386 protein-coding genes, 7 tRNA genes, 3 rRNA genes, 1 other RNA gene, 17 pseudogenes and 1 riboswitch (2 of these 415 cut by a window edge) are annotated in these 461,373 nt (G+C 69.6%); of the genes and pseudogenes, 183 read left to right on the forward strand and 231 right to left on the reverse strand.

Annotation, left to right across the window (positions count from 1 at the left end; genetic code table 11):
- Together OG936_RS11115 and OG936_RS11120 are read left to right on the forward strand one after the other, a co-directional pair.
- Positions 1–95 carry the 3' end of a LacI family DNA-binding transcriptional regulator gene (locus OG936_RS11115; RefSeq protein WP_406494277.1) on the forward strand. Its footprint begins 985 nt before the window's first position, so the window shows 95 of its 1,080 coding nt (coding positions 986–1,080); the start codon falls outside the window, past its left edge; its stop codon occupies positions 93–95.
- Positions 96–253: 158 nt separating this feature from the next.
- A complete protein-coding gene (locus OG936_RS11120; RefSeq protein ID WP_406494279.1) occupies positions 254–1,042 on the forward strand; it encodes a sugar phosphate isomerase/epimerase family protein in 789 nt (262 codons plus the stop codon).
- A 31-nt stretch (positions 1,043–1,073) separates the two neighbouring features.
- Here OG936_RS11120 and OG936_RS11125 read toward each other — a convergent pair whose 3' ends face one another.
- Positions 1,074–2,009: an EamA family transporter gene (locus OG936_RS11125; RefSeq protein WP_406494281.1), complete on the reverse strand. Its 936-nt coding sequence runs from the start codon at positions 2,007–2,009 to the stop codon at positions 1,074–1,076.
- Between the two features lie 99 nt (positions 2,010–2,108).
- On the opposite strand from OG936_RS11125, the gene OG936_RS11130 reads away from it, so the two are divergent.
- Both OG936_RS11130 and OG936_RS11135 read left to right on the forward strand, forming a co-directional pair.
- Positions 2,109–3,020, forward strand: coding sequence for a LysR family transcriptional regulator (locus tag OG936_RS11130; RefSeq protein WP_383756552.1), 912 nt, complete (start codon positions 2,109–2,111; stop codon positions 3,018–3,020).
- 247 nt (positions 3,021–3,267) lie between these two features.
- On the forward strand, positions 3,268–5,133 hold the full coding sequence (locus OG936_RS11135; RefSeq protein WP_406494282.1) for a glycoside hydrolase family 3 protein: 1,866 nt from the start codon (positions 3,268–3,270) through the stop codon (positions 5,131–5,133).
- A gap of 165 nt (positions 5,134–5,298) precedes the next feature.
- On the opposite strand, the gene OG936_RS11140 is transcribed toward OG936_RS11135, so the two are convergent.
- Together OG936_RS11140 and OG936_RS11145 are read right to left on the reverse strand one after the other, a co-directional pair.
- The gene (locus OG936_RS11140; protein WP_406494284.1) at positions 5,299–6,768 is read right to left on the reverse strand and encodes a S28 family serine protease; all 1,470 of its coding nucleotides are present in this window, start codon (positions 6,766–6,768) and stop codon (positions 5,299–5,301) included.
- A gap of 98 nt (positions 6,769–6,866) precedes the next feature.
- Complete coding sequence (locus OG936_RS11145) at positions 6,867–7,364, reverse strand: hypothetical protein (protein ID WP_406494286.1); 498 nt, start codon at positions 7,362–7,364, stop codon at positions 6,867–6,869.
- 149 nt (positions 7,365–7,513) lie between these two features.
- Between OG936_RS11145 and OG936_RS11150 the strand changes: the two genes are divergently transcribed.
- Positions 7,514–8,020 (forward strand): hypothetical protein, encoded by a 507-nt coding sequence (locus OG936_RS11150; protein ID WP_406494287.1) that lies wholly within the window; start codon positions 7,514–7,516, stop codon positions 8,018–8,020.
- Between the two features lie 21 nt (positions 8,021–8,041).
- On the opposite strand, the gene OG936_RS11155 is transcribed toward OG936_RS11150, so the two are convergent.
- From OG936_RS11155 to OG936_RS11175, 5 genes are all read right to left on the reverse strand, one after another.
- Complete coding sequence (locus OG936_RS11155) at positions 8,042–11,815, reverse strand: ABC transporter ATP-binding protein (RefSeq protein WP_406494289.1); 3,774 nt, start codon at positions 11,813–11,815, stop codon at positions 8,042–8,044.
- A gap of 209 nt (positions 11,816–12,024) precedes the next feature.
- Entirely contained in the window at positions 12,025–13,008 is a 984-nt protein-coding gene (locus OG936_RS11160; protein ID WP_406494291.1) for a serine hydrolase, read from the reverse strand.
- 243 nt (positions 13,009–13,251) lie between these two features.
- Entirely contained in the window at positions 13,252–14,937 is a 1,686-nt protein-coding gene (locus OG936_RS11165; protein ID WP_406494293.1) for a thiamine pyrophosphate-binding protein, read from the reverse strand.
- A complete protein-coding gene (speB, locus tag OG936_RS11170) occupies positions 14,934–15,902 on the reverse strand; it encodes an agmatinase (protein WP_266746304.1) in 969 nt (322 codons plus the stop codon). Before speB ends, OG936_RS11165 begins: the two co-directional genes overlap by 4 nt.
- 124 nt (positions 15,903–16,026) lie before the next feature.
- Complete coding sequence (locus tag OG936_RS11175; RefSeq protein WP_406494295.1) at positions 16,027–17,493, reverse strand: sodium:solute symporter; 1,467 nt, start codon at positions 17,491–17,493, stop codon at positions 16,027–16,029.
- Positions 17,494–17,616: 123 nt separating this feature from the next.
- Here OG936_RS11175 and OG936_RS11180 point away from each other — a divergent pair, with 123 nt between their 5' ends.
- From OG936_RS11180 to OG936_RS11190, 3 genes and pseudogenes are all read left to right on the forward strand, one after another.
- The gene (locus tag OG936_RS11180) at positions 17,617–19,131 is read left to right on the forward strand and encodes a PucR family transcriptional regulator ligand-binding domain-containing protein (RefSeq protein ID WP_406494297.1); all 1,515 of its coding nucleotides are present in this window, start codon (positions 17,617–17,619) and stop codon (positions 19,129–19,131) included.
- A gap of 119 nt (positions 19,132–19,250) precedes the next feature.
- Positions 19,251–19,460: pseudogene (locus OG936_RS11185) on the forward strand (hypothetical protein); the annotation flags it as partial.
- On the forward strand, positions 19,453–19,674 hold the full coding sequence (locus OG936_RS11190; protein ID WP_406494298.1) for a DUF397 domain-containing protein: 222 nt from the start codon (positions 19,453–19,455) through the stop codon (positions 19,672–19,674). The pseudogene OG936_RS11185 and the gene OG936_RS11190, both read left to right, overlap by 8 nt.
- 24 nt (positions 19,675–19,698) lie before the next feature.
- On the opposite strand, the gene OG936_RS11195 is transcribed toward OG936_RS11190, so the two are convergent.
- The gene (locus tag OG936_RS11195; protein ID WP_406494299.1) at positions 19,699–20,058 is read right to left on the reverse strand and encodes a VOC family protein; all 360 of its coding nucleotides are present in this window, start codon (positions 20,056–20,058) and stop codon (positions 19,699–19,701) included.
- Positions 20,059–20,291: 233 nt separating this feature from the next.
- Here OG936_RS11195 and OG936_RS11200 point away from each other — a divergent pair, with 233 nt between their 5' ends.
- Positions 20,292–20,708, forward strand: a complete 417-nt coding sequence (locus tag OG936_RS11200; protein WP_406494300.1) for a peptidase inhibitor family I36 protein — start codon at positions 20,292–20,294, stop codon at positions 20,706–20,708.
- 68 nt (positions 20,709–20,776) lie between these two features.
- Here the strand turns inward: OG936_RS11200 and OG936_RS11205 are convergent.
- The 3 genes and pseudogenes from OG936_RS11205 to OG936_RS11215 form a co-directional block, all read right to left on the reverse strand.
- Positions 20,777–22,294, reverse strand: a pseudogene (locus OG936_RS11205) (IS200/IS605 family accessory protein TnpB-related protein); the annotation flags it as partial.
- Between the two features lie 28 nt (positions 22,295–22,322).
- The gene (locus tag OG936_RS11210; protein WP_331746374.1) at positions 22,323–23,225 is read right to left on the reverse strand and encodes an IS3 family transposase; all 903 of its coding nucleotides are present in this window, start codon (positions 23,223–23,225) and stop codon (positions 22,323–22,325) included.
- Positions 23,226–23,230: 5 nt separating this feature from the next.
- Entirely contained in the window at positions 23,231–23,536 is a 306-nt protein-coding gene (locus tag OG936_RS11215) for a transposase (RefSeq protein ID WP_266751048.1), read from the reverse strand.
- On the opposite strand from OG936_RS11215, the gene OG936_RS11220 reads away from it, so the two are divergent.
- The 4 genes from OG936_RS11220 (at position 23,517) to OG936_RS11235 (ending at position 27,671) form a co-directional block, all read left to right on the forward strand.
- A complete protein-coding gene (locus tag OG936_RS11220) occupies positions 23,517–24,062 on the forward strand; it encodes a hypothetical protein (protein ID WP_406494302.1) in 546 nt (181 codons plus the stop codon). The two genes, OG936_RS11215 and OG936_RS11220, sit on opposite strands and share 20 nt — an antisense overlap.
- Positions 24,063–24,446: 384 nt before the next feature.
- Positions 24,447–25,283 (forward strand): alpha/beta fold hydrolase, encoded by an 837-nt coding sequence (locus OG936_RS11225; RefSeq protein ID WP_406494303.1) that lies wholly within the window; start codon positions 24,447–24,449, stop codon positions 25,281–25,283.
- A 296-nt stretch (positions 25,284–25,579) separates the two neighbouring features.
- Positions 25,580–26,737, forward strand: a complete 1,158-nt coding sequence (locus OG936_RS11230) for an acyl-CoA dehydrogenase family protein (protein WP_383756581.1) — start codon at positions 25,580–25,582, stop codon at positions 26,735–26,737.
- 19 nt (positions 26,738–26,756) lie between these two features.
- Positions 26,757–27,671, forward strand: a complete 915-nt coding sequence (locus OG936_RS11235; RefSeq protein ID WP_406494305.1) for an acyl-CoA thioesterase — start codon at positions 26,757–26,759, stop codon at positions 27,669–27,671.
- 46 nt (positions 27,672–27,717) lie between these two features.
- Here OG936_RS11235 and OG936_RS11240 read toward each other — a convergent pair whose 3' ends face one another.
- The 4 genes from OG936_RS11240 to OG936_RS11255 all read right to left on the reverse strand — a co-directional run bounded on the left by OG936_RS11240 (position 27,718) and on the right by OG936_RS11255 (position 32,498).
- Positions 27,718–28,497 (reverse strand): phosphatase, encoded by a 780-nt coding sequence (locus OG936_RS11240; protein WP_383756586.1) that lies wholly within the window; start codon positions 28,495–28,497, stop codon positions 27,718–27,720.
- 92 nt (positions 28,498–28,589) lie between these two features.
- The gene (locus OG936_RS11245; protein WP_406494307.1) at positions 28,590–30,149 is read right to left on the reverse strand and encodes a DUF6056 family protein; all 1,560 of its coding nucleotides are present in this window, start codon (positions 30,147–30,149) and stop codon (positions 28,590–28,592) included.
- A 77-nt stretch (positions 30,150–30,226) separates the two neighbouring features.
- The gene (locus tag OG936_RS11250; RefSeq protein WP_406494308.1) at positions 30,227–31,696 is read right to left on the reverse strand and encodes a glycosyltransferase; all 1,470 of its coding nucleotides are present in this window, start codon (positions 31,694–31,696) and stop codon (positions 30,227–30,229) included.
- A 193-nt stretch (positions 31,697–31,889) separates the two neighbouring features.
- Positions 31,890–32,498 (reverse strand): TetR/AcrR family transcriptional regulator, encoded by a 609-nt coding sequence (locus OG936_RS11255; RefSeq protein WP_406494310.1) that lies wholly within the window; start codon positions 32,496–32,498, stop codon positions 31,890–31,892.
- A 97-nt stretch (positions 32,499–32,595) separates the two neighbouring features.
- On the opposite strand from OG936_RS11255, the gene OG936_RS11260 reads away from it, so the two are divergent.
- The 4 genes from OG936_RS11260 to OG936_RS11275 are packed head-to-tail and all read left to right on the forward strand — an operon-like array spanning position 32,596 to position 38,453.
- Positions 32,596–34,218 carry a carboxyl transferase domain-containing protein gene (locus tag OG936_RS11260; protein WP_406494312.1) on the forward strand — a complete coding sequence of 541 codons (1,623 nt, stop codon included), beginning with the start codon at positions 32,596–32,598 and terminating at the stop codon, positions 34,216–34,218.
- A 13-nt stretch (positions 34,219–34,231) separates the two neighbouring features.
- Positions 34,232–36,319 (forward strand): acetyl-CoA carboxylase biotin carboxylase subunit, encoded by a 2,088-nt coding sequence (locus OG936_RS11265; RefSeq protein WP_406500398.1) that lies wholly within the window; start codon positions 34,232–34,234, stop codon positions 36,317–36,319.
- Complete coding sequence (locus OG936_RS11270; RefSeq protein ID WP_266746319.1) at positions 36,316–37,257, forward strand: hydroxymethylglutaryl-CoA lyase; 942 nt, start codon at positions 36,316–36,318, stop codon at positions 37,255–37,257. The genes OG936_RS11265 and OG936_RS11270 overlap by 4 nt, the downstream gene beginning before the upstream one ends.
- Before the next feature lie 29 nt (positions 37,258–37,286).
- Positions 37,287–38,453: an acyl-CoA dehydrogenase family protein gene (locus tag OG936_RS11275; RefSeq protein ID WP_383756608.1), complete on the forward strand. Its 1,167-nt coding sequence runs from the start codon at positions 37,287–37,289 to the stop codon at positions 38,451–38,453.
- A 28-nt stretch (positions 38,454–38,481) separates the two neighbouring features.
- On the opposite strand, the gene OG936_RS11280 is transcribed toward OG936_RS11275, so the two are convergent.
- The 3 genes from OG936_RS11280 to OG936_RS11290 form a co-directional block, all read right to left on the reverse strand.
- Positions 38,482–39,033, reverse strand: coding sequence for a GNAT family N-acetyltransferase (locus OG936_RS11280; RefSeq protein WP_383756611.1), 552 nt, complete (start codon positions 39,031–39,033; stop codon positions 38,482–38,484).
- Between the two features lie 172 nt (positions 39,034–39,205).
- Positions 39,206–40,216: a 1-aminocyclopropane-1-carboxylate deaminase gene (locus OG936_RS11285; protein ID WP_406494314.1), complete on the reverse strand. Its 1,011-nt coding sequence runs from the start codon at positions 40,214–40,216 to the stop codon at positions 39,206–39,208.
- Between the two features lie 110 nt (positions 40,217–40,326).
- Positions 40,327–41,010, reverse strand: coding sequence for a GntR family transcriptional regulator (locus tag OG936_RS11290; RefSeq protein WP_406494316.1), 684 nt, complete (start codon positions 41,008–41,010; stop codon positions 40,327–40,329).
- A 777-nt stretch (positions 41,011–41,787) separates the two neighbouring features.
- Between OG936_RS11290 and OG936_RS11295 the strand changes: the two genes are divergently transcribed.
- The 8 genes and pseudogenes from OG936_RS11295 (at position 41,788) to OG936_RS11330 (ending at position 51,008) form a co-directional block, all read left to right on the forward strand.
- Positions 41,788–43,761 (forward strand): Ig-like domain repeat protein, encoded by a 1,974-nt coding sequence (locus OG936_RS11295; RefSeq protein ID WP_406494318.1) that lies wholly within the window; start codon positions 41,788–41,790, stop codon positions 43,759–43,761.
- Between the two features lie 112 nt (positions 43,762–43,873).
- A pseudogene (locus OG936_RS11300) lies at positions 43,874–44,316 on the forward strand (hypothetical protein).
- Positions 44,313–44,672: a hypothetical protein gene (locus OG936_RS11305; protein WP_406494320.1), complete on the forward strand. Its 360-nt coding sequence runs from the start codon at positions 44,313–44,315 to the stop codon at positions 44,670–44,672. The pseudogene OG936_RS11300 and the gene OG936_RS11305 overlap by 4 nt, the downstream one beginning before the upstream one ends.
- A gap of 109 nt (positions 44,673–44,781) precedes the next feature.
- On the forward strand, positions 44,782–45,636 hold the full coding sequence (locus tag OG936_RS11310; protein WP_406494321.1) for a siderophore-interacting protein: 855 nt from the start codon (positions 44,782–44,784) through the stop codon (positions 45,634–45,636).
- A 246-nt stretch (positions 45,637–45,882) separates the two neighbouring features.
- Positions 45,883–47,331 carry a pyridoxal phosphate-dependent decarboxylase family protein gene (locus OG936_RS11315; protein WP_406500399.1) on the forward strand — a complete coding sequence of 483 codons (1,449 nt, stop codon included), beginning with the start codon at positions 45,883–45,885 and terminating at the stop codon, positions 47,329–47,331.
- Positions 47,315–48,610, forward strand: a complete 1,296-nt coding sequence (locus OG936_RS11320; RefSeq protein ID WP_406494323.1) for a lysine N(6)-hydroxylase/L-ornithine N(5)-oxygenase family protein — start codon at positions 47,315–47,317, stop codon at positions 48,608–48,610. Before OG936_RS11315 ends, OG936_RS11320 begins: the two co-directional genes overlap by 17 nt.
- A complete protein-coding gene (locus OG936_RS11325) occupies positions 48,607–49,230 on the forward strand; it encodes a GNAT family N-acetyltransferase (RefSeq protein ID WP_406494325.1) in 624 nt (207 codons plus the stop codon). Before OG936_RS11320 ends, OG936_RS11325 begins: the two co-directional genes overlap by 4 nt.
- Complete coding sequence (locus OG936_RS11330) at positions 49,230–51,008, forward strand: IucA/IucC family protein (protein ID WP_406494327.1); 1,779 nt, start codon at positions 49,230–49,232, stop codon at positions 51,006–51,008. Before OG936_RS11325 ends, OG936_RS11330 begins: the two co-directional genes overlap by 1 nt.
- A 56-nt stretch (positions 51,009–51,064) precedes the next feature.
- Here the strand turns inward: OG936_RS11330 and OG936_RS11335 are convergent, their stop codons facing one another.
- The gene (locus tag OG936_RS11335) at positions 51,065–52,699 is read right to left on the reverse strand and encodes a beta-N-acetylhexosaminidase (protein WP_406494329.1); all 1,635 of its coding nucleotides are present in this window, start codon (positions 52,697–52,699) and stop codon (positions 51,065–51,067) included.
- A 421-nt stretch (positions 52,700–53,120) separates the two neighbouring features.
- Here OG936_RS11335 and OG936_RS11340 point away from each other — a divergent pair, with 421 nt between their 5' ends.
- Complete coding sequence (locus OG936_RS11340) at positions 53,121–53,396, forward strand: hypothetical protein (protein ID WP_406494331.1); 276 nt, start codon at positions 53,121–53,123, stop codon at positions 53,394–53,396.
- A 43-nt stretch (positions 53,397–53,439) separates the two neighbouring features.
- Positions 53,440–55,269, forward strand: a complete 1,830-nt coding sequence (gene glmS, locus OG936_RS11345) for a glutamine--fructose-6-phosphate transaminase (isomerizing) (RefSeq protein ID WP_406494332.1) — start codon at positions 53,440–53,442, stop codon at positions 55,267–55,269.
- A gap of 115 nt (positions 55,270–55,384) precedes the next feature.
- Here glmS and OG936_RS11350 read toward each other — a convergent pair whose 3' ends face one another.
- Positions 55,385–55,957 carry an acetate uptake transporter gene (locus OG936_RS11350; protein WP_406494334.1) on the reverse strand — a complete coding sequence of 191 codons (573 nt, stop codon included), beginning with the start codon at positions 55,955–55,957 and terminating at the stop codon, positions 55,385–55,387.
- A gap of 186 nt (positions 55,958–56,143) precedes the next feature.
- Positions 56,144–56,665: a universal stress protein gene (locus tag OG936_RS11355; RefSeq protein WP_383756641.1), complete on the reverse strand. Its 522-nt coding sequence runs from the start codon at positions 56,663–56,665 to the stop codon at positions 56,144–56,146.
- Between the two features lie 932 nt (positions 56,666–57,597).
- Here OG936_RS11355 and OG936_RS11360 point away from each other — a divergent pair.
- The 3 genes from OG936_RS11360 to OG936_RS11370 all read left to right on the forward strand — a co-directional run bounded on the left by OG936_RS11360 (position 57,598) and on the right by OG936_RS11370 (position 59,646).
- Positions 57,598–58,833, forward strand: a complete 1,236-nt coding sequence (locus tag OG936_RS11360) for a helix-turn-helix domain-containing protein (protein WP_406494336.1) — start codon at positions 57,598–57,600, stop codon at positions 58,831–58,833.
- A gap of 10 nt (positions 58,834–58,843) precedes the next feature.
- Entirely contained in the window at positions 58,844–59,446 is a 603-nt protein-coding gene (gene orn / locus OG936_RS11365; protein WP_383756645.1) for an oligoribonuclease, read from the forward strand.
- 127 nt (positions 59,447–59,573) lie between these two features.
- Positions 59,574–59,646: transfer RNA gene (locus OG936_RS11370), tRNA-His, on the forward strand.
- 100 nt (positions 59,647–59,746) lie between these two features.
- On the opposite strand, the gene OG936_RS11375 is transcribed toward OG936_RS11370, so the two are convergent.
- The 11 genes and pseudogenes from OG936_RS11375 to OG936_RS11425 all read right to left on the reverse strand — a co-directional run bounded on the left by OG936_RS11375 (position 59,747) and on the right by OG936_RS11425 (position 70,069).
- On the reverse strand, positions 59,747–60,085 hold the full coding sequence (locus OG936_RS11375) for a hypothetical protein (RefSeq protein WP_406494338.1): 339 nt from the start codon (positions 60,083–60,085) through the stop codon (positions 59,747–59,749).
- Between the two features lie 445 nt (positions 60,086–60,530).
- Positions 60,531–61,262, reverse strand: a complete 732-nt coding sequence (locus OG936_RS11380; protein WP_406494340.1) for an SDR family oxidoreductase — start codon at positions 61,260–61,262, stop codon at positions 60,531–60,533.
- 97 nt (positions 61,263–61,359) lie between these two features.
- Positions 61,360–61,851, reverse strand: a complete 492-nt coding sequence (locus OG936_RS11385; RefSeq protein ID WP_406494342.1) for a hypothetical protein — start codon at positions 61,849–61,851, stop codon at positions 61,360–61,362.
- Between the two features lie 163 nt (positions 61,852–62,014).
- A pseudogene (locus OG936_RS11390) lies at positions 62,015–62,410 on the reverse strand (hypothetical protein); the annotation flags it as partial.
- An 18-nt stretch (positions 62,411–62,428) separates the two neighbouring features.
- The gene (locus OG936_RS11395; RefSeq protein WP_406494343.1) at positions 62,429–63,187 is read right to left on the reverse strand and encodes an SDR family NAD(P)-dependent oxidoreductase; all 759 of its coding nucleotides are present in this window, start codon (positions 63,185–63,187) and stop codon (positions 62,429–62,431) included.
- Positions 63,184–63,366: a hypothetical protein gene (locus tag OG936_RS11400; RefSeq protein ID WP_406494344.1), complete on the reverse strand. Its 183-nt coding sequence runs from the start codon at positions 63,364–63,366 to the stop codon at positions 63,184–63,186. The genes OG936_RS11395 and OG936_RS11400 overlap by 4 nt, the downstream gene beginning before the upstream one ends.
- A 411-nt stretch (positions 63,367–63,777) precedes the next feature.
- A complete protein-coding gene (locus OG936_RS11405; protein ID WP_266746341.1) occupies positions 63,778–64,809 on the reverse strand; it encodes a LacI family DNA-binding transcriptional regulator in 1,032 nt (343 codons plus the stop codon).
- Between the two features lie 270 nt (positions 64,810–65,079).
- Positions 65,080–66,543 (reverse strand): GH1 family beta-glucosidase, encoded by a 1,464-nt coding sequence (locus tag OG936_RS11410; protein ID WP_406494345.1) that lies wholly within the window; start codon positions 66,541–66,543, stop codon positions 65,080–65,082.
- A 122-nt stretch (positions 66,544–66,665) separates the two neighbouring features.
- On the reverse strand, positions 66,666–67,583 hold the full coding sequence (locus OG936_RS11415) for a carbohydrate ABC transporter permease (RefSeq protein WP_406494346.1): 918 nt from the start codon (positions 67,581–67,583) through the stop codon (positions 66,666–66,668).
- A gap of 15 nt (positions 67,584–67,598) precedes the next feature.
- Complete coding sequence (locus tag OG936_RS11420) at positions 67,599–68,597, reverse strand: carbohydrate ABC transporter permease (RefSeq protein WP_383756665.1); 999 nt, start codon at positions 68,595–68,597, stop codon at positions 67,599–67,601.
- A gap of 143 nt (positions 68,598–68,740) precedes the next feature.
- Entirely contained in the window at positions 68,741–70,069 is a 1,329-nt protein-coding gene (locus tag OG936_RS11425) for an ABC transporter substrate-binding protein (RefSeq protein ID WP_406494347.1), read from the reverse strand.
- 579 nt (positions 70,070–70,648) lie between these two features.
- On the opposite strand from OG936_RS11425, the pseudogene OG936_RS11430 reads away from it, so the two are divergent.
- Positions 70,649–70,777, forward strand: a pseudogene (locus tag OG936_RS11430) (RNA polymerase subunit sigma-24); the annotation flags it as partial.
- A 429-nt stretch (positions 70,778–71,206) separates the two neighbouring features.
- Here the strand turns inward: OG936_RS11430 and OG936_RS11435 are convergent.
- On the reverse strand, positions 71,207–72,148 hold the full coding sequence (locus tag OG936_RS11435; RefSeq protein WP_406500400.1) for a spermidine synthase: 942 nt from the start codon (positions 72,146–72,148) through the stop codon (positions 71,207–71,209).
- Between the two features lie 110 nt (positions 72,149–72,258).
- Complete coding sequence (locus tag OG936_RS11440) at positions 72,259–72,708, reverse strand: hypothetical protein (protein ID WP_406494348.1); 450 nt, start codon at positions 72,706–72,708, stop codon at positions 72,259–72,261.
- 242 nt (positions 72,709–72,950) lie between these two features.
- Here OG936_RS11440 and OG936_RS11445 point away from each other — a divergent pair, with 242 nt between their 5' ends.
- A complete protein-coding gene (locus OG936_RS11445; RefSeq protein ID WP_406494350.1) occupies positions 72,951–74,306 on the forward strand; it encodes a tetratricopeptide repeat protein in 1,356 nt (451 codons plus the stop codon).
- Between the two features lie 109 nt (positions 74,307–74,415).
- Here OG936_RS11445 and OG936_RS11450 read toward each other — a convergent pair whose 3' ends face one another.
- The gene (locus tag OG936_RS11450) at positions 74,416–75,012 is read right to left on the reverse strand and encodes a histidine phosphatase family protein (protein WP_383756674.1); all 597 of its coding nucleotides are present in this window, start codon (positions 75,010–75,012) and stop codon (positions 74,416–74,418) included.
- Positions 75,013–75,265: 253 nt separating this feature from the next.
- Between OG936_RS11450 and OG936_RS11455 the strand changes: the two genes are divergently transcribed.
- The 4 genes from OG936_RS11455 to OG936_RS11470 are packed head-to-tail and all read left to right on the forward strand — an operon-like array spanning position 75,266 to position 80,265.
- Positions 75,266–76,258, forward strand: coding sequence for a phosphatase PAP2 family protein (locus OG936_RS11455; RefSeq protein ID WP_406494352.1), 993 nt, complete (start codon positions 75,266–75,268; stop codon positions 76,256–76,258).
- Entirely contained in the window at positions 76,143–77,330 is a 1,188-nt protein-coding gene (locus OG936_RS11460) for a hypothetical protein (RefSeq protein WP_406494354.1), read from the forward strand. Before OG936_RS11455 ends, OG936_RS11460 begins: the two co-directional genes overlap by 116 nt.
- On the forward strand, positions 77,321–78,934 hold the full coding sequence (locus tag OG936_RS11465; RefSeq protein WP_406494355.1) for a hypothetical protein: 1,614 nt from the start codon (positions 77,321–77,323) through the stop codon (positions 78,932–78,934). The genes OG936_RS11460 and OG936_RS11465 overlap by 10 nt, the downstream gene beginning before the upstream one ends.
- Complete coding sequence (locus OG936_RS11470; RefSeq protein WP_406494357.1) at positions 78,931–80,265, forward strand: AAA domain-containing protein; 1,335 nt, start codon at positions 78,931–78,933, stop codon at positions 80,263–80,265. Before OG936_RS11465 ends, OG936_RS11470 begins: the two co-directional genes overlap by 4 nt.
- A gap of 21 nt (positions 80,266–80,286) precedes the next feature.
- Here the strand turns inward: OG936_RS11470 and OG936_RS11475 are convergent, their stop codons facing one another.
- The 7 genes and pseudogenes from OG936_RS11475 to istA form a co-directional block, all read right to left on the reverse strand.
- A complete protein-coding gene (locus OG936_RS11475) occupies positions 80,287–81,135 on the reverse strand; it encodes a helix-turn-helix domain-containing protein (protein ID WP_406494359.1) in 849 nt (282 codons plus the stop codon).
- A gap of 14 nt (positions 81,136–81,149) precedes the next feature.
- On the reverse strand, positions 81,150–81,665 hold the full coding sequence (locus OG936_RS11480) for a DUF6879 family protein (RefSeq protein ID WP_406494360.1): 516 nt from the start codon (positions 81,663–81,665) through the stop codon (positions 81,150–81,152).
- Positions 81,637–81,891: a hypothetical protein gene (locus tag OG936_RS11485; RefSeq protein ID WP_030347680.1), complete on the reverse strand. Its 255-nt coding sequence runs from the start codon at positions 81,889–81,891 to the stop codon at positions 81,637–81,639. Before OG936_RS11485 ends, OG936_RS11480 begins: the two co-directional genes overlap by 29 nt.
- A gap of 731 nt (positions 81,892–82,622) precedes the next feature.
- The gene (locus OG936_RS11490) at positions 82,623–83,114 is read right to left on the reverse strand and encodes an NUDIX hydrolase (RefSeq protein ID WP_406500401.1); all 492 of its coding nucleotides are present in this window, start codon (positions 83,112–83,114) and stop codon (positions 82,623–82,625) included.
- A gap of 167 nt (positions 83,115–83,281) precedes the next feature.
- Complete coding sequence (locus OG936_RS11495; protein WP_406494361.1) at positions 83,282–84,688, reverse strand: IS1380 family transposase; 1,407 nt, start codon at positions 84,686–84,688, stop codon at positions 83,282–83,284.
- 208 nt (positions 84,689–84,896) lie between these two features.
- Positions 84,897–85,730, reverse strand: a complete 834-nt coding sequence (gene istB / locus OG936_RS11500) for an IS21-like element helper ATPase IstB (RefSeq protein WP_406494362.1) — start codon at positions 85,728–85,730, stop codon at positions 84,897–84,899.
- A pseudogene (istA, locus tag OG936_RS11505) lies at positions 85,727–87,417 on the reverse strand (IS21 family transposase). Before istA ends, istB begins: the two are co-directional and overlap by 4 nt.
- Positions 87,418–87,657: 240 nt before the next feature.
- Between istA and OG936_RS11510 the strand changes: the two are divergent.
- The 3 genes and pseudogenes from OG936_RS11510 to OG936_RS11520 all read left to right on the forward strand — a co-directional run bounded on the left by OG936_RS11510 (position 87,658) and on the right by OG936_RS11520 (position 88,777).
- On the forward strand, positions 87,658–87,882 hold the full coding sequence (locus OG936_RS11510) for a hypothetical protein (RefSeq protein ID WP_069780475.1): 225 nt from the start codon (positions 87,658–87,660) through the stop codon (positions 87,880–87,882).
- A gap of 95 nt (positions 87,883–87,977) precedes the next feature.
- Positions 87,978–88,131: pseudogene (locus OG936_RS11515) on the forward strand (DUF397 domain-containing protein); the annotation flags it as partial.
- Between the two features lie 97 nt (positions 88,132–88,228).
- Positions 88,229–88,777, forward strand: a complete 549-nt coding sequence (locus OG936_RS11520) for a GNAT family N-acetyltransferase (protein ID WP_406494364.1) — start codon at positions 88,229–88,231, stop codon at positions 88,775–88,777.
- A 105-nt stretch (positions 88,778–88,882) separates the two neighbouring features.
- On the opposite strand, the gene OG936_RS11525 is transcribed toward OG936_RS11520, so the two are convergent.
- Together OG936_RS11525 and OG936_RS11530 are read right to left on the reverse strand one after the other, a co-directional pair.
- Positions 88,883–89,989 carry a DUF3987 domain-containing protein gene (locus tag OG936_RS11525; RefSeq protein ID WP_406494366.1) on the reverse strand — a complete coding sequence of 369 codons (1,107 nt, stop codon included), beginning with the start codon at positions 89,987–89,989 and terminating at the stop codon, positions 88,883–88,885.
- A gap of 719 nt (positions 89,990–90,708) precedes the next feature.
- On the reverse strand, positions 90,709–92,466 hold the full coding sequence (locus tag OG936_RS11530) for a recombinase family protein (RefSeq protein WP_406494368.1): 1,758 nt from the start codon (positions 92,464–92,466) through the stop codon (positions 90,709–90,711).
- Positions 92,467–92,680: 214 nt separating this feature from the next.
- Between OG936_RS11530 and OG936_RS11535 the strand changes: the two genes are divergently transcribed.
- From OG936_RS11535 to OG936_RS11545, 3 genes are all read left to right on the forward strand, one after another.
- Positions 92,681–93,022: a hypothetical protein gene (locus tag OG936_RS11535; protein ID WP_406494369.1), complete on the forward strand. Its 342-nt coding sequence runs from the start codon at positions 92,681–92,683 to the stop codon at positions 93,020–93,022.
- A gap of 211 nt (positions 93,023–93,233) precedes the next feature.
- Positions 93,234–93,941 carry a bifunctional DNA primase/polymerase gene (locus tag OG936_RS11540; RefSeq protein WP_383756689.1) on the forward strand — a complete coding sequence of 236 codons (708 nt, stop codon included), beginning with the start codon at positions 93,234–93,236 and terminating at the stop codon, positions 93,939–93,941.
- Positions 93,932–94,005, forward strand: a tRNA-Lys gene (locus OG936_RS11545). Before OG936_RS11540 ends, OG936_RS11545 begins: the two co-directional genes overlap by 10 nt.
- A gap of 172 nt (positions 94,006–94,177) precedes the next feature.
- Here OG936_RS11545 and OG936_RS11550 read toward each other — a convergent pair.
- Positions 94,178–95,419, reverse strand: coding sequence for a M6 family metalloprotease domain-containing protein (locus OG936_RS11550; RefSeq protein ID WP_406494371.1), 1,242 nt, complete (start codon positions 95,417–95,419; stop codon positions 94,178–94,180).
- Between the two features lie 382 nt (positions 95,420–95,801).
- Here OG936_RS11550 and OG936_RS11555 point away from each other — a divergent pair, with 382 nt between their 5' ends.
- Positions 95,802–97,679, forward strand: coding sequence for a putative bifunctional diguanylate cyclase/phosphodiesterase (locus OG936_RS11555; protein ID WP_406494372.1), 1,878 nt, complete (start codon positions 95,802–95,804; stop codon positions 97,677–97,679).
- A 56-nt stretch (positions 97,680–97,735) separates the two neighbouring features.
- On the opposite strand, the gene OG936_RS11560 is transcribed toward OG936_RS11555, so the two are convergent.
- Together OG936_RS11560 and OG936_RS11565 are read right to left on the reverse strand one after the other, a co-directional pair.
- Positions 97,736–98,848, reverse strand: coding sequence for an LLM class flavin-dependent oxidoreductase (locus tag OG936_RS11560; RefSeq protein ID WP_406500403.1), 1,113 nt, complete (start codon positions 98,846–98,848; stop codon positions 97,736–97,738).
- A gap of 75 nt (positions 98,849–98,923) precedes the next feature.
- Positions 98,924–99,730, reverse strand: coding sequence for a decarboxylase (locus OG936_RS11565; RefSeq protein ID WP_406494374.1), 807 nt, complete (start codon positions 99,728–99,730; stop codon positions 98,924–98,926).
- Between the two features lie 176 nt (positions 99,731–99,906).
- Here OG936_RS11565 and OG936_RS11570 point away from each other — a divergent pair, with 176 nt between their 5' ends.
- From OG936_RS11570 to OG936_RS11595, 6 genes are all read left to right on the forward strand, one after another.
- A complete protein-coding gene (locus OG936_RS11570; RefSeq protein WP_406494376.1) occupies positions 99,907–100,866 on the forward strand; it encodes a D-2-hydroxyacid dehydrogenase in 960 nt (319 codons plus the stop codon).
- 256 nt (positions 100,867–101,122) lie between these two features.
- Entirely contained in the window at positions 101,123–102,025 is a 903-nt protein-coding gene (gene ehuB / locus OG936_RS11575) for an ectoine/hydroxyectoine ABC transporter substrate-binding protein EhuB (RefSeq protein WP_406494378.1), read from the forward strand.
- A gap of 18 nt (positions 102,026–102,043) precedes the next feature.
- A complete protein-coding gene (gene ehuC / locus OG936_RS11580) occupies positions 102,044–102,787 on the forward strand; it encodes an ectoine/hydroxyectoine ABC transporter permease subunit EhuC (protein WP_406494380.1) in 744 nt (247 codons plus the stop codon).
- Positions 102,784–103,428, forward strand: a complete 645-nt coding sequence (gene ehuD, locus OG936_RS11585) for an ectoine/hydroxyectoine ABC transporter permease subunit EhuD (RefSeq protein WP_383756704.1) — start codon at positions 102,784–102,786, stop codon at positions 103,426–103,428. Before ehuC ends, ehuD begins: the two co-directional genes overlap by 4 nt.
- Complete coding sequence (ehuA, locus tag OG936_RS11590) at positions 103,418–104,266, forward strand: ectoine/hydroxyectoine ABC transporter ATP-binding protein EhuA (RefSeq protein WP_406494382.1); 849 nt, start codon at positions 103,418–103,420, stop codon at positions 104,264–104,266. Before ehuD ends, ehuA begins: the two co-directional genes overlap by 11 nt.
- Positions 104,267–104,431: 165 nt before the next feature.
- A complete protein-coding gene (locus tag OG936_RS11595; RefSeq protein ID WP_406494383.1) occupies positions 104,432–105,190 on the forward strand; it encodes an IclR family transcriptional regulator C-terminal domain-containing protein in 759 nt (252 codons plus the stop codon).
- Between the two features lie 204 nt (positions 105,191–105,394).
- Here OG936_RS11595 and OG936_RS11600 read toward each other — a convergent pair whose 3' ends face one another.
- A complete protein-coding gene (locus OG936_RS11600) occupies positions 105,395–105,880 on the reverse strand; it encodes a hypothetical protein (RefSeq protein ID WP_406494385.1) in 486 nt (161 codons plus the stop codon).
- A gap of 366 nt (positions 105,881–106,246) precedes the next feature.
- Between OG936_RS11600 and OG936_RS11605 the strand changes: the two genes are divergently transcribed.
- Positions 106,247–106,320: transfer RNA gene (locus OG936_RS11605), tRNA-Lys, on the forward strand.
- A gap of 130 nt (positions 106,321–106,450) precedes the next feature.
- Positions 106,451–107,986 (forward strand): MFS transporter, encoded by a 1,536-nt coding sequence (locus OG936_RS11610; RefSeq protein ID WP_406494386.1) that lies wholly within the window; start codon positions 106,451–106,453, stop codon positions 107,984–107,986.
- Between the two features lie 289 nt (positions 107,987–108,275).
- On the opposite strand, the gene OG936_RS11615 is transcribed toward OG936_RS11610, so the two are convergent.
- From OG936_RS11615 to OG936_RS11625, 3 genes are all read right to left on the reverse strand, one after another.
- Positions 108,276–108,866 carry a lytic polysaccharide monooxygenase gene (locus tag OG936_RS11615; protein WP_406494388.1) on the reverse strand — a complete coding sequence of 197 codons (591 nt, stop codon included), beginning with the start codon at positions 108,864–108,866 and terminating at the stop codon, positions 108,276–108,278.
- A gap of 159 nt (positions 108,867–109,025) precedes the next feature.
- On the reverse strand, positions 109,026–110,846 hold the full coding sequence (locus tag OG936_RS11620) for an SPFH domain-containing protein (RefSeq protein ID WP_406494390.1): 1,821 nt from the start codon (positions 110,844–110,846) through the stop codon (positions 109,026–109,028).
- A 29-nt stretch (positions 110,847–110,875) separates the two neighbouring features.
- The gene (locus OG936_RS11625; RefSeq protein ID WP_406494391.1) at positions 110,876–112,321 is read right to left on the reverse strand and encodes a peptidoglycan-binding protein; all 1,446 of its coding nucleotides are present in this window, start codon (positions 112,319–112,321) and stop codon (positions 110,876–110,878) included.
- 184 nt (positions 112,322–112,505) lie between these two features.
- On the opposite strand from OG936_RS11625, the gene OG936_RS11630 reads away from it, so the two are divergent.
- The 4 genes from OG936_RS11630 to OG936_RS11645 all read left to right on the forward strand — a co-directional run bounded on the left by OG936_RS11630 (position 112,506) and on the right by OG936_RS11645 (position 117,005).
- Positions 112,506–112,579 (forward strand) — tRNA-Lys (locus OG936_RS11630).
- Between the two features lie 425 nt (positions 112,580–113,004).
- A complete protein-coding gene (locus OG936_RS11635; protein WP_406494392.1) occupies positions 113,005–113,133 on the forward strand; it encodes a hypothetical protein in 129 nt (42 codons plus the stop codon).
- A 3-nt stretch (positions 113,134–113,136) separates the two neighbouring features.
- Positions 113,137–115,071, forward strand: a complete 1,935-nt coding sequence (locus tag OG936_RS11640) for a glycosyltransferase family 2 protein (protein ID WP_406494394.1) — start codon at positions 113,137–113,139, stop codon at positions 115,069–115,071.
- Positions 115,068–117,005, forward strand: coding sequence for a galactose oxidase-like domain-containing protein (locus tag OG936_RS11645; protein WP_406494396.1), 1,938 nt, complete (start codon positions 115,068–115,070; stop codon positions 117,003–117,005). Before OG936_RS11640 ends, OG936_RS11645 begins: the two co-directional genes overlap by 4 nt.
- A 121-nt stretch (positions 117,006–117,126) precedes the next feature.
- On the opposite strand, the gene OG936_RS11650 is transcribed toward OG936_RS11645, so the two are convergent.
- The 3 genes from OG936_RS11650 to OG936_RS11660 all read right to left on the reverse strand — a co-directional run bounded on the left by OG936_RS11650 (position 117,127) and on the right by OG936_RS11660 (position 119,718).
- Entirely contained in the window at positions 117,127–118,179 is a 1,053-nt protein-coding gene (locus tag OG936_RS11650; protein ID WP_406500404.1) for a glycoside hydrolase family 6 protein, read from the reverse strand.
- Between the two features lie 284 nt (positions 118,180–118,463).
- Positions 118,464–119,147 carry a class F sortase gene (locus tag OG936_RS11655; RefSeq protein ID WP_383756727.1) on the reverse strand — a complete coding sequence of 228 codons (684 nt, stop codon included), beginning with the start codon at positions 119,145–119,147 and terminating at the stop codon, positions 118,464–118,466.
- 1 nt (position 119,148) lies between these two features.
- Entirely contained in the window at positions 119,149–119,718 is a 570-nt protein-coding gene (locus OG936_RS11660) for a hypothetical protein (RefSeq protein ID WP_406494398.1), read from the reverse strand.
- A gap of 254 nt (positions 119,719–119,972) precedes the next feature.
- On the opposite strand from OG936_RS11660, the gene OG936_RS11665 reads away from it, so the two are divergent.
- Positions 119,973–120,752 (forward strand): HAD-IIA family hydrolase, encoded by a 780-nt coding sequence (locus OG936_RS11665; protein ID WP_406494399.1) that lies wholly within the window; start codon positions 119,973–119,975, stop codon positions 120,750–120,752.
- Positions 120,753–120,868: 116 nt separating this feature from the next.
- On the opposite strand, the pseudogene OG936_RS11670 reads toward OG936_RS11665, so the two are convergent.
- From OG936_RS11670 to OG936_RS11680, 3 genes and pseudogenes are all read right to left on the reverse strand, one after another.
- Positions 120,869–121,180, reverse strand: a pseudogene (locus OG936_RS11670) (GntR family transcriptional regulator); the annotation flags it as partial.
- A 166-nt stretch (positions 121,181–121,346) separates the two neighbouring features.
- Positions 121,347–122,291 carry a hypothetical protein gene (locus tag OG936_RS11675; protein ID WP_406494400.1) on the reverse strand — a complete coding sequence of 315 codons (945 nt, stop codon included), beginning with the start codon at positions 122,289–122,291 and terminating at the stop codon, positions 121,347–121,349.
- Between the two features lie 366 nt (positions 122,292–122,657).
- The gene (locus OG936_RS11680; RefSeq protein WP_406500405.1) at positions 122,658–123,845 is read right to left on the reverse strand and encodes an ROK family protein; all 1,188 of its coding nucleotides are present in this window, start codon (positions 123,843–123,845) and stop codon (positions 122,658–122,660) included.
- Between the two features lie 68 nt (positions 123,846–123,913).
- Here OG936_RS11680 and OG936_RS11685 point away from each other — a divergent pair, with 68 nt between their 5' ends.
- The gene (locus OG936_RS11685; protein WP_406494402.1) at positions 123,914–125,110 is read left to right on the forward strand and encodes a Gfo/Idh/MocA family oxidoreductase; all 1,197 of its coding nucleotides are present in this window, start codon (positions 123,914–123,916) and stop codon (positions 125,108–125,110) included.
- Positions 125,107–125,586: a heme-degrading domain-containing protein gene (locus OG936_RS11690; protein WP_406494403.1), complete on the forward strand. Its 480-nt coding sequence runs from the start codon at positions 125,107–125,109 to the stop codon at positions 125,584–125,586. The genes OG936_RS11685 and OG936_RS11690 overlap by 4 nt, the downstream gene beginning before the upstream one ends.
- A 241-nt stretch (positions 125,587–125,827) precedes the next feature.
- On the opposite strand, the gene OG936_RS11695 is transcribed toward OG936_RS11690, so the two are convergent.
- The 6 genes and pseudogenes from OG936_RS11695 to OG936_RS11720 all read right to left on the reverse strand — a co-directional run bounded on the left by OG936_RS11695 (position 125,828) and on the right by OG936_RS11720 (position 130,178).
- On the reverse strand, positions 125,828–126,688 hold the full coding sequence (locus tag OG936_RS11695) for a fumarylacetoacetate hydrolase family protein (protein WP_406494405.1): 861 nt from the start codon (positions 126,686–126,688) through the stop codon (positions 125,828–125,830).
- 103 nt (positions 126,689–126,791) lie between these two features.
- A complete protein-coding gene (locus tag OG936_RS11700) occupies positions 126,792–127,595 on the reverse strand; it encodes a YidC/Oxa1 family membrane protein insertase (protein WP_406494407.1) in 804 nt (267 codons plus the stop codon).
- A gap of 186 nt (positions 127,596–127,781) precedes the next feature.
- On the reverse strand, positions 127,782–128,117 hold the full coding sequence (locus OG936_RS11705; RefSeq protein ID WP_266746386.1) for a DUF6412 domain-containing protein: 336 nt from the start codon (positions 128,115–128,117) through the stop codon (positions 127,782–127,784).
- A gap of 141 nt (positions 128,118–128,258) precedes the next feature.
- Positions 128,259–128,441: pseudogene (locus OG936_RS11710) on the reverse strand (sodium:solute symporter family protein); the annotation flags it as partial.
- 28 nt (positions 128,442–128,469) lie between these two features.
- A pseudogene (locus tag OG936_RS11715) lies at positions 128,470–128,583 on the reverse strand (hypothetical protein); the annotation flags it as partial.
- The gene (locus OG936_RS11720) at positions 128,550–130,178 is read right to left on the reverse strand and encodes an IS200/IS605 family accessory protein TnpB-related protein (RefSeq protein ID WP_406494409.1); all 1,629 of its coding nucleotides are present in this window, start codon (positions 130,176–130,178) and stop codon (positions 128,550–128,552) included. The pseudogene OG936_RS11715 and the gene OG936_RS11720, both read right to left, overlap by 34 nt.
- 322 nt (positions 130,179–130,500) lie before the next feature.
- Here OG936_RS11720 and OG936_RS11725 point away from each other — a divergent pair, with 322 nt between their 5' ends.
- The 6 genes from OG936_RS11725 to OG936_RS11750 all read left to right on the forward strand — a co-directional run bounded on the left by OG936_RS11725 (position 130,501) and on the right by OG936_RS11750 (position 136,511).
- Positions 130,501–131,034, forward strand: coding sequence for a GrpB family protein (locus tag OG936_RS11725; protein ID WP_406494410.1), 534 nt, complete (start codon positions 130,501–130,503; stop codon positions 131,032–131,034).
- Positions 131,035–131,092: 58 nt separating this feature from the next.
- Positions 131,093–132,043, forward strand: coding sequence for a transposase family protein (locus tag OG936_RS11730; protein WP_406494412.1), 951 nt, complete (start codon positions 131,093–131,095; stop codon positions 132,041–132,043).
- A 672-nt stretch (positions 132,044–132,715) separates the two neighbouring features.
- Positions 132,716–133,858: an LLM class flavin-dependent oxidoreductase gene (locus OG936_RS11735; RefSeq protein WP_406494413.1), complete on the forward strand. Its 1,143-nt coding sequence runs from the start codon at positions 132,716–132,718 to the stop codon at positions 133,856–133,858.
- 27 nt (positions 133,859–133,885) lie between these two features.
- Positions 133,886–134,392, forward strand: coding sequence for a flavin reductase family protein (locus OG936_RS11740; protein ID WP_406494415.1), 507 nt, complete (start codon positions 133,886–133,888; stop codon positions 134,390–134,392).
- The gene (locus tag OG936_RS11745) at positions 134,389–134,952 is read left to right on the forward strand and encodes an NADPH-dependent FMN reductase (protein ID WP_406494417.1); all 564 of its coding nucleotides are present in this window, start codon (positions 134,389–134,391) and stop codon (positions 134,950–134,952) included. The genes OG936_RS11740 and OG936_RS11745 overlap by 4 nt, the downstream gene beginning before the upstream one ends.
- 83 nt (positions 134,953–135,035) lie before the next feature.
- On the forward strand, positions 135,036–136,511 hold the full coding sequence (locus OG936_RS11750; protein ID WP_406494418.1) for an aldehyde dehydrogenase family protein: 1,476 nt from the start codon (positions 135,036–135,038) through the stop codon (positions 136,509–136,511).
- 136 nt (positions 136,512–136,647) lie between these two features.
- On the opposite strand, the gene OG936_RS11755 is transcribed toward OG936_RS11750, so the two are convergent.
- Complete coding sequence (locus OG936_RS11755) at positions 136,648–137,655, reverse strand: AraC family transcriptional regulator (protein WP_406494419.1); 1,008 nt, start codon at positions 137,653–137,655, stop codon at positions 136,648–136,650.
- Between the two features lie 249 nt (positions 137,656–137,904).
- A complete protein-coding gene (locus OG936_RS11760) occupies positions 137,905–138,714 on the reverse strand; it encodes an IclR family transcriptional regulator (RefSeq protein WP_406494421.1) in 810 nt (269 codons plus the stop codon).
- A 213-nt stretch (positions 138,715–138,927) separates the two neighbouring features.
- Between OG936_RS11760 and OG936_RS11765 the strand changes: the two genes are divergently transcribed.
- From OG936_RS11765 to OG936_RS11775, 3 genes are read left to right on the forward strand one after another with little or no spacing between them, the layout of a single operon-like run.
- Positions 138,928–139,995: a cupin domain-containing protein gene (locus tag OG936_RS11765; protein WP_406500407.1), complete on the forward strand. Its 1,068-nt coding sequence runs from the start codon at positions 138,928–138,930 to the stop codon at positions 139,993–139,995.
- The gene (locus OG936_RS11770; protein WP_406494423.1) at positions 139,992–140,828 is read left to right on the forward strand and encodes a fumarylacetoacetate hydrolase family protein; all 837 of its coding nucleotides are present in this window, start codon (positions 139,992–139,994) and stop codon (positions 140,826–140,828) included. Before OG936_RS11765 ends, OG936_RS11770 begins: the two co-directional genes overlap by 4 nt.
- Positions 140,825–141,598: a maleylpyruvate isomerase family mycothiol-dependent enzyme gene (locus OG936_RS11775; protein ID WP_406494425.1), complete on the forward strand. Its 774-nt coding sequence runs from the start codon at positions 140,825–140,827 to the stop codon at positions 141,596–141,598. Before OG936_RS11770 ends, OG936_RS11775 begins: the two co-directional genes overlap by 4 nt.
- A gap of 58 nt (positions 141,599–141,656) precedes the next feature.
- Here OG936_RS11775 and OG936_RS11780 read toward each other — a convergent pair.
- Positions 141,657–142,142 (reverse strand): annotated as a pseudogene (locus OG936_RS11780) (GrpB family protein); the annotation flags it as partial.
- 135 nt (positions 142,143–142,277) lie between these two features.
- A complete protein-coding gene (locus tag OG936_RS11785; RefSeq protein ID WP_406494426.1) occupies positions 142,278–143,075 on the reverse strand; it encodes a class E sortase in 798 nt (265 codons plus the stop codon).
- A 78-nt stretch (positions 143,076–143,153) separates the two neighbouring features.
- On the opposite strand from OG936_RS11785, the gene OG936_RS11790 reads away from it, so the two are divergent.
- A complete protein-coding gene (locus tag OG936_RS11790; RefSeq protein ID WP_406494428.1) occupies positions 143,154–144,155 on the forward strand; it encodes an SEC-C metal-binding domain-containing protein in 1,002 nt (333 codons plus the stop codon).
- A gap of 204 nt (positions 144,156–144,359) precedes the next feature.
- A complete protein-coding gene (locus OG936_RS11795) occupies positions 144,360–144,866 on the forward strand; it encodes a GNAT family N-acetyltransferase (protein WP_406494430.1) in 507 nt (168 codons plus the stop codon).
- Positions 144,867–145,043: 177 nt separating this feature from the next.
- Here OG936_RS11795 and OG936_RS11800 read toward each other — a convergent pair whose 3' ends face one another.
- Both OG936_RS11800 and OG936_RS11805 read right to left on the reverse strand, forming a co-directional pair.
- Positions 145,044–145,856: a hypothetical protein gene (locus tag OG936_RS11800; RefSeq protein WP_406494432.1), complete on the reverse strand. Its 813-nt coding sequence runs from the start codon at positions 145,854–145,856 to the stop codon at positions 145,044–145,046.
- A complete protein-coding gene (locus tag OG936_RS11805; RefSeq protein ID WP_406494434.1) occupies positions 145,853–146,404 on the reverse strand; it encodes a SigE family RNA polymerase sigma factor in 552 nt (183 codons plus the stop codon). The genes OG936_RS11800 and OG936_RS11805 overlap by 4 nt, the downstream gene beginning before the upstream one ends.
- An 873-nt stretch (positions 146,405–147,277) precedes the next feature.
- Here OG936_RS11805 and OG936_RS11810 point away from each other — a divergent pair.
- The 4 genes from OG936_RS11810 to OG936_RS11825 all read left to right on the forward strand — a co-directional run bounded on the left by OG936_RS11810 (position 147,278) and on the right by OG936_RS11825 (position 157,117).
- The gene (locus OG936_RS11810) at positions 147,278–149,404 is read left to right on the forward strand and encodes a hypothetical protein (RefSeq protein ID WP_406494435.1); all 2,127 of its coding nucleotides are present in this window, start codon (positions 147,278–147,280) and stop codon (positions 149,402–149,404) included.
- Positions 149,405–149,556: 152 nt separating this feature from the next.
- Entirely contained in the window at positions 149,557–150,348 is a 792-nt protein-coding gene (locus tag OG936_RS11815) for a hypothetical protein (protein ID WP_406494436.1), read from the forward strand.
- Positions 150,341–155,929 carry a DEAD/DEAH box helicase gene (locus tag OG936_RS11820; protein WP_406494438.1) on the forward strand — a complete coding sequence of 1,863 codons (5,589 nt, stop codon included), beginning with the start codon at positions 150,341–150,343 and terminating at the stop codon, positions 155,927–155,929. The genes OG936_RS11815 and OG936_RS11820 overlap by 8 nt, the downstream gene beginning before the upstream one ends.
- Positions 155,930–156,325: 396 nt before the next feature.
- Positions 156,326–157,117, forward strand: a complete 792-nt coding sequence (locus OG936_RS11825; protein WP_406494439.1) for an IS5 family transposase — start codon at positions 156,326–156,328, stop codon at positions 157,115–157,117.
- On the opposite strand, the pseudogene OG936_RS11830 reads toward OG936_RS11825, so the two are convergent.
- Positions 157,074–157,609 (reverse strand): annotated as a pseudogene (locus OG936_RS11830) (hypothetical protein). The gene OG936_RS11825 and the pseudogene OG936_RS11830 sit on opposite strands and share 44 nt — an antisense overlap.
- Before the next feature lie 239 nt (positions 157,610–157,848).
- On the opposite strand from OG936_RS11830, the gene OG936_RS11835 reads away from it, so the two are divergent.
- From OG936_RS11835 to OG936_RS11850, 4 genes are all read left to right on the forward strand, one after another.
- Positions 157,849–159,291, forward strand: a complete 1,443-nt coding sequence (locus OG936_RS11835) for an NF041680 family putative transposase (RefSeq protein WP_406494440.1) — start codon at positions 157,849–157,851, stop codon at positions 159,289–159,291.
- Positions 159,292–159,359: 68 nt separating this feature from the next.
- Positions 159,360–159,746: a hypothetical protein gene (locus OG936_RS11840; RefSeq protein ID WP_406494441.1), complete on the forward strand. Its 387-nt coding sequence runs from the start codon at positions 159,360–159,362 to the stop codon at positions 159,744–159,746.
- Between the two features lie 660 nt (positions 159,747–160,406).
- Positions 160,407–160,859 (forward strand): hypothetical protein, encoded by a 453-nt coding sequence (locus tag OG936_RS11845; protein WP_406494443.1) that lies wholly within the window; start codon positions 160,407–160,409, stop codon positions 160,857–160,859.
- Positions 160,860–161,107: 248 nt separating this feature from the next.
- On the forward strand, positions 161,108–161,368 hold the full coding sequence (locus tag OG936_RS11850; protein WP_406494444.1) for a transposase: 261 nt from the start codon (positions 161,108–161,110) through the stop codon (positions 161,366–161,368).
- A 6-nt stretch (positions 161,369–161,374) separates the two neighbouring features.
- Here OG936_RS11850 and OG936_RS11855 read toward each other — a convergent pair whose 3' ends face one another.
- A complete protein-coding gene (locus tag OG936_RS11855) occupies positions 161,375–161,917 on the reverse strand; it encodes a hypothetical protein (RefSeq protein ID WP_406494446.1) in 543 nt (180 codons plus the stop codon).
- Between the two features lie 534 nt (positions 161,918–162,451).
- Between OG936_RS11855 and OG936_RS11860 the strand changes: the two genes are divergently transcribed.
- Positions 162,452–162,904, forward strand: a complete 453-nt coding sequence (locus OG936_RS11860) for a very short patch repair endonuclease (RefSeq protein ID WP_406494447.1) — start codon at positions 162,452–162,454, stop codon at positions 162,902–162,904.
- Here the strand turns inward: OG936_RS11860 and OG936_RS11865 are convergent.
- From OG936_RS11865 to OG936_RS11885, 5 genes are all read right to left on the reverse strand, one after another.
- Entirely contained in the window at positions 162,839–164,140 is a 1,302-nt protein-coding gene (locus tag OG936_RS11865) for a DNA cytosine methyltransferase (RefSeq protein ID WP_406494449.1), read from the reverse strand. The two genes, OG936_RS11860 and OG936_RS11865, sit on opposite strands and share 66 nt — an antisense overlap.
- Positions 164,141–164,631: 491 nt before the next feature.
- A complete protein-coding gene (locus OG936_RS11870) occupies positions 164,632–165,315 on the reverse strand; it encodes a protein NO VEIN domain-containing protein (protein ID WP_406494450.1) in 684 nt (227 codons plus the stop codon).
- Between the two features lie 67 nt (positions 165,316–165,382).
- Complete coding sequence (locus tag OG936_RS11875; protein WP_406494452.1) at positions 165,383–167,215, reverse strand: DEAD/DEAH box helicase; 1,833 nt, start codon at positions 167,213–167,215, stop codon at positions 165,383–165,385.
- Positions 167,212–168,636, reverse strand: a complete 1,425-nt coding sequence (locus tag OG936_RS11880) for a transcriptional regulator (protein ID WP_406494453.1) — start codon at positions 168,634–168,636, stop codon at positions 167,212–167,214. Before OG936_RS11880 ends, OG936_RS11875 begins: the two co-directional genes overlap by 4 nt.
- Positions 168,637–168,731: 95 nt before the next feature.
- On the reverse strand, positions 168,732–169,415 hold the full coding sequence (locus OG936_RS11885; protein WP_406494455.1) for a hypothetical protein: 684 nt from the start codon (positions 169,413–169,415) through the stop codon (positions 168,732–168,734).
- 223 nt (positions 169,416–169,638) lie between these two features.
- Between OG936_RS11885 and OG936_RS11890 the strand changes: the two genes are divergently transcribed.
- Positions 169,639–170,445, forward strand: a complete 807-nt coding sequence (locus tag OG936_RS11890; protein ID WP_406494457.1) for a hypothetical protein — start codon at positions 169,639–169,641, stop codon at positions 170,443–170,445.
- A gap of 22 nt (positions 170,446–170,467) precedes the next feature.
- Here the strand turns inward: OG936_RS11890 and OG936_RS11895 are convergent, their stop codons facing one another.
- Positions 170,468–171,097: an ATP-binding protein gene (locus tag OG936_RS11895; protein ID WP_406494458.1), complete on the reverse strand. Its 630-nt coding sequence runs from the start codon at positions 171,095–171,097 to the stop codon at positions 170,468–170,470.
- A 214-nt stretch (positions 171,098–171,311) separates the two neighbouring features.
- Here OG936_RS11895 and OG936_RS11900 point away from each other — a divergent pair, with 214 nt between their 5' ends.
- Positions 171,312–172,157, forward strand: coding sequence for a helix-turn-helix domain-containing protein (locus tag OG936_RS11900; protein WP_406494460.1), 846 nt, complete (start codon positions 171,312–171,314; stop codon positions 172,155–172,157).
- Positions 172,157–172,381, forward strand: a complete 225-nt coding sequence (locus tag OG936_RS11905; protein WP_406494461.1) for a DUF397 domain-containing protein — start codon at positions 172,157–172,159, stop codon at positions 172,379–172,381. Before OG936_RS11900 ends, OG936_RS11905 begins: the two co-directional genes overlap by 1 nt.
- Before the next feature lie 103 nt (positions 172,382–172,484).
- On the opposite strand, the gene OG936_RS11910 is transcribed toward OG936_RS11905, so the two are convergent.
- Positions 172,485–173,723, reverse strand: coding sequence for an IS110 family transposase (locus tag OG936_RS11910; RefSeq protein WP_331755202.1), 1,239 nt, complete (start codon positions 173,721–173,723; stop codon positions 172,485–172,487).
- A 554-nt stretch (positions 173,724–174,277) separates the two neighbouring features.
- On the opposite strand from OG936_RS11910, the gene OG936_RS11915 reads away from it, so the two are divergent.
- On the forward strand, positions 174,278–175,249 hold the full coding sequence (locus tag OG936_RS11915; protein ID WP_406494463.1) for an NADP-dependent oxidoreductase: 972 nt from the start codon (positions 174,278–174,280) through the stop codon (positions 175,247–175,249).
- A 177-nt stretch (positions 175,250–175,426) separates the two neighbouring features.
- On the opposite strand, the gene OG936_RS11920 is transcribed toward OG936_RS11915, so the two are convergent.
- From OG936_RS11920 to OG936_RS11930, 3 genes are all read right to left on the reverse strand, one after another.
- The gene (locus OG936_RS11920) at positions 175,427–176,464 is read right to left on the reverse strand and encodes a hypothetical protein (RefSeq protein WP_406494464.1); all 1,038 of its coding nucleotides are present in this window, start codon (positions 176,462–176,464) and stop codon (positions 175,427–175,429) included.
- A gap of 421 nt (positions 176,465–176,885) precedes the next feature.
- A complete protein-coding gene (locus OG936_RS11925) occupies positions 176,886–178,229 on the reverse strand; it encodes an endonuclease domain-containing protein (protein WP_406494465.1) in 1,344 nt (447 codons plus the stop codon).
- A gap of 310 nt (positions 178,230–178,539) precedes the next feature.
- The gene (locus OG936_RS11930) at positions 178,540–179,343 is read right to left on the reverse strand and encodes an LPXTG cell wall anchor domain-containing protein (RefSeq protein ID WP_406494466.1); all 804 of its coding nucleotides are present in this window, start codon (positions 179,341–179,343) and stop codon (positions 178,540–178,542) included.
- Between the two features lie 256 nt (positions 179,344–179,599).
- On the opposite strand from OG936_RS11930, the gene OG936_RS11935 reads away from it, so the two are divergent.
- From OG936_RS11935 to OG936_RS11945, 3 genes are all read left to right on the forward strand, one after another.
- Positions 179,600–179,911, forward strand: a complete 312-nt coding sequence (locus OG936_RS11935; protein WP_406494468.1) for an ArsR/SmtB family transcription factor — start codon at positions 179,600–179,602, stop codon at positions 179,909–179,911.
- Between the two features lie 114 nt (positions 179,912–180,025).
- Entirely contained in the window at positions 180,026–181,252 is a 1,227-nt protein-coding gene (locus tag OG936_RS11940; RefSeq protein ID WP_406494469.1) for an MFS transporter, read from the forward strand.
- Positions 181,253–181,499: 247 nt separating this feature from the next.
- Positions 181,500–182,336, forward strand: a complete 837-nt coding sequence (locus OG936_RS11945) for a hypothetical protein (protein ID WP_406494470.1) — start codon at positions 181,500–181,502, stop codon at positions 182,334–182,336.
- Positions 182,337–182,529: 193 nt separating this feature from the next.
- Here OG936_RS11945 and cpt read toward each other — a convergent pair whose 3' ends face one another.
- Positions 182,530–183,063, reverse strand: coding sequence for a chloramphenicol phosphotransferase CPT (gene cpt, locus OG936_RS11950; protein ID WP_406494471.1), 534 nt, complete (start codon positions 183,061–183,063; stop codon positions 182,530–182,532).
- 9 nt (positions 183,064–183,072) lie between these two features.
- Positions 183,073–183,417, reverse strand: a complete 345-nt coding sequence (locus OG936_RS11955) for a hypothetical protein (RefSeq protein WP_406494473.1) — start codon at positions 183,415–183,417, stop codon at positions 183,073–183,075.
- Between the two features lie 252 nt (positions 183,418–183,669).
- Here OG936_RS11955 and OG936_RS11960 point away from each other — a divergent pair, with 252 nt between their 5' ends.
- Both OG936_RS11960 and OG936_RS11965 read left to right on the forward strand, forming a co-directional pair.
- On the forward strand, positions 183,670–184,017 hold the full coding sequence (locus tag OG936_RS11960; protein ID WP_406494474.1) for a hypothetical protein: 348 nt from the start codon (positions 183,670–183,672) through the stop codon (positions 184,015–184,017).
- A gap of 152 nt (positions 184,018–184,169) precedes the next feature.
- Positions 184,170–184,724: an NADPH-dependent FMN reductase gene (locus OG936_RS11965; protein ID WP_406494476.1), complete on the forward strand. Its 555-nt coding sequence runs from the start codon at positions 184,170–184,172 to the stop codon at positions 184,722–184,724.
- An 89-nt stretch (positions 184,725–184,813) separates the two neighbouring features.
- Here the strand turns inward: OG936_RS11965 and OG936_RS11970 are convergent, their stop codons facing one another.
- Genes OG936_RS11970 through OG936_RS11980 form a run of 3 tightly spaced genes read right to left on the reverse strand, consistent with a single transcriptional unit; the run spans position 184,814 to position 187,539 of the window.
- Entirely contained in the window at positions 184,814–185,302 is a 489-nt protein-coding gene (locus tag OG936_RS11970; protein WP_406494478.1) for a hypothetical protein, read from the reverse strand.
- Between the two features lie 60 nt (positions 185,303–185,362).
- Entirely contained in the window at positions 185,363–185,971 is a 609-nt protein-coding gene (locus OG936_RS11975; RefSeq protein ID WP_406494480.1) for a TetR family transcriptional regulator, read from the reverse strand.
- Entirely contained in the window at positions 185,968–187,539 is a 1,572-nt protein-coding gene (locus OG936_RS11980; protein ID WP_406494481.1) for an MFS transporter, read from the reverse strand. The genes OG936_RS11975 and OG936_RS11980 overlap by 4 nt, the downstream gene beginning before the upstream one ends.
- A 203-nt stretch (positions 187,540–187,742) precedes the next feature.
- On the opposite strand from OG936_RS11980, the gene OG936_RS11985 reads away from it, so the two are divergent.
- Complete coding sequence (locus OG936_RS11985; RefSeq protein WP_406500408.1) at positions 187,743–188,045, forward strand: hypothetical protein; 303 nt, start codon at positions 187,743–187,745, stop codon at positions 188,043–188,045.
- 66 nt (positions 188,046–188,111) lie between these two features.
- Here OG936_RS11985 and OG936_RS11990 read toward each other — a convergent pair whose 3' ends face one another.
- The gene (locus tag OG936_RS11990) at positions 188,112–189,494 is read right to left on the reverse strand and encodes a DUF445 domain-containing protein (protein WP_406494483.1); all 1,383 of its coding nucleotides are present in this window, start codon (positions 189,492–189,494) and stop codon (positions 188,112–188,114) included.
- A 146-nt stretch (positions 189,495–189,640) separates the two neighbouring features.
- Here OG936_RS11990 and OG936_RS11995 point away from each other — a divergent pair, with 146 nt between their 5' ends.
- A complete protein-coding gene (locus OG936_RS11995; protein ID WP_406494484.1) occupies positions 189,641–190,891 on the forward strand; it encodes an SGNH/GDSL hydrolase family protein in 1,251 nt (416 codons plus the stop codon).
- A 35-nt stretch (positions 190,892–190,926) separates the two neighbouring features.
- Here OG936_RS11995 and OG936_RS12000 read toward each other — a convergent pair whose 3' ends face one another.
- The 4 genes from OG936_RS12000 to OG936_RS12015 form a co-directional block, all read right to left on the reverse strand.
- Positions 190,927–191,622, reverse strand: a complete 696-nt coding sequence (locus OG936_RS12000) for a DUF1707 domain-containing protein (RefSeq protein ID WP_406500409.1) — start codon at positions 191,620–191,622, stop codon at positions 190,927–190,929.
- A gap of 60 nt (positions 191,623–191,682) precedes the next feature.
- Positions 191,683–192,681, reverse strand: a complete 999-nt coding sequence (locus OG936_RS12005) for an ATP-binding cassette domain-containing protein (RefSeq protein ID WP_406494485.1) — start codon at positions 192,679–192,681, stop codon at positions 191,683–191,685.
- Between the two features lie 62 nt (positions 192,682–192,743).
- Entirely contained in the window at positions 192,744–193,589 is an 846-nt protein-coding gene (locus OG936_RS12010; RefSeq protein WP_406500410.1) for an ABC transporter permease, read from the reverse strand.
- 37 nt (positions 193,590–193,626) lie between these two features.
- Entirely contained in the window at positions 193,627–194,427 is an 801-nt protein-coding gene (locus OG936_RS12015; protein WP_406494487.1) for an ABC transporter permease, read from the reverse strand.
- A 169-nt stretch (positions 194,428–194,596) separates the two neighbouring features.
- On the opposite strand from OG936_RS12015, the gene OG936_RS12020 reads away from it, so the two are divergent.
- Positions 194,597–197,173, forward strand: coding sequence for a transglycosylase domain-containing protein (locus tag OG936_RS12020; protein ID WP_406494489.1), 2,577 nt, complete (start codon positions 194,597–194,599; stop codon positions 197,171–197,173).
- On the opposite strand, the gene OG936_RS12025 is transcribed toward OG936_RS12020, so the two are convergent.
- The 3 genes from OG936_RS12025 to OG936_RS12035 all read right to left on the reverse strand — a co-directional run bounded on the left by OG936_RS12025 (position 197,167) and on the right by OG936_RS12035 (position 198,458).
- Positions 197,167–197,487, reverse strand: a complete 321-nt coding sequence (locus OG936_RS12025) for a DMT family transporter (protein ID WP_406494491.1) — start codon at positions 197,485–197,487, stop codon at positions 197,167–197,169. The genes OG936_RS12020 and OG936_RS12025 overlap by 7 nt on opposite strands.
- Positions 197,488–197,523: 36 nt before the next feature.
- Positions 197,524–197,585: riboswitch (guanidine-III (ykkC-III) riboswitch) on the reverse strand.
- Positions 197,586–197,722: 137 nt separating this feature from the next.
- Entirely contained in the window at positions 197,723–198,061 is a 339-nt protein-coding gene (locus OG936_RS12030) for a co-chaperone GroES (RefSeq protein ID WP_030923137.1), read from the reverse strand.
- 76 nt (positions 198,062–198,137) lie between these two features.
- Positions 198,138–198,458, reverse strand: a complete 321-nt coding sequence (locus OG936_RS12035) for a DUF3618 domain-containing protein (RefSeq protein WP_383756887.1) — start codon at positions 198,456–198,458, stop codon at positions 198,138–198,140.
- 129 nt (positions 198,459–198,587) lie between these two features.
- Here OG936_RS12035 and bcp point away from each other — a divergent pair, with 129 nt between their 5' ends.
- The 4 genes from bcp (at position 198,588) to OG936_RS12055 (ending at position 200,769) form a co-directional block, all read left to right on the forward strand.
- A complete protein-coding gene (gene bcp / locus OG936_RS12040; RefSeq protein WP_406494493.1) occupies positions 198,588–199,055 on the forward strand; it encodes a thioredoxin-dependent thiol peroxidase in 468 nt (155 codons plus the stop codon).
- 164 nt (positions 199,056–199,219) lie between these two features.
- Positions 199,220–199,846, forward strand: a complete 627-nt coding sequence (locus tag OG936_RS12045; protein WP_406494494.1) for an HNH endonuclease — start codon at positions 199,220–199,222, stop codon at positions 199,844–199,846.
- Entirely contained in the window at positions 199,843–200,682 is an 840-nt protein-coding gene (locus OG936_RS12050) for an HNH endonuclease (RefSeq protein WP_406494495.1), read from the forward strand. The genes OG936_RS12045 and OG936_RS12050 overlap by 4 nt, the downstream gene beginning before the upstream one ends.
- Before the next feature lie 11 nt (positions 200,683–200,693).
- Positions 200,694–200,769: transfer RNA gene (locus OG936_RS12055), tRNA-Leu, on the forward strand.
- A gap of 53 nt (positions 200,770–200,822) precedes the next feature.
- Here the strand turns inward: OG936_RS12055 and rdgB are convergent.
- The 4 genes from rdgB to OG936_RS12075 all read right to left on the reverse strand — a co-directional run bounded on the left by rdgB (position 200,823) and on the right by OG936_RS12075 (position 203,154).
- Positions 200,823–201,425 carry an RdgB/HAM1 family non-canonical purine NTP pyrophosphatase gene (gene rdgB, locus OG936_RS12060; RefSeq protein WP_406494497.1) on the reverse strand — a complete coding sequence of 201 codons (603 nt, stop codon included), beginning with the start codon at positions 201,423–201,425 and terminating at the stop codon, positions 200,823–200,825.
- Positions 201,426–201,446: 21 nt separating this feature from the next.
- Positions 201,447–201,845, reverse strand: a complete 399-nt coding sequence (locus OG936_RS12065) for a hypothetical protein (RefSeq protein WP_406494498.1) — start codon at positions 201,843–201,845, stop codon at positions 201,447–201,449.
- 102 nt (positions 201,846–201,947) lie between these two features.
- The gene (rph, locus tag OG936_RS12070; protein WP_383756899.1) at positions 201,948–202,685 is read right to left on the reverse strand and encodes a ribonuclease PH; all 738 of its coding nucleotides are present in this window, start codon (positions 202,683–202,685) and stop codon (positions 201,948–201,950) included.
- 211 nt (positions 202,686–202,896) lie between these two features.
- Positions 202,897–203,154, reverse strand: a complete 258-nt coding sequence (locus OG936_RS12075; RefSeq protein ID WP_266746427.1) for a PTS glucose/sucrose transporter subunit IIB — start codon at positions 203,152–203,154, stop codon at positions 202,897–202,899.
- A gap of 198 nt (positions 203,155–203,352) precedes the next feature.
- Between OG936_RS12075 and OG936_RS12080 the strand changes: the two genes are divergently transcribed.
- Positions 203,353–204,663: a PTS transporter subunit EIIC gene (locus tag OG936_RS12080; RefSeq protein ID WP_406494499.1), complete on the forward strand. Its 1,311-nt coding sequence runs from the start codon at positions 203,353–203,355 to the stop codon at positions 204,661–204,663.
- 173 nt (positions 204,664–204,836) lie between these two features.
- Here the strand turns inward: OG936_RS12080 and OG936_RS12085 are convergent, their stop codons facing one another.
- On the reverse strand, positions 204,837–205,589 hold the full coding sequence (locus tag OG936_RS12085; RefSeq protein WP_406494501.1) for an MBL fold metallo-hydrolase: 753 nt from the start codon (positions 205,587–205,589) through the stop codon (positions 204,837–204,839).
- A gap of 176 nt (positions 205,590–205,765) precedes the next feature.
- Here OG936_RS12085 and OG936_RS12090 point away from each other — a divergent pair, with 176 nt between their 5' ends.
- Positions 205,766–206,272, forward strand: a complete 507-nt coding sequence (locus tag OG936_RS12090; protein WP_406494502.1) for a type II toxin-antitoxin system PemK/MazF family toxin — start codon at positions 205,766–205,768, stop codon at positions 206,270–206,272.
- 140 nt (positions 206,273–206,412) lie between these two features.
- Here OG936_RS12090 and OG936_RS12095 read toward each other — a convergent pair whose 3' ends face one another.
- From OG936_RS12095 to clpS, 7 genes are all read right to left on the reverse strand, one after another.
- On the reverse strand, positions 206,413–207,363 hold the full coding sequence (locus OG936_RS12095) for a PLP-dependent cysteine synthase family protein (RefSeq protein ID WP_406494503.1): 951 nt from the start codon (positions 207,361–207,363) through the stop codon (positions 206,413–206,415).
- Positions 207,363–207,641, reverse strand: a complete 279-nt coding sequence (locus OG936_RS12100) for a MoaD/ThiS family protein (protein ID WP_266746433.1) — start codon at positions 207,639–207,641, stop codon at positions 207,363–207,365. Before OG936_RS12100 ends, OG936_RS12095 begins: the two co-directional genes overlap by 1 nt.
- Before the next feature lie 117 nt (positions 207,642–207,758).
- On the reverse strand, positions 207,759–207,884 hold the full coding sequence (locus tag OG936_RS12105; protein ID WP_406494505.1) for a putative leader peptide: 126 nt from the start codon (positions 207,882–207,884) through the stop codon (positions 207,759–207,761).
- Between the two features lie 157 nt (positions 207,885–208,041).
- Entirely contained in the window at positions 208,042–208,473 is a 432-nt protein-coding gene (locus OG936_RS12110) for a M67 family metallopeptidase (RefSeq protein WP_266746434.1), read from the reverse strand.
- 134 nt (positions 208,474–208,607) lie between these two features.
- A complete protein-coding gene (locus tag OG936_RS12115) occupies positions 208,608–210,047 on the reverse strand; it encodes an amino acid permease (protein ID WP_406494507.1) in 1,440 nt (479 codons plus the stop codon).
- A gap of 300 nt (positions 210,048–210,347) precedes the next feature.
- Complete coding sequence (locus OG936_RS12120) at positions 210,348–210,932, reverse strand: DUF2017 domain-containing protein (protein WP_406494509.1); 585 nt, start codon at positions 210,930–210,932, stop codon at positions 210,348–210,350.
- 88 nt (positions 210,933–211,020) lie between these two features.
- On the reverse strand, positions 211,021–211,335 hold the full coding sequence (clpS, locus tag OG936_RS12125) for an ATP-dependent Clp protease adapter ClpS (RefSeq protein ID WP_266746437.1): 315 nt from the start codon (positions 211,333–211,335) through the stop codon (positions 211,021–211,023).
- Positions 211,336–211,413: 78 nt separating this feature from the next.
- On the opposite strand from clpS, the gene OG936_RS12130 reads away from it, so the two are divergent.
- Together OG936_RS12130 and OG936_RS12135 are read left to right on the forward strand one after the other, a co-directional pair.
- Positions 211,414–212,742, forward strand: a complete 1,329-nt coding sequence (locus tag OG936_RS12130) for a nicotinate phosphoribosyltransferase (protein WP_406494511.1) — start codon at positions 211,414–211,416, stop codon at positions 212,740–212,742.
- A gap of 235 nt (positions 212,743–212,977) precedes the next feature.
- Entirely contained in the window at positions 212,978–213,562 is a 585-nt protein-coding gene (locus OG936_RS12135; RefSeq protein ID WP_327349778.1) for a nicotinamidase, read from the forward strand.
- A gap of 70 nt (positions 213,563–213,632) precedes the next feature.
- On the opposite strand, the gene OG936_RS12140 is transcribed toward OG936_RS12135, so the two are convergent.
- Entirely contained in the window at positions 213,633–214,049 is a 417-nt protein-coding gene (locus OG936_RS12140; protein WP_406494513.1) for a hypothetical protein, read from the reverse strand.
- 124 nt (positions 214,050–214,173) lie between these two features.
- Positions 214,174–216,573: an immune inhibitor A domain-containing protein gene (locus OG936_RS12145; RefSeq protein ID WP_406494515.1), complete on the reverse strand. Its 2,400-nt coding sequence runs from the start codon at positions 216,571–216,573 to the stop codon at positions 214,174–214,176.
- Positions 216,574–216,944: 371 nt separating this feature from the next.
- Between OG936_RS12145 and OG936_RS12150 the strand changes: the two genes are divergently transcribed.
- Positions 216,945–217,310, forward strand: coding sequence for a hypothetical protein (locus OG936_RS12150; RefSeq protein WP_406494517.1), 366 nt, complete (start codon positions 216,945–216,947; stop codon positions 217,308–217,310).
- An 81-nt stretch (positions 217,311–217,391) separates the two neighbouring features.
- On the opposite strand, the gene OG936_RS12155 is transcribed toward OG936_RS12150, so the two are convergent.
- On the reverse strand, positions 217,392–218,117 hold the full coding sequence (locus OG936_RS12155; RefSeq protein WP_406494519.1) for an RDD family protein: 726 nt from the start codon (positions 218,115–218,117) through the stop codon (positions 217,392–217,394).
- 299 nt (positions 218,118–218,416) lie between these two features.
- Positions 218,417–220,090: an RDD family protein gene (locus tag OG936_RS12160; RefSeq protein WP_406494521.1), complete on the reverse strand. Its 1,674-nt coding sequence runs from the start codon at positions 220,088–220,090 to the stop codon at positions 218,417–218,419.
- A 212-nt stretch (positions 220,091–220,302) separates the two neighbouring features.
- Between OG936_RS12160 and OG936_RS12165 the strand changes: the two genes are divergently transcribed.
- Complete coding sequence (locus OG936_RS12165) at positions 220,303–220,779, forward strand: SsgA family sporulation/cell division regulator (protein WP_406494522.1); 477 nt, start codon at positions 220,303–220,305, stop codon at positions 220,777–220,779.
- Between the two features lie 29 nt (positions 220,780–220,808).
- Here OG936_RS12165 and OG936_RS12170 read toward each other — a convergent pair whose 3' ends face one another.
- Positions 220,809–222,176, reverse strand: a complete 1,368-nt coding sequence (locus OG936_RS12170; protein ID WP_406494524.1) for an FAD-binding oxidoreductase — start codon at positions 222,174–222,176, stop codon at positions 220,809–220,811.
- Positions 222,177–222,273: 97 nt separating this feature from the next.
- On the opposite strand from OG936_RS12170, the gene OG936_RS12175 reads away from it, so the two are divergent.
- From OG936_RS12175 to OG936_RS12205, 7 genes are all read left to right on the forward strand, one after another.
- Positions 222,274–223,872: a tetratricopeptide repeat protein gene (locus OG936_RS12175; protein ID WP_406494526.1), complete on the forward strand. Its 1,599-nt coding sequence runs from the start codon at positions 222,274–222,276 to the stop codon at positions 223,870–223,872.
- Positions 223,873–224,181: 309 nt separating this feature from the next.
- A complete protein-coding gene (locus OG936_RS12180; RefSeq protein ID WP_406494528.1) occupies positions 224,182–224,406 on the forward strand; it encodes a hypothetical protein in 225 nt (74 codons plus the stop codon).
- Between the two features lie 18 nt (positions 224,407–224,424).
- Complete coding sequence (locus tag OG936_RS12185) at positions 224,425–224,610, forward strand: helix-turn-helix domain-containing protein (protein WP_406494530.1); 186 nt, start codon at positions 224,425–224,427, stop codon at positions 224,608–224,610.
- A gap of 52 nt (positions 224,611–224,662) precedes the next feature.
- Positions 224,663–225,181 carry a GNAT family N-acetyltransferase; N-acetyltransferase gene (locus tag OG936_RS12190; RefSeq protein WP_406500411.1) on the forward strand — a complete coding sequence of 173 codons (519 nt, stop codon included), beginning with the start codon at positions 224,663–224,665 and terminating at the stop codon, positions 225,179–225,181.
- A gap of 30 nt (positions 225,182–225,211) precedes the next feature.
- Positions 225,212–225,472 (forward strand): DUF397 domain-containing protein, encoded by a 261-nt coding sequence (locus OG936_RS12195; RefSeq protein WP_406500413.1) that lies wholly within the window; start codon positions 225,212–225,214, stop codon positions 225,470–225,472.
- A gap of 186 nt (positions 225,473–225,658) precedes the next feature.
- Positions 225,659–226,240: a Uma2 family endonuclease gene (locus OG936_RS12200; protein WP_406494532.1), complete on the forward strand. Its 582-nt coding sequence runs from the start codon at positions 225,659–225,661 to the stop codon at positions 226,238–226,240.
- Positions 226,237–226,443, forward strand: a complete 207-nt coding sequence (locus OG936_RS12205) for a helix-turn-helix transcriptional regulator (protein WP_406494534.1) — start codon at positions 226,237–226,239, stop codon at positions 226,441–226,443. Before OG936_RS12200 ends, OG936_RS12205 begins: the two co-directional genes overlap by 4 nt.
- Before the next feature lie 102 nt (positions 226,444–226,545).
- On the opposite strand, the gene hppD is transcribed toward OG936_RS12205, so the two are convergent.
- On the reverse strand, positions 226,546–227,691 hold the full coding sequence (gene hppD / locus OG936_RS12210; protein ID WP_266746450.1) for a 4-hydroxyphenylpyruvate dioxygenase: 1,146 nt from the start codon (positions 227,689–227,691) through the stop codon (positions 226,546–226,548).
- 134 nt (positions 227,692–227,825) lie between these two features.
- Here hppD and OG936_RS12215 point away from each other — a divergent pair, with 134 nt between their 5' ends.
- The 8 genes and pseudogenes from OG936_RS12215 to OG936_RS12250 all read left to right on the forward strand — a co-directional run.
- A complete protein-coding gene (locus OG936_RS12215; protein ID WP_406494536.1) occupies positions 227,826–228,299 on the forward strand; it encodes an Lrp/AsnC family transcriptional regulator in 474 nt (157 codons plus the stop codon).
- Between the two features lie 15 nt (positions 228,300–228,314).
- Positions 228,315–228,962, forward strand: coding sequence for an ABC transporter permease (locus OG936_RS12220; protein ID WP_383756977.1), 648 nt, complete (start codon positions 228,315–228,317; stop codon positions 228,960–228,962).
- A 100-nt stretch (positions 228,963–229,062) separates the two neighbouring features.
- A complete protein-coding gene (locus tag OG936_RS12225) occupies positions 229,063–230,262 on the forward strand; it encodes an ABC transporter ATP-binding protein (protein WP_406500414.1) in 1,200 nt (399 codons plus the stop codon).
- On the forward strand, positions 230,259–231,158 hold the full coding sequence (locus OG936_RS12230) for an ABC transporter permease (RefSeq protein ID WP_406494538.1): 900 nt from the start codon (positions 230,259–230,261) through the stop codon (positions 231,156–231,158). The genes OG936_RS12225 and OG936_RS12230 overlap by 4 nt, the downstream gene beginning before the upstream one ends.
- A gap of 1 nt (position 231,159) precedes the next feature.
- Positions 231,160–232,173 carry a glycine betaine ABC transporter substrate-binding protein gene (locus OG936_RS12235; protein WP_406494539.1) on the forward strand — a complete coding sequence of 338 codons (1,014 nt, stop codon included), beginning with the start codon at positions 231,160–231,162 and terminating at the stop codon, positions 232,171–232,173.
- Between the two features lie 97 nt (positions 232,174–232,270).
- The gene (locus tag OG936_RS12240) at positions 232,271–232,879 is read left to right on the forward strand and encodes an ArsR/SmtB family transcription factor (RefSeq protein WP_406494541.1); all 609 of its coding nucleotides are present in this window, start codon (positions 232,271–232,273) and stop codon (positions 232,877–232,879) included.
- A gap of 23 nt (positions 232,880–232,902) precedes the next feature.
- Positions 232,903–233,100 carry a hypothetical protein gene (locus OG936_RS12245; RefSeq protein ID WP_406494543.1) on the forward strand — a complete coding sequence of 66 codons (198 nt, stop codon included), beginning with the start codon at positions 232,903–232,905 and terminating at the stop codon, positions 233,098–233,100.
- 116 nt (positions 233,101–233,216) lie between these two features.
- Positions 233,217–233,567, forward strand: a pseudogene (locus tag OG936_RS12250) (MFS transporter); the annotation flags it as partial.
- Here the strand turns inward: OG936_RS12250 and OG936_RS12255 are convergent.
- The 4 genes from OG936_RS12255 to OG936_RS12270 form a co-directional block, all read right to left on the reverse strand.
- On the reverse strand, positions 233,497–234,285 hold the full coding sequence (locus OG936_RS12255) for a S16 family serine protease (RefSeq protein WP_406494545.1): 789 nt from the start codon (positions 234,283–234,285) through the stop codon (positions 233,497–233,499). The pseudogene OG936_RS12250 and the gene OG936_RS12255 sit on opposite strands and share 71 nt — an antisense overlap.
- 304 nt (positions 234,286–234,589) lie before the next feature.
- Positions 234,590–235,231 carry an IclR family transcriptional regulator gene (locus OG936_RS12260; RefSeq protein ID WP_383756993.1) on the reverse strand — a complete coding sequence of 214 codons (642 nt, stop codon included), beginning with the start codon at positions 235,229–235,231 and terminating at the stop codon, positions 234,590–234,592.
- Positions 235,232–235,566: 335 nt separating this feature from the next.
- Positions 235,567–237,537, reverse strand: coding sequence for a hypothetical protein (locus OG936_RS12265; protein WP_406494547.1), 1,971 nt, complete (start codon positions 237,535–237,537; stop codon positions 235,567–235,569).
- Between the two features lie 267 nt (positions 237,538–237,804).
- Positions 237,805–239,421: a hypothetical protein gene (locus tag OG936_RS12270; RefSeq protein WP_406494549.1), complete on the reverse strand. Its 1,617-nt coding sequence runs from the start codon at positions 239,419–239,421 to the stop codon at positions 237,805–237,807.
- Positions 239,422–239,733: 312 nt separating this feature from the next.
- Here OG936_RS12270 and OG936_RS12275 point away from each other — a divergent pair, with 312 nt between their 5' ends.
- Positions 239,734–240,312 carry a hypothetical protein gene (locus OG936_RS12275; RefSeq protein WP_406494550.1) on the forward strand — a complete coding sequence of 193 codons (579 nt, stop codon included), beginning with the start codon at positions 239,734–239,736 and terminating at the stop codon, positions 240,310–240,312.
- A 289-nt stretch (positions 240,313–240,601) separates the two neighbouring features.
- Here OG936_RS12275 and OG936_RS12280 read toward each other — a convergent pair whose 3' ends face one another.
- The 3 genes from OG936_RS12280 to OG936_RS12290 form a co-directional block, all read right to left on the reverse strand.
- The gene (locus tag OG936_RS12280) at positions 240,602–242,383 is read right to left on the reverse strand and encodes a DEAD/DEAH box helicase (RefSeq protein WP_406494552.1); all 1,782 of its coding nucleotides are present in this window, start codon (positions 242,381–242,383) and stop codon (positions 240,602–240,604) included.
- 124 nt (positions 242,384–242,507) lie between these two features.
- Entirely contained in the window at positions 242,508–242,762 is a 255-nt protein-coding gene (locus OG936_RS12285; RefSeq protein ID WP_406500415.1) for a type II toxin-antitoxin system death-on-curing family toxin, read from the reverse strand.
- 16 nt (positions 242,763–242,778) lie between these two features.
- Positions 242,779–244,269: an MFS transporter gene (locus OG936_RS12290; RefSeq protein WP_406494553.1), complete on the reverse strand. Its 1,491-nt coding sequence runs from the start codon at positions 244,267–244,269 to the stop codon at positions 242,779–242,781.
- A gap of 186 nt (positions 244,270–244,455) precedes the next feature.
- On the opposite strand from OG936_RS12290, the gene OG936_RS12295 reads away from it, so the two are divergent.
- Positions 244,456–244,530 (forward strand) — tRNA-Cys (locus OG936_RS12295).
- Positions 244,531–244,815: 285 nt separating this feature from the next.
- Here the strand turns inward: OG936_RS12295 and OG936_RS12300 are convergent.
- Positions 244,816–245,331, reverse strand: a complete 516-nt coding sequence (locus OG936_RS12300; RefSeq protein ID WP_406494554.1) for a DUF1269 domain-containing protein — start codon at positions 245,329–245,331, stop codon at positions 244,816–244,818.
- Positions 245,332–245,614: 283 nt separating this feature from the next.
- Here OG936_RS12300 and OG936_RS12305 point away from each other — a divergent pair, with 283 nt between their 5' ends.
- A complete protein-coding gene (locus tag OG936_RS12305) occupies positions 245,615–246,127 on the forward strand; it encodes a hypothetical protein (RefSeq protein WP_406494555.1) in 513 nt (170 codons plus the stop codon).
- A gap of 82 nt (positions 246,128–246,209) precedes the next feature.
- Here the strand turns inward: OG936_RS12305 and OG936_RS12310 are convergent, their stop codons facing one another.
- The 3 genes from OG936_RS12310 to OG936_RS12320 are packed head-to-tail and all read right to left on the reverse strand — an operon-like array spanning position 246,210 to position 247,809.
- Positions 246,210–246,773 carry an AAA family ATPase gene (locus tag OG936_RS12310; protein ID WP_406494557.1) on the reverse strand — a complete coding sequence of 188 codons (564 nt, stop codon included), beginning with the start codon at positions 246,771–246,773 and terminating at the stop codon, positions 246,210–246,212.
- A gap of 11 nt (positions 246,774–246,784) precedes the next feature.
- Positions 246,785–247,036 carry a DUF397 domain-containing protein gene (locus tag OG936_RS12315; protein ID WP_406494559.1) on the reverse strand — a complete coding sequence of 84 codons (252 nt, stop codon included), beginning with the start codon at positions 247,034–247,036 and terminating at the stop codon, positions 246,785–246,787.
- Entirely contained in the window at positions 247,033–247,809 is a 777-nt protein-coding gene (locus OG936_RS12320; RefSeq protein ID WP_406494560.1) for a Scr1 family TA system antitoxin-like transcriptional regulator, read from the reverse strand. Before OG936_RS12320 ends, OG936_RS12315 begins: the two co-directional genes overlap by 4 nt.
- A gap of 123 nt (positions 247,810–247,932) precedes the next feature.
- Between OG936_RS12320 and OG936_RS12325 the strand changes: the two genes are divergently transcribed.
- A complete protein-coding gene (locus OG936_RS12325) occupies positions 247,933–248,340 on the forward strand; it encodes a hypothetical protein (RefSeq protein WP_406494562.1) in 408 nt (135 codons plus the stop codon).
- A gap of 344 nt (positions 248,341–248,684) precedes the next feature.
- Here the strand turns inward: OG936_RS12325 and OG936_RS12330 are convergent.
- The 3 genes and pseudogenes from OG936_RS12330 to OG936_RS12340 all read right to left on the reverse strand — a co-directional run.
- A pseudogene (locus OG936_RS12330) lies at positions 248,685–248,919 on the reverse strand (hypothetical protein); the annotation flags it as partial.
- A 144-nt stretch (positions 248,920–249,063) separates the two neighbouring features.
- Positions 249,064–249,924 (reverse strand): alkaline phosphatase family protein, encoded by an 861-nt coding sequence (locus OG936_RS12335; RefSeq protein WP_406494563.1) that lies wholly within the window; start codon positions 249,922–249,924, stop codon positions 249,064–249,066.
- A 44-nt stretch (positions 249,925–249,968) separates the two neighbouring features.
- Positions 249,969–252,086, reverse strand: coding sequence for an alpha-galactosidase (locus OG936_RS12340; RefSeq protein ID WP_406494565.1), 2,118 nt, complete (start codon positions 252,084–252,086; stop codon positions 249,969–249,971).
- Between the two features lie 182 nt (positions 252,087–252,268).
- Here OG936_RS12340 and OG936_RS12345 point away from each other — a divergent pair, with 182 nt between their 5' ends.
- The 8 genes from OG936_RS12345 (at position 252,269) to OG936_RS12380 (ending at position 264,617) form a co-directional block, all read left to right on the forward strand.
- Positions 252,269–253,399, forward strand: coding sequence for an ROK family protein (locus tag OG936_RS12345; RefSeq protein ID WP_406494567.1), 1,131 nt, complete (start codon positions 252,269–252,271; stop codon positions 253,397–253,399).
- A gap of 138 nt (positions 253,400–253,537) precedes the next feature.
- The gene (locus OG936_RS12350; protein WP_406494568.1) at positions 253,538–254,815 is read left to right on the forward strand and encodes an ABC transporter substrate-binding protein; all 1,278 of its coding nucleotides are present in this window, start codon (positions 253,538–253,540) and stop codon (positions 254,813–254,815) included.
- A complete protein-coding gene (locus OG936_RS12355) occupies positions 254,812–255,801 on the forward strand; it encodes a carbohydrate ABC transporter permease (RefSeq protein WP_405690424.1) in 990 nt (329 codons plus the stop codon). The genes OG936_RS12350 and OG936_RS12355 overlap by 4 nt, the downstream gene beginning before the upstream one ends.
- 5 nt (positions 255,802–255,806) lie before the next feature.
- Positions 255,807–256,652 (forward strand): carbohydrate ABC transporter permease, encoded by an 846-nt coding sequence (locus tag OG936_RS12360; protein WP_406494570.1) that lies wholly within the window; start codon positions 255,807–255,809, stop codon positions 256,650–256,652.
- 83 nt (positions 256,653–256,735) lie between these two features.
- Positions 256,736–258,709 carry a glycoside hydrolase family 5 protein gene (locus tag OG936_RS12365; protein WP_406494572.1) on the forward strand — a complete coding sequence of 658 codons (1,974 nt, stop codon included), beginning with the start codon at positions 256,736–256,738 and terminating at the stop codon, positions 258,707–258,709.
- Positions 258,710–258,784: 75 nt separating this feature from the next.
- Positions 258,785–260,539, forward strand: a complete 1,755-nt coding sequence (locus OG936_RS12370; RefSeq protein WP_406494573.1) for a glycoside hydrolase family 35 protein — start codon at positions 258,785–258,787, stop codon at positions 260,537–260,539.
- 217 nt (positions 260,540–260,756) lie between these two features.
- Positions 260,757–263,798: an alpha-mannosidase gene (locus OG936_RS12375; protein ID WP_406494574.1), complete on the forward strand. Its 3,042-nt coding sequence runs from the start codon at positions 260,757–260,759 to the stop codon at positions 263,796–263,798.
- Positions 263,799–263,912: 114 nt separating this feature from the next.
- Complete coding sequence (locus OG936_RS12380; protein WP_406494576.1) at positions 263,913–264,617, forward strand: HAD family hydrolase; 705 nt, start codon at positions 263,913–263,915, stop codon at positions 264,615–264,617.
- Positions 264,618–264,983: 366 nt separating this feature from the next.
- Here the strand turns inward: OG936_RS12380 and OG936_RS12385 are convergent, their stop codons facing one another.
- The 8 genes from OG936_RS12385 to OG936_RS12420 all read right to left on the reverse strand — a co-directional run bounded on the left by OG936_RS12385 (position 264,984) and on the right by OG936_RS12420 (position 275,378).
- Positions 264,984–265,463, reverse strand: coding sequence for a hypothetical protein (locus OG936_RS12385; RefSeq protein WP_406494578.1), 480 nt, complete (start codon positions 265,461–265,463; stop codon positions 264,984–264,986).
- Between the two features lie 92 nt (positions 265,464–265,555).
- Positions 265,556–267,358: an alpha/beta hydrolase gene (locus tag OG936_RS12390; protein WP_406494579.1), complete on the reverse strand. Its 1,803-nt coding sequence runs from the start codon at positions 267,356–267,358 to the stop codon at positions 265,556–265,558.
- A gap of 6 nt (positions 267,359–267,364) precedes the next feature.
- A complete protein-coding gene (locus OG936_RS12395; RefSeq protein WP_406494580.1) occupies positions 267,365–267,526 on the reverse strand; it encodes a hypothetical protein in 162 nt (53 codons plus the stop codon).
- 459 nt (positions 267,527–267,985) lie between these two features.
- Positions 267,986–268,207 (reverse strand): hypothetical protein, encoded by a 222-nt coding sequence (locus OG936_RS12400; RefSeq protein WP_406494582.1) that lies wholly within the window; start codon positions 268,205–268,207, stop codon positions 267,986–267,988.
- 126 nt (positions 268,208–268,333) lie between these two features.
- Positions 268,334–270,670: a xanthine dehydrogenase family protein molybdopterin-binding subunit gene (locus tag OG936_RS12405; RefSeq protein WP_406494583.1), complete on the reverse strand. Its 2,337-nt coding sequence runs from the start codon at positions 270,668–270,670 to the stop codon at positions 268,334–268,336.
- Positions 270,667–272,538: a 2Fe-2S iron-sulfur cluster-binding protein gene (locus OG936_RS12410; protein ID WP_406494584.1), complete on the reverse strand. Its 1,872-nt coding sequence runs from the start codon at positions 272,536–272,538 to the stop codon at positions 270,667–270,669. The genes OG936_RS12405 and OG936_RS12410 overlap by 4 nt, the downstream gene beginning before the upstream one ends.
- Entirely contained in the window at positions 272,535–273,431 is an 897-nt protein-coding gene (locus OG936_RS12415; RefSeq protein WP_406494585.1) for an FAD binding domain-containing protein, read from the reverse strand. The genes OG936_RS12410 and OG936_RS12415 overlap by 4 nt, the downstream gene beginning before the upstream one ends.
- A 321-nt stretch (positions 273,432–273,752) precedes the next feature.
- The gene (locus OG936_RS12420; protein WP_406494587.1) at positions 273,753–275,378 is read right to left on the reverse strand and encodes a beta-N-acetylhexosaminidase; all 1,626 of its coding nucleotides are present in this window, start codon (positions 275,376–275,378) and stop codon (positions 273,753–273,755) included.
- A 411-nt stretch (positions 275,379–275,789) separates the two neighbouring features.
- Between OG936_RS12420 and OG936_RS12425 the strand changes: the two genes are divergently transcribed.
- Positions 275,790–277,076, forward strand: a complete 1,287-nt coding sequence (locus OG936_RS12425) for an RNA-guided endonuclease InsQ/TnpB family protein (RefSeq protein ID WP_406494589.1) — start codon at positions 275,790–275,792, stop codon at positions 277,074–277,076.
- Between the two features lie 40 nt (positions 277,077–277,116).
- On the opposite strand, the gene OG936_RS12430 is transcribed toward OG936_RS12425, so the two are convergent.
- Together OG936_RS12430 and OG936_RS12435 are read right to left on the reverse strand one after the other, a co-directional pair.
- Positions 277,117–277,410, reverse strand: a complete 294-nt coding sequence (locus OG936_RS12430) for a DUF3039 domain-containing protein (RefSeq protein WP_093900254.1) — start codon at positions 277,408–277,410, stop codon at positions 277,117–277,119.
- A 30-nt stretch (positions 277,411–277,440) separates the two neighbouring features.
- The gene (locus tag OG936_RS12435; RefSeq protein ID WP_383759973.1) at positions 277,441–278,001 is read right to left on the reverse strand and encodes a YqgE/AlgH family protein; all 561 of its coding nucleotides are present in this window, start codon (positions 277,999–278,001) and stop codon (positions 277,441–277,443) included.
- A 287-nt stretch (positions 278,002–278,288) separates the two neighbouring features.
- Between OG936_RS12435 and murA the strand changes: the two genes are divergently transcribed.
- Positions 278,289–279,629: a UDP-N-acetylglucosamine 1-carboxyvinyltransferase gene (gene murA, locus OG936_RS12440; RefSeq protein WP_266746489.1), complete on the forward strand. Its 1,341-nt coding sequence runs from the start codon at positions 278,289–278,291 to the stop codon at positions 279,627–279,629.
- Between the two features lie 235 nt (positions 279,630–279,864).
- Here the strand turns inward: murA and OG936_RS12445 are convergent, their stop codons facing one another.
- The 9 genes and pseudogenes from OG936_RS12445 to OG936_RS12485 form a co-directional block, all read right to left on the reverse strand.
- Complete coding sequence (locus OG936_RS12445; RefSeq protein ID WP_003968811.1) at positions 279,865–280,146, reverse strand: HU family DNA-binding protein; 282 nt, start codon at positions 280,144–280,146, stop codon at positions 279,865–279,867.
- A 313-nt stretch (positions 280,147–280,459) separates the two neighbouring features.
- Entirely contained in the window at positions 280,460–281,893 is a 1,434-nt protein-coding gene (locus OG936_RS12450) for an NAD-dependent malic enzyme (RefSeq protein ID WP_406494591.1), read from the reverse strand.
- A gap of 489 nt (positions 281,894–282,382) precedes the next feature.
- Entirely contained in the window at positions 282,383–284,836 is a 2,454-nt protein-coding gene (locus OG936_RS12455; RefSeq protein WP_406494592.1) for a HelD family protein, read from the reverse strand.
- Between the two features lie 78 nt (positions 284,837–284,914).
- Positions 284,915–285,757, reverse strand: coding sequence for a zf-HC2 domain-containing protein (locus tag OG936_RS12460; RefSeq protein ID WP_406494594.1), 843 nt, complete (start codon positions 285,755–285,757; stop codon positions 284,915–284,917).
- Positions 285,754–286,347 (reverse strand): sigma-70 family RNA polymerase sigma factor, encoded by a 594-nt coding sequence (locus OG936_RS12465; RefSeq protein WP_406494596.1) that lies wholly within the window; start codon positions 286,345–286,347, stop codon positions 285,754–285,756. The genes OG936_RS12460 and OG936_RS12465 overlap by 4 nt, the downstream gene beginning before the upstream one ends.
- 217 nt (positions 286,348–286,564) lie before the next feature.
- Positions 286,565–287,221 carry a CGNR zinc finger domain-containing protein gene (locus OG936_RS12470; protein WP_406494598.1) on the reverse strand — a complete coding sequence of 219 codons (657 nt, stop codon included), beginning with the start codon at positions 287,219–287,221 and terminating at the stop codon, positions 286,565–286,567.
- A gap of 260 nt (positions 287,222–287,481) precedes the next feature.
- Entirely contained in the window at positions 287,482–288,048 is a 567-nt protein-coding gene (locus OG936_RS12475) for a GNAT family N-acetyltransferase (RefSeq protein ID WP_406494599.1), read from the reverse strand.
- Positions 288,042–288,539: pseudogene (locus OG936_RS12480) on the reverse strand (winged helix-turn-helix domain-containing protein); the annotation flags it as partial. The gene OG936_RS12475 and the pseudogene OG936_RS12480, both read right to left, overlap by 7 nt.
- 38 nt (positions 288,540–288,577) lie before the next feature.
- The gene (locus tag OG936_RS12485; protein WP_406494601.1) at positions 288,578–289,582 is read right to left on the reverse strand and encodes a LysR family transcriptional regulator; all 1,005 of its coding nucleotides are present in this window, start codon (positions 289,580–289,582) and stop codon (positions 288,578–288,580) included.
- Positions 289,583–289,665: 83 nt separating this feature from the next.
- On the opposite strand from OG936_RS12485, the gene OG936_RS12490 reads away from it, so the two are divergent.
- The gene (locus OG936_RS12490; protein WP_406494602.1) at positions 289,666–290,922 is read left to right on the forward strand and encodes an MFS transporter; all 1,257 of its coding nucleotides are present in this window, start codon (positions 289,666–289,668) and stop codon (positions 290,920–290,922) included.
- 98 nt (positions 290,923–291,020) lie between these two features.
- Here OG936_RS12490 and ssrA read toward each other — a convergent pair.
- The 5 genes from ssrA to ftsE all read right to left on the reverse strand — a co-directional run bounded on the left by ssrA (position 291,021) and on the right by ftsE (position 294,939).
- Positions 291,021–291,409: a transfer-messenger RNA gene (gene ssrA, locus OG936_RS12495) on the reverse strand.
- 134 nt (positions 291,410–291,543) lie between these two features.
- Complete coding sequence (gene smpB / locus OG936_RS12500) at positions 291,544–292,032, reverse strand: SsrA-binding protein SmpB (protein WP_406494604.1); 489 nt, start codon at positions 292,030–292,032, stop codon at positions 291,544–291,546.
- A gap of 18 nt (positions 292,033–292,050) precedes the next feature.
- Positions 292,051–293,238, reverse strand: a complete 1,188-nt coding sequence (locus OG936_RS12505; RefSeq protein ID WP_406494606.1) for a S41 family peptidase — start codon at positions 293,236–293,238, stop codon at positions 292,051–292,053.
- A 67-nt stretch (positions 293,239–293,305) separates the two neighbouring features.
- Positions 293,306–294,226, reverse strand: coding sequence for a permease-like cell division protein FtsX (ftsX, locus tag OG936_RS12510; protein WP_406494608.1), 921 nt, complete (start codon positions 294,224–294,226; stop codon positions 293,306–293,308).
- 23 nt (positions 294,227–294,249) lie between these two features.
- Positions 294,250–294,939, reverse strand: a complete 690-nt coding sequence (gene ftsE / locus OG936_RS12515; RefSeq protein WP_124723233.1) for a cell division ATP-binding protein FtsE — start codon at positions 294,937–294,939, stop codon at positions 294,250–294,252.
- 269 nt (positions 294,940–295,208) lie between these two features.
- On the opposite strand from ftsE, the gene OG936_RS12520 reads away from it, so the two are divergent.
- Positions 295,209–295,409, forward strand: a complete 201-nt coding sequence (locus OG936_RS12520; RefSeq protein ID WP_383759955.1) for a hypothetical protein — start codon at positions 295,209–295,211, stop codon at positions 295,407–295,409.
- Positions 295,410–295,529: 120 nt separating this feature from the next.
- Here the strand turns inward: OG936_RS12520 and OG936_RS12525 are convergent, their stop codons facing one another.
- Positions 295,530–295,772 (reverse strand): LPXTG cell wall anchor domain-containing protein, encoded by a 243-nt coding sequence (locus OG936_RS12525; protein WP_383759953.1) that lies wholly within the window; start codon positions 295,770–295,772, stop codon positions 295,530–295,532.
- 286 nt (positions 295,773–296,058) lie between these two features.
- Between OG936_RS12525 and OG936_RS12530 the strand changes: the two genes are divergently transcribed.
- Positions 296,059–296,331 (forward strand): hypothetical protein, encoded by a 273-nt coding sequence (locus OG936_RS12530; protein ID WP_406500417.1) that lies wholly within the window; start codon positions 296,059–296,061, stop codon positions 296,329–296,331.
- Positions 296,332–296,716: 385 nt separating this feature from the next.
- Here OG936_RS12530 and prfB read toward each other — a convergent pair whose 3' ends face one another.
- The 3 genes from prfB to OG936_RS12545 form a co-directional block, all read right to left on the reverse strand.
- Positions 296,717–297,823: a peptide chain release factor 2 gene (gene prfB / locus OG936_RS12535; protein ID WP_406494609.1), complete on the reverse strand. Its 1,107-nt coding sequence runs from the start codon at positions 297,821–297,823 to the stop codon at positions 296,717–296,719.
- A gap of 161 nt (positions 297,824–297,984) precedes the next feature.
- Entirely contained in the window at positions 297,985–299,223 is a 1,239-nt protein-coding gene (locus OG936_RS12540) for a serine/threonine-protein kinase (RefSeq protein WP_383759951.1), read from the reverse strand.
- A gap of 180 nt (positions 299,224–299,403) precedes the next feature.
- Positions 299,404–301,032: a serine/threonine-protein kinase gene (locus OG936_RS12545; protein WP_406494610.1), complete on the reverse strand. Its 1,629-nt coding sequence runs from the start codon at positions 301,030–301,032 to the stop codon at positions 299,404–299,406.
- Positions 301,033–301,511: 479 nt separating this feature from the next.
- On the opposite strand from OG936_RS12545, the gene OG936_RS12550 reads away from it, so the two are divergent.
- The 6 genes from OG936_RS12550 to OG936_RS12575 all read left to right on the forward strand — a co-directional run bounded on the left by OG936_RS12550 (position 301,512) and on the right by OG936_RS12575 (position 313,778).
- A complete protein-coding gene (locus OG936_RS12550; RefSeq protein WP_406494612.1) occupies positions 301,512–305,192 on the forward strand; it encodes an FHA domain-containing protein in 3,681 nt (1,226 codons plus the stop codon).
- Between the two features lie 138 nt (positions 305,193–305,330).
- Positions 305,331–306,695 carry an ABC transporter substrate-binding protein gene (locus OG936_RS12555; RefSeq protein WP_406494614.1) on the forward strand — a complete coding sequence of 455 codons (1,365 nt, stop codon included), beginning with the start codon at positions 305,331–305,333 and terminating at the stop codon, positions 306,693–306,695.
- 4 nt (positions 306,696–306,699) lie between these two features.
- Complete coding sequence (locus OG936_RS12560) at positions 306,700–308,118, forward strand: carbohydrate ABC transporter permease (RefSeq protein WP_406494616.1); 1,419 nt, start codon at positions 306,700–306,702, stop codon at positions 308,116–308,118.
- The gene (locus OG936_RS12565; RefSeq protein ID WP_406494617.1) at positions 308,115–309,026 is read left to right on the forward strand and encodes a carbohydrate ABC transporter permease; all 912 of its coding nucleotides are present in this window, start codon (positions 308,115–308,117) and stop codon (positions 309,024–309,026) included. The genes OG936_RS12560 and OG936_RS12565 overlap by 4 nt, the downstream gene beginning before the upstream one ends.
- 180 nt (positions 309,027–309,206) lie before the next feature.
- On the forward strand, positions 309,207–311,543 hold the full coding sequence (locus OG936_RS12570) for a CDP-glycerol glycerophosphotransferase family protein (RefSeq protein WP_406494618.1): 2,337 nt from the start codon (positions 309,207–309,209) through the stop codon (positions 311,541–311,543).
- Positions 311,544–311,594: 51 nt separating this feature from the next.
- Positions 311,595–313,778: a CDP-glycerol glycerophosphotransferase family protein gene (locus OG936_RS12575; RefSeq protein WP_406494619.1), complete on the forward strand. Its 2,184-nt coding sequence runs from the start codon at positions 311,595–311,597 to the stop codon at positions 313,776–313,778.
- 27 nt (positions 313,779–313,805) lie between these two features.
- Here the strand turns inward: OG936_RS12575 and OG936_RS12580 are convergent, their stop codons facing one another.
- The 5 genes from OG936_RS12580 to OG936_RS12600 form a co-directional block, all read right to left on the reverse strand.
- On the reverse strand, positions 313,806–314,180 hold the full coding sequence (locus tag OG936_RS12580) for a hypothetical protein (RefSeq protein WP_406494621.1): 375 nt from the start codon (positions 314,178–314,180) through the stop codon (positions 313,806–313,808).
- 64 nt (positions 314,181–314,244) lie between these two features.
- Complete coding sequence (locus tag OG936_RS12585; RefSeq protein ID WP_406494623.1) at positions 314,245–315,759, reverse strand: methyltransferase domain-containing protein; 1,515 nt, start codon at positions 315,757–315,759, stop codon at positions 314,245–314,247.
- Between the two features lie 64 nt (positions 315,760–315,823).
- A complete protein-coding gene (locus OG936_RS12590; protein ID WP_406494625.1) occupies positions 315,824–317,032 on the reverse strand; it encodes a hypothetical protein in 1,209 nt (402 codons plus the stop codon).
- A gap of 157 nt (positions 317,033–317,189) precedes the next feature.
- A complete protein-coding gene (locus OG936_RS12595; RefSeq protein ID WP_406494627.1) occupies positions 317,190–320,798 on the reverse strand; it encodes a CDP-glycerol glycerophosphotransferase family protein in 3,609 nt (1,202 codons plus the stop codon).
- 150 nt (positions 320,799–320,948) lie between these two features.
- The gene (locus tag OG936_RS12600) at positions 320,949–322,955 is read right to left on the reverse strand and encodes a CDP-glycerol glycerophosphotransferase family protein (protein ID WP_406494628.1); all 2,007 of its coding nucleotides are present in this window, start codon (positions 322,953–322,955) and stop codon (positions 320,949–320,951) included.
- A 101-nt stretch (positions 322,956–323,056) separates the two neighbouring features.
- Between OG936_RS12600 and OG936_RS12605 the strand changes: the two genes are divergently transcribed.
- Complete coding sequence (locus tag OG936_RS12605; protein WP_406494629.1) at positions 323,057–326,560, forward strand: CDP-glycerol glycerophosphotransferase family protein; 3,504 nt, start codon at positions 323,057–323,059, stop codon at positions 326,558–326,560.
- A gap of 3 nt (positions 326,561–326,563) precedes the next feature.
- Here OG936_RS12605 and OG936_RS12610 read toward each other — a convergent pair whose 3' ends face one another.
- Positions 326,564–327,178, reverse strand: coding sequence for a TetR/AcrR family transcriptional regulator (locus tag OG936_RS12610; RefSeq protein WP_406494631.1), 615 nt, complete (start codon positions 327,176–327,178; stop codon positions 326,564–326,566).
- 127 nt (positions 327,179–327,305) lie between these two features.
- On the opposite strand from OG936_RS12610, the gene OG936_RS12615 reads away from it, so the two are divergent.
- Complete coding sequence (locus OG936_RS12615; RefSeq protein WP_406494633.1) at positions 327,306–328,247, forward strand: ABC transporter permease; 942 nt, start codon at positions 327,306–327,308, stop codon at positions 328,245–328,247.
- Positions 328,240–329,016, forward strand: a complete 777-nt coding sequence (locus OG936_RS12620) for an ABC transporter ATP-binding protein (protein ID WP_406494634.1) — start codon at positions 328,240–328,242, stop codon at positions 329,014–329,016. Before OG936_RS12615 ends, OG936_RS12620 begins: the two co-directional genes overlap by 8 nt.
- Positions 329,017–329,084: 68 nt before the next feature.
- Here OG936_RS12620 and OG936_RS12625 read toward each other — a convergent pair whose 3' ends face one another.
- Positions 329,085–334,109 carry an NAD-glutamate dehydrogenase gene (locus tag OG936_RS12625; RefSeq protein WP_406494636.1) on the reverse strand — a complete coding sequence of 1,675 codons (5,025 nt, stop codon included), beginning with the start codon at positions 334,107–334,109 and terminating at the stop codon, positions 329,085–329,087.
- 389 nt (positions 334,110–334,498) lie between these two features.
- Here OG936_RS12625 and OG936_RS12630 point away from each other — a divergent pair, with 389 nt between their 5' ends.
- On the forward strand, positions 334,499–335,068 hold the full coding sequence (locus tag OG936_RS12630) for a DJ-1/PfpI family protein (protein ID WP_406494637.1): 570 nt from the start codon (positions 334,499–334,501) through the stop codon (positions 335,066–335,068).
- A gap of 43 nt (positions 335,069–335,111) precedes the next feature.
- On the opposite strand, the gene OG936_RS12635 is transcribed toward OG936_RS12630, so the two are convergent.
- Both OG936_RS12635 and OG936_RS12640 read right to left on the reverse strand, forming a co-directional pair.
- Positions 335,112–335,783: an HAD family hydrolase gene (locus OG936_RS12635; protein ID WP_406494639.1), complete on the reverse strand. Its 672-nt coding sequence runs from the start codon at positions 335,781–335,783 to the stop codon at positions 335,112–335,114.
- A gap of 59 nt (positions 335,784–335,842) precedes the next feature.
- Positions 335,843–336,349 carry a DUF6912 family protein gene (locus OG936_RS12640; RefSeq protein WP_383759916.1) on the reverse strand — a complete coding sequence of 169 codons (507 nt, stop codon included), beginning with the start codon at positions 336,347–336,349 and terminating at the stop codon, positions 335,843–335,845.
- 290 nt (positions 336,350–336,639) lie between these two features.
- Between OG936_RS12640 and OG936_RS12645 the strand changes: the two genes are divergently transcribed.
- Positions 336,640–337,068 (forward strand): Rv3235 family protein, encoded by a 429-nt coding sequence (locus OG936_RS12645; protein WP_406494641.1) that lies wholly within the window; start codon positions 336,640–336,642, stop codon positions 337,066–337,068.
- A 548-nt stretch (positions 337,069–337,616) separates the two neighbouring features.
- Here the strand turns inward: OG936_RS12645 and secA are convergent.
- Positions 337,617–340,436, reverse strand: a complete 2,820-nt coding sequence (secA, locus tag OG936_RS12650) for a preprotein translocase subunit SecA (protein ID WP_406494643.1) — start codon at positions 340,434–340,436, stop codon at positions 337,617–337,619.
- A gap of 241 nt (positions 340,437–340,677) precedes the next feature.
- On the opposite strand from secA, the gene OG936_RS12655 reads away from it, so the two are divergent.
- Positions 340,678–341,271 (forward strand): GNAT family N-acetyltransferase, encoded by a 594-nt coding sequence (locus OG936_RS12655; protein WP_406494645.1) that lies wholly within the window; start codon positions 340,678–340,680, stop codon positions 341,269–341,271.
- Between the two features lie 109 nt (positions 341,272–341,380).
- Entirely contained in the window at positions 341,381–342,559 is a 1,179-nt protein-coding gene (locus OG936_RS12660; RefSeq protein ID WP_383759910.1) for a winged helix-turn-helix domain-containing protein, read from the forward strand.
- A gap of 22 nt (positions 342,560–342,581) precedes the next feature.
- Here the strand turns inward: OG936_RS12660 and OG936_RS12665 are convergent, their stop codons facing one another.
- The 7 genes from OG936_RS12665 to mtnA form a co-directional block, all read right to left on the reverse strand.
- Positions 342,582–343,325, reverse strand: coding sequence for a response regulator (locus OG936_RS12665; protein WP_383759908.1), 744 nt, complete (start codon positions 343,323–343,325; stop codon positions 342,582–342,584).
- A gap of 184 nt (positions 343,326–343,509) precedes the next feature.
- Positions 343,510–344,199, reverse strand: a complete 690-nt coding sequence (gene hpf / locus OG936_RS12670; protein ID WP_266746530.1) for a ribosome hibernation-promoting factor, HPF/YfiA family — start codon at positions 344,197–344,199, stop codon at positions 343,510–343,512.
- 321 nt (positions 344,200–344,520) lie between these two features.
- Positions 344,521–345,249 carry a ComF family protein gene (locus OG936_RS12675; RefSeq protein ID WP_383759904.1) on the reverse strand — a complete coding sequence of 243 codons (729 nt, stop codon included), beginning with the start codon at positions 345,247–345,249 and terminating at the stop codon, positions 344,521–344,523.
- 89 nt (positions 345,250–345,338) lie between these two features.
- Positions 345,339–347,201: an LpqB family beta-propeller domain-containing protein gene (locus OG936_RS12680; RefSeq protein WP_406494646.1), complete on the reverse strand. Its 1,863-nt coding sequence runs from the start codon at positions 347,199–347,201 to the stop codon at positions 345,339–345,341.
- Entirely contained in the window at positions 347,191–349,215 is a 2,025-nt protein-coding gene (gene mtrB / locus OG936_RS12685) for an MtrAB system histidine kinase MtrB (protein WP_406494648.1), read from the reverse strand. The genes OG936_RS12680 and mtrB overlap by 11 nt, the downstream gene beginning before the upstream one ends.
- Before the next feature lies 1 nt (position 349,216).
- The gene (mtrA, locus tag OG936_RS12690; RefSeq protein WP_187438793.1) at positions 349,217–349,906 is read right to left on the reverse strand and encodes a two-component system response regulator MtrA; all 690 of its coding nucleotides are present in this window, start codon (positions 349,904–349,906) and stop codon (positions 349,217–349,219) included.
- A gap of 4 nt (positions 349,907–349,910) precedes the next feature.
- Entirely contained in the window at positions 349,911–351,056 is a 1,146-nt protein-coding gene (gene mtnA / locus OG936_RS12695; RefSeq protein ID WP_406494650.1) for an S-methyl-5-thioribose-1-phosphate isomerase, read from the reverse strand.
- A gap of 140 nt (positions 351,057–351,196) precedes the next feature.
- On the opposite strand from mtnA, the gene OG936_RS12700 reads away from it, so the two are divergent.
- Genes OG936_RS12700 through OG936_RS12720 form a run of 5 tightly spaced genes read left to right on the forward strand, consistent with a single transcriptional unit; the run spans position 351,197 to position 356,623 of the window.
- Positions 351,197–352,405, forward strand: coding sequence for a hypothetical protein (locus tag OG936_RS12700; RefSeq protein ID WP_406494651.1), 1,209 nt, complete (start codon positions 351,197–351,199; stop codon positions 352,403–352,405).
- Positions 352,406–352,409: 4 nt separating this feature from the next.
- A complete protein-coding gene (locus tag OG936_RS12705; RefSeq protein ID WP_406494653.1) occupies positions 352,410–353,099 on the forward strand; it encodes a DUF4129 domain-containing protein in 690 nt (229 codons plus the stop codon).
- Positions 353,096–354,304, forward strand: a complete 1,209-nt coding sequence (locus OG936_RS12710) for a DUF4350 domain-containing protein (RefSeq protein ID WP_406494654.1) — start codon at positions 353,096–353,098, stop codon at positions 354,302–354,304. The genes OG936_RS12705 and OG936_RS12710 overlap by 4 nt, the downstream gene beginning before the upstream one ends.
- Positions 354,301–355,302, forward strand: a complete 1,002-nt coding sequence (locus OG936_RS12715) for an AAA family ATPase (protein ID WP_406494655.1) — start codon at positions 354,301–354,303, stop codon at positions 355,300–355,302. Before OG936_RS12710 ends, OG936_RS12715 begins: the two co-directional genes overlap by 4 nt.
- A gap of 10 nt (positions 355,303–355,312) precedes the next feature.
- Positions 355,313–356,623, forward strand: a complete 1,311-nt coding sequence (locus OG936_RS12720) for a DUF58 domain-containing protein (protein ID WP_406500418.1) — start codon at positions 355,313–355,315, stop codon at positions 356,621–356,623.
- A 113-nt stretch (positions 356,624–356,736) separates the two neighbouring features.
- Here the strand turns inward: OG936_RS12720 and rrf are convergent.
- The 4 genes from rrf to OG936_RS12740 all read right to left on the reverse strand — a co-directional run bounded on the left by rrf (position 356,737) and on the right by OG936_RS12740 (position 363,581).
- Positions 356,737–356,853 (reverse strand): 5S ribosomal RNA (rrf, locus tag OG936_RS12725).
- A 77-nt stretch (positions 356,854–356,930) separates the two neighbouring features.
- Positions 356,931–360,055, reverse strand: a 23S ribosomal RNA gene (locus tag OG936_RS12730).
- Between the two features lie 297 nt (positions 360,056–360,352).
- Positions 360,353–361,878: ribosomal RNA gene (locus tag OG936_RS12735) — 16S ribosomal RNA — on the reverse strand.
- The 16S, 23S and 5S rRNA genes sit together here, the layout of an rRNA operon.
- A 695-nt stretch (positions 361,879–362,573) precedes the next feature.
- Complete coding sequence (locus OG936_RS12740; protein ID WP_406494657.1) at positions 362,574–363,581, reverse strand: stage II sporulation protein M; 1,008 nt, start codon at positions 363,579–363,581, stop codon at positions 362,574–362,576.
- Between the two features lie 120 nt (positions 363,582–363,701).
- Between OG936_RS12740 and OG936_RS12745 the strand changes: the two genes are divergently transcribed.
- Positions 363,702–364,643, forward strand: a complete 942-nt coding sequence (locus OG936_RS12745; protein WP_406494659.1) for an RDD family protein — start codon at positions 363,702–363,704, stop codon at positions 364,641–364,643.
- On the opposite strand, the gene OG936_RS12750 is transcribed toward OG936_RS12745, so the two are convergent.
- The 8 genes from OG936_RS12750 to OG936_RS12785 all read right to left on the reverse strand — a co-directional run bounded on the left by OG936_RS12750 (position 364,640) and on the right by OG936_RS12785 (position 373,222).
- Positions 364,640–365,251 (reverse strand): hypothetical protein, encoded by a 612-nt coding sequence (locus tag OG936_RS12750; RefSeq protein WP_383757495.1) that lies wholly within the window; start codon positions 365,249–365,251, stop codon positions 364,640–364,642. The genes OG936_RS12745 and OG936_RS12750 overlap by 4 nt on opposite strands.
- A 150-nt stretch (positions 365,252–365,401) precedes the next feature.
- On the reverse strand, positions 365,402–366,859 hold the full coding sequence (gene ahcY / locus OG936_RS12755; protein ID WP_383757497.1) for an adenosylhomocysteinase: 1,458 nt from the start codon (positions 366,857–366,859) through the stop codon (positions 365,402–365,404).
- Positions 366,860–367,194: 335 nt separating this feature from the next.
- Positions 367,195–368,181 carry a cation diffusion facilitator family transporter gene (locus OG936_RS12760; protein WP_406494661.1) on the reverse strand — a complete coding sequence of 329 codons (987 nt, stop codon included), beginning with the start codon at positions 368,179–368,181 and terminating at the stop codon, positions 367,195–367,197.
- A gap of 88 nt (positions 368,182–368,269) precedes the next feature.
- Positions 368,270–369,451 (reverse strand): mannose-6-phosphate isomerase, class I, encoded by a 1,182-nt coding sequence (gene manA / locus OG936_RS12765; RefSeq protein WP_406494663.1) that lies wholly within the window; start codon positions 369,449–369,451, stop codon positions 368,270–368,272.
- 56 nt (positions 369,452–369,507) lie between these two features.
- Positions 369,508–370,644, reverse strand: coding sequence for an SIS domain-containing protein (locus OG936_RS12770; RefSeq protein WP_406494665.1), 1,137 nt, complete (start codon positions 370,642–370,644; stop codon positions 369,508–369,510).
- A 51-nt stretch (positions 370,645–370,695) separates the two neighbouring features.
- Positions 370,696–370,878, reverse strand: coding sequence for a Trm112 family protein (locus tag OG936_RS12775; protein WP_018552946.1), 183 nt, complete (start codon positions 370,876–370,878; stop codon positions 370,696–370,698).
- Positions 370,879–371,085: 207 nt separating this feature from the next.
- Entirely contained in the window at positions 371,086–372,453 is a 1,368-nt protein-coding gene (locus OG936_RS12780; protein WP_406494667.1) for a phosphomannomutase/phosphoglucomutase, read from the reverse strand.
- A gap of 388 nt (positions 372,454–372,841) precedes the next feature.
- Positions 372,842–373,222 (reverse strand): DUF3499 domain-containing protein, encoded by a 381-nt coding sequence (locus OG936_RS12785; protein WP_406494669.1) that lies wholly within the window; start codon positions 373,220–373,222, stop codon positions 372,842–372,844.
- A 322-nt stretch (positions 373,223–373,544) separates the two neighbouring features.
- On the opposite strand from OG936_RS12785, the gene OG936_RS12790 reads away from it, so the two are divergent.
- Positions 373,545–373,973 (forward strand): metallopeptidase family protein, encoded by a 429-nt coding sequence (locus OG936_RS12790; RefSeq protein ID WP_383757511.1) that lies wholly within the window; start codon positions 373,545–373,547, stop codon positions 373,971–373,973.
- Positions 373,974–374,002: 29 nt separating this feature from the next.
- On the opposite strand, the gene OG936_RS12795 is transcribed toward OG936_RS12790, so the two are convergent.
- From OG936_RS12795 to OG936_RS12805, 3 genes are all read right to left on the reverse strand, one after another.
- On the reverse strand, positions 374,003–375,517 hold the full coding sequence (locus OG936_RS12795; RefSeq protein ID WP_406494671.1) for a DUF5719 family protein: 1,515 nt from the start codon (positions 375,515–375,517) through the stop codon (positions 374,003–374,005).
- Positions 375,514–379,332, reverse strand: coding sequence for a glycosyltransferase (locus tag OG936_RS12800; RefSeq protein ID WP_406494673.1), 3,819 nt, complete (start codon positions 379,330–379,332; stop codon positions 375,514–375,516). Before OG936_RS12800 ends, OG936_RS12795 begins: the two co-directional genes overlap by 4 nt.
- A gap of 364 nt (positions 379,333–379,696) precedes the next feature.
- Positions 379,697–379,960: a WhiB family transcriptional regulator gene (locus OG936_RS12805; protein ID WP_030927001.1), complete on the reverse strand. Its 264-nt coding sequence runs from the start codon at positions 379,958–379,960 to the stop codon at positions 379,697–379,699.
- Between the two features lie 714 nt (positions 379,961–380,674).
- On the opposite strand from OG936_RS12805, the gene OG936_RS12810 reads away from it, so the two are divergent.
- Genes OG936_RS12810 through OG936_RS12820 form a run of 3 tightly spaced genes read left to right on the forward strand, consistent with a single transcriptional unit; the run spans position 380,675 to position 383,500 of the window.
- Complete coding sequence (locus OG936_RS12810; RefSeq protein ID WP_406494675.1) at positions 380,675–381,211, forward strand: cupin domain-containing protein; 537 nt, start codon at positions 380,675–380,677, stop codon at positions 381,209–381,211.
- Positions 381,212–381,224: 13 nt separating this feature from the next.
- Entirely contained in the window at positions 381,225–382,181 is a 957-nt protein-coding gene (gene cofD, locus OG936_RS12815) for a 2-phospho-L-lactate transferase (protein ID WP_266746552.1), read from the forward strand.
- On the forward strand, positions 382,178–383,500 hold the full coding sequence (locus tag OG936_RS12820; RefSeq protein ID WP_406494678.1) for a coenzyme F420-0:L-glutamate ligase: 1,323 nt from the start codon (positions 382,178–382,180) through the stop codon (positions 383,498–383,500). Before cofD ends, OG936_RS12820 begins: the two co-directional genes overlap by 4 nt.
- A gap of 24 nt (positions 383,501–383,524) precedes the next feature.
- Here the strand turns inward: OG936_RS12820 and OG936_RS12825 are convergent, their stop codons facing one another.
- The 3 genes from OG936_RS12825 to OG936_RS12835 all read right to left on the reverse strand — a co-directional run bounded on the left by OG936_RS12825 (position 383,525) and on the right by OG936_RS12835 (position 387,166).
- The gene (locus OG936_RS12825; protein WP_406494680.1) at positions 383,525–384,523 is read right to left on the reverse strand and encodes a DNA-3-methyladenine glycosylase family protein; all 999 of its coding nucleotides are present in this window, start codon (positions 384,521–384,523) and stop codon (positions 383,525–383,527) included.
- Positions 384,524–384,600: 77 nt separating this feature from the next.
- The gene (locus OG936_RS12830; protein WP_406494682.1) at positions 384,601–385,692 is read right to left on the reverse strand and encodes a sugar phosphate nucleotidyltransferase; all 1,092 of its coding nucleotides are present in this window, start codon (positions 385,690–385,692) and stop codon (positions 384,601–384,603) included.
- A gap of 79 nt (positions 385,693–385,771) precedes the next feature.
- A complete protein-coding gene (locus tag OG936_RS12835) occupies positions 385,772–387,166 on the reverse strand; it encodes a peptidoglycan recognition protein (protein ID WP_406494684.1) in 1,395 nt (464 codons plus the stop codon).
- Positions 387,167–387,303: 137 nt separating this feature from the next.
- Between OG936_RS12835 and OG936_RS12840 the strand changes: the two genes are divergently transcribed.
- From OG936_RS12840 to OG936_RS12855, 4 genes are all read left to right on the forward strand, one after another.
- On the forward strand, positions 387,304–388,056 hold the full coding sequence (locus tag OG936_RS12840) for a TIGR03089 family protein (protein WP_406494686.1): 753 nt from the start codon (positions 387,304–387,306) through the stop codon (positions 388,054–388,056).
- Between the two features lie 169 nt (positions 388,057–388,225).
- A complete protein-coding gene (locus OG936_RS12845) occupies positions 388,226–389,497 on the forward strand; it encodes an LCP family protein (protein ID WP_406494687.1) in 1,272 nt (423 codons plus the stop codon).
- A gap of 223 nt (positions 389,498–389,720) precedes the next feature.
- Positions 389,721–391,532, forward strand: a complete 1,812-nt coding sequence (locus OG936_RS12850; RefSeq protein WP_406494689.1) for an LCP family protein — start codon at positions 389,721–389,723, stop codon at positions 391,530–391,532.
- 49 nt (positions 391,533–391,581) lie between these two features.
- Entirely contained in the window at positions 391,582–393,261 is a 1,680-nt protein-coding gene (locus tag OG936_RS12855) for an LCP family protein (RefSeq protein WP_406494690.1), read from the forward strand.
- Between the two features lie 65 nt (positions 393,262–393,326).
- Here OG936_RS12855 and OG936_RS12860 read toward each other — a convergent pair whose 3' ends face one another.
- Positions 393,327–394,340: a glycosyltransferase family 2 protein gene (locus tag OG936_RS12860; protein WP_406494692.1), complete on the reverse strand. Its 1,014-nt coding sequence runs from the start codon at positions 394,338–394,340 to the stop codon at positions 393,327–393,329.
- A gap of 275 nt (positions 394,341–394,615) precedes the next feature.
- Here OG936_RS12860 and OG936_RS12865 point away from each other — a divergent pair, with 275 nt between their 5' ends.
- A complete protein-coding gene (locus tag OG936_RS12865) occupies positions 394,616–395,980 on the forward strand; it encodes an LCP family protein (RefSeq protein ID WP_406494694.1) in 1,365 nt (454 codons plus the stop codon).
- 72 nt (positions 395,981–396,052) lie between these two features.
- On the opposite strand, the gene OG936_RS12870 is transcribed toward OG936_RS12865, so the two are convergent.
- A complete protein-coding gene (locus OG936_RS12870; protein ID WP_406494695.1) occupies positions 396,053–396,604 on the reverse strand; it encodes an acyl-CoA thioesterase in 552 nt (183 codons plus the stop codon).
- Between the two features lie 119 nt (positions 396,605–396,723).
- Between OG936_RS12870 and OG936_RS12875 the strand changes: the two genes are divergently transcribed.
- Positions 396,724–398,001, forward strand: a complete 1,278-nt coding sequence (locus tag OG936_RS12875) for an LCP family protein (RefSeq protein ID WP_406494696.1) — start codon at positions 396,724–396,726, stop codon at positions 397,999–398,001.
- A 141-nt stretch (positions 398,002–398,142) separates the two neighbouring features.
- Here OG936_RS12875 and OG936_RS12880 read toward each other — a convergent pair whose 3' ends face one another.
- From OG936_RS12880 to OG936_RS12900, 5 genes are all read right to left on the reverse strand, one after another.
- The gene (locus OG936_RS12880) at positions 398,143–401,151 is read right to left on the reverse strand and encodes a carboxypeptidase regulatory-like domain-containing protein (RefSeq protein ID WP_406494697.1); all 3,009 of its coding nucleotides are present in this window, start codon (positions 401,149–401,151) and stop codon (positions 398,143–398,145) included.
- 435 nt (positions 401,152–401,586) lie between these two features.
- Positions 401,587–402,030, reverse strand: a complete 444-nt coding sequence (locus OG936_RS12885; RefSeq protein WP_406494698.1) for a tail fiber domain-containing protein — start codon at positions 402,028–402,030, stop codon at positions 401,587–401,589.
- On the reverse strand, positions 402,018–402,266 hold the full coding sequence (locus OG936_RS12890) for a hypothetical protein (RefSeq protein ID WP_266746573.1): 249 nt from the start codon (positions 402,264–402,266) through the stop codon (positions 402,018–402,020). Before OG936_RS12890 ends, OG936_RS12885 begins: the two co-directional genes overlap by 13 nt.
- Positions 402,267–402,561: 295 nt before the next feature.
- Positions 402,562–402,771, reverse strand: coding sequence for a DUF397 domain-containing protein (locus OG936_RS12895; protein ID WP_266746574.1), 210 nt, complete (start codon positions 402,769–402,771; stop codon positions 402,562–402,564).
- Entirely contained in the window at positions 402,768–403,646 is an 879-nt protein-coding gene (locus OG936_RS12900; protein WP_266752199.1) for a helix-turn-helix transcriptional regulator, read from the reverse strand. The genes OG936_RS12895 and OG936_RS12900 overlap by 4 nt, the downstream gene beginning before the upstream one ends.
- Before the next feature lie 163 nt (positions 403,647–403,809).
- Here OG936_RS12900 and OG936_RS12905 point away from each other — a divergent pair.
- Both OG936_RS12905 and OG936_RS12910 read left to right on the forward strand, forming a co-directional pair.
- Positions 403,810–404,211 (forward strand): annotated as a pseudogene (locus OG936_RS12905) (ATP-binding protein); the annotation flags it as partial.
- Between the two features lie 297 nt (positions 404,212–404,508).
- Complete coding sequence (locus tag OG936_RS12910) at positions 404,509–406,425, forward strand: LamG-like jellyroll fold domain-containing protein (protein ID WP_406500419.1); 1,917 nt, start codon at positions 404,509–404,511, stop codon at positions 406,423–406,425.
- A gap of 146 nt (positions 406,426–406,571) precedes the next feature.
- Here the strand turns inward: OG936_RS12910 and OG936_RS12915 are convergent, their stop codons facing one another.
- A complete protein-coding gene (locus OG936_RS12915; RefSeq protein WP_406494700.1) occupies positions 406,572–406,937 on the reverse strand; it encodes a DUF4440 domain-containing protein in 366 nt (121 codons plus the stop codon).
- A gap of 156 nt (positions 406,938–407,093) precedes the next feature.
- Entirely contained in the window at positions 407,094–408,284 is a 1,191-nt protein-coding gene (locus OG936_RS12920; RefSeq protein WP_406500420.1) for a serine/threonine-protein kinase, read from the reverse strand.
- 111 nt (positions 408,285–408,395) lie between these two features.
- Here OG936_RS12920 and OG936_RS12925 point away from each other — a divergent pair.
- From OG936_RS12925 to OG936_RS12935, 3 genes and pseudogenes are all read left to right on the forward strand, one after another.
- Positions 408,396–408,638: pseudogene (locus OG936_RS12925) on the forward strand (ATP-binding protein); the annotation flags it as partial.
- A gap of 281 nt (positions 408,639–408,919) precedes the next feature.
- On the forward strand, positions 408,920–409,912 hold the full coding sequence (locus tag OG936_RS12930; protein ID WP_406494702.1) for a helix-turn-helix domain-containing protein: 993 nt from the start codon (positions 408,920–408,922) through the stop codon (positions 409,910–409,912).
- A 33-nt stretch (positions 409,913–409,945) separates the two neighbouring features.
- Entirely contained in the window at positions 409,946–410,854 is a 909-nt protein-coding gene (locus OG936_RS12935; protein WP_406494703.1) for a hypothetical protein, read from the forward strand.
- Positions 410,855–411,089: 235 nt separating this feature from the next.
- On the opposite strand, the gene OG936_RS12940 is transcribed toward OG936_RS12935, so the two are convergent.
- Together OG936_RS12940 and OG936_RS12945 are read right to left on the reverse strand one after the other, a co-directional pair.
- On the reverse strand, positions 411,090–411,734 hold the full coding sequence (locus OG936_RS12940) for a LuxR C-terminal-related transcriptional regulator (protein WP_406494705.1): 645 nt from the start codon (positions 411,732–411,734) through the stop codon (positions 411,090–411,092).
- The gene (locus OG936_RS12945; RefSeq protein WP_406494706.1) at positions 411,719–412,978 is read right to left on the reverse strand and encodes a sensor histidine kinase; all 1,260 of its coding nucleotides are present in this window, start codon (positions 412,976–412,978) and stop codon (positions 411,719–411,721) included. The genes OG936_RS12940 and OG936_RS12945 overlap by 16 nt, the downstream gene beginning before the upstream one ends.
- Before the next feature lie 152 nt (positions 412,979–413,130).
- Here OG936_RS12945 and OG936_RS12950 point away from each other — a divergent pair, with 152 nt between their 5' ends.
- On the forward strand, positions 413,131–413,571 hold the full coding sequence (locus OG936_RS12950) for a hypothetical protein (RefSeq protein WP_406494708.1): 441 nt from the start codon (positions 413,131–413,133) through the stop codon (positions 413,569–413,571).
- 140 nt (positions 413,572–413,711) lie between these two features.
- On the opposite strand, the gene OG936_RS12955 is transcribed toward OG936_RS12950, so the two are convergent.
- Entirely contained in the window at positions 413,712–414,869 is a 1,158-nt protein-coding gene (locus tag OG936_RS12955) for an acyl-CoA dehydrogenase (protein WP_406500421.1), read from the reverse strand.
- Between the two features lie 198 nt (positions 414,870–415,067).
- Here OG936_RS12955 and OG936_RS12960 point away from each other — a divergent pair, with 198 nt between their 5' ends.
- The gene (locus tag OG936_RS12960) at positions 415,068–416,411 is read left to right on the forward strand and encodes a UDP-glucose dehydrogenase family protein (RefSeq protein WP_406494710.1); all 1,344 of its coding nucleotides are present in this window, start codon (positions 415,068–415,070) and stop codon (positions 416,409–416,411) included.
- 22 nt (positions 416,412–416,433) lie between these two features.
- Here the strand turns inward: OG936_RS12960 and OG936_RS12965 are convergent, their stop codons facing one another.
- Positions 416,434–416,946: a CGNR zinc finger domain-containing protein gene (locus OG936_RS12965; protein ID WP_406494711.1), complete on the reverse strand. Its 513-nt coding sequence runs from the start codon at positions 416,944–416,946 to the stop codon at positions 416,434–416,436.
- A gap of 93 nt (positions 416,947–417,039) precedes the next feature.
- Between OG936_RS12965 and OG936_RS12970 the strand changes: the two genes are divergently transcribed.
- A complete protein-coding gene (locus OG936_RS12970; protein WP_266746582.1) occupies positions 417,040–417,402 on the forward strand; it encodes a VOC family protein in 363 nt (120 codons plus the stop codon).
- Between the two features lie 51 nt (positions 417,403–417,453).
- Here the strand turns inward: OG936_RS12970 and OG936_RS12975 are convergent, their stop codons facing one another.
- From OG936_RS12975 to OG936_RS12985, 3 genes are read right to left on the reverse strand one after another with little or no spacing between them, the layout of a single operon-like run.
- Positions 417,454–418,656, reverse strand: coding sequence for a dipeptidase (locus OG936_RS12975; RefSeq protein WP_406494713.1), 1,203 nt, complete (start codon positions 418,654–418,656; stop codon positions 417,454–417,456).
- Between the two features lie 6 nt (positions 418,657–418,662).
- Entirely contained in the window at positions 418,663–419,202 is a 540-nt protein-coding gene (gene purE, locus OG936_RS12980) for a 5-(carboxyamino)imidazole ribonucleotide mutase (protein ID WP_266746584.1), read from the reverse strand.
- A complete protein-coding gene (locus OG936_RS12985; RefSeq protein ID WP_406494714.1) occupies positions 419,199–420,350 on the reverse strand; it encodes a 5-(carboxyamino)imidazole ribonucleotide synthase in 1,152 nt (383 codons plus the stop codon). The genes purE and OG936_RS12985 overlap by 4 nt, the downstream gene beginning before the upstream one ends.
- Before the next feature lie 173 nt (positions 420,351–420,523).
- Between OG936_RS12985 and OG936_RS12990 the strand changes: the two genes are divergently transcribed.
- Complete coding sequence (locus OG936_RS12990; RefSeq protein ID WP_383757581.1) at positions 420,524–421,048, forward strand: GtrA family protein; 525 nt, start codon at positions 420,524–420,526, stop codon at positions 421,046–421,048.
- A 49-nt stretch (positions 421,049–421,097) separates the two neighbouring features.
- Here OG936_RS12990 and OG936_RS12995 read toward each other — a convergent pair whose 3' ends face one another.
- Complete coding sequence (locus tag OG936_RS12995; protein WP_406494716.1) at positions 421,098–422,363, reverse strand: ATP-binding protein; 1,266 nt, start codon at positions 422,361–422,363, stop codon at positions 421,098–421,100.
- A gap of 15 nt (positions 422,364–422,378) precedes the next feature.
- Positions 422,379–423,056: a response regulator transcription factor gene (locus OG936_RS13000; protein WP_383757587.1), complete on the reverse strand. Its 678-nt coding sequence runs from the start codon at positions 423,054–423,056 to the stop codon at positions 422,379–422,381.
- A 489-nt stretch (positions 423,057–423,545) separates the two neighbouring features.
- Between OG936_RS13000 and OG936_RS13005 the strand changes: the two genes are divergently transcribed.
- Positions 423,546–425,036 carry an oligopeptide:H+ symporter gene (locus OG936_RS13005; RefSeq protein WP_406494717.1) on the forward strand — a complete coding sequence of 497 codons (1,491 nt, stop codon included), beginning with the start codon at positions 423,546–423,548 and terminating at the stop codon, positions 425,034–425,036.
- A 141-nt stretch (positions 425,037–425,177) separates the two neighbouring features.
- Here OG936_RS13005 and OG936_RS13010 read toward each other — a convergent pair whose 3' ends face one another.
- The 6 genes from OG936_RS13010 to OG936_RS13035 all read right to left on the reverse strand — a co-directional run bounded on the left by OG936_RS13010 (position 425,178) and on the right by OG936_RS13035 (position 430,892).
- Positions 425,178–426,536: a hypothetical protein gene (locus tag OG936_RS13010; RefSeq protein WP_406500422.1), complete on the reverse strand. Its 1,359-nt coding sequence runs from the start codon at positions 426,534–426,536 to the stop codon at positions 425,178–425,180.
- 35 nt (positions 426,537–426,571) lie between these two features.
- Positions 426,572–427,711 carry a hypothetical protein gene (locus OG936_RS13015; RefSeq protein ID WP_406494719.1) on the reverse strand — a complete coding sequence of 380 codons (1,140 nt, stop codon included), beginning with the start codon at positions 427,709–427,711 and terminating at the stop codon, positions 426,572–426,574.
- Complete coding sequence (locus tag OG936_RS13020) at positions 427,708–428,709, reverse strand: hypothetical protein (protein ID WP_406494721.1); 1,002 nt, start codon at positions 428,707–428,709, stop codon at positions 427,708–427,710. Before OG936_RS13020 ends, OG936_RS13015 begins: the two co-directional genes overlap by 4 nt.
- A gap of 89 nt (positions 428,710–428,798) precedes the next feature.
- Positions 428,799–429,467, reverse strand: a complete 669-nt coding sequence (locus OG936_RS13025) for a peptidase (protein ID WP_406494722.1) — start codon at positions 429,465–429,467, stop codon at positions 428,799–428,801.
- 336 nt (positions 429,468–429,803) lie between these two features.
- Positions 429,804–430,319, reverse strand: coding sequence for an ATP-binding protein (locus OG936_RS13030; RefSeq protein ID WP_406494724.1), 516 nt, complete (start codon positions 430,317–430,319; stop codon positions 429,804–429,806).
- Between the two features lie 204 nt (positions 430,320–430,523).
- Positions 430,524–430,892 (reverse strand): STAS domain-containing protein, encoded by a 369-nt coding sequence (locus OG936_RS13035; protein WP_383757601.1) that lies wholly within the window; start codon positions 430,890–430,892, stop codon positions 430,524–430,526.
- Between the two features lie 315 nt (positions 430,893–431,207).
- On the opposite strand from OG936_RS13035, the gene OG936_RS13040 reads away from it, so the two are divergent.
- Positions 431,208–432,221, forward strand: a complete 1,014-nt coding sequence (locus tag OG936_RS13040; RefSeq protein ID WP_406500423.1) for an RNA polymerase sigma factor SigF — start codon at positions 431,208–431,210, stop codon at positions 432,219–432,221.
- Positions 432,222–432,718: 497 nt separating this feature from the next.
- Complete coding sequence (locus OG936_RS13045) at positions 432,719–433,048, forward strand: hypothetical protein (RefSeq protein ID WP_406494725.1); 330 nt, start codon at positions 432,719–432,721, stop codon at positions 433,046–433,048.
- A gap of 89 nt (positions 433,049–433,137) precedes the next feature.
- Here OG936_RS13045 and hutI read toward each other — a convergent pair whose 3' ends face one another.
- The 4 genes from hutI to hutU all read right to left on the reverse strand — a co-directional run bounded on the left by hutI (position 433,138) and on the right by hutU (position 438,771).
- Entirely contained in the window at positions 433,138–434,310 is a 1,173-nt protein-coding gene (gene hutI, locus OG936_RS13050) for an imidazolonepropionase (RefSeq protein ID WP_327274824.1), read from the reverse strand.
- Between the two features lie 143 nt (positions 434,311–434,453).
- A complete protein-coding gene (locus OG936_RS13055) occupies positions 434,454–435,839 on the reverse strand; it encodes a formimidoylglutamate deiminase (RefSeq protein WP_406494727.1) in 1,386 nt (461 codons plus the stop codon).
- Complete coding sequence (locus OG936_RS13060) at positions 435,830–437,038, reverse strand: allantoate amidohydrolase (protein ID WP_406500425.1); 1,209 nt, start codon at positions 437,036–437,038, stop codon at positions 435,830–435,832. Before OG936_RS13060 ends, OG936_RS13055 begins: the two co-directional genes overlap by 10 nt.
- Before the next feature lie 74 nt (positions 437,039–437,112).
- Positions 437,113–438,771, reverse strand: coding sequence for a urocanate hydratase (gene hutU / locus OG936_RS13065; protein WP_406494729.1), 1,659 nt, complete (start codon positions 438,769–438,771; stop codon positions 437,113–437,115).
- Positions 438,772–439,043: 272 nt separating this feature from the next.
- Here hutU and OG936_RS13070 point away from each other — a divergent pair, with 272 nt between their 5' ends.
- The 4 genes from OG936_RS13070 to OG936_RS13085 all read left to right on the forward strand — a co-directional run bounded on the left by OG936_RS13070 (position 439,044) and on the right by OG936_RS13085 (position 441,186).
- Positions 439,044–439,466, forward strand: a complete 423-nt coding sequence (locus tag OG936_RS13070; protein WP_406494730.1) for a hypothetical protein — start codon at positions 439,044–439,046, stop codon at positions 439,464–439,466.
- Positions 439,463–440,239 carry a transcriptional regulator gene (locus OG936_RS13075; protein WP_406494731.1) on the forward strand — a complete coding sequence of 259 codons (777 nt, stop codon included), beginning with the start codon at positions 439,463–439,465 and terminating at the stop codon, positions 440,237–440,239. Before OG936_RS13070 ends, OG936_RS13075 begins: the two co-directional genes overlap by 4 nt.
- 38 nt (positions 440,240–440,277) lie before the next feature.
- Positions 440,278–440,742 (forward strand): roadblock/LC7 domain-containing protein, encoded by a 465-nt coding sequence (locus tag OG936_RS13080; RefSeq protein WP_406494732.1) that lies wholly within the window; start codon positions 440,278–440,280, stop codon positions 440,740–440,742.
- A gap of 69 nt (positions 440,743–440,811) precedes the next feature.
- Positions 440,812–441,186, forward strand: a complete 375-nt coding sequence (locus tag OG936_RS13085; RefSeq protein ID WP_406494733.1) for a hypothetical protein — start codon at positions 440,812–440,814, stop codon at positions 441,184–441,186.
- 10 nt (positions 441,187–441,196) lie between these two features.
- Here the strand turns inward: OG936_RS13085 and OG936_RS13090 are convergent, their stop codons facing one another.
- Positions 441,197–441,733 carry a hypothetical protein gene (locus OG936_RS13090; RefSeq protein ID WP_406500426.1) on the reverse strand — a complete coding sequence of 179 codons (537 nt, stop codon included), beginning with the start codon at positions 441,731–441,733 and terminating at the stop codon, positions 441,197–441,199.
- A 170-nt stretch (positions 441,734–441,903) separates the two neighbouring features.
- A complete protein-coding gene (locus OG936_RS13095) occupies positions 441,904–442,755 on the reverse strand; it encodes a MurR/RpiR family transcriptional regulator (RefSeq protein ID WP_406494734.1) in 852 nt (283 codons plus the stop codon).
- Positions 442,756–443,224: 469 nt separating this feature from the next.
- Here OG936_RS13095 and OG936_RS13100 point away from each other — a divergent pair, with 469 nt between their 5' ends.
- On the forward strand, positions 443,225–443,644 hold the full coding sequence (locus tag OG936_RS13100) for a hypothetical protein (RefSeq protein WP_266746606.1): 420 nt from the start codon (positions 443,225–443,227) through the stop codon (positions 443,642–443,644).
- Positions 443,645–443,676: 32 nt separating this feature from the next.
- Here the strand turns inward: OG936_RS13100 and OG936_RS13105 are convergent, their stop codons facing one another.
- The gene (locus OG936_RS13105; RefSeq protein ID WP_406494736.1) at positions 443,677–443,874 is read right to left on the reverse strand and encodes a hypothetical protein; all 198 of its coding nucleotides are present in this window, start codon (positions 443,872–443,874) and stop codon (positions 443,677–443,679) included.
- Positions 443,875–444,152: 278 nt separating this feature from the next.
- A complete protein-coding gene (locus OG936_RS13110; RefSeq protein WP_406494737.1) occupies positions 444,153–445,559 on the reverse strand; it encodes a cystathionine beta-synthase in 1,407 nt (468 codons plus the stop codon).
- A 162-nt stretch (positions 445,560–445,721) separates the two neighbouring features.
- Here OG936_RS13110 and OG936_RS13115 point away from each other — a divergent pair, with 162 nt between their 5' ends.
- From OG936_RS13115 to OG936_RS13125, 3 genes are all read left to right on the forward strand, one after another.
- Positions 445,722–446,876, forward strand: a complete 1,155-nt coding sequence (locus OG936_RS13115) for an SGNH/GDSL hydrolase family protein (protein WP_406500427.1) — start codon at positions 445,722–445,724, stop codon at positions 446,874–446,876.
- Positions 446,877–447,006: 130 nt separating this feature from the next.
- Entirely contained in the window at positions 447,007–448,227 is a 1,221-nt protein-coding gene (locus tag OG936_RS13120; RefSeq protein ID WP_406494738.1) for an acetyl-CoA C-acetyltransferase, read from the forward strand.
- Positions 448,228–448,759: 532 nt separating this feature from the next.
- Positions 448,760–449,590, forward strand: a complete 831-nt coding sequence (locus OG936_RS13125) for a hypothetical protein (protein ID WP_406500428.1) — start codon at positions 448,760–448,762, stop codon at positions 449,588–449,590.
- A gap of 81 nt (positions 449,591–449,671) precedes the next feature.
- On the opposite strand, the gene OG936_RS13130 is transcribed toward OG936_RS13125, so the two are convergent.
- The 3 genes from OG936_RS13130 to OG936_RS13140 all read right to left on the reverse strand — a co-directional run bounded on the left by OG936_RS13130 (position 449,672) and on the right by OG936_RS13140 (position 451,340).
- Entirely contained in the window at positions 449,672–449,989 is a 318-nt protein-coding gene (locus OG936_RS13130; protein ID WP_266746610.1) for a hypothetical protein, read from the reverse strand.
- A gap of 195 nt (positions 449,990–450,184) precedes the next feature.
- A complete protein-coding gene (locus tag OG936_RS13135) occupies positions 450,185–451,072 on the reverse strand; it encodes a Bax inhibitor-1/YccA family protein (RefSeq protein ID WP_406494740.1) in 888 nt (295 codons plus the stop codon).
- Between the two features lie 182 nt (positions 451,073–451,254).
- Positions 451,255–451,340: transfer RNA gene (locus tag OG936_RS13140), tRNA-Leu, on the reverse strand.
- A 513-nt stretch (positions 451,341–451,853) separates the two neighbouring features.
- Between OG936_RS13140 and OG936_RS13145 the strand changes: the two genes are divergently transcribed.
- Both OG936_RS13145 and OG936_RS13150 read left to right on the forward strand, forming a co-directional pair.
- Entirely contained in the window at positions 451,854–452,624 is a 771-nt protein-coding gene (locus tag OG936_RS13145; RefSeq protein WP_266746612.1) for an ABC transporter ATP-binding protein, read from the forward strand.
- Positions 452,625–452,682: 58 nt separating this feature from the next.
- The gene (locus OG936_RS13150) at positions 452,683–455,208 is read left to right on the forward strand and encodes an ABC transporter permease (RefSeq protein WP_406494742.1); all 2,526 of its coding nucleotides are present in this window, start codon (positions 452,683–452,685) and stop codon (positions 455,206–455,208) included.
- Positions 455,209–455,333: 125 nt separating this feature from the next.
- Here OG936_RS13150 and OG936_RS13155 read toward each other — a convergent pair whose 3' ends face one another.
- From OG936_RS13155 to eno, 6 genes are all read right to left on the reverse strand, one after another.
- The gene (locus OG936_RS13155) at positions 455,334–456,638 is read right to left on the reverse strand and encodes a class I SAM-dependent methyltransferase (RefSeq protein ID WP_406494744.1); all 1,305 of its coding nucleotides are present in this window, start codon (positions 456,636–456,638) and stop codon (positions 455,334–455,336) included.
- A 298-nt stretch (positions 456,639–456,936) separates the two neighbouring features.
- The gene (locus tag OG936_RS13160) at positions 456,937–458,319 is read right to left on the reverse strand and encodes an NAD(P)/FAD-dependent oxidoreductase (protein ID WP_406494746.1); all 1,383 of its coding nucleotides are present in this window, start codon (positions 458,317–458,319) and stop codon (positions 456,937–456,939) included.
- A gap of 471 nt (positions 458,320–458,790) precedes the next feature.
- Positions 458,791–459,732, reverse strand: coding sequence for an exopolyphosphatase (locus OG936_RS13165; protein WP_406494747.1), 942 nt, complete (start codon positions 459,730–459,732; stop codon positions 458,791–458,793).
- 124 nt (positions 459,733–459,856) lie between these two features.
- Complete coding sequence (locus tag OG936_RS13170) at positions 459,857–460,390, reverse strand: DUF501 domain-containing protein (RefSeq protein ID WP_124722936.1); 534 nt, start codon at positions 460,388–460,390, stop codon at positions 459,857–459,859.
- A 70-nt stretch (positions 460,391–460,460) separates the two neighbouring features.
- A complete protein-coding gene (locus tag OG936_RS13175) occupies positions 460,461–460,931 on the reverse strand; it encodes a septum formation initiator family protein (RefSeq protein WP_383757655.1) in 471 nt (156 codons plus the stop codon).
- Between the two features lie 140 nt (positions 460,932–461,071).
- Positions 461,072–461,373, reverse strand: the end of a protein-coding gene (gene eno, locus OG936_RS13180; protein WP_383757657.1) for a phosphopyruvate hydratase. 985 nt of this gene lie beyond the right edge of the window; only the last 302 of its 1,287 coding nucleotides appear in the window; its start codon lies beyond the right edge, outside the window — the gene reads right to left on this strand; it ends in the stop codon at positions 461,072–461,074.

Raw genomic sequence — 461,373 nt, forward strand, 5'->3', positions numbered from 1 at the left:
TGGCGATGGGCAAGGAGGCCCCGCCGCCGGGGGGCATCGCGACGATCGCGGCGGAGCTGATGGTGCGGGGGTCGACGGCGCCGCCGCGGGTGTGACCCGCGCGAGGCGGCCTCCGGACGGGCTCTCGCGCTTCCGCTGTCCCCGGCCCCGGGGCCGGGGTTGCCGATGCGTCATGCCCCGGGCCCATGATGTGCCGGGCTGCTGTCCGGTGCGTACGGTGCGGTGGCACGTACCGATGGAAGGAACCACACACGTGAAGCTCGCTTTCTCGACCCTCGGAGTGCCGGGGATGCCGATGGCCGACGTCGTCCGGCTCACCGCGGAGCACGGCTATCAGGGAGTGGAGCTGCGCGCCCACCCCGAGGAGCCGGTCCACCCGGGCATCTCGGCGCCCGAACGGGCCGCTGTCGTCGAGGAGTTCAGGAAGGGCGGCGTCGAGATCCTGACCGTCGCCGGGTATGTCCGGGCCGGGGGCGAGGGGGAGGACCGGCCGGCGCTGGACGAGCTCGCCGGGCTGGTGGAGCTGGCCCACGACCTGGGGGCCCGGAACGTGCGGGTCTTCCCGGGCGGCGACGGCCAGGACCCCGCCGTGGCCGACGCGACCGCCGCCCGCCGGCTGGGCGCCGCCGCTCCGCACGCCGCGGACCTGGGCGTACGCATCCTGCTGGAGACCCACGACTCGCACCGGGCGGGGGCCGACGTGGCCCGGGTGGTGGGGGCGGTGGGGCACGGCAGCATCGGTGCGCTGTGGGACATCATGCACACCTGGCTGGCGGGCGAGGAGCCGGCCACGAGCCATGCGGTGCTGGCCCCGCACCTGGGGTACGTACAGGTGAAGGACATCGCGTCGGCCGAGGACACCACGCCGCTGACACTGGGCACGGGGGTGCTGCCGCTGCGGGAGTGCCTGGACACCCTGGACGCGGACAGCTGGGTCTGCTGGGAGTACGAGAAGCGCTGGTACCCGGGGGCCGCGGAGCTGCCGGGGCTGCTGGCCGCCGGGCGGGAGTATCTGCTGGGGCCGGGCGCGCCGAAGCCGTAGGACGCGCAAGCGGCAGGGCGGGCGGGACCGTTCAGCGCGCCCGCGTCGGCGCCGGCCGCGACTCCGGGGAATCCGGAGTATCCGGGGCATCCGTGACCGCGGGCCGGGGCCGGCGCGCCCCCGCCAGCGAGGTGAGGGCCACCCCGCCGACCAGGAGAGCCGCCGCGCACCATCGCAGCGGGCTCACCGACTCGCCGAGGAACAGCGCGGCCGAGGACATCCCGAAGACCGGGACGAGCAGGGTGAACGGGGCCACCGACGAGGCCGGGTGGTGGCGCAGCAGGAAGCCCCAGGCCCCGAAGCCGAAGACGGTGGTGATCCAGGCGACGTAGACGATGATTGCGGCCCCGCTCCAGTCGAGCGCGGCCAGGGCGTCGGCGTCGCGGTCCCAGCCCTCGAAGACGAGGGAGAGGCCGAGCAGCGGGAGCACGGGCACGGTCGATACCCACACCATGAAGTTGAGGGAGTCGGGCGGGGCGGCCTTGCGGGTCAACACGTTGGACACACCCCAGCAGGCCGCCGCCGCGATCACCAGGACGAAGGCGAGCACGGGTCCGCCCGCGCCCTCGTCGACCGCCGCCACCCCGATGCCCGCGAGAGCCACCCCCATCCCCAACACCCGTATCCTGCCCGGCCGTTCGCCGAGGGCGAGCGCCGCGAAGAGAGCCGTGAACACCGCCTGCACCTGGAGCACGAGGGAGGAGAGACCGGCAGGCATCCCGCGGTCCATGCCGATGAAGAGCAGGCCGAACTTCGCCACTCCGAGGACGAGCCCGACGCCGGCGATCCACTTCCAGGCGACCTTGGGCCGGCCGACGAAGAAGACCGCGGGCAGCGCGGCGACCAGGAAGCGCAGGGCGGAGAAGAGCAGCGGCGGGAAGTGCCCGAGGCCGACCTCGATGACGACGAAATTGACACCCCAGACGGCGGCCACCAGGGCGGCCAGGGCGATGTGGAGGGGACGCATGCACCGAGGATCACCCGAGCCGACCATGTAGCACCAGCACGGATTTCTTCATGGTGGAATTGAGCGTTGCTGACCAATCACCAAGGGCCGGAGGTTCCGGTGCTCGATCTGTCCCGGCTGCGCGCCCTGCACGCCGTCTCCGTCCATGGCTCCGTCGCGGGCGCCGCCGCCGCGCTCGGCTACACCCCGTCGGCGGTCTCGCAGCAGATCACGAAGCTGGAGCGGGAGACCCGTACGACCCTTCTCGAACGGCGCGGGCGCGGCGTCGCGCTGACCGAGGAGGCGCTCCATCTCGCCACCACCGCCCAGCAGTTGCTGGCGATCGTGGAGCGCGCGGAGACGACGCTGGAGGAGCGCAGGGGGCTGCCGACGGGGCGGCTGTCGATCGGCGCGTTCGCGTCCGCGGCGCGTGGGCTGCTGCCCGGTGTGCTGGCCGGGCTGGACCGGGACCATCCGGCGCTGGAGGTCCGGCTGACCGAGGTCGATCCGCATCTCTCGGTCGATCTGGTGGCCAAGGGCGTGATCGATCTGGCGGTCGCGCACGACTGGGACATCGCCCCGCTGCCCGCCCCGCAGGGCGTGGCGCAGGCGGTGATCGGTGACGACCCGTGCGATCTGCTGGTGCCGGCGGGCCATCGGCTCGCCGGACGGGAGGCGGTGCGGCGCGAGGAGCTGGCGAAAGAGCGATGGATCTGCCAGCCGCCCGGGACGGTCTGCCACGACTGGCTCGTACGGACGCTGCGCGCGGCGGGATACGAGCCGGACATCCGGCACCGGGCTGAGGAGAACCACACGCAGCTGGCCCTGCTCGCCGCCGGCCTCGGGGTCGCGTTGATCCCGCGCCTGGGGCGGGGGCCGCTGCCGCCCGGGGTGGTCGCGGTGCCGCTCGATCCCGTGCCGGTGCGTCGGCTGTACGCGCTGTGGCGTACGGAGGCGGCCCGGCGGCCCTCGATCACGGCGGCGGTGTCGGCGCTCCAGGCCCATGGGACCGCGGTGGGGCTGAGGACGTAACGGAACCCCGGCGCCGCGGCCCCTGCCACCGAGCTCCTCCGGCGCCATGCCTCGGCACCGCGTCCCCCTGACGCCGCACCCCGTGCATCACGCTCCCGGCGCCGCGGCCCCGGGTACCGGACGGGCTCAAAACGGTCCGAGCCCTTGACCGGAAGTTATTTTCTGGATATCCGTGCTCCTTGGAAGTTACTTTCACCACCGTTTCTTTCACCACCTCTCGTCCCCGAGTACGGCCGAAGGAGCTCACGTGCACCACCGCACCTCCAGACGCACCCTCCTCACCGCCACCGCCGCGACCGCCGCGGCCGCCGTCACGGGCGGCGTCGTCGCCCCCGGCGCCGTCGCCGCCCAGCGGTCCGCGAGCAGCGGACAGAGCAGCGGGCAGCAGAACTCAGCAGCCGCCACCAAGCGCCTCAAGGGCCTCATCTCCCGGATGAGCCTGGAGGAGAAGGTCGGACAGCTCTTCGTGATGCGGGTGTACGGGCACTCCGCCACGGAACCCGACCAGGCCGACATCGACGCCAACCTGGCCGAGATCGGGGTCCGTACGGCCGCCGAGATGATCGCGAAGTACCACGTCGGCGGGATCATCTACTTCGCCTGGGCGCACAACACCCGCGACCCGCACCAGATCGCCGACCTGTCCAACGGCATCCAGCGCGCCGGTCTCGCCGGCCCCACTCCCCTGCCGCTCCTCGTCTCCACCGACCAGGAGCACGGCATCGTCTGCCGCGTCGGCGAGCCCGCCACCCTGATGCCGGGCGCGATGGCGCTGGGCGCGGGCGGCTCGCGCTCCGACGCCCGCCGGGCCGGGCAGATCGCGGGCGCCGAACTGGCCGCGATCGGTATCAACCAGAACTACGCCCCGGACGCCGACGTCAACGTCAACCCGGCCAACCCGGTTATCGGCGTACGCTCCTTCGGCTCCGACCCGCAGTCGGTGGCCGGGATGGTCGCGGCGCAGGTGAAGGGGTATCAGAGCAGCGGCATCGCCTCGACGGCCAAGCACTTCCCGGGCCACGGCGACACCAGCACCGACAGCCACACCGGCCTGCCGGTCATCGGCCACACCCGGCAGCAGTGGGCGGAGCTGGACGAGCCGCCGTTCCGGGCCGCGATCGCCGCGGGCATCGACTCGATCATGACCGCGCACATCGTCGTCCCGGCGCTGGACCCGGCCGAGGACCCGGCGACGCTGTCCCGCCCGATCCTCACCGGCATCCTGCGCGAGGAACTGGGTTACGACGGTGTCGTGGTGACCGACTCGCTCGGCATGGAGGGCGTGCGGACGAAGTACGGCGACGAGCGCGTGCCGGTCCTCGCGCTCCTGGCGGGCGTCGACCAACTGCTCAACCCGCCGGACCTGGACCTCTCCTGGAACGCCGTCCTGGCTGCCGTGAAGAGCGGTGAGATCAGCGAGGCCAGGATCGACGAATCGATCCTGCGGATCCTGCGGCTGAAGACGAAGCTCGGGCTGTTCGACGACCCGTTCGTCAGCCACGCGGGGGTGGACCGTACCGTCGGGACGCGGGCCCACCTCGCCGCCGCCGACCGGATCGCCGAGCGCACCACCACGCTGCTCGCCAACGACGGCGCGGTGCTGCCCTTCTCCCGCCGCTCCCACAAGAACCTCCTCGTGGTCGGCGCCGATCCGGCCTCGCCGTCCGGCACCACCGGACCGCCGACCACCACCCTGGCCACCGCCTTCGGTGAACTGGGCCACTCGGCGACGGCGTTGTCCACCGGCACCGCCCCCACCAAGGCGAAGATCGACGAGGCGGTGGCGGCCGCACGGGGCAAGGACGCGGTGATCGTGGCCACGTACAACGTCTCGGCGAGCAGCTCCCAGCGCACCCTGGTGAGCGCGCTGGCGGCGACCGGCATCCCGGTGATCACGGTCGCGATCCGCAATCCGTACGACATCGCCCAACTGGCCGGGACCGGGTTCGCGGCGAACCTGGCCACGTACTCCTGGACCGACGTCGAACTGCGGGCCGCGGCCCGGGTGATCGCGGGCCGCGCCGAACCGGAGGGCACCCTGCCGGTGCCGGTGCAGCGCGCGGACGATCCGGCGCGGGTGCTGTACCCGGTCGGGTACGGCCTGACGTACTAGTGCCGCGACCGGCAATGTTTGCCCGGCAGGAGCGTGCGTGCTGGGCGGCGCGACGGGGCAAAGCCTGCCGGGAGGGGCACTGAAGATCCGGCGACCGGGAGGGAAGGGGCTGTGCGGGCGCACAGCCCCTTCCTTCTCCTTGGTACGGCTTCGTTCGAGGAACGGTTACGGCCGCAGCCCGCGCTCGTTCATCACGTCCCGCTTGTCGAGCCGTGCGTCGAACGCCGCGAGCGGCTTGGCCTTCGCCGGGTCGTCCCGTACGGCGGCCGGGGTGACGCCCGCCCAGCGCAGGATGGCGGCCGTGGCCTTCGCCTTGTCGTCGTCGGCGAGGCCGGCCACGTTCGAGCCATGGTTGCCGCCCGCCACGGTCATGACATAGCTGTCCCGGGCGCCCGCACCGAGCCGGAAGCGCTCCGCGCCCCACGGGTCGTTCTCCCCGTACACGTACAGCATGTGGTTGGCGTGCTGCTTCACCCAGCTGTCGACGTCGCGCATCACCGACGGCTGGAACTTCATCGGGATGGAGCGCGGCACGTAGTTGCGCGGCGGCTGGTACCCGTACCGGCTGAGGTTGCCGAGCCACGGCTGCTTGATGTTCGGCGAACCGAGCTGGGTGCCCGCCTGGTAGTAGTACGGGGTGTACCTCTCCAGGCCCTGGTCGGCGTAGGCGGAGAAGCCGGAGATCGAGTCGATCGAGTCCCAGATCGCCTGGTCGGGGGCGTTCTTGGCGTCGGCCGGGATGGTGTCGCAGCCGGACAGCAGGCTGTACTGCCAGTACGCCCAGACGTAGTCCATGACGACGGCTTCGTACGCCCGGTCGAGCGAGCCGGTGGTCTCGAAGGTGTAGCCGCGCGCGGCGGCGTACTCCTGGTACTTCTTCTCCAGCGGCTCCCGGCGGACCAGCGCCTCGCGCTGCACACCGTTCAGCCTGTCGCGGCACTCCTTGGTGCCGACGTTCTCGAAGAACCGGTCGTACGCCGAATCCTCCTTGTCGACCACGTCGTTGGGCGCGACGTACGCGACGACGCCGTCCATGTCCTCGGGGTAGAAGCGCTCGAAGTACGTGGCGGTCATGCCGCCCTTGGAGCCGCCGGTGGCCAGCCAGTTCTTGATGTAGATCTGCTTCAGCGCGGTGAAGACGCGGTGCTGGTCACTGGCGGCCTGCCAGATGTCGAGCTTGGACCAGTCGGCGGGCGACGGGCGGGACGGGGTGAAGAACCGGTACTCCAGAGAGACCTGGTTGCCGTCGACGATCCGGGTCGGCTCGGAACGGCTGGGGTTCGTGGAGACGTTGTAGCCGCCGGTGAAGAAGACCGTCGGGCGGGACGTGTCCTTGTGCAGCAGGGTGATGCGCTGCTGGAAGGTGCCCTTGGACGGGTGCCGGTGATCGATCGGCTGGGTGTACTCGAGGACGAAGTATCGGTAGCCGTCGTACGGCTTCTCCTCGATGAGACTCATTCCCGGGATGGCCAGGATGCGGTCCTTGATGTCCGTGCTCGTGCCGCTGTCGCTGCCGACCGTGCTCCGGAACGCGGCCGGTTCCGCAGCGGTGGCCGCCCCGGCCGAGGCACCCGTCGCACTCACCGTGCCGATGAGCACCGCGAGCGACAGGAACCCTCTGAGCGCCTTACGCATACACCCTCCCCATGATTCACAACAGACGCCGTGAACCTAGCGGGGCAACACCTGCGCCGCCAGACCCGTCGGCCCGGGAAAGTCACAGGCCGGGGCCGTCAGCAGAGAATCCAGCCCGTGGAACCGGACTTTCCGGAGATCGTGGCCGAGGCCCGCACGCACCGGTTCAGCGCGTGGACCGTCACCGGGCCGGCCTGTCGGGTGTACCGGCCGCTGTCGACGACGGGGCTGCCGCCGCGCGGTTGGAGCGTCACGGACATCGTCCGGCGCGAGCCCGGCTTGTTGGCGACCGCGACGGCGCAGGCATAGGAGCGGCTCTTGAAGACGCGCAGCTCACCGGTCTTGAACGTGACCGTCTTCGCGGGGCGCCCGGCGCAGACCGTCGCGGCGTCGGCGCTGTTCGCCGCGGTACCGGTCAGCACCAGACCGACGACGGCCACCAACGGCAGGACGAACGGCCACGCAAGCCTCCGGCGTGGTCCGCCCCGTCCATTCCGTCCGCCCTGCCCCTCCCGCCCCTCCCGTCCGGTCCGTCCGTACCCGCCGGCCTTTTCGGTCCCTCTGATCACCAGCAGTCCCATCGTCGGATCGAACACCTACACCCACGCTCGACGCATGTGCGCACATGCGTACGACGCAGGGGGCCATTCGGAGGTTGCATCGGGCGCGTTCCGTCCACCGGGACAACCAAATCGCCACAGCACGGGTCCAACGGGGCAGATCTACATGAAAGGCAGGAACTGTCATGCTCCAACTCCCGGGCGCCCAGGCCCCCCGCGGTCGGCGCGTCATCGGCCGGAAGCTGTTCGCCACCGCTCTCCTCACCGCCGTCACCGCCGTCTCCGTGATCCCCGCCGCCACGGCCGCCCCGCAGGCCCCGGTCGCCGGGGCGCCGGCCCGCAGCGACGCCGGCGCCCCGGCCTTCCAGCAGGTTGCCCACTTCTACGCCGCCTACATCGATGCCGTCACGGCGAAGGGGGGCGGCAAGCTCACCGCCGCCCTGCGGTCGTTCTATCTGACCCCCCAGCTGCGCACCCAACTGGCCACCTGGGAGCGGCGCAACCACGCGGACGGCGTGCTCCGTGCCCAGAACACCCCGCTCGCCTTCCGGGTCACCTCGGGCGACAGCGGCGCGGGTCACACCTGGTCGACGGTGCGGCTCACCTGGAGCAAGGGCAAGCACCCCAGGTACTCGTACCTGACCGTGCGGTCGGACCTGCGGACCTACAAGATCTCCGCCATCGGCGACTGACACCGGGGGCGGGCCCGGCGCTCACACCCCAGCGGGCTCGTCCTCCCCGATGAAGGTGCGCCACAGCACGGCGTAGTGCCCTTCCCTGGCGAGGAGTTCGTCGTGCGTGCCGTCCTCGACGACCCGGCCGTGGTCCATCACCACGACCCGGTCGGCGCGGGCGGCCGTGGTCAGGCGGTGGGCTACGACCAGGGTGGTGCGGCGGCCGGTGAGCCTGTCGGTTGCCTGGTTGACCAGGTCCTCGCTGGCCAGGTCCAGGGAGGCGGTCGCCTCGTCGAGCAACAGGACGTCCGGGTCGACGAGTTCGGCGCGGGCGAGCGCGATCAGCTGGCGCTGGCCGGCCGAGAGGTTGCGGCCCCGCTCGGCCACCTCGTGCAGGTAGCCGCCGTCCAGCGTGGCGATCATGTCGTGGGCGCCGACCGCCCGCGCCGCCGCCTCCACCTCCGCGTCGCCGGCCTCGGGCCGCCCGTACGCGATGGCGTCGCGGACCGTACCGGCGAAGAGGTACGCCTCCTGCGGTACGACCCCGAGCCGGTGCCGGTACGCGGTGAGGTCGAGGCGGCGCAGATCGGTGCCGTCCGCCGTGACCCGGCCGCCCGTCGGGTCGTAGTACCGGGCGACGAGCTTGACGAGGGTGGACTTCCCGGCACCCGTCTCGCCCACGAACGCGACCGTCTGGCCGGCCGGGATCCGCAGGTCGACACCGCTGAGGGCCTCCTCGGCGTCGTCGCCGCTCCCGTACGCGAAGGACACGTCCTCGAAGGCGATCTCGCCGCGCAGCGACAGCACGTCCAGCGGTTCGTCCGGGGCGTCGGTGGTGGTCGGTTCCCGCAGCAGTTCCTGGATACGGCCGAGGGAGACGGCGGCCTGCTGGTAGCCGTCGAAGACCTGGGAGAGCTGCTGCACCGGGGCGAAGAACAGGTCGATGTACAGGAGGTAGGCGACCAGCGCACCGGTGGTGAGCGTGCCGTTGTCGACCCGGCCCGCGCCGACGATCAGGACGGCCGCCGCCGCCACCGACGACAGCAGCTGCACGAACGGGAAGTACACCGAGATCAGCCACTGACCGCGGACCCTGGCCTCGCGGTAGTGGTCACTGCGCGCCGCGAACCGGTCCGCGCCGTCGCGCTCGCGGCGGAACGCCTGCACGATCCGCAGCCCGGAGACGGACTCCTGGAGGTCGGCGTTGACGGCGCTGATGCGCTCCCGGGCCAGTTCGTACGCCTGGACACTCTTGCGGCGGAAGAAGAACGTACCGATGACCAGCACCGGCAGTGTCGCGAAGACGACGAGGGCCAGCTGCACGTCCAGGACGAGCAGCGCGACCATGATGCCGAAGAAGGTGACGACGGAGACGAAGGCCGTGACCAGGCCGGTCTGCAGGAACGTCGACAGCGCGTCCACGTCCGTCGTCATCCGGGTCATGATGCGGCCGGTCAGCTCGCGCTCGTAGTAGTCCAGGCCGAGGCGCTGGAGCTGCGCGAAGATCTTCAGCCGCAGTGAGTACAGCACCCGCTCGCCGGTGCGGCCCGTCATCCGGGTCTCGCCGATCTGGGCGGCCCACTGCACGAGGACGACCACCAGGGCCAGCGCGGACGCCGCCCAGACGGCGCCGAGGGCGAGCTGCGAGACCCCCTTGTCGATGCCGTGCCGGATCAGTACAGGCAGCAGGAGCCCGCCGCCCGCGTCCACCGCCACCAGCGCCAGGCTCACCAGGAGCGGCAGCCCGAAGCCGCGCAGCAGCCTGCGCAGCCCGTAGGACTCCTCGGCGCCGACGGCCCGTGCCTCGTCGATGTCGGGTGTGTCGGTGGCCAGGGGCAGCGCCTCGACCTGGGCGAGCAGCTCGGGGGTGGCGGGCATGCCGGCCGCCCCGGTGTCGCGGGGCTTCTCCTCGCGGACCCACAGGCGGGGGCTGATGCCGCGCGCGGCGTCGAATTCGGCGTCCAGTTCCTCCTGGAGCGCGCGGTCGTCCTCGGGGGTGGTGCCGGCGGTGGTGTTAGGCGGCTGGTGTCCGGGTGAGGTGCCGCCCAGCTCGTCGGGGTCGGTGAGCAGCCGCCGGTAGAGCGCGGAGCGGCGCTCCAGCTCCTCGTGCGTACCGATGTCGGCGAGCCTGCCGTGTTCCAGGACGGCGATCCGGTCGGCGAGGCCGAGGGTGGAGCGGCGGTGGGCGACCAGGAGGGTCGTCCGCCCGGCCATCACCTGGCGCAGCGCCTCGTGGATCTCGTGCTCGACGCGGGCGTCGACGGCGGAGGTGGCGTCGTCGAGGAGGAGCAGCCGGGGGTCGGTGAGGATGGCGCGGGCGAGCGCGACGCGCTGGCGCTGGCCGCCGGAGAGGGTGAGTCCGTGCTCGCCGACCTTGGTGTCGTAGCCCTCGGGCAGGTCCGCGATGAACCGGTCGGCCTGGGCGGTGCGGGCCGCTCCCTCGATCTGTTCCCGGGTGGCGTCCGGGAAGCCGTAGGCGATGTTGGCGCGGATGGTGTCGGAGAACAGGAAGCTGTCCTCCGGTACGAGGCCGATGGCGGCGCGCAGGGACTGCTGGGTCAGCTCGCGGACGTCGTGGCCGCCGACCATGACGGCGCCGTGGGTCACGTCGTAGAAGCGGGGCAGCAGCAGCGAGACGGTGGACTTGCCGCTGCCGGACGCGCCGACGACGGCGACGGTCTCACCGGGCTCGATGGTCAGCGAGAAGCCGTCGAGGACGGGGCGGTCGTCGGCGTAGCCGAACCGTACGTCCTCGAACTCGACGCTCGCGGGGGCGTCGGCCGGGAGTTCCTTGGTGCCGTCCTTCATGGTCGGCTCGGTGTCGATCAGTTCCAGTACGCGTTCGACGCCGGCCCGGGCCTGCTGTCCGACGGTGAGGACCATGGCGAGCATCCGGACCGGGCCGACGAGCTGGGCGAGGTAGGTGGAGAACGCGACGAACGTGCCGAGGGTGATCTCGCCGCGGGTGGCGAGCCAGCCGCCGAGGGCCAGCATCGCGACCTGGCCGAGCGCCGGGACGGCCTGGAGGGCGGGCGTGTAGCGGGCGTTCAGCCGGATCGTCCGCAGCCGCCCGGCGAAGAGCCTGCGCCCGACGTCGCGCAGCTTGCCGGTCTCCTGCTCCTCCTGACCGAACCCCTTGACGACCCGGACCCCGGAGACGGCCCCGTCGACGACTCCGGCGACTGCGGCGGCCTGCCCCTGGGCGTACCAGGTGGCGGGGAAGAGCCGGGCGCGGGAGCGGCGGGCGATGTACCAGAGGGCGGGGGCGACGGCGACCGCGACCAGGGTGAGCAGGGGCGAGAGCCACGCCATGATCACCAGGGAGATGAGGAAGAGCAGCACGTTCCCGATGGTCATCGGGAGCATGAACAGCAGCCCTTGGATCAGCTGGAGGTCGCTGGTGGCACGCCCGACGACCTGCCCGGTGGACAGCTCGTCCTGACGCTTGCCGTCCAGGCGGGTGATCGTCCCGTACATCTCGGTACGGAGATCGTGCTGTACGTCGAGGGCGAGGCGGCCGCCGTAGTAGCGGCGGATGTACGTGGCCACGTACACCAGCACGGCGGCGGCTATGAGGAGCCCGGTCCAGACGGCGAGGGACCGCGTGTGGTCGCCGACGACGTCGTCGATGATCACCTTGGTGATCAGCGGGACGAGGGCCATCACCGCCATGCCGGCGAGCGAGGACCCGAGCGCCAGCAGCACATTGCGCCGGTAGCGCCACGCATAGCCGCTCAGCCGCCGAGCCCAGCCCGGCGCCCGTCCTGCGCCCGCTGTGCCTCTTGCGTCCACAGCGTCTTCTGCGTCCGTCACCGATGCCTCCCCGTTCGACCTGGTCTACCGGATGGCACCAACGCGGTGGGCAGCGGATTTCATCCCGCCGTTACGAAGACGGGTCCTTCGGCGTAGGCGGGTCCGTCATGGGTCCTACCCCATGTTCACTCATATGGTCGAATCCGGAGCAGAGGCGGATTCCCCCGCGAAGACCAGGCCGGGGCCGAGGACGGCCCCGGCCGCGTCGGCTACGACTGCGGCGGCGCGGTGAGCATGCGTACCGCCGGAGCCTCCGGAACCGCGGGCACCGCTTCCTGCGGGGCGGCGGGCGGGGCGATGGTGGAATGGGTGGCGACGGCCGGATTGAGGTCCTTGTGCACGGCGCGGGCGACGGCCTGAATGGTGTTGATGCCGTCGTTCATCGTCTTGTTGTCCTGGGTGAGCACGGTGATCGCGTAGTCGTGCCCCTTGCCCGTGAACGCGCCGATGCTGTGCACCCGCCAGCCGTGGGTGGCACGCGGCAGCCAGCCGTTCTTGACCTGGACGGTCACTCCGGACGGCGCACCGGCGGGTGTGCCCCAGCGCTGGGAGGAGATGACCTTGCGCATCAGGCCCAGTTCGTACGCCCGCGCGTTGTCGCTCAGCACGGAGTTCTTGGCGGTCAGCAGGGTCAGCAGCCGCAGCTCGTCCTGGGCGGTGATCTGCGTGAGACCCCAGTAGCCACCCGAGCCGGGCACGGTGTGCGTCATCCCGGCGGCCTTCAGGAACGCCTTGACCTTCGTCACCCCGAGCTGCTTCCACAGGCTGGTGGTCGCGTTGTTGTCGGACTTCGTGATCATGGCGGTGGCGAGGTTTATCTCACGCTGGGTGAGATAGCGGTTGTGCTTCTTGTTGTCCCACAGGAGCGCCGCCAGCACGGTCGCCTTCACGACACTGGCGGAGTCGTACCTCGTCGTGGCCCGCAGGGAGCAGTTCGTCCTGGTGGTCCGGTCGTAGAGCGCCACGGCCGTCGTGGACTTCCGTCCCTCGATCGCGGCGGCGATGTCCTTCGACAGCTTGGCGGCCAGTCCCGCCTTGCCGGACGTGCAGCTCACCGTCGGTGTCGCGGCGGCGGCGGGCGCGGCTCCGAACGCCACGGGGGCGATCACGCCTGCGGCGAGCGCGGCGGAGAGTGCGGCCTGCGCGCGACGGGACACGTGCGGGCGACGGCCTGTACGAGACTGATCTTTCATGCGGCTTCTCCCCCTGGGCCGATCCGTACGGCGCGCCCCGCGCACCCGTCAGTATCGACTACCGAACGGACGAAAAGTTGCCCGTGCCGGGCTGAGAAGTTGCTCGCCGGGCGCACCGGATACCAACGACCTTATGCGGTCGGGCACGGTGACAGGGGTGAACATGACGGCTGGTCAACCCGCCCGGAGAACGGGTCCGTCCCGTGCCCCGGCAGTCGGGGCACGGGACGGACGGACGCCGCCCTACAGATGCGTCGGCTCGAACATCCTCAGCAGGGCCGGGAGCACGACCACCGAAGGGCCCGGCTCCGCGAGGGACTTCGCCAGGTCGTCGGCGAGCGTCCCGGGGGTCGTACGGACCGCCGGGACACCGAAGGACTCGGCGAGGGCGACGAAGTCGGGGCGGGTCAGCTCGGTCGCCGTGGCCTCGCCGAAGGCGCCCGTCATGTACTCGCGCAGGATGCCGTAGCCGCCGTCGTCGACGATCAGCCAGGTGACCGGGAGGTCGTACTGGCGGGCCGTGGCCAGTTCCGCGATCGAGTACATCGCGCCGCCGTCGCCGGAGACCGCGAGGACCGGCTTCGTACGGTCGGCGGCCGCCGCGCCGAGGGCGGCCGGGAAGCCGTAGCCGAGGCCGCCCGCGCCCTGGGCCGAGTGCATCGTGTTCGGGCGGCGGGCGTCGAAGGCGGACCAGGCCCAGTAGGCGAGGATCGTCATGTCCCAGAAGCTGGGCGACGCGTCGGGCAGCGCCTCGCGGACCGCGGCGACGAGTTGCTGTTCCAGGGTGAGTTCCTGGCCGGCGATCCGGTCGCGTACCGCTTCGAGGACCGCACGGACCCGGTCCGGCGCCGACGGGTCCTCGCGGCGGTCGACCGCGTCGAGGAGGTCGGCCAGGGCCTCGCGGGCGTCGGCGTGGATGCCGAGCGCGGGGTGGTTGGACTCCAGCTTGCCGGCGTCGGCCTCGATCTGGACGACCCGGCCGCGCGGGGCGAACGTGTGGTAGTTCGAGGAGAGTTCACCGAGTCCGGAGCCGACGACCAGCAGCACGTCGGCGGACTCCAGGAAGTCCGTCGTGTAGCGGTCCTCCAGCCAGGACTGGAGCGAGAGCGGGTGTTCCCACGGGAAGGCGCCCTTGCCGCCGAACGTCGTGACGACCGGGGCGTCGGTCTTCTCCGCGAGCGCGAGCAGCTTGCCGGACGCGTCGGACCGTACGACTCCGCCGCCCGCGATGATCGCCGGACGCTCGGCCTTCGACAGCAGATCGGCCGCGACGGCGATCAGTTCGGGACGGGCGTGCAGGATGTGCGGGGTGGCGTCCATCGCCGTGACGACGGGCAGGGTGGTCTCGGCGAGGAGCACGTCCTGCGGGATCTCGATCCAGACCGGGCCGTGCGGGGCGGTCAGCGCGGACTCCCAGGCGGCGGCGATCGCCGACGGGATCTGGGAGGCCGTACGGACGGTGTGGACGGACTTCACGACATCGCGGAACGACGCCTTCTGGTCCCGGAGTTCGTGCAGGTAGCCGTGGCGGCCACCGCCCAGGCCCGCGACCGGGATCTGGCTGGAGATGGCCAGCACGGGGGCGGACGCGGCCGCCGCCTCCTGGAGCGCGGCGAGCGAGGTGAGGGCGCCGGGCCCGGTGGACAGGAGCAGCGGGGCGACTTCGCCGGTGATGCGGCCGTACGCGTCGGCGGCGAAGCCCGCGTTGTTCTCGACGCGCAGGCCGATGTACGTCAGCGCCGAGCGGCGCAGCGCGTCGAACATGCCGAGCGCGTGCTGGCCGGGCAGGCCGAAGACGGTGGTCGCGCCGAGGCCCTGGAGGGTCTCGACGACGAGGTCGCCACCGTTGCGCCCGGCCGGGGGGTTCAGAGCGGCCGCGATCTGCTCGGGGGTGAGCTGCGGCCGCTCGTCGTGGTGGTCGTGGCTCACTTCGTACGGGCCTCTGCGATCTGGCGGGACATGACCGTCGTCAGCTCGTACGCCGTGTGGGAGGCGGCGACGGAGGTGATCTCGGCGTGATCGTACGCGGGGGCGACCTCGACCAGGTCGGCGGAGACCAGGTTGCAGGAGGACAGCCCGCGGACGATTTCGAGCAGCTCGCGGGAGGTCAGTCCGCCGGCCTCGGGGGTGCCGGTGCCGGGCGCGTGCGCCGGGTCGAGGACGTCGATGTCGATGGAGATGTAGAGCGGCCGGTCGCCGATGCGCTGACGGAGCTGGTCGGTGACCTCGTCGACGCCGCGGCGCATGACGTCGGCGGAGGTGACGATGCCGAAGCCCATCTTCGCGTCGTCGTCCAGGTCCTGCTTGCCGTAGAGCGGGCCGCGGGTGCCGACGTGGGAGAGCGCGGAGGTGTCGAGGATGCCTTCCTCGACGGCGCGGCGGAACGGGGTGCCGTGGGTGTACTCGGCGCCGAAGTAGGTGTCCCAGGTGTCGAGGTGGGCGTCGAAGTGGAGCAGGGCGACCGGGCCGTGCTTCTTCGCGACGGAGCGCAGCAGCGGCAGCGCGATGGTGTGGTCGCCGCCGAGCGTCATCAGGCGGGCGCCGGTGGCCAGCAGGTCGTCGGCCGCGGCCTCGATCGTCTCGACGGCCTCGTTGATGTTGAACGGGTTCGCGGCGATGTCCCCGGCGTCGGCGACCTGCGCGAGGGCGAACGGCGAGGCGTCCTGCGCCGGGTTGTACGGGCGCAGCAGGCGCGACGCCTCACGGATCGCGTTGCCACCGAAGCGGGCGCCGGGCCGGTAGGAGACACCCGTGTCGAAGGGCACGCCGACGACGGCGACATCGGCGGTGCCGACTTCGTCGAGACGGGGCAGTCGGGCGAACGTCGCGGGTCCGGCGTACCGCGGGACGCGGGAGGAGTCGACGGGACCGCGCGGCGTTTCGTTGCTGCTCATGGTGGGTGCCTTTCTTCGGGATTCGTACGGTGTTCAGTGTGCGGGGCCGCGTGCGGGCCCCGTCTCGACGGTTTCGCTTTCAATCGCCGGGCGGGCCCGCCCGGCGATTGAGGACAAAAGGCGGTTACGTCGTGGCCGGCTCACTCACCGGCTCCGCCGACTCCGCGCCCCGGCCCGCCAGGCGTTCGCGCCAGTTGGCCAGTACCGCCGCGTCGGTCGGCTTCGTCGCCAGGGAGACGATCACGTACACCGCGAGCGAGGCCAGCAGGCCGTAGTAGATGGGTTCGTTGGCGAGGATGCCGTACGCCGCCATCAGGCCGATCACGGAGAGCCCGCCGACCGACACCGCGGCCAGCGCGCCCACGACGGTGCCCCGGCGCCACAGCAGACCACCCAGGATCGGCACCAGCAGACCGCCGACGAGCAGGTTGTACGCGACGGTCAGGGCCTCGACCACGTTGTTGAGCGCGACGGCGATGGCGATGACGCCGATGCCCATGATGAGGATGAAGACCCGGTTGCCCTTCACCTCGTCGTGCTCCTCGCCGCCGCCCCGCGACACCGCGCCGCGCAGCCGGGACCAGATGTCGTTGTTGGCGACAGTGGCACAGGCGATCAGCGCTCCGGAGGACGTGGACATCACGGCGGCGAGTGCGGCGGCCAGCACCAGTCCTCGTACGCCGACGGGCAGTTCGTCCCTGACGATGGTCGCGAACGCGGCGTCCGCGCTCGGCAGGTTCGGGTACAGGACCTTCGCGGCGGTGCCGATGACGGCGCCCGCGATCGCGTAGACCAGACAGTACGTACCGGCGACCGTGCCGCCCCAGCGCGCCGTGCGGTCGCTCCTCGCCGTGAACACCCGCTGCCAGATGTCCTGGCCGATCAGCATGCCGAAGGTGTAGATCAGCACGTACGTGAAGATCGTCTCGCCGCCGATGCCCAGCGGGTCGAAGTACTCGGTGGGCAGCTTGGCCTTCATCTCGCTGAAGCCGCCGGCCTTGATCACCGCGATGGGCAGCAGGAGCAGCAGCACGCCGATCGTCTTGACGACGAACTGCACCATGTCAGTGATGGTGATCGACCACATGCCGCCGAGCGTCGAGTACGCGACGACGATGGCGCCGCCGAGGATGATCGCGACGGTCCGGTTCAGGTCGAAGAGGACGTCGAAGATGGTGGCGTACGCGATGGTCGAGGTGACCGCGAGCATCAGCGTGTACGCCCACATGACGACGCCGGAGATGAGGCCGGCCCGGCCGCCGTAGCGCAGGTCGAGCATCTCGGAGACGGTGTACACCTTCAGCCGGGCGATGCGCGCCGAGAAGAAGACGGACAGGGCGAGCAGTCCGAGGCCGATGGTGAAGACCATCCAGGCGCCGGAGAGTCCGTACTTGTAGCCGAGGCCGACGCCGCCGATGGTGGAGGCGCCGCCGAGAACGATGGCGGCCATCGTGCCGGAGTACATCCAGGGGCCGAGGCGGCGGCCCGCCACCAGGAATTCGCTCTTGGACTTGGCGCGGCGCATGCCCCACCAACCCATGGCGAGCATGCCGGCCAGGTACACGATGATCACCGCGTAGTCGACAGCCATGGGCTTCCTCCGTTCCGGTTCAGGTGTACACGTACGTACACGGAGAAGACGGTAGGTGGCCCGCCAGCGGCGCTGAAGTGTACGTTTCATCCATCATCGCCGTCACCGATGGATGGACCATCCATGCCGGAAGCCCCGACCGGGCCCACCCCGCCCGCTCCCCCGCCTGCCCCCACGCCCTCCGCCGCCCCGCCTGCCACTCCCACTCCCCCCACACCGCCGATCCCGCTCACGGAGCTGCTCGCCCGGGAGGAGCTCGGCCTGCACCGGATCGCGGGGCCGGCCGAGGCGGAGGTGCTGTGGGTGCACACCTCGGAGATGGCCGACCCGTACCCGTATCTGCTCGGCGGTGAGCTGCTGCTGAGCGCCGGGCTGACGCTCAAGGACCCCGATACCTATGTGGCGCGGCTGGTGGAGGCGGGGGCGACGGCGCTCGGTTTCGGGGTGACGCCGGTGTTCGACACGGTGCCGCGGGCGCTGATCGAGGCGTGCGACCGGCACGGTCTGCCCCTGGTGGAGGTGCCGCCCGAGACCCCGTTCACGACGATCGCCCGGGCCGTGTGGCGGCTGATGGCCGAGGCCCGCCACCGTGAGCTGCGCCGGGTGACCCGGGCGCAACAGGCCCTGGCCACGGCGGCGGCCCGGCCTGACCCGGTGCCCGCGGTGCTGCACCAGCTGGCGGCTCAGCTGGGGGGCCGGGCGGTGCTGCTCTCCGCGGACGGCGAGGAGCTGCACGCGGCGGGCCGCCGCCCGGCCCCCGACGTCGGGGCGGCGCTGGCCCGGCTCACCCGGGTGGTCTCCGCCGGGCCGCGCCCCGCGCCGACGTCCGCCACCGACACGGTGCGGGGCGCGCACCTGTCCGCGTACGCGCTGGGCGGCGGCCAGGGCCTCGTCCTGGCGCTCGGGACGGACCGGCGCGAGGGGGGCGACCACACGATCGCCGGGGTGGCGGTCGTCCTGCTCTCCCTGCTGGCCGCCCCGCATCAGGGCGCCGATGCGGCGGGCCGGTCGGCCGCGCTCGTACGGATGCTGCTGGGTACGGACCCACAGGACGTCGCCCCGCTGCTCGGTGGTGCCGAGCAGTGGACAGTGGTGCACGCGCGCCGCAGCAGCGACGGCCCGGTCGACCCGCTGACCGCCGGCGCACTGGGCGCGTCCCTGGGCTCGGCCCTGGTCGACGCGGGCCGGGGCGGCGACGCCGTCAGGGTGCTGATCCCCGGCGACGACCGGATCACCCCGCAGCCCGGCTGGACGCTCGGCGCCTCCGCCCCCGCCCCCATCACCGCGCTCGACCTCGCCGACGGCCAGGCGTCCCGCGCCCTGGGCCGAGCCGTGGCCACCCGCACCCCTCTGGCCCACCACCACTCCGGCCCCGGTCCCGGCCTGTCCGCCCTGATCCCCCCGGACCAGGCCGAGGCCCACGCCCGCGCCCTCCTCGCCCCGCTCACCGAGCCACTGACCGAGACCCTGCGCTGCTGGCTGAGCCTGCACGGCAGCTGGGACCGCACGGCCACCGCCCTCCAGGTCCACCGCAACACGGTCCGCCAGCGCATCGCCCGCTGTGCGACGCTCCTGGACGCGGACCTGGACGACATGGACGTACGGACGGAGCTGTGGTTCGCGTTGCGGCGGGGGTGATCAGCGCCCCAGAAGGGCCCCGAAGGGGTCCTCCTGGGCGATCTCCCGGGGCCGGCGGGAGGTTCAGGCCTGCGGCTGGGGTGGGCTGCTCTCGTGGCGGGCTGAAACAGCGAGCCGGGCGCCCGCCGCTGGCGTACAGCGAGGGCCTAGCCCCTCCCGGCAAGCTTTGCCCCGTCGCGGCACTAGCCATGGGGAAGGTGCATAATTCGCCTTCTGTGGTAGCGAAGTTGCAGAGCCTCTACGATCTCGCCTTGAGCGACGCCCTGCCGCTGAAGGAGTCGCAAGCCCTGCTGCGGGCGACAGCGAAGGAGTACGGACACCATGACTGACCGCGTCATCCTGGATGCATCCACGTTGAGCGGCTGGCGCAAGTCGTCGTACAGCTCAAGCCAGAACGACAGCTGCGTCGAGGTGCTGGACGGCCACCCCTCCGGCGTCCCCGTCCGCGATTCCAAGACCCCGCACGGCCCCGCCCTGGTCGTCCCGGCACCCGACTGGTCCGCATTCATCACGGCGGTCAAGAGCGGCGAGTTCGCCGCCTGACCGCGCCACCACGCAACGCATCGCCTACTTGCCGTCGATGCCGATGATCGTGCCGAACGGGTCGCGGAGTTGCGCGATGCGCCGGCCCTGCTCGATCGCCAGAGGCCCGCGGTGGTGCTCGCAGCCCGCGGCCAGCAGTCGCTCCCGGACTGCGTCGACGTCGTCCACGCTCCAGTACACGACCGGACTGCCGCCTCTCGGGTTGCGCACGTCGTCGGCGGGGTGGAAGCCGAGCTCGACCCCGTTGATCTCCACCCAGGCGTAGACCGCGCCCGTATCGCTGACATCGACCTGCACCGGAACGTCGAGCACTTCGCCGTACCACCGCGCCGAAGCCTCAGGACTGTCCGCGAAAACCATCACGGTGCGTACGCCTTTGAACATGATCCACCCCCAAAAGGGCTCACCCTACGGCGCGTGCGCCGGAAGGGTGTGGGGCGGCCGCGGTTGATCTCGCCGGGCACGCATTCGCGCCGGTGCACAGCGGAGCACCGCGGCCCCCGATGCGGGCTTCGAGCGCCCCTCTTTCCGCCTGTCTGCGCAGGTAGCGGCCGTGCCACGCTGCTGGTGATCAGGGAACAGAGCCTTGATCACCGTCAGGAAGAGAGGTTTCCGTCATGAACCGCTTCACCGCGCTCGCCGTCACCTCGATCGCCTTGGCCCTGGGGCTCGGCACCGGGCCCGCCGCGGCCGGAGCCGCCGAGAACGCCGGCAACACCGCCGGTACCGGGACGGCCGCCGTCGACAGCGCCCGGGCTTCCTACAGCTGCAGCCCCGGATACTTCTGTATCTACAGCGACTGGAACGGGGGTGGTACCCGCTGCCAGTGGTCGGACAAGCAGCGGGCGAATACCGCCGACGACTGCTCCTTCATCCAGCGGGGCCAGAACGTCCGCTCCGTCTGGAACGCGACCGGGCATCGCGTGCAGTACTACACCAAGACCAACTACAACGCCCGGGTCGGATCCACCCATGCCGGAAACGGCGGCAACCTCCAGGGGAACTACCAGATCCGGTCCTTCAAGCCCCAGTAGCCCCGACCTCATCGAGCCGCATGCGCTGCGCCGGGCTGTGTGGGTGAGGCCCACAGCAGGTACCGTTCCTAGCCAGTGTGCATGAGTGAGTCCTGGACCCACTGATGTGTACTGGGCGCATCCCGAACGGTGATGGATGCACTCGGTCCCCGCTTTCGCGTCCCGTTCGGCGGCACGTCTCTGGGGGCGTGGTCCGTTGTGGGTGGGCGGGTTCCGTCACGTCCTCGGGTGCCTGGTGGGGCCTGGGCGGTCCGATGCCCCGCACGATCACTCCGGTCGTGTGGGGGCGGTGCCGTCCGACGCCGGACCGGGTGTCCGAGGGCGCGTCGTCCGATCGCGATGCCGGCGGCATCGTGACGGGACATTCTGCGGTGCGGGGTGGCCAGTGGTTTCTGCCAGTGCTGGGCACCCCACATCGAGGTGTAGGCCGGATCGACCGCGACGATCGCCAAACCCTGTTCGGCTGCCATGGAGACCAGCCGGGCCTTGAGCTTTCCGGTCGGGATGCCGGAGATCAGCTGCCGGAACCGTTTCTTGCGGCCGTGCTCCTCGCGAGTCTTCTCGGCGGTGAAGTCGAGGTCTTCGATGGCGATCGCGGTGACACCGGCCTGCTTGGCCCAGTGGAGCAGGCGGGTCAGTGCGTGGCGGATCTGTGCGTCGCGGTGAGCGGTGGTGCCGGACAGGTCGTAGGGGAAGCGGTGCGGGTCGCCGACCGGATTGCCATGCTGGTCGAGCTGGTAGGCGGCGAAATGATCAGCGTTGGTGTCCACGCCGATCAGGCCCCGGGCGCGGGCCGTCTCCAGCGGGATGGTCTGGACGACGGGGCGTTGCCAGGACGCGGTGAGGTACCAGCGGCCACGGTCCACGTCGAGGTGGATTCGGTAGGCGACGGCTCGGTTCGCGGTGATGCGGTCGGCCCACTCCATGCCCCGGTGCGCAAACGTCACGGTGGAGGTGAGGGCGTACCGGCCATGCTTGGCGTTGGCCAGGTGCGCGAGCGGGGCAGGCAGCTTGATGCTGACCTCGCCGTCCGGGGTGACACGGATCGTCTCGTTCCCGAACCGCTTCCCTGACTCGCCATCCGCAGCAAGAAACCAGCGCTCCGCCTCCCAGCGTTCCCGCCACTGTTCCTCGGTGAGGTGGGCGTCGGCGAGGTGGTGGCGAGTGTTGAGGAGCCGTTTGCCGCCCCGCACGACCCGCACGCGTCCGGCCTGCCGGTCACCGACCGCGGCAGCATGCCGCGCTTCCAACGCCGCGAGACGGCGGGACTTGTGGAACCACTCACCCTTGGAACGGTAGCCACCGGCCGCCCGCTTCGTGCCCCGCGCGCCGATGGGGAGGGACAGGCGATGCCGCAGCATCCCGATCCCGGCCTCCAGCGTCCGGATGTGCGCCGCCTGACAACGGCGCGCCAGCGCCCACTGATCGTGTGTGGCCTTGGTGATCGCACCGGCGATCCGCGACGACGACACCCCGGTCAGGTCCCGCTTGCGCGACGCCCAGGTGTCCGCGCTGTGCTCCAGGCCATCCGCACAACGGGCCCTGAGGTCACGGGAAGCGAGCGCACCCTGATGCTCACCGTGAAGTTCCCCCTTGATCTTGGACAGCGGTTGTTTACGCTGCGGGGGTAAATTCGTGCTGCAGCCTGGCTCGGGTTTCGAGTGGGGTGAGGTACCCGAACTCGGGGTGCTTGCGGAGCCTGGTGCGGTTGTACTCGACCTCGATGAAGCGGAAGACGTCGGCGCGGGCCGCCTCACGGCTCTCCCAGACGGCGGTGCCGATCTCCGCTTTCAGTAGACCGAAGAAGCTCTCGGCTGCGGCGTTATCGTAGCATATGCCGGTTCGTCCCATGCTCTGTCTCAGGTTCAACTCCCGCAGCTCGCGGCGGAATTCGCCACTCGTGTATTCGCTTCCGCGGTCGGTGTGCATGATGCAGCCGCCCTGAAGGTCGCCGCGGCCGGCGGCCATCCGCAGCGCGTCGGTGACCAGCTCGGCACGGTGGTGTTCGGCCATCGCGTACCCGATCACCTCGCGCGTCGCCAGGTCCATGACGGTCGCGAGATACCACCAGCCCTCGATCGTCGGCAGATAGGTGATGTCGCCGACGAGCTTCGTGCCGGACCGGGTAGCGGTGAAGTCGCGGCCAACCAGGTCCGGAGCCGGTGCGGCCTTGGTGTCCTGCTGCGTCAGGTGGCGGCGTCTGCGGCGGGTGACGCCGCGGATGTCGCGCTCGCGCATGATCCGCTCGACCTTCTTCCGGTTGATCGCATGGCCCTTGCGCCGCAGCGCGGCGTGCACGCGCGGGGCACCGTAGGCACCCCGTGAGGAGGCGTGGATCTCGCGGATCTCCTCGGTCAACTCATCCTCGGCACACTGCCGTTCGGCCGCTGCCGGCCGGGCCGCCAGCCAGGAGTAGTAGGTGGAGCGGTTGATCCCCGTGACGCGGCACAGCAAAGCCACGCTGTAGCCGTCGGGGTTGGCCTCGGCGGCCTTCTCCGCGTCGATGAAACGGCACAGAGTGCCTACTTCATCGTCTCCTTCGCGAAGAAGGCCGCTGCTTTTTTCAAGATCTCGATCGTCTGCTGCTGTTCCCGGTTCTCCCTGCGCAGCCGCTGGAGCTCTTCCTTCTCCGCCGTGGTCAGCGCGCCGGGCGCCCCCTCGCCGCGGTCGGCCTTCGCCTGCTTCACCCAGCCGCGAAGCCCCTCCGGACTCACACCGAGTTCCCGGGCGACCTCGGTGACATTCCGCCCTGACGACCGGACCAGTGCCACCGCGTCCCGCTTGAACTCCGACGTGTACCGCTTGCTCATGTTGCTCTTGCCACTCAACCTGGACTGCTTCCTCCGGGACCGATCCGTCCCAGTATCAGGCTGTCCAGTTCAGAGGGGGAACTTCACCGACCGCACGCAGAACCTTCTCGTCCTGGGACGTGAGGTGCTTGAGGCGGTCCCGGATCGCCACCCCACACGGCCCGGGCGCCACGAAGGGCGCGGCCAGCTCCCGTACACCACCCACTACAACACCCCCTCCCACGAGACCGGACACCTGCTACCCAGCCCAACGAGCACCAGCCGCCAAGGTCACCCATTCGGCCCCAGAACTCCCGTTCCCACCCCACGAAGCCGCCCACAGGACCCACTCCTGCTCACTACAACTCACTTCAACTCAGCAAACCGACAGCAGCTCACAACCCCCCGGTCGGCCGACCGGGGGTACCTACACGTCTTTCGTCAAGCCCGTGTTGCCGGATTTCGGGTTGCCGCGGGCACCCTCACCGTCATCGACCCGACATCCCACAAGGTCGTCGCGACTGTCACCCTCGGCGCCAGCCCTTACGGCGTGGCAGTGAGCTGAGCGTGCGCCGCACAAAGGGAAGTTCGCGCAGTGGCACGGCTTCTACGACGGAAAGCCGGTCGAGCCAGTGCTTTGCGCACGGCACTGACTCTGCTGCGCAATTCCGGGCAGGCATCGCTCGGGCGGATGTGACCTGCGGCAATGCCTGGTCTCAGGCCGCTGGAAACGGCTGGAGCCGCAGGTCCCGCGAATTGCGCAGCAGAGTCGGCACTGGGCGGTCATCGGAATGCACACAGCTCACACGCCGCGGGTTCTGCACACCCGTTGGCTCCCGCGTTCACTCCCCTGACCCATTTCTGTACCCGGTCGGAGTGCGTGGCCGCGCCTGCCGGTGCGGATGCGTGAACACTCGGTGCGACAGATCCCATGGAAGGCGAGGACGACATGGCAGCACTTCAGGGCACCGGCTCACGGCGGCGAATACGCCGCGAGCATGCCATGGCAGCCGGGTGCGCCATGGTCATGTGCACGGCCGTGGCGGCCCCTGCCGTCACGGGCAGCGGCAGGACCCCGGCCAAACCCACCATCGTGCTGGTGCACGGGGCGTTCGCGGACGCCTCCAGCTGGAACGGGGTCGTCGAACGCCTCGAACACCGCGGCTACACCGTCATCGCCCCCGCCAACCCGCTGCGCGGGCTGTACAACGACTCCACCTACATCGCTTCCGTCCTGGACAGCATCAAGGGGCCGATCGTGCTGGCGGGGCATTCGTACGGCGGCGCCGTGATCAGCTCGGCCGCCGCGGGCAACCCCCGGGTGAAGTCGCTGGTGTACGTCTCGGCGCTGATGCCCGACGTGGGCGAGAGCGGAATGTCCCTGGGCGCCAGGTTCCCCAGCGAAATCGGCACCGCCACAAGGTCCGTTCCCTACCGAGCCGGCGGCGGGGCCGTCGGGACCGACCTGTACCTCAAGCCCGACAGGCTCCATCGGGTCTTCGCCGCCGACCTGCCGGAGAGCACCGCGAGAGTCCTGGCAGCGACCCAACGGCCCGTGGCGACGACCGCGTTCTCGGAGAAGGCCAAGGTGGCCGCCTGGAAGCACATCCCCTCGTGGTTCCTCGTCGCGAAGCAGGACAAGACCGTCAACCCCGACCAGGAACGCTTCGAGGCGAAGCGCGCGGGTTCGCACACGGTGGAGATCGACTCGTCCCACGTGGCGATGATCTCCCACCCCGAAGCGGTCACCGACCTCGTCCTCCGAGCCGCCACGGCGGCCGGCTGACACCCGGCCTGCGTCGGCCGCCACCGCGTCCACCGAAGACGCCCGGGCCGGGGGTGGAAAAGGATCAAGGAACCCCAGCAGAAAGCCTGATGAGCCCTTCCCGGCCGGCGGCCGGGAAGGGCTCTTGCGCGTATCCGGCCCAGCCGGACACGCGGGCGTGCTGAGCATCACCCTGGACAGCGCCGGTGACCGCCGGGTAACTTTTGACCAGAGCTGAGCAAGCGCTTAGCCAGCGTGGCCGAAGCTCGCGCGATGCCCGCCCGAAGCCGATCGAAGCTGACCAAGGAGGCACCTCCGTGCGCCGTACGGTATTCAACGAGGACCACGAGGCGTTCCGGGAGACCATCCGCGCCTTCATCGAGGCCGAGGTCGCCCCCGTCTACGACGAGTGGTTCGCGGCCGGCCAGGTGCCCCGCGACTTCTACTACAAGCTCGCCGAGCTGGGCATATTCGGCATCGAGGTGCCGGAGGAGTTCGGCGGCGCCGGAGTCGAGTCGTTCAAGTTCGAGGCGATCATCTCCGAGGAGTGCGCCCGCGCGGCCGTCAACTTCGGCGGCTCCGGCGTGCACGTCCTGCTCTGCCTGCCGTACATCAAGGCGTACGCCACCGAGGAGCAGAAGAAGCGCTGGCTGCCGGACTTCGTCAGCGGCAAAACGATGTACGCCATCGCCATGACCGAGCCGGGCACCGGTTCCGACCTGGCCGGCATGAAGACCACCGCCAAGCTCTCCGAGGACGGCACGCACTACATCCTCAACGGCGCCAAGACGTTCATCACCGGCGGCGTCCACGCCGACCGGGTCATCGTCTGCGCCCGCACGGACGCGCCCAAGGCGGACGACCGGCGGCACGGCATCTCCCTCCTCGTCGTCGACACCAAGGCCGAGGGCTACTCGGTCGGCCGCAAGCTCGACAAGCTGGGGCTGCGCACCTCCGACACCGCCGAGCTGGCGTTCGTCGACGTCAAGGTGCCGGTCGAGGACCTCCTCGGCGAGGAGAACAAGGGCTTCTCCTACCTCGGCCAGAACCTGCCGCAGGAGCGCCTCGGCATCGCCGTCGGCGCGTACGCCCAGGCCAAGGCCGCCGTCCGGTTCGCCCAGAACTACGTGCAGGACCGCACCGTCTTCGGCAAGACCGTCGCGTCGTTCCAGAACACCAAGTTCGAACTGGCCGCCTGCCAGGCCGAGGTGGATGCCGCCGAGGCCGTCTGCGACCGCGCCATCGAGGCCCACGACGCCGGTGAGCTGACCGCCGCCGAGGCCGCCTCCGCGAAGCTCTTCTGCACCGAGGTGGCGCACCGCGTCATCGACCGCTGCCTCCAACTGCACGGTGGCTACGGCTACATGAACGAATACCCGATCGCCCGCCTGTACGCGGACAACCGGGTCAACCGCATCTACGGCGGCACGAGCGAGGTCATGAAGTCGATCATCGCCAAGTCCATGGGGCTGTGAGAGCGGCTACGTTCTCCCTATGAGCGCAGCACTTGATTCCCTGCTCGATCTGCTCGACCTGGAGCAGATCGAGCAGGACATCTTCCGGGGTACGAGCCGTTCGGCGATCGTGCCCCGCGTCTTCGGCGGCCAGGTCGCCGCCCAGGCCCTGGTCGCCGCGGGCCGTACCGTCCCCACCGGCCTTCCCCGGGCTCTCGGCTCCGCTCGAGCAGGGGAGACACCCTCCGCCCACTCGCTGCACTCCTACTTCCTGCGGATGGGCGACCCGGGCGCGCCGATCGTCTACCGCGTCGACCGCATCCGCGACGGCCGCTCCTTCACCACCCGCCGGGTCGTCGCCGTCCAGCACGGCCAGCCGATCTTCCACCTCTCGGCGTCCTTCCAGACGCACGAGGAGGGGCTGGAGCACCAGGCGGCCATGCCCCCCGCCCCGGACCCCGAGACGCTGCCCACCGCCGCGCAGATGCTGCCCCGGTACGCGGACCGCTTCAGCGACCCGGGCATCGTGGACCGGATGATCGAGGCACGGGCCGCGGTCGACCTGCGGTACGTCGACGCGCCGCCCTTCGGCACGGTCGGCGAGCCGCGCGAGCCCCGCTCCCAGGTGTGGTTCCGCACCAACGGCAAGCTCGCGGACGACCCGCTGCTGCACGTCTGCATGGCAACGTACGTCTCCGACATGACACTGCTCGACTCGGTGCTCCTCGCCCACGGGCGCGGCGGCTGGACGGTCGGCGACGTGGTCGGGGCGAGCCTGGACCACGCGATGTGGTTCCACCGGCCGTTCCGGGCCGACGAATGGCTGCTGTACGACCAGGAGTCGCCGTCCGCGTCCGGCGGACGGGGGCTCGGCCAGGCCCGGATATACACGCAGGACGGGCGGCTGGCGATCACCGTGATCCAGGAGGGCGTGGTCCGCGTTCCCCGGGACTGACCCGTAGCCCCTTTCGAGCGGACCGGCACCCCCGCCCCCGTCGGCGTCAGATCAGCCCCGCCGCGTCCAGCAGATAGTCCGTCAGCGGGTCGTAGAACCGCGGGTCCAGCACGTGGTCGTCCAGCGGTACGGCCACCTGGAGCGTCCCCTCCGCCTCGCCGAGGAACAGCGCCGGGTCGTTGCAGTCCGCGTACCCCACCGCGTCCAGCCCGCGCTGCGCCGCGCACCCGGCCCATCCGTGGTCGGCGACCACCAGGTCCGGCAACGGCCGGCTCTCCCGCTCCAGACCGTCCAGGATCGCGGCCATCGGGGCGGGCGAGTGCGTGTGCCAGAGGGTCGCGCCGCGTTCCTGCACCGCGACGTCCGCGAACTGGAACACCATGCCCTCGTCGGCCACCAGCCCCGAGGGGATCCGTACGATCTCGCACCCGGCGGCCCGCAGCGCCTGCGCGGTCTGCCGGTGCACGTCGAGGAGCCCGCCCGGGTGCCCGGTCGCGAACAGCACGCGCTGCGCGCCCGCCGCCGCCTTGCGCAGCCGCGCCGCCATCCGCTCCAGGGCGTCGACCGTCAGCTCCGGGTCGATGGTGTCCTGCCCGAACCGGTGTTCCGGGTCGTCGCTGACCCCGCACCGCTCGGCCATCACGGCCAGCACGTCCTGCTCGTCGCGCCACCGGTCCCCGAGCTCCAGACCCAGCCAGAAGTGGCGGTCGCCGTTGGCGAGCTTGCGGTAGTGGGAGAGGTTGTTGTCGCGGGGGGTGGCGACGTCTCCGGCGATGCGCGTACGGACGAGGTGTTCGACGAGGGCGGCACGGCTGGGTATCGGCATGAACCCATTGTGCCGTCAGGTGTGCGCAGTGTGCCGGGTGTCTTGTACGACGGACCGTCCGGACGCGCCGTCCGTCCGGACGGTCCGTCCGGTCAGGGAAGCCTGGTCGAGTGGGTGATCTTCTTGAGGTGGTAGTACGTGGCGACGCACTGACCCGGCCACAGCCTCTTGCCGTGGTCACCGAACGGCTCCACCATGTTGCTGACCGACACCGGTGTGTACGGAAGCACCTGGGCGCCGCGGGCCGCCTGTTCCCTCAGCCACCGGTCCTGCCGGTCCCAGTTCTGGGCGCGCACGTCCATCTTCCGCTCCAGCTGGAGCAGCGGGACGGCAAGGCCGGCGCAGACCCCGGCGCAGACGGCTCCGGCGACCACCGCCGTCGCCGTGGGGATTCCCCACCGGACGGTGCGCAGTGTGCGTCCCAGCAGGGCGCCGACGCCGACCAGGAGCAGCACGTACAGCAGGAGGAAGTCGCCCCAGATGCGCGACGCGCTGGTCACGCTCGCCCCGAAGGCGGGGTGGGCGACGACGATGCAGAGGTAGCCGGAGACCAGGAAGGCGAGGAATCCGACGGCGACCGGAAGGAAGGGCCTGCGGCGCAGGGACCCCTCCGGCGCGTTCTTTCCCTGCGGCCCGCCGCCGCGCACGAGCAGGCCCAGCAGTACGCCGACGGCGATCGCTCCCACGTATTGCCAGGTCGTGAAGATCGTCCCGAGGATGTGCGCGAACGCCCGCAGCGCCGTGGCCAGTGCCTCCGGCCCGAACATGGAAGCGCCGTCGGCGCCGAACCGTTCGCGCCGGGTGCGTGCGCCGGGCGACAGGTACAGGATGGCCGTCCCGACCGCGACTCCGGCGAAGGCGACGACGCACCAGATACGGGTGTGGGTGCGGCCGGGGCCGGGAAGGGCCCAGCGACTGATCAGCAGGACGGCGGCGAGCAGCGTGAACGCGACGACCGACGTCTCCTCCGACAGGGTGCCGATGAAGATCCCGGCCAGGTACGCGACGCCCAGCGCGAGGGCGCGTCCCCGCCCGGTCCGTGCGCGCAGCAGGGGGATCAGGGCGGCGCAGGCCAGTACCGGTGAGACGGTGTGCGAGACGGAGTTGGCGGGCCAGTAGAACGCCTTGTACGGGTTGGACGTCGCGAGAAGGAAGATCACCGCCGTCATCGCGCCCACCAGCAGCGCGAGCCCGCGCGGCGCGGTCAGCCCGGCTCTCTTGAGCACGGAGGCGATGAGCGCCCAGAGGATGCCCAGCATGAGCACCCCGCTGACCAGGGCGAACCACTGATGGCCCGCGACGCCGAAGGCCCCGTACGCGATGACGAGCAGCGCGTTGGCGACGCGACCGTTGTCGTGGAGGAAGAACTTCGCGATCATCCCGGAAGCCCCCTCGTCCCGTACGACCGGGAGGAAGCACCAGTCGTCCCCGCCCGGACGGACCAGGCGGCCGATCCAGAAGGCCGCGCCGAGCAGGGCGAGCGGCAGCAGGGTGAGGGCCGTCGTCCCGATCGTCGCCCACCGCCGCGCGGGGGCCGGGCGCGCTTGCGGCGGGTGGGAGTCCGCGCTCTGCGCCTGTGCGCCGGCGGCCTCCGGCGTATCGGCGGTATTCGGCGTATCGGCGGATGCGGATTTCGACGTGTCAGCGGGCATGTGCACTGGGCGTCCTTCGTACGGTGCTCGCGTCCTGCCCGCCGAGGGGTTCGGGCGGTGGGGTTCGCGGTGTGGTTTCACGGTGCGGTGTGTCCGGCACGGCTCTCGGCCGGACCGGCGCTCTGCCGGGCCAGGTCGGTGCCGGAATCGATGGCCCATCGGGCAAGGAGGAACGAGAAGGGGGTGGCGAGGATTCCCGCGGCCACGGCGGCGATGTTCTTGTCCATGCCCAGCCTGCTCACGCCGAGGTAGAGCAGAACGCCCGTGAGTACGAGATTGACGACGCTCGACAGGGGATACCGGACGAAGGCCTGCCAGGTCGGCTTCGTACGGCAGGTGATGTACGAGTTGAGCAGGAAGGATCCCACGATGCTGACCGTGTATCCGATGACGTGCGCGGCCAGATAGGGAATCCAGGTATTCAGCGTGGCGTACACGGCCAGATATACCACCGTATTGATTACTCCGATCAGCCCGAAATCGACGAACTGGCGCAGGGTCCGGAACCGGGACGCCCCGAGCGCGGTCGATCCGGTACGCCCCGCCGGCGCTCTCCTGTCCCCGGGCGCGGACGGTCGCGGACGCACCTCTGCCGGAATATCGAACGGGAGAACCTGCGGAGATTCATTCGTTTCGCGCACCACGTAGTGCGGGCGGCGTTTCACCTCGCTGTAGATGCGTCCCACGTATTCACCGATGACGCCGAGCGTGGCGAGCTGGATTCCGCCGAGCGCCACGATGGCGGTCAGCAGGGTGGTGTAGCCGGGTACGGCGACGCCGTGGAGCACGACGCCGGCGATGGTCCACAGGGCGTATCCCAGTGCCGCCAGCGCGAGCGCGAGGCCGCCGTGGATGGCCAGGCGCAGCGGGCGGCTGTTGAAGGAGATCAGCCCGTCGATCCCGTAGTTGAACAGGCGTCTGCCGCCCCACTTCGAACGTCCCGCCGCGCGCTGGATGTTGCTGTACGTGAAGCTGACGGTTTCGAAACCGATCCAGGAGAAGATCCCCTTGGAGAACCGGTTGCTCTCGGGCAGCGCGAGCACGGCGTCCACGGCGGTGCGCGACAGCAGCCTGAAGTCGCCCTCCCCGTCGACTACCTCGACGTCCATGCACCGGCCCATGGCCCGGTAGCAGGCGGCGCTGAGAAAGGTGCGCAGGGTGCCCTCGCCGTCGCGGTCGCGCCGCGCGACGACCTGGTCGTAGCCGCGCTGCCGCAGCTCCAGCATGCGGGGCACCAGTTCGGGCGGGTGCTGGAGGTCTGCGTCCATGAGGACGACGGCGTCGCCGCGGGACATGCGCAGCCCCGCGAGCATGGCGGCCTCCTTGCCGAAATTGCGGCTGAAGGAGGTGTAGCGGACCCGCCGGTCCGCGGTGGCGAGTGAACCGATCCGGAGCCTGGTCCGGTCACTGCTGCCGTCGTCGACATAACAGATCTCGAAGGTCCGCCGAGTGGGTTCGAGGGCGGAGATCAGCGCACGGTGAAATGCCTCGATGACCTCGTCCTCATTGAAACACGGGACAACGATCGAAACCTGACATGTTTTCATTTAAATCCCCCATCAGGCGTGGGTGAGCCAGCTCAAACCATATGCCTGGGGGTGCCGCGAAACCCCGACCGACGGAGCTAGTCGGGGAAAAAGAAAGAGAATCCGAGGAACTCCCTGGACCCTCTCTCATTAATTCATATATTCAAGGCCGCGTTGAATCGGGTACCCTCCGCCGGGCACCGGCCCGCAGGCCTTACGGGCGGACCGCCGCCGCCTCGAACGCCCCGCGCGCCAGCCGGTGCAGCAGTGCCGCCGTGCCTGCGCGGTCGGGCTGCGCGCCGGGGCGGCCCAGGTGCGGGGTCGAGTTCAGCAGCCCGAAGACGGCGTGGACGGCGGCGCGGGCCTCGTGTTCGAGCAGGTCCGGATACGCCTCGCGGACGACCTCCACCCACACCTCGACGTACTGCCGCTGGAGCTGACGGACCCGCTTGCGGTCGGCGTCCCGGAGGCGGTCCAGCTCACGGTCATGGAGGGTGATCAGGGGGCGGTCGTCGAGGGCGAAGTCGATGTGGCCCTCGATGAGCGCGTCGAGCAGGGCCTGCGGCGAGCCGTCGCCACAGGCGGCGTCCTCCGACACCCGCAGCCGCCCGCCCGCCAGCAGCCGCTCACTGATGCCGACGAGCAGCTCGGCGAGCATCGCGTCCTTGCCGGGGAAGTGCCGGTAGAGACCGGGGCCGCTGATGCCGACCGCGGCACCTATCTCGTCGACGCCGACGCCATGGAAGCCGCGCTCGGCGAAGAGGCGGGCGGCCTCCTTGAGAATCTGCTCGCGGCGGGTGGGGGCGTCCGTCCTGATGGTCATGGATTCGATTCTAGACAGTCGGGTTAGCGGTCGTTAACCTGAAGGTATACGTTAACGCTCACTAACTACTGCGGTACGGGCAAGGGGGCTCGACAGGATGCAGCAGGCACCGGTTCTGGCGAGCGCGGCCGATCCCGCCTCCGAGGCCTGGCAGGCCAACGAGGCGGCGCATCACGCGCTCGCCGACGAGCTGCGCACGCGGCTCGCCACGGCCAGGCTCGGCGGGGGTGAGAAGGCGCGGGCCCGGCATGTGGCGCGCGGCAAACTGCTGCCCCGGGACCGGGTGGACACCCTGCTCGATCCGGGCTCCCCGTTCCTGGAGCTGGCCCCGCTGGCGGCCGAGGGGCTGTACGGGGGCGCCGCCCCGGCGGCCGGGGTGATCGCCGGGATCGGCCGGGTCAGCGGCCGGGAGTGCGTGATCGTCGCCAATGACGCGACCGTCAAGGGCGGCACGTACTACCCGATGACCGTGAAGAAGCACCTGCGCGCCCAGGAGGTGGCGCTGGAGAACCGGCTCCCCTGCCTGTATCTCGTCGACTCGGGCGGCGCGTTCCTGCCGATGCAGGACGAGGTCTTCCCGGACCGGGAGCACTTCGGGCGGATCTTCTACAACCAGGCCCGGATGTCGGGGGCCGGCATCCCGCAGATCGCGGCCGTGCTGGGGTCGTGCACGGCGGGTGGGGCGTACGTCCCCGCGATGAGCGACGAGGCCGTGATCGTACGGAACCAGGGCACGATCTTCCTGGGCGGTCCGCCGCTGGTGAAGGCCGCGACCGGCGAGGTCGTGACGGCCGAGGAGCTCGGCGGCGGCGAGGTGCACTCCCGTACGTCGGGGGTCACCGACCATCTCGCCGAGGACGACGCGCACGCGCTGCGGATCGTGCGGAACATCGTCGCCACGCTGCCGGACCGCGCGGCGCTCCCGTGGTCGGTGCGGCCGGCCGAGGAGCCGAAGGTCGACCCCGCCGGGCTGTACGGGGCCGTCCCGGTCGATTCCCGCACGCCGTACGACGTCCGGGAGGTGATCGCCCGGGTGGTGGACGGCTCACGGTTCGCCGAGTTCAAGGCGGAGTACGGTACGACGCTGATCACCGGCTTCGCCCGGATCCACGGCCACCCGGTCGGGATCGTCGCCAACAACGGCATCCTGTTCTCCGAGTCCGCCCAGAAGGGCGCCCACTTCATCGAGCTGTGCGACCAGCGCGGCATCCCGCTGGTCTTCCTGCAGAACATCTCGGGTTTCATGGTGGGGCGGGACTACGAGGCCGGTGGCATCGCCAAGCACGGCGCCAAGATGGTGACGGCGGTCGCCTGCACCCGCGTGCCGAAGCTGACGGTGGTCGTCGGCGGTTCGTACGGCGCGGGCAACTACTCGATGTGCGGCCGCGCCTACTCCCCCCGCTTCCTGTGGATGTGGCCCAACGCGAAGATCTCCGTCATGGGCGGCGAGCAGGCCGCGTCCGTCCTCTCGACGGTCAAGCGCGACCAGCTGGGCGACGACTGGAGCGCGGCGGACGAGGAGGCGTTCAAGGCCCCGATCCGCGAGCAGTACGAGACCCAGGGCAACGCCTACTACGCCACGGCCCGGCTCTGGGACGACGGCGTGATCGACCCGCTGGAGACCCGGCAGGTGCTGGGGCTCGCCCTGACCGCGTGTGCCAACGCCCCGCTGCCCCAAAAGGACCACGCAGCGCCCGGCTTCGGCGTCTTCCGGATGTGAGGAACAGATGACGATGTTCGACACCGTTCTCGTCGCCAACCGAGGCGAGATCGCGGTACGTGTCATCCGAACGCTGCGCGAGCTCGGCGTCCGCTCGGTCGCCGTGTTCAGCGACGCGGACGCGAACGCCCGGCACGTACGGGAGGCCGACACGGCGGTACGGATCGGGCCCGCGCCCGCCGCCATGAGCTATCTGAGCGTGCCCGCGCTGCTGGACGCGGCCCGTCGCACCGGCGCGCAGGCCGTCCACCCGGGGTACGGGTTCCTCGCCGAGAACGCGGGCTTCGCGCGGGCGTGCGCGGAGGCGGGGCTGACCTTCATCGGCCCGCCCGCCGACGCCATCTCCCTGATGGGCGACAAGATCCGGGCCAAGGAGACGGTCGCAAAGGCCGGGGTCCCGGTGGTGCCCGGCTCCTCGGGGAGCGGGCTCACCGATACCCAACTGGGCGACGCAGCCCGCGAGATCGGCACGCCGGTGCTGCTGAAACCCTCGGCGGGCGGCGGTGGCAAGGGCATGCGGCTGGTGCGCGACGAGACACTGCTCGCGGACGAGATCGCCGCCGCCCGGCGCGAGGCGCGGGCCTCGTTCGGCGACGACACGCTGCTGGTGGAGCGGTGGATCGACCGGCCCCGGCACATCGAGATCCAGGTCCTGGCGGACACCCACGGCAACGTGGTCCATCTCGGTGAGCGCGAATGCTCGCTCCAGCGCCGCCACCAGAAGATCATCGAGGAGGCGCCGTCCGTCCTGCTCGACGAGGAGACCCGGGCGGCGATGGGCGAGGCGGCCGTCCAGGCGGCCCGCTCCTGCGGATATGTCGGCGCGGGCACGGTGGAGTTCATCGTCCCGGGCAACGACCCCGCCTCGTACTACTTCATGGAGATGAACACCCGCCTCCAGGTCGAGCACCCGGTCACCGAGCTGATCACCGGCCTGGACCTGGTGGAGTGGCAGCTGAGGATCGCGGCGGGCGAGCAACTCCCCTACCAGCAGCAGGACATCCGGTTCACCGGCCATGCGATCGAGGCCCGGATCTGCGCCGAGGACCCGTCCCGCGGCTTCCTGCCGTCCGGCGGCACGGTCCTCGCACTGCACGAGCCGCGGGGCAACGGCGTACGGACGGACTCCGGGCTCGCCGCGGGCGGCGAGGTCGGCAGCCTGTACGACCCGATGCTGTCGAAGGTCATCGCGTACGGCCCCGACCGCGCCGCCGCCCTGCGCGGGCTGCGCGCGGCCCTCGCGGACACGGTGATCCTCGGCGTCCCGACGAACGCCGGCTTCCTGCGGCGGCTGCTCGCCCACCCCGGGGTGGTGGCGGGCGATCTGGACACCGGCCTGGTGGAGCGCGACGTGGCCGCACTGGTGCCGGAGGGAGTGCCGGAGGAGGTGTACGCGGCCGCGGCGCTGCTGCGGCAGTCCGCCCCACCGGCCGCCTCCCCCGCCGACGCCGCCGGCTGGGTGGACCCGTTCTCGGTGGCGAGCGGCTGGCGGCTGGGCGGCACCCCCGCCCGTACGGTGCGCCACTTCCGGCTGCCCGGCCATGATCCGGTGCAGGTCTCGCTGCGCTCCTGCCCGGCGGGCACCGAGCTGACGCTCGGCCATGTCGGGGAGGGGGCACAGCCCCCGGAGCCCGCGACGGGCCCCTGCGGCCCACTGGCCCCGCTGCCCGGCGGCAAGGAGACGGCGAACACGGTCGAGCTGTCCGCGCACCGCATCGTCATCGAACTCGCCGGTGTCACCCACACGTTCACCCACGCCGCATCCCCGGACGGGACCTGGCTGGGCCGTGACGGCGACACCTGGCACGTCCAGGACCACGACCCCGTGGAGGCGTCCCTGGCCGGCGCCGCGCGCTCCGGGGCGGACACGCTCGCCGCACCCATGCCCGGCACCGTCACCGTCGTGAAGGTGGCGGTCGGGGACGAGGTCGCGGCCGGTCAGAGCCTGCTCGTCGTCGAGGCGATGAAGATGGAACACGTCATCTCCGCCCCGCACGCCGGAACCGTGACCGAGCTGGACGTCACCGCCGGCACCACGGTCGCCATGGACCAGATCCTGGCCGTGGTGACCCCCGCCGAGGCCCCCGGGGAGCAGGCATGACGACACCCCGCGCCCTGCCCATGACCGTGCCCGCCCAGGATCTGCCCCCACGGGTGCGCATCCACGAGGTCGGCGCCCGCGACGGGCTGCAGAACGAGAAGGCCGTCGTACCGACCGCGGTGAAGGCGGAGTTCATCCACCGCCTCGCCGCGTCGGGCCTGACCACCATCGAGGCGACCAGCTTCGTGCACCCGAAGTGGGTACCCCAACTGGCCGATGCCGAGGACCTGTTCCCCCGTCTCGCCGACATCGCGGGCGTCGATCTGCCCGTGCTCGTACCGAACGAACGCGGCCTGGACCGGGCCCTGGCGCTCGGCGCCCGGCGAATCGCGGTGTTCGGCTCGGCGACCGAGACGTTCGCCGCCCGCAATCTCAACCGCACCGTCGACGAGTCCCTCGCCATGTTCGAGCCGGTCGTGGCCCGCGCCAAGGCCGACAAGGTGCACGTGCGCGGCTATCTGTCGATGTGCTTCGGCGATCCGTGGGAGGGACCCGTCCCCGTCCATCAGGTCGTCCGCGTGGCCAAGGCGCTGATGGACCTCGGCTGCGACGAGCTCTCCCTCGGCGACACCATCGGCGTCGCCACGCCCGGCCATGTGCAGGACCTGCTCTCCGAACTGAACGAGGAAGGCGTGCGCACCGACGCCATCGGCGTGCACTTCCACGACACGTACGGACAGGCCCTGTCCAACACCCTCGCCGCGCTCCAGCACGGTGTGACCACCGTGGACGCCTCCGCGGGCGGACTCGGCGGCTGCCCGTACGCGAAGAGCGCGACCGGAAACCTCGCCACCGAAGACCTCGTGTGGATGCTCCAGGGCCTCGGCATCGAAACCGGGGTCGACCTCGACGCGCTCACCGCCACCAGCGTGTGGCTCGCCGAACAGCTGGGCCGACCCAGCCCGTCCCGTACCGTCCGCGCGCTCTCGGTGCGATAACCACCGTCCCACAAGGAGTGACACCTGCCATGCCCCTGGACCACCGGCTGACCGCCGAGCACGAGGAACTGCGTCGCACCGTCGAGGAGTTCGCGCACGATGTGATCGCCCCGAAGATCGGCGACTTCTACGAGCGCCATGAGTTCCCGTACGAGATCGTGCGGGAGATGGGACGGATGGGCCTGTTCGGGCTGCCGTTCCCCGAGGAGTACGGCGGCATGGGCGGCGACTACCTCGCCCTCGGGATCGCCCTGGAGGAGCTGGCCCGGGTCGACTCCTCCGTGGCGATCACCCTGGAGGCCGGGGTCTCGCTCGGCGCGATGCCGGTCTTCCGCTTCGGTACGGAGGAGCAGAAGCGGCAGTGGCTGCCGAAGCTCTGCTCGGGCGAGGCGCTCGGCGCGTTCGGCCTGACCGAGCCGGACGCCGGTTCGGACGCGGGCGGCACCCGCACGACGGCGGTGCGCGACGAGGCGGCGGGCGAGTGGGTGATCAACGGCTCGAAGTGCTTCATCACCAACTCCGGTACGGACATCACCGAACTGGTCACGGTCACGGCGGTGACCGGCCACAAGGCGAACGGCGCCCCGCTCATCTCCTGCATCATCGTGCCGTCCGGCACCCCTGGCTTCACGGTCGCCGCCCCGTACTCCAAGGTCGGCTGGAACGCCTCGGACACCCGCGAGCTGTCCTTCTCCGACGTCCGCGTCCCGCTGACGAACCTGCTGGGCGAGGAGGGCCGCGGCTACGCCCAGTTCCTGCGCATCCTGGACGAGGGCCGCATCGCCATCGCCGCCCTGTCCACCGGCCTGGCGCAGGGCTGCGTCGACGAGTCGGTGAAGTACGCCAAGGAGCGCCACGCCTTCGGCAAGCCCATCGGCGTCAACCAGGCGATCCAGTTCAAGATCGCGGACATGGAGACGCGCGCCCACATGGCCCGCCTCGGCTGGCGCGACGCGGCGTCGCGCCTGGTCGCAGGTGAACCCTTCAAGAAGGAGGCGGCGATCGCGAAGCTGTACTCGTCGACGGTCGCGGTCGACAACGCCCGCGAGGCGACGCAGATCCACGGCGGCTACGGCTTCATGAACGAATACCCGGTGGCCAGGATGTGGCGCGACTCCAAGATCCTGGAGATCGGCGAGGGCACCAGCGAGGTGCAGCGGATGCTGATCGCGAGGGAGCTGGGCCTGCCGGCCTGACGGTCACCGGACGTGGCCGGGCGGGCGATCAGTTCGTCGCGCCCGGCCACTCCTCGCGCAGCATCCCGAACAGCACGGTGTCGTACCGCTTGCCCGCCACCGGCACGGTGCCCCGGCGTCGGCCCTCCTCGCGGAAGCCCGCCTTGGTGAAGGCGCGGACGGCCCGCTCGTTGCCGCTCCAGGTGTCGAGCTCGATCCGGTGCAGCCCGAAGGCCCCGAACAGGTGTCCCACCAGCAGGCGCAGCGCATCGGAGCCGTGGCCGCGGCTCCAACGGTCCCGCTCGCCGATCGTGATGCCGACGGTGACCAGCCCGGCGAACGGGTCCAGGTCCCGGTAGTCCGCCATGCCGATCACCGTGCCGTCGGTCAGGTCCTCGACCGTGAAGACGGCCGACTCCCTCGGGTTCAGCCGCAGCATCGTCTCGAAGCCGAGCCCGAGCGCCTCCGCCGTGACCGGCCCGAAGCACGGGTCGCCACCGGCGGCCCAGTGCACCACTTCCGGGTCGTTGCGCCACCGGAGGTGATGCTCCGCGTCCTCCGCACGCAGTGCGCGGAGCCTTACCAACTCGCCTTTGATCATCCGGAGATCGTATGCCGCCCCGCCGGGCCGGTTCACGGGGGGTGAACAACGGTTCCGGAAGCCCGAACCCTTCCGCGGTCCGGTCACCCGCCCCGCCGAACCGACCGGTGCCTGCCGACCGGCGAACACGGGCCGGTATCGCGGGATATCCGGTTCAGCCGGATCAGCCGGATCAGCCGGTGAACAGTGCGCTGTACGCGTTCAGCGCGGGCTGGCCGCCGAGGTGGGCGTAGAGCACGTTGGAGTCCTTGGGAATGTCGCCGCCCCGGACCAGATCGATCAGGCCGGCCATGGACTTGCCCTCGTAGACCGGGTCGAGGATGACGCCCTCCAGCCGGGCGGTGAGCCTCATCGCGTCGAGGGTGGACTGCACCGGGATGCCGTACAGGTCACCGGCCCATCCGGCGAGGACGGTGATCTCGTCTTCCTTCAGGTCCCGGCCGAGGCCGATCAGTTCGGCGGTGCTGCGGGCGATGCGCTCGACCTGGTCGCGGGTCTCGTCGATCTTGGCCGAGGCGTCGATGCCGATGACCCGGCGCGGACGGTCCTGCCCGGCGAAGCCCGCGATCATGCCGGCGTGGGTCGAACCGGTGACCGAACAGACCACGATGGTGTCGAAGAAGACGCCCAGCTCCTCCTCCTGCTGCTGCACCTCATACGCCCAGTTGGCGAAGCCCAGTCCGCCCAGCCTGTGGTCCGAGGCCCCCGCGGGGATCCCGTAGGGACGTCCACCGCGGCTGCGTACGTCCTCCAACGCCTGATTCCAGCTGTCCTTGAAGCCGATGCCGAAGTCGGCCGGGTCCAGGCGGACCTCCGCTCCCATCAGCCGGGACAACAGGATGTTCCCGACCCGGTCGTTGACGGTGTCCGGCCAGTCCACCCAGCGCTCCTGCACCAGCAGGGCCTTCAGCCCGAGCCTGGCCGCGAGCGCGGCCACCTGACGGGTGTGGTTGGACTGGTAGCCACCGATCGAGACGAGTGTGTCGGCACCCTCGGCCAGGATGTCGGGAACGATGTACTCCAGCTTGCGGGTCTTGTTACCGCCGAACGCGAGACCGCTGTTGCAGTCTTCGCGCTTGGCCCAGAGCTTGGCGCCGCCCAGGTGCTCGCTCAGCCGCTCCAGCGGGTGTACCGGGCTGGGGCCGAACAGCAGCGGGTAGCGGGGGAAGTCCTGCACTGACATGACTGTTCTCCTCGGGCTTGAAAGGGGTGGGAGAGGGCGGACAAGCCGGCCGGGCCGGTCCAGCCGGCCTGGTCGGTCAGCCGGCCTGGTCGGTCAGCCGGCCTGGTCGGTCAGCCGACCTCGTCGGATTGCTCCGTGCCGGACATCTCCAGCAGCGGCTCCAGGGTCTGCCAGGTGTCGAAGGAGACGTCCGCGGCAGCCTCGGCATCACCGGCCGCGCACAAGTCGATGAGCTTGCGGTGCAGAGCCACCGACCCGCGACCGGTGACCGACGAGAAGCGGAGTCGCTCGACCCGGCGGAGCACCGGCGTGAACTGCTCCAGCACGGTCTTGACCGCGTCGTTCCCCGCGGCCTCGACGGTCACCGCGTGGAGCTCGTCGTCGGCGGCGAGCGCAGCGTCGACGTCACCGCGCCGGAGCGCGGCGTCGAATCGCTCGTTGGCGCTTCGCATCCGCGCGAAGTCCTCCTCGGTCATCTGACTCACGGCCTCGCGGACCGCGAGTCGATGCATGGCCGCGACCACCGACTGTGCGTTGCGGGTCACGCGCACGTCCAGCGTGCTGACGGTGGTGGATCGGCCTGGTGCGGCGACAACCAGGCCGGCTTGGCCCAGACGCAGAAGTGCCTCGCGCACGGGGGTGCGACTGACACCGAGCCAGCCGGCGAGCTCACCGTCGCGCACCTGCTCGCCGGGCTCCAGCGTCCCGTCGACGATCGCATCGCGCAGCCGACGGAACACGTGGTCTCGCAACAGGTCACGGGGCGGCGAGGTCTCGCCTTGAGGGATCGGCATGCAATATATTGCGTACTACGTATTGCCGCATGTCAATAGCCACGCAGCGCTGCGGCACACCGCGTCAAGCGGTCGGAGGGCATCGAGGACCTCCTCGCCGAGTGCGAGCTGCTGCGCGGACATACGGCGGAGCTCGGCGCGCACAGCGGTTACGGGGAGGACTACGTGACCGCCCGGCTCGCCGACATCACCGCAGCCGCCCTGCGCGCCCGGGCCGTGGGCGGCGGGGTCCTCGTCCGGTGAAGGGCCGCTGCGCGGACACACCCCCACATACCCAATAAGGTTAGGCTAACCTTCCTTTGAACGTACCGGCGACCGGTTCCTGGCTTCGCTTCCGGTTCCGGGGAGGAACCCCCGCATGACGACGTCCGCCACACCGCCCATCGCCCCCTTCCGGTTCTTCGCCCTGACCGTCCTGCGGGCCCGGCGACTGGGGCCCTCGATGCTCCGGGTCACCTTCGGCGGACCAGGGCTCGACGGCCTCGCCGCCGGGGGCCGTGACCAGAGCCTGTCGCGAGCCGGCTCGTCGCGGGCGGCGCGGAGACGGGGCACTGAGTCCGGCGTCCCGGGAACAACGCGGCTCCGCCGCGGAGTTCGTCCGGCGCGGTTCCCCCGGCCCCGCGCGCATATCCGCTTCCGCCTGTCACCGCCATGACATACCCTTCACAACAACGGCCGCGCCCCGCACACCGTCTTCACATAACGGTGTCCGGATGCCGCGCGGCCCGCCTCGTCACCCGGCCCATCCACCGGGTTTCACTGTGGGGGTACATCAACGTGCGCACGCGCACCGTGTCGACCGCGCTCGCGGTCCTCTTCAGCTCGACGGCGCTGGCCGTCGGCACCACGGGGTCGGCCATGGCCGACTCCAGCAAGGCCCTGCCGATCTCCTCGTACGGCGACATCGCCGTGGACGGTGTACACAAGCGGGTCTACATCAGCGATCCGAGCGGCAACAAGGTCGTCGTCACCGACTACGCGGGCAAGGTCGTGACGACCGTCCCGAATCTCCCTGGCGTACAGGATCTGGCGATCGCGCCCGACTCCCGTTCCGTCTACGCGGCCGTCCCGGGCAGCGACGCCGTCGTGGCCATCGAGACGACCACCTCGACGGCCGCCGCGCAGTACGGCACCGGCGAGAACACCCGGCCCCAGACGCTGGCGGTGGCGGGCGGGCGGGTCTGGTTCATGTACGGCGAGCAGCCTTCGCACCACCTGGGCTCGTTCGACCCCGCGCAGAGCAGCCCGGAGGTCGCCCTCGACCAGCTCCCCGGCATCGGCTGGTACGACGCCCCCGAGCTGGAGTCCACCGGGAACACCCTGGTGCTCGGCGTCCACGGCACCTGGTCCGGACTGGCCGTGTACGACGTGTCGACGAGCACCCCCGTCCTGCGCAAGGAGGGCATGCCGTCCGAGGCCGCGAACTACATGGACGACTTCGCACTCAGCGCCGACGGCAAGAAGATCGTCGCCGCCTCGGGCGAGTCCCCCTACGCGGCGACCGCGATCAACACCGACGACCTCACCCGTACCGGCGGCTATCCGACCAAGGCGGACCATCCCAACTCGGCCGCGATCGCCCCGGACGGCACGGTCGCCCTGTCCACCTACAGCTGGTACGACACGGACATCTACATCTACAAGCCCGGCGCGACGACGCCGTACCGCACGTACACGTACGACCAGGGCACGCCGGGCGGCGACACCATCACCTCGCGAGGACTGGCGTGGGCCCCCGACGGGACCAAGCTGTTCGCCCTCGCCAACGGCTACGGCGGGCCGTCCCTGCGGGTCCTCGACGACGCCACCCGCTACCCGGTCAAGGCCACCGTCTCCGCGCCTGCCAAGGCGACCCGCGCCAAGAAGCTCGACGTCACCGGCAAACTGACCTCCGGCAAGTCCTTCCCCTCGGGCTCCAAGGTCACCGTCACCCGGACCGATATCGACTCCCCCAAGGGCAAGTCGCTCGGCACGAAGACGGTCGGTTCGTCCGGTGCGTTCTCCTTCAGCGACACCCCGCCCGCCGGCGGCAACGTCACCTACACGGCGACGTACGCGGGCGACGCCACGCACGCGCCCGCATCGGGCAAGGACACGGTCGCCGTCTCGCGCACCGCCACCGCCCTCACGCTCAACCACAACGGCGGCACCTACTCCTACGGCGCCCAGGTCTCGTTCACCGCCCACCTCGGCAAGACGTACAAGAACCGCACCGTCGAGATCTGGGCCGATCCCTTCGGCGCCGACAAGCCCAAGAAGCTGCTGAAGAAGGGCAAGGTCAACTCCAAGGGCAACCTGTCGGTCACCGTGAGCATGACCCGTAACACCGCGGTCACCGCGGTCTACGCGGGCGATGCCCGCTCGGGTTCCAAGACCGTGAAGTCGACCGCGTATGCCAAGGTGAAGGTCTCCACCTCCGTCTCCAAGCAGTACAAGACAGGCAAGATCGGTTCCACGACGTACTACTGGTTCCACAAGAACACCGACCCGGTCCTCACTACGTCGATGACGTACTACAAGGGCCGCCAGCAGCGCTTCGGGCTCCAGGTCTACTTCCAGGGCAAGTGGTACGACGCGGACCCCGAGTACTTCGCGCTGGGCACCGACGGCAAGTCCGTGGTCCGCCTCGAAGCCCCTGGCCAGTCCGGCATCCGCGCCCGGATGCGCTCCTCGTACGTCAAGGGCTCCTCGGGTGACAACGTGAACTCGACGACGCACGGCGCGTGGAAGTACCTGTACTTCACGAAGTAGGGAACAGCACACCACTGCCGCGTGACGGAGAAGGGCCCCGGCGGGGGCCCTTCTGCACGGTCGGGGTGCAATTCGTTCGACAGCGCGCAGCCCCTTTCGGCAGAGTCCGTACATGCAGCCGCACCACTGGCCCCTGTACGGGCTCCGCCTCCGCACACCGCGTCTGGAACTCCGGCTTCCGGAACTGGAGTTGCTGGACGACCTCGCGTCGGTGGCCGTCGACGGGGTGCACCCGCCGGCCGATATGCCGTTCACGGCCCCCTGGACCGACGCGTCGCCCGCCGAGCGTGGAAAGGCCGTGCCGCCCTGCATCTCGCCTTCGCCGGACTCGGGGCCCGGACCGCGGTCTCGGCAGCCATGACCGACAACCCGCGCTCGCTGGGCGTCTCACGCCGACTCGGATATCTGCCGGACGGCATGGAAGTCGCCGGGGTACGGGGCGTGCCCGTCACTCTGCAACGGCTGCGGCTGGACCGGGCCCGCTGGGAGGAGTACCGGGTCGTCGAGGTGACGGTCGAGGGATTCGACGGCTGCCGGGAGGAGTTCGGGGCGTGACGCTGTTGGTGCACACCTTCGTCTACGACGAGCACGGCCGATCGCGTCTGCTCGACGACCCCGAGGACGGCAGCGACATGGCCGGGACAGAGGTCTGCCGGACCACGTTGTGGGGATCGGACGCCGCGCGGGCGCTCGGCGCCCGGTTCCTCCCGGAGCTGGCCACCGGCGATCTGTACGTGGAGCCGGAGGACGTCGACGACTTCCTCGCCGAGTGCGAACTGCTGCACCGGAACGCCTCGACGCTCGCCGGAGGCGGTGGCCACTGGCGGGACTACGTGGTGGTCCGGCTCGCCAACATCACCCGCGCCGCCCTGCGGGCCCGGGCGGTGGGCGGCGGGGTCCTGGTCTGGTGAGCGGCCGGAGGGAACCCTCGAATGTTCGATGAGGTTAGGCTAACCTTCCTCCCGGCATGCCGGTGGTCTGTTCCCGGCTTCGCTTCCGGTTCCTGGGAGGACCCCCCGCATGACGACGTCCGTCGCACCCCCCATCACCCCCTTCCGGTTCTTCGATCTGACCGTTCTGCGGACCCGGCGGCTCGGGCCCTCGATGCTCCGGGTCACCTTCGGCGGCCCGGGACTCGACGGCTTCGCCGCCGGAGGACGCGACCAGAGCCTGTCGCTGTTCCTGCCGCACCCCGGCCAGCCGGAACCAGTCGTTCCGGTCGATGCGGACGGCAACTGGTTCGCCGCCTGGCGCGCACTTCCGGACAACGTACGGGCCGTCATGCGCTCGTACACCGTGCGCACCCAACGCCGTACACCCGACGGGGCGAGCGAGGTCGACATCGACTTCGCGCTGCACGAGGACGGCGGGCCCGCCTGCCGCTGGGCCGCGGGCGTCTCCCCCGGCGACCGGCTCAAGGCGCTGGGCCCGGCCGTCGAGGACAACACCGCCGTCCGCTTCCGCCCTCCGCAGGACACCGACTGGGTGCTGATCTGGGCCGACGAGACCGCACTGCCCGCCGCGTCGGCCGCCCTGGAGTGGCTGCCGGCCGGCCTGAAGGCGCGGGTCTGGCTGGAGGTCCAGCACACCGAGGACCGCCAGGCCCTCGACACCGCCGCCAAGGCCCGGATCACCTGGCTCGTAAGGGACGAGGGGGCGCCCACCTCCCTGGAGGCCGTCCGGGCGGCCGAGTTGCCCGAGGGGATGCCGTACGCCTGGATCGCGGGCGAGTCGTCGCAGGTACGGGCGCTGCGCCGGCACCTCGTGCAGGAACGCCACATCGACCGCAGGCGCGTGACGTTCGCCGGGTACTGGCGGCGCGGGTTGAGCGAGGAGCAACTGCGCGAGGCACCGCCGTCCCGCGCGGACGCGTAGGCGGCGCGCAGACGGACGAGCACGCAGCAGGCGGCAGGCGGGAGGCGGCAGGCACCGGACGACATCGGCCGACAGGCCGGAAGCCGCCACTCCGCACGCGCGAATGAGAAAACTTTCGCACCTTCGGGGCGAGGGTCCACATGAAAGTTAGGTTAGGCTAACCTTACTTTGACATCGGACCCTTGCCCCCAACTCCTGTCCTGATGAGGGCCGATGAAGTTTCCCCGCATCCGGGAGGACCCCTTCATGCGTTCGCACCTGCTCAACGGCACGACCGCGGAGCGCTACCGGCGCTCCGTGACCGCAGGAGTCGAACGGGTCGCAGCCACACTCGCCACCACGGACCGGCCGTTCACCGGAGTCCGCGTCGACGAGCTCTCCCCCGTTGTCGACGCGATCGATCTGGACCGGCCGCTGGGCGACGCGTCCGCCGCCCTCGACGAGCTCGACCGCGTCTATCTCCGTGACGCGGTCTACTTCCACCACCCCCGCTATCTGGGCCACCTCAACTGCCCGGTCGTCATCCCCGCCGTCCTCGGCGAAGCCGTTCTCTCGGCTGTCAACTCCTCCCTGGACACCTGGGACCAGAGCGCCGGCGGCACCCTGATCGAGCGCCGGCTGATCGACTGGACCGCCGCCCGGATCGGGCTCGGACCGGCCGCGGACGGCATCTTCACCAGCGGCGGTACGCAGTCCAACCTCCAGGCCCTGCTGCTGGCCCGGGAAGAGGCCAAGACGCCTTCGCACCACTTCACCCGGCTGCGCATCCTCACCTCCGAATGCAGCCACTTCAGCGTGCAGAAATCCGCGAAACTCCTCGGCCTCGGGCCGGACTCGGTCGTCCCCGTCCCGGTCGACCAGGACAAGCGCATGCGGACGGTGGCGCTGGCCCGTGCCCTGGAGCAGTGCGTCGCCGAGGGCGCCGTCCCGATGGCGGTCGTCGCCACGGCGGGCACCACCGACTTCGGTTCCATCGATCCGCTGCCCGAGATCGCCGCGATCTGCCGACGGTTCTCCACCTGGCTGCACGTCGACGCCGCGTACGGCTGCGGCCTGCTGGCCTCGCTCGACCGCCGGCACCTCCTCGACGGCATCGAACACGCCGACTCGGTCACCGTGGACTACCACAAGTCCTTCTTCCAGCCGGTGAGTTCGTCCGCCGTGCTGGTGCGCGACCGGGCCACACTGCGCCATGCCACGTACCACGCCGAGTACCTCAACCCGCAGCGGATGGCCGCCGAACGCATCCCCAACCAGGTGGACAAGTCGCTGCAGACCACCCGCAGGTTCGACGCCCTGAAACTGTGGATGACGCTGCGCGTCATGGGCGCGGACGGTGTCGGCCGGCTCTTCGACGAGGTCTGCGACCTGGCCGCCGAGGGCTGGCGGCTGCTCGCCGCCGACCCGCGCTTCGACGTCGTCGTCGAACCCCGGCTGTCCACGCTGGTGTTCCGCTGCATCCCGTCAGGCATCACCTCGCCCACCGAGATCGACCGGGCCAATCTCCATGCCCGCAAGGCGCTCTTCGCCTCCGGTGAGGCCGTCGTCGCCGGCACGAAGGTCGACGGGCGCCAGTACCTGAAGTTCACCCTGCTCAACCCCGAAACGACCGCGCAGGACATCGCCGCGGTACTCGACCTGATCTCCGGCCACGCCGAGCAGTACCTGGGAGACTCCCTTGACCGCGCTTCCTGAACCCCGCGATCCGCGGGCCGCCCACGACTTCATCGGGATCGGGCTCGGCCCGTTCAATCTCGGACTCGCCTGCCTGACCGAGCCGATCGACGAGCTGAACGGGGTGTTCCTGGAGTCGAAGCCGGACTTCGACTGGCACTCCGGGATGTTCCTCGAAGGGGCCCATCTGCAGACGCCGTTCATGTCGGACCTGGTCACGATGGCCGACCCGACCTCGCCGTACTCCTTCCTGAACTATCTGAAGGAACGCGGGCGGCTGTACTCCTTCTACATCCGGGAGAACTTCTACCCGCTGCGGACCGAGTACAACGACTACTGCCGCTGGGCCGCCGCCGGGCTGAGCAGCGTCCGCTTCGACGAGACGGTCGAGTCGGTCACGTACGACGAGGGCGCCGGGCTCTACACCGTCCGCACCGCCGGCGGTGGCGTCTTTCGGGCCCCGCGGCTCGTACTGGGCACCGGCACCTCCCCGTACATCCCGGACGCCTGCCGGCAACTGGGCGGCGACCTGCTACACAACTCCCGTTACCTGGAAGGGAAGGCGGCCCTCCAGTCGAAGAAGTCCATCACCCTCGTCGGCAGCGGGCAGAGCGCGGCCGAGATCTACTACGACCTGCTCTCCGAGATCGATGTGCACGGCTACCGGCTGAACTGGGTGACGCGCTCACCGCGGTTCTTCCCGCTGGAGTACACCAAGCTGACGCTGGAGATGACCTCCCCGGAGTACGTCGACTACTTCCACGCCCTGCCCGAGGAGACCCGCTACCGGCTCGAATCCGGGCAGAAGGCCCTCTTCAAGGGCATCGACGGCGAGCTGATCGACGCGATCTTCGACCTGCTCTACCAGAAGAACCTGCCCGGCCCCGTCCCGACCCGGCTCCTCACCAACTCCTCGCTGACAAGCGCCCGTTACGAGGAGGGCAGCGGTACGTACACGCTGGGGCTGCACCAGGACGAACAGGCCAAGGACTACACCCTCACCACCGAGGGCCTGATCCTCGCCACCGGATACCGGTACACCGCGCCCGCCTTTCTGCAGCCGATCGCCGACCGGCTGCGCCACGACGGCCGGGGACGCTTCGACGTGGCCCGCAACTACTCCATCGACACCACCGGGCACGGCGTCTTCCTGCAGAACGCGGGCACGCACACCCACTCGGTCACCTCGCCCGACCTCGGCATGGGTGCCTACCGCAACGCGTACATCATCGGCGAACTGCTCGGCCGTGAGTACTACCCCGTCGAGAAGTCCATCGCCTTCCAGGAGTTCGCCGTATGACCGCCGCCCTCGGCACCTTCACCATCCGCCCGCTGGACCCTTCCCCAAGCTCTCAACTTCTTCCCCGAGCTCTCGACTGCACTCGAGCAGGGGAGACCCCATTGCGCAGGGGAGAACCCCTTTCCGACGCCGAGCTGGTGCACGGCTGGGTCACCCACCCCAAGGCCGCCTTCTGGCTGATGAGCGACGCGAAACTCCAGGACGTCGAGCGGGAGTACCTGGCGATCGCCGCCCACCCGCACCACGACGCCTTCATCGGGCTGTACGACGGGGAGCCCGCCTTCCTGATGGAGCGGTACGACCCCGCCGAGGTCGAACTCAAGGGGCTGTACGAGGCCGAGCCCGGCGACATCGGGATGCACTTCCTGGTCGCCCCGGCCGACACCCCGCTGCACGGCTTCACGCTCGCCGTGATCACCACCGTGCTGGAGGCGCTGTTCGCCGACCCGTCCGTACGCCGGGTCGTCGTCGAACCCGACGTACGCAACACCGCGGTGCACGCGCTCAACAAGGCGGTCGGCTTCGAGGTGCTGGGCGAGATAGCCAAACCGGAGAAGAACGCCCTGCTCAGCGCCTGCACCCGGGAACAGTTCGCCGCAGCGACCGGGGGCAGTGCCTGATGTCCGCCACCATCGAAAGCGCCGCCCACCTCGCCCCCGAGCGCTGGGCCAACGCCAACCGGCTGCTGATCCGCAAGGCGCTCGCCGAGTTCAGCCACGAGCGGCTGCTGGTCCCGGCGCCGCTCGGCGACGACCGCTACGCGGTGCGCGGCGACGACGCGTCGACCGAGTACCGCTTCACCGCCCGGCTCTTCGCCCTCGACCACTGGCAGGTCGAGGCCGACTCGATCACCCGCCATCGGCACGGCTCCGAACTCCCCTTGGACGCGGCCGAGTTCTTCGTGGAGCTGCGCTCCACGCTGGGCCTCTCGGCGGAGATCCTGCCCGTCTATCTGGAGGAGATCTCCGCCACGCTGGCCGGTACCGCGTTCAAGCTGACCAAGCCGCCCGTCACCTCCGCCGAGCTGGTCCGGGCCGGGTTCCAGGCGATCGAGACCGGCATGACCGAGGGCCATCCCTGCTTCGTCGCCAACAATGGGCGGCTCGGCTTCGGCGTGGACGAGTACCGGGCGTACGCCCCCGAGGCCGCGTCCGGGATCCGGCTCGTCTGGCTCGCCGCCCGCCGCGACCGCGCCACCTTCACCGCGGGCGCCGGTCTCGACTACGAGACCCTGATGGAAGGCGAGTTGGGCGAGGAGACCCGGACCCGGTTCGCGGCCACGATGAGCGGACTCGGGCTCGACCTCGACGACTACCTGCTGATCCCCGTCCACCCCTGGCAGTGGTGGAACAAGCTGGCCGTCACCTTCGCCGGGGAGCTCGCGCAGCGGCATCTGGTCTGCCTCGGCGAGGGCGAGGACACGTACCTCGCGCAGCAGTCCATCCGTACGTTCTTCAACACCAGCGCCCCGGACCGGCATTACGTCAAAACGGCGCTGTCCGTCCTCAACATGGGCTTCATGCGCGGCCTCTCCGCCGCGTACATGGAGGCCACGCCGGCGATCAACGACTGGCTGGCCGGGCTGATCGAGGGCGACGAGGTGCTGCGGACAGCCCGCTTCTCGATCATCCGGGAGCGGGCGGCCGTCGGCTACCACCACCGGACGTACGAGGCGGCCACCGCCAAGGGCTCCCCGTACCTGAAGATGCTCGCGGCGCTGTGGCGGGAGAGCCCCGTCCCGGGCCTCGCCCCCGGCGAACGGGTCGCGACCATGGCCTCGCTGCTCCACACCGACCACGAGGGCGGCTCCGTGGCCGCGGCGCTGATCGCCGAGTCGGGGCTGGAGCCCGCGGTGTGGCTGCGCCACTACCTCGACGCGTACCTGGTGCCGGTGCTGCACAGCTTCTACGCCTACGACCTGGTGTTCATGCCGCACGGTGAGAACGTCATCCTCGTCGTCGAGGACGGGGTCGTACGGCGCACGGTCTTCAAGGACATCGCCGAGGAGATCGCCGTCATGGACCCGGACGCGGTGCTGCCGCCGCGGGTCGAGCGGATCCGGGCCGAGGTCCCCGAGGACATGAAGCTGCTCTCCGTCCTCACCGACGTCTTCGACTGCTTCCTGCGCTTCCTGGGCGCCGGCCTGGCGAGCGAGGGCGTCCTCGGAGAGGAGACGTTCTGGCGGACGGTCTCGGACTGCGTCACCGGGTACCAGGACTCGGTGCCGTACCTCTCCGGGAAGTTCGAGCAGTACGACATGTTCACGGAGGAGTTCGCGCTGTCCTGCCTGAACCGGCTGCAGCTGCGGAACAACGAGCAGATGGTCGATCTCACCGATCCGTCGGGGGCGCTGCAGCTGGTCGGCAGGCTGAAGAACCCGATCGCGGGGCGGGCCTGAGGCCGGGGCCGTACCGCGACCGGGAACACCACGGTCGCGGTACGGCCCCGGTCAGCTCACTCCGCGGCCCAGGGAACCTGCGGCGCGCGGTAGTAGTTGATGCCGAGCGCGGAGAACCTCGGCCCCTGCGCGCCGAGCCGCACCTTGTACGCGTCCCAGTCGTGCGTGGCCGCGGGCGACCACCCGAGCTCCGCGACGCCGGGCAGCCTCGGGAACGCCATCTGCTCGATCTCGTCGCTGTTGGTCAGGGTCTCCGACCAGAGCGGCGCCTCGACGCCGAGGACGGAGCCCGCCGGGGCGCCGTCCAGGTACGCCGCCGGATCCCAGTCGTAACTGCGCTGGACGGAGACGTAACCGGCCCAGGCCAGGCCCAGCTCGGTGTCCTTGTCGTACTTCATGTCGAGGTAGCTCCGGTCGGCCGGGGACAGCACCAGCTTCGTGCCGTTCGCGGCGGCGTCCGCCACCTGCTTGCGCTCGGCCGCGCCCGTCCGGTCGTAACCCCAGTACTGGGCGACCGCGCCCTCGACGGGCGTGGCCCCGGTCAGCTGGTGCCAGCCGATCACGATCTTGCCGTGCTCGGCGACGACGGCCTGCGCCTTGTTCATGAAGGTCACGTAGTCCGCGTGGCTGGTGGAGTGCGCCTCGTCGCCGCCGATGTGAAGGTACTTGCCGGGGGTGAGCTCGGCCAGTTCACGGACGACGTCGTCGACGAAGTCGTACGTGATGGCCTTCGGGACGCAGAGCGAACTGAAGCCGACGGCGGTGCCGGTGTAGAGCGGCGGCGCGACGCCGTCGCAGTTCAGCTCCGCGTACGAGGCGAGCGCCGCGTTGGTGTGGCCGGGCATGTCGATCTCCGGCACGACCTCCAGATAGCGGGAGGAGGCGTAGCGGACGATCTCCTTGTAGTCGCTCTTCGTGTAGGAGCCGCCGGTGCCGCCGCCGACCTCCGTCTGCCCGCCGTACGTGGCGAGGCGCGGCCAGGAGTCGATGGCGATTCGCCAGCCCTGGTCGTCGGAGAGATGCAGGTGGAGCTTGTTCATCTTGTAGAGGGCGAGCTGGTCGATGTAGCGCTTGACCTCGGTGACGGAGAAGAAGTGCCGGGACACGTCCAGCATGGCGCTGCGGTACGCGTAGCGGGGCGCGTCCTCGACCGTGCCGCCCGCGACCTTCCACGGGCCCTTCTGGCGGCTGTTCTTCTCCACATCCGCCGGGAGCAGCTGACGGAGCGTCTGGACGCCGTGGAAGAGCCCTGCCGGGCCGCGCGCGGTGATGGTGACGGCGCCGGGGTTCGACTTCAGGGTGTAGCCCTCGGCGCCGGATCCGCTGCCGTTCGGGTCGAGCCGGAGCCGGATGCCGTCGCCGCCGCGGCCGGTGACCGGCAGGGCGTAGCCGGTGGAGGGGCGGAGCACGCCCGCCAGGTAGTCGCCGACCTGCCGGGCCTCGCGGGAGTCGTCCTCGACACGGATCCTGGTGTTCGCCGTGATGCTGTACGGGGCGCCGCCGGGCTTCACCTCGGCGGGGGCGGGCACTATCTGCCCGAGCGGGCGGGGCGAGGGGGCGGCGAACGGGCCGTGACTCGCCGCGTTGCCGTCCGGCGCCGCGCCGATGCCGGCGATACCGGCCGCCGTGACGAGCAGCAGCGAGCCGAGCAGACGGGGGAGGGTGGTGCGCTGTGTCCTGTGCAGTCTCACAAGCCGGGTCCCTTTCGACGGGTTCACACCTGTGGAATCTCCTGACCGAACCATCACCATGCGTATCGCCTGTCTCACGCATGGTCAAGGTGTAGACCACTTCCCCTTATGCGGCTGAGGGAATCGTCCCGCTCCGGGCGCCGACGGGCACCGCCTCCGGAAAGGACGCCTCGGATCCGTACCAGCCGGCCGTGAAGAAGGACCGCAGTGGCGTAGCGGAGTACTCCGCCGAGGCGGAGCGCAGCGCGCTGCCGATCGAGCAGGTGCCCACCGGGCCCGTGGACGGCTCCCTCGAACGCCTGTAGGTACACCCGCACCGACCGCCTCAACCGGACCCGACCGAGAGCCTCATCACACCCACTCCTGCCCGATATCGGGCAGAATTCTTGCGTAAGCGCCCAATCCACAGCAATATCAACGAGTGCTCGAACGCCGCCCGTCGCATGACGACCTCATCGATCACCTGGTGCGCAGCACCGCGCTCCAGCGCGGTGAAGCCGCCCGGGTGATCCTCGACGTGCTGGCGTACTTCGACGAGACGACCGATGAATTCGTCCGCCGCCGCCACCGCGAACTGCAGTCCGGGGGCCTGGTGAACACGGAGATCTTCGAGCGGATCGCGGCCGAACTGCCGCACCGGGCGGTCGCGCCGCCGGAGCTTTCGCTCCGCCAGCTGCGCCGCATCGTCTACGGCTGAGCAACGGGCACCACAGGTACGTCGATGGAGGGGCAGAGACTTTATGTGCGGAATCGTCGGATATATCGGGAAGCGTGATGTGGCTCCGCTGCTGCTGGAAGGGCTGCAGCGGCTGGAGTACCGGGGTTACGACTCCGCGGGCATCGTCATCACCGGCAAGGCGGCGGCCGGGAAGCCCGCCGCCCTGAAGATGGTCAAGGCGAAGGGCCGGGTCCGCGAGCTGGAGGCCCGCGTTCCCAAGCGTTTCACCGGCACCACCGGTATAGCCCACACCCGCTGGGCCACCCACGGCGCCCCGAGCGACGAGAACGCGCACCCGCACCTGGACGCCGACAACAAGGTCGCCGTCGTCCACAACGGCATCATCGACAACGCCTCCGAGCTCCGTGCGAAGCTCGTCGCCGACGGTGTCGTCTTCCTCTCCGAGACCGACACCGAGGTGCTGGTCCACATGATCGCCCGCGCCCAGGCGGACACCCTGGAGGAGAAGGTCCGCGAGGCGCTGCGCTCGGTCGAGGGCACGTACGGCATCGCCGTCCTGCACGCCGACTTCAACGACCGCATCGTGGTCGCCCGCAACGGCTCCCCGGTCGTCCTCGGCATCGGCGAGAAGGAGATGTTCGTCGCCTCGGACGTCGCCGCGCTGGTCGCCCACACCCGCCAGGTCGTCACTCTGGACGACGGCGAGATGGCCACCCTCAAGGCCGACGAATTCCGTACGTACACCACGGAGGGCTCGTCCACGACGGCCACGCCGACCACCGTGGAGTGGGAGGCCGAGTCGTACGACATGGGCGGCCACGACACGTACATGCACAAGGAGATCTCCGAGCAGGCCGACGCCGTCGACCGGGTGCTGCGCGGCCGGATCGACGACCGGTTCGCCACCGTGCACCTGGGCGGCCTGAACCTGGACGCCCGCGAGGCGCGCGGGGTGCGCCGGATCAAGATCCTGGGCTGCGGCACCTCGTACCACGCGGGCCAGATCGGCGCGCAGCTGATCGAGGAGCTCGCCCGTATCCCCGCGGACGCCGAGCCCGCCTCCGAGTTCCGCTACCGCAACCCGGTCGTGGACCCGGACACCCTGTACGTCGCGGTCTCCCAGTCCGGTGAGACCTACGACGTGCTGGCCGCCGTCCAGGAACTCAAGCGCAAGGGCGCCCGGGTGCTCGGCGTCGTCAACGTGGTGGGTTCGGCGATCGCCCGCGAGGCCGACGGCGGCACGTACGTCCACGCCGGCCCCGAGGTCTGCGTCGTCTCCACCAAGTGCTTCACCAACACGGTCGTCGCGTTCGCGCTGCTCGCCCTGCACCTGGGCCGGATCCGGGACCTGTCGGTCGCCGACGGCAAGCGGATCATCGAGGGGCTGCGCAGGCTGCCCGCCCAGATCAGCGAGATCCTGGCGAACGAGGACGAGATCAAGAAGATGGCCGCGGAGTACGCGGACGCCAAGTCGATGATGTTCATCGGCCGGGTGCGCGGCTACCCCGTCGCCCGTGAGGCCTCGCTGAAGCTCAAGGAGGTCTCGTACATCCACGCCGAGGCGTACCCCGCCTCCGAGTTGAAGCACGGGCCGCTGGCGCTGATCGAGCCCGCGATGCCGACGGTCGCGATCGTGCCGGACGACGATCTGCTGGAGAAGAACCGCGCCGCGATGGAGGAGATCAAGGCCCGCAGCGGCCGCATCCTCGCCGTCGCCCACCAGGTGCAGGAGAAGGCCGACCACACCATCGTCGTGCCGAAGAACGAGAACGAGCTGGACCCGATCCTGATGGGCATCCCGCTGCAACTCTTCGCGTACCACACGGCCCTGGCCATGGGCCGCGACATCGACAAGCCCCGCAACCTGGCGAAGTCCGTCACCGTCGAGTAGTCCCGGTCCGGCAGAACGGCCCCGTACCCACCGCCACCGCGGGTACGGGGCCGCTCCCGTGCGGGCCGGTGACCGCCCCGGGCACCGGCCCGGTCGCCGGACCTTCCGTGCCCGACTAGCCGGTGGCTGTCGCGCCCCGGCCGGCAGCGCGGCCCGGCAGTGCGGTGGGCCAGTTGGCCAGGGCCGCCGTGGCCCCGTACCAGGCGGCGAGGCCGGACGCGGCGGCGAACCAGCCGCCCGCCTTCGCCAGGCCCCCGCTGCCCGCGAACTGCCCGACGCCCAGGAGCAGGAGCGCCAGGAACAGCAGTCCGTACGTCCCCCGACCGAGCAGACCGCCACCGGTCGCGCCGAGGGTCAGGCTGAGCGCGAACAGGGCCCAGAGCAGCAGGAACAGCCCTGCCGCATGGCTGGAGACGTGTGCGCCGGCGCCGGTGCCCCAGGTGAACCAGAAGGCGCCGAGCCCGGCGAAGGCCGTGCCGGTGAAGCCGCTGCCCGCGCGGAACTCCAGGAGTCCGGCGACGAACAGGGCCATACCGCCGACATAGAGCGCGAGCGAGACGGCGTCGGCCGCCGTCACACCGTCCACGACCCCGGTGTGACCGATACCGAACGCCAACAGGGTGAGTCCCAGGGCGAGATGGCCGAGGGTAGCGGTGCTGGTGCTTCCCGCAGAGACGTCATTGTCCACGGCGGGCTCCCTTCACATGCAGTGGTCCTGCTTCCCGATGACTCTTATGTACCCTTCACAAGCGCACAATCCACCTCTGCGCACCAATGGATTGCCGGTTTCCACAGTCGAGTTGACGCCATGTCGGCCGCGAGGGCCCGCTGCCGTGACAGGGGTGACGACGGGGGCCTTCGGGACGGAGAACGCTCAGGGGATGACGACGACCGGGCGCTGCGCGCGGCGCGCGAGACGCCCCGCCACCGAGCCGAAGATCCGGCCGACGATGCCGTGCGTGGAGCCGACGACGATGGCGTCGGCCGAGTACTCCCGGCCGACCTCCTCCAGCTCGTGGCAGATGTCCCCGCCGCGCTCGACGAGCACCCAGGGAATCTCGGTGAGGTAGTCCGCGCAGGCGAGCTCCAGGCCGAGCACCTCGGTGCGGTGATCGGGCACATCGACGAAGACGGGCGGCTCGCAGCCTGCCCAGACGGTGGTCGGCAGCCGATTGGCGACGTGGACGATGATCAGGCCCGAACCCGATCTTCGGGCCATGCCGATGGCGTATGCGAGGGCACGCTCACTGGAGGTCGAGCCGTCGAAGCCGACGACGACCCCATGCCGGAAGGCGGGATCGCAGGAATGACGTGTTTCTTCGGCCGCCTGCGGGCCCGACGAGGGGTCGGCTACCTGCTTGCGGTCGGCGGGTTCGGGGATTTCGTGACCGGCCATCGGTGTCTCGGCGAAGAGAGTCCTCGTAAGGAGAGCGACGTGGGGAAGGTGCGTCAGCGGGCGGTGTTGCGGTGTCCGGGAATCATCTTCCCAACCCCTTACCCCCAAGGGTACGGCGCCACTCCTCCACTGCCCAGACCCACGCAAAGCGCGTGCGACGTTTCACGGAGCATGCCCGAGGCGGACCCGTATGGCAATGCCGGTTGCGCCGTACATCGACGTCGGCGGGACGGGGCGACTCCGACGCGTGACCGGCCGGGCCGGATCCGTAACCCCCTCCGCCCAGCCGGGAACCGCCGCACCCCGGGAGGGATCACCACTCCGCCATCGACCGCCGGCCCGGCGATCCGCCCCCGGGAGTCGCGCCGCGTCCACCCCGGCCCGTCCGCCCCGCCCGGACCCCTTCACCGGGCGACGGGCCGATACCGACCCACCGGTCGGGATCCGGCTGCCACCGCGGGCGCCGCGCCATTCCGCACGATCGGCCGCCCGGCCTGCCCAGGGGGCGCAAAGAAGCGACCGCATATCGGGGTTGTGCGCCGGTCCAATGACTGAATCACGTATGCACAACCATCTATTTTCAGCCAACTTCATACCCCTGTCGTTTCCTTGCCGAATTGGCCGATCAACCCCCTTGCCACCAGGCAGGAAGAGACCGCGCGGTACGCTTCCACCCGACGGGGACGGGCCATCAAGGCGAGGCGCACTTCCCTGCACGGCCGCCGAGTGAAACCCTTCGTGATCGAATGCTTCCCGCCAAGTTGCCTTGTCGACATAACGCCGGTTGGTGAACTTGTCACGCCGGGACCACGGGACGCAGTAGATTCGATCTTGGGTAGACGGGGGTCTCATGCAGGACCGAGGGGAAACGTGCAGGAGCGACAGGCCCGTAAGGACCAGGGAGACGTGACCACCGAGGGGGGCTTAGCGTCATGAGCCAGGACTCCGCCGCCGCAACGGAGGCTGTACGGAAGCTCAGTGGACGACGACGACGAGAAGTCGTCGCCGTGCTGCTGTTCAGCGGCGGCCCCATCTTCGAGAGCTCGATCCCGCTCTCCGTGTTCGGAATCGACCGCCAGGACGCGGGAGTTCCGCGCTACCGGCTCCTCGTCTGCGGCGGGGAAGAAGGACCGCTGCGGACCACCGGGGGACTCGAACTCGCCGCGCCCTACGGGCTGGAGGCGATCAGCAGGGCCGGCACCGTCGTGGTGCCTGCCTGGCGTTCGATCACCTCCCCGCCGCCCGCAGAGGCACTGGACGCGCTGCGCCGCGCCCATGAAGAGGGGGCCCGCATCGTCGGGCTGTGCACCGGGGCGTTCGTACTCGCCGCTGCCGGTCTGCTGGACTGCCGCCCGGCGACCACGCACTGGATGTACGCACCGACGCTGGCCAAGCGCTATCCGTCGGTCCACGTCGATCCGCGCGAGCTCTTCGTCGACGACGGCGATGTGCTCACCTCGGCCGGAACAGCAGCCGGGATCGATCTCTGCCTGCACATAGTCCGCACGGACCACGGCACGGAGGCCGCCGGGGCACTGGCCCGCCGGCTCGTCGTACCGCCGCGGCGCAGTGGCGGTCAGGAGCGCTACCTCGACAGGTCTTTACCTGAAGAGATCGGCTCCGACCCGCTCGCCGAGGTCGTGGCCTGGGCGCTGGAGCATCTCCACGAGCAGTTCGACGTGGAGACGCTGGCGGCGCGCGCCTACATGAGCAGGCGGACCTTCGACCGCAGGTTCCGCTCGCTCACCGGCAGCGCACCGCTCCAGTGGCTGATCACCCAGCGCGTGCTGCAGGCGCAGCGGCTGCTGGAGACGTCCGAGTACTCGGTCGACGAGGTCGCGGGCCGCTGCGGCTTCCGCTCGCCGGTCGCGCTGCGCGGGCACTTCCGGCGGCAGCTGGGCTCCTCCCCCGCCGCGTACCGGGCCGCCTACCGGGCCCGTCGCCCGCAGGGCGGTGGCACGGAGGTCCTCGCGCCGGCGATCGAGCCGCTCGTGCCCGCCCAGGGCGCCTCGGCGGGCCGGCGGGCCACGCCCGCGGCCGCCCAGCCGGGTCCGCACGCCGTCACGTCGGCGACGGTCGGGGCGGGGCAGCCGGAGCACGGGAAACCGGGCCCCGACGCATACACCGCCGGGCGCCCGACCCTGCCGGGTCAACGGAGTGCCCCGTAGGCTGGGGGCCATGAACGACCGCATGGTGTGGATCGACTGCGAGATGACCGGGCTCTCGTTGGCGGAAGACGCACTCATCGAGGTGGCCGCACTGGTCACCGACTCGGAGTTGAACGTGCTCGGCGAAGGGGTGGACATCGTGATCCGCCCGCCGGACGCGGCCCTGGAGACGATGCCCGAGGTGGTGCGCCAGATGCACACCGCCTCGGGCCTCCTCGACGAGCTGGCCGGGGGCACCACCCTGGCCGACGCCGAGGCCCAGGTGCTGGCCTACGTCCGCGAACATGTGAAGGAGCCCGGCAGGGCCCCGCTCTGCGGAAACTCGGTCTCCACCGACCGCGGCTTCCTGGCGCGCGACATGTCGGCCCTGGAGACGTACCTCCACTACCGGATCGTCGACGTGTCCTCGATCAAGGAGCTGGCGCGCCGCTGGTACCCGAAGGCGTACTTCAACAGTCCGGCCAAGAACGGCAACCACCGGGCGCTCGCGGACATCCGTGACTCGATCACGGAACTGCGCTACTACCGCGAGGCGATCTTCGTGCCGCAGCCCGGGCCCGACTCGGAGCAGGCCAGGACGATCGCGGCACGGGTCGCGCCGCCCGCGCCGTAGGAGTCTGTGAAGCCGCTGGTCATAGGCCTTTCGGGGATTGGGATCAGCGGCTGAACAAGGGGGGCGCGAGCACCCGCTCGGACCCTGTACACTTTTTCTCGGCCGGTCAGAAAAAAGACCGGACGTGGTGGGTATAGCTCAGATGGTAGAGCACCTGGTTGTGGTCCAGGATGTCGCGGGTTCGAGTCCCGTTACTCACCCTGAAGGGAAGGGCCCCGGTCAATGACCGGGGCCCTTCTCGTATCTGAGCCTCCCTCACCGGCCTTGCGCTCGCGTAGCCACGACGAAGAGACAAGTGACTCAGAGTGACTGAGGCTGCTGAATCTCTTCCGCCTGAAGGGCGTCGAAGTCGGCGTGGGCCTGGGCGACGGCTTCGGGGTACGCCTGGCGCTTCTCGTGCTCGGCAAGCCCGCGGTAGCTGCCGGCGAGGCCGGGGTTCCGGCCCTTGCGCTTGCCGGTGGGGTGATCAGGTTCGGGCGGATCTGTTCGACGGACTCGCCGTTCGCCCGGCGGCGGAGCACGGGGGGCAGCATGTCGTCGGTGATGACGGGGGCGGACACCGTCCTTGCCCTTGCGGGCGGCGGCGTCGAGTCCTTCGAGGGTGGCTTCGCGGCTGCTGTCGCGCTCGGTCTCGGCCATGGCACGCCCGTCCCCGCTGACCAGAGCGGTGGTGGGCGGGGCCTTGGACCGGCATGGACAGCGTCGAGAAGCGGATCCAGGATTCTGCCTTCGCGGCAGATCCCGGACTTTTGCCTTCGCGCCGGACCTGACTTTGCCCGGGCACGGGAGATCACCCGGCTGATCGCTGAGGGAGCGCGTTGAGCAGGAGACCGACCCAGCGGCCTCGAGCGTCTCTGCGTGAGCCGTCTTGAGGTACTGGGTGCGCTTCGGACGCCCCTGATCGCTGTTCTGATGGCGCCCGGTCCCACAGCGAGCCGCAAGGGCGGGGATGCCGATTCCGTGTTCTGCAGCACCCTGTCCGTGACACAGCCGGGACACCCGAAGGTGTCCCGGCTGTGTCTGTCATGGTGAGCGATCCGTCCTGTCCGCCCTTCACCCGGTGGTTCCGCTGAAGGGGGCTGGTTCAGGAGAGCCAGTCGGTGTAGTGGGTGGGGGCGATGCGGGCATCGTTTCGGGCGGTGAGGGCATCGCCGTGGACGGCGGCGAACATGCCGGCGGTGTCATCGGTGACGACGGAGCGCCCGTCGCTCCTGGCGGTCAGGGTGAGCCGGCCGAGTTCGTCGAGGGGGTAGACATCGGGGCCTGCGATGTTGACGACGCCGTTCAGAGGGCTGCCTGCGGCGACTTCGGCGACAACGCCGGAGACATCCGCGGCGGCGATCGGCTGGATGGGCGTGCGTGGCAGGCGGACGGTGTCGCCGTCGGTGGTCATGGACAGGGTCGCGTCCATGAACTCCATGAACTGCGTGGCGCGGACAATGGAATAGGGGATCGGCCCGGCCTTGAGGATGTCTTCCTGAAGCACCTTCGCCCGGTAGTAGTCCAGTTCGGGCACTTGGTCCGCGCCGACGATCGAGAGGATGACGAAGTGCCCGACCCCGGCCTTCTTGCTCGCGGCGAGAAGGTTGTCCATCGAGGTCTGGAAGAAGGCGAGCGAGGCGTCGTCGAAGGTCGGGGAATTCGTCAGGTTGATGACGACGTCGGCGCCCGCCACGGCCGCCTCCAGCCCCTGGCCGGTGATGATGTCCACGCCTGTGGACAGGGAGTGCGGCACGGCCCGGTGCCCGGCCGCGTTCAGGTTCTCCACGACCCGTGACCCGATCAGCCCGGTTCCGCCGATGACTGCGAACTTCATGGCATGTGCCTTCTTTCGATGACTGGTGCCCCATAAACACCTCATGAGGCTCTGACTGCCTAGTGCCGCGACGGGGCAAAGCTTGCCGGGAGGGGCACTAGACGACGGTGGCGCCGGCGTCGCCGGGCTCCTGGGGTGTGGTGGTCGCGGTGCGGTAGAACTCGGCTGCGGTGACGGTGGCGGGGACGCCGAGTTCGGCGGCGACCGAGGTGATCGCGGTGGCGCCGACGGCGAGGTCGGCTTGGCCGTCGGTGGTGAAATACGGTGCGATGAACGTCTCGTAGTGGGCTCGGACTTCGTCTGTGGTGTGTCGGCCGAGGAACGTCTGCATGTGCCGCACCGTGGTGTCGGGTTCGTTGTGGATCACCCGCAGGGCACGCCGGTGGGCTCGTACGACGGCCTGGATCGCGGGGTCGTCCGGGCGGATGTGGGTGGGGTCGACGGCCACACCCACGGTGGGGATCCGGAAGTGGTCGCCGACCCAGGCCGGCACCTGCCAGCCGTGCTCGGCGGCCAACGCCTCCGGTGCCATGGTGCTGCCGACCAGGGCGGCGTCGATGCTGCCGTCGTGCAGCCGGCGCAGGTCCATGCCGTAGTCGCCGGGTGGGCGGACGATGGTGTGGATGTCGCGGTCCGGGTCGAGGCCGGCCCGGCGCAGGACGATCCGGGCGAAGCACCCGGGTGCGGTGTGGGGGGGCGTGTACCGCCAGCCGGCGGCCGGCCAGGTCGGCCAGGGAGGTCAGGCCGGGGCGGGCGAGGAACCAGAACAGCGGGCGGCTGGTGTTGACGTGGAGTGCGACCCAGGGAACGCCATGGGCCAGCCGGGAAAGCAGTGCCCGGCCGAGCCCGATGGTGGCGCCGCGGCGCAGCCGCTCCTCGTTCCAGGAGCAGCCGTCGCGCAGCGCTACGTGGACGCCCTCGTCGGCGTAGTAGCCCTGCTGGTCGGCGATGTAGGCGACCAGTTCCTCGTGCAGGCCCCGCCCGACGTAGGCGAGATCGATCGTGTACATGAGCCTTTCTCCTTGATCGTGCCACCGCCATGCGCCCGCGCGTGCCGCGGGCGCATGGCGGTGCGGCCCGTGGTGATGAGGTCGCGGTGTGCCGAATGCGGTCCAGCCATCGGCCGGACCGGGACGACATGGCCCCATGGGCCCGGGGACGGGTCATCAGTACATGGACATCCCGCCGTTGACCGCGGCCGTGGTGCCGGTCATGAAGGCGTTGTCCTCGCTGGCGTAGAAGGCGACCGCTTGAGCGACGTCGCCCGGGTGTGCCAGGCGGCCCAGGGGGGTGGCGGCCACCTGCCGCTGCTTGTGCTCCTCGTCGAACACATCCGCCGCCATGCGGGTGTCGTCCACCGGGCCGGGCTCGACGACGTTGACCGTGATGCCCAGCGGGCCCAGTTCCTGGGCGAGGTACCGGGCGAACTGCGTCAGTGCGGCCTTGGCCGTGCCCAGCGCGATCATGCCCTCCCGGGGCCGGCGGCTGAGGCCGGTGCCGAGATAGATGATGCGTCCCCAGCCCTGTTCGGTCATGGCGGGCAGGACGGCTTTGCTGACCGCGAACGCCGCACGCATCTCGTCGTCGAGCTTGCCACCCAGTTCTTCCCACGTCATGTCCTGGAACGGCTTGACCGCATACGGGGTGAGCGCGTTGTGCACGAGCACGTCGATGCCGCCCCATGCCGCGTGGACCTGCTCGATCATGCTCTCGACCGCCGCTGCCTCACGCACGTCGGCCTGCACTGCCATGGCCTGGCCGCCTGCGGCCCCGATGCCGGCCACGATGTCCTCGGCTGCCGGGCCGCTATGGAGGTAGTTGACCACCACGCGCATACCTCGCGCGGCCAAAAGGCGCGCGGTGGCTGCACCGATTCCGCTGCTGGCCCCTGTCACCAATGCCACCCTGCCGGTTGCCCCAATCACGGGCCCAACTCCTGCTCATCATCGTGGGCCGTCGGCATGACCGCCCGGAGCCGTTCGTCGTCCATGCCGGGGTGTGCTGGGCGGATCGCCGGCTCCGGCACGCTCGTGCGGGGCGGCGGCCTCTTCCGCTTCGAGGGCACCGGGGAGGGCAGCGCCTTCGCCACCGTGTTCCGCGACACCTTGTGCCCCTGGGTCAACGCCCACCCGGCGCCGACGGATCCAACCGACGCTCCCGGCGGATCCGCTCACAGACCCACTCACTCGGCCTGTACACCCACGGACTCCTGACACGAACGTGATCAACGCACACAGACTGGCCCGCCCGAACGGATCAAAGCTCTGATTACGCCACCAGCGGCATGTCCCACACCATCGGACAGGACGGCTCTCGATCTCGTTGCCCCACTGGCCGACAGGTCTCGGTTCACCGCCACCGGCGAGAACGGTGTCGGCCGGAACCGGGCCGTGATGTCCGGTCGAGCGGCTCGGGGTGCGGGACCACGGACGTCACGGACACCGGGCCACCGCCTGGGCTCGCGGCTCCACCGGGCAGACTCGTAAAGGAACCGGGCGACTCCTCGTGACGGCCGTCACGAGGAGTCGCGGACGATCAGTTCCGTGGGGAGCACGATCTGCGGGCGCTCCTGGTTCTCGCCCGCGATCTCCTGCAGCAGTACGCGGGCCATCGTGCGGCCCATCTCCTCGATCGGCTGGCGCACGCTGGTGAGCGGCGGGTCCATGTGCCGGGCCACTGCCGAGTCGTCGAAGCCGATCAGGGCGACATCGTCCGGGACGCGCCGGCCCGCCTCACGGAGCACCTGGCGGGCACCCGCGGCCATGACGTCGGAGGCGGCGAAGACCGCGTCGACATCGGGGCGGCGTGCGAGCAGATCGCGCATGGCCTGCGCACCGCCCTCCTCGGAGAAGTCGGCGGGGGCGATCAGCTGCTCGTCCGGTCCCAGGCCGGCCGCGGAGACCGCCTTGCGGTAGCCGTCGAGGCGGCGCCGCGCCCCGTAGACATCGAGGCGCCCGGTGATCGTCGCGATGGAGCGGCGGCCCCGGGAGATCAGGTGGTCGACGGCGGCGCGGGCGCCCTCGAAGTTGTCGGAGTCGACCGAGGCGAGCGGTTCGGCGGCGGACCTGCGGCCGCTCATCACGGCCGGCATGCCGAGCTGCTCCAGCAGGTCGGGCAGCGGATCGTCGGCGTGGACGGAGACCAGCAGCACGCCGTCGACGCGGTGCGCGGTCAGATACTGCGCCAGCCGCCGGCGCTCGCGGTCACTGCCGACGAGGGTCAGCAGCAATTGCATGTCGGTGTCGGCGAGCGCCGCGCCGACGCCGCGGACGATGTCGGAGAAGTACGGCTCGGCGAAGAATCGGGTCTCCGGCTCGGGCACGACCAGGGCTATGGCGTCGGTACGGTTGCCGGCGAGCGCGCGGGCCGCGCGATTGGGCACGTACCCCAGCTCGGCGACGGCCGCTTCCACCGCCTCGCGAGTGTGCGCGCTGACCCGCGGGGATCCGTTGATGACCCGCGAGGCCGTGCCCCGCCCCACCCCCGCCCGTGCCGCGACCTCTTCGAGCGTGGGCCGCCCCCCGCTCCGTACTCGCGCTGCCGTCATGGCTGCCTCCCGTTCGCGGTCAATTTCTCACAGTCGGATAACCGAACCAAGTCCCGGTGGGGGAATCCCCAGCCGCTCGACCGGGACCTGGCGGTCCGGGCTTCTCCGCACCATGGGAGCGCTCCCATGGTGCGCGTGCGCAGGCCCGGGGCCCCATGGGCCCGGGGACGGGCGGAAACAACGGAGACCCGGCCGCCGGGCGGCCGGGTCTCGGGGGTGCTACGGAGTCGGGGCTCGGGGTCGTACGGAGTCGGGTGATGCGGTACGGAGTCAGGTGAGGTCGGTGGCCGGGGGCAGTGCGTGGCGGCGGATGACGTCGGCGTACCAGTGGGCGCTCGCCTTGGGGATGCGGCGCTGGGTGGCGTAGTCGACGTAGACGGCGCCGAACCGCTTCGAGTACCCGTACGCCCACTCGAAGTTGTCCATCAGGGACCACAGGAAGTAGCCGCGGACGTCCGCGCCGGCGGCCACCGCCCGCTGTACGGCGTCGAGGTGGCCGCGCAGGTACTCGATCCGCTCGGGGTCCTCCACCAGGCCCTCGGGCGAGACGTAGTCGTCGAAGGCCGCGCCGTTCTCGGTGACCATCAGCGGCAGGCCCGGGTGGTCCCGGGAGACGTCGATGAGCAGGTTGTACAGCCCGTCGGGGTCGATCGCCCAGTTCATCGCGGTGCGCTTCTTGCCCTCGGCGAGGTGGAAGGCGACGTGCTCGGAGCCGGGCCACGGGGAGTGGTCGCTGTTGCCGTGGCCGTCGTCGCGCGAGTCGCCGGACCCGCCCTCGGGCGCGGAGACCAGCGTCGGCGTGTAGTAGTTGACGCCGAGGACGTCGATCGGACGGGAGATGGCGGCCAGGTCGCCGTCCTGGACCAGCTTCGACCAGTCCACCAGGTGCGAGGTGTCGGCGATCAGGTCCTCGGGGTACGCGCCGCGCAGCATCGGGCCGGTGAAGACCCGGTTGCCCACCGCGTCGATCCGGCGGGCGGCGTCCACGTCGGCCGCGCTGCCGGTCAGCGGGCGGACCTGGTGGAGATTGAGGGTGACCGAGGTCTGCGCGGTAGCGGGGAGTCGGGTGCGCAGAACCTCGATCGCCCGGCCATGGGCGAGGTTGAGATGGTGGGCGGCCCGCAGCGCGGCGACCGGCTCGGTGCGGCCGGGGGCGTGCACGCCTGAGCCGTAACCGAGGAAGGCCGAGCACCACGGCTCGTTGAAGGTCGTCCAGGTGTCGACCCGGTCGCCGAGGGCGTCGGCCATGATGGCGGCGTAGTCGGCGAAGCGTTCGGCGGTCACCCGCTGGGGCCAGCCGCCGGCGTCCTCCAGGTCCTGGGGCAGGTCCCAGTGGTAGAGGGTGGCGACGGGTGCGATGCCCGCTTCGAGGAGTTCGTCGACGAGCCTGCGGTAGAAGTCCAGTCCGCGTTCGACGGCGGGGCCGCGGCCGGTGGGCTGCACCCGGGACCAGGAGACGGAGAAGCGGTAGGCCTTCAGGCCGAGCTGCTTCATCAGTGCCACGTCGTCGCGGTAGCGGTGGTAGTGGTCGGCGGCGATGTCTCCGGTGTCACCGTTGCGGACCTTGCCCGGAGTGCGGCTGAAGGTGTCCCAGATGGAAGGGGTGCGGCCGTCCTCGGCCGCGGCGCCCTCGACCTGGTAGGCGGCGGTGGCCGCCCCCCAGACGAAACCGGTCGGGAAGTCCGCCGCCTCGGGCGCCTGCTTCGGGGCGATGTCGGGTCGTACAGCAGTCATGCGGGAGCGCTCCCAGGGGTGGACGAACAGGGGCGGGTAAGGGGTGGGGCTCCGGGCCCGTACGGCCCGCGGTCAGGGAAACAGGCCGTACGGGTGCCCGGGGAACGGCGGGTGACGCGCGGTCACCCCTTGACGGCGCCGGACATGATTCCGCCGACGATCTGCTTGCCGAAGATCACGAAGACCACGAGCAGCGGCAGGGTACTGATCAGCGCACCGGCCATCACGATGCTCTGGTCGGGGGTGTAGGAGGCACTCAGCTGGCCGAGGGCCACCTGGAGCGTGGGGTTCTGCTGATTGAGGGCGAGGTAGGGCCAGAAGAAGTCGTTCCAGGCCTGTACGAAGGTCAGCATTCCCAGCACCATCATCGCGGGGCGGGCCACCGGGAGCACCATGCTCCGCACGATGCGGAAGTTGTTCGCGCCGTCGATCTTGGCGGCCTCGATGAGTTCGTAGGGCAGCGCCTCGATGAGGTACTGCCGCATGAAGAACACCCCGAACGCGCTGACCAGGGTCGGGAAGATCACCGACTCCAGCTTTCCGCCCCAGCCGATGTCGGACATCATCATGAACAGCGGGACGACGCTGAGTTGCGGCGGGATGGTGAGCGTGGCGATGACTCCGGTCATCAGCGCGCTGCGGCCGGTGAAGCGCATCTTGGCGAAGGCATAGCCGGCCAGGGTGCAGAAGAAGAGCGTCGCCGCCGTGATGCAGGAGGAGACGACCACGCTGTTGACGATCGCCTTGCCGAGGTGCGCCTGGTTCCAGGCGGCGTCGAGGTTGTGCAGGAGCCGCCCGCCCGGCAGGAACGGCGGCGTGGTGGCGAGCACTTCGTCCTGGGTGTGGGACGCGGCCACGAGCGTCCAGTAGAGCGGCAGGAGCGAGCCGATGCCGACGACGATCAGGGCGATGTAGGCGAACGGGCCGCCCTGCAACTGCTTGCCCGCGCCCGGCCTGAAGCGGGACGGGCGCCGCGCCGCCCGGTGGGGCGTGCTCGGGCGGCCGGGTTCCGGGGCTTTGATGGGACTGGTCATGGTCATGGAATTCGCTCCCGGTCAGACCGCGGATGTGCGTACGAAGCGGCCGATGAGCCAGTTGACCGCGGCGATGATCAGCAGGAGGGCGAGCATCGCCCAGGCCACTGCGGCGGCCGGACCGAGGTGCCCGAGATTCCAGCCGTAGTTGTAGAGGTAGACGCTGAGCGTCTCGTACTGATTCTCATTGCCGCCCGTCGCTCCGAGCGTGCCGCCTTCCAGCAGCAGCGGCTCACCGAACAACTGCATGGAACCGATCGTGGAGATGACGATCGTGAAGAGGATCGTGGGCCGCAGCGAGGGAATGGTCACCTTGCGGAACTGCTGCCAGCGCGATGCGCCGTCCAGCGACGCCGCCTCGTACAGATCGGTCGGTACGGCCTGCATGGCGGCCAGGTAGATCAGGGTGTTGTAGCCCGTCCAGCGCCAGATCACGATGACGGAGATCGCGATCTTCGACGTCCAGTGGCCGTTGACCCAGTTGGTGTCGCCGAAACCGACGAAGTGCAGCACCCAGTTCAGCAGGCCGCCGTCGGCCCGGAAGACCAGGGCGAAGACGAGGGCCGCGGAAGCCACCGAGGTGGCGTACGGGGTGAGGATGACCGTCCGCCAGAAGGTGCTGGCGCGCAGCCGGTAGTTCAGCAGATGGGCCAGGCCGAGCGCGACCAGCAGCTGCGGGACCGTCGACATGACCCCGATCAGGAAGGTGTTGCCGACAGCCGTCCAGAACTCGGAGTCGTGCAGGATCTTGTCGAAGTTCCCCCAGCCGACCCACTCCATCTGGTTCAGGCCGGTCATCTCCACCCGGTGCAGGGCGATCCATCCGGTGTACAGCAGCGGATAGAGGCCGAAGGCGCCGAAGACGAGGAAGAACGGGGCTATGTAGGCGTACGGCGACGCCTTGTCGTCGAACCGCCACAGCCGGCTCCGCCAGGTCTGCCGACGGGATCGCGCGGTTGTCTGCCGGGAACCGCCGGGTGGCGGGGCATATGCGTCCCGGGCGGGAGTCGAGGTGGCCACGGGCGGAAGTCCTTCCCTGGGTAACGGAGTTGGCGGTGCGTCGATCGCCCGGGTACGGGGCCGCGCGCGGGTGCGGACGGCTCCTGGGGGCCGCGCGTGTGCCGGTACGGGCGGCTCCTGGGGGCCGCCCGCACCGGCGACGGTCAGCCGATCGCCTTGTCGATCGCGTTGGTCGCCGCCTTCCACGCGTCGTCCGGGCTGGTGCCGCGCTGCTCCATGTTGTTGATCTGGGTGGAGATGGTGTCCTTGATCACGCCGTCCTTCGGGCCGAGGACGGTCTCGGGGATCGTCTTGGCCTCGTCGGCGTAGATCTGTCCGATCGGCGCGTCGTTGAAGTACGGGAGCGTGGCGTTCTTCACGTCGGGCAGCTCGTACGCGCCCTTGTTGGACGGGAAGCTGCCGATCGCCTTGAAGACGGCGGCCTGCTGCTCGGGGGCGGTCAGCCACTTGACGAGCTCGGTGGCCTCGTCGACGTGCTTGCCCGACTTCGGCACCCCGAGGAACGAGCCGCCCCAGTTGGCGGCGGTCGCACCGGGCGCGGTGGTGATGTCCCACTTGCCCTTGTTGGCGTCACCGGCGTTGACCGAGATCTGACCGGCCATCCATGCGGGGCAGGCCACGGTGGCGATGGTGCCCTTGCGCAGCGCGGCCGTCCATGGGTCGTTGAACTGGGCGAGGCCCTGGGTCAGCTTCTTCGACGCGGCCTCGGCTGCCAGGTTCCAGCCCTGCTTGACGCTGGGGCTGTCCTTGTAGATCGGCTTGCCGCTCTCGTCGTAGTACTGCTTCGCGTTCGAGCTCACCACGGCGTTGTACATCGCGCTCGCGGAGTCCATGAAGTAAGTGCCCGCGGGGGCATGCTTCTTGTACTCCTCGCCGAGCTTGAGGTAGTCCTCCCAGCCGCCGGCGACCTTCTTGGCCACCTCCTCACGGTCGGTCGGCAGACCGGCCTTCTTGAAGAGGTCGGTGTTGTAGCAGAGCGACATCGGACCGATGTCGGTGCCCGCTCCGATCACCGCACCGTCGGCCGTGGTGGCCTGCTTCTCCTTCCAGGACACCCAGTCGTCGACGTTGATCGCCTTGCTGAGGTCGACGAAGGAGGACGCCTTGGTGTCGACGAGCTCCTTGATCCGGCCGACCTCGATGCCCTGCACATCGGCGAGGCCGCTGCCCGAGTTCAGCTGCTGGAGGAACTTGGGGTAGTAGACCTTCTCATCGGCGGTGGTGTCTTCCTTGACCGTGATGTTCGGGTGCAGCTCGTGGTACTTGGCGAAGAGACCGGCTTCCTTGTAGCCGAACTGCCCGAAGTCGGCGACGGTCAGCGTGATCTTCCCGTTCGCGTCGGAGCCCGTGTTGTCCGATGAATCCGAATCGCTGCTGCAGCCGGTCAGCAGCAGGGCCGAGGCTGTCAGGCCCGTGGTGACCAGAACCGCGGCTCTGCGGCTCCGGCCGGCGACGGTGCGGGTGATGCGCATTCCACTACTCCTTGTTCCAGGGTGGGACTGGGGTTCTGACTGCGCGGCATACGCGCTGGTGAGTGCGGGTGCCGGGTGGTTCAGGGGGGAGAACACGGGCAGTGCCGTTCGAGCGGGAAGCTCCCGCACGATGTGGGAGCGCTCCCATGCGTCGATGCCGGAAGGTTCCTGCCTTGAGGGGGTGGGTGTCAAGAGTTGAAGGCGCTTCCGTTGCCCGAGTGTGTCCTGCAAGTCACGAGACCGTGTCCCGCCGAAGTCTTGCCATAGCCCGCGGGCTTCGGCCGGGAATCGGCCGCGAGATCAGGCAATTTCAAGAATGCACAGGTCAGGGCCGGGTTGATGGAGAGCCGCCGAGCCGGCCCTGCGGAACCGTCGCGACCGGGCCGCATTTCCGCCCGCCTCCGGGCGCGGTCCGCGTGATCCCCGGTTCACGCCCGGCAGCACGCCGGAAGGTGAACGGGGTATCGGGCGGTGGAGGGGGCTGGGGGCGTATCCGCGTTCTTTCCCCGAAGCCGAGAAAGTTGGGCCGGGAGTGAACCGCCGGAAGGTGCGGCGACGATCCAGATGTGTGGTGAGTGAATGGAACAGACCGAGGATCACGCGTTTCTGCTGCGCGCTGTGGCGGACGGCGACCGAACGGCGTTCGAATCGCTCTACCGTCACTACGCGCCCTGGCTGACCGCCAGACTGCGATATCGCTGCTCGGACGCAGAGGGGCGGGCCGGCGATGGAAGCGACGGCGCTCGTGGCGATCCCTCTGGCGCTCGCAGCGCTGGGACTGCGCTTCGCCGAAGGAGAGCACGGCTCGATGGTTGCCGGGAATCCTTCTTCTGTTGATCACCGCAGCGCTGCTCCCGGAAAGGACGGCCCTGTTCCTGCCTCCGGGACACCCCTGCTGGGCCACTGCTCCTCAGGTCTGGACAGGACTTCTGGTGGTCGGACTGACTGCCGGGACGCTCCTGGTCCGCGGTACGGACACCACGCGGCGACGCTTCAAAAGGCCACCTCGATCGACTTGACGAGCCTGTTGAGGGCGGCGCTCGCGGAACGATTCGCGAACCTCCCCCGAGGCGAACAACGTGCCGTCGTCGACCCGGCGAACGTTGCCCGGTCCGCCACTCGCCGAAGGCCGACGGCTCACCCGAAGGCCGACGGCGGCGGCGCCGGGGACGGTCTGGCGCCGGCGTCGCTCACCGGGGACGCGCCGCCGGTGAAGTCGGCGAGGGCGCGCCCGTGTTCGACGCGTCCGGGGTGCGGGTCGGTCGCGACCCGGCGGGTCAGTTCCGCGGTCTTCGGCGGCAGGTCCGAGGCGAGCAGCACCGCGTTGCCGAAGCGCCGGCCGCGCCACACGGTCGGGTCGGCGGCGAGGGCCAGTTCGGGGAAGACCGTGGCCGCCGTGGCGATCTGGCCGCGCAGATGGGTCAGCGGCGGCCCGTCCGCGAGGTTGGCCACGTAACTCCCGCCGGGTTTCAGAACGCGGCGGACCTCGGCGAGGAACTCGGTGCTGGTGAGGTGTGCCGGGGTACGGGCCCCGCTGAAGACATCGGCGATGACGAGGTCGGCCCAGCCGTCCTGGATCTTGCCGAGCCCGGCGCGGGCGTCGGTGGCGCGGACCCGGATCCTGGCCTGGGGGTCCAACGGCAGTTCGCGGCGGACCAGTTGGACGAGCGCGGCGTCCACCTCGACGATCTGCTGGGTGGAGCGGGGCCGGGTCGCGGCGATGTAGCGGGCGAGGGTGAACGCGCCGCCGCCGAGGTGCACCACGTGCAGGGGTTGCCCGGGCGGTGCGACGAGGTCGGCGATGTGGCCGATCCTGCGCTGGTACTCGAAGGACAGATACGTCGGGTCGTCGAGGTCCACATGAGACTGCGGGGCGCCGTCGAGCGTCAGCGTCCAGGCGTGCGGGCGCTCCCGGTCGGGCACCAGCTCGGCGAGACCGCCGTCCACCGGTTCGGCGAGGGGCTCCGCCCGGCGCCCGGATGCTCCGCGCCCGGCCGCGCGTTCGGCCCTTCCGTCGGTCTTGCGGTCGGACCGTTTACGGGCGCCCGCGCCTGCGCCCGACGCTCCTCGACGTGCCACTGCTGCTCGTGCCTGCTCACTGCTCATCGCTCCGGACCGGTACGGAACCGGCCGCGCCGGGGAATCCCGGCCACCGGCCCATTATGAGCGCGCGGGCGAGGGGGCCGTGGTCAGCTGCAGTTGTCGGCCGCTTCGATCAGCCGGGCCGCCTGGTCGAGAGCGGCCCGCAGCACGGCCGGGTCGGTGACCGGGGCGTCACCCTCGGGCGGCAGCAGCCAGCCGCTGCCGGTGACCGGCGGCTCGGCGGGGATGCGGAGCCCGCAGCCGTCGGTCTGCGTACAGGCACTGCCCGGTACGTCCCAGGCCTCGGCGGTCCCCGGGGGCACCAGGAAGCCGAGGGTGTCGCAGGCGCCGTCGTGCAGGACCGGGCCGACGGCCTCCTGGTCGGCGCCGCGGCGCAGGATGTCCACGGCTTCCAGTCCCTGGCGGGCCGGGACGGTCACCAGGTCGCAGGGTTCGGTGCCGTGGTCCGCCGGGGGCGCGGTGGGCGCCGGTGCGCCCGTCGCGGCCTGGGTCGTCGCAGTCGTGCGCGAGCCGGTCTCCGTGCCGAGATGCAACAAGGGACCTCTCCTCTCATCGCCGGGCGGAGCCGGATTCCGTCTCCGCATGGACCAACGCGCCGACTGCGTCAAGGGCTACGGTGCCACGCCGCCGCAAAGGATGGCAGTTCATGGCGGATCGCGGGCAAGATGCCCCCTTTTGCCGGAAAACGCCGTGTGTGCTGCTGGTCACAGCCGGTACGTTCTTGCTCCGCCGGGACACCGGAAGCAGGAACCCCGGCTGCAGAAGAGAGGCCTCGACCATGGTGTCGACAGGGGCAGTTCCCACTCCCAACCTCGCCTTCCGGCGGCTGCGCGGATCGCGCTCCGCCGGGGAGTTCGCTGCCGCGGTGCGCAGATCCGCCCGCGAGATCGGCGAACAGGTCGCGTGCGACGCCCGGTACATCGGACGCGTGGAGTCCGGCGAGATCCGCTGCCCCAACTACGCGTACGAGCGGGTCTTCCTGCACATGTTTCCCGGGACGACCCTGGCGGACCTGGGCTTCTCGCCGCGCGAAACCGTACGAGGCCGGGCGGCGCGGGCCATTGCCGAAACTCCCCCGCCCCCTGCGCTCCACAGCGACACCCACGAGGAGAGCGACGTGCTGCGTCGCGTATTCATGACGAGCGGCACCACCGCGATGGCGGCCGCGACCCTGGGACTCGGCCTCGGCGGCACATCCGCCGCTGCCGCCACCCGGACCGACCCACGCAAAGTCGGCGATGCCGAGGTGAGTGCCGTCGAGAAGGCCGTGCGGCAGATCCGGCTGCTCGACGACCGGCACGGCGGTGACGGCCTGTACCGCAGGGCGTCCCAGCCACTGCGGGCGGCATACGCGCTGCTCGACTCCGGGACCGCCACCAAGCGCTCCACCGCCGACCGGCTGCATGCCGGGGCCGGCGAACTGGCCATCTCGGTGGGCTGGCTGGCCCACGACTCGGGCCGGTTCGAGGACGCCCGCTCGCACTACGCGGAGGCGCTCGCCACGGCGCGCGTGGCGGGTGACGCGGGTCTGGAGGCGCACGCGTTCTGCAATACGTCGTTCCTGGCCAGGGACACGGGGCGGCCGCGCGAGTCCGTACGCGCGGCCGAGGCCGGGCAGCGAGTGGCGCAGCCGCTGGGTTCGCCACGGCTGCTGGCGCTGCTCGCACTGCGGGAGGCGGGGGGCCGGGCGGGGCTCGGGGACCGTACGGGCTGCGAACGGGCGATCGGCCGGGCGCACACCGCATTCGGGTGCGGCCCGTCCGACGCCGACCCGGAGTGGATGACGTTCTTCCGGGAGGCGGAACTGGAGATGCTGGAGGCGCAGTGCTGGTCGACACTGGGCGACTGGTCGCGGGCGGCCCGCCACGCGCTGCGGGCGACGCGGCTCCAGGATCCGCACTTCACCCGGAATCTGGCGCTGTACCGGGCCGAGCTGACCTGGGACCTCGCCCGGGCGGGCCGGGCCCCGGAGGCGGCGACGGCGGGCCACCATGTCCTGGACCTGCTGGACCGGGTCCAGTCGTCCCGTATCCGGGCGATGCTGGCGGGCGCCGCGACGGTGCTGGCGCCGCAGCGGGGCGTGGCGGAGGTACGGGGTTTCCTGGAGCGGCACGGCGAGGTCGCGGGGACGTAGCGGGGTACAGGAAGCCCTGGCGGCGACCTGGCCGTACGACCGGTCCCGTCCTCAAAAAACGCCGGCCCTGTCCTCGAACGCCGGGCGGGCCCGCATGCGTGGCGCGGGCCTAGCGGTCCAGGTGGCCCGTGTCGTTCCAGCGTTCGATCGCGGGCGCCCCGTACGCCCACCCCAGCACCGACAGCGACGTCGGGTCGAGCCGGATGCGCGCCGCGAACGACACGTCCTCGCCGAGCCACCGCGCGCCCAGCGCCCGCAGGATGTGGCCGTGGGCGAAGACCAGGACGTCCCGGTCGGCCGAGCGGGCCCAGTCGACGATCTCGTCGGCGCGGGCGGACAGCTCGGCCAGGGTCTCCCCCTCCGGCACCCCGTCACGCCAGATGAACCAGTCGGGGCGGATCGCCTTGATCTGGGCCGGAGTCATCCCCTCGTACGCCCCGTAGTCCCACTCCATCAGCGCGTCCCACGGCTCGGCCCGGTCCGCGAATCCCGCGATGTCGCAGGTCTCCTTGGCCCGCAGCAGCGGACTCGTGCGGACTTCGAGGCCCGGCAGGTCCGTCCACGGCCTGCGGTGCAGCCGCTCACCGAGGAGCTTGGCGCCCTCCCGGCCGGTGTCGAGCAGCGGGATGTCCGTCCTGCCGGTGTGTTTGCCCTTGACGGACCATTCCGTCCGACCGTGCCGGGCGAGCAGGATACGCGGTGCCATGACGGCTTCTCCCTGAACTGAGATCTGAGACCGGAGATCGAAAAACAGGAAGCAGATCGTCCGGTTTTCCCATCATCGCGCACGGGTCCGGGAGGCAACCTCCGGGGCCGGACCGGCGTCCCTCCCTGCGCGGAGAAATCCGTACACACGCAGGGGATCCGACCCGGACCCCCGGGGGGAATCACGACCGAACCGCACCGTACGGTTGAACGCCCGCCGTCGGTCGCATGAACACATGATGGAGAGCTCCCGCATGCAGCTTGCCAGCACCGCGCCTGTGGCGCGCCCGCGGCCCCGTTGGTGGACCGAGCTGCCGCTGCTGGCGCTGGTCTACGCAGCCTACTCGGCGGGCCGGCTGGTCGTGCGCGGCGATGTGTCCACGGCCGTCGACCACGGTCTGCGCATCCTGCACCTGGAGCAGACACTCCACATCAACTTCGAGCACCCGCTCAACCGGCTGCTGACCGCCCACTCCTCGATAGGCATACCCGCCGACTTCGCGTACGCCTCCCTGCACTACCTGGTCACCCCGGCCATCCTGATCTGGCTCTTCCGCCGCCGCCAGGCCCTGTACCGCACGGCCCGCACCTGGCTGATGACCTCCACGCTGCTCGGCCTGATCGGCTTCACGCTGATGCCGACCTGCCCGCCCCGCCTGCTGCACGCCAGCCACGGCTTCGTCGACACGATGGCGCAGTACAGCTCGTACGGGTGGTGGGGCACCGAGGCGAGTGCCCCGCGCGGCATGGGCGGAATGACGAACCAGTACGCGGCGATGCCGAGCCTGCACGTCGGCTGGGCGCTCTGGTGCGGAATCCTGCTGTGGCGGCACGGCCGGCACCCGCTCGTCCGCGCCGCGGGCATCGCGTACCCCGTGGTCACCACGTTCGTGGTGATGGGCACGGCCAACCACTACTTCCTCGACGCGGTTGCGGGCGCCGCCGTGATGGGCGCCGGAGCCCTGCTCACCCGGCCGGCGCTGCGTCTCGCCGACCAGGTCAGGGACCGGCTCGGAGCCCGCTTCCCGCGGTTCGCCGCAGGCGCGAAGTCCCCGGTTGTCAGTGCCGGATGCGAGACTTCGGCGGGTGAGCGAATCCCTGGCCAGCGGACCACCTCCGCAGACCCCACCGATGCCCCGGCACCGGTCGACGCAGACGCCTCGGCCGGCCGCGCACCCCGGGCCGATGCCACTGCCCCCGCAGGAGCGGGACGAGCGGGGGGCGACGCTCCGGCAGCGACTCGCTGAGCTGCGCGGCCCGGCCGTCGCCCCGCGTCCGCTCGACGCCCGCGCGCTGGCCGCCCTCGCCGCCAATCCGGGCTGCCGGCGCCGCGCCCTGCTGGACGGCGCCGGGGTGGACAAGGCCGCGCTGGCCACGGCGCTCGGTTCGCCCGCCCCGTTCGGCCAGTCGCAGTTCGCTCTCGTCCGGGGCAACGCCTTCGAGGCCAAGGTCAAGGCCGACGGCGGTACGGAGCTGATGCGGCTGCTGTACGAGCACCTCGGCGGTGCCGCCGATGAGCCGCGCAAGGTCCTGGTGCCCGATCTCACGGCGGCCGGTCCCGAGGGCCGCGCCGCGCGCACGGCGCTCGCGCTGCGGGAGGCGACCGAGGCGGGCGGCTGGGCGCTGCTGGACCACCCGATGCTGGCCCTGGAGGTGGCGGGCTCCCCCGCCTATCTGGAGCCGGACGCGGTGGCGGTGCACCCCGACGGCACGTGGACGGTCGTCGAGATCAAGTCCTTCCCCATGATCGACGGTTCGGCCGACGCGGCCAAGGTCGGTGCGGCGGCCCGGCAGTCCGCCGTCTACGTCCTGGCACTGGAGCGGATCGCGGAGCTCACGGAGGGTGCGGAAGTCGGACACCGGGTGCTGCTGGTCTGCCCGAAGGACTTCTCCAATCTGCCCGCCGCCTCGGTCGTGGACGTACGCAAGCAACGTGCGGTCACCCGGCGGCAGCTGACCAGGCTGGCCCGGGTCGAGGACATCGCGGCGGCGCTGCCCGAGGGCACCACCTTCGATCCGGGGTGCCCCCGGGAGCAGCTCGACGCCGCGGTCGAGTCGGTCGGCGCGGCATACGCCCCGGAGTGCCTGGCCGCATGCGAGCTGGCCTTCCACTGCCGGGCGAAGGCCCGGGCGGCAGGTGCGGTGGAGGCGCTGGGGCGCAGTGTGCGCGGTGAGCTCGGCGGGCTGACGACCGTGGATGCGGTGCTGGCCGCCGCCGCGGGCAAGGAGGGCGACCCGGCGGATCCGACGGTCGCGGCGCTGCGACAGGCGGCGGCGCTGCGCGCCGAGGCGCTGGCGGGTGGTGCGGCATGTCGCTGATCAGCACCCTGGCCCGGCTGGAGGCCGTGGAGAGCGGCCGGGCGCAGCCGATGGCGACGGTCCTGCACCGCCATCTCACCGACCGGCCGCTCGTCGTCGTACCGCTGACCACCGCCGGTGAGGCGGGTGCGCCGCTGGGGGCGCTCGTCGGGACGGACCGGGAGGAGCCCCGGCTGCTGGCGGTGGCGCAGCCGCGCGACCGGGATCTGCGGTTCGCGTTCCTCGCGGAGCTGGCCGAGGCGGTGCTGCCGCACATCGAGGCGTACGAGGATGTCGTCGAGCCCGCCGAGCGCAACGAGACCGATCCGGCGACCGGCAAGAAGGTCAAGGTCGAGGTCGACCTGTGCGCGGACGCACCGCAGTTGATCGTTCCGAGCCGGGCCGGCATCGACTTCGTGCGGCTGCTCGGCCGGTCCATGCGGTTCCGCCGTACCGCACAGGACGATCCCGACGCCCCGTACCCCGCCCCGGCCCGCGTCCCGCTGCTGGGCCGCTGGCTGACGCACTACGGGGAGCGGGCCAGGGTGCCGGGCTCCTCGCTGCTGCTCGCCGCGACGGATCTGCTGAACCGGCACTGGGCGACCGGGCAGAGCAGCCTGGAGGATCAGCATCTGGGCGCGCTGCTTGCCTGGATCGACGCCCCGGCGGGCGAGTCCGGGGCGTCGGCGGCGCTCCGCGCGGAGCTGGACCGGGACGGCGCGGGCCAGCTGGTGTGCCCGCCGGCCGGTCCGGCGACCGATCCGGCGTTCGACAACCGGCTGTTGGCGCCCGCCATCGAGAAGTACGACCGGGCGCGCACCTCGCTCGCGGCGGCCGAGGACGGTCTGGCGGCCGATGCCCGGCTTGCCGAACTGACCGGCGCCGAGCGGGAGATCAGGGCGCTGCTGGCCTCCGTGACCCGGCCGACCTGGGACGCGGTGTGGCGGGGGCTCGATCTGCTGAGGCAGCTGCCCGAAGGGGCCCGGACCGAGGACCGGTGGACCAGGGACCGCTGGTCGTTCACCGGTCACCGGGACCGGGTGCGCTCCGGTGAGCCGCCGCAGCCGCGCCGGGACGACGCGGTGACGGCGGCGCAGAAGCTGGCCTCGCGCGAGACGGCGCAGGCGCAGCTGGAGGCGCAGGAGGCGTTGGACGATCCGCTGGTCCTGGCCGGGCGGCGGCTGGCCGGTGAGGCGTTCGTCGGCGAGGTGGCGGACGTGGTGATGGCGTACAGCGAGTCCAAGCGCCCGTCCCCCCGCCCGTTGGTCACCGTCCGCACGGACGAGCGACCGCATCTCGGGGAACGCGCCAAGGTGTACCGCTCGCTGGACGGCAGGCCGCAGACCGCCGAGTTCGTCCGGTACGCCGAGGAGCCGGCGGACGGCGGCGCGCCCGCGCTGGTACTGCGGATCACCGACCGGATGGGCCGGAGCAAGGAGCCGGCCCCGGGTTCGGTGCCGGAGACGGGCGACCGGATCTCCTGGACCCTGTTCGAGCACGACCAGCGCGGCGGTCCGAAGCTGCCGGACCCGGAGGAGACGCCGTGGACCCATGGCGGACCGCCGGGCGCGGCCGGTGAGCGCGCCGAGCATCCCGATCCCGTGACCGCGGAGGACCTTCTGTGACGGCCGTTTTCGACCCGGGCGCCCAGGCCGCGCGGGCGACCGAAGCGATCCTCGCCGACACCTTGAACGGTACGTCGCGCGGCATCGTGGTGGACTCCCCGCCGGGCGCGGGCAAGTCGACGCTCGTGGTGCGCGCGGCGCTCGAACTCGCGGCGGCCGGGCACCCGTTGATGGTGGTCGCGCAGACCAACGCCCAGGTCGACGACCTGGTGGTGCGGCTGGCCGAGAAGGACCCGGGGCTGCCGGTCGGCCGCTTGCACAGCAATGACTCCGACCCGTACGACAAGGTGCTGGACGGCCTGGCCAACGTACGGAAGTCGGCGAAGGCGTCGGATCTCGCCGGGCTCGACGTCGTCATCTCGACGGCCGCGAAGTGGGCGCACGTGAAGAACGTCGAGCCGTGGGGCCACGCGATCGTCGACGAGGCGTATCAAATGCGTTCGGACGCGCTGCTGGCCGTCGCGGGCCTCTTCGATCGGGCGTTGTTCGTCGGTGATCCGGGCCAGTTGGACCCGTTCTCGATCGTCGGCGCGGACCAGTGGGCGGGGCTGTCGTACGACCCGTCCGCGAGCGCGGTCTCCACGCTGCTCGCGCACAACCCCCGGCTGCCGCAGCACCGGCTGCCGGTGTCGTGGCGGCTGCCCGCGTCGGCCGCGCCGCTCGTCTCGGACGCGTTCTATCCGTACACCCCGTTCCGCAGCGGTACGGACCACGGCGACCGGCGGCTGTCGTTCGGCGCCCGGTCCGACGGCTCGGCGCCGGACCGGGTGCTGGACGAGGCCGCGGAGTCCGGCTGGGGTCTGCTGGAGCTCCCGGCCCGGCACACCCCGCGCACCGACCCGGAGGCGGTGCGGGCGGTGGCCCTGGTCGTCCGCCGGCTGCTCGACCGGGGCGGCGCGGCGACGAGCGAACGCTCCCCCGATCCGGTCCCGGTGACGGCGGACCGGGTCGCGGTCGGCACCGCCCATCGCGACCAGGCGGCGGCGGTACGGGCGGCGCTCGCCGAGCTGGGTGTGACGGGCGTGGCGGTGGACACGGCGAACCGGCTCCAGGGTCGCGAGTTCGATGTGACGGTGGTCCTGCACCCGCTGTCCGGCCGCCCGGACGCCACCGCGTTCCATCTGGAGACGGGCCGGCTGTGCGTACTGGCCTCGCGCCACCGGCACGCGTGCATCGTGGTGTGCCGGGCGGGCGTCGCGGAACTGCTGGACGAGCACCCGTCGACGGAGCCGGTACAGCTGGGGGTCACGGTGAAGTTCCCGGACGGCTGGGATGCAATGCTTACCACATACCTCCACCTGCTGGAGCACCGTGTGTCCTGGCGTCCCTGAGCTGCGATGACGCGCAGACAGTCAGCCCAGGGACGCCAACGCACCCGCTATGAGAGCACGTGCAGCCGCTCCCCTCACGGCTTCCTGCGACAGCCGTTCAAAGGCTCGGCTGTACAGCTCCACCTGGCTGGGCTGTGTGAGGGTGGCGGCAGCGTCCAGGGTGTCCGCGTGCACCCTGGCATCGTCGAAGATCGTGAAGGTGGGCATGGGCCACACGGCTCGTTGAGCTGAGAACGGGATGAGCCCCACGGCAACGTTCTGGAGATCCATGACCCCGAGCAGGTGACCAAGCTGTGCCGCCATGGTCTCCGCGCTGCACAGCCGGTACCGCAACACCGACTCCTCCAGCACGAACGAGAACCGGCGTGCTCCGTTGCTGAGCACCTCGTTACGCCTCATACGGGCCGCCACAGCATCGCTCACGTCGTCCGGAGTCCCCCGGAAGTGCGCGATGGAGGACAGCAGAGCGGCGGCGTATCCGGGTGTCTGGAGGAATCCGGGGATCACGTCGGAGACGTAGACCCTGAATATCTTTGTTTGTTGGTACAGATCCCCAGTGGACTCCTGCAATCGACGGAGACCACTTCGCTGGAGTCGCATCCACTGCACATGAGCATCTGCGGACTGCCTATTGGCAGCGATCAGGTCGGGGGCCTGGTCACCAGCGGCGCAGGCTCGGCACCAAGCTTTGATATCCGCATCGGAGGGAGGGGTCTTGGCGTTCTCGATACGTGATGACTTCGACTCTGACCAGCCACACCTGACGGCCAGCTCCCGCCCGCTGATCCCCGCGTCCTTCCGGATCTCACGCAGACGGCCGGCCAGTTCTTCACGGGCCTTCTGAACGCGTGAGGAGGGGTGTGGGGGCATGGAGCCGGCTTTCGTCAGATCTCGTACAGGTGGTGTGGGATCGCTCGCTCCCAGACCGCTTCGAGGGCGGCGGAGCACAGCTTCACGGCTTCCGGGTCCGCCGTGATCTCGTCTTCCACCACCACTCCATCACCTGAGAAGTGGTGCACCCGGAGCAGGGTGCCATCGAAGAGCCAGAAGTCATTGCCCGGCAGGGCGATACTCGTAGCCCGTCGCCGTGGCAACCACCGCACTTCCTCGCCCGCCGTGACGTTGGCGCGGGTGACGTAGTGCTCCCAACGGATGTAGTCCGATACGGGCTCGGAGACCACCCGGGCGCGGCGGATCGCCACGCCCCGAGCCACGGTGTCCGCGATCAATTGGTCGTAGGGGTGCCACCAGGATGCGCGGTCCTCCCAATCGATCCGCTCGCCCCGCTTCCATGCCTCGAACCGGTCCGTCGGGGAGTAGGAGTCACGCAGTTCCAGGTGTACGGCGGACCGCTCGCACTGGCCAAGCAGCTCAGCGAAGCTGGGCACGCTCGACGGCATCACACGCCTCCCTGATCATCGGGATCATCCGGGCCGGAATCCTGACGATGGCTTCGCTGTCGGGTACCGAGCCGTTCGCGGGGCTGCTCGCCTCGCACTCCGCCTGAGTCTCGGTGCTCGGCTTCCACCCCTGCAACAAGATCTCCTGAGCTTCCGCGTCCGCCCACACGGTGGGGCAGTGGTCCCGGTCTGTGTCGGGGTCGATTCCAATGAACTCTACGGCCATGGCTGGCTCCCTGGTCTAGGCGCTTGCTCGGGCTTGCATCAGCTTCCTTGAACTGCGGAGATAGCGTCAATGGCACTACTGGCCACGCCAATTGCTGTGCAAGCTCATGCAAGTTTGTAGAGCCGAACGCTCGCCCCTTCCTACCGTCGACACATCGACGCAGAACCGATCGAGAGGGTGCGGTGCGATGGGCGAGAGCAGGGCGCAGGACACCGAGACAGCTGATCGTCTTGGCAGCAGTGAGGCTCGGCAGTTCCTCTCCCGTCTCTCCGGTGCATTCGGCGTAAACGGCGTGCTCATGGTGCAGAAGAGCAACCCTGGCCCCGAAGGCGCGGACCTGGCGCCGAGTTCGGCTTTGCACTGGCCTCGGTGTGAGTGCGGGAGCCCGAAGTGTCCTGACTACAAGCCCCCGCCGAATAGCCCGTCAGCGGGACTGATTTTGTCGGGGTGAACGGGAGCCACTGCATCGGCGAGTTTGGGAGCCACTTTGCTCCATCTGTGACGAGGATGGGCCCGACACAGGTCCATGATCGTCAACGGGTTCGGGAGCCACCCCTGTCGGGTGACATCACGCCTGTGGATGTGGAGTGTCCGCCGTGGTCCGGAGGCGTTTGGCGATAGTTTGGTTGCCCCGGGTCCTGCTGGTCCGTGTCCCTGACAGGCGCGGTTCGGAAGGGCCCGGCCTCGCGTTCGGCCGGCTATTGGTCGGCGGTGTGCTTAAGGACGTGCGCTCAGCCGTCTACGGGGATCGGCCGGTTCGGTGGGCCGTCGGTCAGCAAGGACGCCAATAGTTTCGGCAGCTCAGCCGGCCGCAGCACATCCGAGGTCGCAGCCAGTTCCGCTATGGTCCACCAGCGGTGCCCGGTGATCGCGGCCTTCTCGATCTCCTCGAAAGCCGAGGTATCGACCTGGAACGCAGGCGTCCGGGCCATGTAGTAGCGCTGGCGAACCTCATAAGCGACGCCGCCCCGGACCGCTGTCCACGGACGCCCTCGCCAAATCTCCGGACCCAGCGAGAGGTTCGTCAGCCCGGTTTCTTCTCGCAACTCCCGCAGGGCTGCCTGCTCGTGGCTTTCGCCTGGCTTGAGTCCGCCTCCAGGGGTGAACCACCGAACGGAACCGTCCCCCTTGTTCAGGGCAGAGAACAGCAGTAGCCGACTGGCGTCGTCCAGCAACACCACGCGCGCGCTCGGGCGCGGCACCAGGCTCCCCTCCGATTTCATCACCTCGTCAGATTAGCCTCGCCGTTTCAGTTGGGGCGATGAGGCGTCGTTGAGGGGTAACTGTCGGGTGGCCGACGCGATTTCGGTGTTCGGACATGGTGGAGACCCGGCGCGGTGGTCGGGTTCTCCAGGGTCCTTCGGGTCGTGGGCGGTCAGGGCCTTGCCGGTCAGCCGGCGGGACGGGGCAGTGCGGCGAGGCGATAGAAGGCCGTGGCCAGTTCGTTTCTCCAGGGCCAGGTCCCCGATATCCGCAAGCGCAGGCGTCGGCCGCCGCGGGTGAGGCGGGCGGCGACGTGCAGCAGCCGGTAGCGGAGCTTCTTCGGCTCGGCAGTGGCCAGTTCCCCGTCCAGCAGCAGGACGCGCGTCCAGGCCAGCAGATCGATCGCCGCGAGGCTGAGTTCGAGCCAGACGGCGTTGACGGCGAAGTCGCGGGAGGGGAAGCGGCCGAAGCCGGTGGTCTTGCCGCACCGGATGTGGTCCTCAACAGTGGCATGCCCGCGGTGACGGACCTCCAGGAACTGGGCGGATCCGCCCCCGGAGTACGGGGTGTCGGTGAGGAACACCTGATGCCGCAGGCCCTCGTCCTGATCGAACAGGGACAGCTGGGCTCCGGGGTGCGGCCGCTCCCGGCGCACGATGATGCGGGTGCCGGTCGGATAGCCGTCCAGATCGACCATGCCAGTCAGCTCGGCGACCTCAGCACCGTCACGCAGCGTCCCGTCCTGGTCCAGGGCGGGATGCCAGAGGCGGTCGGGCATGGCCCGGACAGCTCGGCGGACCGGCTCGGTGATTGCGTATCCGACCGAGAAGAAGGTACGAATTCCTCGTTTCCGCAAGTCGCGGACGTGGGCGAGGAAGGCTTTCGCGGATCCGGCACTGTCGGCGCGGACCAGGATGTCGGTGCCGTGCCGGTGAGCGTCGGGGATCTGCGCGAGCGCCTGGTCGAGCACCGTGATGTGATCGGCGGCAGTGTTGGCTCCGGAGTTCCCGGGCCGCAGCCGCCCTGACACGGCCTCGCCGGTGTTCGCGAGGAAACACAGCAGCGGGTGGAAGCCGAAGCCGCCCTTATAGGTGGGTGCGGCCTGCTCTTTCTCGGAGTGGCAGGTCACCAGCGTGGCGTCGAGGTCCAGAACCAGGCCGGGAAGTTCTCGTCCGCCGGCCCGAGCAGCAGGTATGCCCTCACCGGTCTCGGCGGCCTGCATCCAGGCGACTTCCCGGGCTGAACTGCGGGCCGCTCGCAGCGAAGCGAGTGCAGCCTCGTCGGTGTCGGCGAGCAACCGCCAAGCGGTGGGCGTGGAGGCGACCGGGCCGAACACCCCTGCCTGGTCCCGCAGCACGGCCAGATCCGCGATCGCCTCGCCACCGTCGGCGAGCATTACCGCCAGGTCGGTGGCGACCCGGCCCGGATCATGCCCGGTCCCGCGCGGCCGAAGCGACCTGAGAGCGGCGGAGTACGCGGCGGTCAGCCCGGTGGCATCAGCGAGATCCGCCAGCAACCGTGCCCCGGCATGCCCGACCACCCCCGAACCATCGGCACTGACATGGACCTTGGGACGCAACCCGATAGCCTGCACGTAGAAAGTGCCCTCCGCCTGGACCGACAGAACCCCTCAGCAAGGTTCATCGTCCCAGGTCAGGAAGGCACTTTCGCGTTTCCGCCCCAAAGTCAGCCGTACCCAAGTGAAACGGCGAGGTTAGAACCGCGGTCCCTGGGTGACCAACGGAGTTGGTCACCGGGCTGAGCTTTCACGCAAGTCTGGTCAGAGCCGGATTCAGAGAGCCTCATGACCGTGCGGTGGCCTGGCGGTCGGCTTCGGTGGACTGGAAGCGGTAGGACTCGGTGCCGGTCTGGATCAGCGTGCAGCGGAACGTAATGCGGTCGGCGATGGCCGCGCAGAGCCGGCGGTCGCCGAAGGTCTTGTCCCACTCGGCGAACGGGGAGTTCGTGGCGACCGCGGTGGCCTTGCGCTCCTCGCGTTCGGTGAAGATCTGGAACAGCAGCTTAGCGCCCTTCTTGTCCAGGTTCGCGTAGCCAAACTCGTCCAGGCAGAGCAGGTCGACCTTGGTGTAGCGGGCCATGAGCGAGGACAGCCGCCTGGCCGCCTCGGCTTCGGCGAGCTCGTTCACCAGGGCCTGGGTGGTGATGTAACGGGCGGACAGTCCGGCCTCCGCGATCGCGGTACCGACCCCGATCAGCAGGTGGGACTTGCCGGTGCCAGAGTCACCGATCAGCACCAGCGGACGGCCCTCACGGACCCAGGACGTGGACTTCAGATCGGCGACGACTTCCGGGGAGACGTTGGGGTTCTTGTCGAAGTCGAAGTCCTCCAGCCGCTTTGGCCGGGGGAATTTCGCCGCGCGGACGAGCCTTTGCTGACGGCGGACGTCGCGGTCGGCGACCTCGGTCTGCAGCAGGTCCAGCAGGAACTGCTTGTAGGTCGACTGCTCGCGCCGGGCAGCGGCGGCCAGCTCCACGAACCGTTCACGGAACGCGGGAAGCCGCAGGTCCCGGCAGGCTTCGTCGATCGCCGCGTCCTCGGGATCGCCGGGCAGGGGCATCCTGGTGGGCGGGACCTGCTCGGCCGCGGGGGCCTCGGCCGTCTTGGTGGGGCTCATGCGCTCGTGCCTTTCTGCTGTTTCCTCGGCGGTGCCGGCGGCGCAAGCAGCCGGTCGTACTTGGCCAGGTCCGGCAGCTGGGTGCGCGGATCGGGCGGCAGGCGCCGGGCGTGCAGGGAGATCACCTTCGCGCCCTTGTCCGCCGTGTCGCCGGCCTCCGCGTCGTCGTCCTGGTCGTCACAGACATCAGCCTCGGTGCCGTCGAGGCCGTCGGCCTCGTCGAGGTCGCTGTCCTCGATCGCCTTGCGGGCCTCGATGGCCACCAGGTCGGGATTGACCGAGCCGACCTTGACGACCGTGGTCGTCCCGGCGACGACGGCCTCGGCGGGCAGCTGACGGTGCAGCAACAGCACTTCGATCAGCAGCCGGGTGCCGTCCCGGTCACCGCACTTGGCCTTGGCCGCGGCCCAGAACGCTTCGTGGGTCTTGGTGAAGGTGCCTTCGGCCCTGGCTTGCGCGAGGGCCGAAGCCCCGGCAAACGCGCCGGGTCGCACCAGCAGGATCTCCAGGTAGTGGTCGAGGATGTCGTGGGCGGTGTAGCGGCGCGTCAGCCGCGGGTGCCGGGCGACGACCTTGCGGCCGTCGAAGACCAGCAGTTCGTTGGCCCGCAGCTTCACCCGGACCTTGGCGCCGATGAACTTCGCAGGCACCGAGTAGTAGCTCTGACGGACCGTGATACGGCCGTTGCGCTGGACCACCGGTGTCAGGTCGATCCCGCAGTCGTATCCGTCCGCGGGCAGGGGCCGCAGCAGCTCGCGCTCGGCCTCGAAGTCAAACCCGATCGAGGTCGGACGGCCGTGGACGTGCCGGGCGTCCTCAGCCAGATCGATCGCGGCCAGGCGCTCGTTCAGCTCGGCCAGCGTCTCGACCTCGGGTGGCGGGACCAAGTGCTTGCGGCGGAACCGCCCGCCCTCGTGCTCGACCCCGCCCTTCTCGTGGGCGCCTTCCTCACCAGGGGTGCAGTAGAACGCCGAGAACGAGTACCACGACCTGAACGCCGCCCACCGGGCCGTCTCCGTGCGCGAACGGCCAAACAGCACCTGCTTGACCGCCGGCCTGAGATTGTCGTAGCGAATGTGGACCGTCGGACAGCCGCCCAGCGCCTCGAACGCCTCGACATGTCCTTCCAGGAAAGCTTCCTGCGAGGCCGTCGCATAGACGCGGTGCACCGCCTTGCCCGAATACGACATCCGCAGCGTGAACAGAACGCACTTGCGCGCTGCCCGGCCAGGTCCAGCCAGACGTCCGCAAAGTCGACCTCGGCCTCCTCGCCCGGCTGCTTCGTCTGCGGGACAACACCCTCCAGATGTCGACGCCCCTCCCTGGCCTCCAAGACCAGCTCCGGACGCCGTCTGGCCATGTAGTCGCGGACCGTCGTGTAGGAGGCAAGCTCGAAGTCGTGCTCGGCCGCCAGCCGCTCCAGCACCCGGCTGATCGTATGCTTCTGCTTGCGCGGCGCCGCCAGGTCCTCCCGCAGCATCGCGTCGATGAAGTCCTTCACCGGCTCCAGCACACTCGCCCGGGGCGGCGGCTTCTTCCGCTTCGGCGGCACCGGCTGGGTCAACGCCTTCGCCACCGTGTTCCGCGACACCCTGTACCGCTGGGCCAGCGTCCGCCCCGACACCGACGGGTCCACACGCTTGTCCCGGCGGATCCGTTCAAAGATCCACTCACGCGACCTGTACACACGGATCTCCTGACACGACCGTGATCAACAGGCAAAGCGTGAAGGGCCAAACAGCCCATACCGTTGATTACTCCATCAGCGGCATGTCACCCACCCAACCCCCAGGCGGCTCCCAAACTCGCCGATACACCCCCGGCTCCCGAACAACCCGCCCCACCGGCTCTCAAAGACCCCGATAGAAACAGCGGGACTGAGCGGCAGAGTCGCCGCAGCCAACGCGCGGAGCCGTAGGGGTGGGCTGTGAGCGTCAGAGCGGCCATGCGGTACGTCATGCACCGGATCACCGAGCATCCCGACACGGACGTGACGTTCGAGGCCGAGTGTCTGCACTGCGGTTGGAAGGCGACTCCCGCCGATGACTCGGCATCCGTCGACGTGGAGTGCATGAGCCACACGGGCCGGTCCGGGCATGCCGGTTTCCGGCGCATTCGGACCTCGTTCGCCATGGTCGTTCGCGCCGAGTGAGACATCGCCCCTGCGGTGGAATCCCTGAACTCCCGCCCGGTATGGGCGGCGACGGTCAGTCATGGCCGTGATCAGTTGGGCAGGAAGGTGCAGTAATGCAGAACGGAACCGACCTGTACGCGCTCGACATCAGCGGGGCCTCGTTCGTCCAGGCGTGCGGCGGCCCCTGTACCGAGGGGCGCGACCCTGGCCCGGATCGGTGAGGACGCTTGGGCCCTGGGCGACAGCAAGCGGCTGGACGCCCAGCCTGCTTTTACCGGGTCATACGAGAGCCAGTCCCGGGCCAGTGGCTTGATCCGTCCACGCGTCTTGATCGCTTCCGAGCCTGCTGGCTAGGTTGGCTGGCATGGCTGACCCCAGACCCCTCGCCTGGCCACCTGCCCCGGTCAAGACCGAGCGGCTCGTACTCCGCGAGTCGGAGGCCCGGGACCGCGCGGCGGTCATCGAGCTGAACGCCTCGCCAGAAGTGAACGCCTACCTTGGTGGCCCTCGACCGCGCGCCGAGCTTGAACGCACGGTGCCCGAGGTGCCCGGGCAGCGCCGTGGCTGGTTCGTGATCGAGCTCGACGGAGCAATGATCGGCACGGTCCAGCTCAAACCGCACGCCCCCGAGAGTCCGAGTAACTGCCGTCTGGAGGCCGGGGAGACGGAGCTCGGCTACTTGTTCCTACCGGAGGCGTGGGGCCGCGGGTACGCCACCGAGGCGTGCACAGCGGCACTCGACTGGTTTGCCGACGCGCTGCCCGGTGAGCCGGTGGTGCTCTACACCCAGACCGCCAACGCCAGCTCGATGCGCCTCGCGGCGAAGCTGGGGTTCACCGAGGTGGAACGGTTCGAGGCGTGGGGCGCCGAGCAGTGGTTCGGCGTGTGGTCTTCGCTCACGCCGTCCGATTGATCGGGGGTCTGCTGCACGATCGGGTGACATATGAACTGGCTTGCCCAGTCGCGTAGTCGAAACACCGAAAGCCCCGTCCATCCGGACGGGGCCCATTTGCTATGGCTAGAGCAGCGCTAGGAAGGGATTCGTGTCGCCCGACGGTTCCGACCGCTTCGGTTCCTGCACGGACTTGGCGGCCTGCTTGGGTGCCGGGCGGTAGGCGTCCAGGCGGACGACGCGCGCACGGTTCTGCTCACGCTCTGCGCTGGCCGGCTGCGGCACTGCGTGACGGGAGGTGTCCCCGTTCCTGTCGCTGCCTGTGCTGGCCGGCTGCGGCACATAGTCACCGGAAGTGTCACCGCGGAGTGTGAAAACGGTGGCCGGTCGGCCACTCCTCCCCGCCCGTTCCACAGTGACGGCGATCCCCGGCAGTGCCTTAACCGCTTCGGCCGTGGCACCCACAAACGGGAGCACCTGAGAGGACGTAGCCCGACCGCCATGCATCTCGATCCTGGCCCGAACCTTGTCCTCAAGGCTGAGCGGCTGCCGCTTCACCTTCGGTGAGGTCGCCCCCTTGGTGATGCGGACGGCATCCTGGACCGACCTGCGAACCAAGCTGAAGGCGGCCGACAACATCCCTTCCGTGACTGTCTCCGAGCACTCGGACGCTGCCAGGCAGGCCGCAACCCTGAGCGTCTGCTCTGCCGTCCGCTCGATGAACACGGCCTGTCCCTCGGGCAGGGTCTCACCCAGGATGCGGGCGTATCGGCGCACGATCCGCCACAGCGGCCGGGCATCCTCCGCAAGCGTGCTCACACGCGGCCGGGCAGTGGCCCACCCGTAAGCGTCGGCCAGCTCTCGCCCGTCCGCCTCGGGCAGGCTCACCCGGTCGTCATCCAAGAGCGGCACCGACCCGAGTAGGAAGGGAAGGATGCGGTTGTACGAGCCGCCCGCTGCTTCGGACTCCCCTACGTACTTGGCCCAGTCAGAGGGCGTGACGTGACAGTGCAGAACCATGGCGGGGTCGCGTACTTCCTGCGCCTCATCCTTGGTGGTGTTCCGCAGCGTCGCACCGTCCCATGCGGTCCGCAGCTTGGTCGTGAACGATGCATCCCGCTTCACCCTGCGGAGCACTTCCGACCACTCTTCTTCGATCACCAGAGTCCGCACGTCCCGCCCGTGCTCGGTCTCGGCCGTCGCTTCCTGTTGCTCCCACAGGTGGTTCACCATGCTCGCCCCGGAAGTGATCCCGGACGTGGTGTGCGTGGCCAGGAAGCGACCCAGGCCCTTGTCCAGGACGTGATGAGCGGCCCGCAGTGCGGTTCCCTTGCCGCGCCCGGTACCTGCCACCAGAGCGGACCACAGCAGCACGGGCCGGGGGCCACGGGAAGACACCTTGACCGAGCCACCGATAGCGGCCGACCACATCGAGAGGGCGGCCACATACGCCCCCAAGGGGTCCGCTTCTACGAAGGGGGCAATCCTGCGGACGGCGCGACCGAGGGACCTTACAGAACGGGGGTGCTCATGCTGCCTCAATCTCGAACAGGGTTGCTTGTATGGCCTCTGGCCGGGGAGGCCGGGCGCACTCAGCGCCCGGCACGGCGGGGGCGACACTCAGGCCGCTACCGCTTTTCCCTCCGACGCGTCCCGGTGCTCCCACGCATGCCGCACGTGCATCGGTGAACATCAGGCCGGTACGGCCGTTCGTATGCCGGAGCTGAGCTAGGGCCCACAGCAGATGTTCACGCCCGAACTCGGGTGCTTCACGGGCCAGTAGCCCACCCGGGCCGAAGGCATCGAACAGGGCTCGGGTCCACTCGGTCTTCACATCATGAGTCGCAGCGACCAGGCGACGCGGCCACGGAGTTTCAGTCATTCGCACTTCCTAAACAAAGGGGAGGACCCCGGTACAAGCCCGGGGTCCTGGGAGGGGTCAGGCGGGATGGCTACGGCTCGGGGTCAAAGTCATCCCTGTACTTCTCTTGCTTCAGCTCCTCCAAGTCAGTCAGTTGCTGAAGCTGCTCATCGAGCAAGTTGCAGAAAGCCGCGTAGGCGCCCCGCTCGTACTCTTCGCCCTCGCTTGACGCCCAGTTTCCTTGCAGAGCGCCGCTCGCCCGTTCTTGCAGATCCTTCGGGGTGATGAGGCCGATGGACAGCCCGATCTTGGGGCTACCTACGAGGAAGATCCGGAAACCGGCTTTGCGGAGGAACGGGCCACGCTCCTTCCATTCGGCCATCTGCTCCCACTTCGCGCGGTAGGTCTGGCCCGTGCTCGTCTCCTCCCAGCGGCCCGGGACGAAGGGTTCTTTCTGAAGCGTCGCCAGGTTCGTGGCGTGACGCTCCAACGTCGTCGTGAGCGCCGTAACGGCGGCTGCCGAGAAGGCTTGGGCGATGGCCTGGGAAAGGTTCTCCATCGCCGCCTCCAGCTCCTTGATCTGAGCCCTGTTGTCCTTGCCGGGGACGTACGAGCGCTCAGTGATGTACTGGTCTCCCAGCTTGGAGAGGAATGTCTCCTCTACAGCCCGGTAGATCTCTTCCTGTGGCCACGACGTGGAGAACCGGCACGCCTCACCGTTGGACCAAGAGGCACAGCGGAAATACCGGTGCTTCTTGGTCTCGCCTGTCCGCAGGGTCACCAGGGAGCTGTTCTCGTACATCTTCATGCCGCACGGGCAGTACAGGACTCCCGTCATGGGGGACGCGTTCGACTTGATCCCCGCCCTGTACTTGCCCAGGTCAGCGACAGCGATCCGTAGCTTGTCGAACTCCTCGTCCGTCAAGACCGGATCAGCCCAACGGACGGGCAGCCCGTCTCTGAGCAGCGGCTCACCCTTGTGCATGGCCACGCCCTTAAGCGTGGGCTTCTTCAGCATCTTGCCGAGAGTGGACGTGCTCCACTTGGTCCCCTTGATGTGCGTCTTGACGCCCACCTTCTTCTCTTCAGCGTTGATGCTCCGCTGGTAGTCCTGGGAGGTCAGGACACCGCGCGGGCAGTCGCACTGCGGCGTCTCGCTGCCCTGGTCGACGCAATCCGCGACATGCCGGGGGCGAGCGTTCCACTCAGTGCAGAGCTGGCCCATGGACCATCCCTGCTCCGCGATACGTTCGTACGCTTCCCGGATGAGGGGGCCGGTCACCGGGTCGATCACGAGCTTGAACCGCTGCTTGCCGTGGTGGTCCATGATGATCGGCCGATAGCCGAAGGGCCACGTGCCGCCGCCCCACAGGTTCGAGTCCCGGTAATACTGCGTCTGGTTCCGACGCTTCTTCACGATGGCTTCGCGGTACTCCTGGGCCTGGGTCGCCTTGATGTAGGCGATCATCCGGCCCGTGGGCGTGTGGATGTCCAGGCTCGGGTCATCGATGCAGACGATCTCCTTGCCGCCCTTGTGACAGCGCTCCGCGAACCTGTCCCAGTGGTGCTGATCCCGGGTGATCCGGTCCAGCGACGTGACCATGATCGCGTCCCACTCGTGCCAGAGCGGGTCCTTCATCCACCGGCCCAGCTTCGGCCGGTCGTCCAGGTTGACCGCGCCGGAGACACAGACATCCTCGACTTCTCCAGCCACGGTGAACCGAGCTTCAACGGTGGCCCGGTCCAGCTCCTCTCCCTGGCGCAGCAGGGCGGAGCTGTCCTCGGTGTCACGGCTGATACGCCGCACCTTGAGGACTCGCATACCGGGCAAGAGACGTGCGCTGGACATAGCCTCACCTTCCGTTACAGGTGCCCCCGGGGCAGATTTGGTGATCCTATCTTCCCAGGACTGGGAGGCGAACCACGCGGTGCGCGCATCTGGCCGAGCACCGGGTGCGGTGGGGGGTGTGACGGCGCCCGATCACTGAACGCCGGACAGCCCCCTTGCGCGGCGTTGGACAATGGAGGGTGGCCGTCGGGCCCACCGAAGGAGGAAACATCACATGGCACAACCCGAGCGGAACGAGCAGCAGCGGCTGCGCCCCGCGCCCCTGCTCTTCGAGCCGTCGGCAGCAGCCGCCGATCCGGAGCACTTCTTCGACCTGGAGTCGATGGACGATCCGAGGGAGCTGCTGGCCCGTGCCACCGAGCTCACCCTGGCGTTCCGTGCCGCGACGGACCGCGCGGTCGAGTTCCAGGCCATCGCGGCCGCCCAGCTCGCCGATCCGCGCCGGTTCGACCGGCTGACGACCGCGGACATCGCGCAGCGTGCGGAGTGGACCGAGGACTACGCCAAGAAGATGGTCGAGTTCGGCTGGAGTCTGCTGGGCGGGTCCGCGCCCTGACGGCCGTACCGGACTCGCCACGAGCACCGTGCCGGCCCCACCACGACCGCCGTCCCGGCCTTCGCCGTAGCCGCCGCCGGGTCCGTCGTCCCGCCTCCGGGTACCACCAGTGGCATATGCCCGAGCGCAAGATACTCCTCCCCACCCCGGCCTGTCCCGATTTCCGGCAACTCTCGGAATCCACTTGATCACTCCCGGTAGACATGGGCGCATGAGTGCATGGCTGCCAGACGAAACGACCCTGCATCACGGCGACGACCCCCACTGCGGCACCGACCTCTTCGCTCTCCTGCGGGACCGGGCCGCGAACCAGACAGCTCAGGTCACCGCGGCCGGTGCCGCCTGGCTCGCCGGCGCCTCGGCCTATCCGCGCAGCACGCTGGCGCAGTGGGAAGCCCACCCCTCCTCGCCCGGGGTGCTGCCGTGCGGTTCGGCCTTCGACGTGGTGAACGTGCCCACCCTCTTCGGCCGCCGGATGCTGGAGCACCTGTGGGCCGACGGCCCCGGCTCCGGCCCCGTCGCCACGCACCGCGGGCGGATGATGCTCTTCGCCTCCCCCGGTACCGCCCAGCGGCTGCCGTCGCTGCTCGACTGGGAGGAGTGGGGCAGCGGCCTCGAACCGTCGGCAGGGACGGACCCGCGGGGGCGGGACGGTGACGGCGCGAAGGTTCCGCCGCTGCTCTGCCACGGCACCGGGGACGCGGTGACCGTCCCCGCGCTGACCTGCACGTCCGCCACCCCCGGGCCCCGCTGGGTGGTGGCGCCCGACACCCGTAGCCCCTGGCTGCCGGGCCCGGACGTACTGCTCTGGGCCTGTGTGCGGGTGACCAGGTCGACGCTCTCGTCGGCGGCCCGGAATTCGATTTTTCCTCCCGCCGATCAGGGTGCTAATGTCTACGACGTCAGCAGGCGCCGCTAGCTCAGTTGGTTAGAGCAGCTGACTCTTAATCAGCGGGTCCGGGGTTCGAGTCCCTGGCGGCGCACAGACGGAAGAAGCCCCCTCGTGAAAGCGAGGGGGCTTTTTCGTGCTCGCGTTTTCGTGCTCGCGTCTTCGTGCTCGCGTCTTCGTGCTCGCGTCTTCGTGCTCGCGTCTTCGTGTCACGCGCCACGTGTCACGTGTCGTCCCGTCGTGGTCGCGGCAGGGCCGCCCGCGTTCTACGTGCCCGTCGTGATCCGGACCGTCCAGGCGCCCGACGGCGTCCGGTCGGCGACCTCGATCCTGGCGTGCGCGCCGGGGATGGTGAACGTCTCACCGACCCGCATCGGAGCGTCCGCGAGCGGCGCGTACACGGACCGGTCCCAGCAGGCGTCGGTGGTGGGGTGGGTGTCGATGACCTGGACGGGGCCGCCGCCGGACGGGGTTCCGTTGCGCACCCGGTAGAGCAGGACGCCCTCGGTGCAGGTCGTCCGGTCGTTGCCGGTGGCGCTGCGGGCCTCGATGGCCACGGCACTGCCCTCGCCGGTCATGATCACCGCGAGCCGGGTGCCGATGGAGGCGCCGGGCGCGGGCACGGCGGCCATCGGCTCCAGGGTGATGTCCCGGCTGCGCTGGACGCAGACCACCTGCCTGCGGTCCAGCCAGCCCAGCTTCCACTTGTGCCAGCCGAAGAGTTCCGGGGCTAGGCCGAACTGGCTGCCCATCACGTCCCAGTCGCCGACGTAGGTGTCCCAGTCGCCCTTGCCGTCGGACGGCCGGTGGTAGAGGTCCGGCAGGTCGAAGACGTGCCCGGTCTCGTGGGCCAGCACGTTGTGGTCCGGCGGGTGCTGCTCGAAGATGGTGACGACGCGCCGGATGTCCGCGCCGTCGGCGCGCACCGGCCGGTCGAAGTTGACGACCTTGGTGGCGTCGGAGTCGACCCCCGGGGCGTCCGGATCGGCGACCAGGTAGACGATGTCGAACCGGGAGAAATCGACCTTCGGGTCGGCCGCGGCGATGGCGTCGCGCAGATAGGCGCTGCGCCGCTCACTGTTCCAGTCCCGCTGTATTCCGTACCGGACAGAGGCCTTGGGCATCTGGATCCACTGCCGCAGCGGGTGCGGGCGCAGGGTGAATTTTCCGTACGAGGCCCGCTGGAAGAACTGGGTGGTGGCGGGGAAGTAGTCGGCGGTGAGCTCCTCGGGGGTGGCACCGGGGTGGTGGTCCGGGAAGGAGAGGAAGATCATGACCGCGTCGAGGGAGTGGACGGGGTGGGGGTAGGCGCCGTTCCACTCGTCCACCCCGAGCGAGTGGTGGACCTCGGTACGGGGCAGCGCGCACGGACCCGCTTCGCCGGTGGCGGCCACCGCGGGCCCGGCGACGAGAGAGGTGGCGGCGAGCGCCATCAGGGAGGTCGCCGCGGCAGCCGCTCTGCGCAGGATCGACCTCTCGACCCCCCCGGCTCTGTGCAGACGCGGCACAACTACCTCCGGGTGCGAGCGGCGGTCACCCACTCACCCTGTGATGGTTGGAGGCTTTCGTCCTGTTGAGCTGCCCCAGTCGAGTCAGCTGCCCTCCGGAGTGCCCACCCTCACGGACAGTCACAATCAATCACGTGAAGATCGCGAGAGAACGGAAAAGCTCAGAAAAGATCATTCGCGGGCAAACCGGATCGGCTGGCGACTGGCCCATGCGGGGCGAACGCGGGGCGCGGAGAGGTCGGGCGCTGGAACGGCCGACGCAGCAGCCTCTATGCTTCACCAGGCTTTCCCGCGTGGTTTCCGCCTCCCACAGCGGCGCTCCGCGCGGCGGGCCAGTCCGGCCACACCTGTTCAAGACAGAACTGCACGGCGGGAGCGAACGGTGAGCGGAACCTCCGAAGGGTCGAGGCCCGCGGCGGTCACATCCCCCCACTCCGCAGGGCCGTCGGCCACGGAGTGTCACCCTCCGTCGTCCGCTGCCGGGGCCCGGGGATCGGAGCCGCACGGCTATCGGGCCGCTTTCCGGGCCGCCACGGTCCCGATGGCCGTCGTCGACCACGAGGGACTGGTCCTCGACGCCAACGACGCGCTCGGCGGGCTCCTCGGCTTCTCCGCCGCGGCACTGACCACGCAGTCGGCGGCCGATCTCCTCGACCTCGCGGCGGACGGCCGCACCTGGCACGCGTACCGCGAGGTGCTGCACGGCCGGCGCTCACGGTTCTGCTGCACCCGCAGGCTCAAGCACCCCGACGGGCGCGCGCTGTGGGCGGAGATCACCGTCGTGCCGATGCCCGAACCGGAGGCGGGCCGGGCGGGCGCCCCGCGGCCCGGCACCGGCCGGGTGCTGCTCTCCGTCGCGGACGTCAGCGACCGGCGTGAGCTGCAGAAGCGGCTGCGCCACCTCCAGATGCACGATCCAGTGACCCGGCTGCCCAACCGGGCGTTGTTCTTCGAACGGCTCTCGGCCGTCCTGGAGAGCCCGCCGTACGAGGACGGCAGTGTCGGCGGAGGGGGCCGGATCGGGCTCTGCTATCTCGATCTCGACGGTTTCAAGGCCGTCAACGACACGATGGGCCACCGGATCGGCGACCGGCTGCTCGCCGCTGTCGCCGCACGGCTCACCGACTGCGCGGCCCAGGACCGCCCGCACCGTCCCGGCGCCCATCTCGTGGCGCGTCTGGGCGGCGACGAGTTCGCGATCCTGGTCGAGGACTCCGCCGGTACGCAAGCGCTCACCGACCTGGCTCGCGCGGTCCTCGCCGCGCTGCAGAAGCCCTTCGACCTGGACGGGCAGCGGCTCTCCGTCTCGGCCTCGATCGGGGTGGTGGAACGGGCCGTGGCCGACACCTCGGCGACCGGTCTGATGCAGGCCGCCGACACCACGCTGTACTGGGCGAAGGCGGACGGCAAGGCCCGCTGGACGGTCTTCGACCCGGAGCGCAACGCCCACCGGATGACCCGGCAGACGCTCTCCTCCCATCTGCGGCCTGCCGTCGAACGCGGCGAGTTCACCATCGAGTACCAGCCGCTGGTCGGCATGGCCGACGGAGTCGTACGCGGGGTGGAGGCCCTGGTCCGCTGGAACCACCCCCAGTTCGGCCTGCTCTCACCGAATCGGTTCGTCGCGATCGCCGAGGAGGACGGCTCGATCGTCCAGCTCGGCCGGTGGGTGCTGCGGTCCGCGTGCCGCCAGGCCCGGCGCTGGCAGCTCGACCACCCGGCCGAGTCGCCGCTGTTCATCAGCGTCAATGTCGCGGTCCGGCAGGTCTGGGACTCCGACCTGGTCACCGATGTCGCGGAGATCCTCGCCGAGACCGGCCTCGATCCCGCGCTGCTGCAGCTGGAGCTGACCGAGTCGGCGGTGATGGGCTCGGCGGGCCGCCCGCTCCAGGCCCTCCAGTCGCTCAGCGACATGGGCGTGCGGATCGCGATCGACGACTTCGGCACCGGCTACTCGAACCTCGCCTATCTCAGCCGGCTGCCCGTTTCCGTGCTGAAGCTGGACGGTTCGTTCGTACGCGGCTTCCGTTACGACGACGGCGACCGCCCGAGCTGCGCCGACGAGACGATCGTCGAGGCGATGGTGCACCTGGCGCACCGGCTGGGCCTGACCGTCACCGCGGAGTGCGTGGAGACGGCGGGCCAGGCCGAACGGCTGCGCAGGATCGGCTGCGACACCGGGCAGGGCTGGCTGTACTCGCGCGCGGTGGCCCCGGAGCGGATCGCCGAACTGATCGGCGGTCGGAAGCTGAACGTCTGACCCCGGGATTCCCGGCCCGGGAGCGAAAGGCCGGGGCCGGAAGGCCAGGGCCGGTGTCAGGCCGTCGGCAGCCCGTACGCGTCCGCGATCAGCTCGTAGCTGCGCAGCCGGGCCTCGCCGCCGTGGGCGTTGGCGGTGATCATCAGTTCGTCGGCGCCGGTGCGCTTGGCCAGGTCGTCGAGGCCCGTACGGACCTCGTCCGCCGTGCCGTGGACGATGTTGACCAGCCAGCTGTCAACGAACTCGCGCTCCATGGGGCTGAAGGCGTGCGCCTCCGCCTCCTCGGGTGTCGGGACCAGGCCGGGCCGGCCGGTGCGCAGGCGGACCATGGACAGGGCGCCGGAGAGCACCTGGCGGCGGGCCTCGCGCTCGTCGTCGGCGGCCAGGGCCGAGACACCGATCAGGGCGTACGGGGCGTCGAGCACCGCGGACGGCCGGAACGACTCCCGGTACAGGTCGAGGGCCGGCACGGTGTTCTGGGCCGAGAAGTGGTGGGCGAAGGCGAACGGCAGCCCGAGCACGCCGGCCAGCCGGGCGCTGAAGCCGGAGGAGCCGAGCAGCCAGATCGGCGGGCGGGCCGCCGACTGGACGCCGCCCTCGGCGGTGGCCTGGACCGGGCCGGGGACCGCGTGGATACGGGCGTAGGGGTGGCCGTCGGGGAAGTCGTCGTCCAGGAACCGGGTCAGCTCGGCGAGCTGCTGCGGAAAGTCGTCGGCGCCTTCGCCCAGCCGGTCCGTGCGGCGCAGGGCGGCCGCCGTCGCACCGTCGGTGCCGGGGGCGCGCCCGAGGCCGAGGTCGATGCGGCCGGGGGCCATGGCCTCCAGGGTGCCGAACTGTTCGGCGATGACGAGCGGTGCGTGGTTGGGCAGCATCACGCCGCCGGAACCGAGCCGGATGCGCTCGGTGTGCGCGGCGAGGTGGGCCAGGATCACGGCCGGTGAGGAGGAGGCGACGCCCGGCATGGAGTGGTGTTCGGCGACCCAGTAGCGGTGGAACCCGCGGCGCTCGGCGAGCCGGGCGATGTCCACGCTCGTGCGCAGGGCCTGGGTGGCGGTGCGGCCCTGGCCCACGGTCACCAGGTCCAGCACGGAGAGCGGAACGGTGGCCGACCCCTCCGCCTTGCCTCGGATCTCGTCGGCTCGGATCTCGTCGGCTCGAATCTCGTCCACGTCCTGGCCCTCTCCGGTGATGCGCATGCGTGCGGCTCATACGTCCGGAACAGCCCAACAGGAGGTGGTCTCCGGTTATTCCCCCCAGCGGCCGGACCGGCCCTTCTTTCCGCTCCGTGCCCACGCCCGGCCCTCGCCCCGTCCGGCCACCGGGGCCGGGGGTGCCTCGCGCTCGGCGAAGATCTTGCCGAGCCTCGGGGACCAGGCCCGGCGGTCCGCCAGCCGCAGCCCTTCCCGGACCGCCACCTGGTTTCCCGTGAGGACCGGCTTGCCGAGGAGTTCCTCCAGCTCCGCCAGGTGCGTGACGGTGTGCAGGGCCGTGTCGGGCAGCAGCATCACCTCTGCCTCCGGACGGTCCGCGGCCCGGACGAGTTCCCGCACCTCGTCCGGGCCCCAGGCGGCGGCCTCGGCGGCGGAGCCCAGGTGGGCGGCGTGGGTGGCGACGACCTCGATCCCCGCGGAGTGCAGGAAGGCGGTGAACAGTGCGGCGATGTCCTCGGGATAGGTCGCGGCGACCGCGACGCGGGTGGCGCCCAGCTCCCGCACCGCGTGGACGAAGCCGAACGAGGTGCTGGAGGCGGGCACCCCGGCCGCCCGGGCCAGGGCGGCGGTCTGTTCGTGGGCGCCCTTCCACCCGTACAGGAAACTGCCGCTGCCGCTCGTCCAGACGACGGACTCGACACCGGCGCGTTGCAGCTCCGGTACCCCGGCGGCCAGCCGTTCGGGCACACCGGTGCGCGTCAGCGCGTCGATCCCGTAGACGTCCTCGTCGACGGCGGTGTGGTTCACGACCAGCCTGACGGCGTCGAGCAGGATCTCCATCCGCGGAAAGTCGTCCTCCGCGAAGTGGTGGCCCGGGTAGAGAAAGCCGAGGGTCGTCATGTCCACCCTTCCTGTTCCTGCGGATGCCCTGTTCCTGCGGACGCCCGTTTCGCCCCGCCCCTCCCCAGTATTGCCCCATACGTCGCCGCTTCCACGGCGACCTGTTGACGAAGGCGGGCGCGGGTGCGAGCGTGGTCGGGTCGCACATCTCAGACGCAGCGGAGCACCCGTCTCTCATGCCAGAGCCCACCCTGCTCGTCCTGGACACCGACCCGTCGCCGCGTCTCGGCCGGCTGACCGGCCGGGCCACCGTGCGGTACACCGACGAGGCCGGGCTCGCCGCGCGGCTCCCCGCAGCCGACGTGCTGCTGGTGTGGGACTTCACCTCCGACGCGGTACGGGCCGCCTGGCCCGGCGCCGGGCCGCGCCCGGCGTGGGTGCATACGGCGAGCGCGGGCGTGGACCGGCTGCTCTGCCCGGAGCTGGCGGCCTCCGACACGGTGGTGACCAACGCGCGGGGCATCTTCGAGCGGCCGATCGCCGAGTACGTGACGGGCCTGGTGCTGGCGTTCGCCAAGGATCTCCCCGGCACGCTGGAGCTCCAGCACCGGCGGCTGTGGCGCCACCGGGAGAGTGCCCAGGTGGCGGGCAGCCGTGCGGTGGTCGTGGGCGCGGGCCCGATCGGGCGGGAGATCACCCGGCTGCTGATCGCCCTCGGCGTCCAAGTGGCGCTCGTGGGGCGCAGGGCGCGGCGCACCGTCCACGGCGTGGCGGATCTGGACCGGCTGGCCGCCATGGCGGACTGGGTGATCTGCGCGGCACCGCTGACGGAGTCGACCCGTGCCATGTTCGACGCGCGGTTCTTCGGGCTGATGCAGCCGTCGGCCCGCTTCATCAACGTGGGGCGCGGTCCGCTGGTCGTCGAGGACGATCTGGTCGCCGCACTGCGCAAGCGCTGGATCGCGGGTGCGGCACTCGACGTGTTCGAGCAGGAGCCACTCGGGCCGCGGAGCCCGCTCTGGGACGTACCGGATCTGATCGTGTCACCGCACATGAGCGGCGACACGGCGGGCTGGCGGGACCGGCTGGGCGAGCAGTTCGTGGAGATGTTCGAACTCTGGGCGGCCGGGGCTCCGTTGCCGAACGTGGTGGACAAACGGCGCGGCTACGCCCCCGCCCCGGAGTCGGGCGACTGATCTCAACACGCCGGGAATGAGGGTCACTTCATCCCCTCGTGCCGGATTTCTCGGCATGACGACCGGTCATCTGCCGTTCGGTGCAGGGAAATACGCACTGCGCATCCGCCGTCGCACTCCGCCCGCAATCGGACACGGGAAGGTCACCTTCCGGCCACTGTTCGGCCACAGGGAGCCGCTTCCTGCATAGACGTGCGGGATCGGGCAGGCGCACCCCCTGTCCGGACTGTTCGACCCCTCCAGGAGATTGCGAACCATGGCTGACTTCCCGAACCTGTCCCGCCGGGGCTTCCTCAACCGATCGGCGGCCGTGGGTGGCCTGCTCGTCGTTCCCGGGCTGCTCTCCGCGTGCAGCAGGACCGACGCCGGTTCCACGGATGGTGCGGGGGCGCTCGACAAGCTCCGCAAGCAGGGCTTCGTCCGGGTCGCGTACGCCAACGAGGCCCCGTACGGCTATCTGGAGGGCAAGCAGCTCAAGGGCGAGGCGCCCACCCTGCACCGGGAGATCTTCAAGGCGCTCGGCGTCGACGAACTGAAGCCCACGCTCTCCGAGTGGGACGGTCTGATCCCCGGACTGCAGGTCGGGAAGTACGACGTGGTCAGCGCCGGCATGGCCATCACACCGGAGCGCTGCGCGAACGCCGTCTTCTCCGAGCCCGAGTTCATCTCGCCCACCGCGCTGATGGTGAAGAAGGGCAACCCTAAGAAGGTCACCGACCTGGCGTCCGCGAAGGCCGCCGGGATCACCGTCGGCGTGATGTCGGGCGCCGTCGAGGGCACGTACGCCGAGGGCGCGGGCATCCCCAAGAACAAGATCAGGACACTGCAGAAGCCGCAGGACGGCGCCGACGCGGTCAAGGGCGGCCGGGTCGACGCGTTCCTGCTCACCGGCATCTCGCTGCGCTGGCTGGCGAAGACGAACCCCGACACCGAGGTCACCGAGGCCTTCCTGCCGGAGCTCGACGGCACGAAGCAGTACAGCCCCGGCGGCGCCGTCTTCCGCAAGGGCAACGAGGACCTGCGGGACGCCTTCAACCGCGAGCTGAAGAAGATCGTCTCGGACAAGTCGCGCTATGTGGGCCTGCTTCAGGAGTACGGCTTCGGGGCCACCGAGCTCCCGCCGGCCACCCTGAAGACGGCCGACCTGTGCCAGGGCTGACGGGGACGGACGCACCGCATGAGTGATTTCTTCTCCGCCTTCTTCGACGATCTGCCACAAGTGCGCGCGGGGCTGTGGGTGACCCTCCAGGCCACCGTCCTCGGCGCGCTGCTCGCCCTGCTCCTGTCGTTCGTCCTCGGCCTGATGTCGGTCAGCCGGCTACTGGTGACGCGTGGCGTGTCACGCGTGGTCGTGGAGTTCTTCCGCGGCACCTCGCTCTACATCCAGCTGTTCTGGCTCTACTACGCGATGCCGCCGCTGACGGGGTACGAACTGACGCCGCTGCTCTGCGGTGTCGTCGCCTTCGGTCTCAACTACGGCGCGTACGGCGCGGAGGTGGTGCGCGGCGCGATCAACTCCGTACCGCGCGCCCAGTACGAGGCGGCCGTCGCGCTGAACATGACGCCGCTGCACCGGATGCGGAAGGTGATCCTTCCGCAGGCCTGGGTGCAGATGATCCCGTCCTTCACCAATCTGCTGATCCAGCTGCTGAAGTGCACCCCGCTGCTGTGGCTGATCTCCGCGGCCGACCTGATGACCGTGATCCAGCAGCTGCGCGACCGCACCGGTGAGACGCTCACCGCGTACGTGACCCTGCTGGTCCTCTACTTCGTCCTGGCCTACGCGCTGACCCTGCTGATGAATCTGCTGGAGCGCGGCGCCAAGCGGCGCCTCGGCCTGGCGACCGGCGCGGGCTCGCTGCTGCGCAGCCGCAGCGCCACGGAGGCCGTCGCGTCGGCGGCCGGAGGTGGTGTCCGGTGAACGGCTTCGACTGGAACGCCGCCGGGGACGTACTGCCCCTGTTGCTCAAGGGGTTCGAGGTCACGCTGCTCGCGACCGTGCTCGGCACGCTCGTCGCCGCGGTGCTCGGGCTCGCCATCGCGGTCGCCGGGCGAGCCCCGAGCAGGTTCGTGACGGTGCCGGTGCGGGCCGTGATGGAGTTCATCCGGTCCACCCCGCTGCTCATCCAACTGGTCGGCGCAGCAGCCCTGTTCACCTCGGTGGAACCCCTGGTGATCGGCATCGTGGTGCTGGGCGTCCACTACGCCACGTACACCTCCGAGGTGTACCGCGCCGGGATCGACGGTGTGCCGAAGGGCCAGTGGGAGGCCTGCCGGGCGCTCTCGCTCACCCCGCGGCGGACCTGGCAGGCGGTGATCCTGCCGCAGGCGGTGCGCAACGTGCTGCCCGCCCTCGGCAACTACGCGATCTCGATGTTCAAGGAGACCCCGTTCCTCGCCGTGATCACGGTGCAGGAGATGGTCTTCGAGGCCCGGCAGTACGGGGCCGAGCACTTCGGGTACTACACAGAGGCATTCACGCTCGCGGCCCTGATCTTCCTGGTCGCGAGCTACCCCACCTCGCTGTTGATGAGAAAGCTGGAGAAGCGCCTTGGCCACTGAACCCCTCCCCCTGCAGAAGGCCGCGCCCACGGCCCCCGCGGACGCCGTGCCGGCCGCCGTCGCGGCGACCGGCCATCCGCTGGTCCGCTTCGACGACGTCGTGAAGCGGTACGGCGACCACGTCGTCCTCGACCGGCTGGGCTTCTCCGTACGGCGCGGCGAGCACGTCACCCTGATCGGGCCCAGCGGCTCGGGCAAGACCACCATCCTGCGGCTGCTGATGACCCTCGAAAGGGTCAGCGACGGGGTCATCTGGGTGGACGGTGACCCGCTGTCCCACACCAGGGGACCCGACGGCTCGCTGAGGCCGGCGACCGAGAAGCATCTGCGCGAGGCCCGGAAGAAGATCGGCATGGTCTTCCAGCAGTTCAACCTCTTCCCCAACATGAAGGTGCTGCAGAACATCACCGAGGCCCCGGTCAACGTGCTGGGCATGGACCGCGACGAGGCGGAGAGCCGCGCCCGCGAGCTGCTCGCCCTGGTCGGGCTCTCGGCGAAGATCGACGCGCACCCCTCCCAGCTCTCCGGCGGCCAGCAGCAGCGGGTGGCGATCGCCCGCGCGCTGGCGATGCGGCCGGAGATCCTGCTGCTCGACGAGGTGACGTCGGCGCTCGACCCGGAGCTGGTGGCGGGCGTGCTGGAACTGCTGAGCGACATCGCCAGGAACACCGACATCACCATGCTCTGCGTGACCCACGAGATGAACTTCGCCCGCGACGTCTCGGAGAAGGTACTGATGTTCGATGCTGGACGTGTGGTCGAGTCCGGTTCGCCGGAAAAAATCTTCTCCGACCCCGAGCACGAACGCACCCGCGAATTCCTCACCGCGGTGCTGTGACCTCGGAACTCGCCGTCAGCCCATGCTCCTGGCATATGCCGGACGAATGCGCCCCAGCCGGCGGAACCGGGGCGCTCCGCTTTCTCTTCAACAGCCGCCCCGGGACAGGGTCTTGGCGGCTATCGTGGAGGCAGAGCTTACGGTCACAACCTGGTGGGGGAAACCGTGACGTTGAAGCCCGAACCGACCGCACCGTTCCACTCGGTGCAGTACGCCCTTCGCGTTCTCGAAGCGGTCTCCGAACACGGCGACGGCGTGACGGACGCCCAGATCTCCCGGGAGACGGGACTGCCCGTCGGGCATCTCACCCCCCTGCTGCTGACGCTGCGCCGCGAGGGGTACGTCGAGCAGATCACCGACGGCGCGTACGTAACCGGCTCCTCGCTGCTGCTCCTCGGCTCCGGGGCGACCCGCAGGCAGGCCCTGGAGACCAGGCTCCAGCAGTCGCTGGCGCAGCTGCGCGATTCGGTCGGCGCGGCGGTCTACATCAGCCGGTACGTCGACGGCGAGATCCGGGTCACGCAGTACGCCGACGGTCCCCGCACCCCCGCGGTCAACGAGTGGGTGGACTTCCGGTCCTCCGCACACGCCTCGGCGGTCGGCAAGTGCCTGCTGGCCCAGCTCGACCGGAACGGCCGCCGCGACCACCTCTCGCGCCACAAGACGGCCCGGCTCACGTCGCGGACGATCACCAACGAGAAGGTGCTGTTCTCCAAGCTGGACAGCCAGCCGGCGACGGTCCCGGTGCTCGACCTCCAGGAGTACGCGGTCGGCACGGTGTGCGCGGCGGTGCCGCTGACCGCCGGGTCGTCGGCGGGGTGCCTGGCGCTGTCCCTGCCGATCGAGGACGCCCATCGCCTGCGCACGGCGGCGGACACGCTGAACCGGCGGGCGGCGCCGGTGCTGCTGTCGCTGGCGCTGTAAGCCCGGGCTCTCTCGCCCGAGGACTTTGGACCGGAACCCTGGCAGACGGTGTCGAACGGCCCGTCGGCACCGCCGTCATGTACGCCTCGGCCGACAGGCAGGAAGTCATGGCGCAGCCGTTCGCACCCCAGCCCCCTGCGCACAACGGGTCCTCCACCGGCGAACCGGCGGAGGACCCAAAACGCGCGAGCGCGAGAACCCCACTCAGGTCGTGGCGACCTCTTGCACAGTCGACACGTTCAGGCTTTCACTGCCTTCATAGACCGCGAGCCACCAGAAGATTTTGTCGTGCTCCGGTATCTTCCCCGAGAAGCCGGTGCACTTCTGCCACCCGACGCTGGAGCCACGCCCCTCATGGCATCGGAATTTCTTCCCCGTGGAAGGCATCTGCGCGCGCATCTCCACGTGATGGCCGTCCGCATTCCGGTCCCTCACCCAGAACACGTCGCCATACTTCTCGAAGCATGCGCTGCCGGCAGCAACGTTGGGGTTCGGGTAGTAGACGGTCTCGCAGTATGCGGCCGCGGGCGGAGAACCGCCCGCCACGTGCGCGTATTCGGTGTAGTCAGGCTCTGCGGCAGACGCGGATGCCGCAGAGGAGATCCCCATCAGCAAGGCAGCGGAACCTGCGGCGAGAATCGAGCCCAATCGTTTGAGTGACATATGAAATTCCCCCTTCGAATCATCCATCACCTCTGGATTTTTGCGGCCCACCTGAGGCCCGGCCGCAAAATGAGCCTGCCATGAAGATCACAGGAAAAGAAGCCTCTCTCTGATTTTTGTCAGACATTTACTTGCGATCACCCATGGTGACCTAGGGCCATTTACAGGTCGATTACTGAGGGATTGCGCATCAATTCCGACCTGTGCCCCGATTTCGGTAACATTCCGTTCCCGAAGTTGAATTCGTGCTGCCGTAAAGGACGACGCGGTCGCGGCGGGCTCCAGCAGGGCGGTGCGGTCGCAGCGGGCTCCCGCAGGGCGGTGCGGAGAGGGGTCGCCGAGTCGGGTGTCTTCAGCACCCCTCAGGACCAGGTATTATTTTCGAGTCAGCAAGCGCCGCTAGCTCAGTTGGTTAGAGCAGCTGACTCTTAATCAGCGGGTCCGGGGTTCGAGTCCCTGGCGGCGCACAGACAACGCACTGGGCGGTTCACGTACACACGTGAACCGCCCAGTGCGTTTTTGCTGACCACCGAGATGTACGAACGTTTTACACATCCGTACTAGACAGGTGTTTTACACACTCGTACATTTCCAGGTATGACGAACGCTACGAGCACCACCGCCGAGCGCGGCCCCCTCGCCGGTCGCCGGGAATGGACCGCCTTCGTGGTCCTGCTGCTTCCCCTCCTCCTCGTCTCGATGGACGTCTCCGTCCTCTTCTTCGCGATCCCTTCCATCGACCGGGACCTCGCACCCAGCGCCACCCAGCAGCTCTGGATCTTCGACGTGTATGCCTTCGCCCTGGCCGGCCTGCTCATCACGATGGGCTCGCTCGGCGACCGGATCGGCCGCCGGAGGCTGCTGCTCCTCGGCGCGTTCGCGTTCAGTGCCGCGTCCGTCGCCGCCGCGTACTCCACCAGCCCCGAGATGCTGATCGCGGCCCGCGCCCTGCTCGGGATCGGCGGTGCGACGCTGATGCCGTCGACGATGGGGCTCGTGCGCAACATGTTCCGCGACGAACGGCAGCGCGGCCGGGCCATCGGCATCTGGTCGGGCGCCATGGCCGGCGGGATCGCGCTCGGCTCGGTGCTCAGCGGGATCATGCTGGAACACTTCTGGTGGGGCTCGGTCTTCCTGATCAATGTGCCGGCCATGGTGCTGCTGCTGGTCCTGGTGCCGGTGCTGGTACCGGAGTTCAAGGACCCGAACCCCGGCCGGTTCGACTTCCTGAGCGTGCCGCTGTCGATGGGCGCCGTGCTGCCCGTCGTCTACGGGGTCAAGGAGAGCGCCGCGCACGGGCTCGATGTGCGGAACGCGCTGATCATCGCCGCCGGGCTCGTCGTCGGCCGGTTCTTCGTCCGCCGCCAGCGCGGCCACAAGGACGCGATGATCAGCCGGGAGCTCTTCCGCAACAGCGGCTTCGCGGCCGGGATCGGGCTGAACGCGCTGGCCACGTTCGCCATGATGGGGTCCTCGTTCTTCACCACGCAGTATCTGCAGTCGGTGCTCGGCATGGGCACGATGGAGGCCGCGCTGTGGAGCCTGGCCCCCTCGCTGACGGTGGGTGCCGCCGCTCCGACGGCCACGGCGATCGCCCAGCGGACCGACCGTACGCGCGTCATCGGCGCCGGTTTCGTCATCGCCGCCGCCGGTTTCGCGGTCCTCGCCCTGACGGGTACGGACTCGCTGTGGCTGCTGCTCGGCGGCTGCGCCGTGATGAGCTGCGGCATCGTCACGGTGATGGCGCTCGTCTCGGACCTGGCGCTGTCCACCGCCCCGCCGGAGAAGGCGAGTTCGGCGGCCTCGCTGCTGGAGACCGGGCAGGAGTTCGGCGGCGCGATGGGGATGGCCCTGCTCGGTGCGGTGGCCACGGCCGTCTACACCGCCGACATGCCGGGCTCCGCGCCGGAGGACGCCCGCAAGACGCTGGCGGGCGCGGTGGCCACGGGGGACGGCTCGCTGATCTCGATCGGGCGGGAGGCCTTCGTGCACAGCATGCGGTACGCCTCGGTGGCGGGGGCCGCGCTGTTGCTGGCGGGCGCGGTGCTGGCCGTCACGCTGCTGCGGCGGCGGACCGCGGTGGCGGAACCGGACGAACTGACCCCGCTTGCCGGGAGGGGCACTAGTCATTGACTCCACGGAGGTCCGCCGGGTGGCACGGCCGGCGGCTTCGAGGTGTCCTTCGGTCCGGGCGCCGGACCGGCCGAAGCGCTCGGGCCGGGCCTGCTCATCTCGCTCTGCGTCACCTGGGGCCGGCCGGTCCGGTACGCCGTAGGAGCGCTGTTCGCCCTGACCGGCCTGGCGGCACCATTCGCGCCCCCCTGGGCACAGCGTGCGTCGGTGCCGGGGACGGCGGCCCCGGCCGGGGCCGCCGTCGCTCAACCGGAGTGCACGTGAGGGGCACCGCCTGACGGACTACGCGTCAGAACTGCACGTCGGAGCAGGCGTAGAAGGCGTTCGCCGTGTCCGCGATGTTCCAGACGCTCAGGATGATGTGCTTCCCGGTCTTCTGGGTGGGGATGGTGCCCTGCTGGGTCAGGGTCGCCGGGGGCTGCTGGCCGCCGTACGGCACCGTCATGAAGGGCTGCGACTCCAGGTCGGCCCTGGTGAGCGGCTTGGTGGGGTCCCAGCCGTCCTTGGTGATGTAGTAGCGGAAGTCCGTCGTCGCGTGGCGGGCGGTGAACTGCCAGCGGAAGCTGAAGCCCTGACCGGCCGTCACCTTGGTGGCGGGCCAGCTGCCGCCGCGCGGGTCGTCGAGCTGGGCGAACTCGCCGTGCCCGCCGGAGCAGATCTTGCCGTCGGCCGGACCCGCCGCCGGGAAGCCCTTCGGGCCCTCGACGCTCTGCGGCTCCCACTGGATGTTGCCGCAGTTCGTCACCGTGCCGTTGGCACAGAGCTTCTGGCGGCTGATGGGGTTGTCGGTGTAGCCATGGCTGCCGGCACTGCTCGTCGCGAGCACCGAGGCACCCGCTATCGCCAGGCCGACTACGGCCGCGCTTGCCCTTTTACGCATCGCTGTCGCTCCTCAAGAACGTGGGGGAGGATCCATGAGCCCTGCTGCGCGCGCATCCTGCGGTCTAGACCAAGCCTTAGATTATTGACGGGCTATGAACATGTCCAGACCAATGGGAGTTGGATTCCGCTTCGACGCCGCAGCACCCCCTGCGGGCCGTCAGGCGCCCTCCCCGCCACTGCGTCCGGTGTAGAAGGCCACCGTCAAGTCCTTGACCAGCGACTTCCGTTCGTAGTCGTCCAGCTCCACGAGCCCCCTTGCGGTCAGTCGGTTCACGGTGTCGTCCACCGCGTCTACCACCGAAGTCAGAACACTGTCGCGGTGTTTGGCGTCGATGGCGGCGATCCGGCGGCGCTGCATGGCCGCGGCGACCTCCGGCGCGTACTCGATGCCGGTCGGCTGCGCCGAGTACACCTCGATGCCGACGGGTTCGCAGTCCGCCTTCAGCATCCGGGTCAGCGCGTCACCGACCGCCTCCGCGTCGCGCAGGGTGTGCGCGTCCTCGTGGAAGGCGTCGGCGGGCAGTTGCGAGAGGACCCGCGCCATCGCCGCCTCGACCTGCTCGCGCAGATACGCCTCGTGGTCCGCGACCCCGAGCGTCGCCCGCACGGTGTCCTTGATCCGCCACACGACGAGGACGACGACGCGCAGCGCCGTACCGTTGGCGTCCACGGCGGGGAGCGGTTCGCTGCGCCAGTGCCGCAGGCGTACGTCGACCTGGTGGCGGAGCAACAGCGGGCTGATCCACATCAGTCCGGTGCGCCGCACACTTCCCCGGTACTCGCCGAAGAGCGTCAGCACCGAGGCGTACCCGACCCGTCCGCGGCTCAGGCCGCCGAGCGCGAGGAGCACCGCCGCTCCCAGCGCGGCGAGCGCCGCCCAGGCGCCGAGCCCGATCCCGTCGTACGGACGCGAACCGATCCCGAGCCGGGTGAGCGGGGCGACGGGCAGCGCGCCGACCGACCAGAGGACCGCGCCCCCGGCCGCGATCCCGGCCAGCCCGGCGAGCAGCGCCACCCAGCCGGGCAGCGCGGGCCCCGACCGTTCGGCAAGCCGTGGGTCGCCGACGGGCGCCGGGCGCGTCGAAGGCCGCACCTGCGGCCCCCTCGGCGCGGGCGGCCGCCGCAGCCCGGTGGTCGGCTGATGCCCGCCGGACCCGCGCCGCAGCACCCCGGCGGGAAGCGCGGCGGCGTCGGTGGGCTCGGGGCCCTCGCGGAAGCGCAGGTGTACGGGGATGGGCGCGGTCCGCTCGGTGGCGATGGCCTCGTGCCGCCGCCCGGTCCCCGGTGCGGCGTCGCCGGACTGCTCAACCCCGGGAGTGGTGCTGATGGTGCGGGCAGCACTCGACACCAGGTCCCCGGTGGGCGCGGCGGCCGACGGGCGAAGGCCGACCAGGACCGGTACGGGGGTGGCGCCCGGCTCCGGGACCTCGGCGGGCGCGGTGGGCGACGCCATGGCCGGGACGGCTGCGGTGCTCTTGGCGGGGACCGATACCGAGGCCGAGGTCGCGCCGAGGGCGGAAACCTCGTCCTCACCGGGGACCAGATCCAGTACGAGGTCGACCACGGAGTCCGGCCCGCCACGCGACGCCGCACCCCGGGCATAGCCCCGCTCCGGTCCCGAGCCCGCGCCATCCGCCGAAACCGGACCGGAGGCCGAAACCGGAGCCGAGGCCGGACCCGAAGCCGAGGCCGAAACCGGACCCGAGGCCGGACCCGAAGCCGAGGCCGAAACCGGACCCGAGGCCGGAACCGAAACCGAGGCCGAAACCGAAACCGAGGCCGAAACCGGACCCGAGGCCGGAACCGAAACCGAGGCCGAAACCGGACCCGAGGCCGAAACCGGACCCGAGGCCGGAGCCAAAGCCGCAGCCGTCCGCCCGCCCCAGCCCCCTACCCCTACCCCTACCCCTACCCGTTCCCGTTCCTGTGCGCTCCCGTTGTCCTGGGTTCCGGAACTGTCCGACACCGTGGCTCCCATTCCCGCCTCCGTCATGCATGTCCGTCTTGTCACCCGAAGAGTCGCCGCCAGGTCTCCGGACCGGGGTAGCCGTCAGCCGCTCCGCCCTGCCAGCCCTGGGCCTGCTGGAAGGCCTCGACATTGCGCCGGTCCGCCTCGGTCCACCGGGGCCCCGGTCCCGACAGGTAGTACTTGCCGTATCCCTTCTTCACCAACTGCTTGCCGAGCTTGTCGACATGGCTGTTGGACTGACCGGGCCGGAAATAGCCCCGGCCGGGGAACTTCGAGTCCGAGTTCGAATCACCCTGGCCGCCCCCGCTCCCGGAGGCGGGGATGTCGCGACCGGCCCGGCCGGCCAGGAGCCGCCAGGTGTCGTGGCCGGGGATGCCGTCGGCGTCCTTGCCCGTCCAGCCCTGGGCCTTCTGGAACGCCTCGGTCGCGCGCCGGTCGGCCTCGCCCCAGCCCGGCCCGGGGCCGACCTTGTAGAAGTGCTTGCCACCCCGCTCCACGAGCATCTGCCCGAGCTGGGTGACGTACGCGTTGCTGGCTCCGGGGCCGAACTTCAAGGCACTCGGGAACGTCGTCGACGAGCTGCTGCCGCCGCTTCCGCTGCTTCCGCCGGGAAGGCCTTTGTAGCGGTACGGGACGTAGCTGCCGGAGTGGGTCCAGTACGCCATGGGCGTCGTCTGCCTGCGGGTGTGCGGCTTCATCTGCTCGTACGCCGTGTAGTGGGTGTGCGTGTAGTCGGTCCAGCCGCCGAAGATCGTGACGTGCGATCCCTTCGAGGGGTCGGCCGGGTTGTGGAAGAGCAGGATGTCGCCGGGCTGCAGCTCCTTCCGCGTGATCCGCGTCCCGAACTTGTCGAGGCTGCCGGTCCACTCGTTGCCGGGCAGGTCCCAGGCCATCGACACATAGCCGGAGCAGTCCTGCCGGTAACCGTCGGACCAGTACTTGCTCATGCTGTACGGGACCTTCGCGGACAGCCACTTCTTCGCGCGGTTGATGATGGCGGCCCGGCTGGTCTTGCGCAGCGGGGCCGAGGTCCCGGACGAGGGCGGGCCCGAGGTCCCCGTGCCCCGCACCGGACCCGGGGCGCCCTGCGGACTGTCCCAATCCATGTCGGTCGGGTCGAGCGGATCACCTTCGCCGTCGGGGTCCGGGCCCACCGGATCGGCCGGGCCCACCACGCCGGCCGCTCCTCCCGCCTCCGCCGCGCCCGGCGGGGTCGGCGACGGCGTCGGCAGCCCGTCCACCCTGGCCGCTCCGGCCGCTTCCGCCGCCCGCCCGCCCGGCGCGCTCGCCGCCTCGGCCACGCCGGTGCTCAGCACCACTCCGGCCGCGGTGGCCAGCACCAGCGCACGACGCGCGCCGTGTGCGGCCGGATGACCTCCGTACCGCAGGGGCAGGGCACTCGCGGCGGCTCGCCGTTGCTCGGCGCACCCCGCACAGGCGCAGTCGATGGCGGGTACGTACTCCTCGAAGGCCGGCACAGTCATGCGATTCCCCTCCGCACTCGTCGAGATCTTCGGGCGCATCTGCACGGGCGTCAGCGTCTCAACTCTCCTGACATATGGCATTTTGACTGACAGATCAGAAAAAACGACCATCCGACAGGCCGTGATGGTCGGGAAATGGTCAGGAGCACACCCCACATTCGGGTAGAGTTCTTCAGGTCAGCAGGCGCCGCTAGCTCAGTTGGTTAGAGCAGCTGACTCTTAATCAGCGGGTCCGGGGTTCGAGTCCCTGGCGGCGCACGCAGAGTCAAGACCCCCTCACCACGCGTGAGGGGGTCTTGCTCGTTCCTCGAAGCCAATCCCCGAACCCTCCCCCCGCACCTCCGCTTTCGCGGGCGCACAGACGACTCGCAAGCGACACACGGTCACCATTCGATTACCCAGCGGTTCGAAAACCTCTCACATACGCCCCCGCGCGCCCCCTCCGCAAGGGATTCGCAAATCGCACATATGACTGGCAACCCACCCGTTTTACCCTTGCGAACGGGACCGTAGTCGGACAACCTGTCTAAAGGTCATCGGCGCCAACCAGGCTGATGCGCTTTGCAGTTGGGGGATGAAGAGGGGAAGCAGGGGGAAGTTCCGGTTGTCCGCTACGCGGAGTGGGGGCCCCGCTCGGGGACAGGTGCCGGGAAGGCATCAGACAGCCGGAAGGGTGCTGTTCCGTGTCTGAGCGGAAGTCCGTGCCCGCCTTCGAGTCGTTCACGGCGACCGACGGGGGAATCGCCGTGGCCGAGACGACGACCAATCACACACTCACCATTCACGCACTGACCACGCGTGCAGGGGGATGACCCATGACGTCGACGCCGACAGGCGCCCGGCAGCACAACGACGACCCGTCCCGGACCGCCCGGCTCCGGATGCCGGCACAGCCGACGCCCGGGGAACAACGGAGCCACCCGGCCGACGCCGTGCCGCGCTACGACTACGAGCACTACAGCCGGCTCGCGGGCCCGCTGACCCGGCCCGGTCCGGACACGCCGTACCGGGTGCGGTACCGCTCGCTGCTCGCCCAGGAGCCGCACAGAATACGCGCGGCGCTCCTGCTGGGCGCCGCGCCTCTCGTCTCACTCGGGCTGTTCGCCTGGCTGATGCAGCCCGATCATTGGACGCGGCGCGACCCGAACCTCAAGAATGACACCCTGCTGGTCCTCGACATCGTGATGCTGGTCTCGATCGGCCTGATCGAGCTCTTCCGCACGCTGAACGTCATGTCGAACGCACACGCGACGCTGGTCGCCCGCGACCCGGTCCCGGTCGTCCCGGAGACCGGCACCAGGGTCGCCTTCCTCACCTCCTTCGTCCCGGGCAAAGAGCCCCTGGCGATGGTGACGAGGACCCTCGAAGCGGCGGTCCGCGTCCGGCACCGCGGGCTGCTGCACGTCTGGCTGCTCGACGAGGGCGACGACCCGGCGGTGAAGGAGGTCTGCGCCCGGCTCGGGGTGCACCACTTCTCCCGCAAGGGCGTGCCGCACTGGAACCGGGCCGCGGGCCCGCACCGGGCGAAGACCAAGCACGGCAACTACAACGCCTGGCTGGACGCGCACGGCGACGCGTACGACTTCTTCGCCTCCGTCGACACCGATCACGTACCGCTGCCCAACTACCTGGAGCGGATGCTCGGCTACTTCCGCGACCCGGACGTCGGCTTCGTCATCGGCCCGCAGGTCTACGGCAACTACGACTCGTTCGTCACGAAGGCCGCCGAGTCCCAGCAGTTCCTCTTCCACGCGCTGATCCAGCGCGCGGGCAACCGCTACGGCGCCCCGATGTTCGTCGGCACCAGCAACGCGGTGCGGATCCGTGCCCTCAAACAGATCGGCGGTCTGTACGACTCGATCACCGAGGACATGGCGACCGGCTTCGAGATGCACCGCGCGCGCAATCCGCGCACCGGCCGCAAGTGGCGCTCGGTCTACACCCCCGATGTGCTGGCCGTCGGCGAGGGCCCGACCGCGTGGACGGACTTCTTCACCCAGCAGCTGCGCTGGTCGCGGGGGACGTACGAGACGATCCTCAAGCAGTACTGGAAGGGCTTCTTCTCGCTCCCCGCGGGCAAGCTCCTCAACTACACCATGATGATCATCTTCTACCCGATGTCCGCACTGAACTGGATACTCGCGGCGCTGAGTTGTGTGCTGTTCCTGGGGATGGGCGCCTCGGGCGTGCAGATCGATCCGACGGTCTGGATGATGCTGTACGGCAACGCCTCGGCGCTCCAGATCGGCCTGTACGTCTGGAACCGGCGGCACAATGTCTCGCCGCACGAGCCCGAGGGCTCCGGTGGGCTGGCCGGCATGATGATGTCCGCGCTCTCCGCACCGGTCTACGCCCGCTCGCTGCTCGACGCGGTGCTGCGCCGCAGGAGTTCGTTCGTGGTGACTCCCAAGGGCGACTCCTCCAGTCCGGACACCCTCTTCGGCACCTTCCGGATCCACCTCTTCTTCATCCTGGTCTTCGGCGGTTCGATCGCCGCCTCCTTCGTTCTCCGGCACAGCCATCCGGCGATGCTCACCTGGGCCGCCATGGCGCTGCTGATCAGCGCGGCGCCGATCCTCTGCTGGCGGTACGCCGTCCGGGCGGAGAAGCGGAAGCGCCGTATCGGGCCGCTCCCGCGGCCGGCCCACGTGCGGGCCGACGCCGAGCTGGCTGCTGCCGAGCGGGTTGATGACGAGCGAGCCGGCGCCGAACAGACCATGCAGACCGCTCTTGGGGGACGTGAACGATGAAGACGTACCGTCCGAGCCTTCGTACCCGCCGCCTGGCGATCGGTACGGTGGCGATTCTGGCGCTCTCAGGAACGAACGGGCCGTGGGTGTACCGCTTCGGCACCGAGCACTATCACACGTACAAGATCAACAAGCCGGACTACAAAGCCGCGAACGGCCACTGGGACTTCCTGGACATCCCTTCCACGTACCGGATCAACACGATCCACGCGGCGCTGCTGCACACCGGCAAGGTGCTGCTCGTCGCCGGCTCCGGCAACAACCGGAAGAACTTCGACGCCAAGAGCTTCCGGTCGGTGCTGTGGGACCCGAGGACCAACAGGTTCACGAACATACCCACGCCCAAGGACATGTTCTGCTCGGGCCACACCCAGCTGCCCGACGGCAAGCTGCTCATAGCCGGCGGCACCAGACGTTACGAGAAGCTCGAGGGCGACGTCACCAAGGCCGGCGGCCTGATGATCGTCCACAACGAGGACCCGGACAAGCCCGTCACCCTGCCCGCGGGCACCCGGTTCAAGGGCCGTGCGAACGGCAGGACGTTCGTCTCCAAGGATCCGGTGCTGGTCGAGCGCGCCACCAAGGTCTTCGACCGGAGGACCGGCGCGTTCCTGCGCAACGACGCCGGCCTCGGCCGGATCTACGTCGAGGCGGAGAAATCCGGTGCGCGGTACGAGACGGGCGCCGAGGACAACTACCGGATCGCGGGCCTGACCGGCTCCGACAGCCGGAACGTCTACGGAATCGCACAGAAGCTCGCCCTCGACAAGAAGGACTTCCAGGGCATCCGGGAAGCCTTCGAGTTCGATCCGGTGGCGGAGAAGTACATCACCGTCGACCCGATGAACGAGGCACGCTGGTACCCGACGCTGACCACCCTGGCGGACGGCAGGGTCCTCGCCTTCTCCGGGCTGGACGAGATCGGGCAGATCGTCCCCGGCAAGGACGAGGTCTACGACCCGAAGACCAGGAAGTGGCAGTACACCGGCCTCATCCGGAAGTTCCCCACGTACCCCGCCGTCTTCCTGCTGACCGACGGCAGGCTCTTCTACTCCGGTTCGAACGCCGGATACGGCCCCGCCGATGTGGGCCGCGAGCCCGGCGTCTGGGACCTGGCGACGAACAGCTTCCGGAAGATCCCCGGCCTGAGCGACGCCGACGCGATGGAGACCTCGGCGACGGTACGGCTGCCCCCGGCCCAGGACGAGAAGTTCATGGTCATCGGCGGTGGCGGGGTCGGCGAGTCCAGCCGGTCGAGCGCGAAGTCACGCCTGGTCGACCTGAAGGACCCGGCCCCGAGATTCCGGGACGGCGCCGCCCTGACGGAGGGCACCCGTTACCCGAGCGCCTCCCTGCTCCCCGACGACTCGCTGCTGGTCACCGGGGGCTCTCGCGACTACCGGGGGCGCGGCGGGTCGAACGTGCTCCAGGCCCGGCTGTACGACCCGAGGACCGACACGTACCGGCGGGTCGCCGATCCGGCGGTGGGCCGCAACTACCACTCGGGGTCCGTACTCCTTCCCGACGGGCGGGTCATGATCTTCGGCTCGGACTCGCTCTACGCGGACCGCGCGAACACCCGGCCGGGCGTCTTCGAGCAGCGCATCGAGATCTACACCCCGCCGTATCTCTACCGCGACGCGCGGCCGGAACTGACGGGCGGCCCGCAGAGCATCCGGCGCGGCGGTACGGGCGTGTTCACGACGGCGCGGGGACCGCGGATCACCTCGGCGAGGCTGATGCGGCCCGGTGCGGTCACCCATGTCACGGACACCGACCAGCGGTCGGTGGCGCTGAGCCTGAAGCGGACGGCGGGCGGGATCGCGGTGACGGTGCCGGGTAACCGGGCGTTGGTGCCGTCGGGGTGGTACATGCTGTTCGTGACGGACGACAGGGGGACGCCGTCCGAGGGGAAGTGGGTCGAGATTCCGTAGGTATGGGTCCCCGGGGAGGTATGGGTCCCCGGTGCGGGGCGGGTCCCCGGTGCGGGGCGGGTCCCCGGTGCGGGGCGGGTCCCCGGTGCGGGGCGTCCGGTCGTTCCGGGCGCCCCGCACCCTATTTCGTCGCCCGGGCCAGGCCCAGCGCGTATGCGGGCCACCAGTCGCCCGCCTTCGGACCGCCCTTGCAGTTGCCGTCGGATTCGCCGGGCCGCTTGACCCAGAGGTACGCGTCGACCCGTGCGTCGCCCGTGTCGGTCGTCGGCGTCTCGCCGAGCGCACGGCCGGGCGGGTTGCACCAGTTCTCCTCGGGCGCGCCCGCGTGGTACGGGCCGTTGCCGTTGCGGCTGGTGTCGATGACGAACGGCTTGTCGCCGACCTTCGCCGAGAGCCGCTTGCCGAAGTCCGTACTGGCCGCCGTGGTCTGGAAGTTGGAGACATTGACCGCGAAGCCGTCGGCCGCCCCGATGCCCGCCCGCCACAGCGGCCGGAAGAGCGCGTCGGGGGTGCGCCAGCCGGCGTTCCCCGCGTCCACGTAGACGCGGGTGTTCGGCTGCTGCTTCAGCCGCTCCACCGCCCCCTTCAGCAGGTCGTACCGCTCTTCGTGGAACTCCCGCGGCGTGCACCCGTCGACCATGTGCAGCAGCGCGTCCGGCTCCAGGATCACGGTGGCGCGCCGGTCGCCGATGCCCTTGGCGACGCCCTCCAGCCAGGTCCGGTACGCGTCGCCGTCGGCGGCGCCGCCCTTGGAGAACTGTCCGCAGTCGCGGTGCGGGATGTTGTAGAGGACGAGCAGCGCTTGCCGGTCCGCCTTCGCGGCGGCCTCCGTGAAGCCCTTCGCCTCGGCCTCGGGACGCTCCGGGCCGATCCACTCCCCGACGGGCTGCCGCGCGATCTTCTCGATCAGGCCGGCGGCCTTCCCGTCCCCGTCCGCGGTGTACGCGGCGACCTGGCGGGCCGCGTTGCCATCCGGATTGACCCAGTACGGGGCACCGGCCTCGGGATGCCGGCCGGTGGCACCACCCTTTCCCGCACCGTTGATTCCCGCACCGTCGGAGTCGGACGGGGAGGAACATCCCGTGAGCAGCAGCACGGCTCCGGCAACGGCTCCCACACCCACGCCCGCTCCTGCCCGCCTCATGCCCGACCGGCCGTTGCAACTGCCGTACATCCACTCCCCCTCGGGTGCGGCGGCGGTGCACTGCCGCGTCCCCTTCATCCTGGCACAGGGCTTCTGTCCACTTGGCCGGAAGCCGAGAGTGACCGGTTCTGGACGGTACGTCAGACACCCTCTGGGCCACGGCCGTTCATCGACCTAAAGTGACGGGCACGGTCCACCCCCTGGCCTCCCGTGTCGGCGCCGGGCTACTCCCGCAGCCCCGCGTGCCGCGGTCGAGGACCGGTCCGGCCGGCACCCCGGGGAAAAGGTGCCGGCCGGACCGGATACCGGCGGCGTCAGGCCCGGTCGCCGCTCCCGGACTTCTCGCCGGTCAGGTAGGCCGAGACGACCACGTTCGCGTCGTACGAGTGCGAGGCCCGGTCGTAGGCGCCGCCGCAGGTGATCAGGCGGAGTTCCGCGCGGCCGTTCCTGCGGGGGCCGTAGGCCTTGTCGGCGTTGAAGCGTTCCCGGGTGAAGACCTGGACGTCGTCGACGGTGAATTCGGCGACCGTGCCGTCCGCTCGGGTCACCTCGACCTTGGCGCCGGGGCGGGCAGCGCTCAGCGCGTAGAAGACGGCCGGCCTGGTCTCGGTGTCGACGTGGCCGACGAAGAGCGCGGGGCCCTTCGCGCCGGGCTCGGTGCCGTTTCCGTACCAGCCGACGGTCTGGGGCGTGTCGAACGGCGGCGGTTCGATCGCCCCTTCCTTGTCCAGGCCGCGGGCGACCACCGGTGCCTTGATGCCGATCGACGGGATCTCGACCCGCTCCGGCACCGCGCCCTTGATCGGGTCGTGCGGTGCGGGCAGCGGAACGCCGAAGGGGCGCCCGACCGCGGCAATGTCGCCGGTGGTCGGGGCGGAGCTGGCGCCGGAGCCGTCGGTGATGTCGCGGCCCCAGAGCCACAGGCCCATCAGCAGGACGGCCCAGGCCACTCCGGTGAGCAGTCGTCCGTGGCCCTCGGGGCGGTCGGGGGTGGGCATGTCAGTCCGCGGCCTGACGGCGACGGCGCGCGCTGCGGAACCCTACGGCGACGGCCGCGACGGCGGCCAGGACCAGCCCGATCACCGCGTGCACGATGCCGGGGCCCTCCCGATGGGCTTCCCGGTCGGTGCGCGCGGCGGTGCCGCCGCCTCCCGCGCGGACCGGGGCGAGGGGCGAGGCCTGGCCTCGGCCGACGACCGTGACCGTGCCGGAAACCTTGATGCCCTTGTCGTCCGTGCACACGACCTGGATCTCGTGATCGCCCGGGGAGGCGTCCGTGCTGATCCGGGCCGCCGCGAAGAGGCCCCCGTCCGCGGCGGGCGAGAAGCGCGCCTCGGAGACGAACGCGTCGGAGTTGCCCTTGGCCTCTTTGCCCCCGCAGCTGTCCAGCCGCAGATCCACCGCGCCGCCCGGGGCGAGGGAGGGCGGGGACACCGAGAGAGCGGTACGGGAGCCCGAGCCCGCCCCCCGGTCGGTCCCGGTATCGGAGTCGGCCAGTGCGGCGGAAGCCGGCACCAGGGCCGCCGCGACGACCGCGGCGGCACAGAACGTGAGGGGTATGGAACGCATCGTGAACCTCCTCAATGTAGGTTCACGCCTCCTCGGACTTTTCGCATCCGCAGGAGCGCGGATGACGGCCCGGTCCCCCTGCCACGCCCCCTCGGACGGCGCGCTCCGCCGGGCTCGGCCCACGTCGGCGGAGACGGCCCACGTCGGCGGGGACGGCCTATGGGACGTCCGGGCTACGAGACGTCCGGGCCGTGGAAGTGGTGAGTGAATAGCATGGTCATCCCGTAAGTCCTCGTTCGGCAGGAGCCGCACCCATGACAGATCAGAAGCCCATCGAATCGTGGCTCACCGACATGGACGGCGTGCTGATGCATGAGGGTGTGCCGATCCCCGGTGCGGACGCCTTCATCAGGAAGCTCCGCGATTCGGGCAAGCCGTTCCTGGTGCTGACGAACAACTCGATCTACACCGCGCGGGACCTTCATGTGCGGCTCAACCGGATCGGTCTCGAAGTGCCGGTCGAGAACATCTGGACCTCGGCCCTGGCCACCGCCACGTTCTTGGACAATCAGCACCCCGGTGGCACCGCCTATGTGATCGGTGAGGCGGGGCTGACCACCGCCCTGCACGATGCCGGGTACGTTCTCACCGACCACGAGCCCGATTTCGTGATCCTGGGCGAGACCCGGACGTACTCGTTCGAGGCGCTGACGAAGGCCATCCGGCTGATCAACAACGGTGCCCGCTTCATTGCCACCAACCCCGACAACACCGGGCCCTCCCTCGAGGGGGCACTGCCGGCCACGGGCTCCGTCGCCGCGCTGATCACGAAGGCGACCGGCAAGGAGCCGTACTTCGTCGGCAAGCCCAACCCGCTGATGATGCGCAGTGCGCTGAACACCCTGGGTGCACACTCCGAGACGTCCGCCATGATCGGCGACCGGATGGACACGGATGTGCTGGCCGGGCTGGAAGCCGGGATGGAAACGTTCCTGGTGCTCACCGGGCTGACGAGCAGGGGTGAGATCGAGCGCTACCCGTACCGGCCGACCAACGTCGTGAACTCGATCGCGGACCTCGTCGACCTCGTCTGAGCGACGGCTGCCCGGCCGATGGCCCGGGACCGGTGGCCCGGCACTCCGCCCCGCGGTGGAGTGCCGGGCCACCGACGTGAGCCGCCCGTCAGCTGCCGGTGGCCGAGGAAAGCATGCGAGATCCGGTGGATCAGCAGCATGGGCAGGGCGGGCGGCGTACCGATGAGCAGCGCCTCGCGCGGTGTCGCGAGCACGGTCTCGATCCGCTCGTCCGCATCGCCGAAGGGGATCGAGAGCCGGTCGCGCAGGGCCTGGCGCACCGTCTCGCGCGAGACTTCGTAGCGCTCGGCGAGATCGCGTTTGGTGGGCAGCAGGCCCCCCTCGCCCAACTCGTCTATGAGGACGGCGACATGAGCCTTGACGGCGTAGTACTTGGGGATGCGGCCGTGCTCCGGGATGCCGGAGGTGGCCGAGCCGGTATGGGCCAGTTCGGGGAGGTCGCCCCCTGTCCGGGTCCGGCCGGGTGCGAACGGGCGGGGGGTGTCGCCGGTGGTGGGGGCCACGTTGGTGGTCGGGGCCACGTTGGTGGTCGGGGCCACGTTGGTGGTCGGGGCCACGTTGGTGGTGGGGGCCACGTTCGTACCGGGAGTCTCATTAGTACTGGGGGCCACGTTTACCGGGGGTCTCGCCGGTCCCACCGATGATTCCGGTCCCTTCGATGTCTCCCGTATCGGCTGTGTCGGCCGTCGCGTCGCTGTCACTGTCACTGTCACCGGTGCTGTCCTCGACGACGGCGAACGGGTAGTCGTCGGACTGGCCGACCCAGGACCCGTCGTCCTTCCCCGCCCCGCCGCTCGCCGCGTGCCGGCGCTGGACGATCGCCGCGCTGGCGGTGATCCGGCCCGGGACGGCGTCGGAGGTGAACGCCATCCGGACCTCGACGGTGACGGTATGACCCGCTGGGACGGTGAAGCCCTCGAAGTCGTCGGCGCCGTCGCCGCCGAAGACGCCGATGTGTTCGTCCTGGTCGGTGGTCTCCCAGCTGACCCGGTGCTCCACATCGGGACGGGAGGGCTCGGCGAACTCCAGCTGGATCTGGGCGGCGGTCAGCTTCCGGTTCTCGTCGGTGAGGACCAGCACGGGGTGGATGGCCCGGCACGACTCGGTGGTGGTGTTGGTCAGGTCCAGGAACCAGGTTCCGTAGCCGCCGCCGGGTGTGTAGGTGTCGGGCCCACCGCGGATGCGGGTGCTGATCGGGAAGTCGCTCGCCTCCGGATCACCACAGTCGGGCTGCTGGTCGGCGGTGGTGGCGTCCGGCTTCGAGACCGGGGTGACCGAAGGCGCGGCGGCGGATGCGGCGGAGGCGCCGCCGAGGACCACGGGGACCACGCTCGCCGCCGCCAGCCCGAGCGCGAGCCCGTGCCGCGTCCGGCCGGGAGGCGGGGACGAGGACGCGTGCGGCGAGGGAGGAGGGGCGGGGGCGGCGGACACGGGAAGGGAGGCGGCGGCGGACAGGGGGACGGACGCGGGGCCGGACGCGGGACTCGGCTCGGGAGTGGGTGCGGACGGCGTGGCCGACGGGGGTGGTGTCGGGGACATGCGGGGTCACCCTTCGCTGCTCGCGGGAACGGTCGGCTGGGAGGGTGTTGAAGACCTTGGCCGGACCGGAGGTCGGCAGTCGGCGCGTACAGCCACAAGGCGCAAGGGACGCACGCGCCGGCCGCCACGGGTCCGGCCAAGATCTTCAGCACCCGCCCAGCCTGTGCGCCGGAGTTCACCGGTTTCTGGGCCGCGACGCTGCCACGCACGCGCGTGGCGCCCGGCACCGACATGCCGCAGGGCCGCCCGGTCGGCCGCCGGGAACCGCTCGCCCGGCCCAGTCCCGCACCCCGCGGCCCGCGCCGTCGGCCGCGCACGCCGGACACCGGTAACACGAAGGAGAACCGGGGGACCCGCCCGCCCCGCTCACCCCCCGTCCGCGCCCGCGACCCGCCCGAACAGCGGGGCCAGGACCAGTTGCGCGGCCCCCTCCGCGACCGGCCGGTCCCCTCCCCCGGCGGCGGTCACCGGAACCGGCGCGTCGACGCCGCCCAGCCGGGCGCGCTCGTCGATCACGGCGCGGACGCCTCGTACGTACGCGTCGGGATCGGCGGCGACGGTACGGCCGCCGAGCACCACCCGGTCGATGTCGAGCAGCCCGACGAGGTTGGCGGCGCCGGTTCCCAGCACCCGGGCGGCCTCCGCGACATCGCCGCGGGCGACGGCGGCGAGACAGAGTGCCTCGATGCAGCCGCGCCCCCCGCAGTCGCACACCGGCCCGTCCAGCTGGACGGTCTGGTGCCCGAACTCACCGGCCCCGGTACGCGCCCCGCGGTGCACCTCCCCGCCCAGGACCAGCCCGGCACCGAGCCCCGTCCCGAGGTGCAGATACGCGAAGTCGCCCGCGCCCGCCGCGCGCACGGCGAGCCCGAGGGCGGCGGCGTTGGTGTCCTTGTCGACGACGACGGGCAACCCGGTCCTCGCGGCGAGCGCGTCCCGCAACGGATAGCCGTCCCACTGCGGAAACCCGGTGACGCGGTGCAGCACCCCGCCCCGGTGGTCGAGCGGCCCGGGCACCGCGACGCCGACCCCGAGCACCGGCCGGCCGGCGAGCCGCGCGGCGGAGACAGCCCCCGCGCCCCCGTCCCGCACGGACGAAACCGACCCGGCGTCCACATCCCGCGCGGCGGAGACAGCCCCCACACCCCCGCCCCGCACGGACGCGACCGCGTACGCCGCCGTCGCGAGCACCTCGTCCGCAGGGGCGCCGAAGTCCAGCGGGGCGGTGCGGCTCTCGGCGACCGTGCCGGCCAGGTCGACCAGGACCACCGTCAGCTCGTCGCGGTCCAGGTGCAGGCCGATCGCGTGGCCGGCGTCCGGGACCAGCCGCAGCACGGTGCGCGGCTTGCCTCCGGTGGAGGCGCGGTGGCCCGCCTCGGTCGCCAGGCCCTCGGCCCGCAGCCGGGCGGTGATCTTGCTGACGGCCTGCGGCGTGAGCCCCGTGCGCTCGGCGATTTCGAGCCTGCTGATGCCGCGCTCGCCCGCCACCCGCAACAGCTCCAGCACCAGCGCCGCGTTGTGGCTGCGCAGGGTCGGCAGGTTGGCGCCGCTCATACTCCTGTTCACCGCCTCATTGTCCCTGTTGCTTGCACTTTGACAACAGCGTTGCTTAAGTGTCAGCCATGACCACGACTGGCAACGCGACCCACGAGACGCACGGACTGTCCGAGGCCCCTCTGTCGTCGAAGACGCCTCGGCTGTCCGGGACCCCCCTGCGCGTCGGACTCGTCGGCTACGGCCTGGCGGGTTCCGTCTTCCACGCCCCGCTGATCGCCGCGACCGAGGGCCTCGTCCTCGACACGGTCGTCACGTCGAGCGAGGAGCGGCGGGCGCAGGCGCGCACCGAGTTCCCGGACGTACGGTTCGCCGGGTCGTCGGAGGAGCTGTGGGGGCGCGCGGACGAGCTCGATCTGATCGTGATCGCCTCGCCGAACAGGACCCATGTCCCGATCGCGACCGCCGCGATCGAGGCCGGTCTGCCGGTCGTCGTGGACAAGCCGATCGCCGGTACGGCCGCCGAGGCGCGGGAGCTCGCGGCCCTCGCCGAGGAGCGCGGGCTGCTGCTCTCGGTGTTCCAGAACCGCCGCTGGGACAATGACTTCCGCACCCTCGCCAGCCTGGTCGCGAACGGCGAGCTGGGGACCGTGCAGCGCTTCGAGTCCCGTTTCGAGCGGTGGCGCCCGCAGCCGAAGGGCGGCTGGCGCGAGTCGGGCGACCCGGGGGAGATCGGCGGGCTGCTGTACGACCTGGGCAGCCATGTCGTCGACCAGGCGCTCGTGCTGTTCGGACCGGCGGTGCGGGTGTACGCGGAGTCCGACGTACGCCGCCCCGGCGCCGCCGCCGACGACGACACGTTTCTCGCGATCACCCATGCCGGCGGAGTCCGCTCGCATCTGTACGTCAGCGCCACCGCGGCCCAGCTCGGTCCGCGCTTCCGGGTGCTCGGCTCGACCGCCGGCTACGTGAAGTACGGCCTCGATCCGCAGGAGGCCGATCTGCGCGCGGGCGCACGCCCGGCGGCGGGCCGGCCGTGGGGCGAGGAGCCCGAGGAGCTGTGGGGCCGGATCGGTTCGGGCGAGTCCCCGCTGACGGGCGGCGGCGCCCCGGTCCCTACGCTGCCGGGCGACTATCCCGCGTACTACGCGGCGGTCACCGACGCGCTGCTCGGAAAGGGTGACAATCCAGTGACCGCCCTCCAGGCCGCAGCGGCCCTGGACGTACTGGAGGCCGCCCGCCGCTCGGCCCGCGAGGGGGTCACCGTGACCCTGCCCGCCGCACCCCCGTCCGCTTCCGCCGACACCGAGGAGCAGCCCGTATGAACCCCACCGCTCCGACCATCTCCGAGCTCATCGCCCAGGAGCGCCGACTGACGCTGCCGCATTTCAGTTACGACGACGCGTACGCGCTCGGCGGCCTGCTCGTCGCGATGGCCCGGGAGAGGCACGCCCCGATCGCGATCGACATCCGACGCGGCGCGCAGCAGCTGTTCCATGCCGCGCTGCCGGGATCGAGCGCGGACAACGACGCCTGGATCAACCGTAAGCGCCGGGTCGTGGAACGCTTCGGCGAGAGCTCGTACCTGGTCGGATCCCGGTTCCGGGCGAAGGGCACGACGTTCGACGACGCCTCGCGCCTGGACCCGGACGCTTATGCCGCGCACGGCGGTTCGTTCCCGATCGCGGTCGAGGGCGCGGGGGTCATCGGCTCGGTGACGGTCTCGGGCCTGCCCCAGGCGGAGGACCACGCCCTGGTGGTCGAGGCGCTGGAAGTGTTCGCGACGACGATCGGCGCTTGACGCGAAAAGAGGGGTGGGGCGCCGCTCGAACAGCGCCCCACCTCTCCGACCTTTACTTCGGCATTCCGATGGGTCGCCCCAGGACCTCACCCTCGGGCCCACACCAGCCGATCAAGCCCACGCCGGCCAAATCCAGCCCGTCCGGCGATTGAGGACCTCTTTCAGCCCGTCCGGCGATTGAGGACGAACCGGCCACCCGGACGCCCCGGGCAAACCGGCCCCGCCACCACCCCCGCCGCCGCTACGCGTCCTTCAGTTCCTGCCGCTGCCGCCCCAGCCCGACGATCTCCAGCTCCACGACATCCCCGGCCCGCAGGTACGGCTTGGGCTCGGGCCGCCCCAGGGCGACCCCCGCCGGCGTCCCGGTGTTGATCACATCGCCCGGGTACAGCGTCATGAAGTGGCTGAGATACCGGACCACCTCACCCACCGGGAAGATCTGGTCGGCCGTCGTGCCGTCCTGCTTCAGCTCACCGTTGACCCAGAGCTTCATCGGCAGCGCCTGCGGATCGGCGATCTCGTCCGCCGTCACCAGCCACGGCCCCAGCGGGTTGAACGTCTCGCAGTTCTTCCCCTTGTCCCAGGTACCGCCGCGCTCGATCTGGAACTCGCGCTCGGAGACGTCGTGCGCCGTCGCATAGCCGGCGACGTGCGCGAGCCCCTCCTCGGCGGACTCCAGGTACCGGGCGGTGCGCCCGATGACGACCGCGAGCTCGACCTCCCAGTCGGTCTTGACGCTGCCGCGCGGCACCAGCACCGTGTCGTCGGGCCCGATGACGGTGTCCGGCGCCTTGAAGAACAGGATCGGCTCGGCGGGGATCTGCGCGCCCGTCTCGGCGGCGTGGTCGTGGTAGTTCAGCCCGATGCACACGATCTTGCCGATCCGGGCGAGCGGCGGACCGACCCGCAGCCCGTCGGCGTCGAGCTCGGGCAGTCCGCCGGGCGTGGCCGCGGCGGCCCGTACCCGGGCGAGCGCGGACTCGTCGGCGAGCAGCGCGCCGTCGATGTCGGTGACGATCCCCGACAGGTCACGCAGGGTTCCGTCCTCGTCCAGCAGCGCCGGTCGTTCCGCGCCGGCCGTACCCACACGAAGCAGCTTCAACGGTGTTTCTCCCCTTGATCGAGATCGAGCCCGTCGGATGGGTGGCGGCCATCGCAGGCTTGTCTGATCGTCCAAGACATCCGATCAATCCGCAAGGTCCTGTTCACACACTGGACCGGCGCACTCGCCGCCCCGGTTGCACCGCGGTGGCCATGGCGGTGCCCGCGGCCGACATGTCGCGGTAGAGGACGGCCCGTTCGATCGCGGTCCAGGTCGTGCTCGTGACGACGTACAGCGCGGCGGCGAGCGGTACGACGGACACGGTGAAGAGGGTGGCGAAGGACATCAGGGGCATGAGCTTCGTCATCGTACCCATACCCGGGACCGGCTGCCCGTCGGGGCCGGTGGTCGGGGTGACGGGGTTGGCGGTCATCTGCCGCTTCGTACGCCGGAAGTTGAAGGTCGCCACGACGGCGACGATCGCGAACAGGCCGAGGTAGACCAGGCCCTGCGCCCCGAACAGCCCGCCGTGCGCGAGCGCGTCGTGCCAGCGCTCACCGAGCGGGGCGTCGAAGAGCTGGTGGCCGAGGAGCGCGTTGGGGGCGCCGCCGATCTTCTGGCTGGAGAAGAGGTGGTAGAGGAGGAAGAAGGCGGGCATCTGCAGCAGGCTGGGCAGGCAGCCGGACAGCGGTGAGACCTTCTCCTCCTTGTGCAGCTCCATGAGCGCCTTCTGCATCCGCTCGGGGTTCTTTCCGTGCTTCTTGCGCAGCTCGGCGATCTGCGGCTGGAGCCGGGTGCGGGCCTTCTGCCCGCGCGCCGCGGCCCGCGACAGGGGGTGCACGGCGAGCCGCACGAGCGCCGTGAACAGGACGATGGCGGCGGCGGTGGACGCGGTCTGGAAGAGCGGGTGCAGCACATCGGCCAGTGCGCCGACCAGGTCGGCGAATGCGGACATGAAGACGGACATGGGTGAGCCCTCCGGGGGTCTCGTCGTGCCGGGAAGCGAGGACGAACTCGGCATGACGAACCGCGAGGGGGTGCCTACGGGCAGGGATACCTACGGGAACTGCGGCGGTGAGCCCGGGTACTGCGGTGAGTCCCGGTACTCCTGTGAACCCCGGTACCGCATGCACTCCGGTACTGCTGTGAACCCCTACGCGGCCGTCGGAAGGGCGCGGCCGGGGGCTCGGGGGCGTCTGCGGCCCTTGGCGTCCGGGTCTCTCTGTGGCAGGAACGCGGTGCGTTTCTCCCGGTCGCGCATGGCCGTACGGACCCGGGTGCGGGGTACGGGGACGGCGCAGCGGGCGCTGACGACCGAGGCGGCGACGAGCGCCGAGCCGGCGGCCGCGGTGGCGGCGAGCGCGACGGCGGCGGCGGAAAGGCTGCCGCCTTCGGCGAGGAGGACCTCGGTCACGAGGAAGAACAGCAGTCCGGCGGGGCGGAGCAACCGGGCGAGGCCATCGCGCAGACGCGTCGTGTCACCACTCATCGGCCCCTCCCCTCTCCCATGCGTTCGCGCGTTCGGCTCTTCAGCCGTTATACACGATGGGTCCGGCACGGCCATCAGCCCTGAGGGGCGTTCGGTCCCCGGCCGCCGCGGCAGTCGCGCGGCGGCGGCCGACGGCAACGGTCAGCGTCCTGCCCCCGTGAGAGCGCCGCTGAGCCCCGTGTCCTCCGCGTCCGCCGCGGCGTCCTCCTCCGGAGGCCCGGTCTCGTCCCGCGCGAGCACCTCGCTGTCCGGCCGTTCGTCGCGTTCGCGCGGCCCCGCGTACGTCACGGCGAGCGCGACGACGAGGTTGGCGCCGAGCGCCACGCCATACGGCGACGGGTGTCAGCAGGGTCGCCCCGAGCAGCCACACGAAGAGGAACGGCAGTCCGAGAACGACGGGACAGACCCGGTTCACGAACGGCAGCACCGTTCCTAGCCAGTGTGCATGAGTGAGTCCTGGACCCACTGATGTGTACTGGGCGCATCCCGAACGGTGTTGGATGCACTCGGTCCCCGCTTTCGCGTCCCGTTCGGCGGCACGCCTCCAGGGGCGTGGTCCGTTGCGGGTGGGCGGGTTCCGTCACGTCCTCGGGTGCCTGGCCCGGCCTGGGCGGTCCGATGCCCCGCACGATCACTCCGGTCGTGTGGGGGCGGTGCCGTCCGACGCCGGACCGGGTGTCCGAGGGCGCGTCGTCCGATCGCGATGCCGGCGGCATCGTGACGGGACATTCTGCGGTGCGGGGTGGCCAGTGGTTTCTGCCAGTGCTGGGCACCCCACATCGAGGTGTAGGCGGGGTCGACCGCGACGATCGCCAAACCCTGTTCGGCTGCCATGGAGACCAGCCGGGCCTTGAGCTTTCCGGTCGGGATGCCGGAGATGAGCTGCCGGAACCGTTTCTTGCGGCCGTGCTTCTCGCGGGTCTTCTCGGTGGTGAAGTCGAGGTCTTCGATGGCGATCGCGGTAACACCGGCCTGCTTGGCCCAGTGGAGCAGGCGGGTCAGTGCGTGGCGGATCTGTGCGTCGCGGTGAGCGGTGGTGCCGGACAGGTCGTAGGGGAAGCGGCGCGGGTCGCCGACCGGATTGCCGTGCCGGTCGAGGTGGTAGGCGGCGAAGTGGTCGGCGTTGGTGTCCACGCCGATCACACCCCGGGCCCGGGCCGTCTCCAGCGGGATGGTCTTCACGGCGGGGCGTTGCCAGGACGCGGTGAGGTACCAGCGGCCACGGTCCACGTCGAGGTGGATTCGGTAGGCGACGGCCCGGTTCGCGGTGATGCGGTCGGCCCACTCCATGCCCCGGTGCGCAAACGCCACGGTCGAGGCGAGGGTGTACCGGCCGTGCCTGGCGTTGGCCAGGTGCGCGAGCGGGGCAGGCAGCTTGATGCTGACCTCGCCGTCCGGGGTGACACGGATCGTCTCGTTCCCGAACCGCTTCCCCGACTCGCCATCCGCAGCAAGAAACCAGCGCTCCGCCTCCCAGCGTTCCCGCCACTGCTCCTCGGTGAGGTGGGCGTCGGCGAGGTGGTGGCGAGTGTTGAGAAGGCGTTTGCCGCCCCGCACCACCCGGACGCGTCCGGCCTGCCGGTCACGGACCGCGGCAGCATGCCGCGCTTCCAACGCCGCGAGACGGCGGGACTTGTGGAACCACTCGCCCTTGGAACGGTAGCCACCGGCTGCCCGCTTGGTGCCCCTCGCGCCGACCGGGAGGGACAGGCGATGCCGCAGCATCCCGATCCCGGCCTCCAGCGTCCGGATGTGCGCCGCCTGACAACGGCGCGCCAGCGCCCACTGATCATGCGTGGCCTTGGTGATCGCCCCCGCGATCCGCGACGACGACTGTGCGGTCAGGTCCCGCTTGCGCGACGCCCAGGTGTCCGCGCTGTGCTCCAGGCCATCCGCACAACGGGCCCTGAGGTCACGGGAAGCGAGCGCACCCTGATGCTCACCGACTGCCCGCAGAACCTTCTCGTCCTGGGGGGTGAGGTGCTTGAGACGGTCCCGAACCGCCACCCCGCAAGGCCCGGGCGCCACGAAGGGCGCGGCCAACTCCCGTACACCACCCACTACAACACCCCCTCCCACGAGACCGGACACCCGCTACCCAGCCCAACGAGCACCAGCCGCCAAGGTCACCCATTCGGCCCCAGAACCCCCGTTCCCACCCCCGCGAACCCGCCGACAGGACCCACTCCTGCTCACTAAAACTCACTTCAGCTCAGCAAACCGACAGCAGCTCACAACCCCCAGGTACAGCACATAGGAGACCAGCAACCACAACAACTGCGGACGTCGTCTGAGCACGTCAGGGAACCTTACGACTCGGTACGCGATAGCCGGGTCCTCTGAGGGATGCGATGGGTCCTGGCGTTCCTGCGAGACTGCCGATATGACTGACATGATCGTGGTCAGTGACTATGACCCCAGATGGCCCGAGTGGTTTGAGGATCTACGGCAACGACTGGCACCTCACGTCGCGGATCTTGCTGTGTCCATCGAGCATGTCGGCAGTACGGCCGTGCCCGGATGTGCCGCCAAGCCGATCATCGACCTCGACATCGTGGTGCCCAAGCAGGCCGTCATGCCAGAGTTGATCTCCCGGCTCGCCGGGCAGGGCTACCGGTATGAAGGCGATCTGGGGATTCTGGGACGTGCGGCTTTCCGGGCCTCTCCTTCGGTTCTCGAACATCATCTGTACGCCGTGGTCGCGGGCACGAAGCCCCACCTTGATCACGTCCTGCTCCGTGATTACCTGCGTCAGCGGCCCGATGAGGTCCAGCGCTACAGCGCGTTGAAGGTGGCCCTCGCACAGCGGTTCCGTGCCGACAGCCAGGGCAGACGGGACTACTCGAGGGCGAAGAGCGCTCTGGTCGAGGAGTTGGTTGCGAAGTCCTACGCCGCTCGGGCCGCCGGCGCATCGTGACGTGGGGCGGACCGTACGGGTTGGTGATGTTGTGACGTATTACCGAGCCCGTGCGACCTTGTCCCATCCTGCCTTCTGCGGCCTTGACCGTGCACATCTCGGCGGTTTGATCGAGGAGTTGGCCGGTCCGTGGACGGCCCGGTGCGAGTCCGCTCTGCGTGAGCGCAGGGGCGGAGAACGCAAGCGGGGAGTCGGCGCGGGGCCGGGCCACAAACTGGTCTTCGCCGACCGGGTCCTGGTCACCGTGGTCTATCTGCGCCAGCAGTTGCCGCAGGCGGCACTCGCCGAGTTGTACGGCGTGACCCGTCCCACCGTCACCCGTGCCATCCACGAGGTCCGCCCGCTGCTCGCCGGCCGCGGCTTCGCCGTCCCCGATCGGCCCGGCATCCGCCTGCGCACTCTGGCCGATGTCTTCGCCTATGCCGAAGCCGAAGGCGTCGAGCTGCGGATCGATGGCACCGAGACCCAGGTCCGCCGTCCCAGGGCCGGGCGCCCCGGCCGCAAAGCGTTCGTCTCCGGCAAGAAGAAGCAGAACACCGCCAAGACCACGACCATCGGCGACGGCTCGGGGCGTTTGCTGTGGTCCGGAGCCGACCGGCCCGGCCGGATGCACGACCAGACCGCCATGCGCACCGAGGGCATCGCCGAGCAGTTGCGGTTGCACCCGCAGGTGAAGGCGAAGGTCGACGAGGGCTACCGGGGCCTGGCCAATGACTTCCCCCAGCAGGTGCAAGCACCGCCGCGCAAGCCGAACGACGAGGCACCACTGGGCGAGCGGTACGCCTGGCGCGAGGCACGCCGACGGCAGTCTTCGGCACGGATCTGCGTGAAGCACACGATCAGCGAGGAGAAGAAATGGCGGCCGCTCCAGCGGTACCTCGGCCGCCGGGAGTACTACGCCGAAACACATGCCGCCATCGCCGGACTGGTCTCCGACCACACCGCCCGCAGGACCTCCCGGCCATGCACGAGCACCGAACTCGTGCTCGCCCGCCGGACCACCTGCTGATCGCCCACCAGCCGATCAGTCAGGCCAGCACGCTCCAACCTCAATCGTGTACCGAGTCGTTAGCTCGCTGGTGTCAGGGGTGCGTTCACGCGGAAAAGGTGACTATGTCCCCTGGGCAGGTAAAGCCCCTGCGGCGGCAATGAGGGGGAGCGGGCCGCGCCTGGGGACGCGGACCTGACGGTGAGTGACGGTGCGACCCCGGCACAGCGCGGCGGTTCCTCAGCCAGCGTCGGTGGGCCCCCCGGACAGGCCCCTCGTGAAAGCCCGAGGTCAGCGGTCGAGTCGTCGCAGGGTTCCGGGTGGCCAAGCCTCCTGAGCCGTCCGGCGGCGGAACAGTCACAGCCATACCCGGAACCCCCTGGGTTCCGCTGATCCAACGAGTGACCGGTTCGAACCCATGAAGAAGGCAGGGCAACAGCCGTGCCGGGGCCGGAGGCCGGCGCCCCCCGTTGCAGGACCGCGAAAAACATCACGGGGCGTCTCACGGTCGAACGTCCGCGTACCGGAAGGCCGATGCCCTCCGGCATCACGACCGTTTCCCGGTGTTTCGTTTGTCGGCCTCCGCCCCTTCGCATTGTGGATAGCCCTTGCGCGCGCATCTGCCTACTTTGTCATCACGTGTTTCGGACTTTGCCGCCAGACGGTGTCGCGGCCACGCAAGCAGGAGACGATATGAGCACCAGAACCGCCCCCGGACTTTCCTACGACGAACTCGTTGCGGCACGCAGTGCCAGCGGTGTCCCCATGTTCAACGACAACAAGATGAAGCTGGGAATCTTCGGCTCGAATTGCAGTCACGGGCTGATGGCGACACACGCCGAGTCGTCCTACGAGCTTTCCTGGCAGCACACTCAGAAGATCGCCCAGATCGCAGACAGGATCGGTTTCGAGGCAATGCTTCCGGTCGCCAGGTACCGGGGCATGGGCGGCGAGACCAATTTCAACGGCTCGAACTTCGAAACCCACACCTGGGCGGCCGGCCTGGCCCAGGCAACCGAGAACATCATGGTGTTCTCGACCACCCACGTACCGACCAAGAACCCCATCGTCGCGGCGAAGGAGTCGGTCACGGTCGACCACATCTCCAACGGGCGCTTCGGCCTCAACATGACCATGGGCTGGTACAAGGCCGAAATGGAGATGTTCGGCGGAACGCAGCGCGAGCACGACGCACGCTACCGCTACGGCTCCGAGTGGATCACCATCGCCAAGCGCATGTGGACCGAGGGCGAAGGCGTCAACTTCCAGGGTGAGTTCTTCGACATCAAGGATGCCTTCTCCGACCCCAAGCCGATTCAGCAGCCGTACCCGGTGCTGGTGAACGCCGGTAACTCGCCGGACGGTCTGGAGTTCTGCGCACGCGAATGCGACTTCAACTTCATCGCCTTCGCCGACCCGGACGAGGCGAAGGACACCGCAGCCAGGGTGCGTTCTATCGCTCATTCACACAAGCGGGACCTGGGAATTCTCGGTTACGGCAACATCATCTGTCGTGACACCGAGAAGGAGACAAAGGCACTCCTCGACCACATCCTCGAAAAGGGTGACTGGGAAGTGGCCAAGATGGTCTCGGGCGGGCTCGGGAGCGAGAGCGGTTCGTTCGACAGGATCAAGGCTCTCCAGGAGCGGTTCATCCTCGGCTACGGCGGATATCCGCTGATCGGTACGCCGGAGCAGATCGTCGAGCAGTTGGCCGGCCTTTCACAGGCGGGCGTCGACGGCATGATGATCGGATTCCTCGACTACGTGGAGGAACTCCAGTACTTCGGTGAGCGTGTTCTTCCCCTCATGAAGGAAGCGGGCCTGCGGAGCTGAGGGGGCAGGGAACCAGGGAGGTTTGGAATGAAGAATTCATTCAGCACGAACGTGCGGGACTACAAGACCGTCCTCGGCCATTTCTGCACCGGGGTCACCGTGGTGACGTCGATCGATCGCGGAGGTCCGGCCGGATTCACCTGCCAATCGTTCTCCGCGCTCTCTCTGGACCCGCCCCTGGTACTGGTGTGTGTGCGGAAGGAGTCGGCCACCTGGCCGGGGATCAGGCGTTCGGGACTGTTCGCAGTCAGTGTGCTGGCTGCGGACCAGCAGGCGATCGGCGACCGCTTCGCACGTTCGGGTGTCGACAGGTTCGCCGGCACCGAATGGCGGCCGTCCCCGGCCGGAATTCCTCTCATCAGCGGCGCTCTGGCGTGGGTGGAGTGTTCCGTGGTCGACGAGATCGACGCCGGTGACCACAACGTCGTGGTGGCCGCGGTCACCGGGCTGGAAGCCGGTACGGCACACGATCCGCTGCTGTTCTACCGAGGCAGGTACCTCGAATCCGGCATAAGGGAAGCGGTAACCGGATGAGACTCGTAACCGTCTACGGAAGTCCCACGCCGCCGGGGAAGATGGCGCGGGCTCTCGGGCTGATGGAGAAGGGCGTCCGCGACCGCCACCCCGGTTGGAGCGTGGAGCGGATCGGGCCCCGGGACCATGCCAGCCCGGTGGCGGCCGCCTGGGACGACGACGCGGTGGGACTGATCGGTGAGGCCGACGCCGTCGTGCTGGCCTCACCGGTCTATCGCGGATCGCTCACGGGAACCCTCAAACTCCTGATCGACATGCTGCCGAACGAGGCGCTGCGGTCGAAGCCGGTGGGCATTCTCACCGTCGCGGCGGCACCGCATCACTTTCTGTCGGCCGAGCGTCACCTCCGCGACATTCTCGGCTGGTTCGGCGCGCTCACCGCGCCCAACAGTGCCTTCTTCGTGGACTCGACGTTCCGTACGGACGAGGTGGACGCCGAAGTGCTCGCCGCCCTGGGCGAATTCACCGATCAGGTGGTGACGCTGTCGGAGTCCCTGAACGGCCGACGGTTCGGCCCCGACCCACTGACGGTCCGATATGCGAGGAAGACCGCCGGCTGAGGCGGCTGAGGTGCGGCACCAATTCGCCGCACGACCCGGACATCGCCCTTCAGTCAATGACGACATGAGAAGGAAGGAACGACGTGACCAGTAACGTCGCAGAGAGTAAGTCCCTCGGCCAGGAGACAGGCCCGGCCCAGCACTACATCGGCGGAGAGTGGGTCGCCTCGGCTACGACAGGCGACTCGGTCTCGCCGGCGGACGGGCGGACGCTCGGCACCTACTACGAGGTGGAGGAGGCGCAGGTACGGGACGCCATCAGGGTCGCCAAGGACACCTTCGCGACCCACCAGTGGCGGACCGACCGCCCGTTGCGTGCCCAGGTTCTCAACGAGATGGCCGACCGCGTCGAGGCCACGACCGACGAACTCGCGCACCTGCTCGCCCTGGAGAACGGCAAGACCCTTCCTGAGGCGCACTTCGAGCTGAGCCTGACGCCGTCGAAGCTGCGCTACTACGCCGCGCAGGCCCTCACCGACTCCGGGAGCGGTGGCCGGGTGCGCCCGGGTATCTACTCCATTCTCCTGGCGGAGCCGGTGGGTGTGGCGGGCGTCATCGTTCCGTGGAACTCCCCGGTGGTGCTGTCGGTACGGTCCTTCGCCCCTGCACTCGCGGCCGGCTGCACGGTGGTGATGAAGATGTCCGCACAGACGGCCCTGGTCAACACCCGGCTCACCGAACTTCTTGCGGACTGCCCCTCGCTTCCCGCCGGTGTGCTCAATGTGTTCAACGAATCCGGCAGCGTGGGCGCGAAGCTGCTGGTCAGCTCTCCCGATGTGGCCGCCCTGAGCTACACGGGCAGCACCGGCGTGGGTCGGCAGATCATGACGGATGCCGGACCGACACTGAAGCGGCTCTCCCTCGAACTGGGCGGCAAGACACCCATGATCGTCTTCGAGGACGCAGACCTCGACGCGGCCGTGGGGACGATCTCCGCCGGGATCACCACGTTCAGCGGCCAGTTCTGCATGACAGGCAGCCGGGTGCTGGTGCAGTCCTCGGTGGCCGATGAGGTGCGGACGAGGCTCGCGGAGGCCCTGAGCCGGGTCAAGGTCGGACCGGGCGACGCCCCGGACTCGCAGATGGGCCCGCTGATCGACATCGCGAGCCGGGACAAGCTGGAGGCGCTGATCGAGGAATCGCGCGGCGACGCCGAGGTTATCGTGCCCGGTGGTCGTCCCGATGACGAGAGCCTCGCCCGCGGGGCCTACTACCGTCCGGCGCTGCTGGGTGTGCAGGACACCGACTCGCCCCTCGTCCAGAAGGAACTCTTCGGCCCGGTCGCCACGTTCGAGACCTTCGCCTCGGAGGAGGAGGCGGTGCGCAAGGCCAATGCCACGCAGTACGGCCTCGCGGCATCGGTCTGGACCGCCGACGGAGCACGCGGATTGCGCCTCGCCGACGCGCTGGACGCGGGAACGGTATGGACGAACGGCTGGGCCGTCGTACTCGACCAGTTCGAGGAGGGCGGTTGCAAGCAGAGCGGTCTCGGCCGGCTGAACGGCAACCGGGCGCTGACGGAGTTCCAGGAGTACAAGCACATCGTCCAGGTGGTGTGAACCAGCCCCGTGACGGGCCGATGGTGCGAGCGGGTCCGCCCATGGAGCGGATCCGCTCGCACAGTGACGCGGGAAGAGTGCCGGGCGTCCCTCTAAGGGCTGTCCGCTTGCGAAACATGCCGGTCGGCCCTGCGGCTCAGGAACTCCTGGCCCTGCGCAGAGTCTCCGACGGGGATTCCGCGTACACCGACTTGTAGAGCGAGGAGAACCGTCCCAGGTTGTGGAAGCCGTACGCGGAGGCGACGTCGGTGACCGTCGTCCCGGCCGAGCGCGGGTACAGCAGCTCATCACGGACCCCGCGCAGCCTGATGCCACGCAGATACTGCGACGGAGTGCAGCCGAGGTTGTTGAGGAAGTGCAGTTGCAGGGTCCGGGCACTCACCCCGGTCGCCGCGGCCAGGTCGGCCGATGTGGGGAGGTCCCCGGCGTGATCGTGGATGTAGTCGAGGGCGCTTTTCAGGGTGCTCGGTCTGAGGGTCTCGTCGGTCCGCTGGAGCAGTTCCTGGTGCGGTCCCGCGGCAGCCACCAGGAGGTTCGTCAGGAGCATAGATTCGAGCTGTCGGCGGGAGTCCGTGTTCCGCGCGAGGATTCCCTCCTCGTCCCATTCCGTCCTGACGAATTCGATGCAGCGCAACAGCCCCTTCCCCGCCCGCGAGTCCAGATCGATCACCAGGTCGAAGTCGATGGGGCCCGCGATCTGCGTGCGAGTCAGGGTGGCGAGGTGACCTTCCAGGTCGGCCCGCGGGATCTTGAGGGCGAACTGGGCGGCGTCCGCCGCCCAGGCGATCGTCTGGGCGCGGTGGGGCAGCAGCATCGCCGCGTGGGCCATGCCCCGGGTGGTTCCCCGTTCGCCGTTCTCCCGAGTGACGAGGCTGCTGCCAGCGAGCGTGATGTTGATGTGGTACCAGTGCTCGCTCGCCGGAAGGGCGATGTGCGCCTCGGTGCCGTAGGTGAGGTATCCGAGGGTCACGCCACCGAGTTGGACGGCGTTGAGGCGGGCATCGAGGCCCTTCCGGTCGACCGGGGTCAGCGTGTGCGGCTCGTACACCTCGGCCACGACCTGCTGGGCGACGTCCACGTCGCACGTACGGAGCCGACCGTGCTGCTGGAGCGGTTCGGAAGATCTTGAGAACGACACGGCCATCGAAACTCCCCGGGCAGACGATCAGCATCCGGCATGCGGACTCGTTGTGGTGACTCCTGTGCGTGTGTTCGCCCGCCCGGCGAAGTGGGGGCGACTCCTCAGGCCATCTCGGCCGTCGTACCGGCGGCCGCTACGGGGTACAACGCTCTAATCGCACGAATCTATCCCTTCTGTCGGCCCGGCCCGCACAAGGCGCTGTCCCGTGACCCCTGGCGGACGCACGACGCCAGCTACGGCCGCCTCGCCCCGCTATGAACCATTGCGGTCAGCCATGGTCGGCTGATGGCCGTTCCGTCGGGTGCGGTCAGTCGAGCCGACTTCCCGGCGAGCGTTCCGGCAGGCCCGCAGCAGTCCCGCGGACAACGCCCCCACCCCGCCCGAACCGGCACGGACCGAGGGGAGGGCGACGGCGAGGGCGACGTGATGCCCGTCGACGAGGCCGACCGAGGCGCCGATGGCGGTCACCCCGGGCTCACTCTCGTCCTGGTTGAAGCCGAAGCCGTCACGGCGGACGGTTTCGAGCGCGCGGCGCAACACAACCAGGTCGCGGATCCTCTCGCCGGGCGAGGGCGGCAGTCCGCCGGAGTGCAGCGCGTCGACGACAGCTGGATCCAGGTCGGCGAGCATAGCCTTGCCGCCGGAGGTGCAGTACGCGGGCATGCGCACACCGATGCGCAACCCCACACGCAACGACCGGACTCCCTCGATCCCGTCGAGGAACAGCACCTCGGTGCCGGTTCGCACCATGAGGTGGACCGTCTCGTTCACTTCCCCGTAGAGGCTCTCCAGGTACGGACGCATCCGGTCGGGCAGCGGCGGCACGGTACGCGTCCCCGCCGGGAGTGACTGGGGGCCCGGCCGGTACACCCTGTCGTCGCCGCGCACGGCGAAGCCCCGGTGGCACAGCGTGGCCAGCAGCCGGTGCGCCGTGGACGGCGCCACCCCCAGCTCCCGCCCCGCCTCGGTCACGCTCAGCCGGCCTCGCTCGGCCAGCAGCGTCAGCAGGATCAGCGCGCGGTCCACCGCTTCGACGCGATATGAGTTCGTATTCTGCTCCACAGAATTATAGTAGGGATTCTTTGCGTCGTGCGCAAAGATATGTCTATCGTCTCCTGCGTCAGGACAGGGGCCCCAGTCCACCCACCGACGCCGCGCGGGCGCCCGACGCGAAAACGAGGCTCACACGCGCCGTGCGAGCGCACCTGAAGAGGAGGAATCGCGATGACGGCCCAGGACCAGCCCCCGATCGGTCACGGATCGGTCGTCAACCGGATGACGGAGGGCGACAGCCCGGAGCTCACCCGTCTCTACGAGGACTTCGAGGCCGAGAATCTGATCCCGCTCTGGACCCAGATCGATGACCTCATGCCGATGCACCCCCGGCCCAGCGCCGCCGCACACGTCTGGCGCTGGGCCACGCTGTACCCGCTGGCCCAGCGCGCGGGCGACCTGGTCCCGGTCGGACGAGGCGGCGAACGCCGGGCCATCGCGCTCGCCAATCCCGGCATCCCCGGCCGTCCGTACATCAGCCCGACGCTGTGGGCGGCGATCCAGTATCTGGGCCCGAAGGAGGCCGCGCCCGAGCACCGGCACGCCCAGAATGCGTTCCGCTTCGTCATCGAGGGCGCGGGCGTATGGACCGTCGTCGACGGCGACCCCGTCCGGATGTCCCGCGGGGACTTCCTGCTCACGCCGGGCTGGCAGTTCCACGGGCACCACAACGAGAGCGACCGGCCGATGGCGTGGATCGACGGTCTGGACATCCCGCTCACCCACTACACCGACGCGGGATTCTTCGAGTTCGGCAGCGAACGGATCACCGACCGCGCTACCCCGAACTTCTCCCGGAGCGAACGCCTCTGGTGCCACCCCGGACTGCGCCCACTCTCCGGTCTGCGTGACACCGTCTCGTCCCCGATCGCCGCCTATCGGTGGGAACACACCGACGCGGCACTGACCCAGCAGCTCATGCTCGAAGACGAAGGCCATCCCGCGACCGTCGAGCAGGGCCACGCGGCCGTCCGCTACGTCAACCCCACGACCGGCGGGGATGTGATGCCCACGATCCGGGCCGAGTTCCACCGGCTCCGGGCCGGCACCGAGCTCCCCGGCCGACGGGAGGTCGGCTCCAGCGTCTTCCAGGTGTTCGAGGGCAGCGGCCAGGCGGTCCTGAACGGCCGTGAGCACCAGCTCGCCAAGGGCGATCTGTTCGTGGTGCCGTCGTGGGTGACCTGGTCCCTGCGGGCCGACAAGCAGTTCGACCTGTTCCGTTTCTCGGATGCTCCGGTCATGGAGCGTCTGCACTTCGACCGTACGCACATTGAAGGAGACCAGCGATGAGGCTCGCGACCATACGTCTGGGCGAAGCGACCGCCGCCGTCCGTGTCGAGGGTACGACCGCCGTGGAGACCGGATTCGGCGATGTCGGCGCACTTCTGCGGGCCGACGGCCTGGGCCGGGCGGCCGAGGCCGACGGTCCCCGGCACGAATTCGCCACCGCGGACCTCGCCCCGGTGGTCCCGGGGCCCGGCAAGATCGTCTGCGTCGGGCTCAACTACCGCAACCACATTCTGGAGATGGGCCGCGAACTGCCCGAGTACCCCACCCTGTTCGCCAAGTACCCGGAGTCCCTGATCGGGGCCCGGGACGAGATCCTGCTTCCGCCCGAGTCCGACAGCGTCGACTGGGAGGCCGAACTCGCCGTCGTCATCGGACGCCGGGTACGCCGCGCGTCCGCCGAGGAGGCCGAGGGCGCCATCGCCGGGTACTCGGTGCTCAACGACATCACCATGCGCGACCACCAGTACCGCACCACGCAGTGGTTCCAGGGCAAGACCTGGGAGAACAGCACCCCATTCGGTCCCGTCATGATCACCCCGGACGAGCTGACTCCGGGGATGCTGATGACGACCGGACTGGACGGCGAGGAACTCCAGAGCACCCCGGTCGACGACCTCGTCTTCGGCCCCGTCGACCTGGTGCGCTACATCTCCACGATCTTCACTCTTCAGCCCGGGGACGTGATCGCCACCGGCACGCCCGGCGGGGTCGGACACGCTCGCAAGCCGCCTCGCTACCTCCGGGCCGGCCAGACCCTGACCACGGCCATCGTCGGCATCGGCGAACTGATGAACGTCGCCGTCACCGAACCCGACGAATCGGCGCGGACATGAGCGGCACGTCTCAGGACCCCCGGGCGGCGCTGCGGGAACGCCAGGGCCCCGGCGCCCGTTACGACTCCCCGCACGCCCCCGCCCGGGAACTGGCCCGGGCACGGCTCGGCACCGCGTACATCGCCCGCTGTCTCGACCAGCTGACCGACGCCCAGCTGGACGGACCGTCCCTGCTACCCGGCTGGACGCGCCGCCACCTCGTCGCCCACGTCGGGTACAACGCCCGCGCGCTGAGCCGACTCGTGGAATGGGCGGGTACGGGGATCGAGACGCCCATGTACGCCTCTCCGGCCCAGCGCGACGCCGAGATCCAGCGAGGCGCCACCCTCCCGGCCCGCGCTCTGCGAAGTCTGTTCGCCCACAGCGCCACCCACCTCGACGTCGAGTGGCGTGACCTGCCCGGCCCGGCGTGGGATGCGCGCGTCCGTACCGCGCAGGGGCGCATGGTGCCCGCGCGGGAGACGGCCTGGATGCGCACCCGCGAGGTGTGGATGCACGCCGTCGACCTGGACAGCGGCGCGAGGGTGGGCGACTTCCCGCCCGACCTCCTCGGCGAACTGCTCGCCGACGTGCTGCGGGCCTGGGAGCGGCGCGGGGAACGGGCGGACCTCACCCTCGCTCCCCGGGGCGGTGAACCGGTCGTCGTCGGCAGCGGCGGCCCCACGGTCACGGGCACCCCGAGCGCTCTCGTCCGCTGGCTCACCGGCCGCGGCACGTACGGGGTGACCAGTGACTCCGACGGGCTCCCCGTCGTCCCGCGCTGGTTCTGACCGGCGACGGCCCGGACCTCTCCGCACGGCTTCGGCGGTCGTCCCGGCCACCGTCACGTCACGGTTCTCCGGCGGCCCGAGCGACGTAGGACTTCGCGACCAGTTCCTCCACCGGAGCGCTCTTCGCCCTCGAGTAGTCCCGTCTGCCCTGGCTGTCGGCACGGAACCGCTGTGCGAGGGCCACCTTCAACGCGCTGTAGCGCCGGACTTCATCGGGCCGCTGACGTAGGTAGTCACGGAGCAAGACGTGATCAAGGTGGGGTCTGGAGCCTGTGACCACGCTATACAGGTGATGTTCGGGAGCCGCAGGAGGGGCTTGAAAGGCCTCCCGCCCCGGAATCCCCGGATCGCCTTCGTGCCGGCAGCCCCGCTCGGTGAGCCGGGAGATCAGCTCGGGCATGGTGGCGTGCTCGGCCACCACAATGTCGAGGTCGATGATCGGCTTGGCGGCACATCCGGGCACGGCTGTGGTGCCGACATGCTCGATGGATACAGCCAGGTCAGCGACGTGAGGTGCAAGCCGCTGCCGCAGGTCCTCAAACCGCTCGGGCCATTGGAGGGTCGTAGTCGCCGACCACGATCACGCCAGTCATGTCAGCACTCGCAGGATCGCCAGGGCCCATCGAATCGCTCTGACGGCCCCAGCTATCGCGTACCAAGTCGTTAAAGTGCGACCCGGCTACCGCGCCCGGACATCCGTCAGCATCCCCCATACAACAAGCCGGTACCGGGAGGTGAATTCGGGCGTGCACGTAGTGAGCGTCACATAGGAACCGGGCGTTCCGTACCCCGTGTACGGCTTCACGTTGCTGCGCGGGACGGCCGCGATGACACCGCTGTCGCGGGCGCTGGTCTGGCCGAGCGTCCGGTCGACGGTGTACGTGTAGACGGCGTCCCGGGTCTCGACGTCGATCCGGTCGCCGCGCCGCAGCCGGTTGATGTACCGGAAGGGCTCGCCGTGGGTGTTGCGGTGCCCGGCGAGCGCGAAGTTGCCCGGCCGGCCGGGCTGCGCGGTGCGCGGGTAGTGCCCGACGTATCCCTTGTCGAGGACGCCGTGCTTGCGGATGCCCTGGGCGACGGGGGCGGTGAGCCCGAGCCGTGGGATGCGGATGACGGCGTATGCCTGATCCCAGCGCGGCGCGGCGGATGGCGCCGCGGTGCGGCCCGCGGACGAACGGCCGCCCGGGGCCCCGCTGTCCGCGGCACGCCCGCTCCCGGCCCGGTCTCCGCCTCCGCCTCCCCCGTCCTTGAGTCCTTGTGGCTCGCTCCACTCCCTCTCCAGGGCCTGAACCCGGTGTTCGGCGTCGGCGCGGGCCTGCCGGTTGGTCCACCACAGCTGATGAACAACGAGCAACAGCAGGACGACCCCGAGGGTCACCACCACCTCTGCGCCCGTCCAGAGCCCGCGCGCGGCCATCCGCCGCCCCCGCGAGTTCCGCTGCACCACGACCGGTATCCGCTCCCGCACGGCCCGCACGATAAGGCCATGTCCCGTAACTCTCCAGGGCCGGAACAAGCCTCCGTCCGGATGCCGTACAGCAGTACGGTGTGGTTCATGCGCCCCGACACGCCTGCTGATCACACCACCGAAGCCGAGCGCCTGCTGCGCACCGCGGCGCAGTACCCCGAGGACCGTGAGCCGCTGTTCCTCCAGGCCGCGGCCCATCTGGAGCTCGCCGGTGACCGCGCCCGCGCCACCACCCTCTACGACGAGCTGCTCGGCTCCCCCGACCTCGACCACCCGCACCTGGTCAAGGCCCTGAACGCGGCCAACCTGTGGGAGTACGGCCACGAGGCCGAGGCCCGCGCAATCCTCGACGGCATCCGCGCCGCGGGCCCGCTCGACCCGGCGCCCTGGGAGATCGCGGCCGAGACCCTCGAATCGCACGACGAGCTGGATGCGGCGCACGACTGCTTCACGACCGCGCTGACGCTCCTCCTGACGCCGGGCGAGGAGGTTCCGTACGCCGTGCAGTCGCTGCTGATCGGCCGGCACCGTGTGCGCAGGCTGATGGGCGCCGGCCACGACGTCTGGGACGAGCTGGCCGACACCGTCCACACGGCCGCCGTCTCGCTGGACGAGCTGCACGACCCGAAACGCCTGTGGGCGCTGGGCTCCTCGGACCCGGGCGAGCTCCGGGCCGAGATCACCCGGCTCCGCGCCGAGCTGGGCACGTACCGCACCGCGCTGTCCCGCCCGTTCCCGGTGGCTGTGCTGCACTGGCCGGCCACCGAGTTCGACGAACTCCTCACCGCGTACCCGAATCTGCGCAGCGAGTACCCCTCCCGCCCCGACCACCTGGCCCGCCTGGAGGCCGCCCTCCGCGACCTCCACCAGGCCGGCACCCCGAACCTCGGCATCGTGACCGGCACGGTCCCGTCGTACGAGGCCTTCGCCGCCTCGGAGGCCACGTCCCCCGCCGCCCCGGACCTCCTCCCCCAGTACGCCACCACCCTCGCCGCCCGCGGCCGCGCCGTCCCCTGGCCCCCGGCCCGGACCGCCGCCTGCTGGTGCGGCTCGGGCCGGACGTACCAGGAGTGCCACGGGGCGGCTTGACCGCCGGTACGGAGACGTCCCCTCGCATTCACCCCGGCCCGGGCCGTCTCCGTACCGCAGGACGTGACCGCACAGCCACGGCGGCGGGTGGGTGGGGGTGATTGCGAACGTGACACACCGGCCCGCGAGTGTCACGTTGTCGCGACGGGGTACCCCCCGGCCCCGGAGGCGGCACCCTGCTCCCGGAATCCGTAGGGTTCTGCCATGCCCGAACTCCAACGCCTCCGCGCCGACCACGCCCCGGCCCTGCTCGCGTTCGAGCAGGAGAACCGGGCCTTCTTCGCCGCCTCGGTACCGGACCGCGGCGACGACTACTTCGCCCATTTCGCCGCCCGCCACGCCGCGCTGCTCGCCGAACAGGCCGCGGGAACCTGCCACTTCCACGTCCTGGTGGACACCGACTCCAACGGCGAGGGCGAGATCCTGGGCCGGTTCAACCTGGTCGACGTGGCGGACGGTTCCGCCGAACTGGGCTTCCGTATAGCCGAAAAGGCCACCCACCGGGGCCTGGCCACGGCCACCGTCCGCCAGATCTGCACCTTGGCCGCTACCGAGTACGGCCTGACCACACTGCGCGCAGGAGCCGCACTCGACAACACGGCCTCTCGCACAGTCCTGACCCGCACGGGGTTCGTCCCCACCGGAGAAGAACTCCTGCTGGGCGACCGCCCGGGCCTCGGTTACGTACGGAGTACGACGGCCGAGGTCTGAGCGGGCGCCGAGATCTGCGGGCCCGGCCTCGCGCCGCCGGACCGCCGGTCGTTCTGCCGTCGGGCCGCCCGGCGGCGACGCGACCCCGTTGCCTCCTGTCGGCGTAGCCGCCCCGGGTCCCGACCCGCCCCGCCCCGGTCCGCACCGGCAGCGGCCGGGGCGGGGCCATGCCGCAGGTCAGAACTTCCAGGCGGGGTCGTTCGCGATCTTCAGCATTGCGGTGGTGTCCAGCTGCGGCTGTGACCGCGTGTTTCGCGCCCCCTTCGCGTCCGTCCGGCCGGCCCACTGCTGAAGGGTCACCGTTCGGCCGTCCTTGCGCAGCACCCGGACGTACCAGGACGGCTGTCCGTCCCCGGGCAACCGCAGCGTCACGGCCTCCGCCTGTGCGCCGTCGGCGAGTTCGACCACCTTGCAGTCGCTCGCCGGGGCGGTGTCGCGCGGAGCCGGGTCGCCCGGCCGGGGTGCGACCTTCGGCATTTTGATGGTCGCGCAGAGCGGCACCTGCGGGGCCTTGGCCGTGTACTCCGCTCCGCCGACGAACTCCACCGGGCCGGTGCCGCTGTCCCACTGCACGCGGTAGGTCCGGCCGGGGAAGTCTCCCTCCCGGACGGTCGCCTCACCCGGCGGGAGCAGCCTGACCAGGGTGTCGGCGAGCTGCTTGCTGCTCCACCGGGTCGTGTGCTCGGTTCCCGGCCCGAAGGCGTCGGGCCGCAGGGTCTGCGGCGCCGCACTGCCGGCCGCGGCGGGCACCAGCGGACCGACGAGCGGGTCGGCCGCGGCCGACGGGGTCGCGCCCGGGCCGGCGCCGGACGTGACCAGTGCCAGGGTGGCCACCGCCGCCCCCGCGGTCAGGCCCACTCCGGCAAGTGCTCCGCGGCGGCGGACACGGCTGCGCCGTCCGGCCGCGACCGCTGTGTCAACGCTGGTCCGCAGGGGCGGCTCGTCATGGAGCCCGGCCTCCAGAAGGGTCTTGACATCGTGGTTGTTCATCGCAGTACGACCTTCTTTCGGGTGGAATCGGCTGGCGGGGCGAACGCCCCGAACGTGTCGGAGTCCGCGTCGTCCCCCAGGAGGGAGCGCAGGCGGGCCAGTGCCCGCGCGGTGTGGCTTTTCACCGTGCCGATGGAGCAGCCCATGGCCGCGGCGGTCGCGGCGATGTCCAGATCGGCCCAGTAGCGCAGCACCACCACCGCCCGCTGCCGCGGCGGCAGGACGGCCAGCGCGGCGCGTACCTGGAGTCCCAGTGCCGGGTCCTCACAGGGCTCGGCGCGGTCGGGCAGTACGCAGGAGGGCTGTTCGCGACGCCAGCGCCGCCGCATGTGGTCGACGCAAGCCCGGGTCAGTACGCGGTGGGCGTACGCCTCCATGTTCCGTATCTGGCGCCGCCGCCCCCACACGCAGTACAGCTTCGCCAGCGCCGTCTGCGTGACGTCCTCGGCGTGGTGCCAGTCACCGCACATCAGGTAAGCGGCGCGGCGCAGGTGCACCAGCCGCTCCTGGGCGAAGCCGCGGAATTCCTCCAGGTCACCGGTACGCAATGCGTGCCTCCGTTCGTCTCTGTCCCCTTCGACGGAGCGGACCGGGCGCGGGGATGTCACGGGCCGTGAGATCTCTCCGAATAATTTTTTCTGACGCCCCGTGATCTCCCTGCACCCCGTCCGCTCCGTCGTTCCTTTCGAGACATGGGAGTGAGCGCCCGCCCGCGTCCGGAGCGTCCGCCCCTGCGATGCGGGCGGGCGCTCCCGCGGGGCCGCGCGATCGAGAGGACACGTATGCGAGGCATACGTACGGCAGGCCCGCCGACGGCCGTCGTGCTGGGCGCATTGCTGATCGGTACGGGGCAGGGCCGCACCGCAACCGCCGGGGCGGCCCTGCCCCGCGCGGCCCGGATGAGCTGCGGCCACCGATCCACGCCGGACCGGAGCGAGAATCCCCTGCCACCTACGGGGAAGGGCGCGCGCCGGAAGCGGATCGCGCCACCAACGGGCCCTGACACAGGACATGAGCGTCGGCATGACCCCACAGCAGCCGGGGCGGGCTTCTCCGGAAGCGGTGATTCCCATCGCCTGGGCCGACAACCTCGCCATGCTCATAACGGCCGAGAACACCTTCAACTGGCAAAGAACCCGCCAGGGCATAAGGCATAACACGCCCACACCGAGCGCTTCCCTAAAGCTTTCCCATCATCCGCCGACTGAACTTACTGACAGCTGAAGCCGCCTGCCCGTACTGTTCACCGAGTAAGTGCATTCCCCACGCGCATTCGCTTCTGCATGCCCCCACGCTGCAGCCGTCCTTGCAGTGCACCACGTCTACCCGGTGTCCATGTCTGACTGGGAGCTGCGTGTGACGAGAGCACCATCCCCCCACAAGATCAAGCTGCTAGCAGCACTGTGGGCATAGGTGGGCAGATGAAGCGAGCGTACGACCATTGGCACGAAGTGCTGTCCGAGGAGTTCTTCGGTGCCGCCCATGCATTGCAGAGCACCGTTCTCTACGTCGACGACGAGGTAGAGGGGGAGCTCGCTGAGCGGAACGGGATCGATACCCCGCTGTCCCAGGCGGTCGCGGATGAGATGTACTGGGAAGGGTCGGACAGGGCTCTTCTTTGGCGGATTCTGAGCCAATGTCGGGCGTGGGCGAACAAAGGGTGCATCGGTGCTCCGCCGAGCCTCCCCGTGCTCGCTGCGTCCGTGCTGGCAGCCACCCGCATGGCGACCTCCGACGGCATGCTCCGTACGAACTTTCGCGGGCGCTGGTACGAGGTGTTCGGCGTCCCACAGGAGGGGCACAAAGCCAACCGCCTCGACAAGGCGCTAGACGACGTGGCCGCAATGTGGGAGGAACTGGACTGCTGGCTCGAGGAGGCTGGTGGTTTGTACGGCGCGAGCACAGTAAGTACTGACGAGCTCTACTGGCGCGTCGGGTACCCGGTCTCACAGGCACTCGTCCGCAGATCGGACCGCCAGGCGCTCACACGCTTCTTCGCTACAACACGGCTCCGCCCCCACAACTCCACCGAGGTGCCGGGCCGGGAGCTCCTTCGCCGCCTCACTGCGTGGAGTGCCGGGCGCGACCGCCGCCTCTCGCCGCGACTGATGGAGGAGCTGCAGTTTGCCTCTGAGAGCAGGAGCTTCAAGAAAGGCGACCCGCTGATCGTTTCGCTCCTGGAACGGCTCGCCCGCGACTGGGACGGGACCCTCCATGAGCCCGACCGGAAGCACCGGCGCCGCGCGCTTGGGCTGCGCATCGCTGTGACGGACCGCGGCCGGCGCTTGGAATGGCTCGCGGATGCCGCAGAGGGCGTCGAGGAGACCTCAGTCCAGATTCGTGACGGCCGGTCCTTCACCCTGCGTACCGACTACGGCGATGTGTACTCAGGACTGGAGACATTGCAGCCGTCGGAGCCGCAGCTTCGCCTCGGTGTGCATCTCGAAGGTGACGACCTCGTCATTGAGTGGGTACCGCAGGAGGTCGTGCTCCTCCGTATGCACTCCGATCTCGGCGAGTGGGTGAGCACCGAGTACTTCGAGCCGGGTGAGCAGCACTGGATCCTCGCCTCCTCATCTGCGGCAGGTCAGGTCCGTTCCATGCTCAGCGCACTCGGCACCCAGACGGTCCGGGAGACTCCCGCCCCCGCCGTCCCAGGGTGGCGGGTGTTCAAGGGCGTCCGGGCCGTCGACAGCACGGCGTTCACGAGAGCCCTGGACTCTGGAGGCGAGCACGTCCACGTCCTGCAGCCGCAGGTACGGCAACACACGAAGCTCGTCGGCGGACTGCGCATTGCCCGCGAATACCGTGCCGGATCCGGCGTTGCAGGGCACTATCTGCGCGGGGGCGAGCCGGACCTCCTCCTCCCTGCTGCGTACTCCCCTGACGGTACGGTCGAAGTCGCGCTCGACGGACGGACATCGAAGCTGCGGGCCGACCCCCGCGTTCCGTTCCCCCTCAGCTTCCTTCAACTTGAGGAAGGGCAGCACGAGGTGGGCACCTCGTCGAGCAGCCAGGTCTTTACCGTGCACGACGGGTTCCACGAGGGGCTGCCGGAAGAGACCGGGAGCCTCGGCTACAAGTGTGACGGGATCGCTGCTCCCCGTGTCAGTGATACGAAGAGTGAGGATGCGTGGGTCAGGGGTGCCGCTGCTCCGGTTAGCGTAGCCCTGCCTCGCACGGTCATCGTGAAGCGCGAAGTCCTGGAGGCTTTCTTCCTCGACCCGTACGGCGGCGTCGTTCCAGTACGCCGCCAGCAGGCCCCGCCGTGGGTCGCGAAACGGCTACCCGAGGCAGCCGCGAGGCATGTGCTGGAGGCTGAGGCCCCAGAGAGAGCAGTGTGGTTCGTCTACCGCACCCCGCAGCGATGGTGGGTGCGGGCAGTGGCGCCCGGCACCGCCGTTCCGGCGCCCGAGCCGTCCTCGGAGGACTATCGCTGGGCATACGCCGTCCTAAGCGCCGGAAGCAAGTGCGGTGCAGCCGGCTGGTCTGCTTACGTACAGGCCGCCGAGGCAATCAGCGGAACGCGCAATCGGAGTGCGGAATGAACAGGCCGGGCGATCTTCTGCTCCGCTGGCTAAGCGAGGAAGGGTCAGGCGACCTTGGTGAGGTCAAGCAGGGCCTGTGGTGGCTCGGAGCCAAGGCGTGCCCTGAGATCGGCCCGGGTGCTCCAGGCCGGTGGCTGCGCGATGCTGTGTCATTGGCGTACCTCGACATCGACTGGAGCGGACGGCGCTGGTCGGCTGCTCCGCCCGTGCTCACCCCTCTGCCCAAGGCCCAGGGGCTCGCCGTTCTCACCGGCAGCCGCACCGCTGCCTTCGACCGGCGCCTGGACGAGCTCGTGCAGGATGAACTCGTCGAGCTGTACCGCTCCTCATCGGAACGGCCTCTTCGCGACATCCCCCTCCCCGACTCGCTCGTCGTCGGGTTCGGCGAGGAGGGCGAACTCGCGGAACTCGCAGCAGATCTGGGCGCCGTCCTCGCTCCGTGCTTCGCCTACCAGGGCGCGGCCATACTCCCGCCGTCAGCCCTGACGGAACGGACCTCGGCGCCAGAATACGGAGCGCCTCTGGAGCAGTACGACTTCGAGTACCGCCGGTATCTCCCCGTCCGCCACCCGCAAAACGACGGTCTCTACCGGCTAAAGCGGAGGGACAGCAAGCGGGTCTGTCAGGTCCTCCGCTCCGGGGCCTGGTACGAGACCACGCACGAGCATGGCGTTTACGCGGTGCTCGGCAACCGCAATAGCGCCGCCGACGTTTTGCGGTGGATCCCTGAGGAGGCATGCGGCCGGGAGCGCATCGGCGCCCTCTTCGTGGACTGGGGATACCCCCTCCCAGATTTGCACCGGAGAGTCGCTGCAATGTGCTCAGGACTTGCTCCGCGCATCAATGAAGGGGCCCAGAACCTCGCGTACGACAACGTCCCCCAAGTCGTGGCCATGAAGATCGCGCAATCACTCGGACAGGCACTGGGAGACAGCAGTGAATGACGCAACGGCTGTGAAGTCCGCGGTAGTAGAAGCCCCCGAACTAGACGTCATCGGGTCCTTCGAGCACCTCAAGGACGCCCTCTTCCGCTACTACGACACCCCTTTCGGGCTCGCCGACAAACAACTCCAGGAGGAGCGTCGGCAGCTCTTCGACCGCGATGGCGGGGCGTGGCAGCGCCCGCTCATCGAGGTCCGGCCGCAGTACGTCTCCACGGGAGTCAGCATCTCCGAGTCAGTTCGTGAGGCGGGTGCGCACCCGCACCTCGCTGAACTGGCCGAACTGGGGCTGCTCAACGGCGTCCCCTCCCTGTACGAGCATCAGCACCGCGCTCTCACCGCTGCTGTACGGGACCAGCGCGACGTAGTTGTCACCGCCGGCACGGGGTCCGGTAAGACGGAATCGTTCATCCTGCCTATCCTCGCCGACCTCGTACGCGAGTCCGAGGCCTGGCCGGTTTCATCCCTTCCGGCCAACCGCTGGTGGTCGTCGCCCGACGGCGCGTTCCAGCACCAGCGGGCTGGCGAGCAGGGCCGCCATGCCGCCGTGCGCGCCCTCGTCCTCTATCCCATGAATGCCCTCGTCGATGACCAGATGATGCGCCTCCGCAAGGCCCTGGACAGCGACCGCGTCCGTGAGTGGCTCGCCTGGCGCCGCCCGGGCCACCGCTTCTACTTTGGCCGTTACACCGGCGCAACACCGGTTCCAGGCGACATCGGCTCGGCGGCAGGCGTCCGGACTCTCCGGAGGGAGTTCACTGCGACCGAGGAGAGGTCCCGCCAGGCCCAGACCTTTGAAGGGGACGGCCGGTACTTCATCCCCCGCCTCGATGGGGCGGAAATGCGCTCCCGATGGGACATGCTCCAGGCTCCCCCGGACATCATGATCACCAACTACAGCATGCTGAACATCATGCTGATGCGGTCCCGCGAAGCGTCCGTCTTCGAGAAGACCCGTCGCTGGCTCGATGAAGTCCCCGACGCCCGCTTCACACTGGTTGTCGACGAACTCCACATGTACCGCGGCACGGCGGGTACAGAAATCGCTTATCTGCTGCGGAACCTCCGCCACCGCCTGGGACTCGATGGCAGACCAGAAAAGTTTCGGGTCATGGCAGCGTCCGCCTCCCTCGAAGCCCCCCGCGATCTCGACTTCCTCCAGGAGTTCTTCGGCATCGGACGCGACCGCTTCGAAGTGCTCGGAGGCCGATTGGTCCTGCCCTCGGAAACCGCCGCGGACATCTCCGCCCACGCATCCGCCTTCAGCCAGCTCGGGCCGGATCCCGACTCTGCTTCGGCAGACAGCCTCCTAGCCAAGTCGGGTGCTGGTGATGCGCTCACCAACGCACTGCGGAATGGCGACCGCCTCACCTCCGACTTCGACACCGCAGTGGCTGCCCGGCTCTTCCCGGCCGTCCCGGACGGCGAGCAGGCTGCGGCCATGGCCGGCGTCCTGGCCGCACTGCGCCGCACGAAACTGCCCGGGATGCCTCGGCTCCGCGGACACCTGTTCTTCCGTAACATCCCCGGCGTCTGGGCCTGCTCGGATCCGGCCTGCCCCGAGATCCCGGGCCAGGCCGGCGACGACAGGACCGTCGGGAAGCTGTACTCCCGTCCGGCTCCCCGCTGCGACTGCGGGGCAAGGGTCCTCGAACTGCTCTACTGTCAGAACTGCGGTGACGTCCTCCTGGGCGGCTACGCTCCCGAGTCCGCTTTCAGGAAACGCAAGGGTATGGCGTTCGAAGCCGGCCTCCTCGCGGACCTTCCCGACCTCGACTCCCTTCCCGATGGTGTATCCCTCGGCCCCAGTGCCGCGAACTACATCGTCTACTGGCCTCGGAAGCAGAACCCCGCTGCGGACAAGCTGGAGTGGGACTCCAGCTCCGACAAGGGTGCGATGAGCGCCGGGTTCGAGTTCAAACGCAGCTCCTACGACCCCCGCACCGGCATGCTGCGCAACCACCGGAACCACACCGGCTGGTCCTTCCATGTCAGCGTGCCGGAGTCGAAGCGCGGGCGCACACGCCTCAAACTCGAGGACCTCCCGGCCGCACCGACCCAGTGCCCAGGCTGCGGGGACAACTGGGAAGTCCGGCAGATCGGCAGCGAACACCTCAGCCTGAGCGACCCGCGGCGTCTCCGTACTCCCGTACGGTCCATGCGCACCGGCTTCGAGAAGGTCAACCAGGTGCTCACTACGGGTGTCCTCTCCCAGCTTCCCGCGCGCCAGGCCGTCGTGTTCTCGGACAGCCGTCAGGACGCCGCCAAGCTCGCCGCAGGTCTCGGTCTGCGCCACTATCAGGACCTTCTGCGTCTCCTCCTCGCCGAAGAGCTCGCCAGGCAAGGCCATCCGGTGGCCGACCTTGCCGTTGTCCAGGGGTTCTTCAACCGGACTTCACAGGCCCCGGCTGACAAGAGTGCCGCCCAGGCAGCGCGCAAGCGCCTCCGCGCTCGGGACCCTGAGACGTACGACGCGTGGGAGAAGCTCCAGAGGGCAGGTGCCGCTGACAGCCTGGATGACCTCGCCGACGATCCTGGCCCCGAGGCCGAAGCAGAGCTGTACGCGCTCCTCAGCCGCGTACCGAGCCTGGACAGCCACGCCGCCACCGTTGCCGAGCGGCTCGTCCACCGCGGCATCAACCCCGGCGGGCCGAATGCCTCCCTACAGAAGACCCGCTACCAGGCGGGCTCCCCTGCACTGCCCTGGTCATCGCTGTACCGGTGGCCCGACGACCCCAACGGTAAGGTCCGCGACGAATCGGTCAGCATTCTCAGCGAGCGGCAGCGGAACCTCCGCGACGAAATCCGGGAGTCCCTCAGCAGAGAGCTCCTCATGGGCCTGTTCGGCAGCGCTGGAAGGGACTTCGAATCGCTCGGCCTCGGCTGGCTCACGCTGGCGACGGATCAGGCGCCCCTTGAAGCCCCCCGGTCCTCGGACATTGCGCTCGTCCGCGGCAGCCTGCGCGTGCTCGGCCACATGCGCCGGTTCGCCGGCCTCCGCAGCCCGTCCGACATGCCGCCCCGCCCGCTGCGCAACTACTGGCGCAGGGTTGCTGATGCCTCAGAGCTGTCTGAGGACGATGTGCAGCGCCGCGCGGAACAGGCATGGGGACAAGCCGTGATCAAGTACGTCATCCAGCCTGCGCAGGTCTCTCTCCGTCACGGCGAAGGCCTGTCCTGGCCATGCAGCGGATGCCATCGCCGTCACCTCCACGCCGGGACCGGCACCTGCACGAAGTGCGGAGGACAACTGCCAGCAGAGGCTTCTCCCGTCAGGCCACTGGACGACGACTACTACGCATGGATGGCCAAGCACAAGATCGGCAACTTCCGCCTCAACACCGCGGAACTCACCGGCCAGACAGACCGTATCGAAGCCCAGAGCCGCCAGGCCCGCTTCCAGGGGGTGTTCCTCAACGACACGGAGAACCCTCGCCCCGACACTCTTGACGTCCTCTCGGTGACCACCACCATGGAGGCCGGTGTCGACATCGGCCCGCTCTCCGTCGTGCTGATGGCCAACATGCCCCCCACCCGGTTCAACTACCAGCAGCGGGTGGGCCGAGCCGGTCGCCGCGACGCACCTGTAGCCCTGGCCCTGACGGTGTGCCGCGGCCGGAGCCACGACGAGCACTATTTCCAGGATCCGAAGCGCATCACCGACGCGCCCACCCCAGCCCCTTATCTCTCCACCGAGATGAAGGACATCTACCAGCGCGTCCTCGCCGCCGAGGTCCTGCGCAGGGCCTTTGAGTTCGTACGCGCTTCCGAACTGGACGACTCCGCCCTCGACCCCACGCGCAACGTCCACGGCCAGTTCGGCCTGGCCCGGGACTGGCCGGCCGTGAGCCTTGCGATCGAGACGTGGATCGCTGCCGAGTCTGGACAGATCCGCGCCCTCGCCAATTCACTGGCCGGCCTCACGCGCGGCGCAGACTCTGCCGGCTCCTCCCTCCGGTGGGTCGCGGAAGACCTCGTGCAAGACGTCACCGCCATCGCAGAAGCTCCGCAGGGACACCGAGATCTCAGCCAGCGGCTGGCCGAGGCCGGGATCCTCCCGATGTTCGGCTTCCCGACTTCAGTCCGCTACCTCTATACAAAGAGGCCTAACGACTCCTACCCGTGGCCGCCTTCCGGAGCCGTCGACCGCTCCCTCGACATCGCCATTGCCCAGTTCGCGCCCGGCGCGGAGACGGTAAAGGACGGCAAGGTCCATACTGCAGTCGGCGTCGTTGCCTACGAGCCGGGCGGCAGGGTGCCGAGAGCAGTAGCCGAACCCCTGGGTAAGGCACAGCCGATCGGCATCTGCCGCGCCTGTGGGCACCTGGCCGAGGACGTGAAACCGTCGCCCGGAGCCGACGACGAGGAGCAGAGCCCGGCCTGCAGTGCATGCGGTGCATCCGACGGCTCGTATCGAGAGGTCTCGCTCCACGAGCCCGCCGGCTTCTTCACGGGCGGCAAGGCGCGTGACTTCGACGGCAACTTCGCCTGGCGGGCCCGGTCGCTCTCCCCCCGAACGGCTGCCGATATGGAGTCCGGAGCCCCTCAGCGGATCACCGAAGCCGGCATGGTCGTCCATGCCGGCAAGGGCCGTCGCTATTCCGTGAACGACAACGGCGGGCGCCTCTTCCACTTCTCTCCGGCCAAAGCGACCGGCCAGTGGTCCGGAGCCTTCGTGGAGGCGGAGGCCGCCGTCTACGCCCCCTGGCTGGCAGCAGACACTGGAACAGACAGCAGCACCATCAGCACAGCCATCGGCGCTGTCCAGCACACCGATCTCTTCCTGCTCGGCCCCGCCACAGGCGAGCTCCCCGAGCACGGCCTGCGTCTCAACCTCGCCTCCGTTCCGCAAGCGAAAGGCTTCCCGGATAACCGGTCGGGCCGCCGCGCCGCCTGGTACTCGCTCGCTGCCCTCCTCCGCGTCGCCGCCGGCGATATCCTGCAGGTCCAGCCGAATGAGATCGCAGCAGGCATCCACGGGGCCGGCTCGGCGACCAGCCGGGCCCGGACGTTCGCGTTCCTTTCCGACACCCTCGACAACGGCGCCGGCTACTGCACCCACCTCGCCGAACCCGAGGTCTTCCAGCAGTTGCTGGCTTCCGCCGACCGCATGATCGGGAAATTCCGTACGGGCAACCACGGGAGCGAATGCCACGGCTCATGCTACGAGTGCCTCCGCGACTACACGAACATGGCCTACCACTCGCTTCTCGACTGGCGCCTCGCCTCCGACCTCCTCGGCATCATCTCTGGCAGGAACCTCGGGAGCAGCGTCCAGCCGCGACAGGCCGACCGTCTCCTGGAGAACTGGGCCAGCGATTTTCCGGTGGATGACGCGCAGTTCGTACCAGACCTCGATGGGACGGGTCCTGCCGTCCTTTTCGAAGAGCGGATATGGGTCGCAGCCAAGAGTCCCTTCGAAGCTGCCGACGAAGCTACGAAGTCTCCGCGGGTCGCCACCGTCAGAGCAGCTGCGGCGGCGAACAACCGAGGTGTACCGGAAGTGGTCTTCATCGACGACTTCCTCCTCGACAGGGCGCCCGCCCAGGTCACCGCTTTGATCACCGGCTTCGACGGCACCTGAGCTCCAGGCGTCCTCCACGCCTGCCCGCTGACTGCGCCGCTCAGGGCGGAGGCAGCAGCGAAGCCCCTGGCCAACAGGTCCTCCGTCAAGGGGGCTGCCCCGCCAGGGGCTTCTTGCGTCCGCCTCAGTGGCTGTTGTCGTACCGATCTCGGGGTTTGTCGATCGAACGGGAGTCTCGATTGGGTGGTCGCCGGGTGCTCGGCGCATATGAGCAGGGCCTCCTGAACAGCTCGTTGGTGTCGAATCACCGAGCAACATCAGGAGGCCCTGGTGCCGCAGTGTTCCGTGTCGATGGCCGGACGGTCCAGTTCAGTCACGCTGGTGTGTGACTGCCTGGCTCACCGGTTCAGAAACGCCGCCGACAACGGGTCCCGGCAGCCGCGCTATCCGACTGACATGACGGACGCGGAGTGGGCGGCCATCCAGCCGTTGCTGCCGGTGCCTGGCTGGATGCGCGGCCAGGGAGGGAAGCCGGAGGCGTATTGCCACCGGGCGATACTCGATGCGATCCGCTACCTGGTCGACAACGGCATCAAATGGCGGGCGATGCCCGCCGACTTCCCACCGTGGGACCGCGTTTACGCCTTCTTCCGCCGCTGGCGCGACCACGGCCTGATCAAGGAGTTCCACGACCGGCTGCGCTCCGAGGTCCGCGAGAGGGAGGGGCGGGATGCGGAGGCGACGGCCGGGGTGATCGACTCGCAGTCCGTCAAGGCGGATGCCGTCGTCGGGGCCGACAGCCGCGGCTTTGACGGCGGCAAGCTGATCAACGGGCGCAAGCGGCATGTCGTGGTCGATACGCTCGGCCTGCTGCTTGCGGTGATGGTCACCGCCGCGGACACCGGCGACCGCGCCGCCGCCCAGGTCCTGCTTGAGCAGGTGACCGACGCGCACCACCGGCTCGCCCTGGTCTGGGCCGACGGCGGCTACACCGGCAGCCTGGTCGAGTACTGCCTGGCCACGCTCGCCCTGGTCTTGGCGATCGTCAAGCGCAGCGACGACCAGAAGGGGTTTGTGGTGCTGCCCAAGCGGTGGATCGTAGAGTGGTTCTTCGCCCACCTGATGCGCACCCGCCGCCTGGCGCGCGATTTCGAACGCCGCACCACCAGCGCCGAGGCGATGATCTACTGGTCGATGACGCTGCTCATGACGCGCCGCCTGGCCCGGCCGCGCCTGCAGCCAGAGTGAACCGGCCCGGCGCCAGCTCGGCAAGCCAGCCGCGCGCAACCAGGCGTTTCGCCTTCGACCGCAGCACTTCCACCTGCGCCGGCACTACATCCTTTCCGAACCCTGCGGACATCTCCTGGCAGGTCAGCGGCCCTTGACCGAGCCGGGAACGGTCCGCGAGCGCCTTGAGAATGCGCTGGTGGTCCACCGACAGCACCGACCAGGGCAGCCCCTCACGCCACACCGGCACCTGCGACTCCGCTTCACCGCATCCCGGGACGCCGACTGCACGTCCACATCCCACATATCCGGGGCGACCTCCGTGTCGGCGATGCCGCCGCCGTCCGGAGCCAGCACCGTATCGACCCGCCTGCGGGCGACCACCCACTCCTGCCATTCCAGCTCGGCCACGGCCAACTCCGCCTGGATGCGGTCAGCCTCCTCCCACAGCTCGCCCACGCGACGGCGAGCACCCAGCTCACGCTGTTCCAACAGCCCAACCACCGACGGCATCCACGACCTCCCGAGGAGCGACAGCACGACAGGCCACTACTCCCACCAGACCTCCGGCTCTACGTCAGACCAACGGAAACGCAGCCTCAAGTCCGGAAGGACAACAGCTTCTTAGCTTTTTGTTTAACCTCGCTTGCGTTTCTGCTGGTTGAGGGCGTGGTCTTGATTGGACAGCAGGAACGACCGTCCTTCACGCTTCGAGATGTCGAGTAACGGAGCGTGAAAGGACGGTCGCTGCGATGAGTCTGCCCGCTGAGTCTGCGAGGGTCGATCCCTTCACGGTGCTGTCCCGCTTTCGGGTCGCTTTCTACGACTGTCTGTACACCCGTGCGGACGCGCTCTTCGAGCTGACCGATGCGGTGCTGTGCGCGGACGGGCCGGTCACCTCACTGCCCGAGCTCACGCTCACGGCGGAGATGCAGCGCGGTCACGGTGCGATGTACAACGCGCTGAACACCGGATGGCTCGAGCCAGCCCGCTTCCGTAACCTGCTCGCCTCGATGCCACTGCCCCGTGCGGCCGACGGGCGGATCGTGCTCGCTGTTGATGTCTCCCCGTGGCTGCGTCCCGACGCTGTCACCAGTCCGGAGCGGTTGTTCTGCCACGTCTACGGGCGGTCGGGCCGCAGCAGTGACCAGCTCGTGCCCGGTTGGCCCTACTCCTTCGTCGCCGCCCTGGAAACGGGCCGGACCTCCTGGACGGCCCTGCTGGACGCCGTCCGGCTCGGCCCCGCCGACGCCGCCGCCGAAATCACCGCAACCCAGCTGCGCGAGGTCGTCACCCGGATCATCGACGCCGGACACTGGAAGGCCGGGGATCCCGACATCCTGATCGCGACCGACGCCGGCTACGACGCACCCCGACTCGCCTACCTCCTGGCCGGCCTGCCCGTCGAGCTGGTCGGCCGCCTGCGCTCCGACCGGGTCCTGGCCCGCGACGCCGGTCCGGCCCGCTCCACCCCGAAGGGCGGCCGTCCCCGCCTGCACGGCGCCCCGTTCACCCTGGCCAAGCCCGACACCTGGCACACCCCCGAGAGCACCACCGTCACTGACACCACCCACTACGGCAAGGCGACCGCGCAGGCGTGGGACCGCCTCCACCCCCGCCTCACCCGTCGCAATGCCTGGATCGCTCAGCTCGACGAACTCCCCATCCTGCACGGCACCTTGATCCGTCTCACCGTCGAGTATCTGCCCGGCGACCGGGACCCGAAGCCGGTCTGGCTGTGGTCCTCGGCCACTGGCCTGAGCGGCGACGACGTCGATGTCCGCTGGCAGGCGTTCCTCCGCAGATTCGACGTTGAGCACACCTTCCGCATGCTCAAGCAGACTCTCGGCTGGACCCGCCCCAAGGTCCGCGACCCGCACTCAGCCGACTTGTGGACCTGGCTGATGATCGCCGCCCACACCCAACTCCGTCTCGCCCGCCCGCTGACCGAGGATCTCCGCCGCTCCTGGGAGAAGCCCCTGCCACCACACCGGTTGACCCCGGCCCGAGTCCGACGGGCGTTTCGCCACCTCCGAGCGAAGACGGCCCGTCCGGCCAGCGCGCCCAAACCCTCCCGACCCGGCCCCGGGCGTCCTAACGGCTCGAAGAACCGCACGACCGCACCCCGTCACGGGGTGGGCAAAACCGTCAAACGCGCCGAGTCACTCGAAGAGCACTACGGGCGCGCTGGTTAAACAAAAAGCTTAGGGCGCTACGCCTGGGATGGTGACCGTATGCGCGTGCCGCTGTTAACGTCCGTCGCATGAAGCGCACCGTCAGAATCTTTCTCATAGCTGTTCTTGTAGCGCTCGCAGCATGCTCTCCTCCCGCCTCGGTAACGGAGGGAACATCGACTCCTCGCCCTCACGTGGTCGCCGGTGTCGATAGTGAGTCCCTGAGCGAAGCGGAACGTCGATACCTGGACGACGTCCTGGCCAAGGCCCCGGGTACCAAGTCCGGTGCGAAATGGAGGAAGAATGTCATTTCAGCATCTAAGGCCGATCTTGACATGATTTTTAACGGCGAGCGATTGACCTTCTGTGAAGGCGCCCCGCGACGCGATCAGGACTCCTTCACCGCACAAATGGGGCAAGATGTGGGGAGGTTCACGTTTATTCGCCAGGAAGCCGCACACGAGCACCTGTGCTGAAACTGACTACTGAGTATTTTCACTCAAGTCGTCGCCCGAATGGACGGGATGTGCCATGCTCTGCGGACGCGATCATGCGACCTACACGAGGAGTTCGCTTTGACGGCAGACGCATCAAGACAGGCAAGAAGAAGAAAGGGAGTCCTGCGTGGATTCCTGTCACTGGCCGGAGCGTTGACGCTCACGCTTGCCACCACAACGAGTGCCAGCGCCCACTACGTCTACGAAATGGACGAGGCCTGGTCGAACGCTTCCGGCTCCAATTGTGTGTACGTGCGGGCCGAGGTCTCCCATGGCAACCGGGGAGGCTATGCGAAATCGACCGCGCTTTCCTCCAACAGCTTCGGGTCGTGGACCCAATGCATTTGGGTCTGGGAGCGTTCCCCTGGCTACCTCCGCACGAAGTACTCCTACTACAAGAAAACTTCCTCGGGCTGGAAGTTGTGTCGCTCAACCAACTGGAAATATAACACCAAAAAGACAAGCAGGATCGAAGCCTCCAAGAACTACGGCGTTGCCCCGCCGTGCGGCGGGGGCTACTACGCCACCAGGGGGTGGGCCTCTGTCTACTACAACGGAGCCTGGCAGGGCCAAACGCACACCATCTGGTCCGGGTCTCACTACATAGAGCCGTAATCACAGCCGGGGAGCGAACACGCCATGAAGAGATCCCGCATTACCGTCGCCGCAGTAGTGACAGCAGTGCTGTTCGCGACAGGAGCGCTGACCGCCGCCGCGGCATCCGACTCCGACATCCCTCCACCTCCACCTGCACCCGAGTGGGTCAACGCTGACGGAACCATTGACGAAAGTAAGCTGCCCAGCGAGATGCCAGTCGTCGGACCTGATGGCCAAGATCTTAAAGACGCTAAAGGTAACCCGGTCATGGTTGATCCAAACGGTGGAGAGCTTGACTACGTACCTAACTGCGGGGTTGGTCTTGCGAGCGGCGCTGTACCCAGCGCCAATGCCGCCGTCGATCCTGAGCCGCGCACCTGTACGGACATTCCGCCCGTTCCCGATCGGGGCGACGCGCACAGCGTCGAAACCGACAGCAACGGAGACACCGTGGAGGTCGTGGATGTCGGTGACGACGCTCCCTTTGTCCCCTGACGACACATGAGGAACTTCCGTCGGGGCCCTCGCATACCGGCCGTTCCTTTGCGGTCAGCTTGTTGATCTCCTTCTTCGTGCCGTGAGTGGCTTGGTGCGGGCCGACTTGTAGCCGGTGACGACCACCGGGATGTCGGGGTCGTGGTCCAGGCAGGTGAAGCCGAGATCGGCCAGGGCGCCCAGGCCGGCGGTGCGCAGTTGCTCGACGAGGTTGTGGCGGGCGTAACGCCGATGGCCCCCGACACCAGATGGTCGGGAGCCTCGTCCACCGCATCGCCCTCATCTGGGCCGACGGCGGCTACACCGGCAGCCTCGTCGAGCACTGCCTGACCACGCTCGGCCTCGTGTTGGCGATCGTCAAACGCAGCGACGACCAGAAAGAGTTCGTGGTGCTGCCCAAGCGGTGGATCGTCGAGCGCCCTTTCGCCCACCTGATGCAAAGTCGCCGCCTGGCACGCGACTTCGAGCGCCGCACCACCAGCGCCGAAGCCGTGATCTACTGGTCGTGATCCTGCTCATGACCCGCCGCCTGGCCCACTCACGCCGCGGACGAGCGTGAACCGTCCCGGCGCCGACTCGACCGCCCAGCCACGGGCCACCAGGCGTTTTGCCTTCGACCGCAGTGCCTCCACCCGCGCCGGCACCACGTCCATGCCGAAGCCCGCGGCCATTTCCTGGCAGGTTGCCGGGCCCTGTCCGAGCCGGCCCCGGTCCGCAAGGAGCCGCAGGATGCGCTGGTAGTCCACCGACAGCACCGACCAGGCCAGTTGCTCACGCCATACCGGCACCTGCGACTTCGGCTTCACCGCCCCCGGCACTGACGACGTCTGCTCGGCCTGCCCGTCGGCGGCCAGCACTGCCCGGTCGTGGCCATGACCGGTCTTGTCCGCCGGGGCCAGCACCTCGCCGACCCGCGAGCGGGCAATGGCCCATTCCTCCCAGTCTCGCTCGGCCACGGCCAGTTCAGCCTGGATGCGGTCGGACTCCTCCCGCAACTCGTCCACGCGACGGCGAGCAGCGAGCTCGCGCTGTTCCAGCAGCCCCACGACCGACGGCATCCACAACCTCCACGCGAGCAACGACACGACAGGCCACCACTCCCACGGGATCGCCGACTCTATGCCCGACCAGCGAAAACGCAGTCCTCAACCCCGGAAAGACAACAGCTTCTCAGCCCCGGCCGCCCGTCGGCCCAAAGGCAATGGCGCTCTGAGGCCCCCTGGCCGCTCTTACCCTGCAACTGTCTGCAGCCAGGCCCGCACCGCCTCCGGCGTGGTGTACCCACGCGACTGGAGGAGCTCAACGATGATGTTTCAACTACCTGCAGTGGCCACTTTGTCGCTCGCGACAAAGCTCAAATTTTCGGCCACAAACAAGGCCAACCGAAACCCGACGGTCTCGATCAACTCCGCCGTACCAGGCGAAATGATCCCCACCCATAACCGGAACCACCAATTCCGGCAACTTCAACTTGTATCCGGACTTTGGCATTCTCTTGAGCCTTCAGTTTGCAACCGGGCTGAACTGGCGCGACAATCCCAAGAGGGGCAAGTAATACTTAACGCTTACCCCTCGTATAGACCTGGGGAAAAATGAGCGTCGACTGGGTACCGCCAGAGGGGTCCTGGGCATCTTCGGCCGCGAGGCGCCGAAACATGCAAGCTATCCGCAGCCGCGACACAAAGCCGGAACAGTTGATTCGTCGGCTCGTCCATGCCAAAGGTCTGCGCTATCGCGTCGCAGCCAGGCCTCTTCCAGACCTCCGCCGGACGGCTGACTTGGTCTTCCGCCCAACGAAGGTCGCGGTCTTCATCGATGGTTGCTACTGGCATGGATGCCCCGAGCACTACATTCCGCCGAAGACCAACCCTGGCTACTGGTCAGACAAGGTCGCACGGAACATGACTCGCGACCGCGATACTGACCAGCGCCTCGCTGAAGCGGGCTGGCTGGTATTGCGGTTCTGGGAACACCAGGATTCAGACGCCTGCGCGGCGTCGATCGTCAACACGGTCCGCGGACGTCGGCGAACTCTGCCTGGGTAGCGAATCCAGCGACTCTTCTCTGACCTGTTCGTCGCGCTCGCGTGCAGCACACAGCACGTCCGCGATTGCTTTCCCTACCACCTCAGCAACGGGCGGGGGGAAGGCATTACCTACCTGCCGATACTGGGCAGTCTTCCCACCGGTGAATTCCCAGTTATCCGGAAACCCCTGGATAGTCGCCGCTTGCTCAACCGTCAACATCGGGCCGTCTGGCCCGAACAGGTCGCGCCCCTGGCTTTTCTTCTTCTCTCCCAGTTCGTAACCATTGGCCACACCCATGCCGGAAACGCCCAGCTGCTTCCACGCCGCCTTGGCCCGAGTCGGCCCAAGGTCAGCTCCGCCATGCTTCTTTGATCCGCCGACCAAAGTGGGCGCAACACCGCCATCCTTCTTCTCTAGGGCTGCTTTGGACGCCTTCTCCCTCCAGGCATCGAGGCATTTTTGCGCCACCTTCGCAATATCGCCGCCTCTTTCCAGATACGGACGGTAGCGGTTCTCCATGGACTCATCAAGAGCATCGAAGACGCTCTTCGGCTCACCCGTCGCAGTCGGCCATACAAATTTAAGATCACCGAGCACGTCTTTTCGGATAGCTACGAGTACAGCTCGCGGGCGCAGCTGAGGAACGCCAAAATCGCTGGCCTCAAGCACCTCCCACTCACACACCTCGTACCCAAATCCTTCAAATTCTTCTTCAGTTCCCGTCTCGGGCCGCTTAGCCCAACCCCCCTGAAGACGCGCTTCAATATAGGTGCGATAATCTTCGAACTTCGCGTCCTTAATACCGCGAACGTTTTCAATCATCACCGCCCTAGGGTGCAACTCCTCAACAAGCTCCAGCATGCGCGGGAAGAGATCACGCTCATCATCCTTCCCCAATTGCTTCCCAGCATGCGAAAAAGGCGGGCAAGGGACACCGCCAGCGAGGAGATCAAGGTTACCTTTACCAAGTGGACCACCCAAAAAATCAACCGGCTTCTTCAGGCCAGAATCAGGGCGATCCGAAATAGGAAGAGGAAGGAATCCGTTAACGTCTCCAGAGATGACGTCACAATAATCTCGCTCCCAGCTCCATCCTTCCAGTCGCTTGATATTCTCTTCAAGCGTAGCCACGGCATGCTGATCGATCTCAACGAGAGCCAGGTGCTTAAAACCGGCCTGGTGAAGCCCGATGGCCTGTCCACCAGCACCTGCGCAGATCTCAATCGAGGTCAGCGTGTGATCGTTCGGGCCCACCAACTGCTCCTGGTGTGGCTGACGGGACCGGGATCCCATGGGACTCCTCCTGGCATGGCTGATACAGACATGCAAGTGTCGCATCTACGGCCCCGGATCTCACCGTTCCCTTACCTCCCACCAGACGCGATCGGGCCCGCCACGCCCAGCCCGCAACCAGGCTGAAAGTTGCCGGTGCATGTTCCAGGCCCGCTGCACCGGCCCATCCGTCCACCACCCGCTTGAGCGCCCGTGCCCAACCGGCAGCGGGAGGCAGTGACCTTCCTGTGACTTCAGCCACAACGACTTGGCCACCAGATGCGCTCCCCATGCCCGCCGCGGCCGGAACACCTCTCCCCTGTGAGCCTCAGGCCACCCTGGAGGGGCGGCGCTACAGGAGTTCCCGCTCGGCTAAATGATCGAGGGTACGTACTCGTGGCCTGCCTGCAGCTGGGCCTTGATTCCTACGCTCCGTTAGCCTCAGCTGTAGGCCGTGGTTTTGCGACTCACACTCAAGCGAGTAGTGACACCGAGGGCCGGAACGCCCAGATCGGCCGGCTAAGCACCGGCCAGTCCTCCACGAGCTGCCACGTCTCCGTGGTAAGTCCCGGAGTTATGGCGTAGGCAGGGACCTCAAGCCGCACCGACTCCCAGCGCCCGGCCTCACTCCGGTCCGCTGGGGCAGCTGAGCGAAGCCACACGCGGCTTACCGTAGCCACATTCACCGCATTCCCGTCCCTGCCGACGAGAACAGCGACCAGGTACCAATTGGTGTCCGTAGCCATGACTTCGTACTCATGCCGTGTCAGGTGAATCACAAGACGGGTGGGGTTGGTCGTTGACTTGACCTCCAAATGCGCGCGTTCCGTGGAAGATCCCGCAGCTATGTCGTATCCGTAAGCGTCCGATTCCGCGGCTACGTGCCTGACCTGCGGCACGCCGCCCTTCCTGAGCAGTCGGAGAAGCGCCTGTTCACCAGCTGCCCCGACAGCTCTTCTAGCTTCCTCGGCGGCACGGCTCCACTGAACTTGGGGAACTGCGGATGCGGCCCTGGCATCCCTCAGCTCGCCGTCGTTAACCTCCACGACGGGGCGCCCCATCGCCGTAACCATTCCCGTCCGCCTGAGCCAGGCAAGGCCCTCGGCGTATTGCGCCGGCGTGAGGTCCGCGTAGGCGGGATGGTTGGCGAAGAGCATGCGGACTCGGGGCACCCCGGCTCCGCGCAGCTCGGTCAGCCAGCGAAGCGCCGCCCGGCGCGTGGCCTCACTGGGCAGCGACGGCATCGACATGCCTCAGCAACGCACGGACATCGGCCATGTCCATACCTGCGGCTCCAGACGGCTCGTCCTCAAGATCGGCCAGCTGCTGAACGGAGGGATCGTCCAAGATTCGCCCCATGAATTCAAGTTTTTCTTCGAGCCTCATAGCCACCACCTCGTCAATGGTTCCTTCCACCACGAGCACAGTGACTCGCGTCTCCGTACCCGGAGCAAGGCCGAGTCGGTGAATCCGGTCCAGACTCTGCAGGAACCGTCCCGCCATGAAGTCACGGTCCACGTAGACAGCGTCATGACAGTCGTGGTGCAGGCTGATGCCTTCGCCAAGAGTCGCCGGATTGGAAAGAAGAACGTGACAGTCGGAGTCCTCACGGAACCGCCTGATCTGTTCCTCGCGATCAGGCGTACCACCATGCACTACAGCAGGCCCGTATCCCGAGAACAACCGCTCCATCGTGGTGATGCTGCGCACGAATGTCGTCCAGACCAAGGTCTTCCGGCCCATCGCGGCGTTGGTCGCCACGATATTCAGCGCTTCCTTGTACTTCGGGGAAAGCTCGTGTTGCGGCAAGTTCCGCATCAGCGAGTACAGCGACTCATTCTGGGGGACCTCCAGCGGCGGCACTTGGTAGGTCAGCGGTTCGTATCGACTCCCGCCCTCGACAAGCAACGCTGGGCTCGTGGCGGCCATGAGCAGGCGCAGCATCGCCTTGCCGAGAGCGTCGAAGTCAGCGCGGGATGCCTCAGCCCTGGCTGTAAAACGCCCGACTAGCGCGTCATACACCTCGCGATGGAGGTCTGGCAATTTCAAGCGCCGGATGCGTGTCTCGAACGGCGGCAGGCCCAGCTCGTTCTTTGTCGTCCGCGTGAAGAGCGGACGGAGCACCGAGCTGGCGTGCGCAAGGTCGCCTCCCGCAACGGCCTGCGTCACCACCCGCCGTCCATGACCCGGCCAGACAAAGGACAGCAGGTTCTCCAGGTCCCTCGCCCCATTCGGAGCCGGTGTACCAGTCAGGATGAGCCGACGGCGACTGAGCGGCCCAAGCGCCATGCAGGCGCTTCCGTATGTCCCCTGCGCCCCCAGCTTCATGCGATGCGCTTCGTCAAGAATAATCATGGAAGGTGCGCCACGCAGCCAAGAGGCCAGTCCTGCAAGTGACTTGTCGAGGCGTTCGTAGTTAACGATCAGAATCTCTGCTCTGAGATCGGGGCTCTTCCCCATGATCGTGGTGAGCGGAGGCTCCTTGAAGCAGAGCTCACTCTCGGATAGCCAGGATTCGTATGCGGACTTGGGGCTGACAACCAAAAGCCGACGGACCTCACTGCGCTCCCGCATGGCCGCGTACACCGCCAGCCCCACGCGCGTCTTGCCTGCTCCGGGAACGCTGAAGTTGGCACCGTGCTGCAACGACAGCAGCCGGGTAATGTCACGTCGCTGGAATTCCGTGAGGTCGGCGCGCCAGGCGGAGCCCAGCGTCGCTTCCACAGCACCGTCGTGCCATACCGGAGCCTGACTGGGGGCCTGGAGTTGCTGTTCGGCTTGGTCGGCATCGTCAAGGACTTCACCGACCAGCGCACCGAGCTCGTCTGTCCAGTCAACCGACTCTGGGTAAGGCCAGTCAGCGAGAACGTCGATGCCAATCAAGAAGTCATCGAGAGACAGCTCCAGGGTGAGCCGACCGCGCAGACCGCCGCCGGGAAAGCGGGCTGCCAGCCGGGTCAGGTCACTGCGGTACGACTCACCAGCGCGCAGCACAGCCTTGGTCCGCGTTACGTCGAAGCCGATCTGCAGGGACGATTCCTCATCGGCCGATGTCACGGCTGCTCCTGCCGTACGGCGTCGCGCAGCCACTCGACACCTTCACCGGGTACTTCGATGCTCTGCACGGTGGCCAGGGCTAGCTTCCTCAGCGTGGCCTTCAGCTTAAGAACGGCCTCATCAAGTGCCTCCTCATCCAGGCTCCGGGACCCGCTCGCCAACACCATGTCCGTGATGCACTGCTCGATGTCCTGGCAGGCATCGTTGAGCCGGTCGGGCGCCGCCTGCTTCCGCTTGCGCACGCGAGCGTCCTTGCCGGCAGGTTCGAGGGCATCCTCAACAGCTTTGTGCGCCTCCTCAAACACTGAGGCAGCCTTCTCGGACTGAGCCAGGGAGACCTTGTCTCCTGCACGGATGACGGCCTTAGCCCTCAGGACCGAGTCCGTGAATGCGCGGGCTGTGGCCACCTGCGGCACCTCGGCCTTCACTGCCCGGTTGATTCCGGGGATGACGCGCTCGGCTGGTGCGGCAGGTGCCGCTTTCAGCTCGTCCGGCAGCCGATGCTCCAAGTACCTTGTCCGGAAGTCGGCTTCAATGAGACGGACGTCAGTCTTGGAGAAGTCCATCACGATCGCAGCCAGGCGGTTCTCTTTCAACAGCTCAGCCTTCTTCGGATCGGCCTTGGATTCCTTGGCGTAGGCGCGATGCACCTCGCGAAGCTTTTCCTGGGCATCTTCGAAGTCCAGCAGCCGAAGCTGGGCGTCATCAGTCGTGGACCTGTCCCTCAGATCCCGGAGGCAAGAAAGCACCCAGAGGTCCTGCTCAGCCGTCGACTCCCTGATACGGAAGTCACGTGCGACCTCCTTCAATGGCCGGCCTGCTTCGACCTGCTCATCGATCGTGAGCAGCCTGTTGATGTACGAGTACGGTCGGCGAGTGTCGTGGCGCAGCTGAAGAGAGAGCTCGACCTTGTTGATATCCCCCCAGGTGCAGGAATCGGGGAGTACAGCCACCCGGATATCGGCAACGCCAAGCTCCCGCAGTGCTGCCGCACGAGTGTTGCCATTGACAAGGATGCCCTCGCGGGTGATCAGCCCCGGCTCGTTTTGCCGGAAGTCCTTGAGGCTCTGCTTCAGCTCCTCAAAATCCTTGTCCCTCTTCGACGGGTCGGAAGGCTCGGCCTGAAGCAGGTACTGAAGGTATGCCTGGCTCTCGTCGCTCCACGGATCGTCATCGAGTCGGCGGTCCTGCTGAGGATCGAAACTGCGCTGAGCTCGGATCCGGTGGGTCCCCGGGTTGTAGTAGAGCGACTCCACCGGCATGTCGATAACCTGCACAACCTGCGGTTTCGTACGCCACTCAATCGTCAAGGTCTCCTGAAGCCCCGTGCCGGCGGCTACGTCCTTAAGGCGCTGCTCTACAACATCCTTGTTCCTAGTTGCGTGCGGAGGCTGGCCGAAGTCCCCGACGTCCTTGCTCACAGTACGTTCTCCTCTGACTAGCGAATGATGTAGCTCTGCTCGTGGTGGGGCCACCGCTACTGCGGGCGACCCCACCACGGTTCTGCTCAAGCGGCTCAGGCAGGGGGCAGTCCGAGAGCTGCGCGGACCTTGTCCCTGGACTCCGCCGGCAGCGTACGGAAGTCGGCCCAGAGCCGCTCCACAGCACCGAACTCCCGCTCGTCCGCAGCAACCCAGTCCGTGAGCATCTGCCGCTGCAGTCCGCCGAGCTTCGAAACACCCTCGATCACGGCGCCCAGGTCTGCCTCCAGACCGCGGCCACCCACACGACAGCGGTTGCACTCCGCCACGAACTGGACCGCACTGCTGCCGTCGGGCTGCTTCACCTTCCGCCGGGCGATGTCGATCTGGGCCGACTCGAACGAGCCTGAGTAGACCTGCCCGGGAGTGATCCCGCACGACCGGCAGCGGTTGCCGTCCGTGGTCAGGACCTTCCGTCGCTGGGTATCCGTGATGGACGAGCTGTCCTTGGTGGCCTTGCCCGGCTCCCAGACAGGCTGCCCCTGCGCGACGAACCGCTGCTCGTGCTGCCCCAGCAGGGCGTCTTCCCTGTGCGTGTCGATCTTCCACCCATAGTCGCGCAGGTCACGTACCCGGCGATCGGCCTGGCTGATCCCGGGGAAGGCGCTCTTGACGTCCTCCTTGGTGAAGACGTTGCCCTCCCCCACAACCGTCACAAGCCACAGCGCGGCGCGCTTCATGGTGCCGAACTTCGTATCCCGCCACGACGGCAGAGTCATCCACATTCCCCTTATGTAGGCATACGGCAGCCCGAACTAGAGCCAGAAGAAATCCGCTGGCACCCCTTGCGGACAAGGCCAGTCTTCTCGCATGACGGCCCATCACGCCAGGCTCTGCAAGGTTTCGAGGGAGGATGGAAAACATCCACGCATCCTGAAAAGCGGCTGAGTCAGACACAATTGAGCGCTCAGCGCCGCACGATCGGACGAACGGAAGTCGCGCGTGACCCCCAAGTCGAAGAAGTGGAAAGAGCTGTCCAGTAGCACCACCGCGCCTCATCGTGCCCTGGTGACGGCGATGCGCGAGATCCGGGAATGCAGCCCTAGAACCCAGGCGGAGATCGCCAAGGATGCCCACCAGGCGGCCACGACGCTCTCAAACCACCTCAACGGCGGCCGCATCCCTGAGGAGCCTCTCCTGCGGGATTTCTACATGGTCATAGAGGAGGACGCCGCAGGAGGTGAACCACTTCCGCACACACTGGACGCCTTGCTAGATCTCCGTGTCCACGCCCAGAAGAGACACTGTGAATGCTGCAGCGTCGGGTACCCGCCTGCTGACGACCCGGCCGATGCGGAGCTGCCGGCTTCCCACGCCGTTCAGATATCACCAGTGAGGCGGGCGCAGCGCCTTCGCCGTAAGGTCCGTCGGCGCGAACTTTCAGGGCTGCAGGAACAGATGAGGGTGCCGGTCCCCCGGACAGAGGGGGACCGGCACCCTACAGAAGCCGCCGAGCTCGCATGGACGGAGACCGGAGTAGTGGCTCGCGATCTCGCCGACGGCCGGAGCCGCGATGCCGACCTCGTGCTCTGGCGGGCAGGTGCGTCGTACTCCGCAGACGAGATCCTTAAAGCCGTCAGCTCATGTCGCTCAGCGGACCTGCGGGACGCCGCCGAGACCATACTGATCAACGCCGCCGAACGTACAGACAAACAGGCTGTCCTGAACATCGCGGCAGCCTTCAGTAACGCCGGCCGGCACGAGGACGTCACGTTCCTACTGGCCGCCGCGATCCAGGCTTCCGTCTGACCCTTGCAGCAGACGCCCAGAGTCAAGCCGCTTCTGCCTCCGCCTCGAAGTGCATCTGCGCGCGGTCCAGCAACCCGTCCGGGTCGCCACCCCGGGCAGTGACCCAGTACAGGACATCCGCGATGAGGTCGATGGCAGATTCCTCAAGGATCTGAGCGGAGCGACTCTGCAGCAAAGGCGGTGCACCGACATCGCCTCGGTATTTCGTCAGGGCCGCTTCAGCACGCTGCACCCGGCGGCAGTGCAGCTCCGGGTCGGCTGACAGCTCACACCAGACAGCTTTCCCCGTCGCAGTCAGCAACGTTCCCCAGTCGGCAGCCATGCCGGCGAGCAGATGCAGACCCCGCCCGCACTCGTCGTCGCAGGTCGCCGATCCGAGTACCGGCAGGCGGTAACTCTTGTCATGGAGTTCGATCCGCAGCCGGCCTCCTGCCGCCTCCAGGACCAGGGTGGCAGCGACACCTCTACCCACATGCTTGATCACGTTGGCTGCCAGTTCACTCACTGCCAGCTCAGCTTCTTCGGCGAAAGCCGGCAGGCGCCACTCCGCAAGCTGCCCCCTGACGGCTCTTCGCAGGTCCCGGACCGCTGCGGGCTCGGCCTCGAACGGCAGAACGCTGCGGAGTTGCGAACTGTTGTCTTGCCCGGACATGCACTCTCCTTCCGGCGCCACATCAGCCCTGCACCTGCCGTATCCAAACGACTGCGCTGAGTGGCCAGGTTTGCGAGTATGGCAGCAAGAAGTCTCTTCATGAAACTTCTCACGAGAATCGATCGGGTGAATCCAGATCCCGGCAACGGGTGTCAGACATAGCCTTGTTGGCGCCGGAGAGCCTCAGCGCACACGGAACGGAAGGCCACCCTCCATGTCCGTCAGGACTACAACACGACGTCGACAGCTCGGCGCGATGATGCGCAAGTTGCGTGCGCGGAAGGGCATGACACTGGAGGAGGCCGGCAAGCTCGTCGGGGTCTCGAAGGCCACAGTCAGCCGCTACGAGACCCAGGAAGGGCCAGTAAAATGGCCCATCGCGGATGCGCTCTGCCGGGAGTACGACGCAACCGACGCGGAGCGGACTGCCGTGGTCGCACTGGCGAAGGACGCCAAGCAGCAGGGTTGGTGGGCGCCATACACCGAGTCCATCCCCGCCGACATGAACCTCCTGCTGACACTTGAAGACGAGGCAGTGCGCGAGGACCACTTCTCCTGCACGTACGTGCCCGGCCTTCTGCAGACACGGAACTACAGCACAGCGGTTCAAGGTGCCAACGAGATGCGTCTGGCACGCGACGAGATCCAACGCCTTGTGGACATCCGCATGAAGCGCCAGGAGATCCTGAGCCGACCGAAGCCACCCCACTTGTGGGCAATCCTCGACGAGTCGGTTGTCCGGCGCGTGGTTGGATCCCCCGACATCATGCGCGATCAACTGTGTCACCTGCTGGAAGCCAACGACTCGCAGCACATCACCCTGCAAATTCTGCCGTTCTCGAAGGGCGCTCATTGCGCGGCCTTGGGAAGTTTCGTGATCCTCGGCGGGGTCGAGGCGAGCCTGGACGTCGTGTACGTCGACCTGCACGTCGGCTCGCTCTTCCTGGAGAAGGACGAAGAACTCGACCGATACAGACTTGCGTTCGACTACCTGCGTGCACAAGCGTTGGACATGGCCGCGTCGTCGGCCTTGATCAAGCGTGTACTCAAGGAGATGTAATGCCTTCGGTTCCTCACTCCTCCAAGCCCCTCCGCTGGTTCAAGTCGTCGTACAGCGGAGGGAACACGACCGAGTGCGTCGAGGCCGCCCACCTCCCACAGGCCACCGCGGTCCGTGACTCGAAGGCCCCTGACGGTCCGATACTGACGTTCGGCAACCCGTCGTGGGCGGGGTTCCTCACTGCCGTTCGGCACCAGCAGCTCAGCGAGGATGTACGCCCATAACAGAACAGCTTCCCCCGAGTCCGCAGTGGCGGAAGCGCAGCAACGGCACGGGCGGCCGGGGTGCGCATTTGGTTGCGATCAAGACATCCGATGCAGTTTTCCGTCAAGCGGCCACGGCCATGACGGGGATCTGTGGGGGTGGGAAGGCGGTGGTCTCGTCGTAGGGGACGTTGTTGGTGAGGCAGTGGTGGAGGCAGCCGAGCAGGCGGTTGAACAGGTTGCGTTGGGCGGCGGTGTGCCGTTCTCCGGCTTCGCGTCGGCGGTCGTAGTGGGCTCGTGCGCCGGGTGATGAGAGGGCGGAGAAGGCCCAGAGGTAGCCGGCTGCGGCGAGTCGTTGGTTCTTGACCCGGCGGGCCATGACGGACAGGCTCTTGCCTGACGCCCGGGTGACTGGTGCGGCCCCGGCGAAGGCCTTGAGGCCCTTGGCGTCGGTGAAGCGGGATCGGTCGTCGCCGATCTCGGCGAGCACCCGGGCGCCGGTGAGAGATCCGAGCCCTGGGAAGCTGATGATGATCTCGGCGTCCGGGTGCGTCTCAAAAGACTCCACCGTCGCGGTGGTGAGTTCCTCGACGCTCTCGCAGGTAGCCGCGAGTTGCCGCAGCAGCGCGACGGTTCGCAGGCCCATCGCTTGCTCGACCTGGGGCAGGTGTCTCATCTGCGGGGTGCGGAAGGCTTCGCGGAGGCGGTCCGCTTCGGCGTCGATACCGCGCTTGCGGCCGGCCTTCTTCACCAGGGACCGCAGCTGGCTGCGGGTGAGTCTGGCGGCCTGGGCCGGGGTGGGTGCCGCGGTCAGGACGGTCCGGGCGAGCGGAAGGCATAGTCCTTCGCGGGCGTTTGCGAAGGCGGCGAGGAATCCGGGGAAGTACTCCCGCAGGTGTGAGCGGAGCTTGTTGGCGGCCTGGATCCGGTCCCAGACCGCGTCCTGCTGGGCGCGGGCGAGGATGGCGATGGACTGGACGAGTTCGCTGTCGGCGGGCAGCGGCCGGTGGGCGGCCTTGTCCGTGCGCAGGATGTTCGCCAGGACCATGGCGTCGAGGTGGTCGGACTTCTTGCGGGCGACCGCGTAACGTTCTCGATACCGTGCTGCGGCCATCGGGTTGATGGCGTAGACGGGCCGTCCGGTTGCCCGGAGGCAGGAGACCAGCAGCCCGCGGGAGGTCTCGATGGCCACCGGGATCGGTGTTTCCGCGGTGTCGCCGTGTGTGGTGAGCAGGTCGAGGAGCTGTTGCAGGCCCGTGGCATCGTCGTCGATTCGGGCCCGGCCTAACAGGGTTCCTTCGTGGTCGACCAAGGCGACGTCGTGGTGGTCGCTGGCCCAGTCGATGCCGCAGAACACTTTCATCGTGTGGTTGAGGTCCTCTCGGTCGGGGCGGGTTGCTGCTGGTCGCAGCCGTGCGGGGGCACGCGTCTCCCTAATGGAAGGGCTCGATGGCCCTGCATCCGATTAGCCGTTCGTGACCCCAGCGATCCACAGGGCCCTCGGTCTGTGAGGGAGCTCGTACGGCTCCTGGCTCTTTGAGAGGTGACCCCTGCGAACGGCTCGGACCAAGAACTTCAACGATCCGATCATCGGACTGGATGCGGCGTGGTCGCCGTGGTGGCAGCGGACGGGACCGGAGGCCGGCTCTTGACCAAGGGATCGGATCCCGGGGGTGCCTGACGACTTCCCCGGCACCGACCGCCACCACCACCACGAACACGAGGTGAAGCCGGAGGTCGCACTCTTTTTGTAGACCTCATGGGCCGGGTAACGGGTAGCGATCCACCGGCTTCACCGCCCATTAGGGGTGGCTCGCGCCTGCCCGCCCCAGGGGCGTTCTCGCGTATGCGAGCCACCGGCCATCCGAGTAGATTCGGGCGGGGAGTCCGTGTGATGTGAATCGGGAGTGATCCCTCATGAGCGCCACGATGCATGCCATACGTGCCCACGAGCGGGGCGGCCCCGAACGTTATGCGTACGAGTCCGCACCGCGCCCCGAGCCGGCGGCGGGCGAGGCGCTCGTCGCAGTGTGCGCCGCCTCCATCACAGCTGGTGAACTCGACTGGGACACCACCTGGACCGACAGCTTCGACGGAACGGGCAGGGACCGTACGCCTACCGTCCCCTCGCACGAGGTCTCGGGCGTCGTGGCCGCCTTGGGCAGCGGAGTGACCGACTTCGGGACCGGCGACGAGGTCTACGGGCTGATCCCGTTCACGCGTGACGGCGCGGCCGCCGAGTACGTCGCCGTCCCCGCCGACATACTCGCCACCAAGCCGGCCACGCTGAACCACGACCAGGCAGCGGCCGTCCCGCTCGCCGCGCTCACCGTGTGGCAGGCGCTCGTCGACCATGCCGCGCTGCAACGGGGACAGCACATCCTGATCCAGGGTGGCGCCGGGGGCGTCGGCACCTTCGCCGTGCAGATCGCCGCGGCACTCGGAGGGCGGGTGACCGCCACCGCGTCGGCAAGGGACAAGGACTTCGTCACCGGCCTCGGCGCACAGCAGGTCATCGATTACCGGAACGAACGCTTCGAAGACCTGGTGCACGACGCCGATGTCGTGCTCGATCTGGTCGGCGGCGAGACGCTGGACCGCTCCTGGGCAGTCGTGCGCCCTGGCGGAATCGTGGTCAGTATCGTGCAGCCGCCGGACCAGGAGAAGGCCGCCGCCCGTGGCGCACGGGGCTTGTTTTTCATCGTCGAACCCGACCGGCCCGGACTCATGGCCATCAGCGAACTGATCGACGCCGGCAAGCTCAGGCCGGTGGTGGACCGCGTCGTACCGTTCACCGAGACGCGAGCTGCCTACGAGGCCCTCGCGACGGAGCACCCGCGCGGCAAGGTCGTCCTGCATGTCGACCACGGGGGCGAGGAAGCCGGGTAGACGACGCATCCGCCCTGCCGCGTGGCCACCGGGTGACTACCAGGTGGTGCCGAAGCCGCCGTCGATCGTGATGTCGGATCCGGAAGGCGGACATTCCCGCCTGGACCAACGCATCGAGCCTGTGGGAGGAGTGCCGCGCGTGAGTGCGTCACGTCACCCAGTTGGTCGCGGGCGAGGTCAGGCCTCAGCAGGCAGGGGTGTTGGTGTGCCGTTGATTCTGGCGATGCGTTCGCGCCAGGAGATGGGTTCGGTTTCGGGGTGGGCGGCGGCGTGGCGGCAGGAGGGGCATTCGGATTCGCCGTACAGGGGGCGGAAGACGTGTGGGTCGCCGAGGCCGGTGCATTCGGTCAGTTCGGGCAGGGGTGGGCGTTCGTAGGGCTGGTGCTGGACCGGGGGTTCGGGGAGTTTCTGGATGAGGCGGTAGCGCAGGAAGCCGACTGCTGAGCGGACGCCGTTGTCGGGGCGTTCGGCGAGCAGGGCATGGCGCAGGTCGGATTCGCTCACGCCGCGCTCCAGCCATTTGACGGCCTCCACGGCGAGGGCGCGGGCTTCGCGTAAGCCCAGGTGGAGTTCGCGGCGGGAGTGGCGCAGGGAGAGCAGGACCCGTTCCGCTGCGGCGAGTTGGGTGGGGAGTGGGGTTGGCGTAGGTGGAGTTGGAGGTGGTGGGGTCGGTTCGGGTGCCCGTTCCGGGGTGGGGCCGGGTGCTTGCTCGGGTTCGGGGGGTGGGTGGGGAGTGGTCTTATCACCGTGGTCTTCTGCGGGTTTATAGCCACCGACCGTCCGAGGAGCCGGTTCGCCGACCGTCGGAAAGTGCGTACTCGGTGGCCCGATCGCGGGCGCGGGTGAGAGTACTGGTGCGAGTGCGGGCTTGGGTGCGGGCGGGGGTGGGGTGCCTCGCAGGTGTCGTGCCTGCTCGCTCGTCAGGGGGTTGTTCGCGACGAGTTGCTCGGTGAGCCAGCGGCCGCCGTCGCCCTGGCTGCGCCACTCGTGGACGTACCCGTGCTCGACGAGCTGTTCCTTCGCCTTCTGGTACGCGCGGCCCTTGATGCCCAGCTTGCGGGCGAGTTCGCTCAACGGCTTGTACGTGGCATCGTCGGGCAGGCCCTGGACGTACAGGAGCAGGATCTTCGCGTCACTGCCCAGACGCGAGTGGCGTACGACATCGTGCGATGCCTTCGTGAAGCGCGCGGACGGCGCGATAGCATGACGCAGCATTTCCGGTGGGGCTCTTTCCACTGGTGGTGTAGGCCCTCGGATGGTGTTCCAGCACCGCCGGGGGCCGCCCTATGTGTGCAGTGACACACAGAGGGTGATGACTTCGTCACCGTACCGCACCTTCTTCATGTGCCGCCACGCGAATGGGACTTCGCATCAGCGCCGGTCTGAGCGTCGAAAACGGGTCGGGAACAAAACGCGTTGCCCGCACACCGCGCCGCCGGGCCAAGGCCCGGTTCCCGGACTACCGGCGCACCCTCGAACGCCGCACCCGGACCGCACGTAGTCGTTGATCACTTCTGCGGCGCCCGGCCGGCCCCTTGGACTCTGCTGCGCATTTCGCTGGGGCGTGCGGGGTGACCGTGTCGGGGGCCAGCAGCTGCGAGGCGACGGTGAGGTTGTCAGGTCTCCCGGTGCCCGCTCAAAACAGTTCCAGGTCCTCGCCGCTGGTGTCCACGATGACTGGCCGGGACTGGGCAGGGAGGCCGTCCAGGCGGTCAGGACCGGCCGCGGCGGCCACGGCAGGGGCCGTCTCGGCCAACCAGGCACGAAACCGCTCGGCGGCTTCGCGGTAGGGGACTCGCGCCAGGACACGGTGCTCGCCGGAAGGGCAGAAGTCGACGGCGACAGTGAGCAGGCAGGAACGGGGCGCGTTCTGACTGCCCGTCCAGGACACGCGCAGGACACCGCAGGGCTTGCGCCCGCGGGGGGCGCGGTGGGTCGGGCGCAGCGATCGGCAGGCTATGTGGGCGGTCCATGCGGCGAGGTGTGGCAGGGGCAGGGTGGTGCGTGCGCGGCAGCCGGGGCAGCGGTGCCAGTGGCGGAGCCAGTCGTCGGTGTCGGTGTGGAAGAGGCGGGTGTAGCGGTTCGCCACGCGGATGTCGTTGCTGTACAGGTGGTCGGGGCGTTCCTGTGTGTTGCAGGACTGGCAGAGGGGGGCGCGGACGTAGCCGTGTTCGTGGCAGTGGTCGAGCACGGTGGCGGGTGCGGTGCGGCAGACGGCGCATGCCCACCCGGCCACCTTGCGGGAGGTGCCGGGCTTCCTGCTGAGTACCGAGTACAGCTGGCCTTCCAGCTCTTTGTTGTACGGGCGCAGTGAGGCGGTGGGGCCCTCGGGGCTCGTCGTCTGCCGACCGCCGGCGTCTCGGGCCTGGCGGGGGTGGGAGGGCGGCTCGGTGACGGCTGCGCTTGCCTGGCGGGTCCGCGCGGCTTGCACCCACTGCGTTTCGGCGTGCTCGGCCGCGTCCAGCAGCCTGACCACAGCGCGCGGCAGCCACCACGTGCGCTGCGTCCCGTCGCGGGCCTGCTCCACGAGTATCTGTCGCCAGTCGATCCCCGCCAGATGGTACGGCCGGCCGACTTCACGTCGTGCTGCCCGCTCGGGGCCGCCCAGCTCCTGCAGTTCCCCCGTGATGCGCCGGCGCCAACGCAGCGGCGTTTCCTCGTTGCACTCCTGCCTCGGCGCCCCACGAAACGGACCGATGCGGACGAGGTCTTGCCGATCCATCCCAACCGCGTTCAGTTCCGCGGCCGCCCGGCGCACCTCAACCTCCGGAACACTCCACTGACCGCCGCTCGCCCTCACCGTCGCCACCACATGGCCGCCGAGCAGGACGTACCCCACCCGGGCACGGGCAGGAGAGCAGGTGAATGCCCCAGAAGCCGTCGGCACAGCACTGTCGGCCGTCAAATCGACCCACAGAGCGTCCGCGGCAACCAGGGTGATCAGGCCGCCCGTGCGACCGGGCATGACACGCTCTGACATACCGACAGGCTAACGGCCTGCAACGCGGCAACGGGTCCCAAGCGCCTCGGTCAGCCGGGCCGCCGCCCGCAACTCCATATTCCTGAGCCATCTGGTTCGTCAGCACCTCCCGTGCCCATAGCCTCACCACCAGAACGTCAAGAACCGGGCAACCCGCCCTCGCGTATCAGCGGTCCCGAGCCCAGACGAATTGAGCAACAGAGTCCCCTAGAACCTCAAAACCCGTGGTCAGCCAAGGGGCTGACCACGGGCAGAGGTCGAACGTCGAGCTCACCGACTACGGAGCACGGGGGCTCCGATGCGTATCAATTCAGTGCTGCTGTGCCTTGCGACGGCGGATCACCAGGAAGCCGCCGGCCGCGACGAGCGCTGCGGCCACTGCGGACAGCAGGGCAACGGGCGCGCCGTTACCGGTCTCGGCGAGGTCGCCCTCACTGTGGGCGGACGGCGACGTCGCGGAGGGGGCGGAGGCCGAAGCCGCAGCCGAGGGCGTCTCTGTCGTGCCCTCGGGGGCGGACGAGGCGGGTGCCTCGCCCGGCTGCGTCGGGGTGGACGGGGTGACGGAGCCCGGCTCGGTGGCCGAATCCGACGGGGTGACCTCGCCGGGCTTCTCTTCGCCGGGCTTCTCTTCGCCCGGCTTCTCCTCGCCCGGCTTCTCCTCGCCCGGCTTCTCCTCGCCCGGCTTACCGCCGCCGGGCTTCGAGTCGTCGTTGCAGTCGACCCAGAAGACCTTGTGCTTGGCCTTGCCGTGCTCGCCGTCGAAGTTCCAGAACAGCTTGTAGTGGCCGTCGGGCAAGGACTGGTCCTCCGAACGGAGGTGTCCCTTGCCGTCGAGCTTCAGCGAACCGGTTTTCACGGTCTCGCCCTTGACGTGGGCGGTCGGGGCCCAGGCTTCGATGCGCCAGTCGACGTTCTGGCCGGCATCGAAACCGAAGGCGTCGAGATAGAAGGTGCACACGTGAGGCTCGTTCTTACGAAGCTCCTCACCGGTCGCGGCATCGTGGATCTTCACGGTGCCGTTGTCGCCGGGTGCGGTGGCGTACGCCGTAGGGGCAAGCAGCAGGGCCGCGGTGACGGCGGCCGTGAGCGTGCCTGCGGAAGCAACTGTGCGCATGGGCAATCCAACGGTTGAATGAAAGGGCTGCCGTGGGGGGTGGATCGACCAGCTTCCTGTGATCACACACACCCCGTCAATGCGCTTCTGACCACTTGTGTCACATGGTGCATCGCTTGCCCTATTAGTCCCACATAACGATTGGGCCTGCGGGTTCCGGGTGCGCTCCTGGCACCGCCCCCGGCGCGATTTGACTCGCCGCTACATATCGCGAAAGCTAGATACATTCCCTCGGAGGACATGGAAAGGCGGACCGGTGGACCCCCTGGCCGTATACAAGGCACTCGCCAACCCCGCACGCCTGCAGTTCATGCGGTGGCTCAAGGAACCGTCGAAGTACTTCGACGAGAACTCCTACCGGCAGCAGGGCCTCGGCTTCCATATCGGCGTGTGCGTCGGGGACATCCAGAAGCAGGCCGGGCTGGCACAGTCGGTGGTGTCCGGCTACTTGCAGACCTTGAAGGACGCGGGGCTGCTCACCTCGGAACGCATCGGCAAGTGGACGTACTACCGCCGCAACGAGACGGTGATCGCCGAGTTCGCCGCGCACGTCCGCGACGAGCTGTAGCCCGCCCGCTACCCACCCCACCTCATCCGACACCTCGCCCGACAGCCCGCCCGGCTCCCACACGCCTACCCCGCGCACATATCTATTTTTCTAGATTTGACGAAAGGTCTCGCAATGAGAAAGGCCTCCCCCACCGTCCTGGTGCTCGCCCTGGGCGTGTTCGGGATCATCACCACCGAGATGGGCATGGTCGGCGTGCTCCCCCGGGTCTCGGCGGAGCTCGGAGTCACGCCGTCCGCCGCGGGGTGGCTCGTCGGGGCCTTTGCCCTGGTCATAGCCGTGTCCGGGCCGTTCACCACATTGCTTGCCTCCCGCGTCGACCGCAAGAAGGTGCTTGCCGCCGCGATCGCGGTGTTCGCCGTCTCCAATGCCGTCTACGCACTCACCACGCGGTACGAGGTGATGCTGGCCTTCCGCGTCGTCCCCGCCCTCTTCCATCCGGTGTTCTTCGCTGTCGCGCTCGCGACCGCCGCGCGGCTGGTGCCCGCCGAAGACGCGACCCGGGCCACGACGACCGTGTTCGGCGGAGTCACCGTCGGCTTCGCTTTTGGTGTGCCGCTGACCTCGTACCTGGCCGAGCACGTGTCCCTGGCGTCGGCGTTCTGGTTCGGTGCGCTCGTCAATCTGATCGCCTTCCTCGGCATCCTGCGGTTCGTGCCGCCGATTCCTGTCGGTCAACGGGTTTCCTACAGTGAGCAGTTGAGCGTTCTCAAGCGGCCCGGGATGTGGCTGACCATCGCGTCGGTGGTCCTCGTCTTCGCGGCGATGTTCTCGGTCTACGGCTACTTCGCCGAGTACCTGGGCCAGGTCACGCACATGGACGGCACCTGGGTCAGCGCCATGCTGATGGCGTTCGGCATCGTCATGGTCCTCGGGAACTTCGCCTTCGGTGGGCTGCTGCGGCGCAACCTGATTCGTACGGTGGTCGCCTACCCCGTCCTGTGTCTGCTCCTCTACGTGCTCCTGTACGCCGTCGGCCCGCTGTTCGCGCCGATGGTCCTGGCGGTGCTGGTCTGGGGCGCCGTGCACTCCGGCGGGCTCGTCGTGAGCCAGAGCTGGCTGGGGAGGGACGCCGTCGACGCGCCCGAGTTCGGCAACAGCCTCTTCATCTCGTTCTCGAACCTCGGCATCACCGTCGGAACCGCGGTCGGGGGCTGGGTCATGGCCGCGTACGGTGCACGCCAACTCCCCTGGGCAGGAGTGGGATTCGCATGCGCCGCCCTGCTTGCCACGTTGCTGCGGCTGGGACTGGACCGCTCCGGCGCTCCGGACGGTGCCGGCACGACGGCGCGCATGGCGGAGGCCGCCTCGCGTGGCGGTGCCGGGAAGAGCGGCGGCTGACGGCGGCGAGCGGGGGCCGACGGCGGCGAGCGGGGCTGACGGCGCCGACTGGACAGCAGGGGCCGAACGAGTGGCTCGCGACCGGTCTGCAGGACGCCCGGCGGGGTGTTTCAGGAGACTGGCCGTCGGTGCGGAAAGCGGCTCCGGGACGGTCGCGCAGATGCGTCGATTTCCGGCCACAACACAACGCCCCTTACGCTGCAACACATCGGTCACCAACGGTCGGCCGAGAAAGAAGGGCGACAACATGACCTCCGAGACCAAGACTCTCGACACCATCGAAGCCACGACTGCCGTACTGCAGGCGGAACTTCCGCGTCTGGAGCAGCACCAGCAGACCCTCGAAAAGGAACTCGCGACAGTCACCGAGCGCCTGGAGTCGGTGCGTACCGCGCTGACGGCTCTGCGTGTGCTGTCCGCTGCTCCTGTTCCCTCCTCGAACACGGAGGCGGAGGACATCCGGGCCGAGGGCAACAAGGTCGCGGACGTCCCGGCGGGGGACGTCGAGGCTGAGGACGTCACCGCAGAGACCGCGGCCGGGGCGAAGAACGTTGTCGCTCCCCGGATTCCGCGTCAGGCGCAGGAGTCCATCGACACCGCGGTCCAGGCAGAAGCCCCGCAGGAGCAGGCAGCGGCGGCGGCCCCGGCGCGCCGCACCGCCCGTAAGGCGCCCGCGTCCAAGGCCGGCAAGCAGGCTCCTGCCAAGCCGAAGACCACGCGTGGCCAGGCCAAGAAGGCCGTCGCCGTCAAGGACACCAAGACCGCGGCCAAGCCCGCCGCCAAGCCCGCTGTGGCCGTCAAGGCCACCAAGGCCGCCACCAAGCCCGCCAAGGCCAAGGCGCCGAAGAAGGCGGCGCCCGCAGCACCGGTCGTCGACGACAGCGGCAACCTCACCGAGATGGCCATGAAGGTGCTGGCGACGTTCGGCGACACCCCCGTCCGCGCCCGCGAAGTCACGAAGGCGCTGGGGCGTGAGCTCACCCCCAACAGCATCAACACGGTACGCAGCACCCTCGACCGGCTCGTCGCCACCTCCCGGGCCCACCGCGCCGGCCGGGGCCTCTACCAGGCACCTGCCAACTGACGCCTCCCGCAAGGGCATCAGAAGCAATCACTGGGAACCGCCCCCGTCACGGCCCGCAGGCCGTCACGGGGGCGAAGGCCGTCACGGGGCGAAGGCCCTCACGGGGGCGAAGGTTGTCACGGGCAGGGCTGTAACCCTGCGAACTGTAGTGCTGTGGCCGAAAATGATCACGGGGGTGGTGAGCTGCGCCCGGTCACTCCATATGGGCGGCGATGATCCTCGCGCACTCCATGGACTCGCTCCGCGTCGTGTCCACTTCCAGGTCGTAGGTCACGCCCCGGTGGACCACGTCCGCCTGTGCGGCCGCCATGCCGGGGACCCGGTCACCTCGCGCGATCTCCCGGGCCGTTGCGACGGCGCTCTCGCACCGGACGCCGACCCACAGCACCCGCAGCCCCCCGAGGGCTTTCTGCCATCGCTGCTGGGAGGCCGCGCCGCCGAGGAACACCTCGTCGACGATGACTCCGGCTCCTATCCGCGCCATCGTGGCGACGCCCTCGATCCACGCCGTCTCCAACGTACGGAACTCGGGGCCGACGATGACCTCCCCGTCGGGAGCGAACTCGATGCCCGCGTCCGACGCGCGCATGGCCGCGGGCATCGCGTCGACCAGCGTGTCGACCCCGAAGGTCAGCCACGAGTCCGGCAGCACCGCCTGAAGGCACCGGGCGATCCCGGACTTCCCCGAGCTGGAGCCTCCGTTGAGCACAATCATCTGCGTCTTCATCGGGCCACGCTAAGGCTTGTGGTCCGGCATTGGCTCGGGCAGTCCTGCGTACCAGCCCTGGACGGCCAGCCAGAATCCGGCCAGCACCATGGCGACGAGCGCGACGCGGCCTGCGTAGCCGGTAACGGACGGCCTGATCACCCATCGCCTGGGCAGAAACCACGCTGCCAAAGCGGCTACCACTCCGACGAGAACGGTCAGCGGAAGCTCCGCGTACAGCACGCTCCAGTCCGGCCCTGCTTCGAATCCGGCGCGCGCCCGGAGTTCGGCATCCGCGGCCCATCCCAGCAGCCCTACGAATCCACCGGCCAGGGCCACCCCGGTACCACTCAGCGTTTCAACGTGTTCCCTCATGATCACTAGAGACGCCGGCTGCTCCGTGGAAGTTCCCGGCGAGCCGCACGATCCTCCGCCGCGAGACAGGATCGACGGCCCCCGCCTCTCGGTGGTCAACTCCGCAGGTCACACGCATGACCTACATGGCCGTCGGCAGAACCGATTCAGCGGATCCCGTCCGGGTGAAGGCACCCCACATTCGGAATTAGCCGCAGTTCAGGAGCTCACACTTGGGCCGTTTCCGCTTCCCCCCGCACAAGGAGTGCCCTCATGCGTCTTCGTTCCACCGTGGCTGCCGCCTTCGGCGCGCTCGCACTCATCGTGACCGTGCCGACCTCGGCCGGTGCGGCCTCCGGCGACTTCACGTACACGTACTCCGGTCTCGACGGCTCTCCGCAGCTCGGCTTCCTCATCGACCCGCCGAGCCAGATGTGCATCACCCTGCCCGAGGTCGCCGACCCCGCTTCGTCGAACCCGGCGCACACCCCGTGGAACTTCACCGACTCCAGCGCGACGGTCTTCACCGGTGCCAACTGCCAGGGCGACTACTTCACTCTCCGGCCCGACGGCGGCCACGCCACCAGCCGGCTGAAGCTCCGCTCGGTCGTCTTCAGCTGATCCCCCCCCCGATCCGTCCGCCCCGGTACGAGCCGCGCCGCGCTCGTGCCGGGGCGGTGTCGTTCACGGGAACCGGGGCGGTGTCGTTCACGGGAACGGGTGGGGTGGTGTCGTTACGGGAATGAGTCCCGGTCTTCGCAGGTTGACCGGGTATGGCGACGCCACGTGTGATCCTTTTGCTGTCCGGAAGTCTGCGCAGCGGTTCCTCCAGCGAGACCGTGCTGCGCACCGCGCGGGCCGTGGCGCCCCCGGACGTACGGACCGTTCTCTACGGCGGACTCGCGACGCTCCCGCACTTCAATCCCGATGACGACGCCGATCCACTGCCGGGGCCGGTGGCGGAGCTGCGCGCGGCGATCGACGAGGCGGATGCCGTTCTGGTCTGCACGCCGGAGTACGCGGGGACCCTGCCCGGTTCGTTCAAGAATCTGCTGGACTGGACGGTCGGCTCCACCGAGATCTGCGACAAGCCGACCGCCTGGGTGAACGCCGCGGCCCCCGGCCGTGGCCAGGGCGCGGAGGCCACGCTGCGGACGGTGCTGCGCTACACGGGCGCCGACATCGTGGAGCCGGCCTGCGTACGGATCGCCGTGGACCGGGACACGGTCGACGCGGACGGGATCATCACCGATCCGGGCGCCCGCGAGCGGCTGGGTCTGGCGCTCGGGCTGCTGACGGTGCGGGCCGCGGAAGCCGAGCAGGAGTAGAGCAGGAGTAGGGTCCTGGCTCCGCGTGGGCGGCCTCGCGGAGTCGGCGCCCCCGCCCCGTCGGCGCTCGCCCGGTCGCCCGGTGGGCGTCAGCGGTAGTCCTCCGGGTGGCTCTGCATCCAGGTGTTGATGCGGTCGCGGGTGCCGATCAGTTCGGAGCGGTGCTTCTCCAGGTTGTCCGTGGAGGTGTCACCGTTCAGCGTCTTGCGCAGGTCGCTGATCCGGGCCAGCGGCTCCTTGAAGTGGACGGGGCCCTGGCCGTCCGCCTTCATCGCCTTCTCCAGGCGGACCAGTTCGTCGTTCACCCGGCCCAGGAAGTAGGCGCAGTTCGCCGATCCCGGGGTGCAGGTGTCGTTCAGCGTCGTCTGGAGGCCTGCGAAGGCGTCGCGTACGGCCTCTGGTCTGTCAGCAGCCGCCTCGGCCATGACCGACGCGTTCACGGACGGCGCCACGTTCGCAACGTCGTCACCCGGCCCCTGCGACGTGGTCGCGCCGGTGCAGCCCACCAGGCCCGCCCCGAGAACTGCTGCCGCGGCCACGGCCGTTGCGGTGGCGCGCACATGGGTGCGGATGGACATGAGGCCCCCCTCGTCCGGATGGCCCAGACCCTACATGCCCGGGCCGGCGTCGCCGGTTCCTCACCCCGTGATCAGGGCCTGCAACGCGGGCGCGTACAGGTCCGCGATGTGTTCGGGGGTGGCGTCCGCGCCGGCGCCCTCGCGGTGGAGGCTGAGAGTGGCACCGAGGCCGAGGAGGTGTCCGGCGATCAGTTCGGCGCGCAGGGTGGATTCGGGGCCGGGGAGGCGGGCGGCCAGGGAGTCGGTGACCTGTTCGTGAAAACGGTCGCGCAGCAGGGAGCGTTCGTCGCGGTTGCCGAGCGAGAAGACGACCCGCAGCAGTGGGTCGGACTGCAGTTCCCGGCGGCGGCGCACCAGCGTCACCACCATGTGGCGGCCCAGCATGTCGAGGGGGGCGTCGAAGAGTTCGGCGGCGGCGGGGCCGAAGTCGGCGACGGTGTTGAAGAGTTCTTCCTTGCGGCCGAAGTGCTTCACGACGAGGGACGGGCTCACCCCGGCGTCGGCCGCTATGCCCCTGATGGTCACGTCGGCGTACGGACGCTGTGTGAACGCCCGGCGCGCGGCGCGCAGGATCGCGTCCCGGCCCGTGCCCGGATCGGCCGCGGTCGGTCCCGGCACCGGTCCTGGCGCCGGCGCCGGTCCCGGTACGGTCGCCTGGCCGCTGATCATGCGCCCTCCTGAGTCTCCCGGATCTCCCGGATCTCCCGGACCGGCATCGTCCGCACGCCGTCCTTCCGGTCGCCCGCGACGTTGCGGCTGCTCCCTTCGACCGTACCCGTACCCGTCCCCGCCTCCGTACCCGTACCTGTACCTGCCGCCTCGGGTGCACGGCTGCCCGGCAGGCACAGCGAGACCAGCAGCGCCGCGAGCGCCGCGCCCGCCGCGATCAGGAAGACCACCTGGTAGGCGTGGAGCGTCGGGGCCGTCCTGCCGCCCGCCACGAACGTGATGCCGGCGAGGACCGCGGCCACCGTCGCGCTGCAGAAGGCCTGCCCGATCGACCTCATCAAGGTGTTGAGGCCGTTGGCCGCGCCCGTCTCGCTGACCGGCACGCCGCGCATGACCAGCGCGGGCAGCGCCGAATACGCGATGGCCGTGCCCGAGGCGACGACCGTCGCACCCGCGATGATCAGCCAGAGGCTGTGGCTCGTGAAGTACCGCACCACGTATCCGGCGGCGATCACACCCGCCGCCAGCGCCAGGCTGACCTTCGGGCCGTACCTTCCGGAGATCCGCGCCGAGACCGGCGAGAGCGCCACCATCATCACGCCGCCCGGCAGCAGACACAGTCCGCTGACGACGATCGAGGCGCCGAGCCCGTATCCCGTCTCCTTCGGCTCCTGCACCATCTGCGCGGTGACCAGGGAGTTGGCGTAGAAGGCGAAGCCGATCAGCAGGGCGGCGACGTTGGTGAGCAGGACGGCAGGGCGGGCCGAGATCCGCAGGTCGACCATGGGCGTCGGGACGCGGAGCTCGTACGCCCCCCAGAGCAGCGCCACCACCACGGCGGCCGCCAGCAGACCGACCGTGCGGCCCGACGTCCAGCCCCAGTCGGCGCCCTGGGTGACCGCGAGCAGCAGACAGACCAGGGCCCCGGACAGCCCCAGCGCGCCGACGGCGTCGAAGCGGCCACGGGTGCGGAGCCGGGATTCCGGCACGCACCACAGCACCAGCACGATGTCGATGACGCCGATCACGCCCGAGACCCAGAACATCGTGTGCCAGTCGAAGTTCTCGACGACGAGAGCCGCGACCGGCAGCCCGACCGCCGCGCCGATGCCGAGCGTCGAGCTCATCAGGGCCACGGCGGACAGCACCCGCTCGGGCGGGAGTTCGTCGCGCAGGATACTGATGCCCAGCGGGACGACGGCGAGCGCCGCACCCTGCAGGGCGCGGCCGGTGATCAGTACGCCGATGTGGGAGCTGACCGCGCACAGGACCGAGCCCGCCACCAGCACCATGAGCGAGGCGATGAGCACCCGCCGCTTGCCGTACATGTCGCCGACCCGGCCCAGGACGGGCGTGAACACGGCGCCGGTGAGCAGGGTGACGGTGACCAGCCAGCTGGCGGCGGCCGGGGTGGCGCCGGTCAGGGCCGGGATGTGCGGGAGCAGGGGTACGACGATCGTCTGCATCACCGCGACCACGACACCGCAGAAGGCCAGCACGCCGACGGCGAAGCGGGGGTGCGGGGTCTCGTCGGTGGCGGCGGGCGGGGCGGGTATGTCCGCGGGCATGGCTCTCCGTACGGTGCTCGGCGGCAAGGGTGCCGCGCGCGGGCGCCGCACGCGAGGGAACGACGCAGGGGTGTACATGCGTTCACCCCCAGGGTAAACGCATGTACACCCCCTCGGCGACCGTTTGTCCGGCCGCCGCGTTAGCCTCGAAGACCCGGGCTCCGGGCCCGGACGACTCGGACAAGAAGGCGAAGGTGGCTGCGATGGCGAAGGTTCCGGCAGCGGCGGTGGCGGCGAGCGGACTGGTCGGCGGGTACGCCGTCGCACGATGGACCAAGAAACGGCAGCTGGGCGGGGTCGCCCTCGCCGCCGCGGGCGCGGTCGCCGCGTACCAGTGGAACCGGCAGGCCGGACCGCGCGCGGCCGTCGGGCTGACCACCGCGTACGTCGCCGCGTTCGCCGGTTCGCACCCGCTGGCCAAGAAGGTCGGCGCCTGGCCCGCCGTGTTCACCGTCGCGGGAAGCATGGCCGCCGCGTCGTGGGCGGTCACCCGCCGGGCCGCCTGAATCACGTACGGGCGTACGGAACAGGGGCGGGGCTTTTGAAACCCCGCCCCCGCTGTCCGAGCTCCCCTACGCCCCCAGCGCCCGCGACACCGTATAGATCAGCAGCCCCGCCAGCGCACCCACCACCGTGCCGTTGATTCGGATGAACTGCAGGTCACGGCCGATGTGCGCCTCGATCTTCTTCGACGTCTGGGCCGCGTCCCAGCCCGCGACCGTGTCGCTGATCAGCGAGGTGATCTCCGCGCGGTACGTCGTGACGACATAGACCGCCGCGTCCTCCAGCCAGCCCTCCAGCTTGGCCTGCATCCGCCCGTCCGTCGCCAGCCGCGCGCCGAACGTCAGCAACGAGGCCCGCGCCCGTAGCCGCAGCTCGCTCTGCTCGTCGTCCGCCGCCGTGATGATCATCGTGCGTACGGACGACCAGGCCGAAGCGATGACCTCCTGGACCTCACCGCGCCCCAGGATCTCCGACTTCAGCCGCTCCACCCGCGCCCGGGTGTCCTCGTCCGTCTGGAGATCGGCCGCGAAGTCCGTCAGGAACGTGTCGATCGACGCGCGCGCCGGGTGGCCTGGCATGTCCCGCATCTCCGTGACGAAGCGCAGCAGCTCCTTGTAGACCCGCTCCCCCACCCGCTTGTCGACGAACCGCGGCGTCCAGCCCGGCGCTCCGCCCTGCACCGCGTTCATCACCGAATCGCCGTGCAGCACCAGCCAGTCGTGGGCGCGCACACAGATCAGGTCCACCACCCTGCGGTGGCCGCCGTCGGCGACGATCTTCTCCAGCATCTTGCCGAGCCCCGGAGCGATCTCCGCCGCGTTGGCCCGCCGGGTGATCGCCTCACCCACCACGGCCTGCACATCGGAGTCCCGCAGCACCGTCAGCGCGCCGCGCAGCGCGGTCGACAGCTCAGCGGTGACCCGGTCGGCGTGGGCCGGCTCGGCCAGCCAGGCCCCGACCCGGCCACCGATACCGAGAGCGTGTATGCGGCTGCGTACGACATCACCGGAGAGAAAATTCTCGCCGACGAAGGAACCCAGCGAGGCTCCGAGCTGGTCCTTCTTGGTGGGAATGATGGCGGTGTGCGGGATCGGCAGGCCGAGCGGACGCTTGAACAGCGCCGTGACGGCGAACCAGTCGGCCAGCGCACCCACCATCCCCGCCTCGGCGGCAGCGGCGACGAAGCCCGGCCAGCCGCCCACACCCGCGTTCTTCGCCCAGGTGGCGAGGACGTACACCAGCGCGACCAGCAGGAGGAGGCCCGTGGCCGTGGTCTTCATCCTGCGAACGCCGCGCCGCTTCTCCTCGTCGGCAGCGGTGTACGCGAACGAGGCGAGGGAGGGCGGGCGGCCGCCGGTCACCGGACGGGCCGCACCCGCCACCCGCTCCCGGGCACGCCCCTGCTGCCCCGCACCCTGTTCCCCGGGTCCGGTCCGATCGATCCGTTCCATCCGCTCCACCCGTCCGCGTACGCATCGCCCCCGGCGTCCCGTACGCATTGTCCCTACCTGACCTACTCCCGGGCCGCACGTCGAGTTCCCGACGCCCTCCCTCATCATGGGATCACCCCGACCGACTGCTAGGAGAACCACCGCTCATGCCCAGGCGCCAGCAGTACGCCCTGCACATCGCCCTCGTGGCGGGCACCGCCGTGCTCGCCGCCGGTGTGGCGTTCGCCGGATCGCTGCTCTTCACCGGCTCCGCCGCCCGGTCGCAGCGGATCGCCGCACCCGACCCGTGGGGCTTCGCCCGTAAGCCCGCCGCACCGGCTCACTCCACCGGCCTGTGGTTCGGCACCTGGGCAGCGGCCCCCACCGCCGGGGTGACCGACACCTACCACGGCAACGACCTGAGGCGGCGCACCATACGTAACGTCGTTCACACCAGCATCGGCGGCGACGCGGCCCGCATCACCCTCTCCAACCTCTTCGGTACGTACCCGCTGGTCATCGACCACGCCACGGTGAACACCCGCCCCGTGACGTTCCGCGGCATGGGCGCCGTGACCATCGCCGCGGGCGGACAGATCGTCAGCGACCCGGTCCTCGTCCCGGTCGCCGCCGACGCCGATCTCGTCGTCACCCTGCGCACCCCCACCGCCGAAGGCCCCGTCACCGTCCACGAGGGCACCCACCAGACGTCATACGTGGAGGACGAACGGGGCACCTGGCGTACCACCAGCTGGCGCTACCTCACCGCCGTCGACGTGCACAACGGGGCCGCCGCCGGAACGATCGCCGTGATCGGCGACTCGCTCACCTCGGGCTCCGGCTCCACCCTCGACGCGAACAGCCGCTGGCCCGACGTGCTCGCCGACCGGCTCGGCGGCCGGTACGGAGTGGTCAACACGGGCATCGCGGGCAACCGCATCCTGCGCGACGGCCGCGGCGTACGGGCGAGCGCCCGCTTCGACCGCGACGTACTGGACGTCGCCGGGGTGAAGACGGTCGTCATCGCGCTCGGTATCAACGACGTGCAGCAGTTCCCGCAGGAAACCGACCCGCAGCGCATCGCGGACGCCCTGCACTCCCTGACCCGGCGCGCCCACGCACGCGGGCTGCGGGTCGTCGGGGCGACGCTGATGCCGTACGAGGGGTACCGCACATGGACTCCCGCGCGCAACGCCGTACGGGAACGGGTCAACGAGCTGATCCGGGCGGGCGGGGTCTTCGACTCGTTCATCGACTTCGACGAGGCGGCCCGGGACCCGTTCCACCCGACCCGGCTGCTGCCCGCCTACGACAGCGGCGACCACCTCCACCTGAACGACGCGGGCTACCGGCGGCTGGGTTCACGGGTGGACCTCGCGGCCCTGCACCACAGCGGGCCCGTCTCGGACCAGTTCTGACGGCGGGTCCGGGGCCGGCCATGGCGAAGGCCGCGTCAGCCCTCGCCCTTCTCCAGCCGGCCCCGCCCGCGCTCCCGCTCCCGTTCCAGCGCCCACGCCCGCTCCGCGTCCTTCAGCCGCCGCTTCTCCGCCTTGCTCCGCTTGCGCTCCACGCCGACGCCGCCCATCAGCGCGAACCCGGTGACCCGCACCCGCGGGGCGTCGGGGGACGGAACTCCCTCGTCCTTCGAGCGCTCGCCGAAACCGCCCATGATGCCGACGCCCCTGACCTCCACGTTCAGCTCGGGCGGGACCGTCACCTGCATACCGCCCATGATCGTGATGCAGCGGATGACCACCTCGCGGTCCTCGAAGTTGGCCTCGCGCAGGTCGATCTCACCGCCGCCCCACATCGCGAACGCGGTGAACTTCCGGCCCACCGTCCAGTTACCCCGGCGGCCGAAACCGCCCCAGAACGCGAACGCACCACCCGACGTGGCGGGCTTGCCGATACGGTCCGCCCAGGGCACCGCCGAACCCGTCGCCGCGGCTGCCGGGGCCGGACCCAACGGGGCCACCGCCGTGCCCGGCGCCGGGAGGTCACGTACGAGCGGTTCCAGCTCCCCGTGCGTACGCGCCTTGTAGGCCGCTTCGAGCCGGTGCTCGAACTCTTCCATCTCCAGCCGGCCCTCGGCCACCGCCTCGCGCAAGGTCTCGGCGACTCGCTCGCGCTCGGCATCGGAAGCGCGCATGTCAGGGAGGTCACTTGTCATGCGCTCAGCCTATTGAACGCCCACACTCCCGTCACCGATCTACTGGGCGGTGGCCGACACGTACATCTTCGCGATCACGGCCTCGATGTCCGGCTCCCGCACCGACAGGTCGACCAGGGGATACTCCGCGGCGATCCGGGCGACCAGCGGCGCGGCCGACTCCGAGGCCGGGAAGGCCAGCCACTGGCGCGGCCCCTCCACCTTCACCGTACGCACCGAGGGCACCGACTCCAGCCGGATCGGCGGGAGTTGATGCTCCAGATCGACCACCAGCGTCCGCTCACTCTCCCCCACCTCGTGCAGCCCGGCGATCGCACCGTCGTACATGAGCCGGCCGTGGTCGATCACCATCACACGCTTGCAGAGCTGCTCGATATCCGTCAGATCGTGGGTGGTGAGCAGCACGGTCGTACCGCGGTCGGCATTCAAGTCCCGCAGGAACCCCCGGACTTTGGCCTTGGACACGACGTCGAGGCCGATCGTCGGCTCGTCCAGGTACAGCACCTCGGGATCGTGCAGCAGCGCCGCCGCGATGTCCCCGCGCATCCGCTGCCCGAGCGACAGCTGCCGTACGGGCACGTCCAACAGCTCGCCCAGGTCGAGGAGTTCGACGCAGCGGTCCAGGTTCTCGCGGTAGCGGGCGTCGGGGATCCGGTACATCCGGTGCATCAGCCGGTACGAGTCGCGCAGCGGCAGGTCCCACCAGAGCGTGGTGCGCTGGCCGAATACCACACCGATCCGGTGTGCCAGCCTCGTCCGCTCCCTGGACGGGTCGATGCCCGCCACCCGCAGCCGGCCGCCGCTCGGGGTGAGGATGCCGGTCAGCATCTTGATCGTGGTCGACTTCCCGGCACCGTTCGGCCCGATGTAGCCGACCATCTCGCCGCGCGCGACGCGGAAGCTGATGGAGTCGACCGCCCGCACCTGGCGGCGTTCACCCCGCATGAAGCCGGTCCTGCGACGCACGTCGAAGACCTTTTCGACGTTGTCGAGCTGAATGAAGTCGGTGCCGCTGCCGGTGTCGACGTCGGATTTCATGTCGTCCAGTACCCCTGCCGTTGTGTTTGCCCTGCCCTGCTCTGCCGCGCTTCGGTGTTTCGTCAACTGCCCGTACTGCGGTACGCGCGCAGCCCCACGCGCCAGGCCAGACCCGCGAGCAGCCAGCACAGGCCCGCCACCACCGGGGGCAGGAACGCCACCCAGTCCGGCAGGCCCAGCGGATAGTCCCGGCCCAGCACGTACAGCGCGGGCAGCCAGTTCACGAACGCCAGCGGCACCACGAACGTCACCCCGCGCACCAGGTCCTTCGCGAAGATCGACGGCGGGTACTGGAGCAGCGTGTTCCCTCCGTACGTGAACGAGTTCTGCACCTCCGAGGCGTCCTGGGCGAAGAACTGGAACGCCGCCCCGGCCACGAACACCGCCGCGAAGATCGCCGCCCCGCTCAGCAGCATCAGCGGGATCATCACCACCTTCAGCGGCGTCCACGCGATGTCCAGCGTCACCAGCGCGTACCCGAGCACCAGCCCGCCCTGGGTGATCCGCCCCAGCCTGCGCAGCGCGAACCGGTCCGCCGCGACCTGCGCGAGCACCGGCACCGGACGTACCAGCAGCGTGTCCAGCGTGCCGTCGCGCACCCGCCGCCCCAGCCGGTCCATCGAACCCAGCACCAGGTCGGCGAGGCCGAACGCGGTGCCCGCGGCCCCGTACAGCAACGCGACCTCCGGCAACGTGTAACCGCCTAGCGCGTCCACGTGCGAGAACATCAGCAAAATCGCCACGAAGTCGAAGGCGGTCGCCGCGAAGTTCCCGAACGCCGTCATCGCGAACGAGGCGCGGTACGCCATCGTCGAACGCAGCCACATCGCCGCGATCAGCCCGTACGCCCGGACTCCCTCGACCAGCCTCGACCGCTCGACGTACACCACTTCGGGCGCATCCGCCACCCCGGCCCCCGCCGCCTCCACCGCACCGGCCGTCGTCTCAGCCACCCTGGACCACCACCCTCCTCGTCGCCACCGACTGCACCAGCCGGCCCACCAGCAGCAGCGTCAGCGCCCAGCCACCCTGGAAGGCGTACGCCTCCACCAGCCCCCAGCCCGTCCGCTTCCCGAGCAGCACATCGGCCGGCACCTGGAGCAGCGAGGACCACGGGAGCACCCGCGCGACGTCGCCCAGCACCCCGGGGAACAGCGTCAGCGGGAGCAGCATCCCGGAGAAGAACAGCCCGGCCAGGGCCGTCATCTGCGACACCCCGGCCCCGTCCAGCAGCCAGAACGCGGAGAGCGCCACCAGATAGCGGATCGCGAAACTGACCACGACACCGAGCGTCACCGAGACGAGGAAGGCCAGCCAGATCCCCGGCGAGGCGGGCAGCGCCAGATCGAAAGCGAGCGAACCCAGCAGCATCGGCACGATGCCGCGGCCCAGCAGATGGAACGCAGCCCGCCCCAAGTCGCCTGCCATCCACCACAGTTGGAGGTCCACGGGACGGTAGAGGTCGACCGCGACATCGCCGGTGCGAATCCGCTCGATCAGCTCGTCCTCGAAACCGCCGCCCATCATGGCGCAGGTCATCAGCAGCGCCTGCCCCAGCCACACATAAGTGAGCGCCTGAGACATGTCATAACCGCCGAGCTGCGGACGCTGGTCCCACAGCGCCACATAGGCGTACGCCATGATGAACCCGAAGACGGTGTTGGTGAAGACTCCCGCCGCCGTCGCCATCCGGTATGTGGCATAGCGCCGGAACCCTCCCGCCGCCACCACCGTGTACAGCCGCACCGCATTCACCCCCTGTGCTCGGGCGCCCAACGGCGTTGGACACCAAAGCGCAAGACCCTAGTCCACCGGACGCAGCCGCCGCGACCGCTTTTGGCGGTCGATCCGGTGCTTATTCCACAGAAAAGGGCACTATGGGGACACTGACCGCGGCCGAGGAGTCTGCACAGACATGAGCGACGAGCCACAGCAGCCGGGCGGGGAGAACCAACCCCGGGGCTGGGACCCCAGGGACCCGTCCGCCCACGGCAGCAACAGCGGCAACAGGGGAGAACAAGGCGGTGAACAAGGCGGTGAACAGGACGGCCGACACGGCGGCCCACAGGACGGTCAACAGGACAGCACCGCCAAGCAGCCCAAGCGCCCCCGACGGCCCGAACGCACCGGCTGGCGCCGCGCCGTCCCCACCTGGCGGATGGTCCTCGGCGCCGTCCTCCTTCTCGTCCTGCTCCTGATCGGCGGCTTCATCGCCGGGTACGAACTCGTCGACATCCCGCCCGCCAACGCCACCGCCACCGCACAGTCGAACGTCTACCTCTACAAGGACGGCAGCGTCCTCGCCCGCTCCGGCGAAATCAACCGCGAGAACATCAAACTCGCCCAGGTCCCGCTCACCGTCCAGCACGCCGTACTCGCCGCAGAGGACCGCGACTTCTACTCCGAACGGGCGGTCGACGTCAAAGCCATGGCCCGAGCCGCCTGGAACACCCTCGCCGGCAAGGGCACCCAGGGCGGCTCGACCATCACCCAGCAGTACGTCAAGAACTACTACCTCGGCCAGGAACAGACCATCACCCGCAAGATCAAGGAGTTCTTCATCGCGGTCAAACTCAACCGCGAGGAATCCAAGAGCCGGATCTTCGAGGGCTACCTCAACACCAGCTACTTCGGCCGCAACGCCTACGGCATCCAGGCCGCCGCACAGGCCTACTACGGCAAGGACATCAGCAGCATCACCACCGCCGAAGGCGCCTACCTCGCCTCCCTCCTCAACGCCCCCAGCGCCTACGACGTCGTCGTCCACCCCGGAAACAAGGCCGCCGCCCTCGCCCGCTGGAACTACGTACTCGACGGCATGGTCAAGGAGAAGTGGCTCGGCGCCCGCACCCGCGCCACCCTGAAGTTCCCCGTACCCGGCAAGGTCAAGCCGTCCACCGGGCTCTCCGGACAACGCGGCTACATCATCCAGGCCGTCGAGGACTACCTCACCACCAACAAGGTCGTCAACGAGAACACCCTGGCCACCGGCGGCTACCGGATCACCACCACACTGGAGAAGAAGAAACAGAACGCACTCGTCAAAGCCGTCGACGACAACGTCATGTCCCAGACGAGCAGCGACCGCAAGGCCGACCGCGACGTCCGCGTCGGCGGCGCTTCCATCGACCCGGGCACCGGCCGCGTCGTCGCCATGTACGGCGGCGTCGACTACACCAAGCAGTACGTGAACAACGCGACCCGCCGCGACTACCAGGTCGGCTCCACCTTCAAACCGTTCGTCTTCACCTCCGCCGTCGCCAACGACTCCACCACCCAGGACGGCCGGCGCATCACCCCCAACACCGTGTACGACGGCACCAACAAACGCATGGTCGAGGGCCCCAACGGACCCACCGGCTACTCCCCCGCCAACGAGGACGACATCAGCTACGGTCCCATCACCGTCCGCGCCGCCACCGACAAGTCCGTCAACGCCGTCTACGCCCAAATGGCCGAAGACGTCGGCCCCGCCAAGGTCGAGCAGACCGCCATCGGCCTCGGCATCCCCCGGGACACCCCCGACCTCACCGCCTCTCCGTCCATCGCACTCGGCGTCGCCACCGCCGGCGTCCTCGACATGACCGAGGCGTACGCCACCCTCGCCAACCACGGAAGGCACGGCGCGTACGTCCTCGTCGACAAGGTCAGCAAGGGCGGCACGAACCTCGAACTCCCCAGCAGGAAGACCGAGCAGGCCGTCAGCCGCGAAGCCGCCGACACCACCACCTCGATCCTCCGGAGCGTCGTCGAGAACGGCTCCGGCACCGCCGCCCAGGCCGCCGGCCGCCCCGCCGCCGGCAAGACCGGCACCGCCGAGGACGACAGGGCAGCCTGGTTCGCCGGCTACACCCCCGACCTCACCACCGTCATCGCCGTCATGGGCCAGGACCCCGAGACCGGCGTACAGAAATCCCTCTACGGAGCACTCGGACTGGCCCGCATCAACGGCAGCGGCGCCCCCGCCCAGACCTGGGCCCAGTACACCGAAGCCGCGCTGCGCGGCACCACGGTCGAGGAGTTCGACCTGAGCCTCGAAAGCGGCGCCGCCGAAACCACCTCACCCACCGGGGAGAGCACCGTCCCCGGCGAAACCGGGACGCCGTCGGAGCAGCCCTCCGGCACGCCGCCGAGCAGCTTCGGAAGCATCGCACCCGGCAGCCCGCCGAGCCCCGGAAACAGCGAAGCCACCACCGGCGGCACGGACATGGGCGACTTGACCGGCGACGGACCGCAGAACGACGGATGGCACAACGGCGGACCGGACTACAACGGACCGGACTACAACGGCGGCCCCCGCGACGAGGACGACGGCGGCAGGGACCGCTACGACTTCCTCCCGGGCGCCCGAGGCACCCCGGCCCCCGCAACGCCCGCGCCGCCCGCGGCTCCCCAGCCGCCCACGGCTCCCACGGCTCCCACGGCTCCCACGGCTTCCACGGCTTCCACGGCTTCCACAGCTCCCCCGGCTCCCCCTGGCCCGCGTCAGTGACCCGAGGTCGCCTTCAGCCCCACGACAGCCACCAGCAACAGACAGACGAAGAAGATCCGGGCGGCGGTCGCCGGCTCGTTCAGCACCACCATGCCGAAAACCGCAGCCCCCGCCGCACCGATACCGACCCACACCCCGTACGCCGTCCCGATCGGCAGCGTCTTCGCCGCCTGGGACAGCAAGATCATGCTCGCCACGATCCCGACACCCGTGAACACACTCGGCCACAGCCGGGTGAACCCCTCGGTGTACTTCATCCCGATCGACCAGCCCACTTCCAGCAGACCGGCAACAATCAGCAGAACCCACGCCATGACGACACCTCCGACAAGACAGAACACGGAAAACACGGTGCGTCGTCTTTGCGAAACCCGGTACGGCGCGTCTCGTCGGGGGGTCAGCCCACCATAGCAAAGAACAAGCAAAGGGCCTGGTGACACCGGTCACCAGGCCACACCCGCCACTGCTGCTGCCGCTACCGCCGACTACAGAAACCGATCACGGAACCAGTCATGGAACCAGTCATGGATACGGATCGACAGATACGGATCACAGATACAGCCCGGTGGAATCCACCGACCCCTCGAACCGGTCCGCCGCCACCGCATGCAGATCCCGCTCGCGCATCAGCACATACGCCACACCGCGCACCTCGACCTCCGCACGGTCCTCGGGGTCGTACAGCACACGGTCACCCGGCTCCACCGTCCGCACGTTCTGGCCCACCGCGACCACCACGGCCCAGGCCAGCCGACGACCGACCGCAGCCGTCGCCGGAATCAGGATGCCGCCACCGGAACGCCGCTCGCCCTCAGGCGTATCGGACCGGACCAGCACGCGGTCATGCAACATGCGGATGGGCAGCTTGTCGTCGGTGTTCTCGCTCACGCCCCGCAACCTACCTGCCCACCGCGGCTCCACACGCCTCCGGGGTACACACCTGCGAAGCACACGGCCCGCACCATCACTTCTTCCGGCGCCGCTTCGACACCGTCAGCAGACCCACGACACCCACCGCGAGCAACGCCGCCGGAACCACCCGCTCCAGACGCGGAGCACCGTCCGCGGACACGAACCGCGCCTTCACATCCGACACAGCCCGGTTCACCGCGACAAAAGCCCGCCCGGCCGTCCGGTCCACGACCTCCGCAGCCCTGGCCTTCGCATCACCCATGATCGTCTTCGGGTGCACCCGCACCCCGATCTCATCGAGCACCACCGCAAGCTGCTCACGCCTGCTGATGATGTCCGCCTCGATCTGCGCAGGGGTCCTGGCATCCGACACTGCGCCGCCTCCGTGGTCCTCGTCCGGTAAACCTTCATCGACAGTCTGTCAGCTCGACCGCCCACGCACCCGGCGGCACCCCTATTACGCTCGGTCCCATACACCCCACGTGTCCAACTGAGGAGAACCATGAGCGAGCGACTCCAGCCCGGCGACACCGCCCCCGCCTTCACCCTCCCCGACGCCGACGGCAACGACATCTCGCTCGCCGACCACAAGGGCCGCAAGGTCATCGTCTACTTCTACCCGGCCGCCCTCACCCCCGGCTGCACCAAGCAGGCCTGCGACTTCACCGACAACCTGGAGCTCCTCGCAGGCGCCGGATACGACGTCATCGGCGTCTCCCCCGACAAGCCCGAGAAGCTCGCCAAGTTCCGCGAAAAGGAAAACCTCAAGGTCACCCTGGTCGGCGACCCCTCCAAGAAGACCCTGGAGGCATACGGCGCCTTCGGCGAGAAGAAGCTCTATGGCAAAACGGTGACGGGCGTCATCCGCTCCACGATCGTCGTGGACGAGGACGGCAAGGTCGAGCGAGCCCTCTACAACGTCAAGGCCACCGGCCACGTAGCCAAAATCGTCAAGGACCTCGGTATCTGAGCCCACACCGCCGCCCGGCCCCCGGAATGGCCTGCACCGCTGCAGCCTCGACCGAAGCGGCGCAGGCCATTCCACATCTTGTCGGATATCGGACGTGACTCTCCGATAAACGGCTCGTTGATCCGTACGAGGCCACGAACACGCGGCCGGATTCGGAGGGGAACATGCCAGTTCGGTATACCCGCGAGCTACTCGAAGAGGCGGCGCGGGAGACCACGAACGCGAATGATGCGGTCCGTTGGTGCGGTGGGACGCCGACGTCGGGGAGCCGGAGCTACCTGCGGGCCAAGATGACCGAGGCCGGGGTAGACATCTCGCACTTCATCGATACAAGGGTGCGCCACACCGAAGAGACGCTGCGCGAACTGGTCGCCTGCTCAAAGAGCGTGGCGGAGGTAGTACGCCGCTTGGGCATCAGTCCGGTGGGCGGCAACCAGGCGCACATCGGTCGCCGCATAGCCTCGCTGCACATCGACACGTCACATTTTCTGCGTACGCCTCCGCTCAGGCCCAAAGGGGCCCTGGGGAACCCCCTGGTTCTCGGTTCTCCGTCAGACGGCAGGCTTCCCGGCGAACGACTGCGTCGCGAACTGGTCCGCAGCGGGGTTGAGGACTCATGTGCCGCATGCGGCAACGAAGGGAAGTGGCTGGGCCAGCCACTCCGGCTCGAAGTGGACCATGTCAACGGTGACTGGTGGGACAACCGCCCGGAGAATCTCCGACTTCTCTGCCCCAACTGCCATGCAGCGACCGACACTTATCGCGGCCGCAAACGCAGGAGGACGGCATGAGCAACCAAAACAAGTACCCTCACGACCTGCTCGAACGAACCGCGGCTACAGCGACCAGCCTCGTCGATGTCCTGCGCCGCCTTGGCGCACCGCAGGGCAGCAGATCGCGCCGTTACGTGCGCGACCGGCTCAAGCATTACGGCATAGACACGTCCCACTTCGCAGAGGAGGCCCTGCCGGACCGAAGGCCCCACACGTACCCCGAGGAACTTCTTGCTGAGGCAGCCGCCCACTCGCACAGCATCCGGGAAATGTTCGAGTACATGGGCCTGCCACCGAGCGACAGCCCGTACGGCTACCTACGCAGAAAGATTGATCGTCTCGGCATCGACACCTCCCACTTCACCAGCGGCCGCAGGTATGGAACACCTTCTACGCCGTGGCACGAACTGACAGCTGCCGTCATCGAGTCCCGAAGCCTGGCCGGCGTCCTGAGGGTCCTGGGCCAGGTCGACAACGGCGGCGCTCGCGCCCGCCTCAAACGGGACATTGAGGCGTACAGTCTGTCGACTGCTCACTTCTCCGGCCAAAGCCATGGCCGTGGCACGCGTTCCCCGTACCGCAAACCCGCAGCAGAGATCCTTAAGCGTCTGGAATCCGGAGCGTCTCGAACGAACACAGCCCTCCTGCGACGTGCACTCGACGACATCGGGGTTCCCCACGCGTGCACGAGATGCGGCACCGGTGACACTTGGCGAGGGAACCGCCTCGTCCTGGAGATCGACCACATCAACGGCGACCGCCTGGACAACCGTCGCGAGAACCTGCGCTACCTGTGCCCCTCTTGTCACAGTCAGACCGAAACCTTCTCGAAGCGACGCCGCAGCGCACAGTAGAGTAGGCGTACGGGTCCGTACCCCAGCTGGCCAAGAGGGCGCCGGTTTAGGTCCGGTGTGTCGTGGGTTCGAGTCCCACCGGGCCCACAGGTACAGAGTGGCCGTCACCTTCGTTTCGAAGGTGACGGCCGCTGGTCGCCTCACCCCACCAACTCCCGCACCACCGGCACCAGTGCCCGGAACGCCTTGCCTCGGTGGCTGATCGCGTTCTTTTCCGCCGGGGTCAGTTCCGCGCAGGTGCGGTTGTCGCCGTCCGGTTGGAGGATCGGGTCGTAGCCGAAGCCGTTCGTGCCGGACGGGGTGTGGCGCAGGGTGCCCGTCAGATGGCCCTCGACCACGCGTTCCGTGCCGTCGGGGAGGGCGAGGGCCGCCGCGCAGGCGAAGTGGGCCCGGCGGTGGGCGTCGTCGATGTCGGAGAGCTGGGCCAGGAGCAGGTCCAGGTTGGCGCGGTCGTCGCCGTGGGCGCCGGACCAGCGAGCGGAGAAGATGCCGGGGGCGCCGCCGAGTACGTCCACGCAGAGGCCGGAGTCGTCGGCGATGGCGGGGTGGCCGGTGGCCTTCGCGAGGGCGTGGGCCTTGAGCAGGGCGTTCTCGGCGAAGGTGACGCCGGCCTCCTTGACGTCGGGGATGTCCGGGTACGCGTCCGCGCCGACGAGTTCGTGGTCGAGGCCTGCGTCGGCGAGGATCGCGTGGAGTTCGGTGATCTTCCCGGCGTTGCGGGTGGCGAGGATGAGGCGGGTCATGTCACCCAGTATCAGGGGTGATCAGGGGCTGCAGACCTTGCCGATTTCCTTGGCGGCGTCGGTGACGGGGGTGATGTCTGGGGTGGCGTCGCCCTTGTCGATCGAGTCACGGACGTTGCCGACACCGGCCCGGAGGTGGTCGACGGCCTTGCCGAGGTCGGCGTTGTCGGTCTTGTCGCCAAGGTTGCCGAGTTCCTTCTCGATGTCGTCGAGGGCTTCGGACGCCTGGGTGGGGTCGTCGGACGCGTTGGACACGGCCTGTTGGAGGTTGTCGACGCTGGTGGCGATGGCGTCGGCGGTTCGCACGCAGTCGAGTGCCTTGTCGACGGCGCCGCAGCCGGCTGTCGCGGTGAGTGCAAGGGTGAGGGTGGTCAGGGTCAGCGCGACGGTGGTGCGGCGATGGCGGTCGGCCTTGGCCATGGTGCGGTTCCTCCCTGGGTGCGGATACGCGGACGGGCGCACGGTTCGACCCGTGCGCCCGTGCTCGTAACGACGCGTTGTGGTGCGTATGTGGTTGCTTCTTCACTCGGCCAGGGTGCGGGCGAGGGCCTCGTGCTGGATGACGGTGAGGTCTGCGCAGCCCGCGGTGGCGAGGTCGAGGAGGGCGCCGAGTTCCTTGCGGTCGAAGGGGGCGGCCTCGGCGGTGCCCTGGACTTCGACGAAGCGGCCGTCGCCGGTGCAGACGACGTTCATGTCGGTCTCGGCGCGGACGTCCTCCTCGTAGCAGAGGTCGAGGAGGGGGGTGCCGTCGACGATGCCGACGCTGACCGCGGCGACGGTGTCGGTCAGCGGCTTGCGGCCGTGCTTGACGAGCTTCTTGTGCTGGGCCCAGGTGACAGCGTCGGCGAGGGCGACGTAGGCGCCGGTGATGGCGGCGGTGCGGGTGCCGCCGTCGGCCTGGAGGACGTCGCAGTCGAGGACGATGGTGTTCTCGCCGAGGGCCTTGTAGTCGATGACGGCGCGCAGGGACCGGCCGATGAGCCGGCTGATCTCGTGGGTGCGGCCGCCGATCTTGCCGCGGACGGATTCGCGGTCGCCGCGGGTGTTGGTGGCGCGGGGCAGCATGGAGTATTCGGCGGTGACCCAGCCTTCGCCGCTGCCTTTGCGCCAGCGGGGGACGCCTTCGGTGACGGAGGCGGTGCAGAAGACCTTGGTGTCGCCGAAGGAGATGAGTACGGAACCTTCGGCATGCTTGCTCCATCCGCGTTCGATGGTGACGGGGCGGAGCTGTTCGGGGGTGCGGCCGTCGATACGAGACATGACATCGACCCTATCGGGTGCGATGCCATGACCCGTTCGGGTGCGGCGCAGCCCTGTCCAGGTGGGGCGGACGGGGCCTGCGGGGTGTTGGTGCTAGGGGGGTGGGGGCGGGGGTAGTGCTGGACTTGCTGCCGGTGCCGAGTCGGTCTGCTCGGCTCGGCGGGGTCCGGCGGGGCGCGGCCGGGAGGTCAGCCGGCGATTCGGCGGCCGGTCACATCATGTCTTCGATGTCGGCGGCGATGGGGTCGGCGTCGGTGCCGATGACGACCTGGATCGCGGTGCCCATCTTGACGACGCCGTGGGCTCCGGCGGCCTTGAGCGCGGCTTCGTCGACCTTGCTGGGGTCGTGGACCTCGGTGCGCAGGCGCGTGATGCAGCCTTCGATCTCGTCGATGTTGTCGATACCGCCGAGCCCGGCGACGATCTTCTCAGCCTTGCTGGCCATGGCCTTCTCCCTGGTTGTTCCCATGCATGCGACGGCCCACCATGGGTCCGTTTCGTCACCGTAACGCACGTTTGGCCCAGCTTCGCGGGCGAGTGACTGGACCGTCCCCAATGATGACGATCATCGGCGCGCTGCCTTCCAGGCGGGTTACGCACCGCACCCCGACTGGTCTATACCATTGCGCAACGACCCCCGACCGCGCCTCGTTCCGGGAGGACGCCGATGAGCTCGAGCAGTGCCGCAGCACCACGGAGAACGTGGTGGAGCGGCCTCTTCCAGGGCCTCCAGAAGATGGGCCGCAGCCTTCAGCTCCCGATCGCCGTGCTGCCGGCGGCCGGCATTCTCAACCGGCTGGGCCAGCCGGACGTATTCGGTGACGAGGGGCTGCGCTGGGGCAATGTCGCCAAGGTGTTCGCGGCGGCGGGCGGCGCGCTGCTCGACTCGGGGTTCGGCCTTCCGCTGCTGTTCTGCATCGGTGTGGCGATCGGCATGGCGAAGAAGTCGGACGGTTCGACCGCGCTCGCCGCGGTGACCGGCTTTCTCGTCTATTACGCGGTGCTGCATGCCTTCCCGGTGAACTGCGTCCCGGGAGCCAAGTTCATCGGCGCCGGAATGTGGTCGGGGGTCTGCGTCCTGTCGGACACCACGGTCACGCAGGCCGGTTACCAGAACCCCGGGGTGTTCGGCGGCATTGTGATGGGTCTGCTGTCCGCCTGGTTCTGGCGGCGGTACCACCGGGTCAGGCTGGTGGACTGGCTGGGCTTCTTCAACGGCCGCCGGCTCGTGCCGATCATCATGGCGTTCGTCGGTCTTCTCTTCGCGGCGCTGTGCGCGTGGGTGTGGCAGCCGGTCGGTGAGGGTCTGACCAGCTTCTCCAAGTGGCTGGTGGACCTGGACTGGGCGGGCTCGGGCATCTTCGGTGTCGCCAACCGCGCGCTGCTGGTCATCGGTCTGCACCAGTTCCTGAACACCTTCGTCTGGTTCCAGTTCGGTGACTTCACCAAGCCGGACGGCACGGTCGTGCACGGTGACATCAACCGGTTCCTGGCGGGTGACCCGACTGCCGGTCAGTTCACCTCGGGGTTCTTCCCGATCATGATGTTCGCCCTCCCGGCCGCGGCGCTGGCGATCTACCACTGCGCCAGGCCGCATCGGCGGAAGGCGGTCGGCGGCATGATGCTGTCGGTCGCCCTGACGTCGTTCGTGACGGGTATCACCGAGCCGATCGAGTACTCGTTCGTGTTCATCGCGCCGGTGCTGTACGCGATCCATGCGGTGCTCACCGGCGTCTCGATGGCGGTGACCTGGGCGCTCGGGGTCAAGGACGGCTTCAGTTTCTCCGCGGGCCTGATCGACTACGTCATCAACTGGGGTCTGGCAACGAAACCGTGGCTGATCATTCCGATCGGCCTGGTCTTCGCCGCCGTCTACTACGCGATCTTCCGGTTCGCAATCATCAAGTTCCATCTCCAGACTCCGGGCCGGGAGCCCGACGAGGTGGAGGACGAGATCGAGAGAAACCTCACGAAATAGCGCCTCGGCCGGGCTCGGACCCGGCAAATGCAGACCCCTGGACCTTGCGGTCCAGGCCTCGTCCCGGCACGAGAAAAGCCCTCACCTTCCCCGCGGGAGGTGAGGGCTTCGTCGTGCACCGGATGTGCGGGACGGCTAGTGCCGCGACCGGCAAGCTTTGCCCCGTCGCGGCACTAGATCTCGTAGACCGCGCCCGGTGCCGCCACTTCCACCGGTCCGCGGAAGAGCATGCGGGCGTCGGCCAGGTTGCGGTCGGCGTCGGTCCACGGCGGGATGTGGGTGAGGACGAGCCGTCCCACTCCGGCACGGGCGGCGATCTCGCCCACTTCGCGGCCGTTGAGGTGGAGGTCCGGGATGTCCTCCTTGCCATGGACGAACGATGCTTCGCAGAGGAACAGGTCGGCGCCCTCGGCGATCTCGTCCAGGGCCTCGCAGACGCCGGTGTCGCCGGAGTATGTGAGCGTGCGGCCGCCGTGCTCGATCCGGATGGCGAAGGAGTCGACGGGGTGGCAGACCTTCTCCGTACGGACCGAGAAGGGGCCGATCTCGAACGAGCCGGGCTTGAGGGTGTGGAAGTCGAAGACCTCGCTCATCGCCCGCTCGGACGGGGTGTCGCCGTGGGCGGTGGTCAGCCGCTGTTCGGTGCCGTCGGGGCCGTAGACCGGGATGGGGCGGGGACGGCCCCCGTCGTGCCGGTAGTAACGGACGACGAAGTACGCGCACATGTCGATGCAGTGATCGACATGGAGGTGGCTGAGGAAGATGGCGTCGAGGTCGTAGAGACCGACATGGCGCTGCAGCTCGCCGAGGGCGCCGTTGCCCATGTCGAGGAGCAGCCTGAAGCCGTCGGCCTCTACGAGGTAGCTCGAACATGCCGATCCCTCGGACGGGAACGAGCCGGAGCAGCCGACGACGGTGAGCTTCATGGAGCGTGAACCTCCGAGACGTGGGACGGGGAGGGTTCGTGCGGTCTGTTGAACGGTTTGTCGAGCGTAAGGCGCGAAACAGCCGGTCGCTCCTCCATGGCCGTCCGTTGTGGGGGAACTCACCTGCTCTGTCACCGGTTCGATGGAAGAGGCCGGGGCGCCGGTACGGTCGGGACATGAGCATGTCCTGGTGGTGGATCGCGTTTGCCGTTGTCGTGCTGCTCGCGCTCGTCGCGGCGGTTGCCGATGGGCGGGGGCGGGGCGGGCGGCGTCCGGGTGGGCGTCGCGGCGGGTCGGCGGGTGCGCGCTCGGGCGGGCGTCCGGGCGGGCGGACGCGTCCGCCCGCGGGGCCGGGGCGCGAGCCGGGGCCGGAGCGGAGGCCGAGGCCGGGTGAGATCTGGTGGGCCGAGGTGCCGTACGAGGACGGGCCGGGGACGAAGGACCGGCCCTGTCTGGTGCTGTCGGTACGGGGTGACTCGGCGCTCGTCGCGAAGATCACCAGCAAGCACCACGAGGAGCGGCCGGGGGTGATCGCGCTGCCCGCGGGAGCGGTGGTGGACGCGCGGGGGCGGGCGAGCTTCCTGGAGACGGATGAGCTGCGGGAGGTCGCCCTGCGGGGCTTCCGGCGGCTGGTGGGGGTGGTGGACGCGGGGGTCTGGGAGCGGGTGCGGAAGCTCGGGTGAGGTGAAGTGGGGCGAGGTGGGTGGGCCCGGGGCTCGAACGCCGGACGGGCCGGTGGTTCGGCTCGTCCGGCGTTCGAGTGCCGGGGTTGTGCCCGGAGCTGGGGTTACGCCCAGAGCCCGGGTTCTGCCCGCAGCTGGGGCTATGCCCAGAGCTGGCCGTGCAGGGATTCGATGGCCTCTTCCGTCGTGGGGGCCGTGTAGACGCCCGTCGACAGGTACTTCCAGCCGCCGTCCGCGACGACGAAGACGATGTCGGCCTGCTCCCCCGCCTTGACGGCCTTGTTTCCGACGCCGATCGCGGCGTGGAGTGCGGCGCCGGTGGAGACACCCGCGAAGATGCCCTCCTGCTGGAGGAGTTCGCGGGTGCGGGTGACGGCGTCCGCCGAGCCGACGGAGAAGCGGGTGGTGAGGACCGAGGCGTCGTAGAGCTCGGGGACGAAGCCCTCGTCGAGGTTGCGGAGCCCGTAGACGAGGTCGTCGTAGCGGGGTTCGGCGGCGACGATCTTGACGTCCGGCTTGCGCTCGCGCAGGTAGCGGCCGACGCCCATGAGTGTGCCGGTGGTGCCGAGGCCGGCCACGAAGTGGGTGATGGACGGGAGGTCGGTGAGGATCTCCGGGCCGGTGGTGGCGTAGTGGGCGCCCGCGTTGTCGGGGTTGCCGTACTGGTAGAGCATGACCCAGTCGGGGTGCTCGGCGGCCAACTCCTTGGCGACGCGTACGGCGGTGTTGGAGCCGCCCGCCGCCGGGGAGGAGATGATCTCGGCGCCCCACATGGCGAGCAGGTCGCGCCGTTCCTGGGAGGTGTTCTCCGGCATGACGCACACGATGCGGTAGCCCTTGAGCCTGGCTGCCATGGCGAGCGAGATGCCGGTGTTGCCGCTGGTGGGTTCCAGGATGGTGCAGCCGGGGGTCAACCGGCCGTCCTTCTCGGCCTGTTCGACCATGTGGAGCGCGGGGCGGTCCTTGATCGAGCCGGTGGGGTTGCGGTCCTCCAGCTTGGCCCAGATACGGACGTCGTCCGACGGTGACAGCCGCGGCAGGCGGACGAGCGGGGTGTTGCCCACTGCGGCGAGCGGGCTGTCGTAGCGCATCAGTTCATGCCGCCGGCGACGGCCGGGAGGATGGTGACGTTGTCGCCGTCGCTGAGCTTGGTCGAGATGCCGTCGAGGAAGCGGACGTCCTCGTCGTTGAGGTAGACGTTCACGAAGCGGCGGAGTTCGTTCCCGTCGACGATGCGCTCACGGATGCCCTTGTGGCGGCTGTCCAGGTCCGTGAAGAGGTCGGCGAGGGTGTCTCCGTTGCCCTCGACGGCCTTGGCGCCGTCGGTGTAGGTGCGGAGGATGGTCGGGATGCGGACCTCGATGGCCATGGCGTGGGCTCCTGTCTCAAGCAGATCGAAGCGGGGAGGTGGCGTGGGCGCGCGGTTCTGCCCCCGCGCGGGGGGTGGTGCGTGGCGCATGGGTGTTCGCGGTGCCGCGAGCCCGGCTCAGGCCTTGTGGCCGGCGGGCAGGCGGCACGTACAGATCGCGCTGGAGAGCCTGCACAGGTCGACGTGCAGCCGCGCGACGAGCAGCGTGCCCGGCGTCCTCTTGCTCACGTCATGGGGAACCATGCGGTCATCGTATCGATTCCCGGTCCGCGATCTGGAGTGTGATCTCACCTGATGGATGATGGGCGTTCGGTGGGTGGACAGGGCCATGGTGGACGGGACCTCGGTGCAGCCGGTCCCGTCCGGCCGGTGGCGTGCCGGGGCGGGCGATGTGACGAGGTCAGGCGGGTTCGTACGCCTCGACGACCTCGATGTCCTCCTCGGTGATCTCGCCGTCCACGATCCGGTAGGAGCGGAACTGGAAGGGGCCCGCGTCGTCGGTGTCCGCGGTGGAGACGAGGACGTAGTGGGCGCCGGGTTCGTTGGCGTAGGTGACGTCGGTGCGGGAGGGATAGGCCTCGGTCGCGGTGTGGGAGTGGTAGATGATCACCGGCTCCTCGTCGCGGTCGTCCAGCTCGCGGTAGAGCTTGAGGAGGTCGGCCGAGTCGAACTCGTAGAAGGTGGGCGAGCGGGCGGCGTTGAGCATGGGGATGAACCGTTCGGCACGGCCGGTTCCGGCCGGGCCCGCGACCACGCCGCACGCCTCGTCGGGGTGGTCGGCGCGGGAGTGCGCGACGATCTGGTCGTAGAGCGCCTGGGTGATGGTCAGCATGGCGCCAGGATAGGCATGCGGGCCCCGGCGTACCGAGGGGTGGTACGCGGAGGCCCACATGGTGGACGCGACTGCGGGGCGGCCGGTACGCCGGGGCGGCTCGACGATGGGTCGGGGGTCGTCCGCGGGTGGTCTCAGCTCTTCTCGAAGGCCTTGTTCGCGGGGTTGCGGGCTTTGAGCACCACGTACGAGATGCCGAGCAGGAGCGCCCAGAGCGGGGCGCAGTACAGCGAGATCCTGGTGTCCTTGTCGATGCCCATCATCACGATGACCAAGCCGATGAAGGCCAGTGCGAAGACGCTGGTGTACGGGGCGCCGGGGGCCCGGAACGTGGACCGCGGGAGCACGCCGCGGTCGGCGAGGCCGCGGTAGCGGATCTGGCAGCAGAGGATCATGATCCAGGCCCACATGCCGGAGATGGTGGCGAAGGAGACGACGTAGGTGAAGGCGTCGCCGGGCCACTGGTAGTTGATCCAGACGCCGACGAGCATCAGGGCGGCGGAGAAGGTGGTGCCGATGAGCGGGGTGCCGCTCCCGGTGAGCCGGGTGAAGAACTGCGGGCCCTGGCCGTTGAGCGCGAGGTCGCGGAGCATGCGGCCGGTGGAGTACATGCCGGAGTTGCAGGAGGAGAGGGCCGCGGTCAGCACGACGAAGTTGACGATTCCGGCGCCGACGACGAGGCCCATTTCCTCGAACGCGGCGACGAACGGTGAGATGCCGGGCTTGAACGCGGTCCACGGGACCACCGAGAGGATCATGACGAGGGCGCCGACGTAGAAGACGGCGATGCGCCAAGGCACGGTGTTGATGGCCTTGGGCAGGACGGTCTCCGGGTCCTTGGACTCACCCGCGGTGACGCCGACGAGTTCCACGGCGAGGAAGGCGAACATCACGATCTGCAGGGTCATCAGGGTGCCCTTGATGCCGTGCGGGAAGAAGCCGCCGTCGGCCCAGAGGTGGGTGACGGACGCGGTGTCCCCGGCGTCGGAGAAGCCGAGGGTGAGAATCCCGGCGCAGATGAGGATCATGCCGACGATGGCGGTCACCTTGACCATCGAGAACCAGAATTCGAGTTCCCCGAAGAGCTTTACGGAGATCAGGTTCACGCCGTACAGAATGACCGTGAAGACCAGTGCCGAGACCCATTGCGGAAGGGCGAACCAGAACGTCATGTACTGGGCTGCCGCAGTGACTTCGGTGATTCCGGTGACGACCCAGAACAGCCAGTAGGTCCACCCGGTGACAAAGCCGGCGAAGGGGCCGATGAATTCGCGGGCGTACTCCGAGAAGGAGCCCGACACCGGGCGGTACATGAGGAGTTCACCCAGGGCGCGCATGATGAAGAAGATCACCAGACCCGCGACGGCATAAGCCAGGACGAGACTGGGTCCGGCTTTCGAGATCGCCTTTCCCGCACCGAGGAAGAGGCCGGTGCCGATGGCTCCGCCGATGGCGATCATCTGGATCTGCCGGGCGCCGAGGGCCCGCCGGTATCCCTCGCCCGCCGGGCCGGCATCCGTGACCGCCGCGGCCGGCCGGCCGTCCTGCCCCTCGTCCACCTGCGCCGATGTCATGTGCCGCGCCCTTCTCCCACCGATCCGCGCCGAGCCCTTGGGAACAGGGTCGGTGTCCTCGGGCGACCGTGAACACTTGGCGGAGGCAGACGGGTGACGCACCGGACGTGGTCCGGCCTACGGCGAGGGAAGAACGACCGGGAAATTCCCGTCGCCTGAAAGTGGCCGTTCAGGTGACGCGTACACCCATCGCGTGCACGAGCACCCGTCGCGCGGCCTCGGGACATCCATGCGGAACCAGGGAACTGCGGAACCACGAACCCGCAGAACTATGGAATCCGGAACTACGGAACTACGGAACTACGGCATCAGGGTTTCCACGAGGGTTTCCTGGAGCGCGCCGAGCCAGAGATAAGCCATGACCATCGGCTTGCGCGGATCGCTGTCGGGCAGCCGGTAGAGCGAGCCGGCCTCGCCCTCGTCGTCGTCGGTGACCTCCATGCGGGTGCCGATGGTCAGCCGGAGGTCGTTGAGGGCGCCGAGCCAGTTGCGGCATTCGTCGGCGGAGAGCGTGAGTACGCCGCCGCCGTCCTCCTCAGCCGCGAGGGCGTCCAGGGTGCGTACGACCGTGAGGGCGTCCTCGCGCTTGCGGGCGCGAAGATCGTTCTCGGTGAAGCGGCGGAACTCGGCGGACGCGGCGCGCACCTCGGTGTCCTCGTCGCCGTACGCCTCGGGGAAGAGGCGGGCCAGGGCGGGGTCGGCGGGCGGTTCGCTGGGCCCCTCGGCGAAGAGCGTGGCGAGCGGGTCCTCGCCCTCGGCGGGTTCGTCGCCGGGGCCGATCAGTTCCAGCAGCTGGACGGCGAGGGAGCGCAGGATCGCGATCTCCACCTCGTCGAGCGCGACGGCCGCGCCGCCGTCGGGGGTGGCCTTGAAGTGGCCGGCCATGGGTTCTCTCCGATGGATGGGTCGGGCGGGGCAGAAGAGGATCGGACCGGCCCGGCACCCCTGCGGGCGCACCTGGCCGGTCACGGCACTAGTTGCGGTCCTGGGTGAGGGTGGCCCACAGTCCGTAGCCGTGCATGGCCTGGACGTCGCGTTCCATCTCCTCGCGGCTGCCGCTGGAGACGACGGCCCGGCCCTTGTGGTGGACGTCCAGCATCAGTTTGTGGGCCTTGTCCTTGGAGTAGCCGAAGTAGGCCTGGAAGACATAGGTCACATAGCTCATGAGGTTGACCGGGTCGTTGTGGACCAGCGTCACCCAGGGGACGTCGGGCTCGGGGACGACGCGGCTGTCCTCGGCCGACTCGGGACGCTCGATCTCTGTAGGGGCGACACTCACCCACCCCATGCTGCCACCCAGGAGGGGTCATCGCACAAACGACCCGAGATCTCGTCACTCTGACGAAATAGAGGTAGCATCCGGAACATGAACTCTGCGGACCTTGGGCGACGGGTCGGTGTGCCGTCGACCGCGCTCTTCACCGACCAGTACGAGCTCACGATGGTGCAGGCCGCGCTGAAGGCCGGTACGGCCGAGCGGCACTCGGTCTTCGAGGCGTTCACCCGCCGGCTGCCGGAGGGGCGCCGCTACGGCGTCGTCGCGGGCATCGGACGCGTGCTGGACGCGGTGGAGAACTTCCACTTCGACGACGAGATGCTCACCTTCCTGCGCGAACAGGACGTCGTCGACGGACCCACGCTCGACTGGCTGGCCGACTACCGCTTCCGCGGTGACATCTGGGGCTACCCGGAGGGCGAGGTGTACTTCCCCGGCTCGCCCATCCTGCGGGTCGAGGGCTCCTTCGCCGAGTGCGTCGTGCTGGAGACGGTGATCCTGTCGATCCTCAACCACGACTCGGCGATCGCCGCCGCTGCGTCGCGGATGTCCGCCGCCGCGGGCGGCCGCGGGCTGATCGAGATGGGTGCACGGCGCACCCACGAGCTGTCGGCGGTGGCCTCCGCGCGTGCCGCGTACATCGGCGGCTTCGACACCACCTCCGACCTGGCCGCGGGCTTCCGCTACAACATCCCGACCGTCGGGACGAGCGCCCACGCCTTCACGCTGCTCCACGACACCGAGCGCGACGCGTTCCGGGCGCAGGTGGACTCGCTGGGCCGGGGCACGACGCTGCTGGTCGACACGTACGACGTCGCCGAGGCGGTCCGTACGGCGGTCGAGATCGCCGGGACGGAACTGGGCGCGGTACGGATCGACTCCGGGGACCTGCTGCTGGTCGCGCACCGGGTGCGGCAGCAACTGGACGAGCTGGGCGCCACCGGGACGAAGATCGTGGTGACGTCCGATCTGGACGAGTACGCGATCGCCTCGCTGGCCGCCGCCCCGGTCGACGCGTACGGGGTGGGCACGCAGCTGGTGACCGGCAGCGGGCAGCCGACCTGCTCGATGGTCTACAAGCTGGTCGCCCGCGCCGGATCGGCCGACCCCGCGGAGCCGCTGCGTGCGGTCGCCAAGAAGTCGCTCAGTTCGAAGTCGTCGGTGGGCGGTCGCAAGTGGGCGGCGCGCCGGCTGGACGAGAGCGGGGTGGCCGAGGCCGAGGTGATCGGCACCGGTCCCGTACCGGCGGAGCTGGCCGAGCGGCAGCTGCTGGTCGAACTGGTCAGGGGTGGTGAGGTGATCGCCCGCGAGCCGTTGGACGCGGCGCGCGAGCGGCACATGGCGGCGCGGGCGGGGCTGCCGATGTCCGCGATGCAGCTGTCCCGCGGCGAGCCCGTCATTCCCACGGAGTACATCTGAGTACGTCTGTGTACATCCGACGGAGCCGGGAACGGGGGCGGGGACGGGGCGGGTGAGCCGGAACGGGACCGGTGAGGAGGGTGCGACCGGGGCCGTTCGGTAGCCGGTTCGTCTGCGATCGCCGGAACCACCGGAGACGCTTGATTACGTCACCTCCCGAAGCCGCTCCCGAGTCTCTAGGCTCGAATACGCCCCCCATGACCCGCCGACCGTCCCCCACCGAAGGACACCCGCCATGCACCGCGCCTTGATCGTCGTGGACGTACAGAACGACTTCTGCGAGGGCGGGAGTCTCGCCGTGGCGGGGGGCTCCGATGTCGCCGCCGCCATCACCGACCTGATCGGCGAGGCCCAGGCCGGGTACCGCCACGTGGTGGCCACCCGTGACCACCACATCGACCCGGGCAGCCACTTCTCCGACCAGCCGGACTTCGAGCGCTCCTGGCCGCCGCACTGCGTCGCCGGTACGGAGGGGGTGGGCTTCCACCCGAATTTCGCCCCCGCGGTCGCGTCGGGGGCGATCGACGCGGTGTTCGACAAGGGGGCCTACGCCGCGGCGTACAGCGGCTTCGAGGGCCTCGACGAGAACGGCGTCGGGCTGGCGGACTGGCTGCGGGACCGCCGGGTCACCGAGGTCGACGTGGTCGGCATCGCGACCGACCACTGCGTGCGGGCGACGGCGCTGGACGCGGTCCGGGCGGGCTTCACCACGCATGTGCTGCTCGACCTGACCGCCGGGGTCGCCGAGGCGTCCACGGACCGGGCACTGGAGGAGCTCCGCAGGGTGGGCGTGAAGCTCTCCGGCAAGCCGGTGGTGTAGGAGCCCTCACGCCCCACACGGAGCGCGCCGCCCGCGCCCCCACGGCGCCTCATCAGGCATCAGGCTCAGCTCAGGCCGGACGGCGGGCGGGTAGGGCGCGCATGCCCGGCACGGACGCCCCGGCAGGCCCGGGCGACCCGGCCGTCACCGCCGTCACCGCCGTCACAGCTGTCACAGCCGGGCGGAGCAGCGCGCGGATCGGGTGCCAGAGCTCCTGGGCCCGCTCCGGTCTCGCCCGCCAGAGCACCCCGTCCGGGTGGTGCAGCACTGCGGTGATCTCGTCCGGGGTGGGCGGCTCGGCGTTGCCCCGCAGGTAGACGGCGCGCAGGCCGAAATTGCGCAGCCGGGTCAGCGCGCGGGCCCGGTTGACCGCGTGCACCAGGACCCGGATCGGGGCGCCCGGACCCGCTCCGTCCGTCGGGCCGGTCAGGGTGATCGCGACGACCACGCTGCCGTTCGGCAACTTGCTGAACCCTCCGCCTGCCATGTTCCGCGCTCCCCCGTGAGACGTCGTGTCAATAAGGATCTGAACAAGAGGCACCTAAACACGATCGGCCGCCGCCCGCTAGAGGGCGACGGCCGATAAAGCTCTGACCTGCGGTGATGCCGGACTACTCGTGCGAGGCCTCAACCTTGACGATCATCTTCGAGCCGTCGTGCGACTCGCTGACAACCGTGATCCGGGTGTTCGTGTCAGTGACCTGAACACTTCCGGTCTTGTTCTCCTCGTACCAGTAGGTTCCCTTGTGGTCGTCGAAGACCGGGACGCCGGGCTGCGACTTGATCCGCACCGGCACGTCGGCGTTGTGCAGCGTGAAGCCGTCGGTCGCGCGCTGGCTGAAGGGCGCGTCGAAGGGCTGGATCTTGTTGCGGATGACCGTGCCGTCCGCCCACTTCAGCGGCTTGGCGTGCGCGTCGATCGGCAGGATCAGGCCCTTGCCCGGGTGGGTGGAGACGTTGTTGTTCTTCTGGGAGGTGTCCCACTGCCAGATGAGCAGACCGTTCTGGTACGGGTAGTGCTCGACCCAGTCCGGACGGGTCTTGGAGAAGCCGAAGTTGTACGGGCCGACCTTGAGGGTCTGGTCGTAGCTGACGTACTGGCGGTTCTCCGCGATGTAGTACTGCGGGTAGTCCTTGGTGAACGAGTCGCCGACGCGGGAGAAGCCCTTGGCGGTCCAGCCGTTGTCGTCGCCCTCGGCGTTGTCCGAGAAGATCACGGCGCCGTCGGCGGTGACCGAGATGGTGTCGGCCGCGAAGCCGATGCCGCCCGCGCCGCCGTCGGTGGCGTACCGGAAGCGGATGTCGATCTTCTTGCCCGCGTAGGCGTCCAGCGGGTAGGAGAGCTGCTGGTGCTTGCCGGAGACGCCGGTCAGGGCCGGCTTGTCACTGGCGTCGCGCGGGATCGCCTTGCCGTCGGCCGTGCCGTCGATCGTGGTCCAGCTGGTACCGCCGTTGTCCGACACCTCGGTGTAGAGGAAGTCGTAGTCCTTCTCGATGTCCCAGAAGCCCGCGAGGTCCAGGGAGGCCTTGGACTTGCCGGTCAGGTCGACCGAACGGGTGAGGGTGTTGTTCAGGTTGTCGCCCATGTCGCTCCACCACTGCTTGGAGCCCTCGGCGGGCTTCGTGACAGGGGTGGTGACGGGCTTGTCGGGCAGCGTGACGAGGAGCGCCTGCTTGTTCTTGGTGTTGTACTCGGACACGCCCAGCTTGTGGGTGGACTTCGTCGCGGCCTTGGCCTTGTCGTAGTCGAGCCAGCCCAGTTGGAGCTTGTCCCAGGCGGTCATGTCGCCGGGCGTGTCACCGATCTGGCCCTTGCCCGTGCCGAGCCAGGAGCCGGCCGACATCAGGGACCAGAAACCGACCGAGTTCTCGGCGCGGTTGGTGGTGTCGTACAGGTCGGGCAGGCCCAGGTCGTGGCCGTACTCGTGGGCGAAGACACCCAGGCCGCCGTTCTCGGGCTGCGCGGTGTAGTCGCCGACCCACATGCCGGTGTCACCGATCTCGGCGCCGCCGGCCTTGTTGTAGGCCGGGCCGGTCGCGCCGACGTCGGTGCCGTAGGCGTACCAGCGGTGCGCCCAGACGGCGTCGGTGCCCTGCACGCCGCCGCCCGCGGACTCGTCCTCACCGGCGTGGACGATCTGGAAGTGGTCGATGTAGCCGTCCGGCTCGTTGAAGTCGCCGTCGTCGTCGTAGTCGTAGCGGTCCCACTGGTCGTACTGCGCCAGGTCGGCCTTGATCTGGTCCGTGGTACGGCCCTTGGCCTTCTGGTCGGCGGCCCAGGCGTTCACGCCGTCGCGGACCATGTCCCAGACGCTGGCGCAGTTGGTCGAGCCGCAGTAGTTGGACCCGTAACGAGCCTCGTTGTACGGCACCTTGACCCAGTCGGAGACCTGGCCTTCGACCGAGTAGCGCCCGGAGGACGTCTTCTCGTAGTACGTCTTCAGCGAGTTCTTGCCGGCACCCGTACCGAAGTAGAGCTCCTGGAAGTGCGCCTGGTTGTAGTCGGCCTGCCAGGCGGTGCTGTTGTCCTTCTTGGGGTCCGGCTTGGCTATCTGGTTGTGCGCCGGGCCGGGCGTGCCGCCGTACTTCGGAACGGCCGGCGCGGGGCCGTCGCCGTCCGGGTCGTACATGGTCGCGTTGTCGACCTTGTCGCCGAAGTCGACCAGGATCGTGAAGATCTTGTCGGTCTTCTCGCGGCCGAGTTCGACGTACTTCTTGTCGTCGAGCTTGACGACCTTGGAGCCGTTGCGGGTCGACACCTTCTTGTCGCCCGCTATGACCTGCTCCAGGGCGGCCTGACGCTGGGCGTCCTGCTGCTTGCTGAAGGGGCCCTGCAGGTCGTGCGAGTCTCCCTTGGCCGAGCCCGGATCGCGGCGCTCGACCGCGGGCGCCTTCGCCCCCGACGTGTGGTCATCTGCCTGGGCTGTAGCGAAAGCCGACGCCGTAGCGGCAGTCGCGGCCATGGCCACGACAACCGCAGCGGCGCGAAGCGCCCGTCTGTTACTGGTCACTTGATGCAGTCCTCCCCGGCGCCCGCGGCTGCGGCCTGGCGTGGAGTGGAGGGGCCGAGCGCGGATACGCGTCACAAGTGACGACATTCGACCGGAGTTACGAGAGAAAAGACAGATCTTGACTTGAACAGACCAAGTGCACTATGCAGGAGCACATTTCCGTTAGTCGAACGCTTCCCACGCGGACAACCGGCGCGTCATAACCGAGGGTTGAAGCACGGAATGACTCCGTGCGCCCCCCGTGCACCGGTACCGTGGGTTAGGTGATGCTTACTACCGGTTCCGCTCGGGCATCCACCGTCGTAGAGTCGCTTGACAGTGCGACCGTGTCGAGAGACTGCCCATCCGATGCCCCGAGGACGGATACCGCCATGCCGCGTATCACTGCCGCACAGCTCTCCTACGGTTCGGTCACCGTCATCTTCTCGACCCTCGCCATGCTGCTGCTCTCCCGTACGGGTTCGGGCCTCGGCATCGCCGTCATCGGGACCGCGGCGCTCGCGCTCGGCCTGCTGGTGGCCGTGACCGTACCCCGCACGACCCGGGCGAAAACAGCGAAGTCCGCGAAGGCCGGGGCCGCAGCGCGCACGAACCACGATCCGGTCTCCGCCGCCGTCGAGGCCGAGGGCCTCGCCCGCGACGACGTCCGGGCCCCGATCCCGCAGGCCCGCACGGCCGGACAGCGCGCCGCGGCGCGGGCGGACGAACTGATGGGCGAGCATTCCCTGCGGCACTGAGTACGGGCACGGCCCCGGTCTCCGTACGGGCTCGATGACCGAGCCGGTACGGAGACCGGGGCCGTAGGGCGCGGCAGCGACTCAGTCGGTCTGGACGACCACCGTCTTCGCCACCTTGTCGTGAAGGCCCTGCCGGTACGGCTTGTCCGTGAACATGAGCACGATGTTGATCAGCCACCACAGGCACGGGCAGCACAGCAGCGCCGGCAGCCACAGCACCACGCCCCGCAGGAACGCCGCCCCGGTGTCCGGCACCCGGCCGTCGTTGAGCATCGCGACCCGCAGCTTCAGCAGCCGCTTGCCGATGGTCCGGCCGTCCTTGTGCGTGAAGTACGTGTCGTACGCGACGTAGACCACCAGCCCGATCAGCGACCAGAGCAGCTGGTGCCCGCTGTACGTCTGGCTGAAGACATTGCTGACGCCGTTGTTGCTGCTGTTGTCGTTCATCTCGACCGCCCCGCCCCACGGCAGCGAGATCAGATACAGCGGAACCGAGATGATGAGGAAGTCGATCAGCCGGGCCAGAATCCGCTTGCCGGGCTCGCCCAGCGGCGGCATACCGGCCAGCGGATCCACACCCCCGTACGGGCCACCGCCGCCGTAGGCACCGGGACCGTACGGCGGCGGTGGACCGGGCGGTGGACCGGGCGGCGGAGGCGGCGGGGTGCCCCCGTAGGGCGAGCCCGACGACGGCCCCTGCGGCCCTTGGGGCCCCTGCGGTCCCTCCGGCCCTTGAGACCCCTGGGGCTTCTTGAGGAACGGGTCCTCCTCAGGCGGCTGACCGGGCGTCGGCTGATCGTTGCTCATGGGGGCAGTGCACCCCGGCCCGCAGGTGCCCGCAACGCCTCAGGTGCGTTCGGGGGAACGGGGCGTCCTCCGCAGGGCCTCACCCAATGGGCCGTCCGCCGGAGGAGTGCCCTCCACGGGCCGGGGCACGGAGTCAGAGGCTGTCGGGCGACCTCCGGTCGGAAAGCGGACGCGGTCTGGTGCGTGCGATTCCAAGGCGCCGGGATGTCCTCGTAGCGGAGCTACTAGGGCATTTCGGCAACGCGGGAAGCGTGCGTGCCAGGGCGTGGCCGCCCGATCGGAGGTCGCCCGACAGCCTCTCAGCCGGCGACGAAGGTGCGCGCCGCCTTGTCGTGCCAGCACTGGCGCCACGGCCGGTCGATCAGGCACCACAGCACGTTGACCACCCCGACCACCAGGATGCCCAGCAGGCCGTAGACCAGCCAGCGGCGCAGCGCGGCGGCGAAGGACGGGGTCTCGTGGGACTCAATGTCCCGTACGTCGAGTCCGCAGAGCTTCTTGCCGAGCGTACGGCCCCACTTCGCGGTCGGCAGTGCCTCCAGCAGCACGCCGAGCACGAAGAACGCGCCGAGCACCGCACCGAACAGACCGGCCGTGGTGGAGTCCACCAGCCAGACGGTGACCGTCTCACCGGACAGCTTCGCCGCGTTGATCTTCTCGTCGATGTGGTCCATCGCGTGTGAGAGGAGCGGGAAGCCGATCGCGCCGACGAGTGCGCCCAGCACGACCGTGTCGACGAGCCGCGCGGCGAACCGCTTCCCGAGCCCGGCGGGCCTGGCCGCCGCCTGGGCCTGTACGAGCTGCTGGAAGGGGTCGTCGACCGGCGGCTTCCAGGGCACGACGGGCTGATCGGGCTGCCCGCCCTGCGCACCGAACTGGGGGTGGGGTTGCCGAGGCTGCAGGGACTGCTGGGGTTGGTGGGCCTGGGGTTGGTGGGGTTGGTGGGCCTGGGGTTGCTGGGGTTGGTGAGTCTGTGGCTGGGGGCGGGCCATCTGGTCGGGCTGGGCGAGCTGGTGGACCTGCTGCGCCCAGGGGGTGGCACCGCCGGGGCCGGAAGCTGGGTTCGGGGCGGGGGCGGGAGCGGGGGTGGCGGATTGCGCGGGGGGCTGGGCCGCCGTGCGCCGTGGCGCCTGCGGTGGTGTCTGCGCGGGGGTGCCGGGTCCGATCGCGCGGATCGTCATCGTCCCGTCCGCGGGCTCCTGTTCCGCCGACCGGGAAGCGGGTGCGCGGCCCGGGCGGTCGACCCGGATCGCGACGGTGTTCTCGGGGATCTGGCCGCCGCCGTCGCGCATGGCGGGCAGCGCACCGCCCGTCGGCTCCGGCGAAGCCGGCCGACGCGGGTCCACGGGGGTGAGGTCGGCGGGTGTCCGGAGCGCGGGGGCGCGGTCGGCCGGGACCGGATCGGTCGAGGCACGGTCGGTCCGGACCGGATCGGCCGGGGCACGGACCGCGGGGACACGGTCGGCGGGGGTACGGTCCGCGGGCGTACGCGGATCCCGCCCGGACTCCGCCACCGAGCCGGACTCCGGTGCCGACGGCTCACGCCGATCGCCCTGCCGGCCCGGGTCGCCCTGTACACCGGGCTGCCCGGTGCCGCCCCAGGAGACCCGTCGGTCGCGTTCGCCGCCGAAGCCGGTCTGCCGGGAGGCGTCGGCCTGCCAAGCGGTGGCCGGTTCCCGTTGGTTGTCCGCGTGCGGTTCCTCGTCGAGGTAGACCGGACCGGTCTCGTCCACCGGAGCGTCGGCCGGCGCGGGCGCCGCGACCGACGGCTGCGGCTGCGGGCTCGGCGGCGGTTCGGCCGCCGCTCCGGCGGGCGAACCGGGCATCGACTCGCCCTGCTGCGGGGCGGGCCGGCTCGTGCCGGGCACCCACGAAGCGCCGTTCCAGTACCGGACATATCCGGGAATGGACGGGTCGGGGTAATACCCCTCATGGGGGCTTTCGTCACCGGGTGCCGGGGTTGGGGCGCTCATCACCGTGGTCCCGTATCTCTTCGAGGCCTCAATACAACGGGTCCACATCTATCAGACGCCCGCCCACCCCCGGGCCGGTCCAGGGGTTTGGACCACTTTCCGGTCACCCGGAAATTCTTTCCGGAAGTCGCGTCATAGTTGGCGTTGAGGGCGCTCTCTCCCTGTGCGGACCGGTCGCGGGACCGGCCCACAGGCACCGAAAGGACGCACTCATGCACACCGTCGTGGAGCGCGAGCTGCAGCTCAAGCTGGTTCTGTCACCCGAGCGCAGCATCCCCGTCCCTGCCCTGCTGACGTACCGCACGGCGGATCCGTACGCCGTGCACATCGCCTTTCACATCGGCTCCGACTTCCCCGTCCACTGGACGTTCGCCCGCGATCTGCTCATCGAGGGCGTGTTCCGGCCGTGCGGTCACGGGGACGTGCGGATCTGGCCGACGAAGGCCGACCGGCGCAACGTCCTCTTCGTGGCGCTGACTTCGCCCGAGGGCGACGCCCTGCTGGAGGTGCCGTCCGCCGCCGTGGCCGCCTGGGTGGAACGGACCCTGCGGCTGGTTCCGCCGGGTACGGAGACCGAGCGGCTCGGCATCGACGAAGGTCTCGCCGAGCTGCTCGCGCCGCTGCCGGCCGACGACCTGTGGCTCAGCGACCTGTGGGGGCCGGACGATTGGCAGGGCGGCGACGCGTGAGCAGGCGTGGCCGCGCTCCCCGTCGGCCGTCAGAACACCTTGCCCGGGTTGAGCAGCCCCAGCGGGTCGAAGGCCTGCTTGATGCCCCGGTGCAGTTCGACGCTCACCTCACCGAGCTCGCGCGCGAGCCACTCCTTCTTCAGTACGCCGACGCCGTGTTCACCCGTGATCGTGCCGCCGAGTTCCAGGCCGAGCCCCATGATCTCGTCGAAGGATTCACGGGCCCGCCGGGACTCGTCGGCGTCGGCGTGGTCGAAGCAGACGACGGGGTGGGTGTTGCCGTCGCCCGCGTGCGCGCAGACGCCGATGGTGAGGCCGTACTTCTCGGCAATGGCGGCGGTGCCCTCGAGCATCGCGCCGAGCTTCGAGCGCGGTACGCAGACGTCGTCGATCATCGTGGCCGACTTGACGGTCTCCAGTGCGGTGAGCGACATCCGCCGGGCCTGGAGCAGCATTTCGGACTCGGCGGCATCCTGGGCCGGGACCACCTCGGTGGCGCCCGCCGCGGTGCACAGCTCGCCGACGACGGCCAGGTCGGCCGACGGGTCCGGGGTGTCGAAGGCGGCGAGCAGGAGCGCCTCGGTGGTGTCGGGCAGGCCCATGTTGGCCATCTTGTTGACGGCACGGATCGTCGTACGGTCCATCAGTTCGAGGAGTGACGGAGTGTGACCGCGCTCCATGATCCGGCAGATCGCGTCGCACGCGGTCGCCGCGCTCGGGAACTCGGCGGCCAGCACCAGCTGCTGCGGCGGCCGGGGCTTCAGCGCGAGCACGGCCTTGACGACGATGCCGAGGCTGCCCTCCGAGCCGACGAAGAGCCGGGTGAGGTCGTATCCCGCGACGCCCTTCGCGGTACGGCGGCCGGTGGTGAGCAGGCGCCCGTCGGCGAGGACGACCTCCAGGCCGAGTACGTACTCTGCGGTGACCCCGTACTTCACGCAGCACAGCCCGCCGGACGCGGTGCCGATGTTGCCGCCGATGGTGCACATCTCCCAGCTGGAGGGGTCCGGCGGGTAGTACAGACCCTGTTCGTCGACCGCCCGCGAAAGCACCGCGTTGACGACACCGGGCTCGACGACCGCGATCCGGTCGACCGGGTTGATCTCCAGGATCCGGTCCATCTTCACGAGAGACAGCACGATGCAGCCCTCGGAGGCGTTGGCCGCGCCCGACAGACCGGTACGGGCGCCCTGCGGGACGACCGGGACGCGCAGGGCCGTTGCCGTGCGCATGATGTGCTGGACCTGCTCGACCGTACGCGGGAGCACGACGGCGACGGGCATCCCCGCCTCGCAGAAGCTCGCCATGTCGTGGGCGTACGAGACAGTGACGTCCGGATCGGTGATCAGGGCCTCGGCCGGCAGCCCCGCACGCAGTTGCTCGAGAAGTCCATTCATGATCCAAGCGTGGCACCCGGGCCCATTGGTGTGAACCCGTCTGCGGCAGCCTTCGCAAGACGCGGTGTGCTCTTCGTACTGACGCAGAGTGATCGGCATGGATGTCATGCCGCAGCAGCCCCCCGAGTCCGTCGATTCGACGAAGCCTCCCCCTGACTCTCCCCCTGGCCCGCCCCTTGAGCCCGCAGGAACCGACCCCGTACCCATGGACCCGGCGCCGCCGGACCCGGCATCCACGGACCCGGCATCCATGGACCCGGCGCCGCTGGACCCGGCGTCGTCGGCCGAGCTGCCGCCCCTCTCGCTGCGTACGACGCTGCGCAGGGCGGCCATGGGTGTGGTGGCGGGTGCGGTACTGGTGACGGGTGCGGTGGTGGCCGTGCCGGAGGACAAGAAGAAGTCCGCGCCGCCGCCCGCGCCGGGTCCGGTTTCACGTGCCCTGAAGGCGTCGGACATGGGCTATCCCGCCTCGCTCTCCGATCTGACGGCGCTGATCGGGGACCGGCAGCAGTGGGTGGGTACGCATCCTGCCGACGCGAAGTCGTGGGCGCTGCTCGGCACGGCCTTCGTGGAGTGGGGGCAGCGGTCCGCGGACGAGGCGTACTTCGGCCGGGCCGAGGAGGCGCTGAAGCGCTCGCTGAACGTCGAGCCGGGTGAGAAGGGGAACACGGCGGCCTGGGTGGGACTCGCGACGCTCGCCAATGCCCGCCACGACTTCGTCCTGGCGAAGAAGTGGGGCGAGACGGTACGGGCGCGGCAGCCGAAGCAGTGGACGGTGTACCCGGCGCTGATCGACGCGTACAACGGCCTCGGCGACTACAAGGCCTCACGCACGGCGGTCGAGCGGTTCGCGGCACTGCGCCCCGGCGCCGCGGCGCTCCTGCGGACGGCGCGGATGGACCGGGACCGCGGCTGGCGCGAGAATGCGCTGGCGGGCGCGCAGGACGCGGCGGACCGGGCCACCACGGCGGCGCAGAAGGCGCAGTGCCTGCATCTGCTGGGCCAACTGGCCTGGGAACGGGGCGAGCCCGAGGAGGCGGTCACGCAGTACAGCGCGGCGCTGCGGACCGACCGCGACCACTACGCGTCGTTCGCGGGCCGGGCCGCGGCGCTGGCGGCGCTCGGCCGCACGGACGACGCGGAACGCGACTACAAGGCGGCGCTGGCCGGTCTGCCCCGGCCCGAATACCTGCTGGACCTGGGCGAGTTGTACGAGTCGCTGGGCCGGGACGAGGATGCCCAAAGCCAGTACGCGCAGCTCCGCGAGACTCTCGCGCGTGGCGACGGCCAGGGCGTGGACAACGCGCTCCTGCGCGGCCGTTTCGAGGCCGCTCACGGGGACCCGGCGGTGGCGGTGAACGTGCTGAACGCGGAGTGGGCCCGGCAGCACCGAAGCGCGGCGATGGCGGACGCGCTGGGCTGGGCGCTGCACCTGTCCGGCGACTCGTCCGATGCCCTGCCGTACGCGACGCGTGCGGTCGGCGCGGAGAAACAGATCGCCTCGTACGCGTCCCATCTGGGCGCGATCCAGCAGGCGTTGAAGGACTACGACCCGGCGCGCCGCAACCTGACGGAGGCCCTGCGCATCAACCCGCACTTCTCACCGCTGGAGGGCCCGGCGGCCAAGGAGGCCCTGGACCTGCTGGGCGGCCCTTCGGCGGGCGGCCCGCCGGGCATGGCGCCCGCGAAGCCGTAGCGCGCTTCAGCGGCGCCGAGTCGTCGCTGACGGCGGCCGATCGGTTCGGTCGCCGGAGGGCCCACGATGCGCGGGCCCTCCGGCGACTTCCCTTCCATGCCACCCGGACCGGCTCGCCGGGAGCGGTGACGTAGCGGGGGGACGGCTTCCAGGTCGGGGTGGCTCGCATCGTGGCGTCGGCAGGAGCTTGGTGGCTTCCCGGTCCGGCGGCCGAGGCTCGTGTGCCGTCGGGCATCAGCGGTCACTTGCCGGGCGTCTTCTGATGGCGGGCGCGGGGCGGGTTCGCGTTCCAACCCCGAGAACGACTACGTGGGCAAGATGCGCGACTACCCGGCCATGCGGATCCCCCACTACCTGATCATCGACACGCGCGCCGGAATCGTCCTGCACCACTGGAAGCCGACGGGCGGGGACGACAGCGACGCACGGTACGCCAACACGATGGAGTACACGTTCGGCGACGTCGTCCCCGTCGGCGAATGGACCATCGACACGAGCGTCTTCCTCCGTTACGCACAGGACGACGGCCAGTGACTTCGCCACCGATCGGGAATGCCATCCAGGCCCGGCGTACCGCGCTCGGGCTGTCCCAGACGGAGCTCGCCCAGCTGGCCCCGGACCACGCAGGCCCAGGTCTCCCGCATCGAACGCGGTGCCATCACCCCGACTCTTCCGGTCCTGGAACGGCTCGCCCGCGCACTTGACGCCGACCTGGAAGTCACGCTGAAAGCGCTCTGAAGGGGCTGACCACCGCCCGCGCGCCAGGGCGGTCCGAAGTGCCCCCCTCGTTCTGCGTCTCCCCTCGGACGGCGAGCTCGACGCCTTCGCTCAGGTGGCCGCCGACGGAGTTGTCCCCGACGGCGCTGTGTACTTCCCGCAGCCCTGGGCCTCCGCGCCGCCGACCGAGCGGGCCAGGAGCGTCGTGCAGAACCACTGGTGGGCGCGAGGTGACTGGACCCGCGAGGCCTGGCGCCTGCTCCTCGCCGTCTTCCGCGACGGCCAGGTCATCGGCCAGCAGAACCTCTCCGCCCGCAACTTCGCCACCACCGGCGAGGCCCGCACCGGCTTCTGGCTCGGCCGCCGCTTCCAGGGCCAGGGCTACGGCACCCAGATGCGTGCCGCCGCCCTGGCCCTTGCCTTGACTGCCTTGGCGCCGCTCGTGTCACCTCCACCGCCTTCGCCGACAACGCCGCCTCGCGGGCGGTGTCCAGCAAGTTCGGGACGCGGCCGGGGTCGGGGGCGAGGTTGTCCCAGGCGGCGACGACACCCGACGAAACGAACCGTTTTACACTCGCGTTCGATTCACTGAGATCGGCGGCGTTGAGCCCCGCCGACAGTTCTGAGCTGGTCCACCGGGTCAGGCAGGAGCTGTAGCCGACAGGAAGAGGTAACTACCGCGCTTGCCCCTGAACTTGGCCATGTCGCCTGGCGTACCAGTAGCTACAGCGGCGGGGGTTCGTCCGGTGGCGACTGCGTGGAGGTGGCCGCCCTCCCCACCGGCACCGCCGTCCGCGACAGCAAGAACCCCGCAGGCCCCGCCCTCCGCTTCGGTGACAGGACCTGGGCCGTTTTCCTCGCGGAGGCCAAGCGGGCGCGGTAGTGCAACGCTCCGGCCGGCGCACAGGGCCGGGGCTGTCGGGCGTGCCGGAGGCTCCGGTCCGAGCGGTCGGTGGACGTCCTCCGCCGGACCGCTCCCCCTGTCGGCAGCCGACCGGCCGCCCTGCCGTTCAGGATCGCGTCCTCCTGTGCCCCGCACCGAGAGCCCTCGCGCCATATCATCAAACGCATGAACGACACCGTGTACGAGCACCTGCGCAAGTACGCCAAGGAACTCACCGTGCCTCCCGGTCTGGACTATCCGGAGATCAGCCATGGCGAGATCGTCATGATGATGTCGCCCGTGAAACGGCACGAGCTCGCCGCCCTGCGTCTGCGCAGGCAGCTCGATGCCCAGCTCCCGGAGGGCGTGATCGCCCATACCGGCGGAGACGTCGAGGACCAAGTGCTCGGGATCCTGCGGCGCCCCGATGTGATCGTGGTTCCCGAATCCGTACTCGAAGAAGGGGACGAGGAAGGCATTGATCCTGCGGATGTTCTCCTGGCCTCCGAGATCGTTTCGCGTTCCAACCCCGAGAACGACTACGTGGGCAAGATGCGCGACTACCCGGCCATGCGGATCCCCCACTACCTGATCATCGACCCGCGCGCCGGAATCGTCCTGCACCACTGGAAGCCGACGGGCGGGGACGGCAGCGACGCACGGTACGCCAACACCATGGAGTACACGTTCGGCGACATCGTCCCCGTCGGCGAATGGACCATCGACACGAGCGTCTTCCTCCGTTACGCACAGGAAGACGGACGGTGACTTCGCCACCGATCGGGAATGCCATTCAGGCCCGGCGTACCGCGCTCGGGCTCTCCCAGTCGGAGCTCGCCCAGCTGGCCCGGACCACGCAGGCCCAGGTCTCCCGCATCGAACGCGGCGCCATCACCCCGACTCTTCCGATCCTGGAACGGCTCGCCCGCGCGCTCGGCGCCGACCTGGAAGTCACGCTGAAGGCACGCTGAGGGGTGCCGACGGTGGCCCGGGCGCCGAGGGAGATCCGAGGGCCCCGGACAGCAGAAACGGGCTCCCCGGAGGGAGCCCGTTCCGCTGTCCCGAGCGGAGGCTCAGAGGTTGCCGCGCCTCTCCTGCTCGCGTTCGATCGCCTCGAACAGGGCCTTGAAGTTGCCCTTGCCGAAGCCCATCGAGCCGTGGCGTTCGATCATCTCGAAGAAGACGGTCGGGCGGTCCTGGACCGGCTTGGTGAAGATCTGGAGCAGGTAGCCGTCCTCGTCGCGGTCGACGAGGATCTTGAGCTCGCGCAGGGTCTCCACGGGGACCCGGGTCTCGCCCGCCCACTCGCCGAGGGTGTCGTAGTACGAATCGGGGGTGTCCAGGAACTGGACGCCGGCCGCCCGCATCGCGCGCACCGAGGCGACGATGTCGTTCGTGGCGAGCGCGATGTGCTGGACGCCCGCGCCGCCGTAGAACTCCAGGTACTCGTCGATCTGGGACTTCTTCTTGGCGACGGCCGGTTCGTTGATCGGGAACTTGACCTTGAGCGTGCCGTCGGCGACGACCTTGGACATCAGGGCGGAGTACTCGGTGGCGATGTCGTCGCCCACGAACTCCTTCATGTTGGTGAAGCCCATGACGGAGTTGTAGAAGGCAACCCACTCGTTCATCCGGCCGAGTTCCACATTGCCGACGCAGTGGTCGATGGCCTGGAAGAAACGCTTGGCCGGCGGCTCGACGATCGGGGCCGCGGCGACGAAGCCGGGGAGGTACGGGCCGTCGTAGCCGGTGCGCTCGACGAGGGTGTGGCGGGTCTTGCCGTACGTGGCGATGGCGGCGAGGACGACCGTGCCGTGCTCGTCCTTGACCTCGTGCGGCTCGGCGAGGCCGAGGGCGCCGTGCTCGACCGCGTACGCGTAGGCCGCGCGGGCGTCCGGGACCTCGATGGCCAGGTCGACGACGCCGTCGCCGTGCTCGGCCACGTGGTCGGCGAGGAAGCGGCCGTGGTCGGTGGACGCCTTGATGACGGAGGTGAGGACGAACCTGGCCGAGCCGTTGGTCAGGACGTAACTCGCCGTCTCACGGCTGCCGTTCTCCGGTCCGGAGTAGGCGACCAGCTTCATACCGAAGGCCGTCGAGTAATAGTGTGCGGCCTGCTTGGCGTTGCCGACGGCGAAGACGACCGCGTCCATTCCCTTCACCGGGAAGGGGTCGGCCTGCCGGGCAGTGTCGGGGGTGGTGTGCAGAGTCTCAGTCATGTCCGAAGGCTCTCGCCGCTTCGCAAGGTGCGCAACAGTTCGCGAATTCGCTGGGCAATCTGCACAGCGAATGGGGATGATGGCCGGGCTATCTGTACATGATGACCATCACAGTGACCCCCCGGAGACGCACCATGGCGATCGATCATCTGGACGGCCGGCTCATCGTACTGCTGGCGCGCGAACCCCGCATCGGCGTTCTGGAGACCTCGCGCCGGCTCGGCGTGGCGCGGGGGACGGTGCAGGCGCGGCTCGACCGCCTTCAGTCGAATGGAGTCATCCGCGGATTCGGCCCGACCGTCGATCCGGCGGCGCTCGGCTACCCGGTCACGGCGTTCGCCACGCTGGAGATCAAGCAGGGTCAAGGAGCGGACGTACGGGCGCACTTGGCCGGTGTTCCGGAGGTGCTGGAGCTGCACACCACCACCGGGCACGGCGACATGCTCTGCCGTCTCGTGGCGCGTTCCAACGCCGATCTCCAGCGGGTGATCGACCGGGTTGTCGGTTTTGATGGCATCGTCCGGGCCTCCACGGCCATCGTCATGGAGAACCCGGTTCCGCTGCGCATCATCCCGCTCGTCGAGCAGGCCGCGGAGGACGACGACTGAGCCAAGGAGTGACGTGTGAGCTTCTGGGAGTATCTGGGCAACCGGCACCAACAGCTGCTCACCGACGCGTTCCAGCACATCAGCGCGGTATTCCAGTGCATGGTCATCGCCACCGTGCTGGGCATCCTGATCGGGGTCGTCACCTATCGCAGCGGGTGGGCGGGTTCGCTGGCGATCACGTCGACGGCGACGATCCTCACCATTCCGTCCCTCGCCGCGATCGGTCTGCTCATCCCGCTGGTCGGGCTGGGGGTCCCGCCGACGGTGGTCACTCTGACGCTGTACGGGCTGCTGCCGATCGTCCGTAACTCCATCGTGGGGCTGCGGGGGGTCGATCCGGCGCTCGTCGATGCGGCGAAGGGCATCGGGATGTCGCGGCCCGCCCGGCTGTTCCGGGTGGAACTGCCGATCGCCTGGCCGCCGATCCTCACCGGCATCCGGGTCTCCACCCAGATGCTGATGGGCATCGCCGCCATCGCCGCGTACGCGTCGGGCCCGGGCCTGGGCAACGAGATCTTCCGCGGCATCGCCTCGCTGGGCAGCGCCAACGCGATCAATCAGGTGCTCGCGGGCACGCTCGGCATCGTCATCCTCGCCCTGCTGTTCGACGCCGCGTACGTCCTGCTCGGGCGGCTCACCATCCCTAGGGGGATTCGTGCCTGAGACCGCCGACGCCGGGACGACCGGGTCCGGGCCTGCCGGGAGCACCGACGCCGGCACCGCCTACCGTGCCGGGACGACACACACCACCTCCGGCGCCACCATCCACCTGGACAATCTGACCAAGCGCTACCCGGGCAATCCGAACCCGGCGGTGGACAACGTCACGATGGACATCAAGGCGGGCGAGACCGTGATCTTCGTCGGCCCGTCCGGCTGCGGGAAGTCCACCACCCTGAAGATGATCAACCGGCTGATCGAGCCGACGTCCGGGCGGATCAGGATCAACGACGAGGACGTCACCGACATCGACCCGGTGAGGCTGCGCCGCAAGATCGGTTACGCGATCCAGTCGTCCGGGCTCTTCCCGCACATGACGGTCGCGGAGAACATCGCCCTCGTACCGAAGATGGTCGGCTGGTCGAAGCCGAAGGTGAAGGACCGGGTCGAGGAGATGCTCGATCTCGTCGGCCTCGATCCCCGGGAGTTCCACGGCCGCTACCCGCGTGCGCTCTCCGGCGGACAGCAGCAGCGGGTGGGCGTGGCACGGGCCCTGGCGGCCGACCCGCCGGTGCTGCTGATGGACGAACCATTCGGCGCGGTCGACCCGATCACCCGCGACCACCTCCAGGACGAGCTGATCCGGCTCCAGCACGAGCTGCACAAGACGATCGTCTTCGTCACCCACGACTTCGACGAGGCGATCAAGCTGGGTGACCGGATCGCCGTACTGCGGGAGCGTTCGCACATCGCGCAGTTCGACACTCCGGAGGCGATCCTCACCAACCCGACGGACGACTTCGTCTCGGGTTTCGTCGGTGCCGGGGCGGCGCTGAAACGGCTCAACCTCACCCGCGTACGGGATGTGGAGATCGCCCAGTTCCCGACGGTGACGGTCGACGACCCGCTCCAGTCGATCTTCAACACGCTGCGCAGCAGTCTGCACAACGAGCTCCTGATGCTGGACCGCAGGAACCGCCCGTACAAGTGGCTGCGGCGCGGCGACCTGATGCGGGCCCGGGGTTCGCTGGCGCGGGCCGGGCAGCTGGTCCATGACACGGTGACGCGCGACGCGACGCTGCACGACGCGCTGGAGGCGGTGCTGATCGACAGCGGGGGGCGGGTCGCGGTGACCGGGCGGCGCGGCGAGTTCATCGGGGTCGTCGACATGCACACCCTGATGAATTCCGTCCATGAGCTGCTGGAGGCCGACCGGCTCACCGCCATCGAGCACCAGCACGACCTGGAGGAACTCCGCTCCCACCAGACCGAACAGGAGCTGGAAGGCGGTGCGGACGGATGAATCCCGACTCCCCGCTCGATTCCGGTTCGTCGCGTACGGCGCGTTCCCCCCGCCGGGTGCCCTCGTCCGACAAGGACCGTCCGCCCGGCGAACACGACGTCAAGGGCCACGCCTTCCGCGACGAGGAGGAGGAACCCCCGCCGCCACCGGAACGGCCGCGGCGCCGGATCACCTGGCAGAAACTGGTGGTGCTGCCGGCCGCGCTCGTGATCGTCCTGGTCATCACCTACCTGTGGATCACCAACATCCCCCTCGACTCGATCGCGAGGAATTCGCTCACCGGCGGCAATGTGCAGTTGCGCTGGTGGCAGCATGTGGAGCTGACCGCGATCTCGACGTTCTGGGTGCTGATCATCGCCATCCCGCTGGGGATCGCACTGACCCGGCGCAGGCTGCGCAGGGGCGCCCCGCTGGTCACGGCGCTCGCCAACATCGGGCAGGCGACCCCGGCGATCGGTCTGCTGGCGCTGCTGGTGATCTGGCTGGGCATCGGCCCGTCGACGGCGATCATCGGCATGGTGATCTACGCGGTGCTGCCGGTGTTCTCCAACACGGTGGCCGGTCTGAAGGCGATCGCACCGGACCTGGTGGAGGCCTCGCGCGGCATCGGCATGTCGGCGATGGGGACGCTCGCGAAGGTCGAACTGCCGCTTGCCGTCCCGCTGATCCTGGCCGGTGTACGGACGGCGCTGGTGCTCAATGTCGGCACCGCGACCCTGGCCACCTTCGTCGGCGGCGGCGGTCTCGGGGACCTGATCACCTCGGGCATCCAGACCCAGCGGATGCCGGTGCTGGTGCTCGGTTCCGTACTGACGGTGGTGCTGGCGCTGCTGGTGGACTGGCTGGCGTCGCTGGTCGAGGTGGCGCTGACACCGCGCGGGCTGGAGGTGGGGTGAGATGGGCGCGGGGACGAGGCGGGGTGCGAAGGCCCGACGGAGGGTGCGTGCCTGGCTCGTGGGGGTGGTGGCGCTGGCGCCGGCGCTCGCCGGGTGCGGGCTGAAGAGCGGCTCGCCGATGGTGGACGACGTGGTGCCGGGCTCCGTCGGCCGGGGGAAGCCGCTGGACGGTGCCTCGTTGACCGTCACCTCGAAGAACTTCAGCGAGAACATCGTCCTGGGCCAGATGATCGGCCTGGTCTTCAAAGCGGCCGGGGCGGAGGTCCTGGACCGGACGAACCTGCCCGGTTCGATCAGTGCGCGCGAGGCGATCGTCAAGGGCGGCGCGGACGCGATGTACGAGTACACGGGCACCGGCTGGATCACCTACCTGGGTCACGCGAAGCCGATCGCCGACCCGTTGAAGCAATGGGAGGCGGTCCGGGACGAGGACCGGAAGAACGGGGTGACGTGGCTGCCGCAGTCCACCCTCAACAACACCTACGCGCTCGCCATCAGCCGGAAGAACAACGCGAAGTACCACCTGAAGACGCTCTCCGACGTCGCCGCGCTGTCGAAGAAGAACCCGTCGGCGGTGACGATCTGCGTGGAGAACGAGTTCGCCTCGCGCGACGACGGACTGCTGGGCATGGAGAAGGCGTACGGGATGTCCCTGCCGGCCGCCAACATCAAGAAGATGGACGCCGGGATCATCTACACCCAGGTCTCGAAGTCGAACTCCTGCCTGCTGGGCGAGGTGTACACCACGGACGGCCGGATCAAGGCCATGGACCTGGAAGTTCTCGTGGACGACAAGCACTTCTTCCCCAACTACAACGCGGCGCCCGTCATTCACACCAAGACCTTCGAGAAGTACCCGCAGATCGCGGGGCTGCTCGACCCGCTCAGCAAGAAGCTGACGACGGAGGTCGCGCGGGAACTCAACGCGAAGGTGGACGTCGAAGGGCAGGACCCGCACGAGGTGGCGAAGGGCTGGCTGATCCGGGAGGGGTTCATCGAGAACAAGAAGGGGTGAGGGGGTGAGGGCCGCCGGCGGGGGCTTCCCCGAGTTACAAAGGAGTCGATGCAAAGAAAGACTTGCAAAGCTGTCTTTGCAAGTCTACCGTTGAGGCATGGCAGCGACAGAAGCCGCCGGCAGCGACACCGCCGCCGACGATCAGAAGATCCTCAACATCGATGCCCGCACCCTGCGCGGGCTCGCCCACCCCCTGCGCATCCGACTACTCAACGCGCTCCGGGAGTTCGGCCCCGCCACCGCGTCCGGCCTCGCCGACCGGCTCGGCGAGTCCAGCGGCGCCACCAGCTATCACCTGCGCCAGCTGGCCACCTACGGCTTCGTGGAGGACGACCCCGAGCTCGGCAAGGGGCGCGAGCGGTGGTGGCGGGCGGCGCACTCCGGCAGCGCCTTCGACACCAGGATCATGCGGGACGCCGACCCCGAGGTCCGCGGCGCGATGAACGTCGTACTCCACGAGCTCGCCACGACCCATGCCCAGGAGCTCAACACCTGGCTCGGCACGATGCACGAGTGGCCCGAGGAGTGGACCCAGAACTGGGACCTCAGCGACTTCAAGATCCGGCTCACCCCTGAGCTCACCAGCGAACTGGCCCACAAGATCCACGACCTGGTCAACAGCTATCGCGGACGTGTCCCCGAGGGCACCGAGGGCTCGGCCATGGTCCGTACGCATACGCATCTCTTCCCCCGCCCCAACGCCTGAACCGACCGAAGGGACCCCTCGCCATGAACGCCGAGACGCACCTGCAGCTGCACAGGGCCCGCTCCACCGAACTGCACCACCAGGCCGACGAGTCCCGCCTGGCGCCGCGCGCCCCGCGCAAGGACCTGCGGACCCAATTGGGCTGGACCATGGTCGAGTTGGGCCTGCGCCTGATACCGAACCGGCCCACGCTGTCGGCTCACTCGCCTCGAACGGCCTAGAGCCATGGACGGGGGGGGAGGAAGAACGCACACGAGAGCGCGCACGACAACACAGACACCGACACACCCGTCGACGCGCACACCGAGAGCCGTGACCGCAGGCCGCTCGCTTCTTCTACGGCAGCGTGCCCGATGAACTGCGCAGCCGGGTCTCCGGGGTCCTCACGGCGGGCGGCGAACCGGCCATGCCGGTGGGTGGTCTCGCGGCGGGCCTGCTGGTGGAGAGCGCGGGCGCGCGGGGTGCGCTGCTGGCGATGGGCGGGGTGTACCTGCTGGCGACGCTGAGCCCGCTGGTGTTCCCGGCGTGGCGCACGATGGACGGGGCGGGGGCCGGGGACGGAACCGGGACCGGGGACGCGGCGGCGGAGGCTGCTGTACCGTCCACGGCCGTCCAGGTCAGCAGCTCGGGACGTTACGTCCGTGCTCCAGCGCCTGGAGCGAGGACACCGCGCTCTTCAGGGTCGTGACCGGGATCAGCCGGAGCCCCTTGGGCAGCTCCGCGCCCGCCTCCCTGCACTCGGCCTTCGGGACGAGGAAGACAGTCGCACCGTCACGGCGCGCGGCCTGCGTCTTCAGTGACACCCCACCAACGGCCCCGACCTCGCCGTTCGCCTGGATCGTGCCGGTACCCGCGACGGTGCGGCCACCGGTCAGATCGCCGCCGGAGCCGTCGCCGTCGAGCTTGTCGACGATGCCGAGCGCGAAGAACAGGCCCGCGCTGGGGCCGCCCACGTCGGCGAGGTGCAGGGTGATGTCGACCGAGCCCTTGGGCTTGCCGAGGTAGTTGAGGGCCGCGTCGACGGCGGAGTTCTGCGACTTCCGCATGTCTTCGAGGTTGTGCTTCTCGATCTCCTTCTCGGAGCCGCCGGTCGGGTAGACGGACTCGCGGGGCAGGACCGCCCGGTCCGTACGGAACCAGCCGTCGATCACCTCGCCGACGCCGACATCGGCGTTCGGCCCGGTCGCGATGATCGTCGTCATCCGCAGCTCACCCTTGGTGGGACGGGTGGGCGCGCCCTTGATGCTGATCACGGGGGTGCCGTGGTCCTTCCCGAGCACGTTCGCGGTCGTGCCGGGCTGCGCCAGCGTGAACGGCAGCGGCGCGAGGGCGGCCACGCCGAACAGGGCGAGGACGGGCAAGGCGCACAGGGCGAGGGTGCGGGGGCGCGAGTGACGAGTGAGCACCCGCCCAATCTAGCCGCCGGGGCGGGATGTGTGGGCCGGGTGGTAGGGCGTCCCGGTCCTGCCCGGACTGCCCGCGCTCCGTGAGCGGCCGGGGTCGTCCGGTCGGCTGCTTTGTCCTCAATCGCCGGACGGGCTCGATTTAGCCACCCCGCCGCAACACGCGACAGGCCGGGCACGCCCGACCCGCCGATTCGTCCTCAATCGCCGGACGGGCTTGATGTGGCCCGCCCGGCCGCCACACGCGACAGGCCGGGTAGGCCGGTCGGCCACGGTATATGCAACCGCCCGGCCCCCACCGTTTGCCCTACCTCAGTGCGTCCGCGACCTCGCGGGCCGCGTCCACGACGCGGGGGCCGACGCGTTCGGGTACGGAGTCGGCGAGCATCACCACGCCGACGCTGCCCTCGACGCCCGTCACCCCGACCAGGGCGGCCGCCGCCCCGCTCGCCCCGGCCTCCAGTTCGCCGTGGGTGAGGGTGAAGGCGGTCTCGCCCACCGGCTTCTTGCGGGCGGCGAGGATCGCCCGGCCGGCGGCGCCCCGGTCCAGCGGGTGGCGGAAGCCGGCCCGGTAGGCCACGTGGTAGTCGGTCCAGGTCGGCTCGACGACCGCGACGGCCAGCGCGTCGCTGCCGTCGACCAGCGTGAGGTGGGCAGTGGCCCCGATGTCCTCCGCGAGGGACCGCAGCGCGGGCAGCGCGGCTTCCCGTACGAGCGGATGGACCTGGCGGCCAAGGCGCAGCACGCCCAGGCCCACCCTGGCCCGGCCGCCCAGATCGCGGCGTATCAAGGCGTGTTGTTCCAGGGTGGCCAGCAGACGGTAGACCACGGTCCGGTTGACGCCGAGTTTGTTGGACAACTCGGTGACGGTCAGGCCGTGGTCGGTGTCGGCGAGCAGTTTGAGGACCCGTAGTCCCCGGTCGAGCGTCTGGGAGGTCTCCGCGGTCACGACGCCCTCTCCTCTGTGGTGAGCGGCGGCGGCTGGTCCCATGGAATGTGCGCCGCCGGTCCCAGCGGCGACGTACGGAGAGGCCGCCGGCCTGGCCAAGGCACCGGCTGCGCTCCGCGGCGGCATTGCCACGGGGCGTTCGTTTTTGGGGACAGTAGCGAGCTAGTCCGCTCAGCGGAAGACCTCGTCCAGAATCCGGGCGTCAGCGGAAGTGGAGTTGCGGTGAAAAAGCATAAGCGCCGGTCAGTGGCGCGTCGGCCGAAACCTGAACGTCTACGCGCGTCCAGGTCGGCCGACGGCTCGGCAACACTCCGTACACCAGACGCGAACGGCCGTTAACCCACCGTGAACGACTGCTGCACAATTTTTCCGTTCACGAGCACCTCGCAGGCCCTGATCGCCCTCGTCGCGGGGTCGCGGACGGTGAAGTTCAGGGCGAAAGTGCCGTCGAGTCCGATGACCCGGGTGACGTACGAGTCCGAGGTCTGCTTCCCGTCGGCGGTGCGGCCGGTCACCGACACCGTGGCGACGGGGGCGAAGCCCCGGCCGGTCACCTGGACCACCGTACCGACGGGCCCCTCGGGCGGCGACAGCGCGAAGGCCGGCCCGGCGGGGGCGGTCCCGTCCTGGACGGTGAACGCCGCCGTCTCGGTGCGCGGGTTGACGAGGACCTCCCGGACCCGGATCGCGACGGTGTCGGAGGCGTTGACGGTGAAGGTCTGCGAGAACGCCCCGTCCAGCCCGACCACCTTGGTCTTCACCGGGTCGGACGTCTGTGATCCGTCGGCCCGCAGCCCGACGATGGACACGGTGGCCACCTTCGCGAAGCCCTGGCCGAGGACGGTGACGGCGGTGCCCTTCGGGCCTGCCGACGGGGTGAGGACGACGAAGGTCGGGGCGACGGTCAGCGGGGTGAGGGCCTGCGCTCCCCCGGCGGTGACCTGGAGCGCGTACACAGCGCGCGGGGTGGATCCGGCCACGGTGACCGTACCGGCGAGCGTTCCGTCCGCGTTGATCCGGAGGGTGGAGCCGCTGATCCGGGCACTGTCACAGGCGCTGCCGTCGGCGGCGCAGAGCGCGGCGGAGGGGGTGGTGCCGGTCGGCCAGTCGCCGCCCGAGAGGGTGATCGTCCCGCCGGGTTTGACCTTCGCCGCGCCCGCGGAGAGTGTCGCGGAGGCGTCGGTCACGGTGAACGGTGTGGTCAGTACGGTGGTCGGATCGTTGCCCTCGTCGACCTGGATCGAGGCGATGGCCGGGTCGGAGACGGTGAAGTCGACGCTGAACTTGCCCTCGGGGGTGCTCTTCACGTAGACGGCGGTGTCATCGAGCGTCGCGCCGCTCGCGTCCAGGCCGACGGTGTTGATCCACCGGTCCTGGAAGTAGTTGCTGCCGGTGACCTCGATGACGCTGCCCAGCGGGGCGCCGGAGCGGGAGAGCGCGATGGTCCGCGGGCCGCCGGGGACGTACGCCTTGACGGTCAGGGGTGCGGTCGCCTCTTTCGTACCGTCGCCGACCTTCACCAGGTACGAGCCGTCGGGCACCGTGCCCGCGGCGGCGAGCACCGCGTTTCCGGTCAGTTCGCCCGAGCCGCTGATCGCGAGCGTGCCGGAGACGAACTTGCCGGGGTCGCAGCCCCCTCCGTCCGCCGCGCACAGGGACGGTACGGGGGTGGCGCCGGCGGTCCACAGGCTGCCGGACAGGGCGACCGCGGTGGACGGCCGGACGGCGGTGGTCGGCGCGGTCAGGGTGGCGGGCAGGCCCGCGGTGCCCTTGGCGTCCACGGTGCCGATGGAGCCGCCGCCGCCGACCACGTCGCACGGGGTCTCGTAGGTGGAGCCGAGCACCTTCGTACGTGTCAGATTGCGCACGGGGGTGAAGGAGATCGGTCCGCTCGCGTTGGCGGGGATGATGAAGTCCCCTTCGTACGGCGGGATTTCGATGGGTTTCCCGGACGGGATGGTGAGGTTGATCTGGGGTCCGGTGACGGTGACCGTGCCGGTCGCGCCGCCCGACATGGCGAGGTCGATGCTGGGGGTGGTGGGCACATCGCTCAGGCTGAGTCCGCTGGTGGCGGGCGACGGGCCGAGGGTGACCTTGGCGTGTACTTTGCCGCCCGGGTCGACGATGGCCGGCGAGAGGTCGACGCTCATCTGCTGCGGACCGGTGGCCTGACCCTGACCGGCCGGCAGGGTGCAGTGGACGGTCGGGGTGACGGTGCCGGCGAGGGCGGCGGGGGCGATTGCGACGGCTCCGCCGGTCCAGACGAGCACGGCTCCGGTGGTGAGGGCGACGGCCCGGCGTAACACCGCACCCGGCCTTTCCATTCTTCTCGATCTCGGCAGTAATGACATGCGGCTCCTTGGTGATTACAGGAAATCTCCTGCTACGGGATCTCCGAATTCGACATGGGCGACGCCCGCCTGCTCCTTGCGAAACGGAGCGGGCGGGCGTCTCCGGGTACGCGCCTTTCCTTCCTTCCCTGGCGGCTCTCGGACCTTTACCTGGCGGCTCTCGGACCTTTACCTGGCGGCCCTCGGACCTTTACCTGGCGGCTCTCGGATCCCTGGCGGCCCTCAGAGAAGGGTGAGCGTCAGAGTGGCGCTGTAATCTCCGGGCCGGGTGGTTGTGGGCACCGTCAGTACGAGATCGGCGTCGGCGTCGAACCGGCCGCCGGTGAACGGGCGGGAGCCGTCCGGATTCATCCGGCAGAGACTCGCCGCCTCGCTCCCGAGCGCGGCGGGCGATCCGGCCACCGGCACGCCCACGCTCCCGTTCTGCGCCGCGCATTTGGGCGTCCACCGGACGGCGCCCGCCGGGATGGTGTCCCCGTCGGCGCTGGTGAACCCGGTGAGGGTGGCGGTCAGGGACCAGCCTCTGTTGACGCCGCGGGCGTCCTCCACCTCGACCCGGTTGAGCCGGGCGCGCTGCACCCCGCTGCCGGTGCCCAGGACCGTCGTACCGAAGTCGACGGTGTCGCCGTCCTGGACCATGGACAGCGTCCCGGCCCGGACCGAGGTGTTCAGCTTCTGGTCGGCGCTGCCACCGCCCCCTCCTCCGCCCGTGATGACGGTGAACGGGCTGGTCCGTACGGTGGCGGGATCGTTGCCCTCGTCGGCCTGGACGGCGACGACGGCATCGGAGATCACGGTGAACTCGACGGCGAACGTGCCGTCCGAGGCGCTCTTGACGTACACCGCGCTGTCGTCCAGCCCGGTGCCCGTCGCGTCGAGCCCGATGACATTGATCCAGCGGTCCGGGTTGTAGTTCTTTCCGCTGACCGTGATCACACTGCCGACGGGTCCGCTGCTCCGCGAGAGCGAGATCTCGCGGTCGCCGGCCGCGACGGCCTTGACGGTGAGGGGAGCGGTGGCTTCCTTCGTGCCGTCGTTGACCTTCACCTCGTACGTGCCGTCCGGCACCGCCCCGGCCTCCGCGAGGGTGGCCGTGCCGTGCAGCGTTCCGTAGCTGTCGATGGTGAGGGTGTGGCTCCCGAACTTCAGCGGGTCGCAGCCGCCGCCCCCCTTCGCGCAGAGCGAGGGTACGGGGCTGCCGCCCGGCGTCCAGCCCGAACCACTCAGGGTGACGGGGGTGTTGGGGCGTACGGGGTCGGCGGGGGCGGTCAGGGTGGCGGGCTCGGAGCCGGTGCCCTCCGCCGTGACGGTGCCGATCGAGCTGCCGCCGTCGACCACGTCGCAGGGCGTCTCGAAGACCGAGCCGAGCACCTTGGTCTGCGTCAGCGTACGGACCGGGGCGAAGGAGATCTCCCCCGAGGCGTTCGCGGGGACCAGGAAGTCGCCCTCGTACGGCGGGATTTCGATGGGCGTCCCGGACGGGATGTCCATCGTGAACTCGGCGCCCCGCACGGTGACGGTGCCGGTGGCCCCGCCCGACATCGCGAGGTCGAGGCTGGGGATGGTCGGCACGTCTTCCAGCGGCAGACCACTGGTGGCGGGGGACGGACCCAGCGTGACCTTGGCGTGCACCTTGCCACCCGGAGCGACGACCGCGGGCGACAGCTCGACGGTCATCTCCTGCGGGCCGGTCGCCTCGCCCTGGCCGGCGGGCAGCGTGCAGTGGACGGTCGGGGTGACCGTACCGGCGGCCTGCGACCCCACCGCCCCGGCCGCCTGGGCGGTGGCCCCGACACAGCTCAGGCACAGTACGAAGCAGGCAGCGAGCAGACCGGTCACGCCAGGTCTTCGTCGTCGAATCACCAGACACCCCTCCATGGCCCATTGATTTGCGCACATTGAGGAGGTCGCACGCAGAGAAGTCAAGAGAGAATTGACGGATCATCATCCGGAGAATGATCGTTATCTAAAATGCCCGAAAAGCATTTCCGCAGATACTTTCCACGCACCTGTTGACATCTCTTGACATCTCTGAAGATCACAGTTTCACTGCACCCGACATGCCGGGCCCGGCACGCAGATCCGCAAGAAGATCGCAAACGGCGATTTCTTCGAATCCGCGGAATTCAACCGGAAGGAGTTCCTCCCGTCATGTCAATCCCTTCAGTACGGTCATCGGCCGTACGGACGGCGGCCCCGCACTCGCCGGGCCGAAGACGCCTCCCGTTGGTGCTGGCCGCGGCCTGTGCCGTGGCCGGCGCCCTCGCTCTGGCCCCGACGGCCCAGGCGGTGACCCCGGCCTACGTAACGGCCAATTACGACTGCGGAACCTGGGGCCACGGTCAGGCCAGACTGACCCCCGCCGACTCGGGCACGTCCAAGACCATCAAGATCACCTCCTCCGAGATCACCATGCCGCCCGGCACCAGTGCCGACCCGAACAGCATCACGGCGACGCTCAAGCTCACCAAGACCTCGGGCGGCGCCACCAGTCAGGTGCAGTTCTCCGGAAAGCTCAACCCCGGCATGGCCTACCCCAACCCGATCACCCTGGGGCCGCTGAAGCTCACCTCCGGCACCCTGGCCGCGGGTGACACCACGAACTCCGTGGTGCTGTCCGGTGCGCCGAGCGCCACCAACTGGTCACTGCAGATCGTGGCCTCGTCCCCGACGTCGGCCACGGTTCCGTGTGTGGCCACGACCATCCAGTCCGCACCGATCGTCTGGTAGCCGTCTCGACGTCCCGTCCGTTGTCCGTTCCCTGTCGCGTCCGGCAGCCGTTCAGCGTCTCGTCCGGCTGCCGTTCGACGTTTCGTCCGGCTGCCGTTCAGCGTTCCCGTCCGGCAGCCGTTCGACGTCGCGTCCGGCAGCCGTTCGACGTCGCGTCCGGCAGCCGCACCCCTCCGCACCCGGTCCGTACGCGATCCGCACCTGACCCGCACCCCATCCGCACTGACGACACCGGCCCGGGGCGAGGACCGCTGTCCCCGCCCCGGGCCGGCACGTCACGAGAGCGTCCTCACCTCATCCGCGTGGCCCACTCCTGGACCTTCTGGATCCGCTGCTGGATCTGCCCGGCCGTCGCCTCCGCGCTCGGCGGCCCGCCACACACCCGGCGCAGCTCGGTGTGGATCACCCCGTGCGGCTTGCCGCTCTGGTGCGTATACGCGGACACCATCGTGTTGAGCTGCTTGCGCAGCCCCAGCAGCTGCTTGTGCGTGACCACCGGCCGCGCCTCGGCCGGCTTCTCCAGCAGGTCGGCCTCCCCGGCCGGCTTCTGGCGGCTGTGCGCGATCTGCCGGGTCTGCCGCTTCTGGAGCAGCAGCTGCACCTGGTCGGGTTCGAGCAGTCCGGGAATCCCCAGGTAGTCCTGCTCCTCCTCGCTCCCGGGGTGGGCCTGCATGCCGAATTCGGCACCGTCGTAGAGCACCCGGTCGAAGACCGCGTCGGATTCGAGGGCCTCGAAGGGCAGTTGCTCCTCGGTCTCCTCGTCCTCCAGCTTCTCGGCGTCGGCGAGGAGCTTGTCCTCCTCCGCGAACGGGTTCTCCTCGTCGCTGCCCTTCTTGGGCTTGTCGAGGACGTGGTCCCGTTCGACCTCCATCTCGTTGGCGAAGTCGAGCAGCATCGGGATGGTCGGCACGAAGACCGAGGCCGTCTCGCCGCGCCTGCGCGAGCGCACGAAACGCCCGACGGCCTGCGCGAAGAAGAGCGGCGTGGAGATGGTGGTGGCGTACACACCCACGGCGAGGCGCGGCACGTCGACGCCCTCCGACACCATGCGGACGGCGACCATCCAGCGCGATCCGTCCTCGCTGAACTTGTCGATCCTCTTCGACGCGGCCTTCTCGTCGGAGAGAACGACCGTGGCCTTCTCGCCGGTGACCCTCTTGAGGATCTTGGCGTATTCGCGCGCCGATTCCTGGTCGGTGGCGATGACGAGCCCACCCGCGTCCGGGATGCCCTTGCGGACCTCGGTCAGCCGCTTGTCGGCGGCGCTCAGCACATTGGGGATCCAGTCCCCGGTGGGTGACAGGGCGGTGCGCCAGGCCTGTCCGATGGCGTCCTTGGTCATCGGCTCGCCGAGCCGGGCCGCGATCTCGTCCCCGGCCTTGGTGCGCCAGCGCATGTTGCCGCTGTAGCTGAGGAAGATCACGGGCCGGACGACGCCGTCGGCGAGCGCGTTGCCGTAGCCATAGGTGTAGTCGGCCGAGGAGCGCCGGATGCCGTCGTTGCCCTCCTCGTACACGACGAAGGGGATCGGGTTGGTGTCGGACCGGAACGGCGTACCGGTGAGCGCGAGCCGCCGGGTGGCCGGGTCGAACGCCTCCTGGCAGGCCTCACCCCAGGACTTCGAGTCACCGGCGTGGTGGATCTCGTCGAGGATCACGAGGGTCTTGCGCTGCTCGCACCGGTTGCGGTGCAGCATCGGCCGGACGCCGACACCCGCGTAGGTGACCGCGACGCCGTGGTACTCCTTGCTCAGCGGGCCCGCGCTGTACTCGGGGTCGAGCTTGATCCCTATCCTGGCCGCTGCCTCGGCCCACTGCTTCTTCAGATGCTCGGTCGGCGCGACGACGGTGATCTGCTGCACGACGTGGTGGTGCAGCAGCCATGACGCGAGGGTCAGCGCGAAGGTGGTCTTCCCCGCGCCGGGGGTGGCGACCGCGAGGAAGTCGCGCGGCTGCTCCTGGATGTACTTCTCCATGGCGCCCTGCTGCCAGGCTCGCAGCTTGCCGGCCGTGCCCCAGGGGGCGCGGCCGGGGAAGGCGGGTGAGAGGTGGTGGGAGGCGGTAGTAGTCACGGTCTCCGGTTCGGGTCTCTCGGGTACGTGGTGGGGTGTCCGTAGGACAACCGGGCCACCCTACCGGCGCCCCGCACCGAACCTCGTACGAACAGACCCAGGGGCCGCGCGGGTGCGACTCAGGTCACACGCCCGCGCGCAGGGAACGCAGGCGCTGGGCGATGCACCCGACGTCGTCGAGGGTGCCCGTCGCCACCTCGATGACGAGCTTGTACGCATCGTCCTGATCGACGTCGACCATGTCCGAACCGTTGAAGTCGAGGAACACGACCGTGCACATCCAGGCCATGGGCTTGTTCCCATCCACCAGGGGATGGGATACGGCAAGCGAGTGCAGCAGCGCAGCTGCTTTCTCGAAGAGATCCGAGTACGCCTCGATGCAACGTTAGTACCGCTCAGCGCTCCCGCACCCGCGTCGCCACCCACGCCCCCACCAGCGCCACCCCCGCCATCGGCAGGAAGACCACCGCGAACGCCCCCGGATGAGACCCCGAGGCCCCCGCCTCCACCGCCCCGTGCACGGCCCCCACGGCCCCGCCGCCGAGCGCGGCGAAGGCCGCCCCGCCCGCGGCCAGCAGCAGGACGTTCGACAGCCCGTCGGAGATCTGGAGCGCGGCCGAGTTCGCCCCCGCTTCCTCCGGCGCCGACAGCTTCAGCAGCAGCACGCTCGTCGACGCGATCACCATGCCCATGCCGAAGCATCCGAAGGCCCAGGCCACGGCGACGGTCCAGACCGGCACCGAGTCGATCAGCACGGACGGCGCGGCCGCGATCGCCGCGGCGACCAGCACCATGCCGCCCACCATCAGACGCTCCCGGTACGGTTCGAGGCGCGGCCGGGACTGTACGTACGAGCCGAGCGCCCAGGTCCCGCCCCCGGCCGCGAGCGAGAGCCCGGCCAGCGTGGGGCTCAGCCCGCGCTGGGTCACCAGCATCAGCGGTACGAACGACTCGGCGGCGATGAACGACCCGGCCGCGACCCCGCGCAGCAGCACCACCGAGGGCAGTCCGCGCGCCGCCCGGCCCGTGCCCGGGGGCAGCAGTCCGCGCACGGCGGGGACGAGCAGCCCGAACCCGACGACCGCCGGCAGCAGCGCGAACCAGTTCCGCTCCTGCCCGGCGTACTGGAGCAGCCCCGCCCCCAGCGACATCCCGAGCGCGAGAAGGATGCGGCGCCGGTCGTACGGCTCGACGGGTGCCGCGGGATCGGCCGGCCCCGACGCCCGGCGCCGGATCGCGGGCAGCGCGAGCGCCAGCGGGAACACCACGAGGACGGGGATGCCGATGAAGACCCACCGCCACCCCAGGTGCTCGGTCACGCTCCCGGCGGCGAGTGGCCCGACGACGGACGGGATCACCCAGCTCGCGGCGAACGCGGCCATGATCGACGGCCGCAGGCGCTCCGGATAGGCCCGGCTGATCACCACGTACAACGCCACGATCACGAGTCCGCCGCCGAGCCCCTGGACGGCCCGGCCGGCGATGAACATCCACATGCTGCCCGCCGTGCCCGACAGCAGGAGCCCGACCCCGAAGGCACTGATCCCGGTGGCCAGCGGCGCCAGGGGCCCGCGCCGGTCCGCCCACTGCCCGGACAGGACCATGGCGAACAGGCTGGTGGTGAAGTACGCGGAGAACGCGAACGCGTAGAGCGGAATGCCGTGCAGCTCACGGGCTGCGACCGGCATCGCGGTCCCCACGGCCGTCGCCTCGAAGGCGATCAGGAACACCACGGAGACGATGCCGACGCTGAGCGCCCGGTAGGTCCGCCCGAGCACCCCGCCGGACGCGGCACCCGGAACGGGCGACGCCGCATCGGCATTGATCCCGGTGTCGGTTTCGGTGTCCGTGTCGGTGTCGGCGGCTCGTGGTTCCAGGGCACTCATGAGCCCAAGAGTAAGGGGCAAGATCTTGGTTGAGCCCTGTCGCGAGGCGGGCCGCCGCTCGTCCGTTGGTCGTAGGACCGCGGAGCCGATCGTGAACGGAACATGGCAGTCGCGTTGCGGCCCGGCCCGCGCTCTTGAGCAGCGCGGACACCCGCCCCTACGGTCGAACCACAACGAGGAACACACGGCCGTGTGCCCGAGTGGTTCAGGGGCTCGACTGCAACTCGAGTTACACCGGTTCGAATCCGGTCACGGCCTCCACACAGTACGCCCGCCCAGCACGCGTCATACGCCGCGCCGGGCGGGCCTCGGCGTTTTCAGGAACACCCCTGGGCCCTGAGCGCGGACGGTGCGAAACCGTTGATGAATTCCTTCAGTGCTTTGCGGCGGTCGACGACGTCCTCGGGTACCGGCTCGGATTCGCCGAGTTCGACAAGGACGGCATACTTCCGCGGGGAACCCCGATCTGCATCGGGTGCCCGCATACGAAAGGCGACCACCCTACGCGCGGCGCGGGCAGTCGCCTTCTCTCGTACGGTCCGGAGATCAGGAGGCGATCGTCGGCTCTTCCTTGAGCGCTTCCTTCACCATCTCCCGCAGGTGTGCCTCGTCCTCCTTGCTGAGCGAGGTCTGCACGAGCTGACCACCGAACTTGACGATCTCGGGGACGACCCTGTCGCGGACGGATGTCTTGACGAGCACGAAGACGGCGGCGGCGCCAGGCCGGAGATTGGCGCTCAGCTCCTTCATGAAGTCGTCGTTGACACCGGTGTCGACGACGGACCCTCCGGCGGCGCCGGCCGCGGCGCCCACCGCGGCACCGAGGAACGGCACGAGGAAGAGCAGCCCGATGACGCTCCCCCACAGCGCACCGCCCGCGGCACCGGTACCCACGTGGTTGACGGCCTGATGCAGCTTGATCTTGCCGTCCTTCTCACGCCGTTCGACGACGACGACGTCCTCCAACTCGACAAGGTGCTCGCGGTTCATGGACAGCAGCTTGTCCCGGACCTGGTCGGCGGTGGCGAGATCGTCGTAGGCGATGACGAAAAGATTGCTCATGCGGCTGACTCCTCCTCGTGGTGCGTTACCGCACCAACCATAGAGGAACTGTAGTTAAATAAGATATTAGGTCCGAATGCATCGGCCCTCCAACCGCTTCAGCGGTCCGTTCCGGCCCGCGTCTCTTCTCCCCTACGCCACGCGAGCAACCCCGAGGCAATGTCCCCGTCGGGCTCTGCGAACTTCCCGTAGAGCAGCTGGAATTCAGGAGCGGCACGCCAACTGGCGTGACAGGACGCACAGTTCGCTCCTACTGTTCGAGAGGCTCTCTACAGTGGGCGGCATGGCTGATCGCACAGACCACGGCGTCGACCCGCAGACCCACCCCGACTTGCCGGCGTGGCTGACCGAACGCGCCCAGAACTTCGAGCACTGGGCCGAGGCCACCAGCACCCCCGGGACATGGGACTTCTCCCGCCAGTCCCTGGACCCACTGGAAGACCTCGTCCGCAGCCAGTACGACAGCGACGCGGAGAGCCTCGCAGCGCGACGCGACGCATTCCTTCAAGGGGCATGCTGGTACATCGGGGAAGTGCTTTGCCGCGCCCGGGGGGCGGTGTGGAAGTTCGAGCCGTTCGCCGTGAAGGGCGCCGAACTGCCGTCCCTGTTCGGGGAGGTGGATCCGTCAGGGGTCATCGACGACCCCTGCGTGGGGGCGCCCGGAGAGGACACGGAGGAGGCCATCTATCCGATGGGCGCCGTGCACGGACTGTTCTCCACCGAAGACGAGCTGGGCAACCCCATCGAGCAGCACCTCTCCGACGTGCTGGGCGACTTCGACGAGGACGAGGAGTAGCCGGGGTACCGCCGCAATCGTGGCCGTGGGGTCGATGCGCGCGTCGACGGAGGCGAAGCGGGTGGTCGAACCTCCTGCCGCCTCAGCCCTCCAGCCCTCCCACCACCCGCGCCCGCTCAAGACCCGCAAGGACCGCGTCGACCGTCTGCTCCACGGTCTGCCCGGTCGTGTCCAGCCAGAGCCCGATCCGCGGCGTCTCCTCCCGCAGCACCCGGTCCAGCGATTCGACCGTCCAGCCGGCTCCGTAACCGCTCTTGCTCCGCCCGGCCTCCCGCTCGGCAACGGCATGCGGCTCGGGGGCGAGTACGACGACGTACAACGGCTGGGTCCGTACGAGACCGACGTAGCCGGCCAGCTCCTCTCCCAGCACCACGTCCTGCACCACCGCGGTCCAGCCCTCACCCGCGTACGCATCGGCCGTCATCGCCGACAGCCGGTACCGGAGCCGGAGTTGGGCGACAGCCTCCTCGTACGCCCCCGGCACCATCTCGGCCCGCCCCGAAACCACCATTCGCCGGAAGACGTCCCCGCGCACATGAACGGCCTTCGGCAGCCGCTCGGCGAGGGCCTGGGCGACGGTGGATTTTCCCGAGGCCATCACGCCGGTGAGGAGGATGACGGCGGGACCGGGGTCAGCAGCTCGCAACACGCTCACGGTCAGCCTGCGACGGCACCCGCCAGGAACGCGGTCCAGGCGGCGGGGGCGACGGCGAAGATCGGCCCGTCGACGACCTTGGAGTCGCGGACATGGACGGTGTGGGGGCAGGTGGCCACCTCTACGCAGGCCTCGCCCTCGTTGTTGCTGTAGCTGGACTTGCGCCAGTCGTAGGCGACTTCGACGCAGGCGCCGCCTTCGTTGTTGCTGTAGCTGGACTTGAACCAGGAGAGCTCGGGCCCGGTGGTGGTCACAGTTGCCTCGCCTTCGTTTCGATGATCTCCGCCGACTTCCAGGGGTTGAGCGCCTGGGCCCGCAGGATGCCGAAGAGGTCGAACGTATCGCCCACCTGCTCCGGCCTGGCGATCAACCTACCGCCGCCCTGCGCCTCCACGTACACCAGATTGCGGCCTTCCGCCGTGCACATCAACTGCATCGGCCCGTTCAATCCCGCGTGCGTGTGCTGGTCCGACGGCATCACCTGCACCGTCAGGTGGTTCATCCGCCGCATGCACTCCAGGAGATGCAGCAACTGCTCCTTCAACACCTCGGCACCTCCGAGCGTCCGTTCCAGGATCGACTCCTCGATGACGAACCCGACGTACGGCGGTGGCGTGCGCATCAGCACTGCCTGCCGTTCCAGCCGCGCCTCGACATGCCGGACGATCTCGTCCTCGGTGTACGCGGGTTTGCGTGCCCGGTACAGGGCGTACGCGTACGCCTCCGTCTGGAGCAGCCCCGGGATCAGCATCGTCTCGTACGCGCTGATGACCCGCGCCTGCCGTTCCAGCCGCGCCCAGTCCAGGAACTTCGCCGGGTACTTCTCCTCGTCGATCAACTCGACGCACGCCTTCAGCGCACCGCCCGCGACGAAGACCCGGTCCGCGTCGGCCAGCAGTTCCAGCGCCGGGATGCGCTCCGCCCGCTCGACCGCCCCCATCAGCGACTCCGAGATCAACAGCTTGTCCGCCGCGTCCTTCTGCGTGAGCCCGGCCCGCACCCGATGGATACGGATCAGTTCACCCACGAGCCGCCGCACCTGCGACGGCGCACTACTTGTCCCCACAGTCACCACCACCCTCCCCACATCGCATCGATGTGGACCGCGTCCTCCTGGTCACGCTATGCAGCCGCCGGGATGCTTGGGGTCATGACGAGCAAGAAACTCCCCGAATGGGTACCCGCAGCCGGACACCAACTTCACCTGACCGGCATCCACTTCGATGCCATCCGGCTGCGTGGCGTACGAGGCGAGGCAGTGCTTCAGCACCTCGGAACGCTCACCGAGGGCGAACCGGGCCCGGTCGTACGGGAGGTCGCGGGCGCCCGGTGGACGTACTTCCTGATCCCGCCCGGGTCGAGCAAGGAGTACGACTGGCCGCCGGGCGCCAGGTGCTTCGGGCCGGCCGCCCGGGACCAGTACGTGGGAATCCCCGCACCGGACGGCAACACGTACCCACTCAGCTGGCGGTGCGGGGCGCCGCAGGAAGGGGAGTTCGTGGACGTGGAGCTGCTGTACGGGCTGGTGATGGCGCAGTTGGCCCCGGAGGAGGGGTGAGGCGGGCGCGGGTAGGGAAGGTGACCGTCAGCTGCCGGTCCTGCCGCGGAATGCGTCCATGGTCATGGTTCGGCGGCGCTCAGCGCATTGGGGATCCGGTTCCCGGTGTGCGACAGGGCGGTGCGCCAGGCCTGCCCACGCGGTTCCAGGGCACTCATGACGACAGAGACCCTGTCGGCGGGGGTAGTCCGGACCGGCCCTTGGCCGTAGGACCGCCGGCCCCGAGGGGCCCGTGGTCACGGTTCGGCCCCGCGGCCGTTCTTGACCGCCGTACGGCGGTCGTGTTGCGGGCCGCGGGAGCCCCTTGAGAGCGGTCGCCGCGGGCCCGTACCTTCCGGAGCGAGGGGCCAGGGCTGCAGACAAGTCGAGGTCCAGGACGGTGATACCCAGCAGTGCGGCCAGGTGCTCCGCCGTACCGGGCCGGGCCCGGTCGGCTTCGACGAGTGCGCACGCGGGGGCGTACAGGAACCAGCCCGATTCGGCGTGAGCCCGGTGGATGAGACGGGAGGCAAGAACGTTGCCCTGACCGGCGGCGGCCATCGCTGTGTCATCCAGGACGATGTGGATGGCGTCGGTCACCGGTCCGCCGCCCGGGCCCCGGGGTCGAGGCGGACAGGTCGATGAGGTGGATGGACGTGGTACCCGCGAAGGGGACCGCGAGTGGGGGCTCCTTCTGGTCGGCTGCCGCGCCCGGGGTCGTCGGCCGGCGGTTTCCCGCCTGCGTCAGGCGGTCTGCGGTGTGAGGGAGGGGAAGGGCTGTCCGTCGAGCGTCCAGTGTGGGTCGGGCGTGATGCCCAGGGCGGCGTAGACGTGGGCGGCGACATCGGCGTGGCGGAGGCCCTCCGGTGTGGTGGAGGGGGTGATGCCGGGGCTGTTCGCGGCGATCCAGGCGGTGCGCTCCAGTGTGCTGCGCCCGCCGTGGCCGCCTTCGTCGCGGTGGCCGTGGTCGGTCACCGCGATGATGGTCCACTCCTCGGACCGGGCGTCGGGACGTTCGCGTACCGCGGTGAGGAGCTGTCCGAGTCGTCGGTCGGCGGTCTCGATCGCGCGCTGGTACTCGGGGCCGCAGCCGAGGTAGTGGGCGGTCTCGTCGACGGCGCCGAGGTAGACGAAGGAGGCGTCCAGGTCTTCGCCGGAGCTGAGAACCCTTACGGCTTCGTCGGTCACGCTCTGGTCGCATTCCTCCCAGGCCTGCGGGGTGTCCTCGCGCGGGGCGATGTAGGCGAGCCTGCTCGGGGCCGCGAAGACCGGGCCGCCCTGCCGGGCCAGGAACAGGGGTTCCCAACCGCCCGCCGCGAAGGTCCGCATCCCGTACTCGGCAGCCAGACGGGTGGTGAAGTCGGGAAAAACCGCGAGCCGGTTTCCGGTGAAGTTGTTGCCCCAGACTCCGTGCTTGGCCACACCGGCACCGGTGACGATCGTGGTCCAGCAGGGGCCCGACATGGTCGGTGTGTCGTCGTCGATGTGGACGGGCGCGAGGAAGCCGGCCTTCGCGAGTTCGTCGAGGTTGGGGGTGTCCAGCAGGGGCAACTGGTCAAGGCGGACGCCGTCGATGCCGACGACCAGGACGCGGGGGGTGGGCATGTTCTCGGTTCCTTCGTGAGTCGGATGTAGAAGGGGGCGGGGGGTCAGACGGTCCGGCGCAGCCGGATCAGGCGGCTGGCATAGTCGCCGGCGGGCAGCCGCAGGTCGATGCCCCGCCGGGTCAGGACGGCGCCGCTGTGGGTGATGCCCTCGTCGATGTCGAGGTAGCGGGCCGCGGGGTCCAGGGCCGGCAGGGCGAGCTCGGGGGGCTGGTGGCCGAAGCGGGTTGCGGGGCGCCAGGCAAGGACGGCGTGTTCGGTGTCGTCCTGGGACGCGTAGTGCACGGCTGTCACTCCGTCCAGGCCGTGGAGGCGGTGCTGGCGGCCGTGCTGGACCAGGGGGCGGATCTGCTTGTAGCGGATGACGAGCGCGGTGGCCTCGTCGAGCTCCGCCTCGGACCAGGTAGTGAGGTCTCCGCCGAGGCCGAGCGCTCCGGCCATGGCGACGTGGAAGCGGAACCGGAGAGGCGTGGTGCGGCCGGTGGTGACGTTGGGGCTGTCGGTCACCCAGGCGGCCATGGCCTGGGCGGGGAAGAGCTGGCTGAAGCCGTGCTGGATGCTGATCCGGTCGACGGGATCGGTGTTGTCGGAAGTCCAGGCCTGGTCGGTGCGGGCGAGGATGCCGAGGTCGGCCCGTCCGCCGCCGCCCGCGCAGGCCTCGATGCGAAGGCTGGGGTGGTCGGCACGGAGGCGGTCCATGATCCGGTAGACGGCGCGGGTGTGGTCGATCCACAGCCGGTCGGGGTCCGGGTGGCCGGCCCAACCGGCTTCGGTGACGACCCGGTTGGCGTCCCACTTGAGCCAGTCGATGTCGTGGTCGCGCACCAACTGGTCCAGGGTCCGGTGGGCCCAGGCCTCGACGTCAGGGCGGGCGAAGTTCAGCATGAGCTGGTTGCGCAGCTCGGTGGCGTCCCGAGTCGCTGCGTGGATGACCCAGTCGGGATGGGCACGGTAGAGGTCACTGTCGCGGTTGACCATTTCCGGCTCCACCCACAGTCCGAAGGCCATGCCCAGGCGGTGCACTTCGTCGGCCAGGGGGCGCAGTCCGTCGGGGAACGCCCCGGGCCGGGGGGTCCAGTCGCCGAGGCCCGCATGGTCGCTGGTACGGGCGCCGAACCAGCCGTCGTCGAGGACGAAGAGTTCGGCGCCCAGACGTGCGGCCAGCCCGGCCAGGCGCAGTTGGCCGGGCCCGTCCACGTCGAAGCCGGTGGCTTCCCACGAGTTGTATATGACGGGCCGGTCGCGTTCGGTGGCGGGCAGGACGGTGGTGCGGATGTGGTGGTGCCAGGCCCGGCTGGCGGCGCCGAAGCCGTCGGGGGTGTAGAGGCCGGCGAAGACGGGTGTGTGCAGGCTCTGGCCGGGCTGGATGGTCCAGCTGAGTCCTTCGTGGCCGAAGCCGCCGGTCCAGGTGGTCCGGCCGACCGGGTCGCGGTGCACGGTGATGCGCCAGCTTCCGCTCCAGGCCAGGGCCGTGCTCCAGACCTCGCCGTGTTCCTCGTCGGCGGTGCCGTCGTCGAGGGCGAGCCAGGGGTTGGCGTGGTGGCTGGTGACGCCGCGGCGGCTGGTGAGCACGGTCTCGGCGACCGGGAGCCGGTCGCGGTGCAGCTGGAACTCGCTGTTCCAGCCGCCCACGAGGTGGCTGAGCCGGTAATCGGGCAGTGCCGGTACCGTCCAGGATGCCGAGTCCAGCCGGTCGACGGTGACCGGGCTCGAGTCGTCGGCTCCGGTGTGGGTGAGTTCCACCCAGCGCTCGATGACGTCACTGCCGGGGCGGACGCGGTAGCACAGTTCGGCAGCCAACGGGTAGCGGCGGTCGGCCAGTTGCAGACGAAGCTCCCCGTCCCGGACCGTGTGCCCGGTAAAGGACCACTGGGCGCCGCGGGTGCCGTCGGCGAACCGCACCTGGAGGCCGGCCGGCCCGAACCGCGCACCGGTCTGCGGGGCCAATTCGTCCGGGGCGGGGTCTGCCTCGAAGCTGCTCACGGCAGGCGAGGTGGCCGCGGGCAGTCCACCGAGGGCGTCGGTGTCGAGTATTTCCCCCCAGTGCAGATGCCGGGGGCTGCCGTCGGCGCCGATGCGCACGGCGTAGACGCTGTTCGGGGTCCGCAGGACCGCCAGCCCGCAGGCGGGGTCGAAGGAAACGGATGAGGGCGTGGGAGGCACAGGAGGTCCCGAGGGGTGTCGAGCGTCGGTGAGGACCGGGCAAACGGAAACGCCGAACGACGTTTGAAGTGGCCGGAGTTGGGCCAGAGCGTAGGGCCGCTCGAACGAGAAAATCAATACTGGACGAAGTTATTTATTTATCGTAGGTTGCCGCCGTGTTTCCAAACCATTCGCGACCACTGGTGACGGCACCGGCCGAAACTGCCATCCTCGCCCTGCTGTTGGCCGAAAGCCCGCTCAGCCGGGTGGAGCTGGCCCGCCGGACGGGCCTGTCCTCGACCGCTGTGACCAAGGCCGCGCGACCGCTCATCGACGACGGATACCTGCACGAACTCCCCCCGGAGCGCACCGCTCCGGGGGCCGGACGCCCCGTGAACCCGCTGGCTGTCACCCCCGACCGGGAGTTCGTCGTCGGTGTGAAGATCAGCGCCGACACCCTCTTCGGCGCGGTCTGCGATCTGCGGGCCCACATGCGGACCACTGCCAGCCGGCCGTTGGGCGACCGCGACCCGGCCGCCGTGTGCGAGCTACTGGCCGACCTCGTCGCCGAACTCCTCGACGCGAAACCCGAGTACCGGGCCCGTACCCGGCATCTGGGCATCGCGGTCTCGGGCGACGTGGACCGCCCCGCCGGGCGGGTCCGCTACTCCGTGCTCCCCAGCTGGCGCGACGTGCCGCTGGCCGATACCCTCGCCGCGGCGACCGGCCTGACCGTCACCGTGGAGAACGACGTCAAGGCCATCACCGCGGCCGAGCACTGGTTCGGCGAGGGCATCGGTACCGAGTACTTCGCGCTGGTCACCATCGGAGCCGGGATCGGTTCCGGGATCGTCATCAACGGTGAGCTGGTCGCCGGCGCGTACGGTGTCGCCGGAGAGATGGGGCACATCAGCATCGACCCGGCCGGGCCGCGGTGCCACTGCGGCCAGGTCGGCTGCGTCGAGGCCATCGCCTCCAGCGACGCCGTCCTCGCCGCCATCCGCTGCGCCACCGACGACCCGGACCTGGAATTCGACGGCGCCGTTCAGCTCGCCCGTGGTGGAGACCCCGCCGCGCAGAGCGCCTTCGCCAGAGCGGGCCACGCCATCGGCGTCGGCATAGCCACGCTGGTGAACCTCGTAGGTCCCGAGCGCGTCGTCGTCACCGGCGAGGGGCTCGACACCTACGACCTTTTCGGAATGCACATCAAGGACGCCTACGCCGCGCACTGCTTCAAAGCAGCGGCGAAATGCCCGCTGACCCTGCGTCCGCTCCCCTGGGAGGAGTGGGCCCGCGGCGCCGCCGTCGTCGGCATCCAGGCCCTCTTTCCCTGAGCAAGCGTCACCCTCCCGATCGCCGGCCCGAGCTTCCGGCACGGCCGATGTCCGTCACCGTCTGCCAACTGTGAATGCCGGACACCGGCTGCGCCGGACAACAGCACGTACGCCCAACCCTCAACTGAAGGATGCCAAGTGAGCGCACAGAGAGCCAAGCTTAGCCGCAGGGGATTCCTCGGCGGATCCCTTCTGTTCGTCGCAGGAGCAGCGGTCGCCTGCAGCAGCGACCCGACCGGCAGCGGCTCGTCCGGGGCGAAGACCACCCTGAACGTCTGGTCCCACGCCTACGGCGAGGCCGGCACCCAGCAGGCCCTCACCCGTTATGCCAAGGCGTTCACCCAGGCCAACCCGGACATCGCGGTCAAGGTCACCTGGACCCCTGGCGACTACTCCGCCAAGCTCAACGCGACCCTGCTCACCGACTCCGCCCCGGACGTCTTCGAGATAGGCGACTTCAGCGAGAGCTTCGCCCGGCAGGGCCAGATAGCCCAGCTGGACGACATCTACGGCAGCGCCAAGTCCGACTTCAACCCGGGCGCCCGCGAGATGGTGACGGTCGACGGCAAGCTCTACGGCGTCAAGACGCTCGACGACGTCATGATGCTCTACTTCCGGAAGAGCGTGCTGTCCAAGGCCGGCATCACCCCGCCCGCCACCTTCGACGCGCTCGCCGACGCGGCCAAGGCCCTGTCCTCCAAGAAGACGAAGGGTCTGTTCGTCGGCCAGGACGGCCTGGGCGACAGCGCCATCCTGTCCGTGTTCTCCAACGGCGGCGACCTCGTCACCACCGACGGCAAGGCGGCCTTCGGCTCCGCCCAGGCCGCCGAGGCCGTGGCCGGGCTCAAGCGCCTCCACGACGACAAGTCCCTGCTGCTCGGATTCACCACCGACTGGTGGGATCCCGCCGCCCTCACCCAGAACGTCGTCCCGATGCAGTGGGGCGGCCTCTGGTCGATGCCCGCCATCAAGACCGCGCTCGGCGACGACTTCGGCGTCCTGCCCTGGCCCGCCTTCAAGTCCGGCGGCAAGCCCGCGGTCCGCGTCGGCGGCTGGAGCACCTGCGTCAACGCCAAGGGCAAGCACGTGGAAGCGGCCAAGAAGTTCGTCCAGTGGCTCTGGGTCCAGCAGACCGACCTCCAGACGGACTGGTCGCAGAGCTATGGCCTCCACATCCCGCCGCGCAAGTCCGTCGCCGCCACCGCCAGCAAGCTCACCCAGGGCCCCGCCAAGGAGACCGTCGAGCTGGCCGCCAAGTACGGCAGGAACAACCCCAGCACCTGGAACAAGACCGTGAGCGACCTCTTCGCCGCGGCTGCGGCGAAGATCGTCAACGGGCAGGGCGATGCGGAAAAGCTCCTGGCCGACGCGGCCAAGCGGGCCCAGAGTGACATCGACAAGCAGCGCGCATCATGACGTCCGCGCCTCCATCCACGCTTGACCACGAGCGTGTCGGGTGCCCCGCGGCTGAGCCGCGGGGCACCGCCCCCCTCCGCCGTTCCCGCACGGACTGGCGTGCCTGGGGAGCGTTCGCGCTGCTCGCCGGACCCCTGCTGATCGGCCTGGGCCTCTTCAAGTACGTCGCCATCGGCTGGAGCTTCCTGCTCAGCCTCAGTGAGGCCCGCGGCACCATCTCCCTGGGGCACTGGGTCGGCCTGGACAACTACCAGACGCTGCTCTCCGATGCGGTGTTCCGCAAGTCGCTCGGCCAGATCCTGCTGTTCACGGTGTTCATCGTGCCGCTGACGTTCGCCGCCTCGCTGGGACTGGCGCTGCTGGTGCACCGGATCCGGCGCGGCCGGGCCGTGCTGCGCACCGCCTTCCTGATCCCGGCCGCCGTCTCCTACGTCGCAGCCTCCCTGCTGTGGAAGATGAGCCTGTTCAACGGGTTGCCGAGCGGCATCGCCAACACCCTCGGCGGCTGGTTCGGCATGGACGCCCAACCATGGCTGCAGACCACCTCGCCGCCGCTGTACTGGGTCGCCCTCGTCACCCTCCGCCTCTGGCTCCAGGTCGGCTTCTACATGGTGCTCTTCCTGGCCGGGCTCCAGGCCATCCCCAAGGAGATGTACGAGGCCGCCGCCCTCGACGGCGCCACCGGCCTGCGCCTGCTGCGCAGAATCACCCTGCCGATGCTGCGCAACACCTCGGTGGCCGTCCTGATGCTGCAGTTCATCGCCGCGTTCCAGGCGTTCGACGAGTTCTACAACCTGTTCAACAGCGGGCAGTCCGGCGGGTCGGGGGCCCCGGTCCGAACCCCGCTGGGCTATCTCTATGACACCGCGATGGGTTCCCAGAACTACGGCCTCGGGTCGGCCGGAGCCTTCGTGCTCACTGCCCTCATCGTCTGCGTGACCCTGATCCAAGGCCGGATCACCGGCTTCGGAAAGGGTGAGGAGTGAGCAACATGACAACCGCCCGACACCTGCCGCAGGTGCTGCGCCGGTCCGTGCGCGGCGTGCTGGCCGGCCTGCTGACGGCAGTGTTCCTGGCGCCCTTCTATCTGATGCTGCGTAATGCTCTGATGGACACACAGGGCCTGACGTCACCGCACTGGACCTGGTGGCCGTCGACGATGCACTGGGACAACTTCACCTCGCTCTTCAGCGATCCCACGCTGCACATGGGCCAGGCCCTCGGCAACTCGTTGCTGATCGCCGCGATCACCGCCCCGGTGTCGACGCTCCTCGCCTCGGCCGCCGGGTACGCCCTGGCGCGGATCCCGATACCCGGACGGGGCGTCCTGCTCGCCCTGGTGGTGGCCACGCTGATGATCCCCGGCTCGGTGACGTTCGTCCCCACCTTCGTCGTCGTGGGCTCCATGGGCGGGGTCAACACCCTGTGGGGAATCATCGCGCCCGGGCTCTTCAACCCCTTCGCCGTTCTGCTCTTCCGTAACTTCTACCTCCAGTTCCCCAGCGAGATCGAGGAGGCCGGACGCCTGGACGGGCTGGGCTGGCTCGGCCTCTACCGCCGGATCGCGTTGCCGTCCTCCGGAGCAATGCTCGCCTCGCTCGGCGCGCTCGCCTTCATCGACAGCTGGAACGCCTTCTTGTGGCCACTGGTCATCGGGCAGGACCCGTCCTCGTGGACGGCCCAGATCGCCCTGTCGACCTTCCTCACCTCACAGACCGTCAACCTGCCCGGACTGTTCGCCGGAGCCGTCGTGACCATCGCACCACTGGTGGCCATGTTCCTGGTCGCCCAGCGTTACATCGTCGAAGGCATCGCCACCAGCGGACTCAAGGGCTGAGCCGCACCTGACTCCGGACCACCGGTCCGGGCCGCACCACCTGAAGATCCCCCCCACCACCCCCACCCTTGAAGGGGACCATCATGAGATCCGACAGGTCGGCTCCCGCCGTCAGAAAATTCTTCTCCCGAATCCTGCCTGCCACGGCAGCCGCGGTTACCCTCGTCCTCGCGGGAACCTCCGGTTCCGTCGCAGCGTCCCCCGCCACCCCCATCACCGCCACCTCCGCCACCGCCGCTCCGATGACCGGACCGCAGTTGGCAGCCTCCTGGACGGGACCGCTGAGTACCCGCGGGCGGTACATCGTCGATGCCAACGGCAACCGCTTCAAGCTGAAGGCCGGCAACTGGGCCGGTGCCCAGGGCACCTGGGAAGGCAGCGGCGACGTCAACGACCCCGCGAACCACCAGGCGGACCAGATGTCGCACAACCTCCCGCTGGGCCTGGACCGCGCGCCAATGACACAGATCATGGCCGACTTCCACGAGCTCGGGCTGAACAGCATCCGGCTGCCGTTCGCCAACGCGATGATGCGCGACACCACGGTCGTACCGGACTCCGCGGTCGCGGCCAACCCGCAGCTGAAGGGCAAGACCCCGCTGCAGGTGTTCGACGCGGTGGTGGCGGCCCTGACCGCCGAGGGGTTCGCGGTCATCCTCAACAACCACACCACCACCTACCGCTTCTGCTGCGGCCTGGACGGCAACGAGCGCTGGAACAGCGGCCAGTCCGCCCAGCAGTGGCAGGAGGACTGGCTCTTCCTGGTGAACCGCTACAAGGCGAACAAGCGTGTCGCCGGCGCCGACCTGCGCAACGAGATCCGCCGCGACACCTGGGACGACCCCAACTGGGGCTGGGGTGACGACCACGACACCTACGCGGCCTTCGAGCTGGCGGGCACCCGCATCCTGGCGGCCGACCCCGACATGCTGGTCATCATGGAGGGCATCAACTGGTACGGCATCCCCCTGGACGGGCTCAACTACGGCAGGCCGATGCTGACCCCGGTCCGTGAACTCTCCAACACCCTGATCGCCTCGGGAAAGCTGGTCTACGCCGCGCACTTCTACGGCTACACCGGCCCGAACTACACGGGTGCCGGCAGCGGACCGGGGCACACCAACGACTGGCCGTACGAGGACTTCCCGCTCGACAAGCTTAAGCAACTGGTTCACGATGAGGCCCTGTTCGTCACCCAGGCTGGCCAGCACTTCACCGCCCCGGTCTGGATCAGCGAGTTCGGTGCCGGCGGCCGGGGGTCAACCGACACCAAGGAAAAGACCTGGTTCGGCAACTTCACCGACATCCTGGTCGAGAACGACACCGACTTCGCCATCTGGCCGCTGGTCGGATGGACCGGCGCCAACGGCGCGCCGCAGGACACCTGGGCCCTGATCTCCTACGACACCGCCGGCAAACGACAGAGCCTCAGCGACTCCGGTGACTGGCGGTCCGCCGACTGGAACAAGCTGGTCAACACCTCGGGCGTCTCCGGTCCGGTCGCACAGGTCAACCACTGGAACATGCTCAACCTCGACTTCCGCGACCACAACGTCTCCTCCCGCATGCTCGCCCAGGGCGATTGGAGCCCCGGCTACCGCAAGGGCAACTGCCCCGACAGCCAGCGCCTGACCGGTCTCGGCCGCAGCGACAAGCGCGGCCTGTGCACCGACGCGAACCAGCCCGCCAAGGGGGCCGGTGACTGGGTGGCCGTCCATGACGAGCGCTACGTCAGCCACGGCGACTGGGCCTCGGGCTACAACAAACTCCAGTGCCCCGACAACACCTTCGCCGTCGGCTACAGCGTCAGCGGCAACTCCATGGCCGGCCTGCTCTGCGCGCCGTCCGCCGCACCGCTGCCGCTGAACGGCCGCAACGTCTGGTTCGACCAAGGCGACAACCGCCCGGCCACGGGCGGCTCGGTCGAAAGCGACTGGGCTCCCGGCTACTACAAGGGTCAGTGCGCCGACAACGAGTACGTCGCCGGCGTCGCCTTCACCTGGAAGTGGAACCGCGGCGGAGTCCCCGACGCACTGCTCTGCCGTCCGCTGAGCTGACCCACCTCCCTCAGTTCCATCAGTTCCATCAGTTCCATCAGTTCCATCAGTTCCATCATCGAGGAGACCACGGCCATGCCACGACTCGAGGTTGCCGCAGACGGCTTCCGTCTCGACGACCGACCGCTGCGGATCATCTCCGGCGGGCTGCACTACTTCCGGATCCATCCGGAACAGTGGGCCGACCGGCTTCGCAAGGCGCGCCTGATGGGACTGAACACGATCGAGACCTACGTCCCATGGAACCTTCATTCGCCCCATCCGGGTGAGTTCCGGTTGGACGCAGGTCTCGATCTTCCCCGGTTCCTCGATCTGGCTGCCGCCGAAGACCTGCACGTACTGCTCCGCCCCGGCCCGTACATCTGCGCCGAGTGGGAGGGCGGCGGCCTGCCCTCCTGGCTGCTCGCCGACGAGGACATCGAACTGCGCAGCCGCGACCCGCGCTACTTGAAGGCGGTGGACGACTACCTCGCTGCCCTGCTGCCGCCCGTCCTTCCCTACCTCTCCACGCGCGGCGGCCCGATCCTCGCCGTCCAGCTGGAGAACGAATACGGCGCGTACGGCGACGACTCCGGCTACCTGGAGGATCTGGCGGAGCTGCTGCACCGGCACGGAATCGACGTGCCGCTGTTCACGTGCGACCAGCCCTCCGATCTGAAACGCGGCGGCCTCGACGGCGTCCTGCGCACCGTCAATCTCGGCAGCCGGGTGGACGCCGGGCTCGCCGAACTGCGCAGGCATCAGCCGTCCGGGCCACTGATGTGCAGCGAGTTCTGGATCGGCTGGTTCGACCGCTGGGGCGGCACCCATGTCACCCGCAGCACGGCCGACGCCGCGGCGGACCTCGACCGGCTGCTCGCGGCCGGTGCCTCGGTCAACATCTACATGTTCCACGGCGGTACCAACTTCGGTTTCACCAACGGCGCCAACGACAAGGGCACGTACCGCGCCACCGTCACGTCGTACGACTACGACGCGCCTCTGGACGAGGCCGGCGACCCCGCCCCCAAATACGCCGCCTTCCGCGAGGTCATCGCCCGGTACGCGCCCGTCCCCGAGGAACCGGCACCCGCCCCCGCACCCAGGCTCGCCCCGGCCGTCTCCGAACTCACCGCATGCGCAAGTCTCCTGGACCAGCGCGAACGGCTCGGCAGCGCGGTGCACGCCGACCGCCCGCAGGTCATGGAACAGCTCGGCCAGTCCTTCGGATTCATCCTGTACGAGACGGAGCTCTCGACGGCCGGGCCGACCGTCCTCCGCATCGCCGAGGTGCACGATCGCGCCCAGGTCTTCGTCGACGGCCAGCCGGTCGGTGTCCTGGAACGCGAGAACCATGAGCACACCCTCACCTTCCACACCCCCCGGCGCGGAGCGCAGTTGGCCGTGCTGGTGGAGAACCAGGGCAGGGTCAACTACGGGCGGGGCATGCACGACCGCAAGGGGCTGCTCGGCGAGGTCACCCTCAACGCACCAACCCCGGACGGCTGGTACAGCCGGCCGCTGCCTCTCGACGATCTGGGCCGACTGTCCTTCACCGCGTTCGAGCCCGCCTCGCCCCCGGTCGGCCCCACGTTCCACCGTGGACACCTGGACATCGAGCAGCCGGCCGACGGCTACATCGCCCTGGACGGCTGGACCAAGGGCCACGTCTGGATCAACGGCTTCGCACTCGGCCGCTACTGGTCCCGAGGACCCCAGACCACTCTCTACGTCCCCGCACCGATCCTGAACGCCGGCCGGAACGAGATCACGGTCCTCGAACTGCACGGCTCCACCACCCGCGCGGTGGAACTGCGGGGCACTCCCGATCTGGGCCCGATCGAGGACTGACGTCCGCGACACCGGACAGCACGCTGCAACCGGGTTGGACCGACCGGCCACGCCGAAACGAACCTCCAGAGGAACCGAGAATGCCCCGGCGCGAGCTTCGAGCCGGCCGCGAACACGATGGTGTGGTGGGCGGGATGACGTCCCCGTCCCCGCACCACTCCTGACGGCCGGTCGGCCGCAACAAGATCACCGTTCTCCATCGGCGACAGAGGAATCCGTGCACAGCAAGCGACGCCTCACCGAGCAGCGGCTCGACCGGGTGCTGAACCAGCGCATCCGGCCCGCGGTCCACGCCCGTCCCGTCCCGGTCGAGATCGCGATCTGGAACGCGCCGGGCGAGCCGGTCCCCGTGGCCGACGGCCTGGCCGCACCGTACGAACCCGTGACGCTCGGGCACCGGTGGGGGCCGCCCTGGTCCACGAGCTGGTTCAGGATCAGCGGCAGGGTTCCGGAGGAGTGGGCCGGCCTCCGGGTCGAGGCGGTCATCGACCTCGGCTTCAACGTCACCGGCGCGGGCTTCTCCACCGAGGGCCTGGTCTACCGGCCGGACGGCAGCGTGGTGAAAGCCCTCAACCCCCGCAACGCCTATATCCCGGTCGCCGACCCGGCGGTCGGCGGCGAGGATTTCACCTACTACGTCGAGGCCGCCGCCAACCCCAACCTGGTCGATGACCACATCCCGTCCCGGACCGGGGACCAACCCTCCTGGATGACGGGAGTCGGCCCCGAGAGCGCACCCTTGTACCAACTGCTCCGACTGGAGTTGGCGGTCTTCGACGCGCAGGTGTGGGAACTCGCCCAGGACCTGGACGTCCTCGGGGGGCTCATGCGCGAACTGCCCGAGGCCGACCCACGCCGCTGGCAGCTCCTGCACACCATCGAGCGGGCCCTGGACGCAGTCGACCTGCAGGACATCGCCGGCAGCGCCACCGCCGCCCGCGAGGTGCTGCGCCCGGCGTTCGCCGCCCCCGCGGCCTCCGGCGCCCACCGCATGTCCGCCGTCGGACACGCCCACATCGACACCGCCTGGCTGTGGCCACTGCGCGAGACCGTCCGCAAGGTCGCCAGGACGCTCTCCAACGTCACCCATCTCATGGACGATCACCCCGGCTTCCTCTTCGCCATGTCCCAGGCCCAGCAGCTGGCCTGGCTCAAGGAGCACCGCCCCGAGGTCTACGGCCGGGTCCAGGAGAAGGCGAAGAAGGGGCAGTTCCTCCCCGTCGGCAGCCTGTGGGTGGAACCCGACACCAACATCACCGGCGGCGAGGCCCTCGCCCGGCAGCTGATCCATGGAAAGCGCTTCTACCTCGACGAGTTCGGCGTCGAGACGAAGGAGATGTGGCTGCCCGACACCTTCGGCTACAACGCGGCCATGCCGCAGCTGATGAAACTGGCCGGGGTCCGGTGGTTCCTCACCCAGAAGATCTCCTGGAACACCACCAACAAGTTCCCGCACCACACCTTCTGGTGGGAGGGCATCGACGGCACCAGGATCTTCAGCCACTTCCCGCCGGTCGACACCTACAACGCCGAGATCACCGGCACCGAACTCGCCCACGCCGTCAGCAACTTCCAGGACAAGGAGGCAGCCAACAGCTCGCTGCTCCCGTTCGGCTACGGAGACGGCGGCGGCGGCCCCACCCGGGAGATGCTGGCCCGGGCCGAGCGCCTTGTCGACCTGGAGGGCTCGGCCAGGGTCGTCATCGAAAGCCCCGCGGACTTCTTCGAGCGGGCACACGCCGAATACCCCGACGCGCCGGTGTGGCAGGGGGAGCTGTATCTGGAGTTCCACCGCGGCACGCTGACCAGCCAGCTGAGGACCAAGCAGGGCAACCGGCGCAGCGAGCACCTGCTGCGAGAGGCCGAGCTGTGGTCGGCGACAGCCGCCGTGCGCACCGGATTCCCGTACCCCTACCAGGCCCTGGACCGGCTGTGGAAGACGGTCCTGCTGCACCAGTTCCACGACATCCTGCCCGGCTCCTCCATCGCCTGGGTGCACCGGGAGGCGGAGCAGACCTATGCCGCCGTCACCGCCGAGCTGCGCGCGATCACGGACGCCGCCCAGCGCGCCCTGGCCGGCGAAGGCAACCTGCTCGTGGTCTTCAACGCCGCTCCGTTCGCCCGCGACGGCGTCCCCGCCCTCGGCGCCACGCTCCGGACCCGGCCGCCGGGCCGACCCGTCGCCCCGGCCCCCTGCGGGGACGGCTTCGTGCTGGACAACGGCCTGGTACGCGTCCGGATCGATGCCCAGGGCCTGGTGACCTCGGCGTACGACATCGCGGCCGACCGCGAAGCGCTGGCCCCCGGCACCGCCGGAGGCCTCCTCCAGCTGCACCAGGACTTCCCCAACGAGTACGACGCCTGGGACATCGACGCCTTCTACCGCAACACCGTTCACAACCTCCGCGACGCCGACTCGGTCGGGGCAGAGGAAGGCGGTGTCCGGATCGTGCGGACCTTCGGCGACTCCCGCATCGAACAGTTGATCTCCCTGCCCGAAGGCTCCCGACGACTGGACATCGACACCGAGATCGACTGGCACGAGAAGGAGAAGCTCCTCAAGGCCGCCTTCCCGCTCGACGTGCGGGCCGACCACTCCAGTGCGGAGATCCCCTTCGGACATGTCCAGCGCCCCACCCACACCAACACCAGTTGGGACGCAGCCAAGTTCGAGATCTGCGCCCACCGTTTCCTGCACCTCGGCGAACGGGGGTGGGGCGCGGCTGTGGTCAACGACTCGACCTACGGGCACGAGGTCACCCGAGACGTCCGCGCCGACGGCGGCACCACCACCACCGTCCGGCTCTCCCTGCTCCGCGCTCCCCGCTTCCCCGACCCGGATGCCGACCAGGGCCACCACCGGCTGCGCTACGGGTTCGTCATCGGCGCCGACATCGCCGACACCGTCCGCGAGGGCTACGCGTTCAACCAGCCGGAGCGCAGCCTCCCCGGCTCGACCGAGGTCCAGCCGCTCGTCACCGCGGACAACGAGGCCGTCGTCATCGAGACGGTCAAACTTGCCGACGATCGTTCCGGCGACATCGTCGTACGCCTCTACGAGGCCCACGGCGGACGCGCCCGAACCGTCCTGACCGCCAGCTTCCCGCTCGCGTCGGCGGCCGAGACCGATCTGCTGGAGCGCGAACTCGACCCGCGCGAGAACATGGACGCCGTACAAGCGGACGGTCGAAGGGTGCTCCTGGCACTCCGCCCGTTCCAGATCCTCACTCTTCGGCTGAGGCCCCGAACGGGTGACTGACCGAGACCCTCCGGGACGGGCCACTCCATCTGCTCCACCATGCCGGCCATGGAGCCCCGGGGCCACCGACCTTACGAGTGATCAGTCAACCCACGACAAAAAGGTAGGACTGCCGTGCCTGCACTCCCCGCCGCCGTCCTGTTCGACATGGACGGCACGCTGGTCGACACCGAGCACCTCTGGCTCCAGACCACCGCCGAACTCGCCGCCGGCCTAGGCCACACCCTCACCGAGGAGGACCTGCCCGAGGTGCTCGGCCGCGCCGTCGACCACACTGCCGCCCACCTGTACCGCATGACCCGGACCAGTTTCACTGTGGATGCCTTGGCTGAACTCCTCAACGACGCGTTCAGCAGCAAGGTCGCCGCCGAGGTCGTCCCCCGGCCCGGCGCACTGGCGCTGCTCGCCGAACTGAGCGACGCCGGCGTGCCTACCGCGCTGGTCTCGGCCTCCCCCCGCCGCGTAGTAGACCTGGTCCTCGGCAGCCTCGGCGATCACTGGTTCACCGTCACCCTCGCCGCCGAGGACACCGAGCGCACCAAGCCCGACCCCGCCCCCTACCTGGCCGCCACCGATCGACTCGGGCTGGACCCTGCCGCCTGCGTGGCCGTCGAGGACACTCCGACCGGGGTCGCCTCCGCGCGCGCCGCCGGCTGCTCGGTGCTGGCTGTTCCCTCCACCGTGCCGATCGCCAGGGCCGACCGGATCACCCTGCTGGACAGCCTCGAACAGGCCGACCTGGCACTGCTCTCCGCGCTGACCGTGCCGACGAGGCCCTGCTCTCGTACAGCTACACCGCCAGATGGCGTGCAGCGGTGAGCAACTACTCGGGGCTGCGGTCGCGCCCGATGCCATTCCGGCCGCCACCGACGCCGCCCGTACCCCTGCCGTGCGCCATTGGCCCGCGGCCGGAATGGGTTCCCTCGCCACCGATTACGGTGCCGCGAGGAAGGGCGCCTTGGTGATGGCGCAGTTGGCCCCGGAGGAGGGGTGAGTCGGTGCTTACACCCGGAGGTTGGCGGGCCTGCGGCTCCCCTGCTCCGGACCGGCAGAAGGTCGGGCCGGCCGCAGTGCGCCTCCGCAACCGTGGCGGGGAAACGCGTACCCGGATGGATTCAAGTGACCGTTCGAGCAGCACGAGAGCATCCTCGATGCATCAACAGTGTGGATCGCAACGTGTCAACGTCAGCCGGGGCTCGGAGTCGACGAAGGAAGCGGAGTTTCTACCGACCAAAAGTCGGAGTGCACGTTGGGACGAGGAATCTCCACGCCTTCGTAGGCGGGGCCGTTGGGCTGGGTGGTGGGGGCGGCGACCTCGGACTTCTCGACACAGGGGCTGTTGACCTCGAAGTGCGCCTGCCCCTTGTCCGCAATGGACAAATTGATACCGAATCCGTCGGGTGTCCTGGCGAAGATGGCTGGAAATTTCCTACTCGAATTCACTGAATGGATCTTATAGCCGCTCTTCTTCCAGAACCGCTCGACCATTCCGAGGAAGTTTCCACGCCGCTGCTCGGAAATAACTGTCATCACTGTCCGAATGCGGCTCACGTCACAGCTTCCAGTTGATGTATCGTCATGGGCCCACTGGACCTCCGGCCTGATGGCTCCGATGGTCGCATCCAGCATTTTATCCGCGTGCTCCGCCGCTTCTTGCATGTTCATGGCCGTCGCGACTCCCTTCTTCTCCAGGATTCCACATCCAGCGAGCAATATAACTACCGAGGCAACGGGTGCAGCCCACTTCACCAATCGGCTCACCGCCATTCCTCCGTCTCAATGTCTTCAGACTTCCCCGCGACGATCTGGGCAATATTCCGCGCGGACACGTCATCTTTCTCTGGTGTGAAGTATTGAGAATGGGCATCGAATCCACCCAGATCAAGGATGGGACGAGGCCCGTCGTCGACCTTGAAGCGCCTCGCGCCGAAGGCCTCGCTGGCCGGATCCTTGCCAAAGTAGAGGTCGTCGTCACCCTGGTCGGCGATGTCCCCGACCATGTACGCAGCCGGTGGCCCTCCAACTAATAGCCCCATGAAGCCCGCCACGGCCTGCTGTTTCGAAGGGAACTTGGTCACCGGATCATTCCCCGCCGCTCCGACGAACACATGGTCCTTGCCGACACCGAGATCCTCGGCCTTGTCGACACCGGTACCAGGGCTGCCGAGAAGGATGATGTCATCCGCGCCCGGAATACCACCGTCCCGGTGCGCCGCCGTTCCGACGGTGAACGATCCGTAGGAGTGCCCAATCGCTGTCAGGTGCGGGTCCTTGTTCTCGTTGGTTACCTGCAGACCGTCCATGAAGCTGTTGTAGGCGGGGGCACCTTGCTCAGCATCGCCCGCGCCCATGACATCGACATCCTGCGGGGCGTCGTAGCCGAGCCAGACAATGGCCGCACTGGACGAGTCAAACTTTCGCGCCCCCTTCGCGGTGTCCATTCCTCGCTTCAAGGTGTCATCGACGAAGTCTTTGTCCAACTTGGTCTGGAATCCCGGTACATACGCAGAGACATTGCGCGAGGTATCCGGATTCCCGTACGCCACAATGGCTCGACCATTGCCCTCGTCGCCAATGCCCAGCAGGTACATCGGCACCTTGGAGGGCTCACTGAGCTTGGTCTGGATCCCCCGGAGCGCCTCAAGCTTGGTCTGGGCATCTGCGCCGCCCTGCCGCTCCAACGTGTCGATGAGCACCGGAAGATAGTTCCGGTTCGCCTCGTCCCGCGCCACAGCCGGAATGCCGTCGAGGTTCCCGACGAGGTCCGGAGCGACCTCAAGGTACTCCTGCCGCTGCTCCTCGGTCAGACCGTCCCACCACTCCTTGCGCTCGGCAGGCGGCTTGTCCTGCGGAACGCCGTGCCTCAGATACGTGTCAGCGGTGGAACGCACCGCAGCCGTGTCGTGGTGTACGTCCTCCAGCGTTGCCGTGGTGACATCGAGCCCCTTGGCTGCTTTGAGCTTGCCCAGGGCCTCCGCGTACCGGCCATCGATCTCTGCAGCGGTCCGTACCGCCCGCGCGATATTGTCCGCGATGCCCTGAGCCTTCGTGGCATTCGGGTTGGGGTCGAAGCGCCCTCCAGGGAACCCGGGCTGCTCACCCGGTCCCGGCGCTTCCAGCGGGAGCCGTGCGCTGCCCCGGGCGGACCCTCCCGGGGCTTCCTTCTCCCCGAGAAGTGTCTCGCCGGCCGCTGCCGGATAGCTCACCGAGCCGTCTGCGTGAACGGTGAACTTCAGGTTCTCCGCGTCCTCCAGAGCCTGCATGAGCTGCTTCTGCGGACCGGCGAGTTCTGAGGCGAGGCCGTTGAGTGTCGTCCGGATCAGGCCGGCCTCAGTATGCACGTACTGGAAATTTCGGCTCAGCCGCTCCAACCGCTTGATGGCGGCCCCCGCCGACTCGCTCTTCTGCGTCTCACGCAGTTTCGCCGTCATCGCCCTGTCGGTCGTTGCCCGATCGGAATCAGCCCGGCCCGAGACCTCGTTCCAGCCGTCACCGGCGTCCTCGAACACCAATGGCTTCAGGTCCCGCAACAGCTGCCAGGTCAGCGTCGTGCCGGTCACCGGCGATCACCCTTTTTTCATCGCACCGAAAGAGTTCTTCACCGCGGTCTCGGTCTCGCCCATCTCCTTTGCGACCTTCGACAACGCTCCCTCCAGGAACCCGCATTCGTCCCGCACACTGGCAAGCCGCTCCTCCCAGGACTCCCGTACCGCCGTCATCGCTGTCAAGGACGAGAGTCCTTTCGCCCCGGAAGCAACACCCTCGCGCGCGGTGCCGAGACGATTGCGACTCAGTGCCGTGTTGGTCCGCAAGGTGCCCGCAGCACCGGACGCGCTGGTCCAAGGCCCATCACTGTGCTTCAGGCCTTCCCCACCGCCCTCAACCGCAGGCGTGGACGAGCCTCCCGAACGATCGGGATCAGCAGAGGCCAGTGCCATACGCGCCGTTGCCCCATCGGCTGTCACAGTCCTGGGCCGATCCGCGAGATCGAGCAATTCCTGCCACCGGTCCGAATACTGCACAGCCACAATCCCCCGAGTCTTCCCCAACGCGCTTCTATCGCCGTCCGGGTGACGCTAACTGGTCACCCCACATGGTGTGCAAGCGCGAAGAGTACTCACCGCCAGATATGACTCCGCGGACGTAGCACCTGCTGGGCAGGGCACACAAGAGCGATCGCCCTCGGATCAAGAGTCCGCAAGTCTCCGTATCCGTACTTGCTCGCAAGTTGACGCCCGTACCTCGGGCTTCGCCTTCCTGTTGACCACCATCCGCCAGGGTTCGCTCACCGAGCGCCGGAGCTCATACGCCTTCCCGAACGGCTGATCGACGCGGCGGCGGTAATGCGCGGGCAACGCGAGCAGCTTGGAGAGCGACTCCAGCTCCGTGATCACCGTCCGGTACGACATGAACAGCGAAGCCGCCTCGACCCACTGATGCTGGCTACAGCGCGGAGCGATCACTGTAGCCAGCATCGGTAACACAGCGCCCCCAGGGTTGCGTCCGCAACCCGGAGCACACCATCCGTGCAGGGCTCAGGACTTGGGGGTCGCCACCGCCGCCTGGGGTCGGATGGGGAGGCGGTTGATCGGGCGGCCGGTGGCGGATCGTACGGCTGCGGCTACGGCTGCCGGGGAGGTGACCACGGGGATCGCCGAGGCGGGCTTGGCGCCGAAGGGGGCCACCACGTCGCGTTCTTCGACGAGTTCGACGATGCGAATGTCCGGGGCGTCCAGGGCGGTCGGGAGCGCGTAGCCGGTGAGGTCCGGGTGACGGATCAGGCCGCGGGCGCTGCGGAGGTTCTCGGTGAGGGCGGCGCCGATGCCCTGGGTGATGCCCGCCTCGATGCGGGTCGCGAGCTGGGACGGGTTGAGGACCCGGCCGACGTCCTGGGCGACCGCCATCTCCACGACCCGTACGGAGCCGAGTTCGATGTCAACGTCCACCACCGCGCGGATCGCGCAGAAGGCGAGGCCGACGAAGGCGTCGCCCTGGCCCGACTCGTCCAGGGGTTCGGTCGGGTGGGGGCGGCACTGGGCGGTGGCCCAGAGTTCCTTGCCGTCCATCGCCTCCGTGACCGTCGTGGACAGCACCCCGTCGTACGAGGTGATCCTGCCGCCGGAGATCTGCAGCAGCTCCGTGGACATGCCGAACTGGTGGGCCAGGGGCTGGAGCAGCTGCGTACGGACCATCTTGGCCGCGCGTTCCACCGCTCCGGCCGAGACCCAGGTGTGGCGGCCGTGCGTCGCCGGGCCCGCCGGGGGCTGGTCGGTGTCGACGGACGCCACGTGGACCTCTTCGATGCCCAGCGTCTCCTGAACCACCTGGCGGGCGAGGGTCGAGAAGCCCTGGCCCGTCTCGACCGCGGCGCAGATGACCGTGGCGATGCCGTCGTGGACCCGGACCGTGGCCGTCGAAACCTCGTCGGTGCCCTCCGCGCCGAGCATGTGGACCATGCCGAGCGCGTAGCCGACGCCTCGGCGCACCGCGCCGGGTTCGCCCGCGCCCTCCGGGCCGCCGGGAAGCAGCCAGTCGTCCTCCGGGGCGTCCTTGGGGAGGGACGGGAGCGGGAAGTCCCTTACGGCGGTGAGCAGTTCGGACACCGGCGCCGGGCAGGTCACCGTCTGGCCCGTGGGCAGGATGTCGCCGGTGGACAGGGCGTTGCGCAGGCGCAGCTCGGCCGGGTCGATGCCGAGCTTGGCGGCCAGCTTGTCCATCTGGCCCTCGTACGCCGCGCAGACCTGCATCGCGCCCTCGCCGCGCACATGGCCCGACGGCGGGTTGTTCGTACGCACCGCCCAGCCCTCGATGAAGGCGTGCGGGACGACGTACGGGCCGCAGGCGAACGCGACCGCTGCGGCCAGCGACTCGGACGAGGCGTCGGCGTACGCGCCCGCGTCGAGCAGGATCTGCGCCTCGACCTTCACCAGCCGGCCCTCGGCGTCCGCGTGGTGGCGGTAGCGCAGGAGCGTGGGGTGGCGGTGGGCGTGGCCGAGGAAGGACTCCTCGCGGGTGGCGACCACTTTGACCGGGCAGCCGGTACGCAGCGCGAGCAGTCCCAGCGGCAGCTGGAAGCCGGGATCCTCGCGGTCGCCGGTGGCACCGGGGACTCCGGTGACGACGACCTTCACCCGGTCCGGTTCGAGGCCGAAGCAGGCGGCGGCGAGATCGCGGTCGGTGTGCGGGTCGGTGGAGGCCGTGTAGATCTCCACGCCGCCGTCGGGGCGGGGCACGGCGAGCCCGGCCTCGGCGCCGATCGGGGCCGGGTCCTGGCGGCCGATGCGGTAGAGGCCCTCGACGACGACCTCGCCGGTGGCCTCCGGGTCGCCGTAACGCAGCGGGATGTGGCGGATCAGATTGCCGTCGGGGTGCAGCGGTTCGGCGGCGAAGGCCTTCTCCGGGTCCGTGACCGGTTCGAGCACCTCGTACTCGACGGCGATGGCCGCGGCGGCGAGACGTGCCGTGTCGGGGTGGTCGGCGGCGACCGCGGCGATCGGCTCACCGTGGTGGCGGACCAGGTCGGAGGCGAAGACCGGGCGGTCGACGACCTTGCGCCCGTACGCGCCCTCCCCGGGGACGTCCTCGTGCGTGACGACGGCCCGTACCCCCGGCATCTCGACGGCGCCCGAGGTGTCGATGGACAGGATGCGGGCGTGCGGGTGCGGGGAACGGAGTACGGCTGCCCACAGCAGGCCCTCGGCCCAGAGATCGGCGGCGTACGGGAAGGTGCCCTCGGTCTTCGCACGCGCGTCGGCGGGCAGGAGGGAGACGCCCAGGCCGAGCGCGGTCGGCTCGGCGTCGGGTCCGTCGGACGCCGGGGTGGTGATCCGTGTGCTGGTCGCGTTGGCCGCGGTGGCCGCGTCGTTGCTCACGCCATGCCTCCGTCCTGCGAGTGCGGCTGAACCCGGCCGGCGCCCGGGGCCGCCTGGTGGGGAATGCGGGCCTCGTCGGACTCCGGGGACGAGGAGTCCGACGAGGCTGCCGGGTCGGCGCTTGCCTCGCGGCCCGCGATGACCTCGTTCACGGCTTCGAGGACACCTCGGTAGCCTGAGCAGCGGCAGAGGTTGCCGCAGAGCGCCTGGCGCGTCTCCAGTTCGCTGGGGGCGTGGTTTCCCTCCAGCAGATCGTGGACGGTCATCGCCATGCCGGGGATGCAGAAACCGCACTGGACGGCTCCGCACTTGGCGAGGGCGCGCTGGACGTCGGACGGCTCGCCGTCCACGGCCAGGCCCTCGACCGTACGGACCTCGCTGCCGGCCGCGGTCGCCGCCGGGACCAGACAGGAGGCGACCAGCCGGCCGTCCACCTGGACGTTGCAGGCACCGCACTCACCCTGCGAGCAGCCGTCCTTGGCACCGGCGAGGCCGAGGCGCTCGCGCAGCACGTAGAGGAGCGACTCGCCGATCCAGGCATCGGCGACGGGGCGGTCGGCGCCGTTCACATGCAGGACGTAGGAGGCGGCCGGGTGCTCGCTGGGGAGAACGACGGGCAGGATGTCGGACGGCTGGACTTCGAGGGACTGGGACTCGGAGGGCCGGGACTCGGGGAGTTGCCCTTCGGGGAGCTCGGCTTCGAGTGGCGGGGTTTCCAGCGGAGCGTTCGGCAGTGGTGTGTCGGTCGGCGACTGCTCGGCAGGATGCTCGGCCGGAGCGTCGTCCGGTACGGCGGTGTGGGGGGCCGGGGCCTGCGCGAGGTCCGCTTCGAGAACGGGGGTGCCTCCCGCGTCTCCTGCGTCTCCGGCGTCTCCGGCCGCCGGTACGGGGCCGTCCTCGGCGGACGTCTCCGGTGCCGGTGCCTCGTACGCCACGGAGGACGCCACGGAGGGCGTCTCGGAAAGCAACGGGGAATACGCCTCGGAGAGCTCCGCCACGGGCTCCATGGCAGGCGCGAAATCGGCTCCCGGCGCGTGCTCCGGCTCGATGTCCGCTCCGGGAGCCGGCTCCACCGTCGGCTCGGGCTCGGGTTCCGCGACCGGCTGCTGTGTCGCCCACGGTGCGGGCGCACCGCCCGGCAGCGTGGCCGGTGGAGTCCGGTCCGCGTACCACTGGGAGGCCAGCGCCGAGGCGGCGAACTCGCCGGATTCCTCCGGGAGATCACCGTCGGCGACCGGAATCGTCCACTGGCCGGTGTGACCGGCGTGACCGGCGTGATCGGCGTGATCGGCGTGATCGGCGTGATCGGCGTGATCGGCGTGATCGGCGTGACCGCCATGGTCGGGCTGTATGCCGTGGTCGGTGTGGCTGGTGTGATCGGTGTGACCGCCGTGGTCGGGCTGTACGCCGTGGTCGACGTGGGCGGTGTGGTCGGCCTGCTGGGCGAACTCGGTGGGCTCCGTGAAGTTCCACTGGCCCGTCGCGTCCGGTGTCTCCCGGTACTGCTCCTGCTGCGGGTACTCGTACCCGTACTGCGTCTGCTGCTGGTTCGGGTCCGGCCAGTGCACCGCGCCGGGGGCCGGCTGCTCCGGTTCCGCGGCCCGCTCCTGCTGGCTCTGCGTCTGTACGACCCAGCTGCCCGTGGCCGACGGGTCGAGACCGGCCGCGGGTGTCAGCGGCACGATCATCGGCGGTACATAGCCCTGGCCGGGCGCGGCCAGCGGGATGTTCGCCAGGTCCTCCGGCGGCAGGTGGACGAAGGCGGTCGCCTCGGTATCGTACTCGCCGCCCTGCGGCGTCGGCTGCCAGCCCCCGTGCTGCGGCTGCTCCCGCTGCCCGTGCTGTTCCTTGTGGTCCTCGTTGCTCACGACAGTGCCCTCCCCAGCGCGCGTCGGGCCAGCGCGGCGACGGTGCGCCGCAGATGCAGTACGGCGGGGGGCAGCGGTGGTGCCTCTCCCCCGTCGGCGGGCGGTGCCTCGTCCGGGATGCAGGCCGCGGCGACGTACTCGCCGAAGGCGGCCAGCGCGTCGGAGGCCAGGCCCCGTTCGCCGTCCCAGTCGATCAGCGAGGCGATCCAGCGTTCGGCCTCCAGCGGCCGCAGCGGCATCGGCGCGATGGCACCGACCGCGCAGCGCACCCCGCGCCGGGCCGGGTCGAGCACGATCGCGACGGACGCGGTGGCGCGGCCGGGACCGGTACGGCCGGTGGCCTTCAGGAAGACCTGGGGGGCGTGCAGCAGCGGTACGCGGACGAAGCCGATCAGTTCGGCGGGTTCGAGCATGTCGCGGCCGGCCAGCAGGTGCGAGACCGGGATCTCGCGGCGGGCGCCGCCCGGGCCCGCGATGACGAGTTCGGCCTCCAGGGCGGCAAGCACCGGCAGGGCGTCGCCGGTCGGGGCCGCGGTGGCGATGTTGCCGCCGAGCGTTCCGGCGTTACGGATCTGGGGCGGGCCCGCGGCGCGCGCGGACGCGGCCAGGGCGGGGATGAGGGCGGCGAAGTCGGGCCGCCCCATGCGAGCGTGGGTGAGTCCGGCGCCGAGCAGGGCGTGACCGTCCTGGTAGTGCCAGCCGCGCAGCTCGCTGATCCGGCCGAGGCCGACCAGTCCCGAGGGGCGCAGCAGCCCCTTGTTGACGGCCGCCATCAGGTCCGTCCCACCCGCCACGGGAACGGCTGCAGGCATCACGCCGAGTGCCGCCACGGCCTCGTCGAGCGAGGCCGGCAGCGTCACGGACTGCGTCGCCTGCGGTGCGTGCATGGTCAACCCAGCTGCCCCTTCCCGGTGTCCCGGCTGTCCGGCTTGTTTCGCCGTACGGTACGTGCTCAAAGCCTGGACGTGGCAACTCTGGCACATCTTCCGATCGGACCGACGCGAGGGTCCACGAAGGGCATATCCGTCCCCTACCAGGGGGTTGATCCTGATTCGCCCTGCCTTCGGCGCGGAGTGCGCATTGCCACTCTTCGGCGAGCCCTGGGAGGGTTGTTCGGTTCCGGCTGTGCGTGTGCGGATGGCCGTCGCGGACCATGACCGTCGGCCGGCCCGCTCCCGGCGAGCGGGCCGGCCGGACCCGGAGCGCGGGCGGAATCACACGTTCGTGGACGGCCCCTCAAGGGGGCGTCCGAGGACGCCGGGACGCTGCTGCCGGGGCAACGGGCCGCTCGGCGGCCGGTAGTCGACGCCGAGGGCGTCAAGTCGGGCATAGTGCACGGTCATTCGCCGTTCGAATTCCGTGAAGTCCCGGTCGGCGGAGGCGGGCAGGGGCGACCAGGCGACCTCGGCGAACGCGGCGAGGCGCGGGAAGACCTGGTAGTCGACACGGGACCGGTTCTGCATGACCTCGGTCCAGACATTGGCCTGGGTGCCGAGGATGTGATGGACCGCCTCCTCGGAGAGGCCCGCCGGTACGGGTTCGAAGCGGTAGACGTCCTCCAGGGTGCGGATGAAGCCGATGGGCATCGGTTCGTCGGGGCCGCCGCCTTGACGGTGGTCCAGGTAGACGTGCTGTTCCGGGCACATCACGACGTCATGGCCGGCCTCGGCGGCCGTGACACCTCCCCGGTATCCGCGCCAGGACGACACGGCGGCGCCCGCCGGGAGGCCGCCTTCGAGGATCTCGTCCCAGCCGATGAGCCGGCGGCCGCGGGCGGTGAGCCAGGTGTCGAAGTGCCGGATGACCCAGGACTGCAGCTCGTCCTCGTTGGCCAGGCCGAATTCGTCGATCCGGGCCTGGGCGGCCGGGGACTCCTTCCACTGGTCCTTGCGGCACTCGTCGCCGCCGATGTGGATGAACGGCGAGGTTGCTGCGGGGAAGAGTTCCAGGACCTCTTCGAGGACGCCCTCGAAGAAGCGAAGGGTGTTGTCAGTGGGGGCGAGTACGTTGGCGTTGATGCCCCAGGTGTCCCAGACGGAGAGGGTGGTGGTGTCGATGACGTCGGTGTTGCCCAGCTCGGGGTACGCGGCGATGGCGGCCTGCGAATGGCCCGGGATGTCGATCTCGGGGACGACCCGGATATGCCGCTCGGTGGCGTACGCGACGATCTCGCGGATGTCGTCCTGGGTGTAGTAACCGCCGTGCGGGGTCTCGTCCCAGAGCTCGGAGGCCCGGTGGCCGTGCTTGGTACGGGACCGCCAGGAGCCGACCTCGGTGAGCCGGGGGTAGCGCTTGATCTCGATGCGCCAGCCCTGGTCGTCGGTGAGGTGGAAGTGGAAGACGTTCAGCTTGTGCGCGGCGAGGAGGTCGAGATAGCGCAGGACGTCGTCCTTGGGCAGGAAGTGCCGCGCCACGTCGAGCATCATGCCGCGCCAAGGGAAGCGGGGGCCGTCCTCGATGTCCGTGAAGGGGATGACCCACTTCTTGTTGGAGTGGACAGGCGCGCGGCGGAAAGCGTCGGGGCCAAGGAGCTGACGCAGGGTCTGGGCGCCCCAGAAAACCCCCGCCGCGCTGCCGCCGCGGATCTCAATGCCCTGGCTCCGGACCCCAAGCCTGTACGCCTCGGGCTCCAGAGCGTCGTCGATGCGCAGCGCGACCGAATTCCTGGCCCTTTCATCTCCCGGCACCAGCTGCAGACCGAGGGCGGGACCAACCATGGAACGCAGCCAGCGCTCCGTGGTCTCTGTGCCGGGCGCCGCGTAAAGCGTGGTGCTCCGGTCCAGCAGGAAACCATCGGGGGCCAGGCCTTCAACGGCGACGGGCGCGGGGATCAGATCCATGGGTTCAGCGTCTCAGATGAACTTGTGCCATCCCGGGTGAGGCTGGTTGTTCGGGCGAGTGCGCGCAGCAGTCCCCGACCAGCGCCGATACACGCGCCGGGGCCTTCGCCCGTCAATCGGCGAAGAGCGGCACCCGCTACCGACGATTCATGCGCAGTTCTCAGTCCTTCGGGTTGGAGGTGAAGCACTTCTGGCGCAGGCGGCGGGAGGAGCGCCTTGAGCAAGCTGACCAACTCGGAGAAGGCGGCCTTTCAGGCGGAAGGCACATGAGCCTGTGGACGTGGCTGTTCTCGCTCTGGGCTCCAGCAGTCCGGCCTCAAGATTCGTAAGCAGGTTCGACATTGGGTACGAGAGTGTGAATTATGTGCTCCGGCAGGGCAGTTACCTGCACTGATGCGTACGGTCTGCGGTGTGAAAGCAGACATGGGGCGCCGGTACCGGTTGTATCCCACCATCGTTCAGGAGCAGGTCCTGACCAGGTGGGGGCATACCGCGCGCGCCCTGTGGAATGTCGCCCTCGCACAGCGCGTCCACGTATACGAGCAGCGCGGCCGCAGTGTCCGTGCCGTGGAGCAGTGCCGGTATCTCACCGAGGCGCGCGCCGAGAGCGAGCTAACCTGGCTGGCCGAACTCCCCGCGCAGGCCGGCCAGCAGGTGCTGCGGCAACTGGACGCGGCGTTCGACAACTTCTTCAACTCTGTACACCCGGCCCGGTTCCCGGCGTTCAAGAAACGCGGGCACCGGTTGTCTGTCCCGCTGCCGGGGCAAGCGATTGAGACACGCAAGCTGAACCGGCACTGGGCCGAGGTGCGCTTGCCGAAACTTGGCTGGGTCCGCTTCCGCCTCTCCCGCACTGTGGGAGGTGCAATTCGTAACGCCACCGTCTCTCGGGACGGGACCGGCTGGCACATCGCCTTCGGCGTCGCCACCGGGACCAAGACTGCCGCTCCGAACGGCCGACCGGGCTGCGGCGTCGACTTCGGTGTCGCCGCCTCCGCCTATGTATCCACAGAGTCTGTGCCGCGCATCAAGCCTCCAGGCCTGACCGAGCACGAGCGAGCCCGGCTGCATTGCTTGGAGCAGCGCAAAGCCCGCCAGATCACCTACGCCCAGAAGCACAACCAAGGCAAGTACAGCAACCGGCTGCGCCGCACCATCGCGCAGATCGCGAAACTGAAAACTCGGGAAGCAAACCGGCGCCAGAATTTCACACACCAGCTCACTACCGATCTCGCCAAAAATCACGGCTTCGTCGGTATCGAGGACCTGCGCGTGATGAATATGACCGCCAGCGCCAAAGGCACCGCAAAGCAACCCGGCCGCAGCGTAAGGCAGAAGGCCGGACTCAACCGATCCATCCTCGACAACTGCCCCGGTGAACGCAGGCGGCAACTGGAATACAAATGCCGCCTGTACGGCTCCGAACTGCGGCCGGTGCCGCCGTTTCACACCTCGCAGACCTGCGCGGCCTGCGGCCGAACGGATCCGCAGTCCCGCAAGGGCTGCGGCCGACTGTTCGCGTGCGTGCACTGCGGGCACGAGGACGACGCTGACCACAACGCCTCGGTCGAGATCGAGGCCCGAGCCCGCCGGACGGGTGGCTCGGTCAACAACAGCACGCGCAGGCACCCTTTGGTGCCGAGTCCCGCCCTCCGGCGGAGGCGGACGCGTGAAACCCAACCGGCCACTTTCGGGTAGCCAAAGGGAATCTCCCGGCTTCAGAGCCGGGAGAGGATCGTCAATTCTTGTCCTTGCCGCCCTTGCCCTTGTCCTTGTCGCCGCCGGCGCCCATGGACTCGTAGATCTCCTTGCACATGGGACAGACCGGATACTTCTTCGGGTCGCGGCCCGGTACCCAGACCTTGCCGCACAGTGCGACCACGGGGGTGCCCTCCAGGGCGCTCGCCATGATCTTGTCCTTCTGGACGTAATGGGCGTAGCGCTCGTGGTCGCCGTCGCCGTTCGACACCTGTGGCGTCGGCTCTACGAGGGTGCCCGTACCTGCCCCGCGCTCGGGCTCAAGAGTGCTCATGGACCCCAAGGGTACTGAAGGCCGGGACCATCAGTTCAGCGAAGGGTCGTCCGGATAGGTGGCGATCATCGCCAGTTCGCTGCGCTGGCGGCGCAGAACCGCCCGCCAGAGGTGCTCCGGACGCGGGGAGGAGACGTCACCGGGCTCGGACTCGACGACGTACCAGGCGCCCTCGGCCAGTTCCTTGTCCAGCTGTCCGGGGCCCCAGCCGGCGTATCCGGCGAAGATCCGCAGCGAGCCGAGCGCCGCGGCCAGCAGCTCCGGCGGGGCCTCCAGGTCGACCAGGCCGATCGCCCCGTACACCCGGCGCCAGCCGAGGGGGCCCTCGTCGCCGGGGATGACGGCCACGCCGAGCGCAGAATCGAGCGAGACCGGGCCGCCCTGGAAGACGACGCCCGGTTCACCGGTCAGACCGGCCCAGGACGTGAGGATGTCACCGACGCCGACGGGCGTCGGGCGGTTCAGGACCACACCGAGCGAGCCCTCCTCGTCGTGGTCGAGGAGCAGCACCACCGCGCGGTCGAAATTCGGGTCCGCGAGCGCGGGTGTGGCCACGAGCAGTCGCCCTGTGAGCGAGGACACCTCGGTCATGGCAGAAATGATCCCGCATCTTCGGTCTCCACGGGGACCAAGCGGGCCACCCGGTCACCGAAAGGTCCGCGCACGACTCGGGGTGCAGCTCAGGGCGCACGGACGCACGGGGAGCGCACCGCCCGGAAGGCTTTGCGGACGGTAACCCTCCGCAAGACTCGGACAGCAGAGCGTGTTGTGGCGAATTCATGACGTTCGCGTACCCCCCGTCCCCTTACGGAAGGGGGGCGGTGGGCCATTACCCTTTCGGTTGGCCCCCTGCCCGACCACTCCGGAACGCGAGATTCATGACCGGCACAGACGATGTCCTGCTTGTCCACGGCGGAACCCCGCTGGAGGGCGAGATCCGCGTCAGAGGCGCCAAGAACCTGGTGCCGAAGGCAATGGTCGCCGCGCTGCTCGGCAGCGGGCCGAGCCGGCTGCGCAACGTGCCCGACATCCGCGACGTGCGGGTGGTGCGAGGGCTGCTGCAGCTGCACGGTGTGACGGTCCGGCCGGGTGACGAACCGGGCGAGCTGATCCTGGACCCGACCCATGTCGAGAGCGCCAATGTCGCCGACATCGATGCCCACGCGGGCTCGTCGCGCATCCCGATCCTCTTCTGCGGCCCGCTGCTGCACCGGCTGGGCCACGCGTTCATTCCCGGGCTCGGCGGCTGCGACATCGGCGGCCGGCCGATCGACTTCCACTTCGACGTGCTGCGGCAGTTCGGCGCGACGATCGAGAAGCGGGCGGACGGCCAGTACCTGGAGGCCCCGCAGCGACTGCGCGGCACGAAGATCCGGCTGCCGTACCCGTCGGTGGGCTCCACCGAGCAGGTGCTGCTGACGGCGGTGCTCGCCGAGGGCGTCACCGAGCTGTCCAACGCGGCCGTGGAGCCGGAGATCGAGGACCTCATCTGCGTACTGCAGAAGATGGGCGCGATCATCTCGATGGACACCGACCGGACGATCCGGATCACCGGTGTCGACCGGCTGGACGGATATACGCACCGGGCCATCCCGGACCGTCTGGAGGCGGCCTCCTGGGCGTCCGCGGCGCTGGCCACCGAAGGCAACATCTACGTACGGGGCGCACAGCAGCGTTCGATGATGACGTTCCTGAACACCTTCCGCCGGGTCGGCGGGGCGTTCGAGATCGACGACGAGGGCATCCGCTTCTGGCACCCGGGCGGCGCGCTCGACGCCATCGCCCTGGAGACGGACGTGCACCCCGGTTTCCAGACCGACTGGCAGCAGCCGCTGGTCGTGGCCCTGACGCAGGCCTCGGGCCTGTCGATCGTCCACGAGACGGTGTACGAGTCCCGGCTCGGCTTCACCTCCGCGCTGAACCAGATGGGCGCACACATCCAGCTCTACCGCGAGTGCCTGGGCGGCTCCGACTGCCGCTTCGGTCAGCGGAACTTCCTGCACTCGGCGGTCGTGTCCGGGCCGACGAAGCTGCAGGGCGCGGATCTGGTCATCCCGGACCTGCGCGGTGGTTTCTCGTACCTGATCGCCGCGCTGGCGGCGCAGGGCACGTCGCGGGTGCACGGCATCGACCTGATCAACCGCGGCTACGAGAACTTCATGGAGAAGCTGGAGAAGCTCGGCGCGAAGGTGGAACTGCCGGGCGGCGCGCTGGTCTGAGACGGGCGGGCGGGCCGGTCCGAAACGGGCCGGGCGGTCCCAGGGCTGCTGACGGGGGTTCGGGACCGTTGTCCCGGGCCCCCGTTCGGCTTCCGGGACGGCCACGAAACGGCGCGGAGGCCGGAGGGGTCCGCTCGGCAAGGGCGGCAGAGGCCCGGAACGGGCCCTCTCGCGCCGGTACACGGAAGGGCAGTCACCCTGGTCGGGTGACCGCCCTTCCGCACGCCTGTGGGGCTTACTTGCCCTTGGCGGCTTCCTTGAGCTTGGAGCCCGCGGAGACCTTCACGCTGTAGCCGGCCGGGATGTTGATCGGGTCGCCGGTCTGCGGGTTGCGAGCGGTGCGAGCGGCACGGTGGGTGCGCTCGAAGGTCAGGAAGCCGGGGATGGTGACCTTCTCGTCGCCCTTGGCGACGATCTCACCGACGGTCTCGGCGAGGGCGGCCAGCACGGCGTCGGCGTCCTTGCGGGTCACCTCGGCGCGGTCGGCCAGGGCGGCCACCAGCTCACTGCGGTTCATGTTGTTACTCCCGTGTTCTTCTTGCCTGTGAGGCGTGAGATCGAAGCCGATGCTGCCAGGGCCCTTGGACAGTCCCCGGACCCGGGTCTGTCGTCAGACCCTCGCGCCCGATTACGCATCCTGCCCCCACCTGCGGCGGTAACGCCAATCCGGCACCCTCCGGAGTCACACGAAAAGCACCCTCGCCTCGTCGTGGTGACGTTCCGTCGACTCTCCGAAAGCAGTCCGCAGTGGATGCGGGGCTCTGCGGGACGCGCCGCCCGCCCACCCTAAAGGGGCGTTTGGGGCGCCGCGACCCGCGACGCGCCGTAGCTCAGGCCAAGCCCGCGCCCGCCGCACCGCCGCCCGCGGTCTTCGCCGCGTCGCGGACCGCACCGGCGACCGCTCCCGCGACCCTGTCGTTGAAGACCGACGGGATGATGTAGTTCGCGTTCAGTTCGTCGTCGGCGACGGTCTCGGCGAGGGCGCCCGCCGCGGCGAGCATCATCTCCGTGTTGACGGTGCGGGACTGGGCGTCCAGCAGACCGCGGAAGACACCCGGGAAGACCAGCACGTTGTTGATCTGGTTCGGGAAGTCGGAGCGGCCGGTGGCGACAACTGCCGCCGACCGGCGGGCGATCGCCGGGTCCACCTCGGGGTCCGGGTTCGCGAGCGCGAACACGATCGCACCGTCCGCCATGGCGGCGACATCGGTGCCGTCCAGCACGTTCGGGGCGGAGACGCCGATGAAGACGTCGGCGCCGACCACGGCCTCCTTGAGGGTGCCGGTGACGGACTCGGGGTTGGTGTTGTCGGCGATCCAGCGCAGCGGCGAGTCGGCGCCGGCGGAGACGAGGTCCTCGCGGCCCGCGTGCACCACTCCGTGGATGTCGGCGACGACGGCGTGCTTGACGCCCGCGGCAGTGAGAAGCTTCAGGATGGCCGTACCGGCCGCGCCGGCGCCGGACATGACGACCCGTACGTCCCCGATTCCCTTGCCCACCACGCGCAGTGCGTTGGTCAGCGCGGCCAGGACCACGATCGCGGTGCCGTGCTGGTCGTCGTGGAAGACGGGGATGTCGAGGGCCTCGCGCAGCCGTGCCTCGATCTCGAAGCAGCGGGGGGCGGAGATGTCCTCCAGGTTGATGCCCGCGAAGCCGGGGGCGATCGCCTTGACGATCTCGACGATGGCGTCGGTGTCCTGGGTGTCCAGGCAGATCGGCCAGGCGTCGATGCCGGCGAACCGCTTGAAGAGGGCCGCCTTGCCCTCCATCACCGGGAGGGCGGCCATCGGGCCGATGTTGCCGAGGCCGAGCACCGCGGAACCGTCCGTCACAACTGCGACGGCGTTGCGCTTGATGGTGAGGCGGCGGGCGTCCTCGGGGTTCTCGGCGATCGCCATGCAGACCCGGGCCACACCCGGGGTGTAGATCATCGAGAGGTCGTCACGGTTGCGGATGGGGTGCTTGGACGCCATCTCGATCTTGCCGCCGAGGTGCATCAGGAACGTACGGTCGGAGACCTTGCCCAGCACAACACCCTCGATGCCGCGCAGGTTTTCGACGATCTCGTCCGCGTGCGTGGTGGAGGTGGCCGCGATGGTGACGTCGATCCGCAGCTTCTCGTGGCCGGAGGCGGTCACATCGAGGCCGGTGACCGAACCGCCGGAGGACTCCACGGCCGTGGTGAGCTGGGAGACCGCTGTGCCGCTCGCGGGCACCTCCAGCCTGACCGTCATCGAGTACGAGACGCTGGGCGCCGTTGCCATGGCCGAGTCCTTCGCTTTCCTTAGCTTCTTTGCCGCGCGGCCGGGGCGCTCCCTCGGTCACGCTTCCCGATCGTCGCACCTACTGGCCGGTAGCCGGTAATGAGCGCCACGTTTCGGAAAGCAGTTTCCACCATACGAGAGATCACCGCTTCGGCGGAACCCCCAATGGCCCGCGGCATCCCGTCCGGAGTCCGGAGTCCGTGGTCCGTGGTCCCCGTGGTCCGTGGACAAGATCCGTGGCCCCGTAAACAAGAACAGACCCGCGCCACCGGAAGGTGACGCGGGTCTGTCCTCTTGGTCAAGCGGCACCGACCCGCCATGCTCGCCTCGCGGCAAGTGGTCGCTCGAAGCGACGAAGGTTGGGCCCGGGGGCTTGGATCGAGCCGGTGCCGACACCAGGCTAACAAACACCCCGGGGATGCGATTCCCGTGGGACGGACGGATTCGGAAATCCGTCCGCCCGGCGGTACCTCCGCTCCCCGTCCCGGCTCAGTCCCTCAACAGGTCCGGGACGCCGTCCTCGTCGGGCAGGTCCCGCTCCCCCGAAACCACCGTGAGCTGCTGCGTCGCACGCGTCAGCGCCACGTACAGCACCCGCAGGCCCGCCGGGGACTCGTCCGCGATCTCCGCGGGCGAGACGACCACCGTGGCGTCGTACTCCAGGCCCTTCGCCTCCAGGCTGCCCAGCGCCACCACCCGCTCACCGAGCTCGGCGAGCCACTCGCGGGCCTGCGCCCGGCGGTTCATCGCGACGACCACGCCCACCGTGCCGTCCACCTCGGCCAGCAGCCGGCGCGCCTCCTCGCGCACCGAGGCGGCCAGATCGCCGTCCCGTACGGTCTCGAAGCGCGGCTCCACGCCCGTGGAACGGACCGCGGCCGGTGACTCCATGCCGGGCATCGCGAGCGCCAGGACCTTCGAGGCCAGCTCGGCGATCTCCGCCGGGTTGCGGTAGTTGACCGTGAGGGTGAAGCGGCGGCGCGGCCGGTTGCCCAGCGCCTCGTCGCGCACCCGGGCGGCCTCGTCCGGATCGGACCAGGAGGACTGCGCCGGGTCTCCGACGATCGTCCAGGTGGCGTGCCGGCCGCGGCGGCCGACCATGCGCCACTGCATGGGCGTGAGGTCCTGTGCCTCGTCGACGATGACGTGCGCGTACTCCGTACGCTCCGCGGCCAGCCGCTCGGCCCGCTCGCGCTGGGTCTCCTCGCGCTGCGGCATGAGCTCCTCCAGACCGGAGAGCTGGTCCAGCGGGTCGAGTTCGCGCTTCTTCTTCGGCCAGTACGGGGTGCCGAGCAGCATCTGCAGCTCGTCGAGGATCGCCACGTCGTGCACGGAGAGCGGCCCGTTGCCTTTTCTGTCGAGCCGCTTCAGGGAGCGGGCGAGCCGGCGCACCTCGCCCTGGTTGAGGACCCGGCGCGCCCAGCGGCCGAGCCGCTTCTCGTCGGCCATTGCGGCGAGCACCCCGCGGGGGGTGAGCTCGGGCCACCAGGCGTTCAGGAAGTCGAGGAAGGGCGCCTCGGTGGAGACGTCCTCGTCGAAGGAGGAGCGCAGCTCGGCGGCCAGTTCGGGGTCGGTGTAGCGGCCCCGGCCGGAGGACTTGTTCCACAGGACGTCCAGGAGCATTCTGCGGGCGCGCGGGCGCAGCAGGTTGACCGGGGCGGTGCCGCCGAGGACGGACTGCCGGATGCGGTGCAGTTCGTCGGCGTTCAGCTCGACCCGGGCACCGAAGGCGACGACCCGCAGTCGGGTGGGGGTGGCCGGGGGCTCACCGGTGCGGCCGGCCGCCCCGGATTCATCGGATACGCCGGTTGCGCCGGTTCCTTCGGCCGCGTCGGTCCCTTCGGCCGCGTCGCCGAAGGACAGCTGGCCGTCCCGGTCCGCCGCCGCCCTGCGCGCGGTACCGGGCTGTTCCAGTGCGCCGCGTGCCGCCTTGCGCAGGACCTGGAGCATCCGGGAGGAGCCCTTGATCCGGGCGACGGCCGGTTCGTCGTACGTGGTGGCACCCTCGACGCCGGCCGCCTCGTCGGAGAGCGAGCCGACCGCGCGGATCGCGACCTGCCCCTCCTCGCCCAGCGACGGCAGCACGCCTTCGGTGTACGCGACGAGGAGCGGAGTCGGCGAGACGACGAGGATGCCGCCCGCGTAACGGCGCCGGTCCTGGTAGAGGAGGTACGCGGCACGGTGCAGGGCAACAGCGGTCTTGCCGGTGCCGGGGCCGCCGGAGACCTCGGTGACGGACGCGGCGGGGGCCCTGATCACCAGGTCCTGCTCGGCCTGGATGGAGGAGACGATGTCCCGCATGGTGTGGCTGCGGGCCTGCCCGAGCGCCGCCATGAGGGCGCCGTCGCCGATGACGGGGAGCTTTTCGCCGCCCAGGCACGCGGTCAGCTCGGGGCGCATCAGGTCGTCCTCGACACCGAGGACCTTGCGGCCCTTGGAGCGGATGACCCGGCGGCGGACCACTCGGCCCGGCTCCTTCGGCGTCGACCGGTAGAACGGCGCGGCGGCCGGTGCGCGCCAGTCGATGACCAGGGGCGCGTAATCGGCGTCGAGGACCCCGATCCGGCCGATGTGCAGCGTCTCCGCGATGTCGGCGGAATTGTCGTCGCGTACGGCGTCGTCGGCCGCTTCGACGGAGGTGTACGCGCCGTCCGGGCCGCGTTCGCCGTCCTTGCCGAGCAGCAGATCGATCCTTCCGAAGAGGAAGTCCTCGAACTCGCTGTTCAAGCGGTTGAGGTGGATCCCGGCCCGGAACACCTGGGCGTCACGCTCCGCGAGCGCTCCCGGGGTACCGACCTGGCCGCGCTTGACGGCGTCGTTCATGAGAAATTCCGCCTCGTGGATCTTCTCTTCGAGGCGGTGATAAACACGGTCGAGATGTTCCTGCTCGACACCGATTTCCCGGTCCCGCAACGAATCGACAGCGGCATCCTGCGCGGCCACCGAGGCCCCTTTCTGACGTGCATTTGGGCAGCCGTCAACTTTATGCGAAAGGGTGGCCGCCGCGCACCTGCCATACCGTCACGCCTTGATCTCCACCAGCCGCCTGCCCTCGAACGTACGCACCTCGAAGTGGTCGATGTCGCCGCGGTCCATGGCCGCGCCGCCGTGCACACGGAGCGGGTACGTCGCGGCCCGGTACGGGGATTTCTCGATGCCGTACCCCCACTTCGGTACGGACCAGGAGGTGACGGCCTCCTCCTCGCCGGACTTCGACACCGCGATCAGCCGGCATTTCTCCGGGCCCAGGACGTTCCTGAGCTCCAGCACGGTGTCGGTGCCCCAGGCCTTCTTCTCCATGCCGATGGTGGCGTCGACCTTGGTGGTGGGGTCGGTGGCCCGCACCTTGTCCGTCATGCGGGAGAAGGGGGTGCCGTCGGCGGGGCCCGTGGGGTGCGGGTCGGCCGCCCGGGCAGAGGTGCCGTCGCCGCCGGTCGCCAGGACGACGGCGGCCGGACCGCCGATGATCAGCGTCGCTGCCACCGCCACCAGATACCTGGAGCGGCGCCTGCGCCCGGCCCGCTCGCGGGCCACCTCCTCGACCAGCCGGTCGAGCATCCGGGGCGTGGGCGGCTGCGCGACGTACGGGACAAGTCGGGCGCCCGGCCCGGCGGCCGGGGCCTCGGCGAGCACCGCGAGCACAGGTTCCAGTCCGGCGAACTCGTCGAGACGGGCGCCGCACAGGTCGCAGCCGGCCAGATGCGCCTCGAAGGCGGACGCCTCGGCGTCGTCCAGCACGCCGAGGAGATACGCACCGGCGGCGTCGTGTCCGGGCTCGTCGTTCCGGGGACTGCCGGGGTTGTGGGGGCTGAAGGGACCCGTGGTGGGCCGGGGGCCGAACGGCTCCCACTCGTCGTCGCTCATGCCGTGATCCCCCTCTCTTCGAGTGCGAGCTTCATCGAGCGCAGTGCGTAGAAGACCCGGGAGCGCACCGTCCCGCTCGGAACGCCCAGCACATCGGCGGCCTCGTTGACCGTACGGCCCTTGAAGTACGTCTCGACCAGTACTTCCCGGTGGGCGGGGGTCAAGTCGTCGAGCGCGTCCGAGAGCGTCATCAGCCGCAACGCCCTGTCCAGCTCGTCCGCGGCGGGAATGACCTCCAGCCGCGACGGGTCGACCTCGTGCGGCCGGGCCTGCCTGCTGCGGTGGCCGTCGATGACGATGCGCCGGGCCACCGTCACCAGCCACGGGCGGACGGAGCCGGTGGCCCCGTCCAGCCGGCCGGCGTTCTTCCAGGCGCGGATGAGCGTTTCCTGCACCACGTCCTCGGCGCGCTGCCGGTCGCCGGCGACGAGGCGCAGCACGTACGAGAGCAGAGGTCCGGCGTGTTCGCGGTAGAGCGCCCGCATCAGCTCCTCGTCGGGGACGCCGGAGGAGGACCGGGGCGGCCCACTGCGATGCCGGGCCCTGTGCGGACGGTCATCGGCCACGGCCGCATCCTTGCGCACCCGCACCTCCCGGTCGAGACCCTGTGGAGCTCCCTGGCCATCGAGTACGGAGGGGGACCCCGATCCATTCAAACCGGTCTCAAGATTCTTTCCGGTCCCGAGATTCTTTACCGTCTCAGGACTCTTCGCGGTCTCAGGACTCTTCGCGGTCTCAGGACTCTTCGCGGTCTCAGGACTCTTCACGGTCTCAGGACTCTTCGCGGTCTCAGGACTCTTCACGGTCTCAGGACTCTTCGCGGTGCGGCGCTCCCGCGTCGGCTCCCGCGACCGCTTCCACCGCCGCGTCCACGGCCGCCACGGCCGCCGCCCTGCGCCGGTGCCGGGCCACCCGTTCGCGGTTGCCGCACACCTCGCTGGAGCACCAGCGGCGACGGTGGCCGCGCGAGGTGTCCACGTAGAGGCGGTGGCAGTTGTCGGCCTCGCAGCGGCGCAGTCCGGCGCGTGCCTCGGGGTCGGTCAGGAGCTCGACGGCGTCGCGGGCAACGGCGGCCAGCAGCGCCCCGCAATCCGGTTCGGCGCTCAGTGTCCGTACCAGCGTGCCGCTCCTGCCGCGCACGGCCCGCAGTCCCGGGGGCGCGGCCGCGGCGAGCGCGTTGACCCGCTCCAGGGCGCTCTCGGCTCTGCGGCCGCCGAGTTCGGCGGCCAGCAGGCCCTCGACGCCGGCCCTCAGCTGCCGGAAGCGCACCACCCAGGTGTCGTCCACCGCGTCGAGGCGGGTGCCGCTCGGTACGAGTCCGGCGGCGACCAGCCACTCCGCGAGCCGCTCGGCGCCGTCGAGCAGTTCGCAGGCGCCGGAGGTGCCGGCTGCCGTCGCCACCAGGTCCAGGCAGGGTCGGCCGGAGTCGAACCGCCGGTCGTACGAGCGCTTGCCCGCCGCCATGCGTGAGTCACCGCCTCGGGGTCTCCGGTCGGGGTCTCCCCCAGAGTGCCCCTCAAGGTGCCCGCCCGGAACCCCTGCCACCGCGCGGTTCGGTACGGGCGGGGCCGTACGGTGTCAACAACGAGGCGTCCTGCCGGGCCGCGGAGAAGGGCGGTTACGGCTTCGCGAAGGTTCTTCCGGCGCGGCCGCCGTGGCAGTTGGACGGACACCGTCACGAGCGTGCGCGTACCGACGGCGCCCGATAGCAGTTCCGGCGGCTCTTACGCCCGCAGCGACGAACCGTCGTACAGGATCCGCTGGAACAGCCGGTGGTCGCGCCAGTCGCCGTTGATGTGCAGGAAGCGCGGGGCCACGCCGTACTGCTCGAAGCCGCACTTGGCGAGCACCCGCTGCGACGCGACGTTGTCCAGCATCGTCCCCGCCTCGACGCGGTGCAGGCGCAGGCCGTCCCTGGCCACCTCGCAGACCCGCTGCACGGCGGCCGTGGCCAGACCACGGCCCGCGTGCTCGACATCGACCCAGTAGCCCAGAGTCGCACTGCGGGACGGCCCGAGCACTAGGGCGTTGAGGTTGAACCCGCCCACCGCGCGGTCCTGTTCATCGGCGAGGACCCAGGCCATGACCCGTCCCGCGTCACGGTCCGCGAGCAGACCGGCCAGCCGTTCCCGCTGACCCTGCTCGGTGTAGAAGGCGTCGGGCCGCACGGGCTCCCAGGGCTGCATGTACGCGCGGCTGCGGGTCAGCGACACGGCGAGGGAGGCGGCGTCGGCCGGGGTCGGGGGACGGAGCCGTATCTCCGCGTCGATCCGGTGGATGTCGTTCAGCATCCCCTCACACTAACCGGACCCGGTCGGGCGCCGTCCTCGTCAACCGGGCCGTCCCCCGTCGTATCGAGCGCCAGCCGGTAGCCGTGTTTGACGACCGTCCGGACGAGGCGGGGCGCGCCCAGTGCCGTACGCAGCCGCGCCATGGCCGTCTCCACCGCGTGTTCGTCCGTGCCGCTGCCGGGCAGCGCGCGCAGCAGGTCGGCGCGGGCCACCACCCAGCCCGGCCGACGGGCCAGGGCGTGCAGGAGGGCCATTCCCGCGGGCTGCACCGGGCGCAGTGCGCCGTCGACGATCACGGCGTGGCCGCGGATCTCGACCCGGCGCCCGGCGATCGGCAACGGCCTTACCCCGGCCGGGAGTTCGTGGCACAGCAGCTGGACGAGCGGGGCGAGCCGGAAGCGTTCCGGCTGGACGGTGTCGATGCCGCGGGCCCGCAGCGGCAGGGCGGTGACCGGTCCGGCGCAGGCCACGAGGACGTCGTCCCGCAGTCCGGCGAAGGTATACCGTCCTCGGCACCGCGCAACGCCGCTCAGGCGGTCGTCAGCATGAGCGACGCGTCGATCTCGGGCAGCCAGCTTCCGACGGGCCGCTCCATCCACCCCTCCTCGGCGCCCAGTTGAGCCGCGGCTTCGCGCAGGGCGTCGAGACCGGGGTGACGCAGCCCCTTGCGCCAGACCAGCAGGAACGGGGAAAGCGGTACGGGCCGGACCAGCGGTCGCAGCACGGTGCCGGGCATCGGAGGGAAGTCGACCACGCACAGGATCGGGTAGCGCGGCGACTTGGCCATGACCCGTTGGAACTCGGCCACACCGATCGCGAGGGGGACAGGGGGCGCCAGCGCGATGCCCCATTCGGCGAAGAGCAGCCGGGCGAGGTCCGTCCACTCCAGGGTGCGGGGGTTCCCGGCGCCCGCGTAGACGGTCTCGCCCGCCAGATCGTCCAGCGCGACGGTCTCGTGCGCGGCGAGGGGGTGATCGGCGGGGAACAGCACGGCCATCGGCTCGTACCGCACCGGCTGCACACCGAGCCGCGCCAGCACCGCCGGATCGAGTCCGGCGGCCCGGCCGAACGAGGCATCGAGCCGCCCGGCGAGGATCTCCCCCGCGGCCCAGGTGAGTCCGCTCTCGAAGCGCGCCATCAGCTCGCACGCCGGGGCCAGTTCCCGTGCGCGGGCCAGGACGCGGGCGGCGGTCATGCCGTCGGTGTTGAGGTCGACGAAGAGCGGTCTGACCGCGGGATCGGCGAAGGCGGCGGCGAGATCGTCGTGCGCCTCCAGCACCCGCCGCGCGTACGGGAGGAGCCGGTCACCGTCCGGGGTGAGCGAGACCTGCCGGGTGGTCCGTACGAACAGCTCGGCGCCCAGTTCGCGCTCCAGTCTGCGGATGTCCCGGCTCAGCGCCTGCTGGGCGATGTAGAGCCGGGCCGCGGCACGGGTGAAATGCAGTTCCTCGGCGACGGCGACGAAGGCCCGGAGCAGCCGGGGGTCGGTATGGGCATACGTCTGGGTGCCCGTATCGGCGGCGGAGGAGTCCACCTCCAAAATTTACAACACAAATGCGTTAATCGGCACGCAGAAGGTGTTGGACCCCATGGGCCGTGCGCCCCGAGGGTGGATCCATGCCGTACGAGAGAACGCCGCCCACCACCCCCCTGCTCACCGTCTCCGGGGACCTGCTGGTCATCGCCCCGCGCACCGCCGCCCCCGTCCGGCCGGCGCCCACCAACCCGTACCGCCGACTGCTCTCCACCCCGGGCGCCCGCGCCTTCACCGCGGGCAATCTGCTCGCCCGGCTCCCCATGGGCATGTTCAGCGTCAGCGCGGTGATCATGATCGCCGGATCGCGCGGCTCGTACGCGCTGGCCGGTGCCGTCACCGCGACCGGTCTCGCCGCGACGGCCGTGGTCGCCCCCTGGACGGCCCGGCTCGTCGACCGGTACGGGCAGGCCCGCATCGCCGTGCCCGCCACCGCGATCGCCATGCTCGGCTCGCTCGCGCTGCTGCTCTGCGTGCACTACGGCGCCCCGGCCTGGACCCTCTTCGCCTCCTACGCCGCGACCGCCACCACCCCCAACACCGGCGGGATGTCCCGGGCCCGCTGGGCCCATCTGCACCGGGGCGATCCGGCCGCCCTGCACACCGCGAACTCCTTCGAGCAGGCCGTCGACGAGCTCTGCTTCATGCTCGGCCCTGCCCTCGCCGCCCTGCTGTGCGCGGCGCTCTTCCCGGAGGCCGGAACGCTCGTCGGGGCGATCCTGCTGATGACCGGCGTACTGATCTTCGCCGCCCAGCGCGCCACCGAACCACCGGTGGCACCCCGCACCACCCGCTCCGCCTCACCGCTCCGCGCCCCCGGCATGCCGGCCCTGCTCGCCGTGTTCCTCGCCACCGGGGCGGTCTTCGGCTCGATGGAGGTCGTCACGATCGCCCACGCCGGGGGCGCGATCCTGGCCCTCCAGGCGGCGGGATCGTGCGTGGCGGGGCTGCTGTACGGATCGCTGCGCCCGGCCGGGGACATCCGGCGCCGGCTGCTGGGCTGCCTGGCGGGAATGACGGCGCTGATGTCCCTGCCGCTGCTCGCCACGGCCTCCGCCGATTCGCTCCTCGCCCTCGCGGGCGCGCTGCTGCTGGCGGGCGCGGCGACGGCCCCGACGATGGTCACCGGCATGACTCTGGTGCAACGCCTCACCCCCGAGGGCCGGCTGAACGAGGGCATGACCCTGGCCGTGACGGCGCTGCTGGGCGGGATCGCCGCGGGTTCGGCGGCCGGAGGCTGGCTGGTGGAGTACACGGCCCCGGTGTCGGGCTATGCCGCACCGGTGTGTGCGGCAGGGCTGGCGCTGGCCGCCGCGGCGGCCGGGGTCCGGCGGAGGTAGGGCCTCTTGTTCGGATCGCGCTGGGCACGCCGCGGACTGCGGGAACAAAACGAGGACCCCGTTGCCGGTGGGCAACGGGGTCCTCGTTCACATGGGAATTGTGGAGATGGCGGGAATCGAACCCGCGTCCAACGGTGCAGAACCAGGGCTTCTCCGAGCGCAGTTCGCTGCGATTTTCTCGGCCCCGGAGATCTCGCGAACAAGTCTCCGACGGGCTCAGTCACTGTTTGATTTCCCACCGACCCCCGTGACCGGGATCAGTGGTTTAGTCCCCTAGATTATGCCAGGGTCCGGGTCGGGAACACCCCCGGGCTGACACCCATTAAGGGTCCCTCACTCACTGCTTATTAGGCAGCGAGGGCGAAGGACTGGGAATCGCTCTTGGAATTGGCGATTATTGGTTGCGACATATGGTTTACGAGATCATTGCCGCTTCCTCGGCTCGCTTCCCCTGCTTCGACATCCGCTGTCGAAACCGATCATCCCCATGTTGGCGTATTTAATTGTCAACTACTCAAAACGCACACCCGCTGTGGAGTGCAGTCCCATCGTACGTGACCAACGCACGACGATGCCAGCCTATTCCTGCGGGCCGCCGCCGGCCCGCCCGTACGGTCCCGGCTACGCACTGCGCTGGCGCCGGCGCGCTGCCGAGATCGCACGGTTCGTCTCCCGTGTGTCCTGCTTCTCGCGCAGGGTCTGCCGCTTGTCGTACTCCTTCTTGCCCTTGGCGAGCGCGATCTCGACCTTCACCCGGCCGTCCTTGAAGTACAGCGCGAGCGGCACGATCGTGTGACCCGTCTCGCCGGACTTCGACTCCAGCTTGTCGATCTCCGCCCGGTGCATCAGCAGCTTGCGCTTCCGCTTGGCCGAGTGGTTGGTCCAGGTCCCCTGCACGTACTCCGGGACGTGGATGTTGTGCAGCCATGCCTCGCCGCCGTCGATCTGGACGAAGCCGTCCACGAGCGAGGCCCGGCCCAGCCGCAGCGATTTGACCTCGGTACCCATGAGTACGAGACCGCACTCGTAGGTGTCGATGATGTGGTAGTCGTGCCGCGCCTTCTTGTTCTGCGCGATGAGCTTGCGCCCGGTGTCCTTTTCCTTAGCCATAGTGCAGCCATTTTCGCACTACGACCCACCCCCGAGGCCACTCAATACTGTCTCGGCCCGCCGCTCGGCCCTGGACGTGACCGCGAGGTCCGGGGTTATGCCGCGTCCGTCGACGCCGCGGCCCGCCGGGGTGCGGTAGTGGCCGACGGTCAGCTCGGCCACCGAGCCGCCCGGAAGCTTGCTGGGCATCTGGACGGAACCCTTGCCGAAGGTGCGCGAGCCGACCGTGACGGCACGGCCCCGGTCCTGGAGCGCGCCGGTGAGAAGCTCGGCGGCGCTCATCGTGCCGCCGTCGATGAGGACGACGAGGGGGCGGGCGGTGTCGCCGCCCGGCTGCGCGTAGAGGGCGCGCTGCTCTCCGTGCACGTCGTACGTGGCGACCAGACCGCCGTCCAGGAAGGCGGAGGCGGCGGTGACGGCCTCGGTGACCAGGCCGCCGGAGTTGCCGCGGAGGTCGAGGAGCACCCCGGCACCCGCCGGTGCGTCCCGGACCGCGTCGCGGACCCTGTCGCCCGAACCCCTGGTGAACGAGTCCACCTCGATGAGTACGGCCGGCGAGGGGTCGGAACGGTCCGGTCCGATGCGCCGGACGGTGACGGCCTCGGTGCTGAGCGTGGCCCGGCGCAGCGTCTCGGTCCGGAGCGCCGCGCCCCGCTGCACACCCAGTACGACGGTGCTGCCCGCGGACGCCTCCGTACGGTCTCCGCGCAGCAGGGCGACGACCTCGGCGACGGGTCGTTCGTCGACCCGGTGGCCGTCGACCGTACGGAGCAGATCGCCCGGCTCGATGCCCGCACGGTCGGCGGGGCTGCCGGGCTGGACCCGGGCCACCTCGACCCGTCCCTCGGCGGAGCGCCTGGCGGCGATCCCCACGCCCGTGTACGAGCCGTCGAGGGCCTGCTCGAACTCCTCGTACTGCCGCTCGTCGTACACCGCGCCCCAGCGGTCGCCGCTGCGGCTGACGACCTCCTCGGCCGCCTCCTTGCCGGACTTGCCGTCGGCCACGGCCCGGGCTGCGGCGTCGGCCACCTTGTCGCTTTCGACGGTGGAGGCGGCGTAACGGGTCGCGATGTCCGAGGACTTCGCCGCGCCGTGCGGCAGCGAGCCGGTGGCCGCGGCGGTGGCCAGCACGGTGGCGAAAACCAAGGTCAGGGCCGCCCCGCGGCGTACACCGCGGGGCCCGAAACACTGCGCAGGACCCGACATGGCGACGAGTGTAGGACAACGCCCTTGTGGCGCACGGCCGGTTGGCCGTGCGCCACAAGGGCGCTTGTCACACCTTCAGGTACTTGCGCAACGCGAAGAGAGCGGCAACGGCGGGCATCAGCAGGCCGATCGCCAGGACCAGGGGCAGCTTGGTGAAGACCGCGTCCCAGCCGATGAAGTCGATCAGGTTCAGCTTGCTCTGCAGCGCCAGACCGCCGTCGATCAGGAAGTACCGGCCGGCCAGCAGCATCACGCAGGCGAGCACGCCACCGATGAGACCGGCGAACGCGGCCTCCATGATGAACGGCATCTGGATGTAGAACCCGGAGGCGCCGACGAGCCGCATGATGCCCGTTTCGCGCCGTCGGCTGAACGCGGACACCCGGACGGTGTTCACGATCAGCATCAGCGCGATGACCAGCATCAGTGCCATCACGAAGAGGGCGGCCACATTCATGCCGTTCATCAGCCCGAAGAGGTTGTCCAGGATGGATCTCTGGTCCTGGACGGACTGCACCCCGTCCCGGCCGGCGAAGGCGGTGGCGACGACCTTGTACTTCTTGGGGTCGTGGAGCTTGACCCGGAACGACTCCTGCATCTGGTCCGGCGTGATGTTGCTCGCCATGGGCGAGTCGCCGAACTGCTCCTGGTAGTGCTTGTACGCCTGGTCGGCCGACTCGTAGGTGACCTTCTCGACCAGGTTGTCCATCTTGCCGAGGTCGGCCTCGATGTCCTTCTTCTGCTGCGCGGTGACCGCACCCTTGGCGCACTTGGGCGTCGAGGTCACATCACTCTTGCTGCACAGGAAGATCGAGACGTTGACCTTGTCGTACCAGTAGTCCTTCATCGTGCTGACCTGCTCGCGCATGAGCAGCGCGCCGCCGAACAGGGCGAGCGAGAGGGCGACGGAGACGACGACGGCGAAGGTCATCGTGAGGTTGCGACGGAGGCCGACGCCGATCTCCGACAGGACGAACTGGGCGCGCATGGCGTCCTTTCAGTGCTCGATGCTCAGTGCTGGTAGCCGTAGACGCCGCGGGCCTGGTCGCGTACGAGACGGCCCTGCTCCAGCTCGATGACGCGCTTGCGCATCTGGTCGACGATGTTCTGGTCGTGAGTCGCCATGATCACAGTGGTGCCGGTCCGGTTGATCCGGTCCAGCAGCTTCATGATGCCGACGGAGGTCTGCGGGTCGAGGTTGCCGGTCGGCTCGTCCGCGATCAGCAGCATCGGACGGTTCACGAACGCCCGCGCGATCGCCACGCGCTGCTGCTCACCGCCGGAGAGCTCACCGGGCATCCGGTCCTCCTTGCCGCCGAGGCCGACCAGGTCGAGAACCTGGGGCACCGCCTTGCGGATCTCACCGCGCGGCTTGCCGATGACCTCCTGCGCGAACGCCACGTTCTCCGCGACGGTCTTGTTGGGGAGGAGGCGGAAGTCCTGGAACACCGTGCCCAACTGGCGGCGCATGTGCGGCACCTTCCAGTTGGACAGGCGCGCGAGGTCCTTGCCCAGGACGTGAACCATGCCCTGACTGGCGCGCTCTTCGCGAAGGATGAGTCGCATGAAGGTGGACTTGCCGGAGCCTGAGGAGCCCACCAGGAAGACGAACTCACCCTTCTCGATATCGAGAGACACATCCCGTAGAGCGGGACGGCTCTGCTTCGGGTAGGTCTTGGAGACGTTGTCGAATCGGATCACGGATGCACCACGGTCGGCCGGGAGTAGGTGTGCGTGACCATACGCGAACCGGCCTGACGCGTGCAGGCACGCGTCCGGGGATGGGTGATTTATGGCGGAACCGCACGGGCCGGGTGCGGGGCCGAAGTGCTACGAAACGGGCGCTTTTCGGCGGGCCGCGCCGAAATCCGCGCGAGCTGGCACAGTGGGAGGGGGAACGGATGCGTCCCCATGAGCGTTGTGCGGAGAGAAGATGTATGCGGCTCCGCCGCGCGGGAGGAGGAAAGCGCATGACCTATGACCGATTGGTGTGCGCAAACTGCGCGGCGCCCGTGAACGAGGGCCGCTGCCCCGTGTGCCGGGCAAGCCGTGAGCGGCTGCAGCACGAACAGGGGCAGGGAATCTTCGCGGGACTGAGCCCCGTGACGCTGGTGGCCCTGCTGGTGGTGCTGCTGGGCGCGCTGGCGCTGCTGGCACACCAGACCGTGTAGCCGCGGGAGAGCCCGTCCGTCCGCCTGCGAGAGCGGTACGTGTACGCAGAGGGGCCCGGGATGCCTGTAGCAGGTGTCCCGGGCCCCTCTGTGCGTACCTGTGCCGCCAGCGGGCCCTTATCAGGCGACCGTACGGCCGTTCATGAGGCGCGGCAGGATCCGGAAGCCGATGCCTCCGGCAATCATCGTCGCGGCGCCGACCAGCAGGAACGTGGTCTCGGCGGCACCGGTCTCGGCGAGCTCATCCTTGCCCTTGCCCTGCTCGACCGGCTGGTTTCCGGCCGAGTCGGGGGTGGTGTTGTCCGCGCACTTCGCGCCGTCGAGGTCGACGGTGCAGTTGTCGGCGTCGCCGCCACCGGTCACGGTGCCTGCGGAGGCGTTACCCGTGGTACCACCGTTGCCGGAGGTGCCGGAGGTGCCGGAGGAGCCGTTGCCGCCGTTGCCGTTGCCACCGGACTGGTGACCACCGTTTCCGTTGCCACCGTTGCCGTTGCCTCCGGACTGGTGGCCACCGTTCCCGTTGCCACCGTTTCCGTTGCCACCGTTTCCGTTGCCACCGTTGCCGTTGCCACCGTTGCCGTTACCCGGGGTGGTCGGCTCCGTGGTCGGCTCGGTGGTCGGCTCCGTGGTCGGCTCGGTGGTCGGCTCCGTGGTCGGCTCGGTGGTCGGCTCGGTGGTCGGCTCCGTGGTCGGCTCGGTGGTCGGCTCGGGCTCGCATCGCGGGTCGACCGGGCTGCACGGCTCGCCGTCGCCGTCCGCCGTCTGGATGCCAACCTGGACACCCGCGACGTTGACACCGATACCGGCGGCCGACGCCGCACCGGCGGCGGTGAGCGAGGCGCCCGCGGCGATCACCGCACCCGCGGCGATCCGCGCGACGCGTACTCGCGTCTTCTTCGTCATGTGCTGCTACCCCCAGTAGCTGATCTCGTCAGTGGAGCAGCCATATGCGGGCCCCGGTTCTGCGGGGTTTGCTCCGAACGGCGCCACATCGAGCCGTGGCCGTGCCGCCCGCCCCCGTTCACACCCGTCCCATGCATACGCATGCTGCCCTAGCACCCTGTCCACAGTTAAGGACTACGTCAAGGCCGTTCCGTTCAATCTGCACCGATTTGGCGGGAGTTGATCTCCATTCGGAATCACGACTGTGACGCACTCACCACGCCGCCTCCCCAACTCGCCCCCCAACTCCCTTTCGCGCGCCGCCTCGTACGCGTCCACAATGAGAACGGCGGTGCCGGAACCCCGTAGGGATTCCGGCACCGCCGTTCGAAGAACAGGGAGACAGGCCGCGCCGGCCCGCCCGCCTACTTCTCCCGCTGCTTGCGCCAGCGGATGCCCGCCTCCAGGAAGCCGTCGATCTCGCCGTTGAAGACCGCTTCCGGGTTGCCCATCTCGAACTCCGTACGCAGGTCCTTGACCATCTGGTACGGGTGCAGGACGTACGACCGCATCTGGTTGCCCCAGGAGTTGCCGCCGTCGCCCTTGAGGGCGTCCATCTTGGCCTGCTCCTCCTGGCGGCGGCGCTCAAGGAGCTTCGCCTGGAGGACGTTCATCGCGGACGCCTTGTTCTGGATCTGCGAGCGCTCGTTCTGGCAGGAGACGACGATGCCGGTCGGGAGGTGGGTCAGGCGCACCGCGGAGTCCGTGGTGTTGACACCCTGGCCGCCGGGGCCCGACGAGCGGTACACGTCGACGCGCAGCTCCGACTCGTCGATCTCGATGTGATCGGTCTGCTCGACCACGGGCAGCACCTCGACACCCGCGAAGGACGTCTGGCGGCGGCCCTGGTTGTCGAAGGGCGAGATCCGGACGAGCCGGTGGGTGCCCTGCTCGACGGAGAGCGTGCCGTAGGCGTACGGCACCTGGACGGCGAAGGTGGTCGACTTGATGCCGGCCTCTTCCGCGTACGACGTCTCGTAGACCTCGGTCTTGTAGCCGTGCCGCTCGGCCCAGCGGATGTACATGCGCTGGAGCTTCTCGGCGAAGTCGGCGGCGTCCACGCCACCGGCCTCGGCGCGGATGTTGACCAGGGCCTCGCGGGAGTCGTACTCGCCGGAGAGGAGGGTACGGACCTCCATCTCGTCCAGCGCCTTCCTGACCGAATTCAGCTCAAACTCGGCCTCGGCGAGGGCGTCCGCATCGCCCTCGTCCTGGGCGAGCTCGAAGAGGATTTCGAGATCGTCGATCCGGCCGCGGAGCGCCTCGGTCTTACGGACCTCGGCCTGGAGGTGCGAAAGCTTGCTGGTGATCTTCTGCGCCGCCTCCGGGTCGTCCCAGAGGGAAGGCGCTGCCGCCTGCTCCTCGAGCGCGGCGATGTCCGCCCTCAGCGCATCCAGGTCCAGGACGGCCTCGATCGACCCCATGGTCGAGGAGAGGGACTTCAGCTCTTCGGAAATATCGACGACTGCCACGGGTCCAGCGTAACGGCTGTCGGCACGGACGTTCCTCGGGCCGCATGATCACGACTCGGTGACCGGGTGTCCGGCGTCTGCCCGGACCGTACGGCGAGGGAGTGCGCCCCTGGGTTCCGCCGGGGTCGCAAGCCGCCGGGGAACCACCTTCGGGCCCTGGCTCAGGGGGCTCCCGGCGCCGAGCTCTTCGTGTCCTGCGCGGGCACGTCCGCGCTGTCGCCGCCCAGCGCCAGCCGGCCGCCCACGCCGAGGGCCACCACCAGCACCAGCGCCGCGGCGCCCAGCGTCAGGCGGCGCTTGCGGACGGCCGCGGACTTGTTGCGGGCCGAGCCGGGGCGGGGCCGGCCCGGGGAGCGGGGGGCCCTGGCCGTGCCCCGGGGGCCGCCGGACAGCTCGTCGGGGGCCGGGACGCGCATGCTCGTGTGGGTGTCGCGGTTGGAGTCCGTGGACGAGCCGGGGACCAAGGGGACCGCGCCGCGGCGGCGGGGCTCCTCGGGCGCGGGGGTGTACTGCTGCTCGTCGTACGTCTGCGGTTCCGGTTCGGTGTCCGGTTCGTCCACGTCCAGCGGCGGGATGCCGGCCAGCTGCGGGAGCTGCTCGCGCAACCGGGCCGCGAGCTCGGAGGCGCGCAGCCGGGAGGCCGGGGCCTTGGCCAGGCACTGGACGAGGAGCTGCCAGAGCTCCTCGGGGATGCCCGGGAGCGGGACGACGGTCTCCGTGACGTGACGGCGCAGGACCGCGCCGGGGTGTCCGCCGCCGAAGGGCGTGAAGCCGGCGAGGAGCTCGTAGAGGACCGTGGCGAGGGCGTAGATGTCGACGGCGGCGCGAGGCGGCAGGCCCTCGACTATCTCGGGGGCGAGGTAGTCCGGCGTACCGATGATCTTGCTGGCCTTGGTGCGGCGCGGGGTGTCGATCAGCTTGGCCACGCCGAAGTCGGTGAGCAGCGCCGGGTGCGAGCCGCCGGGGCCGAGCGGGCCCTCCATGTCGAGCAGGATGTTCTCCGGCTTGACGTCGCGGTGGACCACTCCGGCGGCGTGCGCGGCGGCCAGGCCGTCGGCGACGTCCGCGATGATCGCGACGGCGGCCTCGGGCGCGAGCCGGCGTTCGCGGTCGAGGCGGGTGCGCAGGTCCGTGCCGCGGATCAGGTTCATGACCAGCGCCAGATCGTTGCCGTCGACCACGAGGTCGCGGACGGCGACCACGCGCGGGTGGTCCAGGCCGAGCAGTGCGGTGCGCTCCTGGACGAAGCGGCCCACGAGCTCCTGATCGGACGCGAGGTCCTCGCGCAGGAGCTTGATGGCCACCGGGCCCTCGGGCCCGTCGCCGAGCCACACCGTGCCGGCGCTGCCGCGCCCCAGGATCTGGTGGGCGGTGTACCGGCTGCCGATATTCCGTGCCAAGACTGCTCCCTCAGCGGCTGGCGATGGACCGTCGCTCATGACCCCCGGTCGACAAAGTTACGCGTCGATCGGGGTGTTGAGTGCCCGGGATGGCGCCGACCTTCACTTCTGCGGGCGATATGCGTGGAAACTCGCCCGCAGAAGTCGATATAGCTACAGAGTTGATGGGGTGTCAGCCGCTCAGGGCCCGCTGCTTCCGCCCAGTTTCGAAACCCAGTCGGTCACGGTGGAGACAGTGTCGCCGATGGCCTGCCAGTAGCTCTTGCCCTGGCCGATCCAGTCCTGCAGCGGCGTCAGTTCCCAGATCAGCCAGCCCGCGACGAACAGCAGGACCAGGGTGAACAGGCAGCCCTTGAGACAGCCGAGGCCGGGAATCTTCATCGGGTTGGCGCTGCGCTGCCTCGGCTCGCGGGGCTGTCGCGGGGCCGGCTGCTGCGGGGGCGCGTACTGCTGCTGTTGGGGCTGGTGCCGTTGATGGTGCTGGGGTTGCGGCTGGTACTGCTGCTGCCGGGGCTGGGGGTACTGCTGATGCTGCGGCGGCTGCTGGCGTCGCTGGGGCTGCTGCGGCTGCTGCTGGGGCTGGGGCCGCTGGGGGCGGCGGCGCAGCGGGTCCTGGCCGGGGTCGAGGTACTGGACCTGCGTCTGCTCGTTGCGGTCACGGGCCGCCCGGAGCTGGGACTGCCAGGGGTGCGGCCCATCGGGCTGCGGAGGGTTGTCCGGATGCGGCGGTACGGGCGGCATGACCGAGGTCGGGTCGGCGTGCCCGCCGGCGCCCTGGCCGGGGCCGGGGGCATGCTGCATGACGCTGGTCGCGGCGTTCGGATCGTACGAGCCCGCGTTGCTCGGCAGCACCTGCGTCGGGTCGGCCGCGCCGGGGGTCTGCGGCACGGCCGCGGGCGCCGGGTCGGGTGCGAGCAGGGCGCCCACGCCGTCGGCCGCCGCGATCTGCGCGGCGTTGGCGTGCACGCCGATGCCGGCCGCGACGGTGCGCAGTCCGCGGGCCAGGTTCTCGGCGCTGGGCCGCTGGTCCGGGTCCTTGCTCAGGCAGCGCTCTATCACCGTCCACAGCGGCGCCGGGACGGTGGTGGGGCGGCGGGGTTCCTCGCTGAGGTGCCGGTGCAGGACTTCGAGGGCGGTGCCGCCGGAGAACGGCGGGCGGCCGGTGACCAGTTCGTACAGCAGGATGCCCGCGCCGTAGATGTCGACGGCCGAGGTCTGCGGGCGGCCCTCGGCGGACTCGGGCGCCACGTAGGCGGGCGTGCCGACGAACTCGTGGGTCCGGGTGAGCCCCGGGGAGTCCGCCAGGCGCGCGATGCCGAAGTCGGTGAGCATCGGGTGCATCTGGCCGTCGCGCTCGTCGAGCAGGACGTTGGCGGGCTTCAGGTCGCGGTGGACGACGCCGTCGGCGTGGCTGGCGGCCAGCGCGTCCGCGATCTGCGCGGTGAGCAGCGCGGCGGCGACCGGGGTGAGCGGGCCGTTCTCGCGGAGGTAGCGGTGCAGGTCGGGGCCGTCGATGAGGTCCATGACGAGGGCGAGGAGATCGCCCTCGACGACCAGGTCGCGGGTGCGCACGATGTTCTCGTGGGTGAGCCGGAGCAGCACCGAGCGCTCACGCAGGAACCGCATCACGATGTCCGCGTCGTTGGCGAGCTCCTCCTTCAGGACCTTGATCGCCACGGTCTCGCCGGGCTGGCCGGCGACGGCGGCCTCGGAGCCTGCGGTCTCCCGCTGGCGGGCACGCCAGACGGTGCCCGTGGCGCCGCGTCCCAGCGGCTCCTCGAGCAGGTACTTGCTGCCTACCGGCCGCACGTCATGCGCTCCCTGCGATCGTGGTGTCTGCGGTGCTCCCGGATCCGCCCGGGAGTTCCGGCCCACTCTAGTGGGGTGACCGGCGAGGTCGGGGCGCTCGTCCTCGCCGCCCTCGTCCACCGTGGCCGGCACCTCCCGGGGAGGTGACAACCGGTTGCGGAACAAGACGCTCACACCGGGCGGATGGTTGCCGCACGTACGCGCGACCCATGATGCCGGATGCCCTCCCCGGCAGGTACGGAAGAACCCTCCAAGCAGGCAGGTATGGGCACACAGCAGACGTTTCAAGATCACTTAGTGGTGACCCGCGGGCGGGTTGTCAGTGGCAGGTGCGAGGATGCCTGCAGCACGGACTGTCGGGTAGGGAGCCTTGCGGTGCGTGACGAACCTGTACCGGACGACGCGTCCGTGTCGGGTGGGGGGAATCACAGGCCGTTTCCCCTGCCCGGCACCCCGCGCAGAAGGGACCGCTGACGGCGATGCAGATCCGGCTGACCGTCCTCGCGCCGCGCAGCGGCCAGACCCCGGCGCGCGCCTGCGACGTGCTGGTCACCGCCCCGTCGGGGACCGCGCTCGCCACCGTGGCGTCCCCGCTGGCCGCGGCCGTCTCCGGGCCCGACGGCTCAATCGGCAGCGGCGCGGTGGTGCTGTTCGCCGGGCGTGAGCGGCTCGACGCGCAGCGGTGCGCGCTGGGTGAGCCCCCGCTGGTCGACGGAGCGGTGCTCTCGCTCCAGGTCCCGGGCGAGGACGAGGCGGCGGACGACGCCGTCCCGGCGCAGCTGCACGTGGTCGCGGGGCCCGACGCGGGCGGGGTCCACCTGCTGCACGGCGGCCGGGTCCGGATCGGCCGCTCCGCCGACGCGGACGTCCCGCTCGACGACCCCGATGTGTCCCGGCTGCACTGCGCGGTGACGGTCTCCGCGGACGGCCTGGTCTCGGTGGCGGACCTGGGCTCCACCAACGGCACCCTGCTCGACGGCGCCGCGGTCCGCGACCGCCCGGTCCGCCTGCAGCCCGGCGCGCTGCTGCGGCTCGGCGAATCGACGCTCCGGCTGACCTCCGGCGCGCGTACGCCGACGCTGTCGACGGCCCCGGACGGCGAGGGTCATCTGCGGGTGTCCGGTACGGCGGGCACCTGCGCCACCGACGGCGGCTTCGCCGAGGAGCACGGCTCCGGCCACGGCTACGCACCGGCCGCCGCCCCCGGCTCCGGCCCCGTCCCGCACGAAGGACCCGGCGCCCCCGACCCGTACGCCAGTTACGCCAGTGGCGACGACGGGCCCGCCGACACCCGCCGCCACTCCGCAGCCGGGCGCCCGGCACCCTTTCCGGGCGACGAGACACCCCGGCGCGGCGGGATAGGCGCCTGGGCGCGCAGACTCGCGGGCAACAAGGGCGAGCCGGTCCATGACGCGACACCCGACGAGACGGGCGCCGACGGGGCGCCCTTCCCGGCCGCCGCCCCGGTGACACCCGCGGGGGCCGCCGCGGGGAGCGTCTGGCCCGACCCCGCGGCCGTGCTGCTGACCGCGCTCGGCCCCGGCCCCCGGCTCTGGGAGCGCGACGTCGCACACCCGGAGGCGCTCGTGGTGCGCCTGGGAACGACGGACCGGGCCGAGCTGCCCGCCGTGCCGGTGACCGTGGGGCTGCGGGAGGCCGGCTCCCTCGGGCTCGCCGGACCGCGGACCCGGCTGGCCGGACTCGCCCGCTCGACGGTCGCGCAGCTCGCCGCGCTGCATTCCCCCGCCGATCTGGAGATCGTGCTGATCAGCACGGACCGCGCCCGCGGCACGGACGAGCGCAGACGCGAGTGGGCCTGGCTCGGCTGGCTGCCGCACGTGCGCCCGATGCACGGCCAGGACTGCCGGCTGCTCCTCGCGTACGACCGTGAGCAGGCCCTCGCCCGTACGGCGGAGCTGGTGCGCCGGCTGGACGAGGGGCCGCTCGGGCCCGGCTGGCCGAGCCTGGACCGGGACACGGTCGCCGAGGCCGCCGGCCGGTACGCGGGCCCGTACACCGTGCTGATCGTCGACGGCGACCCCGGCTCGGCGGTGCTGCGCGAGAACACCGCCCGGCTGGCCGCCGCGGGTGCCGCCGCCGGGATCCATCTGATCTGTCTGGCCGAGACCCCGGCCGCCACCCCCACGTCACCGGTCGCGGCGACGTACGAGGCCGCCTGCCACGCGTCGATCGCGTTCCGGGAGTGCGGGGCGGTGGCGATGCTGAGCGGCGATGTGGCGACGGCCCTGCGGCTGCTGCGTACGGCGGACGGCCGGGCCGCGGGCCGGGGCACGGTCGCGACCGTGGACGCGGTGTCGGCGCACTGGGCCGAGCGGTTCGGCCGGGCGCTGGCCCCGCTGCGCACGGAAGGTTCGGTGACGGCCCACGGCCGTCCGGTGTCGGCCGCGCTCCCGACGACGGCCCGGCTGCTGGACGAGCTGGGCCTGGCGCGTGCCACCCCCGCCTCGCTGATGGCCCGCTGGGCGTCCACGGCCGATGACCAGCCCGGCGCCACCGTCCGCGGTGCGGGCCGCTGGGCGGGCGGGCCGGGGGGCGCCGCCGGCGGTGCGGACGCGGCCTCCCGCGGTTCGGGCCGTACGGAGTACCCGCGCGGTGCGGGCCCCCGCGTGGGCGCCCAGCGCACGGGCGGCGGCCCGGGTGGATACGCCCCGGGCGCGGGTCGCACCCCGTACCCCAGCGGCGACACCACCACGCACGTCGGCACGGCGGGCTACGGCCTCGTGCGCGACGAGGACCGCGACATCCATGGCTCCGGCCGCACCCCGTACCCCGGCACCGCCGGGCCCCGCGTCAGTGGCGGGCGCTACGGCGCCTCGCCCGGGGACAACCCGAGTTCCCGCACCGTCCCCGGGTCCGGTTCCTGGGGCGACGGCGATGTCCAGGGCACCGACAGTCTCCGTTCGGCCGGGCCGGGGCGGACGTCGAACCGGGTGAGCGGGCCGCGTGGCACCGAAACGCCCCCGATCGCGGCGCGAGCCGCCATGGACCCGAACACAGCCACGACCACGGGCGCAAACACCGGCACGAACGCACCCGTACCCGCCGCGTCCGCACCCGCCGAAGGCCCCGCACCCGCCGCGTCCGCCGAAGGCACCGCCCCCGTGGCCGCCGGTCGGCCCGTCGTGGTGCTCGGGGCCGGGCCCCGGGGCGCGGTCAGTGTGGATCTGTCGGCGGAGGGCCCCCATCTCCTCATCGAGGGTCCGGCCGGCAGCGGACGTACGGAGCTGCTGCGGGCCGTCGCCGCCTCGCTGGCCGCCGCCGCCCGGCCCGACCGCCTGGGCATCCTCCTGGTCGACGGCGCCGGGGGCGAGCGCGGCGAGAGCCTGCGCCCGTGCACCGAGCTCCCGCACGCGTTCACGCACCTCGTGGCCTCCGATCCGGTACGGATGCGGGAGTTCGCGCAGGCGCTGGGCGGCGAGCTGAAGCGGCGCGCCGAGCTGCTCGGCCCGTACGACTTCACCGAGTGGCACCACCGGCACGAGGTGGCGCAGCAGATGGTCGGCCGGCGCCCGCCGACCGCCGCGGAACAGCGCGGTGACGTGGACTCCGCGCTGAGCGGGACGCTCCGCCTGCGCCCCGCCGCGCGGTCCACGGACCCCGGCCCGTCCCCGCTGCCCCGGCTCGTCGTCCTCGTCGACGACTTCGACGCGCTGGTCGCCCCGGCACTCGGCAGCCCCGGCCGGCCCGCCGCCGGTTCGGTCGTACGGGCCCTGGAGGCCGTGGCCAGGGAGGGCGGCCGGCTCGGCGTCCACCTGGTCGCGACGTCCGCGCGCCCGGACCGTACGGAGGACACGGACCTGGCCCACGGCGCCCGGCTGCGCATCGTGCTCGACGCACCGGTCGTCCCGCCGTCGCCGGAGGATCCGGCGCCCGGACGCGGCAGGCTGGGGCATCCGGACGGGCGGGTGACCCCCTTCCAGGGCGGCCGGGTGACGGGGCGCATTCCGCGTACGGCGACGCTGCGCCCCACCGTCGTCCCGCTGGAGTGGGAGCGGATGGGCGATCCGCCGACCCGGCGCCCGGTCCGCGAACTGGGCAACGGTCCGACGGACCTGGCACTGCTGGCCAGTGCGCTGGAGCGGGCGGCCCGTTCGGTGAACGCCGAGCCGATAGCCCCGTTCGGGCCCGTCCACTCCTGAGTGCCAACCCATCGCTTCTACTGATCACACGTCACGAGCCCATCACGATCACGGAGTTGACACCTAAAGCGGTATTGCGGCGCCCGTACACCCAGCGTAGGACTGTGCGCACACGACGATGTGAGAGACGGGGCAGCGATGCGCACAACCCTTCGGATCAGCAGGGCCGCCATGGTGTTCACCGCCATCGGAGCACTGGCCCTCACCGGTTGCAGCGACAGCGGCAGCGGAAAAGACAAGTCGAACAAGAGCCCCGGGAACGACAAGGGAAGCCCGTCGAGCGTCGCACTGCCGAAACTGGACGGCGAGAAGCTCTCGGTCGCGGCGGTCTGGACCGGAGCCGAGCAGGCCAACTTCGTCAAGGTCCTCAAGGAGTTCGAGAACCGCACGGGGGCGACGGTCACCTTCGTCCCGGCGCAGGACCCGATCGTCAACTTCCTCGGTACGAAGATCGCGGGCGGGCAGCCGCCGGACGTCGCGATGATCCCGCAGGTCGGCGCGATCCGGCAGGCCGCCGAGAAGAAGTGGGCCAAGCCGGTCGGCGCCGAGGCCAAGGCCCAGCTGACCAAGAACTACGGGAAGGTCTGGCAGGATCTCGGCACGGTCGACGGCACCCAGTACGGCGTCTACTTCAAGGCCGCCAACAAGTCCCTGGTCTGGTACAACGCCAAGGCGTTCGAGAACGCGGGCGCGGCGGAGCCGAAGACCTGGAAGGAGTTCCTGGCGACGGCCGAGGCGGTGTCCGCCTCCGGCGTCACCCCGGTCTCGGTCGGCGGTGCGGACGGCTGGACGCTCACCGACTGGTTCGAGAACATCTATCTCTCCCAGGCCGGCCCGGAGAAGTACGACCAGCTGGCGCAGCACGAGATCAAGTGGACGGACCCGTCCGTCAAGGACGCGCTGACCACGCTCGCGCAGCTCTTCGGCAAGCCGTCGCTGATCGCGGGCGGCGCGGACGGCGCGCTGCAGACGGAGTTCCCGGCCTCGGTCACCCAGACCTTCACCGGCGGTGACCAGCCGAAGGCCGCGATGGTCTACGAGGGCGACTTCGTGGCCGTCACCATCGCGCAGACGAAGGCGAAGATCGGGACGGACGCCAAGGTGTTCCCGTTCCCGGCGGTCGGCGCCGAGTCCCCGGTCGTGACGGGCGGCGACGCGGCGGTGGCCCTGAAGGACGGCAAGGGCGCCCAGGCCCTGCTGACCTGGCTGGGCTCGACCGACGCGGCGAAGATCATGGCCGAACAGGGCGGGTTCCTCTCGCCGAACAAGGCCCTGGACGCCGCCGCGTATCCGAACGAGGTGCAGCGCACGATGGCCAAGGCGCTGATCGCGGCGGGTGACGCCGTCCGGTTCGACATGTCCGACCAGGCCCCGCAGTCGTTCGGCGGGACGCCCGGGAAGGGCGAGTGGAAGACTCTCCAGGACTTCCTGAAGAACCCGAAGGACATCGCGGGGACTCAGGCGAAGCTGGAGTCCGACGCGGCCAAGGCATACAAGAGCTGACGCGATGACGACAGCCGCAGCGGGGGGCGCCGACGCGGTGCCCCCCGCCGACAAGCATCCGTCCGTACCGCCGTCCGTACCCGCGCCCAGGAAGTCGTCCGACGGTCCGGCCGGCGGCCCGGGCCGCAGCCGCAGAAGTGTGACCGGTACCCGCCGGGTCATCGCGGCGCTCTTCCTGGCGCCCGCGCTGGTGCTGCTGGGCGCGCTCGTGGTCTATCCGATCGTGTACTCCGTCTACCGGTCGTTCTTCGACCAGTCGGGTACGGGCTTCGCCGGATTCGGCAACTACAAGGCGCTGTTCACGGACGACACCATCCGTACGGCGATCAAGAACAACGCGATCTGGGTCGTGTTCGCGCCGACGGTCTCCACGGTCCTCGGGCTGATCTTCGCCGTGCTGACCGAGCGCATCCGCTGGGGTACGGCGTTCAAGCTGATCGTCTTCATGCCGATGGCGATCTCCATGCTCGCCGCCGGCATCATCTTCCGGCTGGTGTACGACGCGAATCCGGAGCGCGGGGTCGCCAACGCCGTGTGGGTGGGCGTGCACGACACGTTCGCCGATTCGGCGGGCTACCCGAAGGCGCATCCGCTGCCCGTCCACCCGCTCAAGGCGGGCGGCGGCGGTTCGTTCGTCACCAAGGCGCCGGTACGGGCCGGGCAGCCGGTGCAGTTGCCGCTGGTCGGTGTGGCACCGGCGAAGATGCCGTCGAGCGCGAAGCCCGCGAAGGCCGCCACCGCGGAGCCCGGGAAGGTCACCGGCACGGCGTGGCTGGACTTCACCAAGGGCGGCGGCGGCAGCCCCAACGTCATCGACGCCAAGGAGCTGGGGCTCAAGGGCATCGAGGTGGAGGCGGTCAAGGACGGCAAGGTGGTCGCCTCGGCGAAGGCCGGCGCGGACGGTACGTTCACCCTGCCCGCTTCGGCCGACGGCGCCGAACTCCGGCTCCCCGCCTCGAACTTCAGGGAGCCGTACAACGGAGTCGAGTGGCTCGGCCCGACCCTCGTGACGCCGGGGATCATCGGCTCCTACGTCTGGATGTGGGCCGGGTTCGCGATGGTGCTGATCGCCGCCGGCCTGGCGGGTCTGCCGCGTGAACTCCTCGAAGCAGCCCGGGTGGACGGCGCGAACGAATGGCAGGTGTTCCGCCGGATCACGGTGCCGATGCTCGCCCCTGTGCTCTCGGTGGTGCTGGTCACGTTGATGATCAACGTCCTTAAAGTCTTCGACCTGGTCTTCATCATCTCGCCGGGGTCCTCGCTGGCCGACGCGAACGTGCTGGCGCTCCAGCTCTACCGCTCCTCGTTCGGCACGGACGCCGACCTCGGGATCGGCAGCGCCATCGCCGTACTCCTGCTGCTGCTGGTACTCCCGGTGATGTACGTCAACATCCGCCGGATCCGGAAGGAGGGGCGCCGATGACGACAGCGTCGAACACGGCCACGAGCACGACAACCGGAACCGGGCCGGTGAAGGCCGAGCGTTCCCTCGGCGCACGCATAGCGGCTCGCGCCGGCGGCGGGGTGATGCGGGTCTTCCTCATCCTGGTGGGCCTGTTCTGGCTGATGCCGACCGTCGGGCTGCTGCTGTCCTCGCTGCGCAGCGCGGACAACATCGCGTCGAGCGGCTGGTGGAAGATCTTCACGGCCCCCTCGCAGCTCACCTTCGACAACTACGCGCGGCTGCTGGACAATTCGACCATCACCCACTCCCTCCTCAGTACGGTCATGATCACCGTCCCGGCGACCGTTCTGGTCGTCGTGATCGGTTCACTGGCCGGATACGCCTTCGCCTGGATGGACTTCCCCGGCCGCGACTGGTGGTTCCTGGTGGTCGTGGGGCTGTTGGTGGTGCCGGTACAGGTCGCTCTCGTCCCCGTCTCCAAGCTCTTCGGTACGATCGGGATCTTCGAGACGACCTTCGGCGTGGTCATCTTCCACACGGCCTTCGGCCTGCCCTTCGCGATCTTCCTGCTGCGGAACTTCTTCGCGGAGATCCCGCGGGAGCTGCTGGAGGCGGCCCGGCTCGACGGGGCGGGCGAGATCCGGCTCTTCACCCGGGTCGTGATGCCGCTGGGCGGTCCGGCGATCGCCTCGCTCGGAATCTTCCAGTTCCTCTGGGTGTGGAACGACATGCTGGTCGCGCTGATCTTCGCGGACTCCGGATCGCCGCCGATCACGGTGGCTCTGCAGCAGCAGGTCCGTCAGTTCGGCAACAACATCGACGTGCTGGCGCCCGGCGCCTTCGTGTCGATGGTGATTCCGCTGGCGGTCTTCTTCGCCTTCCAGCGCCAGTTCGTCTCCGGCGTGATGGCGGGCGCGGTGAAGTAGTACGCACAGCCGTACGTCAATGCGCACTGCAGTACGTCAAACACGGGGTGGTCCTGTTCACCGCAACAGGACCACCCCACCTGCACTTTCACAGATTTGCCACATTTTGACGTAACTCCGTCACTCCAACGGCCGTTTGCGGACCGCCCACACGCGCTGCGAACGCCCCTTGGATGTGATGTGCCCCGGTTCAGTGTCATCGTGCCCGCGTACCGGGTCCAGGCCTATCTGCACGAGAGCCTGGACTCGGTGCTCACCCAGTCCTTCGAGGACTTCGAGCTGATCGCGGTCGACGACTGCTCCCCCGATGCCTGCGGCGCCGTCATCGACGAGTTCGCCGCCCGGGATCCCCGGGTGCGGGCCGTGCACCTGCCGGAGAACGTGGGCCTGGGCCGGGCCCGCAACGCCGGGATCGCCCAGGCCACCGGCGACTATCTGATCTTTCTGGACAGCGACGACACCCTCGCCGCCGGCGCCCTGCGGGCCGTCGCCGACCGGATCGGAGCGACCGGGGAACCGGACGTCCTGGTCTACGACTACGCCCGTACGTACTGGACGGGCGAGAGCGTACGCAACACCTTCGCCGAGCACCTCGACGAGACCGGCCCCGCCACCTTCACGCTCACCGGCCGGCCCGGGCTGCTGAAGGTCCTGATGGTCGTCTGGAACAAGGCGTACCGCCGCGCGTTCATCGAGGCCGAGGGGTTCGCCTTCCCGCCCGGCTACTACGAGGACACCCCGTGGACCTACCCGGTGCTGATGGCCGCCCGCTCGATCGCGGTCCTCGACCGGGTGTGCGTCGGCTACCGGCAGCGTCGCCGGGGCAACATCCTGGCCACCACCAGCCGCAAGCACTTCGACGTCTTCGAACAGTACGACCGGGTCTTCGCGTTCATCGACGCCCGCCCCGAACTCGCGCCGTGGCGGCCGGTGATCCACCGCAGGATGCTCGACCACTTCTGCACGCTGTTCACCGCCCGGGGCCGGCTGCCGCACGACAGCCGCGCGGATTTCTTCCGCCGGGCCCGCGCCCACTGCGCCCGCTACCGCACGCCCGGCGCCCCCGTCCCGCGCCGCGCCCGGCTGCGCCACGGCCTGATCCGGCTGGGCGCGCACCGCACGTACCGGGCGCTGTGGACCGCGCAGTCGCTGCTCGGCCGGCTGCGGAAGACCGGCGGAGCCGTCCGCCGGGTGCTGCGGGCCGCCGCCCTCCAGGCGTACTACCGCGTCCAGTTGCGGCTGCCCGTCCAGGCGGACCGGGCCGTGTTCGCCGCGTACTGGCACGGCGGGTACGCCTGCAACCCGGCGGCGATCGAGGCGAAGGCCCGCGAACTGGTCCCCGGCCTGCGGACCGCCTGGATCTGCCGCCCCGAGGACGCGGACACCCTGCCCACTGCGACGCACCGGATCACCCCCGGGACGTACGGCTACTGGCGGGCGCTGGCCCGCTCCGGGTATCTGGTGAACAACGTCAACTTCGACCGGCGGCTGGTCAAGCGGCGCGGCCAGGTGCTGCTCCAGACCCACCACGGCACCCCGCTCAAGACCATGGGCCTCGATCTCCAGGACCGGCCGGCCGCGGCCCGCGGGATGGACTTCGGGCAGCTGCTCGCCAATGTCGACAAGTGGGACTTCTCCCTCTCCGCGAACCGGCACTCCACCCTCGTCTGGGAGAAGGCCTATCCGTCGGCCTCCGAGAGCTGTGCGACGCTGGAGTACGGGTATCCGCGCAACGACATCTACCAGCGGGCCACCGCCGGCGACGTGGCGCGGCTGCGCGCGTCGCTCGGCATCCCCGAGGGCGCCCTGGCCCTGCTGTACGCGCCCACGCACCGCGACTACCGGCGCGGCCGGCCATCCCTGCTCGACCTGGCACCTCTGCTGCGGGTCCTCGGCCCTGGCTCCGTGATCCTGCACCGCGCGCACTACTCGTACGGCGCCGCGCCGGTCCACGAGCCGCACCCGCGGATCATCGACGTCGGCGGCCACCCCTGTGTCGAGACACTCGCGCTCGCCTCGGACGCGCTGCTCACGGACTACTCGTCGCTGATGTTCGACTACGCCAATCTGGACCGGCCCGTCGTCATCCACTGCGGCGACCGCGAGGCGTACGAAGCGGCCCGCGGCACCTACTTCGACCTGCGCGCCTGCCCGCCCGGCGCGATCGCGCACAGCGAGGACGAGCTGCTGGACATCTTCGCGACCGGCCACTGGTGCGGCGCCCGCGCCGCCCGGCTGCGCGCGGCGTTCCGGGACCGTTTCTGTCCGTACGACGACGGGCACGCCGCGGAGCGGGTGGTGCGCCGGGTCTTCCTGGGCGACACGGCCGTGCGACCGCCCGCGATCCCGCCGGCCCTGCGGCAGCCGGTACCGGCGGTGGGCCGTCCGGCGCAGGTCCCGGCAGCGCTCCCCGGGCCGGCCGCCGCCACGGTCCCCGCGGACCGGCAGGCGTCCGCGGACCGGCAGGCGTCCGCGGACCTCGGCCTCGCCGGCCCCCGGCCCGCCGACCGCCCCTGACGGCGCCCCTCCCCCGAACCCCCAAGAATCCCTGTCCGAGAAAGAGCCCGTATGCCCCGGCTGAGTGTCATCATCCCCGTCCGCCGCGCCCGAGGGCAGCTGCGCGAGTGCCTGGAGTCGGTGCTCGGCCAGTCGTTCACGGACATCGAGGTGATCGGGGTCGACGACGGTGCGCCGGACGGTTCGGGGCTGCTCCTCGACGAGTTCGCCGCCCGGGACAGCCGGGTCCAGGCGATCCATCTGCCGGCGGGGGCGGGCGCGGACGGGCGGCGCAACGCCGGGGCCGAGCGGGCCGTCGGCGACTACCTCCTCTTCCTGGAGGGCACCTTCGTCCAGCTGCCGGGTGCCCTGCGGGCCGTCGCCGACCGGCTGGACGCCGCCGGCGACCCCGAACTGCTGCTGTTCGGCCACCACAGGCGCCCGTTCCGGGGCCATCCCCGGCCGACCCGGTCGCTGGAGCTGCTCGGCGAACTGCCCGCGGAGCGGCTCACCCTCACCGAGCACCCCGTCCTCCTGGACATCGCGCCGGTCTCCTGGAACCGCGCCGTGCGCCGCGCCCTCCACGAGGGCGAGAAAATGGCCTTCGGGCCGGGGCCGCACGGCGAGCGGAGGTACGCGCTCCAGACCCTCGCCGCGGCCGGGTCCGTCGCCGTACTCCCCACCGCCTGTGTCGAACACCGCGGCGGGCGCGGGCTTCCCGTTCCGGCCGACGGGACGGAACCGGCGGACGGCTCGACACCGCACGACCTCGTCGACGCGTACGCCGCCCTGATGGAGTTCGTACGGGACCGGCCGCCGCTGCACCCCGTGCACCCCCTGCTCTTCGAGCGGGCCGTCCAGGAACTCCTCGCCGTATACCCGTCGGTGCCCCGGCGACGCAGGCGCTACGTGCGGTCCGTGGCCGCGTTCGTCCGCGCGCACCGGCCCGAGGGGCACCGCTTCCCGGGCGGCGCCAGGGGGCTGCGGCCGCGGCTGATGGGCGACGGCCGGTACGCCGCGCTCGGCGCCCTCGACACGGTCCTGGCCATGCGCCGGAGCCTGCGGGCGGCGCCCGGCGCGGTCCGGGCGTGGGCCAGGCGCACCCTCGCCGCGCACTACTACTGGTGGCAGCGCCGGCTTCCGCTGGACCCCGGGCTCGCCGTCTACGCCGCCTACTGGAACCGCGGGGTGAGCTGCAATCCGGAGGCCGTGTTCCGCAAGGCCCAGGAGCTGGCCCCGCAGGTGCGGGGCGTGTGGGTGGTGTCGAAGAACCACCTGGACGCGGTGGACCGGGGCATCGACCACGTGGTGCCGGGAACCCGCCGCTACTGGCGGCTGCTGGCCCGGGCCACCTACTTCTTCAACAACGTCAACTTCCCCGACCACCTGGTCAAACGCCCCGGCCAGATCCATGTGATGACCCACCACGGCACCCCGCTGAAAATCATGGGGCTCGACCAGCAGGACTACCCGGCGGCGGCCCAGGGCCTGAACTTCGACCGGCTGCTCCAGCGCGTCGACCGGTGGGACTGGAGCGTGACCGCGAATCCGCACTCCGCCGAGGTCTGGGCCCGCGCTTATCCGGGCGCCGCCCGGTCCCTGGAATCGGGCTACCCGCGCAATGACGTCTTCGCAACGGCGACCGACGAGCGGATCGCACAGATCCGCGAGGGCCTCGGCATCCGGCCCGGCCGGCGCGCCATCCTGTACGCGCCGACGCACCGCGACTACGAGGCGGCGTTCACCAGCCGGCTCGATCTGGTCCGGTTCTGCGAGGCGCTCGGCCCGGACACCGTGGTGCTGGTCCGCGCCCACTACTTCTACGAGGGTGCCGGGCTGCCGGAGCACCCTTCGCTCCTCGACGTCTGCGGCCATCCGCGGATCGAGGAGCTGTGCCTGGCGGCGGACGCGCTGGTGACGGACTACTCGTCGGTGATGTTCGACTACGCCCATCTGGACCGCCCGATCGTGGTGCACGCCCCCGACTGGGAGACGTACCGCACGGTTCGCGGGGTCTGCTTCGACCTGCTGTCCCACAAGCCCGGCGACACCCCCGGCGCGGTCTCCGCCGACACGGACGAGCTGGCCCGGATCTTCCTCGACGGCAGCTGGGAGAGCCCGGCGAACGAGGCGCTGCGGGCCGCGTTCCGGGCCCGGTTCTGTCCGTACGACGACGGGCGGGCCGCGGAGCGGGTGGTGCGGACGGTGCTGCTGGGGGAGAGTGCGTTGCCGGGCCCGTCCGGCGGCGCGTCCTGAATCGCCGGACGGGCGTGGTTCTCGGCGTTACTGGCCGGCCATCACCGTGACGAGGCCGATGACCACGAGCAGCGAGCCGGCCCAGGTCCACATCGAGGTCCGTTCGTGCAGCACGGTCGCCCCGGCCAGCACGATCAGCAGATATCCGAGGGCGTTGAACGGGTAGGCGATGGACAGCGGCACCGTGGCCAGGGTGGTCATCCAGGCGAGGGCGGACACCGCGAAGACCAGCAGGCCGAGGACGACCCACGGGCTGCTCGCGGCGCGCAGGGCGACGGAACCGCCGCCGTGCGCGGCGGCTGCCGCGGCGCCCTTCATCCCGTGCTTGAGCATGATCTGCCCACCCGCCGACGAGAACACGGCGAACAGCAGCAGCATCAGACTGGGGAGGGTCACGGCCATGCTCCTGACTGCGGCGACCGGGGTCTCGGACGCCGGGGCGGGGGTGGGACGGGGGCCGGCGGCCTCAGACGCCGGCCCGGTCGGCAGTGGCGGACTGTCGGTTGAGGATGTCCTGTACATCGATGTGCTCTCCAGCGATGATCGTCTCGGCCGCGTGCGGGGTGAGCAGGGCGACGTGCTGATAGCCGAACAGCGTCGGCCGGATCCGGGTGAGCAGCTTCGACATCCCGCCGAGGACCGCGGGGAGCGGTCCGCCGCCGAGGAGCGCCCAGAACGGGGCCCCGGTGGAGGTGATGTGGAGGACGTCGTAGCCGGCGTTCCTGACCGTGCGGCGCAGGCTGGCCCGGGTGAAGAACCGCAGATGCGTTTCGTCGAGGATGCCGCGCCGGTCGTAGTCGAAGACTCCGAGCGCGACCCGCAGCCTGGAGTACCAGTGGCTGAAGTTCGGTACGGAGAGCAGCACATGGCCGCCGGGCCGCAGCACGGTGGCGGCCTCGGCGAGCACCCGCTCGGGGCGGGAGAGGTGCTCGATGACATCGCCCGCGACCACGTAGTCGTAGTCGGCGCCGATCTCCAGGGGCAGCCCCTCCTCCAGGTCGGCGAGGTGGAAGCGGGTGCATTTCTCGCGTACGCCGGGGACTTCGACGTAGTCCACGCCCGTCACCTCGTGGCCGAGAGCTTCGAGGCGCTGCGCGAAGAGACCGCCGGAGCAGCCGAGGTCGAGGACCCGGCCGGGCGGGAGGCCGCGCATCTTCTCCAGGATGACGGCGTGCGAGGAGCCGTCGCCCTCCTTGAACGCGTACTCGACGGGTTTGGGGATCCAGGCGCAGGTGCCGAATCCCTTGACGGCGAGCCGGTATTCGAGGACGTCCTTGACGACGTCCTTCGCGTACTTCATGCCGTTGACGTAGCAGATCTCGTCGCCGTAGTAGGTGGGGACGGGGATCTCCTTGATCCGCATTCCTTCGTTGAGCAGCTGGACGATGATCTGGGTGTCGAAGTCGAACGCGTCGGTGTTGCGGTGGATCGGCAGCTTCTTGAGTGCGGCGACGCTGTAGGCGCGGTACCCGGAGTGGAATTCGGTGAGCCGCGAGCCGAGAAGGGTGTTCTCCAGGCGGGTGAGAATGCGGTTGCCGAGCCATTTGTACATCGGCATGCCGCCCTTGAGGGCGGATCCGGGTTTCATCATCCGTGAGCCGAACACGGCCTCGCATTCGCCGCGTTCGATCGGTGCGACCATGTCGGGCAGGAATTCGGGGGCGTACTGCCCGTCGCCGTGCAGCAGCACGATGATGTCGAGTCCGTGTTCGGCGGCCAGTGCGTATCCGGCCTTCTGGTTTCCGCCGTAGCCGAGGTTCTTGGTGTGCCGCATCACCACCGTCCGCGGCATTCCCTCCGTCTGCGACCAGCGGCAGCCCGCGGTGAAGGTCGCGTCATGGCTCGCGTCGTCGAGAATGAGGACCTCGGCGACCTTGGACCGGAAGTCTTCCGGAATGCGGTCGAGGGTCCTCTCCAGTGTCGTCTCGGCGTTGTACGCGACCACCAGGATGCCGATCCTGGGGCTCGGGCTTTCCTTCACGGGACGTTCTCCAGTTGTGCTCGGTGCTCGGTGCTCGGCGAAGTCGGGGCTCTGAAGGAGGCGGTCAGTTGGCGGCGGAGCCGGTGGGGTGCGAGGTGCGGGGCGCCTTGACCAGGGGCCGCTCGGCGCAGGATTGCGGGCGTACGGCCGCCGGCGCGGCGAGGATCTTGCGGATTCCGCTGAGAAGAGCGGCGGCGAGGACGAACCAGCCGGCCTCGCCGAAGTGCAGCGCCGTTTCGCTCCAGTGCACGGCCGAGCGCCCGCGGTAGCCGAGGACCGCCGTCAGGCCGAGCAGGCAGCTGTACGCGGCGCCTTCCCAGAACCCGATGACGAACAGCCCGGCGGCCGCCCAGGTCAGGTACTGCAGCGCGGAAGCGGTGGAGAGCAGCAGCAGGAGGCCCATCGTGACGCCGACGACGCCGGGCAGTTGCGCGGGCCGCAGCCAGGCGAGCCAGACCCCGGCTGCCACGCAGACCAGCACGAAGAGGAAGTGGCCCTCGCCCTGCACGAAGGTGATGAAGGACTGCGGCAGGCCGAGCGCGTCGGCGAACCGGACGATGCCCCAGAGGCGGTAGTTGCCGCCCGCGTACTCCAGGACGTTCTCCGTGAGGTTCCGCGGCACGGTCGCCAGGACCGGCCCCCAGACGAGGGCGATCAGGGCGGTGAACCCCGCGGTGAAACGGAGGAGTGAGGGCCGGCCGGCTCGCAGCGCGACGACGAACAGCGCCGGGATCGCCACCACCGGGATGAACTTGACGCTGATCGAGAGTGCCGCGCTCACCCCGGCGGCCAGCGGTGCCTTCCGGTCGACGAGCAGATGGGCGGCAGCCAGGGCGAACGTGATGGCGACCGCGTCGGTGTTGCCGTGGTAGCCGGAGGTGGCGATCAGTACGGGGCTGAAGGCCACGCCCACACCGCAGGCGACCGCCGCACCGAGGGAACCGCGCCGCCGCACGATTTCGAACACGATGAGCGCGCAGCAGAAGTCGGCGATCGAGGCGGGCGATCTGATCAGCGTTCCGAACGGAATTCCGAGTTCGGAGAGGTTGTTCAGGCCGAGAAGTATCCATCCGGCCAGGGGCGGATGGTTGTAGACGGGAAGTCCCGGCAGCGGCTGTTCGTAAATCCGAATGGGACCGTAACGCACGATGGCCCGGGCGAAACCGTGAAAGATCCGCACATCGGCCGGGCCCGGCATATTCGCCGCGATCAGCATTCGGGTCAGGAGCCCGATGGCCGCGGCGACGAGCACCACCGCTCTCGCCCGTCGCACGCCCCAGATTTCGCATCGCATTCGGATTCCCATGAAAACAGAACGTAGCAACCCGGGGACGCCGAGTGACGCACCGTTGGCCGTATGTGCGGGGTTCGCGACTTCGGTGGCCTTCGAATGTGTACAGACGTCCGAAATTCCGTTTCACTCGAATGGTTCAGACGGTGCCCGCTGTCCCTGGCCGTTCGGGGCCGTTCGGGGCCGGGCCGGGGTCCCGGAGCATCCGGTCGACCACGCCCGCCGCCGCGTGTCCGTCGTCGAGGTCGCAGAAGTCCCGGCGAAATGCCTCGTACGCCTGTGTGTGTCCCCTGGTGGCCCGTTCCGGGTCGCGCAGCGCCTCGATCAGTCCGGCGGAGCCCGGGATCAGCGGGCCGGGCGCACGGGCCTCGAAGTCGAAGCAGAAGCCGCGCAGCGTGTCGCGGTAGTGCGCCAGGTCGTGGGTGTGGAAGAGCATGGGGCGGCCGGTCTGGGCGAAGTCGAACATCAGTGAGGAGTAGTCGGTGACCAGCGCGTCGCTGATCAGCATCAGCTCGCCGACGTCCCCGTAGCGCGAGACGTCACGGACGAAGCCGCTGCCGCTGTCCGGCAGCCGGTCGGTGACCAGGTAGTGGCGGCGCACCAACAGGACGGTGTCCGCACCGAGTTCGCGTTCGGCGACGGCCAGGTCGATGCGGAGGTCGAGGGCGTAGCGGCCGCCGCCCTGCGGCCGGTCCTCGCGCCAGGTCGGCGCGTACAGCACGACACGCTTGGCCTCGGGGATACCGAGCCTCCCCCGGACCGACGCGGCGACCTTGGTCCGGTCGGGGGCGTGGAACAAGTCGTTGCGGGGATAGCCGCACTCAAGGACCTCGCCCCGGTAACCGAACGAGCGCCGCAGGACGGGGGTGGAGAAGCGGTTCGGGGAGACGAGGACGCTCCACTGCCGGGCGCGCTGCTCGATGGTGGCGAGGTAGGCGGCGTTGGCGCAGGCGGTGCCCGCGAGGTCGAGTCCGATGCGCTTGAGGGGGGTGCCGTGCCAGGTCTGGACGACGCACTGGCCCTCGCGTCGCTCGAACCACTCCGGCAGCTGGGTGTTGGTGACGAGGTGGCGGCTGGTGGCCAGCGCCTCGTACCAGGCGGTGGAGCCGTGTTCGACGGCCGTGACACCCGCCGGGACCCGGGCCTGCTGGTCGCTCACCACCCACAGGTGCTCCGACTCGGCACCCCTGCGGACCATTTCCTCGTGGATGGCGCGCGGTGAGTCGGAGTACTGGCGGCCGTCGAAGCTGCTGAACAGCACGGTGTCGCGCAGCGGCGCGGTGCGTCGTCGGCTCCGGTACGCCCCACGCAGCAGCCGCTTGCCGTGTGCGCCGCGTTCCGCGGGGGTGAGCACCGGGGCGCAGTTGATCAGCAGCTGGTCGTGGAAGCGCCGTTCGACGAGGTACTTCCGGCCGGTGAGGGTACGGGCGGCGGGCAGGGTGCGGTGGGCGGCGGCCGGGATGCGCAGCGGGGCGTCGTACGCGTCGTCCAGGGCGCCCTTCTCACGGAGGAAGAGGTACCAGTGGCCCTGGCCCAGCGGCAGTTGCCCGCCCGGTCCCTCGACGGCGTCCGGCCGGAGTACGGCCCTGAACCGACGGGTTCCGGCCGCGCCGGCGAAGGCCAGCGGGAAGGCCGCCTCCTCCCCGTGTCCGCTGTGCCGGGCCACCAGTTCGACGGGGCGGTCCGGGTCGTGAGGGAAGGTGCCCTCCAGGAGGAGTTGGCCGTCCTCCGTCCAGGTCGCCAGGTCGACGGCGGGCTGCACGGTGCGGTCGCTGATCAGCAGATTGCCGCGCGAGCTCGCGGTGAGACCGAGTTCGCGCCGCCGGCCGCCGGCCCCGGCCAGCGGGTAGCGGCCCGGCAACACGGGCCCCGGCACGTCGATCGGCGTCCTGCGCCCGTCCGGGCCGACGAGATGCAGGCTGTACGGAAGCTGCGCGGGCGCCGTCCCCTCCCCCGCGCCCGCGCGGGCGCCGGCGAAGGCGTCGAGCGGGACGGCGGCGGTGAAGCGCCGCCATCCCGCCGCCGCCGGTACGGCCCCGTCCTGGACGGTCACCGGACAGTCGAAGGAGGTGCCGGAGGCCCGGTGGGTGAGCGCGAGACGCAGCGGGACCTTGACCAGGCGGTCGCGGATCATGCCCTCGACGACCACGGTGCCGGCGCCGTCGCCCGTGCCGCCCGCGCGGTGCGTCTCGAAGCGGGCGTCGATCCGCTCGGCGTGCAGCACAAGCCGGTCGTCGTCGAAGGCGGGCACGATCCGGTGGTCGCCGTCGGGGCGGTGCACGGGCGGCGGTGCGGCCGCCTCGTCGGTCGAGAGGCCGGAGCGGCGCAGCATGCCGTGTCCGGCGATGCCGATCTCCAGGCGCCAGGTGAGCCGTTCGGGACTGCCGTCGGCGTCGATGCGGAGCCTGGCCGGGTCGATGACGGTCTCGAAGCCGGAGCGGTCGTAGTCGTGCAGGCTCTGCCGGGACCGGGCGGTGGCCTCGGGCTCGGCGACCGTACGCAGCCGGAGCGGCACCACGTGCCGGCGCCCCGCCCGCAGCCACCCGGTCCGGAACTCGCTGCCCCGCGAGGTCGCGGGCAGGTTCCGGATGTAGGCGTACCCCTTGAGGTGCAGCCGGCCGCCCTGCCAGTGGGCGTCCCGCAGCCGGGCGGTGAGCGGCAGGTCCCGTTCGGTGACCCGCAGCACCGGACGCGGCACGGGCCGGGCGAGCGCCGGGAAGGCGGCGCTACGGCGCCGCAGGCCCCGTACCGCGAAGGCTCCCGGCTCGGCCTTGTCGTGGGCGAGCAGCGCCAGCAGTTCGTCGGCCCGCCGTTCGCGCACCAGGTGCCACATCAGCCGCAGCCGCAGCGGGAGCGCGTCCAGGACCGCGGGGTCGACCTGGTCGGTGAACTCGTTGGCGTACGTGAGGAAGGCGCGCCGGTACTCCTCGTCGCCGTCGGGCAGCGCCTCCATGAAGTACCGCAGGTCATGGGCGAGTACGTGGGCCTCGTAGCGCCGTTTGTCGGTGGCGCCGCGGTGCTCGTCGAGGAAGGTGGCGACGCCCAGCACGTGCGAGGCCCGGTCCTGGATGCCGCGGACGACGGCGCGACGCGCGGTGATCGAGCCCGGGCGGTCGCGCCAGTGGTAGACGGCGTCCTTCAGCACGTCGACGGAGCGGGCCAGGAAGTGGGCGGGCAGGACGACCGGGATGTCCTCGTAGAGGGCACCGACCGGGAAGGCGAAGGCGTGCTCGTCCCAGAAGGACCGGCGGAAGACCTTGTTGCAGGCGATCCGGTCGGCGGCGAGGTCCCAGTCACGGGAGATGTGGGTGCGCAGCCGGGTCGTCGCCATCGGCTTGCGGAAGTTGGGCGACTGCTGGAGCCTGCCGGTGGACCGCAGCCGCAGCACGTTGCCGGACGCGAGGTCCGAGCCCGTCTCGTCCAGGGCGCCGAGCAGGAGTTCGTACGCGCGGGGCGGGAGCACGTCGTCGCTGTCGACGAAGGCGAGGTGGCGGGCGCCCGGGTCGCAGTGGCGTACCCCGGTGTTGCGGGCGTGCCCCAGTCCGCCGTTCTCCTGGCCCACCAGCCGGAACCGGCCGTCCTGCGCGGCGAACCCGGCAGCCAGGGCCGCGCTGTTGTCGGTGGACCCGTCGTCGACCATGACCACCTCCAGGTCGGTCATCGTCTGCTCCGCGAGGGACTTCAGGCAGTCCGTCAGATAGAGCTCGACGTTGTGGACGGGTACGACGACACTGAGCCGTGGCGGCATGTTGAGCACGTCCGTTCATCCGGGGCCTGGTTGTCCGTACGGCTCAACCCCGTGACGGGCCGGGGGTCACCGGTTTCGGTCTCTCCCGAACGGGTGACATCGGCCGCGCCGGGCTTACGGCCTCACCCGCGACAGGGAGCGGATGAGGTGTTACCCGCCGCCACCGCCGAGGAACAGCCGTCGCACCACGCGCTCGGCCGCGTGCCCGTCGTCGTACGGACAGAAGCGCGCCCGGAACGCCGCCCGCAGCTGCGCCGTCCGCGCCGAGTGCCACTCGCCCGTCCTGAACAGTTCCAGCAGCTCGTCGTCGGTGGTGGCGATCGCGCCCGGAGTCTCGCCGGGGCGTCCGGAGAGCAGGTCGAAGTAGGTGCCGCGCGAGGCCCGGTAGGCGGCCCAGTCCGGGGCGTGGCTGATGATCGGGCGGTCCAGGCAGGCGTAGTCGAACATCAGCGACGAGTAGTCGGTGATCAACGCGTCGGAGACCAGGCAGAGTTCCTCGACGGACGGATGGCCCGTCACGTCCACCACCCGGGCGCTGTCCGGCGCCGCCGAGCGGCCGTAGAAGTAGTGCGCGCGGACCAGCACCACGTACCGCGGCCCGAGTTCGCGGGTCAGCCGGTCCAGGTCGAGGTGGGGGACGAAGCCCTTGCGGTAGTCGCGGTGGGTCGGCGCGTACAGCAGCACCGTCCGGTCCGGGTCGAGGTGGAGGCGCTGCCGGATCGCCGCGGTCTGCTCGGGGGTGGTGGTGAAGAAGACGTCGTTGCGCGGGTAGCCGAGGTTCAGATGCTCGTATCCGGACGGGTAGACCCGGTCCCAGATCTCCGTGGTGTGCGGATTGGCGGAGAGCGAGAAGTCCCACTGGTCGGCGTGGGCGACGATCTTCTCGAAGCTGATGCCGTTGGTGAGGGCGGGGTAGGCGCGCTGGTCCAGGCCCATGGTCTTCAGCGGGGTGCCGTGGTGGGTCTGGAGGTAGCGCTGTCCGGGGCGCTTGGTGAAGCCGCCGGGAAAGCTGGAGTTGTTGATCAGGTACGTGGCGGTGGCCATGATCCGCCAGTACGCGAGGGAGCCCTCGATGACGTACGGGACGCCGGGCGGCATGTGGTCGCGGTGCCGGGACGAGACCACCCAGACGCCCTGGATGTGCGGGGCCAGTTCGAGGGCCTTGGCGTGGATCGCGGCCGGGTTGCAGGCGACGCCCCGGTTCCAGTAGGCGCCGTACACCGCGAGGTTCGGGTCCAGGGGGCGCAGCAGGTCGGCGCGGTAGGCGGCGCGCGTGAGGCGGGCCCGGAGCGTCTTCCTGCCTCGGCGCAGGGCTTCCCCGGTGCGGGTGCGGCCGGTGCGGACGGCCTCCTGGGCACGGTGGACGGCATAGCTGCCGGGGAGGTCCGCGGCACGGTGGAAGGCGGCGCGGTCCTCGGGGGCGATCCGGCCGGGGTCGGCGAGGAGGGTCCGCAGATGGCGGGTGCGGGCGGCCCGGATCCGCAGGTCGTGGCCGGTCGCGGCGAGCAGCCGTTCGTACGCGTCGAGGATCGCGAAGTGGTGGCGGCCGGGCGTGGTGGCGAAGGTGCCGGTGCGGCGGACGCGGTGGCGGACGCAGACCTGGTCGAGGGTGTCGAGCGTGCCGGCGTCGGAGGCGAGGAGGGTGGCGCTCAGGACGGGGAGGACGTCCTCGTAGGGGCCGTCGGTGAAGCGGAGGCCGTGTGCGCTCCAGAAGGCGCGGCGCAAGAGGCGCGGGGTGGCGGTGGAGAAGCCGTCGGGGCCGGTTTGCGGGGGCGCGACGGTGCCCCACCAGTCGATCCGGTCGTGTCCGAGGAGGAGCACGTCCGGTTCGCACCCGGCCAGCCGGGCGGTGATCGCGTCCAGGGCGCCCGGTCGCAGCAGGTCGTCGCCGTCGAGGAAGAGCAGATACCGGCCGCGCGCCTCGGCGGCCCCGGTGTTGCGGGCCGGACCCGCGCCGCGGTGCTCGGGATGGGTGAGCACCCCGGCCCTCGGGTCGCGCGCCGCGAACTCGGCGGCGATCTCGGCGCTGCCGTCCCGCGAGCCGTCGTCGACGACGAGCAGCTCCAGCTCACCGGAGCCCCGGCCGAGCACGGACTCCAGCGTCGCCCTGAGATATCCCTGAGCACGGTGGACGGGCACGACAACACTGAGGAGCATGGCAGCCGAGCGTAATCGCGCAGTCACCGCGCACCGAATCGCGTGTTCACCCGTTCGGGGCAGTGCCGGTGACCCGGCGCGTCCGCCCCGGTTGACCTGGCATGAAGCCGCGCCTCAGTGTCGTCGTCCCGGTCCACAACGTCGAGGACTATCTGGAGGACTGCCTGCGCTCGGTGGCCGAACAGTCGGTCACCGACATCGAGGTGATCCTCGTCGACGACGGTTCGACGGACGGCAGTACGGCCATCGCCCGGGAGTTCGCCGCCCGCGACCGCCGCTTCCGCTATGTCCGTCGGCCCAACGGGGGGCTGAGCGCGGCCCGTAACACCGGCGTGCGGCACACCACACCGGGCGTGCCGTATCTGGCGTTCGCCGACAGCGACGACATCGTCGTCCATGACGCCTACGCGCGGATGCTGGCCTCCCTGGAGTCGACCGGCTCCGACCTCGCGACCGGCAACGTGTGGCGGCTGACCGAGCAGGGGCGGCAGCAGGCCTGGCAGTACCGCTGGCTGACCGCCACCCGGGCACGCACCCACATCGGCCGCGATCCGCGGCTGCTCGCCGACCGGGTCGCCTGGAACAAGGTGTTCCGGCGCTCCTTCTGGGACCGGCACGCCTTCGCCTTCCCGGAGGGGAAGCTCTACGAGGACACCCCGGTGATGATCCCGGCCCACTTCCTCGCCGGCTCGGTCGACGTGCTGCACGAGCACGTCTACTACTGGCGGGTGCGCGAGGGGTCGATCACCCGGCGGCGTACGGATGTGCGCGGCGTACGGGACCGGATCGCGGCGTGCGAGCAGGTCAGCGCGTTCCTGGCGGGCCGGGGCGGGGTCGGACACGGCGGTGCGCGGCGCCGCTACGACCTCTCGTGCCTGCGCGACGACTTCGTGTACTTCCTGGAGGGGCTCGCCATGGGCGGGCCCGCGTACCGGGAGGCGTTCATGGCGGACGCGGGGGCGTTCCTGGACCGGATGGAGCGGATGGACGGCGCGGCCAGGTCGAGCCGGGCCGTGGCGCACGAGCTGCCGGTGGAGCTGCGGATCAAGTGGCTGCTGGTGAAGGAGCGCAGGCTCGCGGAGCTGCTCGCCGTGCTCGCCTTCGAACGGGCCAACGGCGCCGGAACGTTCCTGGTGGGCGGTGTGCCAGGGCGGCGGCAGGCCGGATTTCCCGGCATTCCGGACGCCCCCCGGCTCGCCCGTGCCGATCTCCCGGCCGTGGCACGGCTGTTGGAGGCGCAGTGGGGCGACGACGGAAGGCTGCGGCTGCGCGGCTACGCGTACATCCGCAATCTACCGGCCGCGTCGCCGCGCCACTCGCTGAAGGTGGGCATGGTGCGCGCGACCCGTGGCCAGCAGCTGCGAACGGTGCCCGTACGGAACGTTCCCGCACCCGAGGCGACCATCAACTCCGGCCAGCAACTGCATAGTTACGACCACTCGGGCTTCGAGCTGACGCTCGACCCGCGTCGGCTGCGGCCCGGCGGCTGGCTGGTGGGCATGATGGTGGCCGCTCATGGCACGGTCCGCCGGGTGGCCGTGCGCGCGGTGGACGCGGGGGCGGTCCAGCCGCACGTCCGGGACCTGGGCGACGGACTGCGGGCCGTGCTCGACTACGCGGGCGGGCGGCTCCGGCTGACCCTGACGCAGCTGCCGGCCCGGTGCGAGGACCGTCGCATCGGCGAGGAGCTGGTGCTGACCGGCCGGCTGTACGGGGGTGCCCGGCCGAAGGCCCTGGTGCTGACCTGCGACGGGGTCGCGGACCAGGAGTTCGGCCACCCCGTCGAGTGCCGGGCGGACGGGCGCTTCACGGTACGGATTCCGCTCGCCGACCTCGCCGGAATGGCGGCCGCGCCCGCGTCCTCGCACCGGGCGCCGCGCGAGGTCGAACCGGAGCCCGGCGGGCGGTGGCGGGCGCGGATGGTGCTGGCGGACGGGTCGCGGGTGCCGCTGGCGGCGGCCCCGGAGGTGGCGCCGCCGGTGGTGGCCGACGCGGCGGGCGAGCTGGTGCTGGACCTGAGCGGGCAGCCGTTCGCGGACGGGGCCGCGTGGACGTCGGACGGGGCACTGCGGGTGGAGGGCGTGACCGGCGCCGGGACGGGCGTACGGCAGGGCGAAGGGCCCGCCCACCTCGTGCTGCGGCACGAGACGCTGCGCGAGACGGTGTCCGTTCCCGTCACCCACCACGAGGAACGGCGCGCCGGGGTGTACGAGGGGCGACGTTTCACCGCGTTCCTCGCGCCCTCGGTGGCCGCGGGGCTGCCCGAGGGCCGCTGGGAGGCGCACCTGGGTGGCCGGCCGGTCCGGGTGCTGACCGCGCTCGCCGCCCGGCTGCCGCTCCGCCGCACGGGGGCGGACGCCAACACCCCCGCCGCCGACCGGGAGTTCGCCCTGGACCGCCGGTTCGGCGACCGGCTGACCGTACGGTCGGGGCCGGTCCTCGCGGTCTCCGAACAGGGCGCGTACCGCCGGGCCGAACTGCGCCGCACGCACTACCCGGCCCGGCGCGCGCTGCCGCTGTGGGACACCGTCCTCTGCACGGGCGGTGACTCACCCCGCGCCGTCCACGCCGAACTGGTGCGCCGGAGAGTGGAGTCGGAGCAGCTCTGGGTCACCGACGGGCTCCACGGCCACATCCCGCCCACCGCCGTCCCGGTCATCGAGCACAGTGCCGCCTGGTACGAGGCGCTGGCGCGGTCCCGCCGGATCGTCACTGCCGACCAGCTGCCCGAGTGGTTCGAGCGGCGGCCCGGCCAGATCGTCGTACAGACCTGGCACGGCACCCCGCTCGGCCGCTTCGGCACGGATCTGGACGGCACCCTGTACGCGGACCACCACGAACTCGCCTCGCTGCCGCGCCGGGCGGCCCAGTGGTCCGTCCTGGTCTCCCCCAGCCGCCACTCCACCCCGCTGCTGCGCCGTGCGCTCGGCTACGGGGGCGAGGTCCTGGAGGCGGGTTCCCCGGCCAACGACCTGCTCTTCTCGGCCGACCGGGCCAAGACCGCCGAGCGGGTCCGGCGCCGGCTCGGCATCCCGGACGGCCGCCGGGTCGTGCTGTACGCGCCGACCTACCGTGACCAGCTGGCCCACCCGCCCGGCACCGACGGCGAGCGGCTCCGCTACCGCTGGGATCCGGCGCTCGACCTGGCCGCCCTGGCCCGGTCCCTCGGCGACGGCCACACCCTCCTGGTGCGGCGCCATCCGCGGGTGACCGGGAGCGTGCCCGAGGGGCACGGCGTACGCGACGTGTCGGCGCACCCGGACACCGCTCAGCTGCTGCTGATCGCGGATGTGCTGGTGACGGACTACACGGGGCTGATGTTCGACTACGCGCACACGGGCCGCCCGATCCTCTTCCACACCTACGACCTGGAGCACTATCGCGACACGGTGCGCGGTTTCTGCCTGGACTTCGAGACCCGGGCGCCCGGGCCACTGCTCGTCGGCACGGACGAGATCGCCGGGGCCCTGCGCGATGGCGGCGCCCTGACCGCGTCGGCGGCCCGGCACGCGCAGGCGTACGAGAGTTTCCGCCAGGACTTCTGCGACCTGGACGACGGCGGGGCGGCGGCGCGGGTCGCGGACCGGCTGCTGGCCGAACGGTAGCGCCTACCCGGCCCGGTTCCTGAGCGCGGCGACGGCCGACCCGGCCAGGTCGTCGAGGTAGCCCTTGGGCAGCGGGGTGCGGACGACGGCGAGCCGCCAGTAGAGCGGACCGACGATCAGGTCCAGCGCACGGTCCGGGTCGCTGTCCTCGGGCAGCTCGCCGCGCGCCACGGCGTCCCGTACGACGACGGCGGCGATGCCCTGCTGCGGGTCGAGCAGGGCGGCCTTGATCGTGTCGGAGATCTCCGGACTGCGGGCCGCCTCGACCAGCAGGTCCGGGATGACCTGCGAGGCGACGGGGTGGCGCAGGGCGTAGGCGGCCAGTTCCAGTACGGCGCGGACATCCCCGTACAGCGACCCCGTGGCCGGAGCCGGCATGCCCTGGACGGCGACGGCCGAGACCAGGTCGAGGACCAGGGCCAGCTTGGACTTCCAGCGGCGGTAGATGGCCGTCTTGCCGACACCCGCCCGCCGGGCGATGCCCTCGATGGACATCCGGGCGAAGCCCACCGCGGCCAGTTCCTCGAAGACGGCGCTGCGAATCGCATCGGTGACGTCCTCGCGCAGCACAGCGGCTCCGGCGGGGACACGGCGGCGGGTTCCCGGGTCGGTGGTCATGGCCGAATCATAGTCCGTCACGACGAAACGGTTGCGTTGCGACGTACTGCGCCCTACCCTCAGCGTTGCGACGATACGGTTCCGTCCCGTCGATCGTCGTGTTCCTGCCCTCCCGTCGAAAGCGATCGTGGTGAGCCAGACAACATCCCCACCGGCCCCGGCCGACACCCCCGCCGGTACCCCCTCCCCGGTGTACGCGCCGGGCGAGCTGGCCGCGCTCGCCGCCCGCCACGGACTGACGATGAGCGGGGCCCGGCCCTCGCTGGTCGCGTACGTCCGGCAGCTGTGGGGGCGGCGGCACTTCATCACGGCGTTCGCCACCGCCAAGCTGACCGCGCAGTACAGCCAGGCGAAGCTCGGCCAGATCTGGCAGATCATGACCCCGCTGCTGAACGCGACGGTCTACTACTTCATCTTCGGCGTCCTGATGGACACGAAGCGCAACGTCGAGGACTTCGTGCCCTTCCTCGTCACCGGCGTGTTCATCTGGACCTTCACCGCCAGCTCGATCACCGCGGGCACCCGTGCGATCAGCGGCAACCTGGGCCTCGTCCGGGCCCTGCACTTCCCGCGCGCCTCGCTGCCGATCGCGCTGGCCCTGCAGCAGCTCCAGCAGCTGCTGTTCTCACTGGGCGCGCTGGTGCTGATCCTGATCGGGTTCGGGCAGTTCCCCAAGCCGTCCTGGGTGCTGGCAGTTCCGGCGCTGATCCTGCAGGCCGTCTTCAACACCGGTGTCTCCATGGTGGTGGCGCGGCTGGCCGCCCGGACGCCGGACATCGCCCAGCTGATGCCGTTCATCCTGCGCACCTGGATGTACGCCTCGGGCGTCATGTGGAGCGTGGACGCGCTCCTCGAGGGCGACCGGGTTCCGCACTTCGTGAAGGTGATGCTGGAGTGCAATCCGGCGGCCGTCTTCATCGACCTGATGCGGTTCGCGCTCATCGACAGCTTCACCCGGGCCCAGCTGCCCCCGCATGTGTGGGCGGTCGCCGCGGGCTGGGCGCTCGTGTGCGGGGTGGGCGGCTTCGTGTACTTCTGGCAGGCGGAGGAGCGGTACGGACGTGGCTGACAACAACGAGCGGGTGCCGACCGTCGTCGTGGACGACGTGCACATCACGTACAAGGTCAACGGCGCCCGTACCGGAAAGGGCAGCGCCACCTCTGCGCTCAGCCGCATCGTCTCGCGCCGGCAGACCCCCGGGGTGCGCGAGGTGCACGCCGTGAAGGGGGTGAGTTTCGCCGCGTACAAGGGCGAGGCCATCGGCCTGATCGGTTCCAACGGTTCGGGGAAGTCGACGCTGCTGAAGGCGATCGCCGGTCTGCTGCCCGCGACGAAGGGCCGGGTGCACACCCAGGGCCAGCCCTCCCTGCTCGGGGTGAACGCGGCGATGATGAGCGATCTGACCGGCGAGCGCAACGTCGTGCTCGGCGGCCTCGCGATGGGGATGACACGGGCCCAGATCCGCGAGCGCTACCAGGGGATCGTCGACTTCTCCGGCATCAACGAGAAGGGCGACTTCATCACTCTGCCGATGCGGACGTACTCCTCCGGCATGGGCGCCCGGCTGCGCTTCTCGATCGCGGCCGCCAAGAGCCATGACGTCCTCCTGATCGACGAGGCCCTGTCCACCGGCGACGCCAGGTTCCAGCGGCGCAGCAAGGAACGGATCATCGAGCTGCGCAAGGAGGCCGGCACGGTCTTCCTGGTCAGCCACAGCAACAAGTCGATCACCGAGACCTGCGACCGGGCGATCTGGCTGGAGGCGGGAACCCTGCGGATGGACGGTCCGGCCGACGAGGTCATGGCCGCGTACGAGGAGTTCACCGGCAAGAAGTAGAGGACGCCCCCGGCATGAGGGCGGGGCGGCCACCGGAAACCCCGGCGACCGCCCCGCCCCACCACCCGCTACGCGTGCGTACGCAGCAACGTCCGCATCGTCCGCATGGCCACCGACAGGTTCGCCAGGTCGAACGAGTCCGATCCCCGGATCTCCTCAAGCGTGGAGCGCGACCGCGTGAGGATCGCCGCGTTCTTCCCCTCCCACGCCATGAACCGCTCCTCCGGGGTCGAGGTCCCGTTGCCCACGGACAGCACATCCGCGGTGAGCCCGGCGTGCGCGGCGTACAGGTCCTCCCGGATGGACGCCCGGGCCATGGACTGCCAGCGGTCCGCCCGCGGCAGCTCGATGATCCGGTCCATCAGCTGGGTGACGCCCAGCCGGTCCGCGAGGTCGTAGTACACCTCGGCGACGGAGAGCGGGTCCTTGCCGGTGCGGTCCGCGATCGCCACGATGTCCAGCGCCGGGAACGCGGAGGAGAATCCGGCGACCCGCTGGGCCAGTTCGCCCGGGACACCCGCCTCGGTGAGCTCGTCCAGGATCGACTGGTACCAGTCCAGGTCGGCGCCCATCAGCATCTTGGGCAGCTCGGCCCAGACCTGCTCGACGCCCGCCTTGAAGAAGTCGATCGTCCCGGCGATCTCCAGCGGCTGCGGCCGGTTGCCGAGCAGCCAGCGCGAACCGCGCTCGACGAGCCGGCGCGAGTGCAGCCGGATCCGGGTCTGCACATCGGCGGCGACCTCGTTGTCGAGCGCCTCGACGGCGTCCCACACCTGGCCGAGGCTGAAGATCTCGCGGGCCGCGACCTGTGCCCGCACGATCTCCTCGATCGAGGCGCCGGTCTCTTCCCGCAGCCGGTGCAGGAAGGTCGAACCACCGCTGTTCACTGTGTCGTTGACCAGGACCGTGGTGATGATCTCGCGACGCAGCGCGTGCCCGTCGACCGCCTCGGGGAACTGCTCGCGCAGTTGCTGCGGGAAGTAGGCGTGCAGCAGCTTCTGCAGGTGCGGGTCGTCCGGCAGGCTGGTCCGGATCAGCTCCCGGGCCGCCGTGATCTTGGTGTACGCCATCAGCACGGCCAGCTCGGGCTGGCTGAGCCCCTTGCCGGCGTTGAGCAGTTCACGGATCTGCCGGTCGGTGGGCAGGAACTCCAGCGCGCGGTCGAGGTCCCCGTCGCGGCCCAGCCGGCGCATGAAGCGCTGGTTGGCGTGGAGCAGGGAGGACGACTGGGCGGTGGCGTTGGCGAGTGCCACGTTCTGCGCGTAGTTGTTGCGCAGTACCAGACGGCCGATCTCGTCGGTCATCCCGGCGAGCAGCTTGTTGCGCTGCTTGACGGTCATGTCGCCGTCCCGGACCAGGCCGTTGAGCAGGATCTTGATGTTCACCTCGTGGTCGGAGGTGTCCACACCGGCGCTGTTGTCGATCGCGTCGGTGTCGATCCGGCCGCCGGTACGGGCGAACTCGATCCGGCCGAGCTGGGTGGCACCGAGGTTGCCGCCCTCGCCGACGACCTTGGCCCGCAGGTCCTGGCCGTCGACGCGGATCGCGTCGTTGGCCTTGTCACCGACGTCCGCGTTCGACTCGGCGGAGGACTTGATGTACGTGCCGATGCCGCCGTTCCACAGCAGGTCGACGCGGGCCTTGAGGATGGCCTGCATCAGCTCGGCGGGCGTCATCTTCGTGACCCGCGACTCGATGCCGAGCGCCTCGCGGATGTGCGCGTTGACCGGGATGGACTTGGCGCTGCGCGGGTGGACTCCGCCGCCCGCGGAGAGCAGTTCCTTGTTGTAGTCGGCCCAGGAGCTGCGCGGCAGGTCGAAGAGGCGGCGCCGCTCGGCGTACGAGGTGGCGGCGTCCGGGGTGGGGTCGATGAAGATGTGCCGGTGGTCGAAGGCGGCGACGAGCCGGATGTGCTCGGAGAGCAGCATGCCGTTGCCGAACACGTCACCCGACATGTCACCGACGCCGACGACGGTGAAGTCCTCGGTCTGGGTGTCGTGGCCAAGCTCGCGGAAGTGCCGCTTGACGGATTCCCAGGCGCCGCGGGCGGTGATGCCCATGCCCTTGTGGTCGTATCCGGCGGAGCCGCCGGAGGCGAACGCGTCGCCGAGCCAGAAGCCGTACGAGACGGCGACCTCGTTGGCGATGTCGGAGAACTTCGCGGTGCCCTTGTCGGCGGCGACGACCAGGTAGGTGTCGTCCTCGTCGTGCCGGACGACGTCCTTGGGCGGTACGACCTCGCCGGCCACCATGTTGTCCGTGATGTCGAGCAGCGCCGAGATGAAGGTGCGGTAGGAGGCGATGCCCTCGGCCATCCAGGCGTCACGGTCGACGGCCGGGTCCGGGAGCTGTTTGGCGACGAAGCCGCCCTTGGCGCCGACCGGCACGATGACGGTGTTCTTCACCATCTGCGCCTTGACCAGGCCGAGGATCTCCGTACGGAAGTCCTCCCGCCGGTCCGACCAGCGCAGACCGCCTCGGGCGACCTTGCCGAAGCGCAGGTGCACGCCCTCCACGCGCGGCGAGTGCACCCAGATCTCGAACGCCGGGCGGGGCGCCGGGAGATCCGGGATGGACTGCGGGTCGAACTTCATCGAGACGTAACCGTGCGGATTGCCGTCGTCCGCGGTCTGGAAGAAGTTCGTGCGCAGGGTGGCCTTGATGACGGTGAGGAAGGACCGCAGGATCCGGTCCTCGTCGAGGGAGGCGACCTGGTCCAGGGCCCCGTCCAGCTCTTCGAGGAGCCCGTCGGTGAGCTCGGTGCCGGCGCTCTGCCGGTCCGGGGACATCCGCGCCTCGAAGAGCGAGACCAGCAGCCGGGTGGTGTGGATGTTGTTGCGGAGAGTGCTCTCCATGTAGTCCTGGCTGAAGGTCGAACCGGCCTGCCGCAGGTACTTCGCGTAGGCGCGCAGCACCATCGCCTGCCGCCAGTTCAGACCGGCGCCCAGTACGAGGGAGTTGAAGCCGTCGTTCTCGGCGGCACCGGTCCACACGGCCGCGAAGGCGTCCTGGAAGCGGTCGCGGGCGTCATCGGCGAGGTAGTTGCCGCTGCCGTTGGTCTGCGGCAGCCGCAGACCGAAGTCGTAGATCCAGGCGTGCGTACCGTCCGTGCAGCGCAGCTCGTACGGACGCTCGTCGACGACCTCGACACCGAGCCGCTGGAGCGCCGGAAGGACGGCCGAGAGGGAGACCTGCTCGCCGGTCCGGTAGATCTTGAAGCGACGCTCGCCGGGGCCGGCGCCGACCGGCTCGTACAGGCTGAGGGAGAAGTCCTTCTCGTCTTCCTTGAGCGCTTCGAGGTGGATCATGTCGGACACGGCGGAGCGCGGCGTGTGGTCGGCCTTGTAGCCCTCGGGGAACGAGTGGCCGTACTGGCGCAGCAGCTCGGCGGCGCGCTCCTCGCCGCACTCGGCGTTGAGTGCCTCCTGGAAGCCGTCGGCCCAGGAGCGGGCGGCCTCGACGAGCCGTGCCTCGATGCGGTCGGCCTCGGCGTCGGTGAGGTCGGGCAGCTCGGTGCCGGGTGCTACCCGGACGACGAAGTGCAGCCGGGAGAGGATCGACTCGGTGTTCCAGGCGGTGAAGTCGACGCTGGTGCCGCCCAGTTCCTCCTTGAGGATGTCGATCAGACGGAGCCGGACACCGGTGGTGTAGCGGTCACGCGGCAGGTAGACGATCGCGGAGTAGTAGCGCCCGTACTCGTCCTGGCGCAGGTAGAGCCGCAGCCGGCGGCGCTCCTGGAGGTACAGCACGGAGGTGACGACGGAGCGCAGCTGGTCGACGGGCGCCTGGAACAGCTCGTCGCGCGGGTACGTCTCCAGAATCTGCAGCAGGTCGCGGCCGTCGTGGCTGTTGGGCGAGAAGCCCGCGCCCTCCAGCACCTCGGCGACCTTGCGGCGGATGACGGGCACCCGGCGTACGGACTCGGTGTAGGCGGCGGACGAGAACAGCCCCAGGAAGCGGCGTTCACCGATGACGTTGCCGTCGGCGTCGAACTTCTTCACACCGACGTAGTCGAGGTAGCTGGGGCGGTGGACGGTCGACCGGCTGTTGGCCTTGGTGAGAACGAGGAGCTTGTGCTCGCGGGCCTTGGCCCGGGCATCGGCGGGCAGCCGCTCGAAGGACGGGCTGACGGGGTGCGCCTCGTCGACGCTGTGGTGCGGGTCGGAGCGCAGGATGCCGAGGCCGGTGCCGGGTACGGCGGCCAGCGCGTCGGTGTCCTTGAGCTCGTATTCGCGGTAGCCGAGGAAGGTGAAGTGGTCGGCGGCGAGCCAGCGCAGCAGCTCCCTGGCCTCGTTCACCTCTTCGTCGGCGAGTTCGTCGAGCGGCTCGGCGGCCAGGTTGTCGGCGATGCGCAGCGCGGCGTCGCGCATCTTCTCCCAGTCCTCGACGGCCTCGCGCACGTCGGACAGCACGCGGAGCAGATCGGTGGCGATCTGCTGGAGGTCGGAGCGGTCGGTCTCGCGGTCGATCTCGACGTGGATCCAGGACTCGACGAGCGCGTCGTGCGGCAACTCGGTCGTGCCGCCCTTCTTGCCGCCCTTGGCGTTCTTGCGGGCCTGCGGGCTCGCCGAGATGCCGTTGCCCTCGGCGAGGACCTCGATGAGCTTGCCGGTGACGTCACGGCGTACGACGACCTGCGGGTGGATCACGACATGGATGCCGCGGCCCTGCCGGGACAGCTCATTGGTGACGGAGTCGACCAGGAACGGCATGTCGTCGGTGACGACCTCGACGACAGTGTGGCTGCACGTCCAGCCGTTCTCCTCGACGGTCGGGGTGTGCACCCGGACGTTCGCCTTGCCCTGCGGGCGGGCCTCCGCGAGCCGGTAGTGGGAGGAGGCGGCACCGAAGACGTCGACGGGGTCGCGGCCCGCGATGTCCTCGGGTGCGGTGTGCAGGTAGTAGCGCTGGAGGTAGGCGAGGAGTACGTCCTGTCCGGGACGCTCCTGCTCGGCCCCGGCGCCGCCGGTGGCCGCGACACGTACCGGGGGGGTACCGCCCGGGCCGCCGACACCACCGCCCGGGCTGTTGTCAGCTACCTTGGCGGCCCGTGCGAGCAGCTCGGCCTTGGCTTCGTCCAGCTTGGTCTGCATGTCCTCTGGCTCCTGTCGCGCGCCGTTGCGTGACGTAGGTGAAAAAGACGACGTACCGCCACGACACGGGGTTTCCGGTCTGAGTCGACGCTATGCCGCTATGAGAGATGCCCGGGACCATATTGGCCATTTTTGGCAGTTGGTCCGGGCTGTGAGGATCAGTGATGGCCCGGGTGCTGTGGCACTCCGGGCGCAGGCCGGGGGCTCCGCTGCCCCCGAGGCGTATCGCGCTGATCACGGGGTCCAGGCTATCTCGCCCGCCGCCGTAACCGTCACGGGCCGCATGTGTACAAAAGATGGTCGGAAATTTGACACTCTGGACAGCGCGGCCGCCCGTCTTGCCGCACTCTGGTAGACGGAACAGGCCGACGAACCGTGGGAGCCCCGCCATGGCACCGAAAATCCTGATCGTCACCGGCGACGCCGCCGAGTCCCTGGAAGTCCTCTACCCGTACCAGCGGCTGCGCGAGGAGGGGTACGACGTCCATATCGCGGCCCCCGCCCGCAAGACGCTCCGCTTCGTGGTCCACGACTTCGAGCCCGGCTTCGACACGTACACCGAGAAGCCCGGCTACACCTGGCCCGCCGACCTGGCCTTCTCCGAGGTGGACGCCGGGGACTACGTGGCCCTGGTCGTCCCGGGCGGCCGGGCCCCCGAGTACCTGCGCAATGACGCCGAGCTGCGCAAGATCCTCAAGGCGTTCTTCGACTCGGACCGGCCGGTGGCCCAGATCTGCCACGGCCCGCTGATGACGGCGGCGGTCGGCGCCCTGGCCGGCCGGCACGTCACCGCGTACCCGGCGCTGGAGCTCGACATGCAGGCGGCGGGCGCCACCTTCGAGGATCACGAGGTGGTGGTCGACGGCACGCTGATCTCGTCCCGTGCGTGGCCGGACCACTCGGCGTGGATGCGCGAATTCCTGAAGGTGCTCCGCACCAAGGCCCCGGTGACCACCTGACGGCGCAGCCGGGCCTCTTCCCCCCTCCGCTCGTCTCTCCGTCTCATCCAGCCATGCGCCCGGCAAGGTCCGCGGCCTCGGCCAGGCTGTCCACCACCGGCACCCCGGCGGCCTCCAGGCTGGCCCTGCTGTGCGAGCCGCCGGTGTAGAGCACGGCCTTCGCCCCGACGTGGGCGGCGGCCACGGCGTCGTCCACGGCGTCACCGACGATCACGGTGTACTCCGCGGATATCCCGTCGAGCGCGGCGATGTGGCGCTCCATGTGCCGCGCCTTGCTGCCGCCGGACGGCCCGGTGCGCCCGTCGATGCGCAGGAAGTGCCGTTCGATGCCGTATCCCCGGACCACGGGGACCAGCTGATCGTGACCGTACATGCTCAGCAGGGACTGGCTGCCGCCGTCCCGCTGCCACTGGGAGAGCAGTTCCTCGGCTCCTTCGGTGAGCCCGCAGGCGGCCCGCTGCTCGGTGTAGTACCGGTGGAATATCCCGTCCATCCGCTCCCACTCGGCCTCGGTGGGCAAGCGGCCCATCAGCCGTTCGTAGAAGCGCGGGATGGGGACGCAGTACATCTCGCGGTACTGCTGCAGAGTGATCGGCTCCAGGCCGACCTCACCGAATGCGGCGTTCGTCGCGCCGACGACCGCGACGTTGTCGTCGAGCAGTGTGCCGTTCCAGTCCCAGACCAGATGTGTGCGGTGCTTTCCCTGCTTCCCCATGCTCAAGAAAGTACCCGCCGGGTACGACAACGCGTCCGGAACCCGCAAGAAGGACCGGCTCAGCCGATCAGATTCGGAATCTCCTGGACGCCGAACCACAGCAGCTCGTGGTCCTCGGCGCCGTCCACGGTGAACTGCGCGTCGTCGTCACCGAGGTCCGCGGCGCCCAGAGCGGCCGCGGCGGCCGTGACGTCCTTCTCGGCGTCGTCGGCGTCGACGTGCACGGCGGCGGCCGCGGTCAGCGGTACGGGGGACGAGATCCGCACCTCGCCGAGCGACGACGAGTCGAGGCTGCGGTCCGGGTCGGCCACGGCAGCACCGTCCGGCACGTCGACGGCGACGACGACCCGCCGACGGGCCGCATCGGGGTTTCCGGCGATCAGGCGCAGAGAGGCGGAGGCGGCCCGGTTGAGCGCCGCGTACTCCAGCTCCTCGATGTCGTCGGAGACGTACCACTCACGCAGTCCAGGAGTCACCGCGTAGGCGGTCAGTGGACCGGGCCCGATCTCGCCCGCCTGGTGCACCGCTGCGAGACCGGGGAGCGTCAGGGGGACGTACACGCGCATGGCTGGCCGCTTTCGTAGTCGGAAACGCCCCCAGGATACGTGCGACGTCCCCCTTTGGGGTTACGTGCACCACGGCCGCCGCGTCCACCCGGCGCTCGCCTCTCACCCTCTCCGGGCCTGCCCCGCGCCCCGCAGAGCACCCACCGCATCACCCGGATAGGTGATTCGCCCCGACCAGCTCCGGCGCCCACCGGCGCTTGCGACCGCCTCCGCCGTCGCCGTAGAAGATCCACAGCAGAAGTTACTGCCCGGTATTCGACCGGGCCTCTGAAGCGCGGGGGCGATGAGCGATGAGCACGAACAGGACCCGGCCCACCGGACGTCACGACGGGCGCAGGCCCGAGGCCGTACCACCGCAGCGCACGAGGACTCCCCGGAGGGTCCGCCCGCACCACTGGTTCGCCGAGCGCCTCCTGGCGGTCCTCAGCGGCCAGCGCCCGGTGCACTGGATGCTCGGCCACACCATCGGCGACGCCTACGACCAACTGGCCGAACTGGCCCCCCGTACCCCTCTCAGGGCCCGCGGCGCCCGTCCCGTGATCCGCATGTGCCACGGCGCCCAGCCGACCCCGGGAGTGGTGGAGGCCTGCGCCAGCATCGCGGCGGGCGAACAGGTACGGGCCATGGCCTTCCGCCTGGAACAGGGCACAGACCTCCGCTGGCGCTGCGCAGCAGTAGAACTGGGCGACGAACGCCTGCAGACGGCAACGCCCCGATGAAGCCCGCGTGTCCGCTCAGCGATGACGACGCGGGCCTCCACCGCACTCACGGCGTGACCTGCTTCCACGCCCCACTTCGGGTCGGCGCCACACCAACGCCCACCACGGACGACCCATCAAGGCCGTGGTCTCGCCTGAGCCACCCCGTACGTTCGGCACACGGCTTTCCCGCTTACCGCCCGGGGCGGCCGCTGCCGGCTTCGGCTTCGGCTTCGGCTTCGGCACGGAGCCCGCCACGAGCGCGCATCACAAAAGCGCCGGCTCCTCCGTCCCGATTCCAGCCCTCCGCTCCGATTCCGGCCTCTCCGGCGTTTGAGGAACGGGGTCCGGGGCGGAGCCCCGGTTTCGGGAAGGGCGGGTAGGGGACAGCCCCGCGCAGCGGCCCACCCACCCACACCAGGCCCCCCGGACCCGAAGCCCCCACCCAGCCCCCACCCCGCGGCAAAACAAACCGGGGCCGAGCACCCCCAAAAAAGGTGCCCGACCCCGGCCGGCTCTCAACTATGCCGTTGCCGACGCCAAGAACGCCGACGCCGGCAACGCCACCGCTACTTCTTGCGGCGCCGCCCGCCTCCACCGTTCTTCTGCGCCTTGCGCCGCTCCGCCCGGGTCAACCCGTCCGACTCCGACGCACCGCCACCGTCGCTGCTGGAGAAGTCGCCCTCGACGACCCCGCCCTCCCCGTCCACCGTGGGAGCGGAGAAGTGCAGCCGGTCCGGACGCTGCGGAGCATCGAGCCCCTTGGCCCGGATCTCCGGACGCGCCGCCGGCACGAAGTCCTCCTTGGCGAGCGAGGTCCGCTCGGCCTCGTCCTGCACCGGAACCTCCTCGACCTGCTGCTCGACCTGAACCTCCAGGTTGAACAGGTAGCCGACGGACTCCTCCTTGATGCCCTCCATCATGGCGTTGAACATGTCGAAACCCTCCCGCTGGTACTCGACCAGCGGGTCCTTCTGCGCCATGGCACGAAGGCCGATGCCCTCCTGGAGGTAGTCCATCTCGTAGAGGTGCTCACGCCACTTGCGGTCCAGGACGGACAGCACCACGCGCCGCTCCAGCTCACGCATGATGTCCGAGCCGAGCTGCTTCTCACGCTCGTCGTACTGCTCGTGGATGTCGTCCTTGATGGACTCACCGATGAACTCGGCGGTGATCCCCGCGCGATCGCCGGCCGCCTCCTCCAACTCCTCGACGGTGACTTTCACCGGGTAGAGCTGCTTGAACGCACCCCACAGCCGGTCCAGATCCCACTCCTCGGCGAAGCCTTCGGCGGTCTCCTGACGGATGTAGTCGTCGATCGTGTCGTCCATGAAGTGGCGGATCTGGTCCTGCAGATCCTCGCCCTCCAAGACCCTGCGGCGCTCGCCGTAGATGACCTCGCGCTGCCGGTTGAGCACCTCGTCGTACTTCAGGACGTTCTTACGCGTCTCGAAGTTCTGCTGCTCGACCTGCGACTGGGCCGACGCGATCGCCCGCGTCACCATCTTGTTCTCGATCGGCACATCGTCCGGCACGTTGGCCATCGACATGACGCGCTCGACCATCTGCGCCTTGAACAGACGCATCAGATCGTCGCCGAGCGACAGATAGAAGCGGGACTCGCCCGGGTCGCCCTGACGGCCGGAACGGCCGCGCAGCTGGTTGTCGATACGCCGCGACTCGTGCCGCTCGGTACCCAGGACGTAGAGTCCGCCGAGCTCCTTGACCTCTTCGAACTCCGCCTTCACGGCCTGCTCGGCCTTCTCCAGCGCGGCGGGCAGCGCCGCCGCCCACTCCTCGACGTGCTCGACGGGGTCGAGGCCACGCTGACGCAGCTCCGCCTCGGCGAGATCGTCGGGGTTGCCGCCGAGCTTGATGTCGGTGCCTCGTCCGGCCATGTTCGTCGCGACCGTGACCGCGCCCTTGCGGCCCGCCTGGGCGACGATCGTCGCCTCACGGTCGTGCTGCTTGGCGTTGAGGACCTCGTGCTGCACACCGCGCTTGGAGAGCTGCTGCGAGAGGTACTCGGACTTCTCGACCGAGGTGGTGCCGACCAGGATCGGCTGGCCCTTCTCGTGCTTCTCGGCGATGTCGTCGACGACCGCGGCGAACTTCGCGACCTCGGTGCGGTAGATCAGGTCCGACTGGTCGGCGCGGACCATCGGCCGGTTGGTCGGGATCGGCACCACACCGAGCTTGTAGATCTGGTGGAACTCGGCGGCCTCGGTCATCGCCGTACCGGTCATACCGGAAAGCTTGCCGTACAGGCGGAAGAAGTTCTGCAGGGTGATCGTGGCGAGCGTCTGGTTCTCGTCCTTGATGTCCACCCCTTCCTTCGCCTCGATCGCCTGGTGCATGCCCTCGTTGTAGCGGCGGCCGGCGAGGATACGGCCGGTGTGCTCGTCGACGATCATGACTTCGCCGTCGATGACGACGTAGTCCTTGTCCTTCTTGAAGAGTTCCTTGGCCTTGATGGCGTTGTTGAGGTACCCGACGAGGGGCGTGTTCACCGACTCGTAGAGGTTCTCGATGCCGAGCCAGTCCTCCACCTTCGAGACACCGGGCTCGTGGATGGCGACGGTCCGCTTCTTCTCGTCGACCTCGTAGTCGCCGGTCTCCTCGATGCCCTTGAGCGGGTTGCCCGCCTCGCCCTTGGTCAGGCGCGTGACCAGCTTGGCGAAGTCGCCGTACCACTTGGTGGCCTGGTCGGCCGGGCCGGAGATGATCAGCGGCGTACGGGCCTCGTCGACGAGGATCGAGTCGACCTCGTCGACCACGGCGAAGTTGTGGCCACGCTGGACGAGCTCGTCCGCGGACCACGCCATGTTGTCGCGGAGGTAGTCGAACCCGAACTCGTTGTTCGTGCCGTACGTGATGTCGCAGGCGTACTGCTCACGGCGCTGGGCCGGCGTCATGTCGGCGATGATGCAGCCGACGGTCAGGCCGAGGAACTTGTGGACCCGGCCCATCATCTCGGAGTCGCGCTCGGCCAGATAGTCATTGACCGTGATCAGGTGCACACCCTTGCCGGAGAGCGCGTTGAGGTACGCCGGCAGGGTACCGACCAGGGTCTTGCCCTCGCCGGTCTTCATCTCGGCCACGTAACCGAGGTGCAGGGCTGCGCCGCCCATCATCTGAACGTCGTAGTGGCGCTGTCCGAGGACTCGCTTGGCGGCCTCACGGACGGTCGCGAATGATTCGGGAAGCAGGTCGTCCAGGCTCTCGCCGTCCGCGTACCGTTCCTTGTACTCGTCGGTGAGCGCCCGCAGCTCGGCGTCGGAGAGGTTGACGAAGTCCTCTTCGATGGAGCTGACCTGGTCCGCGATGCGGTGCAGTTTGCGCAGGATCTTGCCTTCGCCTGCACGCATGAGCTTGTTGAAGACGGACACTGAGGCTGGTCTCCTTGCCGGTCGGGCCTGGCACTGGGTCGTGTTAAGGACTCTGGCGCGGGCACGGCAGGTGGGCCCCACCGCAACGGCCATCGTAAGCGAGGACCCCGCCGCGCCGGGAGGGCTGCCGCCGCGTTGGCCCCGCTGTCCCTTCCCAGTCAACGGCCGGGGAGCGCCGAAGGTGCCGGGGACGCCCCGAAAAGTGTTCGCTTCACGGCCTGCGCGTCACCAGAATCCGTACATGGAACCGACCACCCTCACCACCGGGCGCCTGCTGCTGCGCCTCTTCGCCGACAGCGACACGGACGAGGTCCACGCCGCCTGTCAGGACCCGGACATCCAGCGCTGGACGGTCGTGCCCTCCCCGTACAGCCGCGCCGACGCGGAATTCTTCACGGGAAAGCTGTCCCCCGATCGGTGGGCCGACGACTCCATGTACAACTTCGCGGTGGTTCTGCGCGAGAGCGGGGCCCTGGCGGGCGCCGTCGGCATCAGCCGCCGCAATCTGCCGGGCACGTACGAGGTCGGCTTCTGGACCGCCGCCGAGCACCGGGGCCGGGGTTACATGACAGAGGCGGTGCTTTCCGCCGCCCACTGGACCTTCTCGTCGCTCGGCGGTGACCGGCTGGAGTGGCGGGCAGAGGTCGGCAACATCCCTTCGCGTGCCGTGGCGCTGCGGGCCGGATTCCGGATGGAGGGCGAGCAGCGCTCGGCGCTGCTCAACAAGGGGGTACGGCGCGATGCCTGGATCGGCGCTCTGCTCCCGTCCGATCTCGGCCTGCCGGGCACCGACACCTATCTGCCCGCAGCGAACGGCCTCCCCGCAGCCACCTGACTCGCCTCCGCCCTCCGCCCGCCGCGCGCCGCCCGCCGCTGAACCCCCCGGACCACCCGGACCGTGGACTCCCGACCGGATGTCAGTGCCGCCCTCTAAGGTGCGGGGCATGACGTCCGTGCCGCCGCCTCCCGCCGCCGAACTCTCCGCCGATCAGGCGCGCAGGATAGCCCTGCGCGCCCAGGGCTTCCTGGGCGCTCCGGACCGCCGGGCCGGCGTTCCGGGTGTGCTGCGGCATCTCGGTGCCGTGCAGCTCGACACGATCTCGGTGCTCGCGCGTTCGCACGAACTGATTCCGTACGCACGCCTGGGCGCGGTCGGCCGGCGCACGGTCGAGGAGGCGTACTGGCCGGGTGGCCGCACCTTCGAGTACTGGTCGCACGCGGCCTGCATCCTGCCGGTCGAGGAGTGGCCGCACTTCGCGTTCCGCCGCCGCGCCTACCGCTCGCGCCCCCACTGGCACCACGACCTGCCCGACGGCGCCTACGAGACGGTGATCAAGCAGCTGCGCACCGAGGGCCCGCTGACGGCGACGGAGCTGGGTGGCGCGAAGAACGGCGGGGAGTGGTGGGACTGGTCGGCGTCGAAGGTCGCCGTCGAGCGGGCCCTGATGTACGGCGAGGTGGTCTGCACCGAGCGGCGCAGCTGGAAGCGGGTGTACGACCTCGCCGAGCGGGCCCTGCCCGATGCCGTGCTGCACGACGATCTGGACGACGCGGAGTGCCTGCGCCGGCTGGTCGCGCTGGCGGGCCAGTCCCTGGGCGTCGGCACCCGCGCGGACATCGCGGACTACCACCGGCTCAAGGGTGAGCAGTTCGACGCGGTCGTGGCGGACTCCGGTCTGGTTCCGGTGACGGTGCAGGGCTGGTCGAAGCCGGCCTGGGCGGACCCGGCGGCGCTGGCCTCGGAGCCGCGCGGGCGGCACCGTACGACCCTGTTGTCGCCGTTCGACTCGCTGGTCTGGGAGCGGGCACGCACCGAGCGGATCTTCGGTTTCGCCCACCGCTTGGAGGCCTACGTCCCCAAGCCCAAGCGCATACACGGATACTTCGCGATGCCGCTGCTGGCGGGCGGAAGGCTGCAGGGCCGTGTCGACCCGGCGCGCGAGGGCAGCACGCTGGTCGCCCGGCAGGTGTCCCTGGAGAGCAGGAAGGCCGTGGCGCCGATGGCCGAGGCCCTGGTGGAGGCCGCGTCCTGGGTCGGCTGTACGGATGTCCGGCTGGAGCGGGTCGACGCACCGGAACTGCGTGAGCCGCTCGCTCAGGAAATCGCCCGCGCTCTGATGTGAGCGCGCGTTCCCGTCCGACCGGTCACCTGATCTCCAGGATCTTCTCGCGCATGGCATAGACCACGGCTTCCATCCTGGAGTGCAGCTGCAACTTCTCCAGAATGTTGCGGACGTGGTTCTTCACGGTGTTCTCGGAAATGAACAGCTCTTTCGCGATATCGCGATTGTTCATGCCCGTTGCGACGAGTTTCAGGACTTCGAGCTCCCGATCGGTGAGCCGCGGCGCGGGCACCAGCCTGCGTTCGTCGGTCCGCTGGATCATCGATTTGAACTCGGTGAGCAGTTTGGACGCCATGGAGGGGCTGATCTGGGACTGCCCGTCGGCGACCGCGCGGATCGCTGTGGCCACCTCGTCCGTGGAGATCTCCTTGAGGAGATAGCCGGTGGCGCCCGCCTTGATCGCGTCGTAGAGGTCGGCCTCCTCGTCGCTGATCGTCAGCATGATGATCTTCGCGCTGGGAGCCACCTCCTTGATGGCGGTGCAGGCCTCGATGCCGCCGCGCTTGGGCATCCGGACATCCATCAGCACAATGTCGGGCAGTAGATCGGCCGCCTTGTCGACCGCCTCCGCCCCGTCACCCGCCTCGCCGATGACCTGGATGTCCTCCTCCTGGGCGAGGACGATTTCCAGACCTCTGCGGAAGAGCGCATGGTCGTCCACCACGAGGACCCGGATCGGCTCCTTGCCGGAACCACTCTCCGCGTCCGCACCGGCGGTGTCGTCGGCATCATTCGCATCGCGCACGGGCCCGAAGGTGTCCGCCATCGTTCCTCCCCCTGAAGGCCATGGCCTGAAGTTCACAACTGTCCGCCAACGGCAGTTCGGAGAACACCGGTTGGCTTGGGACGACATGATTTCATGCCTGGACGTCGGAGCGGTGATCCTGTGCCCGCACACGGGTGCCCCTGGGGGCGCACAGGCGCTCCAGGGGCACCACGAAAGGGTGGCATCAGCCGCCGAGCGCACCGCCCGCGCCGCCCGCCTCATCGGCGGCCAGCGGGTCGGTCCTCAGGTGGATGACACCGTAGTCATAGGCATGCCGTCGGTAGACGACACTGGGTTCCTTCGTTTCGGAGTCGACGAACAGATAGAAGTCGTGCCCGACCAGCTCCATCTCGTAGAGCGCCTGATCGAGCGACATCGGTGCAGCGATGTGCGTCTTCTCGCGCATCACGAGCGGGCCCTCGCCCCGCACCTCCAGCGAGCCGAACCTGGTGGTGGGCACGGACTCGGACGTCTCGTTGCCGACCAGTTCGCCCTCGCCGTTGAACGACGCCGCACCCGGCACCGTCTCGGCGACTTCGGCAGCGGGAATCCGGCCGTTCCCACGGCGGCTGTAGCGCTTGTCGTGCTGCTTGCGCAGCCGCGCCTCCAGCTTGCCGGTGGCCAGGTCCAGCGCTGCGTACGGGTCGCCGGCGGCCGCTTCCGCCCGGATGACCGGCCCGCGCGAGCGGAGCGTGATCTCCACCCGGTCGGAGCGGTCGGCCTGACGGGGGTTCGGCTCCTTGGACACCTCGACGTCGAGGCTGATCACCTTGCCGTCGAACTTCTGGATCTTGTCCAGCTTCAGCTTCTCGGCCACGTGCTTGCGGAACCGCTCAGGCACCTCGGTCTTGCGGCCCTTGACGACGATGTCCACGCAGAACTCCGTTCCCGGATCGCTCCGCTCAGCGGCGGAGCATCTCCCTTTTGCACCAGGCTCCGGTCGTAGCCGGAGCCGCGGACTCGGTGGCTTTCACCTCCTCCTCCCCCATCGGCAGGGTTTCCACCCCACCGAATTCTCTGCTTCTGGCTACCGGTGAGTCACCTGCCCGAAACCTGGTGGTGCATTCATCGAGGTCCGGCATTCACCATTCCTCACAACCGAACATAGCCTGCCTGGCCGGATGTCGGCACCCGCTACTCGCACGTACCTCCGTTCAGGTCTTTTTACCCGCTCACTACCTGCAACGATGCAGGTTCACCGACAGTTCCGGTTTATTTCGAAGGCGGACGGAGATACTGCGACAACGGCTGCCTGTCCGCTGCCGTGGACGACACCGTCACGCCCGCACGCAGCCCCGATCGCCCGAGCCGCCTCAGCCAGCGACGAGCCAGTCGTCAGAAGGTCGTCCACCAGCACCACCCGTCCGGCCGCAAGCAGCCGTTCACCTCCGGCCACCACCTCCAGCGCGCCCGCAAGATTCGCCTGCCTCTGCCGGGCTCCGAGCTCCGCCTGATCGGCCACCGGGCGCCGCTGCCGAAGCACCCCGGCCACTTCGGCTCCGATACCGCCGCGTCGCAGCTCACCGGCTGCGGCCAAGGCGATCCGCCGCATCGGGTCATGCCCCCGCGCCGCCACGGCCCGCCGCGCCGACGGCACGGGCACCAGCAGTTGCGGGCCGACGAAGCCCGCCTGTACCGTCCCGGCCCGTACTGCCCCCGCCAGCGCCTTCCCGAGCGCCCCGGCCAGCCCCAGTGCGCCGCGCTCCTTATGGGCCAGGAGCACCGCACGTACCGCGTTCTCGTACGCGGCGGCCGCGTACACCACCGGCAGGCCCACCGGCTCCGGCACGGGCCTCACCCTGCGCGGCACCGCGCCGTACAGCTCCGCACGGCATTCCTCGCACAACTCGATGCGCGGCCTCCCGCAGCCACCGCAGGACACCGGCAGGACCAGTCCGGAGATCTCCCGCCACCATCCCCGCATGACTCCACTGTGCACTCCCCGAAGGGCCCCGGCCACCCCTGTGGACAACCAGGGCGGCCTCGCGAAGTCTCGGCCCGTCAGAGACTGCGTCAGCCCGGGTAGACCAGCGACCGGCCTTGCTTGACCACCGTCTGCCAGTTGTCCCCCGGCGACAGTTTCACGATCCCGTCGCTCGACGTGGCCGCCATCAGCGGCAGCTGCTCGTCGTCCGCCGCCGCGATCGACGACACCTGGTTCACCCCGGGCAGAACGCCCGACGCCGGAGTCGAACCGTCCGCCTGCACATAGCGCACCTGCTGCACGCCGCCCTGCTCCTTGCCGACCACCACGAGACGGCTCCTGCCCGACCACGACATCGCGGTCACATCCGTCAGTTGCGGTGCGGCCTGCCGCAGCTCCACCACCGAGACCTGCTGTTCGCTCTCCGGCCCGCTCCGCTCGATCCGGCCGATCTTCAGTGTGGTGTGGCCGTCCTTGGTCACCAGGAGCGCGATCCGTACCCCGTCCGCGGACATCCGCAGCGCCTCGATCCGATCGTCGTCCAAGCTCGGCACAGTGACCTCCTGCGGCTTGCCGGCACCACCGGCCAGCCGCATCAGTCTGCGGTTACCGGGATCCCGGTCGGCCACCCAGAGGTCGCCCCGGCCGTCCCAGCTCGGCACCGACAGACGGTCGTTCGAGGCATGGGCCTTGCTGGTCACCGAGGCCGCCGGAAGCTCGCCGTCCGAGACGATGGACGAGACGTAGAGGGCCTTCCTGTCACGTGAGACCGCCGCCGCCGACTGCTCGTCCCTGGCCACACCGACCGCCCCCATCCGCACCGGTCCGTTGCCGAGCGGACCGGGCACCACCTCCGGGGTGCCACCGCCCTTCGTGCTGCCGGGAATTCGCTGCACATGCCCCTTGTCATCGACGAAGTACTGGCTGTCCGGCCCGCTCGACGAACCGTCAGGGGCGAACTCCTCCGCCTGGTCCGCGCCGAGGACACACAGGGAGGAGCCGTCGGAGCGCTGGAGCTGGACCTGCTCGACCCGAGCGGACGTCAGGTCCCGCAGCGTATAGAGGACCTGCGCCGCCATCATGCGGCAGGACCGCTGTCCGACACCGTCCGCCTTCTTGTTGAGCGGCACCTTCAGTACGTTGCGGTCGTCGGGGGACAGCGAGGTGACGTTCTTCAGCGACGTACCCGGGGGGAAGCGAGAGGCGACCACCGGCCGCAGCCAACTGGTCGGCCCCGCCAGGAGACTGCGGACCGCCTGCGTCACGGTGTCCATCCCGGTGACGGGGTCCGTCCGGCTACGGAGATAGACGGGGTCGGCGACCAGCGTCGACTGCGCAGCCGTCCGCCCTGCGGCGAAGTAGTACGTGTCGACGGAGCGGTAGAGCCGCTTGAAGTCCGACTGCCCGAGAAGAAGTCCGTCCGGCACCAGGTCGATGCGCCACTCCTTGCCCTCCGGCCCGCTCTCCTTCACCAGGCGCAGGGTCTCGTTGTAGTCCGTGGGCGCGAGCGGCTGATAGGCGTTCTGGGCGTCGACCGTTGCCACTTTCTCGCCGGTCAGGGTGTAGGTGATATCCGTGGTGGCGCGATCGCTGTCGCGGAACGGACGGTCGTTATGGTTCGGCGCCTTGGTGAGCACCGTCGTGAAGGCGCTCGGCTTCCACGTACTGGCTGCCTTCCTCGTCAGGTACTTACGAGTTGTCCTGAAGTCCGAGTCATCACTGGTCATGGACTCCAGGAAGCCGTCGACCACCTCGTTGGGGGTGGCATTGTCACGCGGCGCCACGGCGTACACCTGCACCTGGGAATCGCCGGGCTGCGAGGCGTCGACAGCCTTGACATCCCCGGTGACGGGCATCGAGCCACACGCCGACAGGAGCACGACACCACTTCCGAGCAGCGCGAACAGCCCCAGCACTCGACCACGGCCGTCCCTGAGACGGTCAGTGCCCACGATTCGATTCCCCCCGCTCCGGTTCCTTCACTGCAGAGTCGAATTCGCCACCCGGCCGGTCCTCGGCCGGGCGCGCGACCACCCGTGCTCCGCTCCCCGGCAGCGCCGCCGGATGCGCCGAGGCCGATGCCGTACGGGGGGCCACGGGGGCGCGCGCGGGTACGGGCAGCGCGGCCCGGTCGTTGCCGCCGGACTGGTTCGGCACCGCCGTCAGCCGGTGCCCACTCCCGGTCGTGGGAGCGGCCGCGGCGCGCTCCCTGTTCTCACGGTTGCGCCGGGAGTCCTCGGGCTCCAGCGGTATGGGCGATCCGCGCAGCGGTTCGTCCGCCGTGCGCGGCAGAGTCAGCCGGAACTGCGAACCGCCACCGGGCTCGCCCCATGCCTGCAGCCAGCCGCCGTGCAGCCGGGCGTCCTCCACGGCGATGGACAGTCCGAGCCCGGTGCCGCCGGTCGTCCGCGCGCGGGCCGGGTCAGCCCGCCAGAAGCGGTTGAACACCCGGGTCGCCTCGCCGGGCTTGAGCCCCACACCGTAGTCCCGGACGGCCACGGCGACCGCACCTCCGGCCACCCCCATCCGCACCACCACATCCCGGCCCTCGCCGTGCTCGACGGCATTGACCACCAGATTGCGCAGGACCCGCTCGACCCGCCGAGCGTCGGCCTCCGCGATCACCGGCTGCTCGTCGCCGACCACCCGGATCCGGGTGCCCTTGCGCTCGGCCAGCGGCTCCGCCCCGCCGATCACCCGTCGGACGACCTGTCGCAGATCTATCGGCTCCGCCTCCAGCGCCGCGGCGCCCGCGTCGAACCGGCTGATCTCCAGCAGATCGGAGAGCAGCGACTCGAACCGGTCGAGCTGATCCCCGAGCAGCTCCGCGGAGCGTGCCGTCACGGGATCGAAGTCGCTGCGGGCCTCATGAATGACATCGGCGGCCATCCGTACGGTCGTCAGGGGTGTCCGCAGCTCGTGGGAGACATCGGAGACGAAGCGCCGCTGCATCCGGGACAGCTCCTCCAACTGCTGGATCTTGAGCTGCAGGTTCTGCGCCATCTTGTTGAAGGCCTCACCGAGCCGGGCGATGTCGTCCTCGCCGGTGACCTTCATCCGTTCCTGGAGCCGGCCCGCGGAGAGCCGCTCAACGATGCCCGCTGCCATCCGTACGGGCGTGACGACCTGTCGCACCACGAACCAGGCAATGGCTCCGAGCAGCACGACCACGAACATTCCCGCGGTCGCCAGCGTGCCCTTGACCAGCGTCAATGACTTCTCCTCCTGTGTCAGCGGGAAGAGGTAGTAGAGCTGGTACGGATTGCGGTCGATGTCGTAGAGCCGCTTGCCCACGACAAGTCCGGGCTGCGACTCCTGGCCATTCGCATACTGGATCAGGGAGTACGTCTGGAACGCCCCCGGGCCGTTGTTCACGGAGTCCCGCAGGCTCTGCGGGATGCTCGCCGCCTCCACACTGCCCGAGCCGCGCGGCGCACGGGTGCCCTCGTCGGCGCTCAGCGCCACCACGTTGAAGGCGTTCTTGCCGCCGCTGGCGAGCTGGTCGACGAGCTCGGTCCGCCAGGAGTTGTTGGCCGTGCTGCCGTCCACCGCGTCGCTGCCCTGCCCACCGGGGGTGAGCGGAGCGTTCGCCTTCTCCTGGGCCGCCGCGAAACCGCCGGCGGCCTGGGTCTGGGCAGCTTTGCCCTTGGCATCGAGCAGGCCGTTGCGCACCTGTCCGATCACGACCAGGCCGAGGAGCAGCACCACACCGAGCGACATGAGCAGCGTGCCCGCGACGACGCGGAGCTGGAGGTTCCGTCGCCAGAGCCGCACGGCGGGCAGCAGCGGGCGCCGCACCCAGCGCATCAGCAGTCGCGGCACAGGACCGCCGAGCGCCCGGTCGCGGAACAACCGGCCGCCCTTCAGGAGGCGCACGACCTGTGACGCCCTGTGTCCTGGAGCAGCAGCCTGCTCCGCACGGGCTCCCGGCTCCCCGGGCTGCGGAGCAGCGCTGCTCGGGGGCATCTCAGCTCGGTCCGGCCTTGTAACCGACCCCGCGGACGGTCACTACGATCTCGGGCCGCTCCGGGTCCTTCTCGACCTTGGAACGCAGTCGCTGAACGTGCACGTTCACCAGCCGGGTGTCGGCGGCGTGACGGTACCCCCACACCTGCTCCAGCAGCACCTCACGGGTGAAGACCTGCCACGGCTTGCGGGCGAGCGCGACCAGCAGGTCGAACTCCAGCGGGGTGAGGGCGATCGACTGCCCTTCCCGCTTCACCGAGTGACCGGCCACGTCAATGACCAGGTCCCCGATGGCCAGCTGCTCAGGCGCCGGTTCCTCGGACCTCCGCAGACGTGCCCTGATCCGGGCAACCAACTCCTTAGGTTTGAACGGCTTGACGATGTAGTCGTCGGCCCCGGACTCCAGGCCCACCACCACGTCAACCGTGTCGCTCTTGGCAGTGAGCATGACGATCGGCACACCCGACTCGGCCCTGATCAACCTGCAGACCTCGATGCCGTCCCTTCCGGGCAGCATCAGATCCAGCAGGACCAGGTCCGGCTTGGCCTCACGAAATGCAGCAAGTGCCTTGTCGCCGTCCGCTACGAACGACGGCTCGAACCCTTCACCACGCAGCACAATCCCGAGCATCTCGGCCAGTGCGGTGTCGTCGTCGACGACAAGGACGCGTCCCTTCATAATCGACATCATCCCATTAGCTAATCGTTACCTGCGATGACCTGGCACACAGCTCTGCCAGTCCGACCCCCGTGACCGGGGAAACCACGCCCTCCTCCGTGACGATCGCCGTAACCAGCTCCGGCGGTGTGATGTCGAATGCGGGGTTGTACGCGGGGGTTCCGACCGGTGCCACGAGCACCCCGCCGACCTCCCCGCCTGCCACCCCCACCCGCGGCGATGTGAGCTCCGTCACTTCCCTCCCGGGCCGCTGCTCCACGGTGATCGATGCCCCGTCCGCGGTGTCCGGATCCACGGTCGTGGTCGGCGCCACCACGATGAACGGTACGTGGTGGTACTTCGCGAGCACCGCCAGCGGATAGCTCCCCACCTTGTTCGCCACCGATCCGTCCGCGGCAATGCGGTCCGCCCCGACGAGTACGGCGTCCACCTCGCCCGCGGCGAACAGCGAACCTGCGGCACTATCCGTGAGCAAGGTGTACGGCATGCCATTGCGCGCGGCCTCGTACGCGGTCAGCCGGGCTCCCTGCAGCAGTGGACGGGTCTCGTCCACCCACAGCCGGCGCAGCCTCCCCTCCCGGTGTGCCCCGAGCGCCACAGCGAAGGCAGTGCCCTCACCACCCGAGACGAGCGCCCCTGTATTGCAGTGCGTCAGCAGTTGATGGCTGCCGCCGGACAGCAGTTCATCCAGAAGGGCAAGCCCGTAGCGCGCCATACGCCCACTGGCCTCGGTGTCCTCCCGGTGCAGCGCCCTGGCCTCGGACAGCGCCGCCTCGGCGGCCCGCCCCGGATCGGCCTCCTTCCCGACGGCAGCCTCGTACGCTTCGGCAGCCCGCCGCACCCCGTATCCGAGATTCACCGCGGTGGGCCGCGCCCGCTCCAGCAGTTCCGCGGCCTCGGCCACGTCGTCTCCCCGCACGGCTGCGAGAGCCACTCCGTAAGCCCCTGCGATGCCCAGCAGCGGCGCCCCGCGCACTGCCAGCGTCCGGATCGCCTGCACCAGCGCGGGCACGTCGGTGCACACGAGTTCGGCCTCCTCGGCAGGCAGCCGTGTCTGGTCGAGGAGTACCAGCGCGGGACCTTCCGGAAGCTCGCCCCAGCGAAGTACGGGAAGCGCGGGGGGCTCGATGCCCACCGGCGATTGCGCGTCCTGATCAGCCATCCGCACAGTCTGCCCGGTAAACCGCTCACAAATGAAGGTACGAAGGAGATGGAGCGCCAGGCCCGCGCCGGAGCAACGCGTGGCACGATGGCTGCCAACCTGCCGCCCCGATGAGCGGACAGGACCATGAAGGAGCGAGAATGAACGACACTCCGGGCTGGGCCTCGCCCGGATCTGCCCCCTCCGACGGCCAGAAGGCGGGCGTCCCCCGGCCTTCCGAGCCCGTCGACGGCAGCGGCAGCGGCCCGGCAGGGAACTGGTCGCCCACGCAACCGCCCGCAGGGAAGTGGTCCCCACCGAGCACTCCGGGAGCAGGTCCCGGCGGGCCGCACGGCGCCCCGGGCTGGGGCGGCGGGCCGCACGGCGCCGGCTGGGCCCGGCCGCCCGCTGCGGCCAAGCCCGGTGTCATCCCGCTCCGGCCGCTCGGCGTCGGCGAGATCCTCGACGGCGCTGTCTCCACGATGCGCGCCCACTGGCGCACGGTTCTCGGCATCACGCTCACCGTCTCCGTGATCGCCCAGATCGCGATCACCCTCGTGCAGCGCTATCTGCTGCCGGAACCCGCGGCGATCAACCCGGATGCCACCGGCTCGGAGGCGCTCAGGCAAAGTGCCGACTCGGCCCAGTCGGCACTGATCAACAACGTGCCGTCCCTGCTCATCACCATGATCGCCACGCTGATCACGACATCCGTACTGACCGTGGTGATCAGCCGCTCGGTGCTCGGCCGCCCGGTGACGCTCTCGGACGCCTGGGGCGAGGCCCGGCCCCGGCTTGCCCAGATGCTGGGTCTGACACTGCTGTTGGTCCTGATCAGTTCCGCCATCCTGACGGTCGGCCTGTTGCCGGGCATGCTGATCGGATCTGCCGTAGGCGCCGTACTCGTCGCCGTCGGCTTCCTGGCCACCTCCGTCGTCGTCATCTGGCTGATGGTCCGCTTCTGCCTCGCCCCGCCGGCACTGATGCTGGAGCAGCAATCGATCACTGCCTCCATGCGACGCTCCGCGAAGCTGGTCAGGGGCGCATGGTGGCGAACTTTCGGCATCCTGGCTCTCACCTGGCTGCTGACGCTCATCGTGTCCTTGGTCATCGCGATTCCATTCAGCATCATCGCGATCTCTGTGGACGGTGGCGGTATCAACTCCCTCCTCACCGACGGCTCCATGGACTTCGGCTGGCCGTTCCTGATCGTCTCCGGCATCGGCGCAGTGATCACCGCCACGATCACCTACCCGCTCTCCGCCGGTGTGATGGCCCTGCTCTACATCGATCAGCGCATCCGTCGGGAAGCACTCGACCTCGACCTCGCCCGGGCAGCGGGCCTGCCCGGCTACGACACCAGGAGCTGATGCCGTGTCGGGGGCGGGGGGCACAACAGCAGCACAGCTACTGATCCGAGCGAGCGGCGACATACCCGTGGACACCCCACGTGTCCCGGCCCGGGAGGCTGCGAAGCACGAGCTGTCCAAGCCGATGTACCACGAGAACGACCCCAACTTCCTCCAGCGCGGTCTCGATCGGCTCTGGGACTGGATTGGCGATCTCCTGAACACGGCCTCCGGCACCGCACCGGGCGGACCCGTCGGTCTTGTCGTGCTTGTGCTTGTCGTCATCGGCCTCGTCGCCGCGCTCTGGTGGCGGCTGGGTGCCCCGCACCGCACCGTGCGCTCCGCTGACGCTCTCTTCGACGACAGCCCCCGCGGTGCGGCCGACCACAGGACGGCCGCCGAGACCCACGCGGCCGCCCACCGCTGGAACGAGGCCGTCCAGGAGCGCATGCGCGCCATCGTCCGCTCTCTGGAAGAGCGCGCCCTGCTCGCACCCCGCCCTGGGCGCACCGCAGACGAGGCCGCCGCCGAAGCGGGCCGACCGCTACCCGCCCACGCCACGCGACTCCACGCCGCCGCCAGAGAATTCGACGATGTCACATACGGCGGCCGCACCGCGGACCAGCAGGCGTACCTCGCCGTACGAGCTCTGGAGCTCGATCTCCAGACCGCCAAACCCCTCCTGACAACCGCGGCCCAGGGAGCAGCCGAATGACCGAGGTCACCGCCGCCCCCACCACCTCGGTATCCCTCACCCCACACCAGATCTGGACCCGAACCCGAGGTCTGCTGCTCGCCCTCCTGGTACTCGCCGCAGCCGGAATCACACTGGCAACCGTGCGCTCCGGTGACCAGCACGGCCGCCTCGACCCCCGCTCGGCCGACCGCTACGGAAGCCGGGCCGTCGCCGAACTCCTCAAAGAGCGTGGCGTCTCCGTGCATGTGGTCACCACGCTCGACGAGGCCACGGCCCAGGCCGGCCCCGAGACCACGCTGCTCGTCACCTCCCCCGATCTGCTGACACCGCACCAGCAGAACAAACTCCACGCCGCGACAGCCGACTCGGCCGGCCGCACCGTCCTTCTCGCAGCAGGCCCTGACTCCGTGGGCACCCTGGTCCCCGGTGTCCGCGCAGAGTCCACCGGACCGGTGGCCACCCGCGCCCCTCAGTGCTCCCTGTCCGCCGCCCGCAACGCCGGTACCGCCGAAACGGGAGGCTTCCATTACTCCTCCAACGGCCCCGGCTCCGTCGCCTGCTTCCCGAGCGATGGCCTCCCCACCTTGCTCCTGGTCGAACGGGGGACGACCGATACCGTCCTCCTCGGTTCCCCCGACCTCCTCTACAACGACCGGCTCGGCAACCAGGGCAATGCCTCCCTGGCCCTCCAACTCCTCGGCTCCCGCCCACATCTGGTCTGGTACCTCCCCTCGCTCGCTGACACTTCCGCTGCCGCAGAGAACGGCGGAGACGGCGGCGCCCACAACGACCGCAGCTTCGCCGACCTGATTCCCCGAGGCTGGCTTTGGGGCACCCTGCAACTCGCACTTGCCGCTGTGCTCGCCGCCATTTGGCGCGCCCGCCGTCTGGGCCCTCTGGTGACCGAACGGCTGCCTGTGGCCATCCGCGCCTCCGAATCCGCCGAAGGGCGAGCCCGCCTCTACCGCCGGGCCAACGCCCGCGACCGGGTCGCCGACGCACTGCGCTCTGCCACCCGCACCCGTATCGCCCCGCTCATCGGCGTCGCCCCGCGCGATGCCCACTCCCCTATGACGCTCATCCCTGCCGTTTCCGCCCGCCTCAACACCACCGGCACCGATCTCCAAGCCCTGCTCTTCGGACCCGCCCCGTCCGACGATGCCGCTCTTGTACATCTGGCAGATCAACTCGACACCCTCGAAAGAGAGGTACGCACGTCATGAGCGCACCGCCCCCAGTGCCCGCCGGGGCCACCGAGACCCTCGGAAACGGCGACACAGCCCGCGCATCCCTTGAAGCGCTGCGCTCCGAGATCGCCAAGGCCGTGGTCGGCCAGGACCCCGCAGTCACGGGACTCGTCGTCGCCCTGCTCTGCCGAGGCCACGTCCTCCTCGAAGGTGTTCCCGGCGTGGCCAAGACCCTCTTGGTCCGAGCTCTCGCCGCCTCACTCGAACTCGACACCAAGCGGGTCCAGTTCACCCCCGACCTGATGCCGAGCGATGTCACCGGTTCGCTGGTCTACGACGCCCGCACAGCAGAGTTCTCCTTTCAGCCAGGACCCGTATTCACCAACCTGCTGATCGCCGACGAGATCAACCGCACCCCTCCCAAGACGCAGTCCTCCCTCCTGGAAGCGATGGAAGAGCGCCAGGTCACCGTCGATGGAACCCCTCGGCTCCTGCCCGACCCCTTCCTCGTGGCCGCTACGCAGAATCCCGTCGAATACGAAGGCACCTACCCGCTCCCCGAGGCCCAGCTGGACCGTTTTCTCCTCAAACTGACCGTGCCCCTGCCGTCCCGCGACGAGGAGATCAACGTCCTCACCCGTCATTCCGAAGGCTTCAATCCGCGCGACCTCATGTCAGCGGGCATACGCCCCGTTGCCGGCCCGGCCGATCTGGAAGCAGCCCGCAACGCAGTTTCACGGACCAAGGTCTCCCCTGAGATCGCCGGCTATGTCGTCGATATCTGTCGTGCCACGCGTGAGTCCCCCTCCCTCTCTCTCGGTGTCTCTCCCCGAGGCGCTACCGCCCTGCTGTCGACCTCCCGTGCCTGGGCCTGGCTCACCGGCCGCGACTACGTCATTCCGGATGACGTGAAAGCCTTGGCTCTCCCCACGCTTCGCCATCGCATCCAACTACGGCCCGAGGCCGAGATGGAGGGAGTCTCCTCCGACTCCGTCATCACGGCGATCCTCGCCCACGTCCCCGTACCCCGATGAGGCAGTGACCGTGGCCCTGACCGGACGTACCGCCTTGCTGGCCGCCCTGGGATCACTCCCTGTAGGCATCCTTGCCCCAAGCTGGACAGGCATGCTCGCGGTCAACGCACCGCTCTCTCTAGCAATTCTGTGCGACTATGCCCTGGCTGCACCAGCGCGAACGCTTCAGTTCACCCGATCCGGTGATACGACCGTTCGCCTTGGAGAGTCCGCCGAAGTGCAACTCACCGTAACCAATCCTTCCCGCCGACGCCTACGGGCACACCTCCGTGACGCCTGGCCGCCCAGCAGCTGGCCCACCGGCACGGGGCAGTCCTCAGCCCGTCACACACTGACGATCCCGGCGGGGGAACGCCGTCGGCTCACCACCCGGCTGCGACCCACGCGGCGCGGAGACCGCCGAGCCGAAGGTGTCACCGTCCGCTCGTTCGGACCTCTGGGGCTCGCGGCCCGTCAAGGGAATCACCAAGTCCCGTGGACGGTACGTGTCCTGCCACCGTTCACCAGCCGCAAGCACCTGCCGTCCCGTCTTGCCAGACTCCGGGAGCTCGACGGCCGCAGCAGCGTCCTCACGCGCGGGAACGGCACGGAGTTCGACAGCCTGCGTGAGTACGTTCCTGGCGACGACACGCGTTCCATCGACTGGCGGGCCACAGCACGTCACTCCGCCGTCGCGGTGCGAACATGGCGACCTGAGCGTGACCGCCACATCCTCATCGCCCTGGACACCGGCCGTACTTCGGCGGGTCGTGTCGGTGATGTGCCCCGTCTCGATGCCGCCCTGGACGCGGCTCTGCTCCTCACCGCGCTGGCCTCTCGTGCAGGTGACCGTGTGGATCTGCTCGCCTACGACCGTCGAATCCGGGCCCAGGTGCAGGGCAGGTCCGCGGGAGAAGTCCTATCGGCCATGGTGAACGCGCTGGCATCGGTCGAACCAGCACTCGTGGAAACGGATACCCGAGGGCTCAGCGCTGCTGTGCTTGCCTCCGCACCTCGTCGCTCTCTGATCGTGCTGCTCACCGGTCTGGACGCGGCCCCCGTGGAAGAGGGCCTAATGCCTGTTCTCCGCCAGCTGACTCAGCGCCATACGGTGCTGGTAGCGTCAGTGACCGACCCCCACATCGAACAGATGGTGGGAGCCAGGGGCACAGTGGACGCGGTCTACGAGTCGGCAGCCGGCACACAGGCCCGAGCGAGGCGACTGCGCACTGCAGAGCAGCTTCAGCGTCGCGGCGCCATCGTGGTCGATGCCGCCCCTGACACCCTCGCCCCGGCTCTGGCCGACGCCTACCTGACTCTCAAGAGCACGGGTCGCCTCTGACCCGACCCATTCCCGCCCACCAAAGGCCCGTTGGGGAAGGGGCACTTTCCCAACGGGTTCCGAACGCAGAAAAGCCCCGTGCCACAAGGGCACGGGGCATTCCCGTAAAAGGAGTTCGGCGGCGTCCTACTCTCCCACAGGGTCCCCCCTGCAGTACCATCGGCGCTGAAAGGCTTAGCTTCCGGGTTCGGAATGTAACCGGGCGTTTCCCTAACGCAATGACCACCGAAACACTATGAAATTAACCAACACCGGAACAACACGGCCGTTCGTTATTTCAGAACAAACACAGTGGACGCGAGCAACTGAGGACAAGCCCTCGGCCTATTAGTACCAGTCAGCTCCACCCGTTACCGGGCTTCCACATCTGGCCTATCAACCCAGTCGTCTACTGGGAGCCTTAACCAATCAAGTTGGTGGGAATACTCATCTCGAAGCAGGCTTCCCGCTTAGATGCTTTCAGCGGTTATCCTTTCCGAACGTAGCCAACCAGCCATGCCCTTGGCAGAACAACTGGCACACCAGAGGTTCGTCCGTCCCGGTCCTCTCGTACTAGGGACAGCCCTTCTCAATATTCCTACGCGCACAGCGGATAGGGACCGAACTGTCTCACGACGTTCTAAACCCAGCTCGCGTACCGCTTTAATGGGCGAACAGCCCAACCCTTGGGACCGACTCCAGCCCCAGGATGCGACGAGCCGACATCGAGGTGCCAAACCATCCCGTCGATATGGACTCTTGGGGAAGATCAGCCTGTTATCCCCGGGGTACCTTTTATCCGTTGAGCGACAGCGCTTCCACAAGCCACTGCCGGATCACTAGTCCCGACTTTCGTCCCTGCTCGACCCGTCGGTCTCACAGTCAAGCTCCCTTGTGCACTTACACTCAACACCTGATTGCCAACCAGGCTGAGGGAACCTTTGGGCGCCTCCGTTACTCTTTAGGAGGCAACCGCCCCAGTTAAACTACCCATCAGACACTGTCCCTGATCCGGATCACGGACCCAGGTTAGACATCCAGCACGACCAGAGTGGTATTTCAACGACGACTCCACAACCACTGGCGTGGCCGCTTCAAAGTCTCCCACCTATCCTACACAAGCCGAACCGAACACCAATATCAAACTATAGTAAAGGTCCCGGGGTCTTTCCGTCCTGCTGCGCGAAACGAGCATCTTTACTCGTAGTGCAATTTCACCGGGCCTATGGTTGAGACAGTCGAGAAGTCGTTACGCCATTCGTGCAGGTCGGAACTTACCCGACAAGGAATTTCGCTACCTTAGGATGGTTATAGTTACCACCGCCGTTTACTGGCGCTTAAGTTCTCAGCTTCGCCGACCCGAAAGTCGGCTAACCGGTCCCCTTAACGTTCCAGCACCGGGCAGGCGTCAGTCCGTATACATCGCCTTACGGCTTCGCACGGACCTGTGTTTTTAGTAAACAGTCGCTTCTCGCTGGTCTCTGCGGCCACCCCCAGCTCGGAGAGCAAGTCTCCTCACCAGTGATGGCCCCCCTTCTCCCGAAGTTACGGGGGCATTTTGCCGAGTTCCTTAACCATAGTTCACCCGAACGCCTCGGTATTCTCTACCTGACTACCTGAGTCGGTTTAGGGTACGGGCCGCCATGAAACTCGCTAGAGGCTTTTCTCGACAGCATAGGATCATCCACTTCACCACAATCGGCTCGGCATCAGGTCTCAGCCTTAACGTGTGACGGATTTACCTACCACACGGCCTACACCCTTACCCCGGGACTACCACCGCCCGGGCTGGACTACCTTCCTGCGTCACCCCATCGCTTACCTAGTACAAGTCTGGTTCGTCGGCTCCACCACTACCCTCAACTCCGAAGAGATCGGGCCGGCTTCACGGACTTAGCATCGCCTGATTCAGCATTGGGCGTTTCAAAGCGGGTACCGGAATATCAACCGGTTGTCCATCGACTACGCCTGTCGGCCTCGCCTTAGGTCCCGACTTACCCTGGGCAGATCAGCTTGACCCAGGAACCCTTAGTCAATCGGCGCACACGTTTCTCACGTGTGTATCGCTACTCATGCCTGCATTCTCACTCGTGAACCGTCCACAACTCGCTTCCGCGGCTGCTTCACCCGGCACACGACGCTCCCCTACCCATCCCAGCAGGCGTTGGCCCTATACGCTGGAATGACACGACTTCGGCGGTACGCTTGAGCCCCGCTACATTGTCGGCGCGGAATCACTTGACCAGTGAGCTATTACGCACTCTTTCAAGGGTGGCTGCTTCTAAGCCAACCTCCTGGTTGTCTCTGCGACTCCACATCCTTTCCCACTTAGCGTACGCTTAGGGGCCTTAGTCGATGCTCTGGGCTGTTTCCCTCTCGACCATGGAGCTTATCCCCCACAGTCTCACTGCCGTGCTCTCACTTACCGGCATTCGGAGTTTGGCTAAGGTCAGTAACCCGGTAGGGCCCATCGCCTATCCAGTGCTCTACCTCCGGCAAGAAACACACGACGCTGCACCTAAATGCATTTCGGGGAGAACCAGCTATCACGGAGTTTGATTGGCCTTTCACCCCTAACCACAGGTCATCCCCCAGGTTTTCAACCCTGGTGGGTTCGGTCCTCCACGAAGTCTTACCTCCGCTTCAACCTGCCCATGGCTAGATCACTCCGCTTCGGGTCTTGAGCGTGCTACTAAAACGCCCTATTCGGACTCGCTTTCGCTACGGCTTCCCCACACGGGTTAACCTCGCAACACACCGCAAACTCGCAGGCTCATTCTTCAAAAGGCACGCAGTCACGACTGCATGTGCAAGCACATACAGCGACGCTCCCACGGCTTGTAGGCACACGGTTTCAGGTACTATTTCACTCCGCTCCCGCGGTACTTTTCACCATTCCCTCACGGTACTATCCGCTATCGGTCACCAGGGAATATTTAGGCTTAGCGGGTGGTCCCGCCAGATTCACACGGGATTTCTCGGGCCCCGTGCTACTTGGGAAATTCTCAAACGAGCCGTTGATGTTTCAGCTACGGGGGTCTTACCCTCTACGCCGGACCTTTCGCATGTCCTTCGCCTACATCAACGGTTTCTGACTCGTCGACCAATCGGCAGATTGATCAAGAGAACTCCCGCAACCCCGCATGCGCAACCCCTGCCGGGTATCACACGCATACGGTTTGGCCTCATCCAGTTTCGCTCGCCACTACTCCCGGAATCACGGTTGTTTTCTCTTCCTGAGGGTACTGAGATGTTTCACTTCCCCTCGTTCCCTCCACACTGCCTATGTGTTCAGCAGCGGGTGACAGCCCATGACGACTGCCGGGTTTCCCCATTCGGACACCCCCGGATCAAAGCTCGGTTGACAGCTCCCCGGGGCCTATCGTGGCCTCCCACGTCCTTCATCGGTTCCTGGTGCCAAGGCATCCACCGTGCGCCCTTAAAAACTTGGCCACAGATGCTCGCGTCCACTGTGCAGTTCTCAAACAACGACCAGCCACCCATCACCCCGCTCCGAAGAACAGGTTCACTGGGGCCGGCAACTGAAGGCGACCTCACGGCCGTACCCTCAGATACCCAACAACGTGCCCGACCCGACCGGTCATCCCCACGTTCCACGCCGAAGCAGTACTAGTGAACAACAACCTGTCGTGCCGAATAGTCAACGTTCCACCCATGAGCAACCACCGTCGAACATTTGCCGACGTAGTGGCCTCTGACCAGGCAAGCCCAGTAAGAAGTGCTCCTTAGAAAGGAGGTGATCCAGCCGCACCTTCCGGTACGGCTACCTTGTTACGACTTCGTCCCAATCGCCAGTCCCACCTTCGACAGCTCCCTCCCACAAGGGGTTGGGCCACCGGCTTCGGGTGTTACCGACTTTCGTGACGTGACGGGCGGTGTGTACAAGGCCCGGGAACGTATTCACCGCAGCAATGCTGATCTGCGATTACTAGCAACTCCGACTTCATGGGGTCGAGTTGCAGACCCCAATCCGAACTGAGACCGGCTTTTTGAGATTCGCTCCGCCTCGCGGCATCGCAGCTCATTGTACCGGCCATTGTAGCACGTGTGCAGCCCAAGACATAAGGGGCATGATGACTTGACGTCGTCCCCACCTTCCTCCGAGTTGACCCCGGCAGTCTCCTGTGAGTCCCCATCACCCCGAAGGGCATGCTGGCAACACAGAACAAGGGTTGCGCTCGTTGCGGGACTTAACCCAACATCTCACGACACGAGCTGACGACAGCCATGCACCACCTGTACACCGACCACAAGGGGGGCACCATCTCTGATGCTTTCCGGTGTATGTCAAGCCTTGGTAAGGTTCTTCGCGTTGCGTCGAATTAAGCCACATGCTCCGCTGCTTGTGCGGGCCCCCGTCAATTCCTTTGAGTTTTAGCCTTGCGGCCGTACTCCCCAGGCGGGGAACTTAATGCGTTAGCTGCGGCACCGACGACGTGGAATGTCGCCAACACCTAGTTCCCAACGTTTACGGCGTGGACTACCAGGGTATCTAATCCTGTTCGCTCCCCACGCTTTCGCTCCTCAGCGTCAGTAATGGCCCAGAGATCCGCCTTCGCCACCGGTGTTCCTCCTGATATCTGCGCATTTCACCGCTACACCAGGAATTCCGATCTCCCCTACCACACTCTAGCCTGCCCGTATCGACTGCAGACCCGGGGTTAAGCCCCGGGCTTTCACAACCGACGCAACAAGCCGCCTACGAGCTCTTTACGCCCAATAATTCCGGACAACGCTTGCGCCCTACGTATTACCGCGGCTGCTGGCACGTAGTTAGCCGGCGCTTCTTCTGCAGGTACCGTCACTTTCGCTTCTTCCCTGCTGAAAGAGGTTTACAACCCGAAGGCCGTCATCCCTCACGCGGCGTCGCTGCATCAGGCTTTCGCCCATTGTGCAATATTCCCCACTGCTGCCTCCCGTAGGAGTCTGGGCCGTGTCTCAGTCCCAGTGTGGCCGGTCGCCCTCTCAGGCCGGCTACCCGTCGTCGCCTTGGTAGGCCATCACCCCACCAACAAGCTGATAGGCCGCGGGCTCATCCTTCACCGCCGGAGCTTTCAACCCCGTCCCATGCGGGACAGAGTGTCATCCGGTATTAGACCCCGTTTCCAGGGCTTGTCCCAGAGTGAAGGGCAGATTGCCCACGTGTTACTCACCCGTTCGCCACTAATCCACCCCGAAGGGCTTCATCGTTCGACTTGCATGTGTTAAGCACGCCGCCAGCGTTCGTCCTGAGCCAGGATCAAACTCTCCGTGAATGTTTTCCCGTAATCGGGACAACACAACACGAGAGCGGAACGATCAGCCGGAATAAGACCGATCGTTCACAGCGTCCTCGCTGTGTAATTGCCTACCGGAACCGTGAGGCCCGGCAGGACTTTCAAAGGAACCACCAACCTGCCGAAGCAGGCCGGGGTATCAACATATCTGGCGTTGACTTTTGGCACGCTGTTGAGTTCTCAAGGAACGGACGCTTCCTTTGTACTCACCCGCAGAACATCCTCTGGGGCTTTCCTCCGGGCTTTCCCTTCGGTCTTGCGTTTCCGACTCTATCAGACTCTTTCGTGTCCGATTCCCGGTCGAAGCGGGTTCGCCTTCCAGTTCTTCGCTTTCGCGTTTCCCTTTCCGACGGTTCCAACCTTACCAGACTCTTTTTCGTTCCGTTTCCGGTTCGAATTTGAATTCTGGTGGCCTTTGGAATGGCCTTGCCCTTCGGCTGACTCGACTTTACCAGAACCATTCAGCAGAACCGATCGGCTGCATGACCCGGAAATAAGAGAATCAATGGCTCTGCGGAGATTCCATCTCCGTTGAGAGCGAGGAAGACGTTAGCTGTCGGGATCGAACCTGTCCAGTCCGACTCAACCGTTAAAATCTACCTCCCCAGGTCGACCATGTCAACGGTCTCCCGGGGCGAAGAGGAGACTAGCAGGTCAGCGCGGGTGTACGCACATCAGGCCGCGGCGGGGAGCTCGGCACTGCGTTCTGTCGGGTCGATGTCGCCCCGGTCGCCTGAGCGGGCTGCGCGGCCGCCCAGGACGTAGACGTACGCAAGGAAGGCCAGCTCGGCTGTGATGCCGATGGTGACGCGTCCCCATGTCGGGAGACCGGAAGGGGTGACGAAGCCTTCGATGACGCCCGAGACGAACAGGACCAGAGCGAGGCCGATGGCCATGCCGATCGCGGCTCGGCCCTGCTGCGCGAGGGCCGAGCGGCGGGGCTGCGGGCCCGGGTCGATGACTGTCCAGCCGAGGCGCAGGCCCGTACCCGCTGCGACAAAGACTGCGGTGAGTTCCAACAGACCGTGCGGGAGGATCAGTCCCAGAAAGGTGTCGAGGCGGCCGGCCGAGGACATCAGGCCGATGCCGACCCCGAGGTTGAGCACGTTGACGAAGAGGATCCAGATCACCGGGATACCCAGGAACGCTCCCAGGACCAGGCACATGGCTGCGGCCTGAGCGTTGTTCGTCCATACCTGGGCGGCGAATGACGCGGCCGGGTGGCTGGAGTAGTAGGTCTCGTACTCCCCGCCCGGGCTGGTCAGTCGGCGAAGGTCGTCCGGGGCTGCGATGGCCGACTGGACTTCCGGATGCGTACTTATCCACCAGCCGATGACTGCGGCCAGCAAAGTGGAGAGGACGGCCGTGGGTATCCACCAGTGCCTGGATCGGTAGACCGCGGCGGGGAAGCCGGTGGTCAAGAAGCGCGTGGCGTCGCGCCAGGAGGCTCGGCGGGTGCCTGTCACCGTGGACCGGGCGCGGGCGACGAGCTGGGTGAGGCGCGCGGTGAGTATCGGGTCCGGGGTGCTGGACTGGAGAAGGGAGAGATGGGTGGCCGTGCGCTGGTAGAGCTCGACGAGCTCGTCGGCTTCCGCGCCGGTGAGACGGCGCCCGCGGTGCAGGAGCTGGTCCAGGCGGTCCCACTCGGTGCGGTGGGTGGTCACGAAAACGTCGAGGTCCATGGGCGGCTGCTGCTCCAGGCATGGGTGCGTACGGGTTCGTACTACGGCGGCGCGTTGCGGGTCAGCTTGGCAGACTGAGGTCCCGTGGGGCAGGCAAGACCGGCGAAGGATGGGGCGGCGATGAATGAGCTCGTGACCGGGGACGCGGTCGTACTGGGGCTGCGGCCCGCGAAGTTGCCGAGCCGGGCGCTGGCGCTGGCCATCGACCTTGCCGTGGTGGGGGCGGCGTTCGTCCTGGTGTCGATCGGCTTGGCCATGGCGACGGTGACGCTGGACGAAGCGGCCCTCGCGGCGGTGTCCGTGGCGTCCTTTCTGTTGGTGCTCGTGGGCGGGCCGATCGCGGTGGAGACCCTCAGCCATGGGCGTTCGCTGGGGAAGCTGGCGTGCGGACTGCGCGTGGTACGGGACGACGGGGGGCCGATCCGTTTCCGGCATGCGCTGGTGCGCGGGGCCATGGGGGTCGTCGAAATTCTGATGACGCTCGGGGTTGTCGCCTGTATCGCTTCGCTGGTGTCGGCGCGGGGGCGACGGCTCGGGGACGTGTTCGCGGGAACGCTGGTCGTACGGGAGCGGGTGCCCGCTGGGCGGGCGGCTGCGGTGCCGCCTCCGCCGCCGTGGTTGGTCGGGCGGTTCGCGGGTCTGGATCTGTCGGCGGTGCCGGACGGTCTGTGGCTGGCGATACGGCAGTACCTGACGCGGATGCATCAGCTCGACACGCAGGTGGGCCGGTCGATGGCGGAGCGGCTGGCCGCGGAGCTGGCGACGCGGACCGGGGTTCCGGTGCCCGAGGGGGTGCCGGCCGGGGCGTATCTGGCGGCGGTGGTGAACGAGCGGCAGGCGCGGGATGCGCGGCGGGTGTTCGTCGCTGCTCGGGACGGTGATCCGCAGTTCGGTGCCGCGCAGGTGGGAAGCGGGGGGCTGGAGGGTCGGGCTGTCGTGCCCTCTCCGGTGAGGGCCGTGCCGTCCGCTGGAGGTACGGGGGCGGGCGCGCCCGTCGTCCCGGCGGCCGAGGAGGGCGGGGCGGCGGCGCCCGCTGCGACGGGGTTCGCGCCGCCTGCCTAGCGCGGTGACGGTGGGGTTTCCAGGTCTTCGAGCTCGATCCCGGGTGCCGAGAGGACCACGTCGCCGGCAATGTGGACGGTGTGCTGTTCGCCGGTGTCCAGGGCGCTGACCTGGTATTCGTCCACAGTCAGAGGGCCGTTGTCAGTGGCGTGCGCTTCACTGTTCACCAGAGCCCAGGACTGGTCGACGGTGCGGGGGGCGAGGACCGGGTCCGTGAAGGCGACCAGGCGGACGCGGGTCGCGGGGGAATCGGGGGTGAGGCGCAGAAGCCGTGAGGTCGCGATGAGGAATGCAGGGGAAGTGCCGGTGAAGGCGTGGGCGCGCACATTGCCTTCGGTGGCATGAGTACCGGTCGGGTCGGTACGGACCCAGGTGACGCCTTCGAGGGCGGCGCCGCGGACCTGCCAGCTCGCGGCGTGGAGTTCGAGGCGGATGGGGCGGCCCAGTTCGTCGAGGGTCAGATCGACGGAACCGAGGTGGTCGCCGGAAGAGGCGGTGATCTGGGAGACGTAGCGCCAGCCGGAGGGGCCGGGGGCGCACTGGAAGTGTTCTTCGCCGAGGAGGGTGTGATCGTGAAGATCGTGGAGCGAATATCGGCCGCGGGGCATGGGGTCCTTCGAGGTTCCTCGGGCTGAGCGGGTGCGGTACGAGCGCAGGCCCCCGACACGGGGGTGCGGGGGCCTGTGCTCGTAGCTGCTGCTGAGGTTGTTCCGTCTGTCAGCGGCCGGTGGTCGCTGACAGGCGGGAACAGGGGCCGATCAGTAGCGGTAGTGGTCGGGCTTGTACGGGCCTTCGACCTCGACGCCGATGTAGGCGGCCTGCTCGGGGCGGAGCGTCGTGAGCTTCACGCCGAGCGCGTCGAGGTGGAGGCGGGCGACCTTCTCGTCCAGGTGCTTGGGCAGCACGTAGACGTCGGTCGGGTACTCCTCGGGCTTGGTGTACAGCTCGATCTGGGCCAGGGTCTGGTCCGCAAAGGAGTTGGACATCACGAACGACGGGTGGCCGGTCGCGTTGCCCAGGTTCAGGAGGCGGCCCTCGGAGAGCAGGATGAGGACCTTGCCATCCGGGAACGTCCAGGTGTGGACCTGCGGCTTGACCTCGTCCTTGACGATGCCGTCGATCTTCGCCAGGCCGGCCATGTCGATCTCGTTGTCGAAGTGGCCGATGTTCCCGACGATGGCCTGGTGCTTCATCTTGGCCATGTCGGCGGCCATGATGATGTCCTTGTTACCCGTCGTGGTGACGAAGATGTCGGCCTTGTCGACGACCTCGTCGAGGGTGGTCACCTGGTAGCCGTCCATCGCCGCCTGCAGCGCGCAGATCGGGTCGATCTCGGTGATGATCACGCGGGCGCCCTGGCCGCGCAGCGACTCCGCGCAGCCCTTGCCGACGTCGCCGTAGCCGCAGACGACCGCTGTCTTGCCGCCGATGAGGGTGTCGGTGGCGCGGTTGATGCCGTCGATCAGGGAGTGGCGGCAGCCGTACTTGTTGTCGAACTTGGACTTGGTGACGGCGTCGTTGACGTTGATCGCCGGGAAGAGGAGGGTGCCGTCGCGGTGCATCTCGTACAGGCGGTGGACACCGGTGGTGGTCTCCTCGGTCACGCCGCGGATCTCGGAGGCGAGCTGGGTCCACTTCTGCGGGCTCTCACCGAGGGTGCGGTTGAGGAGCGTGAGGATGTGGGCGTACTCCTCGCTGTCCGCCGTCGACGGGTCCGGGGCCGCGCCGGCCTTCTCGAACTCGACGCCCTTGTGGACGAGGAGGGTGGCGTCACCGCCGTCGTCGAGGATCATGTTCGGGCCACCGGTGGGGGTGTTCGGCCAGGTCAGGGCCTGCTCGGTGCACCACCAGTACTCTTCGAGCGTCTCGCCCTTCCAGGCGAAGACCGGGACACCGGCGGGGGCATCCGGGGTGCCGTTCGGGCCCACGGCGATGGCCGCGGCGGCGTGGTCCTGGGTGGAGAAGATGTTGCAGGAGGCCCAGCGGACCTCGGCGCCGAGGGCGACCAGGGTCTCGATCAGCACGGCGGTCTGCACGGTCATGTGCAGCGAACCGGTGATGCGGGCACCGGCCAGCGGCTGCGCGGCGGCGTACTCCTTGCGGATCGACATCAGACCGGGCATCTCGTGCTCGGCGAGAGTGATCTCCTTGCGGCCGAAGGTCGCGAGGGAGAGGTCGGCGACCTTGAAGTCCTGTCGATTGGCGACCGTTGTCATAACGGGCTGCTCCTCGTGATGGGTGTCGAGGTGGGCACGGCTGGCTCTGCGGCGGCGGGCACACGAATGCCCGGACGCTCGCAGCGCAGTCCGTCGGAGGCCCTCTCTCCCTCGGCCGGTCCGCGTATAGGGACCGATCGACCGCCATCAGCAGCGACGACTGACACTGCCATCGAATCTACACCGACCGGCCCGGCCGCTCCCAGCCCGCCCGGGAAGGAAGGTGGCCGGGAAGGCCTGCCGGGTGGGGGCGGGAGGGGGTTGCTGGAGGGGGCGCAGACGCGAGGCGGTTGGGACGGGAGGTGTGCTTGGGGCCGTAGGGGTACGCGGGTGGGTCAGTGGTCGGAGGGTGTCGGGGAGTTCGGGGCTCCGCCCGGGGTCTTGCCGGGGTTCGTGCCGGCTGCGGCGGCCGCCTCGATGTAGATGTCCGGTTCCAGATAGATGACCCGGGCGATCGGGACGGCTGCGCGGATTCGGGTCTCGGCGGCGTTGATGGCGTTGGCCACTTCGGTGGCCGTGTCGTCGTGCTGTACCGCGATCTTGGCGGCGACCAGCAGCTCTTCCGGGCCGAGGTGGAGCGTGCGCATGTGGATGACACCGGTGACCGTGTCGCCGTCGACGAGCGCGGCCTTGATCTTCTCGACCTGGTCGGTACCGGCGGCCTCGCCGAGCAGGAGGGACTTCGTCTCAGCGGCGAGGACGATCGCGATGATGATCAGCAGGACGCCGATGCAGAGGGTGCCGATGCCGTCCCAGACGCCGTTGCCGGTCCCGAGGGCCAGGCCGACGCCCGCGAGGGCGAGCACCAGACCGATCAGCGCGCCGAAGTCCTCCAGGAGGACGACGGGGAGTTCGGGGGCCTTGGCACGGCGGATGAACTCCTTCCAGGAGAGTGATCCGCGGGTCTCGTTGGACTCCTTGATGGCCGTACGGAAGGAGAAGCCCTCGGCGATGATCGCGAAGATCAGCACGCCGACCGGCCAGTACCAGGCCTCGATCTCGTGCGGGTGCTTGATCTTCTCGTAGCCCTCGTACACCGCGAACATGCCACCGACCGAGAACAGCACGATGGAGACGAGGAAGGCGTAGATGTAGCGCTCGCGGCCGTAGCCGAAGGGGTGCTGGGGGGTGGCTTCGCGCTGGGCCTTCTTGCCGCCGAGCAGCAACAGGCCCTGGTTGCCCGAGTCGGCGACCGAGTGGACGCTCTCCGCGAGCATCGACGACGAGCCACTGAACAGGAACGCCACGAATTTGGCCACTGCGATCGCGAGGTTGGCGCCGAGTGCCGCCACGATCGCCTTGGTTCCGCCTGACGCACTCATGGGTGCCTGGTGTCCCTTCTTCGGTGCTGCGGCCCTGGCGCCGCGGTACGGCCGCACATTGTTGCAGCCGACTGGTGCGGACGGTGCGTCAGGCCATCACTGTGGCACGGAACAGGGTTCCTGTGCCGGACACTTCTACCCTCTCACCGGAGGGTACGAAGACCGAGGCGCCAGGTGCGAGGCCGAGCGTGCCGGCCTTCGGGGCGCCCGCGGTGCAGAGCAGGATCTGCGGGGTGTCCCTGGTCAGGTCGACGGGGTCGGCGCCGGGCGACAGGTCGAAGCGCGAGAGCCGGAATTCGTCCACGGGCGTCTCGTACAGTTCCTCGCCGGACGGGGAGGCCTCGGGGCGCAGGACGCCGGGGTCGGTCGCCTCGAAGCGGACGATGCGCAGGAGTTCGGGTACGTCGAGGTGTTTGGGCGTGAGTCCGCAACGCAGCACGTTGTCGGAGTTGGCCATGATCTCGACACCGAGGCCGTCGAGGTAGGCGTGCGGGACACCGGCGCCGAGGAAGAGGGCTTCGCCGGGCTGGAGTTCTACGTAGTTCAGCAGCATGGCCGCGATGACACCGGGGTCGCCGGGGAAGTGGTGGGCGATGCGGGCGTACGGGGCGTGGGTGCCGCCGAGGCGTTCGGCGGCCGCGGCTGCCTGGTTCACCGTTTCGGCCATCTCCGTCGGGTCGGCGGCGAGGATCGCGGTGAGGACCTCGCGCAGGGCCGCCTCCTCGGGGTGGGCGCCGAGGAGGTCGACGTACGGCTTGAGGGAATCGACGCCGAGTGCCGCCATCGTCTCGGCCGCCTCGGTGGGCCTGCGGAAGCCGCACAGCCCGGCGAAGGGGGTGAGCGCGCAGATCAGCTCGGGCTTGTGGTTGGCGTCCTTGTACGTGCGGTGGGGTGCGTCGATCGGGACGGACCGGCGCTCCTCGTCCTCGTACCCCTGCTTCGCCTGTGCGAGGTCGGGGTGGACCTGGAGGGAGAGCGGGGCACCGGCGGCGAGCAGTTTGAGGAGGAAGGGCAGGCGGGGGCCGAACTTTTCGACCGTGGCCCGGCCCAGTTCGCGCTCGGGGTCGGCGGCGATGACCTCGGTGAGGGGCCGCTCGGGGCCGGCCTCTCCGGCGCTGGTTGTACGGGTGAGGCGGGAGGGGGCTCCGGGGTGGGCGCCCATCCACATCTCCGCCTGGGGTTCGCCGGTGGGCGCGATGCCGAGCAGCTCGGGGATGGCGGTGGTGGAACCCCAGGCGTAAGGGCGCACGGTGTTGGAGAGCCGGTCCATGGGTTGTCCTTGTCAGGTGCGTGGATCGGGGGGTGGCGTACCGGTGGGCGCCTGTGTCAGGCGCGGGCTGCCGACGCCAGTGCCAGGTAGACGGCGGCGAAGTCGGTGACCGCGAGGAGTTCGGCGAGGGCTTCGAGTTCGGTGCCCTCCTCCGGTTCGAGTTCGCTGATCGCCGTGTTGTGGCCGAGGGCCAGTTCGCGGGCGGCGGGGCCGGCGCTCAGGCCGCCGGTGGGGCGGTCGCGGAGCAGTACGACGCGGGCGTGCAGGGGCTCCGCCTCGTCGACCCGGTCGCGGAAGAAGTCGTCGGGGTCGGCCCCGGCGGCGAATGTGCCCGCCAGCAGCGAGCCGTGGGCCGGCAGCGCCTCGGGGAGCTCGGCGGCGAGGGCCGGGCGGCCGGACAGCTCGGCCAGGACTGCCGCGAATCTCCGGCCGACCGGGGCCGCCACGTCGCCCTCCGTCCAGATGAGGGGCAGGCTGTCGGCGAGTTCGGCGGCGAGGGTCTTGGCCGGGTTGCTGTACGTGGCGATGGCCGGACCACAGCGTTCCGCGGTGCGGTCCAGGCGGTCGGCGACGCTCTGCAGCACCTCGGCGGGTGCGGTGACCAGTCCGACCCGGTCGAGCAGTGCGAGCAGCGGGGTGAACAGGGCCCAGAGCGTGCCGGGGCCCGCCGCCGACGTCTCGGCGTCGTACTCGCCGTGCGGCGCGGTGGCCATGGGTACGACGAGTCCGTGTACCCCGTTGGTCGCCTCGCGCAGCGGTGACCGGTGGGGGGCGACGGCGACGACGCTGCAGCCGCGGCGGTATGCCTGTTCGGCGAGGAGGGAGAGGCCCGGCTCGGAACCGTCGGCCGTGACGATCAGCAGCAGGTCGACGGAGCCGGCCCAGCCGGGCAGCGTCCAGCGCATCGCTCCCGCGGCCGGGGCGACCCCGGTGGGGCGGATGCGGGTGACGGGCGCGGAGGCGCCTGCCAGGGCGGTGATCAGGTCGGCGACACCGGACGCGGCGGTGCCGGAACCCGCGACGAGCACGGCGCGGGGGCGGCCTTCCGGGTTCAGTGCGGCGATCCCGGCCTCCGCCGCGTGCCGGGCGGCGGTGCGGACCCGGGCCCCGGCCTCGGCGGCGCCGCGGAGCAGTCCGCGGCGGTCGGCTCGGGCCAGGGATTCCGGGGCGTCGAGCAGCGACTCGTCGAGCATGGGGACGGTCCTCCGATCACGTGCTGATCACCGTGCGGGATGCGGATGCCGTTACGCGGGGCGGCGGGCCTCGTCGACGAGGAGGACGGGGATGCCGTCCCGTACCGGGTAGGCGAGGCCGCAGTCCTTGCCGGTGCAGACGAGTTCGGGGCTGTCGGCCGCCGACCGGTCGTCGAGCGGAGAGTGGCAGGCCGGGCAGGCGAGGATCTCCAGAAGGCCGGCTTCAAGCGGCATGGGGTGAGTCCCTTCAAGCATTCGGACGAGCGGTTCGGGTTCACGCGGATCGGGCGACGTCAGCCTACCGCCGGGGTACGGGGGGCGCGGCCGGGGCGGGGGGTGGGGCCGGGGCCGGGGCGGGCCTGCCCCCTACCCGTCCCTTCCTGAAACCGGGGCGCTGCCCCGGACTCCGCGCCTCGAACGCCGGCGAGGCGGAGAAATGTCCTACGAGGCCCGGACCAGGGTCAGTACCTCGTCCCGTACCGCCGTCATCATCCGTTCGTCACGGGCCTCGACGTTCAGGCGGAGCAGGGGTTCCGTGTTGGAGGCGCGCAGGTTGAACCACCAGTCCGGGGTCGTGACGGTCAGGCCGTCGAGGTCGTCGGTCGTGACTCCGTCCCGGGTCGCGAAGGCGTCGCGTACCGCTGCCGTGCGGCCCGCCTGGTCGGTGACCGTGGAGTTGATCTCGCCGGATCCGGTGTAGCGGTCGTACTGTGCGACCAGTTCCGACAGCGTGCCCGGCTGGCCCCCCAGCGCGGCCAGGACGTGGAGCGCGGCGAGCATGCCCGTATCGGCGTTCCAGAAATCGCGGAAGTAGTAGTGCGCGGAGTGTTCACCGCCGAAGATCGCGCCGTGCCCGGCCATCTCCGCCTTGATGAAGGAGTGGCCCACGCGGGTACGGACCGGGGTGCCGCCGTTCTCGCGGACGACCTCGGGGACCGTGAGGGAGGTGATCAGGTTGTGGATGACGGTGCCCTTGCCGCCGTTGCGGGCGAGTTCCCGGGCCGCGACCAGGGCGGTGATCGCGGACGGTGAGACGCCCGCGCCGCGTTCGTCCACGACGAAACAGCGGTCGGCGTCGCCGTCGAAGGCGAGGCCCAGGTCGGCGCCCTCGGCCACGACGCGGGCCTGGAGGTCGACGAGGTTCTTCGGGTCGAGCGGGTTGGCCTCGTGGTTGGGGAACGTGCCGTCCAGCTCGAAGTACATCGGTACGAGGTCGACGGGAAGGTCCGCGAAGACCGTCGGGACGGTGTGGCCGCCCATGCCGTTGCCCGCGTCGACGACGACCTTCAGCGGGCGGATCGACGCGAGGTCCACCAGCGACAGCAGGTACGCGGCGTAGTCGGTGAGCGTTTCGCGCCGGGTGACGGCGCCGCGGGCGGCCGCCGGTCGCGGCACGCCGGTCTCGGACCACTTCTCGACCAGGGCGCGGATCTCCGAGAGACCGGTGTCCTGGCCCACGGGTGCGGCGCCCGCCCGGCAGAGCTTGATGCCGTTGTACTGCGCCGGGTTGTGCGAGGCGGTGAACATCGCGCCGGGAAGCCCCAGGCTGCCGGAGGCGAAGTACAGCTGGTCGGTCGAGCAGAGGCCGATCAGTGCGACGTCCGCGCCGCGCGCCGCCGCGCCGCGCGCGAAGGCTCCCGAGAGGCCGGGCGACGAGGGCCGCATGTCGTGGCCGATCACGACCGCGTCCGCGCCCGTGACCTCGACGAATGCCGCCCCGAACTGTTCGGCCAGCAATTCGTCCCACTGGTCGGGGACCACCCCGCGTACGTCGTACGCCTTGACGATCTGCGACAGATCAGCAGCCACGGGCCGGTCCTCCTGAGATTTCTTCGGACCGCCCAAACTACCCCGCGGCGGTTCGGGCGGACCGCAGGGTCTTCAGGTGGTGCGATACAGCGCGGACGCGGGATGGGGTGCCGTGCCGCTCAGAGCAGCATCCAGGCCGGCGCCGCCGTGCTCTGTGCCAGCACGATCAGGCACATCACCAACAGCGGTCCCAGGCTCCAGGGCAGTACCTTGCGCAACAGGTCGCCCTCCCGTCCGGCCAGACCGGTACACCCGCAGGGCGTTGACGACGGATTCCGTGATGCGGAAAGCCGTTTCTCGCGGGTGAGGAAATAGCTGTGTCCACGACACGTTCAGGTCAGTGAATCCGAGGGGCCGCACGCGGGGCGTGCCGTCCGGCACGCCGCACTCAGGAGTCCGGTGAGCGCAGCACCCGCAGATGCCCGCGGCGCGCGACCTCCATCGGATCCGCGGCCTGCGGGCCACCACCGTTCCTGCCGTCGCCGCCGCGGTCGTGCGGCCGCGCCGCTTCCCGTACGGCGTTGGCGAGCGCTTCGAGATCGTCACCGCTGGGACGGGTGGGGGCGGAGGGGTCGGAGAGCCTGACGACTTCCCAGCCACGTGGCGCGGTCAGCCGCTCACTGTGCTCGGCACAGAGGTCGTAGCAGTGGGGCTCGGCGTAGGTGGCGAGCGGGCCGAGGACCGCAGTCGAGTCGGCATAGACGTACGTCAGTGTCGCGACGGCAGGGCGGCCGCACGCGGTGCGCGAACAGCGACGTACAGGGCTCACGATGTTGGACGGTACCGCACTCTTGAGCGGGCTGCGACGACTCTCCCTCAGGTCACCCCACCGTGTCGCCCTGCGACCTCCGGCCCGACGGGCTTCCGGGCAGCCCTCCTGACCTGCGCAGGGGAACAGAAGCGCAGGTCGTACCGGCAACGAATCCGGTCACCACTTGGCACAAAAGCTGTCATTCACCAAGAGTTCAACGGTCAGGAGCGGGGCCTGAAACGGGCTCCGGCCTGGCCGGATTGTTCAGGATTGGACATGTCGACGCCCTGTCAGGGAGCGGCGATCCGCTCGCCCGGCGGAGAGTTACCCTGCGTCAGTGATGGACAGTCCCGTACCGCCCCACCCGTCCGAGCCGCGCCCGCGCCGTCGTGACCGCCATGGCCGCGGCATGCGCGGGCCCGTCGCCCCGCCCCAGGTGCCGCTCTCGGCCAGCAGGGCGGAGAACTTCCGTGATCTCGTGCAGGACTCGGTGGAGCGGCTGGAGCGGCGCTGGCCGCAGCTGGCCGAGGTCGACTTCATGGTGCTCGATGTGCCGGGGACGCAGGAGGAGACTGTTCCGCTGGGGCGCGCGGTCTCCGCGAAGAAGGACCGGCCCGCACAGATCGTCATCTACCGGCGCCCCGTCGAGATCCGTACCAAGAACCGTGACGAGCGTGCCTTCCTGGTCCACGAGGTCGTGGTGGAGCAGGTCGCGGAGCTGCTCGGGCTGTCGCCGGAGTCGGTGGATCCGCGGTACGGGCAGGAGTAGGCCGGCGCCCGCCCGCCCGTACCGCCGGCTCAGTCGTCCAGGACCGACAGGTCCTGTTCGGCCGCGGGTACCTCGACCGTTCCGCCGTCGTACGGCAGGGTCTGCACGGTGAACATCTCGACGCCGTTCTGCGGGAGGCTGAGCGTGCGTGCGGCGTGGACCGGGCCGCCCGACTCCGTCCGGATCGTCAGCGCGTAGCCGCCCTTGAGCCCGGACGGTACGGGCGGGGTCACCGCGAGCGTCGTACCGCCCTTGACCGTGTACGTCTTGACGGTCTGTTCGCCGCCCCCGCTGCCCGCGGAGGCGATGACCTTCACGGTGGCGGTGGCGCCCGGCGCGGTGAGCGAGAGGGTCGATCCCTTGGCCCGGTTGTCGGCCGCGGTCGCCTGCGCGCCCACCGGACCGGTCGCCGGGATGTAGCCGACCTCCTGCCCGTCACCCTTGCCGCGGACCACGCGCAGCGCGGCCACCACCGGGGTGCCCTTTCCGCCCTCGGCCGGGGTCAGCAGCAGGGAGCCGGCTTCGCCCCTGGTGATGTCCTTCAGGTCGACGCCCGCAGTCATCCTCGACTTGACGTGGATCTCCTCGTGCCCGGCCGGGGAGATCGCGCCGTTCTTGCCGAGAAGTTTCACCTTCAGATCGGCGTCGTCGTCGCCGGGCGCGAAGGCCACCAGACGGACCGAGGTGGCGTCCGCCGGAATGCCGGGGAGCACCAGGGTGCCCGCCGGGTCGGCCGAGGCGGCCAGCCAGTCGCTGCCCGTCGCGTCGTCCGCGGTCCTGACGACCGCGCCGACACGTCCGGTACGGGTGGTGACGTGAACGGTCACGTCCTCGGCCGCCTCGCTGGTCAGCGTGGAGATCAGGACCGGGACGCTGGACCTGGCCGGCACCGTGATGCCCTCGCCGACGTCGGACTTGAGGGTGCCGTCCGGGCCGTACAGCTCGATGTCGGCGACGGCCGCGCTGTCGTCCGGGTTCGTGAGGTGGACGTAGTCCTCGCGGGACTTCGCGGTGCTCGCGGCCGGGAACCAGAAGTTCGTGCCGGGCCCGGTGCAGCTGACGCCGAGCAGACCGCGGGAGCCGCCCGCCTCGACCACGGTGGTCTGCTGGGTGGTCCAGCCGGGAGCCAGACGTCCGGTGGCGGTGCCGATGAGCGCGGGGGCGTCGGCACCGGACGCCTCGGCGGTGGCCGGTTTGCCGGGCTCCTTGAGAGAGACGACCGGCTTTTCGGGATCCGCCTTCTTCTTGCCCTTCTGGTCCTTTTTCCCGTCCTCGTCGGCGGTGGCGGACGTGGACTGCTTCAGTTCGGCTGCCCCGGCCTCGCCGCCGCTGCCACCCGCCGGGGCGAAGGACGTGTACGTCGTCTCCGCGAGGTCCGAGAGGCCGGGCGCCGGGCAGAGCAGGCTGGACCGTTCCACCGGCAGCCGGGTGGCGGCCCTCGCCTCCGTCATGCCCCCGTCGCCGGGCGCGGTGAGCGCGGCGAATCCGGTGACGGCGGCGAGGGCTGCGGCGCCCGCGATGAGGGACAGGCTGGTGGACTTCACTCGGACTCGCCTCGCGATGCATTACCGGTCGGCCACGGGTGCTGGCCCGGGGCGGGGTTCTCGTCGGGGTTCTGCGGGTCGTACGGGCCCTGCCCGCCGTAGCCGGCCTGGGGGTCGTAGGAAGCCTGCGGGTCGTACTGCGGGACCTGCGGGGCGTACTGGGCCTGTGGGTCGTACTGCTGCTGTTGCTGCTGGGCGTAGCCGTACGGGTCGTAGGCGTTCTGCTGGTACGGGTCCGCGGCGGCCTGGTGCTCGTGCTGCGTGCCGTACTGGCCGTCCTCGTACTGCTGCTCGCCCTGGTACTGCTGGTAGTCGGCACCCTGGTACTGCTGCGCGTCCCATTCGCCGTACTGCTGCTGCGGCACCGCCGCGTACTGACCGCTGTCGGCCTGCGGAGCGAAGACGTCCTGGTCGTCGCTCTGCTGCGCATCCGGCTGCGGCTGCGAAGAGAGCTGCGGCTCGGTGGTCTGCTGGGCGGGGATGTACTGGCCCGCCTCGTCCGGTACCTCCTCGGCGCTCCCGCTCCCGGCCTGCTCCGACTCCGCTTCCGCCTGGGCGGCCGCGCGGAGCCTGCGTGCCCGGCGTCCCTCGCCCGCGACCGGCTCCACGGGGACCGTCACGGCCTCCTCGGGCAGGTCGTCGTCGATCTCCCGGCGGCGGCCCGGCAGGGCGAGGACCAGCAGGACCACGGCCAGCGCGCTCTGGGCCCAGATCCAGGCCGTGTGGGTGAGCGGGGCGTCGTACGTGAGGTCCAGCGTGCCGCCCTCGGCGGGGAGCTCGAAGGCCTGGGCCCAGCCGTCGACCGTCTTACGGGTCAGTGCCCGGCCGTTCAGCGTGGCCTGCCAGCCGGGGTCGGCGGCGTCCGCGATCCGCAGCACCCGGCCGGAACCGCCCGCCGGGATCTTGGTGTGCGCCTCGACGGGGAGTGCGCCCACGGGCAGCGGTTCGGCGTCGGCGCCGGACGGGACGATCATGACGCGGGCGACCTGCCGGTCGACCCGCCACAGCGCGCTGCCGTCCAGCTGGCTCAGCCTGCTCAGGCCCGGGGTCGCGTCGAGAACCCGGCTCATCTCCTTCGGAGCGCCGTCCCGTACCAGTACGTAACGGATCGCGAAGCCGCTGAGCTGGCTGCCCTGGTCGGCGCCGGAGCCCGCGACCAGGTTGGCGACGACCTTGTCGAGGTGGCTGTTGCCGCCGCCCGCCTCGGCCAGTTCGGCGTCGCCGAGCCGCGCGCCGGAGCCGCGTACCAGGGTGTACGAGACGGCGGCGGGCGAAGTGCCGCCCAGGACCAGGGTGCGCGGCTGGTCGCGGGTGGCGCTCTCCTCCGCGACGAACGCCGGCACCTGCACCGGATCGCGGCGCTGCAGCGGGCCCGCGGCGCCGCCGATCATCCAGCCGACGGCGGCCAGCGCCGGGGCGAGGCCCGCGGCGAGGGCGATCAGCGCGGCGACGGGCTGGCGCCAGCCGAAGCTGAGCTCGGCGACGCGTACCCGCGCGCCGTCCGCGCCCACCAGCGCGGCGGCGATCAGCGCGATGCCGTAGACGAGGGTGGCGGGGCCCGCCCAGCCCGAGCCGTTGGCGAGCACGGCGAAGACCAGCGCCACGAGCGCGACAGCCCACGCGGTGCGCACCGCGAACTGCCGTTCCCCGCGCAGCAGCGCGGCCAGCGCGGCGAACACGATGCCGAGCAGCAGCACGCTGCCCGCGGCCTTGGGGCCGCCGGGGCTGATGCCGAGCAGATCGAGCGCCGAGGCCGTGCCCGTACCGATGTCCAGGCCGGCCTCCTTCAGGAAGTCGGAGGGGCTGCCGAGGAGCGAGAGCGACCAGGGCGCGAGGACGAGCAGCGGCGTGCCGATCGCGGCGAGGAAGCGGAGCCCGTACGCGACGATGTCGTCGCGGCGCAGTGCGAGCACACCGATGCCGAGGATCACCGCGAGCGGCCAGACGATGGGCGTGAACGCCATCGCGAAGGTGAGGAGCAGGGTGTACGCCCAGGTGGCGCGCCAGCTGCCGCGGGCGTCGCCGCCGGCCCGCATGCCGTGCGCGGAGACGGCGGCGCGGGCGATCAGCGGGAGCAGGACGGCCAGGACCGCGGTGCCGAGGCGGCCGGTCGCCAGTGCGCCGGTCGCCGCCGGCAGGAAGGCGTACGCGATGCTCGCCCAGGCCCGCAGCAGCCTTGATTCGAGCAGCGGCCTGGACACGAAGTACGCGGTCAGTCCGGCGAGCGGGACCGAGCAGACCAGCAGCAGCGTGAGCGCGAGGCCGGTCGAGCCGAGGAACAGCGCCGACAGCGCCGAGATGATGGCGAGATAGGGCGGCGCGGTCTGCGTGCCGCCGGTGCCGACCGGGTGCCAGCCGTCCGCGTACGTGCCCCACAGTGTGGAGACGTCGGCGGGCGCGGGCAGCAGCGCGCCGCCCGCGAGCGCTCCGCCGCCGAGCAGGCCGCGGCAGGCGATGAGCGAGACGAACAGCAGGACGGCGAAGAGCACCGGGCCCGGCTTCCGCCCGATCCGCTTCAGCCGCGCGAACTGCTCGATCTCCAGGAAGTCGGCGTCGTCACCGCCGGGACCGGACTCCACGGCGCCGTGCCGCGAGCCGCCCGCGTCGGCGTCGGAGCCGCTGCCGAAGTTTCCGGCGACCTGCTCGACGGTGGCACGGACGGTGGCACCGGGCGGCGGGAAGAGACCACGTAGTTCGGTCTGGTCGACGGCGCCCCTGCCGCGGCTGCGCCGGGCCGCGAGGATCCGTCCGGGGCGCAGCAGGGTGCCGAAGAGCCCGGCGACTTCGTCGAGGGCCTGGCCGGGCACCTTGCCGACGAGATAGGCGAGGGTACGCAGCAGTGTCCCGACGACGAGCCGGAGCATCACCCACGGCAGGGCCTTGGCGCGTGCGTTGACCAGCATCGTGTAGACGGCGCCGGCCTTGTCGACGCGGTGCGGGGAGGCGACGGAGCGTCCCGCGCAGTCGATGGGCCGGCGCTCGCGGGCGGAGGCCTCGGCATGTCTGAGGACGGCGTCGGGGGCGACGAGCACCCGGTGTCCCGCGGTGTGGGCGCGCCAGCACAGGTCGACGTCGTCACGCATCAGCGGGAGCCTGCGGTCGAACCCGCCGAGCTCCTCCCAGATGTCACGGCGGATCAGCATGCCCGCGGTGGAGACGGAGAGCACGGTACGGACCTGGTCGTGCTGGCCCTGGTCCTGCTCGCGCCGGTCGAGTCCGGTCCAGCGGCGGCCGCTGTTGGCGATGGAGACGCCGACTTCGAGCAGCTGCCTGCGGTCGTACCAGCCGCGGAGTTTGGGGCCGACGATCGCGGCGTGCGGGTCGTTGTCGACGACGCGCAGCAACTCGGCGAGCGCGTCGGGCTCGGGTGCGCAGTCGTCGTGGAGCAGCCAGAGCCACTGCACCGGTTCGCCGTGCGGCAGTTCGGGCAGGTCGTACGCGTCGTCGCGCCAGGTCCTGCTGACGGGGTCCCAGCTGTTGGGGCGCTTCAGGTACGGCAGGTCCTCCGAGCTGAGGACACCGGCCGTGCGGGTCGCCTCGTCGACGGCGGTGCCGAAGCTCGTACGGCGCGCGAGGTGCAGGACGCGTTCGGCGCCGAGCGCCTCGGTGACCAGCCGCGCGGAGTCGTCGGCGCTGCCGGTGTCGGCGGCGACGACGTTCTGTACGGGGCGTTCCTGCCCGAGCAGCCCGGCGAGCGCGTCGGGCAGCCAGCGTGCGCCGTCATGGGAGACGAGCACGGCGGTGACGACGTGCCGGGGGAACTCTGGGGCGGCGGCGGCCGCGTAGGGCGCCGTCGATTGGCTGTGCACGGACATCGAGGTACGGGCCCTCCGGCCGGGTCCGGGGGACGTCCCCCGGGGGCTGCATCGGTGTACACGCGCGCTCCGTCGGGGCGTTGGCGCGTCTCGGACGGATCCCCACACTAACGGTACGGATAACCGCGGTGGCGCCGAGCGGTTGAACGAGGGCTGCGATGGGGAGGGGCGGAGCGGCGGGACGGGCGACGGCGGACATGGCGATGGCCCGTCGCCTGCGGGCAGGATTGCGGGCGACGGGCCATGACCGGTCTCGGTTCGGTGCGCGGGTCGTGGGGATCCGGCGCACGGGTCGTGGTGATCCGATGCGCGGTGTTCTGTTGTCGCGGCGCTCGGCGGCGCCGGTTGCCGCGGCGGTCCGCCGTCAGACAGCGGCCTTCTTCAAGCGGCGCCGTTCACGTTCCGACAGGCCGCCCCAGATTCCGAACCGTTCATCATTGGAAAGCGCGTACTCAAGGCATTCGGAACGGACTTCACAGGCGAGACAGACCTTCTTGGCCTCGCGGGTGGATCCGCCCTTCTCAGGGAAGAAGGACTCGGGATCGGTCTGCGCGCACAGTGCGCGCTCCTGCCAGCCGAGTTCCTCGTCCGCGTCCTCGACCAGCAGTTGCTGGAACAGCTCGGTCATGTGCGCCCCTCGTCTGTCTCTTGCGTCCCCGTGATGCAGCCGTTACTGATTGCGGCCGAACGACACGAGTGAAATTACAAGTGTGTAGCTCCGGGCCAGTCAAGCGAAGATCTGCTATTGGCCCCGGTATTCACTCTGCGGAACCAAGGGTATGCGGAAAGTGTGCAAATAACCAAAAACCTGACATATGCCACCGTCTTCACCGCATCCCCTTCTCTCACTCAGTGAGACGACCGGGGCCATCGTCATGTTTCGATTCGATCACCGAAGCGATCAAGATCACAGTCGGGTCACAAGACCCCAATGACGTTTACGGACACGGCTGATGCGCCACATCTCCGCCGCCGCGACCACACAAACCTTTCCCCGTCGCCAGTAACTGGATGAGGTGAAACATTACCCCCCAAATCGGGCATTGGGTTGACAGTGTCGGGTCGAGCCGGTCTCCTTGACTTCATGCCAGCGACCGCAGCGATGTACGCCACCCACGTCCGTGGGTTCCGTACTGCTGTCCAGGCCCGCTGTTGCTGTTCCAGCTGTCGTAGCTGTTGACGCCGTAGAGCACCGGCTCCGGTCCGGTCCGGTTTCCAGCTCCTCTTGCGCAGAGCTTCCTCACCGAGTGACTCCGTAGGGTTTTCTCTCGCGTTTTCGTGGCTCTCAGGTATCCCTGACACCCCGCACATGCACCCCCCATGCCGAGGAACCACCGCTTCCATGAACAGCGACAGCGACCTTCAGATCGCCGGCGACATCCTTGAGGTCCAGCACCTCCTCCAGCCGGCCCGCGAGCACCCTTCCACCGTGGCCGAGTTCGTCGGGCTCGCCCGCGCCATCGCCGCCGACCGCGCGCAGTGGGCGCCGCTCGTGCGGTACGACACCACCAGCCGCTGGTACCACCGGCTGCGCACCGTTCCCCAGGCTCTCGGCTCCGCTGCGGGGCAGACCCCACTCGGTTACGAGGTGTGGCTGCTCAGCTGGGTGCCCGGCCAGGGCAGCGGACGCCACGACCACGGCCCGTCCTCCGGCGTACTGACCGTCCTGGACGGCCGGTTGACCGAGCACACCGAACGCGGCACGCGGACACTGGCCCCCGGCGCGCAGCGCGTCTTCGCACCCGGCTACGTGCACGAAGTGGTCAACGACTCCATCGAACCGGCCGTCAGTCTGCACATCTACTACCCGGGTCTGACCGAGATGCCGATGCACGCGGCTCAATGCGCCCCGGCGACCGTGGATGTCGTACCCGCCTGACAAACTGCTGTGCATGCGCATTGTGGTTCTGGCCGGCGGTATCGGTGGTGCTCGTTTTCTGCGTGGCCTCAAGCAGGCCGCGCCCGACGCGGACATCACGGTGATCGGCAATACCGGTGACGACATCCATCTGTTCGGGCTGAAGGTCTGCCCCGACCTCGACACCGTGATGTACACCCTCGGCGGTGGCATCAACGAGGAGCAGGGCTGGGGGCGTACGGACGAGAGCTTCCACGTCAAGGAGGAGCTCGCGGCGTACGGCGTGGGGCCCGAGTGGTTCGGGCTCGGCGACCGCGACTTCGCGACGCACATCGTCCGCACACAGATGCTGGGCGCGGGCTATCCGCTGAGCGCCGTCACGGAGGCGCTCTGCGCGCGTTGGAAGCCGGGGGTCCGGTTGCTGCCGATGTCCGACGACCGGGTCGAGACGCATGTCGCGGTCGACTTGGACGGCGAGCGCAGAGCGATCCACTTCCAGGAGTACTGGGTGAAGCTGCGCGCCTCGGTCGAGGCGCAGGCGGTCGTGCCGGTCGGTGCCGAGCAGGCCAAGCCGGCGCCGGGCGTGCTGGAGGCCATCGCCGAGGCCGATGTCATCCTCTTCCCGCCGTCCAACCCCGTCGTGTCGGTGGGGACGATCCTCGCCGTGCCCGGAATCCGGGAGGCGATCGCCGAGGCCGGGGTGCCGGTCGTCGGCCTCTCCCCCATCGTCGGGGACGCGCCCGTGCGCGGGATGGCGGACAAGGTGCTCGCCGCGGTGGGCGTGGAGTCGACGGCGTCGGCCGTGGCCCGGCACTACGGCTCCGGGCTGCTCGACGGGTGGCTCGTCGACACGGTGGACGCCGGGGCGGTCGACGAGGTGGAGGCCGCGGGCATCCGGTGCCGTTCCGTGCCGCTGATGATGACCGATGCCGACACGACGGCAGAGATGGCGCGACAGGCGTTGGTGCTGGCCGAGGAGGTACGGGCGTGAGTGCCGAGGCCTCCGGTGGGACGCCCTCGTACCGGGTCTGGGCGCTGCCCGGGATGCCCGAGGTGCGGGCCGGGGACGATCTGGCGAAACTGATCGCCGCCACCGGCCCGGGGCTGGTCGACGGTGACGTCCTGCTGGTCACGTCGAAGATCGTCTCCAAGGCGGAGGGCCGGATCGTCGAGGCCACCGACCGGGAAGCGGCGATCGATGCCGAGACGGTACGGGTGGTGGCCCGGCGCGGCACGCTGCGGATCGTCGAGAACCGGCAGGGTCTCGTCATGGCCGCGGCCGGGGTCGACGCCTCGAACACCCCTGCCGGAACGGTGCTGTTGCTGCCCGAGGATCCGGACGCCTCGGCGCGTGCCATCCGGGACGGGCTGCGGGACACCCTCGGCGTCGAGGTCGGGGTCGTCGTCACGGACACCTTCGGACGGCCGTGGCGCAACGGGCTGACCGATGTCGCGATCGGGGCGGCCGGGGTCCTGGTGCTGGACGATCTGCGGGGCGGTACGGACGCGCACGGTAATCCGCTGAGCGCGACCGTGGTCGCCACCGCCGATGAGCTGGCCTCGGCCGGTGATCTGGTCAAGGGCAAGGCTTCGGGGCTGCCGGTCGCGGTGGTGCGGGGGCTCGGCCATGTCGTGGACCCGACGGATGCCGCGGGCGGGGCCCGGGCGATGGTGCGGGTCGCTGCCGATGACATGTTCCGGCTCGGTACGTCCGAGGCGGTACGGGAGGCGGTGACCCTGCGGCGTACGGTGCGCGAGTTCACCGAGGATCCGGTGGACCCGGGAGCGGTGCGGCGGGCCGTGGCCGCGGCGGTGACGGCACCGGCGCCGCATCACACGACGCCGTGGCGGTTCGTGCTCCTGGAGTCCGAGGGGGCGCGGACCCGGCTGCTCGACGCGATGCGGGACGCGTGGATCGCGGATCTGCGCCGGGACGGCCGCGGCGAGGAGTCGATCGCGAGGCGGGTACGGCGGGGCGATGTACTGCGCCGGGCGCCGTATCTGGTGGTGCCGTGCCTGGTGATGGACGGCTCCCACACGTACGGGGACGAGCGGCGGGACACGGCGGAGCGCGAGATGTTCGTGGTCGCCGCGGGGGCCGGCATCCAGAACTTCCTGGTGGCGCTGGCGGGCGAACGGCTCGGCTCGGCGTGGGTGTCGTCGACGATGTTCTGCCGCGATGTGGTGCGGGAGGTGCTGGAACTGCCCGAGTCGTGGGACCCCTTGGGGGCGGTCGCGGTGGGGCATCCGGCGGTGGCGCCCGCGGCGCGGGCGGCGCGGGGTGCGGAGGAGTTCGTCACGGTGCGGTGAAGCGGGGCGGGGCTGCCTCCCCCGCTACAGGCGGGCGATGTCGCCTCTGGTCATGCGTGGGGCTCGGCGGGGTGGGGTGCGGCCCGAGAGCAGGATGAGGCGGGTCGCCCGGTGGCGTTGGCCCTCGTAGGGGGTGAGGAGGGCCAGCATTTCCTCGTCGTCGGCGTCTCTGTTGCCCGCCAGGGCGTGGCCGACGATGCCGGGGAGATGGAGATCGCCGACCGTGACCGCGTCCGCCGCGCCGTTCGAGCGCTGGAGGGTCTCGGCCGAGGTCCAGGGGCCGATGCCGGGAATCAGTTCCAGCCGGGCCATGGCCTCGGGGAGCTCCATGGCGGCCGCCTCCTCCAGCCGGCGGGCCACCCGTACCGCGCGCAGGATCGTGGCGGAGCGCTTGGCGTCGACGCCTGCGCGGTGCCATTCCCAGGACGGGATCAGTGACCAGGTGCGGGGATCCGGCATGACGTACAGGCCGAGGGCGGTGAACGCGGCATCGTCGGCGGGCCCGGGTGCCGGGGTGCCGTGGGTGCGGACCAGGTGGCGCCAGGCGCGGTAGGCCTCGTCCGTGGTGACCTTCTGTTCGAGGATCGACGGGATCAGGGACTCCATGACCAGACCGGTGCGCAGCAGGCGCAGGCCGGGGCGGCTGTGCCGGGTCAGCGCGAGCAGCCGGTGGCGCGGCCGGAAGGCGTCCGGGTCGTCCGCCGCGCCGAGCAGTGTCGGCAGCTGGTCCAGCAGCCAGGGCGCGCCCGGCCCCCAGGCTGCCGCTTCGATCCGGCCGCCCCGGGCCGTGAGCCGGAGGGTGCCGGGGCCCGCGGGCGTGCGGCCGGTCCGCCAGACCGTGCCGTCCCGGGTCATCCGGTAGGTGGGGTCGGCGGGGCCGCGGCGCAGCGGGCCGAGGACCAGGCGCAGGTCGAGCGGGCCGGGCGGGGTCCAGTCGCGGGACAGCGCGTCCGTCGCCGGAGCCGCCGCCTGGTGCGGGACGGTCGCGCGAGGGGCGCTGCGGGGTGCGAATCGTCCTGCCACGATGAGGTCCTCGGTCGTCGGGGGTGCCTGTCGAGGGTAAGCGCAGTGGCGGGTGCCCGGGTGACCGGTTGTTCGTCCTACTCGTCGGACGAGAAGCGCACCGACGCGTCCGGCAGGATCGCCCCGCACCAGACACGGACGCCGGCGCGCAGTTCGTTGTCGGCGCCGACTCGCGCCCCGTCCCCGATGACCGCTCCCTCGACCACCGTACGCCTGCCGATCCTGGCACCGGCCCCGACCAGCGAGTCCGTGACCACGGCGCCCGGTTCGACGACCGCGCCGGCCAGTACCGCGGAGCCGTCGATCCGGGCGCCCTCGCCGATCCGGGCGCCCTCGCCGATGACCGTACCGCCAATGAGTTTGGCGTCGGCGGCCACCGAGGCCGTCGGCAGGACGAGCCGGTCGCCGCACCGGCCGGGGACGGCCGGGGACGGGGCGTGGCCCAGGACCAGGTCGGCGGAGCCGCGTACGAAGGCCTGCGGGGTACCGAGGTCCAGCCAGTACGTGGAGTCGACCATGCCCTGGAGGTGTGCGCCGGAGGCGAGCAGTCCGGGGAAGGTCTCGCGCTCGACGGAGACCGGGCGGCCGACCGGAATGGTGTCGATGACCGACCGGCGGAAGATGTACGCCCCCGCGTTGATCTGGTCGGTGACGATCTCCTCGGGCGTCTCGGGCTTCTCCAGGAACGCGGTGACCCTGCCGGTGCCGTCCGTCGGCACGAGTCCGAAGGCGCGCGGGTCCTCGACCCGGGTGAGATGGAGGGAGACATCCGCTCCGGAAGCGGTGTGCGAGGCGGCCAGCGCCCGGATGTCGAGGCCGGTGAGGATGTCGCCGTTGAAGACGAGCACCGGTTCGTCGGGGCCCGAGGCTAGCCGGGACGCGACGTTGCGCATCGCGCCGCCGGTACCGAGCGGTTCGCGTTCGGTGACGTACTCGATGTGGAGACCGAGCGACGAACCGTCCCCGAAGTACGGTTCGAAGACCTCCGCCAGATACGACGTCGCGAGCACGATGTGCTCGACCCCGGCGGCCCGGGCCCGTGCCAACTGGTGCGTGAGGAACGGGACGCCCGCTGCCGGAACCATGGGCTTCGGGGTGTGCACCGTGAGCGGGCGCAACCTCGTTCCCTTGCCGCCGACCAGGAGGATCGCTTCTCTTGCCTCTGTCACAGCGCTGACTCTGCTTCCTGGTGGGGCCTGGTCCGGTTTCGGCTGGCCAGTGTATGCAGACCGGTTCGGTCCTACCCGGTCAGCGGCCCTGCAGCTGGGCCGAGGTGGTCCGGGCCGAGCCGAGCTTCTTGTAGAGACGCGTTCCGGGGCATTCGGTTGCGAAACCGTCCCGGTGGCCGGAGATGACGTTGAGTTCGGCCTTCGTCCCCTTCTTGAACTTGTTCCCGCCGCCGGAGACGAGCGTGACCTTGCCCCGCGGGTCGGCTCCGAACAGGCCGAGCTTCCAGGCGGTGAGCTTCGCGACGGCGTTCACCGCTGCGGCGGGCGGGTTGGAGCTCGTGAAGGTGCCGAGCACGGCGATGCCCATGCTGTTGGTGTTGAAGCCGAGCGTGTGTGCTCCGAGAACGGGTTTCGTCACGCCTCCTGCCCGCCCTTCGTAGATGTTTCCGCACTTGTCGACGGCGAAGTTGTAGCCGATGTCGCGCCAGCCGCTGCTCTTGACGTGGTAGCGGTAGATGCCGCGCACGACCGCGGGCGCCTGGGAGCACGTGTAGCTGTTGCCCGTGGCGCTGTGGTGGATGAACGCGGCCTTGACGCTCTTGGTGTACACGAAGGCGCGCTCCCGGAGCTTCTCGTCGGCGCCCCAGCCCTTGCGGGTGATGATGTGCGGGCGGGGCCCGATGTACGGCTGGGCGCCGGGCGCGAGTCCGGCCTCCGCCTCGCTGAGGGTCTCGGTCTCCTGCTTGCTCAGGGTGGGGAGCACGCTCGGTTCGTGCGGTGCGGTGCGCCCGTCGGCGTCGGGGATGTCGGCGGTGCCCCGGGCGTCCGCGGTGTCACCACTGTCACCGGCGTTTCCGGTGTCTGCCTCGGCGCCCGCTGCCGGTAGCTGCTGCGGGTCCTTTCCTGGGTCGACGAGTTCGAGGCGCAGGCCGGTGGGCAGCGGTACCGCGGGGGAAGTGCGGTCCTGCGGGTCGGAGGCCTCCGGGCGTACGCGGACGGCGACACCGTCCGATTCACCGACCCAGAGCGGGGCGGTGGAGCCGCGGACGGTGCCGGACTCGCGCTCGGCGGTCCCGGGGTCGGCGGCGTGCTCGGCGTTGTGCGTCTCCAGGTCCTGCCAGTCCGACCAGCGGGTGGTGCCGAGGGCACGGGTACGGACCTGGACGGTGCCGTGGAGCTCGGTGTCGATGTCGTTCCAGACGACGCCGGCCAGGGAGAACGGGCGGACCTCGCGTTCGGGCAGCCCTTGCTCGGCGGCCTCGGTGGTCCGGGTGGGCTCGTCGGCGCCCCGGCCGGGCGCATCCGGCAGGGACGACATCGGCAGGGACTGCGTCGAGCCCGGCACGCCGGAGGGCTCGACGGACTCGGCGGGGGTGGTGGAGGTGTCGGCGGCGGCGCCCGCGGGCACGGCCGACGGCAGTACGAGAACCGCCGCACAGGTGACACCGATCGAGGATGCAATGAAGGCACGCATACGAACAATCCTGTTCATATGCTGACAACTCCGGCTACCCGGGTATCTCCGAGCAATTGACGGCCCGTCTGTCCAACCGGTGTACCCAGCGCCCGTCCGCCCCGCCCGGCCCGGTGCCGCCGCGTACCCTTGCGCGGATGAACGCCACCGACCGCACCCCCGCCGACCTGCTGCGTTCCGCGCTCGCCACGGACCCGGCCCGCCCCTTGGTCACTTTCTACGACGACGCCACCGGAGAACGCGTCGAACTGTCGGTGGCCACCTTCGCCAATTGGGTGGCCAAGACCGCCAACCTCCTCCAGGGCGGCCTCGCCGCGGAACCCGGTGACCGGCTCGCCCTTCTGCTGCCCGCGCACTGGCAGTCCGCGGTGTGGCTGCTCGCCTGCTCCTCGGTCGGCGTGATCGCCGATGTGCAGGGCGACCCGGCCGGCGCCGACCTCGTCGTCAGCGGTCCGGACACGCTGGAGGCCGCGCGCGCCTGCCGCGGCGAGCGGGTCGCGCTGGCGCTGCGCCCGCTCGGCGGCAGGTTCCCGCAGACGCCGGAGGGTTTCGAGGACTACGCGGTCGAGGTGCCGAGCCAGGGCGACCGGTTCGCCCCGTTCGCCCCGGTGGACCCGGACGCTCCCGCGCTCGCGGTGGGCGGCGCCGAGCTGACCGCGGCGCAACTGGTGGCGCGGGCCCGCGAGGATGCGGCCGCCCTCGGCCTGACCACCGGGTCTCGGCTGCTGACGGGACGTACGTACGACACCTGGGAAGGCCTGAGCGCGGGGCTGTTCGCGCCGCTGGCCGCCGGGGCTTCCGTGGTCCTGTGCCGGCATCTGGGACAGCTGGACGAGGGCGGTCTCGCCAAGCGCGTCGAGAGTGAACGGGTCACCAACAGCACGGTATGACAAGCGCCCTGATGATCGCCCGTCCGGCCCACAGCGGGCCGAGCCCTCGGGGCTGCGCGTCAACTCCGGTACATCATCGGCGGTACAGACCACTCGGGACACAACCAAGCGTGAGGTTCAGCCGTCTACTCCTGCGACCGGCGGCCCAACGCGCCGCCGAACGTGAAGGATGGACGCAGACGTGAGCGAAAGCGCCGGCCCGCCGGACGGCTCCGACGACTCGGCCGCGGGCCAGCGCGCGTCGCAGGCCGGGGACGGCTCCGGTGCCGGCCCGGAGCCCCTCGCCGGACACAGGCACCACTGGCTTCGCTGGACCGCGCTCGGCGTCTCGCTGGTCGTCCTGGTCGCCGCGGGCGGTGGCTGGTGGCTGTACCGGAAGCTCGACGGCAACATCAGGACGGACACGTCCGCGGCGGCCGAACTCAAGGCGTACGAGCGGGAGCGGCCCGCCACCGTGGTACGCGACGCGGAGAACATCCTGCTCATCGGCTCCGACAGCCGGGCCGGCGACAACCGCGAGTACGGGCGTGACGACGGCGGCAGCCAGCGCTCCGACACCACGATCCTGCTGCACCTCGCCGCGGACCGGAAGAGTGTCACCGCGATGTCCCTGCCGCGCGACCTGATGGTGCAGATCCCGGTCTGCCACACAGCGGACGGCAAGGCCACGAAGGAACAATTCGCCCAGTTCAACTGGGCCTTCGAGTTCGGTGGCACCGCCTGTACGGTCCGTACGGTCGAGAAGCTGACCGGCGTCCGGATCGACCACCAGATGGTCGTCGACTTCAACGGCTTCAAGGACATGGTCGACGCCGTGGACGGTGTCGAGGTCTGCCTCAAGAAGCCGGTCGACGACCCCGACGCCCATCTGAAGCTCCCCGCCGGACGCCAGAAGCTCGACGGCGAGCAGGCACTGGGGTACGTACGGGCCCGCAAGTCCATCGGCAACGGCAGCGACACCGACCGGATGGACCGCCAGCAGCAGTTCCTGGGCGCGCTGGTCAACAAGGTGCAGAGCAACGGCGTGCTGCTCAACCCGACCCGTCTCTACCCGGTGCTGGACGCGGCCACCAAGGCGCTGACCACGGACCCGGGTCTGGACACCCTCAAGGACCTGTACGAGCTGGTGCGCGGTCTGCGCGAGGTACCGACCGACAAGGTGCAGTTCCTGACCGTGCCCCGGCAGCCGTACGCCGCCGACCCGAACCGGGACGAGCTCGTCCAGCCCGACGCGGACCGGCTCTTCAAGCAGCTGCGCGAGGACGCCCCGGTCGCCGTCGTCCCCGCGGACCGGCTCAAGAACGACAAGGGCGGTGCGGACGACAACGGGAAGAACAACGGGAAAGACAATGCCCCGGCCGATACACCAGGCGCCGCGGGCCCGAGTCCCACACCGACCTATTCGGGCAACAACGCGGCGGCGGACCTGTGTAAGCAGTAAAGCAATTCCCAAGCAGAAGCCGGTGATCGGCGTGTAATGAGCAGAATGACCAGTTGTAAGGACCGTGGAATTTGTCACGCTCGTCGCTCGACGCCGAACTGGGCCGATAGTGTGACGCGATCCGGCGCTGCCGGCCGACAGGCCGCGCACTTCTGGAGCGAAAGATCGAGCGCCTGATCGGGGAAGGCGCCTCGCGTGGCACCGACGGAGGACTCAAGCAACCGTGGATGCGCAAAGCCGTGGGCGGTCGGACGATATCGACCCCGCAGACCAGTGGGTCCTCAATCCGGACACCGGCGATTACGAACTGCGACTGAATAATTCCGGAGGGGATTCGGCCGGTGCTTCCCAGGCGCCGGGCCCGCGCATCCCGCGTCGCAGAGAGCCGGACGATGAAAGCAATGGCGGGCGCAGAAACACCTCCCGTGACGGCAGTGGTGAGCGCCGGGGGCAGTCCCGGCGTGACGGGCAGGAGTCCGGTCCGCGCCGCGACGTCCCGGCGCAGCGCGGGCGCCGTTCGGCCAATGGCCCGCGCGGTCAGGAGGGTTCCGGCCGCGGCGACACTGCTGGCCGCCGCAGCCGCAAGGCCCCCAAGGCGCGCCGCAAGAAGGCGCTGCTGTGGACGGGCGGCGTGACGGCCTTCGTACTCGTCGGCCTGTCGGTGGGCGTATACGCGCTCTACCAGCACTTCAACGGCAACCTGAACACCGTCGACATCGGCAGCGCCGGCAACAAGAACGTCATCACCGCCGACGCCCCGGTCAACATATTGATCATCGGGACCGACAAGCGCACCGGTAAGGGCAACGAGGGATACGGCGACAAAGGCAGCGTGGGCCATGCCGACACCAACATCCTCTTCCACGTCTCCAAGGACCGCACCAACGCGACGGCACTCAGCATCCCCCGCGACATGATCACCAACATCCCGGACTGCACCACCAAGCAGCCGGACGGCTCGGAGAAGGTCATTCCGGGGACGCAGAACATCCGCTTCAACGCCAGCCTCGGCCAGGACGGCCGCGACCCGGGCTGCACCATGCGGACGGTCGAGGAGATCACCGGCCTGCGACCGGACCACTTCATGATGTTCGACTTCAACGCGGTGAAGGAGCTGTCCACCGCGGTCGGCGGCGTCAAGATCTGTCTGGCCAAGCCGGTCAAGGACAAGGACTCGCACCTGGACCTGCCGGAGGGTGAGCACAAGATCCAGGGCGAGGACGCCCTGGCGTTCGTACGGACCCGGCACAGCTTCGGCAACGAGAGCGACCTGGACCGGATCAAGGTCCAGCAGCAGTTCATCGCCTCGATGATCCGGCAGATGCAGTCGGACGACACCCTGAGCAGCCCGACCAAACTGTTCAAGCTGGCGAACGCGGCGACGAGTGCGCTCACCGTGGACACCGGCATCGGTTCGCCGAAGAAGCTGGCCTCGCTGGCCCAGGAACTCGGCAAGGTCAACACCAAGAACATCACCTTCACGACGGTGCCGGTGCTGGACAACCCGGCCGAGAAGGTCCATGCCACCGTCGTGCTGGACGCGGCCAAGGCCGACCCGCTGTTCGCCATGATGCGCGAGGACACCTCGCTCACCGAGGTGAAGGCGCAGAAGAAGGCCGCGAAGAGCAAGCAGGACGCACTCCTCAAGGGCACCAAGGCCGCCGCGGCCGACGTACGGGTCGATGTGTACAACGGCGGCAAGGTCGCCGGTGCCGCGCAGACGACCGTCGCCTGGCTGCAGAACAACCAGGGCGTGCTCAAGTCCACGAACAAGGCCAACGCCCCGGCGAAGACCGACAAGACGACGCTGGAGTACGCACCGAACCAGGCGGACCAGGCCCGTGCGCTGGCCGCCATGATGGGCCTGCCCGGCTCGGCCCTGAAGCAGGGCACCACGGACGCCGAGGGGCTCCAGGCGATGGTGCTGACCCTGGGCGCCGACTTCAAGGGGGCGGGCATCCCCATCACGGGACCGGCGAAGGTGCCGGACGGCATTCAGCAGGCAAACGCCGACAAGGCAGAGTGCGCCAAGTGACACCAGGTCACTGCGCCAAACCACGAGTCTTAGCAGCAGGGGGGTCCTGGTGGGACGGAGCAGTACACCCGGGGAGGGGACGCGACCAAGCGTCCGGCACGCCGGTCAACTCGGCTGGGACGACGGGCTCTACGAAGACGCCCCGGAGACTGCCCAGGACTCCGGCGCGGACGGCCGCCGGCCCGCGCCGGCGGGCGGCGGCCGTCGCAAGGGCGGGGCGAAGCGGCACGGCAAGAAGGGCAAGCGCCGCGTACTGCGCTGGACCGCCTCGGTCCTCTCGCTCGTCATAATCGGCGGCGCCGCCGCCGGATACCTCTACTACGAGCACCTCAACGGGAACCTCAAGAAGGAGGACCTGACGCTCGGCGACAAGAAGATGGCCGACCACAAGGCCAACGCCGCCGGTCAGACCCCGCTGAACATCCTGCTCATCGGCTCGGACGCGCGGGACTCCAAGGAGAACCAGAAGCTCGGCGGGGCCAAGGACACCTTCGGGGCGCCGCCCCTGGCCGACGTACAGATGCTGGTCCATCTCTCCGCCGACCGCAGCAACATGTCGGTGATCAGCATGCCGCGCGACACACTGCTGAAGATCCCGAAGTGCACCGACCCGAAGACGAAGCACGTCTACCCCGCGACCATGGGTCTGGAGATGACCAACAAGACGCTCGGCCGCGGCGGTCCCGGATGCGCCGTGGCCACCTGGTACGAGCTCACCGGCATCACCATCGACCACTTCATGATGATTGACTTCGCCGGTGTGGTCTCGATGGCCGACGCGATCGGCGGCGTCCCGGTCTGCGTCAAGGGCAACGTCTACTCCCACACGCGCGACGGCAAGGGCTCCGGGCTGAAGCTGGAGGAGGGCACCACCAAGGTCAAGGGCAAGCAGGCCCTTCAGTGGCTGCGGACCCGCTACGGCTTCAAGGACGGAACCGACCTCAGCCGTACGCACGCCCAGCACATGTACATGAACTCGATGGTCCGTGAGCTACGCAAGGGCACCAAGCTCACCGACCCGGGCAAGCTGATGGGCCTCGCCGAGGCGGCGACCGACGCGCTGACGGTCGACAAGGGCAACAAGGGCCTCGGCAGTGTCAAGAAGCTGTACGACCTCGCGGGCGAGCTCAAGAAGGTGCCTACCAAGCGCATCACGATGACGACGATGCCGAACGTCTACGGAACGGGCGTGAACGCGGGCCGGGTGCTCCCCAAGCCCGTCGACGCCGATCAGCTGTTCCAGATGGTCCGCGACGACGTCCCGCTCGACGGCAAGGCGTCCAAGCGCAAGGCCCCGGTCGCCAAGAAGCCCACGGCGCCCGTCGCCGAGATCCCGGTCAGCATCCGCAACGGAACCCGCACGGACACCGAGTACCCGGTCAGGGGCCGCGCCTCGGCGATCCAGGGACTGCTCGCCGGGAAGGGCTTCGCTCAGGCCGCGGTCGACAAGCAGAACACCGACGCGGCGGCACGGACCGGGGTGCTCTTCCCCAGCGTGGACATGGAGGGCAATGCCCAGGCCGTGGCCACGGCTCTCGGTATTCCGCTGACGGCGGTGAAGAAATCGACCGCGGTCTCCGGCATCACGCTGACCGTGGGGGCCGACTGGCGCGAGGACGGGGACTATTCCGCGCCGAGCGCCGCGGAGAAGACTCCGGAGAGCGCCATCGCCCTGAACGGCGACGACGAAACGGCCTGCATGGACATTCAGCCGGGTTTCGGCTGGTAGCCGGGCACGACGCACGGTGTGGGGGCTATACGGAATTCCGGAGGGCCCCCACACCGTGTCGGCGGCTATACGGAGACGGCCGGGCGCCGGCTGGCGATGACCTTCTTCGCCAGCGAGCGCGGGCTGGTCAGGAAGCCGTACCCCCATGACATGTGCATCGTCGCGAGGGCCACCGGGATCCGGGCCCGCGCCTTCAGCGACAGGCCCTTGCCCGCCGGAAGGGACCCGGCGACGATCGCCGCGACGTATCCGGCGGGAACGACGAACGCCCACGGGGTGACGGCCGCACCGGCCACGATGCCCGCCGCGATCGCGCAGACGGCGGTCGGTGGCGCCAGGTAGCGCAGGTTGATCGAGCCGGAGTGGTAGCGGGCCACGACGTGCCGCCAGCGGCCGTAGTCCTTGTACTGCTTGGCGAGCGCCCTGACAGAGGGCCGCGGCCGGTACTGCACCTTCAGCTCGGGCGAGAACCAGATCAGACCGCCCGCCTCGCGGATGCGGAAGTTCAGCTCCCAGTCCTGGGCGCGGATGAACTCCACGTTGTAGCCGTCCGCCTTCTCCAGTGCCTCGCGGCGGAAGACACCGAGATACACGGTCTCCGCCGGGCCCGCCTGGCCGCCGGTGTGGAAGGCCGCGTTGCCGACGCCGATCTTCGACGTCATGGCCGCGGCCACGGCGTCCTCCCAGGCGTTCTCGCCCTCGGCGTGCATGATGCCGCCGACGTTCTGCGCGCCCGTCTCCTCCAGGAGGCGGACGGCCGTCGCGATGTAGTTCGGCGAGAGCATGCCGTGGCCGTCGACCCGCACGACTATGGGGTGGCGGGAGGCCTTGATCGCGGCGTTGAGGGCGGCGGGGGTGCGGCCGGTCGGGTTCGGAACGGTGTGCACCCGGGGGTCCTCGCGCACCAGCTCCGCGGCGATCTCGTCCGTACGGTCCGTGGAGGGCCCCAGCGCGATCACCACCTCCATCTCACCTGCGTACTCCTGCTCCAGGATGTGCCGGACGGAGTTCCTGAGATGGCGTTCCTCATTGAGCACCGGCATGATCACGGAGACGGCGGGGTGCTGCGCGGCAGACATGGTGGTCCTCGGGTGGTCCTCGGGGCGCCAGGGGTTCAGACCCCACCAGGCGTCGATATTCGGCCGCCACGTTACCGCGAACGGGGGACACGGGCGCGCGGCGCCGGGTCGCGTCCCGGAGTGCAGATCATATGGACCTACTGTGCGAACGGTCCCCCTTGCACCGCGGAGGTTCCCCCGTGCCCAGGCCGCACCCCTCCCCCCGTCCGCCGCACTCCCGCGCAGTTCCGCCGCAGCGCAGGTCCAGAAGGCAGGACGAGCGGCCCCGCTGGGGCATGCGGCTGGTGACCGGTATCTCTGTGCTGGTGCTCGGGGCCGGTGGGATCGGCCACGCGGTGGTGACCGGCCTGGAGACCGGTATGGACCGGATCGACCCGTTCAAGGACATGAAGAACCGGCCCCGGGCCGGCCACGGCATGAATCTGCTGCTGGTGGGCACCGACGGCCGCGATCGGATCACCCCGCAGGAGAAGGAGAAGTACCGGCTGGGCGGTGCGCCGTGCAATTGCACCGACACCGTCATGCTGGTGCATCTGTCAGCGGACAAGGGGCGCGCGAGCATCGTCTCGCTGCCCCGCGACAGCTACGCCGAGGTCCCCGAGCACAAGGACCGCAACTCCGGCACGACGCACGCCGCCCACGCGCTGAAGCTGAACGCCGCCTACTCCGAGGGCGGGCCCGGTCTGACCGTGCGGACCGTCGAACAACTGACGGGCGTCAAGATCGACCACTACCTGGAGGTCGACTTCACCAGCTTCATGAAGACGGTGGACACCCTGGGCGGGGTTCAGATCTGCACGACCCGGCCGCTGATGGACTCGTACACCGGTCTCGACCTCGCCGCGGGCACCCATGAGCTGAACGGCGGGCAGGCGCTCCAGTACGTACGCTCCCGGCACATCGACGGGGCCTCCGACCTGGGCCGGATGCAGCGCCAGCAGAAATTCCTCGCCTCACTGATCAAGCAGGCGACCAGCAGCGGTGTGCTGCTGAACCCGGTGAAGTTCCGGGACGTCGCCTCGACGATGCTGAACTCGGTCCGGGCCGACAAGGGGTTCGGTACGGAGCAGATGCTGGAGCTCGGCCAGGCGATGCGCGGCTTCTCCCCCGCCTCGTCCGAGTTCACCTCCGTGCCACTGGGAAACGTCGCGTACCCGATCAAGGGCGTCGGCTCCACGGTCAAGTGGGACGAGGCGAAGTCGAAGAAGCTCTTCCAGGCGCTGCGCGACGACCGGCCGCTCTCCCCGGAGCGGACCGGCGGACCGAAGGCCGTGCAGGTCGATGTCGCCCCGCAGGAGATCCGGGTCCAGGTCTACAACGGGACCCCGAAGGACGGCCTCGGCAAGACGGTCGACGAGGGGCTGCACGCCACCGGTTTCGACACCACGCGCGCCCCGCTGAACGGGGAGCCGCGCAATCTCGCGCACACGCTGATCACGTACGACCCCCGCTGGGACCGGTCCGCGAAGTCCCTGGCGGGCGCGTTGCCCGGGGTCGAGCTGCGGGCGGTGCGGGGGCAGGGCCCCCTGATGAAGGTGACGGCAGGCACGGACTTCGAGAAGGTGCGACGGGTACGGGGGAAGGAGACGAGCCGGGGCGAATTCGGCGCCGTCACGGGCGATCAGGTGGCCTGTCCGTGACCGCGGCCACATGCGGCTCGATCCGGGCCCGGCACTGTGCCCCGGGCGTCCTGACGAAGTGTCGTTGCGGTGCTACGCGTCGTCGATGCCGTCGGCTGCGCGCTTCTCGCGCAGTTCCTTGATCGCGCGGCGTCGGGCGAGGCGGTGGGTGCGCCGGATCTGCGCCTCCTGGTAGCGCCGCTTGTCGCGCTCCGTCTCCGGGATCACCGGCGGTACGCGGCGCGGCTTGCCGTCCGCGTCGACCGCGGCGAACACCAGGTACGCGCTGCCGACCTGCTGGGCGGGGGTGGACTCGTTCCACCGCTCGGCCATGACGCGGACGCCGACCTCCATCGAGGAGCGGCCGGTCCAGTTCACCTGGGCGCGGACGTGAACAAGGTCACCGACGCGGACCGGCTCCAGGAAGACCATCTCGTCCATCGAGGCCGTCACCGCGGGTCCGCCGGAGTGCCGGCCGGCCACGGCGCCCGCCGCGTCGTCGACCAGCTTCATGATCACGCCGCCGTGCACCGTACCCAGCAGATTGGTGTCGCTGCCGGTCATGATGTGGCTGAGGGTGGTCCGGGAAGCGGCGGTCGACTTGCCCGGAATGTCGCCCTCCGGGTGCGGGGCCTGATCTGTCATACCGTCCACCTTATGCGGGGGCTTCCGGCCCGCCCCAATGCATCAGGTTCGCAACATCCCTGATGCGATTTCCCGTAGACCCTGTAAGAGCGGCACACCCGGCCTGCACACTGGATCGCATGAACGATTGGCCCGAGGGCTGGACCGACGACAACCGCAGCGGCAACCGCTACGGGCAGGGCAGTGACAGCGACCGGCCCGAGAGCGCCCGCGTGATGGGACACGTCCAACGGCGTCCCGCGCCGCCGCAGCAGCGCCCCGCGCCGCCCCGGCAGCGCCGGCCGGAGCCACCGTATTCCGGCGGCTACGGCGACAGCGCCGAGTACGACAGCGGTTACAACACGGGCCAGGTCTACGGCGGCGGTGGCAACGGCGGCGGTGGCCGGGGTGACGGCGGTTACATCCAGGGGCGCCCCGCGCCCAACTGGGGCCGCCGAATAAAGATAGGCACGCTGTCCCTGGTCGTCGTGGTGCTCGCGGTCTCCATCGGCACGTACTTCTGGGCCGACTCCAAGCTCAAGCGCGAGGTGGACCTCTCCAAGGTCATCGAGCGGCCGAAGGCCGGCGACGGCACCAACTACCTGATCGTCGGTTCCGACAGCCGCGCGGGCATGACGGCCGATGACAAGAAGCGGCTGCACACCGGCTCCGCCGAGGGCAAGCGCACCGACTCGATGATGATCCTGCACGACGGGTCGAACGGCCCGACGCTCGTCTCCCTGCCCCGTGACTCCAACGTCGAGATCCCCTCGTACAAGGGTTCCGACTCCGGCAAGTTCTACCCGGCCCGGGGCCGGTTCACCAAGCTGAACGCCGCGTACGCCGAGGACGGCCCCGAACTCCTCGTCCGTACTGTCGAGTTCAACACCGGACTGCACATCGACCACTACGTCGAGATCGGCTTCGGCGGCTTCGCCAAGATCGTGGACGCGATCGGCGGGGTGGAGCTGGACATCCCCAAGGCGTTCAAGGACAAGAAGTCCGGCGCCGACTTCAAGGCGGGCAAGCAGACGCTGAACGGCGAGCAGTCGCTGGCCTTCGTCCGTACCCGGTACGCGTTCGCGGGCAGCGACCTGGACCGTACGAAGAACCAGCAGAAGTTCCTTGCGGCGTTGGCGAGCCAGACGGCAACGCCGTCCACGATCCTCAACCCGTTCAAGCTGTACCCGACGCTGGGCGCCGGTCTGGACACCCTGATCGTGGACAAGGACATGTCGCTCTGGTCCCTGGCGCAGATGTTCTTCGCCATGAAGGGCGTCACGGGCGGTGACGGCGTATCGATGAACATGCCGATCTCGGGCTCCACCGGCGGCAATCTGGTCTGGGACAAGGCCAAGGTCAAGCAGCTGGTGGAACAGCTCAACAACGACGAGAAGGTCACCGTCACCAGTAACTGAAGGTAGCCGGGCAGTAAGCATGAAGCAGGGCCCGGACGGTTCGCCGTCCGGGCCCTGCTTCATGTGCCGTCCGGGCCCTGCTTCACGTAGGGCCCGGGCCGGCCCCGAGGGGCCGGCCCGCGCTGTTTCACGGGAACAGGGTCACGAGGCCTTCTTCAGCGTGAAGTTGCCGGTCGTCGTCTCCCCCTTCTTGAGCTTCACCGTGGCGGTCACCGGCTGGTAGCCGTCCTTGGCCACGACCACGGTGACCGGGTTGTTGCGGGTGTCGAACCACAGGGCGAAGGTGCCGTCCTTGGCGGTCCGCACGGTGTAGCTCGTCGTCGAGGCGCTGATCTGGATGGTCGCCCCGGCCAGTGGCGCGGTGCCGCCCTTGCCGTCGGCGCCGAGCACGGTGCCGGCGTACTTGCCCCAGTCCTTCGGCGGGCTGACGTGCATTTTTACGTCGACCGGGACACCGGCGTACGGGGTGTCGGTCTGGACGGTCAGCGCCGCGGTGTAGTCGCCGGGCTGGGTGACCTCGGGGACCGTGGCGTCCAGGCCGACGGTGATCGTGGTGCTCTCCCCGGGCTGGAGTGTCACCTTGTCCTTGCTCGTGGACAGCCAGCTGACGTCCGAGGACTCGCCGCCCTGGTCGTAGCCGGGCAGCACCTCGACGGTGGACACCGGCGGCGTCGAGCTGCCGCCGGGGTTGCCGCCGACCTTGTAGAAGCCGGAGGCAGCCCCCACACGGTAGACGCTGGTGTTGGCGTTGGGCAGGGCGGTCCAGCTGCCGGTGCCCGGGTCGAAGGCGTAGCCCTGGTTGGTGATGGCGGCGCTGTTGTTGACGACACCGCTGGAGACCAGCAGCTTGCCGTTGCCCACGCTGTACGCCGAACCCCACAGGTCTGCGGGCATGTCGGCGACGGACGACCAGCTGTCGGCGCCCGGGTCGTAGACGTAGGCGTGCTTGGTCGTACTGCTGCCGCCGCTGCCGCCGGCGCAGTAGAGCTTGCCGTCGATGCCGCCGCAGGACTGCCAGGAGATCGGCTCCGGGTAGGAGGCGATCTGGGACCAGCTGTCCGACGACGGGTCGTAGACCGTGGCGTCCGTGGTGCCACAGCTGCTGGTGCAGCCGCCGACGACGTAAAGCTTGCCGCCGAGCACCGCGCTGCCCGAACCGGCGTACGGCTTGGGCGAGGACGCCTTGGTGGACCAGCTGTTCGACGCCGGGTCGTAGACCTCCAGCTTGGCGTCGGGGTCGCCGTCGCCACCCCAGCCGCCGACCACGTACAGCTTGCCGCCGATGAAGCCGTGGGCCGGGCTGCCCTCGCGGGTGTCGGCCGCGGAGGCCAGCTTGGTCCAGGAGCCGCTGTCGGGGTCGTAGGCGTACAGCGCGTTGGTGTCCGCGCTGCCGGTGTAGCCGAAGGCGGAGTAGACCTTGCCGTCGTGGACGGCGACCGCGTTGTCCTGCACAGTGGTCGGCAGGTTGGCCACCGGCTGCCAGGCGTCACCGGCCGCGTTGGCCGCCGGAGCCGCATCCGAGGTCTTGCCCTTGCTGAGGGCCAGCGGGGAGTAGTTGCCCTTCACCAGGTTGAGCGGCGCGCCGCCCTTGAGCTGCTGGGTGAAGCCGCCCGGCTGCTCGCCCAGGGTGAGGCTGGCAGGCGCACCGCCGGTGTTCTTCACCGTCAGGTTCTGGGTGGCCTTCTTGCCCCAGTCGACCGTCTTGTCGATCGAGCCGGGGGTGAACGCCAGCTTGCCGGCCTTCAGGCTGAAGTTCGCCTTGTTGACGCTGTCCGCCGCCACGTCCACCGACTTGTCCAGGTCGGCGTAGTGCGACTTGGAGGCGGTGAAGGTGTGGCTGCCGGTCTTGGAGCTGAACATCCAGTAGAAGCCGCCGCCGAGCGCCGGGTCGTCCGGGGTGGCCGCGGTGATGGCCTTGTCCTGCGGGGCGTCGGTGTTGACGACAGTGGCTCCGACGACGGCGTCGTCGGTGTTGGCGTCCTTCACGGCACCGGCCACCAGACCACCGTTGACAGGCTCGTAGGTCCGCTTGCCCACGAATACGTTGTCAAGCTCCCACCAGTAGCCGTAGCTGCCCGTGAAGTGGAACCGCAGCTGCACGCCGGGCTTCCCGGCGTAGTCGGTCAGCGGAAGCTCGACATGGGCGGGGCCGGTCAGGGTGGTGGTGCGGTTCCAGATGTTGGTCCAGGTCGCACCGCCGTCAGTGCTGACGTCGATGTTGCCGGTCTGGTTGCTGAAGCTCTTGTAGTCGGTGTCGAACTCCAGTTGCGGGCTGTCGTTGCCGGTCAGGTCGATGACCGGCGTGATCAGCGAGCTGTCCTGCTTCTTGCCGCTGCCGATCTTGTCACTGTCGACCATGGCGAAGGCGCCGGAACCACCGGTCTTGTTACCCCGCTTACCGAAGTCGTCGAAGGACCAGCCGCCGGTGGTGCCATCGGCGTTGACCACGCTCCAGCCCTCGGGGGCGCCGGCGGTGGAGTCGAAGGGCTCGGTCGGGCCGGACCGCTTGACCTGGTAACCGGGCGCCGTGGCCGCCTGGGCGTCCGCCGGGACCGCGACGTTCACGGTCTGCGCCGCGTCATCCACGGTCACCTGCTTGGTGACCTCCTTGTAGCCGGGGTACACGGAGGTGAAGCGCAGGGTGTAGTCAGCGCCCTGCGGCAGGTCGACGCTGTACGCGCCGGTGTACGGGTCGGTGAAGACCGGGGCGCCGGGCACGTCATCGATGGTGATCTTCGTGTAGAGCGGCCAGCCGTGGCCGGAGCCGTCGGTCACCTTACCGGTCACGGTCTGCCGGGCCACCGAGTCCAGCGCGAAGTCCATCGTGACCGTACCGTCGTCGACGACGACGCCGTGGGCCTTCTTGGGCTCGTACCCGTAAGCGTACGCGGCCATGTTGTAAGTGTCAGGCGGCACTGTCAGGTTGTAGTGCCCCTGGGCGTCGGTGGTCGACCGGTAGATACCGGCTACGACGGAGGCGCCGGAAAGCGCCTTGCCGGAGCTGTCGGTGACGGCGCCGGAGATCTCGCCGTGCGAGCCGACTTGGAGGGTGGCGAGACCGCCCCCGGGATGCGTCGCGGTGGCGACGGTGCCCGGAGCGGCTGCCTCGGCGCCGGTGGCAGCCTGGGCGACGGGTAAGCCCGCAGCCATGACTGCGACGGCCGCCGCGGTGAAAGCGGCCAGTCGCGCGGAGATCCTCCGCGCGGCCGGTCTGGAATGCCTCGAAGTGCGCAATGTGTGACTCCCATGCAGCTGAACTGGGGTCGACCCGTGCGCTGGTTCTCGGTCGACAGCAGATGGATTCATCCGCCGGGACAACTAAACATCGTTGCCATGCTCTCGACAAGACCGCCATGGCGGATACACGATCTACCATGGACCCGCACATTTGTGATGATCCATCAGCTTCGGCTCGGCAGTCCTGGCTCGGACACCAGGGAGCAAGTAACCCGCCGGTACGTTCTGGAGTTCACCGACGGCGACGGACGGTCGGATCGTGCTCGGCGATGTGTCGGGCGACAGCGCCGCGTCATCCCATTCGCAACCGCTGCACCCAGCCACAGCCAGGTGCAGCAGTTGAGACGGTCAGACCCGCGGGGTCTCCGCACCAGGTGCGTGTGCTGCCGGTTCGACCTTCTGCGCCCGGAGTTCCCTGACCTCAGCCTGAAGGTCGGCGAGTTGCCGGTGAAGTGCCTGAATCGCAACGATGGCAACGCCGTTGGCATCGGTGCAGCAGATCGTCTTGTCGTCGGCTCCCAGGCCGAGGTGGGCCCGCCAGTCCTGTGCCATCGGCCCCAGGTGGCGCACTTCGTCGTCCTCCCACCGGTACCGCCATGTGCTTACCGGCAGACGGACCACTCGGGCAAGGACGTCGAACCCGTTCACGCCGTCACCCGCCTCGGCGACTGTTTCCCCGGAGGCTGTGGACGTCATTCCGGCGGGGCTGGGTGTGTCGGGGTGCAGGCGCGCCCGGTAGGCCCGAATGCCGGCGGTCCGGGCGCGGTGGAGGCGCTGGGTCAGCGATCCCATCGCACCGGGCTCACGCTGGTCTTTACGGCCCGGTCGGAGAACAGCAGACTGCCCAGCGGGACGAACTGAGTGGAGACCCCGGGGTCGTTGTCGGCCGGGGCGGTGCTGTGCTCCACCGCCCGCACCTGCGCGGGCTCCGCGGCCTCGGCAGCCGAGGCTGCGCCCAGGCACACCGACACGGCGGCGATCGCAGCGGAGGACACTGCGGCAAGTCGGGTAGCTGCGGCAAGAGACATGAAGCACGCTCCGGGGTAGTCAGAGATCAGATCAACCAAGCAACGACACCGCCCCCCGTCGGTCACGAGCAGCACGACCAGACATTGACCAGACCCAGCCGACGAAGCACCCAGCGCCAGGAAACGGCAGCGACCAAGCCCTCGGAACCTACCGACGGGTTACTTGCCCCCTGGTGTCCGAGCGGGGACTACCGGACTGTTGACCGGGGGCCTGGCTGGGGAGTTGCAAGGTTCTTCTGACAGCAGCGCGCCCCGCCCCGGCATCAACCAGGCGCGGGGCGCAAGTACGTGTGGATCAGTGACGGGCGGCGTGCGAGACGAAACCCGCCCACGCGCCCGCACCGAAGGCGAGCCGGGGCCCCGGCAGGTTCTTTGAGTCGCGGACGTGCACCGCGCCTGGGGTGGTCGCGACCTCGACGCATTCATTGCTGTTGCTGCTGTCGCTGTAGCTGCTCTTGAACCACTCCAGCCGGGAAGCGTCTCCGGCAGAGGTCTCGCTGATCATGTCTCTCCCAGCACTTGCTCGATGAAGGCCAGCGACTCCCGAGGCGTGAGAGCCTGAGCCCGGATGATCCCACACCGCAGCTCAACGATCCGGAGATACTTCGGGTCAGAGACCGGGCGACTGCCGAAGTCTCCCTCGGAGCGCCCCACCGCCGAGCCGTCCCTGAACTTCAGCACCTGCATCTCGCCGCCCATTCCGGCGTGATCGTCGCGGCCGGTCGGCATCACCTGGATCTCGACGTTCCGCAACTGCCCCACTTCCAAAAGGCGTTCAAGCTGTCGGCGCAACACCATTCTGCCCCCAAGGTGGCGCCGCAGTGTCACCTCTTCCTGGACGAAGCTGAGCTCCGGGCCAGGCGAGCGGTCAAAGATGGACTGCCGGGCTACACGAGCAGCCACCAGCCTCTCCACCTCATCCTGCGAGAACGCGGGCCGCCGCATCCCGAACAGCGCCCGCGCATACTCCTCCGTCTGCAACAGACCGTGAAGGTTGTGGCTCCCGTACGCCGAGAGTTCGACCGCCTGCGCCTCCAGCTTCGCAAGCTCCCGGATCTTCTTCGGGTACCGGACCTCCGCCACATCCCGCTTCATCGCCGCGAGCTTCCCGCCCGCCCGCAGCACCTCGTCCGCCCTGTCCAGGAACTCCGGACGAGGGATGCGCCGCCCGCCCTCCACCTTGTAGACCAGGTCCTCCCCGTACCCGATCGCGGTCCCGAACTCGCCGGCCCGCAGCCCCGCCGACTCCCGCCACGCCTTGATCTGGCGGCCCACCGCAGCGACCACCGCCACCCCCGACTCGTCGTCAGGATCGACGTCCCAGCCGGGCTCGTCCGCTCCGTAGTCCCCGCGCCCCGTACCAGCCTCATCCACGCTCATCCGTGCCCCACTTCCGATGTGCATGCCGTTCTTGCTCAACCCTGCTCGTCCCCAGCACGTCACCCCGGACAGCCGGGACAGCACTGGACAAGCGCGGGACAATCACCGTACGTAAGCGGCTCGTCGCTATTCACGGTACGCAGGCGCGGCCACGCTGAGTGACGTGACTCAAGAAATCACCCGAACCGAACACTCCGCTCCCACCCGGCAGTTCACGGTGCTGCTCTCCCCCACCCGCCGGGGCGCGCGACTTGCCCGTCTGCTCGCCACGGCTCATCTCGGGGATTGGGGGCTCCCCTCGGAGTCAGCCGCGCACATCGTCGCCGAGTTGGCCACGAACGCCACCGTCCATGGCCGCGTAAGGAGCCGGGACTTCCAACTGAGCCTCATCGTCCACCGCGACGCACTCCTGCGGATCGAGGTGACCGACACCCGGAGCGAGCAACTACCTCCCACGCCCGGCACCACGTCCGCCCCCGCCGACGACGCGGAATCAGGGCGCGGCCTCCTCATCGTCGAGGCCCTCGCCGACCGCTGGGGCATCGACCTCGGGCCCGTCCCACGCATAGGCGACGAGGCCGTCGACAGGGTGCGCGTGAGGCTCGAAGCCGTAGCCCTGGACAGCGTGAGTGAGCTCCCTCAGTGCGGCAACCGCTGCCGGGCGGGAGAACGGGTCCCCACTGGAGAGGATCATGTCGTCCGAGTAGCAGCCCCACCGCCTCACCTCCCCACCGCGGGCCCCGAAGCGGGCAATTCATGGAGTCTTCGCCCGGGTGTCGCCCTTACGGGCCATTCCTCCCCCGGTCCCGCGGCTAGCTTGCAGACGATCACCCCCCGACGATCGTCCTCCGCGGAGACACTCATGTGCAGCCCCCTCCACCAGCCCGACGGACCACTCCTGCCCGACGCCGGGCGTCGTACGTTCCTGCGGGCCGCCGCGCTCACCGGTGCCGCCGCCGCGGCCACGGGGCTCGTGTCCGCCGCCCCCGCCGCGGCTCTCCCCCAGCAGAACGCCGGTGCCGCCACGCCCGGTTGGCGACCCGATCCGGAGAGCCCCCGGTTCACGCTCGTCGTCATGCCCGACACCCAGTACCTCTTCGACGGGGCGAGCATCAACAAGGCCCCGGTCGAGGCGTCGTTGCGTTACGTCCTCGATCACGGGCGCGACGAGAACATCGTCTTCCTGTCCCATCTGGGCGACCTCACCGAGAGCGGCCAGGCAGGCGAATTCGCGGCGATCGGCGAGGCGTTCGAGCTGCTCGACCGGCGGCGGGTCGGCTACAGCGTCGTCGCGGGCAACCACGACATCGAGTCGTCCACCGACGACCGGCGCGGCCGCACCCCGTACCTGGACACCTTCGGCCCGCAGCGGATGCGGCGCCTGCCGACGTTCGGCGGGGCGACCCCGGACGGCTACAACACGTACCACCTGTTCCGCGCCGCCGGCCGCGAGTGGCTGGTGCTGGCGCTCGACTGGCGGCCGTCGGCGGCCGGGCTCGCCTGGGCGAAGGACGTCATCGCCCAGCACCCGGACACGCCCGTCATCCTCACCACCCACGAGCTGGTGTACGCGAACGCGGACGGCGACGAGGCCGAACTCTCCGGCCACGGAAAGCATCTGTGGGACGAGCTGATAGCCGGGCACGACCAGATCTTCCTCACCCTCAACGGCCACTACTGGCCCGCCGGGCGCACCACCCGTAAGAACACCGCGGGCAACGACGTCCATCTGCACATCACCAACTACCAGAACCGCTACTACGGCGGCGGCGCCATGATCCGCCTCTACCGCTTCGACCTGGCCAGGAACACCATCGACGTGGAGACGATCTCCCCGTGGGTCCTCGGCCGCGCGGGCGAGAGGCTCAACGACCTGGAGCGCGGCGAGATCGAACTGACCGGTCCGCAGGACCGCTTCGCCGTCCCCATCGACTTCGAGAAGCGCTTCGCGGGCTTCGCGCCCGTGCCCGTGCGCGGCCCCCGCCCGGCGAAGCAGCTGCTGATACCGGGCACCGTCGCCTACTGGCGCTTCGACTCCCCTTCACACCAGGACGGTTCTGCCGCCGACGCCGGCCTGCGCGTCCCCGACCTGTCCGGGTACCGCAACGACCTGGTGCGCGAAGCCGTCCCCGGCAGTGCACCCGACGCGCTGCGCTGGTCCACCGCCCACCACCCCGACCAGCCCGGTCACGGCAGCCTCTACTTCGACGGCTCGAAGCCGCCGCTGCGGGGCGCGTATCTGCGTACGGAGAACAACGCACCGCTCAACACCAAGACGTTCAGGTCCGGTTACACCATCGAGGCCTTCCTCCGCCTCCCCGCCGACTGGGACGCCCGACGCAACGCCTGGGGCGCCGTGCTCAGCCGCGGCGGCACGCTCGGGGCGGCCGGCAAGACCTCCGGCGACCCGGAGGAGCCCGTCGCCACCCTCTCCGTATCGGACGGCCCCGGGCTCCAGTGGGCGGCGGCGCCGCTGAACCAGCCGGGGGTCGTCACCAACTGGAGCCATGAGCTGCTGCGTGAGCGATGGTGGCATGTGGCGATCGTCAACGACGAGAAGCACACGACGATGTACGTCGACGGCTGCACAGTCGCCCGCAACCCCGCCACCCGCACCACCGGTCTCGCCACCCTGGGCCTGCCCTGGCTGCTCGGCGCCTACGAGTACGGAGGCAGGCTCGACCAGTTGATGCACGGCTGGCTCGGCGACATCCGGATCGTCGAACGTCCCCTGCACGTGCGGGACTTCATGACGGCCCCGACTCCGCCGCCCCACTGACCGGGCGGTCAGTTGATGACAACCTGACCAGCGGTCATTATGTACGTGTAGCCCTTCACGCATCCCCCGTCGTGAAGGGCTACACCCCTATTGCAGTGCATGCCCCTTTTGCCCGCGCCGACGGAGACCCGGCGGCCACTGATCGCTCAGCTCGTCAAAGTGCCCTGGTGAAAGTACATGCGCCAGCCCACTTCCGTCAGACGCCACACGGAGCTCCGCCATGCTCGGCGCCCACTGTGGTCGGCGAAGTACGTCAGATGAACGATGCCGGGAGCGAGTACGGCCCCCGACATCTCGCTGACCTTGACCGGAGCTTCGGGGACCACCGAACCGTCACTCGTCACCGCGAGGATCGACGTCGCGTCCCAGCGCCGCCCCGACGCTCCGATCTCGAGGAACTCTGGGTCCAGGAGCTCCGAGACCAGGGCCGGCGAAGCACGCACGTCAGGGTCGAGAAGCCGCATCTCTGCCTCAATGGCCGCTTGAACGGCCCGCTCACTCTCGTCTGCCATGCACGAACCCTACGGACGTCCCTCGTCACGTCACAACGAATAGTTCACGCATCGCGAGCAGCGACCCGCCTTCGGTGAGAACGCTCAACGTTCGCTGCGACAGAACAGCTGAGAAGCGGTCATTGTGTACAGCCGCCGCTGCTGTGGTGCGGGCGGCTATGTGAAGCACTCCAGGATCAATGGCAGGTCCTTGAGCCACTCCTGGAGGCGGCTCCGTCTGCGAGCGGCGAGCAGGCACTGGTGGGTTGTGCCGTCATAGAGGCGGACGGTGACTCTGAGGTGTTTGGGTCCCTCGGCCGCGTATTCGACGACGCTGATCTCGGCCCAGGTGAACTGCAGAGCCCCGGACTTGGAGTCGAGAGTGACGCCCATGGCGTCAATCAAGAGCGCGGTCTCCAGCGCGACCGCCACGAAGGCGAGGTCGGTGTCAGCCGGCGCCTCGCCCGCAGGGGCGGATTCGGTCGGGGCCTGGTGCATCGGGACAGCGCTGCGCGGTGCATGAGACGGGGGAGGGGGAAAGGCCACCGTGGAGGAGTATCTCGCGGTGGCCGGCGCGATCAGATCCAACAGGTGTCCTGGCGTCGGCCGTTGATCCGGGCCCTTCGCCAGGCACGACGCCACGACCGGGCGCAGGCCATCTGGCACAGCGGTCAGATCCGGTGGCTCATGCACCGATCGATACATCATGCCCATCGGCGTGCCCGCCCCGAACGCGCTGCCACGCGCTGCCGCAACGAGCACAGCACCCAAAGCGAACACATCAGCAGCGCCGTCCACTTCCTGCCCCTGCGCCTGCTCGGGCGCCAAGAACCCCGGTGTTCCGAAGGCCATGCCAGTGGCCGTCAGACGGGTCGACTCCAACGCCCTCGCGATACCGAAGTCCAGGACCCGCGGGCCGTCCGCAGCCATGATGATATTTCCGGGTTTCAGGTCACGGTGCACCAAGCCACAGCCGTGGATCGCCTCTAGCGCCTCGGCGAGAGCCGCACCTAGCTGCCGCAGCTGCGCCTCGTCCATCGGCCCCTCCGCCTCGAGTAGCGCGGCGAGCGTCGGCCCGGGAACGTAGGCCGTGGCCAGCCAGGGCGCGGCCGCCGCCGGGTCCGCGTCCACCACAGGGGCCGTGTGGAAGCCGCCTACGCTGCGCGCGGCCGCAACCTCGGCGCGGAACCGCTCCCGGAAGTGCGGGTCGGCCGCGAGCTCTGGGCGCGCTACCTTCACGGCCACCGCACGTCCGCCTCGCGAGCGGGCCAGGTAGACGGTGCCCATCCCGCCGGCACCCAACTCCCGCTCCACGGCGTACCCGCCGATATGCTCCGGCAGGCCCGCACTGTCTGCCCCATACCTCATACGCTGCATGCCCCTCCCGTGCCCCGGCGCCCCAGTATGACTCAGGGCCCTGCGTCCCCAGCAGCTGTGAACCGTTCCGGGTTTGATCGAGGCTTGATCCTTTGGAAGACCGTAAGGGGCCGGGACTTCCAACTGAGCCTCACCGCCCACCGCGACGCACTCCTGCGGATCGAGGTGACCGACACCCGGAGCGAGCAACTACCTCCCACGCCCGGTACCACGTCCGCCCCCGCCGACGACGCGGAATCCGGGCGCGGCCTCCTCATCGTCGAGGCACTCGCCGACCGCTGGGGCATCGATCTCGGGCCCGTCCCACGCAAGACGATCTGGGTCGAACTCAACCTCGCACCGTGACCGCCTTCACCGGGTCGCGGACACCCACGACCCGGTGGACCACGTCGCCGCGTCCCACGACGCATAAAGCTTTAAAGAACTTGGGGAAATTACCCTCCCCACCCAAACCCGACCCCATCCCGGCCTCGTCACTCGCCCGGGTGACATATGGCAACTGGGCTGGATTTCATACGGGTTGGCTGGCATATGCTCGCCGCGACAACTACAGACATGCGACGGCCCCCGACGAGACGCCAATCTCGACCGAGGGCCTGACCACCGAGGAAGTTAGGCCCTTCCCGATGGATACCCAGCAGATTACCGCGCCCCCGTGCGCCTCGTCCCCCGCATCCGGGGACGCCACACCGTCGTCCGGTGTCATCCACATCAACTTCCGGCACGCCGGAGGCTTCACCGTCATCGGCAACCATCTCGCCCAGCACCGCGGGCTTTCCCTCACCGCGATCGGGCTCGCCTTACAGATCCAATCGCTGCCCGCCGGAGCCAAGATCGGCGTCAAGAGGCTCGCCGAACGCTTCCCGGAGAGCGAGACCCGCATCGCCGCCGCCCTGCGCGAGCTGGAAGCCGCCGGCTACCTCCACCGCAGCCGCGTACGTCTCCCCGACGGCCGCATCGTGACGCGCACGGTCTCTTACAACCAGCCGGGTGCAACCGGGTCCACCACCGCAGCTCCTGAGCCGCGGACCAGGCGCACCAAACCGGCAGCCCCGCGGTCCACAGCACAGCCGCCGCCACGCGAGCCCGCCGCCGAACCGCTCCCCGCCTCCTCCGAGGCGCCGCCACCGCCCGCACCGCAGCGGACGCCCGAACCGCGCCCCGCCCCCGTCTTCGTACCGGCTCCCACCGCCCCCAGGAAACTGCCCCCGCCGCTCCCGCAGCCCCGGGGACTCACCCCGGAACTGCACCGCGCAGCCGCCGCGCTCCTCGCCGACCTGCGCCGCCACGCACCCCAACTCGCCCTCTCCGAGAACGACATCCACACCCTGACCCCGGGCGTCGCCACCTGGCTCGAACGCGATACCCGCCCCGACACCATCCGCCACGCCCTCACCAACGACCTCCCCGTCCCACTGAAGCACCCGGCGAAACTCCTCCGACACCGGATCACGACGCTCCTGCCACCGCCGCTGCCCGGCGCCAAGGACCTCGCGCCCGCACGCCCCGGCGTCACCGTCATCCCGCTCCAGACCTGCGACGGCTGCGACCGCGCCTTCCGCTCCCGCCACCCCGGCCACTGCCACGACTGCCGCACCGAACTGCACACAGCCGCCTGACCGGAACACCACCCACAACCCGAACGGACCTACATGGTCAGCTCGCCCCACGAGGCAATGCACCGCATCTTCCAGGAGTACCCGGGTCTCTTCTCCCGTGTCTCCGAAGTGCTCGGAGTCGACATCCCGCCACCCACCTCGGCCACGGCCCTGCCCACCGATCTCACCGAAGCCCGTCCCGTCGAACGCCGAGTGGACACTCTCCTACGCATCGACACGGAACACGACGGGCCCTTTCTCCTCGCCATCGAAGCCCAGGGCAAGAAGGACCCGCGCAAGACCGTCAGCTGGCCGTACTACGTCAGCTATCTCCACAACAGATACGGGCTGCCCATCCTGTTACTGGTCGTCTGCCAGGACCACGCCACCGCCGAATGGGCCGCACGCCCCATCTCCATCGGCGTCCGACAATGGCAGACACTCGCCCTGAACCCCCTCGTCGCGGGGCCGCACAACATGCCCGTCATCACTGATGTGGCCGAGGCCCGCAAGGACCTCGCCCTCGCCACCCTGGCCGCCATCACACACGCCGACAATCCGGACGTCGGTGCCATACTGAAAACCCTGTCCGCCGCACTGCGGGACACACCGGAAGCAATCGCCGACCCCATCGTCGAACTCACCGCACAAGGCCTGGGCAACCGCCCGGCCGCACAACAGTGGAGGAATCTGGTGGCCGTGGACCTCTCTTTCTACAAGTCCTTCATGTCGGAAGAAATCCGGGACGAAGGCCGAGCCGAAGGCCGAGCCGAAGGCCGGGCCGAAGGCCGGGCCAGAGGACGGGCCGAAGGGCTCCTGCTCATCCTCGCCGTGCGCGGTCTCGCCATCACCGACGAGATCCGGGAGAAGATCACCGGCTGCGACGACCCTCAGCTCCTGCACGAGTGGCTCAACCGCGCGGCCACCGCCGCCACCGTCGAGGAAGTCTTCGCCGAGGAGTAGCCCCACCCTGGCTGTGAACCGCTGTTGATGCTGAAGTCGTACCAGCGCATGGGGTGTTTCCCGAAGCCGGAGGATGTCCCGGAGATGGTGGTGGACTTCGTCAGGGCCATGGACGAGACGGAACTGACCGAGGACGAGGTCAACACCTGCTCCACGGCGACGAGTGGGACACCGGATGGGATACGGACGGCGAGTACGAGTAAGTCCGGTGTACGTGCCAGGCGCCCGGATCAAGCTACGGCTTGTTCAGGTAGGTGAGGACGGCGCGGACGCGGCGGTTTGTGTCGTCGTCGGTGATGCCGAGCTTGCCGAACATGGAGGTGGTGTACTTGCTGATGGCGCTCTCGCTGAGGAAGAGGCGGCGGCCGATGGCCTGGTTGGACAGTCCCTCGGCCATGAGGCCCAGCACGGAGCACTCGCGTTCGGTGAGTTGCTCGAGTCCCCGGTTCGGGGAACTGCTGGACAGCAGCTTCGCGATCACGGCCGGGTCCATGGCTGTCCCGCCGCCCGCGACGCGCTCCAGGGCGCCGATGAACTGGTCGGCGTCGAACACGCTCTCCTTGAGGAGGTAGCCGACGCCGCCGGAGCCGTCGGCCAGGAGCTCCCGGGCGTACAGCTGCTCGACGTGCTGGGAGAGGATGAGGACCGGCAGTCCGGGCATCTCGCTGCGGGCGGCGAGTGCCGCCCGCAGGCCCTCGTCCGACTGGTTCGGCGGCATGCGGACGTCGATGACGGACACGTCCGGGCGCCACGTCCGCAGTGCGTCGAGCGTCTCGGGCCCGGTGGCGGCCGTCGCCACCACCTGGTGCCCGCACGCCTCGATCAGGCGGACCATTCCGTCGCGCAGGAGGTAGAGGTCTTCGGCTACAACGATTCGCATGGCACCGCCATCCTGACACGGGTCGGGCCGCCCGGCGGGCTGGTGATGTCCAGGGTGCCGTCGAAGACCGCGAGGCGGCGGCGCAGGCCCACGAGCCCGCCGCCGGCCCGGACGTCGGCCCCGCCCCGGCCGTCGTCCTCGACCTCGGCGAGGATGCCCGTGTCGTCCGGTGTGAGGGAGACATGCGCCCGGGATGCCTGGGCGTGCCTGACCGCGTTGGTCAGCAGCTCGGCTATGCCGAAGTAGAGGGCGGACTCGATCGGCGGGTCCAGGTGCAGCGGGGTGTCGGCGCTGACGGCCACGTCGAGGGGGACGTCCAGAGCGAGGGCACGGACGGCGTCGACAAGTCCCCGCTCGTTCAGCACCGGCGGGCTGATGCCCCGGATCAGCCCGCGGAGCTCGACCAGCGAGGCGGTGGCGCCGGCTCGCGCCTCCCGCATCAGTGCCCTGGCCTGGTCGGGGTCGGTCTCCATCAGTTTTTCGGCGGTCGCCAGGGAGAGCCCGAGCGCGACCAGGCGAGCCTGCGCGCCGTCGTGCAGGTCCCGCTCGATCCGGCGGATCTCGGCTGCCTGTGTGACCGTCACATCCGCGCGCTGGGCGGTCAACTCATCCACCCGGTCCGCCAGCGCCATCGCGGGCGACGCGCGCAGGAAGCAGACGGCCACCGGCTTGACGATCCGCCAGGCGTACGGAGCGGAGCCGACGGCCACGACCAGGCCGCATGCCCCGACAAGGCGCGCGGCGAGCCCCGGCCGGCCGAGCCCGAGAACCGCCGCGGCCACCGCGGCCGGCGGGAGGGCGGAGACCACTCCTGCGGTGAGCGGCGCGATCCCCGTGAACCGAAGGTCGCGCCAGTTGGCGGGGTCGCCCCACCGCACCCGCCACTTCTGATCGAGGACGGCGTCCCGACGGCTGCGCTCGTAGGAGAAGCCGTTCCACCAATACCCGGTGGACAGCCGCGTCACCGGCCCGGCCTGCCGGTATCCGGCGGGGATGACGGTGGCGGTCCACCTCTCGACGAGGAAGCGGACCATCCGGCAGACCGGGCGGGACAGGGCGAGCGTGCCCACGCACACCAGCACGAACGGCGCCAACCACGACCACGGGTTTCCCGCCCCCCACCAGACCCCCAGCGCGACGGCAGCGGCCCACACGGCCGGGACCAGCATGCTGACGACCGCCACGACGCACGCCCGCACGAACCCCACACAGGCGCGCGCCACCCACGAACCCAGCTGCCGCATGACTTCTCCCTCGCTTATCGTTCGGTGCTCCCACAGTGCACCGCGCGGAGCCCGCTACTGCCCTGGTCTACCAGGAAGTGGGGCTATCCCCACCCCACCCGTGGGTCCAGGCCGATACCGCGTCGGCCAAGCGCTTCGTAGCGTCGGTGGGCATGAAAACCAACACCCGCACCACGATCGAGGCAGCACTCCTCAACAACCCCCGCACCCAAGGGGCCTTCGACACGGCGAAGAGCAGCATCAAGGTTTACGGCGCACTCAGCGCCGGCGCCCTCCTGGCGGTCATCGCGGTGTCGAGCAGCGGCCATATGGTGAACACGTTCATGTGGGTCCGGGCAGTCCTGCTGCCTGTAGTCACCGTGCTGATCTACCGGATGACCGTCTCCGCTTCCCGGGGATCTCGACGGGCCTTCGAGCGCCTGAGCGCCCTCGCCGCCATCCTGCCGACCGCGGTCATCGGCGTCGACCTGATCCCGGGTGTCTGCCCGCCGTGGTACGCCGTAATGCAGGTCGTCTGCATGCTGCCCGTCATCCGAGTCGCGTTCATCACCCGCGGCTCCGCACTGCGCGCCGCCTTCCCCAAGGGGCACTGACCAGGCGTCGGCGCGTTACCGGTGGTCGGGCACGACATCGAGGCCGAGCAATACCCGGCCCAACGCGGTCTCCTGGCCGCATACACACGTCCGGCCCCCGATGTGCGCATCGGGGGCCGGACGCCGGGGCGATAACCGTCCTACGGCAGGTTCCGCGCCATCACGATGCGCTGGACCTGGTTCGTGCCTTCGTAGATCTGCGTGATCTTCGCGTCGCGCATCATCCGCTCCACCGGGTAGTCCCGCGTGTAGCCGTAGCCGCCGAGCAGCTGGACCGCGTCCGTGGTGATCTCCATCGCGACGTCGGAGGCGAAGCACTTGGCCGCGGCGCCGAAGAAGGTGAGATCGCCGTCGAGGCGCTCGGACTTGGCGGCGGCCGAGTAGGTGAGCTGGCGGGCCGCCTCCAGCTTCATGGCCATGTCGGCGAGCATGAACTGGACGCCCTGGAAGTCGCCGATCGGCTTGCCGAACTGCTTGCGCTCCTGGACGTAGCCCTTGGCGTAGTCGAGGGCTCCCTGGGCGATGCCGAGGGCCTGGGCCGCGATGGTGATGCGCGTGTGGTCCAGGGTCTTCATCGCGGTGGCGAAGCCGGTGCCCTCCTCGCCGATGATGCGGTCGGCGGGGATGCGGACGTTGTCGAAGTAGACCTCGCGGGTCGGGGAGCCCTTGATGCCGAGCTTCTTCTCCGGGGCGCCGAAGGAGACGCCCTCGTCCGACTTCTCGACGACGAAGGCCGAGATGCCCTTGGAGCGCTTGGTCGGGTCGGTGACGGCCATGACCGTGTAGTACTCGGAGACGCCCGCGTTGGTGATCCAGCGCTTCACGCCGTTGAGCACCCAGAAGTCGCCGTCGCGCACGGCCCTGGTCTTCATGCCGGCCGCGTCGGAACCCGCGTCGGGCTCGGAGAGGCAGTACGAGAACATGCCGTCGCCCTTGGCGAGCGGGCCCAGGTACTTCTTCTTCAGGTCCTCGGAGCCGGACAGGATCAACGGGAGCGAGCCGAGCTTGTTCACGGCCGGGATGAGGGAGGAGGAGGCGCAGACGCGGGCCACCTCCTCAATCACGATGACCGTGGCGAGGGCGTCGGCGCCCGCGCCGCCGTACTCCTCCGGTACGTGCACCGCGTGCAGGTCCGCGGCGGTGAGGGCGTCCAGCGCCTCCTGCGGGAAGCGCGCCTCCTCGTCGACCGCTGCCGCGTGCGGGGCGATCTTCGCCTCGGCCAGCGCACGCACCGTCTCCCGGAGCATCTCGTGCTCCTCGGCCGGACGGTACAGGTCGAAATCGGTCGAACCCGCCAAGACGCTCACTCCCCAAGATGCTAACTACCGTTAAGTAACCCAATTTTAGGGCCCGGTTCTCGAAATGGCCTATGCCATGCGCGCGTGAGCTTGGCGACAGGGGTGGGAGAAGGTGCTCAGGCAGCCGGAAACCGGGCCTTCGGGGGCACGACTATGCTCGTTCACCGCACGTCTGTCCGCATCTCTCAGGAGCACTACATGGCCCTCAGGATCACTGTGATCGGCACCGGCTACCTCGGCGCCACCCACGCCGCGGCCATGGCGGAACTGGGCTTCGAAGTGCTCGGCCTCGATGTCGTGCCCGAGAAGGTCCAGATGCTGAGCAGTGGCAGGGTCCCGATGTACGAGCCGGGCCTGGAGGAGCTGCTGCGCAAGCACGTCGAGGGCATCGAGGGGTCCACGGGACGGCTGCGGTTCACCACCTCCCCGGAAGAGGTGGCGGCCTTCGGCGACGTCCACTTCGTCTGCGTGAACACTCCGCAGAAGCACGGTGAGTACGCCTGTGACATGAGTTACGTCGATACCGCCTTCGAGTCGCTGGCGCCGCATCTGACCCGGCCCGCCCTGGTCGTCGGGAAGTCGACCGTGCCGGTCGGTTCGGCGGCCCGGCTCGCGGCGCGGCTGGCGGAGCTGGCACCGGCGGGCTCGGACGCGGAGCTGGCCTGGAACCCGGAGTTCCTGCGCGAGGGCTTCGCCGTCAAGGACACCCTGCACCCGGACCGGATCGTCGTCGGGGTGGCGAGCGAGCGGGCCGAGAAGCTGCTGCGCGAGGTGTACGCGGTGCCGGTCGCCGAGGGGTCGCCGTTCGTGGTGACGGACTTCCCGACCGCCGAGCTGGTGAAGACCGCGGCCAACTCCTTCCTGGCCACGAAGATCTCGTTCATCAACGCCATGGCGGAGGTCTGCGAGGCCGCCGACGGCGATGTGAAGAAGCTGGCCGAGGCGATCGGGCACGACGAGCGGATCGGGTCCAAGTTCCTGCGGGCCGGCATCGGATTCGGCGGCGGCTGTCTGCCCAAGGACATCCGGGCCTTCATGGCGCGCGCCGGTGAGCTGGGCGCGGACCAGGCCCTGACCTTCCTCCGCGAGGTCGACTCCATCAACATGCGGCGCCGCGGCCACATGGTGGAGCTGGCCCGGGAGGCGGTGGGCGGCGATTCGTTCCTCGGCAAGCGGGTGGCGGTCCTGGGCGCCACGTTCAAGCCGGACTCGGACGACGTACGGGACTCGCCCGCGCTGAACGTGGCCGGGCAGATACATCTGCAGGGCGGCCAGGTCACCGTCTTCGACCCGAAGGGCATGGCCAACGCCCGACGGCTCTTCCCCACCCTCGGTTACGCCGATTCGGCGCTGGACGCGGTGCGCGGCGCGGACGTCGTGCTGCACCTGACGGAGTGGCGGGAGTTCCGCGAGCTGGACCCGGCGGCGCTCGGTGAGGTCGCCTCCCGCCGGATCATCCTGGACGGCCGCAACGCGCTCGACAGCGAGCTGTGGCGCGAGGCCGGCTGGACGTACCGGGCCATGGGACGGCCGAAGGCCTGACAGCGCCCGGTCGTTCGCACCTTCAGCCGCGCTTCGCGCGGTAGGTGCGCATCTTGGCGCGGGCCCCGCACACCGACATGGAGCACCAGCGACGGCGCCCCGCCGGGCTGCGGTCGTAGTACGCCCATTGGCAGTCCTCGGCCTCGCACGCCTTGAGCCGGGCCCAGGTTCCGTCGGCCGCCGCCGCGGCGATGGCCGCCGCGACACGGGCGGTCAGCCCGGCCGGTTCGGCGACGGGCCGCAGTGCGGCGACGCCCGCCGCGTCCACGGTGACGCGCAGGGGCGCTCCGGCGAGGAGCCGGTCGAGCGGGGGCGCCGCGGGACCGTCCGGCGGGCGGTGGCCGGCGTGCGCGAGGCAGGCGGTACGGAGCGCCTCGCGCAGGACCCTGGCCTGAGGGACGTCCGGATCGGCGAGGCCGAAGACGGCGCACCCGTCCGCCGTGTCGAGGGTGTCCGCGCCGGTCTCGATGTCCAGCGTGTTGACCAGGGCCTCGATCAGGGCGAGTCCACCGGGCGCGGATTCCTTCCCATTCATGGTTGCGACGTTACCTCCAGTGCGGGAGTATGCAGTAACGGTTACCTGCTGAAGCCGTTTAGGGGTAACCATCCGGACGGAGGAGGAATTGTCATGGCTGTCGCCACCCTGGGTGCCGTCGTTCTGGACTGCCCCGACCCGGCCGCACTCGCCGGTTTCTACGCCGGGCTGCTCGGCGGAGAGATCGTGCCAGGAGGGGAGGACTGGCTGGAGCTGACCGGGGTCGCGGGCACGCTCCTCGCGTTCCAGGCCGCGCCCGGTTTCGTACCGCCGCGGTGGCCGAGTGCGGACGGATCGCAGCAGGTCCATCTGGATCTGACCGTGCCGGATCTGGACGCGGCGGAGAAGGAAGTGCTCGCGCTGGGTGCGACCGTGCTGGACGCGGACGACCGGGAGCGGACGTTCCGGGTGTACGCGGATCCCGCCGGGCACCCGTTCTGCCTGTGTGCGTGTTAAAAGACGTGTGGGGCACCCCTGGGGGTGCCCCACACACGCGACAGCTCCGGCTCAGCCGGCCCGGGCGTCCAATTGTCCGATCGTGGCGTGCGACGGGGCCCGGCGGGTGCTCAGCTCGCGTGCGACGTCCTCGGCGTCGCGCAGCACCCGTACCGCGTTCCGCCAGGTGAGCTTGGCGAGGTCGGCGCCGGACCAGCCACGGCCGAGGAGCTCCGCGATCAGGTTCGGGTAGCCCGCGACGTCCCTGAGGCCCTCCGGGAGGAAGGCGGTGCCGTCGTAGTCGCCGCCGATGCCGATGTGGTCGATCCCGGCGACCTCGCGCATGTGGTCGAGGTGGTCGGCGATCGTCGCCACGGTGGCCATCGGGCGCGGGTTGGCCGCCTCGAAGGCGGCGTGGATCTTCATGGCCTGCGCGGTGGTGTCGAGGTGGTGCAGGCCGTGGGCGCGCATGTTCTCGTCCGCGGCCTGCGTCCAGGCGACGGCCGCCGGGAGGACGAACTTCGGTACGAAGGTCGCCATGGCGATGCCGCCGTTGGCCGGGAGCCGGCCGAGGACGTCGTCGGGGATGTTGCGCGGGTGGTCGCAGATCGCGCGCGACGAGGAGTGCGAGAAGATCACCGGCGCCGTGGAGGTGTCGAGCGCGTCGCGCATCGTGGTGGCCGCCACGTGGGAGAGGTCGACCAGCATGCCGGTGCGGTTCATCTCCCGTACGACCTCGTGGCCGAAGGGCGACAGACCGCCGACGCCCGGCTCGTCCGTCGCCGAGTCCGCCCACGCGATGTTGTCGTTGTGGGTCAGCGTCATGTAGCGGACGCCGAGGGTGTGCAGGGCGCGCAGGGTGCCCAGCGAGTTGTTGATGGAGTGGCCGCCCTCGGCGCCCATCAGGGAGGCGATACGGCCCTCCGCGCGCGCCGCCTCCATGTCGTCGGCGGTCAGGGCGCGCCGCAGGTCGGCGGGGTATCGGGCCAGCAGCTCGGCGACCACGTCGATCTGTTCGAGGGTGGCGCTGACGGCCTCGTCGCCCGCCATGTCGGACGGTACGTAGACCGACCAGAACTGGGCGCCGACACCGCCCGCGCGCAGCCGCGGAATGTCGGTGTGCAGGTGGGCGGACTGGTCGGTGGCGATGTCGCGGGCGTCCAGGTCGTAGCCGACCTGGACGCGCAGCGCCCACGGCAGGTCGTTGTGCCCGTCGACGACGGGGTATTCGGTGAGGAGCTCCGCGGCCCGCTCCAGCTGCTCAGCCTTGTCCATCGGGGCCTACTTCCCGAAGCCGAAGGAGTCGGCGCCCTCGACCTTGGCGCGCAGTCGCTTGCCCTTCTCCGTCGCCTGGTCGTTCAGCTCCTGCAGGAACTCCTGCATCCGGGCCAGCAGCTCGCTGTCGTGCGTCGCGAGGATGCGGGCGGCGAGCAGGCCCGCGTTGCGTGCGCCGCCGACCGAGACGGTGGCGACGGGGACACCGGCGGGCATCTGCACGATGGAGAGCAGGCTGTCCATGCCGTCCAGGTACTTCAGCGGGACCGGCACGCCGATGACCGGCAGCGGAGTGACGGAGGCGAGCATGCCGGGCAGATGGGCGGCGCCGCCCGCGCCCGCGACGATCGCCTTGAGACCACGGTCCGCCGCCTGCTCGCCGTACGCGATCATCTCGCGCGGCATGCGGTGGGCGGAGACGACGTCGACCTCGTAGGGGATCTCGAACTCGTCGAGGACCTTGGCCGCCGCTTCCATGACGGGCCAGTCGGAGTCCGAGCCCATGACGATGCCGACGAGGGGCGCGGCGGTGGCGGGGGAAGTCATTCGGTGATCGTTCCTCGCAGGTAGTCGGCCGCGTGCCGGGCGCGCTCGCGCACATCCGCCAGGTCGTCGCCGTAGGTGTTGACGTGTCCGACCTTGCGGCCGGGCTTCACGTCCTTGCCGTACATGTGGATCTTGAGCTGCGGGTCGCGGGCCATGCAGTGCAGGTACGCCTGGTACATGTCCGGGTAGTCGCCGCCGAGGACGTTGGACATGACCGTCCAGGTGGCGCGCGGGCGCGGGTCGCCGAGCGGCAGGTCGAGCACGGCCCGGACGTGGTTGGCGAACTGCGAGGTGATCGCGCCGTCCTGGGTCCAGTGCCCGGAGTTGTGCGGGCGCATGGCCAGCTCATTGATCAGGATGCCGGGCTCCCCGTCGGGTCCACGGGTCTCGAAGAGTTCGACGGCGAGGTGGCCGACGACGCCGAGTTCGGCGGCGATGCGCAGGGCGAGCTGCTGGGCCTCGCCCGCGAGCCGCTCGTCCAGCTCCGGGGCCGGGGCGATCACGGTGTCGCAGACGCCGTCGACCTGGATCGACTCGACGACCGGGTAGGCGACGGCCTGGCCGTGCGGCGAGCGCACGATGTTGGCCGCCAGCTCCCGTACGAAGTCGACCTTTTCCTCGGCGAGGACCGGGACACCGGCCCGGAAGGGGTCGGCCGCGTCCGCCTCGGAGCGGACCACCCAGACGCCCTTGCCGTCGTAGCCGCCGCGGACCGTCTTGAGGACGACGGGGAAGCCCCCGCCCTCCGCCGCGAAGGCCGCGACGTCCGCCGGGTCCCGCACGATGCGGTGGCGGGGGCAGGGCGCGCCGATCTCGGTGAGCTTCGCGCGCATCACCCCCTTGTCCTGGGCGTGCACCAGCGCGTCGGGTCCCGGGCGCACGGGTATGCCGTCCGCCTCCAGGGCCCGCAGGTGTTCGGTCGGTACGTGCTCGTGATCGAAGGTGATCACGTCACAGCCGCGCGCGAAGGCGCGCAGGGTTTCCAGGTCGCGATAGTCGCCGATGACGACTTCGTTCACCACCTGGGCCGCCGAGTCCTGGGGGGTGTCACTGAGGAGCTTGAACTTGATGCCGAGGGGGATGCCCGCCTCGTGGGTCATACGGGCGAGCTGACCGCCGCCGACCATGCCGACTACCGGGAACGTCACTCCTCCAGGGTATCGGGCGCCCCGGCGGTCGCCCGACGACGCCCTCCAGGACCCCCCGCGGGGCGGCCACGTCACAGCATCGCCACGCCTGTCGGCCGGTTCACGGCATGTCCCTGACGGGCTGGATAGCATGACGGGTCCGATACAACCGACAGACAGGCTGAGCGATCACCATGAGCGAACGCGGCGCACTGCGGACCCGGCTGGATCTGCTGGCCCGGGAGGTCGCCAAGTTCGGCGCGGTCGGCGCACTCGGCCTGGTCGTCAATATCGCCGTGTCCAACCTCCTGTGGCGCACCACGGACCTCCAGGTGGTGCGGGCGGGTCTGCTGGCCACGCTCGTCGCGATCCTCTTCAACTACGTCGGCTTCCGCTACTGGACGTACCGGGACCGTGACAAGTCCGGGCGGACCCGGGAGCTGACGCTGTTCCTGCTGTTCAGCGCGGTGGGTGCGGTCATCGAGACCGGTGTGCTGTACGCGGCGACGTACGGGTTCGGGTGGAACAGCCCGGTCCAGAGCAATGTCTTCAAGATCCTCGGGATCGGCATCGCGACGCTGTTCCGCTTCTGGTCCTACCGGACCTGGGTGTTCAAGGCGCTGCCCGCGAAGGAGACCGTGCTGAGCGCGGAGGGGTTCCTGAAGCAGGGGCGTACGGAGCAGGTGCCGCGGGCCGAGGCGGATTCGGTGCGCGGGTAGCGGATCCCGTACGGCGCCCGGAGCGGATCCGGTACGGCGCCACGGCCGCTCACCGCACCGGGCGTTCCGGTTCCTGTCGCCGCAGGGACACCCGGCTGAGGAAGAGGGCGAAGACCGGCGGCTGCTGCTGGAGCAGTTCGAGACGGCCGCCGTCCGCCTCCGCAAGGTCCCTGGCCACCGCGAGACCGATGCCGGTGGAGTTGCGGCCGCTGATCGTCCGCTCGAAGATCCGGGCGCCGAGGTCGGGGGGCACGCCCGGACCCTCGTCCGTGACCTCGATGACCGCCTGGTTTCCGGTGACGCGGGTGCGCAGGGCGACCGTACCGCCGCCGTGCATCAGCGAATTCTCGATCAGTGCGGCCAGCACCTGGGCGACCGCGCCGGGCGTACCGACGGCCCGCAGTCCCTGCTTTCCGGAGCGGACGATGGCGCGGCCCTCGCCCCGGTAGGCCGGGCGCCACTCCTCGATCTGCTGCTTGACGACCTCGTCGAGGTCGAAGGCGACGGCGGAGCCGGTACGTGGGTCGCGGGCGTTGGTCAGCAGCCGCTCCACCACGTCGGTGAGCCGCTCGACCTGGGTGAGGGCGATGTTCGCCTCCTCCTTCACCGTGTCCGGGTCGCTGGTGACCGAGATCTCCTCGATCCGCATGGAGAGCGCGGTCAGCGGCGTCCGGAGCTGGTGCGAGGCGTCGGCGGCCAGCCGGCGTTCCGCGGTCAGCATCCGGGCGATCCGTTCGGCGGAGGAGTCCAGGACGTCGGCGACCCGGTCCAACTCGGGCACTCCGTACCGCTTGTGGCGCGGGCGCGGGTCGCCGGAACCCAGGCGTTCGGCGGTCTCGGCCAGGTCCGTCAGCGGCGAGGTGAGCCTGTTGGCCTGGCGTACGGCCAGGAGCACGGCGGAGATGATGGCCAGCAGCGCCACCGCGCCGATGATCAGCAGGGTGCGGCCGACCTCACGGGTGACGGAGGAGCTGGACTCCTCGACGGTGACCTGCTCGCCCTGCTCCCCCTTGGCAGTGCTTCTGATCACGCTGCCGGTGGGGCGTTCGCCGATTTCGAGGGGGGGCCGTCCGGGGATCTCGACGCGTGCGTAGCGCTTGCCGAAGACCTGCTCGGACAGCAGAGCGGGGTTGATCCGCTCGTCCCCCAGGAGCCGGCTGTCGACGACGCTGATCAGCCGCAGCGCCTCGGAGTCGACGCTCTCCTGGGCGCTGTTGCTGATGGTGCGGCTCTCGACGATGACGAGGGAGACGCCGAAGACGGCGATCACCACGAGCACCACGGCGAGCGTGGAGTTGATCAGTCTGCGGCGCATGAGTGCTTCTGTACGTCAGCTCTTCTCGAAGCGGAAGCCGACGCCCCGTACGGTCGCGATGTAGCGGGGGTTGGCCGCGTCGTCACCGAGCTTCTTGCGGAGCCAGGAGATGTGCATGTCGAGGGTCTTGGTGGAGGACCACCAGGTGGTGTCCCAGACCTCGCGCATCAACTGGTCGCGGGTGACGACCCGGCCCGCGTCGCGGACCAGGACCCTTAGCAGGTCGAACTCCTTGGCGGTGAGCTGGAGTTCCTCGTCGCCCATCCAGGCCCGGTGCGACTCGACGTCGATCCTGACGCCGTGGGTGGCGGGCTGCGGAGCGGACTCGGTGGCGCCGCGGCGCAGCAGGGCCCGGACGCGGGCGAGCAGTTCGGCCAGGCGGAAGGGTTTGGTGACGTAGTCGTCGGCGCCCGCGTCGAGGCCGACGACGGTGTCCACCTCGTCGGCGCGGGCGGTCAGCACCAGGATCGGCACGGTGTGACCATCGGCACGGAGCCTGCGGGCGACTTCGAGGCCGTCCATCCCGGGCAGGCCCAGGTCGAGTACGACCAGGTCGACTCCGCCCTGGAGGCCGGCGTCGAGAGCGGTCGGACCGTCTTCGCGGACCTCGACCTCGTAACCCTCCCGACGCAGGGCGCGGGCCAGCGGCTCCGAGATGGATGCGTCGTCCTCTGCGAGCAGTACACGGGTCATGGAGTGATGGTAGTCCGCGCGGGGCGGCTGAAGTGGATTGATCCAAAAGCCCTGCGGCTCCGCAAGGAAAGCGGAGAGGCACCTTCGAATATGGGGGTTTGGTTCCACTCATACCTGTGATCCATATCTCAAGTCCTTTCATATCGGGCACTGTCATGTCGTATGGTTGCTCGACGCCTGTTGCACTACTCAAGGACCCTTGGGCAGCTTTTAGCGCCGAGGGTCTCTTTTGTTCTGCCGGCTGGTACCCGCCAGTCGTGAATCAAGTGAATGACCTGTGGCCGGGCTCGGAGCGCGAGATGCGCACCGGGCGTGGATCCCGGTGCGGTCGCTTCCCGTCTCCTCGGCCGGCTCCTGAATGAGCCCGGCGGTCGGGACGAATCCCCTGTCAGGCGTGGGGGTGGGACGTGGCCGTGCCGGTGCCGGCCTCCCCCCACCGGGCGCGTCACGCTCACAAGGCGCCGCGTCCCGAGCACCCAAGGATCGACCATGGCGTCCAGCCTGACGAAGGACCCGGCCAGTACTTCTGGATCCGAGAAGACCTTCTTCGGCCACCCCCGCGGCCTGGCCACTCTCTTCATGACCGAGATGTGGGAGCGCTTCAGCTACTACGGCATGAGGGCTCTGCTCCCCCTCTACTTGATCGCGCCCAACGGGCTTCACATGAACCCGGCCACGGCCACGGCGATCTACTCGGTCTACGTGTCGCTGGTCTACCTGCTCGCCATGCCCGGCGGCTGGTTCGGCGACCGTGTCTGGGGTCCCCGCAAGACCGTCGCCGTCGCCGGTATGGTCATCATGATCGGCCACCTGACGCTGGCGCTGCCCGCGCAGGGCACCTTCTTCGTCGGCCTCGGACTGGTCGCCATAGGCTCCGGTCTCCTGAAGTCCAACATCTCGACGATGGTCGGCCACCTCTACGACGGCCCGGACGACGCGCGCCGCGACGGTGGCTTCACGATCTTCTACATGGGCATCAACGCGGGCGCCTTCGCGGCTCCGCTGGTCATCGGCACCGTCGGTGAGAACGTCAACTGGCACCTGGGCTTCGCGCTCGCCGCGCTCGGCATGGGGCTGGGCCTCGCCCAGTTCCTGATGGGCACCCGCCACCTGAACGAGCGCAGCCTCGTCGTCCCGAAGCCGCTGTCCGCCGCCGAGCGGACGAGCACGCTGCGCAAGGGCATGATCTGGCTGGCCGTCGCGGCCGTCTTCTACATCGTCACGGTCGTCACCGGCGTCTACACGCTCAACTGGATCCTGGTCCCCATCACCATCGCGGGCCTGGTCATTCCGGTCGTCGTCCTGGTGCGCATCAAGCGCGACAAGGAGCTCAGCGCCACCGAGCAGTCGAAGATGTCCGGGTACATCTGGTTCTTCGTCGCCGCCGCCATCTTCTGGATGATCTACGACCAGGGCGGTTCCACGGTCGCGATCTTCGCCGACTCCTCGGCCAACAACAGCGTCTTCGGCTGGAACTTCCCGGTCTCCTGGTACCAGTCGGTCAACCCGGTCCTGATCATGGCTCTGGCCCCGCTCTTCGCCGCTTTCTGGCTGGCGCTGAACCGCCGCGGCAAGGAGCCCAGCACGATCGTGAAGTTCAGCTCCGGCCTGGTGCTGGTCGGCGCGTCGTTCTTCCTCTTCCTGATGCCGCTGACGATCGCGAACGACGGCCACAAGGCCGCCGCGATGTGGCTGGTCGCGATCTACTTCATCCAGACGGTCGCCGAGCTGACGCTCTCCCCGGTGGGGCTCTCCGTCACCACCAAGATGGCTCCGGCCAAGTACGCCAGCCAGATGATGGGTGTCTGGTTCCTGGCCGTCACCGCCGGTGACTGCACCACGGGTCTGCTCTCCACCGCGGGCGTGGAGCTCAACGGCACCGGCGTGGTCACTCTGCAGGCCGTCCTCGCCGTCGCCGCGGGCTTCGCGGTCTTCATGTACCGCGGCAAGGTCAAGAAGCTCATGGGCAGCGTGCACTGACGCACCCGCCCGGCTGCGCGAAGGGCCGCCGCACACCGAGTCCTTGGTGTGCGGCGGCCCTTCGCGTACGTCGAGCCGTTCACGTACGTCCGGCCGTTCGTGTACGTCCGGCCCTTCGCGTGCGCCCGTACGGCGCTCGGCTCACCTGGTACCGCGCAGCCTGCGCCACGGGGTGAAGGTGAACACGGCGCCACCCAACAGGATCGCCGTGCCCGCGACCAAACCGAGTGCGCGCAGGGTGCCGGTGCCCTCGGCCCCGGTGGCCGCCAGTCCGCCGCCGGAGTCCGTGCCGCCGGCGGAGGAGCCGGCGGTGCCCGTGGAGCCCGAGGTCGTGGAGCCGGAGGCGCCGCCCTGCTGGGCGGTGGTGTCGAGTTCCAGCGACGGGGTCACCGAGCCCTTGACCTTGCACGGGATGTTGATCTTCGACGCGCCCAGGGTGACATCGATCGTCAGGGTGCCGGGGCTCAACGTGGACTTCCCGGACGCGCCCGGCTTGTACGTGCCGGTCATGTCGGAGAGGTCGACGGGCTTGCCCAGCTCCAGCGGCTCGGCGTTGGCGGGTCCGGTGACCTTCACCGAACCCTTGTCGGCGCCTGCGATGGAGACGTCCATGGACGGCTTGAGCGCACCGGCGGGCAGCGCGGCCGGGCTGTCCATCACGCCCTTGGCCGTCTTGACCGTGAGCGCGTAACTCCCGCCTCTCTTCTTGGCGTTGATCGTGACCTTGGACGATATGCCGGCCGGTCCGGGGGACGTACAGGCGAAGTGGACGGCGACCTCCTTCCCGGGGAAGTCGGTCTGGCCGCCGCCGGAGCCGGAGGTCGTGCCGCCCGCGGTGGTGGATCCGGAGGTGGTGGAGCCGGAGGTCGTACCACCGGCCGTTGAGCCGGAGGTCGTACCGCCCGCGGTGGTGGAACCAGTCGTGGAGCCGCTCGTCGTACCACCCGCCGCCGTGGAACCGGAGGTCGTACCGCCCCCGGTCGTGGCTCCGCCGCCGTCCGTGACCTTGATGGTCGCGCCGGTCTTCACCGTCTCCTTCGGGCTGCACTTGGTGTCCGTGGAGATCGGCTTGGAGACGTTGATGTTGTACGCGTCCGGCGTCAGCGTGATCTCACCGGCCTTCTCCAGCTTCAGCGTGCCCTTCATGTCGGGCAGCACCATGGCGCTGTTCTTCGGGATCGGCGGGTTCAGCCGCGGCCCTTCCATCTGCAGGGTGCCCGTGGCCGCGCCGCCCACCTTGATGGTGCCGGTCGGCTTGACCGTGTCCTTGTCCAGATCGAGCATGTCGGGGTTCTTGGAAGCGGCCTCGACCGTCTTCCACACCACCTCGACGGTGTCCCCGACCTTGGCCTCGGCGGGCGCGGTCAACTGCGCCACGGTGGTGCCCTCCACGGGCGGCAGTCCGGAGACGGCCGGGGGTATGCACTCCGTCTTGTACGAGGTGTCGGCGGCCTGGGCCTGACTCGCGGCCAGCAGCAGGCCTGCACCGCCGAGCATCATCGCGACTCCCGCCGCGACCGTCCTCCGTTGCGTACTCACGAATGTCCCTTCGTCGTCGGTCTGTTCTCTGACGGTGCGGAATCCGGTGTGAACCACGGCAGGGCGGCCGTGGTGGTGGGCGGGGGCGCGGCCGCGGGGCTCCCGGCGGGCCCCGGTGCGCGGCGCAGTTTCGGGAGCCGGGCCGTCGCCCCGGCCGGCTGCGGGTGGCGGTCGCGCCTGGTGCGGGCCGGGGTGCGCGAGGTGCGGGGCCGTACCCGGTCGACGATCGCCATGCCGATCCGGAACACGGCGGCCGGCACGACGACGCACAGCAGGATCCAGAAGAGGGTGACGCCCCAGGGGCGGCCGACCCCCCACGGCTGCTCGGCCAGCACCTTGCTGCCGTACTTCAGCGAGATCTGGTAGTCGCCGTGGGCGCCCGCCCCCAGTTCGACCGGCAGCTTGATCTGCGCCTTGCGGCCGGACTCGATGGTGCCGCGCCACTGCTGTTCCTCCCACTGCGGTGCGAGGACGCCGTGCGCGGTGCCGACCTGGAAGACCGGGTCCTTGACGGGAGCGGACCCCAGGTTGCCCACGGTGAAGACCAGTTGCCGGGAGGGCGGGGCGCCGAACCAGGTGAGGATTGTGCTGTCGCCCTCCAGCCGGGTGGTGGCCAGCACCGCGAGTCTGCCGCCCCCGGTCTCCTTCGGCAGCGCGGCGACCGGGTGGCCGGCGACGACGAACACGGCGTCGGCGGTGGCCTGTTCCCCGGTGACGGTGGCGACATGCACCACGCAGGGGCAGGATGCGGGCGGCTCGGCGACCGGCATCTTCTTGCCGAAGTCGCCCCTGGCGCCCGTCGTGACGGCACGGCCCTCGGCGTTGGCGCAGGAGTTGGTGCCGCCGATCAACCCGCGGTCCGGGGTGGACTGTCCGCAGATCAGCATCATCAGGAGCGTGTTGGGGCGCCAGCCGCTGCCCTTGACGGTGATCTCGCTGCCCTTGCCCGCCTGCTGCTTGGAGAGGGTGACCACGGGCTTGGCGTCCGCAGCTGCCATCCCCGCCGCGTCGGCGCCGGTCGCCAAGAGCATCAGCAGGGCGGGCAGCAGTGCACCGAGCAACGCGGCGAGCAGCGGCGCGGCGGCCCGCCGGTGGCTGCCGCCGCGGAGTGTTGCCGGTCCGGCCTGTCCAGTCACGATTCCGCTCCCGCCTTCACCAAGTACCTGCTCTCGGAGTGCTGTTGACTTGTCGGGGACTGTCCGGGCGGGCCGCTGTCGCCGTCGTCCGGTGTTCGGATGCGTGCGCGCCGGCGTTGGCAGGCGTACGCGATGACGGCGGCCAGGAGCAGCAGCGCGCCGCCGGTTACCGCAACCCACGGGACGAAGACCGCACGGGCCGTCGCCTCGCCGTGCGCGCCGCCGGCCGCCGTGACGCGCAGCCGTACGGTCACCGAGTCGAGCGCCGGGGCGTCCCGCCACGGTTCGCCGAGCCTGACGCGCTGTCCGGGCAGCAGCTCCACCGGCAGTGCGCGGGCCTCGCGCCGCAGCAGCCGCCGCCCGAACGCCCCGTCGGCGCCGACGGTGATCCGCGGGGCCAGGACCGTGTTGCCGCGGTTGACCAGCGTGTAGTGGATGGTCCGCCCGGACACGGTGACGTCCTCCACGGTGAGCGCGCCCAACGTCGGCCCGCCGACGCGTAGCTGGATGCGCACACCGACCGAGCGGTCGCCGCTCCGCACGACGATGGCGCCGGGGTGGTCGCCGGGTGTCGCGCCCGTCGGCACCGTGAGGGAAAACGGCACCTCGGCGCGGGTCCGGGCCGGCACGGTCACCTCTGCGGCGGCGGTCCGCAGCCAGGCTCCGGTCCCGGTGGAGCCCTTGCCCTCGCGTACCGCGAAGCCGCCGTCCGCCGCGTTGTACGCGTCCGCCCCGCGCAGCTGTACGGTGACCGGGGCCGTACCGGGGTTGGTGACGGAGAGCCGGTCCTGGAGGACGGTTCCGGGTGGGCCCTCCAGATAGAAGTACGGTCTGCCGCCGCCCGTACCGGAACCGCTCACCGCAGGCTGCGCCGTCCACGACGCGGTACTCGCGGGCGTCGGCGTCCGGGCCTCGGCACCGGCCACCGGGGTCAGGGCGAAGGTGAACAGCAGTACGACAAGGGCGAGTCGGGCGGCGTGACCGGGCGGCGACGGCATGGGCGGCTCCCTGGAGCGTGACGGCGGCCGGCTCGTGGACTGGGGGCGTCTTCCGGATCCGGCCGGTCCGGAAGACGCGCCCTGACGCCCTATCGGCCCACGGCCCCCTGCCCGCGCCTGGTCAGCCAGAGCACCCCGGCCGCACCGGCCAGCAGCACCGTGCCGCCGAGCGTGCCGAGCGCCACCGCCGAGTCGAGCGGGCCGGTCTTCGGCAGCTGCCCGCCGCCGTCCGGGGTGCTCTGCGCGTTGCCCGCGGCCGTCACGTCGAGCTGGAGCGACGGACCCGGGTTGTTGGAGGGGGTGCAGGTCGTGGTCGTACCGAGCGCCTTGATGGTGAGCACACCGGCGGTGAAGTCGACCTTGCCGCTCTTCTTCGGGGTGTACATACCCGACAGGTCACTGATCTTGATGGGGGTGTTGGCGGGTATGGCCGCGGAGTTCGGCGCACCGGAGACCTGGACCTGGCCCTGGTCGGCGCCTCCCACCTTGATGACCGCGCTGGGGCTCATCGCGCCCTTGCCGAGTTCGACGGGGCTGGACGAGACGCCCTTCTGGAAGGACATCGTGAGCTTGTAGCCGCTGCCGCTCTTGACGCTCTTGATGTCGATGGGAGACACGGCGCCCTTGTCACCGATCGGTGTCTTGCACTGATAGTTGACGTCCACGACCGTGGCGTGGGCGGCGGGCGCGGCCATCAGCACCACCGCGCCCGCCAGCGCGGACGCCAGCGCAAGAGCTGTTCGCTTCTGGTAGGACACCTTGAGTTCCCCTCACCACTTAACTGACGACACATCAGATCGGGCGCTCAAGGTACGCCCGAGGCCTTGTGGAGGGAAGACAAAGAGCGCGCCGATCCGGCGCGCTCTTCAGCGGTGCACATACGGGGCCGCGCACCCCGGGACCGGACGCGGAACCGCTGCCGAACCGGGGCGGGGGCTCGCGAAGCCCGGACACGGAACGGTGCGAAGCCCGGACGCGGACTACGTGCAGCCCGAACGCGGAACGGTGCGAAGCCCGGACACGGGCTACGCGCAACCCGAACGCGGAACGGCACGAAGCCCGAACGCGGAGCGGCACGAAGCCCGGACGCGGGACTACGCCGGGGCCGCCAGCTCCGCCCAGACGGTCTTGCCGGCCAGGCCCGTCACCCGCAGGACCCCCCAGTCCAGGCACAGCCGCTGCACGATGAACATGCCGTGCCCGCCGGGGCGGCCGGCCCGGTGCGGGGTGCGCGGCGCGGGCTGCCCCGCGCCCGAGTCGACGACCTCCACCCGCAGCACCTTCGCCGTGCAGGCGATACGCAGCTCCTCGGGGCCCTCCGCGTGCAGACAGGCGTTGGTGACCAGCTCGGAGACGACCAGCAGGACGTCCTCGGCGGCGGCCCGTCCGTCGGCGCTCGTCGCGGGGAGCCAACCCCACTCGTGAAGCGCCTGACGGGCGAAGTCGCGGGCCGTCGGCACGATGCCGGCGACCCCCCGCAGCGACAACGTGCGCCACTGCCGCTCGACCGGCTCGGGGGAGGCCGCACCGGCACCCGCGTCCGCGCCCGTGCCGGCGCCCTCCGGCTCGCGGCCGAGGTCGCCCGGCGGATGCTGCCGGGTGGTGCTCATCAGCGCTTCACCTCACCGATTCACCATGTCGCCATTGAACAGTTACAAATACAGGTACACGTACAGATACGGAGTGCGCGGCTCTTTCACGGTTCCCCCCGGTGTCTTCTGCCCGGCCGAATCGCGACAACACCCACTTCGCCTACGCGGCTCGCGTGACACGGGCAACACATGAGGCCCCCGGGGTCGCGAAACGCGCCTCGATCAGGTATTCAGAGCCGCTTCGAGGGAGTCGTGGACGGTGAAGACCGCCTCGGCCCCGGTGATCTCGAAGACCCGCGCCACCACCGGCAGCATTCCGGCCAAATGGACCCCTCCCCCGGCCGCCTCCGCCCTGAGTCGGGCACCGAGCAGCACATTCAGCCCGGTGGAATCACAGAATTCGAGTCGCGAGCAGTCGACCACCAGGCGTACTCGCCCTTGCTCGACCGCACTCTCCAGAGGTTCTCGCAGCAGATCCGCCGTGTGGTGATCCAGCTCACCCACCGGCGTCACGACCTCGCTGCGCCCCTCGGTTCGGGCCTCGACAAGAAGCCGACCCCGGTTCGCACTGCCGACCGTCCCGCGGTCCATGCCCGTCCCTCTTCGTCGTCACTGCCTGCGTCACTGCCTGCGTCACTGCCTGCGTCACTGCCTGCATATCCGCGTGCGCAGATTCGTCGTAGCCGTCGCTGACGTTCTTGAAACAGTACGCGTTCCGTACGCCACGTGGTAGCCGAAGACCTCAACAAACCGGACATACAGCAACATTTGGCGCTTGTAACTGCCTGTCTGGACCGGGTAAGGGTAGGGGGACACCCAAAACATGGCCGGCTTCGGAGGCGCCGCTTTACCGCAGGAACACGTATGGGCATCGGCAGCCATATGCCGAGAACGATGGAGGAGACCATGTCACCCCGGCTCGACGAACCGCGTACCCACGACGCGACGTCAGTATGTCCTCAGGGACCGACCCCCTCGGACTCCCCTGCCGCGAACGCCGGAAACGGCACGCGCACCAGCGACACCAGTGCTGGCACCACGACCAGCACCACCCCCACCAGCACGATCAGCAGCACCGCCGTCGGCACGGTCGACGGCCACGGCGTCACCGACGGTCTCGAAGGACTGCCCGAGATCCCGCCCTACGACGAAGTGGGCGCCCTGGACGCCAGGGCTCTGTCGAAAACGCTTTTCGAGCGGCTCGAATCCCTCGAAGAGGGCACCCACGAGTACGCGTACGTACGCAATACCCTCGTCGAACTGAACCTGGCCCTGGTCAAGTTCGCCGCTTCCCGGTTCCGCTCCCGCAGCGAGCCGATGGAGGACATCATCCAGGTCGGCACCATCGGCCTGATCAAGGCGATCGACCGCTTCGAGCTCAGCCGGGGCGTGGAGTTCCTGACGTTCGCGATGCCGACCATCGTCGGCGAGATCAAGCGCTTCTTCCGCGACACCAGTTGGTCCGTGCGCGTCCCGCGCCGACTGCAGGAGTTGCGGCTCGACCTGGCCAAGGCGGGCGACGAGCTCGCCCAGCAGCTGGATCGTTCACCCACTGTGGGCGAGCTCGCCGACCGCCTCGGCATCACCAACGACGAGGTCGTCGAGGGCATGGCCGCGAGCAACGCGTACACCGCGAGTTCGCTGGACGCCAAGCCCGGGGAGGACGACCACGAGGGCGCGCTGGCGGACCGGATCGGCTACGAGGACCACGGACTCGAAGGCATCGAGTACGTCGAGTCCCTGAAGCCGCTGATCGCCTCGCTGCCGGGCCGGGACCGCACGATCCTCTCGCTCCGGTTCGTCGCCAATATGACGCAGTCGGAGATCGGTGAGGAGCTGGGCATCTCGCAGATGCACGTGTCCCGGCTGCTCTCCCGCACGCTGGTCAGACTCCGCAAGGGACTGACCCTGGAGGAGTGAACGGGCGTACCGTACGCCGGACTTGTGGAAGGGCCCGCCCCCGGCATCAGCCGTGGGGGCGGGCCCTTCCGCATGCCCGGCAAAGCCGGGCACGCACCCCAACTCCGACACCGCCACCGCCACCGCCACCGGCACGGTCGTGACCACCGCGGCCACCTCGTCGGACTCCACGTACGCCTCCATCGCGGTGACCGAGGACAACGTCATCTCCGTCCCCTGGGACGGCAAGGACGTGCCCACCGCCTGCAAGGTCGTCGGCAACAAGATCGTCCAGGAAGTCGGGTTCTCCTCGGCCAGCACCTTCCCCATCGTGATCGACCCCGGGTTCCGGTCGACCACGTGGAAGGTGACCAAGTGCGTGGTGGCCATCGCCGGCGTCATCGCCACCTTGACGCCAGTAGGCTCCTCGGCACGTGTACTGACCGCCATTCGGCTGGTGAAGCGGATCGGCGTCAAGAAGACGGCGAACTTCATGAAAGTTCTAGGAGTCGCGCACAATGTTCGCGCTGATAGCGCTGCTGGCGCAGCTCGCGCTCATCTTCGTCCACCGGTCGAGGAACAAGCTCCGCTCCAGGCCCAGCCCGCGCGCGCTCTACACCTGCCTGTGCCTGGTGGGCATCGCGGTCGGCCGGCTGGCCATCGGCCGCCCGGAGATCACCTGGAGCAACGGTCCTCTCGTCCTCCTCAGCGGTCTGCTGATCACGGTCGAAGCGGCAGACGCGGCAGTCAAGCTCGGCGCGCCCCGCTGGGCGGACAAGGCGCTCTGCCTTCTGTGCGGAGCCGCGGCGGCGACGTGGATGGCGCCGGGGTGGATCCCCTGGGCCTAGAACCGCGTCGGGCCGTGTTCGCCCTGCTGTGACATGACGCGCCGCCCGGGCACCGTGCCGGGCGGCGCGTTCGCGTCGTGCTGCGCGGGTCATACGACGCGTTCGCCGCGCTGCCAGACCGCGTGGACCAGCGGCACGCCCGGCCGGTAGGCCAGGTGGACGTGGCTGGGCGCGTCCAGGAGCACCAGATCGGCGCGGGCGCCGGGGGCGATGCGGCCGATGTCCGTACGGCGCAGGGCCGCGGCGCCGCCCGCGGTGGCGGACCAGAGGGCCTCGTCCGGCGTCATGCCCATGTCGCGTACGGCGAGCGCGATACAGAAGGGCACGGAGGACGTGAACGACGAGCCCGGGTTGCAGTCCGTGGAGAGGGCCACGGTGACGCCCGCGTCGAGCAGGCGGCGGGCATCCGGCCAGGCGGCGCGGGTGGAGAACTCGGCGCCGGGGAGCAGGGTGGCGACGGTGGTGCCCTGGGCCAGGGCGTCGACGTCGGCGTCGGTGAGGTGGGTGCAGTGGTCGGCGGAGGCGGCGCCGAGTTCCACGGCGAGCTGGACGCCGGGGCCGTGGCCGAGCTGGTTGGCGTGGACGCGGGGGTGCAGGCCCTTCGCGATGCCCGCGGTCAGGATCGCGCGGGCCTGGTCGCCGTCGAAGGCGCCCTTCTCGCAGAAGACGTCGACCCAACGGGCGTACGGGGCACAGGCGTCGAGCATCGGCCCGGTGACCAGATCGACGTAGCCGGCCGGGTCGTCGGCGTAGTCCGGGGAGACGATGTGGGCGCCGAGGTAGGTGACCTCTTCGGTGTGCTGGGCGGCGATGCGCAGGGCGCGGGCCTCGTCCTCGACGGTGAGGCCGTAGCCGGACTTGGTCTCGAAGGTGGTGGTGCCCTGGCGCAGGCCCTCGGCGAGGTATCGGGCGACGTTGGCGGAGAGTTCGTCGTCGGTGGCGGCGCGGGTGGCGGCGACCGTGGTCCTGATGCCGCCCGCGCTGTAGGCGCGGCCGGACATCCGGGCGTTGAACTCCTCGGTGCGGTCGCCCGCGAACAGGAGGTGGGAGTGGGAGTCGACGAAGCCGGGGATCGCCGCCCGGCCGCCCGCGTCGACGGCGTTGTCAGTGGCGGGTGCTTTGCTTGACTCACCGGTCCAGACGACCCGGTCGCCCTCGATGACGACGGCCGCGTCCCGGATCAGGCCCAGGGGGGAATCCGCGCACAGGGAGGGGTCGTTGGTGACCAGGGCGGCGATGTTGGTGATGGCGGTCGTCGTCATCGGGAGACTGCTCTCCTTGTGTATCGGCTTGCGGGGCGGCGGTCTGCCGGTGGGCCGTCTCCGGAGCGGCGGTCCGTCGGCGGGACTGCGGGGCGACGCGTGCGGGGGTCCGGGGACCGGCCGCCTCCGGGGCGGCGGGGTGGTCAGTGGTGGAGTGCGGCGATGGCCGAGGCGAGCGCTGCGGGGACGTCCCCGACGAGGGTGTGCTGCCCGTCACGGACGATGTGCCGGCCTGCTACGACCGTGTGCCGCACATCGGCTGCGGAGGCGGCGAATACGGCTGTTTCGGCAGCGAGCCGGGGCACCGGTCCCGCTGTTCTGACGGAGTCCAGGGCGACGGTCGCCAGATCGGCGGGCGCGCCGGGTTCGAGGATGCCCGCCTCGGGCCGGCCGAGCGCGGCGTGTCCGTCGACCGTCGCGGCACGCAGCAGGGCGGCCGCTGTCCAGTGACCGCGCGCCCGGGTGCGCAGGCGCTCGTTGAGCTCCATCGCCCGGGCCTCTTCGAAGAGGTCGATCACGGCGTGGCTGTCACTGCCGAGGGAGAGCGGCGAGCCGGCGCGCTGGAGGGCGGGGGCGGGGCCGATTCCGTCGGCGAGGTCGCGTTCCGTGGTGGGGCACATGCAGGTGCCGGTCGCCGAGGAGCCGAGGAGCGTGATGTCCTCGCCGGTGAGGTGGGTGTTGTGGATGCCGGTGGTACGCGGGCCGAGGACCCCGTGGTCGGCGAGGAGACGGGTGGGGGTGCAGCCGTGGGCGGCGAGGCAGGCGTCGTTCTCCGCGGTTTGTTCGGAGAGGTGGACATGGAGCGGTGCCTGCCGTTCCTCGGCCCACGCGGCCACGGTGGCGAGCTGCGTGGCGGGGACGGCGCGCACGGAGTGGATGGCCGCGCCGATCAGGGCGTGGTCGCTGCCCTTGAGGAGGGAGGCGCGTTCGGCCCAGGCGTCCGCGGTGGTGTCGGAGAAGCGCAACTGGTGCTGGTCGGGCTGCTGGTACTGGGTGGGGCGCCGGCCGAATCCGGCGGAGAGGTAGGCGGTGTCCAGCAGCGTGATCCGGATGCCGGCCTCACCCGCGGCCGCGATCAGCGCCTCGCCCATCGCGTTGGGGTTGCTGTACGGGGTGCCGCCCGGCGCGTGGTGCAGATAGTGGAATTCACCGACCGCGGTGATCCCGGCCAGGGCCATCTCGGCATATACGGCACGGGCGAGGTCGTAATACGACTCGGGCGTGAGCCGGGAGGCGACCTGGTACATGGTCTCGCGCCAGGTCCAGAAGGTGCCGGAGCCGACCTGGACGGTGGAGCGCAGGGCCCGGTGGAAGGCGTGCGAGTGGGCGTTGGCGAGCCCGGGAAGGGTGAGCCCGCGCAGCACTGTGGCGCCCGGCGGCGGTGTGGCGACGCCGGTGCGGACGCCCGCGATGATTCCGCCGGACACATCCAGGGCGACGCCCGGCTCGACATGGGTGCCGAGCCAGGCGTGGGACAACCAGTACGTCACGGTGACGGGCCGGCCCGTCGACTCCGTTGTCAGCTGCACGCGAGACCTTCCAGTACATCGGCGAGTGCGGTCACCCCGGCCACGCAGTCGTCCTCGGCGGCGTGCTCGGCCGGCGAGTGCGAGATCCCGGTGGGGTTCCGTACGAACAGCATGGCGGTCGGGACCGAAGCGGACAAAATACCCGCGTCGTGTCCAGCGCCGGTGCCGAGGACGGGTACGGCGCGGTCGGTGTCGCCCCGGCCCATAAGGATCTTGCCGAGCTCGTCGCGCAGGGCGTGCTCGAACTCCACGACGGGCGTGAAGGATTCCCGTACGACGTCGAGGTCGATCCCGGCCCGCTCGGCGTGTTCCCGGGCGGCCCGCTCGATGCCGCCGACCACGGCGTCGAGGCGGTCCTGGTCGGCGGCGCGGGAGTCGAGCCAGCCACGGACGAGGGAGGGGATGGCGTTGACCCCGTTCGGCTCGACGGCGATCTTGCCGAAGGTGGCGAGGGCGCCGGCGAGCTCCGCCTCGCGGCGGGCGGCCAGCACGGTCTCGGCGTACGTGAGCATCGGGTCGCGCCGGTCGGCCAGCCGGGTGGTACCGGCGTGATTGGCCTCGCCCCGGAAGTCGAACCTCCAGCGCCCGTGCGGCCAGATCGCGGAGGCGATGCCGACCGGGTCGCCGGTGAGGTCGAGGGCGCGTCCCTGCTCGACGTGGAGTTCCACGAACGCGCCGATACGGGCGAGGCGTTCGGGGTCGGCGCCGATGGTGCCGGGGTCGTATCCGGCCGCCTCCATGGCCTGCGGCAGGGTGATGCCGTCGGCGTCGGTGAGCCGGTGCGCCGCCTCGGCGGTCAGCTGCCCGGCGGCGAGCCGGGAGCCCACACAGGCGAGCCCGAAGCGGGCCCCCTCCTCGTCGCCGAAGTTGCTGATGGCCAGCGGCCGGGTGAACCGCGCTTCCCTGCGCCGGAGTTCATCGAGGGCGGCGAAGGAGGAGACCACACCGAGCGGCCCGTCGAAGGCTCCGCCGTCCGGTACGGAGTCGAGGTGCGATCCGGTGACGACGGCGTCCCCGGCGAGGGGGTCGCCGAGCCAGGCCCACTGATTGCCGTTCCGGTCGACCTCGTAGGTGAGCCCGCGCGCCTCGGCCTGCGCCCGGAACCAGGCACGGCAGTCGGCGTCGGCCCCGGTCCAGGCGTAGCGGCGGTAGCCGCCACTGTCCAGGTGCCGGCCGATGGGCGCGAGCTCTCGCCACATGGTCTGGAACGACGGTGCACCGCCCCCGCCCCCGGTCGCGGCCTCGGCGGCCTGGGAGCCGTTCCGTTCCCCGGTCACTGCCCCTCCGCCATCGGCACGCGGACGCCCTTGTCCGCGGCGACCGACTCCGCGATGTCGTACCCGGCGTCGACGTGCCGGATGACGCCCATGCCCGGGTCGTTGGTGAGCACCCGGCGGATCTTCTCGCCCGCCAGCTTCGTACCGTCGGCGACGGTCACCTGTCCGGCGTGGATGGAGCGCCCCATGCCGACGCCGCCGCCGTGGTGGATGGAGACCCAGGAGGCGCCGGACGCCACATTGACCATGGCGTTCAGCAGCGGCCAGTCGGCGATCGCGTCGGAGCCGTCGAGCATGGCCTCGGTCTCCCGGTACGGGGAGGCCACGGAGCCGCAGTCCAGGTGGTCGCGCCCGATGGCCAGCGGGGCGGCCAGCTCGCCGGAGGCCACCATGTCGTTGAACCGCTCGCCGGCCCGGTCGCGCTCGCCGTAACCGAGCCAGCAGATCCGGGCGGGCAGTCCCTGGAAGTGGACGCGTTCGCCGGCCATCTTGATCCAGCGGTGCAGCGACTCGTTCTCCGGGAAGAGTTCGAGCATCGCCTTGTCGGTCTTGTGGATGTCGGACGCCTCGCCGGAGAGCGCCGCCCAGCGGAACGGCCCCTTGCCCTCGCAGAAGAGCGGCCGGATGTACGCGGGCACGAACCCGGGGAAGTCGAACGCCCGGTCGTAGCCGACGAGTTGCGCCTCGCCGCGGATGGAGTTGCCGTAGTCGAAGACCTCGGCCCCGGCGTCCATGAAGCCGACCATCGCCTCGACGTGCTTGGCCATCGACTCGCGTGCGCGCTGCGTGAAGCCGGCGGGCTTCTCGGCGGCGTACGACGCCATGTCGTCGAAGTCGATACCGAGCGGAAGATACGAGAGCGGGTCGTGCGCGCTGGTCTGGTCGGTGACGATGTCGATCGGCGCCCCCTCGGCGAGCATCCGCGGCAGCAGCTCCGCCGCGTTGCCCAGCAGGCCGATGGAGAGCGGCTTGCGGGCGTCCCGGGCCTCGGTGGCGAGCTGGAGCGCGTGCTCCAGGGAGTCGGCGCGCACGTCCAGGTAGCGGTGCTCGATCCGGCGCTCGATGGCGCGCGGGTCGCAGTCGATACAGATCGCGACGCCGTCGTTCATCGTCACGGCGAGCGGCTGGGCGCCGCCCATGCCGCCCAGCCCGGCGGTCAGGGTGATCGTGCCGGCCAGCGTCCCGTTGAACTTCTTCGCCGCGACGGCGGCGAACGTCTCGTAGGTGCCCTGCAGGATGCCCTGCGTGCCGATGTAGATCCACGATCCGGCGGTCATCTGGCCGTACATGGTGAGCCCGAGCGCCTCCAGGCGGCGGAACTCCTCCCAGTTCGCCCAGTCGCCCACCAGGTTGGAGTTGGCGATCAGGACGCGCGGCGCCCACTCGTGCGTCTGCATGACGCCGACCGGACGGCCGGACTGGACGAGCATCGTCTCGTCCTGCTTGAGGGTCCGCAGCGTACGCACCATGGCATCGAACGAGCGCCAGTCGCGGGCCGCCTTCCCGGTGCCGCCGTAGACGACGAGCTTGTCGGGGTGTTCGGCGACCTCGGGGTCGAGGTTGTTCTGCAGCATGCGCAGGGCGGCCTCCTGCTGCCATCCCAGGGCGCTCAGTTCCGTACCGCGCGGTGCCCGTACGGGGCGGGGTCCTGACATGGCGATGCCTCCTCGCATTTTGTAAATCTTCTATTCACATCCTGATGGCCTGAATACTAGTAGTCAACAGCCCTCGCGCCGTTGTCCGGAACGAAACGCCGCCCGGCCACCCCGATACGCGCCTCCCGGCCACCCCGATAGGCGCCTCCCGCGCGTCCGCCGAAGATCTCTTGCGCATGTACCTATGGAAAATGCCAGAACCCCTGCCCGGGGCGAGCACGTTGCGTAGCCTCGGAGTCACAGCCGTACGCCACGTCGGGAGGGGAGTGCGCGTGCCCGGAATCGACGAGTGCCTGCTCGAAGTCATGAGGCTGCCCGGTGCCCGCGGCGCCGCGGTGGTCGACTGGACGAGCGGCCTCGCCCTCGGCACCATCGGTGAATCGCCCAACGGCGACCACGAGGCCACCGCCGCGGAGACGGCCGAGGTCGCGCGGATGGCGGCCGAGCAGCCCGCCTTCGCGCTGGAGGCCACCGGACCGTCCGCCCCGTCACCCGAAGGGGCGGTCGAGGGAGCGCCGCCCCCGGTCGAAGACGTCATCGTCACCACCCGGGCCGGGTACCACATCCTCCGTTTCGTCGAGACCGCCTTCGACAGCAGCGTCTTCGTCCATCTCTGGCTCGATCGCGCGGAGGGCAATCTGGCCCTCGCCCGGATACGGCTGGGCGAGATGGCCCAGCGGCTGGTCCTGGCATGAGAACCGCCCCCGCCCCGGTCGCGCCCCTCTCCCCCATGCTGCAGCGCCTCGCCGCCGAGCGGGCCACCGGCGCCCTGATGCGCGACCGCGGCACCCTGTATCTGGCCGAGGGCCAGGTGGTGCACGCCGAGAGCCCCGCGACACCCGGTATAGACGTCCTGCTCACCACGGGCGGCGCCCTGCACCGCGACGGCTGGTGGGAGGCGGTCGCCAGGGCGGGCGCCGGACAGCGGGTCGGCCGCTATCTGGTGGACAGCGGGCGGGTGCCGGGCGGGGCACTGGAGCTGTGCCACCTGGGCGCGCTGTACGACGCGGCGTTCTTCGCGCTCGCCCCCACCCGAACCCCGGCCCGCTTCCGCTACGGGGTCTCCCACTGGATCGGCACCGTCCGCCCCGTCCCCGTCGATGCCGTGCAGCGCGAGACGCTCCGGCGCCGGGAGCTGCTGGAGCGGATCTGGCCCGACGCGGCGGGCGACAGCGCACCGCTGTTACGGACGGACCGCTTCGTCGACGCACCCGTTCCGCCGGGACGGCGCCGCGTGCTCGATCTCGTGGACGGGGCACGTACCGCATCGGACATCGCCCAGGAGCTGGGCAGGCCGGCGTTCCACGTCCTGGTCGATCTGCGCCGCCTGGCCGCGGCCGGACTGGTCGAAGCGGTACGGGAGCCGCCGGCCGCGACCACCCCCGGCCGGATCGCGGTCCCCGAGGTCACGGCCGACCCCGACGTCGCCCTGCTGCGCCGGCTCCGAGACGCATTGGAGGCCCTGTGATACGCGCGCTCAGACAGCGTGCCGGGAGGAGACAGCTGATGGTGCCCGAGGCCGAAGTGCAGGACGTCCTGGCCGAGCTCCAGCGGTTACGGGCCCGGGTCCCGCTTCTCTCCGGCGCCCTGGCGGCCAGCACCGACGGTCTCGTTCTGGCCCATGACACCCCGGGGGTGGAGGCGGAGGGCGTCGCCGCACTGACCGCGGCCGCGCTCGGCGTCGCGATCCGGATGGCGGACGCGACCGGCCGGGGCGGATTCCGCGAACTTCTCGTACGCGGCGGGACCGGCTACATCGCGACGTACGCCGCGGGCTCCTCGGCCGTCCTCACGCTGCTGGCCGAGGACCGGATCAACGTCGGCAGGCTCCACCTGGAGGGCCGCCGGGCAGGCGCCCGCATCGGCGAACTGATCGACAGCGCGATGGAACGCACCACTCACCCGGCACCCCCGGCCCGCACCCCCGAGCAGCCCTCCCCGCGCCCCGGCCCGCTGCCGCACCGCACGTAACACCACATGCCCCGAAGTGAACCCAGGGATCCGGTCGAACCGGCCGGCCAGGAAAGGAAACGAGCACGCATGTCGAACACCGAAGCGTCACTCAAGGAAGCGATGACGTCCATCGAGGGCACCCTCGGTGTCGCCCTCGTCGACTACACCAGCGGAATGGCGCTGGGCACCCTCGGCGGCGGCAAGGACTTCAACCTGGAGGTCGCGGCCGCGGGCAACACCGATGTCGTACGCGCCAAGCTCCGCACCATGGAACACCTCGGCATCCAGGACGAGATCGAGGACATCCTGATCACGCTCGGCAGCCAGTACCACCTGATCCGGCTGCTCAAGGCTCGTGGCAGCAACGGCCTTTTCCTGTACCTGGTACTGGACAAGGGCCGCTCCAACCTGGCGATGGCCCGCCACCAGCTGAAGCGGATCGAGGCCGAACTGGAGGTCTGATCCGGCGGCCTCAGTGCCGGCGCCGCGCCCCGCCGGGCGCGGCGTCGCCCGCCATCGGCCCGGTCGTCCGGTATCCCTTCACCCGCTTGCCCGCGGGCCGGCCGCGCTCCACCCAGTCGGTCCGCACCCAGTACAGGGCGTCGTCCCGGTGCTCGCGCCGCCCGATCCGGACGGCCTTGATCCAGAGCCCGGCCCCCGCCCCCGCGAGCACCAGCCCGCCGGCCGCGGGCAGTACGAACGCGCTCGCCACGGCTACGAGGAACGCCCCGAGCAGCCACCAGCGGTGCCCGCGCCGCCAGTTGCGTACGGTCACGGCCCGGTCCTGGAGGAAGTCGGACCGCCCGGCGCGGGTGGCGCCCCCGGCCAGTTCCGCGTACCGCCGGTCGCGCACGAGCGCCACCGCGGCCGCCGTGATCAGGAACAGCGCCGCCCCGGCCAGCAGCCCGATCCGGCGCCCGGTGAGTCCCGGCACCAGTGCGCCGATCGCCGCGGCGAGCAGCCCCGGCCACCACAGCGGTGCGGCTCCGGCCCGCACGATCACGGCCACCCTCGCCAACGACTGCGCTCCGCGCCCCACGTCCGTACCCCTCTCCACAGCTCCTTCTGGTCCTTCTGGGCCGGGAGATTAGTAGCCGTAAATGAGCGGTGTCTGAGAATCGTCGAGGTTGGCGGGGCCGCCCTCGATGCCCGATCCCTATCGGGCCCTCGCCACCGCAGTCACTCGACGAACAGCCCCCGCGCCGCGGCCCTCGCGTCGAACTCCTCCAGCCGCGCCTGTGCGTCGGGCAGGTCGTCGCACATCACCTCCAGCAGCACCCGCCCCAGCAGCATCGGCGCACAGGCGGTGTCGAAGGCGAGCCCGGTGCCGACGGCGGCCGGAATGAGCAGGTCACTGTGCCCGGCCACCGGAGCGAACGCCGAATCGGCGACCGCCACCACGGTCAGGCCCTGTTCCCGGGCGTACGCGAGGGCGTCCACGACCTCCTTCGGGTGCCGGGGCAGCGCGAAGCAGATCAGCGCGGTGGCGCCCGCCCGCCGTGCGGCGTCGATCCGGTCGTGCAGCATGCTGCCGCCCTCGTCGAGCACTCGGACGTCGGGGTGGACCTTGGCCGCGAAGTACCCGAACCCGCGCGCCTGCGAGGAGGCGGCCCGCAGCCCGAGCACCGGCAGCGGCCGGGAGGCCGCCAGCAGCCTGCCCGCGCGCTCGACGGGCCCGGGATCGGCGAGCAGCTCGGCCAGGAGCCGCAGATTCTCGATCTCGGCGAGGACGGCCTGCTGGTACTCGTTGTACACGTCCTCTTCGCCTCCGCCCCCCGGTACGGACCCGGCGGGGGCGACCTCCCGCAGGTGTTTGCGGAGCGCCGGATAGCCGTCGAACCCGAGCGCCACGGCGAATCGGGTGACGGACGGCTGGCTGACCCCGGCGAGCTCGGCCAGCTCCACGCTCGACAGAAACGGCACGTCCCCGGCCCTGCGCACCATCGAGTGCGCGATGCGCCGTTGTGTCGGTGTCAGCCGGCGCCCCTCGAAGAGCTGCTGCAGTCGTGCGGCAGGGCTGCTCTCGCTCATACCGTCCCCCTCCAAAGTCCCGTGTTCTGGTCGAACAGCTCCCCGGCCGCGACCTCTCCATCATCGGTGAGCGGCCGGTCCCGGCCCACGGGGCCGACGGAGCCGGAAGCCCCGAACGGGCCCGCGATCCCGGACGTGGGGTTCCCGAAGTCCCCGGAGTCCGTTGCATGGGACGACATCATGCGCAAACCCCTCCTTTCCGGGCGTTTCATCTCACCCTTCGAGCCTCTGCAACCAGTGCTTCACTCCAAAGTATTGACAATCTATTCAGCAAAGAAGAACTCTGCATGACTATATGCAGCCGGGACAAGGGTCGGCCCTCCCCGCCCAGGCGGCCTCGGGCGAGGACAGCGGGGCCGGAACCACTGGCACGGCGGCCGCCCGCGCGTAGCCGGAAGAGACGCGCAGCCGGAAAAGAGGGGGGGTAGCCCCACTGCCCCAAGCACTCCCGATTCGTACCGTGAAGGACATGGATACCCGTGACCCTGAGCTCAAGAACGAGCTCGATGCCACCCTGCATGCCCGTAGCGAGCTGGGTGCGGATTACGAGTCCGCACTCGTCGAGTCCTTCCTGGAGAAGGTCGAGCAGCGCCTCGACACCACGCTCGACCGCCGCGTCCGGCGTCATCTCGCCGAGCAGCAGGTGAGCGTCGCCAGGGGCGCGCGTACACCGCAGCCCATGGGGAACTTCGGCGAGCGCTACGGCTTCGGGATCATCTCGCTGGTCCTGGCCATCCCGCTGTCGGCGATCGGCGCCGCGGCCGCCCATACCGGGGGCCTGGTCGTCGTCTGGCTCGGCATCGTCGGTGTCAACACTGTCCACGCCGCCCGCAGTTGGCCCTGGTTCCAGCGCCGTTCCTCGCGCGCGGGGTCCGACTGGGAGGACTGAGAGCCGGGGGCCGGGTCTGAGGACACGGGGCGTCACGCCCGGCGGGTGGGCAGCATGATCAGCCGACGCGGGTCGATGTGGCGCGCGCGGCTGATGGCGCAGGCCACGAGGTCGGTCTCGTCGCCCGACAGCCCCCGAGCGCGGAACGCGTCGCGCTGCTGGGAGCCGGGCCGCCGCACCGGCAGCCGGACGAGGCGCCGTACGGCGGAGTGTCGCGGGGACCGCCGCACCCCCGGTTTCCCAGGGGGCGGGACGACGGCGGTCCCCGCGGGGAACACGGGTCCGGGTCGGGGCCGGCCACCGTGTCCGGGCGACGGTGGAGGTCCGGGAGCCGCTCCGTAGTCCGTGTCGCCGTATCGGGTGTCGGCGGGTTTCCCTGCCGACACCCCTCAATGTGCCGGACTCGTGTTAAGCCGGTGCTGCGTGTACGTGTCACGCTCGTACCGTTTCGGCGAAGCCCGGCGCCGCGAACCGCAATGGCCTGCGAACCGCTACGGCCTGCGGACCGTCACGGCTTGCCGGACGCCGCGTCCTTCGCGAGGAACGCCAGCAGGTCCTGCCTGCTGACCACGCCCGTCGGCTTGCCCTCCACCAGCACGATCGCCGCGTCCGCCGCGTTCGTACCGCCGAGCACCGCCATCAGGTCCGCGACCGGTTCACCGGAGCCGACCTGCGGCAGCGGCGGCGACATGTGCTTCTCCAGCGGGTCGGAGAGCGAAGCGCGCTGGGCGAACAGCGCGTTCAGCAGCTCCCGCTCCACCACCGAGCCGACGACCTCGGCGGCCATCACGTCCGGGTGGCCCGCGCCCGGCTTCACGATCGGCATCTGCGAGACGCCGTACTCCCGCAGCACGTCGATCGCCTCGCCGACGGTCTCCTCGGGGTGCATGTGCACGAGCGTCGGGATCGGGCCGTCCTTGTGGTCGAGTACGTCCCCGACGCGTGCGGACGGGCCGGCGTCCTCCAGGAAGCCGTAGTCGGCCATCCACTCGTCGTTGAAGATCTTGCTCAGGTAGCCGCGGCCGCTGTCGGGCAGCAGGACGACGACCACGTCGTCCGGGCCCAGTCGCTGCGCGACCTCCAGGGCGGCGACGACGGCCATGCCACAGGAGCCGCCGACCAGCAGGCCCTCCTCCTTGGCGAGGCGGCGGGTCATCTGGAAGGAGTCCTTGTCGGACACGGCGACGATCTCGTCCGTGACCGTACGGTCGTAGGCGCTCGGCCAGAAGTCCTCGCCGACGCCCTCGACGAGGTACGGACGCCCGGAGCCGCCGGAGTAGACCGAGCCCTCCGGGTCCGCGCCGACGACCGTGACCGAGCCGCCGCTGACCTCCTTCAGATAGCGGCCGGTGCCACTGATCGTGCCGCCCGTGCCGACGCCCGCGACGAAGTGGGTGATCTTCCCGTCCGTCTGCTCCCACAGCTCCGGACCGGTGGTCTCGTAGTGGGAGCGCGGGTTGTTCGGGTTGGAGTACTGGTCGGGCTTCCAGGCTCCGGGGGTCTCGCGGACCAGCCGGTCCGAGACGTTGTAGTACGAGTCGGGGTGCTCGGGATCAACGGCCGTCGGGCAGACGACGACCTCGGCACCGTAGGCGCGCAGCACATTGATCTTGTCCGTGGACACCTTGTCCGGGCAGACGAAGATGCACTTGTACCCCTTCTGCTGGGCGACGATCGCCAGGCCGACGCCCGTGTTGCCGCTGGTCGGCTCGACGATCGTGCCGCCGGGCTGCAGCTCGCCGCTCTGTTCGGCGGCCTCGATCATCCGCAGGGCGATGCGGTCCTTGACCGAACCGCCGGGGTTGAAGTACTCGACCTTGGCCAGGACCGTCGCCTGGATGCCGGCCGTGACACTGCGCAGCCTCACCAGCGGGGTATTGCCTACGAGACTGATCATCGAATCGTGGTATCGCACCGTGTACTCCGGGGTCTCCGAGATGGTGCGGCAAGGGTATGCGCACGGAGGCGGGATTGGGCGAAGCGATTGAGCGACCGTCACCGCGGGGCAGTTAGCTGTAGGTACGGCGTACGGCAGTACGGCAACGAGGAGGTGGACCGGACTGTGTCGAGGGCAAGGGTGGCACGGCGGATCGCGGCGGGTGCGGCCTACGGCGGCGGCAGCATCGGGCTGCTCGGCGCGGCGGCGGTGGGCGTACTGCTGGCGGAGGTCCAGCTGGCGAAACGGCAGGTGGGCGGCGGTATCGCACCGGTTCCGCCGAGCGCGGACGGGCGGTACGGGGTGGCGTTCGCCGGCCCCGCCGACCCGTTGCGGCTGGGACTGCTGGGTGACTCGACGGCGGCCGGACAGGGGGTGCGCCGGGCGGGGCAGACCCCGGGGGCGCTGCTCGCCTCGGGGCTGGCGGCGGTGTCCGAGCGGCCGGTGGACCTGCGCAATGTGGCGCAGCCGGGTGCCCGGTCGGACGACCTGGAGAGGCAGGTCTCACTGCTGCTCGCCGATCCGTCCCATACGCCCGACGTCTGCGTGATCATGATCGGGGCGAACGATGTCACGCACCGGATGCCCGCCACCCAGTCGGTGCGCTGTCTGACCACCGCGGTGCGCAGGCTGCGTACGGCGGGCGCAGAGGTGGTGGTCGGCACGTGCCCGGATCTCGGCACGATCGAGCCGGTCTACCAGCCGCTGCGCTGGCTGGCCCGGCGGGTGAGCCGGCAGCTGGCGGCGGCCCAGACGATCGGCTCGGTGGAACAGGGCGGGCGCACGGTGTCGCTGGGCGACCTGCTGGGGCCGGAGTTCGAGGCGAATCCGCGGGAGCTGTTCGGGCCGGACAACTACCACCCGTCGGCGGAGGGGTACGCCACTGCGGCGATGGCGGTCCTGCCCACGCTCTGTGCGGTGCTGGGGCTGTGGCCGGAGACCGACCGGCTGGACGGGGCCCGGCGCGAGGACATGCTGCCGGTGGCCGAGGCGGCCTCCCAGGCGGCCAGGGAGGCCGGTACGGAGGTCACGGGGGCCCGGGCGCCCTGGGCGCTCCTCAAGCACCGCAGGCGGCGGCGCCTGCCCACGGCCACGGAGCCCCAGCCGCACCCGGAGACGGAGCCGGAGCCGGAGCCGGCGACCGAACCGATGGCCTCCTCCGGACCGCACGAGGAGCCGCTCACGGAGCCGTTCATGGAACCGCTCACGGAGCCGCGCGAGGAGCCGCGCCCGGAGCCGTCCGAGGAGTCGCACGGGGAGTCGCACGGGGAGTCGCGCAACCTCCCCGCCAATTGACCGGCTGAGCGGTCGCTTAGAAAAGAGGTCGGCGTCACATGCGCTGCCCGGTGACCCAGCAGCTACGTACAGGTAATTTCCAAGTCAGCACCTGCCAGAACCCGCCTTCCAGCCCTCATGGAGCCGCGTGATGCCCGAAGCCGTGATCGTCTCTGCTGCCCGTTCCCCCATCGGCCGGGCCTTCAAGGGTTCGTTGAAGGATCTGCGCGCGGACGACCTGACCGCCACGATCATCCAGACCGCGCTGGCCAGGGTTCCCGAGCTGGACCCCAAGGACATCGACGACCTGATGGTCGGCTGCGGCCTCCCCGGCGGCGAGCAGGGCAACAACATGGGCCGCATCATCGCCGTGCGGATGGGAATGGACCACCTTCCCGGCTGTACGGTCACCCGCTACTGCTCGTCCTCCCTGCAGACCAGCCGGATGGCGCTGCATGCCATCAAGGCCGGCGAGGGCGACGTCTTCATCTCGGCCGGTGTCGAGATGGTGTCCCGCTTCTCGAAGGGCAACTCCGACAGCTGGCCGGACACGCACAACCCGCTGTTCGCCGACGCCGAGGCCCGCACCGCGGCCCGCGCCGAGCAGGGTGGCGACGACTGGCACGACCCGCGCGAGGACGGTCTCGTCCCGGACGCGTACATCGCGATGGGGCAGACCGCGGAGAACCTGGCCCGGCTCAAGGGCGTCACCCGTCAGGACATGGACGAGTTCGGCGTCCGCTCGCAGAACCTCGCCGAGGAAGCCATCAAGAACGGCTTCTGGGAGCGCGAGATCACCCCGGTCACCACCCCGGACGGCACGGTTGTCTCGAAGGACGACGGCCCGCGCGCGGGCGTCACCCTGGAGGGCGTGCAGGGCCTGAAGCCGGTCTTCCGCCCGGACGGCCTGGTCACCGCGGGCAACTGCTGCCCGCTCAACGACGGCGCCGCCGCGCTCGTGATCATGTCCGACACCAAGGCGCGCGAGCTGGGCCTGACCCCGCTGGCCCGGATCGTCTCGACCGGCGTCTGCGGTCTCTCCCCCGAGATCATGGGGTACGGACCGGTGGAGGCCAGCAAGCAGGCGCTGAAGCGGGCCGGGCTGACCATCGACGACATCGACCTGGCCGAAATCAACGAGGCGTTCGCCGCCCAGGTGATCCCCTCCTACCGCGACCTCGGCCTGCCGCTGGAGAAGGTGAACGTCAACGGTGGCGCCATCGCCGTCGGCCACCCCTTCGGCATGACCGGCGCCCGGATCACGGGCACGCTGATCAACAGCCTGCAGTTCCACGACAAGCAGTTCGGCCTGGAGACCATGTGCGTGGGCGGCGGCCAGGGCATGGCGATGGTCATCGAGCGGCTGAGCTGAGCTGGAGCGGAGGGTAGGGGTCGACTGAGGTACGAAGGCGGCACCTGCCCGCAGCGGGAGCGAAGCGAACGCGACCACAAACTCGAGCGGCTGAGCTGAGCTGGAGCGGAGGGTAGGGGTCGACTGAGGTACGAAGGCGGCACCTGCCCGCAGCGGGAGCGAAGCGAACGCGACCACAAACTCGAGCGGCTGAGCTGCAGCGGAGGGTAGGGGGCGCCCGAGGCCCTCAGCGGAAGCGAGGCGACGGAACCGGCCGGTCCCCGAGGCCCTCAGCGGAAGCGAGGCGACGGAACCGGCCGGTCCCGAGCCCCGACCGTGACCGAATCTCCCCCAGGATGTGACCTATGTCCTGGGGGAAAGTCGTTCCCGCAGGTCACACCAGCATCAGGGTTAAACACCGGGCCCAAAGATCTGTCCAATTCGTGACGTAATGCACTGACACCAGGCACAGCTGGAGGACAAGCTGAGGTAGGAAGTCGGGGGATCGATTGAAACCGGGAGTATGTCAGTGAGCGCCATGCCTCTTGCCCTGATGCTGACCACCGCCGCCGCCACGGCCGTGGGTGTCGCCGCCCTGTACGCCGCTCACGGGCTGCGCAAGCAGATCACGGCCCTTCGTACGGAGCTGGCAACGGCCCGCGTCCACGGTGCCGCCGTGCCCGCGCAGAGCCGCACCGAAGCCACCCCGGCCGACGAGATACGCGCCGCCGTCGCCGAAGCACTCGCCGAGGAACGGGAGCGCGAGCTCGCCGAGGCCCGTGCCTTCTGGGCCACCCAGGAAGCGCGCGATGCCGCCGACGCCCCGTCCCTGCTGGGCGGCCTGACCGGGATCGGCGAGGAGGCACCGTTCTTCATGCCGCGGCAGGCCGACTTCGCAGGTCTGGAGGCGATGGACTTCGACGCCGCCGAGGCGCTCGAAGAGCTGACGGAACTGGTCGAGCTGGCGGACGTGACCGAGCTGCCCGAGACGGCGGAGTTCGCCGAGGACTCCCCCGAGCTGGCCGCGGCCCGTCGCCGCCACCCCTCCCATCCCGACTTCGTACCCGTGCAGACCCCGGTCGTCACCGATCACGAGCGCACCGTGAACCGGCTCGAAGAGCTCGCCGACAACCGTACGGAACTCGCCGACGTGCGCCCCGGCCCGCTCGGCACCCTCGACGTGTACGTCTTCGCCGACGGCACCACGCTCTGCATGACTCCCGGTCACCGCGAGACGGCCGAACGCCTGGCCGAGGCGCTGCTCGCGGGTGAGCGTCCGGTGCTGCTGGGCGGTTCCGGCGTCTCCGGTGCGTACGCCCTGACCTTCTCCTGCGGCAAGGAGAACGTCTACATCCTCGCCGACCGCGTCATCGCCTCGTTCTAGCCCCGCGTTCCGACCCCCGGGCATCCGGGCGGAGCGACTCTCACCGACCACCGCGCCACCGCACGACGCCGCCCGCCGCCGCTACGCGAACGCCCGCGCAGCCGCCTCCGTCACGAATTGCACGGCCTCGTCCAGCTCAGCCGACGGGGCCGTTTCCAGTGCCACCGCCAAGTCACGCCCCGCTACGGCGAGTTGGTCGCCGATCGCGAAGATCCCGGCGTCCGGCATGATCCTCGGCTCCCGATCCGGCGCCTCGATGCGCTGGGCGCGCAGCGCCAATTCCCTGGCCGTGGCCAGTCCTTCGGCAGCCGCTCCGTGCTGCAGACGGCTCTGCGGGGCGGCGCGCAGCCGGTCGGCGAATCGGTCCACGGCGGTGATGAGCGGGGTCGTATCGAGCACTCCGCGACCCTACGCGCCCTCCCCGGATGGTTGCCAACGGGCCGATGCTCCGGCACGGCGTCGGGAAGGGCCGGCGCAAGCCGCTCCAGGCACACGCTGCTCCGGCACAGGTGGGAAGGAAACGGAACGGCCCGCAGGCACCGGTGCCTGCGGGCCGTTCCGTTTCCCGCACCGTTCCCGGCGCGGGGGCGCGCGTCAGTCGTCGCCGCTGAGGATGGAGAGCAGACGCAGCATCTCCAGGTAGATCCAGACCAGGGTCATGGTCAGGCCGAAGGCCGCCAGCCAGGACTCCTCGCGGGGGGCGCCGTAGGCGACGCCGTCCTCGACCTGCTTGAAGTCCAGGGCCAGGAAGCACGCGCCGAGGATGATCCCGATGACGCCGAAGAGGATGCCGAGGCCGCCACTGCGGAAGCCCAGGCCGTCACCGCCGCCGAAGACGGCGAACAGCAGGTTGACCATCATCAGGAGCATGAAGCCCATGGCGGCGGCCATCACGAAGCCGTAGAAGCGGCGGGTGACGCGGATCCAGCGCATCTTGTACGCAAAAAGCACACCGGCGAAGACACACATGGTGCCCATCACCGCCTGCATCACGACGCCCGGCCCGATGTACGTACTGACCGCGCTGGAGATCACTCCGAGGAAGACGCCCTCGAAGGCCGCGTACGACACGATCAGCGCCGGGGACGGCCTGCGCTTGAAGGACTGGACGAGCGACAGGACGAACGCCACCAGGGCGGCGCCGATCGCGATGCCGTAGGACTTGCCGAGGTTGGCCTCGTCGACCGGCAGCAGGGCCCAGGCGAGCGCGGCGCCGAGCACCACGGTGCCCAGCGTGATCGCGGTGCGCGTGACGACGTCGTCGATCGTCATCGCACCGGAGCGCGCCGGTGCCTGTGGAACGCCGTACTGGGTGTCCTGCTGAGCGTAGGGGTTGGTGGCGTACGGGTTGGCGGCGGTGCCCTGCGCGTACGGGTTGGCGCCCGCTGCGGGGGCCCCGGCCTGCGGCGCCGCGTTGAAGCCCGCGTGTCCGTTGTCGCGGCTGAAGCCCCGTCGCGAGAAGACCGGGTTGCTGCTCCTCATCTCACTCCTCCATGGCCGCCCTGCGCAGCCTTCCCACAAGAGTAATGGGTAGGCAAAAGAATCAGACTAGTGCCTGGGGAGGATCTTTGGGGATCTTTGGGGAACCTGCGGACGGGTGGCCGCCTCCTCGGCCGGCAGGGCTGCCGTACGGCGCTGCGCCCACTCGGCCGCCCTGCGCGCGGTGGTGCCCGGAACCGGACTCGAACCGGCACGCCCCCGAGGGGCAGCGAGGTTTAAGCTCGCCGTGTCTGCATTCCACCATCCGGGCCTGGCGCGCGGCTCCGCGTTGGCACATGACCCTATCCGGGGACCTCCTCCGATCAGCGGATCAGTGGCGCGATGTTGTCTTATTTTATTGACCGCTTGAGGGGTCGTCAGCACTCGCGAGAGGCCATCGTCACATGCCTGGGCGGGGTAGCGGTCACGGCGGCCGGCAATCCGGATTGACGTAAAGTCGCCGCACCCGGACGGCGCATTCGCCGGGCGCATTCGCCAGGCGCGCGCCAGTCGTCGCCATCGGCGCGCCACCCGACCGGGCGAACGCCCTCAGGGTCGGTGTCATACCGGAGGAGGACGCAGGGGCCCCTCGGTGCGACTCAAGACGGCCCCGGGAACGGGCATGGGGACTGACGAATCGCAGTGTCGCGGCGGTGACGATAGAGAGGTTCCCCGGCGACCGGGCCTCACCGGACCTCATCGGACCTTATCGGACCTCACCGGTCACAGCCGAAAACGCATCCCGGACGAAACCTCGGCCGGAGCCCCGAATCAGGAGATTCCCGTGACCACCACTTCCACCGCACACCGCGTCACCACGGTGGCTGCCCGCGCCACGGATCTGTCCAAGGTCTACGGAGAGGGCGAGACCAGGGTCACGGCCCTGGACCGGGTCTCCGTGGACTTCCCGCAGGGCGAGTTCACCGCGATCATGGGCCCGTCCGGCTCCGGCAAGTCCACGCTGATGCACTGCGTGGCCGGCCTCGACAGCTTCAGCAGCGGCTCGGTGCGGATCGGTGAGACGGAGCTGGGCTCCCTCAAGGACAAGCAGCTCACCCAGCTCCGCCGGGACAAGATCGGCTTCATCTTCCAGGCGTTCAACCTGCTGCCGACCCTGACGGCGCTGGAGAACATCACGCTCCCGATGGACATCGCGGGCCGCAAGCCCGACGCCGAGTGGGTGCGCCGGGTCATCGACATGGTGGGCCTCTCCGACCGGCTGACGCACCGGCCGACCGAACTCTCCGGCGGCCAGCAGCAGCGCGTCGCGGTGGCCCGCGCCCTGGCCTCGCAGCCGGAGATCATCTTCGGTGACGAGCCGACCGGGAACCTGGACTCCCGCTCCGGCGCCGAGGTCCTCGGCTTCCTGCGCAACTCGGTGCGCGAGCTGGGGCAGACCGTGGTGATGGTGACCCACGACCCGGCGGCGGCCTCCTACGCGGACCGGGTCGTCTTCCTCGCGGACGGCCGGATCGTCGACCAGATGCTGCACCCCACGGCGGACGGGGTCCTCGACCGGATGAAGGCGTTCGACGCCAAGGGCCGCACCAGCTGAAGCCCGCCCTGCCCCGCGCCCTTCTCCGGACCCCCTTCCCATCCCAGGACTGACAGACATGTTCCGTACCGCCCTGCGCAATGTGCTCGCGCACAAGGCCAGGCTGCTGATGACCGTGCTCGCCGTGATGCTCGGCGTGGCCTTCGTATCCGGCACCCTGGTCTTCACCGACACCCTCGGTAACGCCTTCCGCAACCAGTCGGCGAAGAGTTACGACGACGTCGCCGTCGCCGTCACGACCCCGGCCAACCAGCGCGACGAGAAGACGCGCGGCATCACCGCCGCCACCCTGAAGAAGATCCAGGGCCTGGACGGTGTGGACACCGCCACCGGCCGGGTATCCGGCTTCGCCGGGGTCGCCGACCCCGACGGCAAGCTGATCGGCAACGGCTGGTCGAACACCGGAGGGAACTACTCCCCCGGCAAGGACGGCAAGGACTCCGCGTACACCTTCGTCGACGGCAAGGGCCCGGACGCGGCCGACCGGATCGCGCTCGACCAGGAGACCGCGAAGAAGGGCAAATACCACGTCGGTGACCGGGTCCGGGTCGCCACGAACGGGCCGGTGAAGGAGTACACCCTCGCCGGCGTCTTCACCACCGAGGACGGCGCGGTCAACGCGGGCGGCAGCCTGGTCCTCTTCGAGTCCCCGGTCGCCCAGAAGCTGTACCTCAGGCCCGGCGAGTTCAAGGAGGTCAACGTCGCTGCCGCGGCCGGCGCCTCCGCCGAGAAGCTGCTGGCCGACGTCAAGCCGCTGCTGCCCAAGGACGCCGAGGCCAAGACCGGCAAGGCCCTCGCCGACGAGCAGGCCAAGCAGATCCAGAACGGTCTGAGCAGCCTCAACACCATGCTGCTCGCCTTCGCGGCCATCGCGCTCTTCGTCGGCGTCTTCCTGATCGCCAACACCTTCACCATGCTGGTGGCCCAGCGCACCAAGGAACTGGCGCTGATGCGCGCCGTCGGTGCCTCCCGCCGCCAGGTCAAGCGCTCCGTGCTCCTGGAAGCTGCGGTGGTCGGCGCGATCGCTTCGGTCATCGGATTCGTGCTCGGCCTCGGGCTCGCCACCGGTCTGCGCTCCGTGATGAGTCAGTTCGGCGGGAAGATCCCGGCCGGACCGCTGATCGTCTCGCCCACCGCGGTCGCCGCAGCGTTCGGCGTCGGCGTACTGATCACCGTGCTGGCCGCCTGGCTGCCCGCCCGCCGGGCCGCGAAGATCCCGCCGGTGGCCGCGATGAACAGCGTGCACGCGACGGCGACGGTCAAGTCCCTGGTGTTGCGCAACTCGATCGGCGGGGCGCTCACCCTGCTCGGCGCCACGGGCATCGTGGCGGGTGCGGCGGCCGGTTCGGACGGCCGGACGCTCATCGGGATCGGTGCGTTCTTCGCGCTGGTCGGCGTCATCGTGCTGATCCCGCTGCTGTCGCGGCCGGTCATCGCGCTGGTCCGCCCGCTGCTGAAGCGGCTGTTCGGGGTCTCCGGCAAGCTGGCCGCGCAGAACGCGGTCCGTAATCCGCGACGTACCGGAGCCACCGCCTCCGCGCTGGCGATCGGCCTCACCCTGGTCACCGGCATCTCCGTGCTCGGCGTCACCCTCGGTCAGGCGATCGACCGGATGACGACGGACAACATCAAGGCCGACTACCTGGTGTCGATGGCGAGCGGCAATTCGCTCGACGAGTCGGCACTCAAGGCCCTGGAGAAGGCCGACGGAGTCTCGGCCGTCTCACCCCGGCAGGACGCCTGGATGAAGTTCGGCAACCAGGAAATCGGTGCCACCGGAGTCGCCCCCGGCGACGTGGCGGAGCTCTTCGCCATCAAGACGGTCTCCGGCTCGGTCGAGTCGCTCGGTGACGGCAAGATCGCCGTGTCCGAGGACACCGCGAAGTTGCACCACTGGAAGACCGGTGACACGGTCCCGGTCGTCTACGACGACGGCAAGAAGGAGAACCTGAAGGTCGGCGCGGTCTACGAGGACAACGAGTTCCTCTCCCGGATCTTGATCCCGAAGAACCTCCTGGACCCGCACGTCTCCCACGCCGACATCCGCGAGGTCTGGCTGAAGATGGACGGCGGCGAGTCCGCGGCCCATGAGAAGGCCCTGGTCAAGGCGCTGGGCAACAACCCGGCGATGAGCATCATGGACCGTCAGGACATCCGGGACACGTTCGGCGGCTTCATCAACACCGCCCTGAACATCATGTACGGACTGCTGGCGATGGCCCTGATCATCGCGGTGCTCGGCGTCGTCAACACCCTGGCCATGTCGGTCTTCGAACGCCAGCAGGAAATCGGCATGCTGCGGGCGATCGGCCTGGACCGGCGCAGGGTGAAGCGCATGATCCGGCTGGAGGCCGTGGTCATCTCGCTCTTCGGCGCGGTGGTCGGCATCGGGCTCGGTACGTTCCTCGGCTGGGCAATCGGGCAGACCCTGAAGTCCGACATCCCGGGCTATGCCCTGGTCGTTCCGTGGGACCGGATCGGACTCTTCCTGGTGCTCGCCGCGCTGGTGGGTGTGCTGGCCTCGCTCTGGCCGGCCCGCAGCGCCGCGAAGCTGAACATGCTGACGGCGATCAAGACCGAGTAGCGGCCGGCACGGCACCGGACGGGAACGACACGACCGGGGGCCGGTACGCGCAGCACGGAGCTGCGGGTACCGGCCCCCGGTACGTTCCCACCGGTGCCGGGGATCTCCCGGTGCCCGTCCCGATGTCAGCCGGTCGCCGACGCCCCCCAGACGCGGGCCCTCAGCGGCATGCGGGAGGCCCCGCCCTCCGCCGGGCGCACCACGAGGATCTGGTTGACGCCGATCTTGTTGTGTTCGAAGGACAGGGCGGAGGCGGCCATGTAGAGGCGCCAGACCCTGGCCCGTCCGGACGAGGTCATCCGGACCGCCCGCTCCCAGTGCTTCTCCAGGTTGGCGACCCAACTGCGCAGGGTCAGTGCGTAGTGTTCGCGGATCGACTCGACGTCACGGGCCTCGAAGCCGGCTTCTTCGAGGGTGGCCACCGTCCGTCCCACCGGGGCCAGTTCGCCGTCCGGGAAGACGTAGGCGTCAATGAACTCGTCCACGTGGTACGCGGACTCGTCCTTCTCGGGGCGGCGGGCGATCTGGTGGTTGAGCAGCCGGCCGCCGGGCTTGAGGAGTGCGTAGAGGGCGTCGGCGTACTCGCGGAAGCGGACGGAGCCGACGTGTTCCGCCATGCCGATGGACGAGATGGCGTCGTACGGGCCGTCCCTGACGTCCCGGTAGTCCTGGACCCGGATCTCGATCCGGTCGGTCAGGCCCTCTTCCGCGATGCGCTTCCTGGCGTAGGCGGCCTGTTCGGCGGAGAGGGTCACTCCGGTGACCCGGGCGCCGTATTCGCGGGCGGCGTGCAGGGCCATGGAGCCCCAGCCGCAGCCGACGTCGAGGAGCCGGTCGCCCTCCTTCAGCGCGAGCTTGCGGCAGACCAGGTCGAGCTTGTCCCGCTGGGCGTCCTCAAGGTTTCCGTCGTCCTCCCAGTAGGCGCAGGAGTAGACCATGGAGGGACCGAGGACCAGTTCGTAGAAGTCATTGCCCACGTCGTAGTGGTGACTGATGGCCTCCTGGTCGCGCCGCTTGGTGTGGAGAGTGCCGGTGCGGCGCCGTACCTCCTCGGGCGGCGGGGCCGGCGGGGGCCAGGGCCCGCCGAGCTGCAACAGCCCTTTGGCGAAGGCCCGCACCTTCGGGTCGCGGACCGGGTGGACACGGTCCTTGGCCTCCGCGCCGCGGTCCCAGATCAGCGAGGCCATCAGGTCCAGGGCCTCGTACAGATCGCCTTCGATATCGAGCTCGCCCGCCACCCAGGCGCGGGCCAGGCCCAGTTCGCCCGGCTTCCAGAGCAGCCTGCGCAGCGCGCGGCGGTTCCGGATGACGAGGACGGGGCCACCGGGCGGTCCTGATTCGCTGCCGTCCCAGGCCCGGATACGGACCGGCAGCTTCTCTCCCAGCAACTCCTCGGCGAGAGCGGTCAGCCGCAATGCGGCGTCTGCCATGGCGCACACCTCCGTGATGGTGTTCCCAATGTGCCCAAACATGACCAAACATGCCTGCAACCACGCCGGGCACCCACGACGCCACGGCGAGGCACATCCCGTCAACAGTCTGCGGAGCGTGCACCATCCCGCTACAGCGCAACGGAAAGGCAAAATACCTGTACTGCGCACTTATTCAGGGGCGCACATCGACCGGGGTGCGCGGATACGCCCGAAAGGGCCGCCCGCACCACGGATGGCGGACGGCCCCTTCGGGCGTTGTGCGTGTACTGCGCGGGCGAGTGGGCCCGCGGGCGGGCTAGGCCTTCGCCTTCTCGCCCACGGCCTTGGCGGCGGCCGGTGCCGGGGCCGGCTTGGCGGCCTCGTAGAACTCCTCGCGCGGCGTCTCCATGGCGCCGAGCGAGACGACCTCGCGCTTGAGGAACATCGCAAGGGTCCAGTCGGCGAAGATCCGGATCTTGCGGTTCCAGGTCGGCATCGCCATGCCGTGGTAGCCACGGTGCATGTACCAGGCGAGACGGCCCTTGAGCTTGATCTTCATCTTGCCCATGACGATCATCGCGACGCCCTTGTGCAGCCCCAGACCGGCGACCGCACCCCTGTTGGCGTGGCTGTACTCCTTCTGCGGGAAGCCCCGCATCCCGGAGATGACGTTGTCACCGAGGGCCTTGGCCTGACGCAGCGCGTGCTGGGCGTTCGGCGGGCACCAGGCGTTCGGGTTGCCGGCCCGGCGGCCGACCATGTCCGGGACCTGGGCGTTGTCGCCCGCGGCCCAGATGTAGTCGGTGCCCTGCACCTGGAGCTTCTCGGAGGTGTCCACGTGACCGCGCGGACCGAGCGGCAGACCGAAGCGGGCCAGCGCCGGGTTCGGCTTCACGCCGGCCGTCCACACGATCGTGTTGGAGTCGACCTCCAGGCCGTTCTTCAGCACGACGTGACCGTCGACGCAGGAGTCCATGGAGGTCGAGAGGAAGACCTCGACACCACGGGACTCCAGGTGCTCCCGGCCCCAGCTGCCCAGCTTCGGGCCGACCTCGGGAAGGATCTTGTCGGCGGCGTCGACGAGGATGAAGCGCATGTCCTCACGCTTCACGCTCGTGTAGTACTTCGCCGCGTCGCGAGCCATGTCCTCGACCTCGCCGATGGTCTCCGCACCGGCGAATCCGCCGCCCACGAAGACGAACGTCAACGCCCTGCGGCGGATGTCCTCATCGGTCGTCGAGTCGGCCTTGTCCAGCTGCTCGAGGACGTGGTTGCGCAGGCCGATGGCCTCCTCGATGCCCTTCATGCCGATGCCCTGCTCGGCGAGGCCGGGGATCGGGAAGGTGCGGGAGACCGCGCCCATGGCGAGGACCAGGTAGTCGAAGGGCAGCTCGTAGGCCTCGCCGACGAGCGGCGCGACCGTGGCGACCTTGCGGTCCTGATCGATGGTCGTGACGCGGCCGGTGAGGACCTCGGCCTTCGGCAGTACGCGTCGCAGCGGGACGACGACATGCCGAGGCGAGATGCTGCCGGCGGCAGCTTCGGGGAGGAAGGGCTGGTAGGTCATGTACGACCGGGGATCGACGACCGTGACGGTCGCCTCGCCGTAGCGCATCTTCTTCAGAATGCGCCGAGCTGCGTACAGGCCTACGTACCCACCGCCTACTACGAGGATCCTGGGACGCTCCGTGGTGCTCATGCCATCGAGTATCCACCCCCCTCGGGGGGAGGGCTCGTGAGCCCCTTCACAAGGTATCCCTCACCCTCTGCTACACTTCGCCGCCCCCGTGACCGAGGTCATGGCCCTGGAGGGGAACCACGGCGCGGCGGCGAACGTTGCACACCGCCTGTGAGCTGGCCCTTGAGCCCGTGGACCGGGCGAACCACCACCCCGACCCACACGCCGGCAACGCGCCCGGAACGGTCCCGTATCGGCACGGAACGCCTCCGCGAGCGGCCCGCGACGCCCGTACGGAGCAGAACTGCCCTCCACGGGGCCGAATTCCTTGTGAAGAAGTTCACGAACTTCGTCGCGATGTGTCCCGCAGAGCGCCCCTCGGGTCGCCCACACCGACTCAAAGGTGCAGGCCAAAGTGCGCATGAGCGCTGTTCCGGCACCCTACGGAAGGCCGGTGCGCAGCGCCGCTCGCGGGCGCCGCGGGAGCGGGGCCTACGCGACCGACCAGCCGATTCCGTCGAGGATGTCGTGCTCGCTGACGACGACTTCCCGGGCCCCGGTCCGCTTCATCACGGCGAGCAGGATCAGCGCCCCGGAGGTGATCACATCGACCCGTCCCGGATGCATGGCGCCGATCGCGGCACGCTCGGCGTGGGTGGAGGCGAGGAGCCGCCCGGTGATCTCCTGGACCTGGTCGAGGGAGATCCGGGAGTGGTGGATCGCCTCGGAGTCGTACGCGTCGAGCCCCAGGGCGATCGCGGCGACGGTGGTGACCGTCCCGGCGAGGCCGACGAGGGTGGCGGCCCCGGTGAGCGGGACGCTCTCCTCTGCAAGGTCGAGGGCCGCGTCGATGTCGGCGCGGATCGCGGCGATCTCCTCGGGGGTCGGCGGATCGCTCACGACGCCGTCGTGCACGAGGTGCCGCTCGGTCATCCGGACGCACCCTATGTCCACGGAACGCGCGGCCCGCACATGGTCGTCGCCGACGACGAACTCGGTGGAGCCGCCGCCGATGTCCACAACGAGATACGGCTTCTCGAAGTGGTCGCGGCCCATGAGCTCCTTGGTGGCGCCGATGAAGGAGAACTCCGCCTCCTCGTCACCGCTGATCACCTCGGGCTCGACGCCCAGGATGTCCAGCACACCGCGGACGAACTCGTCCCTGTTCTCCGCGTCGCGGGAGGCGGAGGTGGCGACGAAGCGGATCTTCCGCGCGCCGTGCTCCTCGATCACCCCCGCGTACTGGCGGCAGGCGGCGAAGGTCCGCTCCAGCGCCTCGGGCGCGAGTCGGCCGGTGCGGTCGACGCCCTGCCCGAGGCGGACGATCTCCATCCGCCGGTCGAGCTCGACGAGCTCACCGGTGGACGGGTCCGCGTCGGCGACGAGCAGACGGATGGAGTTGGTACCGCAGTCGATGGCGGCCACGCGGGTCATGAAGTACTCCCAGATCAAGCCCCTCAGACGATCGAGGAGCGGGGGTCCGGGGACAGAGCCCCGAATCAAGCCCCTCCGACGATCGAGGAGCGGGGGTCCGGGGGCGGAGCCCCCGGGGGAACGGTCAGCCCTCGTCCGGCGCGCCGCACGGCGAAACGCACGGCCCCTTGCGCCACCACTCCGGCAGCATCGCGATCGCCTCGTCGCCCAGCGGGTTCACCCCGGGCCCCGCGGCCAGCGAGTGCCCGACCAGCACGTGCAGGCACTTCACCCGGTCCGGCATGCCCCCCGCGCTCGGGAAGCCCTCCAGCACCTCGATGGCGTCGCGCCGGGCGATGTAGTCCTCGTGCGCGGCCCGGTACGCGGCGGCCAGCTCGGGGTCCGTACCGAGGCGCTCGGTCATCTCCTTCATGACGCCGTTCGCCTCCAGCGTGCCGATCGCGGACGCGGCACGCGGGCAGGTCAGGTAGTACGTCGTAGGGAACGGCGTACCGTCCTCCAGCCGGGGCTGCGTCTCGACCACGTCCGGGTTGCCGCACGGGCAGCGGTGCGCGATCGCGCGCAGCCCGCGCGGCGGGCGGCCCAGCTGCTGCTGGAACGCGGCGATGTCCGCCTCGGTGGGCGCGGTGGACTCGGTCTGCGGAGGGGGGGTTTCCATGCCTGCCTAGGTTCTGGTCGGGCTGCTCGAACTGCGGTTCTGCAGAGGGACGATGGAGGGACGAAGAGAGTCAGTCGCGGTCTGCGCTGTCGACGCCGTCCCAGAGGTTGGAGTGCCACGGCCGGTCGGAATCGTCCTTCTCGCCGTTGCGCTCCTTGACCGCGTCGGGGTCGATCACCGTGTAACCGGTCTCCCCGGGAAGAAGGTAGTGCAGGTGCTTGCGTGCCAGCTGCCTGACGTACGCGTCGTCCTGGAGGCGCGCCTTCTCGTCGCGCAGCTCCTCGGTGCGGGCGCGGGCCTCCTGCGCCAGTCGCGCCTGGTCGGCGATCTCGTCCCGCTGCGAGACGTACTGCCGCATCGGGTACGCGAGCGCCACCACCAGGGAGCAGACGACGAGGGCGAGGAAGGCCGCCCGGCCGGTGAGCCGGGAGCGGCGGGCCTGACGGCGGTTCTGCGACCGGTAGACACGGGCGGCGGTCTGCTCGCCGAGCAGCCGCAGCCGGGTCGCGGTGGAGAACCGGTCCCGGTCCTTCGCGGCCATGTCTCCGCCTCCCCATTACGCACGTCCGTCCCCGCACACGGTACGGGACCGAGTGCGGGGACGGACGGAAGCCGGGTGCTTCGGCCCGCGACGGGCCGGTGCTCAGCCCTTGGGCCGGTGCTCAGCCCTTGCTGTGCTTGTCAGTTCGCAGAGCGAAACCGGGGGAACGCCGAGCGGCCCGCGTACACCGCGGCGTCGTCGAGGATCTCCTCGATGCGCAGCAGCTGGTTGTACTTGGCGACGCGGTCCGAGCGGGCCGGGGCGCCGGTCTTGATCTGACCGCAGTTCACCGCGACGGCGAGGTCCGCGATGGTGACGTCCTCGGTCTCACCGGAGCGGTGGGACATCATGCACTTGAAGCCGTTGCGCTGGGCGAGCTCGACGGCGTCCAGGGTCTCGGTCAGCGAACCGATCTGGTTGACCTTGACGAGCAGGGCGTTGG

The organism is Streptomyces sp. NBC_00846 (assembly GCF_045207325.1).
Classification (GTDB): Bacteria; Actinomycetota; Actinomycetes; order Streptomycetales; family Streptomycetaceae; genus Streptomyces.

Excerpts from the sequence above, each read along its gene's own strand:
- OG936_RS12575 (WP_406494619.1), top strand. The coding sequence starts at position 311,595 with ATGCCCCGGCTGAGTGTCATCATCCCCGTCCGCCGCGCCCGAGGGCAG.
- OG936_RS11920 (WP_406494464.1), bottom strand. The coding sequence starts at position 176,464 with ATGCTGCGTCATGCTATCGCGCCGTCCGCGCGCTTCACGAAGGCATCG.
- OG936_RS11150 (WP_406494287.1), top strand. The coding sequence starts at position 7,514 with ATGCTCCAACTCCCGGGCGCCCAGGCCCCCCGCGGTCGGCGCGTCATC.
- OG936_RS12840 (WP_406494686.1), top strand. The coding sequence starts at position 387,304 with ATGAACGCCACCGACCGCACCCCCGCCGACCTGCTGCGTTCCGCGCTC.
- OG936_RS13085 (WP_406494733.1), top strand. The coding sequence starts at position 440,812 with ATGTCGAACACCGAAGCGTCACTCAAGGAAGCGATGACGTCCATCGAG.
- OG936_RS12920 (WP_406500420.1), bottom strand. The coding sequence starts at position 408,284 with ATGAGGTATGGGGCAGACAGTGCGGGCCTGCCGGAGCATATCGGCGGG.
- OG936_RS11570 (WP_406494376.1), top strand. The coding sequence starts at position 99,907 with ATGCCAGAGCCCACCCTGCTCGTCCTGGACACCGACCCGTCGCCGCGT.
- OG936_RS12660 (WP_383759910.1), top strand. The coding sequence starts at position 341,381 with ATGACGTCCGTGCCGCCGCCTCCCGCCGCCGAACTCTCCGCCGATCAG.
- OG936_RS12960 (WP_406494710.1), top strand. The coding sequence starts at position 415,068 with ATGGCCCTCAGGATCACTGTGATCGGCACCGGCTACCTCGGCGCCACC.
- OG936_RS11905 (WP_406494461.1), top strand. The coding sequence starts at position 172,157 with ATGCCTTCGGTTCCTCACTCCTCCAAGCCCCTCCGCTGGTTCAAGTCG.
- cpt (WP_406494471.1), bottom strand. The coding sequence starts at position 183,063 with ATGAAGACGCAGATGATTGTGCTCAACGGAGGCTCCAGCTCGGGGAAG.
- OG936_RS12710 (WP_406494654.1), top strand. The coding sequence starts at position 353,096 with ATGACCGAGGTCACCGCCGCCCCCACCACCTCGGTATCCCTCACCCCA.
- OG936_RS12430 (WP_093900254.1), bottom strand. The coding sequence starts at position 277,410 with ATGAGCACTCTTGAGCCCGAGCGCGGGGCAGGTACGGGCACCCTCGTA.
- OG936_RS11140 (WP_406494284.1), bottom strand. The coding sequence starts at position 6,768 with ATGCGTAAGGCGCTCAGAGGGTTCCTGTCGCTCGCGGTGCTCATCGGC.
- OG936_RS12085 (WP_406494501.1), bottom strand. The coding sequence starts at position 205,589 with ATGAAGCTCACCGTCGTCGGCTGCTCCGGCTCGTTCCCGTCCGAGGGA.
- OG936_RS11800 (WP_406494432.1), bottom strand. The coding sequence starts at position 145,856 with ATGAACAACCACGATGTCAAGACCCTTCTGGAGGCCGGGCTCCATGAC.
- OG936_RS12475 (WP_406494599.1), bottom strand. The coding sequence starts at position 288,048 with ATGCTGAACGACATCCACCGGATCGACGCGGAGATACGGCTCCGTCCC.
- OG936_RS11250 (WP_406494308.1), bottom strand. The coding sequence starts at position 31,696 with ATGAAAACATGTCAGGTTTCGATCGTTGTCCCGTGTTTCAATGAGGAC.
- OG936_RS12800 (WP_406494673.1), bottom strand. The coding sequence starts at position 379,332 with ATGTCCGTGCACAGCCAATCGACGGCGCCCTACGCGGCCGCCGCCGCC.
- OG936_RS12215 (WP_406494536.1), top strand. The coding sequence starts at position 227,826 with ATGGCGATCGATCATCTGGACGGCCGGCTCATCGTACTGCTGGCGCGC.
- OG936_RS11380 (WP_406494340.1), bottom strand. The coding sequence starts at position 61,262 with ATGAAGTTCGCAGTCATCGGCGGAACCGGGCTGATCGGGTCACGGGTC.
- OG936_RS11415 (WP_406494346.1), bottom strand. The coding sequence starts at position 67,583 with ATGACCATGACCAGTCCCATCAAAGCCCCGGAACCCGGCCGCCCGAGC.
- OG936_RS11450 (WP_383756674.1), bottom strand. The coding sequence starts at position 75,012 with ATGGCACCGCGTATCCTGCTCGCCCGGCACGGTCGGACGGAATGGTCC.
- OG936_RS12845 (WP_406494687.1), top strand. The coding sequence starts at position 388,226 with ATGGACGCAGACGTGAGCGAAAGCGCCGGCCCGCCGGACGGCTCCGAC.
- OG936_RS12745 (WP_406494659.1), top strand. The coding sequence starts at position 363,702 with ATGAATGAGCTCGTGACCGGGGACGCGGTCGTACTGGGGCTGCGGCCC.
- OG936_RS12200 (WP_406494532.1), top strand. The coding sequence starts at position 225,659 with ATGAACGACACCGTGTACGAGCACCTGCGCAAGTACGCCAAGGAACTC.
- OG936_RS12275 (WP_406494550.1), top strand. The coding sequence starts at position 239,734 with ATGTCAATCCCTTCAGTACGGTCATCGGCCGTACGGACGGCGGCCCCG.
- OG936_RS12020 (WP_406494489.1), top strand. The coding sequence starts at position 194,597 with ATGAGCGACGAGCCACAGCAGCCGGGCGGGGAGAACCAACCCCGGGGC.
- OG936_RS12420 (WP_406494587.1), bottom strand. The coding sequence starts at position 275,378 with ATGGATCTGATCCCCGCGCCCGTCGCCGTTGAAGGCCTGGCCCCCGAT.
- OG936_RS12750 (WP_383757495.1), bottom strand. The coding sequence starts at position 365,251 with ATGCCCCGCGGCCGATATTCGCTCCACGATCTTCACGATCACACCCTC.
- OG936_RS12080 (WP_406494499.1), top strand. The coding sequence starts at position 203,353 with ATGAGCTCGAGCAGTGCCGCAGCACCACGGAGAACGTGGTGGAGCGGC.
- OG936_RS12045 (WP_406494494.1), top strand. The coding sequence starts at position 199,220 with ATGCCAGTTCGGTATACCCGCGAGCTACTCGAAGAGGCGGCGCGGGAG.
- OG936_RS12595 (WP_406494627.1), bottom strand. The coding sequence starts at position 320,798 with ATGCCGCCACGGCTCAGTGTCGTCGTACCCGTCCACAACGTCGAGCTC.
- OG936_RS12885 (WP_406494698.1), bottom strand. The coding sequence starts at position 402,030 with ATGGGATCGCTGACCCAGCGCCTCCACCGCGCCCGGACCGCCGGCATT.
- OG936_RS12630 (WP_406494637.1), top strand. The coding sequence starts at position 334,499 with ATGGCACCGAAAATCCTGATCGTCACCGGCGACGCCGCCGAGTCCCTG.
- manA (WP_406494663.1), bottom strand. The coding sequence starts at position 369,451 with ATGGACCGGCTCTCCAACACCGTGCGCCCTTACGCCTGGGGTTCCACC.
- OG936_RS11480 (WP_406494360.1), bottom strand. The coding sequence starts at position 81,665 with ATGCCGTCGAGCGTGCCCAGCTTCGCTGAGCTGCTTGGCCAGTGCGAG.
- OG936_RS12240 (WP_406494541.1), top strand. The coding sequence starts at position 232,271 with ATGGCAGCGACAGAAGCCGCCGGCAGCGACACCGCCGCCGACGATCAG.
- OG936_RS11960 (WP_406494474.1), top strand. The coding sequence starts at position 183,670 with ATGCGTCTTCGTTCCACCGTGGCTGCCGCCTTCGGCGCGCTCGCACTC.
- OG936_RS11755 (WP_406494419.1), bottom strand. The coding sequence starts at position 137,655 with ATGGCCGTGTCGTTCTCAAGATCTTCCGAACCGCTCCAGCAGCACGGT.
- smpB (WP_406494604.1), bottom strand. The coding sequence starts at position 292,032 with ATGGCTAAGGAAAAGGACACCGGGCGCAAGCTCATCGCGCAGAACAAG.
- OG936_RS12625 (WP_406494636.1), bottom strand. The coding sequence starts at position 334,109 with ATGCAGACCAAGCTGGACGAAGCCAAGGCCGAGCTGCTCGCACGGGCC.
- OG936_RS13045 (WP_406494725.1), top strand. The coding sequence starts at position 432,719 with ATGTTCGCGCTGATAGCGCTGCTGGCGCAGCTCGCGCTCATCTTCGTC.
- OG936_RS12365 (WP_406494572.1), top strand. The coding sequence starts at position 256,736 with ATGAGATCCGACAGGTCGGCTCCCGCCGTCAGAAAATTCTTCTCCCGA.
- OG936_RS12900 (WP_266752199.1), bottom strand. The coding sequence starts at position 403,646 with ATGAGCGTGGATGAGGCTGGTACGGGGCGCGGGGACTACGGAGCGGAC.
- OG936_RS11445 (WP_406494350.1), top strand. The coding sequence starts at position 72,951 with ATGGTGTCGACAGGGGCAGTTCCCACTCCCAACCTCGCCTTCCGGCGG.
- OG936_RS11725 (WP_406494410.1), top strand. The coding sequence starts at position 130,501 with ATGACTGACATGATCGTGGTCAGTGACTATGACCCCAGATGGCCCGAG.
- OG936_RS12970 (WP_266746582.1), top strand. The coding sequence starts at position 417,040 with ATGGCTGTCGCCACCCTGGGTGCCGTCGTTCTGGACTGCCCCGACCCG.
- OG936_RS12715 (WP_406494655.1), top strand. The coding sequence starts at position 354,301 with ATGAGCGCACCGCCCCCAGTGCCCGCCGGGGCCACCGAGACCCTCGGA.
- OG936_RS11705 (WP_266746386.1), bottom strand. The coding sequence starts at position 128,117 with ATGAGTGGTGACACGACGCGTCTGCGCGATGGCCTCGCCCGGTTGCTC.
- OG936_RS11375 (WP_406494338.1), bottom strand. The coding sequence starts at position 60,085 with ATGGCCGAGACCGAGCGCGACAGCAGCCGCGAAGCCACCCTCGAAGGA.
- OG936_RS13170 (WP_124722936.1), bottom strand. The coding sequence starts at position 460,390 with ATGGAAACCCCCCCTCCGCAGACCGAGTCCACCGCGCCCACCGAGGCG.
- OG936_RS12300 (WP_406494554.1), bottom strand. The coding sequence starts at position 245,331 with ATGAGCAATCTTTTCGTCATCGCCTACGACGATCTCGCCACCGCCGAC.
- ftsX (WP_406494608.1), bottom strand. The coding sequence starts at position 294,226 with ATGCGCGCCCAGTTCGTCCTGTCGGAGATCGGCGTCGGCCTCCGTCGC.
- OG936_RS12155 (WP_406494519.1), bottom strand. The coding sequence starts at position 218,117 with ATGAGCAACGATCAGCCGACGCCCGGTCAGCCGCCTGAGGAGGACCCG.
- OG936_RS11490 (WP_406500401.1), bottom strand. The coding sequence starts at position 83,114 with ATGAAATCGGAGGGGAGCCTGGTGCCGCGCCCGAGCGCGCGCGTGGTG.
- OG936_RS12470 (WP_406494598.1), bottom strand. The coding sequence starts at position 287,221 with ATGGCGGCGGGCAAGCGCTCGTACGACCGGCGGTTCGACTCCGGCCGA.
- OG936_RS11260 (WP_406494312.1), top strand. The coding sequence starts at position 32,596 with ATGCAGCAGGCACCGGTTCTGGCGAGCGCGGCCGATCCCGCCTCCGAG.
- OG936_RS11620 (WP_406494390.1), bottom strand. The coding sequence starts at position 110,846 with ATGGGAGCCACGGTGTCGGACAGTTCCGGAACCCAGGACAACGGGAGC.
- OG936_RS12460 (WP_406494594.1), bottom strand. The coding sequence starts at position 285,757 with ATGAGCGACGACGAGTGGGAGCCGTTCGGCCCCCGGCCCACCACGGGT.
- OG936_RS12675 (WP_383759904.1), bottom strand. The coding sequence starts at position 345,249 with ATGCGGGGATGGTGGCGGGAGATCTCCGGACTGGTCCTGCCGGTGTCC.
- OG936_RS12185 (WP_406494530.1), top strand. The coding sequence starts at position 224,425 with ATGCCATCCAGGCCCGGCGTACCGCGCTCGGGCTGTCCCAGACGGAGC.
- OG936_RS13030 (WP_406494724.1), bottom strand. The coding sequence starts at position 430,319 with ATGAGCACCACCCGGCAGCATCCGCCGGGCGACCTCGGCCGCGAGCCG.
- OG936_RS12175 (WP_406494526.1), top strand. The coding sequence starts at position 222,274 with ATGGATGTCATGCCGCAGCAGCCCCCCGAGTCCGTCGATTCGACGAAG.
- OG936_RS12915 (WP_406494700.1), bottom strand. The coding sequence starts at position 406,937 with ATGGCAGACGAGAGTGAGCGGGCCGTTCAAGCGGCCATTGAGGCAGAG.
- OG936_RS12150 (WP_406494517.1), top strand. The coding sequence starts at position 216,945 with ATGCCGCGTATCACTGCCGCACAGCTCTCCTACGGTTCGGTCACCGTC.
- OG936_RS11200 (WP_406494300.1), top strand. The coding sequence starts at position 20,292 with ATGAACCGCTTCACCGCGCTCGCCGTCACCTCGATCGCCTTGGCCCTG.
- OG936_RS12100 (WP_266746433.1), bottom strand. The coding sequence starts at position 207,641 with ATGGCCATCGAGGTCCGCATCCCGACCATCCTCCGCACCTACACCGAC.
- OG936_RS12940 (WP_406494705.1), bottom strand. The coding sequence starts at position 411,734 with ATGCGAATCGTTGTAGCCGAAGACCTCTACCTCCTGCGCGACGGAATG.
- OG936_RS12805 (WP_030927001.1), bottom strand. The coding sequence starts at position 379,960 with ATGACCGAGCTGTTCCAGCAACTGCTGGTCGAGGACGCGGACGAGGAA.
- OG936_RS11945 (WP_406494470.1), top strand. The coding sequence starts at position 181,500 with ATGACCTCCGAGACCAAGACTCTCGACACCATCGAAGCCACGACTGCC.
- OG936_RS12005 (WP_406494485.1), bottom strand. The coding sequence starts at position 192,681 with ATGAAATCCGACGTCGACACCGGCAGCGGCACCGACTTCATTCAGCTC.
- OG936_RS11885 (WP_406494455.1), bottom strand. The coding sequence starts at position 169,415 with ATGACTCTGCCGTCGTGGCGGGATACGAAGTTCGGCACCATGAAGCGC.
- OG936_RS11660 (WP_406494398.1), bottom strand. The coding sequence starts at position 119,718 with ATGCGTTCCATACCCCTCACGTTCTGTGCCGCCGCGGTCGTCGCGGCG.
- OG936_RS12400 (WP_406494582.1), bottom strand. The coding sequence starts at position 268,207 with ATGTCGTACCGGACGGTGATCACGGAGCTGGAGTCGCTCTCCAAGCTG.
- OG936_RS12305 (WP_406494555.1), top strand. The coding sequence starts at position 245,615 with ATGGCTGATCGCACAGACCACGGCGTCGACCCGCAGACCCACCCCGAC.
- OG936_RS11455 (WP_406494352.1), top strand. The coding sequence starts at position 75,266 with ATGCAGCTTGCCAGCACCGCGCCTGTGGCGCGCCCGCGGCCCCGTTGG.
- OG936_RS12235 (WP_406494539.1), top strand. The coding sequence starts at position 231,160 with ATGGGCGCGGGGACGAGGCGGGGTGCGAAGGCCCGACGGAGGGTGCGT.
- OG936_RS11425 (WP_406494347.1), bottom strand. The coding sequence starts at position 70,069 with ATGCGCATCACCCGCACCGTCGCCGGCCGGAGCCGCAGAGCCGCGGTT.
- OG936_RS11520 (WP_406494364.1), top strand. The coding sequence starts at position 88,229 with ATGGCTGACCCCAGACCCCTCGCCTGGCCACCTGCCCCGGTCAAGACC.
- OG936_RS12120 (WP_406494509.1), bottom strand. The coding sequence starts at position 210,932 with ATGGCCGGCCACTTCAAGGCCACCCCCGACGGCGGCGCGGCCGTCGCG.
- OG936_RS11825 (WP_406494439.1), top strand. The coding sequence starts at position 156,326 with ATGACGGACGCGGAGTGGGCGGCCATCCAGCCGTTGCTGCCGGTGCCT.
- OG936_RS12095 (WP_406494503.1), bottom strand. The coding sequence starts at position 207,363 with ATGCGCTACGACAGCCCGCTCGCCGCAGTGGGCAACACCCCGCTCGTC.
- OG936_RS12385 (WP_406494578.1), bottom strand. The coding sequence starts at position 265,463 with ATGAACATGCAAGAAGCGGCGGAGCACGCGGATAAAATGCTGGATGCG.
- OG936_RS12880 (WP_406494697.1), bottom strand. The coding sequence starts at position 401,151 with ATGGCTGCGGGCTTACCCGTCGCCCAGGCTGCCACCGGCGCCGAGGCA.
- OG936_RS12520 (WP_383759955.1), top strand. The coding sequence starts at position 295,209 with ATGACCTATGACCGATTGGTGTGCGCAAACTGCGCGGCGCCCGTGAAC.
- OG936_RS11265 (WP_406500398.1), top strand. The coding sequence starts at position 34,232 with ATGTTCGACACCGTTCTCGTCGCCAACCGAGGCGAGATCGCGGTACGT.
- mtrA (WP_187438793.1), bottom strand. The coding sequence starts at position 349,906 with ATGATGTCGATTATGAAGGGACGCGTCCTTGTCGTCGACGACGACACC.
- OG936_RS11845 (WP_406494443.1), top strand. The coding sequence starts at position 160,407 with ATGAAGAGATCCCGCATTACCGTCGCCGCAGTAGTGACAGCAGTGCTG.
- OG936_RS11700 (WP_406494407.1), bottom strand. The coding sequence starts at position 127,595 with ATGTCCGTCTTCATGTCCGCATTCGCCGACCTGGTCGGCGCACTGGCC.
- OG936_RS12565 (WP_406494617.1), top strand. The coding sequence starts at position 308,115 with ATGACGACAGCGTCGAACACGGCCACGAGCACGACAACCGGAACCGGG.
- OG936_RS12555 (WP_406494614.1), top strand. The coding sequence starts at position 305,331 with ATGCGCACAACCCTTCGGATCAGCAGGGCCGCCATGGTGTTCACCGCC.
- OG936_RS12435 (WP_383759973.1), bottom strand. The coding sequence starts at position 278,001 with ATGACCGAGGTGTCCTCGCTCACAGGGCGACTGCTCGTGGCCACACCC.
- OG936_RS13150 (WP_406494742.1), top strand. The coding sequence starts at position 452,683 with ATGTTCCGTACCGCCCTGCGCAATGTGCTCGCGCACAAGGCCAGGCTG.
- OG936_RS11775 (WP_406494425.1), top strand. The coding sequence starts at position 140,825 with ATGAGCGGCACGTCTCAGGACCCCCGGGCGGCGCTGCGGGAACGCCAG.
- OG936_RS11285 (WP_406494314.1), bottom strand. The coding sequence starts at position 40,216 with ATGTCAGTGCAGGACTTCCCCCGCTACCCGCTGCTGTTCGGCCCCAGC.
- OG936_RS13120 (WP_406494738.1), top strand. The coding sequence starts at position 447,007 with ATGCCCGAAGCCGTGATCGTCTCTGCTGCCCGTTCCCCCATCGGCCGG.
- OG936_RS12740 (WP_406494657.1), bottom strand. The coding sequence starts at position 363,581 with ATGGACCTCGACGTTTTCGTGACCACCCACCGCACCGAGTGGGACCGC.
- OG936_RS11900 (WP_406494460.1), top strand. The coding sequence starts at position 171,312 with ATGTCCGTCAGGACTACAACACGACGTCGACAGCTCGGCGCGATGATG.
- OG936_RS12655 (WP_406494645.1), top strand. The coding sequence starts at position 340,678 with ATGGAACCGACCACCCTCACCACCGGGCGCCTGCTGCTGCGCCTCTTC.
- OG936_RS12445 (WP_003968811.1), bottom strand. The coding sequence starts at position 280,146 with ATGAACCGCAGTGAGCTGGTGGCCGCCCTGGCCGACCGCGCCGAGGTG.
- OG936_RS12770 (WP_406494665.1), bottom strand. The coding sequence starts at position 370,644 with ATGCTCGACGAGTCGCTGCTCGACGCCCCGGAATCCCTGGCCCGAGCC.
- OG936_RS12335 (WP_406494563.1), bottom strand. The coding sequence starts at position 249,924 with ATGCCCACCCCCCGCGTCCTGGTCGTCGGCATCGACGGCGTCCGCCTT.
- OG936_RS12870 (WP_406494695.1), bottom strand. The coding sequence starts at position 396,604 with ATGACAGATCAGGCCCCGCACCCGGAGGGCGACATTCCGGGCAAGTCG.
- OG936_RS12110 (WP_266746434.1), bottom strand. The coding sequence starts at position 208,473 with ATGCTGACCATCACCCAGGCGCTCTACGACCAGATCGTCGCGCACTCC.
- OG936_RS12325 (WP_406494562.1), top strand. The coding sequence starts at position 247,933 with ATGACGAGCAAGAAACTCCCCGAATGGGTACCCGCAGCCGGACACCAA.
- OG936_RS12170 (WP_406494524.1), bottom strand. The coding sequence starts at position 222,176 with ATGAATGGACTTCTCGAGCAACTGCGTGCGGGGCTGCCGGCCGAGGCC.
- OG936_RS12050 (WP_406494495.1), top strand. The coding sequence starts at position 199,843 with ATGAGCAACCAAAACAAGTACCCTCACGACCTGCTCGAACGAACCGCG.
- OG936_RS11735 (WP_406494413.1), top strand. The coding sequence starts at position 132,716 with ATGAGCACCAGAACCGCCCCCGGACTTTCCTACGACGAACTCGTTGCG.
- OG936_RS11810 (WP_406494435.1), top strand. The coding sequence starts at position 147,278 with ATGAAGCGAGCGTACGACCATTGGCACGAAGTGCTGTCCGAGGAGTTC.
- OG936_RS11765 (WP_406500407.1), top strand. The coding sequence starts at position 138,928 with ATGACGGAGGGCGACAGCCCGGAGCTCACCCGTCTCTACGAGGACTTC.
- OG936_RS11965 (WP_406494476.1), top strand. The coding sequence starts at position 184,170 with ATGGCGACGCCACGTGTGATCCTTTTGCTGTCCGGAAGTCTGCGCAGC.
- OG936_RS11955 (WP_406494473.1), bottom strand. The coding sequence starts at position 183,417 with ATGAGGGAACACGTTGAAACGCTGAGTGGTACCGGGGTGGCCCTGGCC.
- OG936_RS11245 (WP_406494307.1), bottom strand. The coding sequence starts at position 30,149 with ATGCCCGCTGACACGTCGAAATCCGCATCCGCCGATACGCCGAATACC.
- OG936_RS11175 (WP_406494295.1), bottom strand. The coding sequence starts at position 17,493 with ATGGCTGTCGACTACGCGGTGATCATCGTGTACCTGGCCGGCATGCTC.
- OG936_RS11870 (WP_406494450.1), bottom strand. The coding sequence starts at position 165,315 with ATGCTCTTCGCCAACCATCCCGCCTACGCGGACCTCACGCCGGCGCAA.
- cofD (WP_266746552.1), top strand. The coding sequence starts at position 381,225 with ATGCGCATTGTGGTTCTGGCCGGCGGTATCGGTGGTGCTCGTTTTCTG.
- OG936_RS11535 (WP_406494369.1), top strand. The coding sequence starts at position 92,681 with ATGGCACAACCCGAGCGGAACGAGCAGCAGCGGCTGCGCCCCGCGCCC.
- OG936_RS13095 (WP_406494734.1), bottom strand. The coding sequence starts at position 442,755 with ATGAGCGAGAGCAGCCCTGCCGCACGACTGCAGCAGCTCTTCGAGGGG.
- OG936_RS11240 (WP_383756586.1), bottom strand. The coding sequence starts at position 28,497 with ATGCCGATACCCAGCCGTGCCGCCCTCGTCGAACACCTCGTCCGTACG.
- OG936_RS11910 (WP_331755202.1), bottom strand. The coding sequence starts at position 173,723 with ATGAAAGTGTTCTGCGGCATCGACTGGGCCAGCGACCACCACGACGTC.
- OG936_RS12635 (WP_406494639.1), bottom strand. The coding sequence starts at position 335,783 with ATGGGGAAGCAGGGAAAGCACCGCACACATCTGGTCTGGGACTGGAAC.
- OG936_RS13035 (WP_383757601.1), bottom strand. The coding sequence starts at position 430,892 with ATGGACCGCGGGACGGTCGGCAGTGCGAACCGGGGTCGGCTTCTTGTC.
- OG936_RS12065 (WP_406494498.1), bottom strand. The coding sequence starts at position 201,845 with ATGGCCAAGGCCGACCGCCATCGCCGCACCACCGTCGCGCTGACCCTG.
- OG936_RS11640 (WP_406494394.1), top strand. The coding sequence starts at position 113,137 with ATGACGTCGACGCCGACAGGCGCCCGGCAGCACAACGACGACCCGTCC.
- OG936_RS11840 (WP_406494441.1), top strand. The coding sequence starts at position 159,360 with ATGAAGCGCACCGTCAGAATCTTTCTCATAGCTGTTCTTGTAGCGCTC.
- OG936_RS11665 (WP_406494399.1), top strand. The coding sequence starts at position 119,973 with ATGACAGATCAGAAGCCCATCGAATCGTGGCTCACCGACATGGACGGC.
- ehuB (WP_406494378.1), top strand. The coding sequence starts at position 101,123 with ATGGCTGACTTCCCGAACCTGTCCCGCCGGGGCTTCCTCAACCGATCG.
- OG936_RS11275 (WP_383756608.1), top strand. The coding sequence starts at position 37,287 with ATGCCCCTGGACCACCGGCTGACCGCCGAGCACGAGGAACTGCGTCGC.
- OG936_RS12550 (WP_406494612.1), top strand. The coding sequence starts at position 301,512 with ATGCAGATCCGGCTGACCGTCCTCGCGCCGCGCAGCGGCCAGACCCCG.
- OG936_RS12875 (WP_406494696.1), top strand. The coding sequence starts at position 396,724 with ATGAACGATTGGCCCGAGGGCTGGACCGACGACAACCGCAGCGGCAAC.
- OG936_RS11925 (WP_406494465.1), bottom strand. The coding sequence starts at position 178,229 with ATGTCAGAGCGTGTCATGCCCGGTCGCACGGGCGGCCTGATCACCCTG.
- OG936_RS11855 (WP_406494446.1), bottom strand. The coding sequence starts at position 161,917 with ATGCCGTCGGTCGTGGGGCTGCTGGAACAGCGCGAGCTCGCTGCTCGC.
- OG936_RS11310 (WP_406494321.1), top strand. The coding sequence starts at position 44,782 with ATGACGACGTCCGTCGCACCCCCCATCACCCCCTTCCGGTTCTTCGAT.
- OG936_RS11895 (WP_406494458.1), bottom strand. The coding sequence starts at position 171,097 with ATGTCCGGGCAAGACAACAGTTCGCAACTCCGCAGCGTTCTGCCGTTC.
- OG936_RS12775 (WP_018552946.1), bottom strand. The coding sequence starts at position 370,878 with ATGCCGCTTGAAGCCGGCCTTCTGGAGATCCTCGCCTGCCCGGCCTGC.
- OG936_RS13005 (WP_406494717.1), top strand. The coding sequence starts at position 423,546 with ATGGCGTCCAGCCTGACGAAGGACCCGGCCAGTACTTCTGGATCCGAG.
- OG936_RS11475 (WP_406494359.1), bottom strand. The coding sequence starts at position 81,135 with ATGCCCCCACACCCCTCCTCACGCGTTCAGAAGGCCCGTGAAGAACTG.
- clpS (WP_266746437.1), bottom strand. The coding sequence starts at position 211,335 with ATGGGGTGGGTGAGTGTCGCCCCTACAGAGATCGAGCGTCCCGAGTCG.
- OG936_RS12890 (WP_266746573.1), bottom strand. The coding sequence starts at position 402,266 with ATGTCTCTTGCCGCAGCTACCCGACTTGCCGCAGTGTCCTCCGCTGCG.
- OG936_RS11255 (WP_406494310.1), bottom strand. The coding sequence starts at position 32,498 with ATGACCATCAGGACGGACGCCCCCACCCGCCGCGAGCAGATTCTCAAG.
- OG936_RS12665 (WP_383759908.1), bottom strand. The coding sequence starts at position 343,325 with ATGGCGGACACCTTCGGGCCCGTGCGCGATGCGAATGATGCCGACGAC.
- OG936_RS12990 (WP_383757581.1), top strand. The coding sequence starts at position 420,524 with ATGAGCGAACGCGGCGCACTGCGGACCCGGCTGGATCTGCTGGCCCGG.
- OG936_RS12355 (WP_405690424.1), top strand. The coding sequence starts at position 254,812 with ATGACGTCCGCGCCTCCATCCACGCTTGACCACGAGCGTGTCGGGTGC.
- OG936_RS11485 (WP_030347680.1), bottom strand. The coding sequence starts at position 81,891 with ATGGCCGTAGAGTTCATTGGAATCGACCCCGACACAGACCGGGACCAC.
- OG936_RS12505 (WP_406494606.1), bottom strand. The coding sequence starts at position 293,238 with ATGTCGGGTCCTGCGCAGTGTTTCGGGCCCCGCGGTGTACGCCGCGGG.
- OG936_RS11930 (WP_406494466.1), bottom strand. The coding sequence starts at position 179,343 with ATGCGCACAGTTGCTTCCGCAGGCACGCTCACGGCCGCCGTCACCGCG.
- OG936_RS11690 (WP_406494403.1), top strand. The coding sequence starts at position 125,107 with ATGAACCCCACCGCTCCGACCATCTCCGAGCTCATCGCCCAGGAGCGC.
- OG936_RS11625 (WP_406494391.1), bottom strand. The coding sequence starts at position 112,321 with ATGACTGTGCCGGCCTTCGAGGAGTACGTACCCGCCATCGACTGCGCC.
- OG936_RS12865 (WP_406494694.1), top strand. The coding sequence starts at position 394,616 with ATGCGGCTGGTGACCGGTATCTCTGTGCTGGTGCTCGGGGCCGGTGGG.
- OG936_RS11160 (WP_406494291.1), bottom strand. The coding sequence starts at position 13,008 with ATGAAAGATCAGTCTCGTACAGGCCGTCGCCCGCACGTGTCCCGTCGC.
- mtnA (WP_406494650.1), bottom strand. The coding sequence starts at position 351,056 with ATGGCTGATCAGGACGCGCAATCGCCGGTGGGCATCGAGCCCCCCGCG.
- OG936_RS13000 (WP_383757587.1), bottom strand. The coding sequence starts at position 423,056 with ATGACCCGTGTACTGCTCGCAGAGGACGACGCATCCATCTCGGAGCCG.
- OG936_RS11975 (WP_406494480.1), bottom strand. The coding sequence starts at position 185,971 with ATGATCAGCGGCCAGGCGACCGTACCGGGACCGGCGCCGGCGCCAGGA.
- istB (WP_406494362.1), bottom strand. The coding sequence starts at position 85,730 with ATGAGCCCCACCAAGACGGCCGAGGCCCCCGCGGCCGAGCAGGTCCCG.
- OG936_RS11525 (WP_406494366.1), bottom strand. The coding sequence starts at position 89,989 with ATGGTGAACCACCTGTGGGAGCAACAGGAAGCGACGGCCGAGACCGAG.
- OG936_RS11460 (WP_406494354.1), top strand. The coding sequence starts at position 76,143 with ATGCCCCGGCACCGGTCGACGCAGACGCCTCGGCCGGCCGCGCACCCC.
- OG936_RS12605 (WP_406494629.1), top strand. The coding sequence starts at position 323,057 with ATGAAGCCGCGCCTCAGTGTCGTCGTCCCGGTCCACAACGTCGAGGAC.
- bcp (WP_406494493.1), top strand. The coding sequence starts at position 198,588 with ATGAGCGAGCGACTCCAGCCCGGCGACACCGCCCCCGCCTTCACCCTC.
- murA (WP_266746489.1), top strand. The coding sequence starts at position 278,289 with ATGACCGGCACAGACGATGTCCTGCTTGTCCACGGCGGAACCCCGCTG.
- ahcY (WP_383757497.1), bottom strand. The coding sequence starts at position 366,859 with ATGACAACGGTCGCCAATCGACAGGACTTCAAGGTCGCCGACCTCTCC.
- OG936_RS12140 (WP_406494513.1), bottom strand. The coding sequence starts at position 214,049 with ATGGCAGGCGGAGGGTTCAGCAAGTTGCCGAACGGCAGCGTGGTCGTC.
- OG936_RS11410 (WP_406494345.1), bottom strand. The coding sequence starts at position 66,543 with ATGACTGCTGTACGACCCGACATCGCCCCGAAGCAGGCGCCCGAGGCG.
- OG936_RS12165 (WP_406494522.1), top strand. The coding sequence starts at position 220,303 with ATGCACACCGTCGTGGAGCGCGAGCTGCAGCTCAAGCTGGTTCTGTCA.
- OG936_RS12090 (WP_406494502.1), top strand. The coding sequence starts at position 205,766 with ATGAGCATGTCCTGGTGGTGGATCGCGTTTGCCGTTGTCGTGCTGCTC.
- OG936_RS12560 (WP_406494616.1), top strand. The coding sequence starts at position 306,700 with ATGACGACAGCCGCAGCGGGGGGCGCCGACGCGGTGCCCCCCGCCGAC.
- OG936_RS11315 (WP_406500399.1), top strand. The coding sequence starts at position 45,883 with ATGCGTTCGCACCTGCTCAACGGCACGACCGCGGAGCGCTACCGGCGC.
- OG936_RS12995 (WP_406494716.1), bottom strand. The coding sequence starts at position 422,363 with ATGCGCCGCAGACTGATCAACTCCACGCTCGCCGTGGTGCTCGTGGTG.
- OG936_RS12645 (WP_406494641.1), top strand. The coding sequence starts at position 336,640 with ATGAGCACGAACAGGACCCGGCCCACCGGACGTCACGACGGGCGCAGG.
- OG936_RS11795 (WP_406494430.1), top strand. The coding sequence starts at position 144,360 with ATGCCCGAACTCCAACGCCTCCGCGCCGACCACGCCCCGGCCCTGCTC.
- OG936_RS11790 (WP_406494428.1), top strand. The coding sequence starts at position 143,154 with ATGCGCCCCGACACGCCTGCTGATCACACCACCGAAGCCGAGCGCCTG.
- OG936_RS11615 (WP_406494388.1), bottom strand. The coding sequence starts at position 108,866 with ATGCGTAAAAGGGCAAGCGCGGCCGTAGTCGGCCTGGCGATAGCGGGT.
- OG936_RS12790 (WP_383757511.1), top strand. The coding sequence starts at position 373,545 with ATGGACAGTCCCGTACCGCCCCACCCGTCCGAGCCGCGCCCGCGCCGT.
- OG936_RS13075 (WP_406494731.1), top strand. The coding sequence starts at position 439,463 with ATGAGAACCGCCCCCGCCCCGGTCGCGCCCCTCTCCCCCATGCTGCAG.
- OG936_RS11190 (WP_406494298.1), top strand. The coding sequence starts at position 19,453 with ATGACTGACCGCGTCATCCTGGATGCATCCACGTTGAGCGGCTGGCGC.
- OG936_RS11915 (WP_406494463.1), top strand. The coding sequence starts at position 174,278 with ATGAGCGCCACGATGCATGCCATACGTGCCCACGAGCGGGGCGGCCCC.
- OG936_RS13020 (WP_406494721.1), bottom strand. The coding sequence starts at position 428,709 with ATGCCGTCGCCGCCCGGTCACGCCGCCCGACTCGCCCTTGTCGTACTG.
- OG936_RS12600 (WP_406494628.1), bottom strand. The coding sequence starts at position 322,955 with ATGCTCCTCAGTGTTGTCGTGCCCGTCCACCGTGCTCAGGGATATCTC.
- OG936_RS12290 (WP_406494553.1), bottom strand. The coding sequence starts at position 244,269 with ATGAGTGCCCTGGAACCACGAGCCGCCGACACCGACACGGACACCGAA.
- OG936_RS12610 (WP_406494631.1), bottom strand. The coding sequence starts at position 327,178 with ATGACCACCGACCCGGGAACCCGCCGCCGTGTCCCCGCCGGAGCCGCT.
- OG936_RS12370 (WP_406494573.1), top strand. The coding sequence starts at position 258,785 with ATGCCACGACTCGAGGTTGCCGCAGACGGCTTCCGTCTCGACGACCGA.
- mtrB (WP_406494648.1), bottom strand. The coding sequence starts at position 349,215 with ATGCCCCCGAGCAGCGCTGCTCCGCAGCCCGGGGAGCCGGGAGCCCGT.
- OG936_RS11680 (WP_406500405.1), bottom strand. The coding sequence starts at position 123,845 with ATGAGCGGCGCCAACCTGCCGACCCTGCGCAGCCACAACGCGGCGCTG.
- OG936_RS11195 (WP_406494299.1), bottom strand. The coding sequence starts at position 20,058 with ATGTTCAAAGGCGTACGCACCGTGATGGTTTTCGCGGACAGTCCTGAG.
- OG936_RS11220 (WP_406494302.1), top strand. The coding sequence starts at position 23,517 with ATGTTGCTCTTGCCACTCAACCTGGACTGCTTCCTCCGGGACCGATCC.
- OG936_RS12930 (WP_406494702.1), top strand. The coding sequence starts at position 408,920 with ATGGATACCCAGCAGATTACCGCGCCCCCGTGCGCCTCGTCCCCCGCA.
- OG936_RS12130 (WP_406494511.1), top strand. The coding sequence starts at position 211,414 with ATGAACTCTGCGGACCTTGGGCGACGGGTCGGTGTGCCGTCGACCGCG.
- OG936_RS11645 (WP_406494396.1), top strand. The coding sequence starts at position 115,068 with ATGAAGACGTACCGTCCGAGCCTTCGTACCCGCCGCCTGGCGATCGGT.
- OG936_RS12135 (WP_327349778.1), top strand. The coding sequence starts at position 212,978 with ATGCACCGCGCCTTGATCGTCGTGGACGTACAGAACGACTTCTGCGAG.
- OG936_RS12965 (WP_406494711.1), bottom strand. The coding sequence starts at position 416,946 with ATGAATGGGAAGGAATCCGCGCCCGGTGGACTCGCCCTGATCGAGGCC.
- OG936_RS12950 (WP_406494708.1), top strand. The coding sequence starts at position 413,131 with ATGAAAACCAACACCCGCACCACGATCGAGGCAGCACTCCTCAACAAC.
- OG936_RS11990 (WP_406494483.1), bottom strand. The coding sequence starts at position 189,494 with ATGGAACGGATCGATCGGACCGGACCCGGGGAACAGGGTGCGGGGCAG.
- OG936_RS13160 (WP_406494746.1), bottom strand. The coding sequence starts at position 458,319 with ATGAGCACCACGGAGCGTCCCAGGATCCTCGTAGTAGGCGGTGGGTAC.
- OG936_RS12910 (WP_406500419.1), top strand. The coding sequence starts at position 404,509 with ATGTGCAGCCCCCTCCACCAGCCCGACGGACCACTCCTGCCCGACGCC.
- OG936_RS11180 (WP_406494297.1), top strand. The coding sequence starts at position 17,617 with ATGCCGGAAGCCCCGACCGGGCCCACCCCGCCCGCTCCCCCGCCTGCC.
- OG936_RS11980 (WP_406494481.1), bottom strand. The coding sequence starts at position 187,539 with ATGCCCGCGGACATACCCGCCCCGCCCGCCGCCACCGACGAGACCCCG.
- OG936_RS12760 (WP_406494661.1), bottom strand. The coding sequence starts at position 368,181 with ATGAGTGCGTCAGGCGGAACCAAGGCGATCGTGGCGGCACTCGGCGCC.
- OG936_RS11290 (WP_406494316.1), bottom strand. The coding sequence starts at position 41,010 with ATGCCGATCCCTCAAGGCGAGACCTCGCCGCCCCGTGACCTGTTGCGA.
- hutI (WP_327274824.1), bottom strand. The coding sequence starts at position 434,310 with ATGACGACGACCGCCATCACCAACATCGCCGCCCTGGTCACCAACGAC.
- OG936_RS13125 (WP_406500428.1), top strand. The coding sequence starts at position 448,760 with ATGCTGACCACCGCCGCCGCCACGGCCGTGGGTGTCGCCGCCCTGTAC.
- OG936_RS13080 (WP_406494732.1), top strand. The coding sequence starts at position 440,278 with ATGGTGCCCGAGGCCGAAGTGCAGGACGTCCTGGCCGAGCTCCAGCGG.
- hppD (WP_266746450.1), bottom strand. The coding sequence starts at position 227,691 with ATGACTGAGACTCTGCACACCACCCCCGACACTGCCCGGCAGGCCGAC.
- OG936_RS13165 (WP_406494747.1), bottom strand. The coding sequence starts at position 459,732 with ATGACCCGCGTGGCCGCCATCGACTGCGGTACCAACTCCATCCGTCTG.
- OG936_RS12025 (WP_406494491.1), bottom strand. The coding sequence starts at position 197,487 with ATGGCGTGGGTTCTGCTGATTGTTGCCGGTCTGCTGGAAGTGGGCTGG.
- OG936_RS13155 (WP_406494744.1), bottom strand. The coding sequence starts at position 456,638 with ATGGCAGACGCCGCATTGCGGCTGACCGCTCTCGCCGAGGAGTTGCTG.
- OG936_RS11405 (WP_266746341.1), bottom strand. The coding sequence starts at position 64,809 with ATGACGGCAGCGCGAGTACGGAGCGGGGGGCGGCCCACGCTCGAAGAG.
- OG936_RS11940 (WP_406494469.1), top strand. The coding sequence starts at position 180,026 with ATGAGAAAGGCCTCCCCCACCGTCCTGGTGCTCGCCCTGGGCGTGTTC.
- OG936_RS13175 (WP_383757655.1), bottom strand. The coding sequence starts at position 460,931 with ATGGCCGCGAAGGACCGGGACCGGTTCTCCACCGCGACCCGGCTGCGG.
- OG936_RS11385 (WP_406494342.1), bottom strand. The coding sequence starts at position 61,851 with ATGGACCTGCGCCGGCTGCACGACGGCAGCATCGACGCCGCCCTGGTC.
- speB (WP_266746304.1), bottom strand. The coding sequence starts at position 15,902 with ATGAGCAGCAACGAAACGCCGCGCGGTCCCGTCGACTCCTCCCGCGTC.
- ehuC (WP_406494380.1), top strand. The coding sequence starts at position 102,044 with ATGAGTGATTTCTTCTCCGCCTTCTTCGACGATCTGCCACAAGTGCGC.
- OG936_RS12640 (WP_383759916.1), bottom strand. The coding sequence starts at position 336,349 with ATGCGCGTGTACGTCCCCCTGACGCTCCCCGGTCTCGCAGCGGTGCAC.
- OG936_RS12490 (WP_406494602.1), top strand. The coding sequence starts at position 289,666 with ATGCCGTACGAGAGAACGCCGCCCACCACCCCCCTGCTCACCGTCTCC.
- OG936_RS13010 (WP_406500422.1), bottom strand. The coding sequence starts at position 426,536 with ATGATGCTCGGCGGTGCAGGCCTGCTGCTGGCCGCGAGTCAGGCCCAG.
- glmS (WP_406494332.1), top strand. The coding sequence starts at position 53,440 with ATGTGCGGAATCGTCGGATATATCGGGAAGCGTGATGTGGCTCCGCTG.
- OG936_RS11225 (WP_406494303.1), top strand. The coding sequence starts at position 24,447 with ATGGCAGCACTTCAGGGCACCGGCTCACGGCGGCGAATACGCCGCGAG.
- OG936_RS11985 (WP_406500408.1), top strand. The coding sequence starts at position 187,743 with ATGGCGAAGGTTCCGGCAGCGGCGGTGGCGGCGAGCGGACTGGTCGGC.
- OG936_RS12000 (WP_406500409.1), bottom strand. The coding sequence starts at position 191,622 with ATGCGCGCTTCCGATGCCGAGCGCGAGCGAGTCGCCGAGACCTTGCGC.
- OG936_RS11655 (WP_383756727.1), bottom strand. The coding sequence starts at position 119,147 with ATGCCCACCCCCGACCGCCCCGAGGGCCACGGACGACTGCTCACCGGA.
- OG936_RS11465 (WP_406494355.1), top strand. The coding sequence starts at position 77,321 with ATGTCGCTGATCAGCACCCTGGCCCGGCTGGAGGCCGTGGAGAGCGGC.
- OG936_RS11860 (WP_406494447.1), top strand. The coding sequence starts at position 162,452 with ATGAGCGTCGACTGGGTACCGCCAGAGGGGTCCTGGGCATCTTCGGCC.
- OG936_RS11770 (WP_406494423.1), top strand. The coding sequence starts at position 139,992 with ATGAGGCTCGCGACCATACGTCTGGGCGAAGCGACCGCCGCCGTCCGT.
- OG936_RS11650 (WP_406500404.1), bottom strand. The coding sequence starts at position 118,179 with ATGTACGGCAGTTGCAACGGCCGGTCGGGCATGAGGCGGGCAGGAGCG.
- OG936_RS11540 (WP_383756689.1), top strand. The coding sequence starts at position 93,234 with ATGAGTGCATGGCTGCCAGACGAAACGACCCTGCATCACGGCGACGAC.
- OG936_RS11600 (WP_406494385.1), bottom strand. The coding sequence starts at position 105,880 with ATGGATGATTCGAAGGGGGAATTTCATATGTCACTCAAACGATTGGGC.
- OG936_RS12935 (WP_406494703.1), top strand. The coding sequence starts at position 409,946 with ATGGTCAGCTCGCCCCACGAGGCAATGCACCGCATCTTCCAGGAGTAC.
- OG936_RS12115 (WP_406494507.1), bottom strand. The coding sequence starts at position 210,047 with ATGACATCGGCGCAGGTGGACGAGGGGCAGGACGGCCGGCCGGCCGCG.
- rph (WP_383756899.1), bottom strand. The coding sequence starts at position 202,685 with ATGTCTCGTATCGACGGCCGCACCCCCGAACAGCTCCGCCCCGTCACC.
- OG936_RS11995 (WP_406494484.1), top strand. The coding sequence starts at position 189,641 with ATGCCCAGGCGCCAGCAGTACGCCCTGCACATCGCCCTCGTGGCGGGC.
- OG936_RS11530 (WP_406494368.1), bottom strand. The coding sequence starts at position 92,466 with ATGTCCAGCGCACGTCTCTTGCCCGGTATGCGAGTCCTCAAGGTGCGG.
- OG936_RS11330 (WP_406494327.1), top strand. The coding sequence starts at position 49,230 with ATGTCCGCCACCATCGAAAGCGCCGCCCACCTCGCCCCCGAGCGCTGG.
- OG936_RS11685 (WP_406494402.1), top strand. The coding sequence starts at position 123,914 with ATGACCACGACTGGCAACGCGACCCACGAGACGCACGGACTGTCCGAG.
- OG936_RS12075 (WP_266746427.1), bottom strand. The coding sequence starts at position 203,154 with ATGGGAACAACCAGGGAGAAGGCCATGGCCAGCAAGGCTGAGAAGATC.
- OG936_RS11610 (WP_406494386.1), top strand. The coding sequence starts at position 106,451 with ATGACGAACGCTACGAGCACCACCGCCGAGCGCGGCCCCCTCGCCGGT.
- OG936_RS12450 (WP_406494591.1), bottom strand. The coding sequence starts at position 281,893 with ATGGCAACGGCGCCCAGCGTCTCGTACTCGATGACGGTCAGGCTGGAG.
- rdgB (WP_406494497.1), bottom strand. The coding sequence starts at position 201,425 with ATGACCCGCCTCATCCTCGCCACCCGCAACGCCGGGAAGATCACCGAA.
- OG936_RS11355 (WP_383756641.1), bottom strand. The coding sequence starts at position 56,665 with ATGGCCGGTCACGAAATCCCCGAACCCGCCGACCGCAAGCAGGTAGCC.
- OG936_RS13135 (WP_406494740.1), bottom strand. The coding sequence starts at position 451,072 with ATGAGGAGCAGCAACCCGGTCTTCTCGCGACGGGGCTTCAGCCGCGAC.
- OG936_RS12975 (WP_406494713.1), bottom strand. The coding sequence starts at position 418,656 with ATGGACAAGGCTGAGCAGCTGGAGCGGGCCGCGGAGCTCCTCACCGAA.
- OG936_RS12230 (WP_406494538.1), top strand. The coding sequence starts at position 230,259 with ATGAATCCCGACTCCCCGCTCGATTCCGGTTCGTCGCGTACGGCGCGT.
- OG936_RS13060 (WP_406500425.1), bottom strand. The coding sequence starts at position 437,038 with ATGTGGCGAGAGCTCGCGCCCATCGGCCGGCACCTGGACAGTGGCGGC.
- OG936_RS12105 (WP_406494505.1), bottom strand. The coding sequence starts at position 207,884 with ATGGTTCCCCATGACGTGAGCAAGAGGACGCCGGGCACGCTGCTCGTC.
- OG936_RS11325 (WP_406494325.1), top strand. The coding sequence starts at position 48,607 with ATGACCGCCGCCCTCGGCACCTTCACCATCCGCCCGCTGGACCCTTCC.
- OG936_RS12160 (WP_406494521.1), bottom strand. The coding sequence starts at position 220,090 with ATGAGCGCCCCAACCCCGGCACCCGGTGACGAAAGCCCCCATGAGGGG.
- OG936_RS11745 (WP_406494417.1), top strand. The coding sequence starts at position 134,389 with ATGAGACTCGTAACCGTCTACGGAAGTCCCACGCCGCCGGGGAAGATG.
- orn (WP_383756645.1), top strand. The coding sequence starts at position 58,844 with ATGAACGACCGCATGGTGTGGATCGACTGCGAGATGACCGGGCTCTCG.
- OG936_RS12810 (WP_406494675.1), top strand. The coding sequence starts at position 380,675 with ATGAACAGCGACAGCGACCTTCAGATCGCCGGCGACATCCTTGAGGTC.
- OG936_RS12835 (WP_406494684.1), bottom strand. The coding sequence starts at position 387,166 with ATGCGTGCCTTCATTGCATCCTCGATCGGTGTCACCTGTGCGGCGGTT.
- OG936_RS11835 (WP_406494440.1), top strand. The coding sequence starts at position 157,849 with ATGAGTCTGCCCGCTGAGTCTGCGAGGGTCGATCCCTTCACGGTGCTG.
- OG936_RS11125 (WP_406494281.1), bottom strand. The coding sequence starts at position 2,009 with ATGCGTCCCCTCCACATCGCCCTGGCCGCCCTGGTGGCCGCCGTCTGG.
- OG936_RS12360 (WP_406494570.1), top strand. The coding sequence starts at position 255,807 with ATGACAACCGCCCGACACCTGCCGCAGGTGCTGCGCCGGTCCGTGCGC.
- OG936_RS11235 (WP_406494305.1), top strand. The coding sequence starts at position 26,757 with ATGAGCGCAGCACTTGATTCCCTGCTCGATCTGCTCGACCTGGAGCAG.
- OG936_RS11270 (WP_266746319.1), top strand. The coding sequence starts at position 36,316 with ATGACGACACCCCGCGCCCTGCCCATGACCGTGCCCGCCCAGGATCTG.
- OG936_RS11740 (WP_406494415.1), top strand. The coding sequence starts at position 133,886 with ATGAAGAATTCATTCAGCACGAACGTGCGGGACTACAAGACCGTCCTC.
- OG936_RS11565 (WP_406494374.1), bottom strand. The coding sequence starts at position 99,730 with ATGACGACCCTCGGCTTTCTCTACCCGGGCCACCACTTCGCGGAGGAC.
- OG936_RS13040 (WP_406500423.1), top strand. The coding sequence starts at position 431,208 with ATGTCACCCCGGCTCGACGAACCGCGTACCCACGACGCGACGTCAGTA.
- hutU (WP_406494729.1), bottom strand. The coding sequence starts at position 438,771 with ATGTCAGGACCCCGCCCCGTACGGGCACCGCGCGGTACGGAACTGAGC.
- OG936_RS12580 (WP_406494621.1), bottom strand. The coding sequence starts at position 314,180 with ATGGCCGTGACCCTCCCCAGTCTGATGCTGCTGCTGTTCGCCGTGTTC.
- OG936_RS12700 (WP_406494651.1), top strand. The coding sequence starts at position 351,197 with ATGAACGACACTCCGGGCTGGGCCTCGCCCGGATCTGCCCCCTCCGAC.
- OG936_RS12945 (WP_406494706.1), bottom strand. The coding sequence starts at position 412,978 with ATGCGGCAGCTGGGTTCGTGGGTGGCGCGCGCCTGTGTGGGGTTCGTG.
- OG936_RS11675 (WP_406494400.1), bottom strand. The coding sequence starts at position 122,291 with ATGTCCCCGACACCACCCCCGTCGGCCACGCCGTCCGCACCCACTCCC.
- OG936_RS11360 (WP_406494336.1), top strand. The coding sequence starts at position 57,598 with ATGAGCCAGGACTCCGCCGCCGCAACGGAGGCTGTACGGAAGCTCAGT.
- OG936_RS13100 (WP_266746606.1), top strand. The coding sequence starts at position 443,225 with ATGGATACCCGTGACCCTGAGCTCAAGAACGAGCTCGATGCCACCCTG.
- OG936_RS12895 (WP_266746574.1), bottom strand. The coding sequence starts at position 402,771 with ATGATCAGCGAGACCTCTGCCGGAGACGCTTCCCGGCTGGAGTGGTTC.
- OG936_RS12245 (WP_406494543.1), top strand. The coding sequence starts at position 232,903 with ATGAACGCCGAGACGCACCTGCAGCTGCACAGGGCCCGCTCCACCGAA.
- OG936_RS11850 (WP_406494444.1), top strand. The coding sequence starts at position 161,108 with ATGGTCGGGAGCCTCGTCCACCGCATCGCCCTCATCTGGGCCGACGGC.
- OG936_RS12860 (WP_406494692.1), bottom strand. The coding sequence starts at position 394,340 with ATGTCTGCCGCGCAGCACCCCGCCGTCTCCGTGATCATGCCGGTGCTC.
- OG936_RS11970 (WP_406494478.1), bottom strand. The coding sequence starts at position 185,302 with ATGTCCATCCGCACCCATGTGCGCGCCACCGCAACGGCCGTGGCCGCG.
- purE (WP_266746584.1), bottom strand. The coding sequence starts at position 419,202 with ATGACTTCCCCCGCCACCGCCGCGCCCCTCGTCGGCATCGTCATGGGC.
- OG936_RS11280 (WP_383756611.1), bottom strand. The coding sequence starts at position 39,033 with ATGATCAAAGGCGAGTTGGTAAGGCTCCGCGCACTGCGTGCGGAGGAC.